Source organism: Citrobacter amalonaticus, assembly GCF_018323885.1.
Taxonomy (GTDB): Bacteria; Pseudomonadota; Gammaproteobacteria; order Enterobacterales; family Enterobacteriaceae; genus Citrobacter_A; species Citrobacter_A amalonaticus.
Window position 1 is genome coordinate 114,577 of record NZ_AP024585.1, and the last position, 461,373, is coordinate 575,949.

Genomic DNA, 461,373 nt, shown 5'->3' on the forward strand with positions numbered 1-461,373 from the left:
GGTCGCTGGATTTCCTGCGTGACGGCGTGCGCATCACCGGCAGCCAGTTGAAGAACAATGGTTATGTGCAGGACACCAGCACTCAGCGAAACTACATGTTCGAGCGCCTGGATCTGGGCGTCGGCGAGACGGTTTACGGGCTGGGCGAGCGCTTTACCGCACTGGTGCGCAACGGCCAGACGGTAGAAACCTGGAACCGCGACGGCGGCACCAGCACCGAGCAGTCCTACAAGAATATCCCGTTTTACATGACTAACCGTGGCTACGGCGTACTGGTTAACCATCCACAGTGCGTCTCGTTTGAAATCGGCTCGGAGAAAGTGTCAAAAGTGCAGTTCAGCGTCGAGGGGGAATATCTCGAATATTTCGTGATCGACGGCCCGACGCCGAAAGACGTACTGAACCGCTATACCCGCTTCACGGGGCGTCCGGCGCTACCGCCTGCCTGGTCGTTCGGACTGTGGCTGACCACCTCGTTCACCACCAACTACGATGAAGCGACGGTAAACAGCTTTATTGATGGCATGGCGAAGCGCAATCTGCCGCTGCACGTCTTCCACTTCGACTGTTTCTGGATGAAGGCCTTCCAGTGGTGTGATTTCGAATGGGATCCGGTGACCTTCCCGGACCCGGAAGGGATGATTCGTCGGCTGAAGAAGAAAGGGCTGAAGGTCTGCGTATGGATCAACCCGTACATTGGACAGAAATCACCAATTTTTAGTGAGCTAAAAGAGAAAGGCTATCTGCTTAAACGTCCGGACGGTTCTCTGTGGCAGTGGGATAAATGGCAGCCGGGGCTGGCGATTTATGACTTTACCAACCCGCAAGCCTGTGAATGGTATGCCAGCAAACTGAAAGGTCTGGTGGATATCGGCGTTGACTGCTTCAAGACTGACTTTGGCGAGCGTATCCCCACCGATGTGCAATGGTTTGATGGTTCCGATCCGCAGAAAATGCACAACCATTATGCGTACGTCTACAACGAACTGGTGTGGAACGTGCTGAAAGAGACCGTGGGCGAAGAAGAGGCGGTTCTGTTTGCCCGCTCCGCTTCCGTGGGCGCACAACAATTCCCGGTGCACTGGGGTGGCGACTGCTACGCCAACTATGAGTCAATGGCGGAAAGTCTGCGCGGTGGCTTGTCTATCGGTTTGTCCGGGTTTGGCTTCTGGAGCCATGATATCGGTGGCTTCGAGAATACCGCGCCGGCACACGTCTATAAACGCTGGTGTGCTTTTGGTCTACTCTCCAGCCACAGTCGCTTGCACGGCAGTAAATCCTATCGTGTGCCCTGGGCATATGACGATGAATCCTGCGATGTGGTGCGCTACTTCACCGAGCAGAAGTGTCGCATGATGCCGTATCTGTACCGGGAGGCGGTTCGTGCGCACGAACGGGGCACGCCGATGATGCGCGCCATGATGCTGGAGTTCCCGGACGATCCGGCATGCGATTATCTCGACCGACAATATATGTTGGGTGATTCTGTGATGGTGGCACCGGTGTTCTCGCAAGCCGGTGATGTGCAGTTTTACTTGCCGGAGGGACGCTGGACGCACCTGTGGCGCAATGACGAAGTACAGGGCGGTCGCTGGCACAAGCAGCAGCATGACTTCCTGAGTCTACCGGTGTACGTGCGTGACAACACGTTGTTGGCGTTGGGGGGCAATAATCAAAAGCCTGACTACGCATGGAATGAAGATACCGCCTTCCAGTTGTTCTCTCTCGATGAGGGCCGTGAAGCCGTTTGCGAAGTTCCTGCGGCTGACGGTTCGGTTGCCTTTACGTTAACCGCTAAGCGCAATGGCAACACCCTCACCGTGACGGGGAATGGGGATGCGCACAACTGGACGCTGTGCCTGCGTAACATTGCGCAAATTAGCGGTATTCGCGGCGCTTCACATCGAGGAAGCGAATCCGGCGTAGTGGTGACGCCGCAAAGTCATGAGATCGTCATTACGCTTTAAGTTGACGTACCGAGGGGGCGGAGGTTAAGCCGCCCCCATAGCGCCAGCAGCAGATACAGCACGACCGGTAATAAAAAGCTGAACCGGAGATTGAGTCCGTCAATGCAGACGGCCTGTAATAAGGGAATGACCGCGCCACCAATCCCGGCCATTACCATTGCTGCGGCTGAAATGTTGGCGATTGTCGGATTTTTATTGATGGTGTGCCCGAAGATAATCGGATACAGAATTGAGTTCCCTAAGCCGGTCAGGATAAGCAGATAACCGCCGGTGATATTATTCAGCCCTACCGCCATGATCACTGCCGTAGCGCAGGCCAGCGTCGCCACCATAAACGGCGTGTAATTACCTGTTTTGTCGGCGAGCAGACCGTAAAGAAAACGGCCCGCCAGCGCGCCTCCCCAGTAAAAAGAGACCAGCGACATCGCGACAGTGGTGCTCCAGCCACCGATGGTGATGAGATATTTCACCAGGCTGGTCGCAAGGCTCACTTCGACGCCGACATAGATAAAAATCGCCGCCACACTGAATAACAGTTCTCTGTTCTTCCAGGCGTTATACGTTCCTGACGCGGCTTTTTCCGGGCGCGCCACATCCGGCAGGCGGATCCAGAAAACCCCTGCAATCAATGCCAGCGAAAAGCAGGCGAGGCAAAGCCAGAGCGCACTGATAGGTTCTTCACGCGCCAGGATATCGATAGGGGAAAACGCCAGGAGGAGCGCAACCAGCATGGGCGCCAGCGTGGTTCCCAGCGAATTAACCGCAGAGGCCAGACACAGATTGCCAATGCGTTTGTGCGGTGCGCTGAGCAATGTCAGATAGGGATTCGCGACAACCTGCATCGCCGCCACGCCCGTCGCCACGACAAACATCGCCAACAGTGACAGGGCGAAGGAATCCAGCTGCAACGCCAGAGCGAACAGCAGGCATCCCGCAACCGACAACGTTAACGACAGCAGCAACACCTTACGGTACCCCTGGCGTTCAATTAGCATTGAACAGGGCAGACAGGTCAGAAAAGGGGCCACGTAAAAAATAACGGTAATGAAAATAGACTGCGACCACGACAGATGGAAATACTGATAGAAAAAGATGATCAGCACGCTGTTAATGGCGGTTATATTGCCCCATAAGAAAAATATCATGGCGAGTAATGTCAGATTTTTATTCATTTCTTTTTTTAATATGAAATTGTGATGAAGTGACCTGTTGCACAGACCGTTTACTTTAAAAAATGATAAATTTATTCTGCACTCACAGGAGCAGAAAATGGAACTGGAAAATGTATTTCGTGATGTAAAATTAAGTAAGACAGAAGTTACCGTACTGCGCTTTATTCAGAATAATCCAGAACAATGCATTCGTGAGGGTATCCGCACCGTCGCGGAACACTGTTACAGCAATCCGTCATCGCTGGTCCGTCTGGCGAAAAAGCTCAAATTTAGCGGCTGGCTGGAGCTGGTGTATTTCATTAAATTTAATATCACAATGCCAAAACTTGATGTGACCAATGATATTAACTTTATGAATGTCCAGCCAACCGAAAACCTCGCGTTGCTATTAAATCGTCTGCAGCACGACCGTATTCTTATTCATGGCAGCGGTTTCTCACAACTGATTGCGCAATATATTTATAATAAATTCCTGGTGATTGGCGTGAATGCCAGCCTGGCACTTTGGCCGGACTACGAAATACTGGAACAAAAAACGGCTGCAAAATTCGATTCTATCTGGCTGGTGTCTAAATCTGGTCGCAGCAGTTCGGCATTAAATTGGGTCAAGGCGCTGGAAGGTAAAAATACCGACCTTGTCTGCTTTACCGGTGACTATCAAAGCCCCCTGGCCCAGGCGGCAAACACCGCCGTCATCATTCACGATCCGCAAAAGTTTGATGATGATATCTACTGGAGCAACCCTTTCTTTGGTTACTGCATCCTGGGATTCGAACATTTGCTGAAGCTCTGGTTTATGCAAAATCCGGGCGGGGCGCCACTCGACGCCCCGGGAACGATCATTTCCAGTCGCTAAACTGTGCTTCGTCGAGATACTCGCCAACCAACTTTTCGGCCAACGACCAGGAGCCAATCAGCGGATGCGCCATTAATGCGCGGATTGCCAGAAATTTATCTTTGCGCATGATGGCTTCCACTGCCAGACGCTCGTACTCTTTCACGCAGGAGATCATGTTTTTCTGCGCGTCCGGTACGTGGATCGGCGTCACCGGTTTCAGCCCCTCTTTGCTCAGATCACAGCTGATCTCAATGACATCATCCGGGCGTAAGAAATCCAGCGTGCCATTGTTTTGCAGTGAGACAACGATGCGTTTGCTGGTGGCGCTGTTCACGGCTTCGAGAATATCCAGCGCCACCCCTGCGTAACCGCCGCTATCCGGTTCTTCAATAAACTGTTGCAGCGTTAGCGGCGTGCGGGTGTTGAATTTTTCCTGATGCGACTCACTCTGCATATAGCTATTTTCGCGGCGCAGATAGTGTTTCATCCAGATATCGAATGCGGCTTCCGGGTTTGCCTGCGCATCCACATTCTGCAGTTCCTCGCGCATTTCCTTGTTGATCCGCGTGATAGCTTCACCGCGCGTTTCCGGTGCATCCTGAATCGCTTTCAGCGCCACTTCGCGATAGTAGTAGTAATAGAGATATTCATTCAGCAATTGCTTGTCGCAAAGCTGAACCAGCACCGGTGAGAAGTACTGCATCGCCGTTTTGCTGTACAGCGCCGGGTTGCTCACCAGTTTGTCGGTGACGTCCTCACCCTTCACGGTGAAATGGGTAAACCACGAGAAGTGGTTCAGACCATAGCACTCCACTTTCAAATCCGCTTCGTCGCAGTTGAGGATGGCAGGCAGTTCGCGAATCAACTCTGAAGGGGCATCGCAAATGCCATAAACCCGACGTTTGAACCCGGATTTGATGATCGCCTCGGTAACCAGTCCGGAAGGGTTAGTAAAGTTGAACAGAATGGCATCGGGTGCGGCATGTTCTTCAATCAGACGGCAGTAATTAAGAATGGCGGGAATCGACCGCATCGCCATCGCAAAACCACCCGCCCCGGTGGTTTCCTGACCTAATGTGTTATGGTTGAGCGCGATACGTTCATCGCGCACACGGCTTTCATCGCCGCCGACGCGTAGCGTAGTGATGACATAATTGCTGTTCTTTAACGCGGATACCGGATCCGTCGTCAGGCTGAAACGAATATCAGGTCGAATCGTGGCAAAAACATAACGGGCGATTTCGCCGAAAATTTTCAGGTTCTCTTCTGCGTTATCGAGGAACACCACTTCCTGTAAACCAATACGATGCGCATTATAGGCCAGAGATTTCGCCAGGAACGCGGAACGAACGCCGCCCCCGCCTAATACGGTTAATTTCATAACAACTCCTGATTAATTATTTGCCAGCCAGTTATCTACCCGGGCTCGAACCTGTCCAACCCTCACACCGTAAATAACCTGAACTTCATTTTGATTACGCACTACGCCATTGGCGCCGGTACTTTTTAATAAGGCTTCATCAATTTTGTCGGGATGATGGAGCGCGACGCGTAATCGGGTAAAACAGTTATCAATAGAAATAATGTTCTCTTTGCCACCTAAGCCTTTAATGATCTCATCGGTGACGGCCTGACCTGCTTTGGCCTTTTTATTGCGGTAATCTTCTTTACTGTAGAGTTTCACTTCGCCGTCATCTTCGCGCCCTGGTGTTTTCAGGTTCAGCCTGATGACCAGCGTACGGAAAATGACGTAGTACGCGGCGAATTGCCCGATACCGATTAGAACGTATAGCGGCCAGCGGGTGAGGGCTGCCGGTAACGGCAGGTTATATATCAGAAACTCAATGAGTCCGGACGCGCCCCACGGACGAACCGTCAGCAGATCGCAAATTGCCTGAGAGGCGGCGGTCAGCGTGGCGTGAATCAGCCATAACAGCGGCGAAATAAATAAGAATGTAAATTCAATCGGTTCGGTAATTCCGGTGAGAATAGAGGTAATAATAGCGGGCAACAGAATCGCCTTCGCCATCATTTTCTTCTCCGGCGTGGCGGTGTGGTAAAACGCCAGCGCTGCACCGGAGAGACCAAAGATTGTCGTCATGCCCTGCTGGGAAAAGCGCAGTGCTTCGTTCATTACCGGGGTGAGATCCGGATGGCGCATGTAGGCCAGGAAGATGGCTTGCGTCCCGGAGACCACCTGCCCGTCAACGTTCAGAGTGCCGCCAATCTGGGTCAACTGGAAGGGAGACCAGACAAAGTGGTGCAGTCCTGTTGGGATCAGGAATTTTTCAAAGAAGCCGTACACGAAGACGCCTGCCACCCCGGCGTTTTTCATGAAACTGGTTAATGCCGCGATGCCGTGTGTGATGAACGGCCAGAACCAGGTAAAGGCAATGGCGTAAAAAAGGATCACCGGTGTCATGGCGATTAAGGTCAGTTTTGCGCCGCCGTACATCGAGAGTGCGCCCGGCAACTCTATTTCAGAGACTTTATTATGGACCCAGGCAATGGTGCAGCCGAGAATAATCCCTAAAAAGATCCCCATATCAACAACGACAAAACCTAAAATTTGCGTTTGTCCGGTGCCATAATATTCGCCATTGACCTTTTCAGCGATGCCGTGAGTATATTCCAGCCAGGAGTGATTGGCGCCCAAAAACATAATAAAGCACATGACGGCAACCAGCGCGACTTCGGTTTTTTTATCTTTCGCCAGACCATAGCTGATGCCGACACAGAAAAGCAGTCCCAGGTTGCCAAATAATGGCCAGAAGGTATCACCGAGGAGTTGACCCATTTGATGTAAAAAGCTGGTTTCGGAAATAAGTGTCGGGTTAGTTAATATTGAACTTAATGCCAGGATTAAGCCAATAACAGGTAAGAACAAGACCGCCCCGATCATTGCTCTGGAGAATCTTTGCATATCCGCCAGAATACGTTGACGTATTACAGACATGGCTATTCCTTTATTTTATGTAGGGTGTTTGTAATTATTAAATAAGACTTCCAACGTAATTGTTATAACAACTCCCGGTGGGGATGAAAACCTGTTGCGGAAAATAGGCACAAATAGCCGATAAATGAATACCTGTTTCGCTTTCAGACAGAGAACGCTCCCGGATAATGAATATCCGGGAGCGCTAAGGAGAGATTATGGCGTAACGGGGGCAGGTTCGGTCGACGTCACTTCACCCGCGGAGACGACTCCGGCCTGCATGGTTTGCGTGACCTGCTGTTTATTCGCATTCACGGCGTGCAATTGCCCATTCACTGTGGGCTTGAGCGGCGCGTCTGCCTGCACCGTTCCGCTGGCTGTCAGCTGGATATTACCGTCACCGGCGATCGGCAGTGCTGGCCATCCCCATTGCTGTAGAACGTTCACCGGGACACCGCGGCCATTCAGGCTGATCTGTGTCTGGCGCGGCGGTAACTGTGACACGCTGGCGGTCGCTTCCAGAATCCCTCTTTCCGTAAAGGCGCTCAGTTCGCTGATATTCACCGTGCTGGCATTGGCGGCTAAAGACAAGGAGGGGCGGCGCACGTCAACGCGGTTGAAGGTGGCGGCGGCGGCATTCAGGGTCGCGTTTCCGCTCCAGACGCCCCATTTCTGGTTCTGGACCAGCCCCAGATTCGCGCCATAACCATCCAGCGCGGTCAACTGCCACGGGAATGTCGGGTCGATATCAATCACCAGGTTGCGGCTGGCAGTAAATTTCTTCAGCGTCAGGCTGTTCAGCCATGTCGGCAGCGGTTGCATCCAGCGCTGTTTCCAGTTTTCCGGCAGGGTGTACTCGATGCCCGCGATGGCTGCGTCATCGAGGATAAGGGCTTTACCTTCCCGCAGCCAGTTGCCGGAAGTCCTGACCATTCCGCCTTCCCAGCGGGTAGTGAACTGGCGCAGCGCGATACCTTGCGGCGAAAACTCGGCATTCAGAATAGGGTCGAACAGATGCAACGAGCCAAAAATGAACTCGCTGGCATTCATCGACAATTTGCCTTCCTGCGTCTGCCAGTCGTCTTTGCTGAAGGTCAGATTGCGCAAACTAAGGTCAAGGTCAGTGACTGCCCAGTCTGGTCCCTGTAGACGCGAGTCAGTGACCTCAAGGCGATTAATCTGTAGCGATGGAATGGCGTTCAGCGGCGCGAAAAAGTCGGCCAGCGATTTATCGCTTTGCAGTCGGATGTCGTTCAGCCGCAGATTCTCCACCATCCAACTGCCATCAGCATGGCGTTTTGCCACACCGGTTAACGCACCGCGCGCGATATCTGCGCCGATAGTGCTTAATGTCACCTGTTCGTTATCGATACTGCCTTCAATCAGTACGTTAGCAGCAGGAACGTCATTTAATGTCAGAGAACCCGCGCTGAGCTGAATTTGCGCTTTGCTGCCGAGCACTTTACCGGCTTCGGGCAGCCAGGGAATGATGCCACCATTAACCCGCTGAGCGCTCAGATCCCACTCGCTGCCCGGGCTATTAAGCGCCATATCCTGCAACTGCAGGCGGTCAGACTGAAAGGGGAGCGGTGCCGTCTGAGGCGAAATATTAAGGGTACCGTTTTGCAGCAGGATCGTATCGACATGCCGTGGATGTGTCAGTTGGCGAGTACTCAGCCCAATATCGACCGCTTTTGCCACGAGCGTGGCTGGTTGACCGTCACGCCCAAAGGTGACGTTTTTCAGCAGGATATGTGAAGGAGAAGAAAAACGATGGTCCATCGCCTCAAAGGATAACTGATAGTCGCTGTGCTCAGATATCAAGGCACTGATGTGTTCTGCGCCCCAGCGCGTTTGCAGCAGGAAATAGAGGCCGAGAATCACCACCAGAAGGGCGATCAGTACATAGAGAATCAGCTTTCCAATAAATTTCATGGTCTTCCATCCTGCGAAGGGCACATAGTTGAGTTATGCACGATTTACGCGCAATCCTCAAGGCAGGAATCGTGAAAGAGTATGATAGCGACGGTGAATTTGAATCACCGTCGCATAGCCTTTACTGCTTTTCAGGCGGGAAAATCAGGTTCAGTACGATAGCGGTGATACCACCCGCAGCAATACCGGAAGAGAGCAGGTTTTTCACCCAGTCAGGCGCGAACTGGAGGATCAGCGGCTGCTGAGAGACGCCAAGACCAACAGCCAGTGACAGCGCAATAATCAGGATCGCGCGGCGGTTCAGGGGTTCGCGGGAAACAATCCGCACCCCAGACGCCGCGATAGTCCCGAACATAACCAGCGTCGCCCCGCCGAGTACAGGCTCAGGGATATGCTGCACAAAGCCGCTCACCGCCGGGAACAAACCGAGCACGATCAGCATCAGCGCAACCACAAAGCCAACGTAGCGGCTGGCCACGCCGGTTAACTGAATGACCCCGTTGTTCTGTCCGAAACAGGAGTTTGGGAAAGTGTTAAAGACCGCAGAGACGAAGGAGTTCAGGCCGTTTGCCAGCACACCGCCCTTCAGACGCTTCATGTACAGTGGGCCAGAGACGGGCTGTTCGGAAACGTCGGACGTTGCGGTGATATCGCCGATGGTTTCCAGCGAGGTAATCATAAACACCAGCATCAACGGCAGTAGCAGATTCCAGTCAATGCCCAGCCCGTAGTACAACGGCGTCGGCACCATGATCAGATCCTGGGAGGCTGGCGCGTTATTTTCCGGCAGCATGCCCATAAACCATGCCAGCGCATAGCCCGCCGCCATAGCGATAACCAGTGAAGCCACGCGCAGGTACGGGTTACGCTGGCGGTTGAGCAGAATAATCAGCAGCAGCACAACGCCTGCCAGCATCAGATTCTTGGGCGCTCCGAACGTGTTGTCGCTCATCGCGGCATAACCACCACCGATGGACGTCAGCCCCACCTGAATCAGCGACAGACCGATAATCATCACCACTACGCCCGAGACTAGCGGGGTGATGATACGACGCGCGAGATGCAGAATCCGGGAGAGCACCATCTCCGTGCAACTGGCCAGCATCAGGGTGCCAAACAGCGCCGCCATCATCGTGGGGACGTCTGCACCGCCGGTTTTCAGTGCGGTACCGCCCATAATCAGCGGTGCCACGAAGTTAAAACTGGTGCCCTGAATCGATAACAACCCTGAACCCACCGGACCCCAGGCTTTAATCTGAATAATGGAGGCCACGCCAGAGGCGAACAGCGACATACTGATAATGTGTTGCGTATCCTGAGCCGGTAACCCCAGCGCCTGACAGATGAGCAGCGCCGGCGTAATGACCGCAACGAACATCGCCAACAGATGCTGACAGGCGGCAAACAGGGTTTGCGGAAGCGGCGGGCGATCTTCAAGACGATAAATCAGTTCGCTGTTTTGAGTCTGCGCAACCGGTTGCGCATTTTCCGACTCGAGGGTGTTAACAGACATCAATGATAATCCCGTGATGACAAAGCGGGCATTTTATCTGACCAGATGGTAAAAGCAAACGTTTGCGAGTGGGTATTCTTAATATTTAAAATGGATGAAATCACATTTTTATATAACTTTTCCCTCTTTTCTGCTTAAAATCCATGCCGAATTACTACTAAAAGCTAAAAATATCCGCAGGAATAAGACATCAGTGCGTAACTGATTCAGACGTACTCAAGGAGCTTTGTATGTTTCAACTCGATACCTTATCAACCCTTGTTGCCGCAACGCTGACGTTGCTACTGGGGCGTAAACTGGTTCAGTCAGTCTCCTTCCTCAAGAAATATACGATTCCTGAACCCGTTGCTGGTGGGTTGCTGGTCGCATTGGCCCTGTTAGTACTGAAAAAGAGCATGGGCTGGGAAGTGAATTTCGATATGACGTTGCGCGATCCGCTGATGCTGGCGTTTTTCGCCACCATCGGTTTAAACGCCAACATCGCCAGCTTACGGGCGGGCGGTCGCGTGGTGGGAATTTTCCTGATCGTCGTCGTGGGGTTGCTGCTGATGCAAAATGCCATCGGCATTGGGATGGCCAGCCTGCTGGGACTTGATCCACTGATGGGGTTGATTGCAGGTTCGATCACGCTGTCTGGTGGCCACGGTACTGGTGCCGCCTGGAGCAAGCTGTTTATCGAACGCTACGGCTTTGCTAACGCGACGGAAGTGGCGATGGCGTGCGCCACTTTTGGCCTGGTTCTTGGTGGGCTGATCGGCGGGCCTGTGGCACGTTATCTGGTCAAACACTCCACCACGCCGGACGGTATTCCGGACGATCTGGAAGTGCCGACCGCGTTTGAAAAGCCGGACGTCGGGCGCATGATTACCTCGCTGGTACTGATTGAAACCATTGCGCTTATCGCCATCTGTCTCACCGTGGGTAAGATCGTTGCGCAATTGCTGGCGGGGACAGTGTTTGAGCTGCCCACGTTTGTCTGCGTGTTGTTTGTCGGCGTGATTGTCAGTAACGGCCTGGCGCTGGTAGGTTTTTATCGCGTTTTTGAGCGTGCAGTCTCTGTTCTCGGGAACGTCAGCCTGTCGCTGTTTCTGGCCATGGCGCTGATGAGCCTGAAGCTGTGGGAACTGGCTTCACTGGCGCTGCCGATGCTGGCAATCCTGGTGGTGCAGTCCATCTTTATGGCGCTGTACGCGATATTTGTCACCTGGCGAATGATGGGCAAAAACTACGATGCAGCTGTGCTGGCGGCGGGACACTGCGGCTTTGGTCTGGGGGCGACGCCAACCGCGATTGCCAATATGCAGGCGATTACCGAACGTTTTGGTCCATCCCATATGGCGTTTCTGGTGGTGCCGATGGTCGGCGCGTTTTTCATTGATATCGTCAACGCGCTGGTGATTAAGCTGTATTTACTGTTGCCTATTTTTGCGCAATAACGAGAAGGTGCGGTGGTGATGAACCACCGCGCTTTTGCATCGCCATCAGGATCAGGCGTTAGAATAGCGTTCTGTTTCAGGCATCCAGCGTTCGATTAACGCTTTTGCCTCTTGTGGGTAACGTTCATGAATATGACGAGCAATACGCTGAACTTCCGGAATAATGGCCTGATCTCGCAGTAAATTCGCCACTTTGAATTCGGCATTCCCCGTCTGCCGCGTACCCAGCAATTCACCGGGTCCGCGAATTTCGAGATCTTTTTGCGCAATCACAAAGCCATCGCTGCTGTCGCGTAACACCTGCAGGCGTTTCTGGGCCGTTTTCGATAACGGCGACTTGTAGAGTAGTACGCAGTGTGAGGCCACCGCGCCACGGCCGACGCGTCCACGTAGCTGGTGTAACTGTGCTAAACCGAGACGTTCCGGGTTTTCGATGATCATCAGACTGGCATTGGGGACATCCACACCGACTTCAATCACCGTGGTGGCGACAAGCAGGTGCAGTTCGCCCTGTTTAAACGCCGCCATCACCGCCTGTTTTTCGGCAGGCTTCATGCGCCCGTGGACCAGCCCGACGTTTAGTTCTGGTAACGCGAGTTTTAACTCTTCCCATGTGGCTTCAGCGGCCTGCGCTTCTAACAAATCAGATTCTTCAATCAGCGTACAGACCCAGTAGGCCTGGCGACCTTCCTGCGTACAGGCGTTGCGCACGCGGTCAATAATATCGCTGCGACGCGTATCCGGAATGGCAACCGTTGTGACGGGAGTGCGTCCGGGGGGCAGTTCGTCAATGACGGAGGTATCGAGATCTGCGTAGGCGGTCATCGCCAGCGTCCGAGGAATAGGCGTAGCGGTCATGATCAACTGATGCGGATGGAAACCCTGTTGCTGGCCTTTTTCCCACAGTGCGAGGCGCTGATGCACGCCAAAACGATGCTGCTCGTCGATGATGACCAGCGCAAGACCGTTGAACTGCACCTGTTCCTGAAAGATCGCGTGCGTTCCTACCACCATTTGTACCTGTCCGCTGGCAATCGCATCTTGTTGCGCCAGACGCGCTTTGCCTTTCTGCTTGCCCGCCAGCCAGCCGACTTCGACACCCAGTGGAGCAAACCAGTTACGGAAGTTGTTGGCATGCTGCTCCGCCAGTAACTCGGTCGGGGCCATCAGCGCGACCTGTTTTCCATGCGCAATCGCTCGCAGAGCGGCGAGTGCGGCGACCAGCGTTTTACCGGAGCCGACATCACCCTGCACCAGACGCATCATGGGGATATCGAGCGCCATATCGTGCTCGATTTCCGCTACCACGCGGGCTTGCGCGCCAGTCGGCTTAAAGGGCAGTGAGGCTAACAGTTGATTTTTCAGCGTGTCGTTGGCGCTCAGTGGTTGAGCATGAAAACGCTGTGCGCCTGCACGGAGCGCCAGCATACTCAGGTTATGCGCCAGCAACTCTTCCAGAATCAGACGACGTTGCGCCGGGTGCTGCCCGGTTTCGAGATCGCTTAACTGGAGCGTCGGCGGTGGGCGATGCAGCGTGCGAAGCGCTTCAGGCAGACTGAGCATGCCCTGCAGCAATTCCGGCGGTAAGAGTTCGGCAATGGCGCAGGTATCCAGCAGATCCAGCGCCTGATCGGTGAGCTTGCGCAGTGTTGCCTGTTTCACCCCTTCGGTAGTGGGATAAACCGGGGTGAGGGTTTCCTGCAATGCTGGTGTACTGAGATCGCCCTGGACACGGTATTCCGGGTGGATCATCTCTGCGCCGTACTTCCCGCGCTTCGCTTCGCCATAAGCCAGTACGCGTCGTCCGGTGGCGAGGCTGTTTTTCATCGCCGCGTTGAAGTTGAAAAAGCGCATTGTCAGGATGCCGGTACCGTCGCTGATCTGACAGGTCATCATCCGGCGACCCCCGAAAGTGATGTTACAGTTCAGCACTTCCCCTTCGACAGTGGCGTATACGCCGGGCAGCAGTTCGCCAATGGGATAGAGTTGGGTGCGGTCTTCATAACGCAGAGGGAGGTGTAACAGCAGATCCTGCACGGTGTGCAGACCAATTTTTGCCAGTTTGCTGCTCTGCGCTGCGCCAACGCCCGTTAGTGAACTGAGCGGGACAGCATCTAACAGGCGCCCACTCATGATTTACTTCGCCGCCTGCATGGTGGACCACCAGGTATCATCGGCTTCAATCGCACCTTGCTGATTGATATGCGGATAGGGCAGCCCTTTGCGTTTGGCGACTTTCGCCAGTACCGGATAGCCGCCTTCAAACAACAGGCGCTGCTGTTCGCCTTCCGGCAACATGCTGTTTTCGCGCAGATACATCCCGGCATTCTGCCGCTGGCGCTGCGCTTCATACAGAATCAGCGCTGAGGCAACGGAAACGTTAAGCGATTGAACCATGCCGATCATCGGGATGATGATATCCTGATCCGCCAGGTCCAGCGCTTCCTGGGTAATACCCGTTTTCTCCTGCCCCATCAGGATACAGGTCGGACGTGTGTAATCGATTTCGCGGAAATCGACAGCATTATCAGAGAGATGAGTTGCCAGAACCTGCATGCCCCGGCCTTTTAAATGCGTGACAGCATCGCCAATTGTGCGGTGGGTTTTCACCTGCACCCAACTGTTGCTGCCGGCTGCTGCTGAGGCCATGGTGCGCATACGACTGCCTGGCCAGACGGCGTGGACTTCGTGGACGCCGACGGCATCTGCGGTACGAATAATCGCAGAAACGTTATGAGGTTTGTGGACCTGCTCCATGCAAACGGTCAGGTCCGGCTGGCGCCTGGCGAGCATCTCACAAATACGTGCATAGCGCTGTAGGTTCATAAAACTAGTTTCGGTTACGGGTGACTTTTATCACGTCAGGCATCACGCGAATTTTGCGCATGATATTCGCCAGGTGAACACGGTCGCGCGCAGTAAGGCGAATAAAGGCGCTGTAGACGCGACCATCCTTCTCTTCAGTATTCAGGCTCTGAATATTAGAGGTGGTGGTGTTGATCGCCGCCGTCAGATTTGCCAGCGCACCCTGGTGGTTAAACATATCCACTTTGATTTCGGTGATGAATTCCTGCTCCGTCTCTTTGTCCCATTCCACCGCCATAAACTTCTCTGGCTCTTTCTGGTAACCACGGATGTTACGGCAGGATTCATGGTGAATGACCAGGCCTTTACCCGGACTGACGTGGGCAATGATCGGATCGCCCGGAATCGGACGACAGCATTTGGCAAAGGTAATCAGCACGCCATCTGCGCCTTTAATAGGCAAATGACCGTGGCCGGGCACAGCAGGTTGGATTGCGGAGGCATCGCCCTGCTGCAGGTTTTTCGCTACCACCACGCTCATGGCATTGCCGAGGCCGATTTCTGCCAGCAGATCGTCAAGCGTCGCAAGCTTCATCCGCTCAAGTTCACGCTGGATACTCTCTTGCGGGATTTCGGCCAGCTTACGACTGCCACCTAACGCATGGTTGAGCAGGCGACGTCCCAGACTGACAGAATCATCGCGCTTGAGGTTCTTCAGCAACTGGCGGATCTTGGCGCGGGCTTTTGAACTGACGACGAAGTTAAGCCATGCCGCGTTCGGACGAGCCCCCGGCGCGGTAATGATTTCGACCGTCTGACCGCTGGTCAGCGGCTGTGACAGCGGATAGGGCTGTCTGTCGACGCGTGCGCCGACGCAGGCATGACCGATATCGGTATGCACCGCATAAGCAAAGTCGACAGGAGTGGCACCGGCAGGCAGTTCGACAATGCGCCCTTCAGGTGTGAAAACGTAAATCTCATCCGGGAACAGATCGGATTTCACGCTCTCGATAAATTCAAACGAGCTACCTGCGCTTTGTTGCAGTTCCAGCAGGCTTTGCATCCAGCGCTGGGCACGAATCTGCGCGGTAGTACTGGTTTCGCCGTGCTCTTTATAAGCCCAGTGCGCCGCGACCCCCATTTCGGCCATCTGGTCCATATCCTCTGTACGGATCTGGACTTCAACCGGAACGCCGTGTGGACCGATCATCGACGTGTGCAAAGACTGATAGCCGTTCGCTTTTGGAATGGCGATGTAGTCTTTTACCCGTCCAGGACGCGGTTTATAGAGACTGTGCATCTGGCCGAGCACGCGATAGCAGGTGTCGGCGTCATGGACGATTACACGGAACGCATAGATATCCATGATCGAATGGAAACGCTGCTCTTTAAGCACCATCTTGCAATAGATGGAATAGAGGTGCTTTTCACGACCACTCACACGGCATGGAATTCCCGCTTCCTGCAGTCGCCCTTCGATTTCAGAGAGGATTTTTTGGATCATCTCTTTGCGGTTGCCGCGAGCGGCTTTAACCACCTCTTTAATCACGCGATAGCGGTTCGGGTACAGCGCCTCAAAACCCAGCTCTTCAAGCTCGGTTTTAATGTGATGAATACCTAAACGGTGCGCCAGCGGGCTATAGATCTCAAGGGTTTCACGGGCGATGCGGCGACGTTTGTCCGGGCGTAATGAGCCCAGCGTGCGCATGTTGTGGGTACGGTCGGCGAGTTTGATGAGAATGACGCGGATATCCTGCACCATCGCCATAATCATCTTGCGAAAGTTTTCGGCCTGCGCCTCTTTCTTATCGCGAAACTTGAGTTTATCAAGCTTCGACACCCCCTCTACCAGTTCAGCAACGCTTTTACCAAACAGCTGCTCCATGTCCTGGTAGGTGGCGGGAGTATCTTCGATCACGTCATGCAGCAGCGCAGCCATCAGCGTTTCATAGTCGAGTTTCATCTCGGCCAGAATACAGGCTACGGCAACAGGGTGCGTGATATAAGGTTCACCGCTTGAACGTGTCTGGCCCTCGTGAGCGTCACGTGCAACGAGATACGCCTGCCGAAGACGTTTGATTTGGTCTTCCGGCAGGTAGTGTTGAATCAGTTGATTCAGGCTTTCAAACAGATACAAGGGCGACCCGCTTTGTGATTAACGACGACCTTCAGCAATTGCGGTTACGGCTTGTAATTCAGCGGCTTCCTGCTCTTGCTGTTCCTGGCGCTCACGGACGTCGAGGATCTGGTTGTTGATCAGACCTTCTTCGATTTCGCGCAGCGCGATTACGGTAGTTTTATCGTTTTCTTCCGGTACGAGCGGATCCTTTCCGCCTACCTGCATCTGACGAGCGCGACGCGCGGCGACCAGTACCAGGTCAAAACGGTTACCAATTTTCTCTACAGCGTCCTGAACAGTTACGCGTGCCATACTTAAAATGCTCCACAGGTGAAGAAATGACTGGGCATGATACTGAAAGTGGGTTCAGTCTGCCAACAGTTTGCTGATTAAAGCGTCATGACGCTGCTTTTGGCGGCTCATGCGCAGACGTTCGGCGCGAATAATGGTTTTCAGATCGCCCAGGGCGGTGTCGAAGTCATCATTCACAATAAGATAATCATATTCGGCGTAATGGCTCATTTCTGCAACAGCTTGCGCCATACGTTTCGCAATCACCTCTTCGCTATCCTGTCCACGACCCCGCAAACGGCGGTCCAGTTCCAGTTTAGACGGCGGCAAAATAAAGATACTGCGCGCATGCGGCATCTTCTTACGAATTTGTTGCGCGCCCTGCCAGTCGATATCGAGAAAGACATCTACCCCGGAAGCCAGCACTTGCTCAATGGCTTCACGCGAGGTGCCATAGTAATTGCCAAAAACTTCTGCGTGTTCCAGAAACGCGTCGTTGCCAATCATGGTTCTGAATTCGTCATGATCCACAAAGAAATAATGTTCGCCGTGAACTTCACCCGGGCGCGGAGCGCGCGTCGTGTGCGAAACAGAAACCTGGGTGTCGTACAACGGTTGGGTTTTTAACAAAGCCTGAATCAGGCTGGACTTACCCGCGCCACTGGGGGCAGAAACAATATAAAGCGTGCCTTGAGCCATGAGTATCTTACGTATGTGATTATCGAAAATGAACCTACATACGGGCTTATTATACACGTCACCGCTACGCGACGTAGTCTTTGTCACACTTTTTACGCCAGATTATTGCTTTTTGCGCGCCTGTTTCCTGATTTACGCAACATTCTCTGCAAATGAGCGGAATCACTGGAAGCCTGAACGCAATCTACACTTTTGTCGCTCGGCGCTGCCCACACAACGCGCTATATCTGCCTGGAAACGTACAGCGGAGAGTGGCGATGAAAGTTGGGACAGCGATATTGATGGGGTTGTGGTTATGGCAGGCGCAGTCCTGGGCGGTATGTCCGGTATGGTCGTCTGCGAGGGCTCACGAAGAGATCTCTCGTTTGCAACAGCAAATTGTGCAGTGGGATGACGCCTACTGGAAAGAGGGAGTGAGTGTGGTCGAAGACGGCGTCTACGATCAACTGCATGCACGACTGCTTCAGTGGCAGCACTGTTTTGCTGACGACTCTCCGCCCAGCCAGGCGTTGCCTTCACCGGGTGGTACGGTCCCTCATCCCGTCGCCCATACCGGGGTACAAAAGCTGCCTGACAAGCGAGCTGTGCAGCAATGGATGCGCGGGCACAACGATTTGTGGGTACAGCCGAAGGTTGATGGTGTGGCGGTTACGCTGAAATATCAACATGGCAAACTGACGCAGGCGATCAGCCGTGGCGATGGTCTGAAGGGCGAAGACTGGACGCAAAAAGTACAGCTGATGCCAGCCGTGCCGCAAACCGTGGCGGGGGCGCTGACAAACAGCGTGTTACAGGGTGAGATCTTTCTGCGACGGGAAGGGCATATCCAGCAAAAAATGGGCGGGATGAATGCCCGTTCGAAGGTGGCGGGTCTGCTGATGCGCAAGACCAGCGTAAGCGACTTATCATCACTGGGGATTTTTATCTGGGCCTGGCCTGATGGCCCGCAGACAATGTCCGAAAGAGTCAACCAGTTGAGTGCAGCGGGTTTTACACTAGCGAAGGCATTCACGCTGCCAGTTGACAACGTTGAGGCCGTGGAGCGGGCGCGTACGCACTGGTGGACGTCCGCTTTACCCTTCGTTACCGATGGGGTCGTTGTGCGAATGGACAAGGAACCTGCGTCCCACCAGTGGTTACCAGGGCAAGGGAGTTGGCTGGTTGCCTGGAAATACCCACCCGTTGCGCAGGTGGCGGAGGTCACCGCGATTCAATTTATGGTCGGCAAAAGCGGAAAAATCGCCGTTGTAGCAACACTTGCCCCCGTCATGCTGGATGATAAACGGGTACAACGGGTGAATATCGGTTCTGTAAATCGCTGGAAAGAGTGGGATATCGCCCCTGGCGATCAAATCCTGGTGAGCCTTGCCGGACAGGGGATCCCACGTATTGACGATGTCGTCTGGCGGAGTTCAGACCGGGTTAAACCGATACCTCCTGATAATCGCTTCAATTCATTGACTTGCTTTTTTGCTTCCGCATCGTGTCAGGAACAGTTTATCTCCCGCCTGGTCTGGTTGGGCTCTGGCGCTGTTTTAAAGCTGGACGGTGTGGGTGAGGCGGGCTGGCGGGCGCTTCATCAGCAGCATCACTTTGAACATATCTTTTCATGGCTGGCTTTAACTCAGGAGCAGATTCAGCACACGCCGGGATTTGCGAAAGCAAAAGGTGAGCAGGTATGGCATCAGTTTAATTTGGTTAGAAAACAGCCTTTTATTCGCTGGATACAAGCGTTAGGCATCCCGTTACCACTGGTGGCGCTCAATGCCAGTGGCGATCGTTCATGGCGGCAGTTGTCAGGGCGAACTGAATTGTACTGGCAACAACTTCCGGCAGTCGGCCCGCGTCGCGCACGTCAGGTGATGACATGGCTGGACAACGCGGAGGTCAAACAGCTGAGCCACTGGTTGGCAGCTCAGCAGATTGAGAGCTTCATTCCTTAGTGGCTTTCGTGGTGGTAGTAAAACACCGGCAAACCCAGTTTAAGGCGCAGCGCCAGAAGCCGGGCGACAAAGCCAAACATCAGGGTTGAGATAACCACGATATCCTGACTGGAAACATAGTGTTGCAGGACGATATACAGCACGGCAGAGGCGAATGAAACCCCGGCGTACAGCTCTTTCTGAAAAACGAGCGGAATACGTTTACAGAACATATCGCGCAGCACTCCACCGAAGACGCCGGTGGTGACTGCTGCAACGACGGCAATGATTGGCCCATGCCCCATATCCAGGGCCACCTGGGCGCCGATAATGGAAAAAACCACCAGGCCTAAGGCATCCAGTACCAGGAACACCTTGCGCAGGTAGGGCATGACGGGAGCCACAATAGTCGTCAGGACTGCCGCTGTGGCGACAATAATCACGTATTCGGGATGTTTAACCCAGCCCAGAGGATAGTGGCCGAGCAGAATATCGCGGACAGAGCCACCGCCGATGGCTGTTGCGGTGGCAATAATAATGACGCCGAATGTATCCATCCGACGACGACCCGCCGCCAGCGCGCCGGTCATGGCTTCGGCAGTGATTCCTATCAGGTACAAAACGTGTAACAGCATGACTCCCCCCAGTATTTTGGGGACAAAGAGTAACGATTTGTGCTCGTCGTCACGATTGAGATTTTCTAAGGTGAGTGATTTTTAATAACTTCAGGTAATGTGAAATCGTTATTCTTCTGCGGTGGTGCGTGGTATGATGGTTTTTTTATCAATAAAATGAATGAGAAAAACTAAACTGAAGATGTCCACAATTTAGCGTGAGTCATGAAAAACGTAGCACCGCCATTGGCTGACGGGCTACGCGGAAAGACACCTTACTCGATGTTCTGGATCTGCTCGCGCATTTGCTCGATTAAAACTTTCAGTTCGATGGCGGAATTGGTCACTTCCGCATTAATGGATTTTGACGCCAACGTATTCGATTCGCGATTGAATTCTTGCATCATGAAGTCCAGACGGCGGCCTACTGCCTCTTTTTTCTTCAGGATGTTGTAGGTTTCTTTAACGTGGGCGTCCAGGCGATCCAGTTCTTCTGCCACATCAATGCGCTGTGCCATCAGGACCAGTTCTTGTTCCAGACGGTTATTTTCCAGTTGGACCTGAGCGTCTTCAAGCTTAGCGACCAGACGCTCGCGCTGCCATTGTAGAATTTCTGGCATATGGGCGCGGACCTTAACAACTTCAGCGCTGACGCCTTCCAGACGTTGTTCGATCAGCGTTTTCAGTGCCTGACCTTCCGTTTCGCGGGCAACGATGAAATCGTCGAGCGTGCCGTCGAGTGTGGTCAGGATTTCTGCAGCAATGGCGTCCAGATCCTGTTCCTGTGCTGCCATAACACCGGGCCAGCGCAGGATATCGACCGGATTGATTTCCCCTTCATCACTCTGCATTTTGACCCAGTTAGCTGCATTCACGAGTTGTTTTGCGAGCTTTTCATTCAGGATGAGCTCGCCCTGCGCGCTGGCATCGGGTTCAAAGCGCAGCATGCATTCGACTTTACCGCGCGTCAGGCGCGTACGAATGCGTTCACGAACAACAGGCTCAAGGCTACGGAACTGTTCCGGCAGACGAAAGTAAGTTTCCAGATAACGCTGGTTTACCGAGCGCATTTCCCAGGTGGCGCTACCCCATTCACCCTTGATTTCACGCCGGGCGTAGGCGGTCATACTGCGGATCATAGACGTTCCTGTTTTTAAAGGAGAGATGGGAGGATTATAGCCATCCCGGCCTTGTCAGGATAGGAATAACCGCCGGAAGTCCGTATAATGCGCAGCCACATTCGTTTAAGCCGGAGATCTCAATATGCGTCCAGCAGGCCGTAGCGCTAATCAGGTGCGTCCCGTAATCCTGACCCGTAACTATACAAAACACGCTGAAGGCTCGGTGCTGGTCGAATTTGGAGATACCAAAGTGCTGTGCACGGCCTCGATTGAAGAAGGCGTACCGCGTTTTCTGAAAGGTCAGGGCCAGGGTTGGATCACAGCTGAATATGGCATGTTGCCGCGTGCAACACATACCCGTAACGCGCGTGAAGCCGCAAAAGGCAAGCAGGGCGGCCGTACTATGGAAATTCAGCGTCTGATCGCCCGTGCGCTGCGCGCTGCAGTCGATCTCAAAACGTTGGGTGAATTTACTATCACCCTGGACTGCGATGTGATCCAGGCCGATGGCGGCACGCGTACCGCTTCCATTACCGGTGCCTGTGTGGCGCTGGCAGATGCGCTGAACAAACTGGTGGCCAGCGGTAAGCTGAAAACTAATCCGATGAAAGGGATGGTTGCTGCGGTATCCGTGGGGATCGTTAACGGCGAAGCGCTCTGCGATCTGGAGTACGTTGAAGACTCAGCGGCGGAAACCGATATGAACGTGGTGATGACCGAAGATGGACGAATCATCGAGGTGCAGGGGACGGCAGAAGGTGAGCCGTTCAGCCATGAAGAACTTCTCACCTTGCTGGCACTGGCCCGAGGGGGAATCGAATCCATTGTTGCGACGCAGAAGGCGGCGCTAGAGAATTGATTTTAAGGCGACCAATGAGTCGCCTTTTTTTTGTCCGTAGATTTTGTCAATGATGAAAGTGAAATGAGGAGCGAATCCATGAAACCCTATCAACGCCAGTTTATTGAGTTTGCGCTTAACAAACAGGTACTCAAGTTTGGCGAGTTCACGCTGAAATCCGGGCGCAAGAGCCCCTATTTCTTCAACGCCGGCCTGTTTAATACCGGGCGCGATCTGGCACTGTTAGGCCGTTTTTACGCTGAAGCATTAGTGGATTCTGGCATTGAATTTGATCTGCTTTTTGGCCCGGCTTACAAAGGCATTCCCATTGCGACGACCACGGCGGTCGCGCTGGCGGAACATCATGACAAAGACCTGCCGTACTGCTTTAACCGCAAAGAAGCCAAAGATCACGGAGAAGGTGGCAATCTGGTTGGCAGCGCATTACAAGGCCGCGTGATGCTGGTAGATGATGTGATCACCGCTGGTACGGCCATCCGGGAATCGATGGAAATCATCCAGGCCAATGGTGCAACGCTGGCTGGTGTGCTGATCTCTTTGGATCGTCAGGAACGCGGACGTGGCGAGATTTCTGCCATTCAGGAAGTCGAGCGCGATTATGGCTGTAAGGTGATTTCCATCATCACCCTGAAAGACCTGATTGCCTATCTGGAAGAGAAGCCGGAAATGGCAGAGCATCTGGCAGCGGTGCGGGCGTATCGGGAAGCGTTCGGCGTTTAACGTGAGTGGCCGGATAACGCGTGCGCTATCCGGCAAACATTACTGCAGTTGCGCGGCGAGCAGTGGCCAGCGGGCGTCAAAATCATCCGTAGGACGGTATTTGAATTCGCTACGCACAAAGCGCGACAGCATACCTTCGCAGAAGGCGAGCAGTTGACTTGCCAGTAACGTTTCATCCGTCACGTACCCTTCACCTTCACGCATCCGCTTTTCCCGCAATACCTGGCGCAGTTGTGCTTCAATGCGTTCGAACAGTTGGTTGATACGTCCTTGCAGGCGATCTTGTTCAAACATCAACGCATGTCCAGTCAGGATGCGCGTCAGGCCAGGATTGCGTTCGCCGAAACCCAGAATCAATAACACAATCAGGCGCACACGCGCGTGAGTATCTTTTTCATCTTTCAAAATCAAATTGATACGGGTGATCAGGCTGTCTTCGATAAACTCTATCAGGCTATCGAACATGCGGGTCTTGCTGGGAAAGTGGCGATACAATGCCGCTTCGGAAACGCCGACAGAAGCCGCCAGTTTTGCTGTTGTGATGCGCTGGCTTCCATCACTGGATTCCAGCATCAGCGCCAGAGACTGAAGTATTTCTTCGCGACGATTCCTTTTCGCAGTTTGTTTTTCTGCCATGTTACAAAATACCCCTGAAAATAAGCACTTGCAGGCGAGCATCCACACTATGACCGCAAACCCAGGGCTTGCGGTGATGTTATGACGTTATCGGGATGCGTAACTTTCTTACTTACGACCGGAATGGCCGAAACCGCCTTCACCACGGTGGGTGGCATCAAACTCTTCCACCAGATTAAATTCGGCCTGCACGACTGGCACAAAGACCATCTGTGCGATACGTTCGCCCGGCTCAATGGTAAAACTGTCCTGACCACGGTTCCAGACGGACACCATTAGCTGCCCCTGATAGTCAGAATCAATCAACCCCACCAGGTTGCCCAGCACGATACCATGCTTATGGCCCAGACCCGAACGCGGCAGGATGACGGCAGCCAGAGACGGATCGGCGATGTGAATAGCCAGCCCGGTTGGCAGCAGCGTGGTTGCGCCCGGCGCCAGTTCTACGGCGTCATCGAGACAAGCCCGCAGGTCAAGTCCGGCGGAGCCGGAGGTGGCATACGTCGGCAGCGGGAATTGCTTGCCGACACGCGGATCCAGAATCTTAACGTCGATTTTTTTCATCATAACGGGTCACGATCTCGTCGAGTAATAATTGGCCCAGGAGTGCTTTGCGCTCAAGCGGTAAGACTTTATCTCCATCCTGCCAGAAAAGGTGTAAAGCGTTGCTGTCGCTATTAAACCCTTGAGTTGAAAGCGAAACATCGTTTGCACAGATCAAATCAAGGTTTTTACGGATACGTTTTTGCCGGGCATATTCTTCCACATTATTCGTTTCCGCGGCAAACCCAACGACATAGGGGCGATGGTCTTTACGTGCGGCAACTCCGGCGATGATGTCTGGGTTCTTGACCATTTTTATTGTTAATTCATCACCTTGTGTTGCCTGTTTCTTAATTTTTTCCGGGGCGACAATCGCGGCGCGATAGTCTGCTACGGCAGCGCAGCCGATAAAAATATGTTGCTGTTGGACGGCGGATTGCACCGCCGCTTCCATTTCCAGAGCGGTCATCACATCAACACGCTGTACAAAAGGCGGCGTGGGTAATGATACCGGGCCGGCGACCAGCGTAACGTTCGCCCCGCGACGGGCTGCGGCGGCGGCGATGGCAAACCCCATTTTGCCGGAGCTGTGGTTGGAAATGTAGCGCACCGGATCGAGCGGTTCGCGCGTCGGGCCCGCGGTAATCATGATGTTAAGATGTTGCAGATCGTTGACAGGGGCGAAATGTGCCGCGGCCATATCGACAATCGTTAAAGGATCCAGCATACGGCCCGGCCCTACATCACCGCATGCCTGGCTGCCGCTGTCTGGTCCCCAGATGAGCAACCCACGAGAAGCCAGAACGCCCAGATTATGCTGCGTTGCCGCAGCCCGGTACATCTGCTGGTTCATTGCCGGTAAAACAGCAACGGGCGCAGGGGTAGCCAGACAAATCGTAGACACCAGATCGTTTGCCATGCCGGCTGCGACACGCGCGATAAGGTCTGCGGTGGCCGGGGCGAGAATCACCAGGTCGGCCCATTTTCCTAACTCAATATGGCCCATTGCGGCCTCTGCCGTGGGATCCAGCAGGCTGTCGGAAACGGGATACCCGGAAACCGCCTGTAAGCTGAGTGGGGTAATAAAGGCTTTAGCCGCCTCGGTCATTGCCACACGGACATCAGCGCCGCGTTCGCGCAGACGACGCACCAGTTCAGGGGTTTTGTAGGCAGCAATGCCGCCGCTGACGCCGAGAACGATTTTTTTACCGGCCAGGCTCATCATGATCATTCCTGTTGGATTACACCAGAAGGCGGATATTTTATCACAATCCGTAAACTGTCGTGCGTTCACCCATGAATCACTTTGCGAGGCGCTACGCAGGAGTGAAAATTGTACGTCGATTCCCCCTACGGGCCGTGCCACCATGCATGCTGGCATGAGGAGGTGTGGGGATGGAAACTGCTGAATATGTGCTGCCGAGGGAAAAACTGTTGGCGCTTGGGGTCGATACGCTGACGGATGACGAACTACTGGCGCTCTTCTTACGGACCGGAACGCCCGGGAAAGATGTCTTTGCACTGGCAAAAGAGATCCTGGAACATTTTGGCTCTCTTTATAGCTTGTTGACGGCGGACTACTCTCAATTCAGCGCGGTGACAGGGATTGGCGTAGCAAAGTATGCGCAGCTTAAAGGCATCGCGGAACTGGCCAGGCGCTTTTATGAAGTGCAAATAAAAGGTACGAACCCATTACTCAGCCCGGTGTTAACACGGGATTTTTTGCAGAGCCAATTAGCGGGGGAGGCGCGGGAAGTTTTCATGGTGGTTTTTCTCGATTCTCAACACCATGTCATTAAACATAGCCGCCTTTTCTCTGGCACACTCACCCATGTTGAGATCCATCCGCGTGAAATTATTCGTGAAGCGATAAAAATCAATGCATCTGCGGTGATCCTTGCCCATAATCATCCGTCGGGGTGTGCAGAGCCGAGCAAAGCGGATAAACTTATCACCGAGCGTGTCGTAAAATGCTGTCAGTTCATGGATATCCGTGTGCTTGATCACCTTGTCATTGGACGCGGAGAGTACGTTTCGTTTGCGGAACGAGGTTGGATTTGACGCACTTTGCGCGATCCATCGGGATCTTTGTCTGTTCGGGACTTGAGCACATCGCTGACTCAGCGTATACTACGCCACCTTTGAGAATCTCGGGTTTGGCATTTGGGCCTGGCAATCGAGTGTTCACTTAGACACCCAATCATTCACGTTGCGTTAAGGCAGCTTGAAGGGTGAGGTGTAGAACCGCGATGACCGGGCTGTAAAGCCTGACGAGGCGCCGATACCCCATACGAAGCTCGAGCTAATTTGATTTTTGGAGAATAGACATGTCCCGAGTCTGCCAAGTTACTGGCAAGCGTCCGGTGACCGGTAACAACCGTTCCCACGCACTGAACGCGACTAAACGCCGTTTCCTGCCTAACCTGCACTCTCACCGTTTCTGGGTTGAGAGCGAAAAGCGTTTTGTCACCCTGCGTGTATCTGCTAAAGGTATGCGTGTAATTGATAAGAAAGGCATCGATACAGTTCTGTCTGAACTGCGTGCCCGTGGCGAAAAGTACTAAGTACTAAGAGGAAATAAATCATGGCTAAAGGTATTCGTGAGAAGATCAAGCTGGTTTCTTCTGCTGGTACTGGTCACTTCTATACCACCACGAAGAACAAACGTACTAAGCCGGAAAAACTGGAACTGAAAAAATTCGATCCAGTTGTCCGTCAGCACGTTCTCTACAAAGAAGCGAAAATTAAGTAAGTCTCGCTTTGCTGTAATGAAAAACCTCGCTTCGGCGGGGTTTTTTGTTTTCTGGCCATCCCCATATTAGTGAGACCTGATACACAGCCGGAGACGTTATGCCTGAATTACCTGAAGTCGAAACCAGCCGCCGCGGTATTGAACCGCATCTGGTCGGGGCAACCATTCTGCATGCCAATGTGCGTAATGGACGTCTGCGTTGGCCGGTATCAGAAGAGATCTATCGTCTGAGCGACAAACCGGTGCTCAGCGTTCAGCGCCGTGCGAAATACCTTCTGCTGGAGCTACCCGATGGCTGGATCATCATTCACCTGGGGATGTCAGGCAGTCTACGTATCCTTCCTGAAGAACTGCCTGCAGAAAAACATGACCATGTCGATTTAGTGATGAGTAACGGTAAAGTCCTGCGCTACACCGATCCCCGTCGCTTTGGTGCCTGGCTGTGGACGAAAGAACTGGAAGGGCACAACGTACTGGCGCATCTCGGTCCTGAACCGCTAAGCGATACTTTCAACGGCGAATACCTGCAACAGAAATGTGCGAAGAAGAAAACGGCGATTAAACCCTGGTTGATGGATAATAAGCTGGTCGTGGGGGTCGGAAATATCTACGCCAGTGAATCTCTGTTTGCTGCGGGTATTCATCCTGACCGTCTGGCGTCGTCATTGTCGCCGGCTGAATATGAACTGCTGGTGCGCGTGATTAAGGCCGTCCTGCTGCGTTCAATAGAACAGGGGGGAACGACGCTGAAAGATTTTCTGCAAAGCGATGGTAAACCGGGCTATTTTGCTCAAGAGTTGCAGGTCTATGGCCGTAAAGGTGAGCCATGCAGAGTGTGCGGAACGCCGATCGTAGCATCGAAACACGCGCAGCGTGCGACGTTCTATTGCCGTCAGTGCCAGAAGTAAGACGGGGCGTCCCGGATGCGGGGCGCTATTTGAGCTTTGCCAACAGCGCCTGATGAATATTCTCGGGCAGGAAGTGGGTGACATCACCCTGATGGCGGGCCACTTCTTTCACCAGTGACGATGAGATGAAGGACCACTCTTTAGAAGGCATCAGAAAGACGCTTTCCAGCTCTGGCATCAAATGCCGATTCATGTGGGCCAACTGCATTTCGTATTCAAAATCCGCGACGGCGCGCAATCCACGAATCAGGATGTTGGCCTGTTGCTCACGCGCAAAGTTGGCCATCAGATCGCTAAAACCTAGCACTTCAACGCCAGACAGATGGGCAGTGGCCTGCTGAGCCAGCGCGACACGTTCTTCAAGGCTGAACATCGGTTTTTTACCGGGACTTGCCGCAATCGCCAGAATGACATGATCAAACATCTGCGTAGCACGCGTGATGATATCGATATGGCCGTTCGTCAACGGATCAAAAGTACCTGGATAAATCGCCCGTTTTTGCATAACAGCCCTCAATGCGTTTTCGGTGGCAGATAAGGTTCCAGCAGCTGTAGCAGGCGCTGTAACGCCCCCTGGTTTTGATAGAGAACTTCAACTGCGTGACGACCATAGAAATTACGATAATCGGCATCGGTCAGTAAAGAGGAAACCTCTTTGGCAAGACTTGTGGCGTCCGTGACCGTAATCAAACCGCTGGCCTGCTCCAGACGGGCGCAAATATCTTTGAAATTGAAGGTATGGGGTCCCATTAGCACCGGAATTGCGTGTGCCGCGGCTTCCAGCGGGTTATGTCCGCCACGTTCAACCAGTGATCCTCCGACAAACGCCAGATCCGCAATTCCGTAAAGCAGCATCAGTTCACCCATCGTATCACCTACAACGACCTGGGTACTGGCCGAGGGGACTTCGCCGGAGGAACGTGTGGTATAGCTTAGCCCGGCTTCACGCACGAGGTTAATCGCATCCGGGAAGCGTTCCGGATGACGCGGGACCAGAATCAACAGCAGGTTGGGGAACTGGTGTAACAATGCCTGATGCGCGGCGATGATAATACTCTCTTCACCATCATGAGTACTGGTTGCGATCCACACCGGGCGATGCGGCGCCCACTGGCGACGCAGCGTAACAGCTTTTGCGGCAAGCTGTGGCGTCACGGAAATATCGAACTTCAGACTGCCGGTGACGGTCACCTGATTGTTCTTCGCGCCCAGCGTCACAAAGCGCTGACCATCCTCTTCATTTTGCGCTGCAATTAGCGTAATACGACGAAGGATTCGGCGGATAAATTTCCCCAACTTCGCGTAACCGTCAGCGGAGCGGGCAGAAAGACGCGCATTGGCGATGACCAGTGGAATATGCCGTTTATGAAGCGCGGCAATCAGGTTCGGCCATAGCTCCGTTTCCATAATCAGCACCAGCTTAGGATCAACCTTGTTCAGAAAGCGACTCAGCGCATCGGGTAAATCGTAAGGCAGGTAGACGTGCTGAACATCGCTACCGAAGGCTGACTGGACACGCTCGGAGCCGGTTGGCGTCATCGTGGTGACCGTGATCGGCAGATCGGGATAGCGATGTCGCAGGGCGCGAACCAAAGGAATGGCTGCCAGTGTTTCGCCGACAGAGACGGAATGGAGCATAATCCCGCCCGGTTTCAGGGGGCGACGGTAAAAACCGTAGCGTTCACCCCAGCGTTTACGGTAGGCCGGGGCCTTACGTCCGCGCACCCAAAGCCGTATCCAGATCAAAGGCTGAATAAGGTAGAGAAGGGCGGTGTAAAGCAATTCGAGCATAGTAAATAGCTGACTTATGGATGTGCTGGGGATTCTATGTATTTAGCCAGGGCTTTACCATTACTTTTCCTGTTTTTGACTTAAATAGCTTTAAGTCCGACTTATTCCGCCAGCCCGGCTCATCTTTTTTGAATTTTTATGCCATTTATTGATTTTTACTGCTATTGCCGTTGTTAACCGAGCCAATCGGTGACGAAAAAAACGATGCTCAGGTTAATATCGATTTGATTTAAAAAAGAAAAATACCCACTTTGCGGTTAATTTATTCGAGTCGGATCGCAGCGAAAGAAGTGATACACTAGCGCGTAAAAGTCAGTGCAATATCAGTGATCGGGTAGCTGTTGAGCCTGGGGCGGTAGCGTGCTGTTTTCTGCTTAACTTTATCGGACAATCACAACAAAAGAGTCGCGTGTGGAAAAGCCTTTTCGAAAAATTCTGGTCATCAAGATGCGTTTCCACGGGGATATGCTATTAACCACTCCCGTTATCAGTACGCTGAAGCAGAACTATCCTGACGCCAAAATCGATATGCTTCTTTACCAGGATACGATGCCTATTTTGTCGGAAAACCCCGAGATTAATACCCTTTATGGCATCAGTAATAAGGGAACAGGGGCGGCAGAGAAAATTAAAAATACGCTTTCGCTGATTAAGACCTTACGCAACAACCAATATGATCTGGTCATCAACCTGACCGATCAGTGGATCGTGGCGCTGATTGTCCGTTTTTTACACGCAAGAGTAAAAATATCCCAGGATTTCGCCAACCGGCAGTCTGCATTCTGGAAACAGAGTTTTACCCATCTCGTTCCCTATTCCGGCGAACACGTTGTCGAACGTACGCTGTCAGCACTCAAACCGCTGGGGCTGGAGCATATTGTTACTGAAACGACGATGAGCTATCGACCTGAACACTGGGAGAATATGCGTCGACAGTTGCGCCAGCTTGGCGTGACGCATCAGTATGTGGTGATTCAACCTACGGCAAGGCAGTTATTTAAGTGCTGGGATAATGACAAATTTTCCCGCGTCATTGATGCTCTTGAACGTCGTGGTTATCAGGTCGTGCTGACGTCCGGCCCTTCTGCTGACGATTTAGCCTGTGTGGAAGAGATTGCGCTGGGGTGCGAAACCAAACCGGTAACCGGGCTGGCAGGTAAAACCCGATTCCCGGAATTAGGCGCGCTGATTGATCATGCTGCCCTTTTTATTGGCGTTGATTCAGCCCCAGGGCATATTGCCGCGGCGGTCAAAACGCCGGTGATATGTCTGTTTGGCGCGACAGACCATGTCTTCTGGCGCCCCTGGACTGACAATATTATTCAGTTCTGGGCAGGGGACTATCAGCCGATGCCTAAACGATCTGAACTGGACCGTAACAAAAAATATATGTCCGTTATTCCCGTTGAGGATGTGATTGCGGCAACGGAAAAACTGTTGCCGCAGAACGCGCAAATTATCGAAATGGATGCGCCAGTATGATCGTGGCTTTTTGTTTGTATAAGTATTTTCCGTTCGGCGGACTACAACGTGACTTTATGCGCATTGCGCAAACCGTCGCAGCCCGAGGTCATCAGGTCCGTATTTATACCCAATCGTGGGACGGAGAATGCCCGGATGCTTTTGAGCTCATTCGTGTACCGGTTAAATCGCGGACCAACCATGGGCGTAATGCGGAATATTATGCCTGGGTACAGGCGCATTTGCGTGAGCATCCCGTTGACAGGGTCGTAGGGTTTAACAAGATGCCAGGCCTGGATGTCTATTTTGCCGCGGATGTCTGTTATGCCGAAAAAGTTGAGCAAGAAAAAGGCTTTTTCTATCGTCTGACCTCCCGTTATCGTCATTATGCGGCGTTTGAACGGGCAACGTTTGAACAGGGTAAACCGACGCAGTTATTAATGCTGACGGATACGCAGATTGCTGATTTTCAGAAGCATTATCAAACCGAAGCGGAGCGTTTTCATATTCTCCCTCCGGGGATTTACCCGGACAGAAAATACAGTGCGCAAATCCCGAATGCCCGTGAAATCGTTCGCCAGAAGAACGGTATTTCGGAGCAGCAAAACTTACTGTTGCAGGTTGGCTCTGATTTTACCCGCAAAGGGGTGGATCGTTCGATTGAAGCACTTGCGTCACTTCCGGCGGCGCTGCGGCATAACACACTTTTGTATATTGTCGGTCAGGATAAGCCACGCAAATTTGAAGCGCTGGCAGAAAAACGCGGCGTGCGCAGTAATGTACATTTTTTCTCCGGACGCAATGATGTCTCGGAGTTGATGGCTGCCGCCGATTTGTTACTGCACCCGGCCTATCAGGAAGCGGCAGGTATTGTTCTGCTGGAGGCGATTACTGCTGGCTTGCCAGTGTTGACCACGGCCGTTTGCGGTTATGCGCATTATATTACGCAGGCTAACTGTGGCGATGTCATTGAAGAACCCTGGCGGCAGGACGCGTTGAACGACATTTTGCGTAAAGCGCTGACCCAGCCGTCATTGCGTGCAGCGTGGGCAGAAAACGCGCGGCATTATGCGGATACGCAAGATTTGTACAGTCTGCCGGAAAAGGCGGCGGACATTATTACAGGTGGTCTGGATGGTTGAATTGAAAGAACCGTTAGCCACATTATGGCGCGGGAAAGACGCGTTTGAGGAAGTCAAAACGCTGCAGGGTGAAGTCTTCAGGGAGCTGGAAACTCGTCGTACGCTGCGATTTGAACTGGCGGGGAAAAGCTATTTCCTTAAATGGCATCGGGGTACTTCTCTCAAGGAAATTGTCAAAAACCTTCTCTCGCTGCGGATGCCGGTTTTGGGCGCTGACAGAGAATGGAACGCTATTCATCGCCTCCAGGATTTAGGCGTGGATACGATGTATGGCGTTGGTTTCGGTGAGAAAGGGCTCAACCCTCTGACCAAAACGTCGTTCATTATTACCGAAGATCTCACGCCGACCATCAGTCTGGAAGACTATTGTGCGGATTGGGCAACGAATCCACCGGACGTCAACGTCAAGTGGATGATTATTGACCGTGTGGCCACGATGGTGCGCAAGATGCATGCAGGTGGAATCAATCACCGTGATTGCTATATCTGCCACTTCCTGCTGCATCTGCCTTTTTCAGGCAATAAAGAAGACTTAAAGATTTCGGTTATTGATCTACACAGGGCACAGATTCGTACGAAAGTTCCTCGCCGCTGGCGTGATAAAGACCTGATTGGCCTCTATTTTTCGTCGCTAAACATCGGGTTGACACAGCGGGATATCTGGCGGTTTATGCGGGTTTATTTTTCGGCTCCATTACGTGATATATTTCGTAATGAAGCAGACCTGTTAATCCAGGCAGAAGCAAAAGCAGAGCGAATAAAAGAACGAACACTGAGAAAAAAACTATAATTATTTTGAGATGAAAGAGGCTAAATGTTTCTCTTCATATGCATGACTAATTTGCAGTTGCTTATTGCAAAAGCTATTATTGAAAAGGAGCGACTGAATAATGTTGATCTGTTGTTTATTGGTGACGCCGGGAATGGAAAAAATGTTTGTTATTTAAATAAAATCAAACCATTGTGTCAGCATGTTAGTCTCGAAGCAAATGTAAAAAAGACATCAACATTTAAAACATTAAAAAGGACATTGTATGCAAAGAAAATTATGATGTCATATAAGAAAAAATATGACGTTGTTTTTTTTGCGAATTTTCATGTGCCACTTATTCACCATATACTATCAGTGATTTCTTTCGATGAGATAAGAACATTCGATGATGGAACGAATAATATAAATAAAAAAAGCGTGATGTATCAGGATTCCTCAGTTCCATTCTCGTCGAAATGTTTTCGAAGACTGATGGGCAGGAAGTATCATAAAGAGGATATCCTTAAACTCGACAGAGTACATTATACTTTATTTCCAGAAAAACCTAATATTATAGAAAAAAAAGAAGCGATTACATTAATTTGTTATAATAGTGTAGCTTCCGGAACAAGTATTACTAAAAAAATATTATTAGGTACAGTCTATTCAGATGCGATTGATAAGAAACACGAAGTGTTGTCTTTAATACAAAAAGTGCAGTGTTTTATCGATGACAGGAAAATAGATTACTATATTCCTCATCCGAGGGAGTTATCATATCAATTTGACAATGTTGAAAATATAAACTCTGAATTAATCGCGGAAGATATTATATTAGAGTTTTTAAAGCAAGGTTTACGGCTTGAATTGTATGGATTTAACACTACAGCACAAATTAATCTAAGTAATATATCTTTCATTGAAAACTATAATTTAAAAAGTCCTCTATTAAAGGAATGCTTCAATCACCATCTTGGATTTAGCTTTAACGATGTAGAATTATAATCACGATGGCAAGAAGAGAGACCGTAATCATATATGAATGAAATGCCGGTTCGAACTGGGTTAAAAATCGCATTTATTGGCGAAGCTGTGTCCGGGTTTGGTGGAATGGAAACGGTCATCCGGGATGTTATCAACAACTTTCAGGCTGAACATTCTGCAATCCAGTGTGAGATGTTTTTCTTTTGCCGACATGACAAAATGGATAAGGCATGGTTAAGCGGTATTAACTACTCATGCTCTTTCTCCACTATCCGTCTGGGCTTTTTACGTCGGGCAAAGCATATCCACACGTTTAGCCACTGGCTAAAGAAAACAGAACCCGATGTGGTGATCTGTATTGATGTGCTGTCTTGCCTGTTCGCCAGTAAAGCGCGGAAGAAAGCAGAGCAGAATTTTACGATATTCTCCTGGCCACATTTTTCGCTGGATCATAAAAAACACGCCGAATGTGTTAGCTGGGCAGATTATCATCTGGCAATCAGTAGTGGTATCAAACACCAGATGATCGAACGGGGTATTGATCAAAAAAATATTACCGTTGTTTATAATCCCGTTTCCAGAAAGTCAGAAATTATTCCACAACCAGAAAAAGGCCAACCCGCAGTCTTTCTGTATGTCGGAAGGATGAAGTTTGAAGGGCAAAAAAGGATTAAGGATCTGCTGGATGGATTATCCCATGCGGAAGGCGAATGGCGGTTGCATGTGGTTGGTGACGGTTCAGATTTTGAAAAATGTCAGTCCTATGGACGAGAACTGGGGATTGATAATCGTATTACCTGGCATGGTTGGCAGGTCTCTCCCTGGGATGTGGTGCAAAACAAGATAAAGAACGTCACGGCACTGTTGCTGACATCATCATTCGAGGGCTTTCCGATGACCCTGTTGGAAGCCATGTCGTATGGCATTCCGTGCATTAGCTCTGACTGTATGTCTGGTCCACGGGATATGATCAAACCGGGCATCAATGGCGAATTGTATCCTCCGAAGGATCTCCAACAGTTTACTCATTTGCTCAATCAAATTCTCTCTGGTCAGATAAAGTATGATAGTCATCTGATTCCTGAGACGATAGATAACTTCTATAATGAAGTCTATTTTCAGCATTTAAGAAGTGCGATATTTTCCAAAATCAATAAGTGATCACTATGACTCAAACGTATTTTGAAGAAAAAGTCATTCAGCAGACTTTAGATTATAACTATGAAGAACATAGTGATGTTGATAGCTTTAATATTGCCTATGGCATTGACAAGAACTTCCTTTTTGGTTGCGGTGTGTCCATTGCATCAATACTGATTGCTAACCCCGATACACCGTTTTCCTTTCATGTTTTTACTGACTCATTTAGCAATGAGGAACAGGCGAGATTTAATGCGTTGGCAAAGCAATACGCCACCCAAATCGTGGTATATCTCGTTGACTGCGAGCAGTTGAAATCATTACCAAGTACTAAAAACTGGTCATATGCAACGTACTTCCGGTTTATTATCGCCGACCACTTCGCGGGAAAAATGGACAGGGTACTGTATCTGGATGCAGATATTGCCTGTCAGGGAAGTGTACAAGAACTGATTGACCTCCAGTTTGCTGAACATGAAATTGCGGCCGTGGTAGCGGAGGGAGAGTCAGAGTGGTGGACGAAGCGCTCACTCAGTCTGGCAACGCCGGGACTGGTTTCTGGCTACTTTAATGCCGGCTTTTTGCTGATTAATCTTCCTGTCTGGACCACTGAGGATATTTCCCGCAAGGCCATCGAGATGTTACGCGATCCGGATGTGGTACAGCGTATCACTCACCTGGATCAGGATGTACTGAATATGTTACTGGTCGGCAAGGCGCGTTTTATTGGCAAGAAGTTTAATACCCAATTCAGCATCAATTACGAATTAAAGCGTGATGTGGTTAACCCTGTGGATGAAAATACGGTGTTCATTCATTATATTGGGCCGACTAAGCCCTGGCATCAATGGGGCAACTACCCTATCGCGCAAAGCTTTTTGAATGCGAAAAAGTTATCACCCTGGTGTAATGTTGAATTGCTGAAACCTAACAACAGTCATCAGTTACGTTATGCGGCGAAGCATATGTTCAACCAGAAGCAATATTTCTCTGGTCTGGTAGATTATGCACTTTACTTTAAAAGCAAAATTATTAAATAAAAATAATTATAGGTGACGCAGTGGACTCATTTCCTGAAATAGAGATAGCAGAATATAAAGTTTTTGATGAGCGCTATGATAATAATGGTAATACATTAAATATCTCTTATGGAATTGATGAGAACTATCTTGATGGTGTCGGGGTGTCTATTACCTCGGTATTAATTCATAATGATATAAATGTTGCTTTTCATATTATCTGCGACAACTATACACAAAGCTTCGTTGATAAGATTGAAGCGTTGGTGCAAGAACATAAGATAAAAGTTTCATTATATCTTATCAATGTCAAATGCCTTGAGGTATTGCCGAAAACACAGGTCTGGTCAAGAGCCATGTATTTTCGACTTTTCGCTTTTGATTATTTGCACCGTAAACTAGAAAAATTGCTGTATCTTGATGCTGATGTCATTTGCAAAGGCCCGCTGGATTATCTTCTGGACCTTGATCTCAATGATAACGTCGCTGCCGTGGTAAAAGACGTTGACTCAATACAGTCCAGGGTAAATGAAAGGCTACCCTCTTTTAATCTTCAGGGTCGATATTTCAACTCCGGTGTTGTCTTGATAAATCTCAGGCGATGGGCTGAGAACCAATTAACTGCCAGGGCGTTGTCTCTTTTGACAGACAGTGATGGAAGTGCAACCTTTTTTAAATATCCGGATCAGGATGTCCTGAATATACTGCTGCGCGATAAAGTTTATTTTTTACCTCGTGAATACAATACAATTTATTCCATTAAAAGTGAATTAAGCGATAAGACGCATGAAAAATATTTAAATATAATCCATGCTGATACAAAGCTGATTCACTATACAGGGGCGACAAAACCCTGGCATGCTTGGGCAAATTATCCCTCCGCGATTTATTATACTAATGCATTTATTAAATCACCGTGGAAAGGGGTTCCTGCCAAAGATGCGCGAACGATGGTTGAGTATAAAAAAAGATATAAACATCTTTTGGTTCAAAAACATTATCTGCGTGGAGTGATTGCGGGTGTAGCGTACCTCTATCGTAAAATTTTAGCGAAATAATACCTTTATAATTATGTTCACTGAAACAAAAATTAAAAACTATACCGTGTTTGTAAAACAAGATGGCGAGAAATACATTGATATTTTCAATGATTTTTTAACGCATAATCTTAAAGTGTTAAGAGTCTTTCGTAGTATTGAGGATACCAAGGTCGTATTAATTGATACTGACCATGGAAAATATATCCTGAAAGTATTTCACCCTAAAGTAAAAAATACTGAGCGATTTTTTAAGTCGTTGGTTAAAGGGGATTACTACGAAAAGCTTTTTTACCAGACCGATCGCGTGCGGCAGGAAGGTTTTGACGCCTTAAATGACTTTTATTTGCTTGCTGAAGTGAAGACCCTTCGTTATGTGCATACTTACATCATGATCATTGAGTATATCGAGGGGGTTGAACTGGTAGACCTGCCTGTCATCTCCGATGATGTGAAAGAGAAGATAAAGCAATCCATTCAAGGGTTGCATCAGCATGGTATGGTCTCAGGTGATCCGCATAAAGGTAACTTCATATTACAAAATGATGAAATAAGAATAATCGATCTGTCCGGAAAAAGACCTTCCCGACAGAGAATGGCGAAAGATCGTATTGATTTAGAACGCCACTATGGTATTGAAAATAATAGAAAAGACTTGGGGTTTTATCTGCTGGTTTATAAGAAAAAATGGCGGAATTTCCTGCGCCGTCTGAAAGGTAAAAGTGTGCGCTAAGCTTCAATGTGATTATTTAGAATATTGCTTTTAGTCGTTCTAAATGCAAAAATGAGTTTGTATATTTTGTGAGCAAATCAGGTCAGTCTGGTTTGCTCATCCTCGCTAAAGATAAACCATGAACACTTTCCTCAAAGATTCATCGTGATTTAAGTTGCATGACAAACCTACAGGTTTCATATGAGTAATGTTAAGTTTATAACTCGAGCAGGTGTTCAGCAACTTATTGCCAACAGAACATCTGATAACGTGATCATTTTCTTATCGGGACCCACCTCCCGAGGGACACCGCTTTCTCTTTTGCAGAACAATGATGTCATTACTGTTAACGGCGCTGCGGAATACTTGCTCAGTAATAGTATTACTCCCTTCATTTATGTCTTAACAGATGCGCGTTTTTTGCTACAAAGACGTCACGATTTTTATAAATTTAGCCGGGCGAGTAAGTTTACAGTCGTTAATATGGATGTTTATGAAGCCGCTACTGAAGAAGATAAGAAATATATGCGGACTCATTGTTTGATTTTACGCGCATTTTATAAACGTGAAAAAGGCGGCTTTTTCAAGAAACTGAAGCTAGAAATGCTTTCAAAATGGAATAAGAATCTCTTGATTCGGGTGCCCATTTCTAAACGTAAAAGACTGGTGGGATTTAGTAAAGATATCAGTTTAGGTTACTGCTCATGCCATACAGTGGCGTATACGGCGATGCAGATAGCGTATTCATTAGGTTATGACAACACGATCTGTTCCGGATTAGATATCACCGGGAGCTGTGCGCGTTTTTATGATGAGAGTCGCAATCCAATGCCTTCTGAACTGAGCAAGGATTTAATCAAAATTCTGCCATTTTTCCAGTTCATGTGTGAGAGCGTTGATGACTTTAATATCTATAATCTGTCTGACGATACCGCAATAAGCTATGATATTATTCCCTATATTAAGGCAGCGGATGTCGCAGCGTTACCCTCCAGACAGCACATCAGGAACAATGCGCACGATCTTCACGATCGTGCCGATTCTTATGTAAGTTAGTATTAACCTCTTTTATATTTGTAGTGTGGTAACTCGCATGGGTTTAGGTGCTTTTCATAAGAAAAAAAGATTCTGCATTAATAAAATCAAGATTAATTTTTTGTCATTTTTCTTCACCAGGAAAAAGAATGCAAAAATTAATGCAGACAAGATTCAGACTTGCTTGCTAATCCATGATAACAACAAGTTAGGCGATTTAATTGTATTGAGTTCGCTGTATCGCGAACTGACTAATCGTGGTGTACAACTGTCAATATTAACCACGGAAACGGGGAAAGCGTTTCTTTCTGGTAATCGTCGCATACATCAGTTTTATATTAAAAAATCAAATGCAATCAGTGATGTACTGGCATTACGTAAATGTCTTTCCCGCGAATCTTTCGATATCGTACTTGATCCTTTTGAAACCATGCCTTCCTTTGGTCACAGCCTGTTGCTGTCGGGTGTCAGACGCGCTCATATCCTGGGTTTTGATAAGTGGTATAAACGTTACTACACCGTTTACCATCCGCATGATGAGAAGTTAACGGCGCACATGTGTACACGGGCCAGTGAAATACTGCGTTATTTTTATGGCGATGAACGTCATGAATTTGATGTGAGTTATGATTTACCGCTGCCAGAGTCGGTTGAAAAAGATGTTCTGAATTTTGTTGGCGACTCAAAAATAATTATTATCAATGCATTAGGGGCAAAGAAAATCTGCCGCCTGTCTGATGAGCAGATCGGTACGATTTATTCGCATCTCTGTAAACAGTATCCGGATTACCGAATTATTTTTACCGGCTTAGCCGAAGATATTCGCTCTATTGCGATACCGGGCATTGAATCACTGCCCTTTAAAGAATTCATTTATACGGTTGCACTGACAAAATTCAGTCAGTATGTCATCTCCGTGGATACTGCACTGGTCCATATTGCATCGGCATATGAAATTCCTACGCTCGCGCTTTATCCAAATGCGCGACAAACGACCTACCCCTCACACCTCATCTGGGCACCGAATAACTGCAATGCGTTACAGGTGGTCTCTCCGACGTATACGGTGAAGGATATTAGCCTGAAGGTGCTGACTGAATCGGTAGAGGGGTTGCTGTCAAAACACCAGAAGTGAGTGATAGCTCACTTCTGATCGTCAGGTTATTGTGACGCAATATCGCCGTGCTGTCGGTTTTTCTTGAGGAAAAGCATTAAAACGATCGCGGTTATTAAGATGATTGGTACGCTCCGAGACCAGAGAATAACATCACTCAGCCCGATTCCAATGGCGGCTAACGTTAATGCAAACAGTCCCAACGAACGGTGATAATAGACCGTAAAGAACAACGCGATATAGAAGAAAAGCGTCGACAGAACCCCGGCAATCCCTTTCAGTGAGGCGGCTTCGATGAGCTCATTGTGCAAATGGACATTCGAAAATTCGAGTGCGCCTTGCAGGTACTTATGTTCTTTCGCTAATTCCGTCATTCGCTGTGCCCGCGTATCGGCCGAGCGTGCCGCGAACGGCGCGTCTTTAAAGATATCAAAGCCAATCTCATACATCGCCAGCCGTGCGCCCAGAGAACTATTACTGTTGCCCTGACTGTAGCGATTCAAATCTGAAACACCTTCATGATAACGGTTATAAATCGGCTTACTGAATATGGCGATCAGGACAACCAGCGCAATCAAAAAGCCAATGACTGAAAAGAAGAGTTTTTTTGGCGACTTGATATACCCGGCAACCAACGACAGCGCACAGATCACCGGGAAGATCAACAGCGTGGAACGCGTCTGGGTAAGTGCCAGGGCATAGAATATCGCGATGGCATTCAATAAAAATAATATCGGGTGATTCCGCTGGGTGTAGAGAATCGATATTCCGCTGACAATCCCGACAAACATAATGGAGTAGGCGGCGCCCGTAGCCGTACCAATGCCGAAATCAAGACGAGCCATGCCAGTAGTGGATTTTATGTAATATGCATATCCCGCGATAAAAAATGACAGCGAATACAGGATATAAAGCGGTAACTCTTTCTTAAAGCGAATTCTTGACGTCTGCGCCAGCAAAGTAAGAAAAGCGCCAAAGAGAAAAATTTTCGCCGTGTTCAAATAACTGTGATAGGTCGCGCGAAAGGGAGAATGATCAACCTTAAAGGCGGAATACCAGACGACGTCCAGCGCGCCGATGATAAAAATAGCGAGCGGTAGCAACCAATACTGTACCGAATAGCTTTCAGGTTTACCGCGTAATAGCAGCGCCAACAGACCCAATATCGCCGTAACATTATATAACTTCATGCTTAGCGTATTATCAAACATTGCGACAATCAGCGTGATGGCACAGAGAAAATAAGTTGTTACTTCCAGTGCTGAAGACGTCTTCGTGGCGTAGTGACGCCAGGGACTGATAAGACTCAAGGTTGGCATTCAATTACCTTTATAATAATGATGATAGTTCGTCGCGGACTGAATCAGCGTTTAGCATTGCTAATTGATTTCCTGGCGCACGACACGCCACCTGGTTCTTCCCGTAACCACCAATGAGCCCTGGATCCGTAGGACCGTACAACGTGACATTAGGTCGATCGAGTGCGGCGGTCAGATGGCTTAACCCCGTATCGACTGAAACGACAAATTTTGCTCCCGCCAGCACGCGTGCGACGCCTTCCAGCGTCATTCGCGGTAATACCTCAACGTGAGCGAATCCCTCAGATAACCTCTTCGCCCGTGCTTCTTCATGAGGCGCGCCCCAGGGCAATTTAATGCTTATCCCACTGTCAGCTAACAGACCGATTAACGCTCGCCAGTTTGCCTCCGGCCAGTGCTTATCATCGCGCGTTGTGGCATGCAAAAAGACGGCATAGGGCTGTTCACCCGTACTTCCGAAGGTAAGGAAATGCTGCGCAATGGCATAATCGCCCTGCGACACCGGTTTTTGATAGCCTAAACTTTTTGCAAACAGTTCGCGCGTACGCTCTACGGCATGCTGTTGTCTGGCAATATGATGGCGGCGATTATAGAACAGGCTGGCCAGCGGTTCACGCGCGGTTTGCCAGTCCATACCGTGTTTTACCCCATGCGCCAGACGTGTGACCAGCGCCGCGCTTTTCACCAGTCCCTGGGCGTCGATGATAGCGTCATAGTGCTCAGCCTGTACGGCATCGCGAAAGGCTTTGCGTTCTGCTTTAATCGGCGCGGAAAACCAGGCTTTACGCCAACGGCGAATCGCCACGGGGATGACACGGTTCACCGCGGCATGCCAGGACGGTATCTGCGCAAACCCTTCTTCAACCACCCAGTCAAACTGAATATCGGGGATGGCCTGTTGTGCATCCGTGAGTGCCGGCAGGGTATGTAGCACATCACCCATTGAGGACGTTTTGACGATCAGAACCCGCATTCGTCAGGCTTCCTCTTGCAGTAACAGACTGTTGAGTTCTTCCAGTACGCGCGCCGGCGTAATGTCGATCAGACTCTGATGATAGCCTTCGGCGGCATCGCCTTTGCGTACTTTGTGATAGCCCGTTATCAGGCGAATTACACGTGCTTTATGTGACAGAGGCGGGGTGAAATCCGGGCTACTTGGGCCATAGAGAGCGACCAGCGGGCGATTCAGCGCCGCGGCGACGTGCATCAGGCCGGAGTCGTTGGTGACAACGGCTTTACACGCGCCAATCAATATGACCGCCTGTTCGAGCTGTGTTTCGCCCGCCAGGTTACGACACCACGCCTGTTGTTCATCACTCAATGTCGCCAGAATTTCGTTTCCAGCCTCATGATCTTTCGCCGAGCCAAACAGCACTATCTGATAGCCTTCATCGATGAGCTGTTTCGCCAGTTCCGCATAATGGTAGTGCGGCCAGCGTTTTGCCGGACCGAACTCCGCGCCGGGGCAAAAGCCAATCATCGGACGTTCGTCAGAAAGCGAAAACGCGCTGCAGGTTAACGACTTTTCACCTTCGCTCACCTGGAGTTGCGGCCACAATAGCGGCTGCGGCAGATCTTTCGCCGTGCGCATCACGCCTTTATCGTAGGCCAGCGCCACGTAACGCTCGACCATTAAGGGCCAGGCGGCTTTATCCAGTACGCGCGCATCGTTAAGCAGGCCGTAGCGCATTTCACCGCGCCAGCCCGTACGGTGAGGGATACCGGCAAAGAAAGGAACCAGCGCTGATTTAAACGAGTTGGGCAACACGTAAGCGCGATCATAGCGTTTTTCACGCAGACTGTGACCCAGTTTGCGGCGTTCGCCAAGTTCGAGTGCGCCGTGGCCGAGCGGCATTGGAATTGCCTCGTTGACTTCCGGCATCCGCGATAACAACGGACGGCACCATGCCGGTGCCATCACATCGATTATCGCCTGGGGATAGCGCGCCTTGAGCGTGCGATAGAGACTTTGCGACATCATCATGTCGCCTACCCAGGACGGGCCAATCACCAGAATCCTCATAGATTGCCTGCCTTACGCGTCGCGGTTCAGCCAGGTCATATATTCCGTAACGCCTTCGGCAACGGTCTTGAAGGGCTTATCGTAGCCCGCAGCGCGCAGGTTGGTCAGATCGGCCTGAGTAAATGCCTGGTAGCGACCTTTCAGTTTTTCCGGGAACGGAATGTACTCAAGTTCATTTTTCTTATGGTATGCCAGCGCGGCATCTGCCACCGCCTGGAAGGATTCTGCACGACCGGTACCCAGGTTAAAGATGCCGGACACGCCGTTCTCCCAGAACCACAGATTTACATCCGCCACGTCGCCGACGTACACGAAGTCACGCTTGAAGTTTTCGCTACCTTCAAACAGCTTCGGCGTTTCGCCGTTGTTGAGTTGCGTATTGAGATGGAAAGCCACGCTTGCCATGCTACCTTTATGGCCTTCGCGGGGTCCGTAGACGTTGAAGTAACGGAAGCCGACGATCTGTGAATTGGCTTCTGGCAGGATCTGACGCACATACTCGTCAAACAGGAATTTAGAGTAACCGTAAACGTTCAGCGGTTTCTCATATTCGCGGGATTCGATGAAGTCAGACGTGCGACCGCCATAGGTGGCAGCGGAAGAGGCATACAGGAACGGAATTTCGCGCTCCAGGCAGTAATGCAGCAGCTCTTTGGAGTACTGATAGTTGTTATCCATCATGTACTTGCCGTCCCACTCGGTGGTGGAAGAGCAGGCCCCTTCGTGGAAAATGGCTTCGATCTTGCCGAACTCTTCGCCCGCCATAATCTGGATTAAGAAATCTTCTTTATCCATATAGTCGGCAATGTTCAGATCCACCAGGTTAACAAACTTGGTGCCGTCTTTCAGGTTGTCCACCACCAGGATATCGGTGATACCTTTATCATTCAGGGACTTAACGATGTTGCTGCCGATAAAGCCCGCGCCGCCGGTAACGATGATCATAACTGTAACCTATGAATTATGGAGTCAGAGACAATCTCAGACACGAATACCTCTTATCATATCACTACATAGCGTTGGCTTCAGCCATTCACCGAATGGTCGTGTGGGTACGCGTGATTTATCCTGCATTTTAAAGAAGTGATAATGCGTCATCTCGTATCAGCGTCCAGGGTTAGGTAAGATGTGCTGAAATTTGCCCAGTCTGGAGAATCGCAATGCGTGGGGATTTTTACAAACAGTTAACCAACGATCTGCAAACCGCCCGTGCGGAAGGATTGTTTAAAGAAGAGCGCATTATTACGTCTGCTCAGCAGGCCGATATCACGGTGGCGGATGGTAGCCACGTCATTAACTTCTGTGCCAACAACTATCTGGGGCTGGCGAACCATCCAGAGCTGATTGCTGCGGCAAAAGCCGGTATGGATTCTCACGGATTCGGGATGGCGTCGGTGCGCTTTATCTGCGGCACCCAGGACAGCCATAAACAGCTTGAGCAAAAGCTGGCTGAATTCCTCGGCATGGAAGATGCCATTCTTTACTCCTCCTGCTTTGATGCCAACGGCGGCCTGTTCGAAACGCTGCTCGGCGCCGAGGATGCGATTATTTCCGATGCCCTGAACCATGCCTCTATCATTGACGGCGTGCGTCTGTGTAAAGCAAAGCGCTTCCGCTATGCCAACAACGATATGCAGGAACTGGAAGCGCGTCTGCAAGAAGCGCGCGACGCCGGGGCTCGTCATGTGCTGATTGCCACTGACGGTGTGTTCTCAATGGACGGCGTCATCGCCAACCTGAAGGGCGTGTGCGATCTGGCTGACAAATACAACGCGCTGGTGATGGTCGATGACTCCCACGCGGTAGGGTTTGTCGGTGAGAACGGTCGTGGTTCCCATGAGTACTGCGACGTGATGGGCCGCGTAGATATCATCACCGGCACGCTGGGTAAAGCGCTTGGCGGCGCGTCTGGTGGCTATACCGCCGCGCGCAAAGAGGTGGTTGAATGGCTGCGTCAGCGCTCTCGCCCGTATCTGTTCTCTAACTCGCTGGCGCCGGCGATTGTCGCTGCCTCCATCAAAGTGCTGGAGATGGTTGAGTCTGGTGGTGAACTGCGCGATCGCCTGTGGGCTAACGCGCGTCAGTTCCGTGAGCAAATGTCTGCCGCCGGGTTTACTCTGGCGGGTGCCGATCACGCGATTATCCCGGTGATGCTGGGTGACGCGGTGATTGCACAAGACTTTGCCCGCGAGCTGCAAAAAGAGGGCATTTACGTCACAGGATTCTTCTATCCGGTTGTTCCGAAAGGCCAGGCGCGCATTCGTACTCAGATGTCTGCGGCGCATACCCCGGAACAAATCACCCGCGCGGTGGAAGCCTTCACCCGCATTGGTAAACAACTGGGCGTTATTGCCTGAGGATGTGAGATGAAAGCGTTATCCAAACTGAAAGCGGAAGAGGGCATCTGGATGACCGACGTTCCGGAACCGGAAGTCGGCCACAACGATCTGCTGATTAAAATCCGTAAAACAGCCATCTGCGGCACTGACGTTCACATCTATAACTGGGATGAATGGTCGCAAAAAACCATCCCGGTTCCTATGGTTGTCGGCCATGAGTACGTTGGCGAAGTGGTCGGTATCGGTCAGGAAGTAAAAGGCTTCAAAATCGGCGACCGCGTGTCTGGGGAAGGGCACATTACCTGCGGACACTGCCGTAACTGTCGTGGCGGACGCACGCACCTGTGCCGTAATACCACAGGTGTGGGCGTGAACCGTCCGGGCTGTTTCGCAGAATACCTGGTGATCCCGGCGTTCAACGCGTTCAAAATTCCGGACAATATCTCGGATGACCTGGCCTCCATCTTTGACCCGTTTGGCAATGCGGTGCATACGGCGTTGTCGTTCGATCTGGTCGGCGAAGACGTGCTGGTGTCGGGGGCTGGCCCTATCGGTATCATGGCGGCGGCGGTAGCGAAGCACGTGGGCGCACGCAACGTGGTGATCACCGACGTGAACGAATACCGTCTTGAACTGGCGCGTAAGATGGGTATCACCCGCGCAGTCAACGTGTCGAAAGAGAGCCTGAATGAGGTGATGGACGAACTGGGCATGACTGAAGGGTTTGATGTTGGCCTGGAGATGTCCGGTGCGCCGCCAGCATTCCGCGCGATGCTTGACACCATGAATCACGGTGGTCGGATTGCGATGCTGGGCATTCCTCCCTCAGACATGTCTATCGACTGGACGAAGGTGATCTTTAAGGGGCTGTTCATTAAAGGCATTTACGGCCGCGAGATGTTCGAAACCTGGTACAAGATGGCCGCGCTGATTCAGTCTGGTCTGGATCTGTCACCGATCATCACCCACCGTTTCTCGATTGATGAGTTCCAGAAAGGTTTTGACGCCATGCGTTCAGGCCAGTCCGGGAAAGTCATTCTCAGCTGGAATTAATCAGATAAGGCCGGAAAATCCGGCCTTATTTCCTGAGGAATATCTGGAAAGTTGTAAAGAATTGTCATTGTCATAAATAATTCGTAATTGCGTCGTAGTCTTATATTGCTGTTTACCTGATGCCCCTACGCTGAAGTCCCCTGGAGCCTTTACAAATATTATTATCAGCCTTAATCGTTTCTTAATACAAAGGCTGTAAAAAGGCGGATAACTTCAAAGGCATTCGGTAATTTATTATGATGAAAAGTACAAACAGACTCAGTGTTATTATCCCGTTATATAATGCGGGTAATGATTTTAAAGCCTGCATGGAATCTCTCATCGCGCAAACATGGACTGCCCTGGAAATTATTATTGTCAATGACGGGTCAACGGATAATTCTGTTGATATAGCAAAGTATTACGCCGAAAACTATCCTCATGTACGACTGCTCCACCAGGCGAATGCCGGAGCATCGGTCGCCCGTAACCGCGGGATGGAGGTGGCGAGTGGTAAGTACATCGCATTTGTTGATGCCGATGACCTCGTCTATCCGCATATGTACGAAACGCTAATGACAATGGCGCTGGAGGACGATCTGGACGTCGCGCAGTGCAATGCCGACTGGAGCGAGCGGGATACCGGCGTGACCTGGCAATCTATTCCGACCGACCGGATCCGTTCAACCGGCGTACTCACCGGTCCTGACTGGCTGCGTATGGCGCTTTCATCCCGCCGCTGGACCCACGTGGTGTGGATGGGGGTTTATCGTCGGGATGTGATTGAAAAGAATAACATCCGCTTTATTCCCGGATTACATCATCAGGATATTGTGTGGACCACGGAATTTATGTTTAACGCGCTGCGTGCGCGTTATACGGAAGAATCCTTGTATAAATATTTCTTACATAATAATTCTGTCAGCCGACTGAAACGTCAGGGTAATAAAAACCTGAACTATCAGCGACATTACATTAAGATTACCCGCTTATTAGAGAAGCTGAATCGGAATTACGCAGACAGGATTACTATCTATCCTGAATTTCATCAACAAATAACGTATGAAGCATTGCGTGTTTGTCATTCCGTGCGCAAAGAACCCGATATTTTGACGCGTCAGCGAATGATTGCCGAGATTTTTACCTCGGGGATGTATAAACGTATGATAATGAACGTGCGCAGCGCCAAGGTCGCCTATCAGGCGTTACTGTGGTCAGTGAGATTGTACCAATGGCGCGACAAAACGCGTTCGCACCATCGTACTGCACGTAAAGCGCTTAACCTGGGTTAACGCTGTTATCGCGGGGCGATTTTCCCCAGCCTTGCCACTGATTCTGGAACCAGTTCACCAGCGTGCTCTGACTGATGCTTTCGCTTAACACGCTGAAGAATCGACTGGTATAGACCGGTTCTACAGGTTTCTTCGCTTTACACAACGCCACGCCGCGGAATGGATTTCGCGGGGCGTCGTTGGTTTTCGGCGGTGTCAAATTCGGCGTGGAGGTATCTACCTGCGGCTCATTGAGCAGGCTGCTCGGACGGACAAGGGTGATGTCGGCTGGCAGGTTATACACCATTTGCTGTAACACACGTACCGTCGACGGATGAGGGTGGCCTATCGCGATGGCAGAACCGTTGCGGCGTGCCAGATCAATCGCGCGGGTAAACTGGCGGCGAATGTCCGCGTCGTTTTGCGTGTCGTCGAGAAACACTTTCCGTTTAATCACTTTTACGGCGGTTCCGGATGCGGCACGCATCGCCTGACTGTTACCGATGGTCATACTGTCGAGAAAATAGAGATCGTAGCGTTCCAGCGCCTGCATCACTTTTTGCATACCAAACAGGCTGGAAGTCATTGCGCTGCCCATGTGGTTGTTGAGCCCCACCGCGTAAGGCACTTTGCCAACCGCCTCGCGAATGATCCGTTCAATTTCGTCGCTGCTCATCTCCGGACGTAGGGTGTCTTTCTCCAGCGGCTGTTTACTCAGCGGTGCCATCGGCAGATGGATCAGCACTTCATGACCGCTGTTATGCGCTTTGGTCGCCATTTCGCGCGCATGAGGCGCATTGGGTAGCACGGCGACGGAGATTTGAGAGGGCATCGCCAGCACCTGATTTTCGTAATGCGGGCGGTAGCCAAAATCGTCAATGACGATGGCGAGTTTGCCAGCAAAAACAGGGGAGGCGAATGCCAGCAGGCTGGCGAATGAAAGAACAGTGCGACGAAACTGAGGCAAAACTTATCTTCCCAACCACGGTTGTGGATTGACGGCCTGACCCTGGCGACGAATTTCGAAATAGAGCGACGGTCGACCCTGACCCCCGCTGCTACCTACCAGCGCAATCGGCTGGCCGGCGCGAACCTGCGTACCGACACTGACCAGCGCACTCTGGTTGTAGCCATAAAGACTCATGTCGCCCTTGCCGTGTTCAACGACGACGACCAGTCCGTATCCCTGCAGCCAGTCCGCCAGAATGACGCGACCATCGGCAATGGCTTTCACTTCAGTGCCTTCAGACGCACCGATAACCATCCCCTTCCAACGTAGCTCACCTTGCAGTTGTTCGCCATAGCGATGCAGCGTGGGACCGCGAACGGGCCAGAATGCCTGGCCGCGTGGCGAACCCAGACCGCCGGTGCGCGACATCAGCGATTTCTCACTGTCGGTGGGCTTGTACGTGGTGCCTTTGCGGGTGGCCTCTTTCTGGCGATTACGTACCGCTTCCGCCTCGCGTGCTTCGCGTTCGGCACGGGCTTTGGCGGCCGCCTCGGCACGGGCAATGCTGTTACGCAAACGGGATTCGTTGGCGCGCAGTTCACTGAGCTGTTGCTGGCCTTGCTGAATGGAGGATTCCAGCCCGGCGAGGGTTTTCTTACGTTCGTTACGCGCCTGTTCAAGCTTCGCCTGCTGGGCGCGCTGTTCATACAGCAGCGTCTGTTGCTGACTCTGCTTCTCTTCCAGTTCGGCACGCTGGGCGGCGACCTCTTCGCGAGTCTGCTTCAACTCGTTGATCGTCTCCTGGCGCGCCTGGTTCAGATAACCAAAGTAGGCCTGCAAACGCTGACCACGCTGGCTCTCTTCACCGCTGAGGATAAGCTGAATACCCGTGTGTTCACCCTGGCGAAACGCGGCATCCAGCTGCGCGGCAAGGCTGCGCTCCTGGTTGGCTTTCTGCCGTTCCAGCTTCGCAATAGAAGCATTCATCTCATCGATTTGTTTGTTCAGCTGCGCAAGCGTGTTTTGCGTTTCACGTAACTGGCGTGCGGCGGCGGAGATGGCCTCTTCCTGCGCCTTCAGTTGCGCAAGCAGGCCAGAACGTTGTTGCTGTTGCTGACGAACAGCACGTTCTTTGGCGGCGATATCTGCCTGAATGGATTTAAGCTGATCGCGGTCATCCGCGTGGGCGGAAAAGGCGCACAACAATACGCCAGCGCTCACCACGCTGGCGTAAATCAAGGGCCTGACTGAAAACCGTCTTGGTTTCATGGCCCCATTTTCGCTATTTATCGTCTTTCCCCTCATGGGGAAGGATTATTCCACGATGAACAGCGGCTTACCAGTCATCTCTTGCGGGATTTCCATGCCCATTAGCGTCAACATGGTGGGGGCGATATCGGAAAGTTTGCCGCCTTCCACCGCTTTCACATTTTTGTTGCCGACATAAATCAGCGGAACCGGCAGGTTAGTGTGCGCGGTGTGCGCCTGACCGGTTGCCGGATCGCGCATTTGCTCGGCGTTGCCGTGGTCAGCGGTGATCAGCAGTTGACCGCCAACGGACTCAACCGCTTTTGCCACCTGCTCAACACAGTGGTCCAGCGCTTCAACCGCTTTAACAGCCGCTTCCATCACACCGGTATGACCGACCATGTCGCCGTTCGGGTAGTTACAGATGATGGTGTCGTATTTCCCGCTTTCGATAGCGGCTACCAGTTTTTCGGTCAGCTCTGCGGAGCTCATTTCCGGCTGCAGATCGTAGGTCGCCACTTTCGGTGAGTTGATCAGGATGCGGTCTTCACCGGTGAACGGTTCTTCAACGCCGCCGTTGAAGAAGAAGGTGACGTGGGCGTATTTTTCGGTTTCAGAGATACGCAGCTGCGTTTTGTCATTCTTCGCCATCCACTCGCCAAACGTGTTCGCCAGCGAGGCGGGCGGATAGGCAACGGCCGTTTTGATGTCCGCAGCGTATTCGGTCAGCATCACGAAGTTCAGATTAACCACTTTCTTGCGCGCGAAGCCGTCGAAGTCGGCGTTAACAAAAGCACGGGTGATTTCACGCGCGCGGTCAGCACGGAAGTTCATGAAAATGAGCGCGTCGCCGTCTTCCATCGCGGCATCGGCCTGGCCTGTGGCGCGGATCACGGTGGCTTTCACGAATTCATCGTTTTCATCGCGGGCATAGGCGGCCTGCAGACCTTCAACGGCGGTATTAGCCTGGAATTCACCCTGCGCCAGCGTCATCAGGTCATACGCTTTCTCCACGCGATCCCAACGGTTGTCGCGGTCCATCGCATAGTACCGGCCAATGATAGAGGCGACGCGACCTTTGCCCAGCGCGGCAAATTTCTCTTCGAATTTGTTCAGTGATGACTCAGCGCTGCGTGGCGGCGTATCGCGGCCATCGAGGAAAGCATGCAGATAGATTTTCTCTGCGCCACGCTCAGCGGCCAGTTCAACCATCGCCATGATGTGATCTTCGTGGCTATGGACGCCACCGGCAGAGAGCAGACCCATGATGTGCACGGCTTTACCGGCGTTTTTCGCCTGGTCAACCGCGGCGGTCAGCGTTGGGTTGGCAAAGAAAGTGCGTTCTTTAATTTCAACGTCCAGACGGGTCAGGTCCTGATACACGATGCGGCCCGCACCCAGGTTAACGTGACCGACTTCGGAGTTACCCATCTGACGATCGGGCAGGCCCACTTCCAGACCTGAAGCATCGATCAGGGTATGCGGGCGTTTTGCCCACAGCGCATCCATTACCGGGGTTTTGGCATTAAAAATGGCGTTATCCTGGCTGTCTTCACGGTAGCCATAGCCATCCAGAATCACCAGTACCATAGGTTTTTTAGAAACCGACATTGCGAAACCTCACACTCAAGAGACAAAAATAATTGCGTAATTTTACTACAGCTGAATCGATAAAATAGCCTCAGAAGATCAAAGAATGGGGCAGGCTGGTTCACGGATGGTACGGATTTGCACTTTTTTTTCCGTAGTGCCCCGCAAAAATGCAATCCATTGCACGCGCTGGCTGTATTTGCGCCAACGCGCAGGTATACTCCTGTCCTGGTTTTTTTAATCACTGAGTCGGGAGTTGTTACCCCCCATGCAAGAAATTATGCAATTTGTTAGCCGCCATCCCATACTGAGTATCGCCTGGATTGCGTTACTGGTGGCGGTTTTGTTCACCACGTTTAAAGGCCTGACGTCGAAAGTTAAGGTCATCACTCGCGGCGAAGCCACGCGTCGTATCAACAAAGAAGACGCCGTTATCGTGGATTTACGTCAGCGTGACGATTTCCGCAAAGGCCATATCGCGGGTTCCATTAACCTGCTGCCGAGCGAAATCAAAGCGAACAACGTGGGCGAGCTGGAAAAACACAAAGACAAACCGGTTATCGTGGTCGATGGTTCCGGCATGCAGTGCCAGGAAGCGGCAAACGCGCTGATCAAAGCAGGCTTTGAGAACGTGTCTGTGCTGAAAGAAGGCGTTGCGGGCTGGAGCGGTGAGAATCTGCCGCTGGTTCGTGGGAAATAATTTTCCCGACGTAAACGAATTTGGAGATAAGTATGGCCAATATCGAGATCTACACTAAAGCAACCTGCCCGTTTTGCCATCGTGCGAAAGCGCTGCTGAACAGCAAGGGTGTGAGCTTCCAGGAACTGCCGATCGACGGCGATGCCGTGAAGCGTGAAGAGATGATCAAGCGCAGCGGTCGTACGACGGTTCCACAGATTTTTATTGATGCACAGCACATTGGCGGCTGTGATGACTTGTATGCGTTGGATGCGCGTGGTGGACTTGATCCCCTGCTGAGCTAACGCTGGGCCATGTTATTGGCATCAAGTGCTATTTAAGGACAACACTAAAGGGTTTTCTACACATGTCAGAACAAAACAACACCGAAATGGCTTTCCAGATCCAGCGTATTTACACCAAAGATGTCTCTTTCGAAGCGCCAAATGCGCCGCATGTTTTTCAGAAAGATTGGCAGCCAGAGGTTAAACTTGATCTGGATACAGCATCTACTCAACTGGCAGATGACGTATACGAAGTGGTGCTGCGTGTTACCGTAACGGCTTCCCTCGGTGAAGAAACGGCGTTCCTGTGCGAAGTTCAGCAAGGCGGTATCTTCTCTATCAGCGGAATCGAAGGCACCCAGATGGCGCATTGCCTGGGCGCATACTGCCCGAACATTCTGTTCCCGTATGCCCGCGAATGCATCACCAGCCTGGTTTCACGCGGTACGTTCCCGCAACTGAACCTTGCGCCGGTTAACTTTGATGCGCTGTTCATGAACTATTTACAGCAGCAGGCTGGCGAAGGTACTGAAGAACATCAGGATGCCTGATGAACCAAAGTAATGCTTCAATGACTGTGATCGGTGCCGGCTCGTACGGCACCGCTCTTGCCATCACCCTGGCAAGAAATGGCCACCAGGTTGTCCTGTGGGGCCACGATCCTAAACATATCGCGACCCTTGAGCACGATCGCTGCAATGTCGCGTTCCTCCCGGATGTGCCTTTCCCCGATACGTTACGCCTCGAAAGCGACTTAGCTACTGCGCTGGCGGCCAGCCGCGATATTCTGGTGGTCGTGCCAAGCCATGTCTTTGGCGAAGTATTGCGACAGATTAAGCCTCTGCTGCGTCCTGACGCGCGTCTGGTCTGGGCAACCAAAGGGCTGGAAGCAGAGACGGGACGCCTGTTGCAGGATGTTGCCCGTGAAGCGCTGGGCGATAAAATCCCGCTGGCAGTGATTTCCGGACCGACGTTCGCGAAAGAGCTGGCGGCAGGCATGCCGACGGCCATCTCCCTGGCCTCCACTGACGACACCTTTGCTGACGACCTACAGCAACTGCTGCATTGCGGTAAGAGTTTCCGTGTCTACAGCAACCCGGATTTCATCGGCGTTCAGTTGGGCGGCGCGGTGAAGAACGTGATTGCGATCGGCGCAGGAATGTCTGACGGCATTGGTTTTGGCGCTAACGCCCGTACTGCGCTAATTACGCGTGGCTTGACAGAGATGTCGCGTCTGGGCGCGGCGCTGGGTGCCGATCCCCAGACCTTTATGGGAATGGCCGGGTTAGGCGATCTGGTGCTGACCTGTACCGACAACCAGTCGCGCAACCGCCGTTTTGGCATGATGCTCGGTCAGGGCATGGATGTACAAGGCGCGCAGGACAAGATTGGACAGGTGGTTGAAGGCTACCGCAATACAAAAGAAGTTCGCGAGTTGGCGCACCGTTTTGGTGTCGAAATGCCAATAACCGAGGAAATTTATCAAGTATTATATTGCGGAAAAAACGCGCGCGAGGCAGCATTGACGTTATTAGGTCGTGCACGCAAGGATGAGCGAAGCAGCCACTAGTCTCAAGGATCCGTTTTTAAAAAATGACCCGGCCCGCGAAGAACGGGCCGGTCGTTAGCCTCATTACCTGGAGCCCGCAATGCCGTGTGAAGAACTGGATATCGTCTGGAACAATATAAAAACCGAAGCCCGCGCTCTGGCAGACTGTGAGCCTATGCTGGCCAGTTTTTACCACGCAACGCTACTCAAGCATGAGAATCTGGGCAGTGCGCTAAGCTACATGCTGGCGAACAAACTGGCATCGCCCATTATGCCCGCCATTGCGATCCGTGAAGTGGTCGAAGAAGCGTACGCAGCAGACCCGGAAATGATCGCCTCAGCAGCCTGTGATATTCAGGCCGTCCGCACGCGTGACCCGGCGGTCGATAAATACTCCACTCCGCTTTTGTACCTGAAAGGTTTTCATGCCTTGCAGGCCTACCGTATTGGTCACTGGTTATGGAATGAAGGCCGCCGCGCGCTGGCAATCTTCCTGCAAAACCAGGTCTCCGTGACGTTCCAGGTGGATATTCACCCCGCGGCGAAGATTGGTCGTGGGATCATGCTCGATCATGCCACCGGCATTGTCGTCGGTGAGACGGCGGTGATCGAAGATGACGTGTCGATCCTGCAATCGGTCACCCTCGGCGGGACCGGTAAAACCAGTGGCGATCGTCATCCCAAAATTCGTGAAGGCGTGATGATTGGCGCGGGGGCGAAAATCCTCGGCAATATCGAAGTCGGACGTGGGGCAAAAATTGGCGCCGGTTCCGTGGTGTTACAGCCCGTTCCGCCGCACACCACCGCCGCTGGCGTCCCGGCGCGCATTGTCGGTAAGCCAGACAGCGATAAGCCGTCAATGGATATGGATCAGCATTTCAACGGGATACACCATACGTTTGAGTACGGCGACGGTATTTGATCTCTTGCCCGGTGGCGCTGTGCTTACCGGGCCTACAAAACCGCAGGTCGGATAAGGCGACAGCCGCCATCCGACGATTCAAAGTGTGCGCAAGACTGCGCCAGGATATCCCAACTGGCGCCACGCCTCATACACCACCACCGACACGGCATTTGACAGGTTCATACTGCGGCTGTCCGGCATCATCGGAATACGTATTTTTTGTTCAGCGGGCAGGGCATCGAGAATGCTGGCTGGCAGACCGCGCGTCTCCGGACCAAACATCAGATAGTCGCCATCCTGATAGCTCACCGCGCTGTGTGCAGGCGTGCCCTTGGTCGTCAGCGCGAACATGCGCTGCGGTTTTTCAGCTTCGAGAAATGCAGCGTATTCATGATGGCGAACCACCGCAGTAAATTCATGATAATCCAGTCCCGCGCGGCGCAGGCGTTTGTCGTCCCAGGTAAAGCCCATCGGCTCAATAATATGCAGACGAAAGCCTGTGTTTGCGCACAGACGAATGATGTTGCCCGTGTTCGGCGGGATTTCTGGTTCAAATAAGACGATGTTGAGCATGCTGCCCCCTTAATTACGGGGGGCAGAATAACACTTTCATTACGCCGCATCACCTTGCGATAGCGGTGCCAGTGCGGCAGGGAGCTTGTTGATTTCCTGTACCAGGGAATCCTTGCTGATGTCGGTGATGGATTTCGCACCGGTCAGCGTCATGGCAACTTTCATCTCTTTTTCAATCAGATTCAGCAAGTTTGCCACTCCCGCCTGACCTGCCGTCGCCAGCGCGTACAGATACGCACGGCCCAGCAAAACGGTATCTGCGCCCAGCGCAATCATTCGCACCACGTCCAGCCCGTTACGGATACCGCTGTCCGCGAGAATGGCGATATCGCCTTTCACCGCATCGGCAATGGCGGGCAGTGCGCGCGCGGAAGAGAGCACGCCGTCCAACTGACGGCCTCCGTGGTTAGAGACCACAATCCCATCTGCACCAAAGCGAACGGCGTCGCGGGCGTCTTCCGGATCGAGGATCCCTTTTATCACCATCGGACCATCCCAGAACTCCCGGATCCACTCAAGGTCCTTCCATGAAATTGACGGATCAAAGTTGTTTGCCAGCCAGCCGATGTAATCTTCCAGTCCGGTTGGCTTGCCGAGGTAAGCGGAGATATTGCCGAGATCGTGAGGACGACCGTTCAGACCGACGTCCCACGCCCACTGTGGATGAGTGACCGCCTGCCAGTAGCGACGCAGCGCGGCATTCGGGCCGCTCATCCCGGAGTGAGCGTCACGATAGCGTGCCCCCGGCGTCGGCATATCGACCGTAAAGACCAGCGTTGAGCAGCCCGCCGCTTTTGCGCGTTCCAGCGCATTACGCATGAATCCACGGTCGCGCAGAACATACAACTGGAACCACATCGGACGGTTAATAGTGGGCGCGACTTCTTCTATCGGGCACACGGAGACGGTGGAAAGGGTAAACGGAATCCCTTTCGCATCGGCTGCCGCTGCAGCCTGCACTTCGCCACGGCGGGCATACATGCCGCACAGCCCGACCGGCGCCAGCGCCACGGGCATCGACAGTTTTTCGTTAAACAGCGTGGTTTCCAGGCTCAAGTCAGACATGTTTTTCAGCACGCGCTGGCGTAGCGCCACGTCCGATAAGTCTTCCACGTTACGCCGCAGGGTATGCTCCGCATACGCGCCGCCGTCGATGTAGTGAAACAGGAACGGGGGCAGAATGCGCTGGGCTGCGGCGCGATAATCGCTGGCGGCTGAAATAATCATGCTTTGTTCTCCCTGGGATTTTCATTGTGGTCGCCGGGCAGACGGGTAATGCGCGCCTGGTCTTCATCAAATTGTTTAATGGTGGTATGGACGAAACTGAGGTGCGCCATCATCGCCTTACGCGCGCCGTCGGCGTCGCCCGCGAGAATGGCATCCAGTACGGCCTGATGTTGCTCCGTCAGCCGGGAAAAGACGGGCGGAACGAGATACATGCGCTGTCGGCTTTGCTTCACCGACGAATGCAGAACGTCGAAGAACCCGCGCATCGTTTGTAACAGCACCACGTTATGCGAGGCTTCGGCGATAGCCAGATGAAAACGAACGTCGACCTGTGAGGCAAGATCCGGGTCTTCGCTGAGCGTGGCGTCAAAGCAGAGTTTGATTTTCTCTTTGTCGGCCGTGGTGGCGCGTATCGCCGCATGCCAGGCCGTACTGGCTTCGATGGCGTGTCGGGCTTCGAGAATATCGAAACTGTAATCCGGGTCGTCGGCCATCAGGGTTTTCAGCGGCTGAACGATGTTCTGTTCAGACCACTCTTCATGTTGCCAGCGGACAAACGTGCCGCCGCCGCGACGGCTGAGTAGCACGCCTTCGCTGACGAGCTTTGCCAGCGCTTCGCGCAGCGAGTTACGCGAGACGCCAAGCTGTACCGCCAGTTGGCGCTCGGCGGGCAATTTCATGCCCGCTTCCAGCTGTTGTTCTTCAATCAGCGCCCGCACACGAGAGGCAACCTCGTCCGACAGGCGTCTGGGCATCACGATCATGGAATCATCCAGGTTAAGACGTAAGCCTGAAGCGTGGTGATCACGCCCACCATGCAGGTGAAAATCAGGCTGTGTTTGACGGTAAAACGGAACAGATCCGACTCTTTGCCGACCAGTCCGACCGCCGCACAGGCGATGGCGATGGACTGTGGCGAAATCATTTTTCCGGTGACGCCACCAGTGGTATTGGCCGCCACCATCAGCACATCGGACACGCCGATTTGCTGTGCGGCAGTTGCCTGCAGGGCGGCAAACAGCGCGTTAGATGAGGTATCTGAACCGGTCAGGAATACCCCCAGCCAGCCGAGGAACGGCGAGAAGAAGGTAAAGGCGCTGCCCGTGTGCGCCAGCGCTAACGCCAGCGTCGAAGAGAGCCCGGAATAGTTGGAGATAAACGCAAAGGCCAGCACCATCCCGATGGAGTAGATCGGCAGCGCCAGTTCCTTCAGCGTGCTGCCGAAGGTCTGAATGGCGGCGGAAGGCTTCATCTTCAGCCAGACGATTGACAGCAGTGCGGCGAACAGGATGGCGGTGCCGGTCGCGGAGAACCAGTCAAATTTATACACTGCCGCGTAGGCGGTGGCTTCGTGAACCACGGGCGGCATGCGGGCAACCAGTTTGTCGAGGAACGGGACCGGGATGTTAATCACCCAGTCGTACAGCGCGCCGCCGGGAGCGAACAGGGCTTTAAACGGCGGCACGCTCCAGAGGGTTACGGTGGCCGTCAGGAACAGAAACGGCGACCAGGCGCGAACAACCTGTCCGGCGGTATAGTTCGTGCGTGCCAGCGTCTGATCAACTTGTGATGCGCCCATATCGCCAAAGCGGAAGATGCGAACCGGCTGCCAGCGTTTCAGGAACAGCGTCAGACAGACCAGCGAGACCAGCGAGGAGATGATGTCCGGCAATTCCGGGCCGATAAAGTTGGAGCTGAGGTACTGAGCAATAGCGAATGAACCACCCGCCACCATGACCGCAGGCCAGGTCTCTTTCACGCCGCGCCAGCCATCCATGATCGCCATGATCCAGAACAGTACGATAATTGTCAGGAACGGTAACTGACGACCCACCATCTGGCCGATTTCAAAGCTGTCCAGCCCGGTCACCTGGCCGGCGACCAGAATCGGGATCCCCATGGCACCAAACGCCACGGGCGCGGTATTGACGATCAGGCACAGTCCAGCGGCATACAGCGGGTTAAACCCGAGACCTACCAGCAGCGCGGCAGTGATGGCAACGGGGGCACCAAATCCCGCCGCCCCTTCGAGGAAGGCGCCAAATGAGAAGCCGACGATCAGCATTTGCAAACGCTGGTCAGGGGTAATCGACAGAATGGACGAGCGGATGATGTCGAACTGCCCGGTTTTCACCGAGATTTTGTAAACAAACACTGCGGCGATAATGATCCAGGCAATCGGCCATAGACCGTAGAAGAAACCGTACACCACCGAGGCCAGTGCGTGATCGACCGGCATTTTGTAGAAGAGCAGCGCCACGGCCAGCGCGATCACCACCGTCCACGAAGCGGCAACATAGCCTTTCAGCTTGAGCTTAATCAGCGCGAAAAAGAAAAACAGAATCGGGAGCGATGCGATCAGACTGGAAAGCCAGATGTTACCGGCCGGATCGTAGTTTTGTTGCCAGAGATTCATTGCAGGTCTCCTGAGGACCACACGCACAATGCAGTGAGTCTGTGCTCATCTTTTCGTCACATTATGTGTAAAAGTGGTCCTGCCAATATTGTTGTGTAGGGATAATGACAACGAATGGTTAATCAAATGTTATTTATTGGCAACGGCAGTGTAGGCTTAAATTAATGAATTGTGAACCAGTGGTCGTAACTGAAGGGGATTGGTAGGGCCAATTAAGGGAGGACCGGACAGCGGACGTGCTGCCCGGTATAAAAAATCAAAACTCGGTCTTTGCGAAGCCAGTCATCTCTTGCAGGCCCATTTCGCGGCCTAAGGCGGTCATTGGATGAACCACCACCAGACCGCGCACGCTTTTCTTCAGCTTGCCCATATCGGCCTGCTCTTTTTTGCTGATCGCACGACGGTACGGCAGGTTCATCAGTTTCTGCGCCTCTTTGCTCAGTTTTTGACTGTGAACGTCACGCAGACGGGCGATTTCTGCTTCCAGTGTGGCTTTCTCTTTTTCCAGCTCAGCGTATTTATCGGCGGCTTCAACCAGGGACAGATCGGCCTGCTGGTGGCGGATAGCGTCGAGGCGATCGCTCAGACGTTTGATTTCGTTTTTTTCGACTTCTTTCATGGGATGGCTTCTGATAGAAATATAGTGAATGGCCTATAGTATGCGCGCAGAGCGGGTTTATTCACAACTAATGGGATAATAATAATCAAATAACGCGAGTATTCATTTGCTAACTATTTTTATAACGGACTGATTAATTAAGCATTTTAGACCATAACAGGATCATGTAAGAGATAATTTGCCGCCAATGGATTAAGCACGTTTTCCTTAATGTTATGACGCGGGCGATCCTACACTAAAATTGACCGTTGCGCTTAAGCACGGCGGGACCGCATGGAGGAGATAACATGGCAAAAATAGGCGAGAATGTTCCGCTTCTGATTGATAAAGCTGTGGATTTTATGGCCTCAAGTCAGGCGTTTAAAGAGTATCTGAATAAAATGCCTGCGCGTGATGACGTTCCGAGCGAAGTGCCTGCAGAAAATGCGCAGATGTACCTGCAACGGCTGAATTATTACCGGCGCCTGTATCAACCCGTGCAGGAAAAGGAGTAGCAGGCAGAGCGAGGCCTACTTCTGGAAGGCTTTTTTTAAGCTGATTTTAGAAATCAGCTCAGTCAGGGAGAGAACCATCGTCGAGCGCACCGCTTGCTGGTAGCGCTGGATTTGCATGGCGTACAAACTGGGGTCGGCGGCGTCAAACTGCGGCGGGGGTGGCAGCGCCAGTACGCAGTGCAGTTCGCCGAACGGCCCGAGAATCTCATCATCCGTAAAGGCATACTCATTGCCGTCATGATTCATCTCTTCGCGCATCGCCATCAGCAGCTCTGCGTCTTCATATTCAGGACGACTAAGGACGCCCAGACCGTAGATCAGTTTCAGGCGCACAGACAGATCGCCCAGCGGTCCGTCGCCGTCGAGTAACGGTTCTACAGCGTACTTCACTGCGTAGTCATCTTTGCGAAACACCTGAAGCACCAGAATGTTTACCGCCTCGGTGAGTAACTCCACGGCGGTGATCAGGAAGCTCCGTACGGTTTTGCCAGCATTCAGACGCTCAAGCACACGATTTTCAAAGGCCTGGGTTTGTTCCATTATTGCCTGCATATCTGACAATCTATTAATCAGGCGCAGGGGCTCCTGCGCCAGTTCCAGCATCATTACTTTGCGTTATATGCGCTAACGGCCTCGGCAACGACATCGCTGTTGATATCCAGCCCGGAAATCTGGGCCAGCGCAGCCTGTGGGCCTTTCTCGGCGATCAGTGCGGCCAGCTCCTGCGCCTGCGGATCGTCTTCGCTACGGAAGTGCATCGCGGCAGCAATCCCTTTGACCAGGTTAGCGTGCGGCAAATGGTATTCCAGCGTACCCAGCAACGGTTTGATTAAACGGTCACCCGCGCTCAGTTTACGCAGCGGCTGGCGACCAACGCGCTCAACGTCATCTTTCAGATACGGGTTTTCAAAACGACCGAGGATTTTCTGAATGTATGCCGCATGCTTGTCGGCATCAAAACCGTAGCGTTTGATCAGCACCGCGCCGCTCTCTTCCATTGCCCCTTTGACCACTGCGCGGATTTTCTCGTCGAGAATCGCGTCGCGGATGGTCTGATGACCGGTCAATTTTCCGAGGTACGCGGTTATAGCATGCCCGGTGTTCAGCGTGAAGAGTTTACGTTCGACAAATGCCATCAGGTTATCAGTTAATTCCATTCCCGGGATGTTCGGCAGCTCGCCTTTGAACTGGGTCTGGTCAACGATCCACTCGCTGAAGGTTTCGACAGTCACTTCCAGCGGGTCGTGGGTCGCAGAGGCTGACGGCGGCACGATGCGGTCAACGGCGGAATCCACGAAGCCGACATGGGTGTCAACCCAGGCTTTGTCGTCTTCAGCCAGCGCGTTCAGCACATGGCCTTTCAGTTGAGTGGTGCCTCGTACCATATTTTCACAGGCGATGATGTTCAGCGGGGTGGTGATCCCTTGCGCTTTGCGTTTGACCAGGCCTTTGGCGATGGCCGGAGCGATGCGCTCCAGCACGACCGGGCCAACGGCCGTGGTGACCAGGTCAACCTGGGCGATCAGCTCAACAACATCATCGCCAATGCTGCTTACCGCATTGACGCCAGTCACGGTATCCACCTGCTCATTTTCACCCACAACGTGAACCTGGTAGCTATGACGGGCATTCAGGGCGTCGAGCACGACCTGATTTACATCAGCGAATGTCAGTTGTATCCCCGCGTCCGCCAGCAGTTTGCCGATAAAGCCACGACCGATATTACCTGCGCCAAAATGTAATGCTTTCATAGTAGTAACCTTCATTAATGTTTTTACCCGAGAGGGCTGGGGTGAGGGGTTATCTGTTGCTCCCTCACCCAAACCCTCTCCACAAAGGAGAGGATTGGGTCGGCCCGATAAGCGCAATGTCACCGGGCCTCGGGGTTTACTTACGACCCGCCAGCAGCGCCAGCACTTCATCAACGCTGGTGGTGTTAGCCAGGCGTTCGATGACGGATTCGTCATCCAGCGCGTTGGTCAGGCTGGTAATCACCTGAATGTGCTCGTTGTTGCGAGCGGCGATACCGATCACCAGACGGGCGATGTCGTCGTCTTCTTCACCGAAACGAACGCCTTGCGGGTACTGGCAGAACACGACGCCGGTTTTCAGTACGCGGTCTTTCGCTTCAACGGTACCGTGCGGAACGGCGATAGACTCACCCAGATAGGTTGGGGTCAGTTTCTCACGTTCCAGCATCGCATCGACATATTCTGGCTCAACGTAACCGCCTTTCACCAACTGCTCACCGGCGAAGCGAATCGCTTCTTCTTTGGTCGTTGCCGTACGTCCGAGGAAGATATTCTCCGCACCCAGTTTGAACAGGTTGTTATCCCCTTCGTCAAAGCTGTCTTTCAGGCTGTCGCGGACTTTGACTTCATTGTCAGTGTGGCGCTGAGCGGCAACCAGACGCTCGGTCAGGCTGGAGTACAGGCCGCTGTCGAGGAAGTTGGTCAGCGAAATATGCTGCGCCTGCGGTACCTGACGCATCGCACGTTCGGTGAGATCGCGGTGAGTGATGACCAGGTCAACATCCGGCGGCAGGTTGTTAATCGCGCTGTTGGTGACCGAGATCTGGCTCAGACCGGCATCCTGCACTTTCTTACGCAGTACGCCGGCGCCCATTGCGCTGGAACCCATACCGGCATCACAGGCAACGATGATTTTACGCACGTGGCTCAGGTCGTTGGTGACATCGCCAGCAGACAGCGGAGTACCGCCTTTGGATTCTGCTTTCATGTCATGCATACGGCGGGTCGCCGCTTCAATGTCATCGTCTTCTTTCACTTTGCTGGTTTTCAGCAGAATGGCAGAGACAACGAAGGAGACCGCCATCGCCGCACAGATTGCCGCGATGTTAGCGAAGTAGGCGCCTTTTGGCGTCATCGCCAGCACAGCCAGGATAGAACCCGGAGACGCCGGAGAAACCAGACCGCCGTTCAGGAGAGTCAGCGTAAACACACCCGTCATACCGCCGAGGATAACGGCGAGGATCAGACGCGGGTTCATCAGCACATACGGGAAGTAAATTTCGTGGATACCGCCCAGGAAGTGGATGATTGCCGCACCGCCTGCAGACTGTTTAGCGCTACCGCGACCAAAGAACATGTACGCCAGCAGAACACCCATCCCCGGACCCGGGTTGGCTTCAATCAGGAAGAAGATGGATTTACCCAACTCATGGGACTGCTGAATACCCAGAGGTGAGAAGATACCGTGGTTGATAGCGTTGTTCAGGAACAGGATTTTCGCTGGTTCAACGAAGATAGACGCCAGCGGCAGCATGTCATGGACAACCATGAAGTTAACGCCTGCAGCCAACACTTTCGACAGAACTTCAACTGCTGGACCAATGCCGAGGAATGCCAGAATGGCGAGGATCATACCGATGATGCCAGCGGAGAAGTTATTCACCAGCATCTCAAAACCGGATTTGATCTTACCGTCTACCCAACCATCGAAATGTTTGATTGCCCAGCCGCCCAGAGGACCGGCGATCATTGCACCGAGGAACATCGGCATGTCTGCGCCGACGATCACGCCCATGGTGGTGATTGCGCCCACCACGCCGCCGCGTTCGCCACCCACCAGTCTACCGCCGGTATAACCGATCAGCAGCGGCAGGAGATAGGTGATCATTGGGCCAACCAGCTTCGCCAGCGTTTCGTTTGGCAACCACCCTGTCGGAATAAATAGTGCAGTGATAATACCCCACGCGATAAACGCGCCGATATTTGGCATCACCATATTGCTGAGGAATCGACCAAAGCTTTGCACCTTGATCTTAATATCGGATGACATAAAAACACCCCTTCTTATGTTTGCTATCGCGCAGGCTGGAAGCCCGAGGTTTTGTTAATGTAGCGGCAGAGGTAGCCGGACCCTGTAGATACTGCGAAATCTGGCACTGAATCGTTAAGCTGTCCAGTCAGCGACCTTTAATGTGATTTGCGTCACATAAATATAGGGGGTAGGGAGGTAATTGATGTGACATTAATCACAAAAAAGCTGTGTAAAAAAACAACAAACCGTCGTTCTGAACCATTAATGGCATTAATTTGTGATGTAATTCACGTTTTATCTTTGGCTGTTTGTTGAATGTTTGTGATCTGAATCACAATAAATATTCATCCAGATTTGTCCCGATGTGATCCTGGGCAGATTCCTCTCGTTGCCACCTGGCCTGATGTCATTAAATAACCATCTGGCGTGAAAAATAGTCTTTGGCGTGATGGCGAAAATGCATAACTCCCATTATGTTCAAATCATCAGCCAAATTGCATTCGGCTGCCTGCAATAAAAACTCAAATGGGCGTGAAGTCGAGGCGGATATGTTTCTAAATTATTTCGCGTTAGGTGTGCTGATTTTCGTCTTTCTGGTGATTTTTTACGGCGTTATTGCCATCCATGATATCCCCTATTTAATTGCGAAGAAACGCAACCACCCGCATGCCGATGCTATTCATACCGCAGGCTGGGTGAGTCTGTTTACGCTCCATGTGATCTGGCCGTTTTTGTGGATTTGGGCAACCCTCTACCAACCGGAACGCGGCTGGGGGATGCATAATCACATCACGTCGCCGGGACAAGATCCTGATCCTGAAATTGCCGCGTTATCTGCGCGTATTACACAACTCGAGAAAAAACTGGCCGAAGTTAACACGGCTGACAATACGACGTTTCCGGAGAGTTAATCATGGATCTGTTGATTGTATTAACCTACGTCGCGCTGGCGTGGGCAGTCTTCAAAATATTCCGCATACCGGTGAATCAATGGACGCTGGCGACGGCGGCATTAGGCGGTGTATTTCTGGTCAGCGGCCTGATCCTGTTAATGAACTATAACCATCCGTATACCTTTACTGCGCAAAAAGCCGTTATTTCCATTCCTGTTACGCCGCAGGTTACCGGAATTGTCAGCGAGGTGACGGATAAAAATAACCAACTGATTAAAAAGGGTGAAGTGCTATTTAAACTCGACCCGGTTCGCTATCAGGCGCGCGTGGACAGGTTACAGGCCGATCTGGTGACCGCCACGCATAATATCCAGACGCTGAAAGCCCAGCTCTCAGAAGCGCAGGCTAATACGACGCGGGTCTCTGCGGAGCGCGATCGGCTGTATAAAGATTATCAGCGTTACCTGAAGGGCAGCCAGGCGCGGGTGAACCCCTTCTCAGAAAGCGATATTGATAACGCCCGGCAAAATTATCTGGCGCAGGATGCGCTGGTGAAGGGTTCAGTGGCTGAGCAGGTGCAAATTCAAAGCCAGTTAGACAGCATGGTTAACGGCGAACAGTCGCAGATTGCCAGCCTGAGGGCGCAATTGGCAGAGGCGAAATACAACCTCGAACAGACCATTATTCGCGCGCCCAGCAACGGCTACGTCACCCAAGTGCTGATACGACCCGGTACCTACGCTGCCGCGCTACCGCTGCGTCCGGTGATGGTCTTTATCCCCGAACAAAAGCGGCAGATTGTCGCTCAGTTCCGGCAGAACTCGCTGCTTCGTCTTGAACCCGGCGACGACGCGGAGGTGGTATTTAACGCGCTTCCTGGGCAAGTTTTTCACGGTAAGTTGACCAGCATATTGCCTGTGGTGCCGGGCGGCTCGTATCAGGCTCAGGGGGCTTTACAGTCCCTGACGGTGGTGCCCGGGACCGATGGCGTCCTGGCGACGATTGAACTGGACCCGAATGCCGATGTGGATGCGTTACCCGACGGCATCTACGCGCAAGTGGCAGTCTATTCCGACCATTTCGCCCATGTTTCGGTCATGCGTAAGGTGTTACTGCGCATGACCAGTTGGATGCACTACCTTTATTTGGATCATTGAGAACGCCGTCACCTGCCTTTTCCCGCTGCGTGAGCCATACTCATTGTTTTGTGTTGGCGAAAAGGACTGATCATGAAACTCATTGGTAGCTACACCAGCCCGTTTGTACGTAAAATTTCGATCCTGCTGTTGGAAAAAGGCATCACATTCGAATTTGTTAATGAACTGCCCTACAACGCGGAAAATGGCGTCGCGCAGTACAATCCGTTAGGAAAAGTACCGGCGCTGGTGACTGACGATGGGGAGTACTGGTTCGATTCGCCAATTATCGCCGAATACATTGAACTGCTGGATATTGCGCCAGCGATGCTGCCGCGTGAACCGCTGGCCTCGCTGAAAGTCCGTCAACTTGAGGCACTGGCCGATGGGATTATGGACGCCGGTCTGGTGTCGGTGCGCGAGCAGGCACGTCCCGCCGCGCAGCAATCGGAAACCGAACTGTTGCGCCAGCGCGAGAAAATCAACCGCAGTCTGGATGCGCTGGAAGCGTACCTGGTCGACGGGACGATTAAACCTGACACGGTTGATCTGGCGACCATCGCCATTGCCTGCGCGGTGGGCTATCTCAACTTCCGCCGCGTCTCACCGGGCTGGTGCGTGAGCCGACCTCACCTGGTCAAGCTGGTGGAGACGCTGTTTCAGCGCGAGAGTTTTGCCCGCACTGAACCCCCAAAGGCTTGATTCATATTCTGTCCGTCCAGGCAATCTCACGTTACAATCCCCTCTATGTCGATATCCCTCCCCGTTGTGGGGAGGGTCACCAACAGCCAGGCCTTTTCATGACGACCGAAACCCGTTCGCTCTATAGTCAGCTTCCCGCCATTGATCGCTTATTGCGTGAAAGTGAATTTCTTACCCTGCGTGAGACTCACGGGCATACCCGTGTCGTTGATCTGCTTCGTCAATTGCTTGATGAAGCAAGAGAGGTGATACGCGACACGCAGGCGTTGCCAGCGTGGTGTGAAGATTGGGCGCGGGAGGTGAACCTTCGGCTGGAAAAAGAGGCCCAGAGTGCGCTGCGCCCGGTGATTAACCTGACGGGCACGGTGTTACATACCAATCTGGGTCGCGCTTTACAGGCTGAAGAGGCCGTCGCGGCTGTCACGCAGGCCATGCGCTCGCCGGTGACGCTGGAATATGATCTGGACGGCGCGGGACGCGGGCATCGTGACCGCGCACTGGCGGAATTGCTGTGCCGTATCACCGGCGCGGAAGATGCCTGCATTGTGAATAACAACGCGGCGGCGGTACTGCTGATGCTGGCCGCCACCGCCGCCGGTAAAGAGGTGGTGGTATCACGCGGTGAGCTGGTGGAGATCGGCGGCGCGTTTCGTATCCCGGATGTGATGCGTCAGGCTGGGTGTACGCTACATGAAGTGGGAACCACTAACCGGACGCATGCCGATGACTATCGCCAGGCGGTAAATGAAAACACCGGCCTGCTGATGAAGGTACATACCAGTAATTACAGCATCGAAGGGTTTACCCACTCTGTTGATGAAACGGAGCTGGTCCAGATCGGCCAGGCGCTGGATATTCCTGTTGTGGCCGATCTTGGTAGTGGTTCGCTGGTCGATTTGAGCCAGTACGGCCTGCCGAAAGAGCCAATGCCGCAGCAGTTGATTGCCACGGGTGTCAGCCTGGTGAGCTTCTCGGGCGACAAGCTGTTGGGCGGTCCGCAGGCTGGGATCATCGTCGGTAAGAAAGAGATGATTGCACAATTGCAGCGTCATCCGCTTAAACGTGCGTTACGGGCGGATAAAATGACCCTTGCTGCGCTGGAAGCAACGTTGCGTCTGTATCTCCACCCGGAAGCGCTGGCCGAGAAACTGCCGACGCTGCGCCTGTTGACCCGACGCAAAGACGCGATTCAGTCTCAGGCGGAGCGGCTTCTGGCGCCGCTGGCCGCGCACTATGGTGCGGAGTTTGCGGTGAGCGTACAGCCCTGTCTGTCGCAAATCGGCAGTGGCTCTTTGCCGGTTGATCGGCTCCCCAGCGCGGCATTAACCTTTACACCGCACGACGGCCGCGGAAGCCGTCTTGAAGACCTGGCGACCCGCTGGCGTGAGCTACCGGTTCCGGTTATCGGCCGGATTTACGAGGGCCGACTGTGGCTGGATTTACGCTGTCTTGAAGATGAGACCCGGTTTATGGAGATGTTGTTGAAATGATTATTGCGACCGCCGGACATGTCGACCACGGGAAAACGACGCTGCTGCAGGCCATTACCGGCGTGAATGCCGATCGCCTGCCGGAAGAGAAAAAGCGTGGCATGACCATCGACCTGGGCTATGCCTACTGGCCGCAGCCAGACGGGCGCGTGCTGGGCTTTATCGATGTTCCCGGTCACGAGAAGTTTCTCTCAAACATGCTGGCGGGCGTGGGCGGAATCGATCACGCGTTGCTGGTGGTAGCCTGTGACGATGGCGTGATGGCGCAAACGCGCGAACATCTGGCGATCCTGCAATTGACCGGGAATCCGACGCTGACGGTGGCGCTGACCAAAGCCGACCGTGTGGATGATACGCGGGTGCAGGAGGTCCAACAGCAGGTGGAGAATGTCCTGCGCGAGTATGGCTTTGCGCAGGCGACGCTATTTGTGACGGCCGCGAATGAAGGCCGCGGGATTGAGGCGTTACGCGAACATTTGCAGCAACTGCCCGCCCGCGAACACGCCATGAATCAGACGTTCAGACTGGCTATCGATCGTGCCTTTACTGTAAAAGGCGCCGGGCTGGTGGTGACCGGCACCGCGCTGAGCGGTGAAGTAAACGTTGGGGATACGCTGTGGCTGACCGGCGTGAACGCATCTGTGCGCGTGCGCGGACTTCACGCGCAAAACCAGGCGAGTGAGCATGCTCATGCCGGGCAGCGCATCGCGCTGAATATCGTCGGCGATGCTGAAAAGGAGCAGCTTAACCGGGGTGACTGGCTGCTTTCAGACGCCCCGCCTGAGCCGTTCACGCGGGTGATCGTCGCGCTGGAAAGCCACGTCCCGCTTACGCAGTGACAGCCGCTACATATTCACCATGCGGCGAGTCATGTGACCGGGCGGGTATCGCTGCTGGAAGCTAACCTGGCGGAACTGGTGTTTGATACGCCCCTGCTGCTGGCCGATAACGACCGGCTGGTGCTGCGCGATATCTCCGCGCGCGCGACGCTGGCCGGGGCGCGGGTGGTTGCACTTAATCCGCCACGTCGCGGCAAACGTAAACCCGAGTATCTGCAATGGCTGGCGTCACTGGCGGCGGCGAAAGATGACGGTGCCGCGCTGGCGGTGCACCTGCAACGCGGTGCGGTCAATCTGCCCGACTTTGCGTGGGCGCGCCAGTTAAATGGCGACGGTATGCGTTCGCTCATTCACCAGCATGGATTTATTCAGGCAGGTTACAGCCTGCTGAATGCGGAAGTTGCCGCGCGCTGGCAGCGCAAAATCCTCGACACGCTGGCGACTTACCATGAACAACATCGCGATGAGCCTGGTCCGGGGCGCGAACGCCTGCGTCGTATGGCGCTGCCGATGGAAGATGAAGCGCTGGTGCTGTTGTTGATTGAACAAATGCGCGACAGCGGCGATATTCACAGCCACCATGGCTGGTTGCATCTGCCGGATCACAAGGCAGGGTTTACTGACGAACAGCAGGCTACCTGGCTTAAAGCCGCGCCGTTATTTGGTGACGAGCCCTGGTGGGTCCGCGATCTCGCGCGTGAAACCGCGACCGAGGAGCAGACCATGCGTCTGGTGTTGCGGCAGGCGGCGCAGCAGGGGATGATTACGGCGATCGTAAAAGATCGTTACTACCGTAACGATCGCATTGTGGCTTTCGCCAGCATGATCCGCGAACTGGATCAGGAGAAAGGCTCAACCTGCGCGGCGGATTTTCGCGATCGGTTGGGCGTAGGGCGAAAGCTGGCGATTCAGATACTGGAATATTTCGACCGGATTGGCTTTACGCGTCGTCGTGGAAATGATCACCTGTTACGCGATGCGTTATTATTTCCGGCAAAGGAATAATACAATTTATTAAAAATAAGAAAGAATTGACCTAATAAATAGGTCGAGACGAAAAGAGCCCATTAATTTGTAGCCTAATGTGCTCTTTTATTTTTTCATTAAATAAACACCGCTGTGATCATATTTTCTCATGAGATTCGTTCGTATGCTACAATCCCTTCAAAAACTATTAAGGATTGAGCATATGGCTGCTTCTACATTTTATATTCCTTCTGTGAATATAATTGGGGCTGATTCATTAAAAGATGCAATGAATGCTATGGTGGAATATGGCTTTCGTCGGACGTTAATTGTCACCGACAGTGTGCTGACGAAATTAGGCATGGCGGGTGATATTCAAAAAGCATTGCAGAAACATGATATTTTCAGCGTCATATTTGATGGTACACACCCTAATCCGACGACAATTAATGTCGCCGACGGCCTGAAAATCCTGAAAGAAAATGATTGTGACAGCGTTATTTCGCTGGGTGGCGGTTCCCCACATGATTGTGCCAAAGGGATTGCGCTGGTGGCCGCCAATGGCGGCGATATTCGCGATTATGAAGGCGTTGATCGCTCGGCAAAACCACAACTACCGATGATTGCCATTAACACTACGGCAGGGACGGCCTCTGAAATGACGCGTTTTTGCATCATCACTGACGTTGACCGTCACATCAAAATGGCGATTGTGGATAAACACGTCACGCCACTGCTCTCGGTAAATGACTCTTCGCTGATGATCGGCATGCCAAAATCGCTGACGGCGGCGACCGGCATGGACGCGCTGACCCATGCGATTGAAGCCTATGTTTCTGTAGCCGCCACGCCGATCACCGATGCCTGCGCCCTGAAAGCGATGACCATGATTTCTGATAATCTGGTCGTTGCCGTGGAATCGGGCGGCAATGTGCATGCGCGTGAAGCGATGGCCTATGCGCAGTTCCTGGCGGGGATGGCCTTCAATAATGCGTCATTAGGTTACGTCCACGCGATGGCGCACCAGTTAGGCGGTTTCTATGACCTGCCGCACGGTGTGTGTAATGCCGTCCTGCTGCCACACGTTCAGGTATTCAACAGCCAGGTGGCCGCAGCGCGTCTGCGTGATTGCGCGGCAGCTATGGGGGTTCAAGTTGCAGGGATGACTGACGCCGAAGGCGCAGAAGCCTGTATCGAGGCGATCCGCGCGCTGGCGCAGCAGGTGAATATCCCGGCGGGTCTGCGAGCCCTGGGCGTGAAAGAAGAAGATATTCCGGTGCTGGCGGCTAATGCGTTGAAAGATGCCTGCGGTCTGACTAACCCAATTCAGGCCACGCACGACGAGATTATGGCGATCTATCGTGCGGCGATGTAATTCGTGACCGCTATCGTAAACCTATAAGCGGCTGGCGAGAAAATCGCCAGCCCCGTCTACCCTTGTTATACACCTAGAGCAAGGAGACGATCATGACCAATAACCCTCCCCGTATTCAGCCCGGCGAGTACGGTTTTCCCCTGAAGTTAAAGGCCCGTTACGACAACTTTATCGGTGGTGACTGGGTTGCCCCGAGTGACGGCGAGTATTACCAGAACCTGACGCCCGTCACCGGGCAACTGTTATGCGAAGTGGCTTCTTCCGGTAAAAGGGACATTGACCTGGCGCTCGACGCGGCCCACAAGGTGAAAGACCAGTGGGCGCATACTTCTGTTCAGGATCGGGCGGCGATTCTGTTCAAGATTGCCGACCGTATGGAGCAGAACCTCGAACTGCTGGCGACGGCGGAAACCTGGGATAACGGTAAGCCGATCCGTGAAACCAGCGCGGCGGATGTCCCGCTGGCAATCGACCATTTCCGCTATTTCGCCTCCTGTATTCGCGCCCAGGAGGGCGGGATCAGTGAAGTGGATAGCGACACTGTAGCTTATCACTTCCACGAACCACTCGGCGTGGTCGGACAAATTATCCCGTGGAACTTCCCCTTATTGATGGCGAGCTGGAAAATGGCGCCCGCGCTGGCGGCAGGAAACTGCGTAGTGCTTAAACCTGCCCGCCTGACGCCGCTATCCGTTTTACTGCTGATGGAAGTGATTGGCGATCTCCTCCCGCCTGGCGTGGTGAACGTAGTGAACGGCGCGGGTGGAGAGATTGGCGAGTATCTGGCAACCTCGAAGCGTATTGCTAAAGTGGCATTCACCGGCTCGACGGAAGTCGGGCAGCAGATCATGCAATATGCCACGCAGAATATCATTCCGGTCACTCTGGAGCTGGGCGGGAAATCACCGAACATTTTCTTCGCCGACGTGATGGACGAAGAGGATGCATTTTTCGATAAGGCGCTGGAAGGTTTTGCGCTCTTTGCCTTTAATCAGGGTGAAGTGTGCACTTGTCCGAGCCGCGCGCTGGTGCAGGAATCCATCTACGAACGCTTTATGGAGCGCGCCATTCGCCGCGTAGAAAGCATCCGCAGCGGTAACCCGTTGGACAGCGTGACGCAAATGGGGGCACAGGTCTCTCATGGGCAGATGGAAACTATCCTGAATTACATTGATATCGGTAAGAAAGAAGGGGCGGATGTCCTGACCGGTGGGCGGCGTAAGCAGCTTGAAGGTGAACTGAAAGACGGCTATTACCTCGAGCCGACCATCCTGTCTGGTAAGAATAATATGCGCGTGTTCCAGGAGGAGATCTTTGGCCCGGTACTGGCGGTGACCACGTTCAAAACAATGGACGAGGCGCTTGAGCTAGCCAACGATACCCAGTACGGTCTCGGAGCAGGCGTCTGGAGCCGTAACGGTAACCTGGCGTATAAAATGGGACGCGGTATTCAGGCAGGACGCGTATGGACCAACTGCTACCATGCTTACCCGGCTCATGCGGCCTTTGGTGGCTACAAGCAGTCGGGGATTGGACGCGAAACCCACAAGATGATGCTGGAGCACTATCAGCAGACAAAATGTTTACTGGTGAGCTACTCCGATAAACCGCTGGGACTCTTTTAACTGACCGCGTTATGCCCGATGGCGCTTTTGGACTGACCCCATAAATCTGGACAGTTTATATTAAGCGGCCTTCAGAGCCTGGGCCCGGTACTCTACCGGACTCAGGCCTTTTAGTTTCAGGCTTATCCGCTCGTTGTTGTAGTAACGGATATAATCCTCTATCGCCTTCCTCAGTTCGCTGATATTGCTGAACTGACTCAGGTAAAAACACTCCGATTTCAGCGTCCCGAAGAAGTTTTCCATCACGGCATTATCCAGACAGTTTCCTTTTCGGGACATACTTTGCGTCATGCCCTGCGCCTTTAACTTTGCCTGATAGCCTGCCATCCGATATTGCCAGCCCTGATCTGTGTGCAGCAAGGGGGCGTCGTCTGGTCCGAGCTTTAAGAACGCATCCCGCAGCATGGTATTAACCATCTCCATCACCGGCCTTTCCGACAGGCTGTAGGAGATTATTTCCCGGTTAAAAAGATCGAGTACCGGCGACAGGTACAGCTTTTTACCCTGCAGCGAGAACTCTGTAACATCCGTAACCCATTTTTCATTGGCTTTTGATGCACTGAAGTTCCTGCTCAGGATATTGGGGGCTGCCTTGCCTGTTTCCCCCTTCCATGAGCGGTATTTCTTCGCCCTTATCAGAGACCGGAGCGACAGCTCTGTCATCAGCCGCTGCACGGTTTTATGGTTCACCAGCAGACCCTGCTTTCTCAGCGAAAGCGTGATCCTGCGGTAGCCATAACGGCCTTTGTGCCAGGCGTATATCTCACGGATTTTATCTTTCAGCCCGGCATGCCTGTCCACCTGCTTCAGGGCATTCATATTGTAATACCATGTACTGCGGGACATGCCTGCCGCGCGCAGGAGGTCTCGCAGAGCGTGCTTATGCCTCAGTTCACTGATTATCAGGGCTTGCTGCCGTTTTTTTCGCTCTGAACCAAGGCCTTCAACTTTTTTAGATAGGCATTCTCTGCCCGCAGGTAACGGAGTTCAGCCCGGAGTTCTTCGGGGGAGAGTTTTTCCAGTTCTTTATCTGTAGGGGATGGGGGGATTTTTTGTTTTGTCATTTTTCCAGGCCGCCCGCGTTGAATGTTTAGCAGTCCTTCCGCTCCGGCATCGTTGTACACGCAGACCCAGTGTCGGACAAGCGTTTCTGCAGAGAGATTAAACCGGGCAGCTGCTTCACGCATCGTCAGGTGGTCACGGATAACCGCCCGGACGACGACGAGTTTAAATTCAGCTGAATGATGTTTATTTTTCCCTGACAGCCCTTCCATACCGTGGAGTTGCCACGCCCTGACCCAGCGACGGACGGAAGTTCTTTCAACACCAAAACGGTCGGCTGTACGCTCTTCTCCGTCTTTTCCGGACAAATAATGATTAACCACAGCCAGTTTTGTTTCAGGGGAATATTTTGGCTTTGCCATAAAAAACTGCACCTTACTCAGTTGAGTGTCCAACTTTTGGGGTGCAGTCCACTTTGCTTATCGGGCATAACGATTAATCCAACACCTTTACCTGTAACGGACGGAAACGGCTGTAGACCCACAGTCCCAGGCAGGCAATCGACCCGATGAAAACGGTGAACAGTACGGTGATAAACACACCGCTGAACAGCGCGGCAGGAATCGCCATTACACCATGCACGGGTTGATCGTTCCATTTTACCAGGTCAAAGCCGAAGAGACTCAAAACGCCACAAATAAAACTGAAAGATATCATTGGGATACCAAGGCCAATAAGTAATAAACGGTAAATAGTGACCGCTTTGATGCGCTTAAGGCTGACGGTGGATGAGGTTTCCGCGTTGTTCATTTTTGTTCCCTTGTATTGATGTTTAAACATAATAAACTGCGATGTGCATAAAAAACAACATACTAAAAAATGGACTGTATATAAAAAACCATATGTCGATATATAAATATGAGAATTGCAGGGCATCTGGTCATTCCACTATCATTCTCAAACTCTTTTTTTTGATTCTATTCTCTGGGAGGAATATGTTTCTCGATTATTTTGCGCTTGGGGTGCTGATTTTTGTATTCCTCGTCATTTTCTACGGAATTATTATTTTACATGATATTCCCTATTTAATTGCGAAAAAACGCAATCATCCTCATGCCGATGCTATTCATGTCGCGGGGTGGGTGAGTTTGTTTACATTACATGTTATCTGGCCTTTCTTGTGGATTTGGGCCACGCTCTATCGTCCGGAACGCGGGTGGGGAATGCAAAATACTGAATCTGGTGTTGTGCAACTCCAGGAGCGTATTGCCGGGCTGGAAAAACAATTGGCTGACCTGAAATCCTCTTCTGGCGAGTATTAATTATGGATTTACTGATTATCCTGACTTATGTGGCTTTCGCATGGGCGATTTTTAAGATCCTCAACATTCCCGTTAATAAATGGACCATACCGACGGCGGCGCTGGGGGGAATATTTATTGTCAGCGGTTTAATCTTATTAATGAATTACAACCACCCCTATACATTTAAAGCGCAAAAAGCGGTGGTGTCTATTCCCGTTGTTCCGCAGGTCACTGGCGTAGTGATTGAAGTGACGGATAAGAAAAATACGCTGATTAAAAAAGGTGAAGTGCTGTTCAGGCTTGATCCCACGCGCTATCAGGCCAGGGTGGATCGTCTGCTGGCGGATATTGTGACGGCGCAACATAAGCAGCATGCGCTGGATGCCGAACTGGATGAAATGACCGCCAATACCCAGCAGGCAAAAGCCACGCGAGACAAGTTTGCGAAGGAGTATCAGCGTTATGCGCAGGGGAGTCAGGCGAAGGTGAATCCATTCTCTGAGCGCGACATTGACGTCGCACGGCAGAACTACCTGGCGCAGGAGGCTTCGGTTAAATCGTCAGCGGCGGAACAACAGCAGATTCAAAGCCAGTTAGACAGCCTGGTAATGGGTGAGCACTCACAGATAGCCAGTCTGAAAGCGCAGTTGGCCGAGGCGGAATATAACCTGGAACAAACCATCGTTCGCGCGCCGAGTGACGGTTATGTAACCCAGGTGCTGATTCGCCCGGGAACCTATGCCGCCTCGCTGCCTCTGCGCCCGGTGATGGTATTTATTCCTGCTCAGAAGCGACAAATTGTCGCGCAATTCCGCCAGAACTCGTTGCTGCGACTGGAGCCCGGCGATGACGCGGAAGTGGTATTCAATGCCTTACCGGGCAAGGTATTCAGCGGTAAGCTGGCTGCCATCAGTCCGGCAGTGCCTGGTGGGACATACCAGTCGACCGGGACGTTACAGTCGTTGAATACGGTACCGGGGGCGGAAGGTGTCATTGCCACAATCGAGTTGAACGATCATGCTGATTTACGTACATTACCGGATGGAATTTATGCACAGGTCGCGGTCTACTCCGACCATTTCAGCCATGTCTCGGTCATGCGTAAAGTATTGTTGCGCATGACCAGTTGGGTACATTACCTTTATCTCGATCATTAATTATCGATGATTGAGTCTTGCTCGGGACGCAACAGTTGCGTCTGAGCAAGCTGGTTGCGGATTTCCCGTAGCATCTCATCCAGTACATACTGAACTCGCCAGGGCTGGTACTCCCGCTTGCGGAAGATCGCGACCAGGTCCAGCCACCACTCATGCTGTTCTGAAAAGCAAGGGACGAGCGTCCCGGCCTTCAGATCGTTTTTCACGCTTTCATTGGGTGCAAACACAATACCCAGATGGTTGCGCGCCAGTTCCAGCGCCGACAGGGTATTGTCACAAACGTAGTTCCCCGTCACGCGATAGTCGCGCATCTCTTTACTGCCGGCACTGTTGAAGCGCCAGATGTTGGCATCATCAATCATCATAGAATCGATCAGGATGCAGGAGTGATGCTCAAGGTCTTCAGGTCGGCTTAGCGGGTGCTTTTCAAGGTAAGTCTGGCTGGCAAAGGCCGTCACTGCATATTTGGTAATAAAACTGGCAACCAGTGATTCATCTTTCGGGTGGGCATAGGTAATTAACACGTCACAGTCGTCAGGAAACTCGACGCCTTCATAAAAGGCTTTTGGCTCAAGGTTGCTGGTTTTCAGCGACAAAGAGATGTCGCCAATGTCTTTAATTCTGGCGATAACCTGTTTCGATAAGTAAGCGATGATGCCTGTCGGCGCGTACACCGTTACTCGCCCTCGCTTTTCGTGTTTATAATCAGCAATGAAATGATTTAGCTGCGCGTTTCTGTCGAGCATATCATTAATGTAGGGCAGAAGCGCCGCACCAAAAGGGGTCAGCGTCAGTTGCCGGGTCGTCCGGTCAAAAACCTTAAGGCCGACTTTTGATTCAAAATCAGCAAGATATTTGCTGACGTTGGCCTGGGCGATGCCGAGAACAGTTGCGGCATGACTGATGTTTTCACTGGCGGCAATGACCGAGATGATCTTTAATTCCCGATGCTTGAGTTGTAATTTATTCATCACAGCAGCCCAATATATATAAGTTTTTATATATTACTATATAAATATGTGCCTTGCACCGACGAATTTGTAAGCATTATTATTTCGGCGCTTTGTGGCTTATTTTAAATGGAACGTCGGGCATGTTAATTAAACGCAATATAGTGGCACTATTTGCTTTCTCCTTTATCGCCAGTGCATCTGCTTCGGAATTATCCATTGGTGCAGGTGCGATATATAATGAATCTCCTTATCGCGGGTATAATGAAAATACCCATGCTATTCCCCTCATTAGTTATGAAGGCGAATCATTCTATGTTCGGCAAACCACGCTGGGCTACATTTTGTCTAAAAGTGAACAAAATGAATTTAGTCTGACCGCTTCCTGGATGCCGTTGGAATTTGATCCTGGCGATAACGACGACCACGCCATGAAAAAGCTCAACAAGCGTGACAGTACGATAATGGCGGGCGCGGCCTGGTATCATCATGAAAATTGGGGCAGCGTGAAAGTTTCTGCGGCCGCAGATGTTCTGGATAACAGCAATGGCTGGATGGGAGAATTATCACTGTTCCGTAAAATTCCTGTCGGACAGCTTGCTTTGATCCCGTCTGCTGGCGTGCTTTACTACGATGAAAATTTCAACGACTACTATTACGGTGTGTCAGGCAGTGAATCCCGTCGCAGCGGTCTGGATCGCTATTCCGCACAGGACAGTTGGGTTCCTTACGTCAGCCTGACCGCAAAATACCCCGTCACTGACAACATTATTCTGATGGCGAGCGCGGCTTACAGCGTGCTGCCAGATGAAATCAAAGACAGCCCGATGATCGACCGTGATGACAGCTTTACTTTCATGTCAGGCGTGAGCTGGCGCTTCTAAAAGAATGAGAAGAATTGCCGGACAGCGGCCATTGTCCCGGCCTGGGATTGGGTCAATTCACAGGTCTGCCGCTGTTCGGCATATTTCTACCGCTCTTCAGTTAAGAGAACTACACTGTAATAATAATTGTCCCGGAACGCACTGTTGCCGGGAGTCACTTTCCCTCTCCATGACGCATTATTGATCCATGCAGCATATTAAGCTGTAATTTGTGATAAATATGCCCGTTTAACTTGTATTGTCGAATATTCACACTGAAATAGAATAACGCTCTACTAATTTGTTTTTAGAGATTATTTAACTGTGCCTGGATTGATCTTTTAGGTTTTCAGTCTGCACTTTGCTTGCGGCGAGATTAAAATGAACGCTTCAGGTATCTATTGAAATTAACTCTATTTTTTTTAAACTTGCGTAAGACAATATCTACAAGGACTTACACATGTTTAGCTATCGATAGTTCAGTAAAACGTGAGTATGTAATGATGGAATACCAGTTACATGGATTTATGATAGGTCGGGAAATATTTTTTGATATCAGTGAGTCGAGAATTTTCAGGCTGCCGGTAAATAAAATGGACAGTGTAATTGCATTTGGTGGCGTATTTTTTAACCGCACAATGCTACGCTTGTTTGTTTATCTTTTACTGAACGCCAGGACCCATTATGTTTCAAAAGATGAGTTACTCGTCAACGTCTGGGAAAAAAATGAATTAAGTGCTTCCACACAGCGTTTGTCTACGATGGTTAAAAATCTCAACAACAAATTATATTTGCTGGGATTACCTCAGCATTCCATCGTTAGCGTAAAAGGAAGCGGATACATACTGGCACTGGATAATATTCAACCGCTCTACAGTGCGGTTGATGAGGCAGATTATCAAATATAGGTATCACTCAATCGGGTGCCAGCTTATTCCGCAGCGTGATGTCGCCTGCGGATTATTCCCCTGGACGTCAACGCCCAGGGTTTTTTTTATGCGTCAGGCAGAAATCCGGTCGTAAGTATAAGGCGAATCCCCTGAACGTTTCTGGCATCTGACAAAATTCGACCATTTCCCCTGTTTGATCAAGGCAGCCGCGCTATTCTCTCTGGCACTCTGTGGTTTTATGGCGGGGGGAGGGTGCAATGAACCGGTTTATCATGGCGGATGCGACTAAGTGTATTGGCTGTCGTACCTGTGAAGTCGCTTGCGTGGTCTCGCATCAGGAGAATCAGGACTGTGCCGCGGTGTCAGCAGAACACTTTGTCTCGCGCATCCGGGTTATTAAGGAAAATACCTTTACCACCGCCGTTGCCTGTCATCAGTGTGAAGACGCACCGTGCGCCAATGTTTGCCCGACACAGGCCATTCGTCGCGATCGTGGACACATTTTTGTTGAGCAGGTGCGCTGTATTGGTTGTAAAAGCTGCATGTTGGCGTGCCCGTTCGGCGCAATGAACGTTGTTGCACAAACCTCGCGCGTACAGGCGGTGAAATGCGATCTCTGTTGGCATCGTGATACGGGGCCAGCCTGCGTGGAGGCTTGCCCGACAGGGGCATTGAAGTGTGTGGATGCGGCGAGCGTGCAGCGCCAGCGTCTGCACGCTCAGCCTTTATAAGCGCATTACCCGGCCCGATCAGGCCGGGATGGCGTTACTGATTTTCCTTCCAGGCGCGCTCCACCTCTTCAGCCAGAATTTTCACCCCAGCTTCAATTTTCTCCGGATCGGGAACATAGTTCATGCGCATACACTGGTGCGTGTGCGGCCAGGGTTTATCGAGCCCCGGGAAGAAGTAATGTCCCGGCACCATCAGTACGCCGCGTGCTTTCAGACGCTGGTAGAGTAACTCGGTGGTGATCGGCAAATCCTGGAACCACAGCCAGAGGAAAATTGCCCCTTCTGGTTTGTGAATTAAGCAGCGATTTTCAGGTAAATAGCGGCGAATGATCGCAATGGTTTGCTGAACACGCTGAAAATAGAACGGTTTGATGACTGTTTCTGACAGTCGCATCAGGTCGTTACGCTTAATCATTTCGCACATCATGGCCGGCCCAATCCCGCCTGGCGCAAGGCTAATGATGCCGTTCATATTGGCGATGGCCGTGATGATTTTTTCATTGGCGATGATGATACCGCAGCGTGAGCCGGGCAGTCCCAGTTTGGAGAGACTCATGCACAGCACAATGTTGGGATTCCACAGCGGGCGCGCTTCGCTGAAAATAATGCTCGGGAACGGCACGCCATAGGCATTATCAATGACCAGTGGAATGTCGTGCTGGTTGGCAAGCGTATCGAGTTTTATCAGCTCTTCATCTGTGATGACGTTACCCGTCGGGTTAGTTGGCCGGGAGACGCAGATCATCCCGGTCTCTTCACCAATATGCAGATGTTCGAAATCTACGTGATACTTGAACTGACCCTCTGGCAGCAGCTCAATATTGGGACGCGCCGAGACGAACAGATCCTCTTCCAGCCCGGAATCCGCATAGCCGATATATTCCGGTGCGAGGGGGAACAATACCTTTTTGGTAGTCCCATCAGCGCGGCGGCCTGCAAAGAGGTTAAACAAGTAGAAAAACGCACTCTGACTGCCATTTGTTAGCGCAATATTCTGCGGTTCGATATCCCAACCCAGATTTTCACGGAGCAGCGAAGCAAGCGTGGTCAGCAGCTCGGTTTTCCCCTGCGGGCCGTCATAATTGCAAAGCGCATCAGTGAGTTTGCCGTTTTCCAGCATCTCAGTCAGGAGCGTCTGGAAGTAATCCTGCATCGCCGGGATTTGTGCCGGATTACCGCCGCCCAGCATGATTGCGCCTGGGGTGCGTAAACCGTCGTTGAGGTCCTCCATCAGGCGGGTAATGCCTGAATGGCGGGTGAATTTGTCGCCGAAAAGTGAAAATGTCATAACGGATGGTCTGTCAAACGCTGAGTCGAAGTGAGTTACCTTAACGCTAGCACTGGCAGGGTGCAAATCGAGCTGAAACGGGTGCTTTGACGTTTTATGCTTATAATTTTCTTCAGTGTAGTGTTTTGTTTTGCTGCGTCTGAGGGGTTCTGACCTCAGACGCCGGTTTACGTTAACGCTGGCCTGCCCAGATGACCATCACCGAATCGTCGCCGTGCTGGCGAACGAAGCCGTATCCCTGTTTGAGTGAGAGCGTGGTTTGCCTGCCTGCGCCGATGGCCGGATGCCGGGCTCTGAACTGACCGAGGCGCTGCCAGTGGGTAACGTTGTCGGCCAATTTTCCGCTGACATCCTGCCAGTTCATCTCAGAGCGTGTGCCCTGTAACGGATCAGAGCCTGTGGGGCCGAAAGGTCGCGCGGACTCATCGCCATAGAATATTTGTACAGCGCCGGGCGCTAACAGTAGCAACTCAGCGGCTTTATCTCCGCCTTCACGGAACAGACGAGTATCATGCGAGGAGAGATAACTCAATACATTGAAACTCTGTAACTTTTCCGCCATCTGCTGCCAGACGAGCTCCATACCTGACAGGCAATCGACGGCTTTTGCGGCCTGCTCCTGATAGTCAAAGTTGATCATCGCGTCAAAACCGTGGCGATAGTAGTCGCTCTGCATTACGCCGTGACCCCAGGCTTCACCCGTCATCCAGAACGGCTTATCATCGAGCGCTTTGTCCGGATTCGCTTTTTTCCATTCAACCAGTGCCGCGCTGGCCTGCGTTTTTAACTGTTGCCAGGCCGGAAGTTCGACGTGTTTTGCCGTGTCGACGCGAAATCCATCGACACCGTAATCGCGCACCCACTGACTCAGCCAGTGGGTCAGGTAATCCCGGGGCGTGTAGCCCTCAATGGCTTTCGCGCGCGTGTTGGCTTTATGTTGATAAAACACCGGCAGACCAGATGGGGTCGTCGATTCGGTTTTCAGATCCGGCAGGAAAGCCAGCGACATTGTGAGATCGTCAAAGCCAGGATTGTCGTAATCGCCAATGTCAGTGCGGATCCACGCTTTCCCCCACCATTTTTCCCAGGCGGCCTTATCGCTAAAGTTGATGTAATCATTGAAGCTGTGCCAGCTCTGCCCGGCGGCAGGTTTCCAGTCTGTCCAGCGCTCACCGAGCGTTTTTTTCAGCTCATCGCCAGAAAGGTAGAGCGCGCCGAACTGATATTCCTGCATGTCTGCCAGCGTGGCGTAGCCGGTGTGGTTCATTACGACATCAAACAGAATGCGGATCCCGCGCCGGTGTGCGCCGTCAATCAGCGCACGCAGGTCGGCTTCGTTGCCCATGTTGGCATCAAGCGTGGTCCAGTCCTGCGTGTAATAACCGTGGTAGGCATAGTGCGGGAAATCGCCTTTCGTGCCGCCACCCACCCAGCCGTGGATCTGTTCGAACGGAGCGCTTATCCATAATGCATTCACGCCCAGTTGTTGCAGATAATCCAGTTTGTGAGTCAGACCGCGTAAATCGCCGCCATGAAACGTGCCGATTTCCTCCATGCCGTCCTTATGGCGACCATAACTCTGGTCATTGGACGGATCGCCGTTCTCGAAGCGGTCGGTGAGCACAAAATAGACCGTGGCGTTGTGCCAGTCGAACGGCGCTGGTGCGTCGGTCTCTGCCCGTTCCAGCAGTAACAGGCCATTGCTGGCAGGTGCGGGTTGCAGGGTTATCTGACCGTTTTTCACCGTGGCGGTCTGTCCGCTGTAAAAATCGCGTACCACGCTCCCTTCCGGGAAAGTCTGCGCGACCGCTAACGTCAGTGGCTTTCCATCCCACTTCGGACACTGGCGTGCCACATTGGCGGTAGGTTCGGCTTCGCGCGGCAGCGTAATCATTAACGTTGGCGTACCAGAACGGGTATCGATTTCCATCGTATAACGGCCATCTTTGAACAAACGCCATTGCGGCGGGGTCCCTTCGCACGGGATCAGCGACAGCATCTGATTGAGTTTTATCGTATTAGCCGGCTGCCAGCACTGTTGGTCAAAATTGAGCGTTAAGGAACGAGTACCCTTCGTCAATTCAGCGTGACTGGCAAACTTACCGGTTCCCTCCGCGGTAAAAGAGGGGAAGCCCTGAGACGTCCATGTTGCGGCGCTCGTGATGCCTGGCAGTAGCGCGAGGGCGATGGCAGCAAGTTTCATTGTGCGGTCCTTTTTGCGGCGATTTTAACCAGTTTGCCTGAGAACCCGCTGACGAAACTCATCCTTCAACTGCATTCAACCAGGATGAGGGGCGCGGATGAGTGATTTTGGGCAAAAAATAGCCTTAATTTGCGATAACCACCACAAATCGTTCGAATTAGTTCCTTGTGGGATAGTTTATGCGTGACACGGTTTCGGAATTGGCCTATTCATTAGGGTGCTCTTGATCGCTATTTTTGATATGATTTGAGATTCAACTCTCAAAATTGTGAAAAATATAAGGTGTTGGAATGATTCAATCCGACCAGGAGACCTAATGATATTGACTCCCATACGACGATATGGGGCAATGATTCTTATGTTACTCACCATCGTATTTTCGGGTGAGGTGCTGGCAAAGACGCACACAACAACATCGAGTCAAAAGCCCCACGTAACCAAGACAAGTAATAAACAGGTAAGCAGTAAACAAGAGTATTCTCGCAATAGTGCAAAGAGCAGTTCACTTCCTGATTTGCGAAAATACCCTTCCGGAACACCAAGGAAAAAAGCGTTTCTCCGGACGGTTATGCCTTATATTACCAGTCAAAATGCGGCGATTACTGCCGATCGTAACTGGCTGATCTCAAAGCAGTATCAGAATCGCTGGTCACCGACTGAGCGTAAGCGCATGAAAGATATTGCGAAGCGCTACAAGGTGAAATGGTCGGGCAACACCCGGAGTATTCCGTGGAATACGTTGCTGGAGCGCGTAGACATCATCCCGACCAGTATGGTGGCGACGATGGCTGCGGCAGAAAGCGGTTGGGGTACTTCTAAGCTTGCGCGTAGCAATAACAACCTGTTCGGCATGAAGTGTGCGAAAGGGAGTTGTAACAATGCGCCAGGTAAAGTGAAAGGTTACTCGCAGTTCGATTCCGTCAAAGAGTCGGTCAGCGCCTATGTAATCAATCTGAACACGCATCCGGCTTACGCCTCTTTCCGTAAATCACGCGCACAGTTGCGTAAAGCGGATCAGGAAGTAACGGCGACAGCGATGATTCATAAGCTGAAGGGTTATTCAACGAAGGGGCAGAGTTACAACAACTATCTGTTCGCGATGTATCAGGATAACCAGCGATTAATCGCAGCCCATATGTAATCCCCGAACGCCTTCTGCAAAGAAGGCGTTTTTGTTTCGGTCCCACCGCATCACATCAACACTTCACTGTTCAGATCGCGATATTCTTTCGGCGTCGTGTCGTACTCTTTCTTAAAAACGGAATAGAAATACTGCAGCGAAGGATAGCCGCACATCTGCGAGATTTCGTTGATCGACAGCGTCGTGGAAATCAACAGGCTACGCGCTTTCTCCAGCTTTTCAGCGTGGATCACCGCATGAATGGTCTCTCCCACTTCTTCTTTAAATCGCTTCTCCAGATTGGAACGTGAAATCCCAACCGCATCCAGTACCTGATCCACCTTGATGCCTTTGCAGGCGTGGTTACGGATATAGTGCATCGCCTGAATAACGGCGGGATCGGAGAGGGAACGGTAGTCTGTCGAACGACGTTCAACGACGCGCACCGGAGGCACCAGGATGCGCTGGAGCGGCAGTTCCTCATCGGCCAGCAGGCGATGTAGCAGCTTTGCCGCCTGATAGCCCATTTGCCTCGCGCCCTGAGCCACCGAAGACAGCGCAACCCGTGACAGATAGCGGGTCAGTTCCTCGTTATCAATGCCAATGACGCACAGCTTTTCGGGTACCGGAATATGCAGGTGTTCGCAGACCTGAAGAACATGGCGGGCGCGGGCGTCAGTGACCGCGATAATACCCGTCTGCGGCGGCAGGGTTTGCAGCCAGTCCGCCAGTCGATTTTGCGCGTGTTGCCAGAGTTCAGGCGCGGTTTCCAGTCCCTGATACACCACCCCCCGATACTTCTCCTCCGCCACCAACTGGCGGAAGGCATGCTCGCGTTCCGCCGCCCAGCGCTTTCCGCTGGAGGCCGGCAGGCCGTAGAAGGCAAAGCGGTTGACGCCTTTTTCTTTCAGGTGCAAAAAGGCGCTCTCAACGAGAGCATGGTTATCGGTGGCAATATAATGGACAGGAGGATAATTTTCCGCCAGATGATAGGAGCCTCCGACACCGATGATGGGCACATGGACGTCAACTAACAATCGTGCGATTTCATCGTCGTCATAGTCAGCAATCACGCCGTCACCTAACCACTCTTTGATGTTATCAATGCGGGCGCGGAAGTCCTCCTCAATGAAGATGTCCCATTCGGATTGCGAGGCTTGTAGATATTCACCGACCCCTTCCACCACCTGACGGTCGTAGGCTTTATTGGCATTAAATAACAGGGTAATACGGTGACGTTTATCAAACATGGTTCTGTCTCTGCTCACTCTTTCATAAACGACAATGCCGGACAGGAGTGACCGGCATAAAAATAGCCCTATTTTTCAGCAGCTCAGGCGCGGCGTTTTGTCGCTGAATCCATCCATACTGCCAGCAACAGAATCGCTCCCTTCACGATATACTGCCAGAACGTTGGGACATCCATCATACTCATTCCGTTATCCAGAGAAGCCATAATAAATGCACCCATCACTGCGCCGGCAACGCTGCCGACGCCACCCGCCAGGCTGGTTCCGCCGATGACGCAGGCGGCAATGGCGTCCAGTTCGGCGATGTTTCCCGCCGATGGCGACCCGGCACCGAGACGCGAACTGAGAATGAGCCCGGCAATCGCCACCATCAGACCATTGATGGCGAACACCGCTAGTTTGGTCCGCGCGACGTTAATGCCGGAAAGACGGGCGGCCTCCAGATTGCCCCCTATGGCATAAATACGTCGGCCAAATGCGGTTCGTGTCGCCATGAACATCCCGGCGAGCAGCAAAAATACCAGCAGCAGAACGGGCGTCGGCACACCGCGATAATCATTCAACAGCCAGATGGCGCCTAACACAATCACGGCAGTTAATGCCTGGCGGCCCACTACGCTGGTTGACGCCGGGGCATCAAGACCCAGGGACTGCCGGCGCATGCGCCCGCGCCACTGCCAGCCGATAAACGCCATCAAACCCATCGCGCCGAGGGTGAAGCCCAATCCATTGGATAAGTAGCTTTGCCCAATCTGCGACATGGCGGAGCTGGTCGGCGATACGGTTGTACCATTGGTGATGCCGATGAGGATACCGCGAAACGCCAGCATCCCGGCCAGAGTCACAATAAATGAGGGAACTTTGCGGTAAGCGACCCACCAGCCATTCCAGGCGCCGAGCAGCAATCCCAGCGCCAGCGTGACGATAATGGTGAACGGCAGCGGCCAACCCAGCCAGACGTCGCAGATAGCCGCGACGCCGCCCAGCAGTCCCATCATGGAACCGACGGAGAGATCGATTTCCGCTGAGATGATGACGAATACCATGCCGACCGCCAGGATCCCCGTAATCGCGGTCTGGCGGAGCAGGTTGGAGACGTTACGTGCGCTGAGATACGCACCGTCCGTTGTCCAGGTAAAGAACAGCATGATCACAATGATGGCCGCGATCATCACGAACACCTGTAGATTCAGCGATTTAATCCCAGGAAAAACGCCCGTCAGTGGGGCGGTGAGTTTAACGTCAGACGGATTGTTTTTCGACATGATGTTCGCTCCTCAAAGCGGCTTCCATCACCTGCTCTTGCGTCAGGTTATGATTGACCAGGTTGGCTTTCAGTTTTCCTTCATGCATCACCAGAATGCGGTCGCTGAGCCCCAGCACTTCGGGCAATTCAGACGAAATGACAATTACGGCGATACCCTGCTGAACGAGCTGGTTAATGAGCTTGTAGATTTCATATTTCGCGCCGATATCGATGCCCCGGGTAGGCTCATCAAGGATGAGAATTTGCGGGTTAAGCAACAGGCAGCGCGCCAGAATGGCTTTTTGTTGATTCCCACCGCTCAGACGTCCGATCGCCAACTCAGGAGAAGACGTTTTGACTTTGAGACGTTGCAGGGATTCGAGGATGCATTTGTATTCGGCGGCATCGTCTAACTGGCTTACCTTGCCAGTGAACTGATCAAGCGCGGCGAGGGTAATGTTTTTCCCCACCGCCATGACCGGCACAATACCATCGCGTTTGCGGTCCTCCGGAACCATGGCGATCCCGTGGGCGATGGCCTGCTGGCAGTTGCGGATGTTAACGGACTGACCGTCAATCACCACCTCTCCTTCCCAGCGCCCGGGCCAGACGCCAAACAGACACTGAACAAGCTCCGTGCGTCCCGCGCCGACCAGACCAGCAATCCCCAGGATTTCGCCGCGCTTTAGTGAGAAGGAAACGTCATTCACGCGCCGGATATGGCGATTGACGGGATGCCAGGCCGTGAGGTGATCAACGCGTAAAATCTCTTCACCCGTGGTGTGAGGTTCGCTGGGGTAGAGTGCAGTGAGTTCGCGGCCAACCATCATGGTGATAATATCGTCTTCGCTCATGCCAGCCGCGTCGCGGGTGCCAATATGCTTGCCATCACGGATCACGCAGATCGTGTCGGAAATGGCTTTCACTTCGTTCAGCTTGTGTGAAATGTAGATGCAGGCGATATCGTGCTGTTGCAGATCGCGGATGATCTCCAGCAGCACCGTTGTTTCCTGTTCGGTGAGTGACGCTGTCGGCTCGTCCAGAATCAGCAGGCGCACTTGTTTATTCAGCGCTTTCGCAATTTCAACCAGCTGTTGCTGACCAAGGCCCAGTTCGCCCACCCGGGTATCGGGCGAAATTGCCAGACTGACCTGCCTGAGCAATTTTTGGCAGCGCAGGGTCATCATGTCGTAATCCAGCACGCCATGACGGCTTATTTCGCTACCGAGGAAAATATTCTCCAGCACGGTTAAGTGCTTAACCAGTGCTAACTCCTGATGGATGATGGCAATCCCTTTGCGCTCGGTATCACGAATATGGTTGGCCTGTAGCGTTTCTCCAGCAAATACAATTTCACCTTCGTAACTGCCATGGGGATAAATACCGCACAGTACTTTCATCAGCGTCGATTTACCTGAGCCATTCTCGCCGCATAATGAAATAATTTCACCGGCATTCAGTCTGAGGCTGACGTTGTCAATCGCCTTGACGACACCGAAGGTTTTGGTGATGTTCTTCATTTCAAGTAGACAGGACATAGCGACTCCGCAGTAGCCAATGAGAGAACCGGGCGTAGTGGGAAATGCGCGCCCGCAGCCATCGCTGGGGCGCTGCGCTTACAGTTCGCTCTGCTTATGGAATCCGTCTTTAATCACGGTCTCATTGATGTTGTTTTTGTTAACGTCAATCGGCGTCAATAAGCGGGAGGGGACATCTTTCAGACCGTTGTTTAACGTAGCGTCGGCTTTAGGCTGCTGTCCGTTACCCAGTTCTACGGCGATTTCGGCGGCGGTATTGGCCAGCAGCGTAATCGGTTTATACACGGTCATTGTTTGTGTTCCTGCGACAATGCGCTTGATACCCGCAAGGTCGGCGTCCTGACCTGAAATCGCCACTTTTCCTGAAAGCCCTTGCGCACTGAGCGCCTGAACCGCACCGCCTGCCGTCGCGTCATTAGAGGCGACAACGGCGTCAATGTTGTTATTGTTCGCGGTTAAGGCGTTTTCCATAATTTTCAGCGCATTTTCCGGCAGCCAGCCGTCAACCCACTGATCGCCAACCACCTTTATTTTTCCGGAATCGATATACGGTTTTAAAACTTTCATCTGCCCGGCGCGGAAGAGTTTGGCATTATTATCGACCGGCGAGCCGCCCATCAGAAAATAATTTCCCTGAGGGACACGTTCAACTAATGCCTGGGCCTGTAATTCACCGACTTTTTCGTTATCAAATGAAATATAGAAATCGATGTCTGCGTCATTGATCATGCGGTCATACGCTAAAACTTTAATACCTTCCTGTTTCGCCTCTTTAACCACGTTACTTAATACTTGTCCGTTATAAGGAATAATAACGAGGACATCCACGCCTCGGTTAATCATATTTTCAATCTGCGACATCTGGGTTTCTTCATTCCCGTTCGCGGACTGGACAAAGACTTTTGCGCCAAGCGATTCGGCTTTGCTGACGAAAATATCGCGATCTTTCTGCCAACGTTCGAGGCGCAGGTCATCAATCGCCATGCCGATTTTAATTTCTTTGGCATGTCCTGCCACGCTGGTGAGCAAAAGGGAGGTGCAGACAGTGAGTAAGAGATTCTTCATCTTCATAATCGTGATGCCTTTCGTTAGAGGGAGCAACAATAAAAGTAACAATCACAGCATAAGACGTTGCAGAATTTAGCAATTCATACGGGGAAGACAATTACAGATTTTTATCTTGCGGTTACGAAATTTGGTTTATTTCCTGAATTATGACCAGGATCGTACTTTTTATGGTGAAGACTGAATGTTGCATTTATGCCAGCAGAGTACCCATTTTTTGCAAATGGATATTTTTATTTTGCGAGGTGGCGCACACTTGTGAATTCTCTCAATAGCAGTGTGAAATAACATAATTGAGCAACGGGAGGGGAGTGCTCAATATTACGACATGACCTATTCTCGTCGTATTTCCTGATTATGGAGTTCATTATGCAGGCATATTTTGACCAACTCGATCGCGTTCGTTATGAAGGCCCCCGTTCCACTAATCCGTTAGCATTCCGTCATTACAACCCTGATGAGATCGTATTGGGCAAACGGATGGAAGATCATCTGCGTTTTGCAGCCTGCTACTGGCATACCTTCTGCTGGAACGGGGCTGATATGTTTGGTGTCGGGGCGTTTAATCGTCCGTGGCAGCAACCGGGGGATGCGCTGGCGCTGGCAAAACGTAAAGCGGACGTCGCGTTTGAATTTTTCCACAAGCTGCACGTTCCGTTCTACTGCTTCCACGATGTCGATGTTTCGCCGGAAGGCGCGTCGCTGAAAGAGTACAAAAATAACTTCGCCGAAATGGTGGATGTGCTGGCAGAGAAACAAGAGCAGAGCGGCGTGAAACTGCTGTGGGGTACGGCAAATTGCTTCACCAACCCCCGTTATGGTGCCGGGGCGGCGACGAACCCGGATCCAGAAGTGTTCAGTTGGGCGGCCACCCAGGTGGTAACGGCGATGGACGCCACGCACAAACTGGGTGGTGAAAACTACGTGCTGTGGGGCGGTCGTGAAGGGTACGAAACCTTGCTGAATACCGACCTGCGTCAGGAGCGTGAGCAAATTGGCCGCTTCATGCAAATGGTGGTTGAGCACAAGCACAAAACGGGCTTCCAGGGCACGCTGCTGATTGAGCCGAAGCCGCAGGAACCGACCAAGCATCAGTATGATTACGACGCCTCAACCGTTTACGGCTTCCTCAAGCAGTTTGGTCTGGAAAAAGAGATCAAACTGAATATTGAGGCTAACCACGCGACGCTGGCAGGTCACTCGTTCCACCACGAAATCGCCACGGCGATTGCGCTGGGTCTGTTTGGCTCTGTCGATGCCAACCGGGGTGACGCGCAGCTGGGCTGGGATACCGACCAGTTCCCGAACAGCGTAGAAGAGAACGCATTGGTGATGTACGAAATCCTCAAAGCGGGCGGTTTCACCACCGGTGGCCTGAACTTTGACGCCAAAGTGCGCCGTCAGAGTACGGATAAATACGATCTGTTCTATGGCCATATTGGCGCGATGGACACGATGGCGCTGTCGCTGAAAATTGCCGCGCGCATGATTGAGGATGGCGAGCTGGATAAGCGCGTCGCGAAACGTTATGCCGGCTGGAGTAGCGAACTGGGCCAGCAGATCCTGAAAGGACAGATGTCGTTAAGCGAACTGGCGCATTATGCTGAACAGCACAACCTGGCGCCGGTGCATCAGAGCGGTCATCAGGAACAGCTGGAAAACCTGGTGAATCATTACCTGTTCGATAAATAATCGATATCGCCGGGTGACGCAGCGTTTCCTGGTCGGTGATTTGACAAGCCCGGTGAGCGTTGTGGCACCGGGCATTTCAGTTTAAGGAACCCACTCTATGTATATTGGGATCGATCTTGGCACCTCGGGCGTGAAAGCGATTTTGCTCAATGAGCAAGGCGAGGTGGTCGCATCGCAAACGGAAAAACTCACCGTCTCTCGTCCTCATCCGCTCTGGTCGGAGCAAGATCCCGAACAGTGGTGGCTGGCGACCGACCGCGCCCTGAAGGCGTTGGGCAAGCAGCATTCGTTAAGTCAAGTGAAAGCGCTGGGGATTGCCGGGCAGATGCATGGCGCGACGTTGCTCGACAGCCAGCAACAGGTGCTGCGACCGGCCATTCTGTGGAATGACGGACGTTGTGGCGAGGAGTGTGCGTTGCTGGAGTCAATGGTACCGCAGTCGCGCGCCATCACGGGTAACCTGATGATGCCTGGATTCACGGCTCCGAAGCTGCTGTGGGTACAGCGCCACGAGCCAGCGGTGTTCCGGCAGGTGGCAAAGGTGCTGCTACCGAAAGACTATCTGCGTTTACGCATGACCGGTGAATTTGCCAGCGATATGTCTGACGCTGCGGGAACGATGTGGCTGGATGTGGAAAAACGTGACTGGAGTAACGTGATGCTGAATGCCTGCGGCCTGACCCGTGACCATATGCCCGCGTTATTCGAAGGGAGTGAGATTACCGGCAAATTGCTGCCTGATGTCGCAATGGCGTGGGATATGCCTGCGGTTTCTGTCGTTGCAGGCGGTGGCGACAATGCGGCGGGCGCAGTCGGCGTAGGGATGGTCAATGCCGATCAGGCCATGCTGTCACTGGGAACGTCCGGCGTCTATTTTGCCGTCAGTGACGGTTTCCTGAGCAAGCCCGAAAGCGCAGTACACAGCTTTTGCCATGCGTTGCCTGAGCGCTGGCATCTGATGTCGGTGATGCTAAGTGCAGCCTCCTGTCTGGACTGGGCGGCAACATTAACCGGTCTGAAGACGGTGCCGGCGCTGATTGATGCGGCGCAGCAGGCTGATGAGGCAGCCGACCCTGTCTGGTTCTTGCCGTATCTTTCAGGTGAACGTACGCCGCACAATAATCCGCAGGCGAAAGGCGTGTTCTTTGGTCTGACCCATCAGCATGGACCGGCTGAGCTGGCGCGCGCGGTGCTGGAAGGCGTGGGCTATGCGTTGGCCGACGGGATGGATGTGGTACATGCCTGTGGGGTGAAGCCGCAAAGCATCACGCTGATCGGCGGCGGTGCGCGCAGCGCGTACTGGCGGCAAATGCTGGCGGATATCAGCGGCCTGCAACTGGATTATCGCACCGGTGGTGATGTGGGGCCGGCACTGGGTGCCGCTCGTCTGGCGCAAATTGCGATGAATCCGGAGAAGCCATTAGCCGAGTTATTACCGCAACTTCCGCTTGAACAAACACACATGCCTGACAGGCAACGCCATAGCGTTTATCAACAGCGCCGGGAAACCTTCCGTCGTCTTTATCAGCAGCTACTTCCACTCATGTCTTGAGCCTGAATCCCTCCTGTTTTGCAGGAGGGATTAACCCAAAGCATATAAATAATTGATCAATAAATTAAATATATGGATTTATTCTGAAATTCCATTTTCTGTTCATTTTTCAGTGTTGTCTTTCATAGGTTATCCCTAATCTGCATCCGTTGGATAAGGAGATCCCAGTGAAAAGCTCAACGTTAATTTCCTGGTTGTTGCTCATCTCAGGCACATCGACTTACGTTATCGGCTTAGGGATGGCATGTCCCTTACTGAGCGGAAAAGGTTATTTCCTCGGTGTCCTGGTGACCGCAATGTTTGTCACATACGTTTATCTACGTGAGGAAAAACGCGACCAACTGGACGATAGCGTCGTTACCGTGTGCCAACTGGTCGCGCTTATCACGCTGGGGTTGTTTCTGGTCGGCATCCTCAACGCGCCGCTATCACTGAGTGGGCGGGGTCTCTATCCGGTGGCGCTCTTTATGGGTCTACTGGGTTTTGTACGCCTGATTCGTGCATCGGATCATTAAATAAAAAGGGGATCACTTTGCTGTGGGGTTTCCTGGCTTGCTATTTGTTACGGCGTCTGAGACGGCGCTCTCCCTGATAACGGTTTTAGCCTCTCTGAAATGCCCGGCGCCACGACCGGGCATTTCAACATCAACTGACCAGCCTGCGCGTATCGATGCGTTGTAACAGCATTGAAAGCAGTAAACTGGCCACGAGGGTCGCGCTGAAAATCCACAACATATCCAGCGGCGGCCAGCGTTTGATTTCCAGACCGCTGGTGCGCAAGGCATGAATAATGAGCGCATGAAAGCCATAAATGCCGAGTGAATGGCGTGAAATCAGCCCCAGCCCAGGGACCGTTTGCGTATTCAGCGTGTTTTTCACCAGCGTCAGTAGCGCGACTGCACAGATAAAGACCATGGGGCCGCAATAGAGATACCAGGTATCGGCAAAATTGCCGCGCCACTGTAGTTCATGCAACGTCCCACGAGAGATGACCCACACCGCCACCACGAAAAGCCCCGCGCTTAACCAGGAAAGCGCGCGTTTTTGTGTCTCCATCATGCCGATAGCGCGTCCCAGCATCCCGTACAAAATGTAGTAAAAGGTATCGCCGTTGATATACAAATTAATGGGGAGCCACTCGAATCCGCCGACTTTTTGCGACACGGTATTCGGATTGGCGAGAATGCCAATGACCACCATCAGCACCAGCAGCATTTTGCCACTCACGTTTTTCACCTCAATCAGCGGCGAGACCAGATAGATCACGGCGATCGCGAAGAAAAACCACAGATGATAGAACACCGGTTTTTGCAGCAGATTTTTTAAGGAGAGTTCGGCGTTAATCGAAGTAAATAATGTGATGTAGAGCAGGGCAACGGCGCTGTAGAACAGCAGGCACAGCGCGATGCGTAAAAAATGGCGTGGTTGTGCGCTGCGCTCGCCAAAAAAGAGGTAGCCCGAAATCATAAAAAATAGCGGCACGCTGACGCGTGAAGCCGAATTCAGTACGTTGGCAAGATCCCAGTTAACGGGACTGACACTCTGTGCATTGGTGATGTACCAGGTTGTGGTGTGAATCATGACCACCATCAGACAGGCGATCCCTCGCAGGTTATCAATCCAGAAAATTTTGGGCTGCATCAGTTCCTCTGTTTTCGTTTCAAAATGGTCTGACTCACATTTTGTCAGCCTGTCCCGCTGGATTAATCTGAGTTTTTACACTAAAGGTTGTGATGGTCCGATGAGATTCGCAAAATGCGTCTGCCACACCGAACGTAATAATAATAAGACTGATCAGTAAATTAGGCGGTAATAAAATGATGATGAAATCTTTCTTTCCAGCAATGGTGATTCTGTTGCTGGCAGGATGTACACCCTCCCAGCCATCGCCGACACAAAAGGCGCAGAAAGTGAAAGTCAGCCCCACGCGCACGCTGGATATGGAAGCGCTGTGCAAAGATCAGGCTGCGCGACGCTATAATACCGGTACGCAGAAAATTGATGTTACGGGCTTTGAACAATTTCAGGGAAGTTATGAGATGCGCGGCGCTACCTTCCGTAAAGAGAGTTTTGTCTGCTCTTTTGACGCGGATGGGCAGTTTTTACATCTTTCCATGCGTTAAGCCCTGCCTTTTTCCCGTTTCGTACTGTATATCTTGCAGTCAGCGGGTATACTGAACCCTTCCTTTTAAAACCACACGTATCCAGCACGAAATACTATGCAAAAGTTTGATACCAAGACCTTCCAGGGCCTGATCCTGACATTACAGGATTACTGGGCTCGTCAGGGCTGTACCATTGTTCAACCTTTGGACATGGAAGTGGGTGCAGGTACCTCGCACCCGATGACCAGCCTGCGTGCGTTGGGGCCAGAACCGATGGCAACCGCGTATGTGCAACCTTCTCGTCGTCCAACTGATGGACGCTATGGCGAAAACCCGAACCGTTTACAGCACTACTATCAGTTTCAGGTGGTGATTAAGCCCTCTCCGGACAACATCCAGGAGCTGTATCTCGGGTCGCTGAAAGAGCTGGGTATGGATCCAACCATCCACGACATTCGCTTCGTGGAAGATAACTGGGAAAACCCGACGCTGGGTGCCTGGGGTCTGGGCTGGGAAGTGTGGCTGAACGGGATGGAAGTGACACAGTTCACTTACTTCCAGCAGGTCGGCGGACTGGAATGTAAGCCGATCACCGGTGAAATCACCTATGGTCTGGAACGTCTGGCCATGTACATTCAGGGCGTAGACAGCGTTTACGACCTGGTCTGGAGCGACGGCCCGTTGGGTAAAACCACGTATGGCGACGTGTTCCATCAGAACGAAGTGGAGCAATCCACCTACAACTTCGAATACGCGGACGTGGACTTCCTGTTCACCTGCTTTGAGCAGTACGAGAAAGAAGCGCAGCAACTGCTGGCGCTGGAAACGCCGCTGCCGCTGCCTGCCTACGAGCGTATTCTGAAGGCCGCCCATAGCTTCAATCTGCTGGATGCGCGTAAAGCCATCTCCGTCACCGAACGCCAGCGCTATATTCTGCGTATTCGTACCCTGACTAAAGCAGTGGCAGAAGCTTACTACGCTTCCCGTGAAGCCCTCGGCTTCCCGATGTGCAATAAAGACAAATAAGAGGCGGCCATGTCTGAGAAAACTTTCCTGGTGGAAATCGGCACTGAAGAGCTGCCACCAAAAGCCCTGCGCAGCCTGGCGGAATCCTTTGCTGCGAACGTGACGGCGGAGCTGGATAACGCCGGCATCGCGCACGGCCATGTTGAATGGTTTGCGGCACCGCGTCGTCTGGCGCTGAAAATCGCTAATCTGGCGGAATCACAGCCCGATCGCGAAGTTGAAAAACGCGGTCCGGCGATTGCCCAGGCATTTGATGCCGAAGGCAAACCGAGCAAAGCGGCAGAAGGCTGGGCTCGGGGGTGTGGTATTACCGTTGATCAGGCTGAGCGTCTGACCACCGATAAAGGCGAATGGCTGCTGTATCGTGCACACGTGAAAGGCGAAAGCGCCGAAGCGCTGTTGCCGAACATGATCGCTACATCGCTGGCGAAACTGCCGATCCCGAAACTGATGCGCTGGGGAGCAAGCGACGTGCATTTCGTACGTCCGGTTCATACCGTGACCCTGCTGCTGGGCGACAAAGCCATTCCGGCGACCATTCTGGGTATTCAGTCCGATCGCATTATTCGCGGCCATCGCTTTATGGGCGAGCCGGAGTTCACCATCGACAATGCCGACCAGTATCCGCAAATCCTGCTGGAGCGCGGTAAGGTCATTGCCGACTACGAACAGCGTAAAGCCAAAATCAAAGCGGATGCCGAAGACGCGGCGCGTACTATTGGCGGTAATGCCGATCTGAGCGACAGCCTGCTGGAAGAAGTGACCTCGCTGGTGGAATGGCCGGTGGTACTGACGGCGAAATTCGAAGAGAAATTCCTCGCGGTACCCTCTGAAGCGCTGGTGTACACCATGAAAGGTGACCAGAAGTACTTCCCGGTCTACGCCAACGACGGCAAACTGCTGCCGAACTTCATCTTCGTTGCGAACATCGAATCGAAAGATCCTCAGCAAATCATCTCCGGTAACGAGAAGGTGGTGCGCCCGCGTCTGGCGGATGCCGAGTTCTTCTTCAATACTGACTGTAAAAAACGACTGGAAGATCACCTGCCGCGTCTGCAAACCGTGCTGTTCCAACAGCAGCTGGGTACATTGCGCGACAAGACCGATCGTATTCAGGCGCTGGCGGGCTGGATTGCCGGTCAGATTGGCGCAGACGTTAACCATGCCACCCGTGCGGGCCTGCTGTCGAAATGTGACCTGATGACCAACATGGTCTTCGAATTCACCGATACCCAGGGCGTAATGGGCATGCACTATGCTCGCCACGATGGTGAAGCGGAAGATGTTGCTGTCGCTCTGAACGAACAGTATCAACCGCGCTTTGCCGGTGATGACCTGCCGTCTAACCCGATTGCCTGCGCACTGGCGATTGCGGATAAGATGGACACCCTGGCGGGAATCTTCGGTATCGGTCAGCACCCGAAAGGGGACAAAGACCCGTTTGCGCTGCGTCGTGCTGCGCTGGGCGTGCTGCGCATTATCGTTGAGAAGAACCTGAACCTCGATCTGCAAACGCTGACCGAGGAAGCGGTGCGTCTGTACGGTGATAAGCTGACCAACGCGAACGTTGTGGATGACGTGATCGACTTTATGCTCGGTCGCTTCCGGGCCTGGTATCAGGATGAAGGTTACACCGTGGATACCATCCAGGCGGTGCTGGCACGTCGTCCGACCCGTCCGGCTGATTTTGACGCGCGTATGAAGGCGGTCTCGCACTTCCGTACGCTGGAAGCGGCATCTGCGCTGGCGGCAGCCAACAAGCGTGTCTCTAACATCCTGGCGAAGTCTGATGAGACGCTGAACGAGCGTGTTAATGCCTCAACGTTGAAAGAGCCAGAAGAGATCGCGCTGGCGATGCAGGTTGTGGTACTGCGTGACAAGCTCGAACCGTACTTTGCCGAAGGCCGTTACCAGGACGCGCTGGTGGAACTGGCTGAACTGCGCGAGCCGGTCGATTTATTCTTCGAAAAAGTGATGGTGAACGTCGAGGATAAAGAGTTGCGTATCAACCGCCTCTCGATGCTGGAAAAACTGCGTGAGCTGTTCCTGCGTGTGGCGGATATTTCGCTGCTGCAATAAACATCGCGCAAGTCACCACCGCAAACAAACGCTGAAACCTGCCCTCGGGCAGGTTTTTTTATGGACGGGACAGGAAGAGTTACTGCAACTGCAATTCCGTCAGACAGGTCTGGCTGTCATCCTTCGTGGCAATGGCGTGTGATGCCGTTTTGCCGTTGTAGCCCACTTCTATTGTCCCTTCAATATTGCGCGGCAACCAGACGCCGATAAACCCGTTCTGATAGCTTTTGAGCGGTTTCTGAATCAGCACATTGCCTTTGTTATCCGTCACTTTAACGTTGAACGTCGTGTCCGGCATTTCACCCTGGCAGCCGGACAAACTGTGGTTAAAGCACGGGTGCGTCTGCTGCTGGTAAGGTGCAAACGAGAGATAGAATTTTTCGCCCAACGGCAGGGTATACATCTGCCCATCAGAAGCGAGTTTTAACTCGGTACTGGTGATGGAAGCCGAATACGGCAGCGGGCGGGATTGTGGCGTTTGATCGATGGTATCCACGATCTGCTCGACTGACTTACCGGCAAGACCATGTTCGGCAAGGAATGTGGCTTCTGGCGATGCAGCAAACGCGGCGCCGCTGGTGAGTAAACCTAGCGTGAAGAACAACGGGAGTCTGGACATAGCGTCAATTCCATGTGAAAAACAGGGTCTTCACTATAAAGCTTACCCTTAGGGAAAGGTCAAAGGCTGGCCAGGTAAAGTAATGCAAAGAAGGGAACAGGGATATCGAAAGGCGGGCAAGAGATAAAAAAAATCCCCGCCGTCTGGCAGGGATCTTGAATTCTGAGCTTATCTAAGCTTACAGGCTGGTTACGTTGCCAGCTGCCGGGCCTTTAGCGCCGCTTTCGATGGTGAAGGAAACTTTCTGACCTTCGTCCAGAGATTTGTAGCCATCGTTCTGGATAGCAGAGAAGTGTACGAACACGTCTTTAGAGCCATCGTCAGGAGTGATGAAGCCGAAGCCTTTGTCAGCGTTGAACCATTTTACGATACCAGTCATTTTACCGGACATAGTGTATTACCTTTTAAAAAATAAGTGTGCCTTTCGGCGATATGGCGTGCTCTACAGATTTTTTAAGCGTTAAGGAAATGCGCACTACGAGGGGTATCAACGATAACTCTTGAAGGGGACTGCCTTACTAAACTGCTTTAATGGTCTGTACGTCAAACCGTGGAACGCATTAACTCATGTAACGCCTGAGGATGCAACTGTTATTTTTCGCCCGATAGGTTAAGTGGTCAGAAAACGGTCCTGTATCAGGACCGTTCATCAATGATTGTCGATTACTCCATCAACTGCTTACTCAATGCCGGGTTAGCCTGTATCAGGCGCATCAGCTTCAATTCGGTACTGGAGGGTTTAACGCGTTTTGATTCCCACTCCTGTACCAGTGCAACCGTTACGCCTAACGCTCTGGCGAAATCATCCGTTTCCAGCCCGCTCCCCCGGCGTAATTGTTCAAATTCGCTAAAGGGACTTGGCTTATGCGTCAGGGTGATTTTTGATGTTTCTTCTTTAAAAACAATTTGTTCCAGGCTGCTCAGCAGCTCAAACATTGGATCTTTAGATTCCATTGAGAACTCCTTTAAATCACACAGCGAGATCGTGAATTTCATCGAAGCCAGTTAAGAATAGTCGTAAATGAGAAAGCGCGTTGGGCGTCACAGTTTAAGAGGGGGACAAGACTCGTTTCAGCGGCGAGAAGGCGGCGGATTTGTAGCTTGCTAACGATTTGATAACGGGCACTATATCCCGCGTGGTAATGTGAAATGTAAAGATTACGAAAATATGACTATTTCCTGGCAGGCTATTACCTGCCAGGAGGGAAAATCAGGCTTTTTGCGCGGCGTGAGTCGGTGATTCTGTCGGCGTTGATGCGCCAGAGAGCTGGCGTTTACCTGCCCAGTATTTCACCATCAAGGCAAAGGCAGACACTAACGCCGGAATGGCCAGGAATGTAAAGATGGTTTCGAACGCGAGTTGCGCCTGCATCAGGAAGGCGCCGCTAAACGCACCGAGGATGCCGCCGAAACGGCCCAGACCTAACATCCATGCCACACCAGTCGCGCGGCCCTGTGTGGGGTAAAAACCCGCCGCCAGCGCGGGCATGGACGATTGTGCGCCGTTCATGATTGTCCCGGCGATAAAAACCATCACCCCCATGAGCACCAGGCTGCTGGTGGAGAACCCAACCAGGCAGACAAACACCCCGGTCAACAACCAGCCGACCGCCACCACTTTGTTCGGGTTGAATTTGTCCATCAGCGCGCCCAGCACCAGGACGCCAATTCCGCCGCCCAACGGGAACAAGGCGGTAATGATGGACGCCTGGCTCAGCGTGGCCCCTGTTTCACGGATCAGCAGCGGCAGCCAACTGGTCAGCAGATAGAAGATCAGCAACCCCATAAAGTAGGTCAGGCACAGCATTACCGTACCCAGTGCGTAACGCGGCGAGAAGATGACGCCCAGCGCTGATTTCTCTTTAATCTGGCCGGTTTCACGCAGGACAAAGTGCGTCGCTTCCGGTAGCGGGGCGATACGGCGCAGAATGGTGCCAATCTGCTGCTGTGATTTGTTCTTAACCACCAGATAACGGGCAGATTCCGGCAGTAAAACGATCAACACCACTGCCAGCACCAGCGGCATCACGCCGCCGAGGATCAGTACGCTTTGCCAGCCGTAATGCGGGATCAGCCAGGCGGAGACAAACCCACCCATCGACGAGCCAATCGGGAATCCGACGAACATCAGATTCACCAGCAGCGCGCGACGGCGTTCTGGCGCGTATTCACTCATCAGGGTCGCAGCATTGGGCATTGCCGCCCCCAGACCCAGACCAGTTAAAAAGCGCAATGCGGTCAGTTGGTTCAGCGTGCTGGCAAAGGCGGTGAGCAGGCTGAAGCCGCCAAACACCAGAATCGACATAATCAGGACTTTTTTGCGACCGATGCGGTCAGCCATTGGACCCGCGGTGAGCGCTCCGACGGCAAGCCCCACCAGCGCGGCGCTCATGACCGGGCCGAGCGCGGATTTTTCAACGCCCCACTCCTGAACGAGATCGGAGGCGATGAAGCCGATAATCGCGGTATCGAATCCGTCCATCGCGACGGTCACAAAGCACAGCACGAGAATCATCCACTGGTATTTTGAAAAGGGATGCTCGTTGATAAACGCTTGAATATCAGTCGTTTTGTTTGTCATGCGGTTATTCCTGCGAAAGCAACGCGGGGGACAGAGGGGGTTTTTATTTTCTCCACCGCAAGCGTTAGGATTAATTGTGCGATTATCGAACGTTTATTCGTTAATCGTTCAATTAATCAAAACATTGAAGCCCGTGTTCGGCAATCACCCCACCGAGGTTAACGTGCGATAATCGTACGAATTGCCCCTTCACTGGCCGACTTAATGCTGAAAAGCTATTAAAATCATAGAACTACTTCTTGTTAATGCCCTCAGGACAGAGGTGGTAAATGTGATGTGTTTAACAATAAAATAACAATTTGGTCATCGCTATTTCGCCAGACGAATTTCCGCCACAAGATTACGCGGAAGGGGTATCCTGCGAGCCTGACCTGGACTATCCTTGTAAGCCGTAAGGCACGCGTATTGCGCAGTGCGCATTTTTGGGTGAAAGGAGTATTAAAATGGCGACAGGTAAGTCCTGCTCTCGCTGGTTTGCGCCTCTTGCGGCGTTGTTAATGGTAGTTAGCCTGAGTGGGTGTTTTGATAAAGAAGGCGATCAGCGTAAAGCGTTTGTCGATTTTCTACAGAATACGGTGATGCGTAGCGGCGAGCGTCTACCCACCCTGACCGCCGATCAGAAAAAACAGTTCGGTCCGTTTGTTTCTGATTACGCGATTCTGTATGGCTACTCACAGCAGGTGAACCAGGCGATGGATTCCGCGTTGCGTCCGGTTGTTGATAGCGTTAATGCCATCCGTGTGCCACAGGATTATGTGACGCAACGTGGGCCGCTGCGTGACCTGAACGGTTCTCTCGGCGTATTGGGTCAGCAGTTGCAGAATGCGAAACTGCAGGCCGATGCGGCGCATGGCGCACTGAAACAGGCCGATGACCTGAAGCCGGTGTTTGACCAGGTGTATAAGAAAGTGGTGACGACGCCCGCAGACGCGTTGCAGCCGCTGATCCCGGCCGCGCAGATCTTCACTCAGCAACTGGTCCAGGTGGGTGATTTTGTCGCGCAGCAGGATACGCAGGTGAGTTTTGTGGCGAATGGTATTCAGTTCCCGACTTCGCAGCAGGCAAGTCAGTACAACGCATTGATTGGGCCGCTGGCCTCGCAGCATCAGGCATTTAACCAGGCCTGGACTGCGGCGGTTAACGCTATTCAGTGATGAAGCTGCCGGGCAGGCGATAGCGCCTCCCGGCTGTTTTTGTTACCCCGCAACCTGCGGGTTCACGCAGTTCTTCTCGACCTTTCCTTGCAGCGCATCAATCAGATTATCTACCGCGCAGGCCGCCATGTTATAGCGCGTTTCGTGGGTGGCTGAACCAATGTGTGGTACCGCCACAACGTTACTCAGCGACAACAACGGTGAATCAACCGGTAGTGGCTCTTGCTCAAACACATCCAGACCGGCAGCGTGTATTTCGCCCTGTTGCAGTGCGGCAATCAGCGCGTTTTCATCGACCACCGGACCACGTCCGGCATTAATGAAGATGGCAGAGGATTTCATTTTAGCGAACTGCTCTGCGCCAAACAGATGATGCGTCTCGTCGGTCAGCGGCAGGATCAGGCAGACAAAGTCTGATTCCTGCAACAGCGTATCGAGGTCACAGTAGCGGGCGTTGAAGCGCTCTTCCGCTTCCTGATGGTGGCGGCGGGCGTTGTAGAGAATCGGCATGTTGAAGCCGAAGTGGGCGCGCTGTGCCAGCGCAAGACCAATGCGTCCCATCCCGACAATCCCCAGCGTTTTGTGGTGCACATCAATACCAAACCAGTCAGGACCAATGCTGGAGGTCCATTCGCCGACCTTCACGCGCTCGGCCACTTCCACAACGCGGCGAGCGGTCGATAGCACCAGTGCCATGATCGTATCGGCAACGGTTTCCGTCAGCACGGTGGGCGTATGCATCAGCAGTACCTTACGTGCGTTCAGCGCATCCACATCGAAATTGTCATACCCCACGGAGATCGTTGAGGTTGCGCGGAGCGTCGGCATTTTCTCCAGCAGCGCGGTATCGACGGTTTGGCTGGAGCCCAGCAGACCTTCAGCACTGGCAAAGGCTTGCGCGTGTTGTTCAACCGTCTGCGGGCTCAGGTCCGGCACCTGGGTGACGGTGAAATGTTCTTCCAGGCGATGCAGTAAATCGTCAGGTAACGCTTTGTAGAGAATAATGGACGGCTTCATATGACTCTCCATGAGTGAAAGTTTACGCGTGGCGTGCGCCAACCGGGACGTGCTGATTATTAGCAGGCTTAACAATTAAAGTTAGCCATACTGAGGCGAAAAGCGCCACCCCCATAAAAATGTACGAGGCGGACGGGCTGCCGGTGGCGCCGTTGAGGTAACCGACAAACCACGAGCCGAGGAACGAGCCCAGCGCGCCCATACTGTTGATTAGCGCCATTGCGCCACCGGCAACGTTGCGCGGCAACATCTCCGGAATGATGGCGAAAAACGGGCCATACGGGGCGTACATCGCCGCACCGGCAATCACCAGCAGGGTATAAGAGGCCCAGAAGTTATTCGCGCCGACGGCCCAGGAACCGATAAAAGCGCACGCGGCAATCAGCAGCAGAGGCCAGACGAACAGCTTACGGTTCTGTAATTTATCCGAGGCCCAGGAGGCGATAATCATCGCCACGGTGGCTGCCAGATACGGGACAGAAGAGAGCCAGCCCACTTCGACCATTCCCAGATTCGCGCCGCCTTCGCGGATGATTGATGGCAGCCACAGCACGAAGCCGTAGACGCCAATACTCCAGGTGAAATATTGCATGCATAACAGGATCACATTACGGGAGCGGAACGCTTCGCCGTAGTTGCGTACAGCCTTAATCCCCTGCTGCTCTTGTTCGAGTTGCGTTTGCAACGCCGTTTTTTCTGACTCGGTCAGCCAACCGACCTGCGCCGGTTTGTCTTTCACCAGCACCCACCAGCAGAAGGCCCACAGAATGGCGGGAACCCCTTCGATGATGAACATCTCACGCCAGCCGAGCGCCTGGATCAGGTAACCAGACACCACTGACATCCACAGGACCGTCACCGGGTTACCGAGGATCAGGAAGGTATTTGCTCGCGAACGCTCCGACTTCGTAAACCAGTTACTGATGTAAATCAGCATCGCTGGCATAACAGCGGCTTCCACTACCCCGAGAATAAAGCGAATAGCGGCCAGCGCCGGGATATTGCTGACCATCCCGGTCAGCGACGCGCAACCGCCCCATAAAATCAGGCAGACAAAAATCAGTTTGCGCACGCTCCGGCGTTCGGCATACACCGCGCCGGGGATCTGAAAGAAGAAATAGCCGAGGAAGAACAGGGCGCCGAGCAGGGATGAGATCCCTTTGGTGATGCCAAGGTCTTCGTTAATGCCCGCGGCGGACGCGAAGCTGAAGTTTGCACGGTCAAGATACGCCAGGCTATACGTGATGAACACGATAGGCATGATGTACAACCAGCGTTTTGCTGCATTTGTTGAGTTTGCCATAATCAACCTCTGTTGTTTCTGCCGCCGCTGTCTGTAGGGTACAGGGGGCTGTTATCATTACGTAAGGTTATTCGCCTAACGTTTCACGTGTGGGTAAGCCTTCGCTGTCGCCCTGCACCTGAATGGCCAGTGCGCCAATTTTGTTGCCGCGTGTGACGGCCTGCGACAGCGTACGACCTTCCAGTAAGGCGCTGATGACGCCGACGGCAAAGCCATCGCCGGCACCGACCGTATCGACTACGTTGTCCACTTTGACCGGGGCAACGCTGCCTTTTTCGCCGTCGGCGGTTTTATACCAGGCGCCGTCTGCGCCTGTTTTCAGCACCACGGCTTTCACGCCGTGACGAAGATAGAAATCCGCAATCCCTTCTGGTGTCTGTTGTCCGGTTAAAATCATCCCTTCCTTCAGGCCCGGTAATACCCAGTCGGCCTGGAATGCGAGACGATTCAGTTTCTCAACCATCTCGGCTTCACTTTTCCACAGCACCGGACGCAGGTTGGGGTCAAATGAGAGTGTCTTGCCCTGGGCTTTCATCGTGCGCGCCGTGTGCGCCAGCAGTTCATAGGAACTGGGGGAAAGCGCCGCAGCGACGCCGCTCAGATGCAGATGACGGGCACTGGAGAAATACGCGTCGTGGTAGTCCGCAACGGACAGATGGCTGGCGGCGGATCCTTTACGGAAATACTCCACAATGGGATCGGTTCCATTTTCAACTTTAGATTTTAGCTGAAAGCCGGTTGCGTAGCGCTCATCCAGGGTGACTCCCTGCGCATCAATCCCCTCTTTTTTCAGTGAGTTGAGAACAAAGCGACCAAAGCTGTCGTTACCTACGCGGCTCACCCAGCCGACTTTCAGTCCCAGTCGTGCCAGGCCGGTGGCAACGTTCAGTTCGGCACCGGCAACACGCTTGATAAATTGCTCAACCTCGGCCAGATCGCCGGTCTGCGTTGCTACAAACATCGCCATCGCTTCGCCGATTGTGATGACATCCAGTGAATGCTTCATGCCTTACTCCTTACGTAACAAATCGACGTAGTGGCGGGTAACCGCAGTCAGATCGGCCCCTTCCAGCGGGAATTCAATGCCGCGCGGAACGTCGGTGGGCAACAACTTGAGCAGGTCGAGCCAGCGGGGCTCTGCCTGGTCCGGGGGAACGGCGCGATAGCTGTCGTGGTGCGCGGTGGCGGCTTTAACGTGAACATAACCCACTGACTTCGCCAGTTGATGAGCGGCCTCTTCCGGCGAATCGCCTACCCACAGCCAGTTGCCCATATCAAACGTCAGGTGTACAGGCAGCGCATGTTGCTGACAGGCGGCGTTAAAACGTTGCATGGGGGCCAGTCGTCCGCAGGCGGTCTGGTCGTTCTCGACTACCAGCGCCATACCGCTGCTTTCCAGCCAGTCGCGCAGGGTGTCAAATTGTTCTGCGTGGACAAAATGGCCCAGCGAAACCTTCAGCCATAGCGCGCGCAGCGTTTGCGCTTCCTGAAGCAGTGACGGCAGTTGTAGATTGAGGCGGCCATCGTCCATGAACAGCGGTTGTGGCGCGGAATAGCAGGCCAGCAGATCGAAGCATTCGATGGCTGACGCCAGTGTGGACAGGGCGCTGAGCTCAGCGTCAGTAAACAGTTCGCGGCGAATTTCGACGCCGTCTGCACCTGCACCGGCAATGATAGGCAGCATCGCGGTTTGTCCGCCGGCAGCGCGGACAGTGTCGTGGCCATAGGCAGCGGTGACCACTATCAGTTTTCTTTGCATAGGAACTCCAGAACTCACGCTAATGTGATTACGCTAGATGGAACCGGTTCCAAAGGAAAGCATGATGTGTCGAAATTATGATCACCATCACGAAGGAAAATTAACGGGCAGTGGAGCCGCGAACGATCAGCTCGCCGGAGAAAACCTGTTCATGAATGGCGTCGCTGCCGCCTTCAATCCGACGAACCACTTGTTCGACAGCGGCATAACCAATCTGCCACGTGGGTTGTTTCAGGGTCGTGATCCCGACCCCTGCCAGTTCGGCCCATTCCAGCTCATCGAACCCCAACAGACCAATATCGCTGCCCCAGTTGAGGCCAATGCGCTTCAGTGAACGGGCGACCTGAAGGGTGAGCGCACCGTTAGCGGAAATCACTGCCTTGCGCATCCCGCGATGCTGCTGGTGGAACTGGCGTAAGGTGTTATCGAGTTGCGTATTCTCGGAAAGCGGAACTTCGGCGTTTTCGGCGACAACGCCCGGATAACGTGCCAGTGTTGCCCGAAAGGCGCTCAGACGTTCACGACGGGTATTGACCATCCCCAGCGGTTCGCTGAGAAACAGCAGTGCTTCAAAGCCTTGTTCAATCAGGTGTTCGGTGGCGGTGGTGGCGGCCTGAGTGTTGTCCAGCCCGACGACGTCGCAGGCGAAGTCAGGGATTTTGCGATCGATCAGTACCATCGGCAACGCGGACTGTTGCAGGCGATTCAACCCCTCTTCACGCATCCCCACGGCGTTGACCACAATACCTTCGACCTGATAACTGCGCAGCAGATCGAGATAGTGCAATTCCTGGTTCACCTCGTTATTGGTGTTACAGACCAGTGGAGTAAAGCCTTTCTCGCGACAGGCGGCCTCGATACCGCTTAACACGTGGACGGAATAGGGGTTGGTGATATCGGCAATGATCAGGCCAATCAAACGGGTGCGACCTCGTTTCAGGCCACGAGCCATCAGGCTGGGGCGATAGTCGAGATCGGCAATGGCTTTTTCAATACGCGCCAGCAGGGCATCGGAAAGCAGGTGTTTTTCGCCGTTGAGATAACGTGAAATGCTGGTTTTACCGGTTTTTGCCGCTTTCGCGACATCGCTGATGGTGGGGCGTGTTGATTTGCTCATCGCTGAATTCCTTGCTTTGGGTGAGCATACCTTAGCGCGAAAAGACCCGGCGACGCTACGCTTACCGGGCCTGTTGGTGGGTTTAAAGCCGGGGAAGGCAATGCCGCCACCCGGCACAATCGTTACTGAATCGGACTTAACGTAATTTCGACACGACGGTTCTGGGCTTTCCCTTCCGCCGTGCTGTTGCTGGCGATCGGATTTGCCGGACCCATGCCGCTGGTGCGGATGCGGTTGGCGGCAACGCCCTGGGTGATCAGTGCGCTGGCCACGCTGTCCGCACGCTGCTGTGACAGACGCATGTTCAGATCCTGGCCGCCGGTGCTGTCGGTATACCCGATCACATTGACGGCGGTTTTTTCGTATTCCTTCAGTACCATCGCCACGCCGGTCAACGTGTTGGCACCTGCCGGTTTCAGGGTCGCGCTGCTGCTATCAAAGGTGACGTTATTCGGCATATTCAAAATGATGTTATCGCCACTTCGCGTCACGCTTACGCCGGTTCCCTGCATTTTGTCGCGCAGTTTTGCTTCCTGGACGTCCATGTAATAACCGACGCCGCCGCCGAGCGCTGCCCCTGCCGCGGCACCAATCAGTGCGCCTTTACCGCGATCCTTCTTCGACGAGGAGAGAGCGCCGATACCCGCGCCCACCAGCGATCCAATGCCTGCGCCAATGCCAGATTTACCCGCTTCGCGTTCGCCGGTGTAAGGGTTGGTTGTGCAGCCAGAAACCGCCAGGGCGCCGCTCACGATAGCGGCAATGACTAAAACACGTTTCTTCATCTTAATTCCTTAATGACATTCTTATTTTTTGCCACAGCGACCGTGGCGGTTGATTATGACGTGTGTAGATGAAGAAAATTCCAGGGATCTCTCTGAAATTTGTAAGTAACATTGAACGCCGTAATACATCATCTCATCTGCAGGAGCGCCTGGCTTGACGACGCATTATTCGGTGTTAACCGCCGCCCATTGGGGGCCAATACTTGTCGAAACGGACGGAGAAACAGTGCTCTCCTCCCGGGGGGCGCTGCCCACTTCGCATCCCAATTCGCTGCAAAGCGCGGTTCGCGATCAGGTGCACAGTCAAAGCCGGGTACGCTATCCGATGGTACGAAAAGGGTTTCTGGCTTCGCCGGAACAACCGCAGGGTGTGCGCGGGCAGGATGAGTTTGTGCGTGTGAGCTGGGACGAGGCGCTGGCGTTGATTCATGCGCAGCATAAACGCATTCGCGATACGTATGGCCCCGCCTCCATTTTTGCCGGTTCTTACGGCTGGCGTTCCAACGGTGTTCTGCACAAGTCGGCGACGTTATTACAACGTTATATGGCGCTGGCGGGCGGCTATACCGGACATCTGGGCGACTATTCTACCGGCGCGGCGCAGGCCATCATGCCGTACGTGGTGGGCGGTAGCGAGGTTTACCAGCAGCAAAGCAGCTGGCCGGTGATTCTCGAACACAGCGAGGTGGTGGTGTTATGGAGTGCCAACCCGCTGAATACCCTGAAAATTGCCTGGAATGCGTCGGATGAACAGGGGATCCCTTACTTTGACGCGCTGCGCGAAAGCGGGAAACGGCTGATCTGCATTGATCCCATGCGATCGGAAACCGTTGATTTCTTTGGCGACAAAATGGAATGGATTGCGCCGCACATGGGGACTGACGTGGCGCTGATGCTTGGCATCGCGCATACGCTGGTAGAACATGGCTGGCATGACGAGGCGTTTCTTGCCCGCTGTACCACGGGCTATGAGGTCTTTTCAGACTATCTGTTGGGCGTGAGCGACGGTATTGCCAAAACGGCAGAGTGGGCGGACCCGATTTGCGGCGTTCCGGCGGCGAAAATCCGTGAACTGGCAGAATTGTTCCATAAAAATACCACTATGCTGATGGCCGGTTGGGGCATGCAACGCCAGCAGTTTGGCGAACAAAAGCACTGGATGATTGTCACCCTGTCCGCCATGCTGGGCCAGCCTGGCATACCTGGCGGTGGTTTTGGTCTTTCCTATCACTTTGCTAACGGGGGGAATCCGACCCGCCGTTCTGCGGTGCTGGCGTCAATGCAGGGCAGCCTGCAAGGCGGGACCGACGCGGTGGAGAAAATCCCGGTGGCGCGCATTGTGGAAGCGCTGGAAAACCCCGGCGCGCCGTATCAGCATAACGGGATGAACCGCCACTTCCCGGATATCCGCTTCATCTGGTGGGCGGGTGGGGCGAATTTTACCCATCACCAGGACACCAACCGACTGATTCGCGCCTGGCAAAAACCGGAGCTGGTGGTCATCTCGGAATGCTTCTGGACCGCTGCCGCGAAGCACGCTGATATTGTGTTGCCGGCAACCACTTCCTTTGAGCGTAACGATCTCACCATGACCGGGGATTACAGTAACCAGCATCTGGTGCCCATGAAGCAGGTCGTGCCGCCGCAGTACGAAGCGCGCAATGATTTCGATGTTTTTGCCGCGCTGAGCGAACGCTGGGAAGCGGGCGGTTATCAACGCTTTACCGAAGGGAAGAGCGAACTGGAATGGCTGGAGACGTTTTATACGATTGCCGGGCAGCGCGGGGCCAGCCAGCAGGTGACGCTGCCGCCGTTTGCCGAATTCTGGGAAGCGAATCAACTGATTGAAATGCCGGAAAATCCGGTCAATGCGCAGTTTATCCGCTTTGCGGATTTTCGTCGTGACCCGGACGCGCATCCGCTGAAAACCGACAGCGGTAAGATCGAGATTTACTCACAGCGAATTGCCGGTTACGGCTATGCAGATTGCCCCGGACACCCGATGTGGCTGGAACCGGATGAGTGGCACGGCAACGCCGAACCGGAGCAACTACAGATTGTGTCGGCGCACCCGGCGCATCGTCTGCACAGCCAGCTTAACTACAGTCACCTGCGTGAACGGTATGCGGTGGCAGATCGTGAGCCGGTGACGATTCACCCGCAGGATGCTCAGGCGCGCGGAATCCGTGACGGTGATGTGGTACGCATCTGGAATCACCGTGGTCAGATCCTTGCAGGCGCCGTGGTCACTGACGGTATCAAACCTGGTGTTATCTGCATTCATGAAGGGGCATGGCCGGACCTTGACCCTGCCGCGGGAGGCATCTGTAAAAACGGCGCGGTGAATGTGCTGACCAAAGACCTGCCCAGTTCGCGTCTGGGGAACGGCTGCGCGGGCAATACCGCGCTGGCGTGGCTGGAGAAATACAGCGGGCCAGCGCTTACGCTTACGGCGTTTACTCCGCCCGCCAGCCCATAATCCAGGTGGGATGCTGGGTATCTTCCTGCCATGCGCTGTCTTCGATACGAAAGCCCAGCGCGTGGTAGAAATTCACCGCGTTCTGGTTTTTTTGGTATACCTCAAGGCTCAGCACGTCAAAACACTGCTGAACATGCTGTACCAGCGCTTTCCCTATCCCGCTACGTAACGCATCCGGGGCGACAAACAACGCCCCTAAAAAACGCCCGTCCATGACGCTCACAAACCCTTTCAGCGCCTCGTCTTCCTCCCAGACCCAGGTTCTGGCGGCGGGCAGGTAAACATCGCGCACCACTGCCTCGCTCTCATGCCAGTAGCGTTCTGCGATAAAAGGATGCGCATAGATGGTGCTTTCCAACCACAACGCCAGCAATGGCGTCATGTCAGCACTATGAAACTCGCGAATCATGTTTATCTCCTGGATGACAGAAACAGCCGGTGATGTGGTCATTGACCAGTCCGCAGGCCTGCATGAAGGAGTAGCAAATAGTGGTGCCGACGAACTTGAATCCCCGTTTTTTTAACGCTTTCGACAGGGCGTCGGAGGCGGGCGTGGAGGTCGGGATTTCGCCCAACGCGGCGGCGCGGGTGATTTGTGGCTGGTTATCCACGAATGACCAGACGAAGTCGGCAAACGGTTCGCCGTTTTGCTCCATCGCCAGGTATGCCCGGGCATTGCCGATGATGGCCTGAATTTTCCCCCGATGGCGGATGATCCCGGCATCAAGCAGCAGTCTTTCCACATCGTCTTCCTGCATGGCTGCCACGCGGATGGGATCGAACTGGTGGAAGTTAGTGCGATAATTCTCGCGTTTCTTGAGGACGGTGATCCACGAAAGGCCAGCCTGTTGGCCTTCCAGACAGATCATTTCGAACAGTTTTTTACCGTCGTGCTCGGGTACGCCCCATTCGTTATCATGATAGGCAATATAAAGGGGGTCCTGACTGACCCAACCGCAACGTTCCATACTTCCCTCGCTCTTTGACTTGCCATAAAAATATCGTTCCGGGTGCCTTGACGCTCCCGCGAAAAAGACAATATTTAATACAGGGCTTTCGCCTGTCATCCTTAATTACAATGACAATAATATCGCCGATTTCGGCTCTCTTCTGGAGTCGCATTGATGATGATAAAAAAATGCAGTGGTCGCCGGGAAATTATTCTCCTGGCGAGCGTCGTAGTTTGTTCGCTTTACATCAACACAGCCCGTGCCTGGCAGCAAGAATATATCGTTGATAATACGCCTGGATATACGACTGAACGCTATACATGGGACAGCGATCACCAACCGCGCTATGACGACATTCTGGCGGAACGTATCCGGACGACACAAACTGTGCCGGGTCTGGCGGTGAATCTTGAGCAAGCTTCACCCACGGAGGCCACCAGCGGCATGAGTATGGGCTGGAATTTTCCCGTCTCTGGCGACATCACGACCGGACCGGTGGCGGCATTACATTACGATGGCACCACGCCCGCTATTTATAACGAATTTGGCGATAGCGTGGTCAGCCAGTCGCCCGACCCGTTATGGCATGCCAGTGTCAGTACGCTGGGCTGGCGGGTGAATTCGCAGTTTGGCGATCTGCGACCGTGGGCGCAAATCAGCTATAACCAGCAGTTTGGCGAAAATATCTGGAAGGCGCAGTCGGGACTCAGTCGAATGACGGCGACCACTCAGGACAACAACTGGATGGACGTGACGGTAGGCGCAGATATGCTGCTCAATCAGCACATGGCGGCTTATGCTGCGCTCTCGCAGGCGGAAAATACCGCCAACAGTACCGACTACCTCTACACGATGGGGGTAAGTGCCAGGTTTTAACCTGCAATTTACAATTTAAACGCAGTGATAACAGTGTTTGTGGCGATAGTAGGCACTAACTGACCGGGAAAAAATTCATTCAATGAATTTTTGTCTCGTCATTCATTCCGCATTCCAGGCATTTCATTCCGTTCTGATGGCACTTCATGCCGTTTTTTCCCTGCATAAAATGCATTTCGTTATGGTTGTTGGCAGAGAATTTATCCCTTTTGCTTATGCAGGAAGACTGCCATGAAAACCGCATCGTATCAGCGCACCCGTTGGTTGACCCTTATCGGTACCATCATTACGCAATTCGCCTTAGGTTCTGTGTATACTTGGAGCCTGTTTAATGGCGTGCTTTCAGAAAAACTGGGTGAACCCGTCAGCCAGGTGGCTTTTTCCTTCGGCCTGTTGAGCTTAGGTCTGGCGATCTCCTCTTCTGTCGCCGGGAAGTTACAGGAACGTTTTGGCGTGAAGCGCGTCACCATGGCGTCCGGTATTCTGCTCGGGCTGGGTTTCTTCCTGACCGCGCACTCCAGTAACCTGATGATGCTGTGGCTGAGCGCAGGCGTGCTGGTAGGCCTGGCCGATGGCGCGGGCTATCTGTTAACACTGTCCAACTGCGTGAAGTGGTTCCCGGAGCGTAAAGGGCTAATTTCTGCCTTTGCCATTGGTTCTTATGGTCTGGGAAGCCTGGGTTTCAAATTTATCGACAGCCAACTTCTGGCAACCGTTGGTCTGGAAAACACCTTTGTGATTTGGGGCGCGATTGTGCTGGTGATGATTGTCTTCGGCTCTACGCTAATGAAAGATGCGCCGAATCAGGAGGTCAAAACGCAAAATGGTGTTGTAGAAAACGACTACACCCTGGCACAATCTATGCGTAAACCGCAGTACTGGATGCTGGCGGTGATGTTCCTGACGGCGTGCATGAGCGGACTGTATGTGATTGGCGTGGCGAAAGATATCGCTCAGGGGCTGGCGCATATGGACGTGGCGTCGGCGGCCAATGCGGTGACGGTGATTTCTATTGCTAACCTCTCCGGCCGTCTGGTGCTGGGGATCCTGTCCGATAAAATTGCCCGTATCCGTGTGATCACCATTGGTCAGGTGGTGTCGCTGGTGGGGATGGCCGCTCTGCTGTTTGCGCCGCTGAATGCGCTGACTTTCTTTGCTGCCATTGCCTGCATCGCCTTTAACTTTGGCGGGACGATCACCGTCTTCCCGTCACTGGTCAGCGAGTTCTTCGGTCTGAACAATCTGGCGAAAAATTATGGTGTGATTTATCTCGGCTTTGGGATTGGCAGCATCTGCGGTTCGATTATCGCGTCGCTGTTCGGTGGGTTCTACGTGACTTTCTGTGTCATCTTTGCATTGTTGATTCTCTCACTGGCGCTCTCCACCACCATTCGTCAGCCAAAACGCGAGGTGCTGGAAATGGCACACGCCTGATATCCGGTAAGATTTTCTACAGGCCAGCCGATGAGCTGGCCTTTTTTTGTTATATCTGCTGTGAATAGTCTGCTTTCAAACTTGATTTTTTGTAAATATCTCTTTCGATCACATTCTCTGTTGCCACTTTCTTTGCTGCTTGTGGTCTACTTAGCCGCGCGTGTCGATTTTACTATTTGACTACCTTCGCAATTTCACCTGCCCGGCGGATGTCGCCGTTGCGCAGGCTGTGTTAACCCCTCGATTTCCAGGGCTTGCTTGCATGAGATACATTACGTCGATGTCGCAGCAAAAGCTGAGTTTTTTGCTCGCGATCTATATCGGTCTGTTTATGAATGGCGCGGTTTACCTCCGTCGGTTTGACGGTTACGCGCAAGACTTTACCCTCTGGAATGGAATCTCCGCGGTGGTTGAACTGGCTGGCACTGTGCTGGCAACGTTCTTCTTTTTACGACTCCTGTCACTGATGGGCAGGACGGTGTGGCGTGTTCTGGCTTCGTTGCTGGTGCTGATTTCAGCGGGCGCAAGTTATTACATGACCTTTATGAACGTGATGATCGGTTACGGCATCGTTGCCTCGGTCATGACCACGGATATCGATCTCTCCAAAGAGGTGGTCGGCTGGACGTTTGTCCTCTGGCTGGTGGCGGTGAGTCTTCTCCCGCTGATCTTCATCTGGTTTAACCGCTCGACGGATACCTTCTGGCGTCAGCTCTGCACGCCAAAAGTGCGCTGGCGCAGCGCGCTGATTGTGCTGATGGCGGGGCTGCTGGTCTGGGTGCCAATTCGTCTTCTGGAGATGCATCAGAAGCGTGCCGATCGTATTGCCGGTGTCGATATGCCGAGTTACGGCGGCGTACTGGCGAACTCTTATCTGCCGTCAAACTGGCTGTCTGCACTGGGCCTGTATGCCTGGGCGCAGGTGGATGAATCATCGGATAACAAATCGCTCATCAACCCGGCGAAGAAATTCACCTATACCCCGACACAGAACCTGGATGACACTTACGTGATTTTCATTATTGGTGAAACTACACGCTGGGATCATATGGGAATGTTAGGCTATGAACGCGACACCACGCCGAAGCTTGCCAAAGAGAAGAACGTCGTGATGTATCGTGGTTATTCCTGCGATACCGCGACGAAACTGTCGCTGCGCTGTATGTTCGTTCGTCAGGGTGGGGCCGAAGACAACCCACAGCGTACGCTGAAAGAGCAAAACGTCTTTGCGGTGCTCAAGCAGTTAGGCTTTAGTTCCGATCTCTACGCGATGCAGAGTGAAATGTGGTTTTACAGCAACACGATGGCCGACAACATTGCCTATCGCGAACAGATTGCTGCTGAGCCGCGTAACCGGGGTAAAGCCGTGGATGACATGCTGCTGGTCAATGAGGTTGATCGTTCGCTGCAGGAAAACCCGCAGGGTAAGCATCTGATTGTGCTGCACACTAAGGGCTCTCACTACAACTACACTCAGCGTTATCCGCGCGAGTTCGCTCAGTGGAAGCCGGAATGTTACGCTATCGATCGTAAGTGCCCAAAAGACCTGATGATTAATTCATACGATAACTCGATTACCTACGTCGATCATTTTATCGACACGGTGATTGATCAGGTACGCGATAAGAAAGCGATTGTGTTTTACGCTGCCGACCACGGTGAGTCAATCAATGAGCGCGAGCACCTGCACGGTACGCCACGTAAGATGGCGCCACCGGAGCAGTTCCGCGTGCCGATGATGGTCTGGATGTCTGATAAATACCTGGAGAACCCGGCCAACGCCCAGGCGTTTGCGCACCTGAAGAAGGAAGCGGAAATGAAGGTGCCGCGCCGTCATGTGGAGCTGTACGACACCATCATGGGTTGTCTCGGTTATACCTCGCCGAATGGCGGAATTAATGAGAACAACAACTGGTGTCATCTCCCTGACGGACAGAAAAACGTCGCGCAGTAAGCGGGCTGACGACTTTCTCGCCGATCAAAGGGCATTTTGATACTAAGGGATTGACGGGGGCGCACCTGCGCAGTAAGATGCGCCCCGCATTCGGTGATTGGCGCAGCCTGGTAGCGCACTTCGTTCGGGACGAAGGGGTCGGAGGTTCGAATCCTCTATCACCGACCAAATTTAAAACCCTGCTCAACGAGCAGGGTTTTTTGCATTCGAAGCCTGGGAGGATGAGAACCTCCGGGGGAAGAGGTTCGACTCGAGCGGAGCGAGAGAACGTTGCGACAGCAACGGCCCGCAGGGCGAGCCACGACGTGGCGAGTTATCCTCTATCACCGACCAAATTCAAAACCCTGCTCAACGAGCAGGGTTTTTTGCATTCAGCGCCTGAGAGGATGAGAACCTCCGGGGGAAGAGGTTCGACTCGAGCGGAGCGAGAGAACGTTGCGATAGCAACGGCCCGCAGGGCGAGCCACGACGTGGCGAGTTATCCTCTATCACCGACCAAATTCAAAACCCTGCTCAACGAGCAGGGTTTTTTGCTTTTGTAGGCCTGATAAGCGAAGCGCCATCAGGCATTCGGTGCACACTGCCGGATGGCGGCATTCGCCTTATCCCGCCTACGAAATCGCATCATCAGGTAAATATCCATTCTTGCGGAACATCAACAAAAAAGTGCGCATCACTTCTCACTATTTGTTAACGGTTTTGTGACATATTCCATTGTCTTTTTTTATCTATGCATGAATCTTTTTTTGCGTTACTTATGGCTGGCGCTAGCATTTTCCGCTGTGCGTTTTAACGTTCGTGGGATTTATCGCTCAGATATGCAGCATTTCGTCAGAAATTTTTCATATTCTGCACGATTGTTAATCACCAAATGTTGCGAAATATTAAGGTGTTTATTCTGGTGTTCTGGGCGTAGCATAAATTTCTCTGCTGAAAATACCCGCCTGAAGTTTTTTTAATCTTTGTTTGCGAATTCTCACCGTTGTTGTAAATCATGGATACCTGTATTGACGTTTTCACATTCTGTTGACAGATTGTAGGGCATGAGGGGCATTTCATGGAGAATCCGCGCTGCTACTCAGTCGTTTATGTGAACGGAATCCCCACCTCTTAACGCCGACCCAGCCGGTTAAAAAACAAAAAAGGCCAGGCGGTGCAAACCCACTGCAAAGGGTAAAACAACAACATCACATTTGGAGCAGAAGAATGAGTATTTCCTTGAAGAAGTCAGGGATGCTGAAGCTTGGTCTGAGCCTTGTGGCTATGACTGTCGCAGCAAGTGTACAAGCTAAAACTCTGGTTTATTGTTCAGAAGGTTCACCTGAAGGGTTCAACCCGCAGCTGTTTACCTCTGGCACAACCTATGACGCCAGCTCAGTACCTATCTATAACCGTCTGGTTGAATTCAAAACCGGCACCACGGAAGTTATTCCGGGCCTCGCTGAAAAGTGGGAAATCAGTGAAGACGGTAAAACCTACACCTTCCACCTGCGTCAGGGCGTGAAGTGGCAGGACAATAAAGAGTTCAAACCGACGCGTGATTTCAACGCCGATGACGTGGTGTTCTCTTTCGATCGTCAGAAAAACGCACAGAACCCGTACCACAAAGTCTCTGGCGGCAGCTATGAATACTTTGAAGGCATGGGCCTGCAAGACCTGATCAGTGAAGTGAAGAAAGTGGACGATAACACAGTTCAGTTCGTGCTGACGCGTCCTGAAGCGCCGTTCCTCGCTGACCTGGCGATGGACTTTGCCTCTATTCTTTCTAAAGAATATGCCGACAATATGATGAAAGCTGGCTCGCCGGAAAAAGTGGACCTGAACCCAATCGGTACCGGTCCGTTCCAGCTGCAGCAGTACCAGAAAGACTCTCGTATTCTCTACAAAGCGTTCGAAGGTTACTGGGGCACTAAGCCGCAGATCGACCGTCTGGTCTTCTCTATTACGCCTGACGCTTCCGTGCGTTACGCCAAACTGCAGAAGAACGAATGCCAGGTGATGCCGTACCCGAACCCGGCTGACATCGCGCGCATGAAGCAGGATAAAAACATCAACCTGCTGGAGCAGGCGGGTCTGAACGTCGGCTATCTCTCTTTCAATACCGAGAAGAAACCGTTTGATGACGTCAAAGTACGTCAGGCGCTGACCTACGCGGTGAACAAAGACGCGATCATCAAAGCCGTTTATCAGGGTGCAGGCGTTGCGGCGAAGAACCTGATCCCGCCAACCATGTGGGGCTATAACGACGACGTTAAAGACTACACCTACGATCCTGAGAAAGCGAAAGCCCTGCTGAAAGAAGCCGGTCAGGATAAAGGCTTTACCGTTGAGCTGTGGGCAATGCCAGTACAGCGTCCGTACAACCCGAACGCTCGCCGTATGGCTGAGATGGTTCAGGCCGACTGGGCGAAGATTGGCGTTCAGGCCAAGATTGTGACCTACGAGTGGGGCGAGTATCTGAAACGCGCCAAAGCGGGTGAGCATCAGGCGGTAATGATGGGCTGGACCGGCGACAATGGGGATCCGGATAACTTCTTCGCGACCCTGTTCAGCTGCGCGGCGGCGAAAGACGGTTCCAACTACTCTCGCTGGTGCTACAAGCCGTTTGAAGATCTGATTCAACCGGCGCGTGCGACCGACGACCACAACAAGCGTATTGAACTCTACAAACAGGCTCAGGTCGTGATGCACGATCAGGCTCCGGCGCTGATCGTGGCTCACTCCACCGTGTACGAGCCAGTGCGTAAAGAAGTCAAAGGCTACGTGGTTGATCCATTAGGTAAACACCACTTCGAAAACGTCTCTATCGAATAATAAAAGCAACGCCAGGTAAGCGCTACACACTGTTAAGTCGGTACGTGTAGCGCCACCCGGCAGTAATGCTTTATCCCCTTCTCATTGAGGAGGGGATAAGATTTGTGAGCAATACAGACTCACGGTTCCAGGCCGTGTGTCATTAGAGAGAATCCGGGTTATGTTGCAGTTCATTCTCCGACGTTTGGGACTCGTCATCCCCACGTTTATCGGTATCACTCTTCTCACCTTTGCTTTTGTCCATATGATCCCCGGCGATCCGGTAATGATCATGGCAGGTGAGCGTGGTATCTCCCCTGAGCGTCATGCTCAACTGTTGGCTGAACTCGGTCTCGATAAGCCGATGTGGCAGCAGTACCTCCATTACATCTGGGGGGTTATGCATGGTGATTTAGGTATCTCGCTGAAAAGCCGTTTACCGGTGTGGGACGAGTTCGTGCCTCGCTTTAAAGCGACGCTGGAACTGGGTGTCTGCGCCATGATTTTCGCTACCGCCGTGGGGATTCCCGTGGGCGTGCTGGCCGCCGTTAAGCGCGGTTCCATTTTCGATCATACTGCTGTTGGCCTGGCGCTGACCGGCTATTCCATGCCGATCTTCTGGTGGGGCATGATGCTGATCATGCTGGTCTCCGTGCAGCTCAACCTGACCCCCGTCTCCGGGCGCGTGAGCGACATGGTGTTCCTTGATGACTCGAACCCGTTGACCGGTTTTATGCTGATCGACACCGCAATCTGGGGTGAAGAGGGCAACTTTATTGATGCTGTGGTGCATATGATCCTGCCCGCGATGGTGCTTGGCACCATCCCTCTGGCAGTGATTGTGCGAATGACTCGTTCATCAATGCTGGAAGTGCTGGGCGAAGATTACATCCGTACCGCGCGTGCCAAAGGGTTGACGCGTATGCGCGTCATCATTATTCACGCGTTGCGTAACGCCATGCTGCCGGTGGTGACCGTGATTGGTCTACAGGTGGGAACGCTGCTGGCGGGCGCCATTCTGACCGAAACCATTTTCTCGTGGCCTGGCCTTGGGCGCTGGCTGATTGATGCGCTGCAACGTCGCGATTATCCGGTTGTGCAGGGTGGGGTGTTACTGGTGGCGACGATGATTATTCTCGTCAACCTGCTGGTCGACCTGCTGTACGGCGTGGTGAACCCGCGTATTCGTCATAAGAAGTAAGGGGCCATCATGTCACAGGTTACTGAAAATAAAGTTATTGCTGCGCCGGTGCCGATGACGCCGATGCAGGAGTTCTGGCACTATTTTAAACGCAACAAGGGCGCTGTGGTGGGGCTGGTGTACGTCGCGATCATGATCCTGATTGCGGTATTCGCCAACTTCCTGGCGCCGTATAACCCGGCTGACCAGTTCCGCGATACCCTGCTGGCACCGCCGGCCTGGCAGGAAGGCGGCACGCTGGCGCATCTGCTGGGAACTGACGACGTGGGCCGCGATATCCTGTCGCGCCTGATGTATGGCGCGCGTCTGTCGTTGCTGGTGGGCTGTCTGGTGGTGGTGCTGTCGCTGGTGATGGGCGTCGTGCTGGGCCTTGTGGCCGGGTATTTCGGCGGCATCGTTGATAACATCATTATGCGTATCGTCGATATCATGCTGGCGCTGCCGAGCCTGCTGCTCGCGCTGGTGCTGGTGGCGGTCTTCGGTCCCTCGATTGGTAACGCCGCGCTGGCACTGACGTTCGTGGCGCTGCCTCACTATGTGCGACTGACGCGCGCCGCTGTGCTGGTGGAGGTCAACCGCGACTACGTGACCGCTTCCCGCGTGGCGGGGGCCGGCGCGATGCGCCAGATGTTCATCAACATCTTCCCGAACTGCCTTGCGCCGCTGATCGTTCAGGCGTCGCTCGGTTTCTCTAACGCCATTCTCGATATGGCCGCGCTTGGCTTCCTGGGCATGGGTGCGCAACCGCCAACACCGGAGTGGGGCACCATGCTCGCTGATGTGTTGCAGTTCGCACAAAGCGCCTGGTGGGTCGTGACCTTCCCGGGTCTGGCGATCCTGCTGACGGTGCTGGCATTTAACCTGATGGGTGACGGTCTGCGTGACGCGCTCGATCCCAAACTGAAGCAGTAAGAGGTTCGAGATGGCGTTATTAAATGTAGATAAATTATCGGTGCATTTCGGCGATGTTGGTTCCGAATTTCGCGCCGTAGACCGCATCAGCTACAGTGTGAATCAGGGCGAAGTGGTTGGTATTGTCGGTGAGTCAGGCTCAGGAAAATCGGTCAGTTCGCTGGCGATTATGGGGCTGATTGATTATCCAGGCCGCGTGATGGCGGAAAATCTGCTGTTCAACGGCCAGGACCTGAAGCGTATTTCTGAGAAAGAGCGCCGTAATCTGGTTGGCGCCGAAGTGGCGATGATTTTCCAGGACCCGATGACCAGCCTGAATCCGTGCTACACCGTCGGTTTCCAGATTATGGAAGCGATCAAGGTGCATCAGGGCGGTAACAAGCAAACCCGTCGTCAGCGGGCGATTGACCTGCTGAACCAGGTGGGGATCCCCGATCCGGCCTCGCGTCTGGACGTGTATCCGCACCAGCTTTCCGGTGGGATGAGCCAGCGCGTGATGATCGCGATGGCAATTGCCTGTCGACCGAAGCTGTTGATTGCCGATGAACCGACGACGGCGCTGGACGTGACCATCCAGGCGCAAATCATCGAGCTGCTGCTGGAACTGCAGCAGAAAGAGAACATGGCGTTGGTGCTCATCACTCATGACCTGGCGCTGGTGGCGGAAGCCGCGCACAAAATCATTGTCATGTACGCCGGTCAGGTGGTGGAAACGGGGGCGGCGCACGATATTTTCCGCGCACCGCGTCATCCTTACACCCAGGCGTTGCTGCGCGCGTTGCCGGAGTTTGCTCAGGATAAAGCGCGACTGGCCTCACTACCTGGCGTGGTGCCGGGGAAATATGACCGCCCGTTGGGCTGTCTGCTGAACCCGCGTTGCCCCTATGCAACGGACAAATGCCGCAGTGAAGAACCTGAACTGGCCCTGCTGGATGGCGGTCGTCAGTCGAAATGTCATTACCCACTCGATGATGCCGGGAGGCCCACACTATGAGTACGCATGAGGCCACCTCGCAACAACCGCTGTTGCAGGCGATCGACCTGAAAAAACACTACCCGGTGAAGAAGGGAATTTTCTCCCCTGAACGTTTGGTGAAAGCGCTCGATGGGGTCTCTTTTACCCTTGAACGCGGCAAAACGCTGGCGGTAGTGGGCGAATCCGGCTGCGGGAAATCCACGCTTGGCCGTCTGCTGACGATGATTGAAACGCCGACCGGCGGTGAACTGTATTACCAGGGACAGGATCTGCTTAAGCACGATCCGCATGCGCAGAAACTGCGTCGGCAGAAAATCCAGATTGTGTTCCAGAACCCGTATGGTTCACTGAATCCGCGTAAGAAAGTGGGTCAGATTCTGGAAGAGCCGCTGCTGATCAACACTTCGCTGAGCAAAGAGCAGCGCCGTGAAAAAGCGCTGGCGATGATGGCGAAAGTGGGGCTGAAAACCGAGCATTACGATCGCTATCCGCACATGTTCTCCGGCGGTCAGCGCCAGCGTATCGCCATTGCCCGTGGGCTGATGCTCGATCCGGATGTGGTGATTGCCGATGAACCGGTCTCTGCGCTCGATGTTTCTGTCCGTGCGCAGGTGCTGAACCTGATGATGGATTTGCAGCAGGAACTGGGGCTGTCCTACGTCTTTATCTCCCACGACCTGTCGGTCGTCGAACACATTGCGGATGAAGTGATGGTGATGTACTTAGGCCGTTGTGTGGAGAAGGGGACGAAGGATCAGATCTTCAATAATCCGCGTCACCCGTATACCCAGGCACTGCTCTCCGCCACGCCGCGTCTGAATCCAGACGAACGCCGCGAGCGCATCAAACTGACCGGCGAGCTGCCCAGCCCGCTGAATCCGCCGCCGGGTTGCGCCTTCAACGCCCGCTGCCGTCGTCGCTTCGGCCCCTGCACCCAGTTGCAGCCGCAGTTGAAAGACTACGACGGTCAACTGGTCGCCTGTTTTGCGGTTGACCAGGATGAGAACCCGCAGAAGACAGCGATCTGACAAAAGTGCCGGATGGCGGCTTCGCCTTACCTGGCCTACAAATTACCGTAGGCCAGGTAAGGCATTTACTCGATCAGCTTCAGTAGCGGCGACAAACAGAGCAAAACGCCGTACAGCAAAATCAGCCAGCTTTTCAGGCCGCGCAGTTTTTCCAACTGGCTGACTTTATAAATCAGGAAGAACGGAATCAGGCAGGAGACGATCCCGTACAGCGGGCTGCCGAGCTGGAAGAACACCAGCACGGAGACGCGGAACGAAACCCAAATCACCAGCGTGGTGACAATAAACGCGCAAATGCCCAGCGTAATGATGCGCGGAGGAATATTTCCGACGTTAACGATGCGCCCCAGTACATTCAAAATGATGCCCTTCATCGCCTCGTGGAACCCCAGGTAGATCCCAAAGAACGCCGTCAGCACCGCAAAGATATTCAGCACCGTCGAGGTGATGTGGATAATCGGGCCTGGAATAACCTGTGCGGCTAACGCCAGCGCCGAAATGTTTTGCTCAAAGGCGGAGACCGCCTCCTCGTGGGTGATGGAGAAGGTAAACGAGAAGGAGAAAAACAGGATCACCGCAATGAGTGTGATATAGCTGATACGGTGCGTGCGAATCGCCATGCGGGTTGCCAGGAGTCTATCCCCTTCACGTTTGCGATAGGCAATATTCATCGGATTAAGAACCTGAATGAAGACTGCCGAAAAGAAGCAGAACGGAATGGTGAGCAACACATCGCGAAAGAATACCGAAGCTTGCGGGAAAGCGGTGATATTGCTCAGGTTCCAGTGTGGGATCATCGCCAGTCCAAACACCACGATGATACCGACTTTCACCACCACCATTGGGCCGGAGATTTTAAAAAGCAACTTCTCGCCGCCGGAGGCGATCGCCACCAGCGCCGCAAAAATTGCCACCTTGTAGATCAATGACTGCGAAAGGTCGGCGTCAGTCAGACCGAAGGTGCGAATGTACGACGCGCTGTCGAACACCACGGAAAGCGAGTAAATAAATATGCCGTGGATAATCATCAGGAAGTAGATCACGCCAAGGAAGACGCCCCAGTTTTTCCCCAGGTAATGGCTGATGACATCGGTATAGTCGTTACAGGTTTCGCTCTCGGAGAGCGTTTTCAGGTAGATATCCTGCACGATCCAGGTGGCCGGATAGGCAATCAAAGAGGCAGTAATAAAGACCCAGATGCCTTTTAACCCAATCTGCACCGGCATTAATACCGTTCCTGCGCCAATCGCCATGCCGATGCACAGCAACACCCAGCCAAAATCGTAGCGGGTAAACGGTAAACTCTGCGACGCCGGTTTGCCGGATACGCGGTGATCGGAAAGTGGTGATGTGTCGTGCTGCATGGAGTCCCCTGCCAAAAAGTGCCGTCACGGCTTGATGACCGCGAGGGGACGCAATTCTACAGAAGAGTGTAGGTCTCTGCCAGTTGGCTGATTGCGAGGCGTCGCGCAAAGCGAAAGCATGTTGGATGTCGGGCCTGGCGGGTTATCGTAGAATCGGCGGTAAGCCGGTGTTTCCCGGTGAGGCGCAGCGTTGCGGGGGCTTACCTTGCACCTCAACGATAGCCGCGAACGGTTGCCATTGCAACACAGGCGGCGATATGGCGTTGACTCAGCCAGGCATGGCTTTCTGGCATGATTTATACCCGTCATACTTCAAGTTGCAGGTGCGTTAGCTGCGCTCGCTCACCCCAGTCACTTACCAGAGAAAGCTCCTGGGGATTCACTCCCTTGCCGCCTTCCTGCAACTCGAATTATTTAGGGTATAGCGGCTCCAGCCATTGCCGGTATCATTGCGGGTATGGTTGTGAACTGGCTACGTAGCAGGAAGTAATGCGCTGATGGGCGTCTGCCTGCCGCAGTGGCAACATGCGCCCGAACCAGGCCGCAAGGGCGATCCTTGCGGCCTGGTTCGTTATTGCGGATATGGCACCCAGTCGCCGCCATTCAGACGGACGTACGGTTTGTCCTGATACTGGATAACCACCGCGTTGGCGTTTTCCGAGACCACAGCCGTTTGTGGCAGGTTGCTGGTGAGTTTTGCCCAGTCCACGCTGTCTTCGGAGAAGATCTTACCGTCAAGCACGCGTACCACCAGATCAGAAATGGCCAGATAGCTACTTGGCTGATTAATGACGATCGGCGCACCCTGATGCGGCGCTTTCATGCCGAAGAATTTCACGCCAGCCGGGACGTTGGTGATCGAGGGGCTCGGAATATCACGCAGGCCAGAGACCTGCATTCTGTCGCCTTTCAGCGCGCCGCCGTGTTCCGGTACGACAACCACCATGACCTTACGACCCGATTTCTCCAGCTCGGTGAAGAACGCATCCAGTTCATCAAAGAATTTCTGTGCGCGCGCTTTGTAATCCGCCGTTTTACTGACGCCGGGATAGTGGTTACCGTCGTGGAGCGGCAGGGTGTTGTAGAAAGTGGCGCTACGGGAGTCCTTATCTTTTTCCGTGGTTTCCATCCAGCGCTGTAGCACGGCGGTGTCGTCATACACCGGGGAACCATCAAAGCCCAGCAGCGGCGCAGGTAAGCCTTTCTGATCCATCAGTTCAGCCTGCATGCCGCCATTTTCACGAACCTCTTTCAGGAAGCCGCCGAATTCGCCGTTATGGCCCATCATCAGGTGCTGCGTAAAGCCCAGTTTTGACAGGTTATCAAACAGATAGCATTCATTGCCTGCGGGTTGATACAGGTTCGTGTGCGAGGGCTGTCCGCAGCTGGCGCGTAGCAGGCGAATCGCCGCCGGGCCGCTGTACGACGTGGCGGAATTGAAGTGTTTAAACTGGATATCAAAGTGCGACCACAGCGGGTGCGACATCAGCCCTGCGGCTTCAATATCGGACCAGGAGAGTGAGCAGATATTGATGACTAACAGTTCAAACGGCTGCGCATCGGCAGGGAGCGCTGATGGGAAAGGCGTTTTGCGCTTCGCTTCCGCATTGTAGAACGTATTCAACCATGCGTTGAGATTCGCCGAGGTCGGCGGTGCGGTTTGTGCCGGGATATCACCAACGACCGGTGCTCCTCCAGCGGTCGCGACCGTTTCTGCTGCCGTACCGCCCGTGGTGGTCACCGTGGTCGTCGGTTGACCCGCCGGCCACAAAGAGAAACTCGGACCCGCCAGCGTCAGGACGTTCAGCCAGACCAGAATCGCCACCACGAAAGCGGTAACCCGAATCCATTGTGATAAAAACAGCCACGCGACCAACAGGACAAACATGGCGCCAATCATCTGCCAGTTGATAAAGCGCGTGGCAAGATCGAGTAAATAGTCCGTGCTAAAGCCTGCCACCTGCGAGCCCTGGCTCATAATACTTTCCGGACCTGGCAGCCAGGTGTCGTGCCAGAACAGAGCAAAACCGATCGGAATGGCGACCCAGTGACGCATGCGATGCAGGCTGTAACGCGGAATCGGCATCAGCAGGAAGGCCATAAAGACCAGATTCAGCAGCGGGTGAAAATTCAGATAGCCCGCCCAGAGCAGGCCGAACTTGACCAGAAAATAGAAGTTCCAGCCAGAAAGACCGCGCCAGTATTGCCAGAGAGGTGAAGGCAGTGATGCGTTTTGTGTTTGTTGAGTCATTTTTTCGTTGCCCTGGAAATCACCGTGCGGCGCAATGTTCCGGCCGGTTTAACATAACGAGGTTTTGCAAATAACAGCCGGGTCGTATTGCTGATCCGGCGCAGTGAATGGCGCGCCAGATACCCCAGCGGGAAGAAAATCAGTGCACAAACAACGATGATTTGCAGGATATCGCTGATAGTCATCATGATGAGTGCTCCGTTTCATCGTCCAGTAAGCGTAGCGGTTGTGGAATACGCCGCCACGTCTTGCCGTCATGCTCGGCATTGATGACGGGTTTCACGTTTTGGGTCAGCGGCAACGGTTGTCCCCACTGTTCTGGCGCCAGTAAGCGCATCTGCACCAGCTCAGCGCTGATGAGATTATCTTCAAACCAGACCATGCGGTTAGAGAAGAGATCGCCGGTCGGGAGTGGGAAGATATGATTGAGCGCGGTATCGAGATCGTTGACGCGGCAAAACGACAAGAACAGCACCAGGCGGTTGCCGCCAATAGTGACGATATCGCCGGTACGGTGCGGGCGACACATCGTTAAGGCTTGTTCAACGCGGATACCCGGAACGGGCCGCAGCGCCACCATCACCCCTTTCCCGTCGGCAGGCAGCAGGGTGTTGCTCATCATGTTATTTACCGCTTCACAGAACACGTCCCATTTCTGGAAACCGCGCAGTTTCATCGGCTGGGTCATCGACAACAGCGTCGTGATATCTTCCGGCACGTAGCGACTAAATTGCTGACCCTGAACGCTTTCAATCAGCGTCAGACAGCGCGAGAGTGGCGCGTTCCACGGAATCACCATATTGGCACCGCAGCCTAATAGCAGGCGTTCGTCGGTGGCGCGCAGGCTGGCGATGTTTTCCCGCACAAGGATTTTCAGCGCGCTTCCGCGTTGGCGACGCAGAGTATGGATGCTCCGTGCCAGGGGCTCAATCTGGCTGTTTTGCTGAAGCGAAAAGATCAACGTTGCCGCCTGTGCGGTACGCGCCTCATTGAATAAAGCTTCATTATTATCGAATAATTTCCAGTGCTCGGAGAGTGGCGGCGCCCCTTCCAGCACGGCGACATTACTCAGGATCTGCTTTTCATCGCTACGGGGCTGGATTTCTGCCTCTTCTTTTTGCACCAGTTCCCACTGCCCTTCATGATGGCGGACGGTGAGTTGCTGACGAGCGCTAACCCCTTTTTCATTACACCAGAAGGCAATATCAAACAAATGCTGATCGCCCTGATAGCGCATACTGGCGAGGCCATAAAGCGAGCGATATTCCCCCATTAAAAGAGAGAATTGTTTATCGTTATTATTGCCGGGGTTAAGCACCACTACAGAACAGTGATGGAGACGCGTCCATTTATTCATTTTATCCAGCCACAGACGCAAACGTTCAGCTGGTATATTTTGCCAGCCGTTATTTGCGCAAATAAGAATGAATAAGTAATGCGTCGGGTCCACGGAACACAGCAAATCGCGGGTCATAAATTGTAGACCCTTTTCCGAATTTGGCATGGAAAATAACTGAATTTTTTCCGGACCGTGAGATTCATCTAATTTGAATATCTTACCGGGATCGCTGCCCATGGAAATGCCCGCGACTTTTGCCGTCTCGGTCTGAAAGGCAATCGTTTGATTCGCCAGGCTGATAGCGTCTTCAACGCGATCGGTGTTAACCCACCAGACTCCGCCGGCTGGCATATGGCGTAGTTCATCCCATAATGATGAGATGCCAATTGAAAATACAGGGTCCACAGCGTTCCTCGGGTCGCTATTTTATCTGTTTATCAGTTTACTAGCGAAAGCTCAGAAATAAACCTAACATTGAAATTAAAACGTATCAGATTTAGCATGTGAATCGATTTGGCGAGCAAGAAGCCTTGTAACATCGGCCTTTCCGATTCCATGACGCGTATTTTCACGAAACAACAAGACAGAAAATGAGCAACATCTGGCCTTGCCGAATTTCGGTGAGAACGAAGCGGAATGCGAAAAGAAAAAATGTTTGAAGCATGGCGAGTCTATTCAAAGGGATAAAACAAAATGTCTGACAACGAACCCGGCACGCAAACTGATTCAACATTGGGCTATACCTTTCAAAACGACTTCCTGGCATTAAGCCAGGCTTTTTCATTGCCAGAATTTGATTACACTGATATTTCCCAGCGTGAACAGCTCGCCGCCGCGATTAAACGCTGGCCGCTGTTGGCTGAATTTGCGCAACAACAATAAGGAAGCCGTGGATGGCCATTCTGGGACTTCAGGGCATACGAGGCGGAGTGGGCACGACGTCGATCGCGGCTGCACTGGCCTGGTCATTGCAATTATTAGGGGAAAACGTCCTGGTTGTGGATACCAGCCCCGATAATTTGTTGCGCCTGTCATTCAACGTCGATTTTTCTCATCGCGACGGTTGGGCCAGAGCGATACTTGATGGTCGTGACTGGCAGGAAGGCGGGATGCGTTATACCTCGCAGCTTGATTTGCTGCCGTTTGGTCAACTGACGGCGCAGGAGCGGGAATATCCTGACCGCTGGCTGGAACGACTGGGCGGCATCGCGGCGGGCATCCGTGCGCTGAAAGAGAGTGGGCGTTACTCATGGATTTTACTGGATCTGCCGCCGGGTTCCGCGCCGTTAACCCGACAACTGGTCAATGAGTGCGACCACACGCTGGCGATTGTCAAAGCCGACACCAACTGCCATGTCCGTTTGCATCAGCAATCGCTGCCGGCGGGCGCGCATATTTTAATTAACGACTTACGTGTTGGCAGCCAGTTGCAGGACGATCTCTACCAGGTCTGGCTACAGAGTCAGCGTCGTCTGCTGCCGATGGTGATTCACCGCGATGAAGCGATGGCTGAGTGCATGGCGGTCAAACAGCCGTTGGGGGAATACCGCAGTGACTCACTGGCCGCAGAAGAAGTGCTGACGCTGGCAAACTGGTGTTTATTACATTACGCAGGTCAAAAAACTCCTGTCGGGAGCGCATCATGAGTGTCCTGTCCCGGTGGTTGCTTATTCCGCCGGTGAGCGCCCGCTTAAGCGAGCGCTATCAGGGTTATCGTCGTCATGGCGCGTCGCCTTTCAGCGCGGCGCTGGGTTGCCTGTGGGTGATTCTCGCATGGGTCTTCATCCCGCTGGAGCACCCGCGCTGGCAGCGTATCCGTGCCGAGCGTAAAGCGCTCTATCCTCATATCAACGCCGCGCGCCCGCGCCCGTTAGATCCTGCCCGTTATGCCATTCAGACCCTCTGGCTGATGGCGACCTCGCCGCGTCAGGAGACGACGCAGCCTCGCTGGCAAACCTTCTCCCGTCTGCAAGGCGTCAGAGGGCGTTATCACCAGTGGATGGATGCGCTACCGGGACGCGTGACGCAAAACACCACGCACCTGGATAAACAAAAAGAGCTTGGTCACCTGAGCTCTGGCGCGCGTCGCTTTATCATCGGGATTATTGTCACTTTTTCGTTGATTCTGGCGCTGATATGCGTGACCCAGCCGTTTAACCCGCTGGCGCAATTCATCTTCCTGATACTGCTGTGGGGCGTTGCGCTGATCGTGCGCCGCATGCCGGGGCGCTTCTCCGCGCTGATGCTGATTGTGCTGTCGCTGACGGTATCGTGCCGCTATATCTGGTGGCGCTATACCTCCACGCTAAACTGGGACGATCCGGTGAGTCTGGTCTGCGGGCTGATCCTGCTGTTTGCCGAAACCTATGCGTGGATTGTGCTGGTGCTGGGTTACTTCCAGGTCGTCTGGCCGCTGAACCGCCAGCCGGTGCCGCTGCCAAAAGATATGTCTCAATGGCCGTCGGTCGATATCTTTGTGCCGACTTACAACGAAGATCTGCACGTAGTGAAGAACACCATTTACGCGTCGCTGGGTATCGACTGGCCGAAAGATAAGCTCAATATCTGGATCCTCGACGATGGCGGGCGTGAAGAGTTCCGCCAGTTCGCCCAGACCGTGGGGGTGAAATATATCGCCCGTACCACCCATGAGCACGCCAAAGCCGGGAACATTAACAATGCGCTGAAATACGCCAAAGGCGAGTTCGTTTCGATCTTTGACTGCGACCACGTGCCGACGCGTTCGTTCCTGCAAATGACGATGGGCTGGTTCCTGAAAGACAAGAAGCTGGCGATGATGCAGACGCCGCACCACTTCTTCTCTCCGGACCCGTTTGAACGTAACCTCGGGCGTTTTCGCAAGACGCCAAACGAAGGCACGCTGTTTTACGGTCTGGTACAGGACGGTAATGACATGTGGGATGCCACCTTCTTCTGCGGTTCTTGTGCGGTGATTCGCCGTAAACCGCTCGATGAAATTGGTGGTATTGCCGTTGAGACGGTGACTGAGGATGCGCATACGTCGCTGCGTCTGCACCGTCGCGGTTATACCTCCGCGTACATGCGCATTCCGCAGGCGGCAGGGCTGGCGACCGAAAGCTTATCTGCTCACATCGGTCAGCGCATTCGCTGGGCGCGCGGGATGGTACAGATTTTCCGGCTCGATAACCCGTTGACCGGCAAAGGGCTGAAGTTCGCTCAGCGATTATGTTACGTCAACGCGATGTTCCACTTCCTGTCAGGTGTTCCACGGCTGATCTTCCTGACCGCCCCGCTGGCGTTCCTGCTACTGCATGCCTATATCATCTATGCGCCCGCGCTGATGATTGCGCTGTTCGTCCTGCCGCACATGGTTCACGCCAGCCTGACCAACTCGAAGATTCAGGGCAAGTACCGCCACTCCTTCTGGAGTGAGATCTACGAAACGGTGCTGGCCTGGTACATTGCGCCGCCGACGCTGGTGGCGCTGATTAACCCGCACAAAGGGAAGTTTAACGTCACTGCAAAGGGCGGGCTGGTAGAAGAAGAGTATGTCGACTGGGTGATTTCCCGTCCGTACATCTACCTGGTACTGCTTAACCTGTTCGGTGTGGCGGTCGGCGTCTGGCGTTACTTCTACGGGCCGGAAAACGAAATGCTGACTGTTATCGTCAGCCTGGTGTGGGTGTTCTACAACCTGATTATCCTCGGCGGCGCGGTGGCGGTATCGGTTGAAAGTAAACAGGTTCGCCGCTCACACCGTGTTGAAATTTCTATGCCAGCGGCGATTGCCCGTGAGGACGGACATCTGTTCTCGTGCACCGTCCATGATTTCTCCGACGGCGGTCTGGGGATCAAGATCAACGGTCAGGCCCAGGTGCTGGAGGGGCAGAAGGTGAATTTACTGCTCAAACGCGGCCAGCAGGAATATGTCTTCCCGACACAGGTAGCGCGCGTTTGGGGTGAACAGGTGGGGCTGCAACTGATGCCGCTGACCACCAAACAGCATATCGATTTTGTGCAGTGTACGTTTGCCCGTGCTGATACATGGGCGCTCTGGCAGGACAGCTATCCGGAAGATAAGCCGCTGGAAAGCCTGTTGGATATTCTGAAGCTGGGTTTCCGTGGCTATCGCCATCTTGCGGAATTCTCCCCATCTTCCGTGAAAATAGTTTTCCGGTTTCTGACTTCTCTGGTTTCCTGGGTTGTGTCGTTCATTCCACGCCGTCCGGAGCAGGACGAGGTGGCGGTGCAACAGCCGGATCAGGTTATGGCTCAACAATGATGATAACGCGATGAAAAGAAAACTTTCCTGGATTTGTGCAGTGGCAATGGGGATGAGCGCAATCCCTTCATTCATGACGAATGCGACGCCGGCAACGCAACCATTGATAAACACTGAGCCAACCGTGGCCCCGGCGGCGGCCGCCCCTGCACAGGCAGATGAAAATCAGCCGGTGGGTCAGGTGATGCCGGGCGTTCAGGGAGCTGATGCGCCGATTGTGGCGCAGAATGGCCCATCCCGTGACGTGAAACTGACGTTTGCGCAGATCGCGCCGCCGCCGGGCAGCATGGTGCTGCGTGGCGTGAACCCTAATGGCAGTATTGAATTTGGCATGCGTAGCGATGAAGTGGTCTCCAGAGCCGTGCTGAATCTGGAGTACACCCCGTCGCCATCCCTGCTGCCGATACAGTCGCAGCTCAAGGTCTATCTGAACGATGAGCTGATGGGCGTGCTGCCGGTCACCCAGGAACAGTTGGGCAAAAAGACGCTGGCGCAAATGCCGATCAACCCATTGTTTATCACCGACTTTAACCGTGTGCGGCTGGAGTTTGTCGGCCACTATCAGCAGGTTTGTGAAAACCCGGCCAGCAGTACGCTGTGGCTGGACGTCGGTCGCAGCAGCATGCTGGACCTCACCTACCAGACGCTGGAAGTGCAAAACGATCTCTCGCACTTCCCGGTACCGTTCTTCGATCCACGCGACAACCGCGCGGTGACGCTGCCCATGGTCTTTGCCGGCTCGCCGGATCGTACCCTGCAACAGGCGGCGTCGATCGTATCGTCCTGGTTTGGTTCCCGGGCGGGCTGGCGAGGCCAGCACTTCCCGGTGCTGTACAACACGCTGCCGGATCGTAATGCGATCGTCTTTGCCACTAACGACAAGCGACCTGATTTCCTGCGTGAACATCCGCCGGTGAAAGCGCCGGTGATCGAAATGATCAGCCATCCGGATAACCCTTACGTGAAACTGCTGGTGGTGTTCGGTCGTGACGACAACGATCTGCTGCAGGCCGCGAAAGGGATCGCCCAGGGCAATATTCTCTTCCGCGGGAGCCGTGTGGAAGTCAACGAGGTGAAACCGCTGCTGCCGCGTAAACCGTACGATGCGCCAAACTGGGTGCGCACCGATCGCCCGGTCACCTTCGGTGAACTGAAAACCTATGAAGAGCAGTTGCAGTCCACCGGGATGGAACCTGCCGCGATCAACGTCTCGCTGAACCTGCCGCCGGATCTCTATCTGCTGCGCAGTACCGGTATTGATATGAATCTCAATTACCGTTACACCACGCCGCCGACCAAAGACAGTTCGCGCATGGATATCAGTCTGAATAACCAGTTCCTGCAAGCCTTTAGTCTGACCAGCAATGAGAAGAGCAACCGTCTGCTACTGCGTCTGCCGGTACTGCAAGGACTGTTGGACGGGAAAACGGATGTCGCCATTCCGGCGCTGAAGCTGGGCGCGATGAACCAGTTGCGGTTTAACTTCGAGTACATGAACCCGATGCCGGGCGGCTCGGTTGAAAACTGTATTACCTTCCAGCCGGTGCCGAACCATGTGGTGATTGGCGACGACTCCACCATCGACTTCTCGAAGTACTACCACTTCATAGCGATGCCGGATCTGCGCGCGTTTGCGAACGCGGGCTTCCCGTTCAGCCGCATGGCGGATCTGTCGGAAACCCTCACCGTGATGCCGAAAACGCCGAACGAAGCGCAGATGGAAACACTGCTCGACGCGACAGGCACTATTGGCGCGCAAACCGGCTTCCCGGCGATTAACCTGACTATCACCGATGACAGCAGCCAGATTCAGGGCAAAGATGCGGACATCCTGATTATCGGCTCGATCCCGGACAAACTGAAAGACGACAAGCGTATCGACCTGCTGGTTCAGGCGGCAGAAAGCTGGGTGAAAACCCCAATGCGCCAGACGACGTTCCCGAGCATCATGCCGGATGAAGCCGATCGCAAAGCGGATGCGCAGGCGACGGTAACGTCGAGTGGACCGATGGCAGCGGTCGTCGGCTTCCAGTCGCCGTTTCACGATCAGCGTAGCGTGGTGGCGCTGCTGGCGGATAGTCCGCGCGGCTATGAGTTGCTGAACCAGGCCATCAATGACAGCGGCAAACGGGCGGCGATGTTTGGTTCCGTCTCGGTGATCCGTGAATCTGGCGTGAGCAGTTTACGCGTCGGCGAGATCTACTATGTGGGTCACCTGCCGTGGTTTGAACGTCTGTGGTACGCGCTGGCTAACCATCCGGTGCTGTTAGCGGTGCTGGCGGCGATCAGCGTGGTATTACTGGCCTGGGTACTGTGGCGTCTGCTGCGCATCATCAGTCGCCGCCGTCTCGATCCGGATCATGAGTGATAAATAATGAACGCGTTGCGAAGTGGGATAGTCATGGTGTTAATGCTGGCCGCGCTGAGTGTACAGGCGGCCTGTACCTGGCCTGAGTGGGATCACTTTAAAAAGGATTACATCAGTCAGGAAGGGCGGGTGATTGATCCCAGCGACGCACGCAAAATCACCACCTCGGAAGGGCAAAGCTATGCGATGTTCTTTGCCCTCGCCGCTAACGATCGCCAGGCTTTTGATACGCTGCTGGCATGGACAGAGAATAATCTGGCACAAGGTTCACTAAAAGATCATCTGCCCGCCTGGCTGTGGGGGCAGAAAGATCCCTCCACCTGGGCGGTGCTGGATAGCAACTCTGCTTCTGACGGTGATATCTGGATCGCGTGGTCGCTGCTGGAGGCGGGACGCTTGTGGAAAGAACCGCGCTATACCGAGATCGGCAAAGCCTTGTTGAAACGCATTGCCAGCGAAGAAGTGGTGACGGTGCCGGGGCTGGGCTCCATGCTGTTACCCGGCAAGATTGGTTTTGCCGACGCCAACACCTGGCGCTTTAATCCGAGCTATCTGCCACCGCAGCTGGCGCAGTATTTCACCCGTTTCGGCGCGCCATGGTCCACTCTGCGTGAAACCAACCAGCGACTGCTGTTAGAAACGGCGCCGAAAGGTTTCTCACCGGACTGGGTTCGTTACGAGAAAAACAAAGGCTGGCAACTGAAGGCAGAGAAAACGCTGGTCAGCAGTTACGACGCGATTCGCGTCTATCTGTGGGTGGGCATGATGCATGACGGCGACCCGCAGAAAGCACGGCTGCTGGCAAAATTCAAACCGATGGCAACCCTGACAACTAAAAACGGTCTCCCGCCGGAGAAAGTGGACGTCGCCAGCGGCAAAGCGCAGGGCAATGGCCCGGTAGGCTTTTCTGCGGCCTTACTGCCTTTCCTGCAAAACCGCGACGCACAAGCGGTGCAGCGACAGCGCGTAACAGACCATTTCCCCGGCAGCGATGCCTATTACAGCTACGTGCTAACCCTCTTCGGACAAGGGTGGGATCAGCATCGTTATCGCTTCACCGCCAAAGGTGAGTTACTACCTGACTGGGGCCAGGAATGCGCAAGTTCAAATTAAGTTTACTCGGGGTTTCACTCGGCATTGCCCTGATGCCCTTTGCCGACGCCGCGCCGTCGGCGCAACAGCAGTTGCTGGAGCAGGTGCGGCTGGGAGAAGCAACGCACCGCGAAGATCTGGTGCGCCAGTCGCTCTATCGCCTCGAACTGATGGACCCGAATAATCCTGACGTCATTGCCGCTCGCTTTCGTTACCTGCTGCGTCAGGGCGATAACGACGGCGCGCAGAAACAGCTTGATCGACTTTCTCAATTAGCGCCGGGTTCTAATGCCTATAAATCGTCGCAAACCACCATGCTGTTAGCGACGCCGGATGGGCGTCAGTCGTTACAGCAAGCGCGTCTACAGGCGACAACCGGGCATGCCGCAGAGGCGGTTGCCGCCTATGATAAGTTATTCAAGGGCAACCCGCCGGAAGGCGACCTGGAAGTGGAGTACTGGAGCGCGGTGGCAAAAATTCCGGCCCGCCGCAATCAGGCGATTAATCAGCTCAAGGCGATTAACGCCCGCAGTCCGGGCAATAACACATTGCAAAATACGCTGGCACAGCTGTTGTTTGATAACGATCGCCCGGCCGAAGGCTTTGTAGTTCTGGAGCAGATGGCGAAATCCAACACCGGGCGCAATGCCGCGTCCACGATCTGGTACACCCAGATCAAAGATCTGCCGGTCAGCGATGCCAGCGTGAAGGCGCTGCAAAAATACCTCACGGTATTCAGTGAGGGGGACAGCGTGGCTGCGGCACGCAGTAAGCTTAGCGAACAGCAAAAACAGCTTTCCGATCCGACATTCCGCGCGCGTGCGCAGGGGCTGGCGGCAGTCGACGCAGGCCAGGGCGGACGGGCGGTTTCAGAATTACAGCAGGCGGTGAGAGCCAACCAAAACGACAGCGAAGCCGTGGGTGCGCTGGGGCAGGCCTACTCTCAGCGAGGCGATCGCGCCAGCGCCGTTGCACAGTTTAAGAAAGCGCTGGCGATGGATCCGCAGAGCGGGAGTCGCAGCAAGTGGGAAAGCCTGCTGAAAGTGAACAGTTACTGGCTGGCGATTCAGCAGGGTGATGCCGCGCTCAAAGCCAACAATATTGACCAGGCTGAACGTCTCTATCAACAGGCCAGAAACATCGACAATACCGACAGCTATGCGGTACTGGGGCTGGGCGATGCAGCAATGGCGCGGAAAGATTATCCGGCTGCCGAGCGCTATTACCAGCAGACGTTGCGCATGGACAGCGGTAATACCAATGCCGTACGCGGTCTGGCAAACCTCTATCGCGCGCAGTCGCCGGAGAAAGCCTCCGCGTTTATTGCCACGCTCTCTGCCAGCCAGCGTCGCAGCATTGATGATATTGAACGCGGACTGGAAAACGATCGTCTGGCGCAGCAGGCCGAAACGCTGGAGAACCAGGGCAACTGGGCACAGGCCGCGGAACTGCAACGCCGCCGACTGGCGCTGGATCCGGGGAGCGTCTGGATAACCTATCGTCTGTCACGCGATCTATGGCAGGCCGGGCAGCGTAGTCAGGCTGATGCGCAGATGAGCGCGCTGGCGCGTCAGAAACCCAACGATCCGGAACAGGTGTATGCGTATGGGCTGTACCTGTCCGGCAATGATCAGGATCGGGCGGCGTTGGCGCATATCAACAGCCTGCCGCGCAGTCAGTGGAACAGTAACATTCAGGAACTGGCCGATCGCCTGCAAAGCAACCAGGTGCTGGAAACGGCGAATCGTCTGCGCGACAGCGGCCGGGAAGCCGAGGCTGAAGCGCTGTTACGCCAACAGCCTGCCTCCACCCGTCTCGATTTAACGCTGGCCGACTGGGCGCAGCAGCGCGGGGAATACAATGCGGCGCGAGGTTCATACGACGCCGTGCTGGCGCGCGAACCGGATAACGTCGATGCGATGCTGGGGCTGACAGAAGTGTACATCGCCCAGGGCGACAAGCCTGCCGCGCGAGCGCAACTGGCAAAACTGCCCGCAACGCAGACGCCGTCAATCAACATGCAGCGGCGAATCGCACTGGCACAAATGCAGCTTGGCGATACCGCTGCGGCACAACAGACCTTCAATACGTTGATTCCGCAGGCCAAAGCGCAGCCGCCATCAATGGAAAGCGCAATGGTGCTGCGTGACGCCGCGCATTTCCAGGCGCAGAGCGGCGAGCCGCAACAGGCGCTGGATACGTACAAAGATGCGATGGTGGCGTCCGGTATTACGCCAACGCGTCCGCAGGATAATGACACCTTTACCCGTCTGACCCGTAACGATGAAAAAGATGACTGGCTGAAGCGTGGCGTGCGCAGCGATGCGGCGGATTTGTATCGTCAACAGGATCTGAACGTCACGCTGGAGCATGACTACTGGGGATCGAGCGGTACCGGCGGCTATTCTGATCTAAAAGCGCATACCACTATGTTGCATGTGGATGCGCCGTATTCGGACGGTCGTATGTTCTTCCGTACCGATCTGGTCAACATGAATGCAGGTAGCTTCTCGACTGATGACAATGGTCGCTACAAGAATAACTGGGGCACCTGTACGCTGGAAGACTGTAGCGGCAGTCGCAGCCAGTCGGACACGGGGGCGAGCGTCGCTGTTGGCTGGAAGAATGACACCTGGAGTTGGGATATCGGCACCACGCCGATGGGCTTCAACGTTGTCGATGTGGTCGGCGGCGTCAGTTACAGCAATGACATTGGGCCGTTGGGTTATACCCTGAACGCGCACCGTCGTCCGATTTCCAGTTCGCTGCTGGCCTTTGGCGGACAGAAAGATGCGCAGAGCCACAACGGCGACAGCAACGACGTCAACACCGGTAAAAAATGGGGTGGCGTTCGTGCCGATGGCGGCGGGATTAGCCTCAGCTACGACAAAGGTGAAGCCAACGGCGTCTGGGCTTCACTCGGCGCCGATCGGTTAACCGGGAAAAATGTCGAGGATAACTGGCGCGTCCGGTGGATGACGGGTTACTACTACAAAATCATCAACGAGAATAATCGCCGTGTCACCGTAGGTCTGAACAATATGATCTGGCACTACGACAAAGACCTGAGCGGTTATTCGCTGGGCCACGGTGGCTACTACAGTCCGCAGGAATACCTGTCCTTCGCGGTGCCGGTAATGTGGCGTCAGCGGACGGAAAACTGGTCCTGGGAACTGGGCGGTTCGGTTTCCTGGTCGCATTCGCGCACCAAAACCATGCCGCGTTATCCGTTGTTGAATCTGATTCCGTCGGATTACCACCAGGAAGCCATCGACCAAACTAACGGTGGTGGAAGCAGCCAGGGCTTTGGTTATACCGCGCGGGCGCTGATTGAGCGTCGGGTGACCTCGAACTGGTTTGTCGGGACCGCGGTGGATATTCAACAGGCAAAAGACTACGCGCCTAGCCATTTACTGCTGTATGTTCGTTATTCCGCCGCAGGCTGGCAGGGCGATATGGATTTACCGCCGCAGCCGCTGGTGCCTTACGCGGACTGGTAATCAGAAAAATCCTTTTCAGACACAGCCTCTCTCAATGCCGCCGCGATCGGGTATACTCGGGCGGCAATCTGGGATATCCGGGGGAGACAATATTGCGCGTCAGTCGCTCGTTAACAATTAAGCAGATGGCAATGGTGGCTGCCGTTGTCATGGTGTTTGTGTTTCTGTTTTGTACCGTTTTGCTGTTTCATCTGGTGCAGCAGAACCGCTACAACACGGCGACGCAACTGGAAAGTATTGCCCGTTCGGTACGTGAACCGCTGTCTGCCTCAATTTTAAAAGCCGATATTCCCGGAGCCGAAGCGATTCTTGCCAGTATCAAACCGGCGGGGGTGGTGCAACGGGCCGATGTGGTGCTACCGAATCAGTTTCAGGCGCTGCGCATGAGCTTTATCCCTGAACGGCCCGTTCCGGTCATGATAACCCGACTCTTCGAACTGCCGGTGCAGATCTCGCTGCCTGTCTATTCACTTGAACGTCCTGCAAATCCGCAACCGCTGGCATATCTGGTGCTCCAGGCCGACTCATTCCGCATGTATAAGTTTGTGATGAGCACGCTGTCTACGTTAGTGACCATTTACTTACTTTTATCCCTGATGCTAACAGTCGCCATTAGCTGGTGCGTGAATCGCCTGATTTTGCACCCGCTGCGCAAAATTGCCCGCGAGCTGAATAACATTCCGCAACAGGATTTGATTGGACATCAGCTGGCGTTGCCGCGTCTGCATTATGACGATGAGATTGGTCTGCTGGTGCGCAGCTACAACCTCAATCAACAACTGGTCCAGCGCCACAGCGAAGAGCAGACGGATAACGCGATGCGTTTTCCGGTCTCTGACCTGCCGAACAAAGCGTTCCTGATGGGGCTGCTCGAGCAGGTCGTGTCGCGTCAGCACACCACGGCGCTGATGATTGTCACCTGTGAAACGCTGCGCGATACGGCGGGCGTGCTGAAAGAGGCGCAGCGGGAAATTCTGCTGCTGACGCTGGTGGAGAAACTGAAATCGGTGCTGTCACCGAGAATGGTGCTCGCGCAGATCAGCGGTTACGATTTTGCCATTATCGCTCACGGCGTCAAAGAGCCGTGGCACGCGATCACATTAGGTCAGCAAGTACTCACTATCATCAATGAGCGATTGCCGGTGCAGGGGATCCAACTTCGCCCAAGCTGCTGCATTGGTGTGGCGATGTATTACGGCGATCTCAGCGCCGAACAGCTCTACGGGCGCGCGGTATCCGCAGCGTTTACCGCCCGGCGCAAGGGCAAAAATCAGATTCAGTTCTTCGATCCTGAGCAGATGGAAATCGCCCAGAAACGGCTGACCGAAGAGAGCGATATTCTCACCGCGCTGGACAATCACCGCTTTGCCCTCTGGTTGCAGCCTCAGGTGGAGATGAGCAGCGGCAACGTGGTCAGCGCCGAAGCGTTGCTGCGTATGCAGCAGCCCGACGGGAGCTGGGAATTGCCGGAAGGGTTGATTGAGCGGATTGAGTCCTGCGGCCTGATGGTCACCGTGGGCCACTGGGTGTTGGAAGAGTCTTGTCGTCAGCTCGCAGCCTGGCAGGAACGGGGGATCACGCTGCCGCTGTCGGTCAATCTGTCAGCACTCCAGTTGATGCACCCGAATATGGTGTCAGACATGCTGGAACTGTTAAATCGTTATCGTATCCAGCCGGGTACGCTCATTCTGGAAGTGACGGAGAGTCGGCGGATCGACGACCCGCATGCCGCCGTGGCGATACTGCGTCCGTTGCGTAACGCCGGCGTGCGTATCGCGCTGGACGATTTTGGCATGGGCTACGCGGGGCTGCGCCAGCTCCAGCACATGAAATCCCTGCCCATCGACGTGCTGAAAATCGACAAAATGTTTGTCGATGGCCTGCCGGAAGATAACAGCATGGTCTCGGCGATTATCCTGCTGGCGCGCAGTCTGAATTTGCAGATGGTGGCGGAAGGCGTCGAGACCGAAGCGCAGCGTGAATGGCTGGCGCAGGCGGGGGTTGAAATCGCTCAGGGCTTCCTTTATGCCCGTGCGGTACCCGCTGAAACCTTCGAAGAACGTTATCTAAAGCACAATTGATGTGATTACAATACTTTAAAAAGGTCCGGCTTGTGCGAGCCAGCTCAAGGTTTTTAACATTTTTGTTTCAATTATGATCCTGGTGCATTTCTGTGATGTTGTCTGGGTGTTATTTTAAGGCCGCAGGTTAACCAAAACCTTATAAGACCTGTGGTTTTTACTTCAAGGACACCCTATGAAAATCTCTCTGTTTAAAAGCCTCTACTTTCAGGTCCTGACAGCAATTGCCATTGGTATTCTCCTTGGCCATTACTACCCTGAATTAGGCGCACAAATGAAACCGCTTGGCGACGCGTTCGTTAAGCTGATCAAGATGGTCATCGCACCGGTTATCTTCTGTACTGTCGTGACTGGCATTGCAGGCATGGAAAGTATGAAAGCGGTGGGCCGTACAGGTGCAGTTGCGCTGCTTTACTTTGAGATTGTCAGTACGATTGCGCTGATCATTGGTCTCATCATCGTTAACGTGGTGCAGCCCGGTGCCGGGATGAACGTTGATCCGGCAACGCTGGATGCAAAAGCGGTAGCGATTTACGCCGAACAGGCAAAAGACCAGGGAATCGTAGGCTTCCTGATGGATATTATCCCGGGCAGCGTCATTGGCGCCTTTGCCAGCGGTAACATCTTGCAGGTTCTGCTGTTTGCGGTGATGTTTGGGTTTGCCCTGCATCGTCTGGGCAGCAAAGGCCAACTGATTTTCAACGTCATTGAAAGCTTCTCGCAGGTCATTTTCGGCATCATCAACATGATCATGCGTCTGGCGCCAATCGGGGCGTTCGGGGCGATGGCGTTTACCATCGGTAAATATGGCGTGGGTACGCTGGTGCAGTTGGGGCAACTGATTGTTTGCTTCTACATCACCTGTATCCTGTTTGTGGTTGTTGTGCTGGGTTCGATCGCCCGTGCAACAGGCTTCAGCATCTTTAAGTTTATCCGCTATATTCGTGAAGAACTGCTGATCGTGTTGGGAACGTCCTCTTCCGAGTCTGCGTTACCGCGTATGCTCGACAAGATGGAAAAGCTTGGCTGTCGCAAGTCGGTTGTGGGGCTGGTGATTCCCACCGGCTATTCGTTTAACCTTGATGGAACCTCGATATACCTGACGATGGCGGCGGTGTTTATCGCCCAGGCCACCAACAGTCATATGGATATCTTCCATCAGATTACGCTGCTGGTGGTACTGCTGCTCTCCTCGAAAGGGGCGGCGGGCGTGACCGGAAGTGGCTTTATCGTGCTGGCGGCCACTATCTCTGCGGTTGGCCATCTGCCGGTTGCCGGTCTGGCGCTTATCCTCGGTATCGACCGTTTCATGTCTGAAGCCCGTGCGCTGACCAACCTGGTCGGTAACGGCGTGGCAACGGTCGTGGTCGCGAAGTGGGTGAAGGAACTGGACCACAAGAAGCTTGATGATGTGCTGAATAATCGTGCACCTGAAGGCAAAACGCACGAAATATCCTCTTAATTTCGATACTTATGACCGCAGTCCCTTGTGGGGCTGCGGGCTCCTGCGCATAATTGACCCCTGGGCCCGAATACTTCAACATGGAGGTATCGGGTTTATTTCACTTCGTCCGTGACATTTTCATGTTCTTGCGGTCTAACACGAAGTGTTTTTAACGTCATATTCAGACAAGCCCAACTGGGGTTGTCTTTTTATTACCAGGATTGTTGATCAGGGGTTCACATGCAGGGCACAAAAATTCGACTTTTAGCGGGCGGTTTGCTGATGATGGCCACTGCTGGCTATGTGCAGGCAGATGCGCTCCAGCCTGACCCAGCATGGCAACAGGGGACGCTGGCGAATGGTTTACAGTGGCAAGTGTTAGCCACCCCGCAGCGCCCCAGCGACCGTATCGAGGTCCGCCTGCAGGTAAATACCGGTTCGCTCGCCGAAAGTACTCAACAGAGCGGTTTCAGTCATCTTATTCCCCGTATTGCGTTAACCCAAAGTGGCGGCCTTGATGCCGCGCAGGCACGTTCACTGTGGCAGCAGGGTTTTGACCCTAAACGTCCGATGCCGCCCGTCACCGTCTCTTACGACTCCACACAGTACAATCTCAGCCTGCCCAATAACCGCAGCGACCTGCTGAAAGAGTCGCTGAACTATCTGGCGAACACGATGGGCAAACTGACGATCACCCCCGACGTCGTCAATCATGCGCTAAACACAGAAGACATGGTCACCACGCTGCCCGTCGATACGAAAGACGGCTGGTGGCGCTATCGTCTGAAAGGGTCGGCGCTGTTGGGTCACGATCCTGCCGAGCCGGTAAAAATGCCGGTGGACGCGGAGAAAGTGCATGAGTTCTACCAGAAGTGGTACACCCCAGACGCGATGACGCTGATTGTTGTCGGCAACGTTGATGCGCGGTCGGTGGCCGAGCAAATCAACAAAACCTTTGGTGAACTGAAAGGGAAACGTGAAACCCCTGCGCCGGTGCCGACGCTCTCGCCGTTGCGTGCGGAGGCGGTGAGCATTATGACCGACGCGGTGCGCCAGGATCGTCTCTCTGTCATGTGGGATACGCCGTGGCAGCCGATTCGCGAGTCTGCCGCGCTGTTGCGCTACTGGCGCGCGGATTTAGCGCGTGAGGCGCTGTTCTGGCACGTCCAGCAGGCGCTGAGTAAGAACAACGCGAAAGATATCGGCCTCGGCTTTGACTGCCGCGTGCTGTTCCTGCGCGCGCAGTGCGCAATCAACATCGAATCGCCAAACGACAAGATTTCCGCCAATCTGAGCACCGTGGCGCGTGAACTGGCGAAGGTACGTGATAACGGCCTGCCGGAAGAAGAGTTCAACGCCCTGGTGGCGCAAAAGAATCTGGAGCTGCAGAAACTGTTTGCGACCTACGCTCGTACCGATACCGATATTCTCATCAGTCAGCGTCTGCGCTCGCTGCAAAATCAGGTCGTAGATATCGCGCCTGAACAGTACCAGCGTTTGCGTCAGGACTTCCTGAACAGCCTGACCGTTGAGATGTTGAATCAGGATCTGCGTCAGCAGTTGTCGCAGGATATGGCGCTGATTCTGCTACAGCCGAAAGGCGAACCGGAATTCAACATGAAAGAGTTGCAGGCGACGTGGGATCAAATCATGGCGCCGGTGACTGCCGCGGCGACACCGGCAGAAACGGACGATGCGCATCCGGAAGTGACAGATATTCCGGCTGCACGGTAGGGGTGGATTGCCTGATGGTGCTGCGCTTATCCGGCCTGGAAGAACGCGTTTCCCGGGCCGGATAAGGCCTTTACGCCGCGCCTGCGGCGTTGGTCTTACTGCGGCATGGCGTCGCGTGGGATAATCGCCCCGCGATGCTGAATAACGGTGCTGGCGGTCAGGTGGCCTCGTTTGGCAGCGTTAACTGCATCGCCGCCGGTCAGGCGAACGGCCAGATACCCGGCGCTGAACGAGTCGCCAGCGGCGGTGGTATCGATCACTTTTTCTTTCGGCAGTTTCACCGCAGGAACGTCGATCGGTACGTTACCGTCGACAGACACCAGGCACGAATCCGCACCGCGTTTCACCACCACTTCCTGCACACCCGCGGCATGCGTCCGGGCGATCACCTCTTCAACCGGCTTCACGCCCCAGAGCAAATCTTCGTCGTCCAGCGTCAGGAAGGCAATATCAGTGCATTCCAGCATCTTCTGATACACCTGCCGGGTCTCTTCTTTGCTGGCCCACAGGCGCGGACGATAGTTGTTGTCGAAAATCACTTTCCCGCCGTTGGCGCGGCATTCTCGCAGCAGCGACAGCAGTTTGTCGCGGCTGGATGGGCTCAGGATCGCGAGGCTGATACCGCTCAGGTAGAGATAATCAAAGGTCGCCAGCTCTTCGCAGATAGCCGCTGACTGTTCGCTCTCCAGCCAGAATTTCGCTGCTGCTTCGTTGCGCCAGTAATAGAACGTCCGCTCACCGGTGCTGTCCGTCTCGATGTAGTAGAGGCCAGGCAGACGGTTTTCCATGCGCTGCGTCAGTGAGGTATCCACGTTTTCGCCTTGCCATGACTCGAGCATCTGCTGGCTGAAACTGTCCGTGCCCAGCGCCGTGACGTAGTGCACGGAGAGCGCCGCAGCATCAACCTGACGGGCAATGTAAACGGAGGTATTCAATGTGTCGCCACCGAATCCGCGCTGAACATCTGCGCCTTTCTGTGACAGCTCAATCATGCATTCGCCAATCACGGCAATCTTTTTGGACATAGTCGTGAACCTGCTTAAAAAAGTTAGCGTTAGTGTGCGCTGTGAGTGTTAGGTGGTCAATCATATTAAAACAACGTTCCAAATTTTTTTTTGAGCCAGTCCGTATTCTGCATTGATTTTTACAAAACCGTTTTCGATTTTGCGCGAGGCTGAACATAAAGTTCTCCGTCCGAAGGCCGATAACCTTTGACGAGTCGGGGCAGTAACACACTTAATCACGGGACATCTGAGATGATAAACCAGGTTATCCAGCAGCGAAGCAATTCCGAGGCGAGCGTTGAAAGCTTGCAGGATCGGCGCTTTTGGCTGCAGTGCGAGCGTGCTTACACTTATCAGCCGATTTACCGGACCGACGGACGCCTGTTAGCCGTTGAGTTGTTGACGGTGGTGACGCATCCGGACAATCCAACCCAACGTATCGCGCCTGACCGTTATTTTGCCGGGGTGGCGGTGCGCCATCGCATTGATATCGTCAAAGAACAACTTCAGCTACTGGAGCAGAAGACCGACTTTTTCCAGCGTCATGAATTGCTGGCCTCTGTGAATGTCGATGGCCCGACGCTCCTCGCCATGCGCCAGCAACCCAACATGGTGCAGATGATTGAGCGGATGCCGTGGCTGCGTTTTGAGCTGGTCGAACATATCCATCTGCCAAAAGAATCCTCGTTTGCCAGCATGTGCGAATTTGGTCCGCTGTGGCTGGATGATTTCGGCACCGGGATGGCGAATTTCTCTGCGCTGAATGAAGTCCGTTATGACTACATTAAAGTCGCGCGCGAACTGTTCGTGATGCTTCGCCAGACGCCAGAGGGGCGCAATCTCTTCACCATGCTGCTGCAACTGATGAACCGCTATTGCCGCGGCGTGATCGTTGAAGGGGTGGAAACGCTGGAAGAGTGGCGCGACGTACAACGTTCTCCCGCCTTTGCCGCACAGGGCTATTTTCTGTCGCGCCCGGTCCCGTTCGCCTGCCTCGATGAGGTCATTCTGTCACTGTAAAAACCGGCAGTTTCCGCTAACTCCGTCTGGCTGGACTATCTTTAGGACAGGCAAGGAAAGACGTGAGGATGCTAACTATGACCAAAGCCGGAAAAATAACTGCAGTGATAACAGGGACTTTCTTGTTGTTGATCGTGGTCGTTATCGTGTTGATAGCGACATTTGACTGGAACCGCCTCAAACCGACCATCAACCAGAAAGTCTCTACCGAACTTAACCGACCGTTCGCTATTCGCGGTGATTTAGGCGTTGTCTGGGAACGCCAGAAGCAGGAGACCGGCTGGCGCAGTTGGGTGCCGTGGCCGCACGTACATGCTGAAGATATTATCCTCGGCAATCCCCCCGACATTCCTGAAGTGACGATGGTGCACCTTCCCCGCGTCGACGCGACGCTCGCCCCGCTGGCGCTGTTAAGCAAAACCGTCTGGCTGCCGTGGATCAAGCTGGTGAAACCCGATGCGCGGCTGATTCGCCTGTCCGAGAAAAACAATAACTGGACCTTCGACCTCGCGAATAGCGAATACAAAGACCCGAATGCGCAGCCGTCTGACTGGTCCTTCCGGCTGGACACTATTCTCTTCGATCAGGGGCGGATCGCTATCGACGATAAGGTCAGTAAAGCTGATATTGAGATCCTGGTCGATCCGCTGGGCAAACCGTTGCCGTTCAGTGAAGTCACGGGAAATAAAGCGAAAGGCGATAACGCGAAGGTTGAAGACTACGTATTTGGTCTGAAGGCGCAGGGGCGATACAACGGCGAACCGCTCACCGGAACGGGAAAAATGGGCGGCATGCTGGCGCTGCGTAGCGAAGGGGCAGCGTTTCCGGTACAGGCTGATTTCCGTTCCGGCAATACCCGGGTGGCGCTGGTGGGCGTGGTTAAGGACCCAATGAAGATGGGCGGCGTCGATCTGCAACTGAAATTCTCCGGGGATTCCCTGGGTGAGCTGTACGATCTGACGGGAGTGCTGCTGCCGGATACGCCGCCGTTCGAAACGGACGGTCGGCTGGTGGCGAAAATCGATACCAACGCATCATCGGTGTTTGACTACCGGGGGTTCAATGGGCGGATCGGCGACAGCGATATTCACGGCTCGCTGACCTATACGACAGGGAAACCGCGTCCGAAGCTGGAAGGAGAGGTGGAATCGCGCCAGCTCAGGCTGGCGGATTTAGGACCGCTGATCGGCGTCGATTCCGGTAAAGGCACAGAAAAAGCGCAGCGTTCGGAACAGAAAAAGGACGAGAAGAGCGTACAACCCGCGGACAAAGTACTGCCTTATGACCGCTTCGAAACGGACAAATGGAACGTGATGGATGCCGATGTGCGCTTTAAAGGGCGGCGTATTGAACATGGCAGCAGCCTGCCTGTCAGCGATCTCTCGACCCACATTCTTCTGCAGAATGCCGATCTGCGTCTGCAACCGTTGAAGTTTGGTCTGGCGGGCGGCAGCATCAATGCGAATATCCATCTGGAAGGGGATAAAAAGCCAATGCAGGGGCGTGCGGATATTCAGGCGCGGCGTTTAAAACTGAAAGAACTGATGCCGGACGTTGAACTGATGCAGAAAACGCTGGGGGAGATGAGCGGTGACGCCGAATTTCGCGGGACCGGGAATTCCGTGGCGGCGCTGCTGGGTAACAGCAACGGCAACCTGAAACTGCTGATGAACGACGGACTGATTAGCCGCAACCTGATGGAGATTGTCGGTCTGAACGTCGGGAACTTCATCGTCGGGCAGATCTTTGGCGATGACGAAGTGCGGGTTAACTGCGCGGCGGCGAATCTGGATATCGTAAACGGCGTGGCGCGCCCACAAATTTTCGCGTTCGACACTGAAAACGCGCTGATCAACGTCACCGGGACGGCGAGCTTTGCCTCCGAACAGCTGGATTTGACCATCGACCCGGAGAGCAAAGGCATCCGCATTATTACCTTGCGTTCGCCGTTGTATGTGCGCGGAACGTTTAAGAACCCTCAGGCGGGGGTAAAGGCCGGGCCGTTGATTGCGCGTGGCGCGGTAGCCGCGGCGCTGGCGACGTTAGTGACGCCTGCCGCCGCGCTGCTGGCGCTGATTTCACCGTCAGAAGGTGACGCCAACCAGTGCCGGACGATATTGTCGCAGCTGAAGAAGTGATGCGCAGTGCCGGGTAAGGCGTCGCCACTACCCGGAATGTAAAGATTACAGCGACTGATGACGCGTTTCGTGAGTTAACAGTAGCGCGATCAGGGTTAATGCCGCCATCGATGCCAGGTAGGTTCCTACGGCGGCAAGACCATAATTGGACTGCAACCACGCGGCGATATACGGTGCGACGGATGCCCCGAGAATCGAAGAGACGTTATAGGAGAACGATGCGCCGGTGTAACGCACTTCAGTCGGGAACAGCTCAGGCAACAGTGCGCCCATCGGCCCGAACGTCAGCCCCATCAGGCTCAGTCCAAGCAGCAGGAAGGCGAAGACCAGCGCCGGATTGCCGGAGCCCAGCAGCGGTTTAAAGGCGAACAGCGCGAACAGGATAATCATTGTGGTGATGATGACCATGCTCTTGCGGCGACCAAACGCGTCTGCGAGCAGACCGGCGACCGGCACCATCACGCCAAAGCCAATCACCGCCATCATCAGCATCCACAACACGTCGTTACGCGGCAGGCCCAGACCGACCGGCGCAGCGGCGGTACTGAACGTCATCGAATACACGGTCATGATATAGAACAGCGTATAGGTCGCCAGCATGATGAACGTGCCGAGGATGGTCACGCGAACGTGTTTAGTCAGCAACGTACCCAGCGGGATTTTCACCTGTTTTTTCGCGGCGGCCACTTTAGCGAAAACCGGCGTCTCATGCAGGGAAACGCGGACGTACAGGCCGATAATCACCAGCACCGCTGAGAAGATAAACGGAACGCGCCAGCCCCAGCTCATGAACTGCTCATCCGTCAGCAGCCAGGAGAGCAGCAGGAAGGTGCCGTTAGCAAAGAAAAAGCCAATCGGTGCGCCCAGTTGCGGGAACGAGCCATACAGTGCGCGCTTACGCGGCGGGGCGTTCTCTGTCGCCAGCAGCGCCGCGCCGCCCCATTCACCACCCAGTCCCAGCCCCTGCCCAAAACGAGCCAGCGCCAGCAGAAGTGGGGCGAAAATGCCAATGGTGGCATAGCCTGGCAGCAGGCCGATGATCACCGTTGAGATCCCCATTGTCAGCAAAGACGCCACCAGCGTCACTTTACGTCCTACCCGATCGCCAAAGTGGCCGAAGAGCGCGGAACCAATTGGACGCGCGACAAAGGCGATGGCAAACGTGGCGAGCGACTGTAGCGTTGCCGCTGTCGGGTCGCCCTGCGGGAAGAAGATGTGCGGGAAGACAATCACGGCGGCGGTCGCATAAATATAGAAGTCGAAGAACTCAATGGCGGTGCCAATGAGCGAGGCGACGACGACCTTATTGCGCGAATTGACCGGAGTATGTTCCTGTTCGTTATCGAGTGTGGTGGCGGTTGCTTGCATAGTATTTTCTTATTTTTTGGCGAACGAACGGCCATATTACGCACAGCAAAAGCGACATTTCAATCTGTAACAATCGCTCGATATGGTTAAAAATCAGGCAAAAAGCGGATAATGTTTGCGCCTGCGATTTCTCGTCCATGAAATGCTTCACATAATTTAAAAATGAGTGGATAAAACTGGTTTTTGGTTAAATAAAAGTTAAGGACTGGATTTATGTGCTAAATGAACGGAGCGAGGCGGAAGTAAGTGCCTGAACATATTGCCGGATGGCGACGTAAGACACTTATCTGGCCTGGGTAGCGGGTGAAGGGGAGGCCGGATAAGCACAGCGCCATCCGGCATAATACCGCGCATCAACGGTGCGTTTTGCCCGGCATCCGGGGATCGTCTTTGTATTCGGCGGTTGCAATCCACGCCGCGCAAAACAGCGTCAGACGTGCGAAAAAGTAGAAGAACGCCATCAGTCCCAGTACAGAACCAAACGCCGCGCCGGAAGGGGATTTCACCAGCGCCGGCAGCGTCCAGGTCATGATGATTTTAATGACTTCAAAGCCAATCGCCGCAATCAGCGTGCCGCGAATCAATGCCTTTTTACGTGGACGATGACGCGGCAGACGCCAGAAAATCCAGAAGAACAACAGGTAGTTGGCAAAAATGGAGATCGCCAGGCCAATCAACCGCCAGGTGGGCTTTAGCCACTCAATGCTGTCGAGATAGAGGGCGGAGATAATCATCTGTTGCGCCGAACCGGCGACCGAGGTGATCGACAGCGTCACAATCAGTGCAATCAACAGACCAATCAGTGAGATGAAATCGCGGAGATATTTGATCCAGATTTTTTCCTGATCCTGCGGCGTGCGCTCCCAGACGTCCCGCGACTGGGCGCGGATCGCCTCGCGCAGGTTGCCCATCCAGTTAATCCCGGAGTAGAGGGCGATCCCTAACCCGACCAGACCAACGGTGGTACGCTGCTGTACCGCCGTATTGATGGTGCTTTTCAGCGTAGCGGCAAGCGTCGGGTCGCTGACGTTCATCAGGATTTTAGTGAAGATGTCCTGTAACAGCGTGGGATGCGAGGCAAGAATAAAGCCTGCGGCGGCAAACGACACCATCAGGATGGGGATCATCGACAAAAACGAGAAGTAGGTAATGGCCGCGCCGAACTGGTTACCTAACCGATCGTTAAAGCGTTCAGCCGCGCGGAGCAGATGCGCAATCACCGGAATGCGCTGGATTTTTTCGACGGTGGTGGTCACCGTTTTCAGCGTCTCGCTGGCGGTGCTTTTCTTCTCGTGCTCGGCGTCCCCGGTCGTGTCGATTTTGCGTACCGGGTCGTGTTCAAGTTCCTGAGTGGGGCGTTTTACGTCGTTATCCTGCATCATCAGGTCAGGCGTCCTTTTTTTGTTAATTCTCTGGACAGTATAGCGTCTCAGTCCACGTAGTCCTTCATTACCCCGGTCAGCCACTCCATAAACAGGTGCACACGGCGTGAAAGATTACGCCGGTGTGGGTAAAGCAGCGATACCGGCATCGGCAAGGCGCGGTATTGCGGCAGCACCTCAACGAGCGTGCCATTGCGTAACGCCTCACGAACCCCGACGCGCGGAACCTGAATAATTCCCAGCCCAGCCAGACAGGCGGCGTGATAGGTTTCGGTGCTGTTAACCGTTAGCGTACCGCCGGTTTTTATCCACTGTGTCCCGCTGCTGGTGGCGATTTCAAAGCCTGGCGGTCGCGTTCCCAGATTTTGCGAGTAATGTACTACCGCATGGGAGGCGAGGTCTTCAAGGCTTTCCGGATAGCCAAAACGCGTCAGGTACTGTTGGCTGGCGCAGTTGATCACGGTAAGCTTGCCCAGCGGACGCGCGATCAGTCCCGAGTCTTTCAGCGTGCCGACGCGCACCACGCAGTCAAAACCTTCGCGGATCAAATCCACCAGTCGGTCACTGCTGCTGAGCTCCAGTTCAATCCCAGGGTACTGCTGCAAAAAGGCGGGCAGGCGGGGGATCACCAGATTTCGCGCGACGCCAACCGGCATATCGACTCGTAGCTTACCGCTGATGCTGGTGGGATCGTGCTGAAACAGACCGTCCAGTTCATCCAGATTGCTTAACAGATCTTTCGCCCGTTCGTAATAGACCATGCCGTCCTGCGTCAGTTGTACCCGCCGCGTGGTGCGGTGTAAAAGCTGGGTGCCAAGATGGTTTTCCAGCGCCTGAATCTGGCGCGATACGCTACCTTTCGGGAGTCCGAGCGTGTCGGCTGCGCGAGAAAAACTCTCCAGCTCTGCGACACGAATGAATAACTGCATTGCATGAATTTTATCCATCCTGTAGCCCTATTGTTGTTCCAGATGAAACAGTCATGCGCAATTAGCGACATTTATTGTTTTTCTATCACCTAATAAGCTTTACCTCAATCCACACAACAGCTGAAATGAGGTTTCTTATGACGCAACGTATCGCATTGGTGACCGGCGGGAGCCGCGGGCTGGGTAAAAATGCCGCGCTTAAGCTGGCGGACAAAGGAACGGATATTCTCTTTACTTACCACAGTCAACAGCAGGCGGCGCGGGATGTCGTCGCTGAAATTGAGCAAAAAGGCAGGAAAGCGGCGGCAATTCAATTGAATGTCGGTGATAGTGCCAGTTTTGCAGCTTTTGCCTCTGAGGTGAAAACGCAACTGAATACTCACTGGAACAGAGAGACGTTTGATTATTTAGTGAACAATGCCGGGATCGGGCTATACGCGCCGTATGCTGACACCTCAGAAGAGATGTTTGACGAACTGATGCGCATCCATTTTAAAGGCCCGTTTTTCCTGACGCAGCACCTGTTGCCGTTGATTAACGAGGGCGGACGTATTCTTAATGTTTCAACCGGGCTGGCGCGTTTTGCCCTGCCGGGGTATGCCGCCTACGCGTCAATGAAAGGGGCGATGGAAGTGCTGACGCGCTACCAGGCGAAAGAACTGGGCGCGCGTGGGATCTCGGTGAATGCCATTGCGCCCGGCGCCATTGAGACCGATTTTGGCGGTGGCCATCTGCGGGATAATAAAGAACTGAATGCGTATGTGGCTTCGCAGACGGCGCTGGGCCGCGCCGGTTTGCCCGATGATATTGGCGATGCGATTGCGGCGTTACTCAGCGACGAACTGGCATGGATGACGGCGCAGCGTATTGAAGTCTCGGGCGGGATGTTCCTGTAAGCTGAATTCAGCGAGCCTTTACGTGCGATGAATGATCATGAAATGCGAATTTTAATTCTGTAACATAATTTCGCGCAGGCGATAATTTTTTTTCTCCTGCGCGTTCGTTATTCTCACTGAAATTTAATTTTCAATTAAGATAGTGGGTGGTGAAATATAAGGAATTCCTTAAGTCATTGCCCGTTTTTTATCCCCGGATGTAATTCTCGTGTTTCAGCTGTAAAAAAATGTTTTTTTACTTCTCTCCCGACGTGATATCTGTAAAATGGCCCCCCGCCAAATGGCGAATGTTTATTTTACCCATCGGGTAATACCCTTCCCCTCCTTAATGTTATTATCGGAAACGGTGGAGAGAGTAATGCAAATCATCATGTTTGACAGGCAGTCAATATTTATTCATGGAATGAAAATCAGTTTACAGCAACGAATTCCAGGAGTGAGTATTCAGGGTGTCAGTCAGGCCGATGAACTCTGGTATAAACTGGAAGAAAACCCGGAAGCCCTGCTCATGCTGGATGGCGATCTTGACGGTGAGTTTTGCCGTTGGATCCTGCAAAAAACGGTGCAACAGTTCCCCCTCGTCAAAACTTTAATTATCGCGACGGACTGCGCGAAAAAAGGATTACAGGAACTGACGCAATATAATGTGCTCGCGATTATTTCCCGCGATTCTGAACCGGAAAAATTTGTACTGGCGATCAATAGCGTTGCGATGGGGATGATGTTTTTACCTGGCGAATGGCTAACGACTCCGGCTGCGGAATATCGTGATATTCATGCATTAAGCGCCCGGCAGAGGGAAATTTTGACGATGCTGGCATCAGGCGAGTCAAATAAGGAAATTGGCCGGGCGTTAAATATCAGTACCGGAACGGTGAAAGCGCATCTTGAATCACTCTACCGCCGACTGGATGTTAAAAATCGCACCCAGGCGGCGATGCTGTTGGTTCAGCCTTAATACCCTGCAGTGATATTACGACCGGGATCCTGCGGTCGTAATATATTCCTGTTTTAATAACCCCAGCAGCCAGTCATTCTGCCAGCGCTGTTGTAGCCAGTAACTCTCCCTGAGCGTCCCTTCCAGTATAAATCCCACTTTCTCCAGCACATGCCGGGAAGCCTGATTACCTTCAGTGACACAAGCGGTCAGACGGCGCAGACCGCCGGTGGTAAATGCGTAATCGCAGACGGCGCGTAGTGATTCTGTCCCGTATCCCTTTCCCTGCGCGCCGGGCGTCAGCAAGAACCCGACCTCAGCACAGACTTCCCCTCGATGAATATAGCCCGTCACCCCGAGCGGCTTGTGGCTTTTGTTATCGCACAGGAGCAAACACAGCCAGTGTGCGTCGCCCGGATGCCATGTCGGTAAGCGAGAATCGAACGCTTCCCGAATGTCGCGCTCACTTCGCGCGTCGGCCACATGACGCATCACGTCCGGATCCTGCTGCAGCGCGAGAAAAAAGGGCCAGTCGGCAGAGGTTATCGGGCGACAGGTCAGGCGGGCTGTTTTCAGTATGGGCACAGGGCTATCTCCTGGGATATTTCTCAATGTTCACGTAGCGGTCACTGTATTAATTATTGAACTTGTTATATCTATAAAAACTAATAATTAAAACAAAGAACTAAAGCAAAATTAATGGTCTCCGTATGGGGGCGCTTTTAGCGAAGGAAGAGAATGACGATTAGCGTTTTGACGACACGCACCACCTTTGAACACTGTCTGGGGATTATCCGCCAGGCCTCGGTGGAGATCCTGCTGATGCTGGGGGTGCATGCCTCTGACGGCAAAGATCCGCGATGGTTTCTGGAACACCTGGATCAAGCCCGGCTGAACCTGGGCGGCTGGAGCCAGGTCGCCCGGCGTTTGCATCTCAACGACGCGCAACTGAGCCAGTTCACGCTGCAACTGCGCCATCTCCAGCAGTGCGTACCGCAATATGACAGCGGGCAGGAGGTCAGTGAGAACCAACTGATTGCCGCCCTGCGCGTGGTCAGGTCGCTGGAATTGCTGCGCCATCATCAATCGTTACTCAATTTTAAAACGGACATTGAAGAGGCCGACCACAGTCAGCAAGTACGCGCAGAACGGCAGTTACGCACGATTGAGCTAACCCTGACTGCGCTTATCTCGCAGATGTGGCCGGATAAAACGCAGCTCAATAATTACCTCAAAGAAAACTTTGGCGCGGATAAGCTCAGACGCTGGATTAAGCTGGGTGAACGCCAGGATCCGCTGAATGGGATGCGTTTTAGCGAGCTGGCGCTGATGATTGTCGATAAAAAGACCTTCACCCGCCACTATTCCGGCATCTTTAACGATGCGTCAGTGCTGAACCTGTTTGTTGAACCGCGCCTGACGCTGCGGGTGTTTCTCGATGACTGTCGCCAGGCACGAAACACGGTGCTGGCCGGGGAGCCGCTGTCATCGGCACAGTTGACGTTACTCTCCTGCCAGTTTCAGCATATTGTCCGTCCTGTCCAGCGGGCCTATGAGCAAGGGCGCGCCCGCATTAATCCGGCGGCGTTAATGATTGTGGAAGAGGGGCAACTGGCGCAGTTTTGGGAGGAGGCGCGGAAAAAGGACCGTCAGGCGGGAGGCGATACCGAGGAAATTGGCGAATCCATTGAACCCCTGCGCAAGCGTTCGCTGCGCACGGCGGAAGAACGTGAACAACTGATCACTGGCGTGCTCTGGGGCGCGGTGGGGCTCATGGTGATCGCCATCCTGGGCGGTGGAGCGTGGTTAGTGAGTTCGCAACCGCCCGCGCCCGCGCCGAACATCAAGATCACCCAGGCAGAGCCCAAGCGCGAATTGCCTTCCGCACGCGAAATGGTGACGCAGATGGGGATCACCTGGGATGTGTTTAACATGCGTGCGGCGATCGATCGCAATGACACCCGGGTCACCGCGCTTTTTTTGCAGGGCGGTATGAACTGGCAGGTCTCGTGGACCGAAACGGCGTTTGCCCGCAACAATACCGATGTCCTCGAGTTACTGTTGCGCTACCCTTCGCAGATGGATGAAAGCAAACCGTGTCGACGCTTTATCAATACGTTGGGTCACGCCATGTCCGGTGGCGCGCCGCTGACGGGCGAACACAAAGCTTATCTGAAGCGTTTCTGCACAGTGCCTGCGGTGATAGCGCGACAGCAGCATGATACCGGGCAGGCAGAGCGGCGTTTCCGCGCCGATCCCAGCGCGGATAACGAGAAATGGCTGAAGATTCAGCGCGCCATTTTTGACGTGATAGAGTAACCGTTATGGTTCTCCATACAGCCCAATCAGGCGCCGTGCGACGCCGTTGGTCCAGCCAAAGCCATCCTGCAACGGATATTCGCCGCCGCCCCCTTCGCGCGGGGTGCCGCTGGCGATATGGTATTTCTCAATAAGCTTATGATGTTGCTGATAAAACTGATTCACCGTCTGCAGCCAGCTATGGGCGATTTCGTCTCCCAGCGCATCATCGCCGTACATCTTAAAACCCTGAATTGCCATCCATTGTAGCGGCGCCCAACCGTTGGGTTTATCCCACTGTTCGCCGGTTTCGTACTCGGAGGCCATAATGCCGCCGGGCGTCAACAGGCGAGCACGCACGGTATCCCCCAGCCGATCGGCCTGTTCATGGGTCGCCATCCCGACGTAAAGCGGGACAATGCTGGCGGCAGAGAACAGCGCCATTTGCTCCCGCCGCCAGTCATAGTCGCGAAAGCAGCCATTTTCCTCATCCCACAGATAGCGGTTGACGGCAGCCCGTCGATTGCTCGCCTTCTGGCGGAACAGTGCCTCAACGTCACGTTCGCCTTTTAGCGCTGAAATATTGGCGATGGTGCTCTCCAGTTTGAACAGAAAGGCGTTGAGATCGATAGGGATAAACTGCGTGGTGCGAATGCTCGCCAGTCGTGTGGGGTCACGTAGCCAGCGGGAAGAATAGTCCCAGCCCGATGCCGCACCGGCGCGCAGATCGCGGTACACCTCGTTCGGCGGACGACCAGAATGTTTGGCAGTTTCCACATCTTCCAGCCATGATTCATCGCGCGGCGTGTCGCGGTCATCCCAGTAGCGGTTGAGCAGTGAACCGTCCGGCATCCTGACGGCATGGCGATACGCCTGGTTGAGCACCAGCGACTCTGCGCCGTCCATCCAGAAGGCATACTCCATCTTCAGATGGTCGAGGTAGCGCCGTGCGCCGCGAACGCCGTCCTCTTCGAACAGTTCGACCATCAGCGCAAACACCGGCGGCTGCGAGCGGCTGAGGTAATAAGTACGGTTGCCGTTCGGAATATGGCCGTAGTTTTCAATCATCCACGCAAAGTTATCTGCCATACATTTCAGCAGGTCTTCGCGACCGCTTTCCGCCAGACCCAGCATGGTGAAATAGGAATCCCAGTAGTAGGTTTCGCTGAATCGACCACCTGGCACGATATAGGATTGCGGTAGCGCCAGCAGCGATGACCACGGAATATGATCCTGCGGCTCGCGGGTGAGTACCGGCCACAACTGGTCGATATGCTCTTTCAGCGAATTTTCCGGGTTGGAAACATACGCGCTGTCGAAGACTTCAGGCAGCCAGAAGTGATTTTCGACAAAGCGGCGTAAATCGAAATCCCGATGACGACGGACTTTGCGGTAGCGAATCAGAATATCGAGCGGATCCATTTTCGGCGCACAGTCAGGAAACGTTTTGCTGTCGGCAAAAATTTTCGAGGATTGTACATGCTCGAACAGTTCAAGATAGCGATCGGCTGGTGTCAGGGCGTCAGAGGCGGGGAGCCCCTCAATCATCTCAGGTTCCGGTTCTGCTTCAATCATCTCATCCAGTTTTAACTCGCACGGATCCGTTTCGTAGAAAAGATCGACGTCGATCGTGATTTCCTCTGACGGGGCGTGTTGCAGTTTCTGGTTGATCATAATGAGAAAGACCTCCGGATGGCGTCGTAAAGGATACGGGTGTTGCCCGGCTGTCTTTTAAGCGTAGACATTCGCTTCGGTGTGTGCGGTGCAAAGTGTGCGGCAGATCACGTTTACACAATCGCCGCAAACCGGGAAAAAAGCACAATACATTGATAATCGGTGATAATTTTTATTACGTGTCGACTGGCGAATCCCTATTTTCGGAACATTCGAATGAAACGAATTGTGAATATTGTCGGGACGTCGCCTGGATAAGGTTTCCCACCCCGCTGAATACGGGGATTACCATTTCTCATCACGCGCGTCACGACGCCCTTCGCGGCGGTTTTCACGTTTATCCTGGCGGCACTGGGAATTACTTTCATCGTTATTCCGGACACATTCCCGTTTTGTTTCACGACCGTCCTGACGGGCATCCTGGCGGATCTCACGGGCGTCCTGACGTTTTTCAGCCCGCGCGGTGGCATGCGCCGGGAGTGTCACAATCGGGAATAAAACGACGGCAATTAAAGCAGGAAGTAATGTCTTTCTCATCGGGTAAAACCTCTTAAAATAAATAGCATTAGATACTATTAGCGCGGCAAGTATTGCTGCGGATTTTAATTTATACCCGGGGGAAAGTCGTGTTATGAGGAGGAACTAAATTGTCCATTTTTAAATTGCAGAAAAAACCCCGTGAAATCACGGGGTCAGGAACATTAACGCATGGTCACAAACTCTTCCGCTGCCGTCGGGTGAATGGCCACGGTGTTGTCGAAGTCTTTCTTGGTGGCGCCCATTTTCAGCGCTACTGCAAAGCCCTGCAACATTTCATCCATGCCAAAGCCGATACCGTGGATGCCGACGATTTTCTCTTCCGGGCCGACGCAGACTAACTTCATGCGGCACGGCTGACGGTGTGAGGTTACCGCGGTATACATTGCAGTAAACGAAGATTTATACACTTTCACCTGCGCATCGCCATACTGCTCGCGCGCCTGCGGTTCGGTCAGACCTACGGTGCCAATCGGCGGGTGGCTGAAGACCACGGTAGGAATATTGCTGTAGTCCAGATGCTCGTCCGGCTTGTTGTTAAACAGGCGCTCAGAAAGACGGCGACCTGCCGCAACAGCAACTGGCGTCAGCTCGACAGCGCCGGTGTTATCTCCGACCGCATAAATCCCGTCCACGCTGGTATTCTGGTATTTATCGACGACGATATACCCTTTGTCGTTGGTTTTTACGCCGGTCGCTGCTAGGTTGAAATTATCGGTTGCCGGTTCACGACCAATCGCCCAAATCAGGCAATCGACCGTTTCACTGCGACCGTCTTCCAGTTCAAGCGTCAGGCTACCGTCGGCGTTTTTCACGACCGCTTTCGGAATGGCGTGGGTGTGAAGCGTCGGGCCTTCGGCATTCATCACTTCCACCAGCGTTTCGGTAATCATCGGGTCAAAACTGCGCAGTGGCGCATGCTTACGCACGAACAGATGGGTTTTGGCACCCAGACCGTTAATCACGCCCGCCAGTTCAACGGCGATATAACCGGCACCGACAACCGCGACGCGCTCCGGCAGGGCCGGCAGTTCAAAGAAACCATCGGAGTCGATACCGTATTCCACGCCCGGAATATCCGGGTGGCTCGGACGACCCCCCGTGGCGATGAGAATGTGATCGGCAGTAATTGTTTCACCGTTGACTTCAATGGTTTTGGCATCGACGAAGCGGGCAAAACCTTTGATCACATCAACGTTATTTTTACCCAGCACGTTGTCATACGAGGTGTGAATGCGGTCGATATAGGCAGTACGGCTGGCAATCAGCGTATCCCAGTTGAATTTATTGATCGTGGTGTCAAACCCGTAGTCCGGACCATACAGGTGGATCGCTTCACGGATCTGCGCAGCATGCCACATTACTTTTTTCGGGACGCACCCGACGTTAACGCAGGTGCCGCCCAGCGCTTTGGCTTCAATCAGCGCACACTTCTGGCCGTACATGGCTGCACGGTTAATCGAGGCGATACCGCCGCTGCCACCGCCGATGGCGATGTAGTCATAATGCTTGCTCATGCGTCTTTTCCTTACGTTCTGATTGCCGCGATTGTATACCTGAAATCAATAGTTTCCACCGATGGCTGCAATTACTCTGGCACGATCCAGTTTACCAAGGTATGCCCGGTACCCGCTGGCACCAGCTTGCTGTGCAGCCACGGTAGCACTGTGTTCATTTGTGCTTCCAGCTTCCACGGCGGGTTGACCACAATCATGCCGGAGGCGGTCATGCCGCGCTGGTCGCTGTCCGGGCGGACCGCCAGCTCAATTTGCAGGATTTTACGGATGCCGGTCGCTTCCAGATCGTGCACCATGCGCTTGATTTGCTGGCGTAACACGACCGGATACCACAGCGCATACGTCCCAGTGGCAAAACGTTTATAGCCTTCGCTAATCCCGGCGACAACGGCCTGGTAGTCCGATTTAATCTCGTAAGGCGGGTCGATGAGAATCAAACCACGACGAGAGACCGGCGGCAGCTTTGCCTTCAGTTGCTGATAGCCGTCGGCACGGGCTACGCGGGCACGTTCATCTTTCTGGAATTCACCTCGCAGCAGCGGGAAATCACTCGGATGCAGCTCCGTCATATGCAGGCTGTCCTGCTCGCGCAGCAGTTGACGCGCGATCAGCGGGGAGCCGGGGTAGTAACGCAGTTGCCCGCTACGGTTGAAGTGTTTGACCACGCCGATGTACGGCTCGAGTTCGGCTGGCAGATCGTCCTGCTGCCAGATGCGGGCGATACCTTCCAGGTACTCCCCGGTGCGTTCAGCATGCTCGCCGCTTAGCTGATAACGGCCCGCGCCTGCATGGGTGTCCAGATAGAGAAACGGCTTCTCTTTCTCTTTGAGCGACTCGATGATCAGGCTCTGAACCGTGTGTTTAAGGACGTCGGCGTGGTTGCCAGCGTGGAAGCTGTGGCGATAACTGAGCATGGGTAAACGTGTTCCAGGTTGTAAACGTAGGCCCGATTAGCGTCACGCTTTCGGGCGAATAAAAAGCCTATCGCCACAGTATACAGAAAACTCACCGCTGCCGCGAAAGCGCAACGCCTGGCATTGAAATCCTCTACACTTATCCCCATTCTACAGGGATATTGCACAGCGCCGGACGCGCGCGACATTCACCTTATTCTAACAGGACAGCGTTTATGACCAATCCTTTACTGACGCCTTTCGTGCTACCGCCTTTTTCCAACATTCAGCCGGAACATGTGGTCCCGGCGGTAACCAAAGCGCTGAACGACTGCCGTGAGAATGTGGAGCGCGTCGTAGCACAGGGCGCACCCTACAGCTGGGAAAATCTTTGCCAACCGTTGGCGGAAGTCGATGACGTCCTGGGGCGTATTTTTTCTCCGGTCAGCCATCTGAATTCAGTAAAAAACAGCCCGGAACTGCGCGAAGCCTACGAGCAAACCCTGCCGCTGCTGTCGGAATACAGCACCTGGGTTGGTCAGCATGAAGGTTTATACAAGGCATACCGCGACCTGCGTGACGGCGATCATTACGCTACGCTGAACACCGCACAGAAAAAAGCTGTGGATAACGCGCTGCGTGATTTTGAACTCTCCGGGATTGGCCTGCCGAAAGAAAAACAGCAGCGCTACGGTGAGATCGCCACCCGCCTGTCTGAACTGGGCAACCTGTACAGCAACAACGTCCTCGACGCCACCATGGGCTGGACGAAGCTGATTACTGATGAAGCAGAGCTGGCCGGGATGCCGGAAAGCGCGCTGGCGGCAGCAAAAGCACAGGCTGAAGCGAAAGAGCAGGAAGGCTATCTGCTGACGCTGGATATCCCGAGCTACCTGCCGGTGATGACTTACTGTGACAACGGGCAGCTTCGTGAAGAGATGTATCGTGCCTATGTGACCCGGGCGTCCGATCAAGGACCTAACGCCGGTAAATGGGACAACAGCCCGGTGATGGCGGAAATTCTCGCCCTGCGCCACGAGCTGGCGCAACTGCTGGGCTTTGAAAGCTATGCCTTTAAATCGCTCGCCACCAAAATGGCGGAAAACCCGCAGCAGGTGCTGGAGTTTTTAACCGATCTGGCAAAACGCGCGCGTCCGCAAGGCGAGAAAGAGCTGGCGCAACTGCGCGCCTTCGCGAAAACGGAGTTTGGTGTCGATGAACTGAACCCGTGGGATATCGCGTACTACAGCGAAAAACAGAAGCAGCATCTCTACAGCATCAGTGATGAACAATTACGTCCGTACTTCCCGGAAAACAAAGCCGTTAACGGCTTGTTTGAAGTGGTGAAACGTATTTATGGTATTACCGCAAAAGAGCGTAAGGATGTGGATGTCTGGCATCCGGACGTGCGTTTCTTTGAGCTGTATGACGAAAACAATGAACTGCGCGGCAGCTTCTATCTCGATCTCTATGCCCGTGAGCACAAACGCGGCGGGGCGTGGATGGATGACTGCGTCGGTCAGATGCGTAAATCCGACGGCTCACTGCAAAAACCGGTCGCTTACCTGACCTGTAACTTTAACCGCCCGGTGAATGGCAAACCGGCGCTGTTCACCCACGATGAAGTGATCACTCTGTTCCACGAATTTGGTCACGGCCTGCATCACATGCTGACCCGCATCGAGACCGCTGGCGTTTCCGGGATCAACGGCGTGCCGTGGGATGCGGTCGAGCTGCCGAGCCAGTTTATGGAAAACTGGTGCTGGGAACCGGACGCGCTGGCGTTTATCTCCGGCCATTACGAGACTGGCGAACCGCTGCCGAAGGAATTACTGGATAAAATGCTGGCGGCGAAGAACTACCAGGCGGCGCTGTTTATCCTGCGTCAGCTGGAGTTTGGTCTGTTTGACTTCCGTCTGCATGCGGAATTTGACCCGCAGCAAGGGGCGAAAATCCTCGAAACGCTGGCGGAAATCAAAAAACAGGTCGCCGTGGTGCCGGGGCCGTCTTGGGGGCGTTTCCCGCATGCATTCAGTCACATTTTCGCCGGTGGTTATGCGGCGGGGTATTACAGCTACCTGTGGGCTGATGTGCTGGCTGCGGATGCGTTCTCTCGCTTCGAAGAAGAAGGCATTTTCAATCGCGATACCGGCCAGTCATTCTTGGATAACATCCTGACGCGTGGCGGGTCTGAAGAGCCAATGGAACTGTTCAAACGTTTCCGTGGCCGCGAGCCGCAGCTCGACGCGATGCTTGAGCATTACGGAATTAAAGGCTAGTTCTTCAGTGAAAATTTGTTTACTGGATGAAACAGGCGCCGGAGACGGCGCCTTATCTGTTCTGGCCTCCCGCTGGGGACTGGAACACGACGAAGACAACCTGATGGCGCTGGTGCTGACACCGGAGCATCTGGAGTTGCGTAAGCGCGATGAACCGAAGCTCGGCGGTATTTTCGTGGATTTTGTCGGCGGGGCGATGGCCCATCGCCGCAAGTTCGGCGGCGGTCGCGGTGAAGCGGTGGCAAAAGCGGTGGGCGTTAAAGGCGACTATTTGCCAGATGTCGTCGATGCGACTGCGGGTCTGGGGCGTGATGCATTCGTTCTGGCCTCGGTCGGCTGTCATGTGCGGATGCTGGAGCGTAACCCGGTGGTGGCGGCGCTACTTGATGATGGTCTGGCGCGCGGCTATGCCGATGCGGAAATCGGCCCGTGGTTGCAGGCACGACTGCAGCTGATCCATGCCTCCAGCCTGACGGCGCTGACGTATATCACGCCGCGTCCGCAGGTGGTCTATCTCGACCCGATGTTTCCCCACAAACAGAAAAGCGCGCTGGTGAAAAAAGAGATGCGGGTCTTTCAGTCGCTGGTGGGCCCGGATCTGGACGCCGACGGCTTGCTGGAACCAGCGCGTCAGCTCGCAACCAAACGCGTGGTGGTGAAACGCCCGGACTACGCGCCGCCGCTGGCGGATGTTGCTACGCCGAATGCGGTGGTGACCAAAGGGCACCGGTTTGATATTTATCCCGGCACGCCTCTGGCGGATGAACAGATCGCCTGATGGCGCTTCGCGTATCCGGGCTACGACGCGGTGTGGGTAGACCGGATGAGGCGTGAGCCGCCATCCGGCAATCACGATTATTGCGCGGTATCCGGTGTATTAATCATCCGGTTCAGCCACGGCACCATCAGCGCCATTACGACGGTGACAGCCAGCGTCACCAGCCCGATTTTACTGAACACGCCGGTATAGATCGGCAATGTCTGCAGCGGATCGGTGATGTTTTCCGGGACGGCAGTAAAGGTCGCGACGTAACCCCCCAGCAGGAACGCAGCAGCCTGCGTCAGGAACCACATCCCAAGAATAAAGCCCATCAGATGCTGCGGAACCAGTGCCGCGACCATCGCCAGCCCCAGCGCGCTAATCAGCAACTCGCCGAGGCTCTGGAACAGATAAACCAGTACGATAAACCACGGTGACGTCAGTCCCTGCGCATCGGCAAACCACATGCCTGCCGCTGCGGCGGTCAGAAAGCCCAGCGAGCACAGGAACATCCCGAGGGTAAACTTCATCGGCATCGTCAGGTCTTTGCCTTTGCTACCCAGACGCGTGTAGATCGCCGCCAGCACCGGGCTGGCAACCACCACCCAGAACGGGTTCAGTGCCTGAAAGCTCACCGGGTTAATCGTGAAACCGAGGATCTCATGGTGAACGTTATTGATGGCAAAGAAATTCAGTGATGTCGGCATCTGCGCATACAGAATGTAAAACAGTACCGCTTCGAGCATCAGGATAAACGCCACAAACATCTTGTTGCGCCCGGTTTTATCCAGCCTGAAAGCCTGGCGGAAGAAGATAATGGTCACCGCAATCGACAGAACAATCAGCACCAGGTTGGCGATTTTCACGTTGTGCATCAACCAGGCGCAGAGAAAGACCATCGCCACGGTGCCAATCAGGACATACAGCAGATTGCGGAAGCTCATCGGCAGATGGTCTGGCTCGGAACCGATATCTTTCACCATCCCGCGGCAGGCGAAATAGACCAGCAGCGCGACAATCAGCCCTGCCCCGCACAGGTTATAGGTGACGGCATAACCAAACTTATCTGCGATCACCGGCGCCAGCGACAGCGACAGCAGCGAACCGATGTTTATCGACATGTAGAACAGTGTGAATGCGCCATCCAGACGTGGATCTTTTGGCGGATAGCATTTGGAGAGCAGGCTTGCCGGGTTCGCTTTAAACAGACCGTTGCCGACGGCAATCGTCCCAAGCGCGATAAAAATAAGGTCCGGTTTGAGCAGCGACATTCCCGTCATGAAGTAACCAAGCGCCAGCACAACCGCGCCCAGCACCAGCGTACGTTTGGTGCCGAGCAGGTGGTCGCCAACGTACCCCCCAATCGAGATCAGACCGTAGACCAGTGCGGCAAAGGCACCGAAGGTGATAAACGCCTGCTCTTGTGAGAATCCCAGTTGCTTAACAAAGAAAACCGCCAGGATACCCTGAACGCCGTAATAGCCAAATCGTTCCCATAACTCGACAAAAAAGATCATGAAGAACGGGCGGGGTTGCTGCAGCAAACCCGTTGGTGCAGATGTATTCATATTGCTTCGCCTTTCAATGCCATCCCGAAAAGTATGAACGCGTAATACGAAACGCGCCGAAAAAGTCTGACTCTGTTATAGACTGCGGCCATTAGCCGGTAGCGTAGAGTATTATACAGATTGATTTCGTTCTAATCAGTTGATCACACTAATTATGATTGGAGGGGTGGGAGGTTGTACTGATCGTTTGTGGAGAGGACAGAAACAAAAACGCCCGCAAAGGCGGGCGCTCTGACATGACCGGATAACCCGGTTAGCGATGTTTTATTCTTCTTCGTCGCGCAGCGGAACAATCAGCATATCGACGTGAACAGTGTTGATCAGCTGGCGTGCGGAGGACATCAGTTTGCTCCAGAAGTCCTGGTGATGACCGCAAACGACCAGGTCCATGTCGTATTTCTTGATGGCGTCAACCAGCACCTGACCCAGATCGCCGCTGCCGCTCAGGGTTTCGGTAATCGGATAGCCTGCGTTGGTGGACAGTTCGGTCAGTGCGTGGTGAGTTTCTTCAGAAATGCGTTTTTGCATGTCGCCCAGATTGACGTCGATCAGGCCGGTATACAGGTCAGAGTAGTTCACATCAACGTGGATAAGGGAAACTTTTGCGTTGTACGGCCGTGCCATAGAGACGGCTTTTTCTACCAGAACTTTGCTTTCCGGAGAAAGATCAACCGCGATGAGAATATGTTTGTAAGCCATAGTATTACTCCTTCCATAAAGTTGTCGATGACCAGCCAGCTAGCGATTTTTCTACCTTGCGTCACTCGCGTCCTGCGAACTGTGCGATATGTCTACGCGGGGCTAGCTCAGCCGCGATGAAGTGAATTGTAGAGACTATCCTTACAGTATAGCGACCTGGATAATCCGTCAATCCGCCTTGCTTACCAAATAGTTAAACAAAATATTTAGATAATTGCATTGATAGTGATTAACCTTCTGGCAAAAAAATTAACTGATCTCCTACACTATTTAGAGAGCCGCTCTGATGATAAGCTCAAAACGAGCGGTTTTTAGTCGTACTTTTTCATTGACTGTCTGGCAAGTTTCGGGGAGCGGTAGTCCCGGAGCGGAGCTCCGTGGGCGGGTCGCCGGGGAGGTCGTATGATAAGCACCGTTGCATTATTCTGGGCATTATGTGTTGTTTGCATTGTGAATATGGCGCGCTATTTCTCGTCGCTACGCGCGCTGCTCGTGGTACTTCGTGGTTGCGATCCTTTGCTCTATCAGTATGTTGATGGGGGCGGCTTTTTCACCTCGCACGGCCAACCCAATAAGCAGGTACGCCTGGTGTGGTATATCTACGCCCAGCGCTACCGCGATCACCATGATGATGAGTTTATCCGCCGCTGTGAGCGGGTACGTCGTCAGTTCATTCTGACCAGCGCGCTATGTGGGCTCGTGGTGGTCAGTCTTATTGCCCTGTTGATTTGGCACTGAGCAAAAAAAAGCGGGCCAGTTTCCTGACCCGCTTGCTACGGTAACTTCTTTTCTCTTTTCGCTTAAATCAGCTTCAGCGAGATCCAGTACAGGGTACCGGACAGCAGAATCGCGGCGGGTAATGTGAACACCCACGCCATCAGAATGCTGGTCACCGTTTTACGTTGCAGACCGCCACCGTCGACAACCATCGTCCCCGCGACGGAGGAAGAGAGTACGTGGGTGGTGGACACCGGCATCCCGGTGTAGCTGGCCAGACCGATAGAGACCGCCGCCGTCATCTGTGCAGACATCCCCTGAGCATAGGTCATGCCTTTTTTACCAATCTTCTCACCGATGGTGGTCGCCACGCGGCGCCAGCCGATCATGGTACCAATACCCAGCGCCAGCGCGACCGCCATGATGATCCAGATTGGCGCATACTCAATGGTGCTCAGCATATCGGTTTTCAGTTTCTTCAGCAGACGCTGGTCGTCAGCGCTCACGCCCGGCAGTTTCGTCACTTTATCGGTCGTGTCGGAAATGCACAGCATGATGCGACGCAGTTGGCCGCGCTGCTCAACGCTCAGCTTGTCATAGCTTTCCACATTGTTCGACAACATCGCCTTCGCGCGATCCAGCGCGTTAAGGGTGTTTGCCGGATGGCAGTGGAATTCTGCCGGCTGCGTTGCGGCCGGTTCCGGAGACGGAATCAACTGATCGACGCCCGTCACCTGTTTCAGCAGATCAGGATGCTGCTGGAAGTAGATTTCGACGTTGTTGATGGCATCACGGGTACGGGTGATTTCATAACCCGAAGCATTCATATTTACCACGAAGCCCGCCGGCGCCACACCAATCAGAACCAGCATGACTAGACCAATGCCTTTCTGACCGTCGTTCGCGCCATGCGAGAAGGCCACGCCGATAGCAGAAAGAATCAGGGCGATACGGGTCCAGAACGGCGGCTTTTTCTTGCCGTCTTTCTTTTCACGTTCCGCTGGCGTGAGGTGAATACGGGCGCGTTTTTTAGTCCCGCTCCAGTAGCGACGCAGAAGGAAAATCAGGCCGCCTGCAACCACCAGACCAACGATGGGCGAGACGATCAGCGAGGCAAAAATACCGATGACTTTCGGGATGTTGAGTGCGTCCACCACTGACGTGCCGGTCATCAGGGCATTGGTTAAACCGATGCCGATAATCGCGCCGATCAGCGTGTGGGAACTGGAGGCGGGTAACCCAAAGTACCAGGTACCCAGGTTCCAGATGATCGCGGCGAGCAGCATGGAGAACACCATCGCAAGTCCATGCGAAGATCCCATGTTGAGCAGGAGATCGGTCGGTAACATATGCACGATGGCATAGGCTACGCTGAGACCGCCCAGCAGCACACCAAAGAAGTTGAACACCGCAGCCATGACCACCGCAAGTTGCGAACGCATCGCACGGGTGTAGATCACGGTTGCGACTGCGTTGGCTGTATCATGGAAGCCGTTGATTGCTTCGTAGAACAGCACAAAAGCCAGAGCAAGCAATAATAAAAGCCCGGTATGTAAATCCAGGCCAGCAAACAAATGTAGCATAGGACGTTACGCCATCTTGAGGACATGAACGCGGCGCATTATCAGTGACTTTAGCGGCGCGGGCAAAGTGAAATATAGACTTTTTTTGATTTAACGTCTGAATACAATAGTGCCCATAAAGAATTATCTTATATATTTCATATAAATACTTCTTCCTAAGGATTTTGTCGCTGGTGCGACCACTGAGATAACTTTACAATTCACGCCCTGAATTCAGAGAGGAACGTAAAGTGGAAAGGTTTGATGCCATTATTATAGGCGCTGGCGCGGCAGGTATGTTCTGTGCAGCACAGGCAGGACAGGCCGGCAGTCGGGTGCTGCTTATTGATAATGGAAAGAAGCCTGGCCGCAAGATCCTCATGTCCGGTGGGGGTCGCTGCAACTTTACCAACCTTTATGTTGAGCCAGCGGCTTATTTGAGCCAAAACCCGCATTTTTGCAAATCTGCGCTGGCGCGCTATACCCAGTGGGATTTTATCGATCTCGTCAGTAAGCGCGGCATCGCCTGGCATGAAAAAACGCTCGGGCAACTTTTTTGCGATGACTCCGCGCAGCAAATCGTCGATATGCTGGTGGCGGAATGTGAAAAAGGCAATGTAACCCTGCGTTTACGCAGTGAAGTGCTGAGCGTTGCGCAGGATGACGACGGTTTTACGCTGGCGCTGAACGGGGCGACTGTCGGTGCGAAAAAGCTGGTGATTGCCTCCGGCGGACTGTCGATGCCCGGTCTGGGCGCGTCACCGTTTGGCTATAAAATTGCCGAACAGTTTGGTCTGAACGTTCTGCCAACCCGCGCCGGACTGGTACCGTTTACCCTTCACAAACCGCTGCTGGAGCAGCTTCAGGTGCTGTCTGGCGTTTCCGTTCCGTCGGTCATCACCGCGCAGGACGGTACCGTCTTTCGTGAAAATCTGCTCTTTACCCATCGCGGCCTTTCTGGTCCTGCGGTTTTACAAATTTCCAGCTTCTGGCAGCCAGGCGAATTTGTCAGCATTAATTTACTGCCAGATGTCAGTCTGAATGACGTCCTGAACGAACAGCGCAGCGCCCATCCGAATCAAAGCCTGAAGAATACGCTGGCGATGCTGCTGCCGAAGCGTCTGGTCGAGTGCCTGCAACAGCTCGGGCAGATCCCTGACGTCTCGCTCAAACAGCTCAACGTGCGCGACCAGCAGACGCTGATCGACACGTTGACCGACTGGCGCGTACAGCCGAACGGCACTGAAGGCTATCGCACGGCAGAAGTGACGCTTGGCGGGGTAGACACCCACGAACTGTCGTCACGTACCATGGAAGCGCGCAAGGTGCCGGGGCTTTACTTTATCGGCGAAGTGATGGACGTCACCGGCTGGCTGGGCGGTTATAACTTCCAGTGGGCGTGGTCCAGCGCCTGGGCATGTGCACAGGATCTTGCCGGGGAGTAAGTCATTCACCCTGTATATCATTACCAACCATAAGCGAATAGACATCACCCATAATGATGCTAGTATTCCATTGATACTAGCTATGAGTATGCGTGTTTCATTTACGGCCAGGAACGCTGATGATGACAACATTACTACCCGTTTTTCGCACTTCTCTGTCATTCACTTTCCTTCACGGCGAGCGCAGTCATGACGTCTGTACGCCGCCCGGCTACTCTCACTTTTTCCTTCTCATCCCGGAGGGAAGATACCGCTGAACGCCCGTTCAGTGGGGTTTTGTGACACGCATTGTTTTCTAACAGGGATTATGGCGGGTCGATTATGGACAACATTAAACGTCATCTGACGTGGTGGGTTGTGGGCGCACTGGTGGTGATCGCTGCTGGCGTGTGGTGGGGTCTACGGCCCGCAGGCGTACCGGACGGTTTTGCTGCCAGCAACGGCAGAATCGAGGCGACGGAAGTGGACATTGCCACCAAAATCGCCGGACGTATTGATACCATCCTCGTGACTGAGGGGCAGTTCGTTCGCCAGGGCGAAGTGCTGGCGAAGATGGATACCCGCGTGTTGCAGGAGCAACGGCTGGAAGCCATCGCACAAATCAAAGAGGCCGAAAGCGCCGTGGCGGCTGCACGGGCGCTGCTCGAACAGCGGCAAAGCGAAACCCGCGCTGCCCAGTCGGTAGTGAAACAGCGTGAAGCCGAGCTGGATTCCGTCTCCAAACGTCACGTCCGTTCCCGCTCGCTCTCCCAGCGTGGCGCGGTCTCGGCGCAACAACTGGATGACGATCGTGCCGCCGCGGAAAGCGCACGCGCGGCGCTGGAGTCGGCAAAGGCGCAGGTCTCTGCGACGAAAGCAGCGATTGAAGCCGCGCGCACCAGCATTATCCAGGCGCAAACCCGCGTCGACGCCGCGCAGGCGACCGAACGGCGGATTGTCGCGGATATCGAAGACAGCGAGCTTAAAGCCCCGCGTGATGGCCGGGTTCAGTACCGCGTGGCGGAGCCGGGCGAAGTGCTGGCGGCGGGCGGTCGGGTGCTGAATATGGTCGATCTCAGCGATGTTTACATGACATTCTTTCTGCCCACCGAACAAGCAGGTCTGCTGAAAATTGGCGGTGAAGCCCGTCTGGTGCTTGATGCCGCGCCGGACCTGCGTATTCCCGCCACGATCAGTTTTGTCGCCAGCGTCGCGCAGTTCACGCCGAAAACCGTTGAAACCAGCGATGAGCGCCTGAAGCTGATGTTTCGCGTCAAGGCGCGGATCCCCCCTGAATTACTCCAGCAGCATCTGGAATATGTCAAAACCGGCTTGCCAGGCATGGCGTGGGTGAGACTGAACGAACAGCTTCCCTGGCCTGACTCGCTGGCGGTGAGGTTGCCGCAATGACCGCTCTGGCGCTGGTTCCCGTTCCTCCCGTGGCGCACCTTGACGGCGTGAGTCAGCATTACGGGACCACGGTGGCGCTGAATAACATCACGCTGGATATCCCCGCGCGCTGCATGGTGGGGTTGATCGGCCCCGACGGCGTGGGGAAATCAAGCCTGCTGTCGCTCATTTCCGGTGCCCGGGTGATTGAGCAAGGCAACGTCATGGTGTTGGGCGGCGATATGCGCGATCCGAAACACCGTCGTGACGTCTGCCCGCGTATTGCGTGGATGCCGCAGGGCCTGGGAAAAAACCTGTATCACACGTTGTCGGTGTATGAGAACGTCGACTTCTTCGCCCGTTTGTTCGGTCATGACAAAGCCGAGCGCGAAGCGCGGATTACGGAGTTACTGAACAGCACCGGTCTGGCGCCGTTTCGCGATCGTCCGGCGGGGAAACTCTCGGGCGGGATGAAACAGAAGTTGGGTCTGTGCTGTGCGCTGATCCATGACCCGGAATTATTGATACTGGATGAACCGACCACCGGTGTTGATCCCCTGTCTCGCGCCCAGTTCTGGGATCTGATAGAGAATATTCGTCAGCGGCAGACCAACATGAGTGTGCTGGTGGCGACGGCGTATATGGAAGAGGCCGAGCGTTTCGACTGGCTGGTGGCGATGAACGCAGGCGAGGTGCTGGCGACCGGCAGCGCGCAGGAACTCCGCGATAAAACCGCCAGCGCGACGCTGGAGCAGGCGTTTATCGCCCTGTTACCACAGGCGCAGCGGCAGGCGTATCAGCCGGTGGTGATTCCGCCGTATCACGCAGAACAGGAAGACATTGCCATTGAGGCAAAAGACCTGACCATGCGCTTTGGCAATTTTGTCGCCGTCGATCACGTCAACTTCCGCATCCCGCGTGGGGAGATTTTTGGCTTCCTCGGTTCCAACGGCTGCGGTAAATCGACCACCATGAAGATGCTGACCGGGCTGCTGCCTGCCAGTGAAGGGGAGGCCTGGCTGTTCGGTCAACCAGTCGACCCGAAGGATATCGACACCCGTCGTCGGGTGGGCTACATGTCGCAGGCGTTTTCGCTGTACAGCGAGCTGACCGTTCGACAGAACCTTGAACTCCACGCCCGGTTGTTTCACATCCCGGAAGCGGAAATCCCCCGACGCGTTCAGGAGATGAGCGAACGTTTTATGCTGGCGGAGGTTGAGGATTCGTTGCCCGAGTCGCTCCCGCTAGGCATTCGACAGCGGCTGTCGCTGGCAGTGGCGGTGATCCATCGCCCGGAAATGTTGATCCTCGACGAACCGACCTCCGGCGTTGACCCGGTGGCGAGGGACATGTTCTGGCAATTGATGGTCGATTTGTCGCGTCAGGACAAAGTGACCATTTTTATCTCCACTCACTTTATGAACGAAGCTGAGCGCTGTGACCGTATGTCGTTAATGCATGCCGGAAAAGTGCTCGCCAGCGGTACGCCGCAGGAACTGGTTGAGCGGCGCGGGGCTACAAGCCTTGAAGAGGCGTTTATCTCCTGGCTCCAGGAGGCTGCGGGCCCGGCGCCTGAAACCTCTGTGCCGGTGGACACAAAGCATGAAGAGGCGAAGCCACCGCGTCAGGGATTCAGCCTGCGGCGATTGTTCAGCTACAGTCGTCGCGAAGCGCTGGAACTGAGGCGCGATCCGGTGCGTTCGACGCTGGCGCTGCTGGGCACGGTGATCCTGATGCTGATCATGGGTTACGGCATCAGCATGGACGTCGAAAACCTGCGTTTTGCCGTGCTCGATCGCGATCAAACCGTCAGCAGCCAGGCCTGGTCATTGAATCTGGCAGGCTCACGCTACTTCATTGAACAACCGCCGTTGACCAGCTATGACGATCTCGACCGGCGGATGCGTTCCGGCGAGGTGGCAGTAGCCATCGAAATCCCACCTAACTTTGGTCGTGACATTGCGCGCGGGACGCCGGTGGAGATTGGCGTCTGGGTGGATGGCGCCATGCCCAGCCGTGCCGAGACGGTAAAAGGCTACGTGCAGGCGATGCACCAGAGCTGGCTACAGGACGTGGCGAGCCGCCAGCCGACGCCAGTAGGGCAGAGTGGACTCATGACCATTGAAACACGCTATCGCTACAACCCAGATGTGAAAAGCCTGCCAGCGATTGTTCCGGCGGTCATTCCGCTGTTGCTGATGATGATCCCGTCGATGCTGAGCGCACTGAGCGTGGTGCGGGAAAAAGAACTGGGGTCGATCATCAATCTGTATGTCACGCCCACCACCCGCAGTGAATTTTTGCTCGGTAAACAGTTGCCGTATATCGCGCTGGGGATGCTGAACTTCCTGCTGCTGTGCGCCCTGTCGGTGTTTGTGTTTGGCGTACCGCACAAGGGCAGTTTCCTCACGCTCAGCCTGGCCGCGCTATTGTATGTCACCATCGCCACGGGAATGGGGCTGCTGATCTCCACGTTCATGAAGAGTCAGATTGCGGCAATTTTTGGCACGTCCATCATTACCCTGATCCCGGCGACGCAGTTCTCCGGGATGATCGATCCGGTGGCGTCGCTGGAAGGACCGGGACGGTGGATCGGCGAGATCTATCCAACCAGCCATTTCCTGACGATCGCCCGGGGCACATTCTCGAAAGCATTGGATCTTACCGATCTCTGGCCGCTGTTTGTACCGCTGCTGATCGCCATTCCGGTGGTGATGGGGCTGAGCGTGCTGTTGCTGAAAAAACAGGAGGGGTGATGCGCCGACTACGCAATATTTATAATTTAGGCATCAAGGAGTTGCGCAGTCTGTTGGGCGATAAGGCGATGCTGACGCTGATCGTGTTTGCCTTTACCGTCTCGGTGTACTCCTCCGCGACCGTGCTGCCGGGGTCGCTGCATCTCGCGCCGATTGCCATTGCCGATATGGACCAGTCTCAACTCTCGAATCGTATCGTCAACAGCTTCTACCGTCCGTGGTTTTTACCGCCGGAGATGATCACCGCCGATGAGATGGATGCCGGGCTGGATGCGGGTCGCTATACCTTTGCGGTCAATATTCCGCCAAACTTTCAACGGGACGTGCTGGCCGGAAGGCAACCCGATATTCAGGTGAATGTTGACGCCACGCGCATGAGCCAGGCGTTCACTGGCAACAGCTACATCCAGAATATCATCAGCGGTGAAGTGAACAGTTTTGTCGCGCGTTATCGCGATAACAGTGAACCGCTGGTTTCGCTGGAGACCCGAATGCGCTTCAACCCGAACCTCGATCCGGCGTGGTTTGGCGGGGTGATGGCGATCATCAATAACATCACCATGCTGGCGATTGTGCTGACCGGTTCGGCGCTGATACGCGAACGTGAACACGGTACGGTGGAACACCTGCTGGTGATGCCGATCACCCCGTTTGAGATCATGATGGCGAAAGTCTGGTCAATGGGACTGGTGGTGCTGGTAGTCTCGGGGCTGTCGCTGATGTTGATGGTGAAAGGGGCGCTCGGCGTGCCAATTGAAGGGTCCATTCCGCTGTTCATGTTGGGTGTGGCGCTGAGTCTGTTCGCCACCACGTCGATCGGCATTTTTATGGGTACGCTGGCGCGCTCCATGCCGCAACTGGGGCTGTTGATGATTCTGGTGCTTTTGCCTCTGCAAATGCTTTCCGGCGGCTCCACGCCGCGCGAAAGCATGCCGCAGGTGGTGCAGGACATCATGCTGACGATGCCGACTACCCACTTCGTCAGCCTTGCGCAAGCCATACTCTATCGCGGCGCCGGGTTCAGCATTGTCTGGCCGCAGTTTCTGACGCTTCTCGCCATTGGCGCGGCGTTCTTCCTGATCGCATTGCTGCGGTTCAGAAAGACGATTGGCACGATGGCGTAATCAGATGCCGGATGGCGACGATGTCTTATCCGGCCTACGGGAGTGCAAAGGCAGGCCGGGCAAGCGTAGCGCCCCCGGCGGCATCGTTGAGTCTTACTCTTCCTTCGGCAAACACTGCAAATGGCCGTGGCGCACACCGCGCTGGGCGATAACATCATCGGCAAAATGTTGAACATCGCCCATGTCGCCTTTCAGGACGGCAATCTCCAGACAGTCGTCATGATTGATATGCACATGCAGTGTGGCGACGGACAAATCATGGTGATGGTGCTGCGTTGAGACAATGCGACTGGCTAAATCACGCTTCTCATGTTCATACACGTAGGAGAGCACCGCAAAGCCCTGGGTGCCGTGCTCTTGCGTGGTTTCCTGCGCCAGCGCGCCGCGCAGAATGTCACGAATGGCTTCGGAGCGGTTGTTGTAACCACGGCGCTGGCTCAGGCTATCCAGCGTTTCCAGTAAATCGTCATCAAGCGTGATGGTGACTCGTTGCATCAGATATCAACCTTACGAAATGGCGCGATGGCGCACGGGATATGCGGGGAGTACCGCCTTTTGTAGCACACGACCGGCCTCGGAGGAAAAGGTTAATGCCTCACCCACAGTCTGTGTCTCAACGATCTGCCCGTCCTCCATCACCATCACACGATGGCAAAATCGTTCCACCAGCCGCAGATCGTGGGTGATAAACAGGCAGGCGGTACCAAACTGCTGCTGTATTTTTTTGAGCAGACGAATGACGCCTGCCTGCAACACCAGATCGAGATTCGACACCGCTTCATCGAGAATCAACAGTTTCGGCTCTACCACCAGTGCGCGGGCCAGACAGACGCGCTGGAGCTGACCGCCGCTGAGCTGTGGCGGACGTTTATCCAGCAGGTTTTCCTCCAGATCGACGGCGCGAAGCATCTCGCGTACCCGCGCCAGCTGTTCGGCTTTCGACAACGAGAGTAAATGACGCATCGGCTCACGTAGGATCTCACAGACGGTTTTACGCGGATTCACTGCGCTAATGGAATCCTGAAAGACCATCTGGATATCGCGGCGAAACGCTTTTTGTTTAGCCCGGTTCAGTTTTGCCAGCGGTTCACCGCGCCAGCTTACGCTTCCCTGACTGGGCGATTCCAGACCGACCAGCAGACGCGCTAACGTGCTTTTTCCGCAGCCGCTGCGCCCTAACAGGGCAACGGTTTCGCCGCTTTTCAGATGCAAAGAGACCGCTTTCAGCACCTGCTGATGCTGATGTTTTCCGCCCAGGCTGGCGTGGGCGTACTGATGAGAAAGGTCTGTGACGCTGAGTAAAGTCATGAGGCTAACTCCATACCGTACAGAGCGAGATGTGCCGACACCAGACCGCGGGTGATGGCGTGTTGGGGTGTCCTGAACAGGGTTTCCACGTCACCCTGTTCGACGATGTTTCCGTTATCCATCACTGCCACATCGTCGGCCAGTCGCGCGACCACACCCATATCGTGAGTCACTAACAGCATGCCCGGTGCCCGGCTCTGCATAATGCTCTCCAGCAGATCGAGGATGCGCGCCTGTGCCACCACATCCAGATCGGTGGTCGGCTCATCGGCGATGATAAACGGCGCATCGGACAGTACCGCCATCGCGATCATCATGCGTTGTAGCATGCCGCCGCTCATCTCGAACGGGTAGAGCTTCAGCACGCGATCGGCCTGCTCCAGGCCCACGGCTTGCAGGGCGTTGACGAGCGTGGCGTCATCTGCCGGTTTACCCAACGCCTGACAGGTTTCCCGTGCGTGGGTCGCCATCGTATGCAGGGGATTAAACGCGCTGCGCGGATTTTGCATAATGGTGGCAATTTTGAACCCACGCAGGGATCGAGGCGACACCGGTTTGCCGTCAGCGAGCAGCGTTCCGTTTGTCTGGCGCACACCAGCGGGCAAAATCCCAAGCGCCGCCGCGCAGGTCAATGATTTACCGCTACCGCTGCCACCCACCAGCGCCAGCACACGTCCGCGTTTGAGCGTTAACGACACACCGTGCACCAGCGGGCGATCGGCCACTAAAGCGATGTTTTGCAGTTCAATGTGCTGTGGCATCAGTGGGCATGCTCCGTGATCAGATGAGGATCCAGGTGATCGCGCAGGGCGTCACCCACCATGTTGAAGGCCATCACGGTGATAAACAGCGCCAGCCCCGGCCAGAACATTTGCAGCGGCTGAGTCCAGATATACTGGCGGGCGTCGTTAATCATCACCCCCCATTCCGCCGTCGGTGCCGTCACGCCAAGGCCGAGGAAAGACATCCCGGCAACGTGCAGCATCATATGTCCAATATCCAGCGTGGCCAGCACCAGCAAAGACGGGATCACCGCCCCGGCCAGATGGTCGATGAATACCCGGACATGACCTGCGCCGGAAAGCCGTGATGCGAGAACAAACTCGCGCTGACGCAGAGAGATGACCAGGCTGCGCACCATGCGCGCATACCACGCCCAGTGTGACAGGGCGATGGCGATAATCACGTTGGTGAGTCCCGTGCCCAACACGCCGACCATGAAGAACGACAGAATGGAGGTCGGGAAGGTCATAAACATATCGGCGACGCGCATGGTGGCTTGATCGACACGACCACCCAGCAGTCCGGCGCTGCCGCCAACAATCAGTCCCAGCGCCAGCACCAGCAGCAGACAGGCCATCACCGAACCCAGCGACACGCGGGTCGCCGCCAGCAGGCGAGAGAAAATGTCGCGTCCCAGATGGTCCGTACCCAGCCAGTGCTGGCTGTCGGGGGCCAACAGGCGCGAGGGTAAATCGATCGCTTGCGGATCATACGGCAGCCACCACTGGCTGGTCAGCGCAATCACCGCCAGCAGGGCGATGACAATCATGGCCAGACGAACCGACCAGCGTGAAGAGAGGAAAAAGTTCACGAGTGCGCTCCTTCATGACGACGAATGCGTGGGTCCAGCGCGGCGTTCAGCAGATCAACAATCAGGTTACAGACCACGAAGACCACCACCATCATCAGCGTAAAGCACTGAATCACCGGGTAGTCGCGGTTAAATATCGCCGACACGGCATAGCGCCCGACGCCCGGCCAGGCAAAGATGTTCTCGATAATCATCGTCCCGCCAATCAGTTCGCCGATGTGCATCCCAACCGCGGTGACGACCGGCAGCGACGCATTACGCAAAATATGGCGGCGCTCGGTTTGTTTGTCGTTCAACCCGCGCAAACGCGCCCAGGTGACGTGACGCTGCCCGGCGACTTCTAACATGCTGGCGCGCAGAAGTCGGGCGTTGATCGCCAGGGACATAAAGGCGATCGACACCGCGGGTAAAATAAGATGCTGCCAGCCGCCGTAGCCCATTGCGGGCAGCCATTGCAGCCAGACCGAAAAGAACATCACCAACAGGAAGGCGAGCCAGAAGTTCGGCATCGACACGCCGAGGAAGGCAATCAGTCGCACGACGAAATCCGGCAGACGGTCGCGGTGACGCGCCGCCCAGATACCGAGCGGCACAGAAGTCAGCAGGATCAGCACCAGCGCCGCGCCCGCCAGCACCAGCGTCGCGGGCAGGAAATTCAGCATGTCATCCAGCACCGGGCGCTGGGTGGCGAACGAGATGCCAAAATCCAAATGCAGCGCCTTCCACAGCCAGGTGCCATACTGCACGACAAGCGGCTGATCAAGGCCCAGCATCACGCGGGTTGAGGCCACCATTTCCGGCGTCGGCGGCAGGTTCGATAAGCGAAGATAGTCGAGCGCCGGGTCGCCAGTGCCCAGGCGCAGCATCAGAAAGATAATCACCGAGGCGGCGAAAATCATCGGAATCAGCAGCAGAATGCGCCGCAGTACATAACGCAACATCAGGGTTTCACCGGTTTAATCTGTTCAAACGGGATTTCAGAGGCGATAGGCGCATACGGAATTGTGCCCAGTTCAGGTCTGGCGACCACCATCATCGAGACATAGCTGATGGGCAGATAGACCGCGTCGTTGTGCAGACGGGTCAGGATGTCTTTGTACAGCGCCTGACGCTGGGTGTCGTCGATGGTTTCCAGCACTTCACCAATCTCTTTATCAATCAACGCTTTGTCAGCTAACCCCTGCTGAGCCTGGTAATCCGCATGTGACGGCACGCGCATCGAACTCATAAAGGCGTGCGGATCGTACGGCGCGCCCCAGGTGCGGTTGAAGATCATTCCGAAGCGTCCGTCGCGCTGGCGGGCATAAATACTGCTCTCTTCTTCGCCAATAAGTGCAACATCAACGCCAATCTGGCGCATATCGGCCTGAATAATTTCCGCCATCGATTTGCTCAGCGCGTCGGTGCCAATGAATGACAGCTCAATGCGCAGCGGTTGGCCGTTCTTCTCACGAATATCTTTGCCGGCGGGTAGCGTCCAGCCGGCTTTTTCAAGCAGATCTTTCGCCTGCTGCGGGTCGTACTGACGTGGCTTCAGGCCAACGTTGGCATAAGGAACGGTAGGTGCAAACAGCGTGTCGGCGACCTGCTGCGTGCCGTACAGCGCATTGTCGATCAATGATTTCTTGTTCACCGCATAGTTCAGCGCTTCACGTACCGCCAGCTCATTGGTCGGTGCTTTTGCTGAGTTGAGTGCCAGCATTACCGTTTCAATCGGCTGAGAAAGCTGGGTACGGTAGTTCGGGTTCTGACTGAAACGGGCGAAGGTATCGAGCGGCAACAACCCTTCGTTACCGTATAACAGGTCGATGTCGCCCGTTTCAAACGCGACAGCGCGGGTCGTCGGATCCGGGATCACTTTGACGGTAATTTTTTGAATCTGTGGTTTTTCACCCCAGTAGCGATCGTTGCGTACCAGCACATCGTACTGATTGAGCTTCGACGCTTTCAGTACCCACGGCCCCGTGCCAATCGGCGCTTTAATACCGCGCATCGTTTCGTTGTCTTTAAATTGCGACGGCGCGATAAACCGGAACGGGCGCGGCAGCGCCAGCTCTTGCAGGAACGGGTAATAGGCACTTTTCAGGGTGATTTGGAGCTGGTTTTTGTCGAGCGCTTTCACATCGACGATCTGATTGACCAGTTCCAGCCAGGCGTGACGCTGGCGGTTATCGAGCACCACGCGGAAGTTTTCCGCCGCCGCATGGGCGTCGAACGCTTCACCATTTGAGAAGGTCACATCATCACGCAGGGTAAACGTCCAGGTTTTGCCATCCGCTGAGTGGGTCCAGCTTTTTGCCAGCCACGGAATGACCGAACCATCGGCCTGATACTTTACCAGCGGCTCATAGACCATGCTCTGGGCGAACATTTGGTTAGGGGTATACAGATGAGGGTTAAGCGGCCCAACGTTGACCGGCCAGGCGGTCGTAATTTCATCAGTGGCAGCGGCGTGCGTAAGGAATGACGCACAGGCCAGCAGCGCAAAAAGTGTGCGGCGTAGTCTGGACAAAATGGTGATCCCGAATGATGTAGAGGTACGACTTTATGAGTATGACGATTCTAAAGAATCATCATACTTTTGACGTGTTCTGGATCAAGAGAAGAGCGGTCAAACACGCGAATTATACGAAAATCGTATGTTTGCGATGTCAGACCGTTTCCAGCCACTGCACCGCGTCTGCATTCAGGGTAAAGGGCGTGGGAGTGCAGACGGCCAGGCTTAGGTTATCGAGCTGGCAATGGCTCAGCGAAAGCCCGGAGTCAAAGGTGCTGTCGACGCTGACGATCTGCCACGCGCTGCCGCCGCGCTGTTTCACGATTGCCTCTTTTTGCGTCCAGATGCGCCAGAAGGCGGCGAGCTGCCGATCCGGATGTTCCGCTTCCACTTCGGCATGTTCGCCGAGGCTGAAGACCGCATTTGCCAGCGAGCGCCAGTTGGCGCGCGGGCGGATGATTTCGAGATCGCAACCCACTTCGCCTTCGTCGCTCAGCAGCAGGGCGATATCGTCACCGCTATGGCTCAGGTTGAACCACAGCGACGTCTCGGGTGAAAACGCGGGTTTCCCCTGTTCGCCGTAAACAATCTCCGGCAGCGGCGAGAGGGTGTGGGAAAGCAGAACGCGACCGGCCAGCCAGCGTGCGCGTCGCGGACCCTGCGGCGCCAGATCGGTTAACGCAGACGGCAAGGCGCCTGCGCTGAGTGTCGAAACTTTTCCCAGTACGATCCGATACATGTCAGGACCAACGTTTAATGATGATGGACGTATTGATGCCGCCAAACGCAAAATTGTTGCTCTGTAAGAATTCACAATCAATCTTGCGGGCTTCACCCATGATGTAATCCAGCGCGCCGCAGTTGGCGTCGGGCTGTTTTAAGTTTAGCGTAGGCGCAAACCAGCCTTCACGCATCATTTGCAGACTCATCCAGGCTTCCAGCGCGCCACAGGCACCAAGGGTATGCCCAAAATAACTTTTCAGCGAGGAGATTGGCACATTATCGCCATAAATTGCGGCAGTCGCCTGACTTTCCGCAATATCGCCACGATCCGTCGCCGTGCCGTGTGCGGAAATATAGCCGATATCCAGCGCGTTTAATCCTGCCATTTTCAGCGACTGTTCCATGCAAATTTGCATGGTTTCCCGTTGTGGCTGGGTGATATGCGCGGCGTCGCAGTTGGTGGCAAACCCGATGATTTCACCGTAAATCGTCGCGCCGCGTGCTCTGGCGTGTTCCAGTTCTTCAAGGATCAACGTCCCGGCGCCTTCGCCAATCACCAGCCCATCGCGCTGTTCATCGAACGGCGACGGCGTGGTTTTCGGTTGATCGTTGCGCTGACTGGTGGCGAACAGCGTATCAAACACCGCCGCTTCCGACGGGCACAACTCTTCCGCGCCGCCTGCTACCATCACGGTTTGATAACCGTGGCGAATCGCTTCCCACGCATAGCCAATCGCCTGGCTGCCGGACGTGCAGGCGCTGGAGGTGGGGATCACGCGTCCGCGCAGGCCGAAAAACAGCCCGGTATTGACGGCGGTGGTGTGCGGCATCATCTGCACATAGGTGGTGCCGGTAATGTTATTGGTGTGCTTTTCGGTCAGCATGGTGGCAAATTCGCTCACCGGGCCAGTACTGCCGGTGGATGAGCCATACGCAATACCCGTTTCCCCGTTGGTGAGCACGTCGTCGCCAATCAGTCCAGCCTGTTCGAGCGCCAGTTCGGTGGCGCGGGTAGACATCAACGACACGCGACCCATCGCACGGATGCGCTTACGGGTGTAATGCTCCGGCAGCGTGAAATCATCGATCGGCGCGCCCAGCAGGGTATGTAGCCCGTCATAAACCTGCCACTCCGGCATTTTGCGCACGGCGTTTTCATAGGCCCGCAGTCGGGCGGAAACATCCTGCCAGTTTTCCCCAAAGGCGGTGACGCCGCCCATGCCCGTTATCACCACGCGACGTGTCATAACATCCCTCCATTGATGGAAATCACCTGACGGGTGACGTAGCTCGCCACATCCGACATCAAATAGCTGGCAAGCCCGGCGACTTCGTCCGCCTGACCCATGCGTTTCATTGGGATCATCGCCATCGCTTCCTTCAGCGCGGCCTCTTCCATTTCGATCATTCCGGTGTCGATCAGCCCCGGCGCGATGCAGTTGACGGTTATTTTGCGTTTCGCAAGTTCAATCGCCAGCGCTTTGGTGGCGCCGATAATCCCGGCTTTGGCGGCGCTGTAGTTTACCTGCCCACGATTGCCCATTACGCCGGACACCGACGACAGGGTGATAATCCGACCGCCCTGGCGCGCGCCGATCATTGGCATGATGCACGGCTGAATGACGTTATAAAAACTGTCGAGGTTAGTGTGGATCACCGTGTCCCAGTCGCTGTCGCTGAGTGCCGGGAAGGCGGCATCGCGGGCAACGCCTGCATTGCTGACTACGCCGTACCATGCGCCATACGCCTCGATATCCTGTTCCAGTACTTCGCGGCACTGCTCGCGGTTCGCCACGTCGAAACTGAGCAGACGCCCTGCGCCACCGACGGCGAGAATGGCATCCAGCGTCTCCTGCGCGCCCTGTGCATCACGATGGTAGTGGACGCCGACCACAAAGCCGTCCGCTGCCAACTGGCGGGCGATTGCGCGACCGATGCCTTTGCTGGCGCCGGTAACTAAAACTGAACGACTCATGCGGACGCTCCTTGTTGAAATAGAGAATGAAGTTCTTCTGCCGATGGCTGGAAGGTATTAACGCGGCCTGTCGCCAGTGTCTCTTCGTCGGCGGTAATCGCGCATTCGAAGCTGCCGAAACGGTCGTCCTGCATCAACAACTTAACGGTAATGGATACGGTTTTTCCTGCGGGCAGAACGCCGGCTGTGCAAATCAGTTCGCGCGCGCCGAGCACCATCCCGAGTGAGATCGCTCCCTGACCCTGCTGATGGCGGTGCCAGCCGGACCAGACGCCGACGGTCTGCGCCATCAGTTCCAGTGCGAACCAGCCGGGTAAATTGCCTTGCGGATCAAGGAATGGTGCGAGAACGCCGCCGCTCGCCACCGTGACGCAACAAATAGCGGTGTCTTCGCCCACGCGAACCACCTCTTCGAGTAGCAGCATGGGCGCGTCGTGCGGCAGGTATTCGCCGGGTGATAAATAGTGGCTCATGACATTCTCCCGAGCAGAATACTGGTGTTATTGCCGCCAAAGGCGAACGAATTCGACAAGATAAACGGGCGTTCAAGCGGCTGAGGTTGCTCGATGATGCCGCAGGGCGGCAGCGCCGGATCGCGCGGCGACAGGCTAAAGTCCTGTACTGGCAGAGGCAGGTCATGCTGCAAAATCAGCATGCTGAGCGCCGCTTCGGTAATCCCTGCCGCGCCCAGCGTGTGGCCAGTCAGGTGTTTGGTCGAGCTGCACGGGACGCGCTCGCCAAACAGCGCGTTGACCACCCTGGATTCGATCTGGTCGTTCAGCGGTGTGGCGGTGCCATGCAGATTGATGTAACCCACCTGTTCGGGGGTGAGACCGGCATTGTCCAGCGCCTGCTGGATGGCGCGAATTGCCCCAACGCCCTCCGGGTGCGGTGCCGAAATATGGTGCGCGTCGCTGGATTCCCCTACGCCAAGCAGCGCGATGGGCTGTGGCTCGCGGGTCAACAGCATCAGCGCCGCGCCTTCGCCAATAGTAATACCGCTTCGGTCGCGGGCAAACGGCAGACAGCGCGTCGGCGAGAGCGATTCGAGACTGTGGAAGCCGTTGATCGGCATCCGGCTCAGGGTATCTGCGCCGCCGACGATGGCGACGTCCACGAGATCGGATTCAATTAAGCGGCGTCCGCTGATGATAGCGCGAGCGCTGGAGGAACAGGCGGTGGAGAGGGTGAATGCCGGGCCGTCCAGCTTCAGCCAGTGGCTGAGAAAGCGCGACGGGTCGCCCAGTTCTTGTTGCGCGTACTGCCAGTGATGGCTCTCTTCGCCGTTCAGCGTCAGGTTAACGTGTGTGTCGCCTTCATCCAGACCGGACGTGCTGGTGCCGAGCACCACCGCAACCCGATCGCGACCGTAGCGCGCAATGGCCTCATCCACCTGCGGCTGGATCTGCCTGAGCGCCGCCAGCAGCAGCTGATTGTTGCGCGAACGGTGGGCGCTAAAGTCGTCTGGAATGGCGGGCAGTTCGCCGTCCACGCCAGCAAGTACCGCGTGCGGATGCCCCTGTAACCAGCCGGTGCGCGGGCGCATGCCGGGTGCAACGCCATGCGTCAGGTTGGCGGCGATTTCATCGGTATCGTTGCCCAAGGCGTTAATCATGCCCACCGCAGAAATGTAAATCATATCAGTCACCCAGATATTGAATGGTGATGTGGTATTTAAAGACATGCTGTTCGATGCTGATCGGCTCGCGCTTGCCTTTGCGGTTCAGGTAGGTGATTTCGGTCACCAGCGTGCCGCGAGCATTACGCAGTTCACGCCTGTCGCCGCTGTCCGTCAACGTCCAGCCTTTCGGCAACTGCGGCTGCCAGGTGCTAATCGGCCAGTGGCTGAGCATGACGTCAGCCAGCACCTGACTGGCGGGCGGCAATTGTGGAACCACGATGGACTGCTCGGTGTGCAACCCTTTGTCATCGTAAGTGACGAGGAACAGACGAATACCCACCGACGACAGCCCCGCCAGCGTGATTTTTTTATCATCGGCATTCAGCATCACCAGCAGCGACTGGGTTTTGCCGTTAAAGCTGCCGGTGAGCAACTGTTGAGCGTTCACTGCCGGAGAGATGCCCGGTCCAGGCAGCGTCACCCGCGTACCTGGCTCCAGCCACGCCTGCGGGCGGCCTTGCTGATCTTTTGGCGAGTGGCTGCAGCCGGTGAGTAACAGCGCAAAGAGGCCCAGCGCTAACTGCGCGATGGCGCTACGCTTATTGGGTCTACGCCAACCTGTTGACCCGCCAGGCCGGATAAGGCGTAGCCGCCATCCGGCAAAAAGATGTTTAATCATTTTCGTTTTTTCTCTCTTTTCGTCGGCATCGCCAGAGGGGAAAGCAGGAACGCGGTAAAAATGCCGCTGATCAGCACAATGCCAAAACTGCTGATCGCCTGGGTGGCGCTAAAGACCAGCATGCCGAGCGTCAGCAGAGTGGTCATCATCGCCAGCGTGATAGCCAGCAGGGAAGTGAGCGGCGTCCCACGCGGATTACTGAAAAACAGCGTGTAGTTAATGCCGATCCCCAGCACCAGTACCAGCGCCAACAGCGAGAACAGATTGACCGCATGCCCGCTCAATGCCAGCACCGCCAGACCGCAACCCAAAGAGAGCACCGACGGCACGAGGCTGACCAATCCTCTGCGCCAGCCCAACCGCGCGATCGCGCCGCAGGCAATTACCGCCAGCGCGATAAACAATAAACCGGTCAGTACGTTGCGATACAGTGCAAACAGGTTGTCAAAGGTGCTTTTGCGATCGACCCACGCGACACCGGGATATTTCTCGCTAAGCGCGTTGAGCGCAGCGCTCTGGGTCACGCCTTCCACGGGCACCAGTACACCGCTTTCGCCGTGAGGCAGGCTCAACCACAACAGTCGCCAACCTTCGCTGGCCGGGCTGGCAAGCCAGGCGTCAACGGTTACCGGCATAGGGGTTAGATCGGGATTGACCGTCGTCAGCCCGGCGTTGTTCAGGGCCTGAATGACCGTGGGTGCAGCGTTTTTCAGCAAGGCGAGATCCTGCTGCTGACGAGCCAGTGAATTCAACGGGAGCGTGCGATAGCCGTTGAGCAGTCCCTCTTTTTTCGCCTGCGCCAGCGCGGGGACAAAGGCTTCCAGCCGTTCCAGCGTCTGCTGGGCGGAGTCGCCGTACACCACAAACCACTTCTGATCGACACTCTGTCCGGTCAGCGTAGTAATGGTTTTTTCCTGCGCCAGAATGTGCTGCGGCAGCGCCTGCAACTGGGAGATATCATCATCCACGCGTAGGGTCGCCAGACCAGCCAGTGAGAAAAGCGCGAGTGCCACCGGCAAACCGACGGAGAGCGTTTTATTGCGTCGCCAGGCGGCAAGCCAGCGCAGCATCAGTACCATCGCCGGAACCGGACGCACCGGTAGCCCGCGACACAGCCACGGATGCCAGAAAATCACCGTCAGGCACGAGGCGCTCAGTCCTGCCGCCGCAAATACCGCCATCTGGCGAATGCCGGGGAAGGGGGCGAGCATCATAATCAGGTAGGCCGCGACGGTGGTCAGCAGCGCCAGCAGCAGGGCATTTCGCACTTTTGCCAGACTTTGCCAGGGCGAGGTTTCCGCGCCATGCACCATCCGTTCGGTCAGGTAATACAACGTGTAGTCGGCGGAGATGCCGATGATGCTCATGCTCATCACCAGCGTCATCAGATGCAGTTCACCGAAGAACAGCAGCGTGACGACGGTTCCCGCCAGCGCGCCAATGCCAATTGACAGCAGACACAGCAGCAGCGGGCGCAGCGAGCGGAATACCGCGACAATCAGCAGCAGCACGCCCAGCACTGTCGCCACGCCAAGCGTGGAGACATCCTGTTTTGCCTGTTGGCTGGCGTAATCGCTGTAGAATACCGTGCCACGCGACAGTAGCTGCGCCTGGGGATAGCGCGCTTTCAGCACCTCTGCAAGCGCGCTGAGCGTGGTCACCAGATGATGCGTCTGTTGCATATCGAACGACGAACCGGCCAGTTCGCCATGCAGCAGATACCAGTAATTTCCCTCGCGGTCCTGCGCCACCAGCCAGCCGTCCATCAGCCGCAGACGCTGACCATTTTCGGCCATCGACAGCTGTGAGCCGCGCATCAGCATTAGCGGGTCGTTTTGCAGCTCTTTACCGCTGACGCCGGAAAACGCGGAATAGAGCTGAGACAGGATCCATTGCGCCTGCGCGTCGCCGCCGTTTTGTAGACGGGCGCGAGTTTGCGGGTCGATCAAACCGTTGCGGTGCTGCCAAAAGAACGCGCCCCACGCCTGTTGGCTGTTGGCATCCATTGGGCCTTTTACCTCAGCCAGCGCCTGTGATTGTTGCAGCATCGCCAGCCAGTTACGGGCGATTGTCGGGTCCGCCTTTTTACCGGGACTGACCAGCCAGACCAGCTGGCGGTCAAGACGCTGCATAAAGCCGTCATTCAGGGCTGGCGGAATCGCTCCCAGCGCCTGTTTTGGCAGCATCGCCAGCACGCTGCTGTTGAGCCGCGCCTGAGGCAGCAACATCAGCAACACGCCCAGCATCATGATGCAGGCGATTCCCCATAACAGCGCGGGGCGTTTACTGGGCGGCAAAGCGTTGGCGTTCGTCATCAGTCAGTTGTGCAGGCGAGAGTTGGTGTTGGGAAAGCACGATATCCGTGCGGTCGCCCTGTTTGTCGTTTAGCTCAATACGTTCCAGATAGGTTTTTCCGGCCAGGTCGATGGTGGCAAAGATCTTATCCAGTGGCGTGGTGACAGGCGTCAGGCGTAGCGTCCAGCGGCCCTCTCCGCGATCTGCAAACTCCACGCGGAAGTTTTGCTCCAGCACTTTGCGGTCGGCCTGAAACAGCCCGCGCAGTAGGTGGTTAAACTGGAACATCTGCGGGTTGTTATCGGCGGTGATAGTCTGCGGCGGCTGACCGTTGATGGCCTGCACCATTCGCGTATCGTCCAGCAGCAATTGCATCGGGAACGGACGGGTTTGATCCCACAAAAGCCCCTGGTCGCGGGCGATCAACATCGTTCCTGCGGATCGCAGCGGCTGCGGCAGATCTTTTATCGTCCGGGTTTGATCGAAATGCGCGCGGATCACCGGCTGTTCGGTAAAGCGCTGTTGCAGTTCATCCAGTGTCAGGGCGCTGACGAACGGGCTGACGAGCAGTGCCAGCAGCGGCAGAAACCTCATGGCGTCACCCCCATTCGTTCAAACAGAATGTCCGGGCAGACGAAGCACATTTCGCGGCTTTTCTCTTCCACCGCGACCTGAATGGTGTAGCCCGTCGTCGCGCGTTTCCCGCTTTCAGCATCGAAGATTTCATAGCCAATGCGCAGGCGGTTTTCGAACTCTTCCAGACGCGCCCGCACGCGAATGCGCTGCTCAAAGGTCAGCGGATGGCGGTATTTCACGCGGGTATCCACCACGGGCCACAGGTAGCCGGAGGCTTTCATCTGGCGATAGCCATAGTCGAACTGGTTAAGCAGCGCTTCGCGGGCAATTTCGAAGTAGCGGAAGTAGTTGCCGTGCCACGCCACGCCCATCATGTCGACGTCATGAAACGGAATGGTCAGCTCGACTTCAGCCGTAAAGCGGGGATCGTTCAGCACCCTTTACTCCTTGTTTTTGGGTTCCGGCAATTGCCAGAAATCGAAAAAGTTAAACCAGTCGAGCGGCGACTGTAACGCGTAATGTTCAAGACGTTCGGCATAGCGGTCGATGGCCTGCTGTAGCGCCTGCTGGCGTTCGGCGCGCGGCAAGAGCAGCGGATCGGCGAACGGCTCGCAGTGAATGCACAGCTTCTCCTGCTGACGCAGGGCAAAGAGGAGATCCACCGGGCAGCGCAAAATCGAGGCGAGGATAAATGGCCCCTGCGGGAACGGGGCGGCTTGCCCCATGAAACGACTCCAGCAGACGCGCCATTCGCCGCCACGTTGGGGATTTACCGCAATGCGATCGCCGACAATAGCAATCCATTCCCCGCGCTCCAGCTTCTCTTTGAGCGCAATGGCGGTGTCCGGGCCGATGTCGGTCACTGGCATCAGGTTGAGTCCGGCCTGCGGGGCCATCTCTTCCATAATCTGCTTAAAACGCCGGGCATTATCGCTGAACACCAGCGCGTTGATGGTTTTGCTGCCCTGCAACTGCGCCAGCGCGCGACAGGCTTCAACATCGCCCAGGTGCGAGGCCAGCAGCAGCTTGCCGCGAGGATCGCTCACATTCAGCGCTGCTTCAGCCCCTGGCGCAAACACTACGTCGCGACCAAAATGCAGTTCACCGCGCCAACTGGCGATTTTATCGAGCATCGCGTTACCAAAACGCAGGAAGTGTTGGTAGCTGGTGAGGTTAGCCGGCACCGGTCTCTGCCGCGCGGCCAATTGCTCACGCACGCGGGCGATCCAGTTCTGTGAGGCCCGGCGAGCGGAGGACGCCGTCAGCCAGTAAACACCAACCACCGGATACAGCAGCAAGGTGAACGCCTTGCGTCCCAGCAGCCGCCAGACCAGCAACATCAGGCGCATTCCCCACAGCCCTTTCACCTCCTGCTGGCGCGCCCAGTGCGGCGACGTTCGACGCAGCAGCAGTGACGGGATGCGCGGCAACATGCCGAAGAACAGGCGCGTATGCATCAGCGAAATGCGACAGTTATCTTTGAAAGCATCGAAGTGCGACAGCCCGTCCGGCGGATAGGTCACGCGAGTCGGGACAAAATAGCTGGGGGTGCCCTGCCACCAGAGACGCACCATCACTTCGGTGTCAAAATCCATTCGCTTACCGAGCGTTACCCGCTGCGCCAGCTGGCGCGTGGGGGCGACAGGGTAGACGCGAAAGCCGCACATACTGTCTTTCAGTTGCAGGGAAAGGGTTTCAATCCATACCCAGACATGGGTTATCCAGCGCCCGTACAGACGCGAACGGGGAATGGAATCATCGTAAATCGGCTGTCCGGAGATCAGCGCGGCGGGATGGGCCTGCGCCAGTTCCAGCAGTTTTGGAATGTCTTCAATGGCATGTTGACCGTCGGCATCGACCTGGACGGCATGGGTAAATCCGGCCTCTGCTGCCGCCTCTAATCCGCGGATCACCGCCGCGCCTTTTCCGGCATTTTCCGCCAGACGGATTAAGGTCAGACCGGAGGTGTCCTCGGCGAGTCTGTCCAGTTCCTGCTGCGTGGCGGCATCGCTGCCGTCGTCCACCACAATACACGGCAGATTAAACGGCTGCAGGCGTGTCAGGACACGCGGCATCATGGCGCCGTGGTTATAGCAGGGGATCAGCACGCAGGGGGAAAAGGTTAACGACATAGCCGGATCTTCCCGCTGCTGGCGGTATGGCGCGCGTCGCCATCGTGGCGTTGATAGCTGAACGTCAGGATCTGACGCGCTTCCTGCCAGCTCAGCGTTAGCGTGACGGTGTTTTCCGGCAGCAGTGGTGCCTGGAACTTCACGTTCTGAATGCTGTGAAAACGCCAGCCGGGAGCGAGCAGAGTGGTGGCATAGTGCATCACCCAGTCAATCTGTGCGACGCCCGGCAGCAGCGGCTGCACGGCAAAATGGCCGCTAAACCAAAAAAGAGAAGGATCGAGATGCAAGACGATCTCGACCTGTTGGGGCTGTGCCTGATGGCGCTCAATTTCATGGGGTATCATGAAACAACTCCTGTAATTGCGCATAGACACGCTTATTCATACTGTTGACCGGGATTTCGTCGATAACCCGCCAGTAACGCGGTACGGCGACCGGCTCGAGCCACGGTAGCAGTGCTCGCCGCCACGTCAGCTCCTGGGTTTTTCCACCGCTGTTCTGCCAGCGCTGGCGCGCCTCGTCATCCAGTACCAGCAGTACGCCCACGCCCTGGCGACCGCCACGGGTGATCGGCAGGGCGGCGACCTCGCGGATGCCCTTTAGCTCCAGCAGGCGTTGTTCGACTTCGCTGAGCGAAATACGCTTCTCTTCAATTTTGACGACCCGTCCACGGCGTCCCATCAGGCGGAACTGACCGTTTGGCTCAAACTGCAGGATATCGTCAAGCAGCAGACCGTTAGCGTCGGCAATCAGCGGAGAAAAGACGCGAAATGCGGCATCTTCTGCGGTAAATGACACGCCTGGGAAGGGCAGCCAGGTGACATTCTCCTGCTGGCGATAGCGCCAGGCCAGAATACCGGTTTCGGTGCTGCCGTAGATTTCATCCGGCCAGACGTTCAGCCAGGCGGCGGTTTGCGTGACGTCCTGCCACGGTAACATGCCGCCAGCCGACAAAATCATTGCCACCGGCGGTGCGGGAAGCTGGTGGTCGAGACGTTTTAAAAACGCCGGGCTGCTGATAAACACATAGCGATGTTCGTGACCCAACGCAGCCAGTTGCTCCGCGTAGTAGAGCATGGATGCATGCAGCGGCAGACCGAGCGCCATTGGCAGGAAAATACGAAACGTCAGACCGTACAGATGCTGCGGCACGACGGAGGCTACCACTCTGCACCCCGCCAGGCGGTCGGCAAAGCGCGCCGCCAGCAGTTCGGCTTCATGGTCCAGACGGGCAATGGGTTTGACGATGCGCTTCGGTTGCCCCGTCGAGCCGGAGGTAAACAGCTCGACATATGCATCGTGGCGCAGGGGCGGGAAGAGGCACGCTTCATCGCTGAGCGTCATTGCTGAGCTAACCACCCACAGCGGCCCCTGCCAGCCGAGCGTTTTATCGCTCAGTACGCCATCAAACAACGCCCGCTGTTCGTCGAGCAAAGAGACGCGGTTATGCCCCGGGATCACGGGTGTTTTCCCCGCATGCAGGGTCGCCAGCAGCGCGACAATAAACAGATAGCTGTTTTCAAAACAGAGCGCCCAGCGATCGCCTTTTTGCTGTTGCAGGCGTGTCATCAACTCCGCGACATCGTGGCGCAAGTGACCGAGCGTCCAGTGGCGTTCATCCTGCCAGGCGACAGGCGTGTTCGCTGGACGGGGGGAGGTGAGCCATTCGGCAAGCGTCAGGGTCTGTTTCATTGCAAGTCTCGATTCATCATCCAATGGCGTACCAGCCATTCGCTGCCCATCAGTAACCCCATCAGCAGGTAGGCAATCATGCCATTCCATGCGGTCCACATTGCCATATCGCCGTGGAGGGCGGTAAACAACGCCACGCCGCCGTTGAAGATAAAAAAGGCGCACCAGATCTGCGTCACCCGGCGGGTGTAACGCACCGCCACAGCCGGGAGTTGGGGATCGCGCAGTCGCGCCAGTCGTTCAACGATGGGCATCGATGACCAGAGCGAACCGCCAAAAACGGCAAGCATGACGGCATTCACCACAACCGGATAAAACAGCAGAAGCTGATGGGTTTTAAGCAGGTAGCTGGCGACGCACAGGGTGATACCCACTGCGGCCACCACCTGGGTGACGACGCGCAGCGGACCCGCCTGTCGCCGGGTCTGGCGAAAGCGTAAGAACAGCAATAGTGCCATCAGCGGCAGTAACCACTGCAGGCTGTGGTGCGCCAGGCCAAACCAAATCAGGAAAGGCCAGGCAAGCAGCAGAACGCCTGTCAGCACAGGCAACGCGCGAACGCCCGACACGGCGAATCAGGCTTCTTTAAGCAGGCGTTCTACCGCGTCAACGACATCCTGCACGGTGCGTACGGCTTTGAACTCTTCCGGTTTGATCTTCTTACCGGTTTTCTTTTGCAGATGGACTATCATGTCGACGGCGTCGATGCTGTCCAGCTCAAGATCGTCGTACAGACGCGCTTCAGGTTTGATCTCCTGCGGGTCTATCTCAAACAGCTTAACCAGCAGCGCAGAGACTTCGTTATAAATGGCGTGTTGATCGGTCATAACGGACTCTCCTCAGGCACGTTGCGCATTAATGAACGATGCCAGCGTGGCGACGGAGAAGAAGTGCTGGCGCATCTCTTCACTTTCCGCAGACAGCACCACGCCGTACTGATTTTTTACCGCCAGTCCCAGTTCCAGGGCATCAATCGAGTCCAGCCCCAGGCCGTCGCCAAACAGCGCCGCCTCGGTGTCAATGTCGTCTGTTGACAGTTCGTCCAGATTCAATGTTGTTATGATGAGATTTTTAATTTCAAGATAAAGCGCTTGCATCATTAATTCCTGAGAGAGGTAACGTACCTGGTTGTAATTGAAGCAAAAGATGCCGGTTTAGCTGTCTTGCCGCCAGCGCCGGTTCTTGTAAATTTGCGTCGTAAAAGTGGTCGATCTTTACCCGCTCGCGTACCTCGACGGTAAACAGCGGTTTTACGGGCGGCACCTGATACCATTTGCTTTCTTTATCCAGCATGCGCTGGCTGCAATGGATGGTCACCACGCGAATATCGCTGCCGCAGCGCACGGCGATATTCGCCGCGCCGCGTTGCAGCGTCATGGTCTCGCCGGGGCGAGTGCGGGTGCCTTCGGGGAAAATTAAAATCGTATCGCCCTGCGCCAGGCGTTGCTGACTGGCCGGTAACAGGGCGTCGGCTTGGCTGTTCACCAGATAATCCGCAGCACGCACTACGCCGCTGAGGAACGGGTTCTTCAGCAGCGCGCTCTTCACCAGACAGTCTGTTTCGGGCATTACCGACGCCAGCAGGACATAATCGATCAGGGTGGGGTGATTGGCGACCACCAGACATCCGCGTTCCTGACGCAAAATATCCACCCCGTTCATCTGATAATCCAGCACGCCCAGCACTCGGGTTACCGTTAAAAAGAGACGGAAGCTGGCGGCAATGCTGCGTCGGGCAATGCGGCGACGCCGGGCATTGTCCCATACGAACACTAATAAAACGTTAAACCAGACGACCGAAAGCAGCAGCCCGCCGAGTCCGAAGAGGGCGAAGCAGAAGCCGGTCATGGCGATTCGCCAGAGTCGGTTCAGCGTGGAGATAACCCCTTTCATGACCGACTCCAGTGCCAGTTCACTCGCTCACCCGGAAGGCTAAACGAGCGGGAATTCTGCAAATAGTGCTGTAAAAACAACAGGCTTTGCGGGAGTGGCGTTTCAGCGCCAGCCTGAGCCGGTTCGCTCTGACACACCCAGTCGTTACCTGCTTCGCAGACCAGCGCGGTAGCGTACGGCCAGGTTGGCATATTTTCCGGAAGGCACGGGTGGTAAAACTCGGGAAGAAAACCGTCGAAATCGACCATCAGCACGCGCTGATAACCCGCCTGTAGCAGGCAGATGACTTCACATAGCCCCTGCTGGAAGGTATCGCGCCCGGCGGAAAGTGAAGACGAGACGATAGGGTATTTAGCCGCGATAGTCAGGTTGCCCACCGCTGAATTGTGTACCGACAGGGCAAAATCGGTCGGCGAGAGCGCCTGTTCTGTCGCCAGCGCGTGCAGAATCCGGTAGTTACGTTCGAGCTCTCCGTGGCGACTGGTGTATAGCACCGCATCAATATCGTGGCGACGCAACATCGCCAGTCCGCACTCGACGGCCAGTTTACTGCCGGAGCTTAGACGACGGGCGGTCATCATCGGCAGTTCACGCAGTTTGCCTTGTGCCGCCGACGGATCGATGGCGTGCGGATGCCGTGACCATTGCAGCCACTGTATCAATTCGCTCAGACCTGGCGCCATCGCCCGCCAGTCGGTAATGTTTAGTGAGAATTTCATCAACGCGCGTCCGCGGTAAACCGGTGATTCCAGTAGCGTTCAGATGCTACTTTGTTATTTTTTCTTTTGACATATCAATAAGGTATGTCCAACGCCTAAGTTGTCGTGGCGTTCGTCCACCTGGAACCCTGCCTTGTCCAGATAGCCATAAAATTTCTCTGCGCTGTAGAAACGGCTGTTGCCGTTCGCCATGCAGGTAAAATAAAGCGAAGACGCATTCAAACTGAATGAGGCGGCTTCAAAACGCTGCGCATCCCAGAACAGCTCCATAATGCACAGTCTTGCGCCGGGTTTCATCACACGGGCAACCTTGCTGAGCATGGCGACAATTTGCTCCGGTGAAAAACAGTCAAGAAATTGACTCATCCACCAGATATCGGCCTCAGTGGGTAAAGGCGCATCGCCAAGCATATCCACCGCATGAAAACCGATGCGATCGGATAATCCTGCATTTTCGATATTTTCGCGGGCAAGTGCAATTTGTTGTGGCAAATCTAATAACGTTATCGCGATATTTTCGTCGAATTGACTACAGCGTATTGCCCATTTTCCCGTATTTCCGCCTACATCGTACAGGGTTGCAGGACAACTGGCGAATACATGCGGTAATGCGGCGTCAAACGCCCCATCAGAATAGTAATGATCGAAGGCGAACCAACTTTCACGCGCGGACGGCGGTAATTGCGACAATGCCGGATAAATAGTTGGCCAGTCGCCAAACACTTTTAACCCGGACGGTTTTCCTTCTTTCAGAGCATTCTCTAAAAAGAACAATCCCTGATAACAGACGTCGTGGGTGAAATCCATATTCACGCGAGTCATCGTGTCATGCAAAAGGAAATGTCCGATTTTCGCCAGATAATAGCGTCCCGCTTTATGGGTGATGATGCGTCCGCTTAATCCCATATCCAGCAAGACACCGACTGCATATTCGTTAACGTGACTGTTTTCGGTGATCTCTTCCAGTGTTGCACCCTGTTTTCCCTGGCGGTCAAGATACGCCAGCACATCAGCATTTCGCAGGCAAAGTGCGGTTTGAAACAGCATGGGGGCGAAGGCGATACGCTGCGCTTCCGTGATCGCATCCAGTGCGCTGAGGGAGTCCTGTTCGTACATAGCGAGTACAACCTGTTAAAAGACAAAAAGAGGTTATCGGGCCGCAAACGACCCGACTTTAGGAGATATTACAGACCCGCACCCGCAGACAGGTTCAACTGAATATCTTTATCCAGGTTACGGACCCAACGGTTGTAGTTTTTATGAATTTTACCGCCAGAAGCCTGCAGGTTGAAGCTGCTGTCGTATTTGATATCGTAGCTGGAGGCGGTGTAGGTAATACGCACTTCTGCAACGTGGTCGCGAGACTGCTGACGCGCTTTGATCACGCCCGGACCCGCTTCCGTCATGATCCATTTACGCTGAACGCCTGCTTTCAGGATCGCGTTTTTCACCTGATCCTGAGTATGGCCTGCGGTCACCGAAGAGTGCACCTGATCGATGGGGGCAGTACGCGCACAACCTGCCAGCGCACCGACAACGGCAATCGCCGCAAACCACTTAATGTATTGTTTCATGAAAACTCCCTATCAAAATTACTATTTATATTAACGTTGAATGCATTTCTGAATTGCGTTTTAGTTACAATGATACCGACTATTTTTAATGTTAACTTTGACGGGACACCGTGAAAATTCTGAAATTAATTCATGCAGGCTGAAGACGTTTATCTTCCGGATTATCATGGTATTAGTTAATTTTCACTTAAATTAAATTGTCGATACCATTTAATTTGAATTAAATGCACTGCGGAAAAACCTGGAACTCATTTCGCGAAGGAAACCGCGCTTATTGAAACATCCAGGTAACAAAAGCGCGCCTTATAATACTTTCACCGGTAAGGGAATAAAACTACCCTGGTTGGTAGGGCGGGTTTATCCCGGTAATCGATTTTTCGGTCGCCCAGGGCCCAGTAATATTGCCAGTTTGCTGCCGCCCGTTGTGGTCTCCATCCAGATTTTACAGACGCTGGTCAGGGGAACGGAGAGCAACATCCCCACCGGGCCGAGCAACCAGCCCCAGATCAGTAAAGAAAGGAACACCACCAGCGTCGACATGCCCAGGCGATGCCCCATCATGCGCGGTTCAACCATGTTGCCCAATACCATATGGACCACCAGGAACAGCGCCCCCACCAGCACACACTCATAAACGCCGTTGAAAAGCAGCGCCTGAACCATCGGTGGAACGGCGGAAATCACCGAGCCAATATTGGGTACATAGTTCAGCAGGAACGCCAGCACTCCCCACATCAGGGCAAACTGAATGTTCATCAGTTCCAGCCCCAACCAGACAATGACCCCGGTCCACAGGCTGAGCAGCGTTTTTAACGCCAGATAGTGAGAGACCCCCTTCAGCGCCCTGTGCAGTCCGGCGATGTGGATTTGCGGATTGTGCAGTGCAAAACGCATTTTGTAGGGCACATGGCGGACCTCAAACAACATAAAGACAACCGTCATCACCAACAACACAACGCTGGCCATCGCCCCCGAGAGGCCGGTCATCAGCGTGGTGGTGAAGGTGACAATTTTCTCCGAATCCATGCGTTGCAACATGCGCTCTGGCGACATATGCAGATTCAGAAATGGCATCATATCTTGCAGATACAAAAGCTTACGTGTCAGCTCCTTGTTGTATTTCGGCAGCATGGCAATAAATTCATTCACCGAGGCCGCCAGCACGCCAATCAGCGCGGTGAGCACGAACAGCATCACGACCATCACAATGGTGATCGCCACCGGGCGTTTCACTCCCCGCCGGATAAACCAGGTGACCAGTGGATTGAGGACAATGGCGAAAAAGAGCGCCAGTAATAGTTGCACAATGATATCTGCGGCGGCGTGGATCCCGGCGAGAATGACGACCAGCGAGGCCAGTTTGAGCAGAATATGTAGACCGGCTTTGTCGGGTTGAGGGGTTGTCATGTTTACATCCTTTTTTGATTTTCATTAAGTGTAGCGGCTCGCTGGCTGCCGATATTCCTAATCTGGCTGCTGATTTTCCCGGCGTGGCGTGGTAGAAATGAAACATTGTTGTAAAAACGTGGTGATCCCCATGCCCGAACCCGTCGCTGAACCGGCGCTTACTGGATTGCGCCTCAATCTGCGCATTGTTTCTGTTGTGATGTTCAACTGTGCCAGCTACCTGACCATCGGCCTGCCGCTCGCGGTTTTGCCTGGCTATGTGCATGATGTTATGGGGTTTAGCGCCTTCTGGGCGGGGCTGGTCATCAGCCTGCAATACTTCGCGACTTTGCTCAGTCGCCCTCATGCCGGACGCTATGCTGATCTGCTCGGGCCAAAAAAGATTGTGGTTTTTGGCCTGTGCGGCTGTTTTCTCAGCGGGGCGGGCTATTTTCTGGCAGGAAGCGCCAGTAGCTGGCCGGTTGTCAGTTTGCTGCTGCTGTGTCTGGGCCGCGTGATTCTGGGGATTGGACAGAGTTTCGCCGGGACCGGCTCGACGCTATGGGGTGTTGGCGTGGTGGGCTCGTTGCACATCGGGCGGGTGATTTCCTGGAACGGTATTGTGACTTACGGGGCGATGGCGGTCGGCGCGCCGCTCGGCGTGCTGTTTTACCGTTGGGGCGGACTACAGGGATTAGCGCTGATTATCATGGGTATCGCGCTGCTGGCCATTTTGTTAGCGATTCCGCGCCCTGCGGTGAAAGCGAGCAAAGGGAAGCCTTTGCCGTTTCGCGCGGTGCTTGGACGCGTCTGGCTATACGGAATGGCCCTGGCGCTGGCCTCGGCGGGTTTCGGGGTGATAGCCACCTTTATCACGCTGTTCTATGACGCCAAAGGCTGGGATGGCGCGGCATTCGCGCTCACCCTGTTTAGCTGTGCGTTTGTCGGAACGCGTTTGCTGTTTCCCAACGGCATCAATCGCCTGGGCGGTCTGAATGTGGCGATGATCTGCTTTAGCGTCGAGATAGTCGGACTGCTGCTTGTGGGAGTGGCGATGATGCCGTGGATGGCAAAAATCGGTGTGCTGCTGACAGGAATGGGTTTTTCGCTGGTCTTCCCGGCGCTTGGCGTGGTGGCGGTCAAAGCGGTGCCGCAGCAGAATCAGGGCTCGGCGCTGGCGACGTATACGGTGTTTATGGATCTGTCGCTGGGGGTGACGGGACCGTTGGCTGGGCTGGTGATGACCTGGGCTGGCGTGCCGGTCATTTACCTGGCGGCGGCAGGGCTGGTGGCGGTTGCGTTGCTGCTAACCTGGCGGTTAAAAAAACGGCCTCTGCAGGAATCGCCAGAGGCCGTCTCGTCGTCCTGATGGTTACTGAATAACCAGCGTATTGATGATGTTTTCAGCGGCCGTCTGCGCTTTCTGCTGGTCGTCCGCTGGCAGCGTAATTTGCAGAGTCAGCAGTTGGTTATCGACTTTTCCCAGCACCACAGAAGAGTAAGCGGTCTGGCCTTTCGCCGAGATGATGCTGTCTAACTGTTGCAGCGTGTGACCTTTCAGCTCGATGGATTTGTTGGTCACCACCTGCAACTGCGGGTCACGGCTGCGCTGCTGATCTTCAAGGCGTTTTGCCAGCACGGACAGCTCTTCGTTGGTGTTATCACCGACGATGACAATCACCGCTTTCTGGCCGGTCGCGTCAGAGTAGACGTGCATATTGTTGGCCTGCGTACCCAGCTTGCCACTCTGGTCCGTCATATCTGCCGGCAGTGAGAAACTCAGTTTGCCATCCAGCAGAGAAACCGGCTGACCGGTTGCGTTGCTTTCTGCCGCCGTGCCTTCTGCCGGCGCTTTTGTATCACTATTATCACAGGCCGCCAGCCCCATAACCAGCAGGCCAATACCGACATATTTAACCAGATTACGCATTGACTTCTTCCTTTCGATAAACGGCCATAACGGCGCATCCGTTCATCTTATCACAACCCGGAAAAGGAACCTTTAGCTCAACTTGTCTGCATCGCCGGGATTTCAGATTTATCTGCCAGTTTTTTCAGCAACATATTCAGCAATACGCCATACATCGGCAGGAAGAACAGGATGCTGATCAGCACTTTGAAACAGTAATCGACGATGGCGATTTCCATCCAGTGCTCGGCCATGAAGGCATCCGGACTGCGCCAGAAGGCAATGAAGAAAAAGGCAAGGGTATCGCTGACGTTGCCAAACAGCGTTGAGGCGGTCGGGGCCATCCACCAGCGGCGGTTCTGTCGCAGGCCGTTAAAGACATGCACATCGAGAATTTGTCCCAGTGCGTAGGCCATAAAGCTGGCGACTGCGATACGGGCGACAAACAGATTGAAGTGCATCAGTGCCCCGAATCCCTGCCAGGATCCCATATAGAACAGCGACGAAATCACATAAGAGATCAGCAACGCTGGCATCATCACCGCAAAGATAATTCGACGGGCCAATGGCGCGCCAAAAATGCGCACGGTCAGATCGGTAGCGAGGAAAATAAACGGAAAGCTAAACGCACCCCATGTGGTATGGAAACCAAAAATGGAGACCGGGAGCTGGACCAGATAGTTACTGGAGGTGATCACCAGCAGATGGAATAGCGATAGCCAGAACAACGCTTTTACGCGCTGCGATTGTGTGAACGGAGCCATATTGTACCTTTTTAATTGATGATTGGGGTGAGGGAACCCAATTCGTGCCAGATGCTATTTTACTTGCCATTTTGCTCTCGGGCAGTGCTCGCGCTCCTCACGTACGACGTGTACGCTCCGGGCGCTGTGCGCTGACCTTAAACAAACTGATGGCGCCTATAACGCGTCTTCCTTTTTTCAGGCCGCCGCATAATACTGCTTTGCGGTGGCATTGCAATGGCTATTTTTCACGCAATCGTTAACCTGATTGGCTTACTTCCGAACTGAGCGTAAACTACAGCCGTTTTTTTAGTGAATGAGACCACGATGAGCGATCTGTTTTCCTCTCCCGACCATACTCTTGATGCCCAGGGGCTCCGCTGCCCGGAACCGGTGATGATGGTGCGTAAAACCGTACGTAACATGCAGACCGGCGAAACGCTGCTGATTGTGGCGGACGATCCGGCGACCACCCGCGACATTCCCGGCTTCTGTACGTTTATGGAGCATGAGCTGGTGGCAAAAGAGACCGACTCCCTGCCGTACCGCTATCTGGTGCGTAAAGGCCAGTGATCTTGTTATGCCGGATAAGCGTTAGCGCCATCCGGCAAAAACACGTTACCCTTTACGTAACAACCGCAGCGCGTTAGCGGTAACCAGCACCGTTGCCCCGGTATCCGCCAGCACCGCCAGCCACAGACCGGTCATTCCGAGCAGCGTGGTGACAAGAAATATCCCCTTCAGTCCCAGCGCAATGGTGATGTTCTGACGGATATTGGCGTGGGTCGCACGCGCCAGTTGGATCATCTGCACCAGCCCGGTAAGGCGGTTATGCGTCAGTGCGGCGTCCGCCGTTTCCAGCGCCACATCGGTGCCGCTACCCATCGCGATCCCGATAGCGGCGGCCTTCATCGCCGGCGCATCGTTAATGCCATCCCCCACCATTGCCAGCGGCGACTGTTGATTGAGCGTGGTGACCGCCTTCACTTTATCTTCCGGTAGCAGCCCGGCGTTATACGTCAGACCCAGCTCGCCAGCAATGGCGGCTGCCGCGCGCGGGTTATCGCCAGTCAGGATCACGCCGTTCACGCCCAGCGCATTCAGTTCGCGGATGGCGGAACGGGCATCGTCGCGTAGCGTATCCTGCAGGGCGATGACGCCGATCACGGTCTCATTGCGCAGGACCAGAACGACCGTCTGCCCGGCGCTTTCAAGCTGGTTAATCTCTCCGGCAAAGGCGTCGGCAGGACGTTTCCCGGCAGCGCAAATCAGAACGCTTTCGCCATTCACCTGCGCTTCAATCCCTGACCCTACCAGCGCCCGTTGCCCCTCGGCGGATGGGATCGTCAGCCCTGCGGTTTGTGCTTCGCGCACAATGGCCTGCGCCAGTGGATGCGTTGCGCCTTGCTCGACAGCCGCTGCCAGCGCCAGCAGTTCAGACTCACTGACGCCGGTGGCCGGATGAATTGCCGTGACGCGCGGTTTCCCGACGGTCAACGTCCCGGTTTTATCAAAGGCGACCTGGGTGATACGGCCCAACTGTTCCAGCGCCGCGCCGCCTTTAATCAATGCCCCGCGACGAGCTGCTGCCGCCAGTCCAGAAGTGATGGCTGCCGGTGTAGAGATGACCAGCGCACACGGACAGCCGATTAGCAGCAGCGTTAACCCTTTATAAATCCACTCCTGCCAGGATCCCGCGAACAGCAGCGGCGGGACGAGCGTCACCAGCAGGGCGATGGCCATAATCGCCGGCGTATAAATTCGGCTGAAGCGGTCGATAAAACGCTCGATTGGCGCACGACGCTCCTCGGCCTCTTCGATTAACTTCAGAATGCGGTCAATCGCGCTGGCACCCGGTTCAGAGAGCACTTCCAGCGTGACGAGACGGTCCACGCTGGTCGCCCCCGCCGGGACTTTTTCACCGGTGGCGCGTTCCACCGGGATCGATTCTCCCGTCAACGCACTCTCATCAAAACTGGCAAAACCAGAGACCAGTTTACCGTCGGCAGGGAGACGTCCCCCGGCAGCGACTTCAATGATGTCGCCCGGTTGCAGCGTGTTGATCGCCACCTCTTCGCGTACGCCGTCGCGCAGACGTGTCGCGGTTTCCGGTTTCAGCGCCATCAGCGCGCTGACCCCTTTGCGGGCGCGACTGGCGGCCCAGCCTTCGAGGCGTTCGCCAATCAGGAACAGCAGCAATACCATCGCCGCTTCTGCTGTGGCACCGATGAACAGCGCCCCGATAGCCGCGACGCTCATCAGCGTTTCAATGGCAAACCAACTGCCGGTTTTTATCAGCCGTAGCGCCTGGCGGGCAATCGGGAACAGGCCGACCAGCGTCGTGGCGATAAATGCCAGTTGGCCGAACGGATGGTTGAACTGCTCCAGCCCCCAACTGAGCGCCATCATGACGAGAAGCGTGAGCAGCGGCAGGTTCTCTTTAAAGCGGGATTCAGGCGTTTCTTCCTTCGCCTGTTCATCGCGTAGGGTGTAACCCGCTTTTTGCACCGCATGCTCGATTTGCTGGCGTAGATCGCCGTTGCTGTCGACGACCAGTTTCTCGGTGGCAAACAGCACCTGAACCTGGTTGACGCCGCTGACCTGGCGCACCGCGTTTTCTACTTTGCGGGCGCAGGCGGCGCAGTCCATCCCGGATACTTTCCAGCTATAGCGGGTGCCTTTTACCGTTTCAACAACAGGTTCAGGGGCTGAGCATGCGCCTTCGCAGCAGCAGTCATCGGGCTTCTGCGGCGTGGGAGCTGGCTTGAAAGATGAAAATTGTGGGGCTTTTTTGCCATTGTGAGCAGGTATCGACATGGCATCCTCCGGTTGATGATAATTTTCTCATTAACCGGAGGATACACTCTGGAGTCGACTCCAGAGTCAAGCGTTATTAGAGATAAAGCGAGCGGACGATCAGGAAGTGTCCGGCAAAGTAGCAGGCGGCGGCGATAGCGTTGTCCGCGCGGAAACGACAGCGGTAATGACTGCCCAGCCAGACGATGTTGCCAATGAACAGCAGCGACGCGCCCAAAAACGCCGACAGCGCAGGTGCGGTGGGGCGGAAAAACCACAGCTCACCGGCTAACCAGACCATCACCAGCGTCATGGCGATAAAGGTACACACCGGCCAGCGCAGTTCTTCAAGGCGTGTCCAGATCACCGCAATCAGCAGCGCGCCCAGCACCATCAGCACCAGCGGTAGCGGCCAGAAGAAAGAGAGCGTCATCTGGCTGGCAAAATAGATGGTGTACAACAGGTGCGAGAGGAAAAAGGCGCCAATCGCATAGAGCAGTCGCTGACGCGGCAATAATGTTAGCGCATCGCCAACCAGTGAGGCGCAAAGACCGGCCAGCACCAGATAGCTCACGGCGTTGAACATCGGCGCCTGCCAGGCCAGTAACAGCAGGAGTAATAAGGTGACGGGTTTAAAGACCCAGCGTTGCCAGGCGGGTCCACGGTAGGAGGCATCCACAAATAACCATGCGGAAAGGCAGACAGCGATAAACGACCAAAGCATCATAGTTCCTTGAATTCGTTATTTTTTCGTAAGCGGTATGCTCACAACCCTGATGTTCAGTGTAGAGGCCGCGACCGCCTGATGACAACACCATAACGGGCAGGGTATGCTTATTTCCGCATTTTCTGATGGGTTATCAATATGAGTAAGCCGCCACTTTTCTTCATTATTATCATTGTGTTAATTATCGTTGCCGCCTCATTCCGCTTTATGCAGCAGCGGCGGGAAAAAGCCGATGACGATGCGGCACCGCTTCGTCAGGCGCAAATGGTGGTCAGCAATAAACGTGAAAAGCCCATCAACGACCGACGTTCCCGACAGCAGCAGGTCACGCCAGCGGGAACCAGTATGCGCTATGAGGTGAGCTTTAAACCACAGAACGGCGGGCTGGAAAAGACCTTCCGCCTGGAGGCGCGTCAGTATCATGCGCTGACGGTGGGGGATAAAGGGACGCTAAGCTACAAAGGGTCGCGCTTCGTCGAGTTTGTTGCTCAGCCATAAGACGGGAAACCGCTCACCTGGGTAAGCCGGATAAGCGAAGCGCTATCCGGCACCTTCATGCCGTATTACTTTTTAACGTTAAACTTCTTCTGCCAGACCAGCAGCTCAAACACGCCAAACAGGAAAATACGGACTTTCTCGCCGGTGGTCATTTGCGGTCCGTCTTTGGGCAGGGTGGACTTCAGTAGCGCCAGCTGCATGCCGTGCATCAGTACCATAAACACGAGGGCGACGTTAACGAAGATGTTGAGCGGTCGCGGGAAGGGTTGCACCAGGTTTAACAATAAGAATGTCCACACGCCGAGCATCAGTAGTCGACCAAGATTAATCAGCATCGCTTTCTCCTTGTGCTTCGCGTTGATACAAACGGTACGCGACCTGCCCGGCGATTTTTTCCCGGTACAATGACCAGTTCGTCGGCACGGTCGGCAGACCGTTTTCCACTTCGCTTTCCACATAAATCCAGGCAACATCCGCCAGCCAGCCGTGAGTTTCCAGCAGGTTTAAAGTTTCTTCCAGTAACCCTTTACGAAACGGCGGATCGACAAATACCACGTTATGCGGCGTGCCTGACTGCGTCAGGAATGTCAGGGTATCCGTGTTAACGACTTTTGCATTCCCTGCTTTCAGCGTAGCCAGGTTCTTTTGTAACTGCTGAGAGACTGCGCGATCCCTCTCCAGCAGCGTGGCGCCAGCGGCATAGCGTGATAGTGCTTCCAGCCCCAGTGCGCCGCTTCCGGCAAAACAGTCCAGACATTGGGCTTCTACTATCACCGGTGCCAGCCAGTTAAACAGCGTTTCACGCACGCGATCCGTTGTCGGACGGAGACCAGGGCTATCGGGGACCGGGAGTTTGCGGCCGCGCCATTGTCCGCCAATAATGCGGATTTGGCCGCTACCTGAGTGATTCGTTTTTTTCATTTCTGTTGCTCAAACCGCCGCGTGCAGATGATTCCAGGCGGTGATGTGGATTAAGTAAAGTGATAGACTATTTCATCATTTTTTTTAGCGTCTATACACAAAATCATTCAGGATGCCTCAAAGCGGCAAGAGAATGAGTCCCCAGGAGCGTAATCGCAGATGGCAAAACAGAAAAAACGTGGCTTCTTTTCCTGGCTGGGCTTTGGTGAAAAAGAGCAGGAACAAGAACAAAAAACCGAAGATCAGCAGGGTGTTGAAGCGCAATTACCGTCCGACGAACCCGTTGAAACGGCGGCTGACGTAGAAGCGCAAGCGCCGCTTCACAGCAAAGAAGAGGCTGAAGCCTTTGCTGAGGAAGTGGTTGAGGTGACGGAACAGGTTCAGGAAATCGAAACCATCCAGTCAGTAGAACCCGCTGTCGCGAAAGAGCATGTTGACGCGCAGGTTGAGCCGCAGATTGCCGTTGCGCACGAAGAGCTGCCGTTGCCGGAAGAGGTGAAAGCCGAAGAGGAAACCTCCGCCGAAGAGTGGCAGGCCGAAGCGGAAACCGTTGAGATTGTTGAAGCGGTAGAAGAAGAGGCGCAAAACGAACCTGAACTGACCGACGAAGAGTTGGAAGCACAAGCGCTGGCGGCGGAAGCGGCGGAAGACGCGCAAATGATCGTTCCGCTGGCGGAAAAAGACGCGCCGGTCGAAGAGATGATTCAGGAACAGGAAAAACCGACCAAAGAAGGTTTTTTCGCGCGCCTGAAACGCAGCTTACTGAAAACCAAAGAAAACCTCGGTTCCGGATTTATCAGTCTGTTCCGTGGTAAAAAAATCGACGATGATCTGTTTGAAGAGCTGGAGGAACAACTGCTGATTGCCGATGTGGGCGTGGAAACCACGCGCAAAATCATCGCCAATCTGACGGAAGGCGCCAGCCGCAAACAGCTTAAAGATGCTGAAGCGCTGTACGGACTGCTGAAAGACGAGATGGGCGAGATTCTGGCGAAAGTCGATGAACCGCTGAACGTTGAAGGTAAAACGCCGTTTGTTATTCTGATGGTCGGCGTGAATGGGGTGGGGAAAACCACCACCATCGGTAAGCTGGCGCGCCAGTTTGAACAGCAAGGGAAGTCCGTGATGCTGGCGGCGGGCGATACGTTCCGCGCCGCAGCGGTCGAACAGTTGCAGGTCTGGGGTCAGCGTAACAATATTCCGGTGATTGCCCAGCATACCGGCGCGGATTCCGCTTCCGTTATCTTCGACGCCATTCAGGCCGCGAAGGCACGCCACATTGATGTGCTGATTGCCGATACCGCAGGTCGTCTGCAAAACAAATCGCACCTGATGGAAGAACTGAAAAAAATCGTTCGCGTGATGAAGAAACTGGACGAAGACGCGCCGCATGAAGTTATGCTGACGCTTGACGCCAGCACCGGGCAGAATGCGATAAGCCAGGCCAAACTGTTCCATGAAGCGGTGGGCCTGACCGGTATTACCCTGACCAAGCTGGACGGTACGGCGAAAGGTGGGGTGATCTTCTCGGTGGCCGATCAGTTTGGCATCCCTATCCGCTATATTGGTGTGGGCGAACGTATCGAGGATTTACGTCCGTTTAAGGCGGACGATTTTATAGAGGCACTTTTTGCCCGAGAGGATTAACAATGATTCGCTTTGAACATGTCAGCAAGGCCTATCTCGGTGGGAGACAAGCGCTGCAAGGGGTCACATTCCATATGCAGCCGGGCGAGATGGCGTTTCTGACCGGCCACTCCGGCGCGGGGAAAAGTACCCTGCTGAAGCTTATCTGTGGGATTGAGCGGCCCAGCGCCGGGAAAATCCTCTTCAGTGGGCATGACATCACGCGACTGAAAAACCGTGAAGTGCCGTTTTTGCGTCGTCAGATCGGCATGATTTTCCAGGATCACCACCTGTTGATGGACCGAACGGTATTCGACAATGTGGCGATCCCGCTGATTATCGCCGGTGCCAGCGGGGATGATATTCGTCGTCGCGTATCGGCGGCGCTGGACAAGGTTGGACTGCTGGACAAAGCGAAAAACTTCCCGATTCAGCTCTCCGGGGGTGAACAGCAGCGTGTCGGGATCGCCCGTGCGGTGGTGAACAAGCCAGCGGTACTGCTGGCGGATGAACCGACCGGTAACCTGGATGACGCGCTGTCGGAAGGGATTCTGCGTCTGTTCGAAGAGTTTAACCGCGTCGGGGTGACGGTGCTGATGGCGACGCACGACATCGGGCTCATTTCCCGTCGGTCGTACCGTATGCTTACCCTGAGTGATGGCCATTTGCATGGAGGCGAAGCCCGTGAATAAGCGCGACGCTATCAATCAAATCAAACAGTTCGGCGGACGGCTGGACCGTTTTCGTCGTTCCGGCGGCTCCTCCGGTGACGGTGGACGTAACGCGCCGAAGCGGGCGAAACCGTCGCCAAAGCCGAACTCACGTAAAACCAACGTCTTTAACGAGCAGGTGCGCTATGCGTTCCAGGGAGCGTTACAGGATCTGAAAAGCAAACCGCTGGCGACGTTTCTGACGGTGATGGTGATTGCCATCTCCCTGACTCTGCCGAGCGTCTGCTACATGGTCTATAAAAACGTTAACCAGGCAGCGACGCAGTATTACCCGTCTCCGCAGATCACCGTTTATCTGCAAAAAACGCTGGATGATGATGCGGCGGCAGGCGTCGTCGCCCAGTTGCAGGCTGAGCAGGGTGTGGAGAAGGTGAATTACCTTTCTCGTGAAGATGCCCTCGGCGAATTCCGCAACTGGTCCGGTTTCGGCGGCGCGCTGGATATGCTGGAAGAGAATCCCTTGCCTGCGGTGGCGGTGGTGATCCCGAAACTCGACTTCCAGAGCACCGATTCGCTGAATACGCTGCGCGACCGCGTCTCTCGTATTAACGGGATTGATGAAGTGCGGATGGACGACAGCTGGTTTGCCCGTCTGGCGGCGCTGACCGGTCTGGTCGGGCGAGTGTCGGCGATGATTGGTGTGCTGATGGTTGCCGCCGTCTTCCTCGTCATTGGTAACAGCGTGCGGCTGAGCATCTTTGCCCGTCGCGATACGATTAACGTGCAAAAACTGATTGGTGCGACGGATGGATTTATCCTGCGTCCGTTCTTGTACGGCGGCGCATTGCTCGGTTTTTCTGGCGCATTTCTTTCACTGATTTTGTCAGAAATTTTGGTGTTACGACTGTCGTCGGCGGTCACGGAAGTGGCGCAAGTTTTCGGAACGAAGTTTGATCTCAATGGCTTATCGTTCGATGAGTGCCTGTTACTGCTGCTGGTTTGCTCGATGATCGGCTGGGTGGCGGCGTGGCTCGCGACGGTTCAACATTTACGTCACTTTACTCCTGATTAAAAAAACCGTGATATAATCTTTCCCTGCAATGGGTTTCCGTTCGCAGGGAAAGAGTTTCTGTTGTCTCTTCCCCACTTTTCATCTTCATGTCACAATTTGTGCGTAATTTATACACAACGTTGCATTGAACTTGTGGATAAAATCACGGTCTGATAAAAGAGTGAATGCTAATCTCGTTGCTCATTAACGCTGGCACGGTTGTTGCTGATATCTATCGCTGTGGTGCCAGACGATAAAAATTGAGAGGATTTGAATGACCAAAGAAATGCAAAATTTAGCTTTAGCCCCTGTTGGTAACCTGGAGTCTTACATCCGGGCTGCGAACGCGTGGCCGATGTTGTCGGCTGACGAGGAACGGGCACTGGCTGAAAAGCTGCATTACCAGGGCGATCTGGAAGCAGCTAAGACGCTGATCCTGTCTCACCTGCGCTTTGTTGTTCATGTTGCTCGTAACTATGCGGGCTATGGCCTGCCGCAGGCGGATCTCATTCAGGAAGGGAATATCGGCCTGATGAAAGCCGTGCGCCGTTTCAACCCGGAAGTGGGTGTGCGCCTGGTTTCCTTCGCCGTGCACTGGATTAAAGCTGAGATCCACGAATATGTCCTGCGTAACTGGCGTATCGTGAAAGTGGCGACCACTAAAGCACAGCGTAAGCTGTTCTTTAATCTGCGTAAAACCAAGCAGCGTCTGGGCTGGTTTAATCAGGATGAAGTGGAAATGGTGGCGCGTGAGCTGGGTGTTTCCAGTAAAGACGTCCGCGAGATGGAATCTCGTATGGCGGCGCAGGACATGACGTTTGATATGTCCCCGGACGATGAGTCCGACAGCCAGCCGATGGCACCCGTCCTGTATCTGCAGGATAAAACCTCTAACTTTGCCGACGGCATTGAAGAGGATAACTGGGAAGATCAGGCTGCCAACAAACTGACCCATGCGATGGAAGGTCTCGACGAGCGTAGCCAGGATATTATCCGCGCCCGCTGGCTGGACGAAGATAACAAATCTACGCTGCAGGAACTGGCCGATCGCTACGGTGTTTCCGCAGAACGTGTGCGTCAGCTTGAAAAGAACGCCATGAAAAAACTTCGCGCCGCTATCGAAGCGTAACTCCCGCGAAGCCCCCGCTAAAACCCTGGATAACTGTCCGGGGTTTTTGTTTTTTTAGCGCCTGATCTGGCGAATTCCTCCCCCCTGGCAAACACTTACCGATGGGTTGTGCGCATCTTAGGGGAAGAAAATGAAGAATAACGAACTGAATGAACGGCGTTTGCAGGCGACGCCGCGCGGGATCGGCGTGATGTGTGGCTTTTACGCTGAGAGGGCGGAAAACGCAACATTGTGGGATGTGGAAGGCCGTGAGGTGATCGATTTTACCGCTGGTATTGCGGTGCTGAATACCGGGCATCGTCACCCAAAAATCATCGCCGCCATCGAAAAACAGCTCCAGTCTTTTACTCATACCGCTTACCAGATTGTTCCCTACGAAAGCTATGTCCGACTGGCGGAACGTATCAATAAACGTGTGCCGATTGACGGGCCGGTGAAGACGGCATTCTTCTCCACCGGGGCAGAAGCGGTGGAAAACGCAGTGAAGATTGCCCGCGCATATACCAAACGACCCGGGCTCATTACCTTTGGCGGCGCTTTCCACGGGCGGACTTTCATGACGATGGCGCTGACCGGTAAAGTGGCACCTTACAAAATCGGTTTTGGCCCGTTCCCTGGTTCGGTTTATCACGCTCAGTACCCTAATGCGTTACATGGTGTGAGCACTGCCGATGCGCTGCAAAGTCTGGAGCGCATTTTCAAAGCCGATATCGCGCCAGATCAGGTTGCCGCCATCATTCTTGAACCGGTTCAGGGCGAAGGGGGTTTTAATATTGCGCCAACGGAGTTCATGCAGGCGCTGCGGGCGTTGTGCGATACCCACGGTATCTTGTTGATCGCCGATGAGGTGCAAACCGGCTTTGCCCGTACCGGCAAACTGTTTGCGATGGAGCATCATGGCGTACAGCCTGATCTGATGACGATGGCGAAAAGCCTGGCAGGCGGTATGCCGCTCTCTGCGGTCGCTGGCCGTTCCGAAGTGATGGATGCCCCTGCGCCTGGTGGTCTGGGGGGAACGTATGCCGGTAACCCGCTGGCGGTTGCTGCGGCACACGCGGTGCTGGATGTGATTGATGAAGAACAGCTCTGCGCCCGCGCCGCTACATTGGGCACGACGCTGGTCGAGGCGTTGAACCAGGCAAAAGCGGACTGCCCGTTTATTGCCGATATTCGCGCGCAGGGGTCGATGGTGGCGGTAGAATTCAACGATCCGCATAGCGGAAAACCTTCCCCGGAATTCACGCGGCAGGTGCAGGATCGCGCCTTGCAGGAAGGACTTCTGCTACTGAGTTGCGGCGTGTATGGCAACGTCATCCGTTTTCTTTATCCGCTCACCATCCCTGACGCGCAATTTCGTCAGGCGCTCGGCATTATCACCCACTCGCTGACACGATAAACCTGTGCCGTCCATTACCGGGCGGCACGACGCTATGTCGTTCACTTATTATTTGAATATGAAATTAGCTATTCCAAAACTATAAAAATGGGGTATGTTTTAGCAGAGTGTGCTGAAAATGCGCGAGCTGCACACCTATAATCGAAATAAAGCGCTACACAACAACATCACAATAGTCGTAATAACCATAAGAATGGGGAAGGTCAGGATGAATATGAAGGGTAAAGCGTTACTGGCAGGATGTATCGCGTTGGCATTCAGCACAATGGCTCAGGCCGATATTAAAGTCGCTGTTGTCGGTGCGATGTCCGGTCCGGTAGCCCAGTACGGCGACCAGGAGTTTACTGGCGCAGAACAAGCGGTTGCAGACATTAATGCCAAAGGCGGAATCAAAGGCGAAAAACTGCAGATCGTAAAATATGATGATGCCTGTGACCCGAAACAAGCGGTCGCAGTCGCCAACAAAGTGATTAATGACGGCATCAAATACGTTATCGGCCACCTGTGTTCCTCTTCCACTCAGCCCGCGTCTGACATCTACGAAGACGAAGGCATTCTGATGATCACCCCGGCGGCAACGGCACCGGAGCTGACCTCTCGCGGCTACAAGCTGGTGCTGCGCACCACGGGCCTGGACTCAGACCAGGGGCCGACCGCCGCGAAATACATTCTGGAAAAAGTGAAGCCGCAGCGCATCGCGATCGTTCACGACAAACAACAGTACGGTGAAGGTCTGGCGCGTGCCGTGCAGGAAAATCTGAAGAAGGGCAACGCTAACGTGGTGTTCTTTGACGGTATCACCGCCGGTGAGAAAGACTTCTCCACGCTGGTGGCGCGTCTGAAGAAAGAGAATATCGACTTCGTTTACTACGGCGGTTATCACCCGGAAATGGGGCAGATCCTGCGTCAGGCACGTGCTGCGGGTCTGAAAACGCAGTTCATGGGTCCTGAAGGGGTAGCCAACGTTTCCCTGTCTAACATCGCCGGTGAATCGGCCGAAGGTCTGCTGGTGACCAAACCGAAGAACTACGACCAGGTACCTGCGAACAAACCTATCGTTGATGCGATCAAGGCGAAAAAACAAGATCCGAGCGGGGCGTTCGTGTGGACCACCTACGCCGCGCTGCAATCTTTGCAGGCGGGCCTGAACCAGTCAGCCGATCCGGCTGAAATCGCCACCTGGCTGAAAGCGAACTCCGTGGATACCGTCATGGGACCGCTGTCGTGGGATGAGAAGGGTGACTTGAAAGGCTTTGAATTCGGCGTCTTCGACTGGCATGCCAACGGCACGGCGACCGACGCGAAGTAATTTCCACGGCGCCTTTGCGCATTGCAGGTGCATTGGCTGTGTTATTCAACCCCGGTCACTTACGTCGGTAAGCTTCCGGGGATGTCATCCCTTGCCGCCTTCCTGCAACACGAAATTCTTGGGAAAAGGCAGCAGAGAATATAGCCAGCCGGGTAAGGCGAAGCCGCCACCCGGCTTTTTTAACGTTTTTCCCAGCCGTTTTGCTGTGCGGTGAAGCCCAGTACCTGCATAAACGCCGCCATGACGCCCCGGTCTTCCACGCCGACATCCGCCATCCACCAGGAGGAGACGTTCGGATTATCATGGATCACTTCTTCCACCAGATATTTTCCCACCCCCCGACGCCGCGTGACGTCACGGATGCGCAGCGAATCCAGCGCGCCCTGAGTGCCGCTCAGGGTGACCCTTACGGCGCCTAACAACCGCTCATTAAATCGTGCCGCGTAGATCCGGTGCGTTTCATCTACGCTTAAAGAGGCGGCGGAATACTCCGGCCAGATTTTGCCCAAGTCGATCAGATCCTGATCGCTAAAGTGTTCTAAACGAATGATGGTCAGCTTCATCGACAGCATGTCCAAATCACAAAAGAGAGTGCAAGTGTACCGAAATAATTCAACCGGACGCTTTCTCTTTTTTAAATCATTTGGCAGGTGATTAATTTTATGACGGTCAGAACCTCAGTTCGAAACATCAGAGAATGAAAAACAGGCAGGATAATACCCTGGAAGGTAGTGTTTTATTCGGCTCATTGTCCCGTTATTTTATGCTGACAAGTGTGCTTTTTTTTGTTTATCTATGGTGAAAAGCAGAATATTATCTGTTCTTAATAGACTGAAAAATAGAGGTTTTACGCTGTATTTGCGGAAAATACTGCGCTAAACCATTAATCAGACTGGTAAAAATAGTGTAGTGCAAAAAAAGCACAGTCTGCTTTTTAACCATATAAATAGAAAATAAGTACATCACGAATGGGGATTCAGTAAATGAAACGGAATGCGAAAACGGTCATCGCAGGGGTGATTGCACTGGCGATGTCACAGGCGGCAATGGCAGAGGATATTAAAGTTGCTGTTGTCGGCGCGATGTCGGGTCCAGTGGCGCAGTGGGGCGACATGGAATTTAACGGCGCGCGTCAGGCCATCAAAGACATCAACGCCAAAGGCGGCATCAACGGCGACAAGCTGGTCGCTGTGGAATATGACGACGCCTGCGATCCAAAACAGGCCGTGGCGGTGGCGAACAAAATCGTCAACGACGGTATTCAGTATGTGATTGGTCACCTCTGCTCCTCTTCGACTCAGCCTGCGTCGGATATTTACGAAGATGAAGGCATTCTGATGATCTCGCCTGGTGCGACCAACCCGGAACTGACGCAGCGCGGCTACGCGCACATCATGCGTACCGCCGGACTGGACTCTTCTCAGGGACCGACCGCAGCAAAATACATTCTTGAGAGCGTAAAACCGCAGCGCATCGCCATCATTCACGACAAACAGCAGTACGGTGAAGGCCTGGCGCGCTCTGTTCAGGATGCGCTGAAAGCGGCAAACGCCAATATCGTCTTCTTTGATGGCATCACAGCAGGTGAGAAAGATTTCTCCGCGCTGCTTGCGCGCCTGAAAAAAGAGAACATCGACTTTGTGTACTACGGCGGCTACTACCCGGAAATGGGGCAGATGCTGCGCCAGGCGCGCTCCGTCGGGCTGAAAACCATGTTCATGGGGCCGGAAGGCGTGGGCAATGCATCGCTGTCGAATATCGCCGGTGAAGCAGCTGAAGGCATGCTGGTCACCATGCCAAAACGCTATGACCAGGATCCGGCCAACAAAGCAATTGTTGATGCGCTGAAAGCCGATAAAAAAGATCCGACTGGTCCGTATGTGTGGATCACCTACGCTGCTGTGCAGTCACTGGCAACGGCAATGGACCGTTCTGACAGCAAAGCGCCGCTGGATCTGGTGAAAGATTTAAAAGCAAACGGTGCTGATACCGTCATTGGGCCGCTGAAATGGGATGAAAAAGGCGATCTAAAGGGATTTGAATTTGGTGTCTTCCAGTGGCACGCCGATGGGTCATCCACGGCAGCCAAATAATTATCCCACCGCCCGTTCACACGGGCGGAAATAGAAAGGTTTTTTTATGTCCGAGCAGTTCCTGTACTTTTTGCAGCAGATGTTTAACGGCGTCACGCTGGGAAGCACCTATGCGCTGATCGCCATCGGTTACACCATGGTGTACGGCATTATCGGCATGATCAACTTCGCCCACGGCGAGGTATACATGATCAGTAGCTATGTCTCTTTTATGATTATCGCGGCACTCATGATGATGGGGATCGATACCAGTTGGTTGCTGGTGGCGGCCGGATTCATTGGGGCGATTATCATTGCCAGCGCCTACGGCTGGAGCATTGAGCGGGTGGCGTATCGGCCCGTCCGGAATTCCAAACGTCTGATTGCGCTGATCTCCGCGATTGGGATGTCTATCTTCCTGCAAAACTACGTCAGCCTGACGGAAGGTTCACGTGACGTGGCGCTGCCCAGCCTGTTCAACGGGCAATGGGTCGTGGGGGCCAGCGAAAACTTCTCCGCATCGATCACCACCATGCAACTGGTCATCTGGGTTGTGACCTTCCTGGCGATGCTGGCACTGACCATTTTTATCCGTTACTCCCGCATGGGACGTGCCTGCCGTGCTTGTGCGGAAGACCTGAAAATGGCCAGCCTGCTCGGGATTAACACGGACCGCGTGATTGCGTTGACCTTTGTGATTGGCGCAGCGATGGCGGCAGTGGCCGGCGTGCTGCTCGGGCAATTCTACGGGGTGATCAACCCCTATATCGGCTTTATGGCCGGGATGAAAGCCTTTACCGCAGCGGTGCTTGGCGGGATCGGCAGCATTCCAGGCGCGATGATCGGCGGCCTGATTCTGGGCGTCGCGGAAGCGCTTTCTTCTGCTTATCTGAGTACGGAATACAAAGACGTGGTGTCGTTCGCCCTGTTGATTCTGGTACTGCTGGTGATGCCGACCGGGATTCTGGGCCGTCCGGAGGTAGAGAAAGTATGAAACCGATGCATTTTGCGATGGCGCTGCTCTCTGCCGCGATGTTCTTCGTGCTGGCGGGCGTCTTTATGGGCGTTCAACTGGAACTGGATGGCACCAAACTGGTGGTGGACACCGCTGCCGACATCCGCTGGCAGTGGGTGTTTATCGGCACTGCCGTGGTCTTTTTCTTCCAGATGCTGCGTCCGGTATTCCAGAAGAGCCTGAAAAGCGTCTCCGGGCCGAAGTTTATTTTGCCAGCGATTGATGGCTCAACCGTAAAGCAGAAGCTGTTCCTGATTGCGCTGCTGGTGATTGCCGTGGCGTGGCCGTTTATGGTCTCGCGCGGCACGGTGGATATCGCCACGCTGACCATGATTTATATCATTCTCGGCCTGGGGCTGAACGTTGTCGTCGGGCTTTCCGGCCTGTTGGTATTAGGCTACGGCGGTTTCTACGCAATTGGCGCGTACACTTTTGCGCTGCTGAACCACTATTACGGTCTCGGCTTCTGGACCTGCTTGCCGCTGGCGGGACTGGTCGCAGCGGCGGCGGGTTTCCTGCTGGGCTTCCCGGTGCTGCGTCTGCGTGGCGACTACCTGGCAATCGTCACCCTGGGATTTGGTGAGATCGTCCGTATTCTGCTGCTCAACAATACTGAAATCACTGGCGGTCCGAACGGCATCAGCCAGATCCCGAAACCGACGCTGTTCGGTCTCGAGTTCAGCCGCAGCGCACGTGAAGGCGGCTGGGATACCTTCAGCAACTTCTTCAATGTGAAATACGATCCGTCCGATCGCGTGATTTTCCTCTATCTGGTCGCGCTGCTGCTGGTGGTGCTGAGCCTGTTTGTGATTAACCGTCTGCTGCGCATGCCGCTGGGACGAGCGTGGGAAGCGCTGCGTGAAGATGAGATCGCCTGTCGCTCTCTGGGTCTGAGCCCCACGCGCATCAAACTGACCGCCTTTACCATCAGCGCCGCGTTTGCCGGTTTCGCCGGTACGCTGTTTGCGGCGCGTCAGGGGTTTGTCAGCCCTGAATCGTTCACCTTTGCCGAATCGGCGTTTGTGCTGGCGATCGTAGTGCTCGGCGGGATGGGGTCGCAGTTTGCGGTAATCCTCGCAGCCATTCTGTTGGTGGTGTCGCGTGAACTGATGCGTGATTTCAACGAATACAGCATGTTAATGCTGGGTGGTTTGATGGTACTGATGATGATCTGGCGTCCGCAGGGCTTGCTGCCGATGACCCGTCCACAGTTGAAACTGAAAAACGGGGAAGCGAAAGGAGAGCAGGCATGAGTCAGCCATTATTATCGGTTAACGGCCTGATGATGCGCTTCGGCGGTCTGCTGGCGGTGAACAACGTTGAACTGGAGCTGCATCCGCAAGAAATTGTGTCGCTGATTGGGCCGAACGGCGCCGGTAAAACCACGGTGTTTAACTGCCTGACCGGTTTTTATAAGCCGACGGGTGGCACCATTAAGCTTCGCGATCAGCACCTTGAAGGGCTGCCGGGGCAACAAATTGCCCGGATGGGCGTGGTGCGAACTTTCCAGCACGTGCGTCTGTTTCGCGAAATGACGGTGATTGAAAACCTGCTGGTGGCACAGCATCAGCAACTGAAAACAGGCGTGTTTTCCGGTCTGCTGAAAACCCCGGCGTTTCGTCGGGCGCAGAGCGAAGCGCTGGATCGCGCGGCCACCTGGCTTGAGCGTATCGGGCTGCTGGAGCATGCGAACCGTCAGGCCAGTAACCTGGCTTATGGCGACCAGCGCCGTCTGGAGATCGCCCGCTGTATGGTGACGCAGCCAGAAATTTTGATGCTGGATGAACCGGCTGCGGGTCTTAACCCGAAAGAGACCAAAGAGCTGGACGAGCTGATTGCCGAACTGCGCAACCATCACAACACCACCATTCTGCTGATTGAACACGATATGAAGTTGGTAATGGGGATTTCCGACCGTATTTACGTGGTGAACCAGGGCACGCCGCTGGCGAACGGGACGCCGGAACAGATTCGAAATAACCCGGACGTGATCCGTGCATACCTTGGTGAGGCATAAGATGGAAAAAGTCATGTTGTCCTTTGACAAAGTCAGTGCCCACTACGGCAAAATTCAGGCGCTGCACGAGGTGAGCCTGCACATCAATCAGGGAGAAATTGTGACCTTGATTGGTGCCAACGGCGCGGGAAAAACCACGCTACTCGGCACGCTGTGCGGCGATCCGCGTGCGACCAGCGGTCGGATTGTGTTTGATGACAAAGACATTACCGACTGGCAAACGGCGAAAATCATGCGTGAAGCGGTGGCGATCGTTCCGGAAGGGCGTCGCGTGTTTTCCCGCATGACGGTGGAAGAGAATCTGGCGATGGGCGGTTTTTTTGCCGAGCGCGATCAGTTTCAGGCACGCATCAAGTGGGTATACGAATTGTTCCCGCGTCTGCATGAGCGTCGTATTCAGCGTGCGGGCACCATGTCCGGCGGTGAACAGCAGATGTTGGCGATTGGTCGTGCGCTGATGAGTGAACCGCGCCTGCTGCTGCTTGATGAGCCATCTCTGGGGCTGGCGCCGATTATCATCCAGCAGATCTTCGACACTATCGAACAACTGCGCGAGCAGGGAATGACCATCTTCCTCGTTGAGCAGAACGCTAATCAGGCGCTGAAGCTGGCCGATCGTGGCTACGTGCTGGAGAACGGTCATGTCGTTCTCGAAGACACCGGCGACGCATTGCTGGCAAACGAAGCGGTACGCAGCGCGTATTTAGGCGGTTAAGCGGTTTGTGATGCCTGATGGCGGCGCATGGCGTCTTATCCGGCCTACACGACATTCGATATTTACACCTGATGCAGGCCGGGTAAGGCGAAGCCGCCACCCGGCTTTTTTTGTTTTCTTGCCACTGAAACGTCATTCACCTGAAGCCTGGCTGTCACCGCTTCGTCATCTGACGGTTATCTTTCTGTCATTCGCGCATGTCATGTTACCTCGCGAGCATAAAACGCGTGATTTCGCGCATCCGGCACAATAAGAGAGATGATGACAATGACATCGTTACGACACACAGCTTTGGGTCTGGCGGTTGGTCTGGCTTTTGCGACAAACGCAATGGCCGTTACCACCATTCCATTCTGGCATTCCATGGAAGGGGAGTTGGGTAAAGAAGTTGACTCCCTGGCGCAACGTTTCAACGACACCCACCCGGATTACAAGATTGTGCCGGTGTACAAAGGTAACTACGAGCAGAGCCTGAGCGCCGGTATCGCCGCGTTCCGTACCGGAAATGCACCGGCGCTGCTGCAGGTTTATGAAGTCGGCACCGCGACGATGATGGCCTCAAAAGCGATTAAACCGGTTTACGAAGTGTTCAAGGATGCGGGCATCAACTTCGACGAGTCACAGTTTGTTCCGACCGTTTCCGGTTACTACACCGATTCGAAATCCGGGCATCTGTTGTCTCAGCCATTTAACAGCTCTACGCCGGTGCTGTACTACAACAAAGACGCCTTCAAAAAAGCGGGCTTAGATCCGGAGCAGCCGCCGAAAACCTGGCAGGATCTGGCGGATTACACCGCGAAGCTGAAAGCCGCAGGGATGAAGTGTGGCTACGCCAGCGGCTGGCAGGGGTGGATCCAGATTGAAAACTTCAGCGCCTGGCACGGTTTGCCGGTGGCGACCCAGAACAATGGCTTCGACGGCACTGATGCGGTGCTGGAGTTCAACAAGCCAGAACAGGTAAAACACATCGCGCTGCTTGCCGATCTGAACAAGAAGGGCGACTTCAGCTACTTCGGACGTAAAGACGAATCCACCGAGAAGTTCTACAACGGTGACTGCGCCATTACCACCGCCTCGTCCGGTTCGCTTGCAGATATCCGTCATTACGCCAAATTCAACTATGGCGTAGGCATGATGCCTTACGATGCGGACGCCAAAGGCGCACCGCAGAACGCCATCATCGGCGGCGCGAGCCTGTGGGTAATGCAGGGCAAAGACAGCGACACCTACAAAGGCGTGGCCGAGTTCCTCGACTTCCTGGCAAAACCGGAAAATGCGGCCGAATGGCATCAGAAAACCGGTTATCTGCCGATCACCAAAGCGGCTTATGACCTGACTCGTGAGCAGGGCTTCTATGACAAGAATCCCGGGGCAGACATTGCGATCCGTCAGATGCTGAACAAACCGCCGTTGCCGTTCACCAAAGGGCTGCGACTGGGCAATATGCCGCAGATTCGCACCATCGTTGATGAAGAACTGGAAAGCGTGTGGACCGGCAAAAAAACGCCACAGCAGGCGCTGGACTCTGCGGTAGAACGTGGTAATCAGTTGCTGCGCCGCTTTGAGCAGTCGACCAAATCGTAATCTGTGACTTGCCCGGTGGCGCGTAGCGATCCGGGCCTAAAACGAACTACATGCAGGCCGGGTAAGGTGTAGCCGCCACCCGGCATTGTTCAGGAATCAAATCTCAATGTCATCATCCCGTCCGGTGTTTCGCTCGCGTTGGCTGCCTTATTTGCTGGTTGCGCCACAGCTGGCGATCACCGTTATTTTCTTTATCTGGCCTGCAGGCGAAGCGTTGTGGTACTCGCTACTAAGCGTCGATCCGTTTGGGCTTTCCAGTCAGTTCGTGGGACTGGATAATTTCGTCACGCTGTTTCATGACCGCTACTATCTCGACGCTTTCTGGACGACGATCAAATTCAGCGCGCTGGTGACCTTCAGCGGCCTGCTGGTATCGTTGTTCTTCGCAGCGCTGGTGGATTACGTCGTGCGCGGCAGTCGTCTGTATCAGACGCTGATGCTACTGCCCTATGCCGTGGCGCCTGCGGTAGCCGCCGTGCTGTGGATTTTCCTGTTTAACCCAGGACGTGGGCTAATTACCCACTTCCTTGAGCAGTTTGGTTATGACTGGAACCATGCACAGAACAGCGGGCAGGCGATGTTCCTGGTAGTTTTTGCCTCCGTCTGGAAGCAGATTAGTTACAACTTCCTTTTCTTCTTTGCCGCGTTGCAATCGATCCCACGTTCGCTGGTTGAAGCCGCCGCGATCGATGGCGCAGGGCCTGTTCGTCGCTTTTTCAGGCTGGCGTTACCGCTGATCGCGCCGGTGAGTTTCTTCCTGCTGGTGGTCAATCTGGTCTACGCCTTCTTCGATACGTTCCCGGTGATCGATGCCGCGACCGCAGGCGGCCCGGTTCAGGCTACTACGACGCTGATTTATAAGATCTATCGTGAAGGGTTTGCCGGGCTGGATCTCTCTGCGTCCGCCGCGCAGTCGGTGGTACTGATGTTCCTCGTCATCATTCTGACGGTGGTGCAGTTCCGCTATGTGGAAAGTAAGGTGCGTTACCAATGATTGAGAACCGTCGCGGGCTGACAATATTCAGCCACACCATGCTGATTCTGGGGATTGTCGTAATTTTGTTCCCGCTGTACGTCGCGTTTGTCGCGGCGACGCTGGACAACAACGCGGTGTTTGAAACGCCGATGACGCTTATCCCTGGTACGCATCTGCTGGAAAACATGAAAAACATCTGGGCCAACGGCGTCGGTGTGAACAGCGCGCCGTTCTGGCTGATGATGCTCAACAGCTTCATCATGGCGTTTGGCATTACGGTGGGGAAAATCGCGGTCTCGATGCTTTCTGCCTTTGCTATCGTCTGGTTTCGTTTTCCGCTGCGTAACCTGTTCTTCTGGATGATTTTTATCACCCTGATGCTGCCGGTCGAAGTGCGTATTTTCCCGACGGTGGAAGTGATTGTCAATTTGAATATGCTCGACAGTTACGCAGGATTGACGCTACCGCTGATGGCATCGGCGACCGCCACTTTTCTGTTCCGCCAGTTCTTTATGACCCTGCCGGATGAGCTGATCGAAGCGGCGCGCATTGATGGCGCTTCGCCGATGAGATTTTTCCGCGACATCGTGCTGCCGTTGTCGAAAACCAATCTGGCGGCGCTGTTCGTCATCACCTTTATCTACGGCTGGAACCAGTATCTGTGGCCGTTGCTGATTATTACCGACGTCAATCTGGGGACTGCCGTGGCGGGGATCAAAGGCATGATTGCCACCGGCGAAGGCACCACCTTGTGGAATCAGGTGATGGCGGCAATGCTGCTCACCCTTATCCCACCCGTAGTCATTGTTTTAGCCATGCAGCGCGCGTTTGTCCGCGGCCTGGTCGATAGTGAGAAATAAGATGGCAGGTTTAAAATTACAGGCAGTAACCAAAAGCTGGGATGGCAAAACCCAGGTGATTCAACCGCTGACGCTGGACGTGGCGGACGGTGAGTTCATTGTGATGGTCGGCCCGTCCGGCTGCGGGAAATCAACGCTTCTGCGGATGGTGGCCGGGCTGGAGCACGTCACCAGCGGCGATATCTGGATTGACCGTCAGCGCGTGACTGAAATGGAGCCGAAAGACAGGGGCATCGCGATGGTCTTCCAGAACTATGCGCTCTACCCGCACATGAGCGTGGAAGAGAACATGGCGTGGGGGCTGAAAATCCGTGGGATGGGCAAGGGACACATCGAACAGCGGGTGAAAGAAGCGGCGCGTATTCTCGAACTGGACGGTCTGCTCAAACGTCGTCCGCGCGAACTCTCCGGCGGTCAGCGCCAGCGTGTGGCGATGGGGCGTGCCATTGTGCGCGACCCTGCGGTTTTCCTGTTTGATGAGCCGCTGTCGAACCTCGATGCCAAACTGCGCGTGCAGATGCGTCTGGAGCTTCAGCACCTGCACCGTCGTCTGAAAACCACCTCGCTATACGTGACCCACGATCAGGTCGAAGCGATGACGCTCGCCCAGCGCGTGATGGTGATGAATAAAGGTATTGCCGAGCAGATTGGCACGCCGGTAGAGGTCTATGAAAAACCGGCCAGCCGCTTTGTGGCGAGCTTTATCGGCAGCCCGGCGATGAACCTGTTGGAAGGACGTATCAGCCATGCGGGTACGCACTTCGAACTGGAAAGCGGCATGGCGCTGCCCATCAATTGGTACTATCGTGGCTACGCCGGGCGAAAAATGACGCTGGGTATCCGCCCGGAACATATTACGCTAAGCTCCCAGGCGGAGGGCGGTGTGCCGCTGGTGATGGACACGCTGGAGATGTTGGGCGCCGATAATCTGGCGCACGGTCGCTGGGGCGATCAGAAACTGGTGGTGCGTCTGGCCCATCAGGAACGCCCAAAGGCAGGCAGCACGCTGTGGCTGCATCTGCCGGAAAATCATTTGCACCTTTTTGATGGTGAAACAGGACAACGTGTATGAGTAACTGGCCGTATCCCCGCATCGTCGCCCATCGCGGCGGCGGTAAACTGGCGCCGGAAAATACGCTGGCGGCGATCGACGTCGGCGCGCATTACGGGCACACCATGATCGAGTTCGACGCGAAGCTGTCGAAGGACGGGGAAATTTTCCTGCTGCACGACGATAACCTTGAGCGCACCAGCAACGGCTGGGGCGTGGCGGGAGAGCTCAACTGGCAGGATTTGCTGCGGGTGGATGCCGGTGGCTGGTACAGCGGCGAGTTTAAAGGCGAACCGCTGCCGTTGCTCTCGCAGGTGGCCGCGCGTTGTCGCCAGCATGGCCTGATGGCCAATATCGAAATTAAACCGACTACCGGAACCGGACCGCTGACGGGGAAAGTGATTGCTCTCGCCGCGCGTGAGCTGTGGCAGGGGATGACTGCGCCGCTGCTGTCGTCATTTGAAATTGATGCGCTGGAAGCGGCGCAGGCCGCCGTACCAGAGCTGCCGCGAGGGTTGTTACTTGACGAGTGGCGTGATGACTGGCGCGAACTGACCACTCGCCTGGGGTGCGTGTCGATTCACCTGAATCACAAGCTACTGGATGAAGCGCGGGTCAGACAGCTTAAAGCGGCGGGATTACATATTCTGGTCTACACCGTCAACAAACCCCAGCGTGCGGCTGAACTGCTACGCTGGGGCGTGGACTGCATCTGTACGGATGCGATTGACGTGATTGGCCCGGACTTTACTGCTGCGGATTAAGCATATCGCCATTCTGCCGCGGCGGTAGCATGTGCTGCTGGCCGCTCTCCAGACGCGTACCGCCGCTCAACATGCCGCCGTTGGTATTGGGCAACGGCTGCTCGCGTACCTGACCCTGCTGGATCCGCTGCTGATTGTTGTTCATCTGTGTTTGCAGATTTTGCTGCTGAAGCTGCGTCTGCGTTTTTAACTGCTGATTCAGCATTCCTTTCTGCTGGATCTGCTGCGTCTGCATCTGCGTCTGCATCCGTTGCTGGCTGGGGATCTGATAGCCCGGCTGGTTCGGATTGTTCAGCGTGTTAATCGGCTGTGCGAGACAGGCAAACGGCAGTAGCGCTGTCAAAATTACGTATCGTTTCATCATCATTCCTCCACTGAGGTCTCTCTTAAGTTTACCCCTTTCCCGGCGAAACGAGGATCATTTCAGAGTTATGCACCAGGCTTAGTGGGGGGCTGACCCCACATCTTTGGAGAATAACGATGACGAAACCGACGTTTTTACGCCGGGTAGCCCTTGCTGCTCTGCTCTCAGGAAGCTGTTTCAGTGTGCTCGCCGTCCCCCCTCCACCCCCTCCGGTGTCGTATGGGGTGGAAGAGGATGTGTTCCATCCCGTTCGCGCCAGGCAGGGGATGGTGGCCTCGGTAGATGCCATGGCCACAAAGGTTGGGGTGGATATTCTCAAACAGGGCGGGAACGCCGTGGATGCTGCGGTCGCCGTAGGGTATGCGCTGGCGGTCACGCATCCGCAGGCCGGGAATCTGGGCGGCGGCGGTTTTATGTTGCTGCGTACTAAAGACGGTAAGACCACGGCGATCGATTTTCGCGAAATGGCGCCCGCTAACGCCACGCGCGATATGTTCCTTGACGACCAGGGCAATCCGGACAGTAAAAAATCGCTGACCTCCCATCTGGCGTCCGGCACGCCGGGCACCGTGGCCGGGTTCTCTCTGGCGCTGGAAAAATATGGCACCCTGCCGCTCAACAAGGTGGTGCGTCCGGCGATCAAACTGGCGGAAGAGGGCTTTGTAGTTAACGATGCGCTGGCGGACGATCTAAAAACCTACGGCAGTGAAGTCATTCCGAATCACGAAAACAGCAAAGCCATTTTCTGGAAGGACGGTGAGCCGCTGAAAAAGGGCGACAAACTGGTACAAAAAAATCTGGCGAAAAGCCTGGAGTTGATTGCGGAAAAGGGGCCGGATGCCTTTTATAAAGGGGAGATTGCCGACCAGATTGCGCAGGAGATGCAGAAAAATGGCGGGCTGATGACCAAAGAGGATTTGGCGGGCTATAAAGCGATAGAGCGCACGCCAATTAGCGGTGACTATCGCGGATATCAGGTCTTCTCGATGCCACCGCCGTCCTCTGGCGGGATCCACATCGTGCAAATCCTGAATATCCTTGAAAACTTCGATATGAAACAATACGGCTTCGGCAGTGCGGACGCCATGCAGGTGATGGCGGAAGCGGAGAAACAGGCCTACGCCGATCGTTCGGAATACCTGGGCGACCCGGATTTTGTGAAGGTGCCGTGGCAGGCGCTGACCAACAAAGATTACGCCAAATCGATTGCCGAACGGATCGATATCAACAAGGCGAAACCCTCCAGCGAAATTCGCCCTGGCAAACTGGCGCCCTACGAGAGTAACCAGACCACTCACTTCTCGGTGGTGGATAAAGACGGTAACGCCGTGGCGGTCACTTATACCCTCAACACCACCTTCGGGACCGGCATTGTGGCGGGGAATACCGGCATTCTGCTGAATAACGAGATGGATGACTTCTCAGCTAAGCCGGGCGTGCCAAATGTCTATGGTCTGGTGGGAGGCGATGCCAACGCCGTTGGGCCGAAGAAACGTCCGCTGTCGTCAATGTCGCCCACCATCGTGGTGAAAGACGGTAAAACCTGGCTGGTTACGGGCAGTCCGGGTGGGAGCCGGATTATCACGACTGTGCTGCAAATGGTGGTCAACAGCATCGATTTCGGGATGAATGTGGCGGAAGCGACCAACGCGCCGCGTTTCCATCATCAGTGGCTGCCGGATGAGCTGCGTGTGGAGAAAGGCTTTAGTCCGGATACCCTCAAACTACTGGAGCAAAAAGGGCAGAAGGTTGCGCTGAAAGAAGCGATGGGTAGCACACAGAGCATTATGGTAGGTCCGGACGGCGCGCTGTATGGCGCATCAGACCCACGCACTGTGGACGATTTAACGGCGGGGTATTGATTTTGTTGCCGGGTGGCGGCTTCGCCTTACCCGGCCTACGTTTGTGCAGCTGTATGCCCGGTAAGCGTAGCGCCACCGGGCAATTTGTCACTTCATCCGCGCCATAAAATAGGCATCGACGTACTCGCCGTTACGCAGGCCGTACTTCTTGCCGGTGCCTTCAATTTCAAAACCATATTTTTTATACACGGCTATGGCGGGGGCGTTATCGACAAACACCGTTAATTCGATGCGTTCAACGCGCAGCCAGTTGTCGCACATGTCGATCATGGTCCGCATTAATGCGCTGGCGACACCGCGGTTTTGCCATTGCGCATCAACACAAATACCGAAATCGGCGACGTGACTCCTGCGTGGACGCTGAACGACGGCAATGCACAAATGTCCAACCACGCGATCGTCAATGCAGGCCACAAGTTGTTTGATGCCGGGCTGTTCGGCGAGTCGCGCCTGCCACATCTCACTGGATGGATGAGGAACCTGTAGCGTGTTGTGATACACCTCCGGCTGGGCATGGATCTGACGAATCGCGTCGTAATCTTTGGTTTCAGCATGGCGTATCACTATCTCACTCATTCCCGATCTCCTTTAGGGGTTATTGAGTCTTTACAGTCGCTGAGATTAAAAATGTCGTCAACTGCATTTTTTTGAAGAAATCGCTGGACAACTGCGAATGAGAATGATTATTATTGCTCTGCGTTCAGGAAGACCCTTGCGGAGAACCTGAAAGCACGACATTGCTCACATTGCTTCCAGTATTATTTTAGCCAGCCGGGTGCTGGCTTTTTTTTGGTTTTTTTTCAGCCAGGCTGACTTGTTATTTTGTCCCGGGGAAGTGCCCGAGCTCCTCACGTACATTAAGTACGCTCCGGCTGCTGTGCGCAGGCCGTGAATAATCTGCCTGCGCCACTCACGCCCGAGGCGCGAGCAATCCGTTTCCAGGTGCGCCAGCGCGTCCTCAGGAGAGGTTCCGCATTTAGTCTCTCTGTGCTTTGCGCTATGGTGTATGCATCTTTTTTTTCCAAAAAGGACGCCACCATGACGTTACATTGCGCATTTATCGGGTTCGGCAAGAGCGCGACTCGCTACCATCTCCCGTATGTCCTTCATCGTAAAGATACCTGGCATGTGGCCCATATCTTTCGCCGTCGTGCGAAGCCGGAAGAGCAGGCGCCGATCTACTCACACATCCACTTCACCAGCGATCTCAATGAAATTTTCGATGATCCGCAGGTCAAGCTGGTTATCATCTGTACCCACGCCGACAGCCACTTTGACTACGCGAAACGGGCGCTGGAGGCCGGGAAGAACGTGCTGGTTGAGAAACCCTTCACCCCGACAATGATTGAAGCGAAGGTGCTGTTTGAACTGGCGCAGAGCAAAGGGTTGACGGTGACGCCGTATCAAAACCGTCGCTTTGACTCCTGTTTCCTGACTGCCAAAAAGGCGATTGAAAGCGGTAAGCTGGGTAAGATTGTGGAACTGGAAAGCCACTTTGATTACTACCGCCCGGTCGCGGAGACCCAACCAGGTTTACCGCAGGATGGCGCGTTTTATGGCCTGGGCGTACACACGATGGATCAGGTTATCTCGCTGTTCGGTCGTCCGGACCACGTGGCGTACGATATCCGCAGCCTGCGCAATAAGGCCAATCCGGACGACACCTTTGAAGCGCAACTGTTTTACGGCGATTTAAAGGCCATCGTCAAAACCAGCCATCTGGTGAAAATCGACTATCCGAAGTTTATCGTGCATGGCACCAAGGGGTCGTTTATCAAATACGGTATTGACCAGCAGGAAACCAGCCTGAAGGCCAACATCATGCCGGGTGAGCCAGGCTTTGCGGCAGACGATTCCGTTGGCGTGCTGGAGTACGTTAACGACGAAGGGGTGACGGTGAAAGAAGAGATCAAACCGGAAACGGGCGACTACGGGCGTGTCTATGATGCGCTGTATGACACTCTCACCACGGGCGCGCCAAATTACGTCAAGGAATCTGACGTTCTGACCAACCTTGAACTCCTCGAACGGGCGTTCGAACAGGCTTCACCGGCCACGATTACCCTTGCCCGATAAGCCAGACTGACTCCTCTGTACTTGTTCATAATTTTTGAACAGAGGAGTCAATTTTCACCCTCTATGATTGATGATGGATTCGGTCCACACTTACTCCATTGAAAACATCTGGGGGTGAACACAATGATCTACTTACGCAAAGCAAACGACCGTGGCCACGCGAATCATGGCTGGCTGGATTCCTGGCATACCTTCTCTTTTGCTGACTACTACGATCCCAACTTTATGGGCTTCTCGGCACTGCGCGTGATTAACGACGACGTGATTGACGCCGGTCAGGGTTTCGGTACCCACCCGCATAAAGACATGGAAATTCTGACCTACGTGCTGGAAGGCGCAGTAGAACACCAGGACAGCATGGGCAATAAAGAGCAGGTGCCAGCAGGTGAATTCCAGATTATGAGCGCGGGGACCGGGATTCGGCACTCTGAGTACAACCCGAGCAAAACGGATCGTCTGCGTCTGTATCAGATCTGGATCATTCCGGAAAAAACCGGCATCACGCCGCGTTACGAGCAGCGCCGCTTCGACGCCACACAGGGTAAACAACTGGTGTTGTCACCGGACGCTCGCGACGGCTCGTTGAAAGTGTACCAGGATATGGAACTGTATCGCTGGGCGCTGGTGAAAGGTGAGCAGTCAGTACACCAGATTGCTGCTGAACGTCGCGTCTGGATCCAGGTGGTAAAAGGCGAGGTGAGCATTAACGGCACGAAAGCCACCACCAGCGACGGTCTGGCGATTTGGGATGAGCAGGCGCTGTCAATTCATGCTGACAGCGATAGTGAAATCCTGCTGTTTGATCTGCCGCCTGTATAAATAATTACGCAACCTTCCCTTTAAACGGGGAAGGTTGTGCTTTGTCCGTGATAAACTGAGCAAATCTCTCACTTACGATTTCTCAGGACGATGAAGAAGAAAAGACCCGTACTTCAGGATGTAGCTGACCGTGTTGGTGTGACCAAAATGACGGTCAGCCGTTTTTTGCGTAATCCGGAGCAAGTCTCCGTTGCATTGCGGGGCAAGATCGCTGCTGCACTTGATGAACTGGGTTATATTCCCAATCGCGCACCTGATATCCTCTCCAACGCCACTAGTCGGGCCATTGGCGTACTGCTGCCGTCGTTAACCAACCAGGTTTTTGCCGAAGTTTTACGCGGTATTGAGACCGTGACGGATGCGCATGGTTATCAAACCATGCTGGCGCACTACGGTTATAAGCCGGAGATGGAACAGGAACGTCTGGAGTCGATGCTCTCCTGGAACATCGATGGTCTGATCCTGACTGAACGTACCCACACGCCGCGCACGTTGAAAATGATCGAAGTGGCGGGGATTCCGGTGGTTGAACTGATGGACAGTCAGTCGCCCTGCCTTGATATCGCCGTCGGTTTTGACAACTTTGAAGCCGCGCGTCAAATGACCGCCGCGATTATTGCACGCGGGCATCGTCATATCGCCTATCTGGGGGCACGTCTTGACGAACGTACTATCATCAAACAGAAGGGTTACGAACAGGCGATGCTGGATGCCGGTCTGTTGCCCTACAGTGTGATGGTGGAGCAGTCTTCTTCTTACTCTTCGGGGATTGAGCTTATCCGTCAGGCGCGTCGTGAATACCCGCAACTGGACGGTATCTTCTGTACTAACGATGACCTGGCGGTGGGCGCGGCCTTTGAATGCCAGCGTTTAGGGTTGAGGATCCCGGATGACATGGCGATCGCTGGTTTTCACGGCCATGATATCGGTCAGGTGATGGAACCGCGTCTGGCCAGCGTGCTGACGCCGCGTGAGCGTATGGGCAGCATTGGCGCAGAGCGTCTGCTGGCGCGTATTCGTGGGGAGAGCGTCACGCCAAAAATGTTAGATTTAGGTTTCACCTTGTCACCGGGTGGATCTATTTAACCCGACAAATTTGAAGTAGCTCACACTTATTCACTTCTCGCACGTTTGGATATTGCTTCTGTTTTAGTCAGGTTGGACAATGTTACCGATAACAGTTACCCGTAACAATTCCTGATCCTTGTACTGTGGGGGCACCACTTTGAGCACGACTAATCATGATCACCACATTTACGTTCTGATGGGCGTATCGGGCAGCGGTAAATCCGCTGTCGCCAGCGAAGTGGCGCATCAACTGCATGCCGCGTTTCTTGATGGCGATTTTCTCCATCCGCGTCGCAACATTGAGAAAATGGCCTCCGGTGAGCCGCTCAATGATGACGACCGTAAGCCGTGGTTGCAGGCGCTGAATGACGCCGCGTTTGCGATGCAGCGTACCAATAAGGTTTCGCTGATCGTCTGTTCCGCACTGAAAAAACATTACCGTGATCTGCTGCGTGACGGTAATCCGAACCTTTCTTTCATCTACCTGAAAGGCGATTTCGACGTGATCGAAAGCCGTCTGAAGGCGCGTAAAGGCCATTTCTTCAAAACCCAGATGCTGGTGACGCAGTTTGAAACCCTGCAAGAACCGGGTGCAGACGAAAGCGACGTACTGGTGGTGGATATCGATCAGCCACTGGAAGGTGTTGTTGCCAGCACCATCGAGGTCATTAATAAAAGGCAGTAAGTTTTGAGTACATTAACGCTTGTTTTAACAGCAGTAGGCTCCGTTCTGCTGCTGTTGTTTTTAGTGATGAAGGCGCGTATGCACGCCTTCGTTGCTTTGATGGTGGTGTCTATTGGTGCAGGTCTCTTTTCTGGTATGCCGCTCGATAAAATCGCGGCGACAATGGAAAAAGGGATGGGAGGTACGCTGGGCTTCCTGGCGATTGTGGTCGCTCTGGGGGCTATGTTTGGCAAGATTTTGCATGAAACGGGCGCAGTCGATCAGATTGCGGTCAAAATGCTGAAATCCTTCGGCCACAGTCGCGCGCATTATGCGATTGGGCTGGCGGGACTGATTTGCGCGCTGCCGCTGTTCTTTGAAGTGGCCATTGTTCTGCTGATAAGCGTCGCATTCTCGATGGCGCGTCATACCGGTACAAACCTGGTGAAGTTGGTGATCCCGCTGTTTGCGGGCGTGGCGGCGGCCGCGGCATTTCTGCTGCCGGGGCCTGCGCCGATGCTGCTCGCTTCTCAGATGCACGCCGACTTTGGCTGGATGATTCTGATTGGTCTGTGTGCCGCCATTCCAGGGATGATTATCGCCGGGCCGCTGTGGGGCAACTTTATCAGCCGCTACGTTGAGCTGAATATTCCAGACGATATTACCGAACCGCACCTGGGCGAGGGCAAAATGCCGTCCTTTGGCTTCAGCCTGTCGCTGATCCTGTTGCCGCTGGTGCTGGTGGGACTGAAAACTATCGCCGCACGTTTTGTGCCGGTCGGTTCTACGGCTTACCAGTGGTTTGAATTTGTCGGTCACCCGTTCACCGCGATTCTGGTGGCTTGTCTGGTGGCGATTTACGGCCTGGCGATGCGTCAGGGGATGCCGAAAGATAAGGTCATGGAGATTTGCGGTCACGCGCTGCAACCGGCGGGTATCATCCTGTTGGTGATTGGTGCTGGCGGTGTCTTCAAGCAGGTGCTGGTGGATTCTGGCGTGGGGCCGGCGCTGGGTGAAGCGCTGACCGGGATGGGCTTGCCGATTGCCATTACCTGCTTCGTGCTGGCGGCAGCGGTGCGTATCATTCAGGGCTCCGCGACCGTAGCCTGCTTAACGGCGGTGGGACTGGTGATGCCAGTAATTGAACAACTGAATTTCTCCGGGGCGCAGATGGCGGCACTGTCTATCTGTATCGCGGGGGGGTCGATCGTCGTCAGCCACGTGAACGATGCCGGTTTCTGGCTGTTCGGGAAATTCACCGGTGCGACAGAAGCACAAACGCTGAAGACCTGGACAATGATGGAAACCATCCTCGGCACCGTGGGTGCGATTGTGGGTATGGTGGCGTTTTCACTGCTCAGTTGAAAAAAGGTAGGCCGGGCAATCGCCCGGCCCTATTGTTTTATCCCTTCATCCACATCCGGATGCCGTCCAGGAACATCTGGGTCGCCATCATCACCAGAATCAATCCCATCAGGCGTTCCAGCGCATTTACCCCTTTCTCACCCAGCAGACGCAGAAACAGCGACGACTGCAGCAGAATCACAAACGTACCGCCCCAGGCCAGCAGCAAGGCAATCACCAGATGCCCCATTTGATTAGGATACTGATGCGATAACAACATCAACGTGGCCAGAATCGTTGGGCCGGCAACTAACGGGATCGCCAGCGGGACAATAAAGGGCTCTTCGCCTGCCGGAAGGCCTGCGCTGTTTCCGGTGGCACTGGGGAAGATCATCTTGATGGCAATCAGGAACAGAATAATGCCCCCGGATATTGAAACCGTTTCGGCTCGCAAATTCAGGAATGCGAGAATTTTCTCGCCCGCGAAAAGGAAAATCAGCATCAGTAACAGCGCAATGAACAGCTCGCGCACCATGATTGCCCGACGCCGCTTCGGTTCGGTATGTTTCAGTACGGACATGAAAATGGGCAAATTACCGAGCGGATCCATAATCAGGATCAATAAAACGGCTGCAGAAATGATTTCATTCATAACTCAAATTCCCTGATAATTGCCTCGGACTTTCTGCTCGCTTAAGCAGCGGGATAAGTCGCATTTCTGATGGCATCGCTATCATTGATTAAATTCACTTGCGACTTTGGCTGCTTTTTGTATGGTGAAGGATGAGCCAGTAGGACACTGGTCAGCATACACAGCACACATCTTTGCAGGAAAAAACGCTATGAAAAATGTTGGTTTTATCGGCTGGCGCGGTATGGTCGGCTCTGTTCTCATGCAACGCATGGTTGAAGAGCGCGACTTCGACGCCATTCGCCCTGTTTTCTTTTCAACTTCCCAGCTTGGGCAGGCCGCGCCGACGTTCGGCGGTACCTCGACCGGCACACTTCAGGACGCTTTCGATCTGGACGCGCTGAAAGCGCTCGATATCATTGTGACCTGTCAGGGCGGCGATTATACCAACGAAATCTATCCAAAGCTTCGTGAAAGCGGATGGCAGGGTTACTGGATTGACGCGGCCTCTGCGCTGCGCATGAAAGATGACGCTATCATTATCCTCGACCCGGTTAACCAGGATGTTATCACCCGGGGCCTGAACAACGGGATTAAAACCTTCGTCGGCGGTAACTGTACCGTTAGCCTGATGCTGATGTCGTTGGGCGGTCTGTTTGCCCATGACCTGGTGGACTGGGTGTCGGTCGCGACCTACCAGGCGGCCTCCGGCGGCGGCGCGCGTCATATGCGCGAATTGCTCAACCAGATGGGCCAGTTGCATAACTACGTCGCTGATGAACTGGCAACGCCTTCCTCCGCTATTCTCGATATCGAACGCAAAGTTACCCAACTGACTCGTAGCGGCGAACTGCCGGTAGATAACTTTGGCGTCCCGCTGGCAGGTAGCCTGATTCCGTGGATCGACAAACAGCTTGATAACGGCCAGAGTCGCGAAGAGTGGAAAGGCCAGGCGGAAACTAACAAAATCCTTGATACCTCATCCGTCATTCCGGTCGATGGCCTGTGCGTGCGCGTTGGCGCGCTGCGTTGCCACAGCCAGGCGTTCACTATCAAACTGAAAAAAGACGTTTCCATTCCGACCGTGGAAGAACTGCTGGCGGCTCACAATCCGTGGGCGAAAGTGGTGCCAAACGATCGGGATATCACCATGCGTGAGTTAACCCCAGCGGCCGTTACCGGCACGTTGACCACGCCAGTTGGCCGTTTGCGTAAGCTGAACATGGGACCGGAGTTCCTGTCAGCCTTTACGGTAGGCGACCAGTTGCTCTGGGGGGCTGCAGAGCCGTTGCGACGTATGTTGCGCCATCTGGCGTAATCGCGTTGGTTTACAAGGGGTGCTGAGTCACCCCTTTTTATGCGTAAAAAAGGAGTAAACGCAAATGTATAGTCTTTATGCAGGAGTTAATGAAAGTGTTGGCTATTCTTTAAGGGTGTCCTGATCTCAGTATCAGGGCTTTACCTGAAGGTAGGACGGGGCAGAGAGGATGCACAATTGTGCTGCACCGTTCAGGTCAAAAAAAGTGTCGCTGACTGATGTCGAAAATCAGTTGGAGGAGTGACACCAAAAAACAGGATGAAAACCATGTCCGATCGTATCGATAGAGACGTGATTAATGCGCTAATCGCAGGCCATTTTGCGGATCCTTTTTCCGTACTCGGTATGCACCAGACCTCAGCCGGACTCGAAGTCCGCGCGCTTTTACCTGACGCCACTGAAGTGTGGGTGATCGAACCTAAAACCGGGCGCAAAGTCGGCAAACTGGACTGCCTCGACTCACGCGGTTTTTTCAGCGGTGTATTACCTCGCCGTAAAAATCCTTTTCGTTACCAGCTCGCTGTTGTCTGGCACGGCCAGCAAAATCTGATTGATGATCCCTACCGTTTTGGTCCTCTTATTCAGGATATGGATGCCTGGCTGCTGTCGGAAGGCACCCATTTGCGTCCGTATGAAACGCTGGGGGCGCATGCGGACACCATGGATGGCGTCACGGGTACCCGTTTCTCCGTCTGGGCGCCGAATGCGCGCCGCGTTTCCGTAGTCGGACAATTTAACTTCTGGGATGGTCGCCGTCACCCGATGCGTCTGCGCAAAGAAAGCGGCATCTGGGAACTGTTTATCCCCGGCGCACAGCATGGTCAGCTCTACAAATATGAGATGATCGACGCCAACGGTAATCTGCGGGTGAAAGCCGACCCTTACGCCTTTGAAGCACAGATGCGTCCGGAAACGGCCTCGCTTATTTGCGGTCTGCCCGAAAAAGTGGAACAGACCGAGGCGCGCAAAAAAGCGAACCAGTTTGACGCGCCAATCTCCATTTATGAAGTCCATCTGGGCTCGTGGCGTCGCCATACCGATAACAACTTCTGGCTGAGCTATCGCGAGCTGGCTGACCAGCTCATCCCGTACGTGAAATGGATGGGCTTTACCCATCTCGAACTGCTGCCGGTGAATGAGCATCCGTTTGACGGCAGTTGGGGTTATCAGCCAACGGGACTTTATGCGCCAACGCGTCGTTTTGGCACGCGCGATGATTTCCGTTATTTCGTGAACGCCGCGCATCAGGCGGGCTTGAACGTCATCCTTGACTGGGTGCCGGGCCACTTTCCGTCGGATGATTTTGCTCTCGCGGAGTTCGATGGCACCAAACTGTACGAGCATAGCGACCCGCGCGAAGGGTATCACCAGGACTGGAACACGCTGATCTACAACTACGGTCGTCGTGAAGTCAGTAACTATCTGGTGGGCAACGCCCTGTACTGGATTGAACGCTTTGGTATTGACGCCCTGCGCGTGGATGCCGTGGCGTCGATGATTTATCGCGATTACAGTCGCAAAGAGGGCGAGTGGATCCCGAATGAATTCGGCGGCCGCGAAAACCTGGAAGCGATTGAGTTTTTACGCAATACCAACCGCATTCTCGGTGAGCAGGTGCCGGGGGCGGTGAGCATGGCGGAAGAGTCGACGGATTTCGCGGGCGTCTCCCGACCGCAGGATATGGGCGGTCTGGGTTTCTGGTACAAGTGGAACCTTGGCTGGATGCACGACACCCTCGATTACATGAAGCTGGATCCGGTTTATCGTCAATATCATCACGATAAGCTGACCTTCGGCATGCTCTACAACTATACCGAAAACTTCGTTCTGCCGTTGTCGCATGACGAAGTGGTCCACGGTAAGAAATCGATTCTCGACCGCATGCCGGGCGACGCGTGGCAGAAATTTGCCAACCTGCGCGCTTACTATGGCTGGATGTGGGCCTTCCCGGGTAAAAAACTGCTGTTTATGGGCAACGAATTCGCTCAGGGGCGCGAGTGGAACCATGACGCCAGCCTTGACTGGCATTTGCTGGAAGGCGGCGACAACTGGCACCACGGTGTGCAGCGTCTGGTGCGCGACCTCAACCTGACCTATCGTCACCACAAAGCGTTACATGAGCTCGACTTTGACCCTTACGGCTTCGAATGGCTGGTTGTCGATGATAAAGAACGTTCAGTACTGATTTTTGTCCGTCGCGATAAGGTCGGGAACGAAATTATCGTCGCCAGCAACTTCACGCCGGTGCCGCGTCACGATTACCGCTTTGGCGTCAATCAGCCGGGTAAATGGCGCGAAATTCTCAATACTGACTCGATGCACTACCACGGCAGCAATGCCGGGAACGGCGGGGCGGTCCATACCGATGAGATTTCCAGCCACGGACGCCCGCAATCCCTGAGTCTGACGCTGCCGCCGCTGTCGACAATCTGGCTGGTTCGGGAGGCGGAATGACGCAACTGGTTGCCGGTAACGCCACACCGCATGGCGCAACGTATGACGGACATGGCGTGAATTTCACGCTCTTTTCCGCCCATGCCGAGCGCGTTGAGCTGTGTGTGTTTGACGCGTCGGGCAATGAGCAGCGCTACGACCTGCCAGCGCGCACCGGAGATGTCTGGCACGGCTATCTGGCCGACGCCCGTCCCGGTCTGCGTTATGGCTACCGCGTGCATGGGACGTGGCAGCCAGCGCAGGGTCACTGGTTTAATCCGGCTAAGCTGTTGATTGATCCCTGCGCGCGTCGCGTAGAGGGCGACCTGAAAGATGACCCGCTGATGCATGCGGGTTATGACCAGCCGGATCATCGCGATAACGTCGCCATTGCGCCGAAGTGCGTGGTGACCGTCGATCGCTATGACTGGGAAGACGATGCCCCGCCGCGCACGCCGTGGGGCAATACCGTCATCTATGAGGCACATGTCAAAGGTTTAACCTACCTGCATCCGCAAATCCCGGCAGAGATTCGCGGCACGTACCACGCGCTTGGTCATCCGGTGATGATCGATTATCTGAAGCATTTGGGGATTACCGCGCTGGAATTGTTGCCCGTGGCGCATTTCGCCAGTGAACCGCGTTTACAACGGCTGGGGTTGTCGAACTATTGGGGCTACAACCCCGTCGCGCTGTTTGCGCTGCATCCAGCCTATGCCTGCTCGCCAGAGACGGCACTGGATGAATTTCGCGATGCTGTTAAGGCGCTGCACAAAGCCGGCATTGAGGTCATTCTCGACATTGTACTCAACCACAGCGCTGAGCTGGATCGGGACGGGCCGCTCATCTCCCTGCGCGGAATCGACAACCGTAGCTATTATTGGATCAGAGAGGATGGTGATTATCACAACTGGACCGGTTGCGGTAACACGCTCAATCTCAGCCATCCTTGCGTGGTGGAGTATGCCCTTGAATGCCTGCGTTACTGGGTTGAAACCTGCCATGTCGATGGTTTTCGTTTTGATCTGGCATCGGTGATGGGGCGTACGCCGGCGTTTAGCCAGGATGCACCATTGTTTACCGCCATCAAACAGTGCCCGGTGCTGTCCGGCGTTAAGCTTATCGCTGAACCCTGGGATATCGGGGCCGGTGGGTATCAGGTGGGGAATTTCCCTGCGCCGTTCGCGGAGTGGAACGATCATTTTCGCGATGCGTCACGCCGCTTCTGGCTACAGCGCAATGTGTCGCTCGGCGAGTTTGCCGGGCGTTTTGCGGCCTCCAGCGACGTGTTTAAGCGCGATGGACGCAAACCTTCCGCTTCCGTCAATCTGGTCACCGCGCATGACGGTTTTACGCTCAGAGACTGCGTTTGTTTCAATCAGAAACACAATGAGGCAAACGGAGAGGAAAATCGGGACGGAACCGACAATAACCATAGCAATAATCATGGTAAAGAAGGATTAGGCGGCACTCTGGAGGTCGTCGAACGTCGCCGCGACAGCATTCATGCGTTGCTGACGACGCTTTTACTTTCTCAGGGAACGCCCATGTTACTGGCCGGTGATGAACACGGACACAGTCAGCATGGCAACAACAACGCCTATTGCCAGGACAATGCGTTGACCTGGCTGGACTGGTCGCAGGCGAGCGGGGGATTAATCGATTTTACCGCCGCATTAATCAAACTGCGCCAGCAAATCCCGGCGCTGGTGGGAGACTACTGGTGGGAAGAGGGAGATGGCAACGTGCGCTGGCTTAATCGCTACGCGCAACCACTGAGTGCGGATGAATGGCAAAACGGGCCAATGCAGATACAAATCCTGCTGTCGGATCGTTTTCTTATTGCCATCAATGCCGCGCTTGATACTGCTGAAATTGTTTTACCTGAAGGGGAATGGCGCGCTGTTCCCCCGTTTGCCGGAGAGGATAATCCGGTAATTACGGCTGTCTGGCCGGGACCTGCGCACGGACTGTGTGTGTTCCAGAGATGATCAAAAAGGAGTTAGTCATGGTGAGTTTAGAGAAGAATGATCGTTTAATGTTGGCGCGCCAGTTGCCGTTGAAATCGGTTGCCCTGATTCTGGCGGGCGGACGTGGCACTCGTCTGAAAGATTTAACCAACAAACGTGCAAAACCGGCCGTTCACTTTGGTGGTAAGTTTCGCATTATTGATTTTGCGTTATCCAACTGTCTTAACTCCGGGATCCGCCGTATTGGCGTCATCACGCAATATCAATCTCACACTCTGGTACAGCATATTCAGCGTGGTTGGTCGTTCTTCAGCGAGGAGATGAATGAATTTGTCGATTTGCTGCCTGCTCAACAAAGAATGCAGGGCGAAAACTGGTATCGCGGCACGGCGGATGCGGTGACGCAGAACCTGGATATCATCCGTCGCTATAAGGCGGAATATGTGGTGATCCTGGCGGGTGACCATATCTATAAGCAAGATTACTCCCGCATGCTGATCGACCACGTCGAGAAAGGCGCGCGCTGCACCGTCGCCTGTATGCCGGTGCCGATCGAAGAGGCCAGCGCGTTCGGCGTAATGGCGGTCGATGAAAACGATAAGATTATTGAGTTCGTGGAAAAACCGGCGAACCCACCCGCCATGCCAGGCGATGCCACGAAATCGCTCGCCAGCATGGGGATCTACATTTTTGATGCTGATTACCTTTATGAGTTGCTGGAAAAGGATGACAGCGACGAAGGTTCAAGCCATGACTTCGGCAAAGATATTATTCCGACAGTCACCAAAGCTGGCATGGCTTATGCACATCCTTTCCCGTTGTCCTGCGTTCAGTCGGATCCTGAGTCCGAGCCGTACTGGCGTGACGTCGGAACGCTGGAAGCCTACTGGAAAGCAAACCTCGATCTGGCATCCGTGACCCCGGAACTGGATATGTACGATCAGAACTGGCCGATTCGCACCCACATGGAATCGCTACCGCCGGCGAAATTTGTGCAGGACCGCTCGGGAAGCCACGGCATGACGCTGAACTCACTGGTTTCGGGCGGCTGTATTATTTCCGGTTCCGTCGTAGTGCAGTCCGTTCTGTTCCCGCGCGTGCGGGTGAATTCATTCTGTAATATTGATTCGGCAGTGTTGTTACCTGAAGTCTGGGTTGGCCGCTCATGTCGCTTGCGCCGCTGCATTATCGATCGCGCCTGCGTTATCCCTGAAGGCATGGTGATTGGCGAAAATGCGGAAGAAGATGCCCGTCGCTTCTACCGCTCCGAGGAAGGCATTGTGCTGGTGACGCGCGAAATGTTGCGCAAACTGCAGGTCAAACAGGAGTGAGAATGCAGGTTTTACATGTATGTTCGGAGATGTTTCCCCTGTTGAAAACAGGTGGTCTGGCAGATGTGATTGGCGCGTTGCCGGCGGCGCAAATCGCGGATGGTGTTGATGCCCGCGTTTTGCTGCCCGCGTTTCCCGACATTCGTCGGGGCATCACGGATGCGCAAGTAGTCAGCCGTCGCGACACATTCGCGGGCAGGATTAGTCTGCTGTTTGGTCATTACAACGGTGTGGGGATTTACCTGATTGATGCCCCGCATCTTTACGATCGTCCGGGGAGTCCGTATCACGATACGAACCTGTTTGCCTACACCGATAACGTACTGCGTTTTGCGCTGCTGGGATGGGTAGGATGTGAAATGGCCTGTGGGCTTGATCCATTCTGGCGCCCGGACGTGGTGCATGCGCACGACTGGCATGCTGGCCTGGCGCCTGCGTATCTGGCCGCGCGCGGACGTCCGGCGAAATCGGTGTTTACCGTGCACAACCTGGCGTATCAGGGCATGTTTTATGCACAGCATATGAATGACATCCAACTGCCATGGTCGTTCTTTAACATGCATGGGCTGGAGTTTAACGGTCAGATTTCATTCCTGAAGGCCGGTCTGTACTACGCCGACCACATCACGGCGGTCAGCCCGACCTATGCGCGGGAGATCACCGAGCCGCAGTTTGCCTACGGTATGGAAGGGTTGCTGCAACAGCGCCATCGTGAAGGGCGGCTTTCTGGCGTTCTGAACGGGGTGGATGAGAAAATCTGGAGTCCAGAGACGGATCTCTTGCTGGCGTCGCGCTATACGCGGGATTCGCTGGAAGAGAAGGCGGAAAACAAACGCCAGTTGCAGATAGCAATGGGACTCAAGGTCAATGACAAGGTTCCGCTGTTTGCCGTCGTCAGTCGCCTGACCAGCCAGAAGGGGCTGGACCTGGTGCTGGAGGCGTTGCCGGGCCTGCTGGAGCAGGGCGGACAACTCGCACTGCTGGGGGCGGGCGATCCGGTGTTGCAGGAAGGTTTCCTTGCCGCCGCTGCCGAATATCCCGGTCAGGTCGGTGTGCAGATTGGCTATCACGAAGCGTTTTCGCACCGCATCATGGGCGGCGCGGACGTCATTCTGGTACCGAGCCGCTTTGAACCGTGCGGCTTAACGCAACTCTACGGGCTGAAGTACGGTACGTTGCCGCTGGTACGGCGTACCGGTGGACTGGCAGATACGGTGTCCGACAGCTCGCTGGAAAACCTTGCCGATGGCATCGCCAGCGGGTTTGTGTTTGAGGACAGCAACGCCTGGTCCCTGCTACGGGCTATCCGGCGCGCTTTCGTGCTGTGGTCTCGACCTTCGCTCTGGCGGTTTGTGCAACGGCAAGCGATGGCGATGGATTTTAGCTGGCAAGTCGCGGCGAAGTCATACCGCGAGCTTTACTATCGCTTGAAATAGATATTCAGGAATCATCATTATGAATGCTCCATTTACCTATGCATCGCCGACGCTGAGCGTAGAAGCGCTTAAGCACTCTATCGCTTACAAGCTGATGTTCACGATTGGTAAAGACCCGGTTATTGCCAATAAGCATGAATGGCTGAACGCGACGCTGTTTGCGGTGCGCGATCGTCTTGTGGAGCGCTGGCTGCGTTCTAACCGAGCCCAACTGTCCCAGGAAACCCGCCAGGTTTATTACCTGTCGATGGAATTTCTGATTGGACGTACCCTTTCCAATGCGCTGTTATCGTTGGGGATTTATGACGATGTCCAGGGCGCTCTGGAAGCGATGGGATTAGATCTTGAAGAACTCATCGATGAAGAAAACGACCCGGGTCTCGGTAACGGCGGTCTCGGGCGGCTGGCTGCCTGTTTCCTGGATTCGCTGGCAACCTTAGGGCTGCCGGGGCGTGGCTATGGTATCCGCTACGACTACGGGATGTTCAAGCAGAACATCGTCGATGGGCGACAGAAAGAGTCTCCTGATTACTGGCTGGAATATGGTAACCCGTGGGAATTCAAACGCCATAACACGCGGTACAAAGTTCGCTTTGGCGGACGTATTCAGCAGGAAGGCAAGAAAACACGCTGGCTTGAAACCGAAGAGATCCTCGCGGTCGCCTACGACCAGATTATCCCCGGTTATGACACTGACGCCACCAACACGCTGCGTCTGTGGAATGCGCAGGCCAGTAGCGAAATTAACCTCGGTAAATTCAACCAGGGCGATTACTTCGCCGCTGTGGAAGATAAAAACCACTCCGAGAACGTGTCGCGCGTGCTGTATCCGGATGACTCCACCTATTCCGGACGCGAACTGCGTCTGCGTCAGGAGTATTTCCTGGTTTCGGCAACGGTGCAGGATATCCTGAGCCGTCATTATCAGTTGCACAAAACCTACGACAACCTCGCGGATAAGATTGCCATTCACCTGAATGACACGCACCCGGTGCTGTCGATCCCGGAGCTGATGCGTCTGCTGATTGACGAACATCAGTTCACCTGGGACGACGCGTTTGAAGTGTGCTGCCAGGTTTTTTCCTACACCAACCACACGCTGATGAGCGAAGCACTGGAAACCTGGCCGGTGGATATGCTGGGCAAAATCCTGCCGCGCCATCTGCAGATCATCTTTGAAATTAACGACTACTTCCTGAAAACGTTGCAGGAGCAGTATCCGAACGATACCGGTCTGCTGGGACGCGCGTCGATCATTGACGAGTCCAATGGTCGCCGCGTACGTATGGCGTGGCTGGCGGTGGTGGTGAGTCATAAGGTGAATGGTGTTTCCGAGTTGCACTCTAACCTGATGGTGCAGTCGCTGTTCGCGGATTTTGCGACCATTTTCCCGACCCGTTTCTGCAACGTGACGAATGGAGTGACGCCGCGCCGCTGGTTGGCGTTGGCAAACCCGTCGCTTTCCGGCGTTCTGGACGAGAACATTGGCCGTACATGGCGTACCGATCTGAGCCAACTGCATGAACTTGAACAGCACTGCGATTTCCCGCTGGTCAATCATGCGGTGCGTCAGGCGAAGCTGGAAAACAAAAAGCGGCTGGCAAACTATATCGCGCAGCAACTCAACGTGGTGGTGAATCCGAAATCGCTGTTTGATGTCCAGATCAAGCGCATTCATGAGTACAAGCGTCAGTTAATGAATGTGCTGCACGTGATTACGCGCTACAACCGCATTAAGGCCGATCCTGATGCGCAGTGGGTGCCGCGGGTGAATATTTTTGCCGGTAAGGCCGCATCGGCCTATTACATGGCGAAGCACATCATTCACCTGATTAATGACGTCGCGAAAGTCATCAATAACGATCCGCAGATTGGCGATAAGCTGAAAGTGGTGTTTATCCCCAACTACAGCGTGAGCCTGGCACAGCTGATCATTCCGGCGGCAGATCTGTCTGAGCAGATTTCGCTGGCGGGGACCGAAGCCTCCGGCACCAGCAACATGAAGTTCGCACTCAACGGCGCGTTGACTATTGGTACGCTGGACGGGGCGAACGTGGAGATGCTGGAACACGTTGGCGAAGAGAACATCTTTATCTTTGGTAACACGGCAGAAGAGGTCGAAGAACTGCGCAGGCAGGGCTATAAACCGCGTGAATATTACGATAAAGATGAGGAACTGCATCAGGTGCTGACCCAAATCGGCAGCGGCATGTTCAGCCCGGAAGAACCTGGGCGTTATCGTGATCTGGTGGATTCGCTGATCAACTTCGGCGATCACTATCAGGTACTGGCGGACTACCGCAGCTATGTCGATTGTCAGGACAAGGTGGACGACCTGTACGGACGTCCGGAAGAGTGGACCGCCAAAGCGATGCTCAATATCGCCAACATGGGCTACTTCTCCTCTGACAGGACCATCCAGGAGTATGCTGACCACATCTGGCATATTGATCCGGTACGGTTGTAAGTCGTCATGTTAAAAAAGGAGCCTTCGGGCTCCTTTTTTGTGCGCGGTGATTGCGCATTGATATGGAATAATAACCGTCTGCTGGTGTATAGTGTCCGAGGAATTAATTATAATTAATTGATAAGTATATGAAAAAAATCACAACATCGATTCCTGCCCTCGACAAAATTATGCGCGTCTTCGCTTATCTGATGGAATGCGATGGCGCGACGTTCACGCAAATTCATCAAAATTCAGGAATCGCAAAAAGCAGTACCTCCTCTTTACTGACGGGCATGGTTGCGCATGGCTTATTGCGTCAGGAAAAAGACAAATATTATCTTGGGTTACGGCTCTACGAATTAGGGAATAAAGCCGCTGAACAGTACGATATTAAAAAAATCGCGCTGCCCGTACTGGAAGAAATTCGTAATGCGACGGGTTTAACCTGCCATCTTGGCGTACTTGAAGGCGACTCTCCTATTTATCTTCTCAAGCTGGAAAGCCCACAGGCAATTGTGATCCGTAGTTGGGAGGGCAAGCGCCTTTCGCTGCACAGTTCTGGTCTGGGGAAAGTGCTGATTGCCTGGCTTAATTCGGAAGAGCTGGATGAGTTGCTGCCGCCCGATCAGGTTCTGACGCGCTATACCGAAACGACGATTACCGATGTGGATATCCTCAAGCAGGAATTAGCCGGGATCCGTCAGCGCGGTTGGGGCTATGATAACGAAGAAGATTCTTTAGGCGTCCGTTGTATCGCGGTGCCCATATTTAATGCCGAAGGGAAGGTGGTGGCGGCCTTGAGTGTGTCAGGCGTCGCGTTCCAGATCCCGGATGATAAACGAGAAACGCTTGCCATGCAGATGATGGATGCCAGTCGTCGCCTGTCGTCGATGTTGCGCTAGTCTTTTCGCTGCTAAATGAAAAGGCGGGCGCTAAGCCCGCTGATGAGAGTTACAACCCGGCGCGCTGTAGAACCTTTTTCAGGCTGGTGATATGTGCCTCATTTGCCGGTTGCACTGGCGGCATGACCTCAACCGAGATATCAATGCCACTGAGTTGAATGGCTTTTTTGATAATCCCGAAGAAAGGCGTATCCAGACTGTAAATAGTTGATAACGCAGACAGTCGACGTTGCAGGCGAAACAAGGTCTCATATTCTTTTTCGCGCCAGGCACGATAAATTCCACAGGTTAACTGCGGAGCAAAGTTAGCAGTTGCAGGGATCCCGCCATTTCCTCCCAGGATCAACGTGTCCATCATATATTCATCGTAACCAGAGAAAATAACAAAATCAGGGCGAATCGGTCGTACGGTATTGATGATTTCGCGAATATGGCTAATGTTATCCACGGTATCTTTAATGCCAATGATATTGGGAATGTCATGTGCCAACCGGGTAATTAAATCAATGCTGAGATCCTGGCCGGTAAGCGCCGGAAAGTTATAGAGAATAACCGGCGTGTTGATACTTTCGGCGACAGTTTTGAAATGGTGATAAATATACTCATCGGTCAGTCGTGCATAATAAGGATTGAGGACCAGTACGGCATCGACTTCCAGACTGTCAGCATGCCGACCGTAATCAATGACGTCTTGCGTGCTGGTACTGCTGATCCCTAACAACACCGGAATTCGATGATTGATATGTTGAACGCAAAACTCAGCGGCTTCCAGACGCTGCTCTTTTGTCATATGGCAGAACTCACCGCCGCTGCCAAGTAATAATACGCCGTTAACCTCGTTCGCAATAAGATGGTCAAGTAATGTCGCCATCCCTTTCTTATCTAATTTCCCCTGGGCATTAACAATGGTCGGAACAGGCGGAAAGACACCGTTGAATTTTTCAGTTTGCATAATGATTTTATCCTTAAAAGCAGGTGGGCTGGCGATAATGCCGCCCACCAGGGACGTTATTTAATCCAGGCTCCCGCCATTAATGAGGTTGCGTTGGTCGTAAATTGCTTAAAGACGCCGCGTCGATTTGAATAATCCGGTTTTGTCCAGTTTGTCCGACGGCGTTCAAGACAGTGTTGAATTTCTTCTTCTGTTTTGTACTCACCGTGAATACCCACAATGTTGAGCTTGCGCCCCTTGACGTCCATTTCGATGAGGTCGCCGTCTTCGACAAGCGCAATGGGACCGCCATCGGCGGCTTCCGGTGAAACATGGCCGACGCAAGGGCCGCTGGTTGCGCCGGAGAAACGACCATCGGTAATCAGGGCGACTTTGCCATCAAGACGTTTGTCGTAAACAATCGCGTCTGTGGTCATGAGCATCTCCGGTGCTCCCGAACCTTTAGCCCCTTCATAACGGATAAAAATGACATCACCCGGTTCGATGTGGTTATGAATAATGGCTTGTTGGGCATCCTCTTCCGAATTGAAAACGCGCGCAGGGCCGGTATGGTGGTGCATCTCTGGCGCGCAGGCGGCATATTTAATGACTGCGCCTTCTGGTGCGATATTGCCTTTTAACACGGCAATCGACCCTTTCTTGGTGGCGTTTTCCGGCTTACGAATCACCTCTTCCGGGCTGACCCGATAATTACTCAGATAACCGTGGTTGCGGGTAAAGAAACCGGACTGATGGAGCATTTCCAGGTTTTCCCCCAGCGTCCGGCCAGTCACCGTCAGGACATCCAGATCCAGATAGTCGCGAAGATACCATTGCACCATCGGCACGCCGCCCGCGAACCACATCATTTCAGTCACATACTGACCGCTGGGTTGAATGTTGGTGAGGTAAGGGATCTCATTGTTTATCTGGTCAAACAACTCAGGTTTCAGTTCCCAACCCAGTTCATGGGCTATCGCCGGGAGATGGATCATGGCGTTGGTGCTGCCACCGATGGCGGCATGGACCTTAATGGCGTTTTCAAAGGCGGCAGGCGTGAGGATTTTATGCGTCGTGATATTTTTCTCTGCCAGGTATAACGCCTGATGACCGGCGTTTCGCGCGATGCGGCGAATTTCCGCCAATGTCGAGGGCAGCAATGCGCTTCCCGGTAAGGCAAGACCGAGCGCTTCAGACATGCACTGCATCGTGCTGGCGGTGCCCATAAACTGGCACGCGCCTGCTGTCGGGCAACCGCACTGCTGCATGGCTTCCACCTGCTGGATGCCTATCTCGCCTTTCTTGAGTTTGGCGGTAATACCACCGAGATCGGACGTGCTCATATTCGGTGCCGGACGCATTGAGCCGCCGGGGATATGCAGCATCGGTAGATTCAGGCGCGCAGCGGCGATCAGATGCGCCGGGATCGATTTATCACAACTGGAGATCAAGATACCGGCATCGTATGGTACGACGGAAGCATGAATTTCGACCATGTTCGCGATAGCCTCACGGGAGGCTAAGATATAGTTCATCCCGTCATGACCCTGACCCCAGCCATCACAAATATCGGTCACGTGGTGACGAACGGCACGACCGCCGCTTTCGTGAATGCCTAAGACGGCTTCATCGCCCAGATGATTAAGATGAAAGCTACCGGGATGACTTTCGCCATAGCAATCATCCACCAGAACCTGCAGTTTATTGACATCTTCTTTGGTGTAATTCATCCCCAGACGCAGGGCGTCCAGTTGTGACCACAGGTCACGGGCGTGTTGGCATTTCTGACTCATTTGGCGATTCCTTCTTGTTTGAGCGACGTCTCAGGCGCCGATGCATGATGAGGGTTGCTACTGCCTGCAGGACGGGCAGTAACCGAAGGTAAACTGAACAGCAGCGCGACGGCGATGAGGAGTGCGGCAACCAGCACCGTCATCCCTGCGGTTTGTGAGAATGTGACGGTTAACAGGCCCACCAGATAAGGACCAATAAAACCGCCAATGTTACCTAATGCGTTGATGGTGCCGCGTACGCCGCCCAGCACGTTGGGAGAGAAGAGTAATGGCGGTAATGTCCAGAACGGTCCCGCATAGGCCTGCAGGAAGAAGCCGCAGATGACCATCATGCCGTACGCCAGCCAGATGTTATCTTTCAACAGCAGGGAGAGTGCGAGACAGGCGGCAAAGCCCAGCAACGGAATTGCCGTATAGAGGCGGCGATTCATGGTTTTGTCGCACCATTTGGCGATGTAGTACTGACCGACGATGCACAAAATGTACGGTGCCGCAGTCAGTAAGCCGACGATAGTCATTCCGCTGCCGGTCAGGTGTTTAATCAGGTTTGGCATCCAGAGGGCGAAGCCGTAGAAACCAACCTGCACGAAGAAATAGATACCGATCAGTTTCCATAAGTTAATGCTGCTCAGAACATTGCGAATGCTGCTTGTCTCACCGGCGATCGTCAGTGTGCGATCGGCCTCCAGTTTCTGTTCGATCCAGGTGCGCTCTTTAGGATCCAGCCATTTGGCCTGATGAGGATGGTCAGAAACCAAAGGCAGCCAGACGAACAGCAGGCCGAGAGAAAGTAAGCCTTCGATGATGAACATTTCTCGCCAGCCATAGGTTTCGATCAGCCAGCCGGAAAGCGGCCCGGTGATGATTGAGGCCACGGCAAGGTTCATCTGGAAATAGGCAATCGCTCTTGCGCGTTCTTCATTAGGGAACCAGTGACCGATCAGCGCCAGAATAGCGGGATAGACCGCACCCTCAGCGACGCCAAGGACAAAGCGGATAATCAGTAATTGGGTTGGAGTCTGGACGAAGCCTGTCAGCAGCGCGAACCCGCCCCATGCGACGATGGTCCAGGCGATTAATTTCTTGGCACTGTATCGTTCCGCAATTTGACCGCCGGGAATTTGCAAAAAGATATAACCAATAAAGAAAATACCGGCGACCAGACCGGCAAACGAGGCGGTCATCCCCAGGTCTTCGTCCATTCCTCCCGCAATCCCAATTGCGATGTTCGTCCTGTCCATGTAAGCCACGATATAAACGAGGATGGTAGCTGGAATGATGTGCAGCCAGCGCCCTCGCGTAGTTGGTTTATCGAGTTCAATGCTCATTAGCGCATCCCTTAATAGTAGAGGTAGTTTGTTCTGTATATAGAACTATTGTTCTGTATGCAGATACTATGAGGGGATAAATTTTGAGCGTCAATTCCATATTCTCAGCAAGGTTATATTTTGTGATTTGCTTCATATCCTGCTGCAACACTCACCGGAAAGTGTTCTGGCACGAAAAAAAGAGGGTTGAAAACAAAGGGGAATGGCTGACAGGCTGATTCTGGTTACCGATTTTCGCCGGATAAAGAACGCACACGCGAACAGGCAACGTATTCCATACGGGGAATGGCGGTGTTTTTTGAGGATTTCAGGGGCGGGGAAGTAAGTGTTTCGTCATCGCAGTGCGCGTTGTGTTGTAGAGGGAAACATAAAAACGCCCGATAGCGTGTCGCTATCGGACGTGAGGAGATTACGATGCCAGTGAAAGCTGATGTTTCGCGACGTACTCTGCCAGCCACTGGGTCATGCGAGACTGCTGTTCGGCGTTGAGCCACATCCCTTCTTTGGTACGACGCCACAGCGCATCGTCTGCACGGCGAACCCATTCGTGGTCTACCAGATATTTCAGCTCTGCTTCGTAGAACTCATGGCCGAAATCTTCGCCTAAATCCGCGACAGAGGTGGCTTCGCCGAGGATCCACTCTGTGTTGCTGCCGTAGGTGCGTGAGTAATGGCGCGCCAGCGATTCTGTCAGGAACGGATAACGACGGCGCAGTCTCGCCGCGTAGTCTTCGCGATCGCCACCGATTTCACCGCCTGGCAGCACGCAGTCTTTGGTCCATGCCGGGCCAATGCCCTGATAGTACGACGACAGTTTCTCCATCGCGTGCTCGGCGAGCTTACGGTAGGTGGTCAGTTTACCGCCGAAGACAGAAAGCAGCGGCGCTTTGCCATTTTCATCATGAATATCCAGCGTGTAATCGCGGGTGATGGCCTGTGGTGAATCCGACTCGTCGTCGCACAGCGGGCGCACACCGGAATAGGTCCAGACGATATCGTCACGACCAAGCTGTTTCTTAAAGTGCGCGTTATAGACTTTCAACAGGTAATTGATTTCGCTTTCGTCGATTTTTACCGCTTTCGGATCGCCTTTGTACTCGACGTCGGTGGTGCCGATGATGGAGAACTCATCCATCCACGGAATAACAAACACAATGCGTTTATCTTCGTTTTGCAGAATGTAGGCTTGTTTCTGGGTATGGACGCGCGGCACCACGATGTGGCTGCCTTTGATCAGGCGAATACCGTATGGCGAAGGCAGATGCATACCTTCGTCGAAAAATTCTTTCACCCACGGACCCGTGGCGTTGACCAGCCCACGCGCCTGCCAGGTGAATGTCTTACCGGTATCGATATCTTCGGCTTCGACGATCCACAGACCGTTTTCGCGACGCGCAGAGGTTGCACGAGTGCGGGTTAACACTTCCCCACCTTTTCGCACCACCATCTGGGCATTGGCCAGCACCAGACGCGCATCGTCGACCCAGCAGTCGGAATATTCGAAACCGCGCACAATTTCCGGTTTCAGTACCGACTATGCGCCAAAACGCAAACCGGCAGAACCCGGTAAGCTGGTGCGTTTACCTAAATGATCGTACATAAACAGACCAATACGAATCATCCATGCCGGACGCAGGTGAGGGCGATGCGGCAGGCGAAAGCGCATTGGGAAGGCAATATGCGGGGCCATTTTCAGCAGCACTTCGCGTTCAGCCAGCGCTTCGCTCACCAGCCGGAATTCGTAGTGTTCCAGGTAGCGCAAGCCACCGTGGATGAGTTTAGAACTGGCAGAGGAGGTTGCGCACGCAAGATCTTGCGCTTCCAGCATCAGCACGGATAAACCGCGTCCAGCGGCATCTGCCGCGATACCGGCACCGTTGATGCCTCCCCCTATCACAATCAGATCTTTGGTTTCCATGCTGCCCTCGTGCGCTTTCGTTATGGCTCATAAATGTTCGTTATCGAGCATAATAGCAAAGAAACGCTCCATTGGTAACATCGAATAAACAATTTACAGTGATACATATAACATTATGGCGTTTCACTCCCATGGGGACGTACACTAACGGATAAAATGCCGAAAACGTTTCACCTGCACGATAAAGAAGAGAAAGTATGGATCAGTTTGAATGTATTAATGTTGAAGAAGCGCACCAGAAGCTGCATCAGGGCGCGGCGGTACTGGTGGATATCCGCGATCCACAAAGTTATGCGATGGGGCATGCTCCCCAGGCATTTCACCTGACGAACGACACGCTGGGCTCGTTTATGCGCGATCACGATTTCGATACGGCGGTTTTGGTCATGTGCTACCACGGCAACAGCAGCAAAGGCGCGGCGCAATATTTGCTTCAGCAAGGCTATGACGCGGTCTACAGCGTAGACGGCGGATTTGACGCCTGGCATCGCCATTTCCCTGCCGAAGTGGCATACGGTTCGTCTTCATAGCCAACAAAGATGCAGCTTGAAATTAGAAGGGTATATATACTGTCCTCTTTTGTATGGATTAAGCGACAGCAACCATGTTGATGATTACCTCTTTTGCTAACCCCCGCGTGGCGCAGGCCTTTGTTGATTACATGGCGACGCAGGGCGTTATCCTGACCATTCAACAACATCATCAAAGCGATGTCTGGCTGGCGGATGAAACGCAGGCCGAACGTGTGCATGCTGAGCTGGCGAGTTTTATGGAGAACCCTGGCGATCCGCGCTATCTCGCGGCCAGCTGGCAGTCCGGTCATACTGGCAGTGGACTGCGTTATCGCCGCTTCCCGTTTATTGCCACACTGCGTGAGCGTGCCGGCCCGGTCACCTGGCTGATTATGGCGGCCTGCATTCTGGTATTTATCGTCATGAATATCGTTGGCGATCAAACCGTAATGGTGTGGCTGGCCTGGCCGTTTGACCCATCATTACAGTTTGACGTCTGGCGCTACTTCACTCACGCCTTCATGCACTTTTCGCTGATGCATATCCTCTTCAACCTGCTGTGGTGGTGGTATCTTGGCGGTGCGGTTGAAAAACGTTTAGGCAGCGGCAAACTGATAGTGATTACGGTCATCAGCGCCCTACTGAGCGGATATGTACAGCATAAGTTTAGCGGCCCGTGGTTCGGCGGGCTTTCCGGCGTCGTTTATGCGCTGATGGGTTACGTCTGGCTGCGTGGCGAGCGCGATCCGCAAAGCGGAATCTACCTGCAGCGCGGGCTGATTATTTTCGCGCTGATTTGGATCGTCGCCGGATGGTTTGATTTGTTTGGGATGTCGATGGCCAATGGCGCACATATCGCCGGGCTGGCAGTTGGGTTGGCAATGGCGTTCGCGGATACGTTAAATGCGCGAAAACGAACATAGTTCCAGGGAATAACAATGAAACAAACACAACGACATGATGCAATCATTGAGCTGGTAAAAAAACAGGGATACGTCAGTACTGAAGAGCTGGTGGAGCATTTCTCCGTTAGCCCACAAACGATTCGCCGGGATCTCAATGACCTGGCCGAACAAAACATGATTCTGCGTCATCACGGTGGCGCGGCGCTACCGTCCAGTTCCGTCAACACACCGTGGCACGATCGTAAAGCCACGCAGACGGCGTAAAAAGAGCGTATTGCGCGTAAAGTTGCCTCGCAGATCCCTAACGGTTCAACGCTGTTTATTGATATCGGGACCACGCCCGAGGCCGTGGCGTACGCGCTACTCGACCACAGCAATTTACGTATTGTGACCAACAACCTCAACGTGGCGAACACGCTGATGGTAAAAGAGGATTTTCGCATAATTCTCGCGGGTGGTGAACTTCGCAGCCGGGACGGCGGTATTATTGGCGAAGCGACGCTCGACTTTATTTCTCAGTTCCGCCTGGATTTCGGCATTCTGGGGATCAGCGGCATCGACAGTGACGGCTCGCTGCTGGAATTCGACTATCACGAGGTGCGTACCAAGCGCGCAATTATTGAGAATTCCCGCCACGTCATACTGGTGACGGATCATTCGAAGTTTGGCCGTAATGCGATGGTGAATATGGGCAGTATCAGTCTGGTGGATGCGGTATATACCGATGCTCTGCCCCCAGCAGGGGTAATGAAGGTGATCACCGATAACCATATTCAACTGGAACTGTGTTAAAGGTACTGCATGTCCCCGGTGTGCCGGGGACATGCAGACGACATGCTTACAGACGTTCAACAATCACGGCGATCCCCTGACCACCGCCGATACACAGCGTTGCCAGCCCGGTGGTTTTATTGCGCTGCTGCAACGCGTGAACCAGCGTTACCAGAATCCGTGCGCCGCTTGCGCCAATTGGATGCCCCAGCGCGATCGCGCCGCCATTGACGTTCACTTTCTCTTCCGGGAAATTGAGTTCGCGAGCAACCGCCAGATACTGTGCGGCAAAGGCTTCGTTGGCTTCGATTAAATCCAGATCGCTGACGGTCATTTTGGCTTTTTCCAGCGCCCTTTTTGTCGCTGGAATTGGCCCAAGTCCCATCATACTGGCATCCACCCCAGCCGAAGCCCAGCTCTTCAGGCGCGCCAACGGCGTAATCCCATGCGCACGCGCAGCGCGTTCTGACATCAGGACCAGCGTCGCCGCCGCATCATTGATGCCGGAGGCATTGCCTGCAGTGACTGTCCCCGTACTTTCAAAGGCCGGACGCAGTTTCGCCAGCGAACTGGCATCGGTCTCCGGACGTGGAAACTCATCGGTATCAAACAGGCAGACCTCTTTTTTACGCTTCAGGGGCACCGGTACGATTTCCTGTCTGAAATAACCGGCGTTAATCGCGGCTATCGCTTTTTGCTGCGATGCCAGCGCTACCTGGTCCTGCTCTTCACGGCTTAAATGATAGCGCCTGGCAATGTTTTCTGCTGTGACCCCCATGTGGTAATCATTGAAGGCGCACCAGAGACCGTCGTGGATCATCACGTCTGTCAGCTCACCGTTGCCCATACGGTATCCCTGGCGCGCACGGGCCAGCAGGTAGGGGGCGGCGCTCATGTTTTCCATCCCGCCGACAATACAGGTCTGATTATCACCACTCAGAATGGACTGCGCGCCTAGCACAACGGTTTCCAGGCCAGAACCGCAGACTTTATTGACCGTGAATGACGGAACGCTCTCCGCCAGGCCTGCGTGATGCGTCACCTGGTGAGCCGGGTTTTGCCCTAATCCGGCCTGCAACACGTTGCCGAGGATCACTTCGTTAATGTTAATATCTGACGGAAGGTCCAGCAGGTTTGCCCGGACACAGGTCGCGCCCAGCATTACCGCCGGGACGTCAGCCAGGCTGCCAGCAAATTTACCGATAGGGGTGCGTTTCGCACTCACAATCACAATCGAGTCGTTCATGCCAGAGTCCCCGCAGGCTGCAATGTTTTCAGGTGTGCACAAAGATGGAAGTTCGCTTCCGTGCGCGCACGAAGTTCATCAAGCGTGATGGTGTCGCTGATTTCATCAAGGATCATTTCGCCGTTCACAAAGCTAAATACGGCGAGTTCGGTGATGACTTTGCTGACCTTGCCGACCGCCGTTAAGGGATAACTGCACTGATGTAACAGCTTCGGTTCGCCATTTTTTGCACAGTGCTCCATCGCAATAATGACTTTTTTCGCTCCTGCCACGAGGTCCATCGCCCCGCCCATACCGGGCACCATTTTGCCCGGAACCATCCAGTTAGCGAGGTTTCCGCGTTCATCGACCTGCAAACCGCCGAGCACGCAGACATCAACATGTCCCCCGCGAATAAGGGCGAAAGAGAAGCAACTGTCGAACATCGCCGCACCAGGGATCATGCCACAAGGCTGACCGCCTGCATTGACGAGGCTGGCATTCACCTCGTCCAGCGGGCCGAGGCCAAGAAAACCATTTTCTGACTGCAACGTGACCTGAATATCCTCGGCCAGGTAGTTCGCGACCTGCGTTGGCAGGCCAATGCCCAGATTGACGACGTCGCCATCGTGTAATTCCTGTGCCACGCGGCGCGCAATACGTTCTTTTGCATTCATCACTGGGCCTCCACGAACAGATAATCCACCAGCGCACCAGGGGTGATGACGTGTACGGGAGGAATGCTTCCCAGCGCGCCGATGTCGCGGGTTTCAGCCACAACCACATCGGCGGCCAGCGCCATTACCGGGTTGAAGTTTCGGGCGGTCAGGTCATAGGTGAGATTGCCTGCCTCATCGGCATGACTGGCGAGAAGAATGGCGAGATCGGCGCGCAGAGGTTGCTCCAGCAGCCATTTCTCACCGTTGACCCGTAGCGTTTGTTTATTTTCTTCCACCACCGTGCCCAGCCCGGTTTGCGTGAGGAATCCCCCCAGTCCGGCGCCGCCAGCGCGGATTTGCTCGGCGAGCGTCCCTTGCGGTACTAACTGAACATCGAGCTCACCGGAAATCATCTTCTTACCGGTTTCCGGGTTGGTACCAATATGAGAGGCGATCACTTTTTTGACCTGGCCATTAGAAATCAGCGGACCAATGCCTTTATCAACAAAAGCGGTGTCATTGCCGATGAGCGTCAACGCTTTTACACCGGAGCGCATAATTTCAGCCACCAGATATTCCGGCGTTCCGACGCCCATAAAGCCGCCAAACATAATGCTCATGCCGTCATGTAATAGTTCGCGGAATTTGTCCGCCGTTATTCTTTTGTTTTGCATAATTGTGTACTTGCTGTTTTGAAGACAAGGATTCCCCGGCGGAGTAATGAAACCCCGCCGAAGATGGAGATCTTCGTGTCCGAAAAGAATTAAATGGGCATATCCAGCAACGCGGAGCTCAGCCCTTTGCCGTGCATATCCAGCGCCAGCGAGCGAGTAACGCCACCTCCCAGCGCTTTATGCATCACGAAATTTAGTGCGCCGAGTTCCGGTAATTCATAGCGAATCACCTCGCCCTGTACAATATCGCCAAACCAGACTTTGACTCTTTCGGCGGTGACATGTTCTGCCAGCGTTGAATAATCTTCCGGACGCCAGGCAATTAATGAAATATTGGAAATATTCCCTTTATCTCCGGTGCGGGAATGCGCTATTTCACGTAATTTCATAATTTATTCTCCAGTACGGTAATATGGTGTTGGACGCATTGACGCGGAATGAGGGTGGAGTCCATGGCCAGTATTTCTTTTACCGATTTCATGACACCGCCACCGCCCGCAGGGCCGTTGGTATAAAGTGTTTCCACTTCGTTGCCGACGGTAACCGCCTGCGCACGAGTGGCGCAGCGGGCAGCAACACGAGCGCGAACTTCATAGGGCTCGCTGTACTGACCGCGCGTTTCACCATGCATCGCATTGACACCAATGAGGTCGTAACGTGCTTCCTGCGCGTTAAAGTGACAAATCGCGAAGCGCTCACGCACGATGTCGAGAGCGAGACGTCCACGATTTACCGCACCTGGGCCGGCGTAGGATATTTCGCCTTCACCGATAAAACCATCCTGATAACCGACAGAAACCTTCAGCGTTTCGGTACGTGGCGCACCCGTCGCGCCGGTAACCCGCACCTCATCCGGGCCGCATTGGCTAAAACGCACATGGCTGAAGTCAGCGACCACGTCAGGAGTGAGATAACGATCCGGCCGGTGGATCTCGTACAGTAGTTGCTCTTTGCAGGTATCTTCAGTGATCAGTCCGCCAGACCCGGCCACTTTGGTTATGGTGGCGCTGCCATCTTCACTGACCTCAGCCAGTGGGAAACCGAGGTGTGCCAGATGAGGAACATCCTTCACCCCCGGATCGGCGTAATATCCGCCGGTGATTTGCCCGGCGCACTCCAGAAGATGACCGATACAGGTCCCCATGCCCAGGTGATGCCAGTCATCAGCGGCCCAGTTGAACTTATGCATCATCGGTGCAAGAAAAAGCGACGGGTCGGCGACCCGTCCGGCAATCACCACATCTGCATCGGACTCAAGTGCTTCCAGTAACCCCGCCGCGCCTAAATATGCGTTTGCGGAAAGTAAGGTTTTTTCAAAGCGAGAGATGGGAACACAGGCTTCGTCCAGCGTCAGGTCCATCGACTGTATGAGCGACAACACGTCATCACCCGTGACCACAGCGACTTTAAGGCCATGTAAACCCAGTTCCTGGGCAATCTTCAACACCGCTTTTCCGGCGGCGAGCGGGTTGGCGGAACCCATGTTAGAGATGATCCGCACACGTTTGGCGTGACAGGTCGGTAACACCGCGCGCATCCGCGCTTCGAGCAGTTCGTTATAGCCTTTGTTCGGATCCTGCTGCTTCTGTTTTTGTCCAATGGCGATGGTGCGCTCTGCCAGACATTCAAACACCAGGTAATCCAGTTCCCCTTTTTCGGCCAGTTCAACCGCAGGCTCAATGCGGTCACCTGCGTAGCCTGCTCCGGAACCAATTCGAATGGTTTTCATTTTATTTCCTTAATTCTTAACAAGAAATGTGCTGTTAAATCGGGAAGACGCCGGTGAGGGCCGCAGCAAAGGTCATAATGACGCTAGCTGCCCACAGGACCGGGATGGAGAATTTTTGGTGATCCGCGAGGTCGACACCGGCAAGACTGACCAACAGGAAGGTCGCGGGAGTCAGTGGACTGACCGGGAAGCCGGTGGTCATCTGACCGAGCACCGATGCCTGAGCAACCTGAATGGCAGGGATACCCATAATGTCCACGGTATGCGCGACGACAGGCATAATGCCGAAGTAGTAAGAGTCTGGATCGAAAATCAACGACAACGGCATCGAGATCAAACCGACGATGAACGGAATATGGGATGCCAGTGCCGCAGGCATAAACTCTACCGCCGCATGAGACATGGCTTTCAGCATGCCAGCACCACCCATGATCCCGGTAAATGCCCCCGCCGCGAACAGGATACTGGCCATCATCAGCGCCGCTTTTGCGTGGGCATTGATCCGTTCTTTCTGCATTTCAACATTCGGATAGTTGATCATCAACGCCAGTGTCAGGGCGATCATGAAGGCAACGGTGGGGGAGATGCGGGTGAACACCATTGTGCCGATCACGGCAATAACCAGCGCGATATTTACCCAGAAAAGATGTGGACGACGCAGGACTTTTTCCTGCTCGGTCAGTTCCTTATGATGCGAAAAATCACCTGCGGCCGCAGCAAAGTGGGCGGCGCCAAGGCGTTTCTCTTCGCGTTTACCCCAGTACCAACCCATGATGACCATAAAGGTCAGGCCCGCGAGCTGTGCTGGAATTAACGGAATAAAGAGGTCATGGGTGGTGACGTTCAATGCGGCCGAGGCGCGAATCATCGGCCCGGTCCAGGGTAAAAAGTTGACCCCGGCGCTGAGCGCAACAATACCAAGTAAGATCCGTTTGTCCATACCGAGGCGATTGAACAGCGGCAGCATGGTGGGGACAGTGATTAAGAAGGTCACCGCGCCATTACCGTCAAGGTGGGCGATGAGTGCCAGAAGGCCCGTACCAATGATGATTTTAACCGGGTTGGTCCCTACGAATCGCAATATACCGCGTACGATAGGGTCAAACATCCCGGCATCCGTCACAACGCCAAAAAAAGCGATCGCAAAGACGAACATCGCCGCCATCGGGGCCAGTTTTGTGATGCCTTCGACCACATATTTTGCGGTATCTGTTCCGCAACCTGCAGCCAGCGCGCCAATCACCGGAATAACGATCAGGGCAACCAGAGGCGACATCCTTTTGGACATGATAAAAAATAATAAGGTGGCTATAGTAAGCACACCTATTAGCGCCAGCATGAGTTTCTCCTTAATATTTTTATAAACTTATATGCTTCGAATGTATAAAAGTAAATGCAATGTTAATTGTGTGTAGAGGGATATATGTTTTATCAGTGCATTAGTTTTTATCACAGTGCGCCGGATGGTACTAATTTGTAAATCCAATGAAGTCATTTGTTGTAAGGGTTAATGCGACTATTTGAGATAAAAATAATGCTATAGCTAATTTGCTTAAATATAGAAATCACTTTGTAAACATAGGGTTGTTATGTATGTTGAGTGTATTTTTCTTAATAATCTTTAGTGGCGATAGGGCAGTACGTAGAAATTAAATTGCGGTTAATGTGGGGTGGGTCATAAAAAGAAATTAACTGCCTTTTATTCATTTTAAAAATCGATAAGATAATTAATGATTTCGATGGCAGGAGCAGGAAATGAATCTTTCGATTAAACAACTCAGGGCATTTTTAATATTAAGCGAGGCTGATAGTTTTACTCAGGCGGCCCGGCGGTTTAACCTTTCTCAGCCCGCGTTTAGTACCCTGATTGCATCACTGGAAGAGGAGATTGGCTACCGGCTATTCGACAGAGATACGCGGCGCGTGTTGCTGAATGCGGATGGCATTCATTTTCTCGATCTGGCGCGCAAGATTGTGCAGAGCCATGATGATGCCGTGGGCGAAATCAAAGACCGGGTAGCGGGTAGTAATAACGATATTACTCTTGCGGTGTTGCCTTCGCTGGCAGTGGAATGGCTACCTGAAATACTGGTGAAATACAGTAAGAGGGTGCCGCAAAGTAATGTGAAACTGATCGACACCCAGTGGGATCGCTGTCTGAAGGCATTACTTGATGGTCAGGCGGACATGGCATTAACCGCCGGGCAACCCTCGTTGACCACGTTCGATTCAACGTTATTGTTCTCGGATAAATTTTATCTGCTCTGTCATCGCGAACATCCACTGGCACAACAATCTTCGGTATCGCTCAGTCAGGTTTGCGATTATCCCTTTATTGGTTTCAGTGTCGGCACCAGCATTCGGCAGTACACCGATAAGCTCTGCGAAAATCTGGCCATGAGCTTTAATTATCAACTGGAAGTGCGCCAACTCACCACGATGATGGGCCTGATTGCCGCCAACTACGGGATCAGCATTACGACTGGATTAACGCTGTTCCAGTTCAACCATAAAGATATCGTGATTTTACCGTTTGAAGATTTAGCACTGGAGCGGGCAATCTATCTGGTGACGCCGAAGGGGCGACATCTCGCGCCTGGCGTCGCGTCGTTTGCGGAATTCATTACCTGCCAGGCGCACCAGTTCGCGTCAGAACATATGTGATGTAAACACCCGCGAAAGACCGTCTTGCTACACCCCATAACCCATCATTTTCAGCAGCCGCTGCGCGTGTTGGACCGCATCCTGACGGTGCGCCACGCCCAGTTTTTGATACAAATTACGGATATGCGTCTTGATGGTGGTCGCCGCTACCGCCAGTTCGCCAGCGATTTGCTCGTTGCTGTAGCCGGAGTAGATAAGCCCCAGCACCTGCCATTCGCGCTGCGTCAGCGGACTGGTGCGGATTAGCTCTGGTACTTCCGGGTGGTTCAGCAGGCGCTCAACAAAGCTTTCGTCAAAGTGGGCGAACTTGTGGCGGTGATGCTGGTTGATCTCACGCAGAATGCGCTGCGCGCGGTGTTGGTCCAGTTCCGGCAGCGTATTCAGTTGAATAAGCTGGCGTAGTTGCTGCGCCATCGACTCGCCTTCAATCACGAAATGGCTGATGAATCCGGTGCGATTGGCTAATTGCAGGGCATCAAGCAGCACGCGCTGCGCGTCATTTTTGCGCCCGGCCTGCCAGTAAAGTTGGTTGAGCAGCAGCAGGTTACGGTTAAGGTCGCTCATCAGGCGCAGGCTGCGTGCGTTTTCATTCAGCTCTTCGAGTACGATTTCAGCGGGTTCAAATTCACCCAGCAGAATTTGCGCTCTGGCGATATTACGCCACTGGCCTTGCAGGAAGTGGTTATTGGCAAACTCCGGTTTCGGCGTCTGGCGCAGCCAGTTGGCGGCCGACTTTTTATCGCCGACCATTTGCCAGTAGATCACCCGAACTTTATCGGCGTTTGAGATCCAGTCGCTATGGTAGTGACCGTTGCCCAGCAGATTCTCCAGGCGGTTGAGATGGCTGCGGGCATTGTCCAGATCGCCACGGGCCAACGAGCACTGCACCAACAGCGCCAGACACTGTAATTGTTGCTGCGGCTGAAAGGCGGAGAGCACTTCGATACCGCTGCGCGCAGAGGCTTCCGCTTCATCCAGTCGCGCCCACGCCCACAGCAGTTGGGCCCGAATGCGCACCAGAAATTCGTGCATGGGCAATTGTTCCAGATGCTGATCTTTAATCAACTGGAACGCTTTCTCCTGGGTTTCCCAGGCGGCCTGCAAAAAACCCTGGGCAAAGAGGATTTCACTTTGCTGGATCAAGCTCCAGAGCGCGTAGTGCCAGACATCATGATGACGCGCCATCTGTTCGGTCTGCTGCATCAGCGTTAAGGAGCGAGAGAGATCCCCCTTACAGTGCAGCACTTCGCCGTGCACCGAGGTTGCAACAATACGGCTGTAATACAAGGCGATGGGCAACTCATCCAGCGCCAGTTTCGCCAGCCGTTCAGCCTCATCGGGATTGCCGTCGTTGATCGCCACCTGAGCGCGGAGCGCGTTAAACTCGGCATGCAGCGTGCTGTCCATCACGCCCTGAATCTCTTGTTCGGCACGGGCCAGCAGGGTGTTTACTTCGCTGTAGCGATGCTGGCTCTGCATCAGCCAGGCCTGTAACAACACCAGACGCGGGTTTTCCAGCAGGCTTTCCCACGGCAGCGCTTTTAGTGACTCTTCCAGCAGCGCCAGTTCGCTGTGGTTAAACAATCCCCAGGCGTGGTTAAGCAAAATATCGCGCAGCATATGCGCATCGCCGGCCGCCAGCGCATGGTGGATGGCTTCGCTGGGGAAACCCTGCGCCATCCAGCTTTCCGCTGCGGCGCGATGGATATCAGGTAACTCGGTCGCCAGTTCCCACTGGCAGCGCTGGCGCAGGAAACTGCCAAACAGCGGGTGATAACTGAACCATTCGCCGGAGTCATCCATCCGTTGCAGGAAAAGCCCTTGCCGCTCGATCTCTTCCAGCCGCATCTGACCATTTTCTTCGCCGGTTACACGTACAATCAGCGCATCGTTCATTGACCGTAAAACTGCACTTTTCAGCAGGAAAAGGCGGGTGCTGACATCGACGCTGTCCAGCACTTCATCGACCAGATAATCTGAAAGATGGCTGGCGTTAATTCCCGCCAGACGGCGTGCCGACTGATGCGCAGAGTGGTTGTTTTGCCGCGCAGAGAGGGCGATGAGCTGTAATGCGGTCGCCCAGCCTGCCACATCGTCACACATCCGGCTGCTTTCGGCGGCTTCGATGGGGGAGGATAAGCGGCGGTCAAAAAACTGTTTGGCTTCCTGATGATTAAAGGCCAGTTGCTGACTGCCTATCTCCAGAAGCTGGTCGCGCACGCGCAGGTTGGCAATCCCCAACTGCGGTAAATTACGCGACAGTACCACCAGCGTGAGATTTTCAGGCTGATGACGCAGGAAGAAGCGCATGGACTCATGAATCACCGGATTAGTGATCAGATGGTAATCGTCGATGACCAGATACAGCGGGCGATGCCATTCCGCCAGCTCAATAAAGAGCTGCGCAAAAAGCGAAGTCAGACTGACATACTGCCGTTTTTGCACCATCACTTCGCTGGTGGTGCAATGACCGTTAGTGGCCTGCTGTACCGCGGCAATCAGATAGCTGGCAAAACGCTCCTGCTGGTTGTCGCCCTCATCCAGTGAGTACCAGCCGAGTTCACTTTTCCCGGCGGCCCATTGTGAAATGAGCGTAGTCTTCCCATAACCTGCAGGACTTGTGATCAGGGCCAGCCTGAAATTGTTCGCGCCGGAAAGTTTAGCCAACAGGCGCTCACGGACCACTGTATGGTCGAGACGAACCGGACGACTTAGTTTGGACGGAATCAACATAGTTAACACTTCACTGTGGAAAATGGGGGACTGCGATTTTTTTTGCGCTTCGTAATTAATAGATATAAGGTCGGCCAGATTAGGAACTTTTGCAAGGTATGTCCGGTAATGAACCGCCTTAATTTGCACTACATCACAAATTTATCTGATGGATAACCTCTACTGGATACGGTTGGCGGAGGGGATGCCGGGGTATTTACTTTTGCTGAAGAGTCCTGACACTTTGTATAGGCTTACGATCCTCTCTGTGACAGGCGAAATTGTAACTTACCGTGATAAAATTTTTACCGACAAAGGGTAATCAAAAGGTGAGGATGTTATCGATATAAAAAAAGGTAATCTTATTCTCGTTATTATTAGCAGTTTCTATGACTGCTCCTACCAGAAACTACGATTATCAACAAGGGTTTCGCAAAGCTTAACATCAATCACATGATAATCATGAAGGTTGTCCTGTGGGCAGGAGTGGTAGGAAAGTGCCAGCAACAGAAATGGCACAATAAAGTTAGCAATAAAACCGATAATAAAGAATAAGGTGATAGCGGCGAGAACCCATCCTTCAAAAGGATCGGGAAGTGCCTTGTATTGCAAATCATCGGTAAATAAAACACGAACCATAGCAATCACAACATACATGACCAGAGGTATAGCTCCTATAAGTGCACAAGTTTGATTATAAGAAATAACGTCTCCCATCCTCATTAAAGATAAAAAATCCGTCATAACCAATCCAAAGAATAAGAAATCCAAAAAGCCAAAACAAAAAATAATAAAAAAAATAATTATGATTTGGAGTCGTAATTTTCGCATGCCTGTTTGCCTGTACATAAATGAGAGTTAAAAAAAACTACGATTATCAACAAGGGTTTCGCAAAGCTTAACATCAGTCACATGATAATCATGAAGGTTGTCCTGTGGGCAGGAGTGATATGACGATACCAGAAATAAAAGCAGGACAATAAAGTTTGCAATAAAGCCGATAGCAAAAAAGAGCGCGCCAGTGCCCAGCACCCAGACTTCAAAAGGATCAGGAAGGGCTTTGTATTGCAAATCATTGCTGAATAAAACCCGTACCATAGCAAAGGTTGTATACAACATTAACGGTATTCCACTTATTAGTAAGCACGTATGGTGATATGTGATTACATCACCCATTCTTATCAATGATAAAAAATCGGTCATAACAAAACCAAATATTTGTAAATCAAGAATGCCAAGGAGAAATATAATCAGCAAAAAATACATTAGCCGCATAAATAATTTCTTCATAAGTCCTCCTTAAAATGAGTCAAAGTAGGGAGAGTCGAATCCATAATCGTAATTTTTATGATGATGTATATAATCACGAAGCTTTTCTTTTAACGCATTTGATAGCCCCAATTTGTCATCAATTATGTTAAGTCCAATGTTGAGACCTATTCCTATGGCAACTATGAATCCAATTGCAACAATTATTGGTGCACTAATTAAAGTCAAAACTCCCGCGACCACCCCAATCACAACCCCCGACACTACCGCTTTAGCCATGTCCATTGAAATATCGACCAGAAAATCCACCATCTGATAATCTGATTTAAAAATCAATTCGATGGCTCGCCAGGCCAGAGAAAAATAGAGGCAATATCTGACACCACTGCTGATACTGTTGTAAAGCCCACGTTTACCGATGGCCATTTCCAGTATTTGCGGATGCCTGGCACCGTAGCGGGTCCCGTTAAGAATACGGCGTAACGCAGGGTATCCCGTAATTTTTATATAGGCTTTGCCGCCCACGTTGTACTCGATCGCTTTTATTTTTAATACAGTAAAGTTAAAAACCAATTCGTTAGCCGGGTTGTAATATGTTGTGAGCTTAGACAGACTGCGAAAGGCATCCAGTCCATCTTTCATATTCCCCGGCGCTGCGCGGTACGAAAAAAACTGATCAATTCCTCCCATTAAGTCATCCACGACTTGCTGTGCTTCTTCTATCGTCAACAGGAGGATATGGTGGTGTTGTGTGATGAATGATCCATCCATAAAAGCCATATCGCGCTGCACAGGGTTCATTGAACTCCAGTGGATGTCTGCTGAGCCGCGCAGCGGATCGCCATCGGGGTGACGTGAAGTGTTCTCGTACAACGAAGAAGAGGGACGATGACGCATGCTATTTCCTTATATATGTTATTCAGACTCAGAAGAGCCGGTCGCTCCAAAAGCTAAAGGCGCTGGTGCTCGCCATACAGTGTTCCCAACTGATGGACTCATACGTAAAACAAACACGTTCCTGTGCTTCGTTTCCATGTTCAATAATATTATGTGGCACAATTATTTTGATGTTAGAAATATGAGCTTTGAATAGTTTAATTTTATAGTAGATCTCCTGTTGACCTCCTGGATTAACGCGATACAGGTCGAGTTCACACTCAAGTGTTTCGTTATCGTTGATGGCTTTGCTGAGTAACGGCGACGAACGGTCAACGGGCTTAATTATTTGCAATTCATGATGACAAACATTTTGTTGCCGTGATGTTTCATGTTCAAGTGCGTAAATCATTATCTGATCAATATGACGGGTTTGAGATTTATTACCTATTGAACTCCGGGAGCCGCACTGCGCTGATATATCTCCCTGAATCTCTCCTGTCAGCGTGAGCCAGGATAAATGGGACATATTATTTCCTTTTGATTTATTAGTGGTGATAATATATTGAAATACAATAAATTTAGTGTGCGCTTGTATTATTGTCATTTCAACTGGTTTTGTTTTTATATGGACTTGAAACCAGAGAGATTCTTCATACCCGCGTTATATCATTTCATCCCTGATTCTGTGATTAGAGCCAGGTAAAATATAAAAATGGATTAAAATAAGTGTATGACTGGGATCTGAACAGTCGGGTGCGGTACGCGAGAGTGGCACCGATCACACTTTTACGCTCATCCCCACTACTCCTCCCCGCCTAATCAAGAGTGGGATGAGGAAGGTCAACATTGAGCCTGGCAAACTAGCGATAACGTTGTTTTTTACCAAAGGACCCGGAATTCCTATGTCACAGCCAACCTTCAATCAAGAGCAATTTCAGGCAGCCCTGACACGTCAGTGGCAGCGTTTCGGTTTACTGTCAGCTCACGAGATGACGTCCCGTCAATGGTGGCACGCCGTCAGCGGCGCGCTGGCGGAACTTCTCTGTGCCCAACCTGTGGCGAAACCGGCGAAAAATCAGCGCCATGTGAACTACATCTCGATGGAGTTCCTGATTGGTCGTCTGACGGGGAATAATCTGCTTAACCTGGGCTGGTATCAGGCGGTGAGCGATGCGCTGAAAGCGTACGACGTCCAGCTGACCGATCTGCTGGAAGAAGAGATCGACCCGGCGCTGGGCAACGGAGGATTAGGGCGTCTTGCCGCCTGCTTCCTGGACTCAATGGCGACCGTGGGTCAATCTGCCACCGGTTATGGTCTGAACTATCAGTACGGCCTGTTCCGTCAATCCTTTGCCGACGGTCAGCAAATGGAAGCGCCGGATGACTGGCATCGCGGCAGCTATCCGTGGTTCCGTCATAACGAGCAGCTTGATGTGCAGGTGGGTATTGGCGGTAAGGTGACAAAAGGCGGTCACTGGGAACCCGGCTTTGTGATTACCGGGCAGGCGTGGGATCTGCCGGTGCTGGGCTACCGTAACGGCGTGGCGCAACCGCTGCGTCTGTGGCAGGCCACTCACGCTCATCCGTTTAACCTGACCAAATTTAATGACGGTGATTTTCTGCGTGCGGAACAGCAGGGGATTGACGCCGATAAACTGACCAAAGTGCTTTACCCGAACGATAACCACACGGCGGGTAAGAAGCTGCGTCTGATGCAGCAATACTTCCAGTGCGCCTGTTCAGTGGCAGACATTCTGCGTCGTCATCATCTGGCTGGCCGCAAACTGCATGAGCTGGCGGATTACGAAGTCATTCAACTGAACGATACCCATCCGACCATTGCGATTCCGGAACTGCTGCGCGTGCTGCTTGACGAGCATCAGATGAGCTGGGACGACGCCTGGGCGATCACCAGCAAGACCTTCGCTTATACCAACCATACCCTGATGCCAGAAGCGCTGGAGTGCTGGGATGAGAAGCTGGTGAAAGCGCTGCTGCCGCGTCATATGCAGATCATCAAAGAGATTAACGATCGCTTTAAGACGCTGGTCGATAAAACCTGGCCTGGCGACAAGCAGGTTTGGGCAAAGCTGGCGGTGGTTCACGCCAAACAGGTGCGCATGGCGAACATGTGCGTCGTCAGCGGCTTTGCGGTCAACGGCGTTGCCGCGCTGCACTCCGATCTGGTGGTGAAAGATCTGTTCCCGGAATATCACCAACTGTGGCCGAACAAGTTCCATAACGTGACCAACGGCATCACGCCGCGTCGCTGGATCAAACAGTGCAACCCGGAACTGGCTGCGCTGTTTGATAAAACGCTGAAAAAAGAGTGGGCGAACGATCTCGATCAGTTGATCAATCTTGAGAAGTACGCTGATGATGCTAAATTCCGCAAGACCTGGCGTGATATCAAGCAGGCCAATAAGGTACGTCTGGCTGAGTTTGTGAAAGTTCGTACCGGGATTGAGATTAACCCGCAGGCGATTTTCGATATTCAGATTAAGCGTCTGCACGAATACAAACGTCAGCACCTGAACCTGCTGCATATCCTGGCGTTGTATAAAGAGATTCGCGAAAACCCGCAGGCCGATCGCGTACCGCGCGTGTTCCTGTTTGGCGCGAAGTCGGCTCCGGGTTACTACCTGGCGAAAAACATCATCTTTGCCATTAACAAGGTGGCGGAAACCATTAATAACGACCCGAACGTCGGCGACAAACTGAAAGTGGTGTTCCTGCCGGATTACTGCGTGTCAGCAGCAGAAATGCTGATTCCGGCGGCGGATATCTCCGAGCAGATCTCCACAGCGGGGAAAGAAGCTTCCGGCACCGGCAACATGAAGCTGGCGCTAAACGGCGCACTGACGGTCGGCACCCTGGACGGCGCGAACGTAGAAATCGCCGAGAAAGTGGGTGATGAGAATATCTTTATCTTTGGGCATACCGTGGAACAGGTGAAGGCGCTGAAAGCCAAAGGCTACGATCCGCTGAAATGGCGCAAAAAGGATAAAGTGCTCGATGCCGTGCTGAAAGAGCTGGAGAGCGGTAAGTTCAGCGCCGGCGATCAGCATGCCTTTGATCAGATGCTGCACAGCATAGGCAAACAGGGGGGCGATCCGTATCTGGTGATGGCGGACTTTGCGGCCTACGTTGAGGCGCAGAAACAGGTGGATGTGTTGTATCGTGACCAGGAGGCCTGGACGCGTGCGGCGATCCTGAACTCCGCACGCTGCGGTATGTTCAGCTCGGATCGCTCCATTCGCGATTATCAGACCCGAATCTGGCAGGCGAAACGCTAAGGAAGCGCGATGGATAGCAAACGTCTGGATAATGCCGCGCTGGCGGCGGGGATCAGTCCCAATTATATCAATGCCCACGGCAAGCCGCAGTCAATTGGTGCCGAAACCAAGCGACGTTTGTTGGATGCTATGCACCGTACCGCTGCCGCCGCAAAGGTAGCGGTGACGGCGGTGCCGAATGTGATGGTCTACACCGCAGGCAAAAAGATGTCGCTAGCGGTAGAGGGACACGGTGAATTCAACTGGCTGTTGACCACCGAAGAGGGGGGGCAGTTTAAGGGGCACGCCACCGGCGGGAAATCCTTTACTCTGCCGACAAAGCTGCCGCTGGGTTATCACACGTTGACCCTGACGCAGGATGAACAGCGACACCATTGCCGCATCATCGTGGCGCCAAAACGCTGCTACGAGCCGCAGGCGCTGCTGACCGGGCAGAAACTCTGGGGTGCCTGCGTACAGCTCTATACGCTGCGTTCAGAGCACAACTGGGGAATCGGTGATTTCGGCGATCTGAAGTCAATGCTGGTGGATGTAGCAAAACGCGGGGGGGCGTTTATCGGCCTCAATCCGATCCACGCGCTCTATCCGGCAAACCCGGAGAGCGCCAGCCCGTACAGCCCGTCTTCACGTCGCTGGCTGAACGTCATTTACATTGATGTGAACGCTGTCGATGATTTTCGCCTGAGTCAAGAAGCGCAGGCCTGGTGGCAGATGCCCGATACGCAGAAAATACTGCAACAGGCGCGGGATGCCCAATGGGTGGATTACTCGGCAGTCACCACGCTGAAGATGACCGCGCTGCGCATGGCATGGAAAGGGTTTGCCACGCGCGACGATGAACAGATGGCGGCATTCCGGGCGTTCGTGGCTCAGGAAGGCGACAGCCTGTACTGGCAGGCGGCGTTTGATGCGCTGCATGCCTGGCAGGTGAAAGAGGATGAACTGCGCTGGGGCTGGCCGGCCTGGCCGGAAGCGTATCAGTCTGTTGATTCGCCGGAGGTGGAAAAATTCTGTCACGAACATCGTGATGAAGTGGATTTTTATCTCTGGTTACAGTGGCTGGCGTACATCCAGTTTGCCGCCTGCTGGGAAACCAGTCAGGGCTTTAAGATGCCAATTGGCCTGTATCGCGATCTGGCGGTGGGCGTGGCGGAAGGTGGGGCGGAAACCTGGTGCGATCGCGAGCTGTATTGCCTGAAAGCCTCTGTTGGCGCGCCGCCGGATATCCTCGGTCCGCTTGGACAGAACTGGGGCCTGCCGCCGATGGATCCGCATATCATTACGGCGCGTGCCTACGAGCCGTTTATCGAACTCCTGCGGGCGAATATGCAAAACTGCGGCGCGCTGCGCATCGATCATGTCATGTCGATGCTGCGGTTGTGGTGGATCCCCTACGGTGAAACCGCCGACCACGGCGCCTATGTTCACTATCCGGTCGACGACCTGTTGTCGATTCTGGCGCTGGAAAGTCAGCGTCACCATTGCATGGTGATTGGTGAAGACTTGGGTACCGTTCCGGTGGAGATTGTTGGCAAACTGCGAAGCAGCGGCGTGTACTCTTACAAAGTGCTCTATTTCGAGAACGACCATGAGAAGAACTACCGTGCGCCGAAAGCGTATCCGGAACAATCAATGGCTGTCGCGACGACGCATGATCTTCCTACGCTCAAAGGTTATTGGGACAGCGGTGATTTGACGCTGGGCAAAGCGCTGGGACTGTATCCTGATGAAGTGGTGCTGCGCGGACTGTATCAGGACCGTGAGCGGGCGAAACAAGGGCTATTAGATGCGCTGCACAAGTACGGTTGCCTGCCAAAACGTGCCGGGCGTAAGGCTTCGCTGATGGCGATGACGCCGATGCTCAATCGGGGGATGCAGCGTTATATCGCCGACAGTAACAGTGCGTTATTAGGGTTGCAGCCGGAAGACTGGCTGGATATGGCGGAGCCGGTCAACATTCCGGGGACCAGTTCAGAGTACAAAAACTGGCGTCGTAAGCTCTCCGTGACTCTTGAAGCGATGTTTGCCGATGAACGGGTGAACAAGCTGATTAAGGATCTGGATAAACGGCGAAAAGCGGCAGCGAAGAAGACGTAAAAATAAAGAACCCGCCAACTGGCGGGTTCTTTTTAGCGTTAAACCACCGTTCCCAGCAGCAGACAGCCAATCAGTCCGCAGACAGAGATAATGGTTTCCAGCATCGACCAGGACTTGATAGTCTCGCCGATGGTCAGGTTAAAGTACTCTTTGAACAGCCAGAAGCCAGGGTCGTTTACGTGAGAGAAGATAACGCTACCGGAACCGACAGCGATAACCATCAGCTCAGGGCTGACGCCGGTGGTTGCGATCAGCGGTGCGACAATTCCACCCGCCGTAATTGCGGCAACGGTAGCAGAACCCAGCGCGATACGCAGAACGGCGGCGATAGACCATGCCATCAGCAGCGGAGAAATATTGGTTTCGTGCATCATGGACGCAATGTATTTGTCCACGCCGCTGTCGACCAGCACCTGCTTGAACGCACCGCCACCGCCGATGATCAACAGCATCATTGCGATAATTTTGATGGAAGAGGTCAGCGTATCGTTAATCTGATCCATTGAACGGCCACGGTTCAGACCGAAGGTGAACAGGGCGATCAGGACTGCAATCAGGGTTGCCATCACCGGGTCACCAAAGAACTCGGCAACAGGCAGGAACGCATGGCCTTTTGGCAGGATCATCTCTGCAATAGCGCGCATTGCCATCAGTACCACCGGAACCAGTGAGGTCCAGACGCTGACGCCAAAGCTCGGCATCTCTTCTTCCGTGAAGGTTTTCGCGCTGTACAGACCTTCCGGGATCGGCTTATCGATGCCTTTCAGGCAGCGAGCGAAGACCGGACCCGCCAGAATGACGGTCGGGATTGCCAGGATCGTACCAAACAGCAGGGTTTTACCCATGTCGGCATGGAAAATGGTCGCGATAGCGGTCGGGCCTGGGTGCGGGGGCAGGAAGCCGTGCGTGACGGAGAGCGCCGCAGCCATCGGAACACCGACATACAGCAGCGGGATGTTAGCCGCGGCGGCAATAGTGAACACCAGCGGCAGCATCAGCACAAAGCCCACTTCATAGAACAGTGCAAAACCGACGGTGAAACCGGTTAATACCACGGCCCACTGAATGTGTTTCTTACCAAATTTCGCAATCAGCGTGGTGGCGATACGTTGCGCACCCCCGCAGTCTGCCAGCATTTTGCCGAGCATGGCGCCAAAGCCCATAATCAGGGCAAGACTTCCCAGGGTGCCGCCGACACCCGCTTTGATGGAGCCAATGACTTTATCGAGCGGCATTCCTTGCATCAATCCAACCGCAAGCGCCACCAGGACGAGAGCGATGAAACCGTTCATTTTGAAGCGGATCATCAGGAGTAATAACAAAATTACACCGATAGCAACGATGACTAATGGCATGATTTACCTGGCCTTTCAATTTGTTATGGGTAACGTCAATGTTTTGACGACAAACTACGTTTGTCCCAACCGGGAACAGAGACGTAACGGCACCTCGACGGATTACCCTTAAAACTATCTAGTTTAGTCGGATGTGATGTGTGTGTTTGGTGCCCATATGAATGATACGGGTAACATAGGGTGATTGAGAATCACCCCGGCAGGCAAAATTTAAATTATGCGAGGCAGGTCAAATTATCGAAGAGGATATTGCAAAAGACGCAAAGAGGGGCGCTATGCCCGATAAGCGTTAGCGCCATCGGGCAATACGCGAGCAGCGAACTTAGTAGTAGGAGTGTTCGCCACGCTGGTGTTCGGTCAGGTCGCGAACGCCTTTCAGTTCCGGGAACTCGTTCAGCAGCTGCTTCTCGATCCCTTCTTTCAGGGTCACATCGACCATGGAACAGCCGTTACAGCCGCCACCAAACTGCAGAATGGCGTAGCCTTCGTCGGTGATCTCCATCAGAGAGACACGACCACCGTGGCCGGCAAGCTGCGGGTTGATTTGCGACTGGAGCATATACTCCACGCGTTCCATCAGCGGCGCATCGTCAGCCACTTTACGCATTTTCGCGTTCGGCGCTTTTAGCGTCAGTTGGGAACCCAGTTGATCGGTCACGAAATCGATCTCAGCGTCTTCCAGATAGGGCGCGCTCAGCTCATCAACATAAGCGGTCAGCAGGTCAAATTTCAGGGCAGTGTCGGTTGCTTCCACGGCGTCCGGCGGACAATAAGAAACGCCACATTCAGCGTTAGGCGTACCGGGATTAATCACAAATACACGGATTTGTGTCCCTTCTTCCTGATTTGCCAGCAGTTTGGCAAAGTGCGCTTGTGCAGCATCGGAAATACGGATCATAGTAATGGCCTAATAGTTGACTATTTTAGTTGGTTATAATACGCCCATCATCGAGGCTCTACAAGGTTCGACACAGGCACCATACCTGGACAGTCGCCGCGCCGTTGCGTAAAAGCAGCTGTGCGATCTCCGCGACGGTACTCCCGGTCGTGATGACATCATCCACAACAACCATATGGAGTCCCTTCACCGGCAATTCAAGGCGAAAGGCATTTTTCAGGTTGCGCTTGCGCAATCTGGCACTGAGATGGTGCTGAGTGGCGGTAGGGCGAATGCGCGTAACGCTTCGACTGTCCCAGGGACAGCGCAGCCAGCGAGACAGCGACTGGCATAACAGATCGCTCTGATTAAACCCCCTGCGCCAGTGGCGGCGCTGCCAGAGAGGAACGCTAATCAGCCTGTCCGGCAGGGTCAGCCCGGTCTGACGACGCGCCTGCAATACCTCCAGCAGCAAAACGCGCGACAGCGCGGGGGCGATGTCGCTGCGCCGGGAAAACTTAAGTTGATGAATGAGCGTGCTGAGCGGCGGGGCATAATCGCTGACGGTAATCAGTCGCTGCCAGGGCGGCGCTTTTTGCAGGCAGCGCCCGCAGGCCATTGTGGGATGCGCGGAGGGGAGCCCACATCGTGGACAGAGCGAGACGTGCCGACGCGCAGCGCGTTCGCAGACAGAACAGATCCCCCAACGACTCAGCGCCAGCGGCATTCGGCATAGCCAGCATAATCCCGGTACTGTTAGCATAGATTCATCCTTGTTGGCGAAAAGAGAACAGTAACTGATGAATGACATCTGGTGGCAGACCCGTGGAGAGGGAAATTGTCATCTTGTGCTGCTGCACGGATGGGGACTTAACGCCGAAGTGTGGCATTGCATTAGCGAGGAACTGAGCTCGCATTTTACGCTGCATCTGGTCGATTTACCGGGCTTTGGCCGCAGCCAGGGTTTTGGGGCCATGACGCTTGAGGAAATGGCGGAGCGCGTCCTGGAACTGGCGCCAGAGAGCGCTATCTGGCTCGGCTGGAGTCTTGGCGGGTTAGTGGCGAGCCAGGTGGCATTAACTCATCCCGAGCGCGTTCAGGCGCTGGTGACGGTGGCGTCATCGCCCTGTTTCAGCGCACGTGAAAATTGGCCGGGGATTAAGCCGGAAGTCCTGGCGGGGTTCCAGCAGCAACTGAGTGAAGACTTCCAGCGGACGGTAGAGCGCTTTCTGGCATTGCAAACGATGGGAACGGAAACGGCGCGTCAGGATGCACGCGCATTGAAAAAGACCGTGCTGGCGCTGCCGATGCCGCCGGTAGATGTGCTTAACGGAGGGCTGGAGATCCTGAAAACGGTTGATCTGCGCGAGTCACTGACATCGTTAACGGTACCGTTCCTGCGTTTGTACGGCTATCTTGACGGGTTGGTTCCCCGCAAGGTGGTGCCACTGCTTGATGCACTATGGCCAGCGAGCGAATCGTTTATCTTTGCCAGGGCAGCGCATGCCCCGTTTATTTCGCATCCTGATGAATTCTGTCAGACGCTGGTGGCGCTAAAGCAAAGACTGTAACGCGAAGAAAAATGCCCGGAAAGTGTCTTACTTACCGGGCCGGAGATTAATGGTTCCGCGCGATGCAGCATAATCTCGTCATCAGGAACGACGGTAACCACCAGTGGCAACGACGCACCATACAAACGCCGTGCTGCTTGCGGACTCTCCGTAATACCTTAACGCAGCGCCCACCATTCACGCAGGCAGGCTTTGCCTTCCGGGCAACTTTTGCAGCTTCCGGAGAGACAGCCGTCAGGTTCTTCCTGAATCCGCATAGCTTTACCCATCATTTCCAGTTGACTGAGCATGGCGTCGATCATCGGCTGCGGCGTTTGCAATGTATGGCTGATTTGCGCTGCCTCCATGCGCCCCCGCAAGGCCAATAAATCGCGAACCTGAATTAGCGAAGCCATCGTGACACCTTAGTGACAATCGCCGGTGGTTGTACTGGCGCAGCAATCGCTGGCTTTTTTCCGCGTGGCCAGCAGATTGACATCCACCCGGCTACGCGCCCGGCGCAGCAGTCCCAGCACCACAACGTTAAACAGGATCACGGCCAGGATACAAACCAGACTGTAGCGCGGATGCTCACTGTAGCTGGCGACCTGGTAGAACAGGGTTGACAGCGAGTAGGCGATGTTCAGCCCCCACAGAATGGAGAAGCCCATCCAGCCGCGGCTCGATTCACGGGCAATTGCCCCCATTACCGAGATGCAGGGAACGTACAGCAGGACGAAAATCAGGTAGCTGTAGGCTGCCGCCGCGCTGCCAAATTTCGCATCCATGACGCCCATTGCGCCAGTCGCCATTTCTCCGTCGCCTTTGCTGGCTTCAATAGGGTTCGCCAGTACGCTGAGGCTGAAAGTATCTTTCAGGCTCTGCCAGGTTTCATCCAGCGCGCTCAGCAGCTCATCGCCAAGATTAAATTCAGCCGGATTAAATTCCTCATCCTGAATGTTTTCTGCGGTATAGAGCGTGTTGAGTGTACCGACCACCACTTCTTTCGCCATCGCGCCCGTGAACAGCCCAACCGTTGCCTGCCAGTTGTCTTCATGAACACCAATCGGTTTAAAGACGGGGGTGATGACGCGACTGACGGAGGCCAGCGCCGAATCGTTGATATTATCGACAATCTTGCCGCTGAGTGAAAAGCTGTTAAACGCGCTCAGGAAGATGCTGACAATGACGATCACTTTACCGGCGCGCAGCACAAACCCTTTCAGGCGCTGCCAGGTCTGGATGATCAGGCTCTTGATATGCGGGACGTGATAAACCGGAAGCTCCATAACAAACGGAGACGCTTCGCCACGCATGATCGTGTGTTTGAGCATCAGGCCGGTCAATACCGCCATCACAATGCCCAGCACATACAGGGAGAACACCGCCAGCGCGCCGTTCTGCCCGAAGAAGGCCGCCGCAAACACGGCGAAAATCGCCAGTCGTGCCCCACAGGACATGAACGGTGCCATCATGATAGTCATCAGGCGCTCACGTGGCGCATCCAGGGTGCGGGCCCCCATCACCGATGGTACGTTGCAGCCAAAGCCGACAATCAGCGGGACGAATGATTTGCCCGGCAGTCCCAGCGCCTGCATCAGACGGTCCATCACAAACGCTGCGCGCGCCATGTAACCGGAGTCTTCGAGGAACGAGAGGAACAGGTACATCATGCCGATCTGCGGAACCAGCGGCAGAACGGTGTTAATCCCACCGCCCAGCCCTTGGGCGAGGAAAATGGTCAGCCAGTCCGGGAAGTGAAGGGTATAACCGATCCACTGGATACCGTGAATAAAAATCGCCACAGAGCCAGCATCAAAAATAGGGGCCAGCGCGCCGCCAATGTTAATGGCAAGCAGGAACATCAGGTACATCACAAACAGGAAGATCGGCAGACCGAGAAAACGGTTGAGGATGATTTTATCCACCGCCGTTGTAAAGCGGCTGGGCTCTGCTGTTAAAGTGTTGCTCACCACGTCGCAGATCGCCGCAATGCACTGGTAACGCGCATCGGCGATATGCAGTGCCGGGTCGTCCATCTCGTCGCTCAGATGCGCCAGCGAAATATCCAGTTGCGCAGCAGCGTCACCGGCGTATGCCCGGCTGTAGATATCCCCTTCCAGCATTTGCAGGCCGAGCCAGCGGCGCTGTTGTACCGGCATTTCTTTAGCCATGGCGTTTGCCAGTTTATCGGCCTCACGCAGCAGCGGCTGGGCGTAATGCACCAGTTCAACGTTTTCGTTCTTGTTGTGGCGGTCAATCGCCAGCTTCAGCGCTTCGATACCGCGTCCACGGGTAGAAACCAGCGGGACGACCGGGCAGCCAAGGCGGGTTGAAAGGGCGTCGATATCAATGCGGATTTTCTGTTTTTCCGCAATGTCGAGCATGTTGAGTGCAACAATGCAGGGAATGCCCAGCTCAAGCAGTTGCAGCGTCAGATAGAGGTTACGCTCAAGATTTGAGGCATCTACCACGTTAATTAACAGGTCGGCGTCGCCACTCAGAATGTAGTGGCAGGCAATCTGCTCATCCAGAGAGGTTTGCGAAGAGATGGTAGTGAGCGAATACGTGCCGGGCAGATCGACCAGCGTGACCTGATGATCCGTGGTCGTGAATTGCCCCTCTTTACGTTCCACGGTGACCCCAGCCCAGTTGCCTACGCGCTGGCGCGCACCGGTCAGTTGGTTAAACAGGGTTGTCTTGCCGGAATTTGGATTACCAATTAAGCCAATGGTTAATTTTTTCATCGTTATAGACTCACTGTATTAACAGGAAACCGCTTCCACTTCTAATAATGCCAGGTCTTTTTTACGCAATACCAGGCTAACGCGACGCGTTTCAATATGGACAGGATCGCCTAAGGGGGCGACGCGCACCACGTTAAATGAGGAACCCGGGAGCATGCCGAGGGAAAGCAGTTTCTGACGGTATGCAGGACTTATTTCACGGGCAAAACCGGTAATTTTCCACGCAGTATCTGGAGTAAATTGCATAAGAGCCTACTTATTTCTCGCTAACTGGATGTTTACCTCATGGGGCAAAGGGGCGCGGCATGAGACCAGATGATTAGCCAACGAAGGAAAGAGTAAATAATCAACAATGCAATGATAATGAGAATGGTTTTTATCTTCAACCGATTAAATGTGACGGAATGTTGGTTTGAATAATAATCTGCGTCATTTTTGATATGGCTCAAAAATAATAACCAGCAGGTGAAATGATTTGAATTCTTAATAAATTAACGTTGTTAATGTTTAATTAAGGTTTCATCTGTTAATGACGTGATAAATATAACGCGATGGAGAAGGTGGATGCGGTAAAGGGCCGGACAGGGCGGTTCCGCCGCCATCCGGCACTCGATCTAAACTTAACGTTTTTTACCCATCGCTGCCGCCAGCGCATCCATCATCGCGCTGTTACCGGCGGGCTGCGCTTCACGAGTACGTGGTTTTGCCGCTTTCGCTGCCGGACGATCATTGCCGCCGCCGCGACGGGCATTGGTTTCACCCGGCTGTTCGTCCAGACGCATCGTCAGGGCAATACGCTTACGTTGCAGGTCAACTTCCAGCACTTTCACCTTCACGATGTCGCCCGCTTTCACCACGGTGTGGGGATCGTCAACAAACTTGTTCGACAGCGATGAGATGTGAACCAGTCCATCCTGGTGAACGCCGATATCCACAAATGCACCAAAGTTGGTGACGTTGGTGACGGCACCCTCGAGAACCATCCCCGGCTGCAAATCGTTCATGGTTTCAACGCCATCGGCAAACTGCGCGGTTTTGAATTCCGGACGCGGATCGCGACCCGGTTTCTCCAGCTCTTTGATGATGTCACTGACGGTCGGGACACCGAACTTGTCGTCGGTAAAATCGACGGCTTTCAGATTGCGCAGTTCGCTGCTGTTGCCCATCAGATCTTTCAGCGCCTGTTGAGTTGCCGCCAGAATACGTTCCACGACCGGATAGGCTTCCGGGTGAACGGTGGAAGCATCCAGCGGGTTATCACCGTGGTTAATACGCAGGAAGCCTGCGCACTGTTCGAAGGCTTTCGGTCCCAGTCGGCTGACTTTCAGCAGTTGCTGACGATTCTGGAACTGCCCGTTCTCGTCGCGCCAGGCCACGATATTCTGCGCCATCATTCGGGTCAGACCGGCTACACGGGTTAACAGCGGAACCGATGCCGTATTCAAATCAACGCCGACGGCGTTCACACAGTCTTCCACTACCGCGTCCAGCTTACGGGCTAACTGTGTCTGGCTGACGTCATGCTGATACTGACCGACGCCGATCGATTTCGGATCGATTTTCACCAGCTCAGCGAGCGGATCCTGCAGACGGCGCGCAATAGAGACCGCGCCGCGCAGCGAGACGTCGAGATCCGGGAACTCCTGGGCTGCCAGTTCTGACGCGGAATAGACTGACGCCCCGGCTTCGCTGACGATCACTTTCTGCGCCGTCACTTTCGGGAACTGTTTCTGTACATCGAGGAAGAAGCGTTCGGTTTCACGCGAGGCGGTGCCGTTACCAATCGCCACCAGTTCCACATTGTACTTTTCACACAGCGCAGCCACTACCACGGCGGCTTTCGCCGCCTGACCGGTGTGAGGATAGATGGTATCGGTGGCGACCAGCTTACCAGTGCCATCCACCACGGCGACTTTTACCCCGGTACGCAGACCCGGATCGAGGCCCATAGTGGCACGCAGACCCGCTGGTGCCGCCATCAACAGGTCGTGCAGGTTGCGGGCGAATACGTTGATTGCTTCGTCCTCCGCGCGCTCGCGGACAGTCCCCATCAGCTCGGTCTCGAGGTGCATAAGCACCTTGATACGCCACGTCCAGCTCACCACGCCTTTGCGCCAGCTGTCTGCCGGTGCGTTGTTCAGACGCAGGCCGAGGTGATCCATAATGATCTGCTCGCAGTAGCTCTCTTTCGGCGGCTCATCGAACTGCGGATCGGCATTCAGCGAAAGCTGCAACACGCCTTCATTACGACCGCGGAACATTGCCAGCGCACGGTGAGAAGGCACGGAGGCGATCGGCTCGTGATGATCGAAATAGTCGCGGAATTTTGCGCCTTCCTCTTCTTTACCGCTGACTACGCTGGCAACCAGATGGGCATTTTTCCACAGATAGTCACGTACCTTCGCCAGCAGCGCGGCGTCTTCGGCAAAGCGTTCCATCAGGATATAGCGTGCGCCATCAAGCGCGGCTTTGCTGTCGGCAACCCCTTTCTCTGCATCGATATATTTTGCCGCTTCGGTGTCCGGATCGTGTGACGGGTCGTTCCACAACAGGTCGGCCAGCGGTTCCAGACCGGCTTCAATCGCTATCTGTCCACGGGTGCGGCGTTTGGGTTTATACGGGAGGTAAAGATCTTCGAGTTCGGTCTTACTTAACGTGCCGTTGATGGCAGTCGCCAGATCATCGGTCAGTTTGCCTTGCTCGGAAATGGACTTGAGAATGGCCTGACGGCGCTCTTCCAGTTCGCGCAAATAGCCCAGTCGGGTCTCCAGATTACGCAGTTGCGTATCATCCAGGCCGCCGGTGATTTCCTTACGGTAACGTGCGATAAACGGCACGGTGTTCCCTTCGTCAAGCAGGCGAACGGCAGCGGTGACCTGGTCAGCCCGGGCCTGAATTTCACCCGCAATAATGCGGCAGAAAGAATCATTCATCATGGATTGGCTTCATCTACTGAGTAAAAAATCAGGGAACAGTTATACGGATTGATGGGCAAAAACGCCAGCCATAGCGCGGGGCTTCGGATTGTTCCTGCTCATTTTACGTATTCGATCGCATTCACGTACCAGCTTGCTTCCCCACCAGGCGTGTTGACCACCGCGAGATCGCCGACCTCTTTTTTCAGCAGCGCGCGCGCCATCGGCGAGTCGATGGAGATATAATCTTTGCGGCCAAAAATTTCATCGTAGCCGACAATCCGAAAGCGACGGGTATCGCCATCGTCATTCTCAATTTCTACCCATGCGCCGAAAAACACTTTGCCTTCCTGCTGCGGGGAGTAATCGACGATCTTCAAATTCTCCATGCATTTAGTCAGGTAACGGACGCGTCGGTCGATCTCACGCAGGCGCTTTTTATTATACTGATAGTCGGCATTCTCACTGCGGTCACCCAGACTCGCCGCCCAGGTCACCTTCTTTGTGACTTCCGGGCGTTCTTCACGCCAGAGGTAATTAAGCTCACTTTTGAGTTTTTCGTACCCTTCCCGGGTGATCAGAGGCGTTTTCATCTTATTGATTACCTTTAAGTCTGTGACGAAGCGCACAATTCGTATTACGTCACCCTGATAACAGAATAAATAATGTGCTGCGCGTTTCATTGTATACTTAAGCTGCTGTTAAATATGCTTTGTAACAATTTAGCCTGGAATTCATACCAGAATTCGCTGGTGACGAACGTAAGCTTTTTTAAGAATACATACCTTCAATTGTTGCGAACCTTTGGGAGTACAAACAATGCAAGAGAACTATAAAATTCTGGTGGTCGATGACGACATGCGCCTGCGCGCGCTGCTGGAGCGTTATCTGACCGAACAGGGCTTCCAGGTTCGAAGCGTCGCTAACGCCGAGCAAATGGATCGCCTGCTAACCCGCGAATCTTTCCACCTTATGGTACTGGATCTGATGCTGCCGGGTGAAGATGGCCTGTCTATTTGCCGCCGTCTGCGCAGCCAGAGTAACCCGATGCCGATCATCATGGTCACGGCGAAAGGGGAAGAAGTTGACCGTATTGTCGGGCTGGAAATCGGCGCCGATGACTATATCCCGAAACCGTTTAACCCACGCGAACTGCTGGCGCGTATTCGGGCGGTGCTGCGTCGTCAGGCGAACGAACTGCCGGGCGCGCCTTCTCAGGAAGAGGCGGTCATCGCTTTTGGTAAGTTCAAATTAAACCTGGGCACTCGCGAAATGTTCCGTGAAGACGAGCCGATGCCGCTCACTAGTGGTGAATTTGCGGTACTGAAAGCGCTGGTGAGCCACCCGCGCGAGCCGCTGTCCCGTGACAAACTGATGAACCTGGCGCGTGGTCGTGAGTATTCCGCAATGGAGCGTTCCATCGACGTACAGATTTCTCGTTTGCGCCGCATGGTGGAAGAAGATCCCGCTCATCCGCGTTATATCCAGACCGTGTGGGGCCTGGGTTACGTTTTTGTACCGGACGGTTCTAAAGCATGAGGCGAATGCGCTTCTCGCCACGAAGTTCATTTGCCCGCACGCTGCTGCTCATCGTCACCCTGCTGTTTGTCAGTCTGGTGACGACCTATCTGGTGGTGCTGAACTTTGCGATTCTGCCGAGTCTCCAGCAGTTTAATAAGGTCCTGGCCTACGAAGTGCGTATGCTGATGACCGATAAACTGCAACTGGAGGACGGCACGCAACTGGTGGTGCCTCCCGCTTTTCGCCGGGAAATTTACCGTGAGCTGGGGATTTCTCTTTATTCCAACGAAGCCGCCGAAGAGGCTGGACTGCGTTGGGCGCAACACTATGAATTTTTAAGCCATCAGATGGCGCAGCAGCTGGGCGGGCCGACGGAAGTGCGCGTTGAGGTCAACAAAAGCTCGCCGGTTGTCTGGCTGAAAACCTGGCTGTCCCCCAATATCTGGGTGCGCGTTCCGTTAACGGAAATTCATCAGGGCGATTTCTCCCCGCTGTTTCGCTATACGCTGGCCATCATGTTGTTGGCAATAGGGGGGGCGTGGCTGTTTATACGTATACAAAACCGACCCCTTGTGGATCTCGAACATGCCGCGCTGCAGGTAGGGAAAGGCATTATTCCACCGCCGCTGCGTGAGTACGGCGCCTCTGAGGTCCGCTCGGTGACCCGCGCCTTCAACCATATGGCAGCCGGGGTGAAGCAGCTCGCGGATGACCGAACGCTGCTGATGGCGGGGGTCAGTCACGATCTCCGCACCCCGCTGACGCGTATTCGTCTGGCGACAGAGATGATGGGCGAGCAGGATGGTTATCTGGCGGAGTCCATCAATAAAGATATCGAAGAGTGCAACGCGATCATTGAACAGTTCATCGACTACCTGCGTACCGGGCAGGAGATGCCGATGGAGATGGCCGATCTCAACGCCGTGCTGGGCGAAGTGGTGGCGGCAGAAAGTGGCTATGAGCGCGAAATTGAGACGGCGCTTCAGCCGGGTAGCATTCAGGTGAAGATGCACCCGCTGTCTATCAAGCGTGCAGTCGCCAACATGGTGGTGAACGCTGCGCGTTATGGCAACGGATGGATCAAAGTCAGTAGCGGGACGGAACCGCATCGCGCCTGGTTCCAGGTGGAAGATGACGGCCCCGGCATTAAACCTGAGCAGCGTAAACACCTGTTCCAGCCGTTTGTCCGTGGCGACAGTGCGCGTAGCACCAGCGGAACCGGTCTGGGACTGGCGATTGTGCAGCGTATCGTGGACAACCATAACGGGCTGCTGGAGATCGGCACCAGCGAGCGGGGCGGGCTCTCTATCCGCGCCTGGCTACCGGTTCCTGTGGTCCGCGTCCAGGGGACGACTAAAGAGGCGTAAAAAAGGGAGGCGAAATGCCTCCCTTGCTATTTTTACTTTATCCGGACTGACTTACAGCTTCGGCCCGGCACTGACCAATGCTTCGCCTGCTGGCGTATCGGTGTATTTCTCGAAGTTCTCGATGAACAGTTTCGCCAGCGCAGTGGCTTTTTCCTGCCACTGTTCCGGAGACCCGTAGGTATTACGCGGGTCGAGAATACGGGTATCCACGCCTGGAAGTTCGGTCGGGATCGCCAGATCAAACATCGGCAGGTTGAAGGTTTCTGCATCGTCCAGAGAACCGTTCAGGATAGCGTCGATAATGGCGCGGGTATCTTTGATGGAGATACGTTTGCCCGTACCGTTCCAGCCAGTGTTGACCAGGTATGCCTGCGCACCTGAGGCCTGCATGCGTTTCACCAGCACTTCAGCATACTGCGTCGGGTGCAGCGACAGGAATGCCGCGCCGAAGCAGGCGGAGAAGGTTGGCGTCGGCTCGGTGACACCGCGTTCCGTACCCGCCAGTTTAGCCGTGAAGCCAGACAGGAAGTGGTACTGCGTCTGGTTGGCGGTCAGGCGAGAAACCGGTGGCAGCACGCCAAAAGCATCAGCGGTCAGGAAGATCACCTTCGTGGCATGGCCGGCTTTGGAAACCGGTTTAACGATGTTTTCGATGTGGTAGATAGGATAGGAAACGCGGGTATTCTCGGTTTTCGAGCCGTCGTCAAAATCGATAGTCCCATCGTCGCGCACGGTGACGTTTTCTAACAGCGCATCACGGCGGATAGCGTTGTAGATTTCCGGTTCCGCTTCTTTCGACAGCTTGATCGTTTTTGCGTAGCAACCGCCTTCAAAGTTGAACACGCCATCGTCATCCCAGCCGTGCTCGTCATCGCCGATCAGACGGCGTTTCGGGTCGGTGGAGAGGGTGGTTTTCCCGGTGCCGGAAAGACCGAAGAACACCGCAACATCGCCTTTCTCGCCCACGTTGGCGGAACAGTGCATGGAGGCAATGCCTTTCAGCGGCAGCAGATAGTTCATCACCGAGAACATACCTTTCTTCATTTCGCCGCCGTACCAGGTACCACCAATCAGCTGGATACGTTCGGTCAGGTTGAAGGCGACAAAGTTTTCGGAGTTCAGACCCTGCTCTTTCCACTGTGGGTTCGTGCACTTCGCGCCGTTCATCACGATAAAGTCAGGCTCAAAGCCTTCCAGTTCGTCATCGCTTGGGCGGATGAACATGTTCTTCACGAAATGCGCCTGCCACGCCACTTCGGTAATGAAGCGGACAGAGAGACGAGTATCGGCGTTTGCGCCACAGAAAGCATCAACGATAAACAGACGTTTACCGGAAAGTTGTTTAGTGACTAATCCTTTCAGGTGCTGCCAGGTTTCCTGGGACAGCGGTTTGTTGTCGTTCTTGCCTTTTCCTTTGTCGGACCACCACAGCGTGTCACGCGTGGTGTCATCACGAACAATGTACTTATCCTTCGGCGAACGTCCGGTGAAAATACCGGTATCAACTGCAACGGCACCCAGGTTCGTCAACACACCACGCTCATAACCTTCCAGGCTTGGGTCTAGCTCTTCCTGATAAAGGGTTTCATAGCTGGGGTTGTAGACGATATCCTGAACGTCGCTGATACCATAAGCCTTGAGATCTTGCGGGGTTAATCGTTTCACGCGCATATCACTGCTCCTTAGCCAATATGTATTACCTGGAATAGTAAGGTTTTTTTGGGGGTGTTAACCGCGACAAGGCTCATAGATTTACTTATCTGGACAAAATCACGATTGACTGAAAACGCTGTGACTCCAGTCACGAAGCGGGGCTTATTATGGCAGGAATGACTTTTTAGTTGTGGAAAATGTTCCTAAAAGGTTAAGGATTAGTATTTTTCACGGGAATGTTGTGAGTGTAATCGCATTCATACGGGAAATTAACAAACCACTTACATACAAAATATCGATTCACCACGAAAGAAAATTTTAGCAAAAAGTGCGGAATTTAGTGCGGACGGTCGGAGACGCATCGCGTCATCCGACCGGTTCAGGATATCGATCAGTGAACCTGCGGATCGGCAGGGGAGGCGTTATTACGGATCTCGGCAATATCCATGGCATTGAACAGGTAGTGGCTCCCGCAATAGTCGCAATGCATATCGATTTCGCCTTCTTCCGCCAGAATGCTATCCACCTCTTCGTCCGGCAGCGTTTTCAGTGCGCCAGCACAGCGTTCGCGCGAGCAGGTGCATTTGAACTCAACGTCCTGCGGATCGTAAAGGGTGACCTCTTCTTCGTGATACAGACGCCACAGCACTTCATTGGCTGGCAGGGTCAGTAGCTCTTCCGCCTTGATAGTTTCGGTCAGCGTGGCCAGATGGTTGAAGTCATCCGCTTGCGCATCCTGGGCTGGCATCACCTGCAACAGCATTCCGCCGGCAGCGGCTTTCCCGTCAACATCACCGGTACGAATGAACAGACGGGTTGGCAATTGCTCAGAACGCAGGAAGTAATCTTCCAGACATGCCGCCAGCGTATCGCCTTCCAGACCGACAACGCCCTGATAACGCTCGCCTTCTTCCGGGGTAATGGTAATGACCAGATAACCATTACCGACCAGCGTTTTCAGGTCAGCATCTTCCGGGATCTCGCCCTGGACGCGCGCCACACCACGCATCTGCTGATTGTTGTTGCCGTTGATCACCGCCAGGCTCAGCGGACCATCACCCTGGAGCTGAACGGTGATATCACCGGCGAACTTCAGTGTCGCCGTGAGCAGACTGGTGGCAACCAGTAACTCAGCGAGAACGGTTTTCACTGGCTGCGGATAAGTATGGTTTTCGAGGATCTGTTGCAGGGTTTCCGATACGGTTACCAGTTCGCCGCGCACGGCAAAATTTTCAAACAGATAGCGGTGTAATTGGTCATGTTGCGGCATAATCATCTCTCTAGCGGGCGACAGTTATTCACTGTCGCCGTGTTTAAATCGTAACAGGTCACGGCGTTCTTTTTTGTCCGGTCGCCTGTCCGGGTGCGGCATGGTCAGAGCGTTAAGCTTACGCGCCAGCGCCATTTTTTCGCGTTTCTCTATGCTTTCCGTTGTCTCTTCGTACAGAGTGACGGCTTCGCTGGCCGGACGACGCTGCTCGGTGATCGCCTTGATCACCACCGTTCGCTCGTCGTTGCCCTGACGCAGCGTTAGCGTGGCGTTCAGTTCGACGATCTTGCTTGGCTTACTGCGCTGTCCGTTATAGTGAACTTTCCCGCCGTCCACCATTTCGCGGGCCAGTGCGCGGGTTTTATAAAACCGCGCAGCCCAAAGCCATTTATCCAGTCTGACCTCAACCGAGGGCTTCTCTTTCATGGCGTCTCCTTCACATCAGTGAGGGGATCAGTCGGCGGTAGTCATTCAATGACGGATGGCGCGCATACTGTTTTTCCGCAACGCCAGAGTCGGGGTTAGTCACGCCGAGGCAATAACGAATACCAAACTTCGCCGCCGCATCGAGAATAGGTTCGCTATCGTCGATAAACAGCGTTTTCTCTGCACTCATTCCCGTTTCTTCCGCCACGGCGCGCCATAACCGCTGATCCTCTTTGGGATATCCAAATGTGTGGGTAGAAAGTAATAAATCAAGGTGTGAGGCCAGACCGGTATGCTCCAGCTTCACGGCCAGATTATGCGGATGCGCATTGGTCAGCAAAATCCGCCGTTTACCGCAGGCTTTGAGCGCGTCTAAAAAGGGGATTGTATCGTCACGTAACACCGCTCGCGGCCCCATTGCGGTAGTCATCGCGCAGATATCCAGACCCAGACGGTCGCTCCAGTAATCAAGACAGTACCAGTTTAGCGTATGCTGCACGGCATGATATTCCTGGCGGATGCGTTCCTGCGCCTCTTGTGGCGAGATCCCGTTCTGCGCGCCGTAGGTCTCAGGCACCAGCTTTTGCCAGAAGTAGTTATCAAACGCCAGGTCGAGCAGCGTGCCGTCCATGTCTAACAGAACGGTATCCACGTTCTGCCAGGCAATATCAATATGCATGGGAACTCTCCAGAAGAAAACGCGATGCGGCACAGGGTAGCACACCCGGTGCCGCAGACATGTTATCAGATGAGGCTTTCCGGAGCGCTGATGAGCTTCGGATTCAGACAGCTTTCATAGTACTGTTGAATCTCCATCATGCGGGTGCGATGACGCTGGTAGCGGCGGAATGCCTGTACGCCATTATAGAGTGTGCAGGCTAACATCGTCAGCATCAGCAGCGTGGTGCCGAGGTAACGCCACAAACCAGAACGATCGGGGATGCGGTGCAGGGCGATATGCTGCGTGCCATTGGCGTCAGTATAGATATTGGTGACAATCCCTTCGGCGCTAAACGGCGTGTTCATCAGCATTTGTGCCAGTCGCTGGAAGGCGCTCCACTGTTCCTGCGCCGGGTAATCGTACAGCGATACGGTCGGCCAGGGCTGATCGACCAGATCGCTGCCTTCATCGCTGACAATCAGGAATCCGCCAGGAGCGGGGCTGTTCAGCGATTGGGCGGCGCGGGCGGTCTCGCGGGTAATAAAGGGCGCCGTGGAGGTGGTAACCAGATTGTCGAGCGATTCGGCGCTGACGGGACGCAGCAGAACGTTAACACCATCCAGTTTGCCCGCGTTGGCCCGTTTCACCAGCGCGCTCCAGTCTTTACTGTTCCCCAGGTTAACCAGCGCATTTTTGAGGCGTACGCACTCGTCTTCTGCCGCGCACAACTCAGCGGTTTTCAGGACGATATCGCCAAAATCATCCAGCAGCACCATGCCCGATTTTTGAATGGCGGAGCGCAAGGCCGCGCTGACGCGAGAGTCATCTTCCGGTTTGGGGTGCAACTGGCGGTTAACGGCCTGCGAGAGCGCAGTGGCTTTGTTCACCAGATCGGATTCCGGCAACGGCAGCGCAGGGGCGTCATTCCAGATGATTTGCGAGCAGTCAAACGGCATAAACGGTGAACTGGTTTGTGCGCTCCAGGTGCCCTGCGCATGAATATTACACATGCCGGTCCCGCGAAGATTTAACGTGTCGCCGACGCGCACGCCGGACTGTTCAAGCTGTTTTACGCTGGTCGCTTCGATGGTTTGTGCACCTTTCATCCACGACAGCGTGAACTTAATCGGCATATCGAGCGGGATCCAGAATAACAGCATCATCAGCACCAGCAGTGAGCCACCGGCGATGATCGTGCTGCGTACCCAGTGCTGCAACGGGAAGTTTTTAACCTCGTCATGCAGGGATAAAAACCGTCCCTGACGCACGACGTGGCGATCGAGATAAATATCAATATCTGTTTGCTGGCCGAGATCTTGCGCAATGTAAGGCTGCCAGTGGCTTGGATACACCAGGTCGATAATCCCCAGCGAGATATTGTTGATCTGCTCCTGGTCATTTTCGCCAAACAGTCCCCAGCGGCGCGGCGTTCCCCGCAGGCAGTGAATTTCGCGTAGTGCGGATTTCGATGGCGGTGCGAATAAGCCCCACAATCCTGCCGCCAGCAACAGCACGGCTCCGCCCACCATCCACGGCACAAAGACGTCCGGCGTAACCAGACAGAAAAAGAATAGCAGGAAGGCGGCGACAATTAACAGCGCTTCGCGGAAACCGGCCGGGCGGCTGAGCGCATATTCTTCATGCGTCTCCTGACGAATGTTCAGCAACTCAATTTGTTCGCTCTCTTCGCCGCGAATCGACGCCTGTGTGGATGTGGTCGGTTGCAGCGCGTAACCACGCGCCTCCTGCATATACTCTTGCAGGGAATGACCATTTAGCGAGATCACCAGCGGCAGCGTATCGGTGTGGATCAGCTCAACGCTGTTTTCATCATTAATGTACTGTTCCCAAAAGGGAGGCAGATGGACTTCGACGGAATCGAGGTAGTAGCGCCACTTATTCGGATCGTCCGTCGTGATGCCGTAGCGGGTGATTGAGTGGGTCAGAATGATGACGTTATTGCTTTCAGCATTCAGCGTCAGGGAAACAGGGGCTGCGCTGGCGCCCGTCGGACCGGGTACCTGCTGGATTTGACTCAGGCTATCAAGATAATTTTCAACGGCGCTGCGTTCTTCAGGCGTGAGTTTGCGCGTTGCCGCCTCTGAGAATGCATTTGTCCACGGCAGCTTACGCCGTCTGGCACGAACGTTAAGTCGCCACCAGGCCAGCAATGCGCAGACCAGCAACGCCGCTAAAAAAATCAGAATGGTGCTCATGCTTTCCCCATCTTACTTAATCTGTCAGGTGTGGTCAGTCGCACCCTGTCACAATGAACGTGATCCCGTGGTTGGCTATCGGCAAGCATGGAGTTGAACTTGAGCATTTTTCAGCGCATCCCAGTGAATGCTGATGATAGCAAAACCTGCAAAAGCGGAATATCAGCAAATTCCTGGACCTATTTCAACCTATTGACTTTTAATTTGAAATAGGAATTATATTTTTATTAGGTTACATAAATGTAAATAACTGGCAATTCGCATTGCCGAAACCGTGTTGCGTATCGCACAATAACGACTGATTTCACGGCATAGATTCTCACGATGAGCAAATCATTACAAAAACCCACCATTCTGAACGTCGAAACTGTCGCACAGTCGCGGCTATTTAGCGTTGAAAGCGTGGACCTCGAATTCAGCAACGGCGTGCGTCGTGTCTATGAACGGATGCGTCCCTCGACCCGTGAAGCGGTAATGATTGTTCCGATCGTTGACGATCACCTGATTCTGATTCGTGAATACGCGGTGGGAACGGAGTCCTATGAGCTGGGCTTTTCCAAAGGGTTGATCGACCCGGGTGAAAGCGTGTTTGAAGCGGCGAACCGGGAACTGAAAGAAGAGGTCGGTTTTGGGGCAAACGATCTGACTTTTTTAAAAAAACTCAGCATGGCGCCGTCTTACTTTTCCAGCAAGATGAATATCGTGGTGGCGGAAGACCTTTTTCCCGAGTCACTGGAAGGCGATGAACCCGAACCGTTGCCGCAGGTGCGCTGGCCGCTGGCGCATCTGATGGATCTGCTGGAAGACCCCGACTTTACCGAAGCACGAAACGTGAGCGCGTTGTTTCTTGTACGCGAATGGCTGAAAGGGCAGGGACGGCTGTAAACGGGTCCCCTGAAGGAATGAAAAAAGGCGCCGCAGCGCCTTTTTTATTTAGAACAGTTCGTGTGTCTCACCACCGTCAGTGATGGTCGTTCCCACCTCATGCACCGCCTGCTGTGTCGGCTGCGTGCCTTCGATGAAATATTCTGCCCGACTGTTACCGCCGTTTGCCAGTTGTCCGGTGCTGCGATCGATATTGACCGTGACGATGCCTGGTGGCGGCGTCAGCGGCTCCTCAGGAACCCCTTCCAGCACCACTTTCATGTAAGCATCCCACGCGGGTTGCGCACTTTTCGCACCGCCTTCGTAGCCAGAGATTTGATCTTTGATCGCTCCAGAGGCGGTGGTGCGCCCCAGGTCACGGCGGTGATCGTCAAATCCAATCCATACGGAGGTGACTACCCCTGGGCCGTAGCCGGAGAACCAGGCGTCTTTCGAGCTGTTGGTGGTCCCGGTTTTACCGCCGATATCGTGGCGATTCAGATCACGACCTGCACGCCAGCCGGTACCCATCCAGCCGGGTTCGCCGAAAATGTTGGTATTCAGCGCGCTCTTGATCAGGAAAGCCAGCGGCGTGTTGATCACGTGCGGTGCGTACTCTTGCGCCCCGGTCTGCGCCACTAACGCTTGATTTGCCTGCTCCAGTTTGGGCATTGGCACGGCGGCGTTCTGCTGCTCGCCAGAGATGGAGACATCTTCGACGTTGCTGTTTTCCAGAACGTTGGATTTCTGGGTATCACCGTAAATCACCGGAATATCACACTCCGGGCAGGCGATTTTCGGCTTCGCTTCGAAAATTACGCCGTTCTGGTCCGTTTCGATCTTGCTGATGAAATAGGGATCGACCAGGAAGCCGCCGTTCGACATGACGGCATAACCACGCGCCACCTGTAGCGGGGTAAATGACGCGGAGCCCAGCGCCAGGGATTCGGTACGCACAATGTTTTGTGCCGGGAAGCCGAAACGCTGCAGATATTCCGCCGCGTAGTCCACGCCCATGGCCCGCATAGCGCGTACCATTACCACGTTTTTCGATTCGCCCAGCCCCTGACGTAAACGAATCGGGCCTGCGTACTGCGGTGGTGAGTTTTTCGGACGCCAGTCGGAACCGGCACCAGCATCCCAGCGAGAAATTGGCACGTCGTTCAGCATACTCGCCAGCGTCAGACCTTTGTCCATCGCGGCAGTGTAGAGGAACGGCTTAATGTTAGAACCGACCTGACGCAGCGCCTGAGTGGCACGGTTGAACTTGCTCTGGTTAAAGTCAAAACCGCCGACCAGCGCCAGCACGGCCCCGTTTTTCGGATTGATTGAGACCAGCGCGGAGTTCACATCCGGAACCTGCGCCAGCCACCAGGCTTCGCCCATCTTCCGCACCCAGATCTGCTGACCGGTCTGCACCGCGTCAGTGACCTTACGCGGCGTCGGGCCTTGCTGAGTATCCGAACGATAAGGACGCGCCCAACGAATGCCTTCCATCCGCAGCGAGACCGAAGTGCCGTCTGCCAGAGTCGCCGTCGCTTCCTGCGGGTTTGCACTGGTGATCACCGCTGGCAGCAACGGCCCGTAAGTTGGCAGCGCTTTCAGCGTATCGGTGATTTTCTTACTGTCCCATGCGGTTTCACCCACTTTCCACAGCACGTTGGCCGGACCGCGATAGCCGTGGCGCATGTCATAGTCCAGCACATTATTACGTACCGCCTGTTGCGCGGCCTGCTGCACCTTACGGGTGATCGTGGTGTAAATGCGGTAACCGTCTTCATAGGCGTTTTCGCCATAACGGTTGTACATCTCCTGACGCACCATTTCTGACAGGTACGGGGCGGAGAAAGCGATTTCCGGCGCATGATAGTTGGCGTCGATCGGCTCATTCCGCGCCTGATCGTACTGTGCCTGAGTGATGTACCCTTCGCTCAGCATGCGCGACAGCACCACGTTACGACGTGCGGTCGCGCGGTCCATCGAATAAAGCGGGTTAAAGGTAGAAGGCGCTTTCGGCAGGCCGGCAATTACCGCGATCTCACCCAGATCCAACTGGTCGACTGATTTACCGAAATAGACCTGCGCCGCCGCCCCGACGCCATAAGCGCGGTAACCGAGGTAGATCTTGTTCAGATAGAGTTCGAGGATCTCATCTTTACTCAGCAACTGCTCAATGCGGATCGCCAGGAACACTTCCTTAATCTTACGCATCAACGTGCGTTCAGGACTGAGGAAGAAATTTCTTGCGAGCTGCTGCGTGATGGTACTCGCCCCTTGCGAGGCGTGACCGGAGAACAGCGCTACGCTTGCCGCACGGAAAATCCCCACCGGGTCAACGCCGTGGTGCTCATAGAAACGACTGTCTTCTGTGGCGATAAAGGCTTTGACCATTTCCGGCGGGATCTGATTGAGCGTCACCGGAATACGACGTTTTTCACCATATTGCGCAATGAGCTCGCCATCTGCGCTGTAAACCTGCATCGGGATCTGCAAACGCACATCTTTAAGCGTCGCGACGTCAGGTAACTGTGGCTCAATATAGCGATAGAGGCCATAAATCGAGCCTGCTCCCAGCAGGATGCAACATACTGCAAGGATCAATAAATACTTTACGAACTTCACCGGAGATTTCCCATTTAGTTTCATTTGGGCAGTTTATAAACAACCGCGCGGTAGTATAAAGGCAAGCCAGACGCATTGATATACCCGTGAGAGCGACGGGTGATAAGGAGATCATCAGCAATGGCTTTCAGATTCTGGCAAGTCGGCCTGCACATTCAGCCACACGAAGCCCTGGCGGTTGCCGTCGTTCGCGGCGCGTCAGGTTGGTATCTACAGCGCTGGTGGCGTCTGCCGCTGGCGCAACACACAATCAGCGACGGACATTTCCACGACGCCGAACAACTTGTGGCGGTGTTACAACCGTGGAGTCGCGAGCTGCCGCAACGCCACCATATACACCTCTCTTTTCCTGCGAGTCGGACGCGGCAAAAGCGCTTTCCCCGCCCTTCAATGTCGCTTCGCGAGCGTGAACAAACGGCCTGGTTGACCGGTTCGATGGCGCGTGAACTGGATATGGAGTCGGCAGCTCTGCGCTTTGACTATAGCGAAGATGCGCTCGCCCCGGCCTATACGGTTACCGCCGCGCAGGACAAAGAGATTTCGGCTCTGTTAACGCTGGCGAAAACACTCGGTGTAAACGTCACGGCGATCACCCCAGATGCCTGCGCATTGCAGCGTCTGCTGCCTTTTCTTTCCCCGGAACAAACCTGCCTGGTGTGGCGCGATGACACGCAGTGGCTGTGGGCGACGCGCAACGCATGGGGGCGTAAATCGCGGGCAGAGATAGCTCATCTTCACGACCTGGCTGCCGGACTCTCCCTCAGAAGCGAAGAGGTGGCGCTCTGCGCAGACGAGGGGTTTGACCCCTGGCGGGCGGTTTCAATTCGTCAGCCTCCCGTACCCAGGGAAGGTCATGCATTCGCCGTTGCGCTAGGACTGGCGCTGGGAGAAATGCGTTGATGCATCCTCCCGTCAATTTTTTGCCCTGGCGGCAACAGCGGCGTAATGCCTGTCTGCGTATGTGGGGTGGGCTATTCGGCGCATCAGCGGCGATCGTGCTGGCACTAACGCTGATCGGATATCTCGCCCGCGCCACGAGCGGGCAGGCAAATGGGGTGTTGTTGCAGGCGGAGCAACAACTTGCCACGGCGCTTACGACAGTGAAACCCCGGCTTGAGGCGCGCCAGCGTCAGGCGCAGCAGGTCATTCAACGAGACAGATTGCGCGAGCAGACCCGCCGCTGGCAGCCCGCGCTGGAAAGTCTTGCGTTGAGTGTGCCGGCACAGGCCTGGCTAACCAGTATGGACTACCAGCAGAGCTCACTGGAACTCAGTGGAAAAGCGCTCACCTTTTCTGCGCTCAGCGCACTGGAGGCCGCCCTGCGCGACTCGCCGATGTTTGAGATAAACCATACCGGCGCCACCCTGCAGGATGCGCAGGGATACTGGCAGTTCCAGTACCGTGTGATATGGAGAGAAGCGCATGATCGCCCTCTTTGACGCCTGGTGCGCTTTTTCGCCGCGTACCCGCATTGTCTGCTGGGTAAGTTGGGTGGCTGCGTTAAGTACGATCGCGTTGTCTTTTCTGTTCTTCCCGGGAATGCGTGATGAGGGTGCGCTTAGCCAGCAACGGGTGGCCAACCGCCAGCTCAGTTCAACGTTGTATCACCTCTCTGGCGCGCAGGCAGAGGCACAGCTTTCATCGGCATCGCAAACGCCGGTGTTTTCACCGCTCACGCTTCAGGTGCCGAATATGCAGCTACTGTACTGGCGTCCATCGGCGCAGGGCGGAGAACTTGCGGTGAAGGCGCCTTGGGAGGCGATGGTGTCATTGTTCGGATACCTGGCGGCGCGAGGCATGTCCGTGAGTGCATTTTCGCTGAAAGCAGAAAACGACGAGCGAGTGTTGACGCTCAGGCTGGAGTCTCTCCATGAAGGGTAAGAACGCGGTGTTGGTGGCTCTTTCATTGTTGATGCTGACCGGCATGCGCGATCCGTTCCGCCAGCCTGAAGATCATTGCCATGGTGCCGAGCTGGCGCAATGGCAATACCAGGGGATGGTGAGCAGGGGAGAGCGAAATATTGGACTGCTTCAGGACGGGCAGCATCACTGGCGGCGTGTCGAGCAACATGAGGTTCTGGATAATGGCTGGACTATCGTGCAACTCACGGCACAGACGCTGACAGTGAGCACAGGTAAAGAGTGTGACCCGCCCCAGTGGCAGTGGCAACGACAAGGAGAGGGTAATGAAGCAATGGATACTGGTGGTGTTGATCGCCATCCTGCAGCCGGTTCAGGCCGGAAAAAACCAGAACGTGACGCTGGTGGTGGATGACGTGCCCGTCACGCAGGTTCTTCAGGCACTGGCTGAACAGGAGCGAAAAAACCTCGTGATATCGCCGGATGTCAGCGGCGTGGTGTCGTTGCATCTGACGGATGTCCCGTGGAAACAGGCGCTCCAGACGGTAGTGAAAAGCGCTGGACTGGTGTTACGTCAGGAAGGGGCGATTTTACATGTGCATTCCGAGAGCTGGCAGAGCGAAGAGGCGGCGCGACAGGAGGCGGAGGTCGCAAGACGCCAGGCGAACTTACCGCTGGAGAATCGGCATATTGCCCTGCATTACGCCGATGCCACTGAACTGGCGAAAGCGGGGGATAAACTGCTGAGTGCCAAAGGTAGCCTCACGGTAGATAAGCGTACCAATCGACTGCTGGTCAGGGATAACTCGCCGACGCTGGCGCTGGTGGAACAGTGGGTGGCACAAATGGATCTCCCGATAGAACAGGTCGAACTGGCGGCGCATATCGTCACCATTAATGAAAAAAGTCTGCGTGAACTGGGGGTGAAATGGACACTGGCAGAGGCCGAGAAGGCCGGTGCGGTGGGGCAAGTGACAACGATAGCCAGCGATCTCTCGGTCGCGAATGCGACCACCCGCGTCGGGTTCAATATTGGTCGTATTAATGGGCGGTTGCTGGATCTGGAGCTGTCTGCACTGGAGCAACAGCAGCAGCTCGATATTATCGCCAGTCCGCGACTGCTGGCTTCTCACCTACAGCCTGCCAGCATCAAGCAAGGGAGCGAGATCCCCTATCAGGTTTCCAGCGGCGAAAGCGGTGCGACGTCGGTTGAATTTAAAGAGGCCGTGCTAGGGATGGAAGTCACCCCAACGGTTTTACCGAAGGGGCGGATCCGCCTGAAGCTACGCATCAGCCAGAACATGCCGGGGCAGATGCTACAACAAGCGGATGGCGAGGTACTGGCCATCGATAAGCAGGAAATTGAAACGCAGGTCGAGGTGAAAAGTGGAGAGACGCTGGCGCTGGGCGGCATTTTTTCAAACAAGAATAAAACCGGGAAGGACAGTATTCCGCTGTTAGGTGATATTCCCTGGTTTGGACAACTCTTTCGTCACGATGGGAAAGAAAACGAACGTCGTGAGCTGGTGGTATTTATTACGCCCAGATTGGTCTCGACAGAATGATTTATGCATGAAACACCGTTGTTTTTGCACTTAACTCGTTTCAGGGATTTGACGTGCGCAGCTATTTAGCATACAAGGAGTACCGATTTGAGAGTCGGTACTTCTCATCGCCGTCCGGCAATGCCGACTCGGGTTGTCTACAATCTGGTTTGATGATTTATTCAGTTGCCAAACCTGCTTGAGTATTGAGATAATTTTCAGTCTGACTCTCGCAATATCTTATGAGGTTTCAGTTCATGTCCTGCTGCGCTCAGTGTCTGCGACGCGGGTTTATCATTAACGAATAGTCTTAGTAGTACCGAAAAAATGGCAGAGAAACGCAATATCTTTCTGGTTGGGCCTATGGGTGCCGGAAAAAGCACTATTGGGCGCCAGTTAGCTCAACAACTCAATATGGAATTTTACGATTCTGATCAAGAGATTGAGAAACGAACCGGAGCTGATGTGGGCTGGGTCTTCGACGTAGAAGGTGAAGACGGCTTCCGCGATCGTGAAGAGAAAGTCATCAACGAATTGACGGAAAAACAGGGTATTGTGCTGGCTACCGGTGGTGGCTCTGTAAAATCGCGTGAAACCCGTAATCGTCTTTCCGCGCGTGGCGTCGTGGTCTATCTCGAAACGACCATCGAAAAACAACTTGCGCGTACGCAGCGCGATAAAAAACGTCCGCTGTTGCAGGTAGAAGCGCCGCCTCGTGAAGTTCTGGAAGCGTTGGCCGACGAACGCAATCCGCTGTATGAAGAGATTGCCGACGTAACCATTCGTACCGATGATCAGAGCGCCAAAGTCGTTGCAAACCAGATTATTCATATGCTGGAAAGCAACTGATTCTGGCTTAATACACACTCGGTAAGCGGGTATAAGTCATTAAGGTGGATGTCGCGTCATGGAGAGGATTACCGTCACTCTCGGGGAACGTAGTTACCCTATCACCATCGCGGCTGGTTTGTTTAACGAACCAGCTTCATTCTTACCGCTGAAATCGGGCGATCAGGTTATGTTGGTCACCAACGAAACCCTGGCTCCCCTTTATCTTGATAAGATTCGCAGCGTACTTGAACAAGCGGGTGTGAACGTTGATAGCGTCATCCTGCCTGACGGCGAGCAGTACAAAAGCCTGACGGTGCTGGATACGGTATTCACCGCCTTGCTGCAAAAACCGCATGGTCGTGATACGACGCTGGTCGCACTGGGCGGCGGCGTCATTGGCGACCTGACCGGTTTTGCCGCTGCCAGCTATCAGCGCGGTGTACGCTTCATCCAGGTCCCGACGACACTTTTGTCGCAGGTTGACTCCTCCGTTGGCGGTAAAACCGCCGTAAACCATCCCCTCGGCAAAAACATGATCGGCGCGTTTTACCAGCCGGCCTCCGTGGTGGTGGATCTCGACTGTCTGAAAACGCTCCCTGCCCGTGAACTGGCATCCGGTCTGGCGGAAGTGATCAAGTACGGCATTATCCTGGATGGCGAATTCTTTAGCTGGCTGGAGGAGAATCTGGATGCGCTACTGCGTCTGGACGGACCGGCAATGGCCTGGTGTATTCGTCGTTGTTGTGAGCTGAAAGCCGAAGTTGTTGCCGCAGACGAGCGCGAAACCGGCTTACGTGCTTTACTGAATCTGGGGCACACATACGGTCATGCCATTGAAGCTGAAATGGGTTATGGCAATTGGTTACATGGTGAAGCGGTCGCAGCAGGTATGGTAATGGCTGCGCGGACGTCGGAACGTCTGGGGCAGTTTGCGCCAGAAGATACGCAGCGCATCATCACGTTACTTAAACGTGCCGGCTTGCCGGTCCACGGACCGCGCGAGATGTCCGCGCAGGCTTACCTGCCGCACATGTTGCGTGATAAAAAAGTGTTGGCGGGAGAAATGCGCTTAGTCCTTCCGCTGGCGATAGGGAAAAGTGAAGTACGCGGCGGCGTGTCGCACGAGGTGGTTCTTAACGCTATTGCTGATTGCCAGCAGGCGTAACAACAAGAAAGGCGGACTGATACGGCTCACGTATCGGCCATTTAGATTCAGGTTAGTTGCAACGTCGTAAGCATTAGCCTTTGAGTGGGGTGTTAAATGGATGAATTCAAACCAGAAGACGAGCTGAAACCCGATCCCAGCGATCGTCGTACTGGTCGTTCTCGTCAATCTTCAGAACGCGGAGAACCGCAGATCAACTTTGATGATGTTGATCTGGACGCTGACGATCGCCGTCCTGCACGCGGGCGTAAAGAACGCCTTGATGAGCAAGAGAGGGAAGAGGATTACGAATCCGATGATGAAGAGTTCGTGGATGAAGAACGCGTCGAGCGTCGTCCGCGTAAGCGTAAAAAAGCCGCCGGTAAACCCGCTTCTCGTCAGTACATGATGATGGGCGTGGGCGTGCTGGTCCTGCTGCTGCTGATCATCGGTATTGGCTCCGCGCTGAAAGCGCCTTCCACCCCGTCTTCAAGTGAACAAACGGCGTCTGGCGAGAAGAATATCGATCTCACCGGCAATGCCGCTGACCAGGCAAACGGCGCCCAACCCGCTCCGGGAAGCACTTCCGCTGAACAGACTGCGGGTAACACTCAGCAGGATGTTTCTTTGCCACCAATCTCCTCCACGCCAACGCAGGGTCAAACGCCTGTGACCACAGAAGGTCAACAGCGTGTAGAAGTGCAGGGCGATCTGAATAATGCACTGACGCAACCGCAGGGTCAGGAACAGCTAAATAATGTGGCGGTAAACTCTACGCTGCCAACAGAACCGGCGACCGTTGCGCCCGTGCGTAATGGTACTGCGTCAAGCCAGACGGCGACGGCACCCGCCGCCAGCGCCCAGCGACCTGAACGTAAACAGGCTGTGATCGAGCCGAAGAAACCGCAGACCACCGCGAAAACGACGTCCGCAGCACCGAAACCGGCGGCTCAGCCTAAACGGACTGAACCCGCAGCGCCTACGGCCACGACGACGCCAAAAGCGACGGTCAGCACCGCACCGGCACAGACAGCAGCGCCCGCGCAAACGCCAGCACCTGCTCAGACCGCGCCAGCGGCAACGGCAGGTAGCGCATCTGGCGCTAAAAGCGCCGGTAACGTCGGATCGCTGAAGTCCGCACCGTCCAGTCATTACACCCTGCAGCTCAGCAGCTCTTCAAACTACGACAACCTGAATGGTTGGGCGAAGAAAGAGAATCTGAAAAACTATGTGGTGTATCAGACGACGCGTAACGGCCAACCGTGGTATGTTCTGGTGTCTGGCGTGTATGCCTCGAAAGAAGATGCGAAACGCGCGGTTTCCACGCTGCCAGCCGATGTGCAGGCAAAAAATCCGTGGGCCAAACCGTTGCATCAGGTACAGGCCGATCTGAAATAATGTTAAAGCGCAGGATGCTGTCGGAGCTTTCTCCACAGCCGGAGAAGGTGTAATTAGTTAGTCAGCATGAAAAAAAATCGCGCTTTTCTGAAGTGGGCAGGGGGTAAATATCCCCTGCTTGACGACATCAAACGGCATTTACCGCAGGGCGAATGCCTGGTCGAACCCTTTGTGGGTGCAGGGTCGGTGTTTCTTAACACCGACTTTTCTCGTTATATTCTTGCCGATATCAATAGCGACCTCATCAGTCTCTATAAGATCGTGAAGACCCGTACCGACGAGTACGTGAAGGCTTCCCGTGAACTGTTTAACCCGGAAACCAATCAGGCTGAGCTCTACTATCAGTTCCGTGAAGAGTTCAACGCCAGCCAGGATCCTTTCCGTCGTGCGGTTCTGTTCCTGTATCTGAACCGATATGGTTACAACGGCCTGTGCCGGTATAATCTGCGCGGTGAGTTTAACGTGCCGTTTGGACGTTACAAAAAGCCTTACTTCCCGGAAGCTGAGTTGTATCACTTTGCGGAAAAAGCGCAGAATGCGGAATTCCACTGCCTCTCATATGATGAGTGTATGGAGCAAGCGGATGCGAACTCGGTTGTCTATTGCGATCCGCCCTACGCCCCGCTGTCAGCAACGGCGAATTTCACCGCGTATCATACCAATAGCTTCAGCCCGAAAGAGCAGGCCCATCTGGCTAAAATGGCCGAAAAGCTGGTCAGTAAGCAGATCCCGGTGTTAATTTCGAACCATGACACGCCGGATACCCGCGAATGGTATAAAGCGGCGGAACATTTTCAGGTCAAAGTGCGGCGCAGTATAAGCAGCAACGGCGGCACACGTAAAAAGGTGGACGAACTGCTGGCTCTGTACAAACCAGGAGTCGTTTCACCCGCGAATAAATAATTCTCAAGGAGAAGCGGATGAAACAGTATTTGATTGCCCCCTCAATCCTGTCGGCTGATTTTGCTCGCCTGGGTGAGGACACCGCGAAAGCTCTGGCTGCCGGTGGTGACGTCGTGCATTTTGACGTCATGGACAACCACTATGTACCGAATCTGACCATGGGTCCGATGGTACTGAAATCCCTGCGTAAATATGGCATTACGGCTCCCATCGATGTGCATCTGATGGTGAAACCTGTCGATCGAATCATCCCGGATTTCGCAGCCGCGGGCGCCAGCATCATTACCTTTCATCCGGAAGCCTCCGAACACGTTGACCGATCGCTGCAACTGATTAAAGAGCACGGCTGTAAAGCCGGGCTGGTCTTCAATCCGGCGACACCATTAAGCTATCTGGACTATGTAATGGACAAGCTGGATGTGATCCTGTTGATGTCCGTTAACCCAGGCTTTGGCGGTCAATCCTTCATTCCGCAAACGCTGGACAAACTGCGAGAAGTCCGTCGTCGCATTGACGAGTCGGGTTACGACATTCGCCTCGAAGTGGATGGCGGCGTGAAGGTGAGTAACATAGCTGAAATCGCCGCCGCAGGAGCCGATATGTTTGTCGCCGGTTCCGCCGTCTTCGATCAGCCAGACTACAAAAAAGTCATTGATGACATGCGCAGCGAACTGGCGAAGGTAAGTCATGGATAAATTGCAGGATATTCGGGGCGTTGCCTTTGACCTCGACGGAACGCTGGTGGACAGCGCGCCGGGATTGAGCGCCGCAGTGGACATGGCGCTGTATGCGCTGGAGCTGCCGGTTGCCGGTGAAGAGCGCGTCATTACCTGGATTGGTAATGGTGCTGATGTATTGATGGAGCGGGCGTTAACCTGGTCTCGTCAGGAGCGCGCCACACTGCGTAAGACGATGGGCAAGCCGCCGGTCGATGAAGATATTCCCGCCGAGGAGCAGGTCCGTATTCTGCGTAAGCTATTTGACCGCTACTACGGAGATGTCGCAGAAGAAGGGACGTTTCTGTTCCCTGATGTCGCCGACACGCTGGGCGCACTGCACGCCAAAGGACTGCCGCTCGGTCTGGTGACCAACAAGCCGACGCCGTTTGTTGCGCCATTGCTCGACGCGCTGGATATCAGTAAATATTTCAGCGTCGTTATTGGCGGTGACGACGTCCAGAACAAAAAACCACATCCGGATCCGCTGCTGCTGGTGGCAAGTAAGCTCGGCATTGCGCCAGAGCAATTGCTCTTCGTGGGGGATTCGCGTAATGATATTCAGGCGGCAAAAGCCGCTGGCTGCCCGTCCGTTGGCCTCACCTATGGTTACAACTATGGTGAACCCATCGCGCTGAGCCAGCCAGACGTCATGTATGACCGCATTAATGAACTACTGCCCGCTCTCGGGCTTCCGCATAGCGAAAATCAGGAATCGAAAAATGACTAAGCCCATCGTTTTTAGTGGCGCACAGCCCTCAGGTGAATTGACCATTGGTAACTACATGGGTGCACTGCGTCAGTGGGTGAACATGCAGGATGATTACCATTGCATCTATTGTATCGTTGACCAGCATGCTATCACCGTTCGTCAGGATGCCCAGCAACTGCGTAAAGCGACGCTGGATACGCTGGCGCTCTACCTCGCGTGTGGTATCGATCCTGAGAAAAGCACCATTTTCGTTCAGTCTCATGTGCCTGAACATGCGCAACTGAGCTGGGCGCTGAACTGCTACACCTACTTTGGCGAACTGAGCCGTATGACCCAGTTCAAAGATAAGTCAGCGCGCTACGCTGAGAACATCAACGCTGGTCTGTTTGACTACCCGGTACTGATGGCAGCAGATATCCTGCTGTATCAGACCAACCTGGTGCCGGTGGGCGAAGACCAGAAACAGCACCTGGAACTGAGCCGCGATATCGCTCAGCGTTTCAACGCGCTGTATGGCGACATCTTCAAAGTTCCTGAGCCGTTTATTCCTAAATCAGGCGCCCGCGTGATGTCTCTGTTGGAGCCGACGAAAAAGATGTCCAAGTCGGACGACAACCGCAACAACGTGATTGGCCTGCTGGAAGATCCGAAATCCGTGGTCAAGAAGATTAAACGCGCGGTAACGGATTCCGAAGAGCCGCCGGTGGTGCGCTACGATGTGCAGAACAAGGCGGGCGTATCTAACCTGCTGGATATTCTCTCCGCCGTGACCGGACAGAGTATTCCGGAACTGGAAAAACAGTTTGAAGGCAAGATGTATGGTCACCTGAAAGGCGAAGTCGCCGATGCGGTATCCGGCATGCTGACCGAGTTGCAGGAGCGTTATTATCGTTACCGTAACGACGAAGCCTTCCTGCAACAGGTGATGAAAGACGGCGCGGAAAAAGCGGGCGCGCGTGCATCAGCTACGCTGAAAGCGGTTTATGAAGCGATTGGTTTTGTTGCCAGGCCGTAACGGGTACGCGAAATGAAAAAACCGGGAGATTCCCGGTTTTTTTGTATCGGCGCAATGATCAGCGAGATTATTCTGCGGTCGGGCCGCAGCCGCCAATCATCTTAGAAATAGAAATGGCAGGGTGCAGAAGATAGTCATAAGAGCAGGTCTTATTACGGTTTTCGATGTGACCTGTACAAGCTGTCAGGGTTGCCAGTGCCGCACCTAAGAGTGCCATTTTGATAAATGTGTTCATTTACATTCCCTATGTAAAAAATATAATTTTTAACCATCAATTGAATTAGTGAATCTTCATTCGCTAACCGGGGTCGACGATAACGTAATCTATTTTTCGCGTCAGTAAGGGAATAGGCATGCGGGAGAGGTGGAAGGGGTAATCATTTTAAAATTAATGAGTTAATATAATGTCCGGATCTGGAACTTGTATTTTAGGGCCAAAAAAATAAGGCCAGACGATGCTGACCTTACCGACAATTAAGGCTTAGTGATTAGAGAACCAGTTTAGTTTTTCACGTAATCCCACCACGCGCCCCACAATGATTAGCGCCGGGCTTGCAACCTGTGTTGCCAGTTCGCCGAGATTATTCAGTTCACCTTTGACTACCCGCTGTTTCACCGAGGTGCCGTTTTCAACCAGTGCGACCGGCATATCGGCCTGCATGCCAAATTCGATCAGTTTTTGCTGGATAGTGGCCGCCTGATTTAGCCCCATGTAAAACACCAACGTCTGTTTTTCTGCCGCCAGGTTTTCCCAGTCCAGTTCGCCGCCGGTCTTCAGGTGCCCGGTAACCAGACGTACGCTCTGGGCGTAGTCACGGTGTGTCAGCGGAATGCCGGAGTAGGCGGAACAGCCGGATGCCGCGGTTATTCCCGGCACCACGGAAAACGGAATACCGGCATGGCACAGTGTTTCCAGCTCCTCACCACCACGACCAAAGATAAACGGGTCACCGCCTTTCAGACGGACGACACGTTTGCCCTGTTGCGCTTCACGCAGCAGGATTTGGTTAATTTCCTCCTGCGGCACGCAGTGATAACCCGCGCGTTTACCGACAAACACACGGTCGGCGTCGCGACGCACCAGGTTCATGATGTCGTCAGACACCAGACGGTCATAGACCACCACATCGGCCTGCTGGATCTGCTGCAACCCTTTTAGCGTCAGAAGTCCGGCATCGCCAGGGCCTGCACCCACCAGCACCACTTCACCGCGATGATCCAACGGCTCGCTGAGCATCTGCTCGGTGGTTTCTTCTACCGCTTTATGGTCGGCATTCGCCAGCGACTGTGCCAGCCTGTCGTTAACAAACAGCTTTTCCCAGAAGCGGCGACGTTCACCCATCGTGGCAAACTGTTTTTTCACCCGGGAACGAAGTTGCCCGGCATAATGTGCAACCTGACCCAAATGTTGAGGTAAAACGGATTCCAGTTTTTCACGCAGCAGACGGGCCAGCACCGGTGAGGTGCCGCCGGAAGAGACCGCCACCATTAGCGGTGAACGGTCGATAATCGATGGCATGATGAAACTGGCGGCTTTCGGCGCATCCACGACGTTACAGAAGATACGGCGGGATTCTGCAGCATCGCTCACGCGCTGATTCACCGCATCATCATCGGTCGCGGCAATCGCCAGCCAGCACGGGTCGAGAAGGGCTTCATCAAACGGTCCTTCCACCAGCGTCAACATGTTTTCATTTGCCCATACGGTGAACTGCGGAATAAACGCCAGCGCATTAACCGTTAAACGAGCGCCTGCTTCCAGCAGTAACCGTGCTTTGCGTTCTGCGACATCACCACCGCCGACAATCAGACAGTCGCGGTCGCGTAGTTGACAAAATATAGGCAAATGATCCACGACATTACCCCTTAATTATTGGCTGTAGCCTCAGTTTGGTTGATTTTTGCCGGAGCAGGTCGCTCCGATTTTGGCGTAGCATACCAATAACCTAACCCCATGAACACGACACCGGACAAAGTATTGCCGAGTGTTACCCACAGCAGGTTATGACCAATCCCCGCCAGGGTATAGGCTTCGCTGTGGTGTCCGAACCAGGAGAGGGCGAACAGCGTCATGTTGGCAACTGAGTGTTCATAGCCGGACGCGATAAACGCCAGCAGACACCACCAGATAGCGATAAATTTCGCAGCGCCTTCAGTACGGATCGCCATCCAGATTGCCAGACAAACCAGCCAGTTACACAGCGCGCCTTTGAAGAACAGTACCGTTGCCGGCGCCGTGGTTTTCGCCAGCGCGACCGAGTGTACGATGCTGGTATCGACCGGTAGCAGGCTACCGCCACCCCAACTGTACAGCAGTGCGACGAACACGGAACCCACCAGGTTACCCAACCAGGTCTGCGGCAAAATCGCCCACATCTGTCCCTGGCTGATGGTGCCCGCTTTGACGCCAAGCGTCAGGAACATCGTGTGACCGGTAAACAGTTCGGAACCAGCAATAATGACCAGCGTTAAGGCAATCCCAAAGGTCGCGCCCATCACCAGCGGACGCACGGACGGATCGAGTAAGTTACCGAGAGTGAAAATCAGGATGATACCGAGGCCAACGTAAGCCCCTGCCATCGCAGAACTGACCCAGAAGCCGAGCGGGTTATTTGCCGACAGGCGTGCGATGCGCGCAGCGTTAGCCGCACATTTGTTAATTGTATCTGTGAACATGACTTTGATTACCCATAAAAAATGAAATAAATACGTAACCGTAGGCCGGATAGGCCTTTATGCCGCCTTCAGACCTACGAAAAAAACAGGACTGCCAATACGTTAAAAAGGGAGGCGTTGCGCCTCCCTAAAATTCATTAACTGCGCAACTGCACAATGCCGTCTTTTACCCGCGCGTCGTAGTGCGCCACGGAATGACATTCATCCTCCATGCACAGGCCGTCGCTCAGGCGAAAGCGCTGTTTTTTCAACGGGCTGGCGACCCACAATTCGCCCTGATGTTCCGCAATCAATCCGCGAGACAGCACGCTGGATTCAAAGAACGGGTCGATGTTGCTGATCGCAAACACCTGGTCGTTGTGATACGGACGAAAAATAGCGACCTGTTCCTCACCTAACAACGCGCAGACGCCGGTTGCGGGCAGGATGTCATCAATGTGGCAGATGTTTGTCCACTGGCTCATGCGTTTTCCTCCACCAGAGTGACCGGGATGCGTTCATACGGCGTGGCCGGACGATGCTGTTCACGTTCAGGCACTACCTGGACGTTCGGATCGCGTTTATCGCTGTTGATAAAGTGTCTGAAACGCGTCTGGGCAGATGGCGTGTTGACGGTTTCCGTCCACTCGCAGACTACGGCTTCGCGCAGACGGGCCATCTCTTCTTCCAGATGTTCGTTCAGACCTAGTTTGTCGTCGATGATGACGGAACGCAGATACTCAATGCCGCCTTCCAGGTTGTCTAACCACGGGGCGGTACGGGTCAGTTTGTCCGCCGTACGGATGTAGAACATCATGAAACGGTCGAGATATTTGAGCAGCGTTTCACGATCGATATCCGCTGCCAGCAGATCCGCATGACGCGGTTTCATCCCGCCATTACCGCAGACGTACAGGTTCCAGCCTTTCTCGGTAGCGATGATACCGACGTCTTTGCCCTGGGCTTCGGCACATTCACGGGTACAGCCGGAAACGCCGAACTTCATCTTGTGCGGGGTGCGAATGCCTTTGTAGCGGTTTTCCAGCTCAACGCCGAAGCCCACGCTGTCACCCACGCCATAACGGCACCAGGTGCTGCCCACACAGGTTTTCGCCATGCGCAGCGCTTTGGCGTAGGCATGGCCGGTTTCGAAGCCAGCTTCAATCAGTTGGCGCCAGATTTCCGGCAGGTCGTCTTTTTGCGCGCCGAACAGGCCGATACGCTGAGAACCGGTGATTTTGGTGTACAGATTAAATTCACGGGCGATACGACCTACGGCAACCAGACCTTCCGGCGTGATTTCACCGCCGGCAGAGCGTGGGATCACAGAGTAGGTCCCGTCTTTCTGGATGTTCGCCAGGAAGTTGTCGTTAGTATCCTGCAGCGGGGTGTGCTGCGGTTTCAGAATGTACTCATTCCAGCAGGAAGCCAGCAAAGAGCCCACGGTCGGTTTACACACTTCGCAGCCATAACCTTTACCGTGTTTTGCCAGCAGCTCCTCGAAGGTTTTGATGCCTTCCACTCGAATCAGGTGGAACAGTTCCTGGCGCGAGTAAGCAAAGTGCTCGCACAGGTTGTTGTTCACTTCGATACCCTGTTTCGCCAGTTCGGCGTTCAGCACCTGGGTAACCAGTGGGATACAGCCGCCGCAGCCGGTACCGGCTTTGGTTTCGGCTTTCAGCGCGGCAACGGTGTGGCAGCCTTTGTTAATGGCGGCGACCAGCATCCCTTTGGTGACGTCGAAACAGGAGCAAATCTGCGCGCTGTCCGGCAGTTTATCCACGCCAATAGACGGTTTACCACTGCCGGCATGGGCCGGCAGGATCAGCGAGTCCGGGTTTTCCGGCAGTTCGATGGCATTCAGTACCAGTTGCAGCAGGTTGCCGTAATCGCTGGTATCTCCCACCAGCACAGCGCCGAGCAGGGTTTTGTTATCCTGGCTTACGATAAGGCGTTTGTAGACTTCTTTGCTTTCGTCGAGGTAAACGTAACTACGGGCACCCGGCGTGCGGCCATGTGCGTCGCCAATACCGCCAACGTCAACGCCCAGCAGTTTCAGCTTGGCGCTTAAATCTGCGCCTTCGAAGGCGTTTTCGTTATTGAGAATATGGTCAACGGCGACCTGCGCCATTTTGTAGCCCGGCGCGACCAGACCGTATACCCGGTTGTTCCAACTGGCACATTCACCGATGGCGTAGATATCCGGGTCGGACGTCTGGCAGGCATCGTTGATCACGATCCCGCCGCGTGGCGCAACCTCCAGACCACACTGGGTCGCCAGTTTGTCGCGTGGGCGAATACCGGTCGAGAAGACGATGAAGTCCACTTCCAGCTCGCTACCGTCGGCAAAACGCATCGTTTTACGGGCTTCAGTGCCTTGCTGGACGATCTCCTGGGTGTTTTTGCTGGTGTGCACGCGCACGCCCATGCTTTCAATCTTGCGACGCAACTGTTCGCCGCCCATAGGGTCAAGCTGCTCAGCCATCAGCATCGGGGCGAATTCAATCACGTGAGTTTCCACGCCGAGGTTTTTCAGCGCGCCTGCCGCTTCCAGACCTAACAGACCGCCGCCGACGACCGCACCACGCTTGCTGCGACGAGCACAGGATTCAATCGCGTTGAGGTCTTCAATGGTGCGATAAACGAAGCAGTCCTGGGTTTCGGAACCTTTAATCGGCGGGATCCACGGATAAGAACCGGTCGCCATAATCAGCTTGTCGTAGTAAACCGTACGGCCCGCACTGGAGTGAATCACTTTTTCCTGGCGGTTGATGGTAATCGCACGTTCGCCGACCAGCACGTTAACGCCGTGCTTCTCGTAAAATCCTTCGCGAACCAGAGACAGTTCTTCGGCGGTGTGGTGTGAGAAGTAGGATGACAGGTGCACACGGTCGTATGCCTTGCGGGGTTCTTCGCAGAAAACAGTAATATCAAAATTGGCAGCGTCGGATTTATCAAGAAGGTCCTCAATAAAGCGATGGCCGACCATACCATTACCGATAATAGCGAGTCTGACTTTGCTCATTTTTGCCTCGATTTCTTTTCTATTACTGCCTACCTTAACGATTCAGCACCCCCACTTATTGATGCAAATCAAATTCACCTTTATATACCTCTTAAGGAGTATATTGCTGATTTGACAGCATTTTCTTAAGTTGTGGAAATATCAGACTTTTCGCGATTGTACAAATAACGTACAAAATGAGGGGTTTTTAGCAGAAGAGGGCTACCACTAAAGATTGGCTGCCTTACATCCTTCGAGGAAGGGAAGAGAAACGAGAAAAGGCCGGATGTCGGTAGCGTTTTATCCGGCCTATAAAGAGGATCGCCATCCGGCAAATCACGTTACTGTGCTGTCGGGGCCTCATGCTGACGATGACGGGTCACAAAACCGAGGATAAAGCACATCACGAAGACGATAGCGTACAGGCCATTCGCGGTGAGCAAGGCCGCCTGAGGACCGCTGTGCGCCACGATAGGACCGGTGACGACAAACGTCAGCATGGTGCCGATGGTGCCGCAGGTCAGGACGAAGTTAACCAGTTTTGGCGAGGCTACGCGGGTTTGCTGCGAACCCAGGGTGATGATAGTGGTATAGATGGCGCTGGAGAAAAAGCCGAGAGCCAGAATAAACCACGGCATATGTTCAGGCGTCCCGGTGATGAACAGGTACATCAGCACGGTGGCCAGTGCCGCCAGTACAGTCAGAATGCGCTGCAAATCAAAGAAACGCAGAATGAAGCTGAATGCCCACATCCCAAACATGTATGACATCCAGAAGTTGCTGACCAGCGTACCGGCATCGTTCAGGCTCATCCCCAACCCTTTCGCGTACTCGGGTACCCAGGAGATAAAGCCCAACTGACCGAGGATGTAACACAGCGCAGCGACAGACAGAAACAGGACGCCAATGCCCCATTTCTCTTTCACGATGGGTGTATCGCTTTGCGGCGCGTGTTTGCCCAGCGGCGGGAATTCACAACCAAAGGTCAGAAGAAAAATAGCGACATAGACCAGACCGATGCAGGCGTACACCCAGTACCATTCGATGCTGCGCGCCAACAGGAACGCGGCGACCATCGGGAAAACCATCCCAGCCATGCTGAAGAAGGAGTCGGTAAACAACAGACGGGAGCCGCGCTGACGGCCTTCATACATCTGCGTAATCAGGAACGTACCAATGGACATGGTGATCCCGCTGACCAACCCCAGCACAAACATTGCGGCAGAGAATAAAGCCAGACTGTGGCTGAACATCAGACCGGCAACGGCCAGTACCATCAGGATAAAGCCAAAGCGCAGTTGCGTTTTCAGCGGAACAATTTCCATCAGCCAGGCATTAAGGAAAATGGAGATCAAGATACCGGCGTTCAGGAAGGTGAAAGTGTTACTCATACTGGAAACTGGCAGCTGGAAATACTCTGCGATGTTTCCCATCACCATCCCGGTGACAATAACCAACGCACCGGTGAGGGCGTAGGAGAGAAAGCTAATCCATGTGAGCTTGATACGATTGCTGTTAGTCATGACTGGCCTGTAAATGGAAGTAAAGCGCATTGACGGCGCCGGGAACGGGCGGATTTTAGGCTTTTTGGTGATGCATTTAAACTTTTATCGGAAATTACAGGATCTGTTACATTTTTAAAGGTGATGTAAGTCACAATAATTAATGCTTTGATGAAGTTACATATGTTTCAGGTACGTAAAATTAGGTAAAGGGATGGCCTTGTCCCTGAAGGCTCTTTAGAATCAAACCACTGGCTTTTGTTACCGCTCTCCTAAAGGAAATCTCATGCTCAAATCGACCCTGGCGGCTGTTGCAGCTGTTTTCGCCCTTTCTGCTCTCTCTCCCGCAGCGCTGGCAGCAAAAGGGGATCCGCACGTTTTGCTGACGACCTCTGCAGGTAATATTGAACTGGAACTGAATAGCCAGAAAGCGCCTGTTTCAGTGCAAAACTTTGTCGATTATGTGAACAATGGTTTCTATAACAACACCACGTTTCACCGTGTAATTCCCGGCTTTATGGTCCAGGGCGGTGGCTTCACCGAGCAGATGCAGCAGAAGAAACCTAATCCCCCAATTAAAAACGAAGCCGATAATGGCTTGCGTAACACGCGCGGCACCATCGCGATGGCGCGTACTGCTGATAAAGACAGCGCGACCAGCCAGTTCTTTATCAACGTGGCCGATAATGCCTTCCTCGATCACGGCCAGCGTGATTTCGGCTATGCCGTATTTGGTAAAGTTGTGAAAGGGATGGAGGTGGCCGATAAGATTTCCCAGGTGCCGACCCATGATGTCGGCCCTTACCAGAATGTGCCGTCAAAACCAGTGGTTATCCTCTCCGCCAAAGTTCTGCCGTAATCCTTTCCCGCGCGGGCATTGCAGGCCCGCGTTGCTTTATCTTCCCTGCGTAACCGCGTTTTGCTGCTTATACTTGTGGCAAACACGGATCAATCAGGGAGGCGTAAAGTGATAAAACTCACCGACAGGCAAAAATCCCGGCTCTGGGAACAGCAGCGCAACGTGAATTTCCAGGCCAGCCGCCGTCTTGAGGGCGTCGAAAGTCCGTTAGTCACGCTTAATGCCGCAGAGGCGCTGGCGCGTCTGGAAGAACTCCGGAGGCACTATGAGCGATAAAATCGGCGACGACCGCGATCCGTATCTTTACCCCGGACTGAATGTGATGCGTAACCGTCTGGGGATCCACCAGGTTGCACGTCTGGAACAGGCCGCTTATGAACTGACTGCGCTACGAGCGGCGACTATCGAACTGGGCCCGGCGAAGCGCGGCTTGCCTCATCTGTGCGCGATTCATCGGCAGCTATACCAGGACGTCTTTGACTGGGCGGGTCATCTGCGTGAAGTGGATATCTATCAGGGTGATACCCGTTTCTGCCATTTCGCGTACATCGAAAAAGAGGGAAATGCCCTGATGCAGGATCTGGAAGAAGAGGGCTACCTGATGGGGCTGCCAAAAGAGAAGTTCGTCAGTCGCCTTGCACATTATTACTGTGAGATCAACGTGCTACATCCGTTTCGTCTTGGCAGCGGCATGGCGCAGCGGATTTTCTTCGAACAGCTGGCTATTCATGCGGGGTATCTTCTTCACTGGGCAGATGTGCCGGTGGCGGAGTGGCGTCGGGCGAATCAGGAAGGGGCGATGGGCGACCTTAGCGCATTGCAGGCGATATTTCGTAAAGGGGTAAGCGAAGCCGAGGAAACTGAGTAGAATAGCGCGGTTTTCCTCGACCGGAGCCGCCATGATCCTGCTTATCGATAACTACGATTCTTTCACCTGGAACCTCTACCAGTATTTTTGTGAGCTGGGCGCTGACGTGCAGGTTAAGCGCAATGATGAATTGACGCTGTCGCAGATCGATGCGCTACAGCCGCAAAAAATCGTCATTTCGCCCGGTCCTTGCACCCCGGATGATGCCGGAATTTCGCTGGAGGTGATTCGCCACTATGCCGGACGTTTGCCGATACTGGGCGTCTGCCTGGGGCATCAGGCGATGGCGCAGGCTTTTGGCGCAACGATCGTACGCGCCGAAAAAGTGATGCACGGAAAAACGTCGCCCATCCACCATACGGGACAGGGCGTGTTTCAGGGGTTAACTAACCCGCTTACCGTCACCCGCTATCACTCGCTCATCATCGACCCCACCACCCTGCCAGACTGCTTTGAGGTGACCGCCTGGAGCGAAACACAGGAAATTATGGGGATTCGCCATACGATGTGGGATCTGGAAGGGGTGCAGTTCCACCCGGAGAGTATTCTCAGCGAGCAGGGACATCAATTGCTGGAAAATTTCCTCAATCGGTGATTTGTGATTGCTATCCTGTGATTTTTTATGCATATTTTGTGATTATATTTTCACATTCATTTTTGCATAACTGGATGGGCATGAGATGGCAACTGAACAAACGGCAGTAACCCGGGCAACTTTCGATGAAGTCATTCTGCCGATTTATGCACCGGCGGAATTTATTCCGGTAAAAGGCAAAGGCAGCCGGATCTGGGATCAGCAGGGCAAAGACTATGTTGATTTCGCGGGCGGAATTGCGGTGACCGCGCTGGGGCATTGCCATCCTGTACTGGTCGATGCGTTAAAAGCGCAGGGCGAAACGCTCTGGCATACCAGTAACGTCTTCACCAACGAACCCGCGCTGCGTCTGGGACGAAAAATAATCGATGCCACCTTTGCTGAGCGCGTGCTGTTTATGAACTCGGGAACAGAAGCCAACGAAACGGCGTTCAAGCTGGCGCGTCATTACGCCTGCGTGCGCCATAGCCCGTTCAAAACCAAAATCATTGCCTTTCATAACGCGTTCCACGGTCGCTCGTTGTTTACCGTCACGGTGGGGGGGCAGCCGAAGTATTCCGATGGCTTTGGGCCGAAACCGGCGGATATCATCCATGTACCGTTTAACGATCTCCATGCGGTGAAAGCGGTGATGGATGACCATACCTGCGCGGTGGTGGTTGAGCCGGTACAGGGAGAAGGTGGCGTTCTGGCCGCGACGCCGGAGTTCCTGCAAGGGCTGCGCGAGCTCTGCGACGAGCACCAGGCATTGCTGGTGTTTGATGAAGTACAAAGCGGCATGGGGCGTACCGGCGATCTGTTTGCCTATATGCACTATGGCGTGACGCCGGATATCCTCACCAGCGCGAAAGCGCTGGGCGGTGGCTTCCCGGTGAGCGCGGTATTGACGACGCAGGAAATCGCCTCGGCGTTTCATGTCGGCTCTCATGGTTCGACCTACGGCGGTAACCCGCTGGCCTGCGCGGTGGCGGAAGCCGCGTTCGACATCATCAACACGCCAGAGGTTCTGGGAGGCGTGAGTGCAAAACGCCAGAGATTCGTTCAACATCTGCAGCAGATTGATGAGCAGTACCACGTGTTCAGCGATATTCGCGGTATGGGGCTGCTGATTGGGGCCGAGCTGAAATCACAATACAAAGGGCGTGCGCGTGATTTCCTCTATGCGGCAGCCGACGCGGGTGTGATGGTGTTGAATGCCGGTCCTGATGTGATGCGCTTTGCCCCATCGCTGGTGGTGGAAGAGGCGGATATCGACGAAGGGATGCAGCGTTTTGCACAGGCTGTCGCGAAGGTTATCGGTTAACGGTGTGCCTGACGGCGCGGCGTTTATCAGGCCTGGTGCTGATAACGCGCGTATCCGGCAATCCGTGTTAACCCCGCATATCCCGTAACCGGCGGCTGAGCCAGATCCCATGGTGCGGCCGCTGACGCCATGCGACAGACGAGATAGTATGCATCGTGTTCAGGTGTCCCAGTACGCGTTGCAGATGCTGTTCCAGCGTGCTTAAGGGGCCGTGGGTGAGCGCTTCAGGCGCTTCCAGAATATTCACATCCCCCGAACTGCCCGGCCCGTCGTACTCCAGCCGCTGCTGACAGCGTTGGATGGCAATTTCGCACGATTGCAGATATCGCTGCGCCAGTTCCGGCGTCAGCATCGTATGCTCACGCGCCAGCGTGGTCATGGCATTGATATGTTCGACGATAAACTGACTGTGCGTCACCCACAGCTTCATGTCCGCCAGATAGTGCGTGTTAAAGCCTGGCTCCTGCATCGCCTGATTCAGTGAGTTAAACAGCGTGTTGTGCGCCTGATTGACGCGCATACGCTGATAAGCCAGCGGTGTGGCCTGCGGATCGTCACTCAGAATCAGACGAATAGCTTCCTGATCGGCCTCCAGCGCATCATGGGCGTTTTTACGCAACAGTCCGCTCTGCCATTGTGGCCATAACCAAACGGTGCCGCCAAACGCAATCAGGCAGCCTATCACCGTGTCGACAAATCGCGGAATGATGAACTGTTCGCCGTCCAGCGTCAGGAGTTGCAGGGTGTACACCGCCGTGACGGTAAATCCCACGGTCGCCCAGCCGTAGTTTTTGCGGATGGTCAGATAGCTGACCAGGGTGATCACCAGCATCAGCGCCAGCGTATATCCTTCAGGAATATGAAAGTGCAGTGTTACGCCTGCGATAATCAGCCCCACCAGCGTTCCCGCCGAACGGTGCAGAATACGCACGCGGGTGGCGCCGTAACCGTTTTGCGTCACAAACAGCACCGTCATCAGGATCCAGTAAGGCTTCGGCAGATGCAGCGCGGTTCCCATCAGACTGGCGATGCTGAGCATGACGCTGATCCGCCCGGCGCTGCGGAGTGCCGGAGATTTCAGCGAGAGGTAGTTTTTCAACGCCGGCAGCAGCGGTAGCCGACGCTGCTTATCGGCCATCAGATCGCGGGCGTACAATGGTCGCTGGGTGCGCAGTACGCGGGCGATACGGCTGAAGTGCCAGTAACAGAACTGCCCGACGGGGTTATCCGGATGCTGATGAGCAATTTTTTCCAGCGCGCCAATCTGCTTTTGCATGGTGAACCGCGTCGGCAGCCGGTGATATAGAATGTCATCCGCCAGTACGCGCAGGCGAGCGGCGACCGTTTGCGCCGTCCAGCGTATCACCTGCTCCGCGTGACTGCGCTCGACCAGCTTTTGCACCTCTTCCGGTTGATGCAAACTGACGGAGATATGTTCCTGCAGATCCAGCGCTTCCTGAAAGGCGCGCAGCATCCGCTTATAGTCATTATTGTGATGCGCCGACAGCATGTGCATCTGCTGATAGCACTGGGTGATGAGGTCGACGGCCTTCTGCTGGCGCACCAGAAGCGGCGGCAGGGCTTTTTCCGGGTCGGTATGCTGGGTCAGCATGCTGTATTTCGCTTCGCAGTAATCCGCCAGTTCCCGGTACAGCAGGCTCAGCGACTCGCGCAGCGGCTGTTCGCGCCAGAGCCAGAACCAGAACCAGTTAAACAAGCCATACCACAGCGTGCCCAGCGCGTAGATCAGCAGCGGTTCCCAGACCGGCATATTTCCTGCCAGGCTCAGTGTGAAAATCGCCGCGATCAGCGAGGCCGGAAGCAAACGCGCGTGAAGGGAGCTTAATTCAGCGGTGACGCCGAGCGTGAGCGTCAGGCCGGTCAGGATCAGGGGTAACGGCACCGCCTGCGCCAGCAGCAGCTGCATGATTAGGCTACAGCCGGCAAACAGCGACGCACCGATGATCAGACGTTTGAAAAAGCGTTTGTGCGGAGTATCAAGCCCGGCAATGTTGCAGCAGGCGGGAACGAGAGAGAAGAGCAGGCCCAGATGTAACTGCCCGATGATCAGGCCGACGGCCACGGGCAAACAGAGCACCAGCGTTTGACGTAGTGCATAATTGATTTCTGGGTGATAAATCAGTCTGCGCCACATTGGCAAAACAAAAATGACGCGCTAGCGGGTAGCGCGTCATTTCCGATGAGATTAACGAGTGCCGTAAACGACGATCGTTTTACCGTGAGCGGAGATCAGGTTCTGATCTTCCAGCATCTTCAGAATACGACCAACGGTTTCGCGAGAGCAGCCAACGATCTGGCCAATCTCCTGGCGAGTGATTTTGATCTGCATGCCGTCCGGGTGAGTCATCGCATCAGGTTGTTTCGCCAGATTCAGCAGAGTCTGGGCGATACGACCGGTCACGTCGAGGAAGGCCAGGTTACCGACTTTCTCTGAAGTGACTTGCAGACGGCGAGCCATTTGGGAAGAGAGGCGCATCAGAATATCCGGGTTTACCTGGATCAACTGACGGAATTTCTTGTAAGAAATTTCAGCCACTTCACACGCTGTTTTCGCCCGAACCCATGCGCTACGTTCCTGGCCTTCTTCAAACAGGCCCAGTTCGCCAATAAAATCACCCTGATTCAGATAAGAAAGGATCATTTCTTTCCCTTCCTCATCCTTAATCAACACTGCCACTGAGCCCTTAACGATGTAGTACAACGTTTCTGCTTTTTCACCCTGGTGAATCAGCGTGCTCTTGGACGGGTACTTATGAATGTGGCAATGAGACAAGAACCATTCAAGTGTCGGGTCTGTTTGCGGTTTGCCAAGCACCATGCGCGATTATCCTCTGTTATAAGCTGTCTCCAGAGCCAAAAAATGCCGCTGTCTCTGGGGTTGCAAAAATGTGCTTCCCGCGTCCTGGGAAGAGGCTGTCAAAAACTCACTGCAGCCTTTAATGTGAAGTCCTCTGCATACATGCAGTACATCAATGTATTACTGTAGCATCCTGACTGTTTTAGCATAGCTTTAGCCGTGTGTCTCCTGGTGTCTCGCTTCAGCATGACGGAGGTCGCCTTCCGTTGCGAGAATTGTTATGTACGCGTAATCTGTCAGGAAAATTGACGCACTGGAGTTAAAAAATATGCAAGCGCGTGTTAAATGGGTTGAGGGGTTAACCTTCCTTGGTGAGTCGGCTTCCGGACACCAGATTTTGATGGACGGTAACTCTGGTGATAAAGCGCCGAGCCCGATGGAAATGGTGTTGATGGCAGCGGGCGGTTGCAGCGCTATTGACGTGGTTTCTATCCTGCAAAAAGGCCGTCAGGATGTGACGAACTGCGAAGTGAAACTGACGTCAGAACGTCGCGAAGAGGCGCCACGCCTGTTCACCCACATCAATCTGCACTTTATTGTCACCGGTAACGATCTGAAAGATGCCGCCGTTTCGCGTGCGGTCGACCTGTCAGCGGAGAAGTACTGCTCTGTGGCGCTGATGCTGGGAAAAGCGGTCAACATTACCCATTCGTATGAAGTGATTGCGGCGTAATTTTTCCTGTCGCCGGATGGCGGCTAGCGCCTGGTCCGGCCTACAGATCCCTGATTTGTAGGCCCGATAAGCGTAGCGCCATCGCGCACTTCCCATCGTTTATTCGATCTTCTTGCCTTCCATCAGTCGCTGCACCAGCGGCAACATGATGAGTTCCATTGCCAGCCCCATTTTGCCGCCGGGTACCACCAATGTATTGATGTGGGAAATGAATGACCCCTGCAGCATCGCCAGCAACCAGGGGAAATCGATTCCTTCCAGATTACGGAAATGAATCACGACAAAGCTCTCATCCAGTGACGGAATGCCTTTGGCCGCGAATGGGTTCGAGGTGTCGACGGTGGGAACGCGCTGGAAGTTAATGTGGGTGCGGGAGAACTGCGGCGTGATGTAGTTGATATAGTCGTCCATCGAACGCACTACCGAATCCATCACCGCCTCACGAGAATGGCCTCGTTCGCTGGTGTCGCGGATAAGCTTCTGGATCCACTCCAGGTTAACGATGGGGACCACGCCGACCAGGAGATCAACATGTCTTGCGACCTCATGCTGGGGCGTGACGACGCCGCCGTGCAGGCCTTCATAGAACAATACGTCGGTGGGTTCTGGCAGGGGTTGCCACGGGGTAAACGTCCCCGGTACCTGATTCCATGGCACGGCTTCATCATAGGTATGCAGATATTTACGCGACTGGCCTTTGCCCGTCTGACCGTACTCAATAAACGTCTGCTCCAGTAGACCGAAGTCATTGGCGTCGGGCCCAAAATAGCTGATGTGGCGTCCGGCGTCGCGTGCTTTGCGGATCGCCATATCCATTTCCGGACGGGTATAGCGGTGAAAACTGTCGCCTTCCACCTCGGCTGCGCGCAGGTTGAGCTGCGCAAAAATTTTACGGAACGCGAGGCTGGTGGTGGTGGTCCCCGCGCCGCTGGATCCTGTTACCGCAATCACCGGATGTTTGGCAGACATGTTAACTCCATCAATAAATTGATTTTTTATTATAGTCGGCCGATAGCGTGCGGGTTATTCGCGAAATTGCTTGCGCGGCATGATATTGACGGTTTCGTGCAACTCAGACCACACCAGCACCGCTTCGCCACACTGTAACTGGCGTTTGACGTCGGCGACTTTTTGTTCAAGGGTACGTTCATGTTCACCATAATCGGTACCTTCGCGCAACACAAAGCTTTCGATCAGATTGTCCAGCGTCTCGGGGGAAAGGTCCTGCCAGGGGATTTGCATGATTAGGCCTCCAGATACGGTGTCAGCCAGTCAGGGATGCGCGATTCCAGCCACATTTCTGGCCGACGTAGCGTCCCGCCAATAAATCCAACGTGCCCGCCATGTTCGGTTAACTGATATTCCACCTGCGGCGGTAAATCTTCTGCTTTGGGGATCACATGATGATCCATAAACGGGTCGTCTTTCGCGTGAATGATCAGCGTCGGAATGGCGATGTCGCTGAGCAAGGGCATGGCACTGCACTGACGATAGTAGTCGATAGCATCGGCGAAGCCGTGAATTTTGGCAGTGATCAGATCGTCAAACTCACGGATCCGGCGCAGGGACTTCAACTGCGCCAGGCTCACCGGCAGCGAGCCTGGATAAGCCGCCAGCTTGCGCGATGCGTTAGCTTTCAGCAGGTTGAGCAGATAGCGCTGATAAATACGGGAAAAGCCTTTATCCATATGATAGCTGCAGGCTTCCAGTACAAAGGGAGCCGAGACAATGACCGCCGCATCAAGCGGGATGTTTTTCCCTTCTTTAGCCAGCAGGCATGCCAACATATTTCCGCCGAGCGAATAGCCTACGGCGGCCGTCGGCGCGTGGCCAAATTCCCGCTGCAACCAGCCTAAGAACCAGGTTCCGTCTTCGGTTTCACCGGAGTGATAAATACGGTTCAGGCGATTCGGTTCGCCGCTGCAACCGCGAAAGTGCATCACCACGCCAAGCCAGCCACGATTCTTTGCCGCTTCAATCAGGCCATGTGCGTACGGACTGTTCAGGCTGCCTTCCAGACCATGAAAGACCACCAGGCGCGGCTTGTGCTTCGCCTGATGCGGATCTTCACTCCATGCCAGATCGACAAAGTCGCCGTCGGGCAATTCCAGACGCTGCCAGTGGGCGTCGAAATTCACCTTTCGGCGGATCAAACGCGGCAACATGGTCTGTAGATGGCAGTTACTGATACCGCGCATCGGGCGAAATTCGTCACTGCTACCATTTGGCATCTCTGGGTCGTGAAGGATTACGTGTGTCATCACCGTTACTCGCTCAGCATCTGCTCAAGCTGTTCCTGGGCGTCCAGCCAGGCCAGTTCGCACGCTTCCAGCCCGGCTTTGGCGCTGGCCTGCTGTTGCAGACATTCCGTCAGCTCGGCTTTGCGGCTCTGGTCGTAAAGTTCGCTGTCACCCAGCTTCTCTTCTGCCTGCGCCAGCTGTGCGTTCAGCTTCTCCATCTCTTTTTCCAGACGGGCGATCTCTTTACGCAGCGGCTGGGTTTGCGTCCGCAGTTCAGCTTCCCGACGCTTCTGATCTTTACGCGCTTGCGCGCTGTTGATGTTCTCTTTTGGCGTCTCGTCGGACTGGCTTTCCTGCTTCTGCACATCGCTCAGCCACTGCTGATAATCTTCCAGATCGCCATCGAACGGCTCGACCTTGCGGTCATGCACCAGATACAGGTCGTCGGTTGTGGAGCGCAGCAAATGGCGGTCGTGCGATACGACCACCAGCGCGCCTTCAAATTCAATCAGCGCTTCAGTTAATGCCTGGCGCATGTCGAGATCAAGGTGGTTAGTCGGTTCATCGAGCAGCAGCAGGTTCGGACGCTGCCAGACGATCAGCGCCAGCACCAGTCGCGCTTTTTCACCGCCGGAGAAACGACGCGTCTCTTCGCTGACTTTATCGCCCTGGAAGCCGAAGCCGCCCAGGTAATCGCGTAGTTTCTGTTCCAGTTCTTGTGGCGCCAGCCGCACCAGATGCTGCAACGGCGACTCATCCGCGCGCAAATACTCAAGTTGATGCTGGGCAAAATACCCGAGCTTAATGCCTTTCGCCAGGCCAATTTCACCGTTCACCGGCGCGAGTTCACCCGCCAACAGTTTGATGAGCGTGGATTTACCCGCACCGTTACGTCCCAGCAAACCAATACGCGATCCTGGCACCAGGTTCAATTTGATTGAATCCAGGATGATGCGTTCGCCGTAACCGGCGCTCACTTTCTCCATCTTCAAGAGCGGATTCGGCAGGCTTTCCGGCGCGCGGAAGCTGAAATGGAACGGGTTATCGACATGCGCCGGGGCAATCAGCTCCATGCGTTCCAGCATCTTAATACGGCTCTGTGCCTGTTTTGCTTTTGTGGCTTTGGCGCGGAAGCGATCGATATAGCTTTGCAGATGCGCCACGCGCTCCTGCTGGCTTTCATACATCGCCTGTTGCTGGGCCAGACGTGTGGCGCGCTGAATCTCAAACGCGCTGTAGTTGCCGGTGTACTCGAACATCGTTTGCTGTTCGATATGAATGATTTTATCCACTACCGGATCGAGGAAATCACGGTCGTGAGAGATCAGAATCAGAGTGCCCTGATAGCTCTTTAGCCATTTTTCCAGCCAGATAACCGCATCCAGATCGAGGTGGTTGGTTGGTTCATCGAGCAGGAGGAGATCGGAGCGACAAATCAGCGCCTGAGCCAGGTTGAGACGCATACGCCAGCCGCCGGAAAAGTCGCTGACTGGACGTTCCAGTTGTTCATTAGAGAAACCGAGACCATGCAACAGGCTGGCTGCGCGGGAGCGTACGGTCCAGGCGTCGATGGCATCCAGCTTGCCGTGGACGGTGGCAATGGCGTGTCCGTCGTTACGTTCGTTAGCGTCATGCAACTGGGCTTCCAGTTGACGATATTCGCGGTCACCGTCAATAACATATTCCAGCGCGGGCTGGGGCAGGGCTGGTGTTTCCTGATTCACCCACGCCAGCTGCCAGCTACCGGGAAAGGTAAAACCGCCGGCATCTGCGCTGATTTCATTTTTCAGCAATGCCAGCAGGGTAGATTTCCCGCAGCCGTTCTTACCCACCAGGCCCACTTTCTGGCCCGGATTGATGGTGGCAGTGGCATTGTCCAGTAAGACGCGCACGCCGCGACGAATTTGTAACGAGGAGAAAACAATCATAAGGCGCCGTATGTTCAGACTATGTTAATTTATCATTATGATAATGTAAGGTGTGGGCCATTTTCCGCACCGGGCCGCAATGGTAGCCCAAAACGACGACGATACACAAAAACAGAAATAAACCGGGAGGGGGATGATGTCTCAGCCAGCAAAGGTCTTGCTGCTGTATGCCCATCCGGAATCTCAGGACTCGGTGGCTAACCGGGTACTGCTTAAGCCGGCCACGCAGCTCAGCAACGTTACGGTGCACGATCTCTACGCGCACTATCCTGATTTTTTTATCGATATCCCGCATGAGCAGGCGCTACTGCGTGAGCATGACGTGATCGTGTTTCAGCATCCGCTGTACACCTATAGCTGTCCGGCGTTGCTGAAAGAGTGGCTGGACCGCGTATTGAGCCGTGGCTTTGCCAGCGGCCCCGGGGGAAATCAGTTAGCGGGAAAGTACTGGCGGAGCGTGATAACAACCGGGGAACCGGAGAGCGCCTATCGCTATGACGCGCTGAATCGCTATCCGATAAGCGATGTACTACGGCCATTCGAACTGACGGCAGGGATGTGCCGGATGCACTGGTTGAGTCCCATTATTATCTACTGGGCCAGACGACAAAGCGCGCAGGAGCTGGAAAGCCATGCAAAAGCGTATGGCGACTGGCTTGCTCATCCCGTTCCTGTGGGAGGCCGCTGATGGAAGGTTCCGATTTAATGCTGGCAGGAGTGCTGTTTCTCTTCGCGGCGGTGGCTGCGGTGCCTTTGGCATCGCGGCTGGGGATTGGCGCGGTATTGGGCTATTTGCTTGCGGGGATTGCTATTGGTCCGTGGGGGCTGGGGTTCATCAGCGACGTAGATGAGATTCTCCACTTCTCTGAACTCGGCGTCGTGTTTCTGATGTTTATTATTGGGCTGGAGCTGAACCCGTCGAAGCTCTGGCAGCTTCGGCGTTCTATCTTTGGCGTGGGTGCGGCGCAGGTTCTGCTGAGTGCGGCGCTGTTGGCCGGACTGCTAATGTTGACCGATTTCTCGTGGCCTGCGGCGGTCGTCGGCGGGATAGGCCTGGCAATGTCTTCCACTGCGATGGCACTACAACTGATGCGCGAAAAAGGGATGAATCGCAGCGAATCCGGGCAGTTGGGCTTTTCGGTTTTGCTGTTCCAGGATCTGGCGGTGATCCCGGCGCTCGCGCTAGTACCGCTGTTAGCCGGTTCGGCCGATGAAGACTTTGACTGGATGAAGATCGGTATGAAGGTGCTGGCGTTTGCTGGCATGCTGATTGGTGGACGCTATCTGCTGCGTCCGGTGTTCCGGTTTATTGCCGCCTCCGGCGTGCGTGAAGTGTTTACCGCCGCCACGCTGCTGCTGGTGCTGGGATCGGCATTGTTTATGGATGCGCTGGGGCTGTCGATGGCACTCGGCACGTTTATCGCCGGGGTGCTGTTAGCGGAAAGCGAATATCGGCATGAGCTGGAAACCGCGATCGATCCGTTTAAAGGACTGCTGCTGGGTCTCTTCTTTATTTCTGTCGGGATGTCACTCAATCTGGGCGTGCTGTATACCCATCTGCTGTGGGTTGTGGCAAGCGTGGTGGTGCTGGTGGCGGTCAAAACGTTGGTGCTTTATCTGCTGGCGCGACTGTACGGCCTGCGCAGTTCTGAAAGAATGCAGTTTGCGGGCGTGTTGAGCCAGGGCGGAGAGTTCGCTTTTGTGCTGTTCTCAACCGCGTCGTCGCAGCGGTTGTTTCAGGGCGATCAGATGGCGCTTTTGCTGGTGACCGTCACGTTGTCGATGATGACCACGCCGATGCTGATGAAGCTTATCGATAAATGGCTATCCCGCCAGCTTAACGGCCCGGATGAAGAAGATGAAATGCCGTGGGTTGAGGATGATAAGCCGCAGGTCATCGTAGTGGGCTTTGGTCGTTTTGGTCAGGTTATCGGCCGTTTGCTGATGGCGAATAAAATGCGCATTACCGTGCTGGAGCGGGACATCAGCGCGGTGAACCTGATGCGTAAATATGGCTATAAGGTCTATTACGGTGATGCGACGCAGGTGGATCTGCTACGTTCCGCGGGCGCAGAGGCGGCGGAATCTATCGTCATTACCTGTAATGAACCGGAAGATACGATGAAGCTGGTGGCGATCTGTCAGCAGCATTTCCCGCATTTGCATATTCTTGCGCGAGCGCGCGGACGTGTTGAAGCGCATGAGTTATTACAGGCAGGGGTATCACAGTTTTCCCGTGAGACCTTTTCCAGTGCGCTGGAACTGGGACGCAAAACGCTGGTGTCGTTGGGGATGCATCCCCATCAGGCGCAGCGGGCGCAACTGCATTTCCGCCGGCTGGATATGCGGATGCTGAGGGAGCTCATCCCAATGCATGCTGATACGGTACAAATCTCTCGCGCCAGAGAAGCCAGACGCGAGCTGGAGGAGATTTTCCAGCGCGAGATGCAACAAGAACGACGCCAACTGGATGGCTGGGATGAATTCGAATAGAGGATAAGTATGGCAATCCGTAAACGTTTTATTGCAGGGGCGAAATGCCCTTCCTGCCAGGCGCAGGATTCTCTGGCGATGTGGCGCGAGAATAATATCGATATTGTTGAATGCGTTAAGTGCGGACATCAGATGCGGGAAGCGGATAAAGAAGTCCGCGATCACGTTCGCAAAGAAGAGCAAGTGATTGGGATCTTTCATCCAGACTAGCGATATGGCCCGAGATTTTTTAAGCTAAAGGGTACACAGGTGCAGATTTCCGCTACAATCTGCGCCAGCAATTTTCCCACGCTCAGGAGATATCATGAAAGTAGCAAAAGACCTGGTGGTCAGCCTGGCCTATCAGGTACGTACAGAAGACGGTGTGTTGGTTGATGAGTCTCCGGTGAGTGCGCCGCTGGACTACCTGCATGGTCACGGTTCCCTGATCTCTGGCCTGGAAACAGCGCTGGAAGGTCACGATGTTGGCGACAAATTCGATGTTGCGGTAGGCGCGAACGACGCTTACGGTCAGTATGATGAAAACCTGGTGCAGCGCGTTCCAAAAGACGTCTTCATGGGCGTTGATGAGCTGCAGGTTGGCATGCGTTTCCTGGCGGAAACTGACCAGGGGCCGGTACCGGTAGAAATTACCGAAGTGGAAGACGACCACGTTGTGGTTGACGGCAACCACATGCTGGCGGGTCAGAATCTGAAATTCAACGTTGAAGTTGTGGCGATCCGCGAAGCAACCGAAGAAGAACTGGCTCACGGCCACGTTCACGGTGCGCACGGTCACGACCATGACCACGATCACGACGGCTGCTGCGGCGGTCACGGCCATGATCACGGTCACGAGCACGGCGGCGAAGGCTGCTGCGGTGGCGGCGGTAAAGGCAACGGCGGCTGCGGTTGCCACTAATACCCGTCGTCTTTCAAACCACCGCAGCGTTGGCTGCGCTTTCGAACCCCGGTCACATAGTTTTCTATGCTCCCGGGGCTTGCTCAAGCTTGCCGCCTTGCGGTGACTCGAAATCCTTTGGGTATTTATGAGACCGTCCGATAAGTGTTGGTGCCATCGGATACAAGAAAGCGGGTTTAACCCGCTTTTTTTTACGTCTCAATAATGAGGCGGTGGCGTCTCTTCGGCCTGGGAGGCGATGTGGGAAGGCTGGCTCGCTTTGAGCTTTTCCGTCAGCAGTCGCAGATGATCGCGCAATTTGGCCATTTCCATCTCGTGAGCGGTTACCGTTACGTTGAGCTCTTCAATGGTGATTTCCTGAAAAGCCAGCCGACTTTCCAGCTCGGCCAGCCGGGTTTCCATCGTTGTGTCCTGCATGATTCACCTCATCGATTGTCTCTGGTCGCGGCGGATTCTACTTAACTTTGTCTGAATACACAGCCCTGATTCAGTCTTGTCGAAACTAATTTAAACAAAAAGAGTCTCAAAAGTAGCGAGAATCAGGCATGTCCGTATGTTGATTTGTTCAACAACGCTTTATAGTACGCTTCTCATAGTAAAGTTAACCATGGGGTGAGATGCCCCGGCCCTGGAGATATGGATGAAATCACTGTTTAAAGTCACTTTGCTGGCGACCACGATGGCCGTTGCTCTGCACGCCCCGATCACCTTCGCAGCGGACGCCGCAAAACCGGCCGCCGCCGCTGCTGACAGCAAAGCTGCGTTCAAAAATGACGACCAGAAATCGGCTTACGCACTGGGTGCATCGCTGGGTCGCTATATGGAAAACTCCCTGAAAGAACAGGAAAAACTGGGCATCAAACTGGACAAAGACCAGCTGATCGCCGGTGTGCAGGATGCGTTTGCTAATAAGAGCAAACTGTCTGACCAGGAAATCGAGCAGACTCTGCAGGCTTTTGAAGCACGCGTGAAAGCTTCCGCCCAGGCGAAGATGGAAAAAGACGCAGCTGACAACGAAGCCAAAGGTAAAGAGTTCCGCACCAAGTTTGCGAAAGAGAAAGATGTGAAGACCTCTTCGACTGGCCTGCTCTACAAAGTTGAGAAAGCCGGTACAGGCGAAGCGCCGAAAGACAGCGACACGGTGGTGGTGAACTACAAAGGTACGCTGATCGACGGTAAAGAGTTTGATAACTCCTACACCCGTGGCGAACCGCTCTCTTTCCGTCTGGACGGTGTGATCCCTGGCTGGACTGAAGGTCTGAAGAACATTAAGAAAGGTGGGAAGATTAAGATGGTCATCCCACCGGAACTGGCTTACGGTAAAACCGGCGTTCCGGGGATCCCGGCTAACTCCACGCTGGTATTCGACGTAGAACTGTTGGATATCAAGCCAGCACCGAAGGCGGATGCCAAGCCAGAAGCAGCAGCTGAAGCTGATGCAAAAGCAGCAGATGCCGCTAAAAAATAAAAACTGAGAACCGCCGCCGAACAGAGCGGCGGTTTTTTTTGTGCAGGCCGGATATAATTAATAGTGGAAAGTGGAACCACCACTGTATTAATTTAATCATCCACAAAATTAATGAGCCTGCCCTGAAAACATAACGACAGGCTCCTGAAAAGGAGTGTTTTTTTTCATGTCCAGGTCGCTTTTAACCAACGAAACCAGTGAGCTTGATTTACTGGATCAACGTCCTTTCGATCAAACCGACTTTGATATTCTGAAATCCTACGAAGCGGTGGTGGACGGGTTAGCGATGCTCATTGGTTCCCACTGTGAAATCGTTTTGCACTCTTTGCAGGATTTGAAATGTTCCGCCATTCGCATTGCCAACGGCGAACATACGGGACGAAAAATCGGTTCGCCGATTACTGACCTTGCGTTACGGATGCTGCACGATATGACCGGTGCAGATAGCAGCGTCTCCAAATGCTACTTTACCCGTGCGAAAAGCGGCGTTCTGATGAAGTCAGTGACGATTGCCATTCGCAATCGCGAGCATCGTGTGATTGGTCTGCTGTGCATCAACATGAACCTTGATGTCCCGTTTTCGCAGATCATGAATACCTTTATTCCCCCGGAGACCCCGGAAGTGGGATCGTCTGTTAACTTCGCCTCTTCCGTGGAAGATCTGGTGACGCAGACGCTGGAGTTCACCATTGAAGAGGTGAACGCCGATCGTAATGTCTCCAATAATGCCAAGAACCGCCAGATCGTCCTGAATCTGTATGAGAAGGGTATCTTCGATATTAAGGATGCCATCAATCAGGTCGCCGATCGTCTGAACATCTCCAAGCACACCGTGTACCTCTATATTCGCCAGTTCAAGAGCGGCGACTTTCAGGGGCAAGATAAGTAATGCGTTTTGCCATTTTGGTTACCGGTCCGGCGTATGGTACCCAGCAGGCGAGCAGCGCATTGCAGTTTGCTCAGGCTTTGCTTGAAGAAGGCCATACGTTAAGCAGCGTCTTTTTCTATCGGGAAGGGGTGTATAACGCCAACCAGTTGACCTCTCCGGCCAGTGATGAATTTGATCTGGTCCGGGCATGGCAACAGATGAATACACAGCATGGCGTTGAGCTGAACATTTGTGTGGCGGCGGCGCTGCGCCGCGGTGTGGTAGATGAAACTGAAGCGGGCCGACTGGGACTGGCGTCCGCCAATCTGCAGCCGGGTTTTACCCTCAGCGGACTGGGCGCGTTGGCACAAGCCTCATTGACCTGCGATCGCGTGGTACAGTTTTGATGAAACGTATTGCCTTTGTCTTTTCCACCGTGCCGCACGGTAGTGCTTCTGGCCGTGAAGGGCTGGACGCGTTGTTGGCGACGTCGGCGTTAACAGAAGAGATCGGCGTCTTCTTTATAGGTGATGGCGTCTTTCAGATCCTGCAGGAACAAAAGCCGGATGTGATTCTGGCCCGCAACTATATTGCGACCTTCAAACTGCTGGGATTGTACGATATCGAACAGTGCTGGTTATGCGCCGCCTCGCTGCGCGAGCGTGGACTCGAAGAAGGGGCCAGTTTTGTCGTTGAGACGACGCCGCTGGAACCAGACGCGCTGCGTCGTGAACTGGGCAACTACGATGTCATCCTGAGATTCTGAGGTTTTCATGCTGCATACTTTACACCGCTCCGCGTGGCACTCTGATTTCTCTGCAATCCTGCGCCTGCTTGCAGAAGGGGATGAACTTTTGTTGCTCCAGGATGGCGTTACCGCCGCAGTCGAAGGCTGTCGCTTCCTTGAAAGCCTGCAAAACACCCCCATAACGGTATATGCACTGAAAGAAGACATTGACGCTCGGGGTTTGGGTGGTCAAATTTCAGACAGTGTCGTCAGGGTTGACTATACTGACTTCGTCAGACTTACGGTTAAGCACGCCAGCCAGATGGCCTGGTGATTGTGTGATCGTTGTATATTTCTTGACACCTTTTCGACACCGCCCTAAAATTCGGCGTCCTCATATTGTATGAGGTCGTTTTATTACGTGTTTACGAAGCAAAAGCTAAAACCAGGAGCTATTTAATGGCAACAGTTAACCAGCTGGTACGCAAACCACGCGCTCGCAAAGTTGCAAAAAGCAACGTGCCTGCGCTGGAAGCATGCCCGCAAAAACGTGGTGTATGTACTCGTGTATATACTACCACTCCTAAAAAACCGAACTCCGCACTGCGTAAAGTATGCCGTGTTCGTCTGACTAACGGTTTCGAAGTGACTTCCTACATCGGTGGTGAAGGTCACAACCTGCAGGAGCACTCCGTGATCCTGATCCGTGGCGGTCGTGTTAAAGACCTCCCGGGTGTTCGTTACCACACCGTACGCGGTGCGCTTGACTGCTCCGGCGTTAAAGACCGTAAGCAAGCTCGCTCCAAGTATGGCGTGAAGCGTCCTAAGGCTTAATGGTTCTCCGTTAAGTAAGGCCAAACGTTTTAACTTAAATGTCAAACTAAACTCGTAGAGTTTTGGACAATCCTGAATTAACAACGGAGTATTTCCATGCCACGTCGTCGCGTCATTGGTCAGCGTAAAATTCTGCCGGATCCGAAGTTCGGATCAGAACTGCTGGCTAAATTTGTAAATATCCTGATGGTAGATGGTAAAAAATCTACTGCCGAAACAATCGTATACAGCGCGCTGGAGACCCTGGCTCAGCGTTCTGGTAAATCTGAACTGGAAGCTTTCGAAGTAGCTCTCGAAAACGTGCGCCCGACTGTCGAAGTTAAGTCTCGCCGCGTTGGTGGTTCTACTTATCAGGTACCAGTTGAAGTTCGTCCGGTTCGTCGTAATGCCCTGGCAATGCGTTGGATCGTTGAAGCTGCTCGTAAACGCGGTGATAAATCCATGGCTCTGCGCCTGGCGAACGAACTTTCCGATGCTGCAGAAAACAAAGGTACTGCAGTTAAGAAACGTGAAGACGTTCACCGTATGGCCGAAGCCAACAAGGCGTTCGCACACTACCGTTGGTAATCCCTTCGGAGTTTTAGTCACCAGGCGGGCGCTTCCAGTAAGCAGCCCGCTTTGGGCTACTTAAATTGAACGCCTAAAAGATAAACGAGGAATCAAATGGCTCGTACAACACCCATCGCACGCTACCGTAACATCGGTATCAGTGCGCACATCGACGCCGGTAAAACCACTACTACCGAACGTATTCTGTTCTACACCGGTGTAAACCATAAAATCGGTGAAGTTCATGACGGCGCAGCCACCATGGACTGGATGGAGCAGGAGCAGGAACGTGGTATTACTATCACTTCCGCAGCGACTACTGCATTCTGGTCTGGTATGGCTAAGCAGTATGAACCGCATCGCGTAAACATCATCGACACCCCGGGGCACGTTGACTTCACTATCGAAGTAGAACGTTCCATGCGTGTTCTTGATGGTGCGGTAATGGTTTACTGCGCAGTTGGTGGTGTTCAGCCGCAGTCTGAAACCGTATGGCGTCAGGCAAACAAATATAAAGTTCCACGCATTGCGTTCGTTAACAAAATGGACCGTATGGGTGCGAACTTCCTGAAAGTTGTTGGTCAGATCAAAACCCGTCTGGGCGCGAACCCTGTTCCGCTGCAGCTGGCGATTGGCGCTGAAGAAGCGTTCACCGGTGTTGTTGACCTGGTGAAAATGAAAGCCATCAACTGGAACGAAGCAGATGCAGGCGTTACTTTCACTTACGAAGATATCCCGGCTGACATGCAGGAACTGGCTGAAGAATGGCACCAGAACCTGATCGAGTCCGCAGCGGAAGCTTCTGAAGAGCTGATGGAGAAATACCTGGGTGGTGAAGAACTGACTGAAGAAGAGATCAAAAAAGCTCTGCGTCAGCGCGTTCTGAACAACGAAATCATCCTGGTAACCTGTGGTTCTGCATTTAAGAACAAGGGTGTTCAGGCGATGCTGGATGCGGTAATTGATTACCTGCCATCCCCGGTTGACGTACCTGCGATCAACGGTATCCTGGACGACGGTAAAGACACGCCTGCTGAGCGTCACGCAAGCGACGAAGAGCCTTTCTCTGCACTGGCATTCAAAATCGCTACTGACCCGTTCGTGGGTAACCTGACCTTCTTCCGTGTGTACTCCGGTGTGGTTAACTCTGGTGATACCGTACTGAACTCCGTGAAAGCTGCACGTGAGCGTTTTGGTCGTATCGTTCAGATGCACGCTAACAAACGTGAAGAGATCAAAGAAGTTCGCGCGGGCGACATCGCTGCTGCGATCGGTTTGAAAGACGTAACCACTGGTGACACCCTGTGTGACCCGGATGCGCCGATCATTCTGGAGCGTATGGAATTCCCTGAGCCGGTAATCTCCATCGCCGTAGAACCGAAAACCAAAGCTGACCAGGAAAAAATGGGTCTGGCTCTGGGCCGTCTGGCTAAAGAAGACCCGTCATTCCGTGTATGGACTGACGAAGAATCTAACCAGACCATTATCGCCGGTATGGGTGAACTGCACCTCGACATCATCGTTGACCGTATGAAGCGTGAATTCAACGTTGAAGCGAACGTCGGTAAACCTCAGGTTGCTTACCGCGAAGCGATTCGTGCGAAAGTTACCGATATCGAAGGTAAACACGCCAAGCAGTCTGGTGGTCGCGGTCAGTATGGTCATGTTGTTATCGACATGTACCCGCTGGAGCCGGGTTCTAACCCGAAAGGCTACGAGTTCATCAACGACATTAAAGGTGGTGTAATCCCTGGCGAATACATCCCTGCCGTTGATAAAGGTATCCAGGAGCAGCTGAAAGCCGGTCCGCTGGCAGGTTACCCGGTTGTTGATATGGGTGTTCGTCTGCACTTCGGTTCTTACCATGACGTTGACTCCTCTGAACTGGCGTTTAAACTGGCTGCGTCTATTGCCTTTAAAGAAGGCTTTAAGAAAGCTAAACCAGTTCTGCTTGAGCCAATCATGAAGGTTGAGGTAGAAACGCCGGAAGAAAACACCGGTGATGTTATCGGTGACTTGAGCCGTCGTCGCGGTATGCTGCGCGGTCAGGAATCCGAAGTCACTGGCGTTAAGATCCACGCTGAAGTTCCGCTGTCTGAAATGTTCGGATATGCAACTCAGCTGCGTTCTCTGACCAAAGGTCGCGCATCATACACTATGGAATTCCTGAAGTATGATGATGCACCGAACAACGTTGCTCAGGCCGTAATCGAAGCCCGTGGTAAATAATCCACAGGATTAAAACCTAAGTCCCGTGCTCTCTCCACAAGGGGAGAGCGCTATAGTAAGGAATATAGCCGTGTCTAAAGAAAAATTTGAACGTACAAAACCGCACGTTAACGTCGGCACCATCGGCCACGTTGACCACGGTAAAACTACCCTGACTGCTGCAATCACTACCGTACTGGCTAAAACCTACGGCGGTGCTGCTCGTGCATTCGACCAGATCGATAACGCGCCGGAAGAAAAAGCTCGTGGTATCACCATCAACACTTCTCACGTTGAATATGACACCCCGACTCGCCACTACGCACACGTAGACTGCCCGGGCCACGCCGACTATGTTAAAAACATGATCACCGGTGCTGCGCAGATGGACGGCGCGATCCTGGTTGTTGCTGCGACTGACGGCCCGATGCCGCAGACTCGTGAGCACATCCTGCTGGGTCGTCAGGTAGGCGTTCCGTACATCATCGTGTTCCTGAACAAATGCGACATGGTTGATGACGAAGAGCTGCTGGAACTGGTAGAAATGGAAGTTCGCGAACTTCTGTCTCAGTACGATTTCCCGGGCGACGACACCCCGATCGTTCGTGGTTCTGCTCTGAAAGCGCTGGAAGGCGAAGCAGAGTGGGAAGCGAAAATCATCGAACTGGCTGGCTTCCTGGATTCTTACATCCCGGAACCAGAGCGTGCGATTGACAAGCCGTTCCTGCTGCCGATCGAAGACGTATTCTCCATCTCCGGTCGTGGTACCGTTGTTACCGGTCGTGTAGAACGCGGTATCATCAAAGTGGGCGAAGAAGTTGAAATCGTTGGTATCAAAGAGACTGCGAAGTCTACCTGTACCGGCGTTGAAATGTTCCGCAAACTGCTGGACGAAGGCCGTGCGGGTGAGAACGTTGGTGTTCTGCTGCGTGGTATCAAACGTGAAGAAATCGAACGTGGTCAGGTACTGGCTAAGCCGGGTTCCATCAAGCCGCACACCAAATTCGAATCTGAAGTGTACATCCTGTCCAAAGACGAAGGCGGCCGTCATACTCCGTTCTTCAAAGGCTACCGTCCGCAGTTCTACTTCCGTACAACTGACGTGACTGGCACCATCGAACTGCCGGAAGGCGTTGAGATGGTAATGCCGGGCGACAACATCAAAATGGTTGTTACCCTGATCCACCCGATCGCGATGGACGACGGTCTGCGTTTCGCAATCCGTGAAGGCGGCCGTACTGTAGGTGCGGGCGTTGTTGCTAAAGTAATGAGCTAATAATTACTCATTAGTTCTGCACTTAAAAAGGGCGCTTCGGCGCCCTTTTTGCTGCCCGTTATTTGTCTTGTCACATTTCTTCGCAATTTTAACTCCGCTCCCGTTACGCAGAGATAATTGTGCTATTGTAATTATAACTATTCTCATTTACACTTTGCGCAGAAATTGAACGGGAGCGATCATGTACGTTTGTTTGTGTAATGGTGTAAGTGATAAAAAAATTCGCCAGGCGGTACGTCAGTTTCATCCTCAATCCTTCCAGCAGTTACGCAAGTTTATTCCTGTGGGAAATCAATGCGGTAAATGCGTTCGTGCGGCACGCGAAGTCATGCAGGATGAATTAATGCAAATGCCAGAATTTAAAGAGATCGCCTGAGTCACACTCTTTTTTTTGACATCCCTGTAGCCCCATCTATGCTCTGGAGAGTGGAAGCGGAGGGACTATAAAATGAAAGGTGATGTTAAAATCATAAATTATCTCAATAAACTATTGGGAAATGAGCTTGTCGCGATCAACCAGTATTTTCTCCATGCACGTATGTTCAAAAATTGGGGCCTGACTCGCCTCAATGAGATCGAGTACCATGAATCCATCGATGAAATGAAACACGCGGATAAATATATTGAGCGTATTTTGTTTCTGGAAGGGATCCCGAACCTACAGGATCTCGGCAAATTGGGGATTGGCGAAGATGTCGAAGAGATGCTGCAGTCCGATCTTCGGTTAGAGCTCGAAGGGGCGAAAAACTTACGTGAAGCTATCGCCTATGCCGATACCGTTCATGATTATGTCAGCCGGGATATGATGATCGAAATCCTTGCGGATGAAGAAGGACATATCGACTGGCTGGAGACAGAACTGGATCTCATCTCGAAAATTGGCCTGCAAAATTATCTGCAGTCGCAAATCAAAGTGACCAGCTAATCGCCCCTGAGGTGAGACGACAATATCCGGTGATGAAACCCGCAGCTGCCAGAAATGGCCCAAAAGGCAGCGGGTTTTTTAATGCCGACTTTCCATGCACTATCCCCACAACCACGATACCGAAACACCCCAGTAGCGCCGCCCAAAAGACTAATGAAGGCAAAAACATCCACCCATGCCAGGCACCTAGTGCGGCAAGGAATTTCACATCACCATAGCCGAGTCCTTCTCGCTTACGAAGCAGCCAATAACTCCAGTAGATAAAGGCAAAGCTGGCGTAACCCGCGACGGCGCCCCATACGGCATCGGCAAGTTGTGTCGGGATGATGCACAGGTGAAAGATGAATCCACCCCACAGCAACGGGCAGGTAAACCGGTCCGGCAGTCGTCTGCTGCGCATATCGCAGAAACTCAGAGTTAAAGACAATGCGGTATACAGCAGCAGAAAGGGTAGGGCAGCAGACATCGTGTCATCCTCCATCAACCATGGCGTTACTTTAAAGAAGGTTGATAAGGGAGCAAGGCGCTATTATGGGTATTGCGGGATGCTTTCCAGTAAATCCGCTGCGTTTCTTTCACAACATACAATCCCGGAACCCTGTTCGCATTACGCGCGAAGTGTTTAATATCTACGCGACACTTGCTTCAGACTGATATTTGCGTATAATGCGCGGGCTTGTCTTAATTGACGGCAGGTTCGATCTGAACCTCGGATAGCCGATTTGGCTGTCTAACAATGCTCCCAATCGGGGAGCTACGTAAGAACGGTTACACTCTCCCATCAATCGTAATGGGTCTGAGGAGTAATCATTTTCGTTTATAAAATAATTGGAGCTCTGGTCTCATGCAGAACCAAAGAATCCGTATCCGCCTTAAAGCGTTTGATCATCGTCTGATCGATCAATCAACCGCGGAAATCGTCGAGACTGCTAAGCGCACTGGTGCGCAAGTCCGTGGTCCGATCCCGCTGCCGACCCGCAAAGAGCGTTTCACCGTTCTGATCTCTCCGCACGTCAACAAAGACGCGCGTGATCAGTACGAGATTCGTACTCACAAGCGTCTGGTTGACATCGTTGAGCCAACTGAAAAAACCGTTGATGCTCTGATGCGTCTGGACCTGGCTGCCGGTGTAGACGTGCAGATCAGCCTGGGTTAATCAGGTCATCGAGCGATTGAGAGGTTGATACAATGATTGGTTTAGTCGGTAAAAAAGTGGGTATGACCCGCATCTTCACTGAAGATGGCGTATCTATCCCAGTAACCGTAATCGAAGTTGAAGCAAACCGCGTTACTCAGGTTAAAGATCTGGCTAGCGATGGCTATCGTGCTATTCAGGTTACCACGGGTGCTAAAAAAGCTAACCGTGTAACCAAGCCGGAAGCTGGTCACTTTGCTAAAGCTGGCGTAGAAGCTGGCCGCGGCCTGTGGGAGTTCCGTCTGGCAGATGGTGAAGAATTCACTGTTGGTCAGAGCATTAGCGTTGAACTGTTTGCTGACGTTAAAAAAGTTGACGTAACCGGTACCTCTAAAGGTAAAGGTTTCGCAGGTACCGTTAAGCGCTGGAACTTCCGTACCCAGGACGCGACTCACGGTAACTCCTTGTCTCACCGCGTTCCGGGTTCTATCGGTCAGAACCAGACTCCGGGCAAAGTGTTCAAAGGCAAGAAAATGGCAGGCCAGATGGGTAACGAGCGTGTAACCGTTCAGAGCCTTGACGTAGTACGCGTTGACGCTGAGCGCAACCTGCTGCTGGTTAAAGGTGGTGTTCCGGGTGCGACCGGTTGCGACCTGATCGTTAAACCAGCTGTGAAGGCGTAAGGGGATAGCAATGGAATTAGTATTGAAAGACGCGCAGAGCGCGCTGACTGTTTCCGAAACTACCTTCGGTCGTGATTTCAACGAAGCGCTGGTTCACCAGGTTGTTGTTGCTTATGCAGCTGGTGCTCGTCAGGGTACTCGTGCTCAGAAGACTCGTGCTGAAGTAACTGGTTCAGGCAAAAAACCGTGGCGCCAGAAAGGTACCGGCCGTGCGCGTTCAGGTTCTATCAAGAGCCCGATCTGGCGTTCCGGTGGCGTAACCTTCGCTGCTCGTCCGCAGGACCACAGTCAAAAAGTAAACAAAAAGATGTACCGCGGCGCGCTGAAAAGCATTCTGTCCGAACTGGTACGTCAGGATCGTCTGATCGTTGTCGAGAAGTTCTCTGTAGAAGCGCCTAAAACTAAGCTGCTGGCACAGAAACTGAAAGACATGGCTCTGGAAGATGTGCTGATCATCACCGGTGAGCTGGACGAAAACCTGTTCCTGGCTGCGCGCAACCTGCACAAGGTTGACGTACGCGATGCAACTGGTATCGACCCGGTTAGCCTGATCGCCTTCGACAAAGTCGTAATGACTGCTGATGCTGTTAAGCAAGTTGAGGAGATGCTGGCATGATTCGTGAAGAACGTCTGCTGAAGGTGCTGCGTGCACCGCACGTTTCTGAAAAAGCGTCTACTGCGATGGAAAAAACTAACACCATCGTTCTCAAAGTTGCTAAAGACGCGACCAAAGCAGAGATCAAAGCTGCTGTGCAGAAACTGTTTGAAGTCGAAGTCGAAGTCGTTAACACCCTGGTTGTTAAAGGGAAAGTTAAACGTCACGGACAGCGTATCGGTCGTCGTAGCGACTGGAAAAAAGCTTACGTCACCCTGAAGGAAGGCCAGAATCTGGACTTCGTTGGCGGCGCTGAGTAAGTCGGAGGAGTAATACAATGGCAGTTGTTAAATGTAAACCGACATCTCCGGGTCGTCGCCACGTAGTTAAAGTGGTTAACCCTGAGCTGCACAAGGGCAAACCTTTTGCTCCGTTGCTGGAAAAAAACAGCAAATCCGGTGGTCGTAACAACAATGGCCGTATCACCACCCGTCATATCGGTGGTGGCCACAAGCAGGCATACCGTATTGTTGACTTCAAACGCAACAAAGATGGTATTCCGGCAGTTGTTGAACGTCTTGAGTACGATCCGAACCGTTCCGCGAACATCGCGCTGGTTCTGTACAAAGACGGTGAGCGCCGTTACATCCTGGCCCCTAAAGGCCTGAAAGCGGGCGACCAGATCCAATCTGGCGTTGATGCTGCAATCAAACCAGGCAACACCCTGCCGATGCGCAATATCCCGGTTGGTTCTACCGTTCATAACGTAGAAATGAAACCAGGTAAAGGCGGTCAGCTGGCACGTTCCGCTGGTACTTACGTTCAGATCGTTGCTCGTGATGGTGCTTATGTCACCCTGCGTCTGCGTTCTGGTGAAATGCGTAAAGTCGAAGCAGACTGCCGTGCAACTCTGGGCGAAGTTGGCAATGCTGAGCATATGCTGCGCGTTCTGGGTAAAGCAGGTGCTGCACGCTGGCGTGGTGTTCGTCCGACCGTTCGCGGTACCGCGATGAACCCAGTCGACCACCCACATGGTGGTGGTGAAGGTCGTAACTTTGGTAAGCACCCGGTAACTCCGTGGGGCGTTCAGACCAAAGGTAAGAAGACCCGCAGCAACAAGCGTACTGATAAATTCATCGTACGTCGCCGTAGCAAATAATTTTAGAGGATAAGCCATGCCACGTTCTCTCAAGAAAGGTCCTTTTATTGACCTGCACTTGCTGAAGAAGGTAGAGAAAGCGGTGGAAAGCGGAGACAAGAAGCCCCTGCGCACTTGGTCCCGTCGTTCAACGATCTTTCCTAACATGATCGGTTTGACCATCGCTGTCCATAATGGTCGTCAGCACGTTCCAGTATTTGTAACCGATGAAATGGTCGGTCACAAACTGGGTGAATTCGCACCGACTCGTACTTATCGCGGCCATGCTGCTGATAAAAAAGCGAAGAAGAAATAAGGTAGGAGGAAGAGATGGAAACTATCGCTAAACATCGCCATGCTCGTTCTTCTGCTCAGAAGGTTCGCCTTGTTGCTGACCTGATTCGCGGTAAGAAAGTGTCGCAGGCTCTGGATATTCTGACCTACACCAACAAGAAAGCGGCTGTACTGGTCAAGAAGGTACTGGAATCTGCCATTGCTAACGCTGAACACAACGATGGCGCTGACATTGACGATCTGAAAGTTACGAAAATTTTCGTAGACGAAGGCCCGAGCATGAAGCGCATTATGCCGCGTGCAAAAGGTCGTGCAGATCGCATCCTGAAGCGCACCAGCCACATCACTGTGGTTGTGTCCGATCGCTGAGACTCTGGAGACTAGCAATGGGTCAGAAAGTACATCCTAATGGTATTCGCCTGGGTATTGTAAAACCATGGAACTCTACCTGGTTTGCGAACACCAAAGAATTCGCTGACAACCTGGACAGCGATTTTAAAGTACGTCAGTACCTGACTAAGGAACTGGCTAAAGCGTCCGTATCTCGTATCGTTATCGAGCGTCCGGCTAAGAGCATCCGTGTGACTATTCACACTGCTCGCCCGGGTATCGTTATCGGTAAGAAAGGTGAAGACGTAGAAAAACTGCGTAAGGTCGTAGCGGATATCGCTGGCGTTCCTGCACAGATCAATATCGCCGAAGTTCGTAAACCTGAACTGGACGCAAAACTGGTTGCTGACAGCATCACTTCTCAGCTGGAACGTCGTGTTATGTTCCGTCGTGCGATGAAGCGTGCTGTACAGAACGCAATGCGTCTGGGCGCTAAAGGGATCAAAGTTGAAGTTAGCGGCCGTCTGGGCGGCGCGGAAATCGCACGTACCGAATGGTACCGCGAAGGTCGCGTACCGCTGCACACTCTGCGTGCTGACATCGACTACAACACCTCTGAAGCGCACACCACTTACGGTGTAATCGGCGTTAAGGTATGGATCTTCAAAGGCGAGATCCTGGGTGGTATGGCTGCTGTTGAACAACCGGAAAAACCGGCTGCTCAACCTAAAAAGCAGCAGCGTAAAGGCCGTAAATAAGGAGCGTCGCTGATGTTACAACCAAAGCGTACAAAATTCCGTAAAATGCACAAAGGCCGTAACCGCGGTCTGGCTGCTGGCGCGGATGTTAGCTTCGGCAGCTTCGGTCTGAAAGCTGTTGGCCGTGGTCGTCTGACTGCCCGTCAGATCGAAGCAGCACGTCGTGCTATGACCCGTGCAGTTAAGCGTCAAGGTAAGATCTGGATCCGTGTATTCCCGGACAAACCGATCACTGAAAAGCCGCTGGCAGTGCGTATGGGTAAAGGTAAAGGTAACGTGGAGTATTGGGTTGCCTTGATTCAGCCGGGTAAAGTCCTGTATGAAATGGACGGCGTACCGGAAGAGCTGGCCCGTGAAGCATTCAAGCTGGCAGCAGCGAAACTGCCGATTAAAACCACCTTTGTAACTAAGACGGTGATGTAATGAAAGCAAAAGAGCTGCGTGAGAAGAGTGTTGAAGAGCTGAACACCGAGCTGCTGAACCTGCTGCGTGAGCAGTTCAACCTGCGTATGCAGGCTGCAAGTGGCCAGCTGCAACAGTCTCACCTGTTGAAGCAAGTGCGTCGTGATGTCGCACGCGTTAAGACTTTACTGACTGAGAAGGCGGGTGCGTAATGACCGATAAAATCCGTACTCTGCAAGGTCGCGTTGTTAGCGACAAAATGGATAAATCCATTGTTGTTGCTATCGAACGTTTTGTGAAACACCCGATCTACGGTAAATTCATTAAGCGTACGACCAAACTGCACGTACATGACGAGAACAACGAATGCGGTATCGGCGACAAGGTTGAAATCCGTGAATGCCGTCCGCTGTCCAAGACTAAGTCCTGGACGCTGGTTCGCGTTGTAGAGAAAGCGGTTCTGTAATACAGTACGCGTTCTCAACGAATAAACGGCTCAGCGATGGGCCGTTTATTTTTTCTACCCATATCCTGAGAGCGGTGTTATAATGCCGCGCCCTCGATATGGGGCTTTTTTAACGACCTGATTTCGGGTCTCAGTAGTAGTTGACATTAGCGGAGCACTAAAATGATCCAAGAACAGACTATGCTGAACGTCGCCGACAACTCCGGTGCACGTCGCGTAATGTGTATCAAGGTTCTGGGTGGCTCGCACCGTCGCTACGCAGGCGTAGGCGACATCATCAAGATCACCATCAAAGAAGCAATTCCGCGTGGTAAGGTCAAAAAAGGTGATGTGCTGAAGGCGGTAGTGGTGCGCACCAAGAAGGGTGTTCGTCGCCCGGACGGTTCTGTCATTCGCTTCGATGGTAATGCATGCGTTATTTTAAACAATAACAGCGAGCAGCCTATCGGTACGCGTATTTTTGGGCCGGTAACTCGTGAACTTCGCAACGAGAAGTTCATGAAAATTATCTCTCTGGCACCAGAAGTACTCTAAGGAGCGAATCATGGCAGCGAAAATCCGTCGTGATGACGAAGTTATCGTGTTAACCGGTAAAGATAAAGGTAAACGCGGTAAAGTTAAGAATGTCCTGTCTTCCGGCAAGGTCATCGTTGAAGGTATCAACCTGGTTAAGAAACACCAGAAGCCAGTTCCGGCTCTGAACCAACCAGGCGGCATTGTAGAGAAAGAAGCAGCTATTCAGATCTCTAACATTGCAATCTTCAATGCGGCAACCGGCAAGGCTGACCGTGTAGGCTTTAGATTCGAAGACGGCAAAAAAGTCCGTTTCTTCAAGTCTAACAGCGAAACTATCAAGTAATTTGGAGTAGTACGATGGCGAAACTGCATGATTACTACAAAGACGAAGTAGTTAATAAACTCATGACTGAGTTTAACTACAATTCTGTCATGCAAGTCCCTCGGGTCGAGAAGATCACCCTGAACATGGGTGTTGGTGAAGCGATCGCTGACAAGAAACTGCTGGATAATGCAGCAGCTGATCTGACAGCAATCTCCGGTCAAAAGCCGTTGATCACCAAAGCACGCAAATCTGTTGCAGGCTTCAAAATCCGTCAGGGCTATCCGATCGGCTGTAAAGTAACTCTGCGTGGCGAACGCATGTGGGAGTTCTTTGAGCGCCTGATCACTATTGCTGTACCGCGTATCCGTGACTTCCGTGGCTTGTCCGCTAAGTCATTCGACGGTCGTGGTAACTACAGCATGGGTGTCCGTGAGCAGATCATCTTCCCAGAAATCGACTACGATAAAGTCGACCGCGTTCGTGGTTTGGATATTACCATTACCACTACTGCGAAATCTGACGAAGAAGGCCGTGCTCTGCTGGCTGCCTTTGACTTCCCGTTCCGCAAGTAAGGTAGGGTTACTGAATGGCTAAGCAATCAATGAAAGCACGCGAAGTAAAACGCGTAGCTTTAGCTGATAAATACTTCGCGAAACGCGCTGAACTGAAAGCGATCATCTCTGATGTGAACGCTTCCGACGAAGATCGTTGGAACGCTGTTCTTAAGCTGCAGTCTCTGCCGCGTGATTCCAGCCCGTCTCGTCAGCGTAACCGCTGCCGTCAAACAGGTCGTCCACATGGTTATGTGGGCAAGTTCGGGTTGAGCCGTATCAAGCTACGTGAAGCCGCTATGCGCGGTGAAGTACCAGGCTTGAAAAAGGCTAGCTGGTAATTGTCACCAATTGAATCACGGGAGTAAAGACAGATGAGCATGCAAGATCCGATCGCGGATATGCTGACCCGTATCCGTAACGGTCAGGCCGCGAACAAAGCTGCGGTCACCATGCCTTCCTCCAAGCTGAAAGTGGCAATTGCCAACGTGCTGAAGGAAGAAGGTTTTATTGAAGATTTTAAAGTTGAAGGCGACACCAAGCCGGAACTGGAACTGACTCTTAAGTATTTCCAGGGTAAAGCTGTTGTAGAAAGCATTCAGCGTGTCAGTCGCCCAGGTCTGCGCATCTATAAACGTAAAGATGAGCTGCCGAAAGTTATGGCGGGTCTGGGTATCGCGGTTGTTTCTACCTCTAAAGGTGTTATGACTGATCGTGCAGCGCGCCAGGCTGGTCTTGGTGGCGAAATTATCTGCTACGTAGCCTAATCGGAGGAAAAAATGTCTCGTGTTGCTAAAGCACCGGTCGTTGTTCCTGCCGGCGTTGATGTAAAAATCAACGGTCAGGTTATTACGATCAAAGGTAAAAACGGCGAGCTGACTCGTACTCTCAACGATGCTGTTGAAGTTAAACATGCAGATAATGCACTGACCTTCGGTCCGCGTGATGGTTACGTAGACGGTTGGGCTCAGGCTGGTACCGCGCGTGCCCTGCTGAACTCAATGGTTATCGGTGTTACCGAAGGCTTCACTAAGAAGCTGCAGCTGGTTGGTGTAGGTTATCGTGCAGCGGTTAAAGGGAACGTAGTAAACCTGTCATTAGGTTTCTCACACCCGGTTGACCATCAGCTGCCGGCAGGGATTACTGCAGAATGTCCGACTCAAACTGAAATCGTGCTGAAAGGCGCTGATAAGCAGGTGATCGGCCAGGTTGCAGCAGATCTGCGTGCCTACCGTCGTCCTGAGCCTTACAAAGGCAAGGGTGTTCGTTACGCCGACGAAGTCGTGCGTACCAAAGAGGCTAAGAAGAAGTAAGGTAACACTATGGATAAGAAATCTGCTCGTATCCGTCGTGCGACCCGCGCACGCCGCAAGCTCAAAGAGCTGGGCGCAACTCGCCTGGTGGTACATCGTACCCCGCGTCATATTTACGCACAGGTAATTGCACCGAACGGTTCTGAAGTTCTGGTAGCTGCTTCTACTGTAGAAAAAGCTATCGCTGAACAACTGAAGTACACCGGTAACAAAGACGCGGCTGCAGCTGTGGGTAAAGCTGTCGCTGAACGCGCTCTGGAAAAAGGCATCAAAGATGTGTCCTTTGACCGTTCCGGGTTCCAATATCATGGTCGTGTCCAGGCACTGGCAGATGCTGCCCGTGAAGCTGGCCTTCAGTTCTAAGGTAGAGGTGTAAGATGGCTCACATCGAAAAACAAGCTGGCGAACTGCAGGAAAAGCTGATCGCGGTAAACCGCGTATCTAAAACCGTAAAAGGTGGTCGTATTTTCTCCTTCACAGCTCTGACTGTAGTAGGCGATGGTAACGGTCGCGTTGGTTTTGGTTACGGTAAAGCGCGTGAAGTTCCAGCAGCGATCCAGAAAGCGATGGAAAAAGCCCGTCGCAATATGATTAACGTCGCGCTGAACAACGGCACCCTGCAACACCCGGTTAAAGGTGTTCACACGGGTTCTCGTGTATTCATGCAGCCAGCTTCCGAAGGTACCGGTATCATCGCCGGTGGTGCAATGCGCGCCGTTCTGGAAGTTGCTGGAGTTCATAACGTTCTGGCTAAAGCATATGGTTCCACCAACCCGATCAACGTGGTTCGTGCAACTATTGATGGCCTGGAAAATATGAATTCTCCAGAAATGGTCGCTGCCAAGCGTGGTAAATCCGTTGAAGAAATTCTGGGGAAATAAACCATGGCAAAGACTATTAAAATTACTCAAACCCGCAGTGCAATCGGTCGTCTGCCGAAACACAAGGCAACGCTGCTTGGCCTGGGTCTGCGTCGTATTGGTCACACCGTAGAGCGCGAGGATACTCCTGCTGTTCGTGGTATGGTCAACGCGGTTTCCTTCATGGTTAAAGTTGAGGAGTAAGAGATGCGTTTAAATACTCTGTCTCCGGCCGAAGGCTCCAAAAAGGCGGGTAAACGCCTGGGTCGTGGTATCGGTTCTGGCCTCGGTAAAACCGGTGGTCGTGGTCACAAAGGTCAGAAGTCTCGTTCTGGCGGTGGCGTACGTCGCGGTTTCGAGGGTGGTCAGATGCCTCTGTACCGTCGTCTGCCGAAATTCGGCTTCACTTCTCGCAAAGCAGCGATTACAGCCGAAGTTCGTCTGTCTGACCTGGCGAAAGTGGAAGGCGGTGTTGTAGACCTGAACACGCTGAAAGCGGCTAACATTATCGGTATCCAGATCGAGTTCGCGAAAGTGATCCTGGCTGGTGAAGTCACTACTCCGGTAACTGTTCGTGGTCTGCGTGTTACTAAAGGCGCTCGTGCTGCTATCGAAGCTGCTGGCGGTAAAATCGAGGAATAAGTAGCAGATGGCTAAACAACCGGGATTAGATTTTCAAAGTGCCAAAGGTGGCTTAGGCGAGCTGAAACGCAGACTGCTGTTTGTTATCGGTGCGCTTATCGTGTTCCGTATTGGCTCTTTCATTCCGATCCCTGGTATTGATGCCGCTGTACTTGCCAAACTGCTTGAGCAACAGCGAGGCACCATCATTGAAATGTTTAACATGTTCTCTGGTGGTGCTCTCAGCCGTGCTTCTATCTTTGCCCTGGGTATTATGCCGTATATTTCGGCATCAATTATTATCCAGCTGCTGACGGTGGTTCACCCAACGCTGGCAGAAATCAAGAAAGAAGGGGAGTCTGGTCGTCGTAAGATCAGCCAGTACACCCGCTACGGTACTCTGGTGTTGGCCATATTCCAGTCGATCGGTATTGCTACCGGTCTGCCGAATATGCCTGGTATGCAAGGTCTGGTGATGAATCCAGGCTTTGCATTCTACTTCACCGCTGTTGTCAGTCTGGTCACAGGGACGATGTTCCTGATGTGGTTGGGCGAACAGATTACTGAACGTGGTATCGGTAACGGTATCTCGATCATTATCTTCGCCGGTATTGTCGCGGGCCTCCCGCCAGCCATTGCCCATACTATCGAGCAAGCGCGTCAAGGCGACCTGCACTTCCTCGTGTTGCTGTTGGTTGCAGTATTAGTATTTGCAGTGACGTTCTTTGTTGTATTTGTTGAGCGTGGTCAACGCCGCATTGTGGTAAACTACGCTAAACGTCAGCAAGGTCGTCGTGTCTATGCTGCACAGAGCACACATTTACCGCTGAAAGTGAATATGGCGGGGGTAATCCCGGCAATCTTCGCTTCCAGTATTATTCTGTTCCCGGCAACCATCGCGTCATGGTTCGGGGGCGGTACTGGTTGGAACTGGCTGACAACAATTTCGCTGTATTTGCAGCCTGGGCAACCGCTTTATGTGTTACTCTATGCGTCTGCAATCATCTTCTTCTGTTTCTTCTACACGGCGTTGGTCTTCAACCCGCGTGAAACAGCAGATAACCTGAAGAAGTCCGGTGCATTTGTACCAGGAATTCGTCCGGGAGAGCAAACGGCGAAGTATATCGATAAAGTAATGACCCGCCTGACCTTGGTCGGTGCGCTCTACATTACCTTTATCTGCCTGATCCCGGAGTTCATGCGTGATGCAATGAAAGTACCGTTCTACTTCGGTGGGACCTCACTGCTTATCGTTGTTGTCGTGATTATGGACTTTATGGCTCAAGTGCAAACTCTGATGATGTCTAGTCAGTACGAGTCTGCATTGAAGAAGGCGAACCTGAAAGGCTACGGCCGATAATTGGTCGCCCGAGAAGTTACGGAGAGTAAAAATGAAAGTTCGTGCTTCCGTCAAGAAATTATGCCGTAACTGCAAGATCGTTAAGCGTGATGGTGTCATCCGTGTGATTTGCAGTGCCGAGCCGAAGCATAAACAGCGCCAAGGCTGATTTATTCGCATATTTTTCTTGCAAAGTTGGGTTGAGCTGGCTAGATTAGCCAGCCAATCTTTTGTATGTCTGTACGTTTCCATTTGAGTATCCTGAAAACGGGCTTTTCAGCATGGTGCGTACATATTAAATAGTAGGAGTGCATAGTGGCCCGTATAGCAGGCATTAACATTCCTGATCAAAAACATGCTGTGATCGCGTTAACGTCGATCTACGGCATCGGTAAGACCCGTTCTAAAGCCATCCTGGCTGCAGCGGGTATCGCTGAAAATGTTAAGATCAGTGAGCTGTCTGAAGGACAAATCGACACGCTGCGTGACGAAGTTGCCAAATTTGTCGTTGAAGGTGATCTGCGCCGTGAAATCAGCATGAGCATCAAGCGCCTGATGGATCTTGGTTGCTATCGCGGTTTGCGTCATCGTCGTGGTCTGCCAGTGCGCGGTCAGCGTACTAAGACCAACGCACGTACCCGTAAGGGTCCGCGCAAACCGATCAAGAAATAATCGGGGTGATTGAATAATGGCAAAGGCACCAATTCGTGCACGTAAACGTGTAAGAAAACAAGTCTCTGACGGCGTGGCTCATATCCATGCTTCTTTCAACAACACCATCGTGACTATCACTGATCGTCAGGGTAACGCGCTGGGTTGGGCAACAGCCGGTGGTTCCGGTTTCCGTGGTTCTCGCAAATCTACTCCGTTCGCAGCTCAGGTTGCAGCAGAGCGTTGCGCTGACGCCGTAAAAGAATACGGCATCAAGAATCTGGAAGTTATGGTTAAAGGTCCGGGTCCAGGCCGCGAATCTACTATTCGTGCTCTGAACGCCGCTGGTTTCCGCATCACTAATATTACTGATGTGACTCCGATCCCTCATAACGGTTGTCGTCCGCCGAAAAAACGTCGCGTATAACGCTTCGTTTTCCAGGTTAGTTGGAGATAGAAAATGGCAAGATATTTGGGTCCTAAGCTCAAGCTGAGCCGTCGTGAGGGCACCGACTTATTCCTTAAGTCTGGCGTTCGCGCGATCGATACCAAGTGTAAAATTGAACAAGCTCCTGGCCAGCACGGTGCGCGTAAACCGCGTCTGTCTGACTATGGTGTGCAGTTGCGTGAAAAGCAAAAAGTTCGCCGTATCTACGGTGTGCTGGAGCGTCAGTTCCGTAACTACTACAAAGAAGCAGCACGTCTGAAAGGCAACACCGGTGAAAACCTGTTGGCTCTGCTGGAAGGTCGTCTGGACAACGTTGTATACCGTATGGGCTTCGGCGCCACTCGTGCAGAAGCACGTCAGCTGGTTAGCCATAAAGCGATTATGGTAAACGGTCGTGTTGTTAACATCGCTTCTTATCAGGTTAGTCCGAATGACGTTGTTAGCATTCGTGAGAAAGCGAAGAAGCAGTCTCGCGTGAAAGCCGCTCTGGAGCTGGCTGAGCAGCGTGAAAAGCCAACCTGGCTGGAAGTTGATGCTGGCAAGATGGAAGGTACGTACAAGCGTAAGCCTGAGCGTTCTGATCTGTCTGCGGACATTAACGAACACCTGATCGTCGAGCTTTACTCCAAGTAAAGCTTAGTACCAAAGAGAGGACACAATGCAGGGTTCTGTGACAGAGTTTCTAAAACCGCGCCTGGTAGATATCGAGCAAGTGAGTTCGACGCACGCCAAGGTGACCCTTGAGCCTTTAGAGCGTGGCTTCGGCCATACTCTGGGTAACGCACTGCGCCGTATTCTGCTCTCATCGATGCCGGGTTGCGCGGTGACCGAGGTTGAGATTGATGGTGTACTACATGAGTACAGCACCAAAGAAGGCGTTCAGGAAGATATCCTTGAAATCCTGCTCAACCTGAAAGGGCTGGCGGTGAGAGTTCAGGGTAAAGATGAAGTTATTCTTACCTTGAATAAATCTGGCATTGGCCCTGTGACTGCAGCCGACATTACCCATGACGGGGATGTCGAAATCGTCAAGCCGCAGCACGTGATCTGCCACCTGACCGATGAGAACGCGTCTATTAGCATGCGTATCAAAGTTCAGCGCGGTCGTGGTTATGTGCCGGCTTCTACCCGAATTCATTCGGAAGAAGATGAGCGCCCAATCGGCCGTCTGCTGGTCGACGCATGCTACAGCCCTGTAGAGCGTATTGCCTACAATGTTGAAGCAGCGCGTGTAGAACAGCGTACCGACCTGGACAAGCTGGTCATCGAAATGGAAACCAACGGCACAATCGATCCTGAAGAGGCGATTCGTCGTGCGGCGACCATTCTGGCAGAACAACTGGAAGCTTTCGTTGATTTACGTGATGTACGTCAGCCGGAAGTGAAAGAAGAGAAACCAGAATTCGATCCGATCCTGCTGCGCCCTGTTGACGATCTGGAATTGACTGTCCGCTCTGCTAACTGCCTTAAAGCAGAAGCTATCCACTATATCGGTGATCTGGTACAGCGTACTGAGGTTGAGCTTCTTAAGACGCCTAACCTTGGTAAAAAATCTCTTACTGAGATTAAAGACGTGCTGGCTTCCCGTGGACTGTCTCTGGGCATGCGCCTGGAAAACTGGCCACCGGCAAGCATCGCTGACGAGTAACCGGATCACAGGTTAAGGTTTTACTGAGAAGGATAAGGTCATGCGCCATCGTAAGAGTGGTCGTCAACTGAACCGCAACAGCAGCCATCGCCAGGCTATGTTCCGCAACATGGCAGGTTCACTGGTTCGTCATGAAATCATCAAGACGACCCTGCCTAAAGCGAAAGAGCTGCGTCGCGTAGTTGAGCCGCTGATTACTCTTGCCAAGACTGATAGCGTAGCTAATCGTCGTCTGGCATTCGCCCGCACTCGTGATAACGAGATCGTGGCAAAACTGTTTAACGAGCTGGGCCCGCGTTTCGCGAGCCGCGCCGGTGGTTACACTCGCATTCTGAAGTGTGGCTTCCGTGCAGGCGACAATGCGCCGATGGCATACATCGAGCTGGTTGATCGCTCTGAGTCGAAAGCAGAAGCTGCTGCAGAGTAATCTGTAGTAACGTAAAAAAACCCGCCTCGGCGGGTTTTTTTATATCCGCAGCACCCCCACTTATCTACAATATCTGTACTCTTTTTGTTCATCCCCTGGAGTCATTATGTGGTTACTGGACCAGTGGGCAGAGCGTCATATCATCGATGCACAAAGAAAAGGTGAGTTTGAAGATCTTCGCGGTGCTGGCCAACCGTTGGTGCTGGATGATGATTCACATGTGCCTGATGAGCTACGTGCCGGTTATCGCTTACTGAAGAACGCAGGCTGTCTCCCACCCGAACTGGAGCAGCGGAAAGAAGCCATCCAGTTGTTGGATCTGCTGAAAGGCCTGCGGCAGGATGATCCGCAGTATCAGGAAGTGAGTCGGCGTTTGTCACTGCTGGAACTGAAGCTGCGGCAGTCCGGTCTGAGCACGGAATTTTTACGCGCTGAGTATGCTGATAAGTTGCTGCATAAAATTAACGATAATTAATGGAGTGGACATGTATCGAATTGGTGAGTTAGCAAAGCTGGCGGAAGTGACCCCTGATACGATCCGCTACTATGAAAAGCAGCAGATGATGGAGCATGAGGTGCGCACTGAAGGCGGTTTCCGGTTATATACGGAAAAGGATCTTCAACGGCTTAAATTCATCCGCTATGCCCGACAGCTTGGCTTTACCCTTGAGTCGATCCGTGAATTGTTATCGATCCGTATCGATCCTGAACATCATACCTGTCAGGAATCCAAAGGGATCGTGCAGGACAGGCTGAAAGAAGTTGAAGCTCGTATTGCCGAACTGCAAAGCATGCAGCGTTCATTGCAGCGTTTGAACGATGCCTGCTGTGGCACTGCGCATAGCAGTGTGTACTGCTCAATTCTGGAAGCTCTTGAACAAGGAGCCAGTGGAGTGGCGTCGGGCTGTTGATTTATCAGACAGGTGGGACTACACTCCCGCCGTTAAACTACAAACTGGAGTTATTATGAGTCGTTATCAGCATACGAAAGGGCAGATAAAGGACAATGCCATTGAGGCATTATTACATGACCCGCTATTCAGACAGCGTGTTGAAAAGAATAAGAAAGGGAAAGGGAGTTATTTACGTAAAGGCAAACACGGTAACCGGGGTAACTGGGAGGCCAGTGGCAAGAAAGTGAATCACTTTTTTACCACTGGCCTTCTGCTTTCTGCGGTCTGTTAAGAACGATTATTCTGTTCTTTCAGCAGGTCGCGGATCTCAGTAAGCAAGACTTCTTCTTTCGTCGGTGCAGGTGCAGCCGCCGGCTCTTCTTTCTTACGATTGAGTTTGTTAATGAGCTTAATTGCCATGAAAATAGCAAAGGCGACAATCACAAAGTCGAAGATATTCTGAATAAACACGCCATAATGCATCACAACGGCCGGGATATCTCCCTGCGCATCACGCAATGTGACGGCAAACTGTTTAAAATCGATCCCACCAATTAACAAACCCAGCGGCGGCATAATGATATCGGCAACCAGTGACGATACAATTTTACCGAACGCCGCACCGATAATGACACCCACTGCCAAATCGACAACATTCCCGCGCATCGCGAATTCGCGAAACTCTTTAATAATGCTCATTATATTCTCCCTATGCAGCTGACGTTAATAAGTTTAACAAATGTTAAGGCATTTGCCATTTAAGTATTGAGATTAAGATTATGAATTAAGCCTTGATAAATCAGGGGATTAAAAAGGGTGCAAACAATGCACCCTTCAATGTTAAAGGAAGAAAGGACTTGGCTGGAATAAGCGTTCGACGTCGGTAATAAACTTTTTATCCGTCAGGAACATAATGACGTGATCGCCTTGTTCGATGCGTAAGTTGTCATTAGCAATCATCACATCGTTACCACGCACGACAGCACCAATAATCGTGCCTGGCGGCAGTTTGATTTCGTCGATGACTCGGCCGACAACGCGTGAGGTGCTTTCATCGCCGTGAGCGACAGCTTCAATCGCTTCTGCGACGCCACGGCGTAATGAAGAGACGCCAACAATGTCCGCTTTTCGCACATGGCTAAGGAGAGCCGAGATGGTTGCTTGCTGGGGAGAGATCGCGATATCGATCACGCTACCCTGAACAAGATCGACATAAGCGCGGCGTTGAATCAACACCATCACCTTTTTCGCCCCCATGCGCTTAGCCAACATCGCTGACATGATGTTAGCTTCATCGTCGTTGGTAACGGCAATAAACAGATCGACCTGATCGATATGCTCTTCGGCCAGCAATTCTTGATCAGAGGCGTCGCCAAAAAAGACGATCGTATTCTGAAGTTTTTCGGCCAGCTCGGCAGCGCGCTGTTGATCGCGTTCGATCAATTTCACGCTGTAATCTTTTTCCAGACGATGCGCCAGACCTGCCCCGATGTTACCGCCGCCAACCAGCATGATGCGTTTGTAAGGCTTTTCGAGGCGTTGCAGTTCGCTCATCACCGCACGAATGTGCTGGGAAGCGGCAATAAAGAAGACTTCGTCGCCCGCTTCGACAATGGTGGAGCCCTGTGGGCGGATCGGTCTGTCGTGACGGAAAATCGCCGCAACGCGGGTATCGATATGCGGCATATGCTCCCGCATCGTTGAGAGCGCATTCCCGATCAGTGGGCCACCGTAATAGGCTTTTACGACGGCAAGGCTCACTTTGCCTTCTGCGAAATTGACGACCTGTAATGCGCCTGGATATTCGATCAGGCGGTAAATGCTGTCGATGACCAGTTGTTCGGGCGCGATCAGGTGATCGATAGGTACGGCTTCTGAGTGGAACAGCTTGTCCGCATCACGGACATAATCGGGAGAGCGGATACGGGCGATTCGGTTCGGCGTATTAAACAGCGAATAAGCCACCTGGCAGGCAACCATGTTCGTTTCATCAGAACTGGTCACGGCAACCAGCATATCCGCATCATCCGCCCCGGCTTCACGCAGCACGCGTGGGTGCGAGCCGTGTCCCTGAACGACACGCAGATCGAACTTATCCTGCAGGCTGCGCAGGCGTTCACCGTTGGTATCCACTACGGTAATGTCGTTGTTCTCGCCGACCAGGTTCTCTGCCAGCGTTCCACCCACCTGTCCTGCGCCCAGAATGATTATTTTCATCAGTCGTGACCCGTTATCCCATCACTTTTTGATTAGCTTAGCGTAAAAGAAGCCATCACCGTCTTCTGCACCCGGCAGATTTTGAAGACCCGGCATTTCGGGTGTGCCTGTCTCGCTCAGCATGGCATCCGTCGTACGCTGTAAGAAGGCGTGAACCTGCTGACTGTTCTCTTCCGGCAAAACGGAACAGGTGGCATAGACCAGCGTGCCGCCGGATTTCAGATGCGGCCAGACGGCATCAAGAATTTCAGCCTGTAGCTTTGCCAGTTCGGTAATATCACGATCGCGGCGAAGCCATTTGATATCCGGGTGACGACGGATAACTCCGGTTGCAGAGCAGGGGGCATCTAACAGGATACGATCAAACTGCTGCTCGCCGCACCATTGTGCAGGGAAACGCCCATCACCCTGCTTAACCGCCGCTTTCATCCCAAGACGTTTCAGGTTGTCATAAACGCGGGAGAGTCGTTGTTCATCCACATCAACTGCCAGCACGTTTGCTTCGGGAGCCGCTTCGAGGATGTGGGTGGTTTTACCGCCTGGTGCTGCACACAGATCTAAAATGTGTTCGCCGTTTTGCGGAGCAAGGAAGGCCACGCACCCCTGAGCAGAGGCGTCCTGAACGGTGACCCATCCTTCATCGAACCCAGGAAGCGTATGGACCGGTGCTGCTGTTTCCAGACGGATGGCATCGGGATAGTCGGGATGAGTGAAACCTTTCATCCCGGCGTTTTCGAGCAATGCCAGCCAGCTGTCGCGCGTATGGTGTATGCGATTCACACGTAGCCACATCGGGGGGCGCTGATTGTTGGCATCAATAATCGCTTCCCATTGGGTGGGGTACGCCTTTTGCAGGCGTTTAAGTAGCCAGCCAGGGTGCAGAAAACGCGCGTCGCTGCTGGCGAATTCCGCGAGCAGTACTTTTTGTTGACGCTGGAACTGACGCAGAACACCGTTTATTAGCCCCTTAAGCTGCGGGCGCTTTATCGCTACGGCACCTTCGACCGTTTCCGCCAGCGCTGCATGTGGAGGAATTCGGGTATGCAGTAATTGATAGAATCCCACCATTATCAGGTAATGCACGGTGCGCTGTTTTCCCGTCATTGGGCGGGACATCAGTTTGTTGATCAACCAGTCGAGTTGCGACAGCGTACGCAGAACCCCAAAACAGAGTTCCTGTAGCAGCGCTTTGTCTTTATCGGAGACTTTTTGTTGTAGCGGCGGCAGGACATTGCTCAGTGAATGCCCTTGCTCGACGACCTGTTCAACGGCCTGCGCCGCCATACTGCGTAAGTTAAGTTTCTTATTCATAACCGCAAAAATAAAAAGGCCCGGTAACACCGGGCGTTATCAGAAGTGACCGTCAGACCAGACGGTTGCCAGGAATGAACCATTCCCGACGTGAATTCAGAAGATCCTGGGCGCTCATCGCTTTTTTCCCGGCGGGTTGCAATGAGAGCAGGTTCAGGACTCCATTGCCGGTCGCGACCTGAATGCCTTGTTTCGTGGCGTCAAGGATGGTTCCCGGTTCTGCCAGCGTCGGCGTCGCTATTACGGATGCCTGCCAGACTTTTACCGGCTGGCCGTCAATTTCCAGCCAGCTCATTGGCCAGGGATTGAATGCGCGAATGCAACGTTCCAGTTGTGTCGCAGAAAGCGACCAGTCGATGCGCGCTTCTTCTTTACTGAGCTTTTCTGCGTGAGTGACTAGCGATTCATCCTGCACTTGCGGATTTGCACGGCCCTCAGCTAACTGCTTCAGCGTTTCGATCAGCCCCTGCGGACCAAGATCCGCCAGCTTGTCGTACAGCGTGCCGCTGGTGTCTTTCGCGGTGATGGGGCAGGCGAGCTTATAGAGCATATCGCCCGTATCGAGACCCACGTCCATTTGCATAATGGTCACGCCCGTTTCGGCGTCCCCAGCCCAAAGAGAACGTTGAATGGGCGCCGCGCCGCGCCAGCGCGGCAGCAGCGAACCGTGGACGTTAATGCAGCCGAGACGCGGCATATCCAGCACGGCTTTCGGCAGAATCAGACCATACGCGACGACGACCATAACATCTGCATTCAGGTCAGAAACCAGGTGCTGGTTTTCCTGCGGGCGCAAGGAAACGGGTTGGAAAACCGGTATGCCTTTTACCTCTGCCAGCACTTTTACCGGGCTCGGCATCAGTTTTTTTCCCCGACCTGCCGGGCGATCGGGCTGGGTAAATACCCCGACGACGTGATGTTCAGAAGACAACAGCGCGTCAAGATGACGCGCTGCAAAGTCAGGTGTACCCGCAAAAATAATACGTAGTGAGTCTGACACGGTGATTCTTGTCCTTAAGCTCGTGCGTTCAGGCGGTCGAGTTTCTCAACTTTCTGACGAATACGTTGCTGCTTCAGCGGTGACAAATAATCGATAAACAGTTTACCGACCAGGTGATCCATCTCGTGCTGAATACAGATAGCCAGCAGGCCGTCGGCTTCCAGTTCAAACGGTTTACCCTCGCGATCGAGCGCGCGAACTTTCACTTTCTCAGCACGCGGCACTAAAGCACGCTGTTCCGGAATAGACAGACAACCTTCTTCAATACCGGTCTCGCCTTCTTTTTCCAGCAGTTCCGGGTTAATTAACACCAGGCGTTCGTCACGATTTTCCGACACGTCAATGACGATAATCCGCTGATGAATATCAACCTGCGTTGCTGCGAGGCCAATACCTTCTTCCGCGTACATCGTCTCAAACATATCATCGACGATACGCTGAATTTCTGCATTCACTTCTTCTACCGGCTTTGCGACTTTGCGAAGGCGCTCGTCCGGAATATGTAACACTTGCAAAACTGACATAGTTATCCAGAGTTGTGTTCAGGAGTTGGAAAGATTATTACCTCTATTCTAGACAAATCCCCCTCTGATTGACAGCATCAGTGACCAATCGCAAAGATTGCTAAGACTGCTTGTGGCAGGGGGATAAGGATGACCCGTACCGAAATTTGGCTACGTTTAATGGCTGTGAATGAGTTGTTCGGCGATGAGATGGTGCGCGTCGCTCACGGACTGATATCACAGCCGGCTATTGATATCGCCGCATTGCGGCGTGCCGGCCTTTCCCCTTCCCAGGCAACGCGCTTTTTGACCTTTCCGGAAAAAGAACTGGAAAGAACCCTTCGCTGGCTTGAGTTGCCGCACCATCACTTATTACTGGCAGACAGTGAAGATTATCCTGCACAGCTTCGCGCCATTGAAGATTATCCCGGTGCGGTTTTTGTCGTTGGCTCCCCGCGATGTCTCCATGATTTTCAACTCGCCGTCGTGGGAAGCCGAACGCCGTCCTGGTATGGTGAACGATGGGGGCAGATGTTTTGTGAGAAACTGGCCAGTTGGGATATCACCATTACCAGCGGTCTGGCGCGAGGTATTGATGGCATCGCCCATCGGGCGGCGATCCAGGCAAAGGGGAAAAGCATTGCCGTATTAGGCAACGGCCTGCAATCCGTCTATCCCCGCCGACATGCCGGGATGGCCGATGCGTTGCTGGAAACGGGAGGCGCGCTGGTGTCCGAATTTCCGTTAATGATGGCCCCTTTACCGCGCAACTTTCCCCGCCGGAACCGTATCATTAGCGGTCTGAGTAAAGGGGTTCTGGTGGTTGAGGCGGCATTACGCAGTGGCTCGTTGGTCACTGCGCGCTGTGCGTTAGAGCAAGGACGAGAGGTGTTCGCCATCCCTGGCCCCATCGGCAACCCCGGAAGCGAAGGGCCACACTGGCTGGTGAAGCAGGGTGCCACCCTTGTGACGGCCCCAGAGGAAATCATGGAAAATTTGCAGTACGGCTTGCATTGGCTGCCAGATGAGCCTGAAAAATCACTTTATTCATCAGATCAGGAAGGCGCAGCATTGCCATTTCCCGAGCTCCTGGCTAACGTAGGAGATGAGGTAACACCTGTTGACGTCGTCGCTGAACGTGCCGGCCAACCTGTGCCAGAGGTAGTGGCTCAGCTACTCGAACTGGAGTTAGCAGGATGGATCGCAGTTGTACCCGGCGGCTATGTCCGATTGAGGAGGGCATGCCATGTTCGACGTACTAATGTATTTGTTTGAGACATATATCCACAATGAAGCTGAATTACGTGTGGATCAGGACAAACTTGAACGGGATCTTACCGACGCCGGTTTTGATCGTGAAGACATCTACAACGCGCTCCTGTGGCTGGAAAAGCTTGCTGACTATCAGGAAGATCTTGCCGAGCCGATGCAGCTCGCCTCCGATCCTCTCTCTGTGCGTATTTATACCCCAGAAGAGTGTGACCGACTGGATGCCAGTTGCCGGGGATTCCTGTTATTCCTTGAGCAGATTCAGGTGCTAAACCTCGAAACGCGAGAAATGGTGATTGAACGAGTGCTCGCGCTGGATACCGCAGAATTCGACCTGGAAGACCTGAAGTGGGTCATCCTGATGGTTTTGTTCAATATTCCAGGTTGTGAAAATGCATATCAGCAAATGGAAGAATTACTCTTTGAAGTGAATGAAGGTATGCTGCATTAATCAACCTTAATTCAGCATGAGTTGTTATGGCTAAATCAGCACTGTTTTCGGTGCGTAAAAATGAGCCCTGCCCACAGTGCGGGGCTGAACTGGTGATTCGCTCCGGGAAACACGGTCCGTTTCTTGGTTGCTCGCACTATCCGGAATGTGACTATATCCGTCCGTTGAAATCCTCAGCGGACGGACATATCGTCAAAGTTCTGGAGGGGAAACATTGCCCTGACTGCGGCGGCGAACTGGTGTTGCGCCAGGGGCGTTTTGGTATGTTTATCGGCTGCAGCAACTATCCAGAATGTGAGCATACCGAGCTCATTGATAAACCCGATGAAACCGCTATTACCTGCCCTCAATGCCAGACGGGCCATCTGGTCCAGCGGCGTTCCCGTTATGGCAAAACCTTCCACTCCTGCGATCGCTATCCGGAGTGCCAGTTTGTCATTAACTTCAAACCGATAGCCGGAGAGTGTCCTGAGTGCCACTATCCGCTACTCATCGAAAAGAAAACCGCGCAGGGTGTGAAGCACTTTTGCGCCAGTAAACAATGTGGAAAGCCGGTTTCGGCGGAACAAACAAGTGAATAATAACCTGCCAACAGACCCTATCGCTGACGCAATAGAGGTACTGAATAAAGAGAATGTCATCGCCTATCCAACAGAAGCCGTCTTTGGCGTCGGGTGCGATCCCGATAGCGAAGTGGCCGTAAATCGTCTGTTGGCCTTGAAACAGCGTCCGGTGGATAAAGGGTTAATTTTGATCGCCGCCAGTTTTGAGCAGCTCAAGCCGTATATTGACGACAGTATGTTGACCGATGCCCAGCGTGATGCCGTGTTTGCTCGTTGGCCTGGTCCGGTGACCTTTGTTTTCCCTGCGCCAGCGACGACGCCTCGTTGGTTGACGGGGCGCTTTGATTCATTGGCGGTGCGCGTGACGGATCATCCGCTGGTGGTCGCCTTGTGCCAGGCTTATGGCAAACCGTTGGTTTCAACCAGCGCCAACCTGAGTGGATTACCCCCTTGCCGTACGGTTGAGGAAGTTCGCACACAGTTTGGTACAGACTTCCCGGTGGTGTCAGGAGAAACCGGAGGTCGATTGAATCCTTCGGAAATCCGTGATGCCCTGACGGGCGAGTTGTTTCGACAGGGGTAAGATGATGGAAACCTATGCTGTTTTTGGTAATCCAATCGCGCACAGCAAATCGCCGTTTATTCATCAGCAATTTGCGCAGCAGCTGCAGATTGCGCATCCGTATGGCCGTGTGCTGGCGCCTGTTAATGATTTCATCAACACACTGAACGCGTTCTTTGCCGACGGCGGTAAAGGAATGAACGTCACAGTGCCATTTAAAGAAGAAGCATTTGCCCGCGCCGATGAACTCACCGAGCGTGCAGCCTTAGCCGGTGCGGTGAATACGATCAAGCGGCTCGAAGATGGTCGGTTGCTGGGTGACAACACCGACGGCATCGGTCTGCTAAGTGACCTCGAACGTCTGTCATTTATCCAGCCGGGGCAACGTATCCTGCTGATTGGCGCGGGTGGCGCTTCGCGTGGTGTATTGTTACCGCTGCTTTCTCTGGATTGCGGGGTGACGATTGTTAACCGGACGGCATCCCGTGCGGAAGAACTGGCACAGGTTTTTGCACATACAGGTAGCGTGCAGGCGCTGGGTATGGATGAGCTGGAAGGACATGAGTTTGATCTGATCATCAATGCCACCTCCAGCGGCATCAGCGGTGAGATCCCGGCGATCCCGGCATCGCTCATTCGTCCGGCGGTATGTTGTTACGACATGTTCTACCAAAAGGGCAATACGCCGTTTCTCTCCTGGTGTGAACGCCAGGGCGCGAAACGTTATGCCGATGGTCTGGGGATGCTGGTGGGGCAAGCAGCTCATGCCGTTCTGCTCTGGCACGGTGTGTTGCCGGAAATTGAGCCAGTGATTGCGCGTCTCAAGCAGGAGTTATCCGCATGAATCAGGCCATCCAGTTTCCAGACTGGGAAGAGTGGGACGCGCAGAAAAAAGCGGTCTGCTTTCCCGCGCTGGTTAATGGCATGCAGTTAATGTGCGCTATTAAGGGAGAAACGCTGGCGAATCGCTTTGGTGGTGAAACGACGGAACAATGGTTAGCTCACTTTTGCGAACATCGCTGGGATCTGGAAGAAGAAGCGGAAGCACTGATCCAGTCCCAGCAAGAAGACGATCATGGCTGGGTTTGGTTACCCTGAGCGAGATACTCGTCTTTCCATTTCACATAATTTCTGGCGGAGTATTGCAGACCCGCTTTCTCCTCCTCTGTTAGCGGCCGGATCTGTTTGACCGGGCTCCCCAAATAGAGATAGCCGCTCTCCAGGCGTTTGTTTTGCGGTACCAGGCTTCCCGCCCCAATCATTACGTCGTCTTCAATCACCGCGCCATCCAGCAGAATCGATCCCATACCGACCAGGACCCGGTTGCCAATGATGCAGCCGTGCAACATCACTTTATGCCCGACCGTCACATCTTCTCCTACAATGAGCGGGTTGCCATCCGGGTTGGAGGCGGATTTGTGCGTGACATGCAACACGCTGCCATCCTGAATATTCGTACGCGCCCCGAGCGCAACGTAATTTACATCGCCACGGATCGCGACAAGCGGCCAGATCCCCACATCGTCTGCCAGGCGAACGTCGCCAATGATCACACTGCTGCTGTCGAGCATCACCCGTTGGCCAATCTGTGGGAAAAGATCCTTATAAGGACGTAATACGTCAGACATGTTTACCTCAAGGAAAGAGAACAGTAATGATGACTTTGGTTGCATTTCTGGCCTTGCGCAAGTGCTTTAGCTATCAAAAATTCGCCAAATTGCGCATGAATGGAGCGAAAGGGATGAAAAAGCAGCGAACGGAAAAAAAGATCTAAAAAAGGCTTGTGCAAAAAAATGGGATCCCTATAATGCGCCTCCGTTGAGACGACAAAGTGGAACGCTTCACAAGATGGTCGTCACAGCGAAGAGAAAAATCCTGAAAATCAGGGTTGACTCTAAAAGAGGAAAGCGTAATATACGCCACCTCGCGACAGAGCGCTAAAGCGCGTCGCAACTGCTCTTTAACAATTTATCAGACAATCTGTGTGGGCACTCAGAGTGACATGGATTCTTAACGTCGCAAGACGAAAAATGAATACCAAGTCTCAAAGAGTGAACACGTAATTCATTACGACGTTTAATTCTAGGAGCATCAAACTTAAATTGAAGAGTTTGATCATGGCTCAGATTGAACGCTGGCGGCAGGCCTAACACATGCAAGTCGAACGGTAACAGGAAGCAGCTTGCTGCTTTGCTGACGAGTGGCGGACGGGTGAGTAATGTCTGGGAAACTGCCCGATGGAGGGGGATAACTACTGGAAACGGTAGCTAATACCGCATAATGTCGCAAGACCAAAGAGGGGGACCTTCGGGCCTCTTGCCATCGGATGTGCCCAGATGGGATTAGCTTGTTGGTGAGGTAACGGCTCACCAAGGCGACGATCCCTAGCTGGTCTGAGAGGATGACCAGCCACACTGGAACTGAGACACGGTCCAGACTCCTACGGGAGGCAGCAGTGGGGAATATTGCACAATGGGCGCAAGCCTGATGCAGCCATGCCGCGTGTATGAAGAAGGCCTTCGGGTTGTAAAGTACTTTCAGCGGGGAGGAAGGGGTTAAGGTTAATAACCTTAGCCATTGACGTTACCCGCAGAAGAAGCACCGGCTAACTCCGTGCCAGCAGCCGCGGTAATACGGAGGGTGCAAGCGTTAATCGGAATTACTGGGCGTAAAGCGCACGCAGGCGGTCTGTCAAGTCGGATGTGAAATCCCCGGGCTCAACCTGGGAACTGCATTCGAAACTGGCAGGCTTGAGTCTCGTAGAGGGGGGTAGAATTCCAGGTGTAGCGGTGAAATGCGTAGAGATCTGGAGGAATACCGGTGGCGAAGGCGGCCCCCTGGACGAAGACTGACGCTCAGGTGCGAAAGCGTGGGGAGCAAACAGGATTAGATACCCTGGTAGTCCACGCCGTAAACGATGTCTATTTGGAGGTTGTGCCCTTGAGGCGTGGCTTCCGGAGCTAACGCGTTAAATAGACCGCCTGGGGAGTACGGCCGCAAGGTTAAAACTCAAATGAATTGACGGGGGCCCGCACAAGCGGTGGAGCATGTGGTTTAATTCGATGCAACGCGAAGAACCTTACCTGGTCTTGACATCCACAGAACTTGGCAGAGATGCCTTGGTGCCTTCGGGAACTGTGAGACAGGTGCTGCATGGCTGTCGTCAGCTCGTGTTGTGAAATGTTGGGTTAAGTCCCGCAACGAGCGCAACCCTTATCCTTTGTTGCCAGCGGTCCGGCCGGGAACTCAAAGGAGACTGCCAGTGATAAACTGGAGGAAGGTGGGGATGACGTCAAGTCATCATGGCCCTTACGACCAGGGCTACACACGTGCTACAATGGCATATACAAAGAGAAGCGACCTCGCGAGAGCAAGCGGACCTCATAAAGTATGTCGTAGTCCGGATTGGAGTCTGCAACTCGACTCCATGAAGTCGGAATCGCTAGTAATCGTGGATCAGAATGCCACGGTGAATACGTTCCCGGGCCTTGTACACACCGCCCGTCACACCATGGGAGTGGGTTGCAAAAGAAGTAGGTAGCTTAACCTTCGGGAGGGCGCTTACCACTTTGTGATTCATGACTGGGGTGAAGTCGTAACAAGGTAACCGTAGGGGAACCTGCGGTTGGATCACCTCCTTACCTTAAAGAACCTGCCTTTGTAGTGCCCACACAGATTGTCTGATGAAAAACGAGCAGTAAAACCTCTACAGGCTTGTAGCTCAGGTGGTTAGAGCGCACCCCTGATAAGGGTGAGGTCGGTGGTTCAAGTCCACTCAGGCCTACCAAATTTTCCCTGAATACTGCGTTGTGAAACGACTCGCATACTTTAAGTATGCTTCGCCATTCCACGCCTTGTCTCAGGAAAAATTATCGGTACAGAGGTTCTGACTACATTGTATGGGGCTATAGCTCAGCTGGGAGAGCGCCTGCTTTGCACGCAGGAGGTCTGCGGTTCGATCCCGCATAGCTCCACCATACTGTAGAACGTAATCAAGAAAACTTCAGAGTGTACCTGAAAGGGTGCGCTGCGAAGTTTTGCTCTTTAAAAATCTGGATCAAGCTGAAAATTGAAACGACACACTGTTAATGGTGTGTTCGAGTCTCTCAAATTTTCGCAACACGATGATGAATCGAAAGAAACATCTTCGGGTTGTGAGGTTAAGCGACTAAGCGTACACGGTGGATGCCCTGGCAGTCAGAGGCGATGAAGGACGTGCTAATCTGCGAAAAGCGTCGGTAAGGTGATATGAACCGTTATAACCGGCGATGTCCGAATGGGGAAACCCAGTGCAATTCGTTGCACTATCGTTAACTGAATCCATAGGTTAACGAGGCGAACCGGGGGAACTGAAACATCTAAGTACCCCGAGGAAAAGAAATCAACCGAGATTCCCCCAGTAGCGGCGAGCGAACGGGGAGCAGCCCAGAGCCTGAATCAGCATGTGTGGTAGTGGAACGGTCTGGAAAGGCCGGCGATACAGGGTGACAGCCCCGTACACAAAATTGCATGTGTTGTGAGCTCGATGAGTAGGGCGGGACACGTGGTATCCTGTCTGAATATGGGGGGACCATCCTCCAAGGCTAAATACTCCTGACTGACCGATAGTGAACCAGTACCGTGAGGGAAAGGCGAAAAGAACCCCGGCGAGGGGAGTGAAAAAGAACCTGAAACCGTGTACGTACAAGCAGTGGGAGCCTCTTTAATGGGGTGACTGCGTACCTTTTGTATAATGGGTCAGCGACTTATATTCTGTAGCAAGGTTAACCGAATAGGGGAGCCGAAGGGAAACCGAGTCTTAACTGGGCGTTAAGTTGCAGGGTATAGACCCGAAACCCGGTGATCTAGCCATGGGCAGGTTGAAGGTTGGGTAACACTAACTGGAGGACCGAACCGACTAATGTTGAAAAATTAGCGGATGACTTGTGGCTGGGGGTGAAAGGCCAATCAAACCGGGAGATAGCTGGTTCTCCCCGAAAGCTATTTAGGTAGCGCCTCGTGAATTCATCTCCGGGGGTAGAGCACTGTTTCGGCTAGGGGGCCATCCCGGCTTACCAACCCGATGCAAACTGCGAATACCGGAGAATGTTATCACGGGAGACACACGGCGGGTGCTAACGTCCGTCGTGAAGAGGGAAACAACCCAGACCGCCAGCTAAGGTCCCAAAGTCATGGTTAAGTGGGAAACGATGTGGGAAGGCTCAGACAGCCAGGATGTTGGCTTAGAAGCAGCCATCATTTAAAGAAAGCGTAATAGCTCACTGGTCGAGTCGGCCTGCGCGGAAGATGTAACGGGGCTAAACCATGCACCGAAGCTGCGGCAGCGACACTAAGTGTTGTTGGGTAGGGGAGCGTTCTGTAAGCCTGTGAAGGTGTGCTGTGAGGCATGCTGGAGGTATCAGAAGTGCGAATGCTGACATAAGTAACGATAAAGCGGGTGAAAAGCCCGCTCGCCGGAAGACCAAGGGTTCCTGTCCAACGTTAATCGGGGCAGGGTGAGTCGACCCCTAAGGCGAGGCCGAAAGGCGTAGTCGATGGGAAACAGGTTAATATTCCTGTACCAGGTGTTACTGCGAAGGGGGGACGGAGAAGGCTATGTTGGCCGGGCGACGGTTGTCCCGGTTTAAGCGTGTAGGTGTGTGTTCCAGGTAAATCCGGTTCACTTTAACACTGAGGCGTGATGACGAGGCACTACGGTGCTGAAGTGACAAATGCCCTGCTTCCAGGAAAAGCCTCTAAGCATCAGGTAACATCAGATCGTACCCCAAACCGACACAGGTGGTCAGGTAGAGAATACCAAGGCGCTTGAGAGAACTCGGGTGAAGGAACTAGGCAAAATGGTGCCGTAACTTCGGGAGAAGGCACGCTGATATGTAGGTGAAGCGATTTACTCGTGGAGCTGAAATCAGTCGAAGATACCAGCTGGCTGCAACTGTTTATTAAAAACACAGCACTGTGCAAACACGAAAGTGGACGTATACGGTGTGACGCCTGCCCGGTGCCGGAAGGTTAATTGATGGGGTTATCCGTAAGGAGAAGCTCTTGATCGAAGCCCCGGTAAACGGCGGCCGTAACTATAACGGTCCTAAGGTAGCGAAATTCCTTGTCGGGTAAGTTCCGACCTGCACGAATGGCGTAATGATGGCCAGGCTGTCTCCACCCGAGACTCAGTGAAATTGAACTCGCTGTGAAGATGCAGTGTACCCGCGGCAAGACGGAAAGACCCCGTGAACCTTTACTATAGCTTGACACTGAACACTGGTCCTTGATGTGTAGGATAGGTGGGAGGCTTTGAAGCGCGGACGCCAGTTCGTGTGGAGCCGTCCTTGAAATACCACCCTTTAATGGCTGGTGTTCTAACGTGGGCCCGTAATCCGGGTTGCGGACAGTGTCTGGTGGGTAGTTTGACTGGGGCGGTCTCCTCCTAAAGAGTAACGGAGGAGCACGAAGGTTAGCTAATCCTGGTCGGACATCAGGAGGTTAGTGCAAAGGCATAAGCTAGCTTGACTGCGAGCGTGACGGCGCGAGCAGGTGCGAAAGCAGGTCTTAGTGATCCGGTGGTTCTGAATGGAAGGGCCATCGCTCAACGGATAAAAGGTACTCCGGGGATAACAGGCTGATACCGCCCAAGAGTTCATATCGACGGCGGTGTTTGGCACCTCGATGTCGGCTCATCACATCCTGGGGCTGAAGTAGGTCCCAAGGGTATGGCTGTTCGCCATTTAAAGTGGTACGCGAGCTGGGTTTAGAACGTCGTGAGACAGTTCGGTCCCTATCTGCCGTGGGCGCTGGAGAATTGAGGGGGGCTGCTCCTAGTACGAGAGGACCGGAGTGGACGCATCACTGGTGTTCGGGTTGTCATGCCAATGGCACTGCCCGGTAGCTAAATGCGGAAGAGATAAGTGCTGAAAGCATCTAAGCACGAAACTTGCCCCGAGATGAGTTCTCCCTGACCCTTTAAGGGTCCTGAAGGAACGTTGAAGACGACGACGTTGATAGGCCGGGTGTGTAAGCGCAGCGATGCGTTGAGCTAACCGGTACTAATGAACCGTGAGGCTTAACCTTACAACGCCGAAGCTGTTTTGGCGGAATTGAGAGAAAATTTTCAGCGTGATTACAGATTAGATTAACCGGCGAAAGGCGGGTTAATAAACAGAATTTGCCTGGCGGCTGTAGCGCGGTGGTCCCACCTGACCCCATGCCGAACTCAGAAGTGAAACGCCGTAGCGCCGATGGTAGTGTGGGGTCTCCCCATGCGAGAGTAGGGAACTGCCAGGCATCAAATTTAGCGTGCTGATATGGCTCAGTTGGTAGAGCGCACCCTTGGTAAGGGTGAGGTCCCCAGTTCGACTCTGGGTATCAGCACCACTTAATTAGGTTAAAGTTCGGCACAGTGGAAAAGAATTTGTCTGGCGGCTGTAGCGCGGTGGTCCCACCTGACCCCATGCCGAACTCAGAAGTGAAACGCCGTAGCGCCGATGGTAGTGTGGGGTCTCCCCATGCGAGAGTAGGGAACTGCCAGACATCAAACAAGTGAGAAGGCCATCCGAAAGGATGGCCTTTTTGCGTTTATACGCCGAAAAAACGGTAGGCCGGGTAAGGTGAAGCCGTCACCCGGCAGAGCAAACGACTAATGAATCACCTGAGACAGGAATGCTCGAGTACGTTCTGATTTAGGATGTGCAAAAAACTCATCCGGCGGGGCCTGCTCAACAATTTCCCCACGATCCATGAAGATCACCCTGTCAGCCACCGTTCTGGCAAATCCCATCTCATGCGTGACGCAAAGCATTGTCATTCCTGATTGCGCCAGGCCAATCATCGTATCCAGCACCTCTTTCACCATTTCGGGATCCAGCGCCGACGTGGGTTCATCAAAGAGCATAATTTTGGGTTTCATACATAGCGAGCGGGCAATGGCAACGCGTTGTTGCTGTCCTCCGGAGATCTGCCCTGGAAATTTATGTGCGTGCTCTGCAATACGCACACGTTCCAGGTAGTGCATCCCCAGCGCTTCGGCTTCTTTTACCGGCATCTTACGCACCCAAATCGGTGCCAGCGTACAGTTTTGCAAAACCGTCAGATGAGGAAAGAGATTGAAGTGCTGGAATACCATGCCGACTTCCTGTCGGACGCGCTCGATGTTGCGGATGTCTTCATTCAACTCAATGCCATCGACAATAATTCGTCCCTGTTGATGTTCTTCCAGATGGTTAATACAGCGGATGGTGGTTGATTTTCCCGAACCTGAAGGCCCACATAACACAATGCGTTCCCCCTGTTTAACGCGCAGGTTGATATCCTTAAGGACATGAAACTGTCCGTACCACTTATTGACGTTTTCCAGCGTAATCATCGCGTCGGCAGGTTGTATTAATAGTTGGCTCATAGAATCCTCAGTGCGGTGTACGCCCGGTGTTAAAGCGCTTTTCCAGATGCTGGCTATAGCGCGACATGCTGAAACAAAAAATCCAGTAAATCAGAGCAGCGAAGACATAGCCTTCTGTCGACATACCCAGCCAGGCAGGGTCAACTGTCGCTTGCTGCACGCTGCTGAACAGATCGAACAAACCGATGATGATGACCAGACTGGTATCCTTAAACAGGGCGATAATGGTGTTCACCAGTCCAGGGATCACCAGCTTCAGAGCTTGGGGAAGAATGACTAGCCCCTGGGTTTTCCAGTAGCCCAACGCCAGCGATTCTGCTGCTTCGTATTGCCCTTTCGGTAATGCCTGCAGCCCCCCACGAACCACTTCCGCGACGTAGGCCGACTGGAAGAGGATCACGCCAACCAGCGCCCGGATAAGCTTATCGATGCTGGTTCCTTCTGACAGAAACAGCGGCAGCATGACCGAAGACATAAACAGGACGGTGATCAGCGGGACGCCACGCCAGAACTCGATAAAAATGACGGATAAGATCCGCACGACGGGCATGTGGGAGCGACGTCCCAGTGCCAACAAAATTCCTAATGGCAGTGCCCCCGCGATCCCGACGGATGCGATGATTAAGGTCAGCGTCAGCCCACCCCATTGGCGTGTTTCAACGCGATCCAGACCAAGAAATCCGCCATACAACAGGAACCAGACAGTGATCGGGTAGATCACGGCCCAGACGACGATATAACGCCCGCGACCCGGCAACGCTTTCCAGAACATCGGCACAATGGAAGCCAACCCAATGATCAACGCCAGGTTGATACGCCAACGCTGATCATGTGGGTACAATCCATACATGAATTGTCCAAATCGTTCATGAATAAACACCCAGCAGGCGCCAGCTTTGGTACAGTCAGCACGCGTGGAGCCCACCCAGTTGGCTTGCAGGAACGCCCAGTTCAGCAAAGGGGGAATTAACTCCCACATCAGCCACAGACAGAACAGCGTCAGCAGGCTGTTTGACCAACTGGAAAAGAGGTTCTTCCGTACCCATACGATCGAACGACCAGGGCCGTTACTGGCCGGGCGCATGGGATGAGACAGCAGTGCTTTTGTCATCATGATTCCTTAGCGCTCAATGAGGGCGATTCGCCGGTTATAGATGTTCATCAGCAGCGAGATGCTCAGGCTGATGATCAGGTACACCGACATCGTGATGGCGATCGTTTCGATGGCCTGTCCGGTCTGATTAAGTACCGTCCCGGCGAACAGCGATACCATGTCGGGATAGCCAATGGCGGCGGCCAGCGATGAGTTTTTGACAATATTCAGATACTGGCTGGTCAGCGGTGGAATAATGACGCGAAGTGCCTGAGGAATGATGACCTGGCGAAGGGTCACAGTATTAGGTAACCCGAGAGAACGGGCGGCTTCATGTTGACCGTAGGGAACGGCCTGAATGCCTGCACGAATGATTTCGGCAATAAACGCCGAGGTATATACCGATAACGCCAGCGTCAGGGCTGCCAGTTCAGGAATGAGCACCATTCCGCCACGGAAGTTGAAGCCGCGTAGTTGTGGGATATCCCAGTGCAGCGCCGCGCCAAAAAGCCAATGCGCGATGAGCGGCAGCAGCACAATCAGGCTTAATGCAGTAGGCCAGGTTCTGCGAAGTTGTCCCGTTTTCATCTGATGCATTTTATTGAAGCGGAACAGACCCACGGACAGCGCAATGGCAATCACTGCCGAGAGCACGAAAGCGAGTACGCCTTCCCCTAACTGCGGAGACGGGATATAGAGTCCCCGATTACTCAGAAAGACCATATCCAGCGCGCTTGCGGCCTGACGGGGGCCGGGCAAATTGCGCAGAACCGCGAAGTACCAAAAAAAGATTTGCAGCAGAGGCGGGATATTACGAAAGGTCTCAATATAAATCGTCGAGAGTTTACGCAGTAGCCAGTTATCTGAAAGGCGTGCCAGCCCGAGAAAGAAGCCGATAAATGACGCAAAGACAATACACAGCGCGGAAACCAGCAGCGTGTTAAGCAAACCCACCACAAAAACACGTCCGTACGTGTCACCCTGCTGATAGTCGATTAAGTGCTGGACGATGCCAAACCCAGCGCTACGGTCGAGAAAGGCAAAGCCCGAGGTAATGCCGCGACTGCTTAGATTATTAATCGTGTTATGAATGAGATAGATAGCAACTGCAACGACCGCAAGAATGGCGAGGATCTGGAACAGCCAGGCGCGGACCGCAGGGTTTGAAAAGGAGAGCGACCCTTTTACATTTGAGCGGCGATGGAACATAAGAAAGCCTCGGTAACCATAACTCTGAACTGAGCGCCGCTAGTGCGGCGCCCGTTACATCACAACGACTTAACGCACCGGCGGTGCGTATTGAATGCCGCCGTTATTCCAGAGATTGTTCTGTCCACGTTTGATCTTCAGTGGGCTTTCCGAGCCGACGTTGCGTTCAAAGATCTCCGCATAGTTACCCACCTGCTTGATGATGTTGTAAGCCCATTTATTGTCGAGCTTCAGATCTTTGCCGTAGTCGCCTTCTTTGCCCAGCAGATGTGCCATATCTGGTGTTGCCGGGTTCGCCGCTTTCTCATCGACATTCTTCGATGTCACGCCCATCTCTTCGGCATTCAACATGGCAAACAGCGTCCAACGCACAATAGAGAACCATTCGTCATCACCGCGACGAACAACTGGCCCCAGCGGCTCTTTCGAGATCACCTCTGGCAGTACAAGCCATTCAGCCGGGTTGCTGAGTTTGATGCGCAGGGCATACAGTTGGGACTGGTCAGAGGCGAGGGTATCGCAACGTCCGGATTCCAGCGCTTTTGCCGACTCATCTGAGCGGTCAAAAGTCACCGGGGTGTATTTCATGTTGTTGGCTTTGAAATAATCCGCCACGTTCAGTTCCGTATCTGTTCCCGCCTGAATACAAACGGTGGCACCATCTAACTCTTTCGCGCTTTTCAGACCCGCTTTGTTGTGGGTCAGGAAGCCAATGCCATCGTAATAGGTAACGCCAGTGAAGGACATGCCCATTCCTGCATCACGTGAGGAGGTCCAGGTCGTATTACGGGAGAGAAGATCGACTTCGCCAGACTGTAATGCGGTGAAGCGTTCTTTTGCGGTGAGAGGGGTATATTTTACTTTTGTATCATCTCCCAGGACGGCGGCGGCAACGCCACGGCAAACATCCACATCTATCCCGGAGAATTTCCCGTCTGCGTCAGCGTAAGAAAAACCGGGAAGACCGTCACTGATACCGCATTGTACGAACCCTTTCTTTTTTACAGCATCCAGCGTGGTTCCCGCATGTGCCTGATTGGCAACCGCAAGCAGCACACCGGCCGCAGCCAGTGTGGCTATCATCATCTTTTTCATAATGCATCCTGTGTGGCAAAGAAATTATTGTTATAGAGAGACGTTCTGCAACGTCTTTAACCTGTCTGTGGCATTGGCCATACTCTTCTAAGCAAAGGTAATGCCAGGTTTTGCGCGTGAATATCCGACGCAATAAGCAGAGTGTAGACAGGAAAAAATAAAAGCAGCGCCCTGAAATGGTGCGAAATTGAAACGTAAGCCACATTTTGGAGCAAAATATTTAAAATAATGCTCGCAAAATGAAATAACGATTTCAGGCGTGAATATCGAGAGCGTGAGTATTGAAAGATAAATGCGAAAAGAGAAAGGGGTGGACGTTATTGATTATTAAAATGTATTAGAACACGTATTTTTCAACACATTGAATGATATGAAAAACCGTATTCTTAGGCTAAGAGCGCGGCAAGTACCGCGCTCTGAGAATGTTATTTTGACAGTGCGATGATCCCCATCGTCAGGCCTGCAACCGCTGCGGCCCCGCCAGCAATGGCGCCTGCGGTTTCCCAGTTATCCTGAGTCGTCCCTTTCATACAGGTGTTGGTATGAACAAGACGTCCTTGATCATCATAAACCGGAACGCAGGGGGAATCGTGTGCACAGCCCGCCAGCAATGCAGTGAGCAATGCTACTGGAATTAATCTTTTCATGGTGTTACCTCAAAAATAAGCGTTCCGCTAAATGCAGCAACAGGGAATGCTGCTTTGCGAATACGAAATGAATTTTACCACCGCTTAAAAAAAGATTGGCATATGGAATAATCTCAATTCATGTGAATTGTAAAAATAATGAAGGAGTGAATTTAGTATTCCGCAGTGCAAATGACTATCTGTTTAATAAATAAAGAAAGATACCTGAAGGAAAAAGGCGTCCGTAGACGCCTTAATTTACACATTAACGCTGGGATTTGTTAAACCGGCCTCTGACGACCACAAAAAACACCGGGACAAAGAAGATAGCCAGCAGCGTTGCTGTCAGCATCCCTCCCATCACACCGGTTCCGACTGCATGCTGGGCGCCACTCCCTGCCCCGCGACTGATGACCAGCGGCATTACGCCGAGGATGAAGGCGAGTGAGGTCATCAGAATAGGGCGCAGGCGCATGCGCGCAGCCTCAAGCGTTGCCTCGATCAGGCCACGACCTTCTTTCTCCATCAGATCCTTGGCAAATTCCACGATCAGAATGGCGTTTTTCGCGGAAAGCCCAATCGTGGTTAACAGTCCGACCTGAAAATAGACGTCGTTATTTAGCCCACGCAGGGAAGCGGCCAAAAGGGCACCCACCACGCCGAGCGGGACCACCAGCATCACCGAGAACGGAATGGACCAGCTTTCATACAGCGCGGCAAGACAGAGGAACACGACGATCAGCGAGATAGCATACAGTGCCGGCGCCTGATTGCCGGACAAACGTTCCTGATATGACATCCCCGTCCAGTCATGACCAATACCATTAGGCAGTTTTGACGCGAGACTTTCCATCATGGCCATCGCTTCACCGGTGCTTCGACCGGGGGCCGCCTCACCCAACAACTCCATCGATGGCATACCGTTGAAGCGTTCCAGGCGCGGAGAACCATACACCCAGCGGGCTGAGCTGAAGGCTGAAAAAGGGACCATCTCGCCGTTAGCACTACGAACGTACAGATTATTGATATCTTCTGGCAGCATACGGAATTTCGCATCTGCCTGAACATACACTTTCTTTACTCGTCCGCGGTCAATGAAGTCGTTAATATAGCTGCCGCCTAACGACGCAGAGATGGTTTCGTTAATGTCTGACAGCGCAATGCCAAGCGCCTGTGCTTTTTCCTGGTCGACATCCAGCTTGAACTGAGGGGTATCCTCCAGGCCGTTAGGTCGAACACGGACCAGCAGATCGGAATGCTGAGCCACCATACCCATTAACTGATTACGTGCTGATGTTAGCGCTGTGTGCCCCAACCCCCCCTGGTCAAGCAGTTCAAAATCGAAACCCGTCGCGGTGCCCAGTTCAATTATCGCCGGCATGTTGAAGGGGAAGACCAGTCCATCCTGGATCTGGCTGAACGCGCGAGTTGCACGCGCAATTACCGCTTCAACGCTGTTTTCCTTGCCGCTACGCTCATCCCAGGGCTTCAGGCTGATGAAGGCCAGACCCGCGTTCTGCGCCTGGCCGCTAAAGCTAAAACCGTTGACCGTAAACACGCTTTCAACGTTCGCTTTTTCGTGAGTCAGGTAGTAATGGGTGACCTGATCCAATACATTTTGGGTTCGTTCCTGGGTTGAACCTGCGGGTAGCTGAACCATCGTCATGAATACGCCCTGATCTTCATCAGGCAGGAAGGAAGTGGGGAGACGGAAAAACAGTACCCCCATTCCGACAACAATCAGGATGTAAAGGAGCAGGTAGCGTCCGGTTTTGCGCACAATGCCGCTGACACTGTTGGTGTAGTGGTTAACGCTGAGATCAAATTTGGCATTAAACCAGCCGAAAAATCCGCCTTTCTTCTCGTGGTGTTCGGCGGACGCTGGTTTTAGCAGCGTTGCGCAAAGTGCCGGCGTCAGGATCAATGCCACCAGAACCGAAAGCGCCATTGCCGACACAATCGTGATGGAAAACTGGCGATAAATAGCCCCGGTGGAGCCGCCGAAAAAGGCCATCGGGATGAAGACGGCAGACAGCACCATCGCGATCCCAACCAGCGCCCCCTGGATCTGCGACATGGATTTCTCGGTTGCCTCTTTGGGCGGCAACTTTTCTTCCATCATCACCCGTTCAACGTTTTCCACTACCACAATGGCGTCATCGACCAGCAGGCCGATCGCCAGCACCATCCCAAACATCGTCAGGGTGTTGATCGAGTAGCCAAACGCCGAGAGCACGGCAAATGTACCCAATAGCACAACGGGAACCGCAATCGTCGGAATGAGCGTTGCGCGGATATTCTGTAAAAACAGATACATCACGAGGAAGACCAGGACGATCGCTTCGAACAGTGTTTTTACCACTTCGTGAATGGAGATCTTCACAAACGGCGTGGTGTCATACGGGTAAACCACTTTCATCCCTTGCGGGAAGAAGGGTTGCAGCTCAACGAGTTTGGTTTTAATCGCTTTGGCGGTATCCAGAGCGTTGGCCCCGGTCGCCAGTTTGATCCCCAGACCCGCAGCCGGTTTACCGTTAATTCGGGCGACAACGTTATAGTTTTCTCCCCCCAGCTCGATACGAGCGACATCTTTAAGGCGAACGACAGAGCCATCGCTGTTTACCCGTAATGTGACTTTGCCGAATTCCTCAGGATCTTTCAGTCGCGTCTGCGCAATGATAGAGGCGTTCAGTTGCTGCCCCGGTAGAGCAGGCGTTCCGCCCAACTGACCTGCTGCAATCTGGTCGTTCTGTATTTTTAGTTGATTGATCACATCGACCGGTGTGAGCTGGTACTTGTTCAGCCGATTCGCATCCAGCCAGATACGCATCGCGTACTGTGCGCCAAACAGCTGGACGTCACCTACACCGTTCAGGCGGCTGATCGTATCTTTTACGTTTGAGGCGACGTAGTCGGAGATATCGTCCTGGGTCGTTTGCGGATCGTCAGAGACAAACCCCGCCACCAACAAGAAACTGCTGCTCGACTTTTCTACGCTAATCCCTTGCTGTTGAACTTCCTGAGGCAGCAATGGCGTCGCCAGCTGCAGTTTGTTCTGTACCTGCACCTGGGCAATATCCGGGTCGGTTCCGGACTGAAAGGTTAACGTAATGGTCACGCTACCCGCAGAGTCGCTGGTGGAGGACATATACATCAGGTTATCGATACCGTTCATATTCTGTTCGATAACCTGAGTCACCGTATCCTGCACCGTTTGCGCATCTGCCCCTGGATAGTTCGCGGAAATGGCTACCGCTGGTGGCGCGATAGTTGGGTATTGCGCAACGGGCAGTTGCATAATCGCCAGAGCGCCCGCCAGCATCAGTATGATGGCCAGAACCCAGGCAAAAACAGGACGCCTGATAAAGAAATTTGCCATGTTCGGTTACCTTATTGCGCCGCTTTTGCCGCAGGAGTATTGGCATCCGTGGTAGCTTTCACTTTCGTGCCGGGATGGGCTTTTTGTAATCCGCTGACAATCACCTGATCGCCTGGATGTAGGCCTTCGCTAATCAGCCATTTGTCGCCGATAGCCTGCGAAGCGACAACGGCGCGTGGCTCAACCAGGCTCTGGTCATTGACGACCAGTACCGTCGCATCGCCACGAGGCGTACGCGTTACGCCCTGCTGGGGGATCAAAATAGCGTTGGGCTGAACGCCTTCGTCAATGCGAGCGCGAACAAACATCCCCGGCAGCAGAGCGTGCTGTGGGTTAGGGAAGACGGCGCGAAGGGTGATGGAGCCTGTGCTTTCGTCCACCGTGACATCCGAAAACTGCAATGTCCCTTTCAGGGGATACGCCGTACCATTTTCCATCACCAACTGGACGCTGCTGCTGGCGCTGTCTTTATGCAGGCTACCCTGTTCAACGGACTGCTTCAGTCGCATAAAGTCGCTGCTGGACTGTGTGACATCGACATAGATAGGATCGAGTTGCTGCACGGTAGCCAGTGCTGTTGCCTGGCCATTAGTGACCAGCGCACCTTCCGTCACGCTGGATTTGCCAATACGACCATCGATCGGCGAGGTGACTTTGGTGTAAGCAAGATTGATACGTGCGCTCTCCACTGCGGCTCGTGCGGCAATGACTGCCGCATCGGCCTGACGCGCATCTGCAATCGCCTGGTCGTATTCCTGTTGGCTAATGTATTTTGTCCCTACCAGCGGAACATAGCGCTTAACCGTCAGGTGTGCGATGGCGGCGGCAGCTTCACTTTTCGCCAGTTCCCCTTTCGCGCTATCGTAATCTGCCTGATAAGTGGCAGGATCGATCTGATACAGTGACTGCCCGGCCTGAACATCGCTGCCCTCGGTGAAGTTTCTTTTGAGAACAATACCACTGACCTGTGGACGAACTTCCGCAATGCGGAATGCCGAGGTGCGTCCTGGCAGTTCGGTGGTTACTGCTAATGGCGCGGCGGTAACCACATGAACGGTCACCTGCGGTTCGGTTGCCTGAGCGTGCTTATCTCCCTGATCGTTACAACCGGCAAGTAACGCAGCAGAGATGAGGATAAATGAGGGCAGGAGTGAAAACCTGGCATGTTTCGTCATTACTGTTCCTTAAAAACCAATAGCTCGTTATTTACCGGATAACGGTAAGGCGATAACGTGCACGAAGAAATAATAGTTGGCTATCCTACAAATTATTAGCGTGCGATGTAAGCGATAGTTATTTTATGGCCGGGTCTACGGCACGTAAAAACAAAAAAGTGATGGCTTTGTCTTTTCATTTTGTTTTTCTTTGTCATGCCTTGTTGCTGGCTAATATATTTGGAAATGTACATTTGTTGTATGAATGTTTTTGTTGGTTTTTATTTGTGGGGGTTATTTGATTGAATGTTTTGTGCTGAGGCTATTCGCTTTTGTTTCATCTCGGAACGGATGAGGTGATACAGTTCTTTTTGAACGGCAATTGTGAATTGCCATATTTCTGTTTTTTATCCTGCTCCTGAAACGATAACTTATGGCTAAAAGAACAAAAGCCGAAGCGTTAAAAACGCGACAACATTTGATTGAGACTGCAATCATCCAGTTTGCCACGCGAGGCGTTGGCAACACGACGCTTAACGACATTGCCGACGCGGCCCAGGTCACGCGGGGGGCTATCTACTGGCATTTTGACAACAAAACGCAGCTCTTCAATGAACTCTGGCAACAGCAACCGCCATTACGTGATCTTATTCAGGACCGGTTAGCTTTGCATGACTGCGATAATCCCTTGCAGCGGTTGCGCGAAAAGTTAATTGCCGGATTACAATATATCGCGGAAATTCCCCGGCAGCAGGCCTTGCTGCAAATTTTATATCATAAATGTGAATTTCATGAGGGGATGATATCAGAACAGGAAATACGCGAGAAAATTGGGTTTAGCCAGAGGGGACTACGCGACGCGTTGCAGGCGAGTATGACGGAAGGGTTAATTTCCAGAACCCTGGATTTAGACGTTGTGTTAATTATTATTCACGGTAGTTTTAGCGGGATCGTGAAAAACTGGTTGATGAATTCTACCCGCTACGATCTTTATCAGCAGGCACCGGCGCTGGTGGATAATGTATTAAGGATGTTAATTCCTGATGGATATGTCATGCAATTAACATCGGAAACCCTATAATCATTTCTCCTGTCTATCAATGACACGCTATTGTAATTCGGTACAGTTGACCAGCTTGAGCGGATTGACAGAATCCATATTGCGGCATTTATCGACTTCTGTGGTGATCAGTTCAATCCACTGGATCAGTAACGCATCAAAAAGGAACACGGAGACCGCAAAAACAACCAGCCACCAATACTTACGAATCATTGCCAAATCCTGTGTATTCATGCCCAAGCGTGCAGGAAATATACACGAAAAATGCGTCCTGAAAAGCAGGCTTACAATGCTTTTACTTTGCTGTCATCTTCACCACATCTGACGCCGTTCGACTCTTTTTCGACAGGTTTTTCGTCTTTCTCTTTTTGATTTTCGTCAGCTCTTCCTGGGAGTAGTGTGAGCTGATGTTCAGCCGTCTGAGCCCCATCTTCACATACTCATTATTGACCTCAATACCGATGAATTTACGTCCCGATTCCACGGCCACAGCACCTGTCGTAAAGCTGCCGGCGAAGGGATCCAGCACCGTATCGCCAGGATTGGAGGAGGCCAAAACGATCCGTTTTAGCAGGGCGATAGGTTTTTGCGTCGGATGGTTTTCATATTCATCCATCAAATAACGCACGCGGGGAAATTCCCAGACGTTGCCCGGAACTTTTTGCGTGTTGTAAGGTTGTGGTGGGTTTTTACGGTAGTCAATCAGCGCTCTTTTCGCACCGGTTTTGGTCTCAACCAGAATAGCGTCACTGTTGAAAGTGTACTGTCGGGCATCTTTGACCATCATCAGGATCGGTTCGTACATTGAGCCAAAGAATTTCTTCGCCTGCACGCCTGAACTGTCATAAGACCAGACAATCCGGCTTTTGATGGTAAACAGCGTTCTGCATTTGAGATCGATATGCGGCATGTTTTCGGTGCTGTTCATGATGTACATCGTGCCCTGTTTTTTCAGCACCCGATGACACTCCTCAATGCACGCGAACAGCCAGCCCAGGAAGATGTCTTCGTCCCAGGACTCGACCATCCCGTCAAAATCCTTTCCGATATTGTAAGGCGGGTCGGCAAAGATTAAATCGACGCTTTCAGCGGGGAGTTTCTTAAGTTCTGTCAGCGCATCTCCGTGGATGATCGACGCGGATTCATCACCAAAGTAGTGTGGCTCACATCGTGAGTTCATATCGGCTCCACAAAAGAGGCGTATAAAAAAGGCGCTTCCCCATGCCGAGTAGCGCCTTTTTAAACAAGCAATTAGCTAATCGAGATTAGTTCATGCCGTATTTTTTCAATTTTTTACGCAGCGTACCACGGTTGATGCCCATCATCAGGGCAGCACGGGTCTGGTTACCACGGGTGTATTGCATCACCATGTCCAACAGGGGCTGTTCTACTTCAGCCAGTACCAGCTCATAGAGGTCATTAACATCCTGACCGTTCAGTTGAGCAAAATAGTTCTTCAGTGCCTGTTTAACCGAGTCACGCAGGGGTTTTTGGGTTACCTGATCCTGAGAGTTAACGGTAGAAACGGTCAGTACGTCAGAATTTACGCGTTGTTCGAACATAGTTCTGTCAGCTCTTTATTTCTGTTTACGCAAAATTTTCGAAGTATGCCTCCAACGCCTCCAGCTGTTCGCTGGCATCCTCAATGGCGTTGAATGTGCGCCGAAACTGGTCATTTGGAGCGTGCTCCTGGAGATACCAGGAGACGTGTTTACGCGCGATTCGGTACCCTTTTGCCTGGCCATAAAAGTCATGCAGTTCCCGAACATGCGCACAAAGCAAGCGCTTAACCTCTGCCAGAGGCAGGGGGGATAGCAACTCCCCAGTGTCCAGATAATGCTGGATTTCCCGAAAGATCCAGGGTCTTCCCTGAGCTGCGCGGCCTATCATCAGGGCATCAGCCCCCGTATAGTCAAGCACAGCTCTGGCTTTAAGCGGGTCAGTAATGTCACCATTCGCGATAATCGGAATGGAAACTTTCTGCTTAACTGCCCGAATACTGTCGTACTCAGCGTCTCCATTGAACAAACAGGCGCGGGTGCGTCCATGAATGGTCAGAGCCTGAATGCCACAGTCTTCAGCCAGTTGGGCAATCTCTACGCAGTTACGGTGTTCCGGAGCCCAGCCGGTGCGAATCTTCAGGGTCACAGGAACGTCCACTGCATTAACCACCCCGGTTAGTATCGACTTCACTAAATCCGGGTACTGCAAGAGGGCTGAACCTGCGAGCTTGCGATTCACTTTTTTAGCCGGACACCCCATATTGATATCAATAATCTGGGCGCCGCTTTCCACGTTAATCCGTGCGGCATCGGCCATCTCAACAGGGTCGCTACCGGCAATTTGCACCGTGCGAATTCCTGGCTCATCAACGTGCACCATCCGTAAACGGGATTTGTCGCTTTCCCAAACCTGCGGGTTAGACGACATCATCTCGGATACGGTCAATCCGGCTCCCATCTCATAACACAGCGTCCGAAAAGGTCTGTCAGTGATGCCAGCCATGGGCGCTGCGATCAGGCGATTTCTAAGCTGGTATTGTCCGATGCGCATGAGTTAAGAAATGACCATACTGTGACTGCAAGGCGGCGTATATTACGCATTTTTTGCACGAGATGAAAGGCCAAACTTTGACCAATCCTCTGCGGTGGATCAAAGAATCGCCGTTAACGTCAACGCCATAAAATAATTAGCCATACAAATCATTGCATTACAAAAGCGTGACGAAATTCTGTACGCTTATAATTTTGCGTAACTTCTCATTTTTTCTTCGAATCTGCGCGGGCTTGCAAGATAATCTGCTGAATTAATCAGCAGATTATCTTGAGTTAATGTGACATCGCTCTCATTTCAGCAGATGATTGCGCAACGCATCGGTCATCACTCGACCACGACACGACCGTTCAGCGGTTGGGGCGGACGATTATTGTCATGATGCATCGTATGGCTGAATTTTTCTAACTGCGCGGCGGACAGCGTCAGAGGGTGCTTCATGACAATCCAGGTTACCCCTTCAGAGCAGGGCGGTGTGGTCAGTGAACCGCTGAAACGCCAAAAGCGTTTGTTTTTCGGCAGCAGGGCATTCAGATCCATTTGTGAGGTGACGTTAGCGTCCTGCCCGGTTTGTTCAGGCATAGTCGCCCACAGTTTGTCCAGCTCAGTGTTTGCCGCCCCTTTATCAAACATGACCGCAACAACGGCGATAGCACCATTTGCGTCTTTGTGCACAAGATGCATTTCCATCGCGTAATGTTTACCGTGAACCGTATTTTCGCTTGGGGCATGAAAGTGGAATTGCTGCAATGTAAACGGAGTCCCGTCAATCGCGATGGTATCAGCCGTTGCGCTCTTTAACGCGGCCTGGATTGTGTGACCGTTGTTAATGAGAGTAATGGGGCCCTCAGTGTAGTGGGTTTTCAGGGGCTTCAGGTGGGCATTTGCCGACTGGTCGATGTTTATTGGGGACTGATTCATCCCGGTCTGACAGGTTTTATACTCTTCACTGAGTGCGCCCCAGTGTTCCGGGGATCCTTCACCCTCATAGCTCCAGTGTGACGCCATCGCGGTGGATGACATGATGCTTAACGCGAGAAGCGTTGCCTTGCTCAAAAAAGGGTTCATGAAATTCTTCCAATGAATAAAATAGTTTTTTATATTTGCAACTTCAATGAGTTACGCGTCTATTTTACCGTATGAGAGGAAGAGGAAGGAGCGGGCGAAATGCTGAAAAACGTGGCCGGTAGTACGGCCACGCGCGGGAGACAGGGTTACTTCTTACGGCCCGTGATTCGACACCACTCTTCTTTCTCCACCACCGGATCGAGAGCGAAGAGATCGGCATAAGCTTCACAAACACTTTCCGCCTGGCTGGCAAGGATACCGGAAAGGCCCAGCAGACCGCCTGTAACGGGCAGGACGCTGATTAACGGTGCCAGCTCGCGTAATGGGCCTGCCAGAATGTTGGCGACCACTACGTCGGCTTTCATGGCGTCTGGCTGATCCTGTGGCAGGTAGAGTTCAAGACGTTCTGATACACCATTACGCTGGGCGTTATCACGGCTGGCCTGAATCGCCTGCGGATCAATATCGATACCGATCGCTTTTGCGGCGCCCAGTTTCAGTGCGGCAATTGCGAGGATGCCGGAACCGCAACCAAAGTCGATAACGGTCTTACCGGTTAAATCGAGACTGTCGAGCCACTGCAGGCACAGTGAGGTGGTGGGATGAGTGCCGGTACCAAACGCCAGACCGGGGTCGAGCATTACGTTGACGGCATTTTCATCCGGCACGTCGCGCCAGCTTGGGCAGATCCACAGGCGTTCGCCAAAACGCATGGGGTGGAAGTTATCCATCCACTCGCGTTCCCAGTCCTTATCTTCCAGTTGTTCAATTTTATGCGCGAACCCGACGCCCAGCAGCGGATGGTGTTCCAGGATGGCGACGACTTCTTTCATGTCGGTTTCGGCATCAAACAGACCGATAACGTCGGTGTCGCCCCACAGGCGTGTTTCGCCCGGCAATGGCTCAAAAACCGGCGTGTCGTGCGTGTCCTGGAAGGTGATGGAAACGGAACCCGCTTCCATCAGGGCATCGCTCAATGCTTCCGCGTTAGCGCCCGTCGTGTTCAGTTTTAATTGGATCCATGGCATGGCAAAACTCTTTATTTATCAGTAGTCAATACAGCGGCTTGCGGGGCAGGAGAACCGAAACGGTTTCCGACCAGGAAAGCCAGCAAACTTAGCAGCAACGAGGGCACAATCGGATGGAAGCCCAGGTACTGAACGTTAAAGGTGGCGAGAATCGCATACAGCACGCCGCCGACAATCATCGCACTCAGCGCTCCGGTCGCATTCGCGCGCTCCCAGTAAAGGCCAAGCACCAGCGGCCACAAGAACACGGCTTCCAGACCGCCAAACGCCAGCAGATTCAGCCAGATGATCATCTCTGGCGGTTTCCAGGCGGCAAGTAAGAGCAGCGCGCCTAAGATGAGGGTGATCATCGCCGATATTCGTTTCAACCGCGTCTCGTTCTGCAACTGTTCCGGGCGAATATTAAGATAGAGATCTTTAATGATCGTAGCGGAACTTTGCAGCAACTGGGCGTTGATCGTCGACATAATGGCCGCCATTGGCGCGGCAAGGAAGATCCCGGCGGCGAAAGGCGGCAGCACTTTGACCATCAGCGTGGGGATCACCAGATCCGGCACCGTCAGGTCAGGGATAACCGCACGACCCAGCGCGCCGGCAAGATGCATACCAAACATCAGGATCGCCACCACGATGGTACCGATGATTATCCCGCGGTGTACCGCTTTGCTGTCTTTGTAGGAGATGCAGCGCACCGCCGTATGCGGCAGACCGATCACACCAAAACAGACCAGTACCCAGAATGAGGTCATAAAGGTCGGAGACAGAATGTCATCGGCGCCCTGCGGTGAAACCAGTTTTGGGTCGATGGTGTTTAAGGTCTCTACGGCATGGCTCAGGCCACCGGCCGCATGCACGATACCGACCAGCAGCACGATGGTGCCAATCAGCATCACCAGTCCCTGCATTGTGTCGTTAAGTACGCTGGCACGAAAGCCGCCGAACGCGGTATACAGCGCGATACTGATACCGAAAATCAGCAGGCCTGTTTCATAGGGAATACCCGCCGCCGTTTCCAGCAGGCGTGCGCCGCCGATGAACTGCACGGTCATGGCACCGACAAACGCCACGAGCAGGCTGAGGCTCGCCAGCCACACCAGCAGGCGACTCTGGTAGCGGGCAAACAGCATGTCGTTGAGGGTGACGGCATTATAGCGACGGGCAAGGATGGCGAATTTCTTGCCGAGTATCCCCAGCGAAAGCCAGACGGCGGGAAGCTGAATCATCGCCAGCAACACCCATCCCAGTCCGTATTTATAGGCCGCACCAGGTCCACCAATAAATGAGCTGGCGCTGATGTATGTCGCGGTCAGGGTCATCGCCAGGACGATCCCCCCCATGGAACGGCTACCCAGAAAATATTCATTCAGGAAGGTGCCGGTCTGCCGTTTACGCATGGCATAAACAGAAAGACCGAACACAACAACCAGATAGGCAACCAGCGGCAGAATGACTTCAAGCTGCATCGTCATCCTCCAGGGGAATGTCACGATAGATAAATTTCACCATGGCCCAGCACAGCAAAATGAAGATCAGCGGTGTTAACAGGCAAGCCATTTCAAACCAGTGCGGCAACCCGGTTATGCCCGGCGTCACCCCTGGAATGTAAGCTGCGGCGAGCCAGGCAGCCAGATAGAGAAGGGTCAGCCATAGCGCCCAACGCGCTTCTTTATTGGCCTGAACAAAACGTTTGTCCATTTTTTGTCCCTTGTTGAAAAAGAAAGCGGGGATTGTACCTTAAGCCGCTGGTCAGGGGGGAGAGAAAGGTGGCGGCTGAAGAACGATCTTGCCCCTGTGGGGTGAGGAGACAAAATAATCACGATCAATTAATCAAAACGAACTGTTCTGAAAATCAACGTATTCTATTTTTATTTTTCTATTTTTGTTTTAGATAATAATATTGATTACTCTCGTTTTTATTGGGCAAAGTACCTAAATTAGATAGCTCCTCCGTTATTAATTAATAATAAGGCGACTAACGGTATGTTATTAATTAATGACGTAATAAGCTGTGACGACTATATAAAGTCGATGAATGCGCTGTTTTTTCTCAATGGCTATTTATATGGATGTTTTCTTATGCCTCTTATTTTGCTCGCCAGATCTCATATTTTATTAATGACTGCAATTTACAGGGTGATATAACAATAATATTCTTAACCGGCGCTGAACCTGTTATCGGGTTTTCTGAGTAGCGAGATTCTCAGTGGCAATGCCTTTTCTTAATTCTGTCAGAGACGGAAAGGTCTTTTTTTGCGTTCATACATGGACTTTAATATGAAATTAAATAAGAGAATGACTATTAGTGCGGTGGCAATACTGGTTAGCTGCAATGTCCTGGCCGCTGAATCTGTTATCGATTTACGTCACGACTACTTCGATGATGGAAAAATTAATAAAGATCGTATCTATTTTGCGCATCGGTTTGATAACCAATTCGGTTTCTCTGTCGAGACCCGTTATAAATCAAGTGGTGACGATGCAAATGAGCCTTTTAATGAATTAGATAATAACGGTAGTGAAGCCACTATCAGCTATCGCTTTATCCTTAATCCCAAAATGTATCTGATCCCTGCTTTTAATATTGATAGTAATTCGGGTAATACCATCTATAAACCTAACCTGTTACTCGGGACCGTACTGGGTAATGGTTTTTATCTGAACCTGCGCTATCGTTATGATTACACCTTGCAGGATAATGAAGACCTGAATAATAAAGCAACTGGGCGTTATGACGCGTGGCTTGGCTATAAGACCGGTGACTGGAAGTTTGAATACAACTTTGTTTACTTACATGCCAATACCGATATTTATAATGAAAGTCACGCCGACTATGAGCATGACATGAAGGTCGCCTACTCTGTCACCAAAAACTGGGCACCTTATATTGAGATTGGCAATGTCTCCGTCAACAGACTGCAAGACGACAGGCAAACACGTTTCCGGATAGGTTTCCAGTACACCTACTAAAGAGAAAAGGGATGAAAGGGAGTTGCACAGAATGTTAAAACAATGGGATGAAGTATTTCATCGATATACTAATAACCCGGATGCGGCAAAATTAATACTGCGGGTGGTTTTTGGCGGACTCATGCTATTTCATGGCGTAGCGAAAGCGAAACACGGACTTGGCGCAGTCGTGTTCCTGCTGGAATCTCACCATTTGCCGGCTTTTATCGCGTGGGGATCGTTCATCGGCGAAATCGTCGCGCCGTTAATGCTGATTCTCGGCGTCATGACACGTTATGCGGCGGCAATTTTTACCTTCACAATGCTGTTTGCGACGTATCTGGTGATGGACGGGAAAGTATTGGCTCTGACGTCTCAGGGAGCGTGGGCCCTGGAGTTACAGGCTATATATCTGTGTGGCGGGTTTTGTATGCTCTTTCTGGGTGGTGGAAAATATTCCGTAATGTCTGAATTTTCTTCTCGCCGGTAAAAAGAGAAGGCCCGAAAATTCGGGCCTTAGAAGAAGATAAATCGGTGTAAAAAAATGGGCTCTTCCGAGCCCATTTTGCTGTGCACCGAGAATTACTTCTCAGTGAGGCCGAGCTTTTTCTCCAGATAGTGGATGTTAGTACCACCTTGCTGGAAGTGCTCGTCGTTCATGATGCGCGTCTGCAGATCAACGTTGGTTTTAATACCGTCGATGATCAGTTCCTGCAGCGCGTTTTTCATGCGGGCAATCGCCACATCACGGGTTTCGCCGTAGCAGATAAGCTTGCCGATCATGGAGTCATAGTATGGCGGTACGGTGTAACCGGCATAGATATGCGACTCCCAGCGCACGCCAAAACCGCCTGGCGCGTGGAAGCGGGTGATTTTACCCGGGCTCGGCAGGAAGGTGTTCGGGTCTTCAGCATTGATACGGCATTCCACCGCGTGGCCTTTGACCTGCACCTCTTCTTGCTTGATCGACAGCGGCTGGCCAGCAGCAATGCGCAACTGTTCTTTGATCAGGTCAACACCGGTGATCATTTCGGTAACCGGGTGTTCAACCTGAATACGGGTGTTCATTTCAATGAAGTAGAACTCGCCGTTTTCGAACAGGAATTCAAAGGTGCCCGCGCCGCGATAGCCGATATCCACACAGGCTTTCGCGCAACGCTCGCCAATGAAGCGACGCAGTTCCGGGGTAATACCCGGTGCCGGTGCTTCTTCGACGACTTTCTGGTGACGACGCTGCATAGAGCAGTCACGTTCCGCCAGATAAATCGCGTTACCCTGACCGTCTGCCAGCACCTGAATTTCGATGTGGCGTGGGTTCTCAAGGTATTTCTCCATATAAACCATGTCGTTGCTGAAAGCCGCTTTCGCTTCCGCTTTGGTCATGGAGATGGATTGCGCCAGTTCGGCATCGCCGCGTACTACGCGCATACCGCGACCGCCGCCGCCGCCGGACGCCTTGATGATAACCGGATAGCCGATGCGTTTTGCATGGGCACGGTTCGCATCCATATCGTCGGTCAGCGGGCCGTCAGAACCCGGTACGGTCGGGACGCCAGCTTTCTTCATCGCGGTGATCGCCGATACTTTGTCACCCATCAGACGGATGGTGTCCGCTTTCGGGCCGATGAAGATAAAGCCAGAGCGTTCAACCTGCTCAGCAAAGTTGGCGTTCTCAGAGAGGAAGCCATAACCCGGGTGAATCGCTACCGCGCCAGTGATTTCAGCGGCGCTGATGATAGCCGGGATGTTCAGATAGCTTTTTACGGACGGAGCCGGACCAATACAAACCGTCTCATCCGCCAGCAATACGTGTTTTAAATCGCGATCCGCGCTTGAGTGCACAGCGACAGTCTTGATACCCAGTTCTTTACAGGCACGAAGAATTCGCAATGCAATCTCGCCGCGGTTGGCGATAACAATTTTATCCAGCATGTTCGCCTCGTTACTCGATGACGACCAGCGGCTCGTCAAATTCTACCGGTTGACCACTTTCGACCAGGATAGCTTTCACGGTACCTGATTTGTCCGCTTCGATCTGGTTCATCATTTTCATGGCTTCAACGATGCACAGGGTATCGCCTACATTGACTTTCTGACCCACTTCGATGAACGCTTTAGCGTCCGGGCTCGGGGTGCGGTAGAAAGTACCAACCATTGGGGAACGTACGATGTGACCACTGATTTCTGCTGCGGCGGCTGCCGGCGCTTCTGCTGCCGGAGCAACTGCGTTAGACAGAGCAGGTTGCTGCTGCATCATTGGTGCAGCGTAGGCTTGTTGCATCACCGGGAAGCTACCTGCTGGCGCTGCGCGGCTGATGCGTACAGACTCTTCGCCTTCAGAAATTTCCAGTTCGGAGATGCCTGATTCTTCAACCAGCTCGATCAGTTTTTTAATCTTACGAATATCCATGAGTGGGTTCCGTACTCTTTGTTTAGTGTGATTGTGACAGGCATTAAGCGCTGTCTGTAAAGCGTGAGTCCCGATGGCAAAACGGCTTGCGCCTGCCAGGACGCCGGTATATTCCGCCTCAACGATTCATGTGAGACTTGTCGGTTAACATGCAGCGATTTGCTGCAATCCTCCGGCAAAAAACAAAATATACCTTCAATGCTCGATTGTCACCTTTTCAGCGGTCTAAAAACGCTGTCCAGGGAGCCAAGGTCGCACATTATAATGATTTCGTAGCAATTGGCAGCTAAATACTGGTCTTATCAGGGAAGATAATCAACCGCTAACACACAAATAACATCCGAGTCTCTGCATTTTGTAACCGACTGCACAGTTCGCCGAACTAGCGCCACCACTGGCGGAACTTCTTGTAACGGCAGGCCAAAAGCAGCAGTGCGAGCAGAGCATAAATGATGGGTTGAGGTGACAAAATCTTCACCGACCACAGATAATGTATCGGCGCGAGGATCGCCACCAGATAGACGAAGTTGTGCAAAAATTGCCAGCGCTTACCCAATTTTCGTTGTGCTGCCTGTGTTGATGTTAGCGTCAGCGCGAGCAGGATGAGCCAACTGATGATCCCAAGCGTTAAATACGGGCGCGTAATCAGTTCTCGTCCCAACAATCCGAGATTATGGATACCTAACTCTAGCAGCGCGTAACTGGTCAGATGCAGCGTAGCCCAGGCGAAACACCATAACCCCAGCAGACGACGGGTGCGTATCAATAATGGCTGTTTAGCGTAGCGTGCGAGCGGCGTGACCAGCAAGGCAGCGAGCAAAAATTTCAGAGCTGTCCTACCGGTAAAGTGCTGGATGTCCTTTACCGGATCGGCGCTGAGCCCGCCGTTGTTAATGGCCCAGAACAGCCAGAGAAATGGTAGCAATCCCGCCAGATGAAGCGCCACTTTCAGCCAGATAATCTGTTTTGCACTCAGCCGCACTTAGAAATTCTCCCGCAAATTCAGGCCGCGATACAGCGAGGCCACTTCATCGGCATAGCCGTTAAACAGTAGGGTGGGTTGCCGTTGGACATCCAGAATCCCGCCTGCGCCGATAAATCGTTCCGTTGCCTGCGACCAGCGCGGGTGATCAACATGCGGATTCACATTAGCGTAAAAACCGTACTCATCGGCAGCGGCAAGATTCCAGGTGGTGGGGGGCCGCTCGCGGGTCAGTTTAATGCTGACGATCGATTTAATGCCTTTAAAGCCATATTTCCACGGCACTGTCAGGCGTACAGGCGCGCCGTTTTGCGGCGGTAACGCTTTACCGTATACGCCAACGGTCAGCAGCGTCAGGGGATGTATCGCCTCATCCAGGCGCAATCCTTCGACATAAGGATATTTCAAACCGCCGCCAATGAAGCGATCTTTTTGTCCCGGCATGTCGTCCGGCGCATAAAGCGTCTCGAACGCGACATATTTTGCATTGCTGGTGGGTTCGACGAGCGCCAGCAGCTTATGTAAAGGAAAGCCAATCCACGGCACCACCATCGACCAGGCTTCAACACAGCGCATCCGGTAAATCCTCTCCTCTAAAGGAAAGCGTGTGGTGAGCGCATCGTGATCCAGGGTTAATGGTTTAGCCACTTCACCACTGATTTTCAACGTCCAGGGATCGGTTTTCATGCTGCCCGCATTGGCGGCAGGATCGGCCTTATCCAGACCAAACTCGTAGAAGTTGTTGTAGCCAGTGACTTTATCTTCTGGCGTTAAAGGCAGCGTGTTTTGCCATGCGGCGGGTTTGCTGAATTCCAGCGGTTTGCCGGCGGGCGCGGGTGGACGATCGTTGCCTTTGAACCAGCTCAACAGATCCGCCTGCGCGGATATCGGCAGCGACAGCGTGGCAGCCCCGATCCCCAGCGCTTTCAGCACCTGGCGGCGATGCATAAAGAAAGCCGATTCGGCAGTGACATCGGCTTCTTTGAGTGGACGTAATTTCTTCATAACAGACTCCAGGCGTACATATAATGCGTAGTTACTATGGCAGGGAGTCTGTCAGTGCGCAGCGAAATTTCGTTAATTAAGTGTAAATTTCTACGGCGTTTGTGTTTACTTCACTTTAACCAGCGTACGGCCTTGTACCTGGTTATTAATGATGGCATCGGCGAACTTCGGCGCCTCAGCCAGTGAAATTTCCGTTGCTGCCTGTGCATAGAATGATTCCGGTAAGTCATTCACCAGACGCTGCCAGGCCTGAGCACGGCGCGCCGGTGGCGTCATCACAGAATCCACCCCTTGCAGACGAACGTTGCGCAAAATAAACGGCATCACTGTCGTTGGCAGGGCAAAACCGCCCGCCAGACCACAGGCGGCGACACAGCCCCCGTAGTTCATTTGCGCAAGCACTTTCGCCAGCACTTTATCACCCACGGTATCAATTGCCCCGGCCCACAGTTGTTTTTCCAGTGGACGGGATTCGGCGAACTCATCACGACCCAGAATACGGCTTGCGCCCAACTGGCGGAGATAATCATGGGTGCTTTCACGTCCGGACACCGCAACAACCTGATAGCCCAGTTTATGCAGCAGCGCGACCGCGGTACTGCCGACACCGCCGCTGGCGCCGGTGACCACGATTTCACCGTCTTGCGGACGAATGCCCGCCTCTTCAAGCGCCATCACGCACAGCATGGCAGTAAACCCGGCAGTGCCGATCACCATCGCTTTACGGCTGTCCAGCCCTTTTGGCAGCGCAACCAGCCAGTCCGCTTTCACGCGTGCCTGTTCTGCCAGGCCACCCCAATGATTTTCGCCAACGCCCCAACCGGTCAGCAACACGTCCTGCCCCGCATGAAAACGAGGATCTTCGCTGGTCCGAACGGTGCCAGCGAAATCAATGCCAGGAATCATCGGAAAGTTGCGGATGATTTTTCCTTTTCCGGTGATGGCGAGCGCATCTTTATAGTTCAGACTGGACCAGTGGACATCCACTGTGACATCGCCTTCCGGCAGCCGACTTTCTTCAAGAGTCTGCACGGAAGCAAGGGTTTTACCGTCCTGCTGTTCTAAGATCAAAGCCTGCATAACCTGTCCTCAATTCTGCATGGTGGATTGGAAAATGACGTCTGAAGACTATACTCGCTAATTGAAACGTGAATCCGATGCAACGCAATAAATTGCCAGATACACCTGATTTGGTAGTATGCACTCACTCTTTGCGCAACCGGACGAATTTTGCGTTTGGTTAAGCAGTTTCGTGTCGCAATTCAACCGTCGGAGTTAACTCAAGGATGCGATTAACGACGAAATTCTCAGCTTTTGTCACGCTGCTCACCGGGTTAACGATCTTTGTCACCCTGATCGGCTGCTCGCTGAGCTTTTACAACGCCATCCAGTACAAGATGGCCCATCGTGTCCAGGCGGTGGCGACAGCCATTGACACGCATCTTGTTTCACGCGATTTCAAACAGTTAACATCGCAAATTGACGAACTGATGGTGTCTGCCGACGTCGTACGCGTCGATCTGCTGCAGGGTGAAAAGGTCATTTATAGCCAAACCCGTAACAGTAGCTATCGCCCGGTTGGCACCAGTAATCTCTTTCGCGAGCTCTCGGTTCCGCTGATGAAGCACCCGGGAATGACGATGGATCTGGTCTATCAGGATCCGATGGGCAACTATTTTCATTCACTGATGACGACGGCACCGCTCACGCTGGCCATTGGTTTTATTGTACTGATGCTGTTTCTGTCGGTACGTTGGCTACAGCGTCAACTTTCCGGTCAGGAACTGCTGGAGATGCGTTCGACGCGAATTTTGAATGGAGAACGGGGAGCCAGTGTACGGGGTACGGTCTATGAATGGCCGGCGCGCACCAGTAGCGCGCTGGATATGCTGTTGTCCGAAATCCAGAGCGCCCAGGAGCAGCGGAGCCGTCTCGATACGCTGATTCGCTCTTACGCCGCGCAGGACACCAAAACCGGCCTCAGCAATCGGCTCTTTTTTGACAACCAACTGGCGACGTTGCTGGACGATCAGGAGAAGATCGGCGCGCATGGCGTGGTGATGATGATTCGCCTGCCGGACTTTAACCTGTTGCGTGACAGTTGGGGGCGTAACCTCGCCGAAGAAGAACTGTTTAGTCTGATCAATTTATTGTCTACTTTTATGATGCGTTTTCCGGGGTCGCTACTGGCGCGCTACCATCGCAGCGACTTTGCCGTTTTGCTGCCGCACCGTACTTTGAAAGAGGCGGAAAGCGTAGCCGGACAACTTTTAAAAGCAGTCGATGCACTTCCGACTAATAAAATGCTCGATCGTGACGATATGGTACATATCGGCATTTGCGCCTGGCGTAGCGGGCAGTCGACTGAACAGGTGATGGAACATGCAGAGGCGGCGACCCGCAATGCTGTGTTGCAGGGCGGAAATAGCTGGGCGGTGTATGACGACTCGTTGCCGGAAAAAGGGCGTGGCAACGTGCGCTGGCGAACGCTGATTGAGCAGATGCTCAGCCGCGGCGGCCCGCGAATTTATCAGAAACCGGCCGTCACTCGGGACGGACATGTGCATCATCGGGAACTGATGTGCCGCATCTTTGATGGTAATGAAGAGGTCAGCACGGCGGAATACATGCCGATGGTTTTACAGTTCGGTTTATCAGAAGAGTATGACCGCTTACAAATAAGCCGCGTCATTCCGCTGCTAAACTACTGGCCGGAAGAGAATCTGGCGATGCAGGTGACGGTAGAGTCGCTGATTCGTCCACGTTTTCAGCGTTGGTTACGCGATACCTTGATGCAGTGTGAAAAATCGCAACGAAAACGCATAATTATTGAACTTGCGGAGGCGGATGTAGGTCAACACATCAGCCGGTTGCAGCCCGTTATCCGCTTAGTGAATGCATTAGGCGTTCGGGTTGCCGTCACGCAGGCGGGTTTAACGCTGGTGAGTACCAGCTGGATTAAGGAACTCAATGTGGAATTGATCAAGCTTCATCCGAGTCTGGTCAGGAACATTGAGAAGCGAACGGAAAACCAGTTGCTGGTTCAAAGCCTGGTGGAGGCGTGCTCAGGCACCAGCACCCAGGTTTACGCAACGGGTGTACGTTCGCGCGGTGAGTGGCAGACGCTGACAGCGCGTGGTGTTTCCGGTGGACAGGGGGATTTTTTTGCTGCCTCCCAGCCGCTGGATACCAATGTGAAAAAATATTCTCAAAGATACTCGGTTTAACCTGCCGTTTGTTCAGTTTTCACGTAGAATAACGCGCGCTGTGCCTTCATGGGGGTGTGCTTGTCTGCTCGCCATTTTGTAACAGCACATATGCAGGTGAATGACCTTAAACCGGTTGCAAATGAGGGCGAGGATTGCTGCTGAAGTACTCAGCCCTGAGGGACTCAGGTAGAGATTTGTAACAAAGGAAACGAACTGCACTAATTTTCACCGTAGCAGATGATTTTTGCGCCTTGTCGCTGCTGCGTGTGGTTGGTAAAGTAAGCGGATTTTGTTTTCCGCCCCAGCTTTCAGGATTATCCCTTAGTATGTTGAAAAAATTTCGTGGCATGTTTTCCAATGACTTGTCCATTGACCTGGGTACCGCGAATACCCTCATTTATGTAAAAGGACAAGGCATCGTATTGAATGAGCCTTCCGTTGTGGCCATTCGTCAGGATCGTGCCGGTTCACCGAAAAGCGTGGCTGCAGTAGGTCATGATGCGAAGCAGATGCTGGGTCGTACGCCGGGCAACATTGCTGCTATTCGCCCAATGAAAGACGGCGTTATTGCCGATTTCTTCGTGACTGAAAAAATGCTCCAGCACTTCATCAAGCAAGTGCACAGCAACAGCTTTATGCGTCCAAGCCCGCGTGTGCTGGTGTGCGTACCGGTTGGTGCCACTCAGGTTGAGCGTCGTGCTATTCGTGAATCCGCACAGGGCGCTGGCGCCCGCGAAGTCTTCCTGATTGAAGAGCCGATGGCGGCGGCAATCGGTGCGGGTCTGCCCGTTTCTGAGGCAACCGGCTCGATGGTTGTGGACATCGGTGGCGGTACGACGGAAGTCGCCGTTATCTCCCTGAACGGTGTGGTCTATTCTTCTTCTGTTCGTATCGGCGGCGATCGCTTCGATGAAGCCATCATTAATTATGTGCGCCGTAACTACGGTTCTCTGATCGGTGAAGCCACCGCAGAGCGTATCAAGCATGAAATTGGTTCTGCCTATCCGGGCGACGAAGTGCGCGAAATCGAAGTGCGCGGTCGTAACCTGGCAGAAGGTGTTCCTCGCGGCTTCACCCTGAACTCTAACGAGATTCTGGAAGCCCTGCAGGAGCCGCTGACCGGTATCGTTAGCGCGGTGATGGTTGCACTGGAACAGTGCCCGCCGGAACTGGCGTCTGATATCTCCGAGCGCGGAATGGTGCTCACTGGTGGTGGCGCGCTGTTGCGTAACCTTGATCGTCTGTTAATGGAAGAAACCGGTATTCCAGTTGTTGTCGCTGAAGACCCGCTGACCTGTGTGGCGCGTGGCGGCGGCAAAGCGCTGGAAATGATCGACATGCACGGCGGCGACCTGTTCAGCGAAGAGTAATCGGGTGCCGGCAGGAGAGCATTATGCTGTCCTGCCGACTCTGATACGAGAATACGCAAACTTATGAAGCCAATTTTTAGCCGTGGCCCCTCGCTACAGATTCGCCTTATTCTGGCGGTGTTGGTGGCGCTCGGCGTTATTATTGCCGACAGCCGCCTGGGTACGTTCAGTCAGATCCGTACCTACATGGATACCGCCGTCAGTCCTTTCTACTTTATTTCCAATGGTCCCCGTGAACTGCTTGATGGCGTCTCGCAAACGCTCGCCTCACGCGACCAGCTTGAGCTTGAAAACCGGGCGCTGCGCCAGGAACTGCTGCTGAAAAACAGTGAACTGTTGATGCTGGGGCAGTACAAACAGGAGAACGCGCGCCTGCGCGAGCTGCTGGGTTCGCCGCTGCGTCAGGATGAACAAAAGATGGTGACGCAGGTCATCTCCACGGTTAACGATCCCTACAGCGACCAGGTGGTTATCGACAAAGGCAGCGTGAACGGCGTTTACGAAGGCCAACCGGTAATCAGCGACAAAGGCGTTGTCGGTCAGGTCGTCGCGGTGGCGAAGCTGACCAGCCGCGTCCTGCTGATTTGTGATGCCACGCATGCCTTACCCATTCAGGTGTTGCGCAACGACATCCGGGTGATCGCGGCCGGTAACGGCTGCACCGACGATCTGCAACTCGAACACCTGCCAGCCAATACCGATATTCGCGTTGGCGATGTGCTGGTTACGTCTGGTCTGGGCGGTCGTTTCCCGGAAGGCTATCCGGTTGGCGTGGTCTCTTCCGTTAAGCTGGATACTCAACGTGCTTACACCGTGATTCAGGCGCGTCCTACTGCGGGCTTACAGCGTCTGCGCTATCTGCTGTTGCTGTGGGGGGCCGACCGTAACGGCGCCAACCCGATGACGCCGGAAGATGTGCATCGCGTGGCGAATGAACGTCTGATGCAGATGATGCCGCAAGTGTTGCCGTCTCCGGACATGATGGGGCCGCCGTCGCCCGTGCCTGCGCCAGCAACCGGTATCACGTCATCACCTGCCGCTCCGCCAGCGGGTGCGACGCCGCCTCCAGCGCGTGCGCCGGGAGGCCAGTAGTGGCAAGCTATCGTAGCCAGGGTCGCTGGGTTATCTGGCTCTCGTTCTTTATCGCTCTGTTATTGCAAGTGATGCCCTGGCCGGATGAGATCATTGTCTTTCGGCCAAACTGGGTGCTGCTTATTTTACTCTACTGGATCCTCGCCCTGCCGCATCGCGTCAATGTGGGCACAGGTTTCGTGATGGGTGCCATACTGGATCTCATTAGTGGTTCCACGCTTGGCGTGCGGGCATTGTCGATGAGCATCATCGCTTACCTGGTTGCGCTGAAATTTCAGCTCTTTCGCAATCTGGCGCTCTGGCAGCAGGCACTGGTGGTGATGTTGCTTTCGCTGGTGGTGGATATTATTGTTTTCTGGTCAGAGTTTTTAGTGATCAACGTCTCTTTCAGACCTGAAGTGTTCTGGAGTAGTGTAGTCAACGGAGTGCTCTGGCCGTGGCTTTTCTTGCTGATGCGTAAAGTCCGCCAGCAATTTGCAGTGCAATAAAGGTTTCTATGACATCTCTATACTTAGCTTCCGGTTCGCCGCGTCGTCAGGAACTGCTCACGCAGTTAGGCGTTTCTTTCGAACGTATAGTTACGGGAATCGAAGAAACGCGTGGCGAGGGGGAAAGCGCACAGCAATATGTGTCGCGTCTGGCGCGAGAAAAAGCCCAGGCCGGCGTGGCGCAGACGCCGCGCGATCTCCCTGTTCTGGGGGCGGATACCATCGTTATCCTCAATGGGGAAGTGTTAGAGAAGCCACGTGACGTACACCATGCGGCGCTGATGTTGCGCAAATTGTCCGGGCAAACGCATCAGGTGATGACGGCCGTTGCGCTGGCGGATAGCCAGTATGTGCTTGACTGCCTGGTGATAACCGAGGTGACGTTCAGAGCGTTGACGGATGCGGATATCGCTGACTATATCGCCAGCGGTGAACCGATGGATAAAGCAGGTGCATACGGTATTCAGGGGCAGGGTGGCTGTTTTGTCAGGAAGATAAATGGCAGCTATCACGCCGTAGTCGGCTTACCGCTGGTTGAAACGTATGAGTTGCTGAGCAATTTTAACTCACTGCGTGAGAAAAGGGATACACATGACGGCTGAATTGTTGGTAAACGTAACGCCATCGGAAACACGCGTGGCGTACATTGATGGCGGTATTCTGCAAGAAATTCATATTGAGCGCGAAGCGCGACGCGGGATCGTAGGCAATATCTACAAAGGTCGGGTCAGTCGCGTACTTCCGGGTATGCAGGCGGCTTTTGTAGATATTGGGCTGGATAAAGCCGCGTTTCTTCACGCTTCCGACATTATGCCGCACACCGAATGCGTGGCGGGTGAAGAGCAGAAGCAGTTTACTGTTCGCGATATTTCGGAGCTGGTGCGTCAGGGGCAAGATCTGATGGTGCAGGTGGTGAAAGATCCGTTGGGCACCAAAGGCGCGCGTCTGACCACCGACATCACTTTACCGTCTCGTTATCTGGTCTTTATGCCCGGCGCCTCGCATGTGGGTGTGTCTCAGCGTATCGAAAGTGAAGCCGAGCGTGAGCGCCTGAAGAAAGTGGTCGCTGAGTACTGTGACGAGCAGGGTGGATTTATCATCCGCACTGCGGCAGAAGGCGTTTGTGAAGACGATCTGGCGTCAGACGCCGCGTACCTCAAGCGCGTCTGGACCAAAGTGATGGAGCGCAAAAAGCGTCCGCAGACGCGTTACCAGATGTATGGCGAGCTGGCGCTGGCGCAGCGTGTACTGCGTGATTTTGCTGACGCACAGTTAGACCGCATTCGCGTGGATTCCCGTCTGACCTATGAAGCCCTGCTGGAGTTTACTGCGGAATACATCCCGGAAATGACCAGCAAGCTGGAGCATTACAGCGGACGCCAGCCGATTTTCGATCTCTTTGACGTTGAGAATGAAATCCAGCGAGCGCTGGAGCGCAAAGTGGAACTGAAATCCGGCGGCTATCTGATTATCGATCAAACTGAAGCGATGACCACCGTCGACATTAATACCGGCGCGTTTGTCGGTCATCGTAATCTTGATGACACCATCTTCAACACTAATATTGAAGCGACCCAGGCGATTGCCCGTCAGCTGCGACTGCGTAATCTCGGCGGTATCATTATTATCGATTTTATCGACATGAATAATGAGGATCACCGTCGCCGGGTTCTGCATTCGCTTGAGCAGGCGCTGAGTAAAGATCGGGTGAAAACCAGCATTAACGGTTTTTCGCAGTTGGGTCTGGTGGAGATGACGCGCAAGCGCACGCGTGAGAGTGTGGAGCATGTGCTGTGCAACGAATGTCCGACCTGTCACGGACGCGGCACGGTGAAGACGGTGGAAACTGTCTGCTATGAGATCATGCGTGAGATCGTTCGCGTGCACCACGCCTACGACTCCGACCGCTTCCTGGTCTATGCTTCTCCGGCAGTGGCGGAAACCCTGAAAGGGGAAGAGTCGCACGCGCTGGCGGAAGTTGAGATTTTTGTCGGCAAACAGGTGAAAGTACAAATTGAACCGCTCTATAACCAGGAGCAGTTTGACGTCGTAATGATGTAAACCGATACGGTGCCGCGTGACGGGCGGCGCATTTTCAGGCAGACAAGGAGAGACGCGTGAGGCGATTGCCGGGGATATTATTGCTCACTGGAGCCGCGCTCGTCGTTGTCGTAGCGCTGTTGGTCAGTGGTTTGCGCCTGGCATTACCGCATCTCGACAGTTGGCGTCCGACGATCCTCAGCAAAATTGAGTCTGCGACGGGGCTGCCGGTCAAGGCCAGCCAGATCTCCGCCAACTGGCAAAATTTTGGACCCACTCTCGAAGCACGTGATATCCGCGCGGAACTGAAAGACGGCGGCGAATTTTCGGTAAAACGCGTTACCCTGGGGCTGGATGTCTGGCAAAGTTTGCTGCACATGCGCTGGCAATTTCGCGATCTCACCTTCTGGCAACTGAATTTCCGTACCAACACGCCGATTGAACGCAGCGAAAGCGGTGACGGTCTGGAAGCCAGCCGAATCAACGATCTTTTCCTGCGCCAGTTCGATCACTTCGATCTCCGCGACAGTCAAATCAGCTTTCTGACGCTCTCCGGTCAGCGCGCCGAACTGGCGATTCCGCAACTGACCTGGGTTAATGGTAAAAACCGCCACCGCGCGGAAGGACAAGTCAGCCTCTCCAGTCTGACCGGTCAGCACGGCGTCATGCAGGTGCGCATGGATCTGCGTGATGATGAAGGGTTGCTGAATAATGGTCGGGTCTGGTTGCAGGCCGACGATATCGACGTGAAGCCGTGGCTGGGAAAATGGATGCAGGATAACGTGGCGCTGGAGACCGCGCGCTTTAGCCTCGAAGGTTGGATGACCATCAGCAAAGGTGAGATCGCCGGTGGCGATGTCTGGCTGAAACAGGGGGGCGCGAGCTGGAAAGGCGACAATAACCTCCATACGCTCTCTGTCGACAATCTGACGGCGCATATCAGTCGTGAACAGCCGGGCTGGCAGTTTTCTATTCCCGATACTCGCATCACGATGGACGGCAAGGCCTGGCCGCGCGGTGCGCTACAGCTCGCCTGGATCCCCGAGCAGGAAGTCGGTGGCGCAGACGGAAAACGCAGTGACGAACTGCGCATCCGCGCCAGCCATCTGGAGTTGACCGGGCTTGAGGGGCTACGCCCGATGGTGTCGAAGCTTTCGCCCGAGCTGGGTGACATCTGGCTTGCCACCCAACCGAGCGGAAATATCGATACCCTGGCGCTGGATATCCCGCTTCAGGCCACGGAAAAGACGCGTTTTCAGGCCTCATGGCGCGATCTGGCGTGGAAACAGTGGAAGCTGTTGCCAGGGGCAGAGCACTTCTCCGGAACGCTCTCCGGGAGTGTGGAAAATGGCGCGCTGACCGCGTCGATGAAACAGGCCAAAATGCCCTACGAAACGGTCTTCCGTGCGCCATTAGAAATTGAAGACGGCGTTGCCACGCTGAACTGGCTAAAGAATGACAACGGTTTTCAGCTGGACGGACGTAATATTGATGTGAAAGCGAAAGCGGTCCATGCGCGTGGCGGCTTCCGCTATCTACAGCCGACAGGCGATGACCCCTGGCTGGGGATTCTGGCGGGTATCAGCACTGATGACGGCTCTCAGGCCTGGCGTTACTTCCCGGAAAATCTGATGGGCAAGGCGCTGGTGGACTATCTCAGCGGTGCGATTCAGGGTGGAGAAGCGGAAAACGCGACGCTGGTGTATGGCGGTAATCCGCATTTGTTCCCGTACAAGCACAACGAAGGCCAGTTTGAAGTGCTGGTCCCATTACGCAATGCGAGATTTGCCTTTCAGCCGGACTGGCCTGCGCTGACCGACCTGAATATCGAGCTGGATTTCCTGAATGACGGCCTGTGGATGAAAACCGATGGCGTCAATTTAGGCGGCGTGAAGGCCACGAACCTGACGGCGGTCATCCCGGACTACGCCAAAGAGAAGTTGCTGATTGATGCTGATATTCAGGGGCCAGGCAAGGCGGTAGGTCCGTATTTTGACGACACGCCGTTGAAGGATTCGCTGGGTGCCACGCTTGAGCAACTGCAGATCGACGGCGATGTGAATGCTCGCTTACATCTGGATATCCCGCTGGACGGCGAATTAGTTACCGCAAAAGGCGATGTGTCGCTGCGCGATAATAGCCTCTTCATCAAACCGCTCGACAGCACCCTGAAAAACCTCAGCGGCAAATTCAGCTTTACCAATGGCAACCTGAAAAGCGAGCTGATGACGGCGAACTGGTTTAATCAGCCAGTGAACGTTGATTTCGCCACCACGGAAGGGACGAAAGCCTATCAGGTTGCGGTGAATCTTAACGGTAACTGGCAGCCCGCTCGTACTGGCGTTCTGCCATCACAAATTAATGACGCGCTCAGCGGCAGTCTGACGTGGGACGGTAAAGTGGGTATCGACCTACCGTATCATTCCGGCACGACCTACAACGTTGAGCTGAACGGCGATCTCAGGAATGTGAGCAGTCACTTACCTTCTCCGCTGGATAAAAGCGCGGGTGAGGCATTACCCGTTAAAATTAAAGCAACGGGCGACCTGCGCAGCTTTACGCTGACCGGTAGCGCCGGACAGGAAAATCATTTTAACAGCCGCTGGCTGTTAAATCAGAAGCTGACGCTGGATCGCGCGATCTGGACGGCGGAAAGCCGGACGCCGCCGCCTTTGCCTGAACGCGAAGGCATTGAGCTGAATCTGCCCGCGATGGATGGCGCACAATGGCTGGCCCTGTTCCAGAAAGGTGCGGCGGACAACGTTGGTGCCAACGCGAACTTCCCGCAACACATTACGCTGCGCACGCCAGCGTTAACGCTGGGCGGACAACAGTGGAACAACCTGAGCCTCGTGTCTGAACCGGCATCGAATGGCACTAAAGTCGAGGCGCAGGGGCGTGAGATCAACGCAACGCTGGCAATGCGCAATAACGCACCGTGGCTGGCAAATATCAAATACCTCTATTACAACCCCACCGTGGCCAAAACGGATAACAGCGACACGCCGGCATCGGCATTTGCATCCGTAGAACGCGTTAGTTTCCGTGGCTGGCCTGACGTCCAGTTACGCTGTGAAGAGTGCTGGATGTGGGGACAGAAATACGGACGCATCGATGCGGATGTGGCCATTCAGGGTGACACTCTGAACCTGAGTAACGGTCTGCTGGACACCGGTTTCACCAGGCTGACGGCGGACGGACAGTGGGTTAACACCCCTGGCAGCGAGCGTACCTCTTTAAAAGGAAAACTGCGGGGTAACAAAATTGACGCCGCGGCAGGGTTCTTTGGCGTCTCTACACCGATTCGCAACGCGTCGTTCAACGTGGATTACGATCTGCACTGGCGCAATCCGCCGTGGAAGCCGGAGGAAGCCTCGCTGAACGGCATTATCCGCACCCGTCTGGGTAAAGGGGAGATCACCGAGCTAAGCACCGGGCACGCGGGACAGTTGCTGCGCTTGCTGAGCTTTGACGCGCTGCTGCGTAAACTACGCTTCGATTTTAGCGATACCTTCAATGAAGGTTTTTACTTCGACTCCATTCGCAGCACTGCCTGGATCAAAGACGGCATATTGCATACGGACGACACGCTGGTAGACGGGCTGGAAGCGGATATCGCCATGAAAGGGTCGGTCAACCTGGTGCGCCGCGAGCTGGATATTGAAGCGGTGGTGGCACCGGAAATCTCCGCCACGGTGGGGGTAGCCGCCGCGTTTGCGGTGAACCCGATCGTTGGTGCGGCAGTCTTTGCCGCCAGTAAAGTGCTAGGACCGCTATGGAGTAAAGTCTCGATTCTGCGCTATCGGATCACCGGTCCGGTCGACAAACCACAAATCAACGAAGTCCTGCGCCAGCCGCGGAAAGAAAATTCGCAATGATTTGACGGGGGCAAGGAATTGCCCCACTCTCAGTACATAGATCCTCTATCTGCAGTCATTAACGAGTAGCAATAACGATGAGTCTGAACCTGGTAAGTGAACAATTGCTAGCGGCGAACGGCCTGAAACATCAGGATCTGTTTGCCATTCTGGGCCAACTGGCCGAACGTCGTCTTGATTACGGCGATCTCTATTTTCAGTCGAGCTATCACGAATCCTGGGTTTTAGAAGACCGCATCATTAAAGATGGTTCTTACAATATCGATCAGGGTGTTGGTGTTCGCGCAGTGAGCGGTGAAAAAACCGGGTTTGCCTATGCTGACCAGATCAGTCTGCAGGCGCTGGAACAGAGTGCGCGCGCCGCGCGTACCATCGTGCGTGACAATGGCGACGGGAAAGTGAAGACCCTCGGTGCCGTTGAGTATCCTGCGCTGTACACCTCTGTCGATCCGCTGCAAAGCATGAGCCGTGAAGAGAAGCTCGATATCCTGCGCCGCGTCGATAAAGTTGCCCGTGAAGCGGATAAACGCGTGCAGGAAGTGTCGGCCAGCCTGACCGGCGTGTATGAATTGATCCTCGTTGCCGCTACTGACGGGACACTGGCCGCCGATGTGCGTCCGCTGGTGCGCCTGTCGGTCAGCGTACAGGTGGAAGAAGACGGTAAACGTGAGCGCGGCGCCAGCGGTGGCGGTGGGCGTTTTGGCTACGATTATTTCCTCGCCGATCTGGATGGCGACGTCCGCGCCGACGCGTGGGCGAAAGAGGCCGTACGCATGGCGCTGGTGAACCTGTCTGCGGTTGCTGCGCCTGCCGGGACGCTGCCCGTTGTGTTGGGGGCTGGCTGGCCTGGCGTACTGCTGCACGAAGCGGTGGGACATGGCCTGGAAGGGGACTTTAACCGTCGCGGCACATCGGTATTCAGCGGTCATATGGGCGAACTGGTCGCCTCTGAACTGTGCACCGTGGTGGACGATGGGACGATGGCGGATCGCCGGGGGTCGGTGGCCATTGACGACGAAGGCACGCCGGGTCAATACAATGTATTGATCGAAAACGGCATTTTGAAAGGTTACATGCAGGACAAACTGAATGCGCGGCTGATGGGCGTTGCGCCGACCGGAAACGGTCGCCGCGAGTCTTACGCGCATCTGCCGATGCCGCGTATGACCAACACCTATATGCTGCCGGGTAAATCCACGCCGCAGGAGATCATTGAGTCCGTAGAGTACGGGATCTATGCGCCAAACTTTGGCGGCGGTCAGGTGGATATCACCTCCGGTAAGTTCGTTTTCTCTACCTCAGAGGCGTATCTGATTGAGAACGGCAAAGTGACGAAGCCGGTGAAAGGGGCCACGTTGATTGGTTCGGGTATCGAAGCGATGCAGCAGATTTCGATGGTCGGTAACGACCTGAAGCTGGATAACGGCGTCGGCGTCTGTGGCAAAGAAGGCCAGAGCCTGCCGGTGGGCGTGGGTCAACCAACGCTGAAAGTGGATAACCTGACGGTCGGCGGCACCGCCTGACTGTCAGTTGCCGGATAGTGGTTTACGCCTGTCCGGTCAACAACTGATGCTCCCATAGGCCCGGTAAGCGGCAGCGCCACCGGGCAATTTCTCACTTTTCTTTTCCCCGACCATACATTCCCTGAAAAATCTGTGCCACGTCGACGAAATAGTCGGTCAAATAGTTAATCACTACCTGTACTTTCAGCGGCAGTTTGTCTTTTTCGGTATACAGTGCATAGACCGGACGCGGATCGGACTGGTAGCGCGGCAATAAGATCTCAAGTTCGCCCCGGTTGATCTCATTGATAACCCACATCAGCGGGACGTAGGCAACCCCTGCGCCGGCGGTCAGCCAGCGGCTGAGGGTCATTGGATCGTTGGTCACAAAGCGTCCCTGTGGGATCAGTCGCGTGGAGATCCCTTCCGGGGCGATCAGCTCAAACTCATTATCCGGACGCACGCTGTATTCCAGCCAGGAGTGGTTGGTGAGATCGGCCGGTTTTTCCGGTGTCCCATACTGTGCGAGATAGCGTTTCGCCGCGCATAACACCATCGGCATTGCACCCAGGCGACGGGAAAACAGGCTTGAATCCTGGAGGGCACCCACGCGGATAACCACATCCAGACCGTCGGCAATCAGGTCGGGGGCCGGAATACCGGTGACCAGATTGACCGTCAGGCCAGGGTGCTCTTTGAGCATTTTAGCGGTGATCCCCGCGAGGACATTTTGTGCCATGGTTGAAGAACAACCAATGCGCAGCGTACCAATCGGCGTGTTGTTAAAGGCATAAAGCTGCTCGTGAACATCCTGCACTTCATGCAGCATACGCCGACAGCCCTGATAATAAATTTTCCCGGCTTCAGTCAAGCCAATGCTACGCGTGCTGCGGTTCAGCAGCTTGACCTGCAGCTCATCTTCCAGTTTTGCCACCGTCTGGCTAATCGACGAAACACTCATTTGTAGCTGTCTGGCAGCGGCGGTGAAGGAACCAAGTTCCACCACTTTCGCGAACACCGACATGCGCTTTAATCGTTCCATTATTCACTCTGGCTTAAAAGTGATTTAGATCACATATTATAGATAACAGCATAACAATTACGGTAATATATTATTATTCAAATAAAGGCTATGTCGCTCTCGCCTGGCTTTCCTTGCCCTTCTCCGCGTCGACATTTGCTGAAAACTGTATCGCCTGCACTCTCTACAATATCAAGGTCAATATGAGTCTGTTTCCCGTTATTGTGGTGTTTGGTCTGTCCTTCCCACCGATATTCTTTGAATTGCTTCTGTCACTGGCGATTTTCTGGCTGGTGCGCCGGGTGCTTGTGCCTACGGGCATCTATGATTTTGTCTGGCATCCGGCTCTGTTTAATACTGCGCTGTATTGCTGTCTCTTTTACTTGATATCGCGCCTGTTCGTTTGAGGTTGAAGTGAAAACACTAACAAGAAAAATCTCCCGTACGGCCATTACCCTCGTACTGGTCATCCTGGCGTTCATCGCTATTTTTCGCGCCTGGGTCTATTACACTGAATCACCGTGGACGCGTGATGCCCGATTCAGCGCAGACGTGGTTGCCATCGCGCCGGACGTTGCCGGGCTCATCACTGCCGTTAAGGTGCATGATAATCAACTGGTGAAGAAAGATCAGGTGCTGTTCACCATCGATCAACCGCGCTACCAAAAAGCGCTGGAAGAGGCCGAAGCCGACGTCGCCTATTATCAGGTGCTGGCGCAAGAGAAACGCCAGGAAGCCGGACGTCGTAACCGTCTTGGCGTCCAGGCGATGTCCCGTGAAGAGATTGATCAGGCCAATAACGTGCTGCAAACCGTATTACATCAGTTGGCTAAAGCGCAGGCGACTCGCGACCTCGCCAGGTTAGATCTCGAACGCACCGTCATTCGCGCGCCTGCGGATGGTTGGGTGACTAACCTGAACGTCTATACCGGTGAGTTTATTACCCGAGGCTCTACCGCCGTGGCGCTGGTGAAACAGAACTCCTTCTATGTGCTGGCCTATATGGAAGAGACCAAGCTGGAGGGCGTCCGTCCGGGCTATCGCGCAGAAATTACCCCGTTGGGTAGCAATAAGGTGTTAAAAGGGCGAGTCGATAGCATCGCGGCAGGGGTCACCAATGCCAGCAGTACCCGCGACGATAAAGGCATGGCGACGATCGATTCCAATCTGGAATGGGTACGCCTGGCGCAGCGCGTTCCGGTGCGTATCCAGCTTGACGATCAGCAGGAAAATCTGTGGCCTGCCGGCACCACGGCGACTGTCGTGATCACCGGCAAGCAGGATCGTGACGAAAATAATGATTCGTTCTTCCGTAAAATGGCGCACCGTCTGCGCGAATTTGGTTAATCGCGATGGGCATTTTTTCCATCGCCAACCAGCACATTCGCTTTGCGGTCAAACTGGCCTGCGCGATTGTCCTGGCGCTGTTTGTTGGCTTTCACTTTCAGCTTGAAACACCACGCTGGGCGGTGCTGACGGCGGCGATTGTCGCGGCGGGTCCGGCCTTTGCCGCCGGCGGCGAACCGTATTCTGGCGCGATTCGTTATCGCGGGATGTTGCGCATTGTCGGCACCTTTATTGGTTGTATTGCGGCACTGGTGATCATCATTGCGATGATCCGCGCACCTTTGCTGATGATTCTGGTGTGCTGTATCTGGGCGGGGTTTTGTACGTGGATCTCTTCGCTGGTGCGCGTTGAGAACTCCTATGCATGGGGGTTATCGGGCTACACCGCGCTGATTATTGTCATCACTATTCAAACCGAACCGCTGCTTACGCCGCAGTTTGCTGTAGAACGCTGTAGCGAGATTGTCATCGGGATTGTCTGCGCCATTATCGCAGATCTGCTCTTTTCTCCACGATCGATCAAGCAAGAGGTCGATCGTGAGCTGGATAGCCTGCTGGTGGCGCAGTACCAACTGATGCAGTTGTGCATTAAACATGGCGATAGCGAAGAAGTGGACAAAGCCTGGGGCGATCTGGTACGTCGGGCCACGGCGCTGGAAGGAATGCGCAGCAACCTGAACATGGAATCCTCCCGCTGGGCGCGGGCGAATCGCCGCCTGAAGGCGATCAATACCCTGTCGCTGACCATGATTACGCAATCTTGCGAAACCTATCTGATCCAGAACACGCGTCCTGAGCTGATCACCGATACCTTCCGCGAGTTTTTCGCCATGCCGGTTGAAACCGCGCAGGATGTGCATAAGCAGCTTAAGCGCCTGCGCCGGGTGATTGCCTGGACCGGTGAGCGTGAAACGCCCGTCACGCTATATACCTGGGCTGGGGCGGCAACGCGCTATCTGCTGCTGAAGCGTGGCGTGATCAGCAATACCAAAATCAGCGCCACGGAAGAGGAGGTGTTGCAGGGAGAACCAGTGGTGAAAGTCGAGTCCGCGGAACGTCACCATGCCATGGTGAACTTCTGGCGCACCACGCTCTCTTGTGTGCTGGGAACGCTGTTCTGGCTGTGGACAGGCTGGACTTCCGGTAACGGCGCAATGGTGATGATTGCGGTGGTGACTTCGCTGGCGATGCGTCTGCCGAACCCACGCATGGTCGCTATCGACTTTATCTACGGTACGCTTGCCGCGCTGCCGTTGGGGGCGCTCTATTTTCTGGTGATCCTCCCCAATACCCAACAGAGCATGCTGTTGCTTTGTCTGAGCCTCGCGGTGCTGGGATTCTTTTTGGGGATCGAAGTACAGAAGCGGCGTCTGGGGTCGATGGGCGCGCTGGCCAGTACCATTAACATTATCGTGTTGGATAACCCGATGACCTTCCACTTCAGCCAGTTCCTGGACAGTGCGTTAGGGCAGATTGTGGGCTGCGTACTGGCCTTTCTGGTCATTGTGATTGTGCGCGATAATTCTCGCGATCGTACGGGTCGTGTGCTGCTCAACCAGTTTGTTTCTGCGGCGGTGTCAGCGATGACCACCAACGTGGTACGACGCAAAGAGAACCATCTTCCCGCGCTTTATCAGCAGCTGTTTCTGTTGATGAATAAATTCCCGGGGGATTTGCCGAAGTTCCGTCTGGCGCTGACCATGATCATTGCGCACCAGCGTCTGCGGGATGCGCCGATTCCGGTCAACGACGATCTCTCCGCGTTCCACCAGCAGTTGCGTCGTACGGCGGATCATGTCATTTCAGCCGTGAATGACGACAAGCGTCGACGCTACTTTGGTCAGCTACTGGATGAGCTGGACGTGTATCAGGAAAAGCTGCGAGTCTGGGAAGCGCCCCCGCAGGTCACTGAACCGGTGAAACGACTGACCGGTATGTTGCACAAGTACCAGCATGCGCTAACCGACAGCTAACCCTCAGAAACCGATGCCAAAAGCGTCGGTTTTTTTATGGCTATACTTATTCGATGTGCGCAATGCAGGACATCAGAAGGAGAAAACACCATGCAAACGCTTCAGGACAACGAACTTTTTCAGACGGGATATCTGGTTGATGGGCAGTGGAAAACGCTTGATACCACCTTTGATGTGATCAATCCGGCGACCGGCGACACGATCGCGAAGGTGGCGAAAGCAGGAAAACAGCAGACCGAGGAGGCGATTGCCGCGGCCAGTAAGGCATTTCCTGCCTGGCGGGCAAAAACGGCAAAAGAGCGCTCGGCAATTCTGTACCGTTGGTATGAATTGATCATCGAAAACAAAAGCTGGCTAGGACGGTTGATGACCACCGAACAGGGGAAACCGCTGAAAGAAGCCGAGGGTGAGGTCGAATACGCTGCCAGCTTTATCCAATGGTTTGCCGAGCAGGCGAAGCGTGCCAATGGCGAAATTATCCCGCCGATCAAACCCGGCTCTTGCATTCTGGCGACCCGCGAACCGATTGGCGTCGTGGCAGCCATTACGCCGTGGAATTTCCCGATGGCGATGCTGACCCGTAAGCTCGGCCCGGCGCTGGCGGCGGGCTGTACCGGGGTGATAAAACCGGCCAATAACACGCCGCTGAGTGCCTTTGCGTTGCTCACGCTGGCGAAGAAAGCGGGGGTCCCTGATGGCGTGCTCAATGCCGTAGCGGGCAATACACCGGAAATCAGCGATGCCATCATGGCAAGCCATGCGGTGCGCAAAATTTCGTTCACCGGTTCAACGGCTGTCGGCAAAACGCTGGTGCGTAACGCAGCGGAAACCATGAAAAAAGTGTCGATGGAACTCGGTGGCAATGCTCCCTATATCGTGTTTGACGATGCGGACATCGATGCGGCGGTAAAAGGCGCTATTGCCAATAAGTTCCGTAATGCCGGGCAGGTTTGTGTCAGCGTGAACCGTTTTTATATCCAGGAGAGTGTCTACGACGAATTCACCCGCAGACTGGCTGATGCGGTTCAGGCATTGCAGGTGGGGAATGGCCTGGATGACGGCGTCGTCGTCGGGCCGCTGATCGAACCGTCTGCGGTCGATAAAGTGCGTGAGCATGTGGAAGATGCCGTTGCGAAAGGAGCCAAAGTGCTGGCGGGCGGGAAAGCGCACACACTCGGCGGTAACTTCTGGCAACCAACGGTATTGGGTGAATGTCGTGATGACATGAAACTGGCGAGCGAAGAGACGTTTGGACCGGTTGCCGCTTGCTTCCGCTTTACCCGAGAAGAAGAGGTAATTGAGCGCGCGAACAACACGCCGTTTGGCCTGGCCGCTTACTTCTATACGCAAAACCTACAACGGGTGTTCCGCGTCTCTCAGGCTATTGAGAGCGGTATGATCGGGATAAACGAATGTGCGGTTTCCACCGAGTTGGGACCGTTTGGCGGGGTGAAAGAGTCCGGGCTGGGACGTGAAGGATCGGTTCTGGGGTTAGACGAATTTCTGGAAGTGAAAACCCTGCATATTGGCGGCCTGTAGTCAGACCGATATCGGGAAGGTGGCGATAGATGAATATCTATACATTTGATTTTGATGAAATTGAGGATCAGGACGACTTTTATCGTGAGTTTGCGCGAATGTTTGGCCTGGCCAAAGAGAAAGTAAGCGATCTCGACTCTCTGTGGGACATCATCATGAGTGAAGCGCTGCCGTTACCGCTGGAGATCGAGTTTGTACATCTACCCGAGAAATCACGCCGGCGTTATGGCGCACTGATTTTGTTGTTTGATGAAGCAGAAGAAGAACTGGAAGGTCAGTTGCGTTTTAATGTTCGTCATTGAGAGATAAAAAAGCCCCCGACAGTCGGGGGCAAGGTCGTCGGACTAGACGACGAGGGTTTATTTGTACAATTCGGCAGTGGCATGCCAGGTGTCACCGCTACGGGCTTCGGTGATCTGATACGCTGATGCGCCTTTTTCCTGGGCTTTCTTGTTCAGCATTTCATGCATGTCCATTGGGCTGGAGCCGATTGCACTTACGGAGACAGAGCCAATCGCTTCGCGATTTTGTGCTTGTTCTGCGTTGATAGAATCTGCGGCGAATGCGCCGAATGAAAGAACAGAGAGAACGCTTAACGCAGCAACAGTTGTTTTGATTTTCATGATAAGTACCTCGTCGAATTTATTATTGGGGGCCTTCGTTTCGTGACCCTCATCACAAAATCAAGTATACACTAATCACGTGATAAATTAATACCACGCTAATGGTTTCAGCGATGCGTAAGTAATGAAAATTTATTTTTTTATGCCTGTCTGGAATTAAAAAGTGATGGTTTTTTGTTTATATCTAATAAAATCATATGGATATGAAATTTTGCGATTTGTGCGGTTTTGCATGAGCATATTCACTGATTGAATGATTTTGGGCAGATAAACGCACTATTTGCTAAATAACAGGCAGATAAAATAACGGGAAGTGAACGTTAAAGCAGGGTTTTACCCCGCCGCCTCAGACGACGGGGTGAGAGGGTCAGAGCTCTTGTTCGAACAGCTCCAGAATGGCTTCGTAGAGATCTTTTACCGTAAAGCCATTAGCCGGGGTGGTAAAGATGGTGTCATCCCCGGCGATGGTGCCCAGAATGCCTTCAGCTTTACCCAGCGAGTCCAGCAGGCGGGCGATCAACTGCGCCGCGCCAGGACTTGTGTGGATCACCACCACTGCATCGTTAAAATCGATATCAAGAACCAGGTTTTTCAGTGGGCTGGAGGTGGTGGGTACGCCCAGTTCAGCCGGAAGGCAGTACACCATCTCCATTTTCGCATTGCGGGTACGGACTGCCCCAAACTTTGTCAGCATGCGTGACACTTTGGACTGGTTGATGTTATCAAAGCCTTGATCCTGCAATGCGAGGACAATTTCGCCCTGAGAGCTGAATTTTTCTTCTTTAAGTAGCGCTTTAAACGCTTTAACTAATTCTTCTTGCTTAGCTGAGCTTCGCATAAGTCACCCGTAGTATGAGAGTGGAAACAACATTATTATGCATACAGATGAATTTTTATGCAAATAGTCTGCCCAAGTGAAGGCTGAAATAATGTTATGAAAGAGCGGAATTTTATCAAATATTGTTATCAAGAAACATGCCTGTGTCACGCCTCGCAAATAAGCTTAAAAGTAAATTAATTGTTATCAAATTGATGTTGTTTTGGGCTGGTAGTAGGGTATATTGTCACCACCTGTTGGAAAGTTGCTCTACTGCACAGACAGCTTCGGATTACGTCAATTAAATGCATAAAAGCTAAATTCGCGTGACAACACAGAATTGAATACGGGTGATTGTATTCATCGAATTTGTGGTTTAACGTCGCCGCCGCGGAGCAACAAACACTAGTTTATCAATATAATAAGGAGTTTAGGATGAAAGTCGCAGTCCTCGGCGCTGCCGGCGGTATCGGCCAGGCGCTTGCACTACTGTTAAAAACCCAACTGCCTTCAGGTTCAGAACTCTCCCTGTACGACATCGCTCCAGTGACTCCCGGTGTGGCTGTAGATCTTAGCCATATCCCAACTGCTGTGAAAATCAAAGGCTTCTCCGGTGAAGACGCGACCCCTGCACTGCATGGTGCGGACGTGGTGCTGATCTCCGCAGGTGTAGCGCGTAAACCGGGTATGGATCGTTCCGACCTGTTTAACGTCAATGCGGGCATCGTGAAGAACCTGGTACAGCAGATCGCGACGACCTGTCCGAAAGCCTGCATCGGTATCATCACCAACCCGGTGAACACCACTGTCGCTATTGCAGCAGAAGTACTGAAAAAAGCGGGCGTTTACGACAAAAATAAACTGTTTGGCGTAACCACGCTGGATATCATCCGCTCCAACACCTTTGTGGCGGAACTGAAAGGTAAACTGCCGACTGAAGTTGAAGTTCCGGTTATCGGCGGACACTCTGGCGTGACTATTCTGCCACTGCTGTCGCAGATCCCGGGCGTGAGCTTCACTGACCAGGAAGTCGCTGACCTGACCAAGCGTATTCAGAACGCAGGTACCGAAGTGGTTGAAGCGAAGGCGGGTGGCGGATCGGCAACCCTGTCTATGGGCCAGGCGGCCGCTCGTTTCGGTCTTTCTCTGGTGCGCGCGCTGCAGGGCGAAAAAGGCGTTGTTGAATGTGCCTACGTTGAAGGTGACGGTCAGTACGCACGTTTCTTCTCGCAGCCGCTGCTGCTGGGTAAAAACGGCGTCGAAGAGCGTCAGTCTATCGGCAAACTGAGCGCATTCGAGCAGAATGCGCTGGAAGGTATGCTGGATACCCTGAAGAAAGATATTCAACTGGGTGAAGAGTTCGTTAACAAGTAAGCGAACCGCGAAGCCATAAAAAACCGGAGCAATATGTCTCCGGTTTTTTATTGCCTGATTGCCGATAACTAATTGGTTGCCGGGTATTCCTGAATAGTGACCTGTAGCGTCAGCTTCTTATCATCACGCATGACAATCACCGGAATGACCGAACCTGGTCGAATCTCTGCTACCTGGTCCATGGTTTCCAGTGCGGAGACCGCCGGTCTGCTGTTCACGGAGATAATCAGGTCGTTAACCTGAATACCGGCCTGCGCCGCCGGGCCATCCGGCGCCACTTCGTTCACGACGATCCCCTGGATTTGGTCCATACCGCCGCCCTGCGTGTGCAGTGGGGCAATTTCACGACCACCAATCCCAATGTAGCCACGGATAACACGGCCATCGCGGATCAGCTTATCCATAATTTTGGTTGCCAGCTGGAACGGAATGGCAAAGCCAATCCCTTCCGGCGTTTCGCCGTCATTGCTTTTATCAAACGACAGGGTGTTGATACCCATGAGCTCACCCAGCGAGTTCACCAGTGCCCCACCAGAGTTACCGTGGTTGATCGAGGCATCCGTTTGCAGGAAGTTCTGTCGTCCGGTTGGGTTCAGGCCGATACGCCCCGTGGCGCTGATAATGCCCTGGGTGATGGTTTGTCCGAGATTATAAGGGTTACCGATCGCCAGGACTACGTCACCGATATGCGGTGAACGTCCGGCGTTGATCGGAATCGTCGGCAGACCGCCAGTGGCGTTGATTTTCAGTACCGCCAGGTCGGTCAGCGTATCGGAGCCAACCAGCAGCGCTTCAAACACACGTCCATCCTGCAAGGCGACGATGATTTGATCGGCATCGTTGATCACATGCTTGTTGGTAATGATGTAGCCGCGCTGATCCATGATTACACCTGAACCCAGGGTGCGGATTTCCAACTGATTATGCGCGGTGCTGTTCATACTGCGGTTATAGACGTTGACCACAGCGGGGGCCGCACGACGTACCGCAGAGTTATAGCTGGCGGGCGTCTCGTCGGCACTGTCATATTGCGGTGCAGAAAGCGTGTTGATTTTGCGTAGCGAAGGCATGGCGGCCAGAAGAATGGCGCCAACAATCAAACCAATTGCAACCGAACGTAAGAGCTTCACTAACATGATGGAGGCGTCATTAATAAAGGGAACGGCAGCAGCATATCACGAGTTAACCAGACATCACACGCGAGGCTGATGCCCGGTCATCTGGATTTAACGCAGGAGCAGATAAATGCTCTCGTTACCGCGGACGATTTGTAGCGCAATAATGGACGGTTTGGCTTCCAGCACTTTGCGCATCTCAGCGATAGAATTCACGCGGTCACGGTTGACCCCGATGATCACATCATCCTTCTGCAAACCAGCCTGTGCGGCGGGACTGCTCTTTTCAACGCTGTCAATTTTGATACCTTTGCTGCCGTCTTTGAGCTGACCATCGCTCAGCGTCGCGCCCTGTAACGCCGGGGCAATCATCTCCGCGCTGGCAGATGACGAGGTGCTGGTATCAAGCGTCACTTCCACTTCCAGCGGTTTGCCGTTACGCAACAGGCCCAGCTTCACTTTAGTACCGGGTTCTGTGGTGGCAATCCGGGAGCGCAGCTCAGCAAAACTGTTGAGCGATTTGCCGTTGAGACTGGTAATCACATCGCCGGACTTAATGCCCGCTTTGGCTGAACCGGAGTTTGGCAGTACTTCGCTGACAAAGGCACCGCGCTGCACATCTATCTTGAATGCTTTGGCGATGTCGGCGGACATTTCGGTCCCTTTAATCCCCAACAGGCCCCGCTTGATTTCACCAAACTGAATCAGCTGCTGCGCCAGGATGCGGGCCATATTGCTGGGGATGGCAAAACCGATCCCGACGCTGCCGCCGCCAGGCGCAAGAATAGCGGTGTTAATACCGATCAGCTCGCCGTTCAGGTTAAGCAGCGCGCCGCCGGAGTTCCCGCGGTTGATTGAAGCATCGGTTTGAATAAAGTTCTCCAGACCTTCCAGGTTCAACCCACTGCGTCCCAGCGCGGAGACGATACCGGAGGTGGCGGTTTGCCCCAGACCAAACGGGTTACCGACCGCCACAGCAAAATCACCAACGCGCAGTTTATCCGAGTCGGCGATGGTGATTTGCGTCAGCTTGCTGGCGTTTTGAATTTGCAGCAGGGCGATGTCGCTTTGATCGTCGCTGCCAATCAGTTTGGCCTCGAATTCACGCCCGTCATTCAACTGAACGCTGATTTTCTGCGCCTGATTAATCACATGATTGTTGGTCAGAACATAGCCTTTTGCGGCATCGATAATGACCCCGGAACCCAGTCCTTCAAACGGCTGTGCCTGCTGATCGGGCAGATCATCGCCAAAGAATTTTTTAAACTCTTCCGGGACTTTCTGCGTTTGAGTGGCGGTGCCTTCAACCTTCACGCTAACGACGGCAGGCAGCACTTTTTCGAGCATCGGGGCAAGACTGGGAAGCGCGGGCTGGCCGGGAACCTGGCCTGGGATCGACGCAATGGCCTGAAACGGCGCCGAGAGAGTTAACCCGACACTTAACGCTAATGCACTCAACAGCTGGGTTTGTATTTTCATTGATCCTGCTCTCGTACCTTGAGTAAAGGGAAAGACGATTCAAAACAGTTTGATGTTATTGAATTTTCAGTCTGCTAACAATGCGGATAATGATTAAATGATAGTCGGGACGGGAGAGAAGAGGTGGGCGCAATCGCTGCGCCCAGGAAAAATATTATCGCTGTGCAGTCAGTCGCGCTTTGCGCCACTACGCAGCAGGCCGGATGCGCCTTCGGAGTAGTCACGCGGCATTTGTACCGGAGCCTGGTCGTTGCCGGCTTCAGATTCAGCCAGACGGTTACGGAACGGGTTAGATTCCGCAGACAGTTCCGGCAGCAGGCTGCTGGAGCTTTTCGCCATGTGCTGATACAGCTGACGGTAATCGTGAGCCATGGTGTCCAGCAACTCGGCGCTGCGGGCAAAATGGCTGACCAGTTCTTCGCGGTACTCTTCCAGTTCAGCTTTATTCTTTTCCAGTTCGTACTGCAACGCCTGTTGCTGGCGTAATTTCCGGTTACCAAAACGCATGGCTACAGCACCGACGATGATGCCGACGACTAACCCAATTAGCGCATATTCCCAGGTCATGAACATCTCCCGTTGTCTTTTGTTTCCGTAGGGTGTTGGCTTTAGGCTCCATGCCTGCGCCTGATACTGCCACTATAACCGCTAATCCCACAGAAGTGGAATCCCGTCTTTATATCGCGTAGTGTAGAACGGCCTTTTTTTCGTCAACCGTGAACGACGGCACACCGATTTTCAAGGAATAACAATAACATCATGCAGAGCTTTACCCCCACATCGCGTTACCTGAAAGCCATTAACGAAGGCACTCACCAACCCGACGACGTGCAGAGAGAAGCGGTCAATCGCCTGGAGATCATTTACCAGGCGTTAACGGCGAACCCCCCTGCGGTTCCCGACGCAAAAGGGTTTATGGCCCGCGTGGGCAAACTGCTGGGGAAAAAGGAAGAGGTACACAGCGCGCCGGTGCGAGGCTTATATATGTGGGGGGGCGTTGGTCGGGGGAAAACCTGGCTGATGGATCTGTTCTACCACAGCCTGCCTGGCGTTCGTAAGCAGCGTCTGCACTTCCATCGCTTCATGCTGCGCGTGCATGAGGAGTTAACCGCGCTGCAGGGACAAACCGATCCGCTCGACATCGTGGCCGACCGTTTTAAGGCAGAAACAGATGTGCTGTGCTTTGATGAGTTTTTTGTGTCTGATATTACCGATGCCATGCTGCTCGGCGGCCTGATGAAGGCGCTGTTTGCGCGCGGTATTACGCTGGTGGCAACTTCGAATATTCCGCCAGATGAGCTGTACCGTAACGGGTTACAGCGTACGCGTTTTCTTCCCGCCATCGATGCGATTAAGCAGCATTGCGACATCATGAACGTAGACGCAGGCGTGGATTATCGACTGCGGACGTTGACCCAGGCGCATTTGTGGCTCTCACCACTGAATAATGAAACGCAGCAGCAGATGGATAACCTCTGGCTGGCGCTGGCTGGCACCAAACGTGAACAGCAGGGACCGGTTCTGGAGATTAATCATCGTCCATTGCCGACGCTGGGCATGGAAAACCAGACGCTGGCGGTCTCATTTCATACGCTGTGCATTGATGCCCGCAGCCAGCACGACTATATTGCGCTGTCACGCCTCTACCATACGGTTATGCTGTTTGACGTGCCGGTGATGACACCGTTAATGGAAAGCGAAGCGCGTCGTTTTATCGCGCTGGTGGATGAATTTTACGAACGCCACGTCAAGCTGGTGGTAAGCGCCGCAGTGCCTTTATATGAGGTGTATCAGGGGGAGCGACTGAAGTTCGAATTCCAGCGCTGTCTGTCGCGTTTGCAGGAGATGCAGAGCGAGGAATATCTCAAGCAAGAACACATGCCCTGATCGCGGCCAATAAACTGTTGTGCAAATCACAGAAAGGGGTCGATCTTTGACCCCGACTTCTCTATAATCTTGCGACCCCACGTTACAAGAAAGTTTTTTTCCCAAAACTTTTTGTGTGCTGGCATTGGCTATTCGAAGGGGTAGGTTTGCCGGACTTTGTCGTGTGAACCTCAACTGACATAACGTTTGGGTGTTCACCAACGTGTAACTTATTTATTGGGTAAGCTTTTAATGAAAACTTTTACAGCTAAACCAGAAACCGTAAAACGCGACTGGTACGTTGTTGACGCGACCGGTAAAACTCTGGGCCGTCTGGCTACTGAACTGGCTATTCGCCTGCGCGGTAAGCATAAAGCGGAATACACTCCGCACGTAGATACCGGTGATTACATCATCGTTCTGAACGCTGACAAAGTTGCTGTAACCGGCAACAAGCGTACTGACAAAGTGTACTATCACCACACCGGTCACATCGGTGGTATCAAAGAAGCGACCTTTGAAGAGATGATTGCTCGCCGTCCTGAGCGTGTGATTGAAATCGCGGTTAAAGGCATGCTGCCAAAAGGCCCGCTGGGTCGTGCTATGTTCCGTAAACTGAAAGTTTACGCTGGCAACGAGCACAACCACGCGGCACAGCAACCGCAAGTTCTTGACATCTAATCGGGATTATAGGCAATGGCTGAAAATCAATACTACGGCACTGGTCGCCGCAAAAGTTCCGCAGCTCGCGTTTTCATCAAACCGGGCAACGGCAAAATCGTTATCAACCAACGTTCTCTGGAACAGTACTTCGGTCGTGAAACTGCCCGCATGGTAGTTCGTCAGCCGCTGGAACTGGTCGACATGGTTGAGAAACTGGATCTGTACATCACTGTTAAAGGTGGTGGTATCTCTGGTCAGGCTGGTGCGATCCGTCACGGTATCACCCGCGCTCTGATGGAGTACGACGAGTCCCTGCGTTCCGAACTGCGTAAAGCAGGCTTCGTTACTCGTGATGCTCGTCAGGTTGAACGTAAGAAAGTCGGCCTGCGTAAAGCACGTCGTCGTCCGCAGTTCTCCAAACGTTAATTGTTTTCTGCCTTTGGCAGATTACGGTTGGCGAAAAAACCCGCTTCGGCGGGTTTTTTTATGGATAAATCTGGCGTAATCCTCTGACAAAACCCTCTTTTTCCCCATTTCCAGAATCGACTCACCACAAAGGTCACAAAATCTGGTAAACTATCATCCAATTTTCTGCCCAAATATCGGGTATTGCTCATTTTTTGTTTGCTTTTTGAACGATGATGACTTTTCCGACGTGGGTGACATCACTTCTGACTGGCCATGCGATGGCTGGTAGCAGTAAAAATTCTGAATATACCTGGAGGTTTTCATGGCTGTCGCTGCCAACAAACGTTCGGTAATGACGCTGTTTTCTGGTCCTACTGACATCTATAGCCATCAGGTCCGCATTGTGCTGGCTGAGAAAGGTGTAAGTTTCGAGATCGAGCACGTGGAAAAGGACAATCCACCTCAGGATCTGATTGACCTCAACCCGAATCAGAGCGTCCCGACACTGGTAGATCGTGAGCTGACCCTGTGGGAATCTCGCATCATTATGGAATACCTGGATGAGCGTTTCCCGCATCCGCCATTAATGCCGGTTTACCCGGTAGCACGTGGCGAAAGCCGCCTGTACATGCACCGTATCGAAAAAGACTGGTATACGCTGATGAACGTCATCGTTAACGGGTCTGCTTCAGAAGCTGACGTTGCTCGCAAACAACTGCGTGAAGAACTGCAGGCGATTGCACCGGTATTCGGTCAGAAACCGTATTTCCTGAGCGATGAATTCAGCCTGGTGGATTGCTACCTGGCGCCGCTGTTGTGGCGTCTGCCGCAGCTGGGTATTGAGTTCAGCGGTGCGGGCGCGAAAGAGCTGAAGGGTTACATGACCCGCGTCTTTGAGCGTGATTCTTTCCTGGCGTCCTTAACCGAAGCTGAACGCGAAATGCGTCTTGGCCGGGGTTAATACTGATGGATTTGTCACAGCTAACACCGCGCCGTCCGTATCTGCTGCGTGCATTTTATGAGTGGTTGCTGGACAACCAGCTCACGCCGCACCTGGTGGTGGATGTGACGTTGCCGGGTGTGCATGTTCCGATGGAATATGCCCGCGACGGGCAGATTGTCCTGAACATTGCACCGCGCGCGGTGGGGAATCTGGAGCTGGCTAACGATGAGGTGCGTTTTAATGCGCGTTTCGGCGGCGTTCCGCGTCAGGTTTCTGTGCCATTAGCGGCAGTGCTGGCTATTTATGCGCGTGAAAACGGTGCCGGAACGATGTTTGAACCGGAAGCGGCCTATGACGAAGATGTTGCCAGTCTTAATGATGATGACGCGACATCTGGCGCAGAGAGCGAAACCGTTATGTCAGTCATTGATGGTGATAAACCGGATCATGACGATGACAACAATCCGGATGACGATCCGCCGCCGCCGCGTGGTGGGCGACCGGCATTACGTGTTGTTAAATAGATGAAAACAGGCCCCGCTGGGCCTGTTTTTGATCGCACCGACCGTGGTTTCACCCTCCTTCCGATCCTGTGTTACGATGAGCCTGCTGTTGTTTGTCACCGTGACTCGCAAATAGGTCTTATGAACGCATTCGATTCTCAAGCAGAAGATTCTCCAGCCACTATTGGGCGTAGCCTTCGCCGTCGTCCGCTGGCGCGAAAAAAGCTGTCGGAAATGGTCGAGGAAGAGTTAGAGCAGATGATCCGTCGCCGTGAGTTCGGCGAGGGGGAACAGTTGCCGTCCGAACGGGAACTGATGGCCTTTTTCAACGTTGGTCGTCCCTCTGTGCGTGAGGCACTGGCCGCGCTGAAGCGTAAAGGCCTGGTGCAAATCAACAACGGCGAACGTGCCCGTGTTTCCCGTCCTTCGGCGGATACCATCATTGGTGAGCTGTCCGGAATGGCAAAAGATTTCCTCGCACATCCTGGCGGCATTGCCCACTTTGAGCAGTTGCGCCTGTTCTTTGAGTCCAGTCTCGTGCGTTATGCAGCGGAGAATGCCACAGAAGAACAGATCGATCTGCTGGCAAAAGCGCTGGAGATCAACAGCCAGTCGCTGGATGACAATACGCTGTTCATCCGTTCAGATGTCGATTTTCATCGCGTGCTGGCGGAGATCCCCGGCAATCCGATCTTTATGGCGATCCACGTTGCGCTGCTGGACTGGCTGATCGCCGCTCGCCCGACCGTGCCGGATCGCGAGCTCTTCGAGCATAATAATATAAGTTATCAGCAGCATATCGCTATCGTTGATGCGATTCGCCGACGCGATCCAGATGAGGCCGATCGCGCACTGCAATCTCATCTCAACAGCGTTTCCGCCACCTGGCACGCCCTCGGTCAACATTCAAAAATGCGTAAGTGATCGCGATCCTGACGATCGTTTAGTGAAGCAGATCGCACTATAAGCGTTCTGTATTGTATTGCTGCTTATTTGATCTGGTATAACAGGTATAAAGGTATGCAGTTAGATAACACTAATCATGACAGAGGTCGTTATGGCAAAAGAGTTACGAGGCGTAATGCCAGCGTTGTTAACCCCTTTCGATAACCAACAGAAGCTGGATATTGAAAGCCTGCGCCGGCTGGTGCGTTTTAACATCGCTCAGGGGATCGATGGGCTGTACGTGGGCGGTTCCACCGGCGAAGCCTTTGTACAGAGCTGTGCGGAAAGGGAGCAGGTGCTGGAAGTCGTCGCGGAAGAGGCGAAGGGCAAAGTCACGCTAATCGCTCACGTTGGAACGGTCAGCACCCATGAGAGCCAGCAGCTCGCCCGTGCCGCGCATCGTTACGGCTTTGACGCGGTCTCTGCGGTGACGCCGTTCTACTATCCGTTCAGCTTTGAAGAGCACTGCGATCATTACCGGGCCATTATTGATTCGGCGGATGGTTTGCCGATGGTGGTCTATAACATTCCGGCGTTGAGCGGCGTGAAGTTAACGCTGGATCAGATCAACACGTTGGTCACCCTGCCGGGCGTTGGTGCACTGAAGCAAACATCGGGCGATCTGTTCCAGATGGAGCAGATCCGTCGCGAGCATCCGGATCTGGTGCTTTATAACGGTTATGACGAAATTTTCGCTTCAGGCCTGCTGGCCGGAGCGGACGGCGGTATCGGCAGCACTTACAACATCATGGGCTGGCGATATCTGGGAATTGTGAAAGCGCTCAAAGAAGGAGATATCCGGACTGCGCAAAAACTGCAAACAGAGTGCAATAAGGTTATCGATCTCCTCATTAAGGCTGGCGTGTTCCGTGGGCTGAAAACGGTTCTGCACTATATGGACGTGGTTTCTGTACCGCTGTGCCGTAAGCCGTTTGCCCCCGTGGATGAAAAATATCTGCCGGAACTGAAGGCGTTGGCGCAGCAGTTAATGGCAGAGAAGGCGTAATCGCGTAACGTAGTGCCGGGGGCGCTGCGCTTACCCGGCCGACAAAAAAGCATCGTGTGCCGGATAAGGCTGAATCGTCATCCGGCACAACAACAAAAATCGTCGGGAGAGTAAAATGAGTACTTCTACCCAAAGCATCCCGTGGTATCGCCATCTCAACCGGGCGCAATGGCGGGCATTCTCCGCCGCATGGTTGGGATATTTGCTGGATGGTTTTGATTTTGTGTTGATAGCCCTTGTGCTGACGGAAGTACAAGGAGAGTTCGGGCTGACGACGGTTCAGGCGGCGAGCCTGATTTCGGCAGCCTTTATTTCCCGCTGGTTTGGCGGGTTAATGCTGGGCGCGATGGGTGACCGGTATGGGCGTCGTCTGGCGATGGTCACCAGTATTATTCTGTTCTCAATGGGAACGCTGGCCTGTGGTTTTGCGCCGGGTTACACCACTATGTTTATTGCCCGACTGGTGATTGGCATGGGGATGGCGGGCGAATACGGTTCCAGTGCGACCTATGTTATTGAAAGCTGGCCAAAACATCTGCGTAATAAGGCCAGTGGTTTTCTGATCTCGGGGTTCTCCGTTGGTGCCGTGATTGCGGCTCAGGTCTACAGCCTGGTGGTGCCGGTCTGGGGCTGGCGCGCGCTGTTCTTCATTGGCATTCTGCCGATTATTTTTGCCCTCTGGCTACGCAAAAACATACCGGAAGCAGAGGACTGGAAAGAGAAGCATGAAGGCAAAGCGCCGGTACGCACGATGGTCGATATTCTTTATCGGGGTGAACATCGCGTCGTCAACATTCTGATGACGACAGCGGCGGCGACCGCACTGTGGTTCTGTTTTGCCGGGAACTTGCAAAATGCGGCGATTGTCGCGGTACTGGGTTTGCTGTGCGCGGTGATCTTTATCAGCTTCATGGTACAAAGTAGCGGCAAGCGCTGGCCGACGGGCGTGATGCTCATGATTGTTGTCCTGTTTGCTTTCCTCTACTCGTGGCCGATTCAGGCGCTGTTGCCCACCTATCTGAAAACGGAACTGGCATACGATCCTTCCACCGTGGCGCGCGTACTCTTCTTTAGCGGCTTTGGTGCTGCGGTCGGCTGCTGCGTCGGCGGCTTCCTTGGTGACTGGCTGGGGACCCGCAAAGCTTATGTTTACAGTCTGTTGGCCTCACAATTGCTGATCATTCCGGTGTTTGCCATTGGCGGTACCAATGTCTGGGTACTTGGTTTACTTCTGTTTTTCCAGCAGATGCTGGGGCAAGGGATCTCCGGAATCTTACCGAAACTGATTGGCGGTTATTTCGATACCGATCAGCGTGCGGCGGGTCTGGGTTTCACCTATAACGTCGGGGCGCTCGGCGGGGCGCTGGCACCGATCCTGGGGGCGCTGATTGCCCAACGACTGGATCTGGGCACCGCGCTGGGATCGCTCTCTTTCAGCCTGACCTTTGTGGTGATTCTACTGATTGGTCTGGATATGCCATCCCGCGTCCAGCGCTGGCTGCGACCGGAGGCGCTGCGTACCCATGATGCCATTGACGGTAAGCCGTTCAGCGGCGCTATCCCGTTCGGCGGTGATAAAAGCCCCTTAGTCAAAAGCAAAAGTTAATCCACTTGCCCGGTCCTGCACCGGGCAATACACGTAAGGGAAGAAGTATGTCGTTACTTGCACAACTGGATAAAAGCATTGCCGCGCGTGGTGGTTTGATTGTCTCCTGTCAGCCAGTTCCCGGCAGCCCACTGGATAAACCCGAGATTGTGGCGGCGATGGCGCTGGCGGCAGAGCAGGCTGGGGCCGTCGCGTTACGTATTGAAGGGATTGAGAATCTGAATGCGACGCGTGCCGTGGTTTCCGTACCGATAATCGGTATTCTCAAACGCGATCTCGCGGATTCTCCAGTGCGCATCACCGCGTTTCTGGAGGATGTCGATGCGCTGGCGCAGGCTGGCGCGGACATTATCGCGATTGATGGCACCGACCGCGTGCGTCCGGTGCCGGTTGCGGTGCTACTGGCGCGTATCCATCACCACCAGTTGCTGGCAATGGCCGATTGCTCTTCACAGGAGGACGGCCTGGCCTGTCAGGCGCTCGGTGCAGACATTATTGGCACCACGCTTTCGGGTTACACCACCGCAGAAACCCCTGATGAACCGGATCTGGCGCTAGTGAAATCGCTGAGTGAAGCCGGGTGCCGGGTGATTGCTGAAGGCCGCTACAATACCCCGGCGCAGGCCGGTGAAGCAATGCGTCACGGCGCCTGGGCAGTGACGGTCGGATCTGCGATTACCCGGCTGGAGCACATCTGTGAATGGTATAACACAGCGTTGAAAAGGGCGGTGCTATGACGACGCTGGCCATTGATATTGGCGGTACGAAACTCGCCGCCGCGCTGGTGGAGGATGATTTGCAGATTCGCGAACGTCGTGAGCTGCCCACCCCTGCCAGTAAAACGTCTCCGGCACTACGCGACGCGCTGAAAACACTGGTGCAACCGTTGCAGTCGCAAGCGCATCGGGTGGCGATAGCCTCGACGGGGATTATCCGCGAAGGCCACCTGTTGGCGATAAATCCCTCTAATTTGGGCGGGTTGCTTCACTTTCCGCTGGTGCAGACGTTAGAAGCCCTCACCGGCTTACCAACGCTGGCGATCAACGATGCACAGGCTGCCGCATGGGCGGAATATCATGCAATTGCCGATGAAACGCGGGATATGGTGTTTATCACCGTTTCAACCGGCGTCGGCGGCGGTGTGGTCAACGACGGTCAGCTAGTCACCGGTACCGGTGGTTTGGCCGGACACCTGGGTCATACCCTCGCGGACCCTAATGGGCCGGTGTGCGGCTGTGGACGAGTGGGATGTGTCGAGGCTATCGCGTCGGGACGCGGTATTGCTGCCGCAGCGCAAGGCTCGCTTGCCGGATGCGATGCGAAAACCATTTTTGCCCGCGCGGCAGAAGGGGATGAACAGGCCCGCCGACTTGTCGCTGACTCCGCACAGGTGCTGGCACGGCTGATTGCCGATACGAAAGCGGTCACCGATTGTCAGCGGGTGGTTGTCGGCGGCAGCGTTGGGCTGGCGCAGGGGTATCTGTCGCAGGTCCGCGCCTGTCTCGAACGGATGCCTTCGGTTTATCACGTAGAATTAAGCCCGGCACACTACCGCCACGACGCGGGACTGCTGGGCGCGGCATTGTTAGCGAAAGGGGAGAAAGATGATATTAGGTGAAGTTCGTTCGTTGTCTGCTGCCGGTTTACATCCCGTGCTGGAAGAGGCGCTGACGCTGGCGTTGACCGCCAGACCGCAGGAGCAATCCCCTGGTCGCGTTGAGCTACGCGGGGACGATATCTTTATGAACGTAATGCAGTTTGCCACGCAATCGGCCTCTGAGAAAAAGGCCGAACTGCACGAGCAATACATCGATATCCAGCTACTGCTGGCGGGAGAGGAACGCATTCATTTCGGCGTGGCGGATTCTGCGCGGCAATGTGAAGAGGTACATGTTGAAGAGGATTATCAGCTTTGTCGCGAGATAGCGGGTAGTCAGACCATTACCCTACAGCCAGGCATGTTCGCGGTATTTATGCCCGGAGAGCCGCACAAACCGGGGTGCAGCGTGGGAGAACCGAAAGAGATTAAGAAAGTTGTCGTCAAGGTTCGCGCCAGCCTGTTAGGCGCATGAAAATGCCGGATGGTTTTTACCATCCGGTCTTACGCTTTACACATCCATCCCGTTCATTATTTTGTCAATGATGTTTCTGAGGATACCGCTTGCTGCGCTGTCAGTGCCAATTGCGAACGAATGAGTTCATCTGCCAGTAATTTTTCGTCAGGCAATTGCACTTTATATTCACTTGCCATCACGGTATTCGGTAAACCGTTCAGCGCGTAGTGCGCTTCTCCAGCCCCTTTTCCCGCACACAGGATTAACCCTACTGGCGGATTTTCCCCCGGCATTGTCCAGTGCTCTTTGGCGTAGTTAAGGTACATGTTCATTTGTCGTGCATCGGCATAGCTGAATTTGCCCATTTTCAGGTCAACAACTAACAGACAACGCAAGCGGCGATGGAAGAAAAGCAGGTCGACGCGAAACCAGCTATCGTCAATGCGTAACCGGCGCTGTCGGCTGACAAACGCAAAATCGTCCCCGAGTTCAAGCATAAACTCCATCAGATGGTTAATCAGTGCTTCTTCCAGATCGGATTCAGAATACTCATCTTTCAGATCGAGGAATTCGAGAATAAAGGGATCGCGTATTGCGTGTTCTGGTAAGACTTCGGGCACGGTGGGCGCAGCCTGTTGCAGCAACGCGGGTTTATCATGAGACAGCAGCGTACGTTCGTAAAACTGAGACGCGATTTGCCGATCGAGTTGTCGTACTGACCAACCGTTGCGTAATGTTTCTTTCTCGTAAAAGGTGCGGGCATCGGGGTTTTTAACTGACAGGAGACGGACATAGGCTGACCAGGGCAGCGGGAATATCCTGGCGAGTTGTTTGAGATTTAAAGATTCGCCAGACAGTGTCTGGTGAATTTCAATATGCTGAAAATAAAGGTAAAAAGCTCTAATTTGCCGCAGGTTGCCGGTTGAGAAACCACGCTTATAGCGCCGGGTTAAATCTATGGACAGTTGCTCAATCAGTTGAGCACCATAAGCTGCCCGCGTTTCACCGCCCTGCTCAAACTGGACAATACGTCGACCTATTTCCCAGTACGTCGCCGTCATGATCGCGTTGATATTGCGGACGGTCTCTGTCCTGGCAGTATCCAGCAGATGGATTATGCCGTTGTGGATTTGCTGATAATCGCCGGCGGGCTGTGCCGATGTTGTTGCCATCATATTATCCCTGACATGATAGTTACGGATTGAAAATATCTCGCTATCAGTACATTTAAAGGGATATACGGTCAATTCTACTCAGCCCATTACATTCATTTACGGCGAAATTTGCGAGCCGCTTTCGAAGAATGAAGGTGGGATATAGCGAAAAGAAAGGGTGACTCCCCATCCCTGAGCGAGAACTCAGAGCAGGGGAGTCAGAAAGGTTTACTACACTTCCAGCCAGTTCATGATCCCGTCAGCCGCTTTGCGGCCTTCGGCAATGGCGGTCACCACCAGATCCGAACCACGCACAATGTCACCGCCGGCGAAGATTTTCGGATTGCTGGTCTGGAAGGCGTTATCGCTGCCTTCCGGCGCGATAATACGGCCCTGAGAATCCAGTTCGACGCTGTGTTTTGCCAGCCACTCCATGTTATGGGGGCGGAAGCCAAACGCCATCACAACGGCATCCGCCGGAACCACATGTTCGGAACCGGGGACGATTTCCGCACGACGGCGGCCTTTCGCATCCGGCGCACCCATTTCGGTACGTGCCATTTTCACGCCGCTGACTTTACCATTCGCATTGATTTCAATACCCAGCGGCTGCACGTTGAACTGGAACTCCACACCTTCTTCACGCGCGTTTTTCACTTCGCGTCGGGAACCCGGCATGTTTTCTTCGTCACGGCGATAGGCACAGGTGACATGCGTTGCGCCCTGACGAACGGAGGTCCGCACACAGTCCATGGCGGTATCGCCACCGCCCAGCACCACCACGCGTTTACCTTCCATATTGACGTACGGTTCGTCGGTGGTTTCACCAAAGCCCATGATCTGCTTCGTATTGGCGATCAGGAACGGCAGGGCATCGAATACGCCATCGGCGTCTTCGTTTTCCAGCCCGCCACGCATGGACTGATAGGTGCCGACGCCGAGGAATACCGCATCGTACTCTTGCAGCAGGTCGTCGAGCTGTACGTCACGTCCCACTTCCACATTCAGTTTGAACTCGATTCCCATGCCAGTGAAAATTTCACGGCGGCGAGTCATCACCTCTTTTTCCAGCTTGAAGGCCGGAATGCCAAAGGTCAGCAGGCCGCCAATCTCTGGATGACGGTCAAACACCACGGCCTTCACGCCATTGCGGGTCAACACGTCGGCACAAGCCAGCCCGGCTGGACCGGCACCGATGATCGCAACCCGCTTGTCAGTCTGGCGAACGCCGGTCATATCCGGACGCCAGCCCATTTCGAACGCTTTATCATTGATATAACGCTCGATGTTGCCGATGGTGACGGCACCGAACTCGTCGTTCAGGGTACAAGAACCTTCACACAAACGGTCCTGCGGGCACACGCGACCGCACACTTCCGGCAGCGTGTTGGTCTGGTGAGACAGTTCCGCAGCTTCAAAAATGCGTCCTTCATTGGCGAGCTTCAGCCAGTTCGGAATGTAGTTATGAACCGGGCATTTCCACTCACAGTACGGGTTACCGCAGGAAAGACAACGATCCGCCTGTGCTTTTGCCTGACCTTCTGAAAACGGTTCGTAGATTTCGATAAACTCGATTTTGCGGATCTTCAGCGGCTTCTTCGGCGGATCAACGCGCTGCAGGTCGATAAATTGGTATACGTTCTGACTCATTGCTGCTACCCCTTACTGCGCCTGCACACGCAGCTCTGCTGCGCTACGACTACGGTGACCCAACAGTGCTTTCACATCACTGGACTTCGGTTTAACCAGCGCGAATTTGTTAGCGAAGGCTGACCAGTTAGCCAGAATCTCTTCCCCGCGCTGAGAACCGGTATGCTGCACGTGTTCGGTGATCAGGCCACGCAGATGCTCTTCGTGGATAGCCAGTTCGTCAACGCCCAGCACTTCGACCAGTTCCGGGTTTACACGTTTACGGAACTCACCATCTTCATCCAGCACGTAGGCAAACCCGCCCGTCATACCCGCGCCGAAGTTCACTCCGGTTTTGCCGAGGATACAGACGATTCCGCCGGTCATGTATTCGCACCCGTTGTCGCCAATCCCTTCCACCACGGTGATCGCACCGGAGTTACGCACCCCGAAACGCTCACCCGCACGCCCTGCGGCATACAGACGACCCCCGGTCGCGCCATACAGGCAGGTGTTGCCAATGATGCTCGCTTCATGACTGCGGAAAGCGGAACCGACCGGAGGACGCACCGCCAGCAGACCACCCGCCATGCCTTTGCCGACATAGTCGTTAGCATCGCCGGTCAGGTACAGCTCCACGCCGCCCGCGTTCCAGACACCGAAGCTCTGGCCTGCGGTACCGCTGAAGTGCGCTTTAATTGGGTCAGAGGCCAGCCCCTGATCGCCATGGGTCTGAGCAATATATCCCGAGAGCGACGCGCCAACAGAACGATCGGTGTTACGAATATCGAACCAGAAGGTTTTGCTCTGGCGCTCATCAACATACGGTTTCGCCTGTTGCAGCAACTGTGCGTTCAGTACACCGTTATCAAACGGTGGGTTGTTCTCGGTGCAGTACAACGCTTTGCCGGGATGCGGCTCCGCGGTTTCCAGCAGCCGGGACAGCGCCAGTTTCTGCTGTTTGGCGGTAAACCCGTCCAGTTCTTTCAGCAGGTCGGTACGGCCAATCAGATCCACCAGACGCGTCACGCCAAGCTGCGCCATCAGTTCGCGCGTTTCGCGAGCGATAAACTCAAAGTAGTTGGTTACTTTGAACGGCAGACCGTGATAATGGTTCTTGCGCAGTTTGTCGTCCTGGGTTGCCACACCGGTTGCACAGTTGTTGAGATGGCAAATACGCAGGTATTTACAGCCCAGCGCCACCATCGGGCCGGTACCGAAGCCGAAGCTTTCTGCTCCGAGGATCGCCGCTTTGATGATATCCACGCCGGTTTTAAGACCGCCATCGACCTGCAAACGGATCTTATGACGCAGGCCGTTGGCGACCAGCGCCTGCTGGGTTTCCACCAGGCCCAGTTCCCACGGACAGCCTGCGTATTTTACTGAAGAGAGCGGGCTCGCGCCGGTGCCGCCGTCATAACCGGCGATGGTGATCAGGTCAGCGTAGGCTTTCGCCACGCCGGTCGCGATGGTACCGACGCCCGGTTCGGACACCAGCTTCACGGAGATCATCGCCTTCGGGTTCACCTGCTTCAGATCGAAAATCAGCTGCGCTAAATCCTCGATAGAGTAGATATCGTGGTGCGGCGGCGGGGAGATCAGCGTCACGCCCGGTACCGAGTAGCGCAGTTTGGCGATGTACGGGGTCACTTTATCACCCGGTAGCTGACCACCTTCTCCCGGTTTCGCACCCTGGGCGACTTTAATCTGAATCACGTCGGCGTTAACCAGGTACGCCGGGGTGACACCGAAGCGACCAGAGGCCACCTGCTTAATGCGTGACACTTTATTGGTGCCGTAGCGCGCCGGGTCTTCGCCGCCTTCGCCGGAGTTGGAATTACCGCCGATGCTGTTCATCGCTTCGGCCAGTGCTTCATGTGCCTCCGGGCTTAGTGCGCCGATCGACATTGCCGCGGTATCAAAACGTTTGAATAGTTCGCTCGCCGGTTCGACTTCCTCGATGCTGACCGCGTTGTCGCCAGGATTAATTGCCAGCAGATCGCGCAGTGTCGTCGCGGGACGCTCGTTGACCAGTTTTGCGTATTCCTGATAGTCGCTGTATTCCCCGCTCTGAACCGCCTGTTGCAGGGTTCGTACCACGTCCGGGTTGTAGGCGTGGTATTCGCCGCCATGCACATACTTCAGCAGGCCGCCCTGTGAAATAGGTTTACGTGCCAGCCAGGCGCGTTTGGACAGGTTCAGCAGATCCTGCTGGAAGTCTGCAAAGCCCGCGCCGCCGATGCGACTGACCACGCCCTGGAAGCAGAGATTCACGACATCATCATGCAGGCCCACCGCTTCAAACAGTTTGGAGCAGCGGTAGGAGGCGATGGTTGAGATGCCCATTTTGGACATTATTTTGTACAGCCCTTTGTTGATGCCGTTACGGTAGTTCAGCATCACGGTACGGTAGTTTTTGGCGATCGCCTGAGTGTCGATCAGACGGCCCAGCGTCTCATACGCGAGGTATGGGTAAATGGCCGTCGCGCCAAAGCCCAGCAGCACGGCGAAGTGATGCGGATCGCGAGCGCTTGCGGTTTCGACAATGATGTTGGCGTCGCAGCGCAGGTTCTGCTCAACCAGGCGCGTTTGTACTGCGCCGACGGCCATCGGCGCCGGTACCGGCAGGCGATTTTTGCCGATATTACGGTCTGTCAGTACCAACAGAACGGTGCCGCTGCGGACCATTTGCTCGGCGGTATCGCACAGCGCTTTGACTGTCTCTTCCAGCGTGGTTTGCGTCGCATCGAAGGTGATATCGAGCCGGTCGGCGCGATAATGTTCTTCTTTCATCGTAGTGAGCTGCTGGAAATCAGAGTACAGCAGAATTGGTGATTTAAAGCTCAGACGGTGCGCCTGGCCTTCCGCTTCGCAGAAGACGTTCATCTCGCGACCGATGCTGGTCGCCAGCGACATGACATGCGCTTCACGCAGCGGATCGATAGGTGGGTTCGTCACCTGGGCAAACTGCTGGCGGAAGTAGTCGTAAATGATGCGCGGCTGGCTGGAAAGCACGGCAAACGGGGTATCGTCACCCATTGAACCGACCGCTTCCTGACCGTTTTCGCCGAGCACGCGGAGAACGGAATCCAATTCTTCGGCGCTGTAATTAAACTGTTTCTGGTAGCTGGCGAGCGTATCGTCGTCCAGTTCACGCTGGCCCACCTGATCGTCTGCCAGATCTTCAAACGGCACCAGGCGGCGGACGTTTTTCTCCATCCACTCTTTATACGGATGGCGGCTTTTCAGGTCGTCGTCCGTTTCGGCGGAGTGCAGAATGCAACCGCTGCGGGTGTCGATAACCATCAGTTCGCCGGGGCCGACACGGCCCTTTTCGACCACTTCGTCAGGCTGGTAGTCCCAGATCCCGACTTCAGATGCGCAGGTGATCAGCTTGTCTTTGGTGATGACATAGCGCGCCGGACGCAGACCGTTACGGTCGAGGTTACAGGCGGCGAAACGCCCGTCGGACATGACGATACCGGCCGGGCCGTCCCACGGCTCCATATGCATGGAGTTAAAGTCAAAGAAGGCGCGCAGATCCGGATCCATATCCGGGTTGTTCTGCCAGGCTGGCGGCACCAGCAGACGCATGGCGCGGATGATGTCCATCCCGCCCGCCAGCAGCAGTTCCAGCATATTATCCATGGAACTGGAGTCGGAGCCGGTTTCGTTAACGAACGGCGCGGCGTCGTGCAGATCCGGTATCAGCGGGGTCTGGAATTTATAGGTACGGGCGCGAGCCCACTGGCGGTTACCGGTAATGGTGTTGATTTCGCCGTTGTGCGCCAGGTAGCGGAACGGCTGCGCCAGCGGCCAGCGCGGCACGGTGTTGGTGGAAAAACGCTGGTGGAACAGGCAAATGGCCGATTCCAGACGCAAGTCCGCGAGGTCCAGGTAGAAGCGCGGCAGATCCGCCGGCATACACAGACCTTTATAGATGTTGACCAGGTTTGACAGGCTACAGACGTAGAAGTCTTTGTCTTCCTGTAGTCGTTTTTCAATACGGCGACGGGCGATGAACAGACGACGTTCCATATCGCGCGGACGCCATCCCGCAGGGGCATTCACAAAAATTTGTTCAATACGCGGTAGGGAGGAGAGGGCGATTTCACCCAGTACACCTTCGTTGGTCGGCACATCACGCCAGCCAACAATCGACAGAGTTTCCTGCTGAAGCTCTTCTTCGACAATATGGCGAGAGGCGGCGGCCAGTTCAGGGTCTTTGTTCAGGAAGATCATGCCAACCGCGTAGTTTTTGGCTAAACGCCAGCCGTGCTCTTGCGCAACGATGCGGAAAAAGCGGTCAGGTTTTTGCAGCAGCAGACCACAACCATCGCCGGTTTTACCATCAGCGAGGATTGCGCCACGGTGCTGCATTCGGGCCAGTGCGTGTATGGCGGTACGCACTACCTTGTGGCTAGGTTCGCCTTCTATGTGGGCGATCAGGCCGAAACCACAGTTATCCTTCTCAAGGGATTTATCGTACAACATATCAGTGAACCTCCCCAGGCTCTGCGAGACCCCCTTCCGATACCGTTTGCGCACGGGCACACCAAGAGCATGGCGACGGGGTTTGCGTGTCATACGCGTACCTCGCATTCGCCCTCTTTATCCATTTCGCTTAGGTCAAACAAGTTTGAGGACTTGCTGTCAGAGGGAATCTCAATTACTGCATAAATATGATGAGCACACCGCTCATCCAGAAAGCTTCCAGCGGATTTCCACGTTATCGGGAATCCACACACAGGTCAAATGGCAATCTTATTTCTCTAATAATGTGCTATAGAGCATTTATCTTCATGAAAACATTGAAAATAATATCATTTTGACATTGAATTAACGTACTGGAAACGAGGCGAGGAGTGTGATCTGTCTCACTGTCATAACCGCTTGTTAGCTCATGTCTCCGCTTTATTCGTCGTCAGATGTAGTGTTTTATGCTGGTTTGTTGCGATATGGCATTTCATGATACTGTTTTTGCGCAATCGACGTCAGAAGATAAAAAAAATGACCGGAGATAAGGAAAAGTAATTGGCTGGGTTGTGAATGAAATATCGTTTATTTTGACTGGATATGCAATTGATAAAAGCCTGCCGGGGCGATTGATCCAGGTCATCGCCGACAAGGGCTAAAAATGGCAGGCTTTGGCCTCTTTTCAAGGCGCGGTCTATCAGATTATGCAGTTACAGAAATTAGTCAATATGTTTGGTGGGGATCTTTCTCGGCGTTATGGGCAAAAGGTTCATAAACTGACGCTCCACGGCGGATTTAGCTGTCCAAATCGCGATGGCACCATCGGACGCGGCGGCTGCACTTTCTGTAATGTTGCCTCTTTTGCGGATGAAGCGCAGCAGCATCATTCGATCGCCGAACAACTCGCGCACCAGGCGCATCTGGTTAATCGTGCGAAACGCTATCTGGCCTATTTCCAGGCCTATACCAGTACCTTTGCTGAAGTGCAGGTGTTGCGCTCGATGTATCAGCAGGCGGTCAGTCAGGCCAGTATTGTCGGGCTGTGCGTGGGAACGCGTCCCGACTGCGTACCGGAGGCGGTTCTCGATCTGCTCTGTGAGTATAAAGACCAGGGCTATGAAGTGTGGCTGGAGCTGGGGCTGCAGACCGCACATGACAAAACGCTGTACCGTATTAATCGTGGTCACGATTTTGCCTGTTATCAGCGCACGACCCGCCTTGCCCGTGAGCGCGGCCTGAAAGTTTGTTCGCACCTTATTGTCGGCCTGCCGGGAGAACGGCAAGCGGAATGCCTGCAAACGCTTGAGCGGGTGGTGGAGACGGGAGTGGATGGCATCAAACTGCATCCGCTGCACATCGTGAAGGGCAGCATTATGGCCAGAGCGTGGGAAGCAGGGCGTCTGAACGGGATTGAACTGGATGACTACACGCGAACCGCAGGCGAGATGATCCGTCATACCCCGCCGGAGGTGATTTATCATCGTATTTCCGCCAGCGCGCGCCGTCCCACGCTGCTGGCACCGTTGTGGTGCGAAAACCGCTGGACCGGGATGGTCGAGCTGGATCGTTATCTGAATACGCATGGCGTGCAGGGTTCTGCGATCGGACGGGCATGGGTTCCGCCTGACGCCTGAACTATGACGGGCATTCGCATTTCTTGCACATTCTTCAACGTCTTGCCCAGAATTGAGTATTATTGTGCCAGGTTGTCGTAAAGGAAATCCCTGATGAAGCAAATTCGTATGCTGGCGCAGTACTATGTGGACCTGATGATGAAATTGGGTCTGGTGCGCTTTTCGCTGTTGTTGGCGTTAGCGCTCGTTGTGCTGGCAATTGTGGTGCAGATGGCGGTCACCATGGTGCTACATGGTCGGGTCGAACAGATCGATGTCATCCGCTCCATTTTCTTTGGTTTGTTAATCACCCCCTGGGCGGTCTATTTTTTGTCGGTGGTGGTGGAGCAACTGGAAGAATCCCGTCAGCGGTTATCCCGACTGGTGCAAAAGCTGGAAGAGATGCGTGAGCGCGACCTCAAGCTCAACGTCCAACTGAAAGATAATATTTCGCAGCTGAATCAGGAGATTGCTGACCGCGAAAAGGCAGAGGCGGAACGCCAGTCCACGTTTGAGCAGCTCAAAGTTGAGATCAAAGAGCGCGAAGAGGCGCAGATCCAACTTGAACAGCAATCCTCTTTTTTACGTTCTTTTCTGGATGCCTCGCCGGATTTGGTTTTTTATCGCAACGAAGATAAAGAGTTTTCCGGCTGTAACCGGGCGATGGAGTTGCTCACCGGCAAAAGCGAAAAACAACTGGTTCATTTAAAGCCTGCTGATGTGTACTCGCCGGAAGCCGCCGAAAAAGTCATTGAGACCGACGAAAAAGTTTTCCGCCATAATGTGTCGCTGACCTATGAGCAATGGCTTGATTATCCCGACGGGCGCAAAGCCTGTTTTGAAATCCGCAAAGTGCCTTATTACGATCGCGTTGGTAAACGTCATGGCCTGATGGGTTTTGGTCGCGATATTACCGAGCGCAAGCGCTATCAGGATGCGCTTGAGCGCGCCAGCCGCGATAAAACCACCTTTATTTCCACCATTAGCCACGAGCTGCGCACACCGCTGAACGGAATTGTCGGTCTGAGCCGCATTCTGCTGGATACTGAGCTGACGGCCGAACAGGAAAAATACCTGAAAACGATCCATGTCTCCGCCGTGACGTTGGGGAACATCTTCAACGATATCATTGATATGGATAAGATGGAGCGGCGTAAGGTTCAACTGGATAACCAGCCAGTGGATTTCACCAGCTTCATGGCCGATCTGGAGAACCTCTCCGGCCTGCAGGCGCAGCAGAAAGGGCTGCGTTTTGTGCTCGACCCGACCTTGCCGCTGCCGCATAAAGTGGTGACTGACGGCACGCGTCTGCGGCAGATCCTGTGGAACCTGATCAGCAACGCGGTGAAATTTACCCAGCAGGGCCAGGTGACCGTGCGCGTACGTTACGATGCCGGCAGTACTCTGCACTTTGAAGTGGAAGATTCCGGCATCGGCATTCCGCAGGATGAGCAGGACAAAATCTTCGCCATGTATTATCAGGTGAAAGACAGTCACGGCGGAAAACCAGCGACCGGTACAGGCATCGGTCTGGCGGTCTCGCGTCGTCTGGCGAAAAACATGGGTGGAGATATCACCGTGGCAAGTCAGCCAGGTAAAGGCTCAATCTTTACTCTGACCGTCCATGCGCCAGCGGTGGCAGAAGAAGTTGAAGATGCGTTTGAGGATGACGATTTGCCGCTACCGGCGTTAAATGTCCTGCTGGTGGAAGATATCGAACTGAACGTCATTGTGGCGCGCTCGGTGCTGGAAAAACTCGGTAATAGCGTGGATGTCGCGATGACCGGGAAAGCGGCGCTGGAGATGTTCACGCCGGGCGAATACGACCTGGTGTTGCTGGATATTCAGTTGCCGGATATGACGGGCCTCGATATTTCACGCGAACTGACCCAGCGTTATGCGCGTGAAGATCTGCCGCCGCTGGTGGCGCTGACGGCAAACGTCCTGAAAGATAAAAAAGAGTATCTGGATGCCGGTATGGATGACGTGCTGAGCAAGCCGCTGTCGGTACCGGCGTTAACCGCCATGATTAAGAAGTACTGGGATACCCAAGATGAGGAGGAGTGCACGGTGAAATCTGAAGAGAGCAGTAAATCGCAAGCGCTATTAGATATTCCGATGCTGGAACAGTACATAGAGCTGGTGGGGCCGAAACTAATTACCGATGGCCTGGCGGTGTTCGAGAAGATGATGCCAGGTTATTTAAGCGTTCTGGAATCCAATCTGACCGCGCGTGACAAAAAAGGCGTGGTTGAAGAAGGGCATAAAATTAAAGGGGCGGCGGGTTCTGTTGGCCTTCGTCATCTGCAACAGCTGGGGCAGCAGATCCAGTCACCCGATCTTCCGGCATGGGAAGATAACGTGGGGGAATGGATTGAAGAGATGAAGCAGGAGTGGCAACACGACGTTGCGGTATTAAAGGCCTGGGTGGCAAACGCTGGAAAAAAATGACCCCGGCTTGACCGGGGTGCGCGAATACTGCGCCAACACCAGGGAAATCATGGCTGCGCCGTAAGTTATAATTGTGATTTAAAAGGCGCAGCGCGTAAATTCGGGCCGCACGCAGTTAAGATGGCAAATCTTAAATGCTTTGTTACATGAATCAGTTAAATGTGTGAAGCGTAGCATTTTAATCACAATTATTAATGTGCTGCAGATAGTGGTGAAAAGGACATTTGAATGAAAAAAATTGGCGTAGTTCTCAGTGGATGCGGTGTGTATGACGGTGCTGAAATTCATGAAACCGTACTGACGTTGCTGTCCATTGCCCGCAGCGGCGCGCAGGCCGTCTGCTTTGCACCCGACAAAGCGCAGGCCGATGTGATTAATCATCTGACGGGCGAACCGATGGCGGAAACCCGTAATGTACTGATTGAAGCGGCCCGTATTACACGCGGCAACATTCGTCCGCTTTCTCAGGCAGTCTCAGCCGATCTGGATGCGCTGATTGTTCCTGGTGGTTTTGGCGCGGCCAAAAATTTGAGCAACTTTGCCAGTCAGGGCAGTGAATGCCGGGTTGATCCGGATTTAGCCGGGCTCGCTCTGGCGATGCATCAGTCGGGCAAGCCGCTGGGTTTTATGTGCATCGCCCCGGCGATGCTGCCGAAAATCTTCGACTTTCCGCTACGTCTGACAATCGGGACCGATATTGATACAGCGGAAGTGCTGGAAGAGATGGGGGCGGAGCATGTGCCGTGCCCGGTCGATGATATCGTCGTTGATGAAGATAATAAAATCGTCACCACACCGGCCTACATGTTGGCGCAGGACATCGCTCAGGCGGCAATGGGGATCGAAAAACTGGTATCACGCGTGCTGGTCCTGGCGGAATGAAAAAAGGAGTTTTCGCCTTTCTGAGGCGAGTGATATTGCGCGTCGTGATTATCCTCGCCGTTTTCTGGGGCGGTGGCATTGCGCTGTTTAGCGTGGTGCCTGTGCCTTTTTCAGCGGTAATGGTTGAGCGGCAGATCGGTGCCTGGCTACAGGGTGACTTTGGCTATGTTGCTCATTCCGACTGGGTGAGTATGGATGAAATCTCTCCGTGGATGGGACTCGCGGTGATTGCCGCAGAAGACCAGACCTTCCCGGACCACTGGGGTTTTGACGTTGCTGCCATCGAAAAAGCGCTGTCACATAACGAACGTAATGAAAACCGCATTCGCGGCGCGTCAACATTGTCACAGCAAACGGTTAAAAATCTCTTTCTCTGGGATGGGCGTAGCTGGTTGCGGAAAGGGCTGGAAGCCGGACTTACCGTCGGTGTAGAGACGGTCTGGAGCAAGAAGCGGATCCTGACGGTTTACCTGAATATCGCGGAATTTGGTGATGGCGTATTTGGCGTCGAAGCCGCCGCACAACGCTATTTTGGCAAACCGGCCAGCCGATTGACTCAGTCAGAAGCGGCGCTGCTTGCCGCTGTATTACCCAATCCTCTGCGCTTTAAGGCCGCAGCACCTTCAGGCTATGTGCGTAGCCGTCAGGCGTGGATACTGCGTCAAATGCGACAGTTGGGTGGGGAGTCGTTTATGACCCGCCACCACCTGCATTAAATCTGCATTACGCCTCGCGCGAAGAGAGTGACAATCCGCTGCGTTCTTTCGGGTGGACGTCTTTTTCCAGCGCGACGGCCAGTACCGGTTGGGCGATAAAACGCTGCCACAGCCTTTCCTGCTTACGATGGCAGAACCATTTTGACCAGGTCGCCAGCGGGATCAACGTCCCTTCGCCAATATTATCGCAAACCACCGGCACCACTTCCGATTCGCTGATACGGTGACAAAGAATGTTCTGTGGTTTCAGCGTCATGGTGACGATATGGTTGTCACGCAGGTAGCGTTTTAGCGTCTTCAGCAGCTGACGCAGCACGGCAAAGTCGTCTTCGTAACGACATTGTTTGGCAAATTCGGTGAGAGTGATGGACGGCTTGCCGTCGTAATCGGCAATCACATCGTAAACGTAACCCGTTCCGCAGTCGGTCTCGACCGTGCCGTAATAGCGAGGGATACCGCTCCAGTCTTTCAGGTAGCGAGAGAGGTGAGCATAGTACTTCAGTTCACGCTGTGTCTCTTTGTCGCCGCCGTGTCCACTGTTGTAAACGATCTTAATACAACGTTGGGCATCATCCGGATGCGCATAACACTTACGATGTCGTCCGGTGCCCAGGGGAGTCTCTGCTGATAAACGAATCATGAGTGATATCCTGGAAATATTTACTGACAATAATCCAGTATGAACACTCAGGTTAAATGAAACCTAAACGACTTGTCTTAAGGTTTTCTTAAGGTAATTCTTAAGTTAAAAAGCGCACGAATTGTACAGTTTAGGGGGCAAAAACGAAAAAAAACGCCTGGTGGCGTTTTCTGTGAAGGTATCCGCGGAACGAGAAAACTCAGTCTTCGTCGAATCCCGAATTGAAAAGAGCGATGACGGCCGCCAGCGCTTCAACCTCTTGCGGACCGGAGGCTTCAACTTCAATCTGTCGGCCTTTGGCGGAGTCCAGCATCAGTAATGCGATGACGCTGTTGGCTTCCGCTTCGGTGCCTTCATCATTTCGTAGCAGGACTTCCGCGTCAAATCCCTGCATTAATTCAAAGAGCTTCATTGCTGGCCGGGCATGCATGCCCAGCTTGTTCGTGATTTCAACAGTTTGCTTCACGGTCATGTTTTGCGTTTTTCCAGCGTACGATGGCGTGACTGTACGTTTTTACCGCGTGAGCGGAAGTAGTCTGCCAGCTGTTCTGCAATATACACCGAACGGTGTTTCCCGCCGGTACAACCGATAGCCACGGTCAGATAGCTACGGTTGTTGGTCTCCAGCATGGGTAACCATAGCTCAAGATAGCTGCGAGTCTGGTAGATAAAATTGTGTACTTCTGTGTGTCTGTCGAGGAAGGCGGCGACGGGCTTGTCGAGACCGGTCATTGGACGCAGTTTCGGATCCCAGTGCGGGTTTGGCAGAAAGCGGACGTCGAAAACGTAATCGGCATCGATGGGGATCCCGTGCTTAAAGCCGAAGGACTCAAACACCATCGTCAGTTCACGCTCACGTTTACCCAACAGGCGGGTCCGCAGCATTTCAGCCAGTTCATGCACCGACATTTCTGAGGTGTCGACGATCAGGTCGGCGCGAGAACGCAGCGGTTCCAGCAGGTCACTTTCCTGATCAATGGCGCTTTCCAGCGACAGGTTCTTGCTGGAGAGAGGGTGCAAACGACGCGTATCGCTGTAGCGACGAATCAACGTGTTGCGATCGGCATCGAGGAACAGCAACTGCGGCGAGAACGCCTCGGGCAGGTTGTTCATCGCCTGCTCAAAAATTTCCGGCGACTCTGGCATATTGCGTACGTCAATGCTGACGGCAGCCGAAATCTGGCGTTCGGCAAGCGTGCGAGCCAGATCGGGTAACAATACGACGGGAAGGTTATCCACGCAGTAAAAGCCCATATCTTCCAGCGCGCGCAGGGCGACAGATTTACCTGACCCTGAACGACCGCTGACGATCATCAGTACCATGTACTGTTTCTCCTCACCAGGGAAAAAGGGGAGTTACGCTTCATCCTGACCGCCTTCGGTGTCAGTGATGATTTGATACAACTCTTCATCGCTCTGTGCGGCGCGCAGTCGACGGCAGATGGTTTTATCCGCCAGACGCTTAGCCACCAGCGATAGTGTATGCAGGTGCGTTTTGGTTTGATCCGCAGGCACCAGCAGGGCAAAAAGCAGATCAACAGGTTGATTATCAATCGCATCGAAGGCGATGGGCGTTTCCAGTTGCACAAACACGCCGACGGCGCGCAGGGTATCTTCTTCCAGCTTACCGTGCGGGATGGCGATCCCATTGCCGATGCCGGTACTGCCCATTTTTTCGCGCGTCAGGATCGCTTCAAAAACGACCTGCGGCGGTAGACTGAGCTGTTTTGCAGCCAGTTCACTGATGATTTCCAGCGCGCGTTTTTTGCTCTGGCAGTGAACGGCACTGCGCGTACATTCCTGGTTAAGTACACTACTCAGTTGTAGAGTCGTATCGTTATTTATCATAATTTCACCTAAGAATCCGTCCCACAACAGCGGAACGGATTCGGAGCGCTAACTGTACAAATGGCCTGTTGTTCTGCACAACAGGCCGTCCTGCACCCGCTAACTGCCCGGACAATTAGTGTTGTTTCAATTTATCTTTGTGTTTGGTGAGCTGTCTTGCCAGCTTGTCAATCAGGCCATCAATGGCCGCATACATATCCAGACCTTCCGCGCTGGCGTGAATTTCGCCACCGTTTACATGCAGTGTTGCATCCGAGATGTGGGTAACCTTTTCCACTTTCAACACAATATAGACCTGATTGATCCTGTCAAAATACTGTTCGAGTTTGGCGAACTTGGTATTCACAAAGTCACGCAGGGCTTCTGTGATCTCGACGTTGTTTCCAGTGATGTTGAGCTGCATAGTGTCTTCCTTATCGGTTGGGTCAAACCAGTTGTTTGCGCTGGTTTGACGGCGGAATGGATAAAGACTCTCGGTACTTCGCAACGGTGCGGCGCGCCACCATGATGCCTTGTTCCGACAGCATCGATGTTAGCTTGCTGTCGCTCAAAGGCTTCGCGGGGTTTTCCGCCGCAATCAACTTCTTCACCAGTGCGCGGATCGCCGTGGAGGACGCTTCGCCACCCCCCTCGGTATTCACATGGCTGGAGAAAAAATACTTCAGTTCAAAAATGCCGCGTGGACTGTGCAGATACTTCTGCGTCGTCACACGAGAAATGGTCGATTCGTGCATCTCGACGGCCTGGGCGATGTCAGCCAGCACCATCGGTTTCATAAATTCTTCGCCTTGCTCAAAGAAGGCTTGCTGCTGCTCAACGATGCAACGGCTGACGCGCAGCAGGGTATCATTGCGGCTTTCCAGACTCTTAATCAACCACTTCGCATCCTGCAAATTACTGCGGATGTACTGGCTGTCGGCGTCATTACGCCCACCGTTGCACATGGCGGCGTAGTGCTGATTGATCTGCAAGCGGGGAATGCTGTCACCGTTGAGCTCAACCGTCCAGTGGCCGTTATGCTTGCGTACCAGCACATCCGGGATCACGTATTCCGGTTCGCCGGTCTGGATCGACTGCCCGGGTCGGGGATCGAGTGACTGAATCAGATTGACCGCCTCTTTGAGCACCTCTTCTTTGAGACGTGTGACGCGCATCAGAGTACGGAAGTCGTGGTTCGCCAACAGATCGAGATGATCGCTGATGATCAACCGGGCTTCTTCAAGGAAGGGGGTCGCTTTGTCGAATTGCGAGAGCTGGATCAGTAAGCAATCGCGCAGATCTTTTGCCGCCACGCCTACGGGATCAAACCGCTGAATACGTTTGAGTACGGCTTCGACTTCATCAAGGCCGACCTCATCATTGCCCATGCTGTCGAGGATGTCGTCCAGCGAAACGGTGAGATAACCGGTATCGTCAACGGCATCTACAATCGACGTGGCGATTGCGCGGTCGGTATCGGAGAACGGGGTGAGTTCCACCTGCCACATCAGGTAATCCTGTAGGGTCTGCGTGGTTTCACCCTGGTAAACGGGGAGCTCATCGTCAATGTAGTCGCCGCTGGTGCCCGACGGCGTACCGGCGGTGTAGATTTCATCCCAGCTGGCGTCAAGCGGCAACTCTTCCGGCATCTCTTTTTGTTCGAGCGCGTCGGCGGTATCCAGCGTTTCGCTGTCCTGAGTTTCGCGGGTATCAACTTCGTCGTGAAGATCGGTTTGTTCCAGCAACGGATTGCTTTCCAGCGCTTGCTGGAGTTCCTGCTGCAGTTCCAGCGTGGACAACTGCAACAGACGAATCGCCTGTTGTAGCTGCGGCGTCATCGCCAGTTGTTGGCTCAGCCTGAGTTGCAAACCTTGCTTCATGTTCAGAGTCGTTTTCTCCCGCTATGACGTCGCAAACTTCTACCCTATCAGAGTCTGAAGTCTTCCCCAAGGTATACGCGCTTCACGTGTTCGTCCTGCAGGATTTCTGTCGGCGTGCCGTGCGCGATCAGGTGTCCCTGGCTCACGATATAGGCGCGTTCACACACGGCCAGCGTTTCGCGGACGTTATGGTCGGTAATCAACACGCCGAGACCGCTGTCACGCAGATGCTCAATAATGCGTTTGATATCGATAACGGAGATGGGGTCAACGCCGGCAAAGGGTTCATCCAGCAGGATAAATTTCGGGTTGGCGGCGAGGGCACGGGCGATTTCCACACGGCGACGTTCCCCGCCGGAGAGTGACTGACCCATGTTGTCGCGCAGATGCTCAATGTTGAACTCTTCCATCAGCTCGTTAGCGCGGTCTTCACGCTGTTCGCTGGTGAGATCGTCACGAATTTGTAGTACGGCCATCAGGTTATCGTACACGCTCAGGCGGCGAAAAATCGACGCTTCCTGCGGCAGATAGCCAATTCCGCGGCGCGCGCGGGCGTGCAACGGCAGCAGACTGATGTCTTCATCATCAATAATGATGTTACCGGCATCGCGCGGCACAATGCCGACGACCATGTAGAAGGTGGTGGTTTTACCCGCACCGTTCGGCCCAAGCAGACCGACAATCTCGCCCGAGTTGACGGTCAGGCTGACATCTTCCACGACGCGGCGGCCCTTGTAGGCCTTCGCCAGATTCTTTGCAGTTAATGTTGCCATAACGAATTAGTTACTCTTTTTCTGAGCCGGAGCCTGGTTTTTGTTTTTGTCCTGCAACTGCGACGGAACCAGAACGGTGGTCACACGCTTGCCTTTCTCACTGAAGGCCTGCATTTTCTGCTCTTTCACCAGATAGGTAATTTTGTCACCGGTGATGTTGCTGTCGAGCTGTTCCAGATACGCATTGCCGGTGAGCACGACAAAATCTTTCGCCAGTTCATAATGCATTTTCGACGCATGGCCTTTTACCGGCTTACCGTTGTCCTGCATTTGATAGAACGTGGCCGGGTTGCCGAAGCCATCAATGACCTCTTTACCCTCTTCACCGCCAGGGCGGGTAACGACCACTTTATCGGCGTTAATTTTGATAGTGCCCTGGGTCACAATGACATTACCGGTGAAGGTCACGACGTTGCCCTGCATATCCAGAGACTGCTGGTCCGATTCGATGTGGATCGGCTGTTCGGTATCGCCCGTGACGGCGAACGCCGGAATGCTGGCGGCCAGAAGTGAGCTGGCAAGCACAAGATTAAGGCTGAGTTTGTTTGTTTTGAATTTCATAGGAGGTTCTAACCTTTTCAATCAGCTCGGCGTTCTTGTTGCGTAAGTTGCCGCGCATTTTCAGTCCGCTGGAGTTAAATGTTGTTCCGTATAACGTGACGAGGTCTTCAGAGGTAACATCCTGCGTCACCAGATTGATCTGCGCGTTATCGGTGGTAATTCTGCGAAGTTGAGCGTCAGGCACCAGCGCGTTGACTTCAACGTGACCATAAAGATACAGCATTCGATCCTCGGTTAGCTTGGCTTTATCAGCCTTGATTGACCACGTCGGGATCTTGTCCTTATCAAACGTCGTTAATACGGGTTGTGTGAACCACGAAACGGCCTGATCGGAATAATACTCAACATGTTGGGCGATCAAACGATAGCTCAGCGCACCTTCCGGACTGTAGACAACGGTATCCGTATGCTCGCTCTTATAGGTCGGATCGCTCGTATTCACCACCACCTGCGCCGTGTCGTCTTTATCGGCCAGGTTAATCCCAATCAGCACCAGCACGGCCAATGACAGTAGAATGATAACCCAACGTCTGGCTTTACTCATATCGATTGCCCTTTGGCCTCATCAAGCTTACCCTGCGCCAGTAATAATAAATCACAGACTTCTCGTACCGCGCCGCGTCCGCCCGCGATTTTCGTGACATAATCCGCGCGCGGAAGCAGTAACGGATGCGCATCCGCAACGGCAATGCTCAGGCCAATTTTTTCCATCACCGGCCAGTCAATCAGATCGTCACCGACGTAGGCCACCTTTTCCGGCGCAATCGCCAGTTTTGCCAACAGATCGTGAAAGGCGAGCAGCTTGTCCGACTGCCCCTGATACAGGTGTGTGATCCCCAGTGTGGCACACCGATCTTCTACTAGTTTAGCCTTTCGTCCGGTAATGATGGCGACGTCGATATCAGACGTCAGCGCACAACGGATCCCGTAACCGTCACGGACGTTGAAAGCCTTCAGCTCTTCACCGTTGTTGCCCATATAAATCAGGCCATCCGACAGCACGCCATCGACATCAAGAATCAGCAGACGGATATTCTCTGCTTTGGCGATGACGTCTGCGCTGACGGGTCCATAACAGGTCGCAAGCGACGCACCTGCTTTGCTCATTTCTTTTTATCCTTGAATTTCTACACAACGCCTGCACGCAGGAGATCATGCATATGTAACACACCGAGTAACTGGTCGCCATCGGCAACCATTACGGAGGTGATATGACGAGACTGCATTAAGTTCAGGGCATCGACCGCCAGTATTCCTGGACGCACGCGAATGCCCCCTGGCGTCATCACGTCGGCGATACCGAGCTGGCGCACATCAACGCCCATATCAAAGACGCGACGTAAATCACCGTCGGTGAAGATACCGTCGATCTTCATCGCATCATCGCAAATCACGGTCATCCCGAGGTTCTTGCGGGTTATCTCCAGCAGCGCATCGCGCAGGCTGGCTTCTTTGGTGACATGCGGGATTTCATCACCCGTATGCATAATATCGTTCACGCGCAACAGCAGTTTACGCCCTAGCGCACCGCCCGGATGCGACAGAGCAAAATCCTCAGCGGTAAAGCCGCGCGCCTTTAATAACGCCACCGCCAGCGCATCGCCCATCACTAATGTAGCGGTGGTGCTGCTTGTCGGGGCCAGTCCAAGCGGACAGGCTTCTTGCGGTACTTTAACACACAGATGGACATCCGCAGCACGCGCCATGCTGCTTTCTGGTCGCCCGGTGATGCAGATAAGCTGAACCTGCAGTCGCTTAAGAACTGGAATCAGGGCCGCGATCTCGCTGGATTCCCCGGAGTTGGAGATGGCAATCACTACATCCTGCGAGGTCACCATTCCCAGATCGCCGTGGGCGGCTTCGCCCGGATGAACGAAGAAGGAAGAGGTTCCGGTGCTGGCAAAGGTCGCGGCCATTTTGCGGCCAATATGCCCCGATTTCCCCATGCCCATCACCACCACTTTGCCGGTGCAGTTGAACATTTTCTCACAGGCGAGAGTGAAATCCTGGTTGATGTACTGATCGAGCTCCGCCAGGCCTTCACGTTCAATCGCCAGAACTTCTTTGCCGGCTTGCTGAAAGTCAAAACCCGGTTGTAACGCTAAGTGCGACATATGTCTGTTTCCAGTTATCCAACGAGAAGTGGCGATAGCCAATACAGCATCGCCAGCCATACGATAAAACCGCCGGTCAGCAGCACGCCCGCGCCGCGACCGGACTGGCGGGGACGCCGCCAGCAAAGTAATGCAAAGATGATGCTCACCAGCAGCATCACGCTGTAGTCACGGCTGAACGCCAGCGGATTGACGTCACCCGGCGTAATCAGAGCGGGAAGGCCGAGAACAATGGTGAGGTTAAAAATGTTCGCGCCGATGATATTGCCCACCGCGATATCGTTCTCACCTTTGCGCACGCCAGCGATAGCGGTTGCCAGTTCAGGCAGGCTGGTGCCAATTGCGATCACCGTCAGGCCAATCGTCAGTTCGCTCATCGCGAAGAAATTGGCAATCACAGTGGCGTTATCCACCACCATTCGGGTCGCCATCGGCATGATAATCAGCGCAATGCCCAGCCATAAAAACGCCACCGGTAATCCGCCTTCACGCGGCAACTCGGCAACCTGTTCGCGGGTGAGGCTGTCATTGCCCTGACGCTCAGCGAGACGGGCGATTTTAACAATGAACAGCAGCCATAACACGGCTAACAGTAAAAGAAAGATACCATCGCTGCGGCTAAGTTGTCCGTCATACAGTACGGATCCGGCCACCACGCTAACCAGCAACATTAGCGGTAATTCGCGACGCAGAACATCGGAATGCACGGTAAAAGGGTGGATCAGCGCGGCAAGCCCGAGGATCAACAAAATGTTAGTAATGTTAGAGCCGAGCGCGGTGCCGACGGCTAAATCTAACTGCCCGTGCAGAGAGGCGGCGACAGAAACAATAATTTCAGGCAGAGATGTGCCTATACTGACTACCGTCATACCGATAATCAGCGGCGGGATCCCAAAGGTTCGACATAAGATTGACGCGGCAAAAACCAGGCGGTCGGCGCCGTAGACGACCAATAATAAACCAATAATTAACAGCGCCGTTGCTAAAAGCATCTAAAGTCCTTTCTTCAGGTATACTCGCCGGTCCACCGGGATCGTCTGGAAACCGTAACGAAGTCTTAATTTTGACTTTATGCAGCTAAAAAGTAAAACAAATGCCAGCTTTAGCTAACCAGCACGGGTAATATTCTGTAAATATGTTGGGTTCATGGCTGAATTCCACGCCATGCTGAGATCAACAAGCAACACGAAGGATGAATCAATGGGGCAGTCTGTGGCGAATTTAGTCGATATGCGCGATGTCAGCTTTACGCGCGGCGACCGCTGCATTTTCGATAACATCTCTCTGACCGTACCGCGTGGCAAGGTAACCGCGATCATGGGGCCATCGGGCATCGGTAAAACGACGCTCTTGCGTCTGATCGGCGGACAAATTGTGCCAGACAAGGGGGAGATCTTGTTTGATGGCGAGAACATTCCTGAGATGTCTCGCTCGCGCCTCTACACGGTACGCAAACGGATGAGTATGCTGTTTCAGTCCGGGGCGCTGTTCACCGACATGAACGTGTTTGATAACGTGGCCTATCCGCTACGCGAACATACCACGCTTCCCCCGCCGTTACTGAAGAGCACGGTGATGATGAAACTGGAAGCTGTCGGTCTGCGCGGCGCGGCAAAACTGATGCCCTCTGAACTGTCCGGTGGGATGGCGCGCCGGGCGGCGTTAGCACGCGCCATTGCGCTGGAGCCGGATCTCATCATGTTTGATGAACCGTTTGTCGGACAGGATCCGATCACCATGGGCGTGCTGGTCAAACTGATTTCTGAATTAAACAATGCGCTGGGCGTGACCTGCGTCGTGGTCTCTCACGATGTGCCGGAAGTCCTGAGCATTGCCGATCACGCCTATATTATGGCGGACAAAAAGATTGTGGCCCACGGCAGCGCGCAGGCGTTGCAAGAGAATGACGACCCGCGTGTGCGTCAGTTCCTGGATGGCATTGCAGACGGGCCGGTCCCGTTCCGCTATCCTGCGGGCGATTATCACTCTGATTTACTCGGAACAGGGAGTTAAGCCACTCATGCTGTTAAATGCACTGGCGACGCTGGGACACAAGGGGATTAAAACTCTCAGAACGTTCGGGCGCGCCGGGTTAATGTTGTTCAATGCGCTGGTCGGCAAACCGGAATTTCGTAAGCACGCGCCGTTGCTGGTGCGCCAGCTTTATAATGTGGGCGTCCTGTCGATGCTGATCATTATTGTTTCTGGCGTGTTTATCGGCATGGTGCTGGGGCTGCAGGGCTATCTGGTACTTACCACCTATAGCGCGGAAACCAGTCTGGGGATGTTAGTGGCACTGTCGCTGCTGCGTGAACTCGGTCCGGTTGTCGCCGCGTTGTTATTTGCGGGGCGTGCGGGCTCTGCACTCACCGCTGAAATTGGCCTGATGCGCGCGACCGAGCAGCTTTCCAGTATGGAAATGATGGCTGTCGATCCCCTGCGCCGGGTGATCTCTCCGCGATTCTGGGCGGGCGTGATTTCGCTGCCGATGTTGACGATTTTGTTTGTGGCCGTCGGGATCTGGGGCGGTTCTCTGGTCGGCGTAAGCTGGAAGGGGATTGATGCTGGCTTCTTCTGGTCTGCGATGCAGAGTGCCGTCGACTGGCGTCTGGATCTGGTCAACTGTTTGATTAAAAGCGTGGTGTTCGCCATTACGGTAACCTGGATTGCATTATTCAATGGGTATGATGCGATTCCGACCTCGGCGGGAATCAGCCGGGCAACCACACGCACCGTTGTGCACTCGTCGCTGGCCGTTCTGGGTCTGGACTTTGTACTGACCGCATTGATGTTTGGGAATTGAGTTCATGCAAACGAAAAAAAATGAAATTTGGGTGGGGATCTTCTTATTAGCCGCATTGCTGGCCGCACTGTTTATCTGCCTGAAGGCGGCTAATGTGACCTCTATGCGCACAGAACCGACCTACACGATTTACGCGACATTCGATAATATCGGCGGCCTGAAAGTGCGCTCGCCGGTGCGTATCGGTGGTGTGGTGGTGGGGCGCGTGGCGGATATCTCTCTGGATCCGAAGACCTATTTACCGCGCGTGACGCTGGACATCGAAGAGCGCTATAACCACATCCCTGATACCAGTTCGCTGAGCATCCGGACGTCCGGTCTGCTGGGGGAACAGTATCTGGCGCTGAACGTCGGTTTTGAAGATCCTGATCTGGGAACGTCTATCCTCAAAGATGGCGGCACAATCCAGGACACCAAATCCGCGATGGTGCTGGAAGATATGATTGGTCAGTTCCTTTACAACAGCAACAGTAAAGGCGATGACAATAAGAATTCTGGCGATGCGTCGGCGCCGACCGAAGGCCATAATGAAGCCACTGGGCCTGCGGGCACAACGAATTAATCTCAGGAGAATCGAATTATGCTTAAGCGTTTAATGATGGTGGCTCTGCTGGTGATTGCACCGCTGAGCACCGCCATTGCAGCCGATCAGACCAACCCTTACAAGTTGATGAATGAAGCGGCGCAGAAAACCTTCGACCGCCTGAAAAACGAACAGCCGAAAATCCGTTCTAATCCGGACTATCTGCGTGACGTGGTTGACCAGGAACTGCTGCCGTATGTGCAGGTGAAATATGCTGGCGCGCTGGTGTTGGGGCGTTACTACAAAGAAGCCACTCCGGCTCAGCGTGAAGCCTACTTCGCCGCGTTTCGTGAATACCTGAAACAGGCCTACGGCCAGGCGCTGGCGATGTATCACGGTCAGACGTATCAGATTGCTCCGGAACAACCGTTGGGTGATGCGAGCATCGTTCCGATCCGTGTAACCATCCTCGATCCCAACGGCCGTCCTCCGGTGCGTCTGGACTTCCAGTGGCGTAAAAACACTCAGACGGGTCACTGGCAGGCCTATGACATGATCGCCGAAGGCGTCAGCATGATCACTACCAAACAGAACGAGTGGAGCGATCTGCTGCGTACTAAAGGGATCGATGGACTGACGGCGCAACTGAAATCTATCGCGCAGCAAAAAATCACGCTGGAAGAGAAGAAGTAATGACTCAGTCACTCAACTGGACGCGTGACGGTGACAAGCTGGCGCTGGTGGGAGAACTGGACCAGGATGTGCTTAATCCTTTGTGGGATGCGCGCATTGAAGCAATGACCGGTGTCACCTGCATCGACCTCAGTCAGGTTTCCCGAGTGGATACGGGGGGACTGGCGCTGCTGGTCCATCTCATCAGTCTGGCGAAACAGCAGGGCAACAACGTGTCGTTGTCGGGGGTGAATGACAAAGTCTTTACCCTGGCGGAACTCTATAATCTGCCTGCTGACGTGCTTCCGCGTCAGTAATATCAGTACGTTATTATCTACAGCCTCGCTGGATTGACCCGCGAGGCTTTTTGCTTATTTATGACAGCGCAACTTTGCTCTAAGATGTTGGGCTGTATTCACAATCTGACGAATGAAGAGCCCATGGAAAATAATGAAATTCAGAGCGTGCTGATGAACGCACTCTCCCTCCAGGAAGTCCACGTCTCTGGCGATGGCAGTCACTTTCAGGTTATTGCCGTGGGTGAGATGTTTGACGGCATGAGCCGGGTGAAGAAGCAGCAGTCGGTCTATGCGCCGCTGATGGAGTACATTGCGGACAATCGCATTCATGCCCTGTCGATCAAAGCGTATACCCCCGCAGAATGGGCGCGCGATCGCAAACTAAACGGTTTTTGAGTTACGGGTGTCACACCGGTAACGACGATGAATTTTAACTGAGAACAACATCATGGATAAATTTCGTGTACAAGGGCCAACCCGGCTCGAGGGCGAAGTCACAATTTCTGGCGCGAAAAACGCCGCTCTGCCGATCCTTTTCGCGGCGTTGCTGGCGGAAGAGCCGGTAGAGATCCAGAACGTCCCGAAACTGAAGGACGTTGATACCTCGATGAAACTGCTGAGTCAGCTTGGCGCCAAAGTGGAACGCAATGGCTCCGTGCACATCGATGCCCGCGACGTTAATGTTTTCTGCGCACCGTATGACCTGGTAAAAACCATGCGCGCATCAATTTGGGCGCTGGGACCGTTGGTGGCCCGTTTTGGTCAGGGCCAGGTTTCTCTGCCTGGCGGTTGCACGATCGGCGCACGTCCGGTTGACCTGCATATCACCGGTCTGGAGCAACTGGGCGCCACGATCACGCTGGAAGAAGGCTATGTGAAAGCCTCCGTGGATGGTCGTCTGAAAGGCGCGCATATCGTCATGGATAAAGTCAGCGTTGGCGCAACGGTCACCATCATGTGTGCTGCCACGCTGGCGGAAGGCACCACCATCATTGAAAACGCCGCACGTGAACCAGAAATTGTCGACACGGCCAACTTCCTGATTGCGCTGGGAGCGAAAATTTCCGGCCAGGGTACCGATCGTATCACCATCGAAGGCGTAGAACGTCTGGGCGGTGGTGTCTATCGCGTATTGCCGGACCGCATCGAAACCGGGACTTTCCTGGTCGCAGCGGCAATTTCTCGCGGCAAAATCCTCTGTCGTAACGCGCAGCCGGATACGCTGGACGCGGTACTGGCGAAACTGCGCGATGCCGGCGCGGATATCGACGTGGGTGAAGACTGGATTAGCCTCGACATGCACGGTAAACGTCCGAAAGCTGTCAACGTGCGCACTGCACCGCACCCGGCATTCCCGACGGACATGCAGGCCCAGTTCACGCTGCTGAACCTGGTAGCGGAAGGGACCGGATTCATCACGGAAACCGTGTTTGAAAACCGCTTTATGCACGTGCCTGAGCTGAGCCGTATGGGCGCTCATGCCGAAATCGAAAGCAATACCGTGATTTGTCACGGTGTGGATAAGCTCTCCGGTGCGCAGGTGATGGCAACGGATCTGCGTGCGTCGGCCAGTCTGGTGCTGGCGGGATGTATTGCAGAAGGGACGACGGTCGTGGATCGTATTTATCATATCGATCGCGGATACGAGCGTATCGAAGATAAACTGCGCGCCCTGGGTGCCAATATCGAGCGCGTGAAAGCCGAATAAGCGTCAATGAAATCAGTAGCCCCATTGCCAATGGCTGGGGCTACTGCTTTGTGCCTTACTCTACATCCTGCTTGTCACGACGTGACGCCCGCATCATGCGCGTTCTGTCGATAAACGCATGAGTTTTTGCGTCATGGTATCGTGAAGGCCAGATCACCCAGGGATCCGTTCCGAGCGCTTTCGCAATGATCAGCTCGCCTTTCGGCCATGGTCGGGTTAAGGCGTTTGCCAGCGTGGAGGAACTTAATCCGTTTCTGCGTGACTCGGCAGCCATTGATGTCCCTCTTTTACGTAATCCAGCAATGATATCTGCCGGATGCCAGTCAATGAGTTTGCTCTCCATTTATCCCCTCGTTTATGGTCATTCATCGTTGATTTGCACCATCAATTTGCAGAAGACACTATACTCCCAGAGAATTGTTGTTCTAATATGTTCAAGTAAAGAGTTTGAATATTCAGAATTTATTAAGAGTTATTGCTTTGCTTGCAGCGGAATAGAGAGATTCGGCGGGTTTTATTAGATCTTTTATGAATCATCCCGCGCAGAGTGGCGGGATGATTCCATCGTTATTAGCGATCGCGCTGGACGGCGATATGCGCCAGGCCGATCAACGCTTCGCGCCATTGGGAATCCGGCAGCACCTGCAGCGCGGCGATGGCTTTGTCAGCCTCTTCTTCCGCACGCTGACGTGTCCATTCCAGTGAGCCGCAGGCGTTCATCGCTTCCAGCACGGGCTCCAGAAGATGTCGGCCATTGCCTTGCTCGATCGCATGGCGAATCATTTGTGCCTGCTCTGGCGTACCGTTACGCATCGCATGCAGCAGCGGTAACGTCGGTTTGCCTTCGTTCAGGTCATCACCGACATTTTTACCGAGCTGTTCGCCGTCGGCGTTATAGTCCAGCAGATCGTCAATCAACTGGAATGCAGTGCCCAGATAGCGACCATAGTCCTGCAGTCCTTTTTCCTCGGCTTCACTACAGCCCGCGAGGAGACCGGAACACTGCGCCGCCGCTTCAAACAGACGCGCTGTTTTACTGTAGATCACCCGCATATAGCTGTCTTCCGTAATGTCCGGGTCGTTAACATTCATTAACTGCAGGACTTCACCTTCAGCAATGACGTTCACAGCTTCAGACATCACCTCCAGCACTTTCAGCGAGCCGAGGCTGGTCATCATCTGGAAAGCTCGGGTATAGATAAAATCGCCAACCAGCACGCTGGCGGCATTACCAAACGCGGCGTTCGCAGTGGCTTTACCCCGGCGCATATCGGATTCATCCACCACATCGTCATGAAGCAGGGTGGCGGTGTGGATAAATTCGATCAATGCCGCGATCGTGACATGGGCATTTCCCTGATAGCCAACGGCGCGCGCCGCGAGGACGGCAATCATCGGGCGAATGCGTTTACCGCCACCGCTCACAATGTAATAGCCTAACTGATTGATCAGTTGGACGTCGGAATTAAGCTGTTCAAGGATTGTCGCATTGACACCCGCCATATCTTGCGCGGTTAACTCGTTGATTTTTTCTAAATTCATCGCAAAAGCCGGGCTTTTCGCCCCGTTTACCTCATCATGCGGCAAGGTAACTTAGGGTTTAGGGTTAGAAATATATGTTGATTGTACTGAAAAAACGCCGCAGATAAACGTTACCGTACACGTTGTGTTTTTTTTCTTCATGTATTGACTGTAGCACTTGTCAAAGGCTCACGTTTTGCGTAATATTCGCGCCCTATTGTGAATATTTATAGCGCACTCTGAATCATTGAAAAGGTGTGCGCGGAAGCGGAGTTTTTTATGTACGCGGTTTTCCAAAGTGGTGGTAAACAACACCGAGTAAGCGAAGGTCAGACCGTTCGCCTGGAAAAGCTGGACATCGCAACTGGCGAATCTGTTGAATTCGCTGAAGTTCTGATGATCGCAAACGGTGAAGAAGTCAAAATCGGCGTTCCTTTCGTTGATGGCGGCGTTATCAAAGCTGAAGTTGTTGCTCACGGTCGTGGCGAGAAAGTTAAAATCGTTAAGTTTCGTCGTCGTAAACACTATCGTAAGCAGCAGGGCCATCGTCAGTGGTTCACTGATGTGAAAATTACTGGCATCAGCGCCTAAGACCTGAGGAGAGATTTAAATGGCACATAAAAAGGCTGGCGGCTCAACTCGTAACGGTCGCGATTCAGAAGCTAAACGCCTGGGCGTTAAGCGTTTCGGTGGCGAATCCGTTCTGGCGGGTAGCATCATCGTTCGTCAACGTGGTACCAAGTTCCACGCTGGCACTAACGTAGGTTGCGGTCGTGACCACACTCTGTTTGCTAAAGCAGACGGTAAAGTGAAATTTGAAGTTAAAGGCCCGAACAACCGTAAATACATCAGCATCGTTGCTGAGTAAGTTTTTCGTGGTCCGGTAACGGATAAAAGCCCCGCACCCTGTTGCGGGGCTTTTTACATTCGACGACCGGTAAATATGCTCGTGAAACCGCTTTGCACCGGATAACGAGCCCTTGCAGGGAAACGGGCATGAAGCAGCAGGCTGGCATTGGTATTCTTTTGGCGCTCACAACGGCGGTATGTTGGGGGGCTTTGCCAATTGCTATGAAGCAGGTGCTGGAGGTGATGGAGCCTCCTACCATCGTTTTTTACCGTTTTTTAATCGCCAGTATTGGCCTCGGGGCGATTCTGGCCGCGAAGCGTAAGCTTCCGCCGCTGCGAATTTTTCGCAAAGCGCGCTGGCTGGTTCTGCTGGCAATTGCTACCGGTGGGCTCTTTGGCAACTTCATCCTGTTCAGCTCTTCCCTGCAGTATTTAAGCCCAACGGCTTCGCAGGTGATCGGCCAACTGTCGCCAGTGGGCATGATGGTCGCGAGCGTATTTATCCTTAAAGAGAAAATGCGCGGTACGCAGATTGTCGGCGCGATAATGCTGTTGTGCGGACTGGTGATGTTCTTCAACACCAGTCTGATCGAAATTTTTACCAGGCTGACCGATTACACCTGGGGCGTCATTTTTGGCGTCGGTGCGGCTACGGTCTGGGTAAGTTATGGTGTTGCGCAAAAGGTGTTATTGCGGCGTCTGGCATCACCGCAGATTCTGTTTTTACTGTACACTTTATGTACGATAGCGCTATTGCCGCTGGCGAAGCCCGGTGTGATAGCCCAGCTCAGTGACTGGCAGCTTGCCTGTTTAATTTTCTGTGGGCTGAATACACTGGTAGGATATGGCGCCCTGGCGGAAGCGATGGCGCGTTGGCAGGCAGCGCAGGTGAGCGCATTAATCACGCTCACCCCGCTGTTTACGCTGTTATTTTCAGATCTTTTATCTATGGCCTGGCCCGATTTCTTCGCCAGACCGATGTTAAACCTTCTCGGTTATCTCGGTGCGTTTGTCGTGGTTGCGGGCGCGATGTACTCCGCCATTGGTCATCGTATTTGGGGCGGATTACGTAAGCATGAATCGGTGGTATCGCAGCCCCGCTCAGGCGAATGATTTACGGAGAGTAAAATGAAGTTTGTTGATGAAGCAACGATTCTGGTCGTTGCAGGCGATGGCGGCAATGGTTGCGTAAGCTTCCGCCGTGAGAAATACATCCCGAAAGGCGGCCCGGACGGTGGCGATGGCGGTGATGGTGGCGACGTCTGGATGGAAGCCGACGAAAACCTGAACACCCTGATCGATTACCGTTTTGAGAAATCTTTCCGCGCAGAACGAGGCCAGAATGGCGCCAGCCGTGACTGTACCGGTAAACGCGGGAAAGATGTCACGATTAAAGTGCCGGTAGGTACGCGTGTGATCGATCAGGGCACGGGCGAAACCATGGGCGACATGACTAAGCACGGTCAGCGTCTGATGGTCGCAAAAGGCGGCTGGCACGGTCTGGGTAACACCCGTTTCAAATCTTCCGTCAACCGTACGCCACGTCAGAAAACGATGGGGACGCCGGGTGACAAGCGTGATCTGCTGCTGGAGCTGATGCTGCTGGCGGATGTGGGCATGCTGGGGATGCCAAATGCCGGTAAATCGACCTTTATCCGTGCGGTCTCTGCGGCGAAGCCTAAAGTGGCGGATTATCCGTTTACCACGCTGGTGCCGAGCCTCGGTGTTGTCCGTATGGATAACGAGAAGAGCTTCGTGGTGGCGGACATTCCGGGGCTGATTGAAGGCGCTGCGGAAGGTGCCGGTCTGGGTATCCGCTTCCTGAAACACCTTGAGCGTTGCCGCGTACTGCTGCATCTCATTGACATCGATCCTATCGACGGCTCCGATCCGGTTGAGAATGCGCGCATCATCATCGGCGAGCTGGAAAAATACAGTCAGGATCTGGCAGCTAAACCGCGCTGGTTAGTGTTCAACAAGATCGATTTGCTGGACAAAGCCGAAGCGGAAGAGAAAGCCAAAGCTATCGCCCAGGCGCTGGGCTGGGAAGATAAATACTATCTGATCTCTGCCGCCAGCCAACTGGGCGTGAAAGATCTCTGCTGGGATGTGATGACTTTTATTATCGAGAACCCGATTACTCAGGCGGAAGAAGCGAAGCAGCCAGAGAAAGTCGAGTTCATGTGGGATGATTATCATCGCCAGCAAATCGCTGAAGTGGAAGAAGAAGCGGAAGACGACTGGGATGACGACTGGGACGAAGACGACGAAGAAGGCGTCGAGTTCATCTATAAGCGTTAATCTCAGGAAAACCCCGGACATGTTGCCGGGGTTTTTGTTTTTGCGGACTCAGTTATTCTGATAGATATCTTTGTACAATCGGCTTTCAAAGCGAACCAGAGGAATGCGGCGGTTACGTTGATCGGCAGGTTCTACCGCATAACCCGATAGATATTGTACAAACGCCATCCGTTGCCCGCTGGCGGTGGTAATAAAGCCCGCCAGGTTGTACACCCCTTGCAATGATCCCGTTTTCGCTGAGACCTTACCATCGACGCCCGCCTGATGCAGACCCGCACGGTACTGCAGAGAGCCGTCATAGCCCGCCAGCGGCAGCATTGAGATGAAATTCAGCTCGTTGTCATGCTGCGCGATGTATTGCAGAACCTGCATCATGGTGGCAGGGGCGATCAGGTTATGGCGCGACAGGCCGGAGCCATCGGCAATAATCGTGTTGCCAATATCGACTCCGGCTTGTTGACGCAGGATCTGCCGCACAGCATCGGAGCCCGCACGCCACGTTCCCGGTACATTAAACCGTGCGTGACCAATCATTCGGAAGACGGTGTCGGCAATCATGTTGTCCGACTTTTTCAGCATAATCTTAAGCAGATCGTGCAGCGGCGCAGACTGCTTACTGGCCACAATGGTGCCTGGCTCATTGACCTGTGTCTGGCGTAATAAGGTTCCGCTGTAGGTGATACCGGCCTGTTTGAGTTCATCTTTCAGGATCGCCCCGGCATAGCTGGCGCCGTCCTGAATGGCAAATGCCAGCGGCAGAGGGTCGGCACGCTGCGGCAGACACCCGGTCAATGTGAAGCGGTTTAAATCGCCCGGAACCACGTCCAGTTCACAATATTGCGCCTCCGCAGAGCCGCGTGGGAGTGTGCGAACCTGGCTGAACATGGTGACCGGGTAGTAAGATGCTACGCGAATATAGGCCAAATCGTTCGCTTTTTGCGCGCTGTAGAGCGAAATCGAGAAGCAGTTTCGATCGACAATGGCGGCCGCAGGCGGCGCGCTGAAGCACTGGGTCATGTCGTTCCAGGGCCATCCCGGTGCTTTATCGTGACTGGCAAAAACAGAGGTATCAATCAGGACGTTCCCGGTGATTTGCGTGACGCCTGCTTTTTTCAGGTTCGCCACCATATTCCGAATATCCTGCCTTTTTAGCGTCGGATCGGCACCAAATCGCGCCACTAAATCACCTTTGAGAACGCCCGCATCAACGCTGCCTTTGGTCTCCAGCGTGGTCGTAAAGCGGAAGTCAGGGCCAAGCTGAATTAAGGCCGCCAGCGCGGTAATCACTTTCTGCGTACTGGCAGGAAGTGCCATTTGCTGACTGTGATAATCAATTGCGGGAGTCGGGGCGCCGACCTTCTGGACCATGAGGGCAAGGTTAGCTCCGGCAGGGAGCTGGTTGATGTACTCGTCAACGTTCGCGGCCTGGACGCTGAACGCTACACTGGTGGTCAATCCGATGATAAATCTGGAAAATCGCATAATCTCGCGCTAACAACCTGGAAACAAGCCGACATACTACGGCGCAATGCCCTGGAAAGTAAACGATGACCCATAGGGAACTCCAGGGTAAAATGAGTATCAAATTAAGAATTGTAGCTGACCTGGACCTTGCGTCCGGGTCGGTATTTTTTTGCTTCTGGTCCGGGTATGACGTCATACCGGGGCAGGCTTAACAGCCGGGGCACAGCAATCGCCCCCTACAGGAATGTTCAAGAGGTATAACAAATGCAAGCGATTCCGATGACCTTACGTGGTGCAGAAAAATTACGCGAAGAGCTGGATTTTCTGAAATCTGTGCGCCGTCCTGAAATTATCGCCTCTATTGCCGAAGCGCGTGAGCATGGCGATCTGAAAGAGAATGCGGAATATCATGCGGCGCGTGAACAGCAGGGATTCTGTGAAGGTCGTATCAAAGACATCGAAGCGAAGTTGTCGAATGCTCAGGTCATCGATGTCACCAAAATGCCGAATAACGGTCGCGTTGTCTTTGGCGCGACGGTCACCGTTCTGAACCTTGATAATGACGAAGAGCAGACCTGGCGCATCGTGGGCGATGACGAAGCGGACTTCAAACAGAACCTGATTTCCGTCAATTCGCCGATTGCACGCGGCCTGATTGGCAAAGAACAGGATGACGTCGTGGTGATCAAAACGCCAGGCGGCGAAGTCGAATATGAAATCACTAAGGTAGAATACCTGTAAGTGCTCAAGATGTTGATGTATTGTAAAGAAAGGAAAAAGGCCGCATAGCGGCCTTTTATCAACGAAGAGAGCGTGGCATTTTGCTCTCCTGCTTGCGGGAAATCCCTCGTTTTACACAGGTTTTGTGTTCGACTTTAGGATATTCTTAGCGTGGCAGCGAGATTTTGCGTTCTTTACTCGGGCGATAAAGCACCAGCATTTTACCGATGACCTGTACATTACAGGCGCCGGTTTCGCGCACGATAGCGTCCACGATCAAGGTTTTTGTTTCGCGATCTTCAGACGCGACTTTCACCTTGATGAGTTCATGGTGCTCTAACGCTTGTTCAATCTCGGCCAGTACCCCTTCGGTCAAACCATTATTGCCAAGCATAACGACCGGCTTGAGCGGATGTGCCAGACCTTTCAGGTGCTGTTTTTGTTTAGTACTCAGATTCATCGTATATTTTTGCTTACGTTGGGATTGAAAACGGGTCATTCTACCGCCATCTCCCATATATCGCCAAATAGTGCGTGGAAATTTACGCCGTATGGCAACGATGTTCTGCCCCGATGGGAAAGTTAAATGACAGGTAAGAAGCGTTCTGCCAGCTCGAGTCGCTGGCTTCAGGAACACTTTAGCGATAAATATGTTCAAGAGGCACAGAAAAAGGGGTTGCGTTCCCGTGCCTGGTTTAAACTTGATGAAATACAGCAAAGTGACAAACTTTTTAAGCCGGGGATGACGGTAGTCGATCTCGGTGCTGCGCCAGGAGGCTGGTCACAGTATGTGGTCTCGCAGATTGGCGGCAAAGGCCGTATCATCGCTTGTGATCTTTTACCTATGGATCCTATCGTTGGTGTGGACTTTCTTCAGGGCGATTTTCGTGATGAACTTGTCATGAAAGCGCTGCTGGAACGCGTGGGTGACAGTAAAGTCCAGGTTGTCATGTCAGATATGGCACCAAACATGAGCGGAACACCAGCGGTGGATATCCCCCGTGCCATGTATCTGGTGGAACTGGCGTTAGAAATGTGTCGTGATGTGCTAGCGCCGGGTGGCAGTTTTGTAGTGAAGGTGTTCCAGGGCGAAGGTTTCGATGAGTACCTAAGGGAAATTCGCTCCCTGTTTACGAAGGTGAAAGTTCGTAAACCGGACTCTTCTCGCGCACGTTCGCGTGAAGTGTATATTGTAGCGACCGGGCGTAAACCATAACTGGTCGATTTCAGACGAAAGTTTGAAAGACGCTGGATATAGAGTATCCTGACGCTGTTTTTAACACAGTTGTAATAAGAGGTTAATCCCTTGAGTGACATGGCGAAAAACCTAATACTCTGGCTGGTCATTGCCGTTGTGCTGATGTCAGTATTCCAGAGCTTTGGGCCCAGCGAGTCTAATGGCCGTAAGGTGGATTACTCTACCTTCCTGCAAGAGGTCAACAACGACCAGGTTCGTGAAGCACGTATCAACGGACGTGAGATCAACGTTACCAAGAAAGATAGTAACCGTTACACGACCTACATTCCGGTAAGCGATCCGAAGCTGCTTGATAACCTGCTGACTAAGAACGTCAAGGTTGTGGGTGAACCACCAGAAGAACCGAGCCTGTTGGCTTCCATCTTCATTTCCTGGTTCCCAATGCTGCTGTTGATCGGCGTCTGGATCTTCTTTATGCGTCAGATGCAGGGCGGCGGTGGCAAAGGTGCCATGTCGTTCGGTAAGAGCAAAGCGCGCATGCTGACGGAAGATCAGATCAAAACCACGTTTGCCGACGTCGCAGGTTGTGACGAAGCGAAAGAAGAGGTTGCGGAACTGGTTGAATACCTGCGCGAGCCGAGCCGCTTCCAGAAACTGGGCGGTAAAATCCCGAAAGGCGTCCTGATGGTTGGCCCTCCGGGTACCGGTAAAACCCTGCTGGCGAAAGCCATTGCAGGTGAAGCGAAGGTTCCATTCTTTACGATTTCAGGTTCTGACTTCGTGGAAATGTTCGTCGGTGTTGGTGCATCTCGTGTGCGTGACATGTTCGAACAGGCCAAGAAAGCAGCACCGTGCATTATCTTCATCGATGAAATCGATGCCGTAGGTCGCCAGCGTGGCGCAGGTCTGGGTGGCGGTCACGATGAACGTGAACAGACTCTGAACCAGATGCTGGTTGAGATGGATGGTTTCGAAGGTAACGAAGGCATCATCGTTATTGCAGCCACTAACCGGCCGGACGTTCTTGACCCAGCACTGCTGCGTCCTGGCCGTTTCGACCGTCAGGTTGTGGTCGGCTTGCCGGATGTGCGTGGTCGTGAACAAATCCTGAAAGTACATATGCGTCGCGTACCGCTGGCGCCGGATATCGACGCGGCAATCATTGCCCGTGGTACGCCGGGCTTCTCCGGTGCGGACCTGGCGAACCTGGTGAACGAAGCGGCACTGTTTGCTGCTCGTGGCAACAAGCGCGTCGTGTCGATGGTTGAGTTCGAGAAAGCGAAAGACAAAATCATGATGGGTGCGGAACGTCGCTCCATGGTGATGACGGAAGCGCAGAAAGAATCAACCGCGTACCACGAAGCAGGCCATGCGATTATTGGTCGCCTGGTACCGGAACACGATCCGGTGCATAAAGTGACGATTATCCCGCGCGGTCGTGCGCTGGGTGTGACCTTCTTCCTGCCTGAAGGCGACGCGATCAGCGCCAGCCGCCAGAAGCTGGAAAGTCAGATTTCCACGCTGTACGGCGGTCGTCTGGCAGAAGAGATCATCTACGGTGTTGAACATGTTTCTACCGGTGCGTCGAACGACATTAAAGTGGCCACTAACCTGGCGCGTAACATGGTGACCCAGTGGGGCTTCTCCGACAAACTCGGTCCGCTGCTGTATGCGGAAGAAGAGGGCGAAGTATTCCTCGGTCGTAGCGTTGCAAAAGCGAAACATATGTCCGATGAAACCGCGCGTATCATCGACCAGGAAGTGAAAGCACTGATTGAGCGTAACTACAATCGTGCGCGCCAGCTCCTGAATGACAACATGGACATCCTGCACGCCATGAAAGATGCGCTCATGAAATATGAGACCATCGATGCGCCGCAGATTGATGACCTGATGGCTCGCCGCGATGTTCGCCCGCCAGCTGGCTGGGAAGAACCGGGCTCTAACAATTCTGACAACAATGGCACGCCTCGTGCGCCGCGCCCGGTTGATGAACCGCGCACGCCGAACCCAGGTAATACCATGTCAGAGCAGTTAGGCGACAAATAAGTTACCGTTGTTGATGACTGCGTTTAATTGAAAACCCTGGGGCTTGCTCCGGGGTTTTTTCTTATCAATTTATACCAGGGATAACACCATGAAACTCTATGCCCAGGGCACTTCACTGGATCTCAGCCATCCTCATGTGATGGGGATCCTTAACGTCACGCCGGACTCTTTCTCGGATGGTGGAACGCACAACACGCTGATTGAGGCAGTGAAACATGCCAATCTGATGATTAATGCCGGGGCGACTATCATTGATGTCGGCGGTGAGTCTACGCGCCCCGGTGCGGCGGATGTGAGTGTGGAAGAGGAACTGGCGCGTGTTATCCCGGTGGTTGAGGCGATTGCCCAACGTTTTGAAGTCTGGATTTCTGTTGATACCTCAAAGCCTGAAGTGATCCGCGAATCGGCAAGAGTCGGTGCTCACATCATTAACGATATTCGCTCGCTCTCTGAACCCGGCGCGCTGGAGGCGGCGGCAGAAACCGGTTTACCGGTTTGTCTGATGCATATGCAAGGACAGCCGAAGACCATGCAGGAAGCGCCCAAATATGAGGACGTGTTTGCCGAGGTAAATCGCTACTTTATTGAGCAAATAGCACGTTGTGAAAGGGCAGGCATCGCAAAAGAGAAATTGTTGCTCGACCCGGGATTCGGTTTCGGTAAAAATCTCTCCCATAACTATACATTACTGGCGCGACTGGCTGAATTTCACCATTTTAACCTGCCGCTGCTGGTGGGAATGTCACGTAAATCGATGGTGGGCCAACTGCTCAATGTGGGCCCATCAGAGCGTCTGAGCGGTAGCCTTGCCTGTGCGGTCATTGCTGCTATGCAGGGGGCGCAGATCATTCGTGTCCATGACGTCAAAGAAACCGTAGAAGCGATGCGTGTGGTGGAAGCCACATTGTCCGCAAAGGAAAACAAACGCTATGAGTAACCGTAAATATTTTGGCACTGATGGAATCCGGGGCCGTGTGGGCGATGCGCCGATTACGCCTGATTTTGTACTGAAGTTGGGCTGGGCGGCCGGTAAAGTCCTGGCGCGCCACGGCTCGCGTAAAATCATCATCGGCAAAGATACCCGTATTTCCGGTTACATGCTGGAGTCAGCACTTGAAGCGGGTCTGGCGGCAGCAGGGTTGTCCGCCTCGTTTACGGGCCCAATGCCGACGCCTGCAGTTGCTTACCTGACGCGTACTTTCCGCGCCGAAGCCGGGATTGTGATCTCCGCATCGCATAACCCGTTCTATGACAACGGTATTAAATTCTTCTCCATCGACGGTACCAAACTACCCGACGCCGTCGAAGAAGCCATTGAAGCGGAGATGGAAAAAGAGATCACCTGTGTGGACTCCGCTGAGCTCGGTAAAGCCAGCCGCATCGTTGATGCAGCAGGGCGCTACATTGAATTTTGCAAAGGCACCTTTCCGAACGAGTTAAGCCTGAACGAACTTAAAATTGTGGTGGATTGCGCTAACGGGGCAACCTACCACATTGCGCCTAACGTGCTGCGTGAACTGGGTGCGAAAGTGATTACCATTGGCTGTGAGCCCAATGGCGTGAATATTAACGAAGAAGTCGGTGCCACCGATGTGCGTGCCTTGCAGGCCCGCGTGCTCGCGGAAAAAGCCGATCTGGGTATCGCGCTGGATGGCGACGGTGACCGCGTGATCATGGTTGACCATGAAGGCAATAAAGTCGATGGCGATCAGATCATGTATATCATCGCCCGTGAAGCCCTGCGTCAGGGACAACTGCGCGGTGGCGCGGTCGGGACGCTGATGAGCAATATGGGGCTGGAACTGGCGCTCAAGCAACTCGGCATTCCGTTTACCCGTGCGAAAGTCGGTGACCGCTACGTGCTGGAAAAAATGCAGGAAAAAGGCTGGCGTATCGGGGCGGAAAACTCTGGTCACGTCATTCTGCTGGATAAAACCACCACCGGTGACGGCATTGTTGCCGGTTTGCAGGTAGTAGCGGCGATGGTGCGTAACCACATGAGCCTTCACGATCTCTGCAGCGGCATGAAAATGTTCCCGCAGATCCTGGTAAATGTGCGTTACACCGCCGGTAGCGGCGATCCGCTGGAAAATGATACGGTGAAAGCCGTGACTGCGGACGTAGAATCTGCGCTGGGAAGTCGTGGGCGTGTATTGCTGCGTAAATCGGGTACTGAGCCGTTAATCCGCGTGATGGTTGAAGGCGAAGATGAAGCCCAGGTGATCGAGTTTGCCCATCGCATTGCGGATGCGGTTAAAGCGGTGTAATACAGACTTAACTGCATAAAAAGGCGGCATTTGCTGCCTTTTTATTAAAGGGAAACCCGGCTTTTGCTGTTTTTTTCCGCAGTTGATACAATGCACTAAAATTGCCCTTGCGAAGGTCATTCGCTTTGGTTAGTATTCACACCCGCTTCAGTGGGAAACAGTAAAATATCCCGCTTTATTGGTTAGAAGCAATTGGTATGCGGCAACTCCGCAAGGAACAGGTTGATTATGTACGAAGCTCTTTTGGTAGTTTTCCTTATTGTGGCAATTGCCCTTGTGGGCTTGATCATGCTGCAGCAAGGTAAAGGCGCTGATATGGGAGCCTCCTTCGGAGCAGGCGCTTCCGCTACGCTGTTTGGTTCAAGTGGTTCTGGTAACTTCATGACCCGTATGACGGCTGTGCTGGCGACGTTGTTCTTTATCATCAGTCTGGTGCTGGGCAATATCAACAGCAACAAAACCAATAAAGGAAGTGAGTGGGAAAATCTGAGCGCGCCGGCGAAAACCGAACAGCCTCAGCCAACTGCTCCGGCTAAGCCGACCAGCGATATCCCACAGTAAGATTTCTGTGCCGAGGTGGTGGAATTGGTAGACACGCTACCTTGAGGTGGTAGTGCCCAATAGGGCTTACGGGTTCAAGTCCCGTCCTCGGTACCAATATTCAAGCAATGGACGTCAATAGACGTCCATTGTCGTATCTGAAGCCTGCGTAATGCTGACGTCCTTCCTCATTTTTACCCGCTCCTTTGATAACCCAGAATGCCTCTCGGCGATCTTACCGTTCGCTGGCGCATCAGGATGCGGATAAAAAGAACCCGGGACTAGCCCGGGCAGATATTGTCGATTAGGTTGGAGTTATTTGATAACCATACCCTGAAAAGTCAGTCAGGAGAACATCGACACGGCTTCTCTGTGCGGACTGAGACTGTTTCCAGAATACGGTCGCTTCAGTGCGTTATCATCGACTCAAAAATGGTACTTAATACCGATATTTGCCGAGGTATCACTGTAGCTCTTCGTTCCAACCTGATGTGCAAGGTTTGTCCAGAGAGTGAGGGTGTCCGTCACCTGGCCCTCAAGACCCAGTTTCACTTCCCCGACATTGCGAC

At 53.7% G+C, this 461,373-nt stretch carries 439 protein-coding genes, 5 tRNA genes, 4 rRNA genes, 2 other RNA genes and 5 pseudogenes (2 of these 455 cut by a window edge); 253 read left to right on the forward strand and 202 right to left on the reverse strand.

All coding sequences use genetic code 11. The features are described from left to right. Positions 1 to 1,967, forward strand: partial view of an alpha-xylosidase gene (gene yicI, locus KI228_RS00585; protein WP_042323380.1) — the 3' portion only. 352 nt of this gene lie to the left of the window's left edge; only the last 1,967 of its 2,319 coding nucleotides appear in the window; the start codon falls outside the window, past its left edge; its stop codon occupies positions 1,965 to 1,967. On the opposite strand, the gene KI228_RS00590 is transcribed toward yicI, so the two are convergent. Next, positions 1,964 to 3,139 carry an MFS transporter gene (locus tag KI228_RS00590; RefSeq protein WP_141227366.1) on the reverse strand — a complete coding sequence of 392 codons (1,176 nt, stop codon included), beginning with the start codon at positions 3,137 to 3,139 and terminating at the stop codon, positions 1,964 to 1,966. The two genes, yicI and KI228_RS00590, sit on opposite strands and share 4 nt — an antisense overlap. 97 nt (positions 3,140 to 3,236) lie before the next feature. On the opposite strand from KI228_RS00590, the gene KI228_RS00595 reads away from it, so the two are divergent. Then, on the forward strand, positions 3,237 to 3,995 hold the full coding sequence (locus KI228_RS00595) for a MurR/RpiR family transcriptional regulator (RefSeq protein WP_042998650.1): 759 nt from the start codon (positions 3,237 to 3,239) through the stop codon (positions 3,993 to 3,995). Here the strand turns inward: KI228_RS00595 and KI228_RS00600 are convergent. The 4 genes from KI228_RS00600 to xanP form a co-directional block, all read right to left on the reverse strand. Continuing rightward, entirely contained in the window at positions 3,979 to 5,358 is a 1,380-nt protein-coding gene (locus tag KI228_RS00600; RefSeq protein WP_061069374.1) for a family 4 glycosyl hydrolase, read from the reverse strand. The two genes, KI228_RS00595 and KI228_RS00600, sit on opposite strands and share 17 nt — an antisense overlap. Positions 5,359 to 5,370: 12 nt before the next feature. Then, positions 5,371 to 6,933 (reverse strand): PTS transporter subunit EIIC, encoded by a 1,563-nt coding sequence (locus KI228_RS00605; RefSeq protein WP_061069373.1) that lies wholly within the window; start codon positions 6,931 to 6,933, stop codon positions 5,371 to 5,373. A gap of 195 nt (positions 6,934 to 7,128) precedes the next feature. Further along, the gene (locus tag KI228_RS00610) at positions 7,129 to 8,847 is read right to left on the reverse strand and encodes an AsmA family protein (protein ID WP_141227367.1); all 1,719 of its coding nucleotides are present in this window, start codon (positions 8,845 to 8,847) and stop codon (positions 7,129 to 7,131) included. A 121-nt stretch (positions 8,848 to 8,968) separates the two neighbouring features. Beyond that, positions 8,969 to 10,360, reverse strand: a complete 1,392-nt coding sequence (gene xanP / locus KI228_RS00615) for a xanthine/proton symporter XanP (RefSeq protein WP_042998645.1) — start codon at positions 10,358 to 10,360, stop codon at positions 8,969 to 8,971. A gap of 230 nt (positions 10,361 to 10,590) precedes the next feature. Between xanP and gltS the strand changes: the two genes are divergently transcribed. Next, positions 10,591 to 11,796: a sodium/glutamate symporter gene (gene gltS / locus KI228_RS00620; RefSeq protein WP_042998644.1), complete on the forward strand. Its 1,206-nt coding sequence runs from the start codon at positions 10,591 to 10,593 to the stop codon at positions 11,794 to 11,796. Positions 11,797 to 11,847: 51 nt separating this feature from the next. On the opposite strand, the gene recG is transcribed toward gltS, so the two are convergent. The 5 genes from recG to gmk are packed head-to-tail and all read right to left on the reverse strand — an operon-like array spanning position 11,848 to position 17,710. Next, entirely contained in the window at positions 11,848 to 13,929 is a 2,082-nt protein-coding gene (gene recG / locus KI228_RS00625) for an ATP-dependent DNA helicase RecG (protein WP_061069371.1), read from the reverse strand. Positions 13,930 to 13,932: 3 nt separating this feature from the next. Next, positions 13,933 to 14,622 (reverse strand): tRNA (guanosine(18)-2'-O)-methyltransferase TrmH, encoded by a 690-nt coding sequence (gene trmH, locus KI228_RS00630; protein WP_058587384.1) that lies wholly within the window; start codon positions 14,620 to 14,622, stop codon positions 13,933 to 13,935. Positions 14,623 to 14,626: 4 nt separating this feature from the next. Further along, a complete protein-coding gene (gene spoT, locus KI228_RS00635; RefSeq protein WP_044254385.1) occupies positions 14,627 to 16,738 on the reverse strand; it encodes a bifunctional GTP diphosphokinase/guanosine-3',5'-bis pyrophosphate 3'-pyrophosphohydrolase in 2,112 nt (703 codons plus the stop codon). Positions 16,739 to 16,756: 18 nt separating this feature from the next. Beyond that, a complete protein-coding gene (gene rpoZ / locus KI228_RS00640) occupies positions 16,757 to 17,032 on the reverse strand; it encodes a DNA-directed RNA polymerase subunit omega (RefSeq protein ID WP_000135058.1) in 276 nt (91 codons plus the stop codon). 54 nt (positions 17,033 to 17,086) lie between these two features. Further along, positions 17,087 to 17,710 carry a guanylate kinase gene (gmk, locus tag KI228_RS00645; protein WP_042998640.1) on the reverse strand — a complete coding sequence of 208 codons (624 nt, stop codon included), beginning with the start codon at positions 17,708 to 17,710 and terminating at the stop codon, positions 17,087 to 17,089. Between the two features lie 257 nt (positions 17,711 to 17,967). On the opposite strand from gmk, the gene ligB reads away from it, so the two are divergent. After that, the gene (gene ligB / locus KI228_RS00650; RefSeq protein WP_061069370.1) at positions 17,968 to 19,653 is read left to right on the forward strand and encodes an NAD-dependent DNA ligase LigB; all 1,686 of its coding nucleotides are present in this window, start codon (positions 17,968 to 17,970) and stop codon (positions 19,651 to 19,653) included. Here ligB and KI228_RS00655 read toward each other — a convergent pair. Next, on the reverse strand, positions 19,650 to 20,267 hold the full coding sequence (locus KI228_RS00655) for a trimeric intracellular cation channel family protein (protein WP_042998638.1): 618 nt from the start codon (positions 20,265 to 20,267) through the stop codon (positions 19,650 to 19,652). The genes ligB and KI228_RS00655 overlap by 4 nt on opposite strands. Before the next feature lie 254 nt (positions 20,268 to 20,521). After that, on the reverse strand, positions 20,522 to 21,385 hold the full coding sequence (locus KI228_RS00660; RefSeq protein WP_061069369.1) for a YicC/YloC family endoribonuclease: 864 nt from the start codon (positions 21,383 to 21,385) through the stop codon (positions 20,522 to 20,524). A gap of 124 nt (positions 21,386 to 21,509) precedes the next feature. On the opposite strand from KI228_RS00660, the gene rph reads away from it, so the two are divergent. Continuing rightward, positions 21,510 to 22,226 carry a ribonuclease PH gene (rph, locus tag KI228_RS00665; protein WP_044254376.1) on the forward strand — a complete coding sequence of 239 codons (717 nt, stop codon included), beginning with the start codon at positions 21,510 to 21,512 and terminating at the stop codon, positions 22,224 to 22,226. Between the two features lie 78 nt (positions 22,227 to 22,304). Next, the gene (gene pyrE / locus KI228_RS00670) at positions 22,305 to 22,946 is read left to right on the forward strand and encodes an orotate phosphoribosyltransferase (RefSeq protein WP_042998635.1); all 642 of its coding nucleotides are present in this window, start codon (positions 22,305 to 22,307) and stop codon (positions 22,944 to 22,946) included. Positions 22,947 to 22,985: 39 nt separating this feature from the next. Here the strand turns inward: pyrE and slmA are convergent, their stop codons facing one another. The 3 genes from slmA to coaBC form a co-directional block, all read right to left on the reverse strand. Then, entirely contained in the window at positions 22,986 to 23,582 is a 597-nt protein-coding gene (gene slmA, locus KI228_RS00675; RefSeq protein ID WP_042998634.1) for a nucleoid occlusion factor SlmA, read from the reverse strand. A 108-nt stretch (positions 23,583 to 23,690) separates the two neighbouring features. Then, positions 23,691 to 24,149, reverse strand: coding sequence for a dUTP diphosphatase (gene dut / locus KI228_RS00680; RefSeq protein WP_042998633.1), 459 nt, complete (start codon positions 24,147 to 24,149; stop codon positions 23,691 to 23,693). Continuing rightward, the gene (gene coaBC / locus KI228_RS00685; RefSeq protein WP_104010340.1) at positions 24,127 to 25,347 is read right to left on the reverse strand and encodes a bifunctional phosphopantothenoylcysteine decarboxylase/phosphopantothenate--cysteine ligase CoaBC; all 1,221 of its coding nucleotides are present in this window, start codon (positions 25,345 to 25,347) and stop codon (positions 24,127 to 24,129) included. Before coaBC ends, dut begins: the two co-directional genes overlap by 23 nt. 173 nt (positions 25,348 to 25,520) lie before the next feature. Here coaBC and radC point away from each other — a divergent pair, with 173 nt between their 5' ends. The 4 genes from radC to mutM all read left to right on the forward strand — a co-directional run bounded on the left by radC (position 25,521) and on the right by mutM (position 27,785). Further along, positions 25,521 to 26,186, forward strand: coding sequence for a RadC family protein (gene radC / locus KI228_RS00690; protein ID WP_042998631.1), 666 nt, complete (start codon positions 25,521 to 25,523; stop codon positions 26,184 to 26,186). A 266-nt stretch (positions 26,187 to 26,452) separates the two neighbouring features. After that, entirely contained in the window at positions 26,453 to 26,689 is a 237-nt protein-coding gene (rpmB, locus tag KI228_RS00695) for a 50S ribosomal protein L28 (RefSeq protein ID WP_002436699.1), read from the forward strand. 20 nt (positions 26,690 to 26,709) lie between these two features. After that, positions 26,710 to 26,877 carry a 50S ribosomal protein L33 gene (gene rpmG / locus KI228_RS00700; protein WP_003024094.1) on the forward strand — a complete coding sequence of 56 codons (168 nt, stop codon included), beginning with the start codon at positions 26,710 to 26,712 and terminating at the stop codon, positions 26,875 to 26,877. Positions 26,878 to 26,975: 98 nt separating this feature from the next. Beyond that, positions 26,976 to 27,785, forward strand: coding sequence for a bifunctional DNA-formamidopyrimidine glycosylase/DNA-(apurinic or apyrimidinic site) lyase (gene mutM, locus KI228_RS00705; RefSeq protein ID WP_044328861.1), 810 nt, complete (start codon positions 26,976 to 26,978; stop codon positions 27,783 to 27,785). A gap of 25 nt (positions 27,786 to 27,810) precedes the next feature. Here the strand turns inward: mutM and coaD are convergent, their stop codons facing one another. Next, positions 27,811 to 28,290 (reverse strand): pantetheine-phosphate adenylyltransferase, encoded by a 480-nt coding sequence (gene coaD / locus KI228_RS00710; protein ID WP_042998629.1) that lies wholly within the window; start codon positions 28,288 to 28,290, stop codon positions 27,811 to 27,813. Positions 28,291 to 28,298: 8 nt separating this feature from the next. Continuing rightward, complete coding sequence (gene waaA, locus KI228_RS00715; protein ID WP_042998628.1) at positions 28,299 to 29,576, reverse strand: lipid IV(A) 3-deoxy-D-manno-octulosonic acid transferase; 1,278 nt, start codon at positions 29,574 to 29,576, stop codon at positions 28,299 to 28,301. Between the two features lie 411 nt (positions 29,577 to 29,987). On the opposite strand from waaA, the gene rfaQ reads away from it, so the two are divergent. The 11 genes from rfaQ to KI228_RS24565 all read left to right on the forward strand — a co-directional run bounded on the left by rfaQ (position 29,988) and on the right by KI228_RS24565 (position 40,184). Then, the gene (gene rfaQ / locus KI228_RS00720; RefSeq protein WP_071888339.1) at positions 29,988 to 31,058 is read left to right on the forward strand and encodes a lipopolysaccharide core heptosyltransferase RfaQ; all 1,071 of its coding nucleotides are present in this window, start codon (positions 29,988 to 29,990) and stop codon (positions 31,056 to 31,058) included. Further along, on the forward strand, positions 31,055 to 32,179 hold the full coding sequence (locus KI228_RS00725; RefSeq protein WP_042998627.1) for a glycosyltransferase family 4 protein: 1,125 nt from the start codon (positions 31,055 to 31,057) through the stop codon (positions 32,177 to 32,179). Before rfaQ ends, KI228_RS00725 begins: the two co-directional genes overlap by 4 nt. Further along, complete coding sequence (gene rfaP, locus KI228_RS00730) at positions 32,172 to 32,969, forward strand: lipopolysaccharide core heptose(I) kinase RfaP (protein ID WP_044263539.1); 798 nt, start codon at positions 32,172 to 32,174, stop codon at positions 32,967 to 32,969. Before KI228_RS00725 ends, rfaP begins: the two co-directional genes overlap by 8 nt. Before the next feature lie 24 nt (positions 32,970 to 32,993). Beyond that, the gene (locus tag KI228_RS00735; RefSeq protein WP_061069367.1) at positions 32,994 to 33,935 is read left to right on the forward strand and encodes a glycosyltransferase family 52; all 942 of its coding nucleotides are present in this window, start codon (positions 32,994 to 32,996) and stop codon (positions 33,933 to 33,935) included. Positions 33,936 to 33,977: 42 nt separating this feature from the next. Continuing rightward, positions 33,978 to 35,075: a lipopolysaccharide 1,6-galactosyltransferase gene (gene waaB / locus KI228_RS00740; RefSeq protein ID WP_061070636.1), complete on the forward strand. Its 1,098-nt coding sequence runs from the start codon at positions 33,978 to 33,980 to the stop codon at positions 35,073 to 35,075. 5 nt (positions 35,076 to 35,080) lie between these two features. Beyond that, positions 35,081 to 36,094 (forward strand): lipopolysaccharide 3-alpha-galactosyltransferase, encoded by a 1,014-nt coding sequence (waaO, locus tag KI228_RS00745; RefSeq protein ID WP_061069366.1) that lies wholly within the window; start codon positions 35,081 to 35,083, stop codon positions 36,092 to 36,094. A gap of 20 nt (positions 36,095 to 36,114) precedes the next feature. Next, positions 36,115 to 37,131 (forward strand): glycosyltransferase family 8 protein, encoded by a 1,017-nt coding sequence (locus KI228_RS00750; RefSeq protein ID WP_061069365.1) that lies wholly within the window; start codon positions 36,115 to 36,117, stop codon positions 37,129 to 37,131. Positions 37,132 to 37,144: 13 nt separating this feature from the next. Beyond that, the gene (gene rfaY, locus KI228_RS00755) at positions 37,145 to 37,843 is read left to right on the forward strand and encodes a lipopolysaccharide core heptose(II) kinase RfaY (RefSeq protein ID WP_212807533.1); all 699 of its coding nucleotides are present in this window, start codon (positions 37,145 to 37,147) and stop codon (positions 37,841 to 37,843) included. Positions 37,844 to 38,023: 180 nt separating this feature from the next. After that, entirely contained in the window at positions 38,024 to 38,878 is an 855-nt protein-coding gene (gene waaZ, locus KI228_RS00760) for a 3-deoxy-D-manno-oct-2-ulosonate III transferase WaaZ (RefSeq protein WP_042998620.1), read from the forward strand. Between the two features lie 37 nt (positions 38,879 to 38,915). Next, positions 38,916 to 39,992, forward strand: coding sequence for a glycosyltransferase family 9 protein (locus KI228_RS00765; RefSeq protein WP_042998619.1), 1,077 nt, complete (start codon positions 38,916 to 38,918; stop codon positions 39,990 to 39,992). Positions 39,993 to 40,091: 99 nt separating this feature from the next. Next, positions 40,092 to 40,184: a hypothetical protein gene (locus tag KI228_RS24565; RefSeq protein WP_418219714.1), complete on the forward strand. Its 93-nt coding sequence runs from the start codon at positions 40,092 to 40,094 to the stop codon at positions 40,182 to 40,184. Between the two features lie 53 nt (positions 40,185 to 40,237). Here KI228_RS24565 and KI228_RS00770 read toward each other — a convergent pair. The 4 genes and pseudogenes from KI228_RS00770 to rfaD form a co-directional block, all read right to left on the reverse strand. Beyond that, positions 40,238 to 41,290, reverse strand: a pseudogene (locus tag KI228_RS00770) (O-antigen ligase family protein); the annotation flags it as partial. 10 nt (positions 41,291 to 41,300) lie between these two features. After that, positions 41,301 to 42,263, reverse strand: coding sequence for a lipopolysaccharide heptosyltransferase RfaC (rfaC, locus tag KI228_RS00775; RefSeq protein WP_061069363.1), 963 nt, complete (start codon positions 42,261 to 42,263; stop codon positions 41,301 to 41,303). Positions 42,264 to 42,266: 3 nt separating this feature from the next. Beyond that, on the reverse strand, positions 42,267 to 43,313 hold the full coding sequence (rfaF, locus tag KI228_RS00780) for an ADP-heptose--LPS heptosyltransferase RfaF (RefSeq protein ID WP_042998616.1): 1,047 nt from the start codon (positions 43,311 to 43,313) through the stop codon (positions 42,267 to 42,269). A gap of 12 nt (positions 43,314 to 43,325) precedes the next feature. Continuing rightward, complete coding sequence (gene rfaD / locus KI228_RS00785; protein WP_061069362.1) at positions 43,326 to 44,258, reverse strand: ADP-glyceromanno-heptose 6-epimerase; 933 nt, start codon at positions 44,256 to 44,258, stop codon at positions 43,326 to 43,328. Positions 44,259 to 44,473: 215 nt separating this feature from the next. Between rfaD and kbl the strand changes: the two genes are divergently transcribed. The 3 genes from kbl (at position 44,474) to KI228_RS00800 (ending at position 47,976) form a co-directional block, all read left to right on the forward strand. After that, positions 44,474 to 45,670 (forward strand): glycine C-acetyltransferase, encoded by a 1,197-nt coding sequence (gene kbl / locus KI228_RS00790; protein ID WP_042998614.1) that lies wholly within the window; start codon positions 44,474 to 44,476, stop codon positions 45,668 to 45,670. A gap of 9 nt (positions 45,671 to 45,679) precedes the next feature. Continuing rightward, positions 45,680 to 46,705, forward strand: coding sequence for an L-threonine 3-dehydrogenase (gene tdh / locus KI228_RS00795; RefSeq protein WP_042998613.1), 1,026 nt, complete (start codon positions 45,680 to 45,682; stop codon positions 46,703 to 46,705). Positions 46,706 to 46,941: 236 nt separating this feature from the next. Then, entirely contained in the window at positions 46,942 to 47,976 is a 1,035-nt protein-coding gene (locus tag KI228_RS00800; RefSeq protein ID WP_042998612.1) for a glycosyltransferase, read from the forward strand. Here the strand turns inward: KI228_RS00800 and KI228_RS00805 are convergent. From KI228_RS00805 to gpmM, 3 genes are read right to left on the reverse strand one after another with little or no spacing between them, the layout of a single operon-like run. After that, a complete protein-coding gene (locus tag KI228_RS00805; RefSeq protein ID WP_044254340.1) occupies positions 47,963 to 48,922 on the reverse strand; it encodes a divergent polysaccharide deacetylase family protein in 960 nt (319 codons plus the stop codon). The two genes, KI228_RS00800 and KI228_RS00805, sit on opposite strands and share 14 nt — an antisense overlap. Positions 48,923 to 48,925: 3 nt before the next feature. Beyond that, complete coding sequence (envC, locus tag KI228_RS00810; RefSeq protein ID WP_042998610.1) at positions 48,926 to 50,209, reverse strand: murein hydrolase activator EnvC; 1,284 nt, start codon at positions 50,207 to 50,209, stop codon at positions 48,926 to 48,928. Positions 50,210 to 50,218: 9 nt separating this feature from the next. Further along, positions 50,219 to 51,763 (reverse strand): 2,3-bisphosphoglycerate-independent phosphoglycerate mutase, encoded by a 1,545-nt coding sequence (gpmM, locus tag KI228_RS00815; RefSeq protein WP_061069361.1) that lies wholly within the window; start codon positions 51,761 to 51,763, stop codon positions 50,219 to 50,221. 247 nt (positions 51,764 to 52,010) lie between these two features. Here gpmM and KI228_RS00820 point away from each other — a divergent pair, with 247 nt between their 5' ends. The 5 genes from KI228_RS00820 to cysE all read left to right on the forward strand — a co-directional run bounded on the left by KI228_RS00820 (position 52,011) and on the right by cysE (position 55,176). After that, entirely contained in the window at positions 52,011 to 52,442 is a 432-nt protein-coding gene (locus KI228_RS00820) for a rhodanese-like domain-containing protein (protein WP_042998608.1), read from the forward strand. A 32-nt stretch (positions 52,443 to 52,474) separates the two neighbouring features. Further along, positions 52,475 to 52,726: a glutaredoxin 3 gene (gene grxC / locus KI228_RS00825; RefSeq protein WP_012908148.1), complete on the forward strand. Its 252-nt coding sequence runs from the start codon at positions 52,475 to 52,477 to the stop codon at positions 52,724 to 52,726. Positions 52,727 to 52,788: 62 nt separating this feature from the next. Then, entirely contained in the window at positions 52,789 to 53,256 is a 468-nt protein-coding gene (gene secB, locus KI228_RS00830; RefSeq protein WP_003024155.1) for a protein-export chaperone SecB, read from the forward strand. Next, complete coding sequence (gene gpsA, locus KI228_RS00835; protein WP_042998607.1) at positions 53,256 to 54,275, forward strand: NAD(P)H-dependent glycerol-3-phosphate dehydrogenase; 1,020 nt, start codon at positions 53,256 to 53,258, stop codon at positions 54,273 to 54,275. Before secB ends, gpsA begins: the two co-directional genes overlap by 1 nt. 79 nt (positions 54,276 to 54,354) lie before the next feature. Next, a complete protein-coding gene (cysE, locus tag KI228_RS00840) occupies positions 54,355 to 55,176 on the forward strand; it encodes a serine O-acetyltransferase (RefSeq protein ID WP_042998606.1) in 822 nt (273 codons plus the stop codon). Between the two features lie 78 nt (positions 55,177 to 55,254). Here cysE and trmL read toward each other — a convergent pair whose 3' ends face one another. From trmL to KI228_RS00865, 5 genes are all read right to left on the reverse strand, one after another. After that, the gene (gene trmL, locus KI228_RS00845; RefSeq protein WP_061069360.1) at positions 55,255 to 55,731 is read right to left on the reverse strand and encodes a tRNA (uridine(34)/cytosine(34)/5-carboxymethylaminomethyluridine(34)-2'-O)-methyltransferase TrmL; all 477 of its coding nucleotides are present in this window, start codon (positions 55,729 to 55,731) and stop codon (positions 55,255 to 55,257) included. 39 nt (positions 55,732 to 55,770) lie between these two features. Continuing rightward, complete coding sequence (gene lldD / locus KI228_RS00850; RefSeq protein WP_042998604.1) at positions 55,771 to 56,958, reverse strand: FMN-dependent L-lactate dehydrogenase LldD; 1,188 nt, start codon at positions 56,956 to 56,958, stop codon at positions 55,771 to 55,773. Beyond that, on the reverse strand, positions 56,955 to 57,722 hold the full coding sequence (gene lldR / locus KI228_RS00855) for a transcriptional regulator LldR (protein WP_212807535.1): 768 nt from the start codon (positions 57,720 to 57,722) through the stop codon (positions 56,955 to 56,957). Before lldR ends, lldD begins: the two co-directional genes overlap by 4 nt. Next, positions 57,719 to 59,374, reverse strand: coding sequence for an L-lactate permease (gene lldP / locus KI228_RS00860; RefSeq protein ID WP_042998602.1), 1,656 nt, complete (start codon positions 59,372 to 59,374; stop codon positions 57,719 to 57,721). The genes lldR and lldP overlap by 4 nt, the downstream gene beginning before the upstream one ends. Before the next feature lie 256 nt (positions 59,375 to 59,630). Next, positions 59,631 to 59,993: a YibL family ribosome-associated protein gene (locus tag KI228_RS00865; protein ID WP_042998601.1), complete on the reverse strand. Its 363-nt coding sequence runs from the start codon at positions 59,991 to 59,993 to the stop codon at positions 59,631 to 59,633. A gap of 287 nt (positions 59,994 to 60,280) precedes the next feature. Between KI228_RS00865 and KI228_RS00870 the strand changes: the two genes are divergently transcribed. Continuing rightward, positions 60,281 to 60,487, forward strand: a complete 207-nt coding sequence (locus KI228_RS00870; RefSeq protein WP_042998600.1) for a hypothetical protein — start codon at positions 60,281 to 60,283, stop codon at positions 60,485 to 60,487. Between the two features lie 15 nt (positions 60,488 to 60,502). Here KI228_RS00870 and mtlR read toward each other — a convergent pair whose 3' ends face one another. From mtlR to mtlA, 3 genes are all read right to left on the reverse strand, one after another. Beyond that, positions 60,503 to 61,090, reverse strand: coding sequence for a mannitol operon repressor MtlR (gene mtlR / locus KI228_RS00875; protein ID WP_046401674.1), 588 nt, complete (start codon positions 61,088 to 61,090; stop codon positions 60,503 to 60,505). Positions 61,091 to 61,092: 2 nt separating this feature from the next. Continuing rightward, on the reverse strand, positions 61,093 to 62,238 hold the full coding sequence (gene mtlD / locus KI228_RS00880; RefSeq protein WP_061069359.1) for a mannitol-1-phosphate 5-dehydrogenase: 1,146 nt from the start codon (positions 62,236 to 62,238) through the stop codon (positions 61,093 to 61,095). 136 nt (positions 62,239 to 62,374) lie between these two features. Then, positions 62,375 to 64,288 carry a PTS mannitol transporter subunit IICBA gene (mtlA, locus tag KI228_RS00885; protein WP_042998597.1) on the reverse strand — a complete coding sequence of 638 codons (1,914 nt, stop codon included), beginning with the start codon at positions 64,286 to 64,288 and terminating at the stop codon, positions 62,375 to 62,377. 530 nt (positions 64,289 to 64,818) lie between these two features. Here mtlA and KI228_RS00890 point away from each other — a divergent pair. From KI228_RS00890 to aldB, 7 genes and pseudogenes are all read left to right on the forward strand, one after another. Next, positions 64,819 to 65,181, forward strand: coding sequence for a DUF3302 domain-containing protein (locus KI228_RS00890; RefSeq protein ID WP_044254559.1), 363 nt, complete (start codon positions 64,819 to 64,821; stop codon positions 65,179 to 65,181). 2 nt (positions 65,182 to 65,183) lie between these two features. Further along, the gene (locus KI228_RS00895) at positions 65,184 to 66,320 is read left to right on the forward strand and encodes an HlyD family secretion protein (RefSeq protein WP_044254327.1); all 1,137 of its coding nucleotides are present in this window, start codon (positions 65,184 to 65,186) and stop codon (positions 66,318 to 66,320) included. Between the two features lie 72 nt (positions 66,321 to 66,392). Continuing rightward, on the forward strand, positions 66,393 to 67,001 hold the full coding sequence (locus KI228_RS00900; RefSeq protein WP_042998595.1) for a glutathione S-transferase: 609 nt from the start codon (positions 66,393 to 66,395) through the stop codon (positions 66,999 to 67,001). A 98-nt stretch (positions 67,002 to 67,099) separates the two neighbouring features. Next, complete coding sequence (gene selA, locus KI228_RS00905) at positions 67,100 to 68,491, forward strand: L-seryl-tRNA(Sec) selenium transferase (RefSeq protein ID WP_061069358.1); 1,392 nt, start codon at positions 67,100 to 67,102, stop codon at positions 68,489 to 68,491. Next, positions 68,488 to 70,335: pseudogene (selB, locus tag KI228_RS00910) on the forward strand (selenocysteine-specific translation elongation factor). Before selA ends, selB begins: the two are co-directional and overlap by 4 nt. Positions 70,336 to 70,519: 184 nt before the next feature. Beyond that, entirely contained in the window at positions 70,520 to 71,671 is a 1,152-nt protein-coding gene (gene yiaY / locus KI228_RS00915; protein WP_042998592.1) for an L-threonine dehydrogenase, read from the forward strand. A gap of 92 nt (positions 71,672 to 71,763) precedes the next feature. Next, complete coding sequence (aldB, locus tag KI228_RS00920) at positions 71,764 to 73,296, forward strand: aldehyde dehydrogenase AldB (RefSeq protein WP_042998591.1); 1,533 nt, start codon at positions 71,764 to 71,766, stop codon at positions 73,294 to 73,296. A gap of 60 nt (positions 73,297 to 73,356) precedes the next feature. Here aldB and KI228_RS00925 read toward each other — a convergent pair. Continuing rightward, positions 73,357 to 74,720 (reverse strand): IS3 family transposase gene (locus tag KI228_RS00925; RefSeq protein WP_099433379.1). Its coding sequence is split into 2 segments (ribosomal slippage): positions 73,357 to 74,252 and positions 74,252 to 74,720, totalling 1,365 coding nucleotides; the frame shifts between segments, so codons are not numbered across the junction. 73 nt (positions 74,721 to 74,793) lie between these two features. Next, positions 74,794 to 75,108, reverse strand: coding sequence for a hypothetical protein (locus tag KI228_RS00930; RefSeq protein ID WP_042998590.1), 315 nt, complete (start codon positions 75,106 to 75,108; stop codon positions 74,794 to 74,796). A 185-nt stretch (positions 75,109 to 75,293) separates the two neighbouring features. Here KI228_RS00930 and KI228_RS00935 point away from each other — a divergent pair, with 185 nt between their 5' ends. Together KI228_RS00935 and KI228_RS00940 are read left to right on the forward strand one after the other, a co-directional pair. Then, complete coding sequence (locus tag KI228_RS00935) at positions 75,294 to 75,620, forward strand: DUF3302 domain-containing protein (RefSeq protein ID WP_042998589.1); 327 nt, start codon at positions 75,294 to 75,296, stop codon at positions 75,618 to 75,620. 2 nt (positions 75,621 to 75,622) lie between these two features. Beyond that, positions 75,623 to 76,759: an HlyD family secretion protein gene (locus KI228_RS00940; RefSeq protein WP_061069356.1), complete on the forward strand. Its 1,137-nt coding sequence runs from the start codon at positions 75,623 to 75,625 to the stop codon at positions 76,757 to 76,759. Here KI228_RS00940 and KI228_RS00945 read toward each other — a convergent pair. Further along, a complete protein-coding gene (locus tag KI228_RS00945; RefSeq protein ID WP_042998587.1) occupies positions 76,756 to 77,730 on the reverse strand; it encodes a LysR family transcriptional regulator in 975 nt (324 codons plus the stop codon). The two genes, KI228_RS00940 and KI228_RS00945, sit on opposite strands and share 4 nt — an antisense overlap. A 122-nt stretch (positions 77,731 to 77,852) precedes the next feature. Between KI228_RS00945 and KI228_RS00950 the strand changes: the two genes are divergently transcribed. The 3 genes from KI228_RS00950 to KI228_RS00960 all read left to right on the forward strand — a co-directional run bounded on the left by KI228_RS00950 (position 77,853) and on the right by KI228_RS00960 (position 80,193). Beyond that, complete coding sequence (locus KI228_RS00950; protein ID WP_044253795.1) at positions 77,853 to 78,593, forward strand: MipA/OmpV family protein; 741 nt, start codon at positions 77,853 to 77,855, stop codon at positions 78,591 to 78,593. Between the two features lie 479 nt (positions 78,594 to 79,072). After that, complete coding sequence (locus KI228_RS00955) at positions 79,073 to 79,480, forward strand: winged helix-turn-helix domain-containing protein (RefSeq protein WP_224267565.1); 408 nt, start codon at positions 79,073 to 79,075, stop codon at positions 79,478 to 79,480. A gap of 239 nt (positions 79,481 to 79,719) precedes the next feature. Next, entirely contained in the window at positions 79,720 to 80,193 is a 474-nt protein-coding gene (locus KI228_RS00960; RefSeq protein WP_042998585.1) for a 4Fe-4S dicluster domain-containing protein, read from the forward strand. 34 nt (positions 80,194 to 80,227) lie between these two features. Here KI228_RS00960 and avtA read toward each other — a convergent pair whose 3' ends face one another. Then, positions 80,228 to 81,481 carry a valine--pyruvate transaminase gene (gene avtA / locus KI228_RS00965; RefSeq protein ID WP_042998584.1) on the reverse strand — a complete coding sequence of 418 codons (1,254 nt, stop codon included), beginning with the start codon at positions 81,479 to 81,481 and terminating at the stop codon, positions 80,228 to 80,230. 172 nt (positions 81,482 to 81,653) lie between these two features. After that, positions 81,654 to 83,684: an alpha-amylase gene (gene malS / locus KI228_RS00970; protein ID WP_044267528.1), complete on the reverse strand. Its 2,031-nt coding sequence runs from the start codon at positions 83,682 to 83,684 to the stop codon at positions 81,654 to 81,656. Positions 83,685 to 84,000: 316 nt separating this feature from the next. Here malS and KI228_RS00975 point away from each other — a divergent pair, with 316 nt between their 5' ends. Continuing rightward, a complete protein-coding gene (locus tag KI228_RS00975) occupies positions 84,001 to 84,825 on the forward strand; it encodes a protein bax (RefSeq protein ID WP_061069355.1) in 825 nt (274 codons plus the stop codon). 50 nt (positions 84,826 to 84,875) lie between these two features. Here the strand turns inward: KI228_RS00975 and xylR are convergent, their stop codons facing one another. From xylR to xylF, 4 genes are all read right to left on the reverse strand, one after another. After that, entirely contained in the window at positions 84,876 to 86,054 is a 1,179-nt protein-coding gene (gene xylR / locus KI228_RS00980) for a D-xylose utilization transcriptional activator XylR (protein WP_042998581.1), read from the reverse strand. Between the two features lie 83 nt (positions 86,055 to 86,137). Continuing rightward, positions 86,138 to 87,319: a xylose ABC transporter permease XylH gene (xylH, locus tag KI228_RS00985; RefSeq protein WP_044328306.1), complete on the reverse strand. Its 1,182-nt coding sequence runs from the start codon at positions 87,317 to 87,319 to the stop codon at positions 86,138 to 86,140. Then, positions 87,297 to 88,838 carry a xylose ABC transporter ATP-binding protein gene (locus KI228_RS00990; RefSeq protein WP_042998579.1) on the reverse strand — a complete coding sequence of 514 codons (1,542 nt, stop codon included), beginning with the start codon at positions 88,836 to 88,838 and terminating at the stop codon, positions 87,297 to 87,299. The genes xylH and KI228_RS00990 overlap by 23 nt, the downstream gene beginning before the upstream one ends. A 78-nt stretch (positions 88,839 to 88,916) precedes the next feature. Next, positions 88,917 to 89,909, reverse strand: a complete 993-nt coding sequence (gene xylF, locus KI228_RS00995) for a D-xylose ABC transporter substrate-binding protein (RefSeq protein ID WP_042998578.1) — start codon at positions 89,907 to 89,909, stop codon at positions 88,917 to 88,919. Positions 89,910 to 90,272: 363 nt separating this feature from the next. Between xylF and xylA the strand changes: the two genes are divergently transcribed. From xylA to yiaB, 3 genes are all read left to right on the forward strand, one after another. Continuing rightward, positions 90,273 to 91,595 (forward strand): xylose isomerase, encoded by a 1,323-nt coding sequence (gene xylA, locus KI228_RS01000; RefSeq protein ID WP_042998577.1) that lies wholly within the window; start codon positions 90,273 to 90,275, stop codon positions 91,593 to 91,595. 97 nt (positions 91,596 to 91,692) lie between these two features. Further along, positions 91,693 to 93,147: a xylulokinase gene (xylB, locus tag KI228_RS01005; RefSeq protein ID WP_044253776.1), complete on the forward strand. Its 1,455-nt coding sequence runs from the start codon at positions 91,693 to 91,695 to the stop codon at positions 93,145 to 93,147. Positions 93,148 to 93,314: 167 nt separating this feature from the next. After that, on the forward strand, positions 93,315 to 93,662 hold the full coding sequence (gene yiaB, locus KI228_RS01010; RefSeq protein ID WP_042998575.1) for an inner membrane protein YiaB: 348 nt from the start codon (positions 93,315 to 93,317) through the stop codon (positions 93,660 to 93,662). 130 nt (positions 93,663 to 93,792) lie between these two features. Here the strand turns inward: yiaB and KI228_RS01015 are convergent, their stop codons facing one another. After that, positions 93,793 to 94,788, reverse strand: coding sequence for an acyltransferase (locus tag KI228_RS01015; protein WP_044267733.1), 996 nt, complete (start codon positions 94,786 to 94,788; stop codon positions 93,793 to 93,795). Positions 94,789 to 94,964: 176 nt separating this feature from the next. Between KI228_RS01015 and KI228_RS01020 the strand changes: the two genes are divergently transcribed. The 3 genes from KI228_RS01020 (at position 94,965) to glyS (ending at position 98,357) form a co-directional block, all read left to right on the forward strand. Beyond that, positions 94,965 to 95,270, forward strand: a complete 306-nt coding sequence (locus KI228_RS01020; RefSeq protein WP_042998574.1) for a YsaB family lipoprotein — start codon at positions 94,965 to 94,967, stop codon at positions 95,268 to 95,270. A gap of 96 nt (positions 95,271 to 95,366) precedes the next feature. After that, on the forward strand, positions 95,367 to 96,278 hold the full coding sequence (gene glyQ, locus KI228_RS01025; protein ID WP_042323214.1) for a glycine--tRNA ligase subunit alpha: 912 nt from the start codon (positions 95,367 to 95,369) through the stop codon (positions 96,276 to 96,278). A 9-nt stretch (positions 96,279 to 96,287) separates the two neighbouring features. Beyond that, complete coding sequence (glyS, locus tag KI228_RS01030; RefSeq protein WP_061069354.1) at positions 96,288 to 98,357, forward strand: glycine--tRNA ligase subunit beta; 2,070 nt, start codon at positions 96,288 to 96,290, stop codon at positions 98,355 to 98,357. Between the two features lie 79 nt (positions 98,358 to 98,436). Here the strand turns inward: glyS and cueP are convergent, their stop codons facing one another. From cueP to KI228_RS01050, 4 genes are all read right to left on the reverse strand, one after another. Beyond that, positions 98,437 to 98,976: a copper-binding periplasmic metallochaperone CueP gene (gene cueP / locus KI228_RS01035; protein WP_061069353.1), complete on the reverse strand. Its 540-nt coding sequence runs from the start codon at positions 98,974 to 98,976 to the stop codon at positions 98,437 to 98,439. Between the two features lie 178 nt (positions 98,977 to 99,154). After that, the gene (cspE, locus tag KI228_RS01040; protein ID WP_000014594.1) at positions 99,155 to 99,367 is read right to left on the reverse strand and encodes a transcription antiterminator/RNA stability regulator CspE; all 213 of its coding nucleotides are present in this window, start codon (positions 99,365 to 99,367) and stop codon (positions 99,155 to 99,157) included. 272 nt (positions 99,368 to 99,639) lie between these two features. Beyond that, positions 99,640 to 99,930, reverse strand: a complete 291-nt coding sequence (locus KI228_RS01045; protein WP_042998571.1) for an HTH-type transcriptional regulator — start codon at positions 99,928 to 99,930, stop codon at positions 99,640 to 99,642. Between the two features lie 256 nt (positions 99,931 to 100,186). Further along, on the reverse strand, positions 100,187 to 101,557 hold the full coding sequence (locus KI228_RS01050) for an MFS transporter (RefSeq protein ID WP_061069352.1): 1,371 nt from the start codon (positions 101,555 to 101,557) through the stop codon (positions 100,187 to 100,189). Positions 101,558 to 102,000: 443 nt separating this feature from the next. Here KI228_RS01050 and KI228_RS01055 point away from each other — a divergent pair, with 443 nt between their 5' ends. Continuing rightward, entirely contained in the window at positions 102,001 to 102,711 is a 711-nt protein-coding gene (locus KI228_RS01055) for a DUF3053 domain-containing protein (RefSeq protein ID WP_042998569.1), read from the forward strand. A 42-nt stretch (positions 102,712 to 102,753) separates the two neighbouring features. On the opposite strand, the gene ghrB is transcribed toward KI228_RS01055, so the two are convergent. The 6 genes from ghrB to KI228_RS01085 all read right to left on the reverse strand — a co-directional run bounded on the left by ghrB (position 102,754) and on the right by KI228_RS01085 (position 108,692). Beyond that, the gene (gene ghrB / locus KI228_RS01060) at positions 102,754 to 103,728 is read right to left on the reverse strand and encodes a glyoxylate/hydroxypyruvate reductase GhrB (RefSeq protein ID WP_044253762.1); all 975 of its coding nucleotides are present in this window, start codon (positions 103,726 to 103,728) and stop codon (positions 102,754 to 102,756) included. 22 nt (positions 103,729 to 103,750) lie between these two features. Continuing rightward, positions 103,751 to 105,031, reverse strand: a complete 1,281-nt coding sequence (locus KI228_RS01065; protein ID WP_044253759.1) for an MFS transporter — start codon at positions 105,029 to 105,031, stop codon at positions 103,751 to 103,753. Between the two features lie 67 nt (positions 105,032 to 105,098). Beyond that, on the reverse strand, positions 105,099 to 106,037 hold the full coding sequence (locus KI228_RS01070; protein WP_042998566.1) for a sugar kinase: 939 nt from the start codon (positions 106,035 to 106,037) through the stop codon (positions 105,099 to 105,101). A gap of 3 nt (positions 106,038 to 106,040) precedes the next feature. Beyond that, positions 106,041 to 106,790, reverse strand: a complete 750-nt coding sequence (locus tag KI228_RS01075; protein WP_061069351.1) for a sugar phosphate isomerase/epimerase family protein — start codon at positions 106,788 to 106,790, stop codon at positions 106,041 to 106,043. A gap of 100 nt (positions 106,791 to 106,890) precedes the next feature. After that, positions 106,891 to 107,907, reverse strand: coding sequence for a LacI family DNA-binding transcriptional regulator (locus tag KI228_RS01080; RefSeq protein WP_042998564.1), 1,017 nt, complete (start codon positions 107,905 to 107,907; stop codon positions 106,891 to 106,893). A 122-nt stretch (positions 107,908 to 108,029) separates the two neighbouring features. After that, complete coding sequence (locus KI228_RS01085; RefSeq protein ID WP_042998563.1) at positions 108,030 to 108,692, reverse strand: OmpA family lipoprotein; 663 nt, start codon at positions 108,690 to 108,692, stop codon at positions 108,030 to 108,032. Between the two features lie 154 nt (positions 108,693 to 108,846). On the opposite strand from KI228_RS01085, the gene KI228_RS01090 reads away from it, so the two are divergent. After that, positions 108,847 to 111,171, forward strand: coding sequence for a molybdopterin guanine dinucleotide-containing S/N-oxide reductase (locus tag KI228_RS01090; protein WP_141227368.1), 2,325 nt, complete (start codon positions 108,847 to 108,849; stop codon positions 111,169 to 111,171). Here the strand turns inward: KI228_RS01090 and KI228_RS01095 are convergent. Further along, positions 111,149 to 111,580 (reverse strand): N-acetyltransferase, encoded by a 432-nt coding sequence (locus KI228_RS01095; RefSeq protein WP_042998562.1) that lies wholly within the window; start codon positions 111,578 to 111,580, stop codon positions 111,149 to 111,151. The two genes, KI228_RS01090 and KI228_RS01095, sit on opposite strands and share 23 nt — an antisense overlap. Continuing rightward, positions 111,561 to 112,139: a DNA-3-methyladenine glycosylase I gene (gene tag, locus KI228_RS01100; protein ID WP_042998561.1), complete on the reverse strand. Its 579-nt coding sequence runs from the start codon at positions 112,137 to 112,139 to the stop codon at positions 111,561 to 111,563. Before tag ends, KI228_RS01095 begins: the two co-directional genes overlap by 20 nt. A 156-nt stretch (positions 112,140 to 112,295) precedes the next feature. Here tag and KI228_RS01105 point away from each other — a divergent pair, with 156 nt between their 5' ends. The 11 genes from KI228_RS01105 to dppF all read left to right on the forward strand — a co-directional run bounded on the left by KI228_RS01105 (position 112,296) and on the right by dppF (position 123,295). Continuing rightward, a complete protein-coding gene (locus KI228_RS01105) occupies positions 112,296 to 112,997 on the forward strand; it encodes an autotransporter outer membrane beta-barrel domain-containing protein (protein ID WP_061069349.1) in 702 nt (233 codons plus the stop codon). 231 nt (positions 112,998 to 113,228) lie between these two features. Continuing rightward, positions 113,229 to 114,431 carry an L-lactate MFS transporter gene (locus tag KI228_RS01110; protein ID WP_044253750.1) on the forward strand — a complete coding sequence of 401 codons (1,203 nt, stop codon included), beginning with the start codon at positions 113,229 to 113,231 and terminating at the stop codon, positions 114,429 to 114,431. A 262-nt stretch (positions 114,432 to 114,693) separates the two neighbouring features. Beyond that, positions 114,694 to 116,385, forward strand: coding sequence for a kdo(2)-lipid A phosphoethanolamine 7''-transferase (gene eptB / locus KI228_RS01115; protein ID WP_058587423.1), 1,692 nt, complete (start codon positions 114,694 to 114,696; stop codon positions 116,383 to 116,385). A 91-nt stretch (positions 116,386 to 116,476) separates the two neighbouring features. Next, positions 116,477 to 116,553: transfer RNA gene (locus tag KI228_RS01120), tRNA-Pro, on the forward strand. 32 nt (positions 116,554 to 116,585) lie between these two features. After that, a non-coding RNA gene (locus KI228_RS01125) (RtT sRNA) lies at positions 116,586 to 116,718 on the forward strand. A gap of 32 nt (positions 116,719 to 116,750) precedes the next feature. Continuing rightward, a non-coding RNA gene (locus KI228_RS01130) (RtT sRNA) lies at positions 116,751 to 116,883 on the forward strand. A gap of 708 nt (positions 116,884 to 117,591) precedes the next feature. Beyond that, on the forward strand, positions 117,592 to 119,199 hold the full coding sequence (gene dppA / locus KI228_RS01135; RefSeq protein ID WP_044253744.1) for a dipeptide ABC transporter periplasmic-binding protein DppA: 1,608 nt from the start codon (positions 117,592 to 117,594) through the stop codon (positions 119,197 to 119,199). 160 nt (positions 119,200 to 119,359) lie between these two features. Then, positions 119,360 to 120,379, forward strand: coding sequence for a dipeptide ABC transporter permease DppB (dppB, locus tag KI228_RS01140; protein WP_042998556.1), 1,020 nt, complete (start codon positions 119,360 to 119,362; stop codon positions 120,377 to 120,379). Positions 120,380 to 120,388: 9 nt separating this feature from the next. Continuing rightward, entirely contained in the window at positions 120,389 to 121,291 is a 903-nt protein-coding gene (gene dppC / locus KI228_RS01145) for a dipeptide ABC transporter permease DppC (protein WP_042998555.1), read from the forward strand. Between the two features lie 10 nt (positions 121,292 to 121,301). Next, positions 121,302 to 122,285, forward strand: coding sequence for a dipeptide ABC transporter ATP-binding protein (gene dppD, locus KI228_RS01150; protein WP_042998554.1), 984 nt, complete (start codon positions 121,302 to 121,304; stop codon positions 122,283 to 122,285). After that, positions 122,282 to 123,295, forward strand: a complete 1,014-nt coding sequence (gene dppF, locus KI228_RS01155) for a dipeptide ABC transporter ATP-binding subunit DppF (protein ID WP_042998553.1) — start codon at positions 122,282 to 122,284, stop codon at positions 123,293 to 123,295. The genes dppD and dppF overlap by 4 nt, the downstream gene beginning before the upstream one ends. Before the next feature lie 65 nt (positions 123,296 to 123,360). Here the strand turns inward: dppF and KI228_RS01160 are convergent, their stop codons facing one another. After that, positions 123,361 to 124,659, reverse strand: a complete 1,299-nt coding sequence (locus tag KI228_RS01160) for an SLC5/6 family protein (RefSeq protein WP_042998552.1) — start codon at positions 124,657 to 124,659, stop codon at positions 123,361 to 123,363. Positions 124,660 to 125,080: 421 nt separating this feature from the next. Between KI228_RS01160 and KI228_RS01165 the strand changes: the two are divergent. Further along, a pseudogene (locus KI228_RS01165) lies at positions 125,081 to 125,149 on the forward strand (type I toxin-antitoxin system toxin Ldr family protein); the annotation flags it as partial. An 81-nt stretch (positions 125,150 to 125,230) separates the two neighbouring features. On the opposite strand, the gene bcsG reads toward KI228_RS01165, so the two are convergent. The 3 genes from bcsG to bcsE are packed head-to-tail and all read right to left on the reverse strand — an operon-like array spanning position 125,231 to position 128,654. Beyond that, complete coding sequence (gene bcsG / locus KI228_RS01170; RefSeq protein ID WP_044253740.1) at positions 125,231 to 126,910, reverse strand: cellulose biosynthesis protein BcsG; 1,680 nt, start codon at positions 126,908 to 126,910, stop codon at positions 125,231 to 125,233. Continuing rightward, on the reverse strand, positions 126,907 to 127,098 hold the full coding sequence (gene bcsF, locus KI228_RS01175) for a cellulose biosynthesis protein BcsF (RefSeq protein WP_042323160.1): 192 nt from the start codon (positions 127,096 to 127,098) through the stop codon (positions 126,907 to 126,909). The genes bcsG and bcsF overlap by 4 nt, the downstream gene beginning before the upstream one ends. Further along, entirely contained in the window at positions 127,095 to 128,654 is a 1,560-nt protein-coding gene (bcsE, locus tag KI228_RS01180) for a cellulose biosynthesis c-di-GMP-binding protein BcsE (RefSeq protein ID WP_061069348.1), read from the reverse strand. The genes bcsF and bcsE overlap by 4 nt, the downstream gene beginning before the upstream one ends. 288 nt (positions 128,655 to 128,942) lie before the next feature. Here bcsE and bcsR point away from each other — a divergent pair, with 288 nt between their 5' ends. The 9 genes from bcsR (at position 128,943) to KI228_RS01225 (ending at position 144,732) form a co-directional block, all read left to right on the forward strand. Beyond that, a complete protein-coding gene (bcsR, locus tag KI228_RS01185) occupies positions 128,943 to 129,131 on the forward strand; it encodes a cellulose biosynthesis protein BcsR (protein WP_042323607.1) in 189 nt (62 codons plus the stop codon). Between the two features lie 11 nt (positions 129,132 to 129,142). After that, a complete protein-coding gene (gene bcsQ / locus KI228_RS01190; RefSeq protein WP_044253734.1) occupies positions 129,143 to 129,895 on the forward strand; it encodes a cellulose biosynthesis protein BcsQ in 753 nt (250 codons plus the stop codon). Further along, entirely contained in the window at positions 129,892 to 132,513 is a 2,622-nt protein-coding gene (gene bcsA / locus KI228_RS01195) for a UDP-forming cellulose synthase catalytic subunit (RefSeq protein ID WP_061069347.1), read from the forward strand. The genes bcsQ and bcsA overlap by 4 nt, the downstream gene beginning before the upstream one ends. Before the next feature lie 10 nt (positions 132,514 to 132,523). Further along, complete coding sequence (bcsB, locus tag KI228_RS01200) at positions 132,524 to 134,881, forward strand: cellulose biosynthesis cyclic di-GMP-binding regulatory protein BcsB (protein ID WP_054176509.1); 2,358 nt, start codon at positions 132,524 to 132,526, stop codon at positions 134,879 to 134,881. Between the two features lie 6 nt (positions 134,882 to 134,887). Next, on the forward strand, positions 134,888 to 135,994 hold the full coding sequence (bcsZ, locus tag KI228_RS01205) for a cellulose synthase complex periplasmic endoglucanase BcsZ (RefSeq protein WP_058587427.1): 1,107 nt from the start codon (positions 134,888 to 134,890) through the stop codon (positions 135,992 to 135,994). Next, the gene (gene bcsC, locus KI228_RS01210; protein WP_061069346.1) at positions 135,976 to 139,473 is read left to right on the forward strand and encodes a cellulose synthase complex outer membrane protein BcsC; all 3,498 of its coding nucleotides are present in this window, start codon (positions 135,976 to 135,978) and stop codon (positions 139,471 to 139,473) included. Before bcsZ ends, bcsC begins: the two co-directional genes overlap by 19 nt. A 92-nt stretch (positions 139,474 to 139,565) precedes the next feature. After that, positions 139,566 to 141,554, forward strand: coding sequence for a biofilm formation regulator HmsP (gene hmsP / locus KI228_RS01215; protein ID WP_071888336.1), 1,989 nt, complete (start codon positions 139,566 to 139,568; stop codon positions 141,552 to 141,554). A 175-nt stretch (positions 141,555 to 141,729) separates the two neighbouring features. Continuing rightward, positions 141,730 to 143,016, forward strand: coding sequence for a C4-dicarboxylate transporter DctC (dctA, locus tag KI228_RS01220; protein WP_042323143.1), 1,287 nt, complete (start codon positions 141,730 to 141,732; stop codon positions 143,014 to 143,016). Positions 143,017 to 143,238: 222 nt separating this feature from the next. Further along, positions 143,239 to 144,732, forward strand: coding sequence for a M16 family metallopeptidase (locus tag KI228_RS01225; RefSeq protein WP_042998542.1), 1,494 nt, complete (start codon positions 143,239 to 143,241; stop codon positions 144,730 to 144,732). A 95-nt stretch (positions 144,733 to 144,827) separates the two neighbouring features. Here KI228_RS01225 and kdgK read toward each other — a convergent pair whose 3' ends face one another. After that, positions 144,828 to 145,757 (reverse strand): 2-dehydro-3-deoxygluconokinase, encoded by a 930-nt coding sequence (kdgK, locus tag KI228_RS01230; protein WP_044253719.1) that lies wholly within the window; start codon positions 145,755 to 145,757, stop codon positions 144,828 to 144,830. A gap of 231 nt (positions 145,758 to 145,988) precedes the next feature. Here kdgK and pdeH point away from each other — a divergent pair, with 231 nt between their 5' ends. Both pdeH and KI228_RS01240 read left to right on the forward strand, forming a co-directional pair. Beyond that, on the forward strand, positions 145,989 to 146,756 hold the full coding sequence (gene pdeH / locus KI228_RS01235; RefSeq protein WP_042998540.1) for a cyclic-guanylate-specific phosphodiesterase: 768 nt from the start codon (positions 145,989 to 145,991) through the stop codon (positions 146,754 to 146,756). 77 nt (positions 146,757 to 146,833) lie between these two features. Continuing rightward, the gene (locus KI228_RS01240; RefSeq protein ID WP_141227369.1) at positions 146,834 to 148,894 is read left to right on the forward strand and encodes an AsmA family protein; all 2,061 of its coding nucleotides are present in this window, start codon (positions 146,834 to 146,836) and stop codon (positions 148,892 to 148,894) included. A gap of 45 nt (positions 148,895 to 148,939) precedes the next feature. On the opposite strand, the gene KI228_RS01245 is transcribed toward KI228_RS01240, so the two are convergent. From KI228_RS01245 to KI228_RS01255, 3 genes are all read right to left on the reverse strand, one after another. Further along, positions 148,940 to 150,262, reverse strand: a complete 1,323-nt coding sequence (locus tag KI228_RS01245) for an MFS transporter (protein ID WP_042998538.1) — start codon at positions 150,260 to 150,262, stop codon at positions 148,940 to 148,942. Positions 150,263 to 150,615: 353 nt separating this feature from the next. Further along, positions 150,616 to 151,644, reverse strand: a complete 1,029-nt coding sequence (yhjD, locus tag KI228_RS01250; protein ID WP_044253716.1) for an inner membrane protein YhjD — start codon at positions 151,642 to 151,644, stop codon at positions 150,616 to 150,618. Between the two features lie 47 nt (positions 151,645 to 151,691). Beyond that, complete coding sequence (locus tag KI228_RS01255; RefSeq protein WP_042998536.1) at positions 151,692 to 152,591, reverse strand: LysR family transcriptional regulator; 900 nt, start codon at positions 152,589 to 152,591, stop codon at positions 151,692 to 151,694. A 119-nt stretch (positions 152,592 to 152,710) separates the two neighbouring features. Between KI228_RS01255 and KI228_RS01260 the strand changes: the two genes are divergently transcribed. Together KI228_RS01260 and KI228_RS01265 are read left to right on the forward strand one after the other, a co-directional pair. Next, the gene (locus tag KI228_RS01260) at positions 152,711 to 153,469 is read left to right on the forward strand and encodes an SDR family NAD(P)-dependent oxidoreductase (protein WP_042998535.1); all 759 of its coding nucleotides are present in this window, start codon (positions 152,711 to 152,713) and stop codon (positions 153,467 to 153,469) included. Between the two features lie 358 nt (positions 153,470 to 153,827). Next, positions 153,828 to 154,427, forward strand: a complete 600-nt coding sequence (locus tag KI228_RS01265) for a helix-turn-helix transcriptional regulator (protein ID WP_042998534.1) — start codon at positions 153,828 to 153,830, stop codon at positions 154,425 to 154,427. Positions 154,428 to 154,442: 15 nt separating this feature from the next. Here KI228_RS01265 and KI228_RS01270 read toward each other — a convergent pair whose 3' ends face one another. Then, a complete protein-coding gene (locus tag KI228_RS01270; RefSeq protein WP_044326585.1) occupies positions 154,443 to 154,991 on the reverse strand; it encodes a GNAT family N-acetyltransferase in 549 nt (182 codons plus the stop codon). A 153-nt stretch (positions 154,992 to 155,144) separates the two neighbouring features. Between KI228_RS01270 and KI228_RS01275 the strand changes: the two genes are divergently transcribed. Then, positions 155,145 to 156,725 carry an STY4199 family HEPN domain-containing protein gene (locus KI228_RS01275; protein WP_061069343.1) on the forward strand — a complete coding sequence of 527 codons (1,581 nt, stop codon included), beginning with the start codon at positions 155,145 to 155,147 and terminating at the stop codon, positions 156,723 to 156,725. A 3-nt stretch (positions 156,726 to 156,728) separates the two neighbouring features. Here the strand turns inward: KI228_RS01275 and KI228_RS01280 are convergent, their stop codons facing one another. The 4 genes from KI228_RS01280 to KI228_RS01295 form a co-directional block, all read right to left on the reverse strand. Next, positions 156,729 to 158,378, reverse strand: a complete 1,650-nt coding sequence (locus tag KI228_RS01280; RefSeq protein WP_042998531.1) for an alpha,alpha-trehalase — start codon at positions 158,376 to 158,378, stop codon at positions 156,729 to 156,731. 285 nt (positions 158,379 to 158,663) lie between these two features. Beyond that, positions 158,664 to 158,915 carry a DUF2059 domain-containing protein gene (locus KI228_RS01285; protein WP_044253705.1) on the reverse strand — a complete coding sequence of 84 codons (252 nt, stop codon included), beginning with the start codon at positions 158,913 to 158,915 and terminating at the stop codon, positions 158,664 to 158,666. 164 nt (positions 158,916 to 159,079) lie between these two features. Beyond that, complete coding sequence (gene gorA / locus KI228_RS01290; RefSeq protein WP_042998529.1) at positions 159,080 to 160,432, reverse strand: glutathione-disulfide reductase; 1,353 nt, start codon at positions 160,430 to 160,432, stop codon at positions 159,080 to 159,082. A gap of 71 nt (positions 160,433 to 160,503) precedes the next feature. Continuing rightward, positions 160,504 to 161,346, reverse strand: a complete 843-nt coding sequence (locus tag KI228_RS01295) for a 23S rRNA (adenine(2030)-N(6))-methyltransferase RlmJ (protein ID WP_042998528.1) — start codon at positions 161,344 to 161,346, stop codon at positions 160,504 to 160,506. Positions 161,347 to 161,561: 215 nt separating this feature from the next. On the opposite strand from KI228_RS01295, the gene prlC reads away from it, so the two are divergent. After that, positions 161,562 to 163,604, forward strand: a complete 2,043-nt coding sequence (prlC, locus tag KI228_RS01300; RefSeq protein ID WP_061069341.1) for an oligopeptidase A — start codon at positions 161,562 to 161,564, stop codon at positions 163,602 to 163,604. A 7-nt stretch (positions 163,605 to 163,611) separates the two neighbouring features. Further along, on the forward strand, positions 163,612 to 164,382 hold the full coding sequence (rsmJ, locus tag KI228_RS01305; RefSeq protein ID WP_061069340.1) for a 16S rRNA (guanine(1516)-N(2))-methyltransferase RsmJ: 771 nt from the start codon (positions 163,612 to 163,614) through the stop codon (positions 164,380 to 164,382). Positions 164,383 to 164,459: 77 nt separating this feature from the next. On the opposite strand, the gene dtpB is transcribed toward rsmJ, so the two are convergent. Then, entirely contained in the window at positions 164,460 to 165,932 is a 1,473-nt protein-coding gene (gene dtpB / locus KI228_RS01310) for a dipeptide/tripeptide permease DtpB (protein WP_042998525.1), read from the reverse strand. Positions 165,933 to 166,196: 264 nt separating this feature from the next. Beyond that, entirely contained in the window at positions 166,197 to 166,631 is a 435-nt protein-coding gene (uspA, locus tag KI228_RS01315; RefSeq protein ID WP_000323571.1) for a universal stress protein UspA, read from the reverse strand. 402 nt (positions 166,632 to 167,033) lie between these two features. Between uspA and uspB the strand changes: the two genes are divergently transcribed. Then, complete coding sequence (gene uspB, locus KI228_RS01320; RefSeq protein WP_042998524.1) at positions 167,034 to 167,369, forward strand: universal stress protein UspB; 336 nt, start codon at positions 167,034 to 167,036, stop codon at positions 167,367 to 167,369. Between the two features lie 62 nt (positions 167,370 to 167,431). Here uspB and pitA read toward each other — a convergent pair whose 3' ends face one another. Beyond that, positions 167,432 to 168,931, reverse strand: a complete 1,500-nt coding sequence (gene pitA / locus KI228_RS01325) for an inorganic phosphate transporter PitA (RefSeq protein WP_042998523.1) — start codon at positions 168,929 to 168,931, stop codon at positions 167,432 to 167,434. 230 nt (positions 168,932 to 169,161) lie between these two features. On the opposite strand from pitA, the gene KI228_RS01330 reads away from it, so the two are divergent. From KI228_RS01330 to KI228_RS01345, 4 genes are all read left to right on the forward strand, one after another. Then, positions 169,162 to 170,355, forward strand: a complete 1,194-nt coding sequence (locus tag KI228_RS01330) for a BaiN/RdsA family NAD(P)/FAD-dependent oxidoreductase (RefSeq protein ID WP_090050223.1) — start codon at positions 169,162 to 169,164, stop codon at positions 170,353 to 170,355. Positions 170,356 to 170,676: 321 nt separating this feature from the next. Further along, positions 170,677 to 171,744 carry an HlyD family secretion protein gene (locus tag KI228_RS01335; RefSeq protein WP_042998521.1) on the forward strand — a complete coding sequence of 356 codons (1,068 nt, stop codon included), beginning with the start codon at positions 170,677 to 170,679 and terminating at the stop codon, positions 171,742 to 171,744. Next, positions 171,741 to 174,479, forward strand: coding sequence for a ribosome-associated ATPase/putative transporter RbbA (rbbA, locus tag KI228_RS01340; RefSeq protein ID WP_061069335.1), 2,739 nt, complete (start codon positions 171,741 to 171,743; stop codon positions 174,477 to 174,479). The genes KI228_RS01335 and rbbA overlap by 4 nt, the downstream gene beginning before the upstream one ends. Continuing rightward, positions 174,479 to 175,603, forward strand: a complete 1,125-nt coding sequence (locus tag KI228_RS01345) for an ABC transporter permease (RefSeq protein WP_044327558.1) — start codon at positions 174,479 to 174,481, stop codon at positions 175,601 to 175,603. The genes rbbA and KI228_RS01345 overlap by 1 nt, the downstream gene beginning before the upstream one ends. A gap of 93 nt (positions 175,604 to 175,696) precedes the next feature. On the opposite strand, the gene nikR is transcribed toward KI228_RS01345, so the two are convergent. The 26 genes from nikR to KI228_RS01475 all read right to left on the reverse strand — a co-directional run bounded on the left by nikR (position 175,697) and on the right by KI228_RS01475 (position 198,288). Then, positions 175,697 to 176,098 (reverse strand): nickel-responsive transcriptional regulator NikR, encoded by a 402-nt coding sequence (gene nikR / locus KI228_RS01350; protein WP_042323093.1) that lies wholly within the window; start codon positions 176,096 to 176,098, stop codon positions 175,697 to 175,699. A gap of 12 nt (positions 176,099 to 176,110) precedes the next feature. Beyond that, a complete protein-coding gene (gene nikE, locus KI228_RS01355) occupies positions 176,111 to 176,911 on the reverse strand; it encodes a nickel import ATP-binding protein NikE (protein WP_058587442.1) in 801 nt (266 codons plus the stop codon). Further along, complete coding sequence (nikD, locus tag KI228_RS01360; protein ID WP_061069334.1) at positions 176,908 to 177,672, reverse strand: nickel import ATP-binding protein NikD; 765 nt, start codon at positions 177,670 to 177,672, stop codon at positions 176,908 to 176,910. Before nikD ends, nikE begins: the two co-directional genes overlap by 4 nt. Then, a complete protein-coding gene (gene nikC / locus KI228_RS01365) occupies positions 177,672 to 178,505 on the reverse strand; it encodes a nickel ABC transporter permease subunit NikC (RefSeq protein WP_042998516.1) in 834 nt (277 codons plus the stop codon). The genes nikD and nikC overlap by 1 nt, the downstream gene beginning before the upstream one ends. Continuing rightward, positions 178,502 to 179,446: a nickel ABC transporter permease subunit NikB gene (gene nikB, locus KI228_RS01370; RefSeq protein ID WP_044267280.1), complete on the reverse strand. Its 945-nt coding sequence runs from the start codon at positions 179,444 to 179,446 to the stop codon at positions 178,502 to 178,504. The genes nikC and nikB overlap by 4 nt, the downstream gene beginning before the upstream one ends. Continuing rightward, positions 179,446 to 181,020, reverse strand: a complete 1,575-nt coding sequence (gene nikA / locus KI228_RS01375; protein WP_061069333.1) for a nickel ABC transporter substrate-binding protein — start codon at positions 181,018 to 181,020, stop codon at positions 179,446 to 179,448. The genes nikB and nikA overlap by 1 nt, the downstream gene beginning before the upstream one ends. Positions 181,021 to 181,156: 136 nt before the next feature. Then, positions 181,157 to 181,741 carry a 4'-phosphopantetheinyl transferase AcpT gene (gene acpT / locus KI228_RS01380; protein WP_061069332.1) on the reverse strand — a complete coding sequence of 195 codons (585 nt, stop codon included), beginning with the start codon at positions 181,739 to 181,741 and terminating at the stop codon, positions 181,157 to 181,159. 1 nt (position 181,742) lies between these two features. Further along, entirely contained in the window at positions 181,743 to 182,972 is a 1,230-nt protein-coding gene (locus tag KI228_RS01385) for a beta-ketoacyl-ACP synthase (RefSeq protein WP_061069331.1), read from the reverse strand. Continuing rightward, positions 182,969 to 183,700 carry a 3-ketoacyl-ACP reductase FabG2 gene (locus tag KI228_RS01390; RefSeq protein WP_125339339.1) on the reverse strand — a complete coding sequence of 244 codons (732 nt, stop codon included), beginning with the start codon at positions 183,698 to 183,700 and terminating at the stop codon, positions 182,969 to 182,971. Before KI228_RS01390 ends, KI228_RS01385 begins: the two co-directional genes overlap by 4 nt. After that, complete coding sequence (locus KI228_RS01395) at positions 183,697 to 184,173, reverse strand: hotdog family protein (protein WP_044263913.1); 477 nt, start codon at positions 184,171 to 184,173, stop codon at positions 183,697 to 183,699. Before KI228_RS01395 ends, KI228_RS01390 begins: the two co-directional genes overlap by 4 nt. Beyond that, a complete protein-coding gene (locus tag KI228_RS01400) occupies positions 184,170 to 185,339 on the reverse strand; it encodes a beta-ketoacyl-[acyl-carrier-protein] synthase family protein (protein ID WP_061069329.1) in 1,170 nt (389 codons plus the stop codon). Before KI228_RS01400 ends, KI228_RS01395 begins: the two co-directional genes overlap by 4 nt. Before the next feature lies 1 nt (position 185,340). Next, positions 185,341 to 185,997: a DUF3261 domain-containing protein gene (locus tag KI228_RS01405; protein WP_371320511.1), complete on the reverse strand. Its 657-nt coding sequence runs from the start codon at positions 185,995 to 185,997 to the stop codon at positions 185,341 to 185,343. After that, on the reverse strand, positions 185,997 to 188,315 hold the full coding sequence (locus tag KI228_RS01410) for an MMPL family transporter (protein WP_061069328.1): 2,319 nt from the start codon (positions 188,313 to 188,315) through the stop codon (positions 185,997 to 185,999). Before KI228_RS01410 ends, KI228_RS01405 begins: the two co-directional genes overlap by 1 nt. Further along, on the reverse strand, positions 188,284 to 188,889 hold the full coding sequence (locus KI228_RS01415) for a LolA family protein (RefSeq protein WP_212807537.1): 606 nt from the start codon (positions 188,887 to 188,889) through the stop codon (positions 188,284 to 188,286). The genes KI228_RS01410 and KI228_RS01415 overlap by 32 nt, the downstream gene beginning before the upstream one ends. Further along, positions 188,886 to 189,308 carry an acyl-CoA thioesterase gene (locus KI228_RS01420; protein WP_042998503.1) on the reverse strand — a complete coding sequence of 141 codons (423 nt, stop codon included), beginning with the start codon at positions 189,306 to 189,308 and terminating at the stop codon, positions 188,886 to 188,888. Before KI228_RS01420 ends, KI228_RS01415 begins: the two co-directional genes overlap by 4 nt. Positions 189,309 to 189,311: 3 nt before the next feature. Next, the gene (locus tag KI228_RS01425) at positions 189,312 to 191,003 is read right to left on the reverse strand and encodes a glycosyltransferase family 2 protein (protein WP_061069327.1); all 1,692 of its coding nucleotides are present in this window, start codon (positions 191,001 to 191,003) and stop codon (positions 189,312 to 189,314) included. Next, positions 190,994 to 191,347 (reverse strand): ApeI family dehydratase, encoded by a 354-nt coding sequence (locus KI228_RS01430; RefSeq protein WP_044263902.1) that lies wholly within the window; start codon positions 191,345 to 191,347, stop codon positions 190,994 to 190,996. Before KI228_RS01430 ends, KI228_RS01425 begins: the two co-directional genes overlap by 10 nt. Continuing rightward, positions 191,334 to 192,695: an AMP-binding protein gene (locus tag KI228_RS01435; RefSeq protein ID WP_061069326.1), complete on the reverse strand. Its 1,362-nt coding sequence runs from the start codon at positions 192,693 to 192,695 to the stop codon at positions 191,334 to 191,336. Before KI228_RS01435 ends, KI228_RS01430 begins: the two co-directional genes overlap by 14 nt. Continuing rightward, on the reverse strand, positions 192,692 to 193,264 hold the full coding sequence (locus KI228_RS01440) for a COG4648 family protein (protein WP_044263899.1): 573 nt from the start codon (positions 193,262 to 193,264) through the stop codon (positions 192,692 to 192,694). The genes KI228_RS01435 and KI228_RS01440 overlap by 4 nt, the downstream gene beginning before the upstream one ends. A 6-nt stretch (positions 193,265 to 193,270) precedes the next feature. Next, the gene (locus tag KI228_RS01445) at positions 193,271 to 193,522 is read right to left on the reverse strand and encodes an acyl carrier protein (RefSeq protein WP_042998498.1); all 252 of its coding nucleotides are present in this window, start codon (positions 193,520 to 193,522) and stop codon (positions 193,271 to 193,273) included. 12 nt (positions 193,523 to 193,534) lie between these two features. Then, on the reverse strand, positions 193,535 to 193,792 hold the full coding sequence (locus tag KI228_RS01450; RefSeq protein ID WP_042998497.1) for a phosphopantetheine-binding protein: 258 nt from the start codon (positions 193,790 to 193,792) through the stop codon (positions 193,535 to 193,537). Further along, on the reverse strand, positions 193,773 to 194,606 hold the full coding sequence (locus KI228_RS01455) for a lysophospholipid acyltransferase family protein (RefSeq protein ID WP_369700151.1): 834 nt from the start codon (positions 194,604 to 194,606) through the stop codon (positions 193,773 to 193,775). The genes KI228_RS01450 and KI228_RS01455 overlap by 20 nt, the downstream gene beginning before the upstream one ends. Next, on the reverse strand, positions 194,585 to 195,307 hold the full coding sequence (locus KI228_RS01460; protein WP_061069325.1) for a beta-ketoacyl synthase chain length factor: 723 nt from the start codon (positions 195,305 to 195,307) through the stop codon (positions 194,585 to 194,587). The genes KI228_RS01455 and KI228_RS01460 overlap by 22 nt, the downstream gene beginning before the upstream one ends. Before the next feature lie 54 nt (positions 195,308 to 195,361). Further along, positions 195,362 to 196,423 carry a methyltransferase gene (locus KI228_RS01465; RefSeq protein ID WP_044263895.1) on the reverse strand — a complete coding sequence of 354 codons (1,062 nt, stop codon included), beginning with the start codon at positions 196,421 to 196,423 and terminating at the stop codon, positions 195,362 to 195,364. A 68-nt stretch (positions 196,424 to 196,491) separates the two neighbouring features. Next, positions 196,492 to 196,869 carry a hypothetical protein gene (locus tag KI228_RS01470; RefSeq protein ID WP_125340073.1) on the reverse strand — a complete coding sequence of 126 codons (378 nt, stop codon included), beginning with the start codon at positions 196,867 to 196,869 and terminating at the stop codon, positions 196,492 to 196,494. 369 nt (positions 196,870 to 197,238) lie between these two features. Next, positions 197,239 to 198,288, reverse strand: a complete 1,050-nt coding sequence (locus KI228_RS01475) for an AI-2E family transporter (RefSeq protein WP_104010278.1) — start codon at positions 198,286 to 198,288, stop codon at positions 197,239 to 197,241. 97 nt (positions 198,289 to 198,385) lie between these two features. On the opposite strand from KI228_RS01475, the gene KI228_RS01480 reads away from it, so the two are divergent. Then, positions 198,386 to 199,636: an MFS transporter gene (locus KI228_RS01480; RefSeq protein WP_071888335.1), complete on the forward strand. Its 1,251-nt coding sequence runs from the start codon at positions 198,386 to 198,388 to the stop codon at positions 199,634 to 199,636. A gap of 3 nt (positions 199,637 to 199,639) precedes the next feature. Here the strand turns inward: KI228_RS01480 and KI228_RS01485 are convergent, their stop codons facing one another. Beyond that, the gene (locus KI228_RS01485) at positions 199,640 to 200,197 is read right to left on the reverse strand and encodes a DcrB family lipoprotein (RefSeq protein WP_044327800.1); all 558 of its coding nucleotides are present in this window, start codon (positions 200,195 to 200,197) and stop codon (positions 199,640 to 199,642) included. A 77-nt stretch (positions 200,198 to 200,274) separates the two neighbouring features. Further along, positions 200,275 to 200,940, reverse strand: coding sequence for a 7-cyano-7-deazaguanine/7-aminomethyl-7-deazaguanine transporter (locus KI228_RS01490; RefSeq protein ID WP_061069324.1), 666 nt, complete (start codon positions 200,938 to 200,940; stop codon positions 200,275 to 200,277). Positions 200,941 to 201,246: 306 nt separating this feature from the next. On the opposite strand from KI228_RS01490, the gene tusA reads away from it, so the two are divergent. Next, the gene (gene tusA, locus KI228_RS01495; RefSeq protein ID WP_042323034.1) at positions 201,247 to 201,492 is read left to right on the forward strand and encodes a sulfurtransferase TusA; all 246 of its coding nucleotides are present in this window, start codon (positions 201,247 to 201,249) and stop codon (positions 201,490 to 201,492) included. A gap of 45 nt (positions 201,493 to 201,537) precedes the next feature. On the opposite strand, the gene zntA is transcribed toward tusA, so the two are convergent. Both zntA and KI228_RS01505 read right to left on the reverse strand, forming a co-directional pair. Continuing rightward, positions 201,538 to 203,736 (reverse strand): Zn(II)/Cd(II)/Pb(II) translocating P-type ATPase ZntA, encoded by a 2,199-nt coding sequence (gene zntA / locus KI228_RS01500; RefSeq protein ID WP_061069323.1) that lies wholly within the window; start codon positions 203,734 to 203,736, stop codon positions 201,538 to 201,540. A gap of 76 nt (positions 203,737 to 203,812) precedes the next feature. Beyond that, positions 203,813 to 204,439, reverse strand: a complete 627-nt coding sequence (locus KI228_RS01505) for a lysoplasmalogenase (RefSeq protein WP_044253586.1) — start codon at positions 204,437 to 204,439, stop codon at positions 203,813 to 203,815. 141 nt (positions 204,440 to 204,580) lie between these two features. Here KI228_RS01505 and KI228_RS01510 point away from each other — a divergent pair, with 141 nt between their 5' ends. Then, entirely contained in the window at positions 204,581 to 204,940 is a 360-nt protein-coding gene (locus tag KI228_RS01510; RefSeq protein WP_061069322.1) for a DUF2500 domain-containing protein, read from the forward strand. Between the two features lie 65 nt (positions 204,941 to 205,005). On the opposite strand, the gene KI228_RS01515 is transcribed toward KI228_RS01510, so the two are convergent. Then, entirely contained in the window at positions 205,006 to 205,275 is a 270-nt protein-coding gene (locus KI228_RS01515) for a DUF1145 family protein (protein WP_061069321.1), read from the reverse strand. Continuing rightward, positions 205,265 to 205,861, reverse strand: coding sequence for a 16S rRNA (guanine(966)-N(2))-methyltransferase (gene rsmD, locus KI228_RS01520; protein WP_061069320.1), 597 nt, complete (start codon positions 205,859 to 205,861; stop codon positions 205,265 to 205,267). Before rsmD ends, KI228_RS01515 begins: the two co-directional genes overlap by 11 nt. A 159-nt stretch (positions 205,862 to 206,020) precedes the next feature. Between rsmD and ftsY the strand changes: the two genes are divergently transcribed. The 6 genes from ftsY (at position 206,021) to livJ (ending at position 213,043) form a co-directional block, all read left to right on the forward strand. Continuing rightward, entirely contained in the window at positions 206,021 to 207,508 is a 1,488-nt protein-coding gene (ftsY, locus tag KI228_RS01525; protein ID WP_061069319.1) for a signal recognition particle-docking protein FtsY, read from the forward strand. Positions 207,509 to 207,510: 2 nt separating this feature from the next. After that, complete coding sequence (gene ftsE / locus KI228_RS01530; RefSeq protein ID WP_042998481.1) at positions 207,511 to 208,179, forward strand: cell division ATP-binding protein FtsE; 669 nt, start codon at positions 207,511 to 207,513, stop codon at positions 208,177 to 208,179. Beyond that, positions 208,172 to 209,230 (forward strand): permease-like cell division protein FtsX, encoded by a 1,059-nt coding sequence (ftsX, locus tag KI228_RS01535; RefSeq protein ID WP_042998480.1) that lies wholly within the window; start codon positions 208,172 to 208,174, stop codon positions 209,228 to 209,230. Before ftsE ends, ftsX begins: the two co-directional genes overlap by 8 nt. Positions 209,231 to 209,483: 253 nt before the next feature. Continuing rightward, the gene (gene rpoH, locus KI228_RS01540; protein ID WP_042998479.1) at positions 209,484 to 210,338 is read left to right on the forward strand and encodes an RNA polymerase sigma factor RpoH; all 855 of its coding nucleotides are present in this window, start codon (positions 209,484 to 209,486) and stop codon (positions 210,336 to 210,338) included. Between the two features lie 130 nt (positions 210,339 to 210,468). Further along, on the forward strand, positions 210,469 to 211,734 hold the full coding sequence (locus KI228_RS01545) for a 4-aminobutyrate--2-oxoglutarate transaminase (protein ID WP_061069318.1): 1,266 nt from the start codon (positions 210,469 to 210,471) through the stop codon (positions 211,732 to 211,734). A 208-nt stretch (positions 211,735 to 211,942) separates the two neighbouring features. Continuing rightward, on the forward strand, positions 211,943 to 213,043 hold the full coding sequence (gene livJ, locus KI228_RS01550; protein ID WP_142764811.1) for a branched chain amino acid ABC transporter substrate-binding protein LivJ: 1,101 nt from the start codon (positions 211,943 to 211,945) through the stop codon (positions 213,041 to 213,043). 179 nt (positions 213,044 to 213,222) lie between these two features. Here the strand turns inward: livJ and panM are convergent, their stop codons facing one another. Next, on the reverse strand, positions 213,223 to 213,606 hold the full coding sequence (gene panM / locus KI228_RS01555) for an aspartate 1-decarboxylase autocleavage activator PanM (RefSeq protein ID WP_044253808.1): 384 nt from the start codon (positions 213,604 to 213,606) through the stop codon (positions 213,223 to 213,225). Between the two features lie 420 nt (positions 213,607 to 214,026). On the opposite strand from panM, the gene livK reads away from it, so the two are divergent. From livK to ugpQ, 10 genes are all read left to right on the forward strand, one after another. Further along, positions 214,027 to 215,136: a high-affinity branched-chain amino acid ABC transporter substrate-binding protein LivK gene (gene livK / locus KI228_RS01560; protein WP_044327808.1), complete on the forward strand. Its 1,110-nt coding sequence runs from the start codon at positions 214,027 to 214,029 to the stop codon at positions 215,134 to 215,136. A 46-nt stretch (positions 215,137 to 215,182) separates the two neighbouring features. Further along, positions 215,183 to 216,109 (forward strand): high-affinity branched-chain amino acid ABC transporter permease LivH, encoded by a 927-nt coding sequence (livH, locus tag KI228_RS01565; RefSeq protein ID WP_042998474.1) that lies wholly within the window; start codon positions 215,183 to 215,185, stop codon positions 216,107 to 216,109. Next, a complete protein-coding gene (livM, locus tag KI228_RS01570; protein ID WP_042998473.1) occupies positions 216,106 to 217,383 on the forward strand; it encodes a branched chain amino acid ABC transporter permease LivM in 1,278 nt (425 codons plus the stop codon). Before livH ends, livM begins: the two co-directional genes overlap by 4 nt. After that, positions 217,380 to 218,147 (forward strand): high-affinity branched-chain amino acid ABC transporter ATP-binding protein LivG, encoded by a 768-nt coding sequence (livG, locus tag KI228_RS01575; protein WP_042998472.1) that lies wholly within the window; start codon positions 217,380 to 217,382, stop codon positions 218,145 to 218,147. Before livM ends, livG begins: the two co-directional genes overlap by 4 nt. 1 nt (position 218,148) lies before the next feature. After that, on the forward strand, positions 218,149 to 218,862 hold the full coding sequence (livF, locus tag KI228_RS01580) for a high-affinity branched-chain amino acid ABC transporter ATP-binding protein LivF (protein ID WP_044253570.1): 714 nt from the start codon (positions 218,149 to 218,151) through the stop codon (positions 218,860 to 218,862). Positions 218,863 to 219,129: 267 nt separating this feature from the next. Next, entirely contained in the window at positions 219,130 to 220,446 is a 1,317-nt protein-coding gene (ugpB, locus tag KI228_RS01585) for a sn-glycerol-3-phosphate ABC transporter substrate-binding protein UgpB (protein WP_061069317.1), read from the forward strand. A gap of 106 nt (positions 220,447 to 220,552) precedes the next feature. Then, on the forward strand, positions 220,553 to 221,440 hold the full coding sequence (gene ugpA, locus KI228_RS01590) for a sn-glycerol-3-phosphate ABC transporter permease UgpA (protein ID WP_044327551.1): 888 nt from the start codon (positions 220,553 to 220,555) through the stop codon (positions 221,438 to 221,440). Next, on the forward strand, positions 221,437 to 222,282 hold the full coding sequence (gene ugpE, locus KI228_RS01595; protein WP_061069316.1) for a sn-glycerol-3-phosphate ABC transporter permease UgpE: 846 nt from the start codon (positions 221,437 to 221,439) through the stop codon (positions 222,280 to 222,282). The genes ugpA and ugpE overlap by 4 nt, the downstream gene beginning before the upstream one ends. A gap of 1 nt (position 222,283) precedes the next feature. After that, complete coding sequence (locus KI228_RS01600; protein WP_042998467.1) at positions 222,284 to 223,354, forward strand: sn-glycerol-3-phosphate import ATP-binding protein UgpC; 1,071 nt, start codon at positions 222,284 to 222,286, stop codon at positions 223,352 to 223,354. Then, complete coding sequence (gene ugpQ, locus KI228_RS01605; RefSeq protein ID WP_061069315.1) at positions 223,351 to 224,097, forward strand: glycerophosphodiester phosphodiesterase; 747 nt, start codon at positions 223,351 to 223,353, stop codon at positions 224,095 to 224,097. The genes KI228_RS01600 and ugpQ overlap by 4 nt, the downstream gene beginning before the upstream one ends. On the opposite strand, the gene KI228_RS01610 is transcribed toward ugpQ, so the two are convergent. Further along, a complete protein-coding gene (locus tag KI228_RS01610; RefSeq protein ID WP_042998465.1) occupies positions 224,081 to 224,458 on the reverse strand; it encodes a DUF2756 family protein in 378 nt (125 codons plus the stop codon). The genes ugpQ and KI228_RS01610 overlap by 17 nt on opposite strands. Positions 224,459 to 224,577: 119 nt before the next feature. Here KI228_RS01610 and ggt point away from each other — a divergent pair, with 119 nt between their 5' ends. Continuing rightward, entirely contained in the window at positions 224,578 to 226,323 is a 1,746-nt protein-coding gene (gene ggt / locus KI228_RS01615) for a gamma-glutamyltransferase (protein ID WP_061069314.1), read from the forward strand. An 87-nt stretch (positions 226,324 to 226,410) separates the two neighbouring features. On the opposite strand, the gene yhhY is transcribed toward ggt, so the two are convergent. Further along, entirely contained in the window at positions 226,411 to 226,899 is a 489-nt protein-coding gene (gene yhhY, locus KI228_RS01620; protein WP_042998463.1) for an N-acetyltransferase, read from the reverse strand. 462 nt (positions 226,900 to 227,361) lie between these two features. Between yhhY and KI228_RS01625 the strand changes: the two genes are divergently transcribed. From KI228_RS01625 to gntU, 5 genes are all read left to right on the forward strand, one after another. Next, the gene (locus KI228_RS01625; RefSeq protein WP_061070634.1) at positions 227,362 to 228,399 is read left to right on the forward strand and encodes an oxidoreductase; all 1,038 of its coding nucleotides are present in this window, start codon (positions 227,362 to 227,364) and stop codon (positions 228,397 to 228,399) included. A 123-nt stretch (positions 228,400 to 228,522) separates the two neighbouring features. Next, entirely contained in the window at positions 228,523 to 229,218 is a 696-nt protein-coding gene (locus tag KI228_RS01630) for a pirin family protein (protein ID WP_043001767.1), read from the forward strand. A 90-nt stretch (positions 229,219 to 229,308) separates the two neighbouring features. Further along, positions 229,309 to 230,304: a gluconate operon transcriptional repressor GntR gene (gene gntR, locus KI228_RS01635; RefSeq protein ID WP_042998462.1), complete on the forward strand. Its 996-nt coding sequence runs from the start codon at positions 229,309 to 229,311 to the stop codon at positions 230,302 to 230,304. A 139-nt stretch (positions 230,305 to 230,443) separates the two neighbouring features. Next, complete coding sequence (gntK, locus tag KI228_RS01640; protein WP_042998461.1) at positions 230,444 to 230,971, forward strand: gluconokinase; 528 nt, start codon at positions 230,444 to 230,446, stop codon at positions 230,969 to 230,971. Positions 230,972 to 230,974: 3 nt separating this feature from the next. Next, positions 230,975 to 232,315, forward strand: coding sequence for a gluconate transporter (gntU, locus tag KI228_RS01645; RefSeq protein WP_042998460.1), 1,341 nt, complete (start codon positions 230,975 to 230,977; stop codon positions 232,313 to 232,315). A 37-nt stretch (positions 232,316 to 232,352) separates the two neighbouring features. Here the strand turns inward: gntU and yhgN are convergent, their stop codons facing one another. Continuing rightward, positions 232,353 to 232,946, reverse strand: coding sequence for an NAAT family transporter YhgN (gene yhgN, locus KI228_RS01650; protein WP_042998459.1), 594 nt, complete (start codon positions 232,944 to 232,946; stop codon positions 232,353 to 232,355). A 190-nt stretch (positions 232,947 to 233,136) separates the two neighbouring features. Here yhgN and asd point away from each other — a divergent pair, with 190 nt between their 5' ends. The 7 genes from asd (at position 233,137) to KI228_RS01685 (ending at position 244,764) form a co-directional block, all read left to right on the forward strand. Then, on the forward strand, positions 233,137 to 234,243 hold the full coding sequence (gene asd, locus KI228_RS01655) for an aspartate-semialdehyde dehydrogenase (protein WP_104010277.1): 1,107 nt from the start codon (positions 233,137 to 233,139) through the stop codon (positions 234,241 to 234,243). A gap of 267 nt (positions 234,244 to 234,510) precedes the next feature. After that, complete coding sequence (gene glgB / locus KI228_RS01660) at positions 234,511 to 236,697, forward strand: 1,4-alpha-glucan branching enzyme (RefSeq protein WP_042998457.1); 2,187 nt, start codon at positions 234,511 to 234,513, stop codon at positions 236,695 to 236,697. After that, a complete protein-coding gene (gene glgX / locus KI228_RS01665) occupies positions 236,694 to 238,667 on the forward strand; it encodes a glycogen debranching protein GlgX (RefSeq protein WP_061069313.1) in 1,974 nt (657 codons plus the stop codon). The genes glgB and glgX overlap by 4 nt, the downstream gene beginning before the upstream one ends. Positions 238,668 to 238,684: 17 nt before the next feature. Next, positions 238,685 to 239,977, forward strand: a complete 1,293-nt coding sequence (glgC, locus tag KI228_RS01670; RefSeq protein ID WP_042998455.1) for a glucose-1-phosphate adenylyltransferase — start codon at positions 238,685 to 238,687, stop codon at positions 239,975 to 239,977. A gap of 2 nt (positions 239,978 to 239,979) precedes the next feature. Next, positions 239,980 to 241,413 carry a glycogen synthase GlgA gene (gene glgA / locus KI228_RS01675; protein ID WP_042322968.1) on the forward strand — a complete coding sequence of 478 codons (1,434 nt, stop codon included), beginning with the start codon at positions 239,980 to 239,982 and terminating at the stop codon, positions 241,411 to 241,413. 19 nt (positions 241,414 to 241,432) lie between these two features. Further along, the gene (gene glgP / locus KI228_RS01680; RefSeq protein WP_044263852.1) at positions 241,433 to 243,880 is read left to right on the forward strand and encodes a glycogen phosphorylase; all 2,448 of its coding nucleotides are present in this window, start codon (positions 241,433 to 241,435) and stop codon (positions 243,878 to 243,880) included. A 128-nt stretch (positions 243,881 to 244,008) separates the two neighbouring features. Further along, positions 244,009 to 244,764, forward strand: a complete 756-nt coding sequence (locus KI228_RS01685; RefSeq protein WP_042998453.1) for an IclR family transcriptional regulator — start codon at positions 244,009 to 244,011, stop codon at positions 244,762 to 244,764. Between the two features lie 49 nt (positions 244,765 to 244,813). On the opposite strand, the gene KI228_RS01690 is transcribed toward KI228_RS01685, so the two are convergent. The 4 genes and pseudogenes from KI228_RS01690 to glpD form a co-directional block, all read right to left on the reverse strand. After that, positions 244,814 to 245,719 (reverse strand): dihydrodipicolinate synthase family protein, encoded by a 906-nt coding sequence (locus tag KI228_RS01690; protein WP_090050301.1) that lies wholly within the window; start codon positions 245,717 to 245,719, stop codon positions 244,814 to 244,816. 53 nt (positions 245,720 to 245,772) lie between these two features. Next, entirely contained in the window at positions 245,773 to 247,488 is a 1,716-nt protein-coding gene (gene ilvD / locus KI228_RS01695; RefSeq protein WP_044253539.1) for a dihydroxy-acid dehydratase, read from the reverse strand. Next, entirely contained in the window at positions 247,485 to 248,816 is a 1,332-nt protein-coding gene (locus KI228_RS01700; RefSeq protein ID WP_042998451.1) for an MFS transporter, read from the reverse strand. The genes ilvD and KI228_RS01700 overlap by 4 nt, the downstream gene beginning before the upstream one ends. Positions 248,817 to 249,225: 409 nt before the next feature. Then, a pseudogene (gene glpD / locus KI228_RS01705) lies at positions 249,226 to 250,734 on the reverse strand (glycerol-3-phosphate dehydrogenase). Between the two features lie 197 nt (positions 250,735 to 250,931). Here glpD and glpE point away from each other — a divergent pair. The 3 genes and pseudogenes from glpE (at position 250,932) to KI228_RS01720 (ending at position 252,943) form a co-directional block, all read left to right on the forward strand. Further along, positions 250,932 to 251,264 (forward strand): thiosulfate sulfurtransferase GlpE, encoded by a 333-nt coding sequence (glpE, locus tag KI228_RS01710; protein WP_042998449.1) that lies wholly within the window; start codon positions 250,932 to 250,934, stop codon positions 251,262 to 251,264. A 74-nt stretch (positions 251,265 to 251,338) separates the two neighbouring features. Further along, positions 251,339 to 252,169, forward strand: a complete 831-nt coding sequence (gene glpG / locus KI228_RS01715; protein ID WP_141227370.1) for a rhomboid family intramembrane serine protease GlpG — start codon at positions 251,339 to 251,341, stop codon at positions 252,167 to 252,169. 15 nt (positions 252,170 to 252,184) lie between these two features. Then, positions 252,185 to 252,943 (forward strand): annotated as a pseudogene (locus tag KI228_RS01720) (DeoR/GlpR family transcriptional regulator). A gap of 46 nt (positions 252,944 to 252,989) precedes the next feature. Here KI228_RS01720 and KI228_RS01725 read toward each other — a convergent pair. From KI228_RS01725 to KI228_RS01750, 6 genes are all read right to left on the reverse strand, one after another. Beyond that, positions 252,990 to 254,168, reverse strand: a complete 1,179-nt coding sequence (locus tag KI228_RS01725; protein ID WP_061069312.1) for an acetyl-CoA C-acetyltransferase — start codon at positions 254,166 to 254,168, stop codon at positions 252,990 to 252,992. Next, positions 254,165 to 254,824, reverse strand: coding sequence for a 3-oxoacid CoA-transferase subunit B (locus tag KI228_RS01730; protein WP_061069311.1), 660 nt, complete (start codon positions 254,822 to 254,824; stop codon positions 254,165 to 254,167). Before KI228_RS01730 ends, KI228_RS01725 begins: the two co-directional genes overlap by 4 nt. Further along, on the reverse strand, positions 254,824 to 255,480 hold the full coding sequence (atoD, locus tag KI228_RS01735; protein WP_044263841.1) for an acetate CoA-transferase subunit alpha: 657 nt from the start codon (positions 255,478 to 255,480) through the stop codon (positions 254,824 to 254,826). Before atoD ends, KI228_RS01730 begins: the two co-directional genes overlap by 1 nt. Positions 255,481 to 255,569: 89 nt before the next feature. Continuing rightward, positions 255,570 to 255,869, reverse strand: coding sequence for an AtuA-related protein (locus KI228_RS01740; protein ID WP_044263840.1), 300 nt, complete (start codon positions 255,867 to 255,869; stop codon positions 255,570 to 255,572). Next, on the reverse strand, positions 255,866 to 257,209 hold the full coding sequence (locus tag KI228_RS01745; RefSeq protein WP_044263838.1) for an acyclic terpene utilization AtuA family protein: 1,344 nt from the start codon (positions 257,207 to 257,209) through the stop codon (positions 255,866 to 255,868). The genes KI228_RS01740 and KI228_RS01745 overlap by 4 nt, the downstream gene beginning before the upstream one ends. A 34-nt stretch (positions 257,210 to 257,243) precedes the next feature. Next, positions 257,244 to 258,548, reverse strand: coding sequence for a CitMHS family transporter (locus KI228_RS01750; RefSeq protein ID WP_042998441.1), 1,305 nt, complete (start codon positions 258,546 to 258,548; stop codon positions 257,244 to 257,246). Between the two features lie 416 nt (positions 258,549 to 258,964). Here KI228_RS01750 and KI228_RS01755 point away from each other — a divergent pair, with 416 nt between their 5' ends. Next, entirely contained in the window at positions 258,965 to 259,873 is a 909-nt protein-coding gene (locus KI228_RS01755) for a LysR family transcriptional regulator (RefSeq protein ID WP_044263828.1), read from the forward strand. Positions 259,874 to 259,900: 27 nt separating this feature from the next. On the opposite strand, the gene malT is transcribed toward KI228_RS01755, so the two are convergent. The 5 genes from malT to KI228_RS01780 all read right to left on the reverse strand — a co-directional run bounded on the left by malT (position 259,901) and on the right by KI228_RS01780 (position 265,259). Continuing rightward, complete coding sequence (gene malT / locus KI228_RS01760) at positions 259,901 to 262,606, reverse strand: HTH-type transcriptional regulator MalT (protein WP_044253525.1); 2,706 nt, start codon at positions 262,604 to 262,606, stop codon at positions 259,901 to 259,903. Between the two features lie 378 nt (positions 262,607 to 262,984). Then, positions 262,985 to 263,416, reverse strand: coding sequence for a DUF1240 domain-containing protein (locus tag KI228_RS01765; RefSeq protein WP_061069310.1), 432 nt, complete (start codon positions 263,414 to 263,416; stop codon positions 262,985 to 262,987). Positions 263,417 to 263,443: 27 nt separating this feature from the next. Continuing rightward, a complete protein-coding gene (locus KI228_RS01770; protein ID WP_061069309.1) occupies positions 263,444 to 263,875 on the reverse strand; it encodes a DUF1240 domain-containing protein in 432 nt (143 codons plus the stop codon). A gap of 9 nt (positions 263,876 to 263,884) precedes the next feature. After that, entirely contained in the window at positions 263,885 to 264,751 is an 867-nt protein-coding gene (locus KI228_RS01775; protein ID WP_044253519.1) for a hypothetical protein, read from the reverse strand. 28 nt (positions 264,752 to 264,779) lie between these two features. Continuing rightward, the gene (locus tag KI228_RS01780) at positions 264,780 to 265,259 is read right to left on the reverse strand and encodes an Hcp family type VI secretion system effector (protein WP_042998436.1); all 480 of its coding nucleotides are present in this window, start codon (positions 265,257 to 265,259) and stop codon (positions 264,780 to 264,782) included. A 376-nt stretch (positions 265,260 to 265,635) separates the two neighbouring features. Here KI228_RS01780 and malP point away from each other — a divergent pair, with 376 nt between their 5' ends. After that, the gene (malP, locus tag KI228_RS01785) at positions 265,636 to 268,029 is read left to right on the forward strand and encodes a maltodextrin phosphorylase (RefSeq protein ID WP_061069308.1); all 2,394 of its coding nucleotides are present in this window, start codon (positions 265,636 to 265,638) and stop codon (positions 268,027 to 268,029) included. 9 nt (positions 268,030 to 268,038) lie between these two features. Further along, positions 268,039 to 270,126: a 4-alpha-glucanotransferase gene (malQ, locus tag KI228_RS01790; protein ID WP_104010276.1), complete on the forward strand. Its 2,088-nt coding sequence runs from the start codon at positions 268,039 to 268,041 to the stop codon at positions 270,124 to 270,126. A gap of 38 nt (positions 270,127 to 270,164) precedes the next feature. Here malQ and gntT read toward each other — a convergent pair whose 3' ends face one another. The 3 genes from gntT to gntX form a co-directional block, all read right to left on the reverse strand. Further along, positions 270,165 to 271,481, reverse strand: a complete 1,317-nt coding sequence (gntT, locus tag KI228_RS01795; protein WP_042998433.1) for a gluconate transporter — start codon at positions 271,479 to 271,481, stop codon at positions 270,165 to 270,167. Positions 271,482 to 271,803: 322 nt separating this feature from the next. Continuing rightward, positions 271,804 to 272,379: a Fe-S biogenesis protein NfuA gene (nfuA, locus tag KI228_RS01800; protein WP_042998432.1), complete on the reverse strand. Its 576-nt coding sequence runs from the start codon at positions 272,377 to 272,379 to the stop codon at positions 271,804 to 271,806. A gap of 58 nt (positions 272,380 to 272,437) precedes the next feature. Next, complete coding sequence (gene gntX / locus KI228_RS01805) at positions 272,438 to 273,121, reverse strand: DNA utilization protein GntX (protein WP_042998431.1); 684 nt, start codon at positions 273,119 to 273,121, stop codon at positions 272,438 to 272,440. A gap of 37 nt (positions 273,122 to 273,158) precedes the next feature. On the opposite strand from gntX, the gene bioH reads away from it, so the two are divergent. Then, positions 273,159 to 273,929, forward strand: coding sequence for a pimeloyl-ACP methyl ester esterase BioH (bioH, locus tag KI228_RS01810; RefSeq protein WP_044263808.1), 771 nt, complete (start codon positions 273,159 to 273,161; stop codon positions 273,927 to 273,929). A gap of 158 nt (positions 273,930 to 274,087) precedes the next feature. On the opposite strand, the gene feoC is transcribed toward bioH, so the two are convergent. The 5 genes from feoC to greB all read right to left on the reverse strand — a co-directional run bounded on the left by feoC (position 274,088) and on the right by greB (position 280,163). Then, complete coding sequence (feoC, locus tag KI228_RS01815) at positions 274,088 to 274,324, reverse strand: [Fe-S]-dependent transcriptional repressor FeoC (RefSeq protein ID WP_042998429.1); 237 nt, start codon at positions 274,322 to 274,324, stop codon at positions 274,088 to 274,090. A gap of 9 nt (positions 274,325 to 274,333) precedes the next feature. Continuing rightward, positions 274,334 to 276,655, reverse strand: a complete 2,322-nt coding sequence (gene feoB / locus KI228_RS01820) for a Fe(2+) transporter permease subunit FeoB (protein WP_044326698.1) — start codon at positions 276,653 to 276,655, stop codon at positions 274,334 to 274,336. 18 nt (positions 276,656 to 276,673) lie between these two features. Beyond that, entirely contained in the window at positions 276,674 to 276,901 is a 228-nt protein-coding gene (gene feoA / locus KI228_RS01825; RefSeq protein ID WP_012908346.1) for a ferrous iron transporter A, read from the reverse strand. A 374-nt stretch (positions 276,902 to 277,275) separates the two neighbouring features. Beyond that, complete coding sequence (locus tag KI228_RS01830) at positions 277,276 to 279,591, reverse strand: Tex family protein (RefSeq protein ID WP_044263807.1); 2,316 nt, start codon at positions 279,589 to 279,591, stop codon at positions 277,276 to 277,278. Positions 279,592 to 279,689: 98 nt separating this feature from the next. Then, positions 279,690 to 280,163: a transcription elongation factor GreB gene (greB, locus tag KI228_RS01835; protein ID WP_042998425.1), complete on the reverse strand. Its 474-nt coding sequence runs from the start codon at positions 280,161 to 280,163 to the stop codon at positions 279,690 to 279,692. Positions 280,164 to 280,389: 226 nt separating this feature from the next. Between greB and ompR the strand changes: the two genes are divergently transcribed. Then, positions 280,390 to 281,109 carry an osmolarity response regulator transcription factor OmpR gene (ompR, locus tag KI228_RS01840; RefSeq protein WP_001157751.1) on the forward strand — a complete coding sequence of 240 codons (720 nt, stop codon included), beginning with the start codon at positions 280,390 to 280,392 and terminating at the stop codon, positions 281,107 to 281,109. Further along, on the forward strand, positions 281,106 to 282,458 hold the full coding sequence (gene envZ / locus KI228_RS01845) for a two-component system sensor histidine kinase EnvZ (protein ID WP_042998424.1): 1,353 nt from the start codon (positions 281,106 to 281,108) through the stop codon (positions 282,456 to 282,458). Before ompR ends, envZ begins: the two co-directional genes overlap by 4 nt. Before the next feature lie 51 nt (positions 282,459 to 282,509). Here the strand turns inward: envZ and pckA are convergent, their stop codons facing one another. The 5 genes from pckA to igaA form a co-directional block, all read right to left on the reverse strand. Continuing rightward, complete coding sequence (pckA, locus tag KI228_RS01850) at positions 282,510 to 284,129, reverse strand: phosphoenolpyruvate carboxykinase (ATP) (RefSeq protein ID WP_042998423.1); 1,620 nt, start codon at positions 284,127 to 284,129, stop codon at positions 282,510 to 282,512. A 373-nt stretch (positions 284,130 to 284,502) separates the two neighbouring features. After that, positions 284,503 to 285,381 carry an Hsp33 family molecular chaperone HslO gene (hslO, locus tag KI228_RS01855; protein WP_043001765.1) on the reverse strand — a complete coding sequence of 293 codons (879 nt, stop codon included), beginning with the start codon at positions 285,379 to 285,381 and terminating at the stop codon, positions 284,503 to 284,505. A gap of 24 nt (positions 285,382 to 285,405) precedes the next feature. Continuing rightward, complete coding sequence (hslR, locus tag KI228_RS01860; protein ID WP_044253504.1) at positions 285,406 to 285,807, reverse strand: ribosome-associated heat shock protein Hsp15; 402 nt, start codon at positions 285,805 to 285,807, stop codon at positions 285,406 to 285,408. Between the two features lie 10 nt (positions 285,808 to 285,817). After that, the gene (gene yrfG, locus KI228_RS01865) at positions 285,818 to 286,486 is read right to left on the reverse strand and encodes a GMP/IMP nucleotidase (protein WP_042998421.1); all 669 of its coding nucleotides are present in this window, start codon (positions 286,484 to 286,486) and stop codon (positions 285,818 to 285,820) included. A gap of 65 nt (positions 286,487 to 286,551) precedes the next feature. Further along, entirely contained in the window at positions 286,552 to 288,684 is a 2,133-nt protein-coding gene (gene igaA, locus KI228_RS01870) for an intracellular growth attenuator protein IgaA (RefSeq protein WP_042998420.1), read from the reverse strand. 324 nt (positions 288,685 to 289,008) lie between these two features. Between igaA and nudE the strand changes: the two genes are divergently transcribed. Beyond that, positions 289,009 to 289,569 carry an ADP compounds hydrolase NudE gene (gene nudE, locus KI228_RS01875; protein ID WP_042998419.1) on the forward strand — a complete coding sequence of 187 codons (561 nt, stop codon included), beginning with the start codon at positions 289,009 to 289,011 and terminating at the stop codon, positions 289,567 to 289,569. 48 nt (positions 289,570 to 289,617) lie between these two features. On the opposite strand, the gene mrcA is transcribed toward nudE, so the two are convergent. Further along, entirely contained in the window at positions 289,618 to 292,170 is a 2,553-nt protein-coding gene (mrcA, locus tag KI228_RS01880) for a peptidoglycan glycosyltransferase/peptidoglycan DD-transpeptidase MrcA (RefSeq protein ID WP_044327315.1), read from the reverse strand. Positions 292,171 to 292,290: 120 nt separating this feature from the next. Between mrcA and KI228_RS01885 the strand changes: the two genes are divergently transcribed. From KI228_RS01885 to trpS, 12 genes are all read left to right on the forward strand, one after another. Next, complete coding sequence (locus tag KI228_RS01885) at positions 292,291 to 293,070, forward strand: type II secretion system protein GspL (protein WP_044263801.1); 780 nt, start codon at positions 292,291 to 292,293, stop codon at positions 293,068 to 293,070. Beyond that, positions 293,070 to 293,609: a PilN domain-containing protein gene (locus KI228_RS01890; protein ID WP_042998416.1), complete on the forward strand. Its 540-nt coding sequence runs from the start codon at positions 293,070 to 293,072 to the stop codon at positions 293,607 to 293,609. Before KI228_RS01885 ends, KI228_RS01890 begins: the two co-directional genes overlap by 1 nt. Further along, a complete protein-coding gene (locus tag KI228_RS01895; protein WP_044263800.1) occupies positions 293,593 to 294,051 on the forward strand; it encodes a HofO family protein in 459 nt (152 codons plus the stop codon). Before KI228_RS01890 ends, KI228_RS01895 begins: the two co-directional genes overlap by 17 nt. Continuing rightward, positions 294,041 to 294,445, forward strand: coding sequence for a HofP DNA utilization family protein (locus KI228_RS01900; RefSeq protein WP_044253488.1), 405 nt, complete (start codon positions 294,041 to 294,043; stop codon positions 294,443 to 294,445). The genes KI228_RS01895 and KI228_RS01900 overlap by 11 nt, the downstream gene beginning before the upstream one ends. Next, on the forward strand, positions 294,357 to 295,595 hold the full coding sequence (hofQ, locus tag KI228_RS01905; protein WP_042998413.1) for a DNA uptake porin HofQ: 1,239 nt from the start codon (positions 294,357 to 294,359) through the stop codon (positions 295,593 to 295,595). Before KI228_RS01900 ends, hofQ begins: the two co-directional genes overlap by 89 nt. A gap of 306 nt (positions 295,596 to 295,901) precedes the next feature. Then, a complete protein-coding gene (aroK, locus tag KI228_RS01910) occupies positions 295,902 to 296,423 on the forward strand; it encodes a shikimate kinase AroK (protein ID WP_042322869.1) in 522 nt (173 codons plus the stop codon). Positions 296,424 to 296,481: 58 nt separating this feature from the next. Further along, on the forward strand, positions 296,482 to 297,570 hold the full coding sequence (gene aroB / locus KI228_RS01915; protein WP_042998412.1) for a 3-dehydroquinate synthase: 1,089 nt from the start codon (positions 296,482 to 296,484) through the stop codon (positions 297,568 to 297,570). Between the two features lie 96 nt (positions 297,571 to 297,666). After that, entirely contained in the window at positions 297,667 to 298,947 is a 1,281-nt protein-coding gene (gene damX, locus KI228_RS01920; protein ID WP_042998411.1) for a cell division protein DamX, read from the forward strand. Between the two features lie 66 nt (positions 298,948 to 299,013). Continuing rightward, positions 299,014 to 299,850: an adenine-specific DNA-methyltransferase gene (gene dam, locus KI228_RS01925; RefSeq protein WP_042998410.1), complete on the forward strand. Its 837-nt coding sequence runs from the start codon at positions 299,014 to 299,016 to the stop codon at positions 299,848 to 299,850. Between the two features lie 17 nt (positions 299,851 to 299,867). Next, positions 299,868 to 300,545 carry a ribulose-phosphate 3-epimerase gene (gene rpe, locus KI228_RS01930; RefSeq protein ID WP_042998409.1) on the forward strand — a complete coding sequence of 226 codons (678 nt, stop codon included), beginning with the start codon at positions 299,868 to 299,870 and terminating at the stop codon, positions 300,543 to 300,545. Beyond that, positions 300,538 to 301,296, forward strand: coding sequence for a phosphoglycolate phosphatase (gene gph, locus KI228_RS01935; RefSeq protein ID WP_042998408.1), 759 nt, complete (start codon positions 300,538 to 300,540; stop codon positions 301,294 to 301,296). The genes rpe and gph overlap by 8 nt, the downstream gene beginning before the upstream one ends. Continuing rightward, positions 301,289 to 302,293 (forward strand): tryptophan--tRNA ligase, encoded by a 1,005-nt coding sequence (gene trpS, locus KI228_RS01940; protein ID WP_042998407.1) that lies wholly within the window; start codon positions 301,289 to 301,291, stop codon positions 302,291 to 302,293. Before gph ends, trpS begins: the two co-directional genes overlap by 8 nt. Positions 302,294 to 302,360: 67 nt before the next feature. On the opposite strand, the gene KI228_RS01945 is transcribed toward trpS, so the two are convergent. The 6 genes from KI228_RS01945 to tsgA all read right to left on the reverse strand — a co-directional run bounded on the left by KI228_RS01945 (position 302,361) and on the right by tsgA (position 309,475). Beyond that, complete coding sequence (locus tag KI228_RS01945; protein ID WP_042998406.1) at positions 302,361 to 302,528, reverse strand: DUF4223 family protein; 168 nt, start codon at positions 302,526 to 302,528, stop codon at positions 302,361 to 302,363. Between the two features lie 246 nt (positions 302,529 to 302,774). Then, positions 302,775 to 304,148, reverse strand: a complete 1,374-nt coding sequence (gene cysG / locus KI228_RS01950) for a siroheme synthase CysG (protein ID WP_042998405.1) — start codon at positions 304,146 to 304,148, stop codon at positions 302,775 to 302,777. Between the two features lie 11 nt (positions 304,149 to 304,159). Beyond that, positions 304,160 to 304,969, reverse strand: a complete 810-nt coding sequence (gene nirC / locus KI228_RS01955; RefSeq protein ID WP_042998404.1) for a nitrite transporter NirC — start codon at positions 304,967 to 304,969, stop codon at positions 304,160 to 304,162. 137 nt (positions 304,970 to 305,106) lie between these two features. Then, a complete protein-coding gene (nirD, locus tag KI228_RS01960) occupies positions 305,107 to 305,433 on the reverse strand; it encodes a nitrite reductase small subunit NirD (RefSeq protein ID WP_061069307.1) in 327 nt (108 codons plus the stop codon). Next, the gene (gene nirB, locus KI228_RS01965) at positions 305,430 to 307,973 is read right to left on the reverse strand and encodes an NADPH-nitrite reductase large subunit (RefSeq protein ID WP_042998402.1); all 2,544 of its coding nucleotides are present in this window, start codon (positions 307,971 to 307,973) and stop codon (positions 305,430 to 305,432) included. The genes nirD and nirB overlap by 4 nt, the downstream gene beginning before the upstream one ends. Before the next feature lie 320 nt (positions 307,974 to 308,293). Continuing rightward, positions 308,294 to 309,475, reverse strand: coding sequence for an MFS transporter TsgA (gene tsgA, locus KI228_RS01970; RefSeq protein WP_044253471.1), 1,182 nt, complete (start codon positions 309,473 to 309,475; stop codon positions 308,294 to 308,296). Between the two features lie 265 nt (positions 309,476 to 309,740). Here tsgA and ppiA point away from each other — a divergent pair, with 265 nt between their 5' ends. From ppiA to argD, 5 genes are all read left to right on the forward strand, one after another. Continuing rightward, the gene (ppiA, locus tag KI228_RS01975; RefSeq protein WP_042998400.1) at positions 309,741 to 310,313 is read left to right on the forward strand and encodes a peptidylprolyl isomerase A; all 573 of its coding nucleotides are present in this window, start codon (positions 309,741 to 309,743) and stop codon (positions 310,311 to 310,313) included. Positions 310,314 to 310,421: 108 nt separating this feature from the next. After that, positions 310,422 to 310,589, forward strand: coding sequence for a YhfG family protein (locus tag KI228_RS01980; RefSeq protein ID WP_061069306.1), 168 nt, complete (start codon positions 310,422 to 310,424; stop codon positions 310,587 to 310,589). After that, positions 310,579 to 311,181 (forward strand): putative adenosine monophosphate-protein transferase Fic, encoded by a 603-nt coding sequence (locus tag KI228_RS01985; protein ID WP_042998398.1) that lies wholly within the window; start codon positions 310,579 to 310,581, stop codon positions 311,179 to 311,181. Before KI228_RS01980 ends, KI228_RS01985 begins: the two co-directional genes overlap by 11 nt. A 31-nt stretch (positions 311,182 to 311,212) precedes the next feature. Continuing rightward, the gene (gene pabA, locus KI228_RS01990) at positions 311,213 to 311,776 is read left to right on the forward strand and encodes an aminodeoxychorismate synthase component 2 (protein WP_042998397.1); all 564 of its coding nucleotides are present in this window, start codon (positions 311,213 to 311,215) and stop codon (positions 311,774 to 311,776) included. An 85-nt stretch (positions 311,777 to 311,861) separates the two neighbouring features. Next, positions 311,862 to 313,079: a bifunctional acetylornithine/succinyldiaminopimelate transaminase gene (gene argD, locus KI228_RS01995; protein WP_044253462.1), complete on the forward strand. Its 1,218-nt coding sequence runs from the start codon at positions 311,862 to 311,864 to the stop codon at positions 313,077 to 313,079. A gap of 67 nt (positions 313,080 to 313,146) precedes the next feature. Here the strand turns inward: argD and KI228_RS02000 are convergent, their stop codons facing one another. Together KI228_RS02000 and crp are read right to left on the reverse strand one after the other, a co-directional pair. Beyond that, positions 313,147 to 315,234 (reverse strand): YccS/YhfK family putative transporter, encoded by a 2,088-nt coding sequence (locus KI228_RS02000; RefSeq protein WP_044253459.1) that lies wholly within the window; start codon positions 315,232 to 315,234, stop codon positions 313,147 to 313,149. Positions 315,235 to 315,285: 51 nt separating this feature from the next. Beyond that, complete coding sequence (gene crp / locus KI228_RS02005) at positions 315,286 to 315,918, reverse strand: cAMP-activated global transcriptional regulator CRP (protein ID WP_000242758.1); 633 nt, start codon at positions 315,916 to 315,918, stop codon at positions 315,286 to 315,288. A 307-nt stretch (positions 315,919 to 316,225) separates the two neighbouring features. Here crp and KI228_RS02010 point away from each other — a divergent pair, with 307 nt between their 5' ends. Continuing rightward, positions 316,226 to 316,630 carry an OsmC family protein gene (locus KI228_RS02010; protein WP_042998393.1) on the forward strand — a complete coding sequence of 135 codons (405 nt, stop codon included), beginning with the start codon at positions 316,226 to 316,228 and terminating at the stop codon, positions 316,628 to 316,630. A gap of 99 nt (positions 316,631 to 316,729) precedes the next feature. On the opposite strand, the gene KI228_RS02015 is transcribed toward KI228_RS02010, so the two are convergent. Genes KI228_RS02015 through KI228_RS02030 form a run of 4 tightly spaced genes read right to left on the reverse strand, consistent with a single transcriptional unit; the run spans position 316,730 to position 320,798 of the window. After that, positions 316,730 to 317,599 (reverse strand): phosphoribulokinase, encoded by an 870-nt coding sequence (locus KI228_RS02015; protein WP_042998392.1) that lies wholly within the window; start codon positions 317,597 to 317,599, stop codon positions 316,730 to 316,732. A gap of 54 nt (positions 317,600 to 317,653) precedes the next feature. Next, complete coding sequence (locus tag KI228_RS02020) at positions 317,654 to 317,872, reverse strand: YheU family protein (RefSeq protein WP_042998391.1); 219 nt, start codon at positions 317,870 to 317,872, stop codon at positions 317,654 to 317,656. 2 nt (positions 317,873 to 317,874) lie between these two features. Continuing rightward, positions 317,875 to 318,891 carry a hydrolase gene (locus KI228_RS02025; protein ID WP_080721655.1) on the reverse strand — a complete coding sequence of 339 codons (1,017 nt, stop codon included), beginning with the start codon at positions 318,889 to 318,891 and terminating at the stop codon, positions 317,875 to 317,877. 5 nt (positions 318,892 to 318,896) lie between these two features. Further along, on the reverse strand, positions 318,897 to 320,798 hold the full coding sequence (locus tag KI228_RS02030) for an ABC transporter ATP-binding protein (protein WP_058587485.1): 1,902 nt from the start codon (positions 320,796 to 320,798) through the stop codon (positions 318,897 to 318,899). 136 nt (positions 320,799 to 320,934) lie between these two features. On the opposite strand from KI228_RS02030, the gene kefG reads away from it, so the two are divergent. The 4 genes from kefG to slyD all read left to right on the forward strand — a co-directional run bounded on the left by kefG (position 320,935) and on the right by slyD (position 324,192). After that, a complete protein-coding gene (gene kefG / locus KI228_RS02035) occupies positions 320,935 to 321,486 on the forward strand; it encodes a glutathione-regulated potassium-efflux system ancillary protein KefG (RefSeq protein ID WP_061070632.1) in 552 nt (183 codons plus the stop codon). Beyond that, positions 321,486 to 323,291 (forward strand): glutathione-regulated potassium-efflux system protein KefB, encoded by a 1,806-nt coding sequence (kefB, locus tag KI228_RS02040; protein WP_044263783.1) that lies wholly within the window; start codon positions 321,486 to 321,488, stop codon positions 323,289 to 323,291. The genes kefG and kefB overlap by 1 nt, the downstream gene beginning before the upstream one ends. Before the next feature lie 9 nt (positions 323,292 to 323,300). After that, positions 323,301 to 323,501, forward strand: coding sequence for a YheV family putative zinc ribbon protein (locus tag KI228_RS02045; RefSeq protein WP_042998388.1), 201 nt, complete (start codon positions 323,301 to 323,303; stop codon positions 323,499 to 323,501). A gap of 94 nt (positions 323,502 to 323,595) precedes the next feature. Next, positions 323,596 to 324,192, forward strand: a complete 597-nt coding sequence (gene slyD / locus KI228_RS02050; RefSeq protein ID WP_042322804.1) for a peptidylprolyl isomerase — start codon at positions 323,596 to 323,598, stop codon at positions 324,190 to 324,192. 198 nt (positions 324,193 to 324,390) lie between these two features. On the opposite strand, the gene KI228_RS02055 is transcribed toward slyD, so the two are convergent. Further along, complete coding sequence (locus KI228_RS02055; protein WP_042998387.1) at positions 324,391 to 324,609, reverse strand: protein SlyX; 219 nt, start codon at positions 324,607 to 324,609, stop codon at positions 324,391 to 324,393. A 223-nt stretch (positions 324,610 to 324,832) separates the two neighbouring features. Between KI228_RS02055 and fkpA the strand changes: the two genes are divergently transcribed. From fkpA to bfr, 11 genes are all read left to right on the forward strand, one after another. After that, positions 324,833 to 325,660 (forward strand): FKBP-type peptidyl-prolyl cis-trans isomerase, encoded by an 828-nt coding sequence (gene fkpA, locus KI228_RS02060; RefSeq protein ID WP_044263781.1) that lies wholly within the window; start codon positions 324,833 to 324,835, stop codon positions 325,658 to 325,660. Between the two features lie 166 nt (positions 325,661 to 325,826). After that, positions 325,827 to 326,549 carry a helix-turn-helix transcriptional regulator gene (locus KI228_RS02065; protein ID WP_042286247.1) on the forward strand — a complete coding sequence of 241 codons (723 nt, stop codon included), beginning with the start codon at positions 325,827 to 325,829 and terminating at the stop codon, positions 326,547 to 326,549. Beyond that, the gene (gene tusD / locus KI228_RS02070) at positions 326,549 to 326,935 is read left to right on the forward strand and encodes a sulfurtransferase complex subunit TusD (protein WP_054176464.1); all 387 of its coding nucleotides are present in this window, start codon (positions 326,549 to 326,551) and stop codon (positions 326,933 to 326,935) included. The genes KI228_RS02065 and tusD overlap by 1 nt, the downstream gene beginning before the upstream one ends. Further along, positions 326,935 to 327,294 (forward strand): sulfurtransferase complex subunit TusC, encoded by a 360-nt coding sequence (tusC, locus tag KI228_RS02075; protein ID WP_042998384.1) that lies wholly within the window; start codon positions 326,935 to 326,937, stop codon positions 327,292 to 327,294. Before tusD ends, tusC begins: the two co-directional genes overlap by 1 nt. A 7-nt stretch (positions 327,295 to 327,301) precedes the next feature. Further along, on the forward strand, positions 327,302 to 327,589 hold the full coding sequence (gene tusB / locus KI228_RS02080; RefSeq protein ID WP_042998383.1) for a sulfurtransferase complex subunit TusB: 288 nt from the start codon (positions 327,302 to 327,304) through the stop codon (positions 327,587 to 327,589). Between the two features lie 125 nt (positions 327,590 to 327,714). Beyond that, positions 327,715 to 328,089, forward strand: a complete 375-nt coding sequence (gene rpsL, locus KI228_RS02085) for a 30S ribosomal protein S12 (RefSeq protein ID WP_000246815.1) — start codon at positions 327,715 to 327,717, stop codon at positions 328,087 to 328,089. A gap of 96 nt (positions 328,090 to 328,185) precedes the next feature. Next, positions 328,186 to 328,656, forward strand: a complete 471-nt coding sequence (gene rpsG / locus KI228_RS02090) for a 30S ribosomal protein S7 (RefSeq protein WP_042998382.1) — start codon at positions 328,186 to 328,188, stop codon at positions 328,654 to 328,656. Between the two features lie 96 nt (positions 328,657 to 328,752). After that, positions 328,753 to 330,867, forward strand: coding sequence for an elongation factor G (gene fusA, locus KI228_RS02095; protein WP_042322790.1), 2,115 nt, complete (start codon positions 328,753 to 328,755; stop codon positions 330,865 to 330,867). 70 nt (positions 330,868 to 330,937) lie between these two features. Beyond that, positions 330,938 to 332,122: an elongation factor Tu gene (gene tuf / locus KI228_RS02100; RefSeq protein ID WP_003031109.1), complete on the forward strand. Its 1,185-nt coding sequence runs from the start codon at positions 330,938 to 330,940 to the stop codon at positions 332,120 to 332,122. A gap of 181 nt (positions 332,123 to 332,303) precedes the next feature. Then, a complete protein-coding gene (gene bfd / locus KI228_RS02105; protein ID WP_012135433.1) occupies positions 332,304 to 332,498 on the forward strand; it encodes a bacterioferritin-associated ferredoxin in 195 nt (64 codons plus the stop codon). Positions 332,499 to 332,570: 72 nt separating this feature from the next. Then, complete coding sequence (gene bfr / locus KI228_RS02110) at positions 332,571 to 333,047, forward strand: bacterioferritin (RefSeq protein WP_042998380.1); 477 nt, start codon at positions 332,571 to 332,573, stop codon at positions 333,045 to 333,047. On the opposite strand, the gene KI228_RS02115 is transcribed toward bfr, so the two are convergent. After that, the gene (locus KI228_RS02115; RefSeq protein ID WP_042998379.1) at positions 333,031 to 333,513 is read right to left on the reverse strand and encodes a prepilin peptidase; all 483 of its coding nucleotides are present in this window, start codon (positions 333,511 to 333,513) and stop codon (positions 333,031 to 333,033) included. The two genes, bfr and KI228_RS02115, sit on opposite strands and share 17 nt — an antisense overlap. 378 nt (positions 333,514 to 333,891) lie before the next feature. Here KI228_RS02115 and rpsJ point away from each other — a divergent pair, with 378 nt between their 5' ends. The 31 genes from rpsJ to arfA all read left to right on the forward strand — a co-directional run bounded on the left by rpsJ (position 333,892) and on the right by arfA (position 348,732). Then, the gene (gene rpsJ, locus KI228_RS02120) at positions 333,892 to 334,203 is read left to right on the forward strand and encodes a 30S ribosomal protein S10 (protein ID WP_001181005.1); all 312 of its coding nucleotides are present in this window, start codon (positions 333,892 to 333,894) and stop codon (positions 334,201 to 334,203) included. Positions 334,204 to 334,235: 32 nt separating this feature from the next. Next, entirely contained in the window at positions 334,236 to 334,865 is a 630-nt protein-coding gene (gene rplC, locus KI228_RS02125; protein WP_042998378.1) for a 50S ribosomal protein L3, read from the forward strand. Between the two features lie 10 nt (positions 334,866 to 334,875). Continuing rightward, the gene (gene rplD / locus KI228_RS02130; RefSeq protein ID WP_000424395.1) at positions 334,876 to 335,481 is read left to right on the forward strand and encodes a 50S ribosomal protein L4; all 606 of its coding nucleotides are present in this window, start codon (positions 334,876 to 334,878) and stop codon (positions 335,479 to 335,481) included. Further along, positions 335,478 to 335,780, forward strand: coding sequence for a 50S ribosomal protein L23 (rplW, locus tag KI228_RS02135; RefSeq protein ID WP_000617546.1), 303 nt, complete (start codon positions 335,478 to 335,480; stop codon positions 335,778 to 335,780). The genes rplD and rplW overlap by 4 nt, the downstream gene beginning before the upstream one ends. A gap of 17 nt (positions 335,781 to 335,797) precedes the next feature. Continuing rightward, positions 335,798 to 336,619 carry a 50S ribosomal protein L2 gene (gene rplB / locus KI228_RS02140; protein WP_000301864.1) on the forward strand — a complete coding sequence of 274 codons (822 nt, stop codon included), beginning with the start codon at positions 335,798 to 335,800 and terminating at the stop codon, positions 336,617 to 336,619. A gap of 16 nt (positions 336,620 to 336,635) precedes the next feature. Further along, the gene (rpsS, locus tag KI228_RS02145; RefSeq protein WP_001138117.1) at positions 336,636 to 336,914 is read left to right on the forward strand and encodes a 30S ribosomal protein S19; all 279 of its coding nucleotides are present in this window, start codon (positions 336,636 to 336,638) and stop codon (positions 336,912 to 336,914) included. A 14-nt stretch (positions 336,915 to 336,928) separates the two neighbouring features. Beyond that, the gene (gene rplV, locus KI228_RS02150; RefSeq protein ID WP_000447529.1) at positions 336,929 to 337,261 is read left to right on the forward strand and encodes a 50S ribosomal protein L22; all 333 of its coding nucleotides are present in this window, start codon (positions 336,929 to 336,931) and stop codon (positions 337,259 to 337,261) included. A 17-nt stretch (positions 337,262 to 337,278) separates the two neighbouring features. Next, positions 337,279 to 337,980, forward strand: a complete 702-nt coding sequence (rpsC, locus tag KI228_RS02155; protein WP_000529945.1) for a 30S ribosomal protein S3 — start codon at positions 337,279 to 337,281, stop codon at positions 337,978 to 337,980. A 12-nt stretch (positions 337,981 to 337,992) separates the two neighbouring features. Beyond that, complete coding sequence (rplP, locus tag KI228_RS02160) at positions 337,993 to 338,403, forward strand: 50S ribosomal protein L16 (RefSeq protein WP_000941208.1); 411 nt, start codon at positions 337,993 to 337,995, stop codon at positions 338,401 to 338,403. Further along, on the forward strand, positions 338,403 to 338,594 hold the full coding sequence (gene rpmC, locus KI228_RS02165; protein ID WP_000644742.1) for a 50S ribosomal protein L29: 192 nt from the start codon (positions 338,403 to 338,405) through the stop codon (positions 338,592 to 338,594). The genes rplP and rpmC overlap by 1 nt, the downstream gene beginning before the upstream one ends. Further along, a complete protein-coding gene (gene rpsQ / locus KI228_RS02170; RefSeq protein WP_141227374.1) occupies positions 338,594 to 338,848 on the forward strand; it encodes a 30S ribosomal protein S17 in 255 nt (84 codons plus the stop codon). The genes rpmC and rpsQ overlap by 1 nt, the downstream gene beginning before the upstream one ends. A gap of 162 nt (positions 338,849 to 339,010) precedes the next feature. After that, a complete protein-coding gene (gene rplN / locus KI228_RS02175; RefSeq protein WP_000613954.1) occupies positions 339,011 to 339,382 on the forward strand; it encodes a 50S ribosomal protein L14 in 372 nt (123 codons plus the stop codon). Positions 339,383 to 339,392: 10 nt separating this feature from the next. Further along, the gene (gene rplX, locus KI228_RS02180; protein WP_015962742.1) at positions 339,393 to 339,707 is read left to right on the forward strand and encodes a 50S ribosomal protein L24; all 315 of its coding nucleotides are present in this window, start codon (positions 339,393 to 339,395) and stop codon (positions 339,705 to 339,707) included. A 14-nt stretch (positions 339,708 to 339,721) separates the two neighbouring features. Beyond that, positions 339,722 to 340,261: a 50S ribosomal protein L5 gene (gene rplE / locus KI228_RS02185; protein WP_001096206.1), complete on the forward strand. Its 540-nt coding sequence runs from the start codon at positions 339,722 to 339,724 to the stop codon at positions 340,259 to 340,261. A gap of 14 nt (positions 340,262 to 340,275) precedes the next feature. Further along, a complete protein-coding gene (gene rpsN, locus KI228_RS02190) occupies positions 340,276 to 340,581 on the forward strand; it encodes a 30S ribosomal protein S14 (protein ID WP_001118929.1) in 306 nt (101 codons plus the stop codon). A 33-nt stretch (positions 340,582 to 340,614) separates the two neighbouring features. Continuing rightward, positions 340,615 to 341,007, forward strand: coding sequence for a 30S ribosomal protein S8 (gene rpsH, locus KI228_RS02195; protein ID WP_000062611.1), 393 nt, complete (start codon positions 340,615 to 340,617; stop codon positions 341,005 to 341,007). 12 nt (positions 341,008 to 341,019) lie between these two features. Then, positions 341,020 to 341,553 carry a 50S ribosomal protein L6 gene (rplF, locus tag KI228_RS02200; RefSeq protein WP_012135817.1) on the forward strand — a complete coding sequence of 178 codons (534 nt, stop codon included), beginning with the start codon at positions 341,020 to 341,022 and terminating at the stop codon, positions 341,551 to 341,553. Positions 341,554 to 341,562: 9 nt separating this feature from the next. Then, a complete protein-coding gene (gene rplR, locus KI228_RS02205) occupies positions 341,563 to 341,916 on the forward strand; it encodes a 50S ribosomal protein L18 (protein WP_000358956.1) in 354 nt (117 codons plus the stop codon). A gap of 14 nt (positions 341,917 to 341,930) precedes the next feature. Further along, positions 341,931 to 342,434, forward strand: a complete 504-nt coding sequence (gene rpsE / locus KI228_RS02210) for a 30S ribosomal protein S5 (protein WP_000940121.1) — start codon at positions 341,931 to 341,933, stop codon at positions 342,432 to 342,434. A gap of 3 nt (positions 342,435 to 342,437) precedes the next feature. Then, positions 342,438 to 342,617, forward strand: coding sequence for a 50S ribosomal protein L30 (rpmD, locus tag KI228_RS02215; protein ID WP_001140434.1), 180 nt, complete (start codon positions 342,438 to 342,440; stop codon positions 342,615 to 342,617). Between the two features lie 3 nt (positions 342,618 to 342,620). Beyond that, on the forward strand, positions 342,621 to 343,055 hold the full coding sequence (gene rplO, locus KI228_RS02220; RefSeq protein ID WP_001238917.1) for a 50S ribosomal protein L15: 435 nt from the start codon (positions 342,621 to 342,623) through the stop codon (positions 343,053 to 343,055). 7 nt (positions 343,056 to 343,062) lie between these two features. Further along, positions 343,063 to 344,394, forward strand: coding sequence for a preprotein translocase subunit SecY (gene secY, locus KI228_RS02225; protein WP_001118864.1), 1,332 nt, complete (start codon positions 343,063 to 343,065; stop codon positions 344,392 to 344,394). Positions 344,395 to 344,425: 31 nt separating this feature from the next. Then, complete coding sequence (gene rpmJ, locus KI228_RS02230; protein ID WP_000868187.1) at positions 344,426 to 344,542, forward strand: 50S ribosomal protein L36; 117 nt, start codon at positions 344,426 to 344,428, stop codon at positions 344,540 to 344,542. A 146-nt stretch (positions 344,543 to 344,688) separates the two neighbouring features. Beyond that, complete coding sequence (gene rpsM / locus KI228_RS02235; protein ID WP_012908431.1) at positions 344,689 to 345,045, forward strand: 30S ribosomal protein S13; 357 nt, start codon at positions 344,689 to 344,691, stop codon at positions 345,043 to 345,045. Between the two features lie 16 nt (positions 345,046 to 345,061). Continuing rightward, positions 345,062 to 345,451 carry a 30S ribosomal protein S11 gene (rpsK, locus tag KI228_RS02240; protein WP_001029684.1) on the forward strand — a complete coding sequence of 130 codons (390 nt, stop codon included), beginning with the start codon at positions 345,062 to 345,064 and terminating at the stop codon, positions 345,449 to 345,451. Positions 345,452 to 345,484: 33 nt separating this feature from the next. Continuing rightward, positions 345,485 to 346,105, forward strand: a complete 621-nt coding sequence (gene rpsD / locus KI228_RS02245; protein WP_000135226.1) for a 30S ribosomal protein S4 — start codon at positions 345,485 to 345,487, stop codon at positions 346,103 to 346,105. 25 nt (positions 346,106 to 346,130) lie between these two features. Then, a complete protein-coding gene (locus tag KI228_RS02250; protein WP_001162094.1) occupies positions 346,131 to 347,120 on the forward strand; it encodes a DNA-directed RNA polymerase subunit alpha in 990 nt (329 codons plus the stop codon). 40 nt (positions 347,121 to 347,160) lie between these two features. Then, positions 347,161 to 347,547: a 50S ribosomal protein L17 gene (gene rplQ, locus KI228_RS02255; RefSeq protein ID WP_001216372.1), complete on the forward strand. Its 387-nt coding sequence runs from the start codon at positions 347,161 to 347,163 to the stop codon at positions 347,545 to 347,547. A 106-nt stretch (positions 347,548 to 347,653) separates the two neighbouring features. Further along, positions 347,654 to 348,022, forward strand: a complete 369-nt coding sequence (locus tag KI228_RS02260; RefSeq protein WP_044265318.1) for a DnaJ family domain-containing protein — start codon at positions 347,654 to 347,656, stop codon at positions 348,020 to 348,022. A gap of 10 nt (positions 348,023 to 348,032) precedes the next feature. Next, positions 348,033 to 348,458 (forward strand): Zn(2+)-responsive transcriptional regulator, encoded by a 426-nt coding sequence (gene zntR / locus KI228_RS02265; protein ID WP_044257546.1) that lies wholly within the window; start codon positions 348,033 to 348,035, stop codon positions 348,456 to 348,458. Between the two features lie 55 nt (positions 348,459 to 348,513). Continuing rightward, positions 348,514 to 348,732, forward strand: a complete 219-nt coding sequence (gene arfA, locus KI228_RS02270; protein ID WP_042998373.1) for an alternative ribosome-rescue factor ArfA — start codon at positions 348,514 to 348,516, stop codon at positions 348,730 to 348,732. On the opposite strand, the gene mscL is transcribed toward arfA, so the two are convergent. The 5 genes from mscL to def all read right to left on the reverse strand — a co-directional run bounded on the left by mscL (position 348,729) and on the right by def (position 353,492). Next, a complete protein-coding gene (gene mscL / locus KI228_RS02275) occupies positions 348,729 to 349,139 on the reverse strand; it encodes a large-conductance mechanosensitive channel protein MscL (protein WP_042326268.1) in 411 nt (136 codons plus the stop codon). The genes arfA and mscL overlap by 4 nt on opposite strands. Before the next feature lie 141 nt (positions 349,140 to 349,280). Then, positions 349,281 to 350,657, reverse strand: a complete 1,377-nt coding sequence (gene trkA, locus KI228_RS02280; protein WP_042998372.1) for a Trk system potassium transporter TrkA — start codon at positions 350,655 to 350,657, stop codon at positions 349,281 to 349,283. 21 nt (positions 350,658 to 350,678) lie between these two features. After that, positions 350,679 to 351,968 (reverse strand): 16S rRNA (cytosine(967)-C(5))-methyltransferase RsmB, encoded by a 1,290-nt coding sequence (gene rsmB, locus KI228_RS02285; protein ID WP_054177421.1) that lies wholly within the window; start codon positions 351,966 to 351,968, stop codon positions 350,679 to 350,681. Between the two features lie 52 nt (positions 351,969 to 352,020). Then, on the reverse strand, positions 352,021 to 352,968 hold the full coding sequence (gene fmt / locus KI228_RS02290) for a methionyl-tRNA formyltransferase (protein WP_061069305.1): 948 nt from the start codon (positions 352,966 to 352,968) through the stop codon (positions 352,021 to 352,023). Between the two features lie 14 nt (positions 352,969 to 352,982). Next, positions 352,983 to 353,492, reverse strand: a complete 510-nt coding sequence (def, locus tag KI228_RS02295) for a peptide deformylase (RefSeq protein WP_042326273.1) — start codon at positions 353,490 to 353,492, stop codon at positions 352,983 to 352,985. 129 nt (positions 353,493 to 353,621) lie between these two features. Between def and dprA the strand changes: the two genes are divergently transcribed. From dprA to KI228_RS02325, 6 genes are read left to right on the forward strand one after another with little or no spacing between them, the layout of a single operon-like run. Next, on the forward strand, positions 353,622 to 354,746 hold the full coding sequence (gene dprA / locus KI228_RS02300) for a DNA-protecting protein DprA (protein WP_061069304.1): 1,125 nt from the start codon (positions 353,622 to 353,624) through the stop codon (positions 354,744 to 354,746). Beyond that, positions 354,718 to 355,191, forward strand: coding sequence for a DUF494 family protein Smg (gene smg, locus KI228_RS02305; protein WP_061069303.1), 474 nt, complete (start codon positions 354,718 to 354,720; stop codon positions 355,189 to 355,191). Before dprA ends, smg begins: the two co-directional genes overlap by 29 nt. A gap of 26 nt (positions 355,192 to 355,217) precedes the next feature. Beyond that, the gene (locus KI228_RS02310; protein WP_042998369.1) at positions 355,218 to 355,772 is read left to right on the forward strand and encodes a DNA topoisomerase family protein; all 555 of its coding nucleotides are present in this window, start codon (positions 355,218 to 355,220) and stop codon (positions 355,770 to 355,772) included. Continuing rightward, entirely contained in the window at positions 355,765 to 356,337 is a 573-nt protein-coding gene (gene tsaC / locus KI228_RS02315; RefSeq protein WP_044265313.1) for an L-threonylcarbamoyladenylate synthase type 1 TsaC, read from the forward strand. Before KI228_RS02310 ends, tsaC begins: the two co-directional genes overlap by 8 nt. Before the next feature lie 4 nt (positions 356,338 to 356,341). Continuing rightward, positions 356,342 to 357,160, forward strand: a complete 819-nt coding sequence (gene aroE, locus KI228_RS02320) for a shikimate dehydrogenase (RefSeq protein ID WP_061070631.1) — start codon at positions 356,342 to 356,344, stop codon at positions 357,158 to 357,160. Beyond that, a complete protein-coding gene (locus KI228_RS02325; RefSeq protein WP_061069302.1) occupies positions 357,157 to 357,414 on the forward strand; it encodes a DUF1488 family protein in 258 nt (85 codons plus the stop codon). The genes aroE and KI228_RS02325 overlap by 4 nt, the downstream gene beginning before the upstream one ends. On the opposite strand, the gene KI228_RS02330 is transcribed toward KI228_RS02325, so the two are convergent. Further along, on the reverse strand, positions 357,390 to 357,944 hold the full coding sequence (locus KI228_RS02330; RefSeq protein WP_061069301.1) for a gamma carbonic anhydrase family protein: 555 nt from the start codon (positions 357,942 to 357,944) through the stop codon (positions 357,390 to 357,392). The genes KI228_RS02325 and KI228_RS02330 overlap by 25 nt on opposite strands. Before the next feature lie 471 nt (positions 357,945 to 358,415). Here KI228_RS02330 and KI228_RS02335 point away from each other — a divergent pair. From KI228_RS02335 to rrf (KI228_RS02365), 7 genes are all read left to right on the forward strand, one after another. After that, positions 358,416 to 359,957 (forward strand): 16S ribosomal RNA (locus KI228_RS02335). 69 nt (positions 359,958 to 360,026) lie between these two features. Continuing rightward, a tRNA-Ile gene (locus KI228_RS02340) sits at positions 360,027 to 360,103 on the forward strand. 114 nt (positions 360,104 to 360,217) lie between these two features. Next, positions 360,218 to 360,293, forward strand: a tRNA-Ala gene (locus KI228_RS02345). Between the two features lie 181 nt (positions 360,294 to 360,474). Next, positions 360,475 to 363,381, forward strand: a 23S ribosomal RNA gene (locus KI228_RS02350). Positions 363,382 to 363,478: 97 nt separating this feature from the next. Next, positions 363,479 to 363,594: ribosomal RNA gene (rrf, locus tag KI228_RS02355) — 5S ribosomal RNA — on the forward strand. Positions 363,595 to 363,608: 14 nt separating this feature from the next. Continuing rightward, positions 363,609 to 363,684: transfer RNA gene (locus tag KI228_RS02360), tRNA-Thr, on the forward strand. 40 nt (positions 363,685 to 363,724) lie between these two features. Then, positions 363,725 to 363,840: ribosomal RNA gene (gene rrf, locus KI228_RS02365) — 5S ribosomal RNA — on the forward strand. The 16S, 23S and 5S rRNA genes sit together here with 3 tRNA genes alongside, the layout of an rRNA operon. 106 nt (positions 363,841 to 363,946) lie before the next feature. Here rrf (KI228_RS02365) and KI228_RS02370 read toward each other — a convergent pair. The 7 genes from KI228_RS02370 to KI228_RS02400 form a co-directional block, all read right to left on the reverse strand. Then, positions 363,947 to 364,705, reverse strand: a complete 759-nt coding sequence (locus KI228_RS02370; RefSeq protein WP_042324914.1) for an amino acid ABC transporter ATP-binding protein — start codon at positions 364,703 to 364,705, stop codon at positions 363,947 to 363,949. A gap of 7 nt (positions 364,706 to 364,712) precedes the next feature. Further along, positions 364,713 to 365,816 carry an amino acid ABC transporter permease gene (locus KI228_RS02375; RefSeq protein ID WP_044263691.1) on the reverse strand — a complete coding sequence of 368 codons (1,104 nt, stop codon included), beginning with the start codon at positions 365,814 to 365,816 and terminating at the stop codon, positions 364,713 to 364,715. 9 nt (positions 365,817 to 365,825) lie between these two features. Continuing rightward, positions 365,826 to 367,007, reverse strand: a complete 1,182-nt coding sequence (locus KI228_RS02380) for an amino acid ABC transporter permease (protein WP_042998363.1) — start codon at positions 367,005 to 367,007, stop codon at positions 365,826 to 365,828. 69 nt (positions 367,008 to 367,076) lie between these two features. Then, complete coding sequence (locus KI228_RS02385; protein ID WP_042998362.1) at positions 367,077 to 368,102, reverse strand: amino acid ABC transporter substrate-binding protein; 1,026 nt, start codon at positions 368,100 to 368,102, stop codon at positions 367,077 to 367,079. A 425-nt stretch (positions 368,103 to 368,527) separates the two neighbouring features. Further along, positions 368,528 to 368,749 (reverse strand): putative periplasmic lipoprotein, encoded by a 222-nt coding sequence (locus KI228_RS02390; RefSeq protein ID WP_000825639.1) that lies wholly within the window; start codon positions 368,747 to 368,749, stop codon positions 368,528 to 368,530. Positions 368,750 to 368,993: 244 nt separating this feature from the next. Next, positions 368,994 to 372,107 carry an efflux RND transporter permease subunit gene (locus KI228_RS02395; protein WP_104010274.1) on the reverse strand — a complete coding sequence of 1,038 codons (3,114 nt, stop codon included), beginning with the start codon at positions 372,105 to 372,107 and terminating at the stop codon, positions 368,994 to 368,996. 11 nt (positions 372,108 to 372,118) lie between these two features. Beyond that, positions 372,119 to 373,282 (reverse strand): efflux RND transporter periplasmic adaptor subunit, encoded by a 1,164-nt coding sequence (locus KI228_RS02400; protein WP_044263683.1) that lies wholly within the window; start codon positions 373,280 to 373,282, stop codon positions 372,119 to 372,121. Between the two features lie 412 nt (positions 373,283 to 373,694). Here KI228_RS02400 and envR point away from each other — a divergent pair, with 412 nt between their 5' ends. Continuing rightward, entirely contained in the window at positions 373,695 to 374,342 is a 648-nt protein-coding gene (gene envR, locus KI228_RS02405) for an acrEF/envCD operon transcriptional regulator (RefSeq protein WP_042998359.1), read from the forward strand. A 27-nt stretch (positions 374,343 to 374,369) separates the two neighbouring features. Here envR and KI228_RS02410 read toward each other — a convergent pair whose 3' ends face one another. The 8 genes from KI228_RS02410 to KI228_RS02445 all read right to left on the reverse strand — a co-directional run bounded on the left by KI228_RS02410 (position 374,370) and on the right by KI228_RS02445 (position 380,665). Next, entirely contained in the window at positions 374,370 to 374,534 is a 165-nt protein-coding gene (locus KI228_RS02410; protein ID WP_042998358.1) for a DUF2556 family protein, read from the reverse strand. 82 nt (positions 374,535 to 374,616) lie between these two features. Continuing rightward, positions 374,617 to 375,501, reverse strand: a complete 885-nt coding sequence (gene yhdJ, locus KI228_RS02415) for an adenine-specific DNA-methyltransferase (RefSeq protein ID WP_044263680.1) — start codon at positions 375,499 to 375,501, stop codon at positions 374,617 to 374,619. Positions 375,502 to 375,586: 85 nt separating this feature from the next. Continuing rightward, a complete protein-coding gene (fis, locus tag KI228_RS02420) occupies positions 375,587 to 375,883 on the reverse strand; it encodes a DNA-binding transcriptional regulator Fis (protein ID WP_000462905.1) in 297 nt (98 codons plus the stop codon). Between the two features lie 25 nt (positions 375,884 to 375,908). After that, entirely contained in the window at positions 375,909 to 376,874 is a 966-nt protein-coding gene (gene dusB / locus KI228_RS02425; RefSeq protein WP_044327070.1) for a tRNA dihydrouridine synthase DusB, read from the reverse strand. Positions 376,875 to 377,201: 327 nt separating this feature from the next. Further along, a complete protein-coding gene (locus KI228_RS02430; RefSeq protein WP_061069300.1) occupies positions 377,202 to 377,942 on the reverse strand; it encodes a carbonic anhydrase in 741 nt (246 codons plus the stop codon). 146 nt (positions 377,943 to 378,088) lie between these two features. Beyond that, positions 378,089 to 378,970: a 50S ribosomal protein L11 methyltransferase gene (prmA, locus tag KI228_RS02435; protein ID WP_042998347.1), complete on the reverse strand. Its 882-nt coding sequence runs from the start codon at positions 378,968 to 378,970 to the stop codon at positions 378,089 to 378,091. A gap of 11 nt (positions 378,971 to 378,981) precedes the next feature. Then, the gene (gene panF / locus KI228_RS02440) at positions 378,982 to 380,433 is read right to left on the reverse strand and encodes a sodium/pantothenate symporter (RefSeq protein ID WP_042998346.1); all 1,452 of its coding nucleotides are present in this window, start codon (positions 380,431 to 380,433) and stop codon (positions 378,982 to 378,984) included. After that, a complete protein-coding gene (locus tag KI228_RS02445; protein ID WP_042998345.1) occupies positions 380,423 to 380,665 on the reverse strand; it encodes a YhdT family protein in 243 nt (80 codons plus the stop codon). The genes panF and KI228_RS02445 overlap by 11 nt, the downstream gene beginning before the upstream one ends. Before the next feature lie 579 nt (positions 380,666 to 381,244). On the opposite strand from KI228_RS02445, the gene KI228_RS02450 reads away from it, so the two are divergent. Then, a complete protein-coding gene (locus KI228_RS02450; protein ID WP_162178926.1) occupies positions 381,245 to 381,937 on the forward strand; it encodes an oligogalacturonate-specific porin KdgM family protein in 693 nt (230 codons plus the stop codon). A 31-nt stretch (positions 381,938 to 381,968) separates the two neighbouring features. Beyond that, positions 381,969 to 382,406 (forward strand): DoxX family protein, encoded by a 438-nt coding sequence (locus KI228_RS02455; RefSeq protein WP_061069299.1) that lies wholly within the window; start codon positions 381,969 to 381,971, stop codon positions 382,404 to 382,406. A 92-nt stretch (positions 382,407 to 382,498) separates the two neighbouring features. Here KI228_RS02455 and accC read toward each other — a convergent pair whose 3' ends face one another. From accC to acuI, 5 genes are all read right to left on the reverse strand, one after another. Beyond that, the gene (accC, locus tag KI228_RS02460) at positions 382,499 to 383,848 is read right to left on the reverse strand and encodes an acetyl-CoA carboxylase biotin carboxylase subunit (protein WP_042998343.1); all 1,350 of its coding nucleotides are present in this window, start codon (positions 383,846 to 383,848) and stop codon (positions 382,499 to 382,501) included. A 10-nt stretch (positions 383,849 to 383,858) separates the two neighbouring features. After that, positions 383,859 to 384,326, reverse strand: coding sequence for an acetyl-CoA carboxylase biotin carboxyl carrier protein (gene accB, locus KI228_RS02465; RefSeq protein ID WP_042998342.1), 468 nt, complete (start codon positions 384,324 to 384,326; stop codon positions 383,859 to 383,861). Positions 384,327 to 384,708: 382 nt separating this feature from the next. Further along, positions 384,709 to 385,308, reverse strand: a complete 600-nt coding sequence (msrQ, locus tag KI228_RS02470; protein ID WP_058587500.1) for a protein-methionine-sulfoxide reductase heme-binding subunit MsrQ — start codon at positions 385,306 to 385,308, stop codon at positions 384,709 to 384,711. Continuing rightward, positions 385,309 to 386,313 carry a protein-methionine-sulfoxide reductase catalytic subunit MsrP gene (gene msrP, locus KI228_RS02475; RefSeq protein ID WP_104010273.1) on the reverse strand — a complete coding sequence of 335 codons (1,005 nt, stop codon included), beginning with the start codon at positions 386,311 to 386,313 and terminating at the stop codon, positions 385,309 to 385,311. Positions 386,314 to 386,418: 105 nt separating this feature from the next. Next, positions 386,419 to 387,393 (reverse strand): acrylyl-CoA reductase (NADPH), encoded by a 975-nt coding sequence (gene acuI / locus KI228_RS02480; RefSeq protein ID WP_061069298.1) that lies wholly within the window; start codon positions 387,391 to 387,393, stop codon positions 386,419 to 386,421. Positions 387,394 to 387,599: 206 nt separating this feature from the next. Here acuI and csrD point away from each other — a divergent pair, with 206 nt between their 5' ends. The 8 genes from csrD (at position 387,600) to tldD (ending at position 399,913) form a co-directional block, all read left to right on the forward strand. Further along, complete coding sequence (csrD, locus tag KI228_RS02485; RefSeq protein ID WP_044263678.1) at positions 387,600 to 389,540, forward strand: RNase E specificity factor CsrD; 1,941 nt, start codon at positions 387,600 to 387,602, stop codon at positions 389,538 to 389,540. Positions 389,541 to 389,848: 308 nt separating this feature from the next. Beyond that, the gene (mreB, locus tag KI228_RS02490) at positions 389,849 to 390,892 is read left to right on the forward strand and encodes a rod shape-determining protein MreB (protein ID WP_000913396.1); all 1,044 of its coding nucleotides are present in this window, start codon (positions 389,849 to 389,851) and stop codon (positions 390,890 to 390,892) included. A 63-nt stretch (positions 390,893 to 390,955) separates the two neighbouring features. Continuing rightward, on the forward strand, positions 390,956 to 391,984 hold the full coding sequence (gene mreC, locus KI228_RS02495) for a rod shape-determining protein MreC (protein WP_042998337.1): 1,029 nt from the start codon (positions 390,956 to 390,958) through the stop codon (positions 391,982 to 391,984). After that, positions 391,984 to 392,472 (forward strand): rod shape-determining protein MreD, encoded by a 489-nt coding sequence (gene mreD, locus KI228_RS02500; RefSeq protein ID WP_042998336.1) that lies wholly within the window; start codon positions 391,984 to 391,986, stop codon positions 392,470 to 392,472. The genes mreC and mreD overlap by 1 nt, the downstream gene beginning before the upstream one ends. Before the next feature lie 8 nt (positions 392,473 to 392,480). Then, positions 392,481 to 393,074 carry a Maf family protein gene (locus KI228_RS02505; RefSeq protein WP_044263676.1) on the forward strand — a complete coding sequence of 198 codons (594 nt, stop codon included), beginning with the start codon at positions 392,481 to 392,483 and terminating at the stop codon, positions 393,072 to 393,074. Continuing rightward, positions 393,064 to 394,533 carry a ribonuclease G gene (gene rng / locus KI228_RS02510; protein ID WP_042998334.1) on the forward strand — a complete coding sequence of 490 codons (1,470 nt, stop codon included), beginning with the start codon at positions 393,064 to 393,066 and terminating at the stop codon, positions 394,531 to 394,533. Before KI228_RS02505 ends, rng begins: the two co-directional genes overlap by 11 nt. Before the next feature lie 56 nt (positions 394,534 to 394,589). Further along, positions 394,590 to 398,390: an AsmA2 domain-containing protein YhdP gene (gene yhdP, locus KI228_RS02515; protein ID WP_061069297.1), complete on the forward strand. Its 3,801-nt coding sequence runs from the start codon at positions 394,590 to 394,592 to the stop codon at positions 398,388 to 398,390. 77 nt (positions 398,391 to 398,467) lie between these two features. Then, complete coding sequence (gene tldD / locus KI228_RS02520) at positions 398,468 to 399,913, forward strand: metalloprotease TldD (protein ID WP_061069296.1); 1,446 nt, start codon at positions 398,468 to 398,470, stop codon at positions 399,911 to 399,913. 91 nt (positions 399,914 to 400,004) lie between these two features. Here tldD and aaeR read toward each other — a convergent pair whose 3' ends face one another. Beyond that, positions 400,005 to 400,934 (reverse strand): HTH-type transcriptional activator AaeR, encoded by a 930-nt coding sequence (gene aaeR / locus KI228_RS02525; protein ID WP_061069295.1) that lies wholly within the window; start codon positions 400,932 to 400,934, stop codon positions 400,005 to 400,007. A gap of 182 nt (positions 400,935 to 401,116) precedes the next feature. Here aaeR and aaeX point away from each other — a divergent pair, with 182 nt between their 5' ends. The 5 genes from aaeX (at position 401,117) to KI228_RS02550 (ending at position 406,074) form a co-directional block, all read left to right on the forward strand. After that, a complete protein-coding gene (gene aaeX, locus KI228_RS02530) occupies positions 401,117 to 401,320 on the forward strand; it encodes a p-hydroxybenzoic acid efflux pump operon protein AaeX (RefSeq protein WP_000051841.1) in 204 nt (67 codons plus the stop codon). A 7-nt stretch (positions 401,321 to 401,327) separates the two neighbouring features. Next, positions 401,328 to 402,260, forward strand: a complete 933-nt coding sequence (gene aaeA / locus KI228_RS02535; protein ID WP_042998330.1) for a p-hydroxybenzoic acid efflux pump subunit AaeA — start codon at positions 401,328 to 401,330, stop codon at positions 402,258 to 402,260. Between the two features lie 5 nt (positions 402,261 to 402,265). Next, positions 402,266 to 404,233, forward strand: coding sequence for a p-hydroxybenzoic acid efflux pump subunit AaeB (gene aaeB / locus KI228_RS02540; protein WP_044255975.1), 1,968 nt, complete (start codon positions 402,266 to 402,268; stop codon positions 404,231 to 404,233). A 90-nt stretch (positions 404,234 to 404,323) separates the two neighbouring features. Beyond that, entirely contained in the window at positions 404,324 to 405,772 is a 1,449-nt protein-coding gene (locus KI228_RS02545) for an NAD-dependent succinate-semialdehyde dehydrogenase (protein WP_061069294.1), read from the forward strand. A 29-nt stretch (positions 405,773 to 405,801) separates the two neighbouring features. After that, positions 405,802 to 406,074 carry a barstar family protein gene (locus tag KI228_RS02550; protein WP_042324989.1) on the forward strand — a complete coding sequence of 91 codons (273 nt, stop codon included), beginning with the start codon at positions 405,802 to 405,804 and terminating at the stop codon, positions 406,072 to 406,074. A 57-nt stretch (positions 406,075 to 406,131) separates the two neighbouring features. Here KI228_RS02550 and yhcN read toward each other — a convergent pair whose 3' ends face one another. Together yhcN and argR are read right to left on the reverse strand one after the other, a co-directional pair. Further along, the gene (yhcN, locus tag KI228_RS02555; RefSeq protein ID WP_042998327.1) at positions 406,132 to 406,395 is read right to left on the reverse strand and encodes a peroxide/acid stress response protein YhcN; all 264 of its coding nucleotides are present in this window, start codon (positions 406,393 to 406,395) and stop codon (positions 406,132 to 406,134) included. A gap of 367 nt (positions 406,396 to 406,762) precedes the next feature. Next, entirely contained in the window at positions 406,763 to 407,233 is a 471-nt protein-coding gene (gene argR / locus KI228_RS02560; RefSeq protein ID WP_042324992.1) for a transcriptional regulator ArgR, read from the reverse strand. Positions 407,234 to 407,647: 414 nt separating this feature from the next. Here argR and mdh point away from each other — a divergent pair, with 414 nt between their 5' ends. Beyond that, on the forward strand, positions 407,648 to 408,586 hold the full coding sequence (gene mdh / locus KI228_RS02565; RefSeq protein WP_042998326.1) for a malate dehydrogenase: 939 nt from the start codon (positions 407,648 to 407,650) through the stop codon (positions 408,584 to 408,586). 68 nt (positions 408,587 to 408,654) lie between these two features. Here the strand turns inward: mdh and degS are convergent, their stop codons facing one another. The 3 genes from degS to zapG all read right to left on the reverse strand — a co-directional run bounded on the left by degS (position 408,655) and on the right by zapG (position 411,747). Further along, positions 408,655 to 409,722, reverse strand: coding sequence for an outer membrane-stress sensor serine endopeptidase DegS (gene degS / locus KI228_RS02570; RefSeq protein WP_042998325.1), 1,068 nt, complete (start codon positions 409,720 to 409,722; stop codon positions 408,655 to 408,657). Between the two features lie 90 nt (positions 409,723 to 409,812). Then, positions 409,813 to 411,180: a serine endoprotease DegQ gene (degQ, locus tag KI228_RS02575; RefSeq protein WP_061069293.1), complete on the reverse strand. Its 1,368-nt coding sequence runs from the start codon at positions 411,178 to 411,180 to the stop codon at positions 409,813 to 409,815. A gap of 168 nt (positions 411,181 to 411,348) precedes the next feature. Beyond that, complete coding sequence (gene zapG, locus KI228_RS02580) at positions 411,349 to 411,747, reverse strand: Z-ring associated protein ZapG (protein WP_043001761.1); 399 nt, start codon at positions 411,745 to 411,747, stop codon at positions 411,349 to 411,351. A 192-nt stretch (positions 411,748 to 411,939) separates the two neighbouring features. Between zapG and zapE the strand changes: the two genes are divergently transcribed. The 3 genes from zapE to rpsI all read left to right on the forward strand — a co-directional run bounded on the left by zapE (position 411,940) and on the right by rpsI (position 414,135). Then, complete coding sequence (zapE, locus tag KI228_RS02585) at positions 411,940 to 413,067, forward strand: cell division protein ZapE (RefSeq protein WP_061069292.1); 1,128 nt, start codon at positions 411,940 to 411,942, stop codon at positions 413,065 to 413,067. 231 nt (positions 413,068 to 413,298) lie between these two features. Continuing rightward, the gene (rplM, locus tag KI228_RS02590) at positions 413,299 to 413,727 is read left to right on the forward strand and encodes a 50S ribosomal protein L13 (protein WP_042998322.1); all 429 of its coding nucleotides are present in this window, start codon (positions 413,299 to 413,301) and stop codon (positions 413,725 to 413,727) included. Positions 413,728 to 413,742: 15 nt separating this feature from the next. After that, positions 413,743 to 414,135, forward strand: coding sequence for a 30S ribosomal protein S9 (gene rpsI, locus KI228_RS02595; protein ID WP_000829818.1), 393 nt, complete (start codon positions 413,743 to 413,745; stop codon positions 414,133 to 414,135). Here the strand turns inward: rpsI and KI228_RS02600 are convergent. Further along, positions 414,132 to 414,326: a hypothetical protein gene (locus tag KI228_RS02600; protein ID WP_099433685.1), complete on the reverse strand. Its 195-nt coding sequence runs from the start codon at positions 414,324 to 414,326 to the stop codon at positions 414,132 to 414,134. The genes rpsI and KI228_RS02600 overlap by 4 nt on opposite strands. A gap of 113 nt (positions 414,327 to 414,439) precedes the next feature. Here KI228_RS02600 and sspA point away from each other — a divergent pair, with 113 nt between their 5' ends. From sspA to nanQ, 8 genes are all read left to right on the forward strand, one after another. Beyond that, positions 414,440 to 415,078, forward strand: a complete 639-nt coding sequence (gene sspA / locus KI228_RS02605; protein ID WP_042998321.1) for a stringent starvation protein SspA — start codon at positions 414,440 to 414,442, stop codon at positions 415,076 to 415,078. 5 nt (positions 415,079 to 415,083) lie between these two features. Continuing rightward, positions 415,084 to 415,584 (forward strand): ClpXP protease specificity-enhancing factor, encoded by a 501-nt coding sequence (sspB, locus tag KI228_RS02610; RefSeq protein WP_042998320.1) that lies wholly within the window; start codon positions 415,084 to 415,086, stop codon positions 415,582 to 415,584. Positions 415,585 to 415,695: 111 nt separating this feature from the next. Beyond that, positions 415,696 to 416,487, forward strand: a complete 792-nt coding sequence (nanR, locus tag KI228_RS02615) for a transcriptional regulator NanR (protein WP_081097258.1) — start codon at positions 415,696 to 415,698, stop codon at positions 416,485 to 416,487. A 133-nt stretch (positions 416,488 to 416,620) separates the two neighbouring features. After that, a complete protein-coding gene (gene nanA, locus KI228_RS02620; RefSeq protein WP_054176886.1) occupies positions 416,621 to 417,514 on the forward strand; it encodes an N-acetylneuraminate lyase in 894 nt (297 codons plus the stop codon). 115 nt (positions 417,515 to 417,629) lie between these two features. Then, the gene (nanT, locus tag KI228_RS02625; protein ID WP_061069291.1) at positions 417,630 to 419,120 is read left to right on the forward strand and encodes a sialic acid transporter NanT; all 1,491 of its coding nucleotides are present in this window, start codon (positions 417,630 to 417,632) and stop codon (positions 419,118 to 419,120) included. Between the two features lie 47 nt (positions 419,121 to 419,167). Continuing rightward, positions 419,168 to 419,857, forward strand: a complete 690-nt coding sequence (locus KI228_RS02630) for an N-acetylmannosamine-6-phosphate 2-epimerase (RefSeq protein ID WP_061069290.1) — start codon at positions 419,168 to 419,170, stop codon at positions 419,855 to 419,857. After that, positions 419,854 to 420,738: an N-acetylmannosamine kinase gene (gene nanK, locus KI228_RS02635; RefSeq protein WP_044263659.1), complete on the forward strand. Its 885-nt coding sequence runs from the start codon at positions 419,854 to 419,856 to the stop codon at positions 420,736 to 420,738. Before KI228_RS02630 ends, nanK begins: the two co-directional genes overlap by 4 nt. Beyond that, positions 420,725 to 421,192: an N-acetylneuraminate anomerase gene (gene nanQ / locus KI228_RS02640; RefSeq protein WP_061069289.1), complete on the forward strand. Its 468-nt coding sequence runs from the start codon at positions 420,725 to 420,727 to the stop codon at positions 421,190 to 421,192. The genes nanK and nanQ overlap by 14 nt, the downstream gene beginning before the upstream one ends. Before the next feature lie 56 nt (positions 421,193 to 421,248). On the opposite strand, the gene KI228_RS02645 is transcribed toward nanQ, so the two are convergent. The 3 genes from KI228_RS02645 to gltB form a co-directional block, all read right to left on the reverse strand. Beyond that, complete coding sequence (locus KI228_RS02645; RefSeq protein WP_104010272.1) at positions 421,249 to 422,346, reverse strand: PDDEXK nuclease domain-containing protein; 1,098 nt, start codon at positions 422,344 to 422,346, stop codon at positions 421,249 to 421,251. Between the two features lie 213 nt (positions 422,347 to 422,559). After that, complete coding sequence (gltD, locus tag KI228_RS02650; protein ID WP_042998313.1) at positions 422,560 to 423,978, reverse strand: glutamate synthase subunit GltD; 1,419 nt, start codon at positions 423,976 to 423,978, stop codon at positions 422,560 to 422,562. Positions 423,979 to 423,990: 12 nt separating this feature from the next. Next, positions 423,991 to 428,451: a glutamate synthase large subunit gene (gene gltB / locus KI228_RS02655; protein ID WP_061069287.1), complete on the reverse strand. Its 4,461-nt coding sequence runs from the start codon at positions 428,449 to 428,451 to the stop codon at positions 423,991 to 423,993. A gap of 686 nt (positions 428,452 to 429,137) precedes the next feature. Here gltB and mnmL point away from each other — a divergent pair. The 4 genes from mnmL to mtgA all read left to right on the forward strand — a co-directional run bounded on the left by mnmL (position 429,138) and on the right by mtgA (position 434,095). Further along, positions 429,138 to 430,067 (forward strand): tRNA modification radical SAM protein MnmL/YtqA, encoded by a 930-nt coding sequence (gene mnmL, locus KI228_RS02660; RefSeq protein WP_044263697.1) that lies wholly within the window; start codon positions 429,138 to 429,140, stop codon positions 430,065 to 430,067. Positions 430,068 to 430,160: 93 nt separating this feature from the next. Then, on the forward strand, positions 430,161 to 432,497 hold the full coding sequence (gene arcB, locus KI228_RS02665; protein ID WP_042998311.1) for an aerobic respiration two-component sensor histidine kinase ArcB: 2,337 nt from the start codon (positions 430,161 to 430,163) through the stop codon (positions 432,495 to 432,497). A gap of 228 nt (positions 432,498 to 432,725) precedes the next feature. Next, positions 432,726 to 433,379, forward strand: a complete 654-nt coding sequence (gene elbB, locus KI228_RS02670; RefSeq protein WP_042998310.1) for an isoprenoid biosynthesis glyoxalase ElbB — start codon at positions 432,726 to 432,728, stop codon at positions 433,377 to 433,379. Beyond that, entirely contained in the window at positions 433,376 to 434,095 is a 720-nt protein-coding gene (gene mtgA / locus KI228_RS02675; protein WP_042998309.1) for a monofunctional biosynthetic peptidoglycan transglycosylase, read from the forward strand. The genes elbB and mtgA overlap by 4 nt, the downstream gene beginning before the upstream one ends. A 7-nt stretch (positions 434,096 to 434,102) precedes the next feature. Here the strand turns inward: mtgA and yrbL are convergent, their stop codons facing one another. The 12 genes from yrbL to KI228_RS02735 form a co-directional block, all read right to left on the reverse strand. Further along, a complete protein-coding gene (yrbL, locus tag KI228_RS02680) occupies positions 434,103 to 434,735 on the reverse strand; it encodes a PhoP regulatory network protein YrbL (protein ID WP_042998308.1) in 633 nt (210 codons plus the stop codon). A gap of 199 nt (positions 434,736 to 434,934) precedes the next feature. After that, on the reverse strand, positions 434,935 to 435,207 hold the full coding sequence (gene npr, locus KI228_RS02685) for a PTS phosphocarrier protein NPr (protein ID WP_042998307.1): 273 nt from the start codon (positions 435,205 to 435,207) through the stop codon (positions 434,935 to 434,937). Then, a complete protein-coding gene (gene rapZ / locus KI228_RS02690; protein ID WP_012908509.1) occupies positions 435,204 to 436,058 on the reverse strand; it encodes an RNase adapter RapZ in 855 nt (284 codons plus the stop codon). Before rapZ ends, npr begins: the two co-directional genes overlap by 4 nt. Before the next feature lie 33 nt (positions 436,059 to 436,091). Next, positions 436,092 to 436,583: a PTS IIA-like nitrogen regulatory protein PtsN gene (ptsN, locus tag KI228_RS02695; protein WP_042325036.1), complete on the reverse strand. Its 492-nt coding sequence runs from the start codon at positions 436,581 to 436,583 to the stop codon at positions 436,092 to 436,094. A 115-nt stretch (positions 436,584 to 436,698) separates the two neighbouring features. Beyond that, positions 436,699 to 436,986 carry a ribosome hibernation promoting factor gene (gene hpf, locus KI228_RS02700; RefSeq protein WP_061070629.1) on the reverse strand — a complete coding sequence of 96 codons (288 nt, stop codon included), beginning with the start codon at positions 436,984 to 436,986 and terminating at the stop codon, positions 436,699 to 436,701. Positions 436,987 to 437,008: 22 nt separating this feature from the next. Then, complete coding sequence (gene rpoN, locus KI228_RS02705) at positions 437,009 to 438,442, reverse strand: RNA polymerase factor sigma-54 (protein ID WP_042998306.1); 1,434 nt, start codon at positions 438,440 to 438,442, stop codon at positions 437,009 to 437,011. 47 nt (positions 438,443 to 438,489) lie between these two features. After that, the gene (lptB, locus tag KI228_RS02710; RefSeq protein ID WP_141227377.1) at positions 438,490 to 439,215 is read right to left on the reverse strand and encodes an LPS export ABC transporter ATP-binding protein; all 726 of its coding nucleotides are present in this window, start codon (positions 439,213 to 439,215) and stop codon (positions 438,490 to 438,492) included. Positions 439,216 to 439,221: 6 nt separating this feature from the next. Continuing rightward, positions 439,222 to 439,776 (reverse strand): lipopolysaccharide ABC transporter substrate-binding protein LptA, encoded by a 555-nt coding sequence (lptA, locus tag KI228_RS02715; RefSeq protein WP_042325045.1) that lies wholly within the window; start codon positions 439,774 to 439,776, stop codon positions 439,222 to 439,224. Continuing rightward, positions 439,745 to 440,320, reverse strand: coding sequence for an LPS export ABC transporter periplasmic protein LptC (lptC, locus tag KI228_RS02720; RefSeq protein ID WP_044255950.1), 576 nt, complete (start codon positions 440,318 to 440,320; stop codon positions 439,745 to 439,747). The genes lptA and lptC overlap by 32 nt, the downstream gene beginning before the upstream one ends. Continuing rightward, a complete protein-coding gene (gene kdsC, locus KI228_RS02725) occupies positions 440,317 to 440,883 on the reverse strand; it encodes a 3-deoxy-manno-octulosonate-8-phosphatase KdsC (RefSeq protein WP_061070628.1) in 567 nt (188 codons plus the stop codon). The genes lptC and kdsC overlap by 4 nt, the downstream gene beginning before the upstream one ends. 20 nt (positions 440,884 to 440,903) lie before the next feature. Continuing rightward, positions 440,904 to 441,890, reverse strand: a complete 987-nt coding sequence (gene kdsD / locus KI228_RS02730) for an arabinose-5-phosphate isomerase KdsD (protein ID WP_042998302.1) — start codon at positions 441,888 to 441,890, stop codon at positions 440,904 to 440,906. Positions 441,891 to 441,904: 14 nt separating this feature from the next. Continuing rightward, positions 441,905 to 442,882 carry a calcium/sodium antiporter gene (locus KI228_RS02735; protein WP_042998301.1) on the reverse strand — a complete coding sequence of 326 codons (978 nt, stop codon included), beginning with the start codon at positions 442,880 to 442,882 and terminating at the stop codon, positions 441,905 to 441,907. A 208-nt stretch (positions 442,883 to 443,090) separates the two neighbouring features. Here KI228_RS02735 and mlaF point away from each other — a divergent pair, with 208 nt between their 5' ends. From mlaF to murA, 7 genes are all read left to right on the forward strand, one after another. Then, a complete protein-coding gene (gene mlaF, locus KI228_RS02740; protein WP_042998300.1) occupies positions 443,091 to 443,903 on the forward strand; it encodes a phospholipid ABC transporter ATP-binding protein MlaF in 813 nt (270 codons plus the stop codon). Positions 443,904 to 443,910: 7 nt separating this feature from the next. Then, on the forward strand, positions 443,911 to 444,693 hold the full coding sequence (gene mlaE / locus KI228_RS02745; RefSeq protein WP_042998299.1) for a lipid asymmetry maintenance ABC transporter permease subunit MlaE: 783 nt from the start codon (positions 443,911 to 443,913) through the stop codon (positions 444,691 to 444,693). A 4-nt stretch (positions 444,694 to 444,697) separates the two neighbouring features. Further along, entirely contained in the window at positions 444,698 to 445,255 is a 558-nt protein-coding gene (gene mlaD / locus KI228_RS02750) for an outer membrane lipid asymmetry maintenance protein MlaD (RefSeq protein WP_061070627.1), read from the forward strand. Positions 445,256 to 445,273: 18 nt separating this feature from the next. Further along, positions 445,274 to 445,909, forward strand: coding sequence for a phospholipid-binding protein MlaC (gene mlaC / locus KI228_RS02755; protein ID WP_042998298.1), 636 nt, complete (start codon positions 445,274 to 445,276; stop codon positions 445,907 to 445,909). Further along, the gene (mlaB, locus tag KI228_RS02760; protein WP_042998297.1) at positions 445,909 to 446,205 is read left to right on the forward strand and encodes a lipid asymmetry maintenance protein MlaB; all 297 of its coding nucleotides are present in this window, start codon (positions 445,909 to 445,911) and stop codon (positions 446,203 to 446,205) included. The genes mlaC and mlaB overlap by 1 nt, the downstream gene beginning before the upstream one ends. Before the next feature lie 123 nt (positions 446,206 to 446,328). Further along, complete coding sequence (gene ibaG / locus KI228_RS02765; RefSeq protein ID WP_042325065.1) at positions 446,329 to 446,583, forward strand: BolA family iron metabolism protein IbaG; 255 nt, start codon at positions 446,329 to 446,331, stop codon at positions 446,581 to 446,583. Positions 446,584 to 446,635: 52 nt separating this feature from the next. Continuing rightward, positions 446,636 to 447,895, forward strand: coding sequence for a UDP-N-acetylglucosamine 1-carboxyvinyltransferase (gene murA, locus KI228_RS02770; RefSeq protein WP_042998296.1), 1,260 nt, complete (start codon positions 446,636 to 446,638; stop codon positions 447,893 to 447,895). A gap of 55 nt (positions 447,896 to 447,950) precedes the next feature. Here murA and sfsB read toward each other — a convergent pair whose 3' ends face one another. After that, complete coding sequence (sfsB, locus tag KI228_RS02775) at positions 447,951 to 448,238, reverse strand: DNA-binding transcriptional regulator SfsB (protein WP_042998295.1); 288 nt, start codon at positions 448,236 to 448,238, stop codon at positions 447,951 to 447,953. Between the two features lie 227 nt (positions 448,239 to 448,465). Then, positions 448,466 to 449,437 (reverse strand): octaprenyl diphosphate synthase, encoded by a 972-nt coding sequence (gene ispB, locus KI228_RS02780; protein WP_042998294.1) that lies wholly within the window; start codon positions 449,435 to 449,437, stop codon positions 448,466 to 448,468. A 258-nt stretch (positions 449,438 to 449,695) separates the two neighbouring features. Here ispB and rplU point away from each other — a divergent pair, with 258 nt between their 5' ends. The 4 genes from rplU to cgtA all read left to right on the forward strand — a co-directional run bounded on the left by rplU (position 449,696) and on the right by cgtA (position 452,566). Then, positions 449,696 to 450,007, forward strand: coding sequence for a 50S ribosomal protein L21 (rplU, locus tag KI228_RS02785; RefSeq protein WP_003025032.1), 312 nt, complete (start codon positions 449,696 to 449,698; stop codon positions 450,005 to 450,007). 19 nt (positions 450,008 to 450,026) lie between these two features. Next, positions 450,027 to 450,284 (forward strand): 50S ribosomal protein L27, encoded by a 258-nt coding sequence (rpmA, locus tag KI228_RS02790; RefSeq protein ID WP_003861831.1) that lies wholly within the window; start codon positions 450,027 to 450,029, stop codon positions 450,282 to 450,284. 128 nt (positions 450,285 to 450,412) lie between these two features. Continuing rightward, positions 450,413 to 451,378 carry a DMT family transporter gene (locus KI228_RS02795; protein WP_042998293.1) on the forward strand — a complete coding sequence of 322 codons (966 nt, stop codon included), beginning with the start codon at positions 450,413 to 450,415 and terminating at the stop codon, positions 451,376 to 451,378. A gap of 15 nt (positions 451,379 to 451,393) precedes the next feature. Continuing rightward, on the forward strand, positions 451,394 to 452,566 hold the full coding sequence (gene cgtA, locus KI228_RS02800) for an Obg family GTPase CgtA (protein ID WP_042325080.1): 1,173 nt from the start codon (positions 451,394 to 451,396) through the stop codon (positions 452,564 to 452,566). 48 nt (positions 452,567 to 452,614) lie between these two features. Here the strand turns inward: cgtA and dacB are convergent, their stop codons facing one another. After that, the gene (gene dacB, locus KI228_RS02805; protein ID WP_044263639.1) at positions 452,615 to 454,048 is read right to left on the reverse strand and encodes a serine-type D-Ala-D-Ala carboxypeptidase; all 1,434 of its coding nucleotides are present in this window, start codon (positions 454,046 to 454,048) and stop codon (positions 452,615 to 452,617) included. 246 nt (positions 454,049 to 454,294) lie between these two features. Between dacB and greA the strand changes: the two genes are divergently transcribed. Continuing rightward, complete coding sequence (gene greA / locus KI228_RS02810) at positions 454,295 to 454,771, forward strand: transcription elongation factor GreA (RefSeq protein WP_042998290.1); 477 nt, start codon at positions 454,295 to 454,297, stop codon at positions 454,769 to 454,771. A gap of 145 nt (positions 454,772 to 454,916) precedes the next feature. Here the strand turns inward: greA and yhbY are convergent, their stop codons facing one another. Beyond that, complete coding sequence (gene yhbY / locus KI228_RS02815) at positions 454,917 to 455,210, reverse strand: ribosome assembly RNA-binding protein YhbY (protein ID WP_041686369.1); 294 nt, start codon at positions 455,208 to 455,210, stop codon at positions 454,917 to 454,919. A 126-nt stretch (positions 455,211 to 455,336) separates the two neighbouring features. Here yhbY and rlmE point away from each other — a divergent pair, with 126 nt between their 5' ends. The 6 genes from rlmE to KI228_RS02845 all read left to right on the forward strand — a co-directional run bounded on the left by rlmE (position 455,337) and on the right by KI228_RS02845 (position 460,921). Then, positions 455,337 to 455,966: a 23S rRNA (uridine(2552)-2'-O)-methyltransferase RlmE gene (gene rlmE / locus KI228_RS02820; RefSeq protein WP_042291855.1), complete on the forward strand. Its 630-nt coding sequence runs from the start codon at positions 455,337 to 455,339 to the stop codon at positions 455,964 to 455,966. Between the two features lie 99 nt (positions 455,967 to 456,065). Continuing rightward, positions 456,066 to 457,997: an ATP-dependent zinc metalloprotease FtsH gene (gene ftsH, locus KI228_RS02825; protein ID WP_044255934.1), complete on the forward strand. Its 1,932-nt coding sequence runs from the start codon at positions 456,066 to 456,068 to the stop codon at positions 457,995 to 457,997. Between the two features lie 88 nt (positions 457,998 to 458,085). Further along, complete coding sequence (gene folP / locus KI228_RS02830) at positions 458,086 to 458,934, forward strand: dihydropteroate synthase (protein WP_042998288.1); 849 nt, start codon at positions 458,086 to 458,088, stop codon at positions 458,932 to 458,934. After that, a complete protein-coding gene (gene glmM, locus KI228_RS02835) occupies positions 458,927 to 460,264 on the forward strand; it encodes a phosphoglucosamine mutase (RefSeq protein ID WP_061070626.1) in 1,338 nt (445 codons plus the stop codon). The genes folP and glmM overlap by 8 nt, the downstream gene beginning before the upstream one ends. Positions 460,265 to 460,492: 228 nt before the next feature. Beyond that, on the forward strand, positions 460,493 to 460,825 hold the full coding sequence (gene secG, locus KI228_RS02840) for a preprotein translocase subunit SecG (RefSeq protein ID WP_042998286.1): 333 nt from the start codon (positions 460,493 to 460,495) through the stop codon (positions 460,823 to 460,825). 9 nt (positions 460,826 to 460,834) lie between these two features. Beyond that, positions 460,835 to 460,921 (forward strand) — tRNA-Leu (locus KI228_RS02845). Positions 460,922 to 461,230: 309 nt separating this feature from the next. On the opposite strand, the gene KI228_RS02850 is transcribed toward KI228_RS02845, so the two are convergent. Then, positions 461,231 to 461,373, reverse strand: the 3' portion of a protein-coding gene (locus tag KI228_RS02850) for an autotransporter outer membrane beta-barrel domain-containing protein (RefSeq protein ID WP_061070625.1). Its footprint extends 3,025 nt past the window's final position; the window shows 143 of its 3,168 coding nt (coding positions 3,026-3,168); its start codon lies off the right edge, out of view — the gene reads right to left on this strand; it ends in the stop codon at positions 461,231 to 461,233.

Bases quoted from the DNA above. Each gene is read 5' to 3' on its own strand.
- KI228_RS00590 (WP_141227366.1), bottom strand. From the start codon at position 3,139: ATGAATAAAAATCTGACATTACTCGCCATGATATTTTTCTTATGGGGC.
- KI228_RS00595 (WP_042998650.1), top strand. From the start codon at position 3,237: ATGGAACTGGAAAATGTATTTCGTGATGTAAAATTAAGTAAGACAGAA.
- KI228_RS00600 (WP_061069374.1), bottom strand. From the start codon at position 5,358: ATGAAATTAACCGTATTAGGCGGGGGCGGCGTTCGTTCCGCGTTCCTG.
- KI228_RS00605 (WP_061069373.1), bottom strand. From the start codon at position 6,933: ATGTCTGTAATACGTCAACGTATTCTGGCGGATATGCAAAGATTCTCC.
- KI228_RS00610 (WP_141227367.1), bottom strand. From the start codon at position 8,847: ATGAAATTTATTGGAAAGCTGATTCTCTATGTACTGATCGCCCTTCTG.
- xanP (WP_042998645.1), bottom strand. From the start codon at position 10,360: ATGTCTGTTAACACCCTCGAGTCGGAAAATGCGCAACCGGTTGCGCAG.
- gltS (WP_042998644.1), top strand. From the start codon at position 10,591: ATGTTTCAACTCGATACCTTATCAACCCTTGTTGCCGCAACGCTGACG.
- recG (WP_061069371.1), bottom strand. From the start codon at position 13,929: ATGAGTGGGCGCCTGTTAGATGCTGTCCCGCTCAGTTCACTAACGGGC.
- trmH (WP_058587384.1), bottom strand. From the start codon at position 14,622: ATGAACCTACAGCGCTATGCACGTATTTGTGAGATGCTCGCCAGGCGC.
- rpoZ (WP_000135058.1), bottom strand. From the start codon at position 17,032: ATGGCACGCGTAACTGTTCAGGACGCTGTAGAGAAAATTGGTAACCGT.
- gmk (WP_042998640.1), bottom strand. From the start codon at position 17,710: ATGGCTCAAGGCACGCTTTATATTGTTTCTGCCCCCAGTGGCGCGGGT.
- ligB (WP_061069370.1), top strand. From the start codon at position 17,968: ATGAAAGTTGGGACAGCGATATTGATGGGGTTGTGGTTATGGCAGGCG.
- KI228_RS00655 (WP_042998638.1), bottom strand. From the start codon at position 20,267: ATGCTGTTACACGTTTTGTACCTGATAGGAATCACTGCCGAAGCCATG.
- KI228_RS00660 (WP_061069369.1), bottom strand. From the start codon at position 21,385: ATGATCCGCAGTATGACCGCCTACGCCCGGCGTGAAATCAAGGGTGAA.
- rph (WP_044254376.1), top strand. From the start codon at position 21,510: ATGCGTCCAGCAGGCCGTAGCGCTAATCAGGTGCGTCCCGTAATCCTG.
- pyrE (WP_042998635.1), top strand. From the start codon at position 22,305: ATGAAACCCTATCAACGCCAGTTTATTGAGTTTGCGCTTAACAAACAG.
- slmA (WP_042998634.1), bottom strand. From the start codon at position 23,582: ATGGCAGAAAAACAAACTGCGAAAAGGAATCGTCGCGAAGAAATACTT.
- dut (WP_042998633.1), bottom strand. From the start codon at position 24,149: ATGATGAAAAAAATCGACGTTAAGATTCTGGATCCGCGTGTCGGCAAG.
- coaBC (WP_104010340.1), bottom strand. From the start codon at position 25,347: ATGAGCCTGGCCGGTAAAAAAATCGTTCTCGGCGTCAGCGGCGGCATT.
- radC (WP_042998631.1), top strand. From the start codon at position 25,521: ATGGAAACTGCTGAATATGTGCTGCCGAGGGAAAAACTGTTGGCGCTT.
- rpmB (WP_002436699.1), top strand. From the start codon at position 26,453: ATGTCCCGAGTCTGCCAAGTTACTGGCAAGCGTCCGGTGACCGGTAAC.
- rpmG (WP_003024094.1), top strand. From the start codon at position 26,710: ATGGCTAAAGGTATTCGTGAGAAGATCAAGCTGGTTTCTTCTGCTGGT.
- mutM (WP_044328861.1), top strand. From the start codon at position 26,976: ATGCCTGAATTACCTGAAGTCGAAACCAGCCGCCGCGGTATTGAACCG.
- coaD (WP_042998629.1), bottom strand. From the start codon at position 28,290: ATGCAAAAACGGGCGATTTATCCAGGTACTTTTGATCCGTTGACGAAC.
- waaA (WP_042998628.1), bottom strand. From the start codon at position 29,576: ATGCTCGAATTGCTTTACACCGCCCTTCTCTACCTTATTCAGCCTTTG.
- KI228_RS00725 (WP_042998627.1), top strand. From the start codon at position 31,055: ATGATCGTGGCTTTTTGTTTGTATAAGTATTTTCCGTTCGGCGGACTA.
- rfaP (WP_044263539.1), top strand. From the start codon at position 32,172: ATGGTTGAATTGAAAGAACCGTTAGCCACATTATGGCGCGGGAAAGAC.
- KI228_RS00735 (WP_061069367.1), top strand. From the start codon at position 32,994: ATGTTTCTCTTCATATGCATGACTAATTTGCAGTTGCTTATTGCAAAA.
- waaB (WP_061070636.1), top strand. From the start codon at position 33,978: ATGCCGGTTCGAACTGGGTTAAAAATCGCATTTATTGGCGAAGCTGTG.
- waaO (WP_061069366.1), top strand. From the start codon at position 35,081: ATGACTCAAACGTATTTTGAAGAAAAAGTCATTCAGCAGACTTTAGAT.
- rfaY (WP_212807533.1), top strand. From the start codon at position 37,145: ATGTTCACTGAAACAAAAATTAAAAACTATACCGTGTTTGTAAAACAA.
- waaZ (WP_042998620.1), top strand. From the start codon at position 38,024: ATGAGTAATGTTAAGTTTATAACTCGAGCAGGTGTTCAGCAACTTATT.
- KI228_RS00765 (WP_042998619.1), top strand. From the start codon at position 38,916: ATGGGTTTAGGTGCTTTTCATAAGAAAAAAAGATTCTGCATTAATAAA.
- KI228_RS24565 (WP_418219714.1), top strand. From the start codon at position 40,092: ATGATTGGTACGCTCCGAGACCAGAGAATAACATCACTCAGCCCGATT.
- rfaC (WP_061069363.1), bottom strand. From the start codon at position 42,263: ATGCGGGTTCTGATCGTCAAAACGTCCTCAATGGGTGATGTGCTACAT.
- rfaF (WP_042998616.1), bottom strand. From the start codon at position 43,313: ATGAGGATTCTGGTGATTGGCCCGTCCTGGGTAGGCGACATGATGATG.
- rfaD (WP_061069362.1), bottom strand. From the start codon at position 44,258: ATGATCATCGTTACCGGCGGCGCGGGCTTTATCGGCAGCAACATCGTT.
- kbl (WP_042998614.1), top strand. From the start codon at position 44,474: ATGCGTGGGGATTTTTACAAACAGTTAACCAACGATCTGCAAACCGCC.
- tdh (WP_042998613.1), top strand. From the start codon at position 45,680: ATGAAAGCGTTATCCAAACTGAAAGCGGAAGAGGGCATCTGGATGACC.
- KI228_RS00800 (WP_042998612.1), top strand. From the start codon at position 46,942: ATGATGAAAAGTACAAACAGACTCAGTGTTATTATCCCGTTATATAAT.
- envC (WP_042998610.1), bottom strand. From the start codon at position 50,209: ATGAGGGGAAAGACGATAAATAGCGAAAATGGGGCCATGAAACCAAGA.
- gpmM (WP_061069361.1), bottom strand. From the start codon at position 51,763: ATGTCGGTTTCTAAAAAACCTATGGTACTGGTGATTCTGGATGGCTAT.
- KI228_RS00820 (WP_042998608.1), top strand. From the start codon at position 52,011: ATGCAAGAAATTATGCAATTTGTTAGCCGCCATCCCATACTGAGTATC.
- grxC (WP_012908148.1), top strand. From the start codon at position 52,475: ATGGCCAATATCGAGATCTACACTAAAGCAACCTGCCCGTTTTGCCAT.
- secB (WP_003024155.1), top strand. From the start codon at position 52,789: ATGTCAGAACAAAACAACACCGAAATGGCTTTCCAGATCCAGCGTATT.
- gpsA (WP_042998607.1), top strand. From the start codon at position 53,256: ATGAACCAAAGTAATGCTTCAATGACTGTGATCGGTGCCGGCTCGTAC.
- cysE (WP_042998606.1), top strand. From the start codon at position 54,355: ATGCCGTGTGAAGAACTGGATATCGTCTGGAACAATATAAAAACCGAA.
- trmL (WP_061069360.1), bottom strand. From the start codon at position 55,731: ATGCTCAACATCGTCTTATTTGAACCAGAAATCCCGCCGAACACGGGC.
- lldD (WP_042998604.1), bottom strand. From the start codon at position 56,958: ATGATTATTTCAGCCGCCAGCGATTATCGCGCCGCAGCCCAGCGCATT.
- lldR (WP_212807535.1), bottom strand. From the start codon at position 57,722: ATGATCGTGATGCCCAGACGCCTGTCGGACGAGGTTGCCTCTCGTGTG.
- lldP (WP_042998602.1), bottom strand. From the start codon at position 59,374: ATGAATCTCTGGCAACAAAACTACGATCCGGCCGGTAACATCTGGCTT.
- KI228_RS00865 (WP_042998601.1), bottom strand. From the start codon at position 59,993: ATGAAAGAAGTCGAAAAAAACGAAATCAAACGTCTGAGCGATCGCCTC.
- KI228_RS00870 (WP_042998600.1), top strand. From the start codon at position 60,281: ATGGCAAAAATAGGCGAGAATGTTCCGCTTCTGATTGATAAAGCTGTG.
- mtlR (WP_046401674.1), bottom strand. From the start codon at position 61,090: ATGCTGGAACTGGCGCAGGAGCCCCTGCGCCTGATTAATAGATTGTCA.
- mtlD (WP_061069359.1), bottom strand. From the start codon at position 62,238: ATGAAAGCATTACATTTTGGCGCAGGTAATATCGGTCGTGGCTTTATC.
- mtlA (WP_042998597.1), bottom strand. From the start codon at position 64,288: ATGTCATCCGATATTAAGATCAAGGTGCAAAGCTTTGGTCGATTCCTC.
- KI228_RS00890 (WP_044254559.1), top strand. From the start codon at position 64,819: ATGTTTCTAAATTATTTCGCGTTAGGTGTGCTGATTTTCGTCTTTCTG.
- KI228_RS00895 (WP_044254327.1), top strand. From the start codon at position 65,184: ATGGATCTGTTGATTGTATTAACCTACGTCGCGCTGGCGTGGGCAGTC.
- KI228_RS00900 (WP_042998595.1), top strand. From the start codon at position 66,393: ATGAAACTCATTGGTAGCTACACCAGCCCGTTTGTACGTAAAATTTCG.
- selA (WP_061069358.1), top strand. From the start codon at position 67,100: ATGACGACCGAAACCCGTTCGCTCTATAGTCAGCTTCCCGCCATTGAT.
- yiaY (WP_042998592.1), top strand. From the start codon at position 70,520: ATGGCTGCTTCTACATTTTATATTCCTTCTGTGAATATAATTGGGGCT.
- aldB (WP_042998591.1), top strand. From the start codon at position 71,764: ATGACCAATAACCCTCCCCGTATTCAGCCCGGCGAGTACGGTTTTCCC.
- KI228_RS00930 (WP_042998590.1), bottom strand. From the start codon at position 75,108: ATGAACAACGCGGAAACCTCATCCACCGTCAGCCTTAAGCGCATCAAA.
- KI228_RS00935 (WP_042998589.1), top strand. From the start codon at position 75,294: ATGTTTCTCGATTATTTTGCGCTTGGGGTGCTGATTTTTGTATTCCTC.
- KI228_RS00940 (WP_061069356.1), top strand. From the start codon at position 75,623: ATGGATTTACTGATTATCCTGACTTATGTGGCTTTCGCATGGGCGATT.
- KI228_RS00945 (WP_042998587.1), bottom strand. From the start codon at position 77,730: ATGAATAAATTACAACTCAAGCATCGGGAATTAAAGATCATCTCGGTC.
- KI228_RS00950 (WP_044253795.1), top strand. From the start codon at position 77,853: ATGTTAATTAAACGCAATATAGTGGCACTATTTGCTTTCTCCTTTATC.
- KI228_RS00955 (WP_224267565.1), top strand. From the start codon at position 79,073: ATGATGGAATACCAGTTACATGGATTTATGATAGGTCGGGAAATATTT.
- KI228_RS00960 (WP_042998585.1), top strand. From the start codon at position 79,720: ATGAACCGGTTTATCATGGCGGATGCGACTAAGTGTATTGGCTGTCGT.
- avtA (WP_042998584.1), bottom strand. From the start codon at position 81,481: ATGACATTTTCACTTTTCGGCGACAAATTCACCCGCCATTCAGGCATT.
- malS (WP_044267528.1), bottom strand. From the start codon at position 83,684: ATGAAACTTGCTGCCATCGCCCTCGCGCTACTGCCAGGCATCACGAGC.
- KI228_RS00975 (WP_061069355.1), top strand. From the start codon at position 84,001: ATGATATTGACTCCCATACGACGATATGGGGCAATGATTCTTATGTTA.
- xylR (WP_042998581.1), bottom strand. From the start codon at position 86,054: ATGTTTGATAAACGTCACCGTATTACCCTGTTATTTAATGCCAATAAA.
- xylH (WP_044328306.1), bottom strand. From the start codon at position 87,319: ATGTCGAAAAACAATCCGTCTGACGTTAAACTCACCGCCCCACTGACG.
- KI228_RS00990 (WP_042998579.1), bottom strand. From the start codon at position 88,838: ATGTCCTGTCTACTTGAAATGAAGAACATCACCAAAACCTTCGGTGTC.
- xylF (WP_042998578.1), bottom strand. From the start codon at position 89,909: ATGAAGATGAAGAATCTCTTACTCACTGTCTGCACCTCCCTTTTGCTC.
- xylA (WP_042998577.1), top strand. From the start codon at position 90,273: ATGCAGGCATATTTTGACCAACTCGATCGCGTTCGTTATGAAGGCCCC.
- xylB (WP_044253776.1), top strand. From the start codon at position 91,693: ATGTATATTGGGATCGATCTTGGCACCTCGGGCGTGAAAGCGATTTTG.
- KI228_RS01015 (WP_044267733.1), bottom strand. From the start codon at position 94,788: ATGCAGCCCAAAATTTTCTGGATTGATAACCTGCGAGGGATCGCCTGT.
- KI228_RS01020 (WP_042998574.1), top strand. From the start codon at position 94,965: ATGATGATGAAATCTTTCTTTCCAGCAATGGTGATTCTGTTGCTGGCA.
- glyQ (WP_042323214.1), top strand. From the start codon at position 95,367: ATGCAAAAGTTTGATACCAAGACCTTCCAGGGCCTGATCCTGACATTA.
- glyS (WP_061069354.1), top strand. From the start codon at position 96,288: ATGTCTGAGAAAACTTTCCTGGTGGAAATCGGCACTGAAGAGCTGCCA.
- cueP (WP_061069353.1), bottom strand. From the start codon at position 98,976: ATGTCCAGACTCCCGTTGTTCTTCACGCTAGGTTTACTCACCAGCGGC.
- cspE (WP_000014594.1), bottom strand. From the start codon at position 99,367: ATGTCCGGTAAAATGACTGGTATCGTAAAATGGTTCAACGCTGACAAA.
- KI228_RS01045 (WP_042998571.1), bottom strand. From the start codon at position 99,930: ATGGAATCTAAAGATCCAATGTTTGAGCTGCTGAGCAGCCTGGAACAA.
- KI228_RS01050 (WP_061069352.1), bottom strand. From the start codon at position 101,557: ATGACAAACAAAACGACTGATATTCAAGCGTTTATCAACGAGCATCCC.
- KI228_RS01055 (WP_042998569.1), top strand. From the start codon at position 102,001: ATGGCGACAGGTAAGTCCTGCTCTCGCTGGTTTGCGCCTCTTGCGGCG.
- ghrB (WP_044253762.1), bottom strand. From the start codon at position 103,728: ATGAAGCCGTCCATTATTCTCTACAAAGCGTTACCTGACGATTTACTG.
- KI228_RS01065 (WP_044253759.1), bottom strand. From the start codon at position 105,031: ATGGCAAACTCAACAAATGCAGCAAAACGCTGGTTGTACATCATGCCT.
- KI228_RS01070 (WP_042998566.1), bottom strand. From the start codon at position 106,037: ATGAAGCATTCACTGGATGTCATCACAATCGGCGAAGCGATGGCGATG.
- KI228_RS01075 (WP_061069351.1), bottom strand. From the start codon at position 106,790: ATGCAAAGAAAACTGATAGTGGTCACCGCTGCCTATGGCCACGACACT.
- KI228_RS01080 (WP_042998564.1), bottom strand. From the start codon at position 107,907: ATGAGCAAATCAACACGCCCCACCATCAGCGATGTCGCGAAAGCGGCA.
- KI228_RS01085 (WP_042998563.1), bottom strand. From the start codon at position 108,692: ATGAAGAAACGTGTTTTAGTCATTGCCGCTATCGTGAGCGGCGCCCTG.
- KI228_RS01095 (WP_042998562.1), bottom strand. From the start codon at position 111,580: ATGATTCGCGAGTTTCATAGTGCTGACATGACGCCATTGCTGGCGTTG.
- tag (WP_042998561.1), bottom strand. From the start codon at position 112,139: ATGGAACGTTGCGGTTGGGTCAGTCAGGACCCCCTTTATATTGCCTAT.
- KI228_RS01105 (WP_061069349.1), top strand. From the start codon at position 112,296: ATGATGATAAAAAAATGCAGTGGTCGCCGGGAAATTATTCTCCTGGCG.
- KI228_RS01110 (WP_044253750.1), top strand. From the start codon at position 113,229: ATGAAAACCGCATCGTATCAGCGCACCCGTTGGTTGACCCTTATCGGT.
- eptB (WP_058587423.1), top strand. From the start codon at position 114,694: ATGAGATACATTACGTCGATGTCGCAGCAAAAGCTGAGTTTTTTGCTC.
- dppA (WP_044253744.1), top strand. From the start codon at position 117,592: ATGAGTATTTCCTTGAAGAAGTCAGGGATGCTGAAGCTTGGTCTGAGC.
- dppB (WP_042998556.1), top strand. From the start codon at position 119,360: ATGTTGCAGTTCATTCTCCGACGTTTGGGACTCGTCATCCCCACGTTT.
- dppC (WP_042998555.1), top strand. From the start codon at position 120,389: ATGTCACAGGTTACTGAAAATAAAGTTATTGCTGCGCCGGTGCCGATG.
- dppD (WP_042998554.1), top strand. From the start codon at position 121,302: ATGGCGTTATTAAATGTAGATAAATTATCGGTGCATTTCGGCGATGTT.
- dppF (WP_042998553.1), top strand. From the start codon at position 122,282: ATGAGTACGCATGAGGCCACCTCGCAACAACCGCTGTTGCAGGCGATC.
- KI228_RS01160 (WP_042998552.1), bottom strand. From the start codon at position 124,659: ATGCAGCACGACACATCACCACTTTCCGATCACCGCGTATCCGGCAAA.
- bcsG (WP_044253740.1), bottom strand. From the start codon at position 126,910: ATGACTCAACAAACACAAAACGCATCACTGCCTTCACCTCTCTGGCAA.
- bcsF (WP_042323160.1), bottom strand. From the start codon at position 127,098: ATGATGACTATCAGCGATATCCTGCAAATCATCGTTGTTTGTGCACTG.
- bcsR (WP_042323607.1), top strand. From the start codon at position 128,943: ATGTCTGACAACGAACCCGGCACGCAAACTGATTCAACATTGGGCTAT.
- bcsQ (WP_044253734.1), top strand. From the start codon at position 129,143: ATGGCCATTCTGGGACTTCAGGGCATACGAGGCGGAGTGGGCACGACG.
- bcsA (WP_061069347.1), top strand. From the start codon at position 129,892: ATGAGTGTCCTGTCCCGGTGGTTGCTTATTCCGCCGGTGAGCGCCCGC.
- bcsB (WP_054176509.1), top strand. From the start codon at position 132,524: ATGAAAAGAAAACTTTCCTGGATTTGTGCAGTGGCAATGGGGATGAGC.
- bcsZ (WP_058587427.1), top strand. From the start codon at position 134,888: ATGAACGCGTTGCGAAGTGGGATAGTCATGGTGTTAATGCTGGCCGCG.
- bcsC (WP_061069346.1), top strand. From the start codon at position 135,976: ATGCGCAAGTTCAAATTAAGTTTACTCGGGGTTTCACTCGGCATTGCC.
- dctA (WP_042323143.1), top strand. From the start codon at position 141,730: ATGAAAATCTCTCTGTTTAAAAGCCTCTACTTTCAGGTCCTGACAGCA.
- KI228_RS01225 (WP_042998542.1), top strand. From the start codon at position 143,239: ATGCAGGGCACAAAAATTCGACTTTTAGCGGGCGGTTTGCTGATGATG.
- kdgK (WP_044253719.1), bottom strand. From the start codon at position 145,757: ATGTCCAAAAAGATTGCCGTGATTGGCGAATGCATGATTGAGCTGTCA.
- pdeH (WP_042998540.1), top strand. From the start codon at position 145,989: ATGATAAACCAGGTTATCCAGCAGCGAAGCAATTCCGAGGCGAGCGTT.
- KI228_RS01240 (WP_141227369.1), top strand. From the start codon at position 146,834: ATGACCAAAGCCGGAAAAATAACTGCAGTGATAACAGGGACTTTCTTG.
- KI228_RS01245 (WP_042998538.1), bottom strand. From the start codon at position 150,262: ATGCAAGCAACCGCCACCACACTCGATAACGAACAGGAACATACTCCG.
- yhjD (WP_044253716.1), bottom strand. From the start codon at position 151,644: ATGATGCAGGATAACGACGTAAAACGCCCCACTCAGGAACTTGAACAC.
- KI228_RS01255 (WP_042998536.1), bottom strand. From the start codon at position 152,591: ATGGATAAAATTCATGCAATGCAGTTATTCATTCGTGTCGCAGAGCTG.
- KI228_RS01260 (WP_042998535.1), top strand. From the start codon at position 152,711: ATGACGCAACGTATCGCATTGGTGACCGGCGGGAGCCGCGGGCTGGGT.
- KI228_RS01265 (WP_042998534.1), top strand. From the start codon at position 153,828: ATGCAAATCATCATGTTTGACAGGCAGTCAATATTTATTCATGGAATG.
- KI228_RS01275 (WP_061069343.1), top strand. From the start codon at position 155,145: ATGACGATTAGCGTTTTGACGACACGCACCACCTTTGAACACTGTCTG.
- KI228_RS01280 (WP_042998531.1), bottom strand. From the start codon at position 158,378: ATGATCAACCAGAAACTGCAACACGCCCCGTCAGAGGAAATCACGATC.
- KI228_RS01285 (WP_044253705.1), bottom strand. From the start codon at position 158,915: ATGAGAAAGACATTACTTCCTGCTTTAATTGCCGTCGTTTTATTCCCG.
- gorA (WP_042998529.1), bottom strand. From the start codon at position 160,432: ATGAGCAAGCATTATGACTACATCGCCATCGGCGGTGGCAGCGGCGGT.
- KI228_RS01295 (WP_042998528.1), bottom strand. From the start codon at position 161,346: ATGCTCAGTTATCGCCACAGCTTCCACGCTGGCAACCACGCCGACGTC.
- prlC (WP_061069341.1), top strand. From the start codon at position 161,562: ATGACCAATCCTTTACTGACGCCTTTCGTGCTACCGCCTTTTTCCAAC.
- dtpB (WP_042998525.1), bottom strand. From the start codon at position 165,932: ATGAATACATCTGCACCAACGGGTTTGCTGCAGCAACCCCGCCCGTTC.
- uspA (WP_000323571.1), bottom strand. From the start codon at position 166,631: ATGGCTTACAAACATATTCTCATCGCGGTTGATCTTTCTCCGGAAAGC.
- uspB (WP_042998524.1), top strand. From the start codon at position 167,034: ATGATAAGCACCGTTGCATTATTCTGGGCATTATGTGTTGTTTGCATT.
- pitA (WP_042998523.1), bottom strand. From the start codon at position 168,931: ATGCTACATTTGTTTGCTGGCCTGGATTTACATACCGGGCTTTTATTA.
- KI228_RS01335 (WP_042998521.1), top strand. From the start codon at position 170,677: ATGGACAACATTAAACGTCATCTGACGTGGTGGGTTGTGGGCGCACTG.
- rbbA (WP_061069335.1), top strand. From the start codon at position 171,741: ATGACCGCTCTGGCGCTGGTTCCCGTTCCTCCCGTGGCGCACCTTGAC.
- KI228_RS01345 (WP_044327558.1), top strand. From the start codon at position 174,479: ATGCGCCGACTACGCAATATTTATAATTTAGGCATCAAGGAGTTGCGC.
- nikR (WP_042323093.1), bottom strand. From the start codon at position 176,098: ATGCAACGAGTCACCATCACGCTTGATGACGATTTACTGGAAACGCTG.
- nikE (WP_058587442.1), bottom strand. From the start codon at position 176,911: ATGACTTTACTCAGCGTCACAGACCTTTCTCATCAGTACGCCCACGCC.
- nikD (WP_061069334.1), bottom strand. From the start codon at position 177,672: ATGCCACAGCACATTGAACTGCAAAACATCGCTTTAGTGGCCGATCGC.
- nikB (WP_044267280.1), bottom strand. From the start codon at position 179,446: ATGTTGCGTTATGTACTGCGGCGCATTCTGCTGCTGATTCCGATGATT.
- acpT (WP_061069332.1), bottom strand. From the start codon at position 181,741: ATGTATCGGATCGTACTGGGAAAAGTTTCGACACTCAGCGCAGGCGCC.
- KI228_RS01385 (WP_061069331.1), bottom strand. From the start codon at position 182,972: ATGACACGTCGCGTGGTGATAACGGGCATGGGCGGCGTCACCGCCTTT.
- KI228_RS01390 (WP_125339339.1), bottom strand. From the start codon at position 183,700: ATGAGTCGTTCAGTTTTAGTTACCGGCGCCAGCAAAGGCATCGGTCGC.
- KI228_RS01395 (WP_044263913.1), bottom strand. From the start codon at position 184,173: ATGAGCCACTATTTATCACCCGGCGAATACCTGCCGCACGACGCGCCC.
- KI228_RS01400 (WP_061069329.1), bottom strand. From the start codon at position 185,339: ATGATTTACATTTCTGCGGTGGGCATGATTAACGCCTTGGGCAACGAT.
- KI228_RS01410 (WP_061069328.1), bottom strand. From the start codon at position 188,315: ATGACGAACGCCAACGCTTTGCCGCCCAGTAAACGCCCCGCGCTGTTA.
- KI228_RS01415 (WP_212807537.1), bottom strand. From the start codon at position 188,889: ATGAGGTTTCTGCCGCTGCTGGCACTGCTCGTCAGCCCGTTCGTCAGC.
- KI228_RS01425 (WP_061069327.1), bottom strand. From the start codon at position 191,003: ATGTCGTTAACCTTTTCCCCCTGCGTGCTGATCCCCTGCTATAACCAC.
- KI228_RS01430 (WP_044263902.1), bottom strand. From the start codon at position 191,347: ATGATACCCCATGAAATTGAGCGCCATCAGGCACAGCCCCAACAGGTC.
- KI228_RS01435 (WP_061069326.1), bottom strand. From the start codon at position 192,695: ATGAAACAGACCCTGACGCTTGCCGAATGGCTCACCTCCCCCCGTCCA.
- KI228_RS01445 (WP_042998498.1), bottom strand. From the start codon at position 193,522: ATGACCGATCAACACGCCATTTATAACGAAGTCTCTGCGCTGCTGGTT.
- KI228_RS01450 (WP_042998497.1), bottom strand. From the start codon at position 193,792: ATGCAAGCGCTTTATCTTGAAATTAAAAATCTCATCATAACAACATTG.
- KI228_RS01460 (WP_061069325.1), bottom strand. From the start codon at position 195,307: ATGAAATTCTCACTAAACATTACCGACTGGCGGGCGATGGCGCCAGGT.
- KI228_RS01465 (WP_044263895.1), bottom strand. From the start codon at position 196,423: ATGTACGAACAGGACTCCCTCAGCGCACTGGATGCGATCACGGAAGCG.
- KI228_RS01475 (WP_104010278.1), bottom strand. From the start codon at position 198,288: ATGACAACCCCTCAACCCGACAAAGCCGGTCTACATATTCTGCTCAAA.
- KI228_RS01480 (WP_071888335.1), top strand. From the start codon at position 198,386: ATGAAACATTGTTGTAAAAACGTGGTGATCCCCATGCCCGAACCCGTC.
- KI228_RS01485 (WP_044327800.1), bottom strand. From the start codon at position 200,197: ATGCGTAATCTGGTTAAATATGTCGGTATTGGCCTGCTGGTTATGGGG.
- KI228_RS01490 (WP_061069324.1), bottom strand. From the start codon at position 200,940: ATGGCTCCGTTCACACAATCGCAGCGCGTAAAAGCGTTGTTCTGGCTA.
- tusA (WP_042323034.1), top strand. From the start codon at position 201,247: ATGAGCGATCTGTTTTCCTCTCCCGACCATACTCTTGATGCCCAGGGG.
- zntA (WP_061069323.1), bottom strand. From the start codon at position 203,736: ATGTCGATACCTGCTCACAATGGCAAAAAAGCCCCACAATTTTCATCT.
- KI228_RS01505 (WP_044253586.1), bottom strand. From the start codon at position 204,439: ATGCTTTGGTCGTTTATCGCTGTCTGCCTTTCCGCATGGTTATTTGTG.
- KI228_RS01510 (WP_061069322.1), top strand. From the start codon at position 204,581: ATGAGTAAGCCGCCACTTTTCTTCATTATTATCATTGTGTTAATTATC.
- KI228_RS01515 (WP_061069321.1), bottom strand. From the start codon at position 205,275: ATGCTGATTAATCTTGGTCGACTACTGATGCTCGGCGTGTGGACATTC.
- rsmD (WP_061069320.1), bottom strand. From the start codon at position 205,861: ATGAAAAAAACGAATCACTCAGGTAGCGGCCAAATCCGCATTATTGGC.
- ftsY (WP_061069319.1), top strand. From the start codon at position 206,021: ATGGCAAAACAGAAAAAACGTGGCTTCTTTTCCTGGCTGGGCTTTGGT.
- ftsE (WP_042998481.1), top strand. From the start codon at position 207,511: ATGATTCGCTTTGAACATGTCAGCAAGGCCTATCTCGGTGGGAGACAA.
- rpoH (WP_042998479.1), top strand. From the start codon at position 209,484: ATGACCAAAGAAATGCAAAATTTAGCTTTAGCCCCTGTTGGTAACCTG.
- KI228_RS01545 (WP_061069318.1), top strand. From the start codon at position 210,469: ATGAAGAATAACGAACTGAATGAACGGCGTTTGCAGGCGACGCCGCGC.
- livJ (WP_142764811.1), top strand. From the start codon at position 211,943: ATGAATATGAAGGGTAAAGCGTTACTGGCAGGATGTATCGCGTTGGCA.
- panM (WP_044253808.1), bottom strand. From the start codon at position 213,606: ATGAAGCTGACCATCATTCGTTTAGAACACTTTAGCGATCAGGATCTG.
- livK (WP_044327808.1), top strand. From the start codon at position 214,027: ATGAAACGGAATGCGAAAACGGTCATCGCAGGGGTGATTGCACTGGCG.
- livH (WP_042998474.1), top strand. From the start codon at position 215,183: ATGTCCGAGCAGTTCCTGTACTTTTTGCAGCAGATGTTTAACGGCGTC.
- livM (WP_042998473.1), top strand. From the start codon at position 216,106: ATGAAACCGATGCATTTTGCGATGGCGCTGCTCTCTGCCGCGATGTTC.
- livG (WP_042998472.1), top strand. From the start codon at position 217,380: ATGAGTCAGCCATTATTATCGGTTAACGGCCTGATGATGCGCTTCGGC.
- livF (WP_044253570.1), top strand. From the start codon at position 218,149: ATGGAAAAAGTCATGTTGTCCTTTGACAAAGTCAGTGCCCACTACGGC.
- ugpB (WP_061069317.1), top strand. From the start codon at position 219,130: ATGACATCGTTACGACACACAGCTTTGGGTCTGGCGGTTGGTCTGGCT.
- ugpA (WP_044327551.1), top strand. From the start codon at position 220,553: ATGTCATCATCCCGTCCGGTGTTTCGCTCGCGTTGGCTGCCTTATTTG.
- ugpE (WP_061069316.1), top strand. From the start codon at position 221,437: ATGATTGAGAACCGTCGCGGGCTGACAATATTCAGCCACACCATGCTG.
- KI228_RS01600 (WP_042998467.1), top strand. From the start codon at position 222,284: ATGGCAGGTTTAAAATTACAGGCAGTAACCAAAAGCTGGGATGGCAAA.
- ugpQ (WP_061069315.1), top strand. From the start codon at position 223,351: ATGAGTAACTGGCCGTATCCCCGCATCGTCGCCCATCGCGGCGGCGGT.
- KI228_RS01610 (WP_042998465.1), bottom strand. From the start codon at position 224,458: ATGAAACGATACGTAATTTTGACAGCGCTACTGCCGTTTGCCTGTCTC.
- ggt (WP_061069314.1), top strand. From the start codon at position 224,578: ATGACGAAACCGACGTTTTTACGCCGGGTAGCCCTTGCTGCTCTGCTC.
- yhhY (WP_042998463.1), bottom strand. From the start codon at position 226,899: ATGAGTGAGATAGTGATACGCCATGCTGAAACCAAAGATTACGACGCG.
- KI228_RS01625 (WP_061070634.1), top strand. From the start codon at position 227,362: ATGACGTTACATTGCGCATTTATCGGGTTCGGCAAGAGCGCGACTCGC.
- KI228_RS01630 (WP_043001767.1), top strand. From the start codon at position 228,523: ATGATCTACTTACGCAAAGCAAACGACCGTGGCCACGCGAATCATGGC.
- gntR (WP_042998462.1), top strand. From the start codon at position 229,309: ATGAAGAAGAAAAGACCCGTACTTCAGGATGTAGCTGACCGTGTTGGT.
- yhgN (WP_042998459.1), bottom strand. From the start codon at position 232,946: ATGAATGAAATCATTTCTGCAGCCGTTTTATTGATCCTGATTATGGAT.
- asd (WP_104010277.1), top strand. From the start codon at position 233,137: ATGAAAAATGTTGGTTTTATCGGCTGGCGCGGTATGGTCGGCTCTGTT.
- glgB (WP_042998457.1), top strand. From the start codon at position 234,511: ATGTCCGATCGTATCGATAGAGACGTGATTAATGCGCTAATCGCAGGC.
- glgX (WP_061069313.1), top strand. From the start codon at position 236,694: ATGACGCAACTGGTTGCCGGTAACGCCACACCGCATGGCGCAACGTAT.
- glgC (WP_042998455.1), top strand. From the start codon at position 238,685: ATGGTGAGTTTAGAGAAGAATGATCGTTTAATGTTGGCGCGCCAGTTG.
- glgA (WP_042322968.1), top strand. From the start codon at position 239,980: ATGCAGGTTTTACATGTATGTTCGGAGATGTTTCCCCTGTTGAAAACA.
- glgP (WP_044263852.1), top strand. From the start codon at position 241,433: ATGAATGCTCCATTTACCTATGCATCGCCGACGCTGAGCGTAGAAGCG.
- KI228_RS01685 (WP_042998453.1), top strand. From the start codon at position 244,009: ATGAAAAAAATCACAACATCGATTCCTGCCCTCGACAAAATTATGCGC.
- ilvD (WP_044253539.1), bottom strand. From the start codon at position 247,488: ATGAGTCAGAAATGCCAACACGCCCGTGACCTGTGGTCACAACTGGAC.
- KI228_RS01700 (WP_042998451.1), bottom strand. From the start codon at position 248,816: ATGAGCATTGAACTCGATAAACCAACTACGCGAGGGCGCTGGCTGCAC.
- glpE (WP_042998449.1), top strand. From the start codon at position 250,932: ATGGATCAGTTTGAATGTATTAATGTTGAAGAAGCGCACCAGAAGCTG.
- glpG (WP_141227370.1), top strand. From the start codon at position 251,339: ATGTTGATGATTACCTCTTTTGCTAACCCCCGCGTGGCGCAGGCCTTT.
- KI228_RS01725 (WP_061069312.1), bottom strand. From the start codon at position 254,168: ATGAACGACTCGATTGTGATTGTGAGTGCGAAACGCACCCCTATCGGT.
- KI228_RS01730 (WP_061069311.1), bottom strand. From the start codon at position 254,824: ATGAATGCAAAAGAACGTATTGCGCGCCGCGTGGCACAGGAATTACAC.
- atoD (WP_044263841.1), bottom strand. From the start codon at position 255,480: ATGCAAAACAAAAGAATAACGGCGGACAAATTCCGCGAACTATTACAT.
- KI228_RS01740 (WP_044263840.1), bottom strand. From the start codon at position 255,869: ATGAAATTACGTGAAATAGCGCATTCCCGCACCGGAGATAAAGGGAAT.
- KI228_RS01745 (WP_044263838.1), bottom strand. From the start codon at position 257,209: ATGAAAACCATTCGAATTGGTTCCGGAGCAGGCTACGCAGGTGACCGC.
- KI228_RS01750 (WP_042998441.1), bottom strand. From the start codon at position 258,548: ATGCTGGCGCTAATAGGTGTGCTTACTATAGCCACCTTATTATTTTTT.
- KI228_RS01755 (WP_044263828.1), top strand. From the start codon at position 258,965: ATGAATCTTTCGATTAAACAACTCAGGGCATTTTTAATATTAAGCGAG.
- malT (WP_044253525.1), bottom strand. From the start codon at position 262,606: ATGTTGATTCCGTCCAAACTAAGTCGTCCGGTTCGTCTCGACCATACA.
- KI228_RS01765 (WP_061069310.1), bottom strand. From the start codon at position 263,416: ATGCGAAAATTACGACTCCAAATCATAATTATTTTTTTTATTATTTTT.
- KI228_RS01770 (WP_061069309.1), bottom strand. From the start codon at position 263,875: ATGAAGAAATTATTTATGCGGCTAATGTATTTTTTGCTGATTATATTT.
- KI228_RS01775 (WP_044253519.1), bottom strand. From the start codon at position 264,751: ATGCGTCATCGTCCCTCTTCTTCGTTGTACGAGAACACTTCACGTCAC.
- KI228_RS01780 (WP_042998436.1), bottom strand. From the start codon at position 265,259: ATGTCCCATTTATCCTGGCTCACGCTGACAGGAGAGATTCAGGGAGAT.
- malP (WP_061069308.1), top strand. From the start codon at position 265,636: ATGTCACAGCCAACCTTCAATCAAGAGCAATTTCAGGCAGCCCTGACA.
- malQ (WP_104010276.1), top strand. From the start codon at position 268,039: ATGGATAGCAAACGTCTGGATAATGCCGCGCTGGCGGCGGGGATCAGT.
- gntT (WP_042998433.1), bottom strand. From the start codon at position 271,481: ATGCCATTAGTCATCGTTGCTATCGGTGTAATTTTGTTATTACTCCTG.
- nfuA (WP_042998432.1), bottom strand. From the start codon at position 272,379: ATGATCCGTATTTCCGATGCTGCACAAGCGCACTTTGCCAAACTGCTG.
- gntX (WP_042998431.1), bottom strand. From the start codon at position 273,121: ATGCTAACAGTACCGGGATTATGCTGGCTATGCCGAATGCCGCTGGCG.
- bioH (WP_044263808.1), top strand. From the start codon at position 273,159: ATGAATGACATCTGGTGGCAGACCCGTGGAGAGGGAAATTGTCATCTT.
- feoC (WP_042998429.1), bottom strand. From the start codon at position 274,324: ATGGCTTCGCTAATTCAGGTTCGCGATTTATTGGCCTTGCGGGGGCGC.
- feoB (WP_044326698.1), bottom strand. From the start codon at position 276,655: ATGAAAAAATTAACCATTGGCTTAATTGGTAATCCAAATTCCGGCAAG.
- feoA (WP_012908346.1), bottom strand. From the start codon at position 276,901: ATGCAATTTACTCCAGATACTGCGTGGAAAATTACCGGTTTTGCCCGT.
- KI228_RS01830 (WP_044263807.1), bottom strand. From the start codon at position 279,591: ATGATGAATGATTCTTTCTGCCGCATTATTGCGGGTGAAATTCAGGCC.
- greB (WP_042998425.1), bottom strand. From the start codon at position 280,163: ATGAAAACGCCTCTGATCACCCGGGAAGGGTACGAAAAACTCAAAAGT.
- ompR (WP_001157751.1), top strand. From the start codon at position 280,390: ATGCAAGAGAACTATAAAATTCTGGTGGTCGATGACGACATGCGCCTG.
- envZ (WP_042998424.1), top strand. From the start codon at position 281,106: ATGAGGCGAATGCGCTTCTCGCCACGAAGTTCATTTGCCCGCACGCTG.
- pckA (WP_042998423.1), bottom strand. From the start codon at position 284,129: ATGCGCGTGAAACGATTAACCCCGCAAGATCTCAAGGCTTATGGTATC.
- hslO (WP_043001765.1), bottom strand. From the start codon at position 285,381: ATGCCGCAACATGACCAATTACACCGCTATCTGTTTGAAAATTTTGCC.
- hslR (WP_044253504.1), bottom strand. From the start codon at position 285,807: ATGAAAGAGAAGCCCTCGGTTGAGGTCAGACTGGATAAATGGCTTTGG.
- yrfG (WP_042998421.1), bottom strand. From the start codon at position 286,486: ATGCATATTGATATTGCCTGGCAGAACGTGGATACCGTTCTGTTAGAC.
- igaA (WP_042998420.1), bottom strand. From the start codon at position 288,684: ATGAGCACCATTCTGATTTTTTTAGCGGCGTTGCTGGTCTGCGCATTG.
- nudE (WP_042998419.1), top strand. From the start codon at position 289,009: ATGAGCAAATCATTACAAAAACCCACCATTCTGAACGTCGAAACTGTC.
- KI228_RS01885 (WP_044263801.1), top strand. From the start codon at position 292,291: ATGGCTTTCAGATTCTGGCAAGTCGGCCTGCACATTCAGCCACACGAA.
- KI228_RS01890 (WP_042998416.1), top strand. From the start codon at position 293,070: ATGCATCCTCCCGTCAATTTTTTGCCCTGGCGGCAACAGCGGCGTAAT.
- KI228_RS01895 (WP_044263800.1), top strand. From the start codon at position 293,593: ATGATCGCCCTCTTTGACGCCTGGTGCGCTTTTTCGCCGCGTACCCGC.
- KI228_RS01900 (WP_044253488.1), top strand. From the start codon at position 294,041: ATGAAGGGTAAGAACGCGGTGTTGGTGGCTCTTTCATTGTTGATGCTG.
- hofQ (WP_042998413.1), top strand. From the start codon at position 294,357: ATGAAGCAATGGATACTGGTGGTGTTGATCGCCATCCTGCAGCCGGTT.
- aroK (WP_042322869.1), top strand. From the start codon at position 295,902: ATGGCAGAGAAACGCAATATCTTTCTGGTTGGGCCTATGGGTGCCGGA.
- aroB (WP_042998412.1), top strand. From the start codon at position 296,482: ATGGAGAGGATTACCGTCACTCTCGGGGAACGTAGTTACCCTATCACC.
- damX (WP_042998411.1), top strand. From the start codon at position 297,667: ATGGATGAATTCAAACCAGAAGACGAGCTGAAACCCGATCCCAGCGAT.
- dam (WP_042998410.1), top strand. From the start codon at position 299,014: ATGAAAAAAAATCGCGCTTTTCTGAAGTGGGCAGGGGGTAAATATCCC.
- rpe (WP_042998409.1), top strand. From the start codon at position 299,868: ATGAAACAGTATTTGATTGCCCCCTCAATCCTGTCGGCTGATTTTGCT.
- gph (WP_042998408.1), top strand. From the start codon at position 300,538: ATGGATAAATTGCAGGATATTCGGGGCGTTGCCTTTGACCTCGACGGA.
- trpS (WP_042998407.1), top strand. From the start codon at position 301,289: ATGACTAAGCCCATCGTTTTTAGTGGCGCACAGCCCTCAGGTGAATTG.
- KI228_RS01945 (WP_042998406.1), bottom strand. From the start codon at position 302,528: ATGAACACATTTATCAAAATGGCACTCTTAGGTGCGGCACTGGCAACC.
- nirC (WP_042998404.1), bottom strand. From the start codon at position 304,969: ATGTTCACAGATACAATTAACAAATGTGCGGCTAACGCTGCGCGCATC.
- nirD (WP_061069307.1), bottom strand. From the start codon at position 305,433: ATGAGCCAGTGGACAAACATCTGCCACATTGATGACATCCTGCCCGCA.
- nirB (WP_042998402.1), bottom strand. From the start codon at position 307,973: ATGAGCAAAGTCAGACTCGCTATTATCGGTAATGGTATGGTCGGCCAT.
- tsgA (WP_044253471.1), bottom strand. From the start codon at position 309,475: ATGACTAACAGCAATCGTATCAAGCTCACATGGATTAGCTTTCTCTCC.
- ppiA (WP_042998400.1), top strand. From the start codon at position 309,741: ATGCTCAAATCGACCCTGGCGGCTGTTGCAGCTGTTTTCGCCCTTTCT.
- KI228_RS01985 (WP_042998398.1), top strand. From the start codon at position 310,579: ATGAGCGATAAAATCGGCGACGACCGCGATCCGTATCTTTACCCCGGA.
- pabA (WP_042998397.1), top strand. From the start codon at position 311,213: ATGATCCTGCTTATCGATAACTACGATTCTTTCACCTGGAACCTCTAC.
- argD (WP_044253462.1), top strand. From the start codon at position 311,862: ATGGCAACTGAACAAACGGCAGTAACCCGGGCAACTTTCGATGAAGTC.
- KI228_RS02000 (WP_044253459.1), bottom strand. From the start codon at position 315,234: ATGTGGCGCAGACTGATTTATCACCCAGAAATCAATTATGCACTACGT.
- crp (WP_000242758.1), bottom strand. From the start codon at position 315,918: ATGGTGCTTGGCAAACCGCAAACAGACCCGACACTTGAATGGTTCTTG.
- KI228_RS02010 (WP_042998393.1), top strand. From the start codon at position 316,226: ATGCAAGCGCGTGTTAAATGGGTTGAGGGGTTAACCTTCCTTGGTGAG.
- KI228_RS02015 (WP_042998392.1), bottom strand. From the start codon at position 317,599: ATGTCTGCCAAACATCCGGTGATTGCGGTAACAGGATCCAGCGGCGCG.
- KI228_RS02020 (WP_042998391.1), bottom strand. From the start codon at position 317,872: ATGCAAATCCCCTGGCAGGACCTTTCCCCCGAGACGCTGGACAATCTG.
- KI228_RS02025 (WP_080721655.1), bottom strand. From the start codon at position 318,891: ATGACACACGTAATCCTTCACGACCCAGAGATGCCAAATGGTAGCAGT.
- KI228_RS02030 (WP_058587485.1), bottom strand. From the start codon at position 320,798: ATGATTGTTTTCTCCTCGTTACAAATTCGTCGCGGCGTGCGCGTCTTA.
- kefG (WP_061070632.1), top strand. From the start codon at position 320,935: ATGTCTCAGCCAGCAAAGGTCTTGCTGCTGTATGCCCATCCGGAATCT.
- kefB (WP_044263783.1), top strand. From the start codon at position 321,486: ATGGAAGGTTCCGATTTAATGCTGGCAGGAGTGCTGTTTCTCTTCGCG.
- KI228_RS02045 (WP_042998388.1), top strand. From the start codon at position 323,301: ATGGCAATCCGTAAACGTTTTATTGCAGGGGCGAAATGCCCTTCCTGC.
- slyD (WP_042322804.1), top strand. From the start codon at position 323,596: ATGAAAGTAGCAAAAGACCTGGTGGTCAGCCTGGCCTATCAGGTACGT.
- KI228_RS02055 (WP_042998387.1), bottom strand. From the start codon at position 324,609: ATGCAGGACACAACGATGGAAACCCGGCTGGCCGAGCTGGAAAGTCGG.
- fkpA (WP_044263781.1), top strand. From the start codon at position 324,833: ATGAAATCACTGTTTAAAGTCACTTTGCTGGCGACCACGATGGCCGTT.
- KI228_RS02065 (WP_042286247.1), top strand. From the start codon at position 325,827: ATGTCCAGGTCGCTTTTAACCAACGAAACCAGTGAGCTTGATTTACTG.
- tusD (WP_054176464.1), top strand. From the start codon at position 326,549: ATGCGTTTTGCCATTTTGGTTACCGGTCCGGCGTATGGTACCCAGCAG.
- tusC (WP_042998384.1), top strand. From the start codon at position 326,935: ATGAAACGTATTGCCTTTGTCTTTTCCACCGTGCCGCACGGTAGTGCT.
- tusB (WP_042998383.1), top strand. From the start codon at position 327,302: ATGCTGCATACTTTACACCGCTCCGCGTGGCACTCTGATTTCTCTGCA.
- rpsL (WP_000246815.1), top strand. From the start codon at position 327,715: ATGGCAACAGTTAACCAGCTGGTACGCAAACCACGCGCTCGCAAAGTT.
- rpsG (WP_042998382.1), top strand. From the start codon at position 328,186: ATGCCACGTCGTCGCGTCATTGGTCAGCGTAAAATTCTGCCGGATCCG.
- fusA (WP_042322790.1), top strand. From the start codon at position 328,753: ATGGCTCGTACAACACCCATCGCACGCTACCGTAACATCGGTATCAGT.
- bfd (WP_012135433.1), top strand. From the start codon at position 332,304: ATGTACGTTTGTTTGTGTAATGGTGTAAGTGATAAAAAAATTCGCCAG.
- bfr (WP_042998380.1), top strand. From the start codon at position 332,571: ATGAAAGGTGATGTTAAAATCATAAATTATCTCAATAAACTATTGGGA.
- KI228_RS02115 (WP_042998379.1), bottom strand. From the start codon at position 333,513: ATGTCTGCTGCCCTACCCTTTCTGCTGCTGTATACCGCATTGTCTTTA.
- rpsJ (WP_001181005.1), top strand. From the start codon at position 333,892: ATGCAGAACCAAAGAATCCGTATCCGCCTTAAAGCGTTTGATCATCGT.
- rplC (WP_042998378.1), top strand. From the start codon at position 334,236: ATGATTGGTTTAGTCGGTAAAAAAGTGGGTATGACCCGCATCTTCACT.
- rplD (WP_000424395.1), top strand. From the start codon at position 334,876: ATGGAATTAGTATTGAAAGACGCGCAGAGCGCGCTGACTGTTTCCGAA.
- rplW (WP_000617546.1), top strand. From the start codon at position 335,478: ATGATTCGTGAAGAACGTCTGCTGAAGGTGCTGCGTGCACCGCACGTT.
- rplB (WP_000301864.1), top strand. From the start codon at position 335,798: ATGGCAGTTGTTAAATGTAAACCGACATCTCCGGGTCGTCGCCACGTA.
- rpsS (WP_001138117.1), top strand. From the start codon at position 336,636: ATGCCACGTTCTCTCAAGAAAGGTCCTTTTATTGACCTGCACTTGCTG.
- rplV (WP_000447529.1), top strand. From the start codon at position 336,929: ATGGAAACTATCGCTAAACATCGCCATGCTCGTTCTTCTGCTCAGAAG.
- rpsC (WP_000529945.1), top strand. From the start codon at position 337,279: ATGGGTCAGAAAGTACATCCTAATGGTATTCGCCTGGGTATTGTAAAA.
- rplP (WP_000941208.1), top strand. From the start codon at position 337,993: ATGTTACAACCAAAGCGTACAAAATTCCGTAAAATGCACAAAGGCCGT.
- rpmC (WP_000644742.1), top strand. From the start codon at position 338,403: ATGAAAGCAAAAGAGCTGCGTGAGAAGAGTGTTGAAGAGCTGAACACC.
- rpsQ (WP_141227374.1), top strand. From the start codon at position 338,594: ATGACCGATAAAATCCGTACTCTGCAAGGTCGCGTTGTTAGCGACAAA.
- rplN (WP_000613954.1), top strand. From the start codon at position 339,011: ATGATCCAAGAACAGACTATGCTGAACGTCGCCGACAACTCCGGTGCA.
- rplX (WP_015962742.1), top strand. From the start codon at position 339,393: ATGGCAGCGAAAATCCGTCGTGATGACGAAGTTATCGTGTTAACCGGT.
- rplE (WP_001096206.1), top strand. From the start codon at position 339,722: ATGGCGAAACTGCATGATTACTACAAAGACGAAGTAGTTAATAAACTC.
- rpsN (WP_001118929.1), top strand. From the start codon at position 340,276: ATGGCTAAGCAATCAATGAAAGCACGCGAAGTAAAACGCGTAGCTTTA.
- rpsH (WP_000062611.1), top strand. From the start codon at position 340,615: ATGAGCATGCAAGATCCGATCGCGGATATGCTGACCCGTATCCGTAAC.
- rplF (WP_012135817.1), top strand. From the start codon at position 341,020: ATGTCTCGTGTTGCTAAAGCACCGGTCGTTGTTCCTGCCGGCGTTGAT.
- rplR (WP_000358956.1), top strand. From the start codon at position 341,563: ATGGATAAGAAATCTGCTCGTATCCGTCGTGCGACCCGCGCACGCCGC.
- rpsE (WP_000940121.1), top strand. From the start codon at position 341,931: ATGGCTCACATCGAAAAACAAGCTGGCGAACTGCAGGAAAAGCTGATC.
- rpmD (WP_001140434.1), top strand. From the start codon at position 342,438: ATGGCAAAGACTATTAAAATTACTCAAACCCGCAGTGCAATCGGTCGT.
- rplO (WP_001238917.1), top strand. From the start codon at position 342,621: ATGCGTTTAAATACTCTGTCTCCGGCCGAAGGCTCCAAAAAGGCGGGT.
- secY (WP_001118864.1), top strand. From the start codon at position 343,063: ATGGCTAAACAACCGGGATTAGATTTTCAAAGTGCCAAAGGTGGCTTA.
- rpmJ (WP_000868187.1), top strand. From the start codon at position 344,426: ATGAAAGTTCGTGCTTCCGTCAAGAAATTATGCCGTAACTGCAAGATC.
- rpsK (WP_001029684.1), top strand. From the start codon at position 345,062: ATGGCAAAGGCACCAATTCGTGCACGTAAACGTGTAAGAAAACAAGTC.
- rpsD (WP_000135226.1), top strand. From the start codon at position 345,485: ATGGCAAGATATTTGGGTCCTAAGCTCAAGCTGAGCCGTCGTGAGGGC.
- KI228_RS02250 (WP_001162094.1), top strand. From the start codon at position 346,131: ATGCAGGGTTCTGTGACAGAGTTTCTAAAACCGCGCCTGGTAGATATC.
- rplQ (WP_001216372.1), top strand. From the start codon at position 347,161: ATGCGCCATCGTAAGAGTGGTCGTCAACTGAACCGCAACAGCAGCCAT.
- KI228_RS02260 (WP_044265318.1), top strand. From the start codon at position 347,654: ATGTGGTTACTGGACCAGTGGGCAGAGCGTCATATCATCGATGCACAA.
- zntR (WP_044257546.1), top strand. From the start codon at position 348,033: ATGTATCGAATTGGTGAGTTAGCAAAGCTGGCGGAAGTGACCCCTGAT.
- arfA (WP_042998373.1), top strand. From the start codon at position 348,514: ATGAGTCGTTATCAGCATACGAAAGGGCAGATAAAGGACAATGCCATT.
- mscL (WP_042326268.1), bottom strand. From the start codon at position 349,139: ATGAGCATTATTAAAGAGTTTCGCGAATTCGCGATGCGCGGGAATGTT.
- trkA (WP_042998372.1), bottom strand. From the start codon at position 350,657: ATGAAAATAATCATTCTGGGCGCAGGACAGGTGGGTGGAACGCTGGCA.
- rsmB (WP_054177421.1), bottom strand. From the start codon at position 351,968: ATGAATAAGAAACTTAACTTACGCAGTATGGCGGCGCAGGCCGTTGAA.
- def (WP_042326273.1), bottom strand. From the start codon at position 353,492: ATGTCAGTTTTGCAAGTGTTACATATTCCGGACGAGCGCCTTCGCAAA.
- dprA (WP_061069304.1), top strand. From the start codon at position 353,622: ATGACCCGTACCGAAATTTGGCTACGTTTAATGGCTGTGAATGAGTTG.
- smg (WP_061069303.1), top strand. From the start codon at position 354,718: ATGTTCGACGTACTAATGTATTTGTTTGAGACATATATCCACAATGAA.
- KI228_RS02310 (WP_042998369.1), top strand. From the start codon at position 355,218: ATGGCTAAATCAGCACTGTTTTCGGTGCGTAAAAATGAGCCCTGCCCA.
- aroE (WP_061070631.1), top strand. From the start codon at position 356,342: ATGGAAACCTATGCTGTTTTTGGTAATCCAATCGCGCACAGCAAATCG.
- KI228_RS02325 (WP_061069302.1), top strand. From the start codon at position 357,157: ATGAATCAGGCCATCCAGTTTCCAGACTGGGAAGAGTGGGACGCGCAG.
- KI228_RS02330 (WP_061069301.1), bottom strand. From the start codon at position 357,944: ATGTCTGACGTATTACGTCCTTATAAGGATCTTTTCCCACAGATTGGC.
- KI228_RS02370 (WP_042324914.1), bottom strand. From the start codon at position 364,705: ATGAGCCAACTATTAATACAACCTGCCGACGCGATGATTACGCTGGAA.
- KI228_RS02375 (WP_044263691.1), bottom strand. From the start codon at position 365,816: ATGACAAAAGCACTGCTGTCTCATCCCATGCGCCCGGCCAGTAACGGC.
- KI228_RS02380 (WP_042998363.1), bottom strand. From the start codon at position 367,007: ATGTTCCATCGCCGCTCAAATGTAAAAGGGTCGCTCTCCTTTTCAAAC.
- KI228_RS02385 (WP_042998362.1), bottom strand. From the start codon at position 368,102: ATGAAAAAGATGATGATAGCCACACTGGCTGCGGCCGGTGTGCTGCTT.
- KI228_RS02390 (WP_000825639.1), bottom strand. From the start codon at position 368,749: ATGAAAAGATTAATTCCAGTAGCATTGCTCACTGCATTGCTGGCGGGC.
- KI228_RS02395 (WP_104010274.1), bottom strand. From the start codon at position 372,107: ATGGCAAATTTCTTTATCAGGCGTCCTGTTTTTGCCTGGGTTCTGGCC.
- KI228_RS02400 (WP_044263683.1), bottom strand. From the start codon at position 373,282: ATGACGAAACATGCCAGGTTTTCACTCCTGCCCTCATTTATCCTCATC.
- envR (WP_042998359.1), top strand. From the start codon at position 373,695: ATGGCTAAAAGAACAAAAGCCGAAGCGTTAAAAACGCGACAACATTTG.
- KI228_RS02410 (WP_042998358.1), bottom strand. From the start codon at position 374,534: ATGATTCGTAAGTATTGGTGGCTGGTTGTTTTTGCGGTCTCCGTGTTC.
- yhdJ (WP_044263680.1), bottom strand. From the start codon at position 375,501: ATGAACTCACGATGTGAGCCACACTACTTTGGTGATGAATCCGCGTCG.
- fis (WP_000462905.1), bottom strand. From the start codon at position 375,883: ATGTTCGAACAACGCGTAAATTCTGACGTACTGACCGTTTCTACCGTT.
- dusB (WP_044327070.1), bottom strand. From the start codon at position 376,874: ATGCGCATCGGACAATACCAGCTTAGAAATCGCCTGATCGCAGCGCCC.
- KI228_RS02430 (WP_061069300.1), bottom strand. From the start codon at position 377,942: ATGAACCCTTTTTTGAGCAAGGCAACGCTTCTCGCGTTAAGCATCATG.
- prmA (WP_042998347.1), bottom strand. From the start codon at position 378,970: ATGCCATGGATCCAATTAAAACTGAACACGACGGGCGCTAACGCGGAA.
- panF (WP_042998346.1), bottom strand. From the start codon at position 380,433: ATGCAGCTTGAAGTCATTCTGCCGCTGGTTGCCTATCTGGTTGTTGTG.
- KI228_RS02445 (WP_042998345.1), bottom strand. From the start codon at position 380,665: ATGGACAAACGTTTTGTTCAGGCCAATAAAGAAGCGCGTTGGGCGCTA.
- KI228_RS02450 (WP_162178926.1), top strand. From the start codon at position 381,245: ATGAAATTAAATAAGAGAATGACTATTAGTGCGGTGGCAATACTGGTT.
- KI228_RS02455 (WP_061069299.1), top strand. From the start codon at position 381,969: ATGTTAAAACAATGGGATGAAGTATTTCATCGATATACTAATAACCCG.
- accC (WP_042998343.1), bottom strand. From the start codon at position 383,848: ATGCTGGATAAAATTGTTATCGCCAACCGCGGCGAGATTGCATTGCGA.
- accB (WP_042998342.1), bottom strand. From the start codon at position 384,326: ATGGATATTCGTAAGATTAAAAAACTGATCGAGCTGGTTGAAGAATCA.
- msrP (WP_104010273.1), bottom strand. From the start codon at position 386,313: ATGAAGAAATTACGTCCACTCAAAGAAGCCGATGTCACTGCCGAATCG.
- acuI (WP_061069298.1), bottom strand. From the start codon at position 387,393: ATGCAGGCTTTGATCTTAGAACAGCAGGACGGTAAAACCCTTGCTTCC.
- csrD (WP_044263678.1), top strand. From the start codon at position 387,600: ATGCGATTAACGACGAAATTCTCAGCTTTTGTCACGCTGCTCACCGGG.
- mreB (WP_000913396.1), top strand. From the start codon at position 389,849: ATGTTGAAAAAATTTCGTGGCATGTTTTCCAATGACTTGTCCATTGAC.
- mreC (WP_042998337.1), top strand. From the start codon at position 390,956: ATGAAGCCAATTTTTAGCCGTGGCCCCTCGCTACAGATTCGCCTTATT.
- KI228_RS02505 (WP_044263676.1), top strand. From the start codon at position 392,481: ATGACATCTCTATACTTAGCTTCCGGTTCGCCGCGTCGTCAGGAACTG.
- rng (WP_042998334.1), top strand. From the start codon at position 393,064: ATGACGGCTGAATTGTTGGTAAACGTAACGCCATCGGAAACACGCGTG.
- tldD (WP_061069296.1), top strand. From the start codon at position 398,468: ATGAGTCTGAACCTGGTAAGTGAACAATTGCTAGCGGCGAACGGCCTG.
- aaeR (WP_061069295.1), bottom strand. From the start codon at position 400,934: ATGGAACGATTAAAGCGCATGTCGGTGTTCGCGAAAGTGGTGGAACTT.
- aaeX (WP_000051841.1), top strand. From the start codon at position 401,117: ATGAGTCTGTTTCCCGTTATTGTGGTGTTTGGTCTGTCCTTCCCACCG.
- aaeB (WP_044255975.1), top strand. From the start codon at position 402,266: ATGGGCATTTTTTCCATCGCCAACCAGCACATTCGCTTTGCGGTCAAA.
- KI228_RS02545 (WP_061069294.1), top strand. From the start codon at position 404,324: ATGCAAACGCTTCAGGACAACGAACTTTTTCAGACGGGATATCTGGTT.
- KI228_RS02550 (WP_042324989.1), top strand. From the start codon at position 405,802: ATGAATATCTATACATTTGATTTTGATGAAATTGAGGATCAGGACGAC.
- yhcN (WP_042998327.1), bottom strand. From the start codon at position 406,395: ATGAAAATCAAAACAACTGTTGCTGCGTTAAGCGTTCTCTCTGTTCTT.
- argR (WP_042324992.1), bottom strand. From the start codon at position 407,233: ATGCGAAGCTCAGCTAAGCAAGAAGAATTAGTTAAAGCGTTTAAAGCG.
- mdh (WP_042998326.1), top strand. From the start codon at position 407,648: ATGAAAGTCGCAGTCCTCGGCGCTGCCGGCGGTATCGGCCAGGCGCTT.
- degS (WP_042998325.1), bottom strand. From the start codon at position 409,722: ATGTTAGTGAAGCTCTTACGTTCGGTTGCAATTGGTTTGATTGTTGGC.
- degQ (WP_061069293.1), bottom strand. From the start codon at position 411,180: ATGAAAATACAAACCCAGCTGTTGAGTGCATTAGCGTTAAGTGTCGGG.
- zapG (WP_043001761.1), bottom strand. From the start codon at position 411,747: ATGACCTGGGAATATGCGCTAATTGGGTTAGTCGTCGGCATCATCGTC.
- zapE (WP_061069292.1), top strand. From the start codon at position 411,940: ATGCAGAGCTTTACCCCCACATCGCGTTACCTGAAAGCCATTAACGAA.
- rplM (WP_042998322.1), top strand. From the start codon at position 413,299: ATGAAAACTTTTACAGCTAAACCAGAAACCGTAAAACGCGACTGGTAC.
- rpsI (WP_000829818.1), top strand. From the start codon at position 413,743: ATGGCTGAAAATCAATACTACGGCACTGGTCGCCGCAAAAGTTCCGCA.
- KI228_RS02600 (WP_099433685.1), bottom strand. From the start codon at position 414,326: ATGAGCAATACCCGATATTTGGGCAGAAAATTGGATGATAGTTTACCA.
- sspA (WP_042998321.1), top strand. From the start codon at position 414,440: ATGGCTGTCGCTGCCAACAAACGTTCGGTAATGACGCTGTTTTCTGGT.
- sspB (WP_042998320.1), top strand. From the start codon at position 415,084: ATGGATTTGTCACAGCTAACACCGCGCCGTCCGTATCTGCTGCGTGCA.
- nanA (WP_054176886.1), top strand. From the start codon at position 416,621: ATGGCAAAAGAGTTACGAGGCGTAATGCCAGCGTTGTTAACCCCTTTC.
- nanT (WP_061069291.1), top strand. From the start codon at position 417,630: ATGAGTACTTCTACCCAAAGCATCCCGTGGTATCGCCATCTCAACCGG.
- KI228_RS02630 (WP_061069290.1), top strand. From the start codon at position 419,168: ATGTCGTTACTTGCACAACTGGATAAAAGCATTGCCGCGCGTGGTGGT.
- nanK (WP_044263659.1), top strand. From the start codon at position 419,854: ATGACGACGCTGGCCATTGATATTGGCGGTACGAAACTCGCCGCCGCG.
- nanQ (WP_061069289.1), top strand. From the start codon at position 420,725: ATGATATTAGGTGAAGTTCGTTCGTTGTCTGCTGCCGGTTTACATCCC.
- KI228_RS02645 (WP_104010272.1), bottom strand. From the start codon at position 422,346: ATGGCAACAACATCGGCACAGCCCGCCGGCGATTATCAGCAAATCCAC.
- gltD (WP_042998313.1), bottom strand. From the start codon at position 423,978: ATGAGTCAGAACGTATACCAATTTATCGACCTGCAGCGCGTTGATCCG.
- gltB (WP_061069287.1), bottom strand. From the start codon at position 428,451: ATGTTGTACGATAAATCCCTTGAGAAGGATAACTGTGGTTTCGGCCTG.
- mnmL (WP_044263697.1), top strand. From the start codon at position 429,138: ATGCAGTTACAGAAATTAGTCAATATGTTTGGTGGGGATCTTTCTCGG.
- arcB (WP_042998311.1), top strand. From the start codon at position 430,161: ATGAAGCAAATTCGTATGCTGGCGCAGTACTATGTGGACCTGATGATG.
- elbB (WP_042998310.1), top strand. From the start codon at position 432,726: ATGAAAAAAATTGGCGTAGTTCTCAGTGGATGCGGTGTGTATGACGGT.
- mtgA (WP_042998309.1), top strand. From the start codon at position 433,376: ATGAAAAAAGGAGTTTTCGCCTTTCTGAGGCGAGTGATATTGCGCGTC.
- yrbL (WP_042998308.1), bottom strand. From the start codon at position 434,735: ATGATTCGTTTATCAGCAGAGACTCCCCTGGGCACCGGACGACATCGT.
- npr (WP_042998307.1), bottom strand. From the start codon at position 435,207: ATGACCGTGAAGCAAACTGTTGAAATCACGAACAAGCTGGGCATGCAT.
- rapZ (WP_012908509.1), bottom strand. From the start codon at position 436,058: ATGGTACTGATGATCGTCAGCGGTCGTTCAGGGTCAGGTAAATCTGTC.
- ptsN (WP_042325036.1), bottom strand. From the start codon at position 436,583: ATGATAAATAACGATACGACTCTACAACTGAGTAGTGTACTTAACCAG.
- hpf (WP_061070629.1), bottom strand. From the start codon at position 436,986: ATGCAGCTCAACATCACTGGAAACAACGTCGAGATCACAGAAGCCCTG.
- rpoN (WP_042998306.1), bottom strand. From the start codon at position 438,442: ATGAAGCAAGGTTTGCAACTCAGGCTGAGCCAACAACTGGCGATGACG.
- lptB (WP_141227377.1), bottom strand. From the start codon at position 439,215: ATGGCAACATTAACTGCAAAGAATCTGGCGAAGGCCTACAAGGGCCGC.
- lptA (WP_042325045.1), bottom strand. From the start codon at position 439,776: ATGAAATTCAAAACAAACAAACTCAGCCTTAATCTTGTGCTTGCCAGC.
- lptC (WP_044255950.1), bottom strand. From the start codon at position 440,320: ATGAGTAAAGCCAGACGTTGGGTTATCATTCTACTGTCATTGGCCGTG.
- kdsC (WP_061070628.1), bottom strand. From the start codon at position 440,883: ATGAGCAAAGCAGGTGCGTCGCTTGCGACCTGTTATGGACCCGTCAGC.
- kdsD (WP_042998302.1), bottom strand. From the start codon at position 441,890: ATGTCGCACTTAGCGTTACAACCGGGTTTTGACTTTCAGCAAGCCGGC.
- KI228_RS02735 (WP_042998301.1), bottom strand. From the start codon at position 442,882: ATGCTTTTAGCAACGGCGCTGTTAATTATTGGTTTATTATTGGTCGTC.
- mlaF (WP_042998300.1), top strand. From the start codon at position 443,091: ATGGGGCAGTCTGTGGCGAATTTAGTCGATATGCGCGATGTCAGCTTT.
- mlaE (WP_042998299.1), top strand. From the start codon at position 443,911: ATGCTGTTAAATGCACTGGCGACGCTGGGACACAAGGGGATTAAAACT.
- mlaD (WP_061070627.1), top strand. From the start codon at position 444,698: ATGCAAACGAAAAAAAATGAAATTTGGGTGGGGATCTTCTTATTAGCC.
- mlaC (WP_042998298.1), top strand. From the start codon at position 445,274: ATGCTTAAGCGTTTAATGATGGTGGCTCTGCTGGTGATTGCACCGCTG.
- mlaB (WP_042998297.1), top strand. From the start codon at position 445,909: ATGACTCAGTCACTCAACTGGACGCGTGACGGTGACAAGCTGGCGCTG.
- ibaG (WP_042325065.1), top strand. From the start codon at position 446,329: ATGGAAAATAATGAAATTCAGAGCGTGCTGATGAACGCACTCTCCCTC.
- murA (WP_042998296.1), top strand. From the start codon at position 446,636: ATGGATAAATTTCGTGTACAAGGGCCAACCCGGCTCGAGGGCGAAGTC.
- sfsB (WP_042998295.1), bottom strand. From the start codon at position 448,238: ATGGAGAGCAAACTCATTGACTGGCATCCGGCAGATATCATTGCTGGA.
- ispB (WP_042998294.1), bottom strand. From the start codon at position 449,437: ATGAATTTAGAAAAAATCAACGAGTTAACCGCGCAAGATATGGCGGGT.
- rplU (WP_003025032.1), top strand. From the start codon at position 449,696: ATGTACGCGGTTTTCCAAAGTGGTGGTAAACAACACCGAGTAAGCGAA.
- rpmA (WP_003861831.1), top strand. From the start codon at position 450,027: ATGGCACATAAAAAGGCTGGCGGCTCAACTCGTAACGGTCGCGATTCA.
- KI228_RS02795 (WP_042998293.1), top strand. From the start codon at position 450,413: ATGAAGCAGCAGGCTGGCATTGGTATTCTTTTGGCGCTCACAACGGCG.
- cgtA (WP_042325080.1), top strand. From the start codon at position 451,394: ATGAAGTTTGTTGATGAAGCAACGATTCTGGTCGTTGCAGGCGATGGC.
- dacB (WP_044263639.1), bottom strand. From the start codon at position 454,048: ATGCGATTTTCCAGATTTATCATCGGATTGACCACCAGTGTAGCGTTC.
- greA (WP_042998290.1), top strand. From the start codon at position 454,295: ATGCAAGCGATTCCGATGACCTTACGTGGTGCAGAAAAATTACGCGAA.
- yhbY (WP_041686369.1), bottom strand. From the start codon at position 455,210: ATGAATCTGAGTACTAAACAAAAACAGCACCTGAAAGGTCTGGCACAT.
- rlmE (WP_042291855.1), top strand. From the start codon at position 455,337: ATGACAGGTAAGAAGCGTTCTGCCAGCTCGAGTCGCTGGCTTCAGGAA.
- ftsH (WP_044255934.1), top strand. From the start codon at position 456,066: ATGGCGAAAAACCTAATACTCTGGCTGGTCATTGCCGTTGTGCTGATG.
- folP (WP_042998288.1), top strand. From the start codon at position 458,086: ATGAAACTCTATGCCCAGGGCACTTCACTGGATCTCAGCCATCCTCAT.
- glmM (WP_061070626.1), top strand. From the start codon at position 458,927: ATGAGTAACCGTAAATATTTTGGCACTGATGGAATCCGGGGCCGTGTG.
- secG (WP_042998286.1), top strand. From the start codon at position 460,493: ATGTACGAAGCTCTTTTGGTAGTTTTCCTTATTGTGGCAATTGCCCTT.